Below are 461,373 nucleotides of genomic sequence, written 5' to 3' on the forward strand. Positions count from 1 at the left end.
AAGTATCGTTTTAATGAGAAAGATGCGATAAAATTAGAGGGTAGATACGCCAAAGGCAAAGTTGATTATACAGGTGGTGAAAATCCTAGCGAAGAAAATCCTGAAGGATCTCCTTATGGCTCAATACACCTAAAAGGTGCACCTCGTCTCTCTTATGACATCCGCTCACTGTATATTTATGAAAAATCAATTCGCCCAAACTTAAGTATCATTGGTGAAGCAGGCTTGGGATATCGAGTCCTAAGAGATTTAAGCTCCCGCATAGATTCAGAGGATTACGATAGAAAAAATAAAACTGCTTACACACAAGTAGGCTTGGGTGCAAAAATAGCTTTGGCTCACGGATTTGAATTTTTACCACGAATTGCTTACAATCAAGGTATTTATGGTCGTCAGTACTCCTTCTTAGGTGATCACGGCACCATCACACTCAAACAGCACAATGCTCGTGGTATTGAAATAGAATTACCCATCAGTAAGCAGCTTGCTAACCAAACCAAAATTAGTTACACCCCTTATTATCGTGGTTGGAATGTCCCCACTTCCAATACTTTTGAACGCATTGAAACAGGCGAAGATGGTAGCCAAGGTATAGCAAGCTACAGCGAACCAGAAAACAAAACCAAAGAGATAGGCTTTAAACTGCAATACACATTTTAATCTACCTTAAAGCCAACTCTCAAGTTAAGCCATGTAATTTAAAAAATAAATGGCCACTCATCACCCCCCCCTTATTGATTTCAATATCAGTAAGGGGTTTTATTAACAAACCATAACCTACTGATTATTCCAAAGCACTACTCACCCCAAGTACAAAAATCTCTACTTTAGATTTTGTTAGTCGCAAAAAACCAACATTGAACAAATATGCTATAATACGCAGATTTATTTTATATTTATGGTCTTACGACATGGACATCATTTTACAACTCATTGATCTCATCGTAAATATCGATAAGCATTTGACGGTATTTTTAGCAGACTATGGCATGTGGATTTATGGGATTTTATTCTTAATTATCTTTGTTGAGACAGGTCTTGTGGTCATGCCATTTTTACCAGGTGACAGCCTACTCTTTGCAGTAGGGGCGTTAGCAGCCTTTACAGGAAAGCTCAACCCTGCCCTACTCATCGCCTTGCTATTTATCGCAGCGGTACTTGGCGATACACTAAATTATCATATTGGAAAATATATCGGACCTAAAGTATTTGCAAAAAATTACCGCTTGATTAACAAAGACCATCTCATCACCACTCAGACTTTTTTTGAAAAGCATGGCGGTAAAACCATTATCTTTGCCAGATTTCTGCCTTTTATTCGCACTTTTGCCCCTTTTGTGGCGGGAGCAGGCAGTATGAATTATAAGCGATTTATCAGCTATAATATCATCGGTGGTTTTTTATGGATTGCATCTTTTGTTCTGCTTGGCTATTTTTTTGGCAATCAGCCTGTCATCAAGGATAATTTTACTTATGTGATTTTTGGTATTATTGGATTTAGTATACTACCCATCATCATTAGTTTTTTGCGACAAAAAATAAACCCATGACTTAAAATAGGTTAAACCATGACAACATTTAAAGATTTACTCTCAAAAGATACCCAAGCTCAACTCAAAGAAATGGGTGGCAAATCCTCAACCAAACCTGAGACCGACAACAACAAAAAGCCCGCCAGTGCCACTGTCATGAGCAAAAAAGAAGTCTCTCAACAAGTTAAACGCTTTAATCATGAGAGCATTGATGAAGACAAGGTGCTATTCATGCAAGCAATGAGCGGTGTCCGCCCCTTAAAACATGAGCAGTCCATCAGCCATGCCCAAAAAACCAACCCCAAAGACCCCACCACCCTACTTCGCCGTGCCAATGCCGAAGGCGGTGAAGAGCTAGCAGGTGCTAAATTGTCTGATATGCAAGCCTTGTTAAATCCTGTGGCAGGCGAAGCGTTTTTAAGCTACAAAAACCCAACATTACAAAACAAAGTATTTGAGCAACTAAAACAAGGTAAATTACGCTGGTTTGATGCAGTTGATTTGCATGGCTCAAGCATTGATGAAGCTCGAAATGCTGTCCAGACCATCATCGCCAACGCCCTAAAAAATGGCGAAACAGTCGTTAAAATCGTACATGGCAAGGGTACAGATGCCATCATCAAAACCTGTGTGAATGGTTGGTTACGCCAAATCCCTGATGTGATGGCGTTCGTCTCTGCTCCTGCTAATGATGGTGGTACTGGGGCAGTACTTGTACTACTAAAACGCAATAAAATCAATATGTAATAAGTCATTCATAATAAAAAAACCAATCATTAAGATTGGTTTTTTTATTACAGTCATCAATCTGCAATTTTTTCACCATGAATGGCAAGGTCAAGACCTTGATATTCTTCTTCGGCATCTACACGCAGTCCCATGGTTTTTTTAATAATCACGCCAATAATAAATGTCATCACCGCACCATACACCAAGGTGGCAATCACCCCCTCAATCTGTAGCCAAAGTTGCTCCAACAACGGCACATTAGCGACCTCAGGATACAAGGTAGGACTTACAAAAACACCCGTTAAAATTGCACCAATGACACCACCTATACCATGTAGCCCAAAAGCATCTAGTGCATCATCTACACCTAGGCGTTTTTTTACATAATAAATCATCACAAAACACCCCAAAGCGGTCAGCACACCGATCGCCATCGCACCAAATACATCCACAAAGCCTGCCGCAGGTGTAACCCCAACCAGACCTGCTACCGCACCAGATGCCCCTCCTAACGCAGACGCCTTGCCACGCTTCATGTATTCTGCCATCAGCCAAGTGATTGCACCAACTGCCGCAGCTACCTGAGTGGTGATTAAAGCCATCACAGCATGACCATTAGCACCCAATGCCGAACCTCCATTAAAGCCAAACCAACCCACCCAAATCAAACCTGTGCCAATGAGCGTCAATGTTAAGTTTGCAGGAGCAAGATTGCTTTTGCCATAATCACGGCGACTGCCCAATAAATAGGCCAACACCAGACCACCCACACCAGCATTGATATGCACCACCGTACCACCTGCAAAATCAAGTGCATCGCCGGTCAGCCACCCACCGCCCCACACCCAATAACATACAGGCACATATACCAGCAGTGTCCAAGCCCCAGCAAACACCATAAATGAGCCAAATTTAATGCGCTCAGCGAGCGAACCTGCCAAAATTGCCATGGCGATGATTGCAAATGTTAATTGAAACATAACCATTAGTAATTTTGGGATACTACCATCTAATTCCTCCAACCTAATGTTATGCAGCATCACATAATCAAGCCCACCAATAAAAGCATTCATAGAGTCTTCTGAGAATGCAAGCGAATAACCTATCACAACCCACACAACAGAAACGACCGCTGCCGAGCCTAGACTGTGCATCATGGTAGATAAGATATTTTTCTTACGCACCATACCTGCATAAAATAATGCAAGCCCTGGAATGGTCATCATCAAAACTAAGGCGGTCGCTGTCAATACCCAAGCTGTATCACCGGTATCAAGCATAGGCTCACTCGCCATGACCACAACAGGCAACACCCCCGCAAACCCCAAGCCAAATTGGCTGATTAATTTTTTCATTTTTACCACCTTTTGCTGATTTTTATAAAGCCTCTTCACCCATTTCGCCTGTGCGAATACGCACAATCTCATCTAACGACTGCACAAAAATTTTACCATCGCCAATCTTTCTTGTATTGGCAGCACCTGCAATGGCACTGACCACATCATCAACCAAACTCTCACTCACAGCCACCTCTATCTTTAGTTTGGGCAAAAAATCCACCACATATTCAGCACCACGATACATTTCGGCATGACCTTTTTGACGCCCAAAACCCTTAACCTCCGTGATTGTCATGCCATGAATACCCATCGCCATTAACGCTTCTCTAACATCATCTAGCTTAAATGGCTTGATGATTGCAATGACTAATTTCATAATATAATCCTATGATGATACAAGTAAAACTTATAATTTAGTTGTAGTATGCCAAAAAACACTCAAAATAAAAAATGGTTTATTTTAATAAAAAAAAGACTATTTATTATTTTTTATTATGATAATATAATATTTTCAAATATTTAAAAAATCACCAATCTATTTACAAGCATCCATAGAAATTCGTAAAATACAGCTTTTATTCTTAATTATTTGGATAGTTTATGACAGACACTCTGACCATCGGCATCGTTGCAGGTGAAATCTCAGGTGATGCACTGGGTGCAGACTTTATGCAACAAATGAATAAACTACACCCAAACATTTGCTGGGTCGGCGTGGGTGGTCATGGCATGATACAAATGGGATTAAAGCCCATCATTGATATGGAACGCTTATCCGTCATGGGTTTGGCTGAAGTACTTAAGCATTTGCCCGACTTATTTCGTGCCAAAAAAGAGATTCTTCGTGCCTTTGATAAAAATCAGATTGATATCTTTATTGGTATTGACGCACCAGACTTTAATCTAAGATTGGGCAAGACCCTAAAACCCAAAGGCGTATTCTGCGTGCAGATGGTCAGCCCAAGCATCTGGGCATGGCGTGAAAATCGCATTCACAGCATCAAGGCAGCGACCAATTTGGTATTGTGCCTATTTCCCTTTGAACTGCCTGTCTATGCCAAACATCATCACCCTGCAGTGTGCATCGGACATCCGCTAATCCATCACACACAACCCAAAAACTTCACCAAATCCACCAACACACTATGCTTGATGGCAGGTTCACGCTTAAGTGAGATTCGTGCCATTTTACCAACTTTATTGGCAAGTTTTGATGCGTTATGCCAGACTCATACGGCACTGACTGCCATTTTGCCACTTGCCAAAGATGAACATCGAGTGATGGTGCGGGCAATCATCAATGAGCAAGCACCTCATTTATCATCACGACTGACGACCTTTACTCCAAGCGACTGGCAAGATTGTAGCGAGTACGACAGTAATTACACCGCCAGTCAGTATGCCATGCAGGTGGCAAAATTAACCATTTTAGCCAGTGGTACAGCAACCCTAGAAGCACTCATGCTAAACACTCCGATGGTGGTCGTGTATAAGGTTAACGCCCTAACCTACGCCATTGCCAAACGCTTGATTAAGACCCCCTATGTTTGCCTGCCCAATATCCTAGCATTTGAACGCACAGGCAAAAGTATCGTGCCAGAGCTAATACAAGGTAACGCCACCGCTCAAAATATCGCTCATGAAGCAAACTGCATTCTTGCCAACCCCAACGAACAAAAAAACAAACTCATCAACACAGTACAACTCATCAAACAAGCCAGTAGCCAAAACCCTGCCGATACGGTACTAAGTTACTACACCAAGAACAACTAAATACACCTAAGCCTAAAAACCATGCAACCTTCAAAAGCACACAGTCAAAACACTCACACATTGCATTGCACAGCCATTAGCCATAAAAATCACAAGCTGACATCCGATACCATCGTCATTGGCATTGATGAAGTTGGTCGTGGTTCGCTATTTGGGCAGATGACGGTAGGGGCGGTGATTTTAGATAATGCGTTGACAGGGGAATTTGGGCAAGTGGATTTATCAAGCACGCCAATCATGCTCATTAACGACAGTAAAAAGCTATCAGAAAAAAAGCGAAATTTAGTTGTTGAACCCATAAAAAATACCTGCCAAAGCTATGCCATTATTGACATACCGGCATTTGTTATTGATGAGATTGACATTTATCAAGCCACTTTGCTTGGTATGCGACTTGCCATTGAGAAGTTGATTGACATCAATCACATCACATCTAGCCATGATTTAACCATCATCATAGATGGCAATGCCACACCGATACTATCCGATGGATTTGCCGAATTTCAACCATGCATCCATACACTCATCAAAGGTGATAGCATTCACACATCCATTGCCTGTGCCAGTATTCTAGCCAAAGTACACCGTGATACAGCAATGAATGATTTTGCCAAGATCTATCCAAACTATCAAATCAACAGGCACAAGGGTTATGCTAGCAAAGCCCACACACAAGCCATTTTTGAATATGGAATACTACCAGAACACAGAAAAAGTTTTAACCCCATGCGAACAATACTAGCAACTTCGCAAGGCGTGCTGCTCTAACATAACGCCGAGCCAATCAGCCCCTAATTCTCAATACCACCCAAAAACAAACAAACCCTAAATTTGATTAGGGTTTGCTCTTTGATGGCCAGATGGTTAATTACTTGCGTTTTTTGTCACGCTTTTTAAACTCAGCGATGCGTTTGCGTTCACGCATGACTTTGGCTTTATTTTTAATTTTTGGATTTTTTTTGCCTTCGTATGGGTTGGCATTTTGCTTAAATTCCACATACAACGGCGTACCTTCAAGTTTAAAGACATCACGATAAATATTCTCAAGATAGCGTTGGTAACTTTTGGGTAATGCACTCGTCTGGTTGCCATGGATAACAATCACTGGTGGATTATGCCCACCCAAGTGAGCATATCGTAGCTTGATACGGCGACCCCCTACCATTGGCGGTTGATGATTTTCTACCGCATCTTGTAGAATTTGAGTAAGGCGACTGGTTGACACCTTAAACATAGATGCGTCATACGCCTTATGGATAGATGGATATAGATTACCCACGCCATTGCCATAAAGGGCGGAGATAAGGTGAATCTTTACCCATGGGACAAAATTAAAACGACGATCGATTTCTAGCTTGATAAAATCTTTTTGATCTTGGGTTAGCCCATCCCATTTATTGATGGCGATAACAATAGCACGCCCTGCATCTAAGGCATAGCCTAGCATATGCAAATCTTGATCAACAATCCCTTCTTTGGCGTCAATCACAACCACGACCACATTGGCATCTTTGATTGCCTGCAAGGTCTTAACAACAGAGAATTTTTCTACCTTTTCATCAATGCGACCACGACGACGCACGCCTGCAGTATCAATCAGTGTATACTTTTCTCCTTCTCGCTCAAATGGAATATAGATACTATCCCTTGTCGTACCTGGCATATCAAACACCACGACACGCTCCTCGCCAAGTAGGCGGTTCACCAGTGTTGATTTTCCAACATTAGGACGACCGATGATGGCAAGTTTAAGCATCCGCTCAGCATCTTCATCCTCCACCTCATCTTCTGGCATATCAGCAGTTAATACCTCAAGCAGACTAGTTACGCCCTTACCATGACTGGCAGCAGTTGGAAATGGCTCTCCAAAACCTAGGGCAAAAAACTCTGCTGATGACGCATCATGCACACCATCCATCTTGTTTGCCACCAGATACACAGGTTTGCCTAATGTATGTAAAAATCTGGCAATCTCGCTGTCTGCCCCAATCAGACCCACTCGTGCGTCCACAACAAAGACAACAATATCTGCCTCATGAATGGCGGTATAGGACTGTGTTGCCATATAGTCATCAATATTACCCTTGCCATCATCCATTTCACCAATGCCACCCGTATCAACCACGATAAAGGACTTATTTTCAAAATGTGCATCGCCATATTGACGGTCTCGGGTTAGACCTGCCAAGTCAGCAACTAGGGCTTGGCGAGATTTGGTAATTTGGTTAAATAGAGTGGATTTTCCAACATTAGGACGACCAATCAAGGCCACCACAGGTTTAATACTCATAACTTCTCAAATAATTTTAACGATAAAATTGATAACACAACGATTAAAAACAAAAACATCAAGTGCAGATGGTAAGTTTTTTTGTCGGTTTTTTAGCATTATAAGAACACCAAGATTCCTTTGCCATCAAAATGACAAAGGAATCTTCATAAGCGAGTCAAATAAGCAATTAAAACTGCCAAATACTCACCACACCTGTAGCACTTTGAGTATATAGACGATTACCGACAACTTGTAAGCTAGTCAACTCACCTTTGGTCTGGACACGATCAACGATATTACCAGTTGCATCCAATAAATGAATAACCCCCTCGTAATCGCCCACAGCGACATGGTTGCCAACAGCAATAGGGTTGGTTAGCTTACGATTTTTTAGCTCTTCATTCAACCACAGCTCTTCGCCTGTCAATCGGTTGAACGCCTTCACATCGCCATTCACCCCTGTGGTAATCAGTGCATCACCCAAGATGGTTGGCGACTTGGTACTGGCAATCTTAGCAGCAAACATCGCTCGCCCTGTAGACATATCAAAGCCCACTAACTGCCCGCTAAAGCTAGTAACATATAGATATTGACCTACGACCAATGGCGTACCATCAACATCACTCATGCGTTCTACCGCACTACCGCCAGTCGGCAAGCCCACTCGTCTTGCCCAAAGTGGAGAGCCTGTAGCAGGATTGATTGCATGGATACGACCATCTGCCATGCCAAATAAAGCCGTTTGCCCATCCAAATGAAGTGGCTTGGCAGCACCACGGACACTGATATCGGCTTGTTGCGTACCAAACTGCCAAACCACCCGACCTGTACGCAAGTCTAGACCATAGATAATGCCATTATTGGCAGAAAGCAACACACGATCATCACTGATGAGTGCTGGGGTTTGGCTTGAAGTTGGTAGTGATACTTCCCAAAGGCTTGCACCTGTAGCAATATCTAATGCCACCACCTTGCCAGAACGAGTACCAATAACAGCAACTTTACCTGCCTTGCTGGTCGCCACACCACTTGTGATGGCATCTTTTAAATCAGCCGACCAAAGCGGACGACCCTCTTTCATGGCACTTACAATACCGCCACGACTTGCTGCTACTAATACATCGTCCACCTCAGATACTTGCAAATCAACAATATCTTTTTTGCTGACACGCTCGCCCTTTGATAAACTACGCCCCTGCTCAAGCGATGCTTGGAAGATAGGCGATAGCACGCCTATAGGTGCATCAATCTTAATGAGTTTTGCAGGTTTTTTATCTTCGCCTTTGATGCCTGTGGCACAGCCTGTTAGTGCAATCGCACCCAAAGCACATACCAAAACAGTTTTTGTAAAACGAGCGTGCATATTTTATCCTTCTTATGTCCAGACAAACCCTTAAAAGTCTGCCCATCTTATCACTAATGTATGAATTAAACAATCTGCATGGTTATTATAAAACCAATTTAATAACCCCTAATTGCCGTTTTGTGTAGTTTGTGTTTCTATACTCACACGCTCAGCTGTAGCATTATCCATAGTAGCAGAAACATCGTTTGGTAGCGTGTTGGCAATCACGGGCTCTTTTGGTGTAATCGACTCAACCTGAACGCCCAAAGACTGTAGCTTTAGACTTAAAACTGCACGATTTTCTTGACGCTCACGCAATGCTTCCCATGCTGTCAGATAGGCGGTTTTGGCTTGTTCAAAGTCATTTTTGGTAACATAAATATCACCCAATACCTCTTGGCGAGATGCTTCAAAAGCTTTTGGCAGCTCTTTATTTGCTATGGTTAATGCTTTATCTATCTCATTATTATCCAACAACACACGAGCCAATCTCAACTTTGTCAATGCCAACAACCCTACATCATCAAGTTTTAATTTTTGAGCCTGCTCTAGTGTTTCAATGGCATCAGACAGCTTATCTGCATCTGCTTGATGGCGTGCTTTTAGCATGAGTGCTTGCCATGCATAGACTGTATTAGGATGCTCTGAAACCAGCTTATCTATCTCGGCGAATAAGGCCGATTCATCCTTAGCCAGCGATGCTTTAGCGTCCTTGCCCAAATCAGGATTTTGAATTGCTAATTTTAAAGCATTGTTACGCTCATCAATGGCGGTATACATATCTGCCGCCACCGTGTCAATTTTAGCATAGTTTTTTTGATAATACTCCCAGCCAAAATAGCCAGCCAGCACCAAGATAATCGCCCATACGATTTTATCGCCATGCTTTTTTAAGGCACTCATGGCTTGTTTATCATTTACTACCAATTCATCGCTCATCATCAACTCTTTAAAATATTTTTAGTGTTAAATAAATGGTGTTGTTCAATGAATTTTAACATAAACCGCAGACGAATAATTAACCAAAGCAGTTATATTGTTAAACAGCACCAACCATCTTAATCCTATAGACCAGATACCAACTAATCAAAATTAAAATCCGTCATCGCACGACTGCTTTGCTCTCCTGTGGTCATATTTTTCACTGACACAGTTTGACTGACAACTTCCGATTCACCAATAATCAAGGTATATTTTGCCCCCGATTTATCTGCTTTTTTCATTTGTGATTTTAGGCTAGTGGCGGACGCCATTTTAACACGCAAATCAGGGTTTTGTGTGCGTAACTCGTTGGCGTACATCACAGCATTCATATACACGCTTTCGCTAGCCACAACAAAGACATCACAGTCAGCCTTTATCTCAATAGGATTCACCGCTTCAATAAGCAACATCAAGCGTTCAAACCCCATCGCAAAACCAACGGCAGGCTCGGATTGCTCAAGATTGCCTTTTAATATACCCACCAGTCCATCATAGCGACCGCCACCGCAGACAGTTGCTTGTGAACCCAATTTGTCCGTTACCCATTCAAAGACGGTCTTATTATAATAATCCAATCCACGCACAAGCTTTTCATTAATCGTAAACTCAATCCCCAACGCACGCAGATAATTTTGCACCTGCTCAAAGTGTGTACAACTCTCCTCTCCTAGAAAGTCAGAAAGTTTGGGTGCATCTACCAAAATCGCCTGTGTTTGTTCATCTTTACTATCAAGCACTCGCAACGGATTCGTAGTTACTCGTCGCTGACTATCGGCATCAAGCCTATCAAGATGCTTGGTCAAATACTCAACAAGGGCATTTTTATAAGCCAAGCGTTCATGTGCTTCACCAAGTGTATTTAGCTGTAAAACAACATGCTGATCAATACCAAGTCGTCTCCACATCATCGCCGTCATCGCAATCAGCTCGGCATCAGCATCAGCCAAAGCAGAACCAAAACTCTCTACCCCAAGCTGAGTGAACTGACGATAACGCCCCTTTTGTGGTCGTTCGTAGCGAAACATCGACCCAAGATACCACAGCTTTGGCGTGTCGCCACGAGTTAGATTATGCTCAATAATCGCTCGCACGCACCCTGCTGTTCCTTCTGGGCGCAAGGTAAAAGATACCTCTTTTTCTTCTTTGCCTGTGTTTTGATTGCCATGCACCACACCAAACATCTCTTTTTCAACAATGTCGGTCGCCTCGCCCACCCCACGAGCAAACAACTCCGTTTGCTCAACAAATGGCAAGCGAACTTGGCTATAACCATAACCATCTAATACTTGGGTTAAAATCGCCTCCACTTCACGCCATTTGGCAGTTTCGGCAGGCAAAATATCATTAAAGCCACGAATGGCAGTAATTTTACTCATCTTTTAAATCCTTTATGATTCAAATTGAACAATTTACTTTCAATACTTATTACTTAAAGTACTCACTACTTAAAATATCCACCAAATTCATCAATTGGTCGGATTTTATTCACTTATTCAAAAACCTTTTGATATTTGGCACCTTGAACTCAATAACGGTTTTTGGATATTCTTTTGGCTTATTTTACCGATTACAAATGTTCTTTTTTGGCAAATCAGTCATTGCTTATCAAGTGATGTTTGGTGGTATTTTTATTTGAACTCAGCTTGCCTTGATTTTACACTCAGCAACTCACTGAGCCACCCTGACAATCTCATTTGCCCTTTTTTCTGCCAACGCTTTTGCTTTTTCACGCACCATCGCTTCAATTTCATCAACCAATCTGGCGGTATCAATCAAATGACTTTTGTCGCCATTTTTATAGACCAATGAATTAGGATTTGCCCCCACCACACCAATATCAGCTTCTTTAGCTTCGCCAGGACCATTGACTTTACAACCAATCACTGACACATCCATTGGCTCACGAATGTCTTCTAGTCGTGCCTCCAGCTCAGTCATCACCTTAATGACATTGAATTCTTGACGACTACAACTTGGACAAGCGATAAAATTCACGCCATTTGAACGGATACCTAAAGATTTTAAAATATCAAAACCAATCTTAATCTCTTCTTCTGGCTCTGCCGCCAAAGAAATTCGCATCGTATCGCCAATACCTTCCAATAGCAGTCCACCAAGTGCAATCGCTGACTTAACCGTTCCTGTGCGGTACACGCCTGCTTCGGTTACACCAAGATGCAGTGGACAATCCACCTGCTGACTAATCAAACGATAAGCATCTAGCGTCAAAAAGACATTGCTCGCCTTGACTGAAATTTTATAATCATGAAAATTATGGCGGTCCAAAATATCAATATGCCTCATTGCCGACTCAAGCATCGCCTCACCGGTTGGCTCACCATATTTTTTTTGCAAGTCTTTTTCTAATGAACCTGCGTTAACACCAATTCGGATAGGCAGACCATGATGCTTAGCACAGGCGATGACCTCACGGATTTTGGTTTCATTACCGATATTCCCTGGATTGATTCGCAAACAATCCGCCCCAGCTTCTGCTGCTGCCAAGGCGATTTTATAATCAAAATGAATATCGGCAATGAGTGGCACAGAGACACGCTTTTTGATTTCGCCAAAGGCTTGCACACTTTCCATCGTCGGTGTGGATACACGCATCAGGTCAGCCCCTGCATCCACACACCGCTGAATCTGAGCAACGGTTGCCATCACATCGCAAGTGTCTGTGTTGGTCATAGATTGCACACTAATAGGGGCATCGCCACCAATGGCAACATTGCCAACCATAATTTTACGAGTAAAACGGCGTTTGATGGGGCTATGATGAGTCATGATACTTTCCAACAGTCAATATTGTTATATTATAAGTCTGGCATTAAGCCGATGCTACTTATCCTGAGTTTGTTTATCTTTTTCTATATTTAGGTATAATGCTTGAGTGAGTAAATCCGCATTTAAGCTTCCCGCCTTAACCGCTCGGTTAAATGCCGATACCGCCAAATCCAAATTTGTCTTAGTGGGTAGATTTTCCCATAAGATATTACGAATATAGGCAATGTTTTCAATCGCTGCCAGCCGTCCATCAAAACCAATCTCTCTAGCCGCTCTCTCAAAATGCTTAAGTGCCAATGAATATTCTTGATTACCTGTCAGATACACGCCATAATCATAATGCGTCTGCATATCCTTATCATCAAGCGATAGTGCCTTTTGGTAATAAGTTTTGGCAAGTTTGTTATGCTCATGCTCGTTGGTTGTCTGATACACTCGTGCCAAAGTGCGATAAGCCGCTGCATGGCGATCGCTCGCTTGTATCGCCAGATCCAGCTGTCTTTTGGCATCATCTATTCTACCTAGTTGCAAATACTGCTCGGCAAGCTGCGTATAAGTATGTGCAATTTGGTTTTTAGCAACAACCCTTCCCATGCTTTTTTGCATTGGCTGTGTATGCTGACAAGCGACCATCAGCATGGTCATGAACAAAATGGCAATTTTACCAAATCTGCCTGCCGTGTGATGGCGGATACTTTGTTTCATTCTAACAGCCTTTAAACACTTTAGCAAATCATCTGGATACTTTGGTTTTATCCTGTCGCTTTTCAATACTCTCTTGCCATTTTTTGGCACGGCGAGTGCGATCGGCAACCTGTCCCACCAATTGCCCACACGCTGCATCAATATCATCACCACGAGTCTGACGAATAGTACATACAAAGCCTGCGTTATTCAAAATGTTGCTAAACGCATGAATGCGGTTATTACTAGAACGATCGTAAGGAGCGTGCGGAAATGGATTAAAGGGAATAAGATTAATTTTGCTTGGCAAATCCTTTAGCAGTGCTACCAATTCATAGGCGTGCTGATCGGTATCATTTACGCCTTGCAACATGACATATTCAATGGTTACATGCTTTTTGTGGCGTGGATTTTCATCATAGACATATGCTTTGGCGGCAGCGATCAGCTCAGATAACGGATATTTTTTATTGATGGGTACAAGCTCATTACGCAACGAATCATTTGGGGCATGCAAACTGATGGCAAGTGCCACATCGATGTCTTTGGCAAGTTCATACATTTTTGGAACAACGCCTGATGTTGACAGTGTAACACGACGCTTAGACAAACCAAATGCATGGTCGTCTAGCATAAGCGACATACTGGCTACAACAGGTTCATAGTTAAGCAGCGGCTCTCCCATTCCCATCATGACGACATTAGTTACTCGGTTTTCACGCTCGGTAGGAGCAACATCTTCCATATAAGACTGATTAGCAACCCACAATTGACCGATAATCTCACTTGCTGTTAAGTCTCGCTCAAAACCTTGTTTTCCTGTACTACAAAAAGAACAATCAAGTGCACAGCCCACCTGTGATGAAATACACAAAGTCTTTCGTCCAAATTGCTTGCCGTCTTCTGCAGGAATCAGCACCGTCTCAACAAGCGAACCGCCCGCCACTTCAAACACCCATTTACGAGTGCCGTCATTGCTAAATTCTTTAAATTTTACCTTCGGTGGCACAATGCACGCTACTTCATTCAGCTTTTCTTGTAACTTCTTGGAAATATTAGTCATTTCAAAAAAGTCCACCACCCCAAATTGGTAAATCCACTTCATCACTTGGGTAGCACGAAATGGCTTTTCGCCAAGCAACACAAAAAACTCACCCAATGCCTCTTTGGACATACCAAGCAGATTGATTTTATTGGAAGTGATGTCTAATGAACCATCTTGATGTACAGGGATTTTACTCATGGGCTGTGCTGGCGTCATTGGCTATAAAATAATCATAAAAATGGCACATTATACTAAAATTTTTTAATAAAGTCATGAACTTTCAATATAAACAAATCCCCACCAACCTACTCATGGCAAAGCAGTTTGTAAATACGATTTATAAGCAATCAAAAAAACAGCTTGCCAATCGGCAAGCTGTTTTGTGCAATGTATATCGGCAGATAAACTGCCCAACATTGATTAACGAGTGCGTGGGAAAATCTCATCCACACCAAAGAAGTAAGCGATTTCACGCTCAGCAGAAGCGATACTATCAGAACCGTGAGCAGCATTCTCATCAATACTTACAGCAAAGTCTGCACGGATAGTACCAGCAGCAGCTTCGGCTGGGTTGGTTGCACCTAGAATATCACGATGAGCCAAAACTGCGTTTTCGCCTTCTAGTACAGATACCACCACAGGACCTGAAGTCATGAATGCCACTAAATCATTAAAGAAACCACGCTCTTTATGCTCTGCATAAAACCCCTCTGCTTCTTCACGAGTTAGGTGCTTGTATTTCACAGCAACAGGCTTAAGACCTGCTTTTTCAAAGCGAGCAATGATGTCGCCGATGTGATTTTTACCAACTGCGTCTGGCTTGATGATAGATAAAGTGCGTTCGATTGCCATGATAAACTTCCTTACTATTGATAAAAGGGGAAAGATTTTACGAAAAGTTGTAAAATTTATTGTATTATAGCAAGCAAAATCAGATTTTGCATCTTTTTTATGCAAGTTTATTCGCCCCTTGTATCGGCAATTTATTGACGCCGACCTTATAGGCATGGGTATACCTTTGGCGGGTCTGCGATAAGCCAGTATGACAATATCCTTAAACTCCAGACTTAAAAAGCAAAGCATTTTTTATGAAAATCTGCTAAACTAAGCAGAATTTTTTTATTTGTAGAGAGTTTTTTATGGGCTTTAATTGTGGTATTGTCGGACTGCCTAATGTGGGCAAATCTACGCTGTTTAACGCATTGACCAAAGCAGGCATCGCTGCCGAGAACTTCCCCTTTTGCACCAAGGATCCAAACACAGGCATCGTTCCTGTGCCAGACCCTCGTTTAAAAGAATTATCCAAGATTGTCAACCCCGAAAGAGTTATCCCAACCTCTATGGAGTTTGTGGATATCGCAGGACTTGTGGCAGGTGCTTCTAAAGGCGAAGGTATGGGCAATCAGTTTCTTGCCAATATCCGTGAGACAGACGCCATCGCTCATGTCGTACGGTGCTTTGATGATGACAATGTCATTCATGTGGACGGACGAGTCAATCCCTTATCAGACATTGAAACCATCAACACCGAACTTGCTCTTGCTGACTTAGAAGCGGTAACACGAGCCATCACCAACCTTAGCAAAAAAGCCAAAGGTGGAGACAAGGACGCCCAAGCGATGTTGGCTGTCTTTAACAAAGTTGAGCCACTACTAGCAGATGGTAAACCTGCACGAATGGCAGGGCTTGATGATGATGAAAAGAAACTAATTAGAAGTTATGGACTGATTACCTTAAAACCAGTCATGTATATCGCCAATGTCAGCGAGGACGGCTTTGAAAATAACCCATATCTTGACCAAGTCAAAGAATTTGCCAAATCGGATAATGCAATAGTCGTGCCACTATGCAACCAAATCGAAGCAGAGATTGCCCAACTAGACGAAGACGAAAAGGCAGAGTTCTTAGAAGGCATGGGCATGAGTGAAGCTGGGCTTGACCGTGTGATTCGAGCAGGCTATGAACTACTCAAAATGCAAACCTACTTTACCGCAGGGGTTAAAGAAGTGCGTGCGTGGACAGTACCAATTGGAGCAACTGCACCGCAGGCAGCTGGCGTCATTCACACCGACTTTGAGCGAGGGTTTATTCGTGCTGAAGTCATCAGCTATGCCGACTTTATTGAGTATGGTGGCGAAAAAGGAGCGAGTGCCACTGGTAAGAATCGCTTGGAGGGCAAAACCTATGTTGTCCAAGACGGCGATGTGATGCACTTTCGCTTTAATGTGTAAGCAGGCTTGATGTATTAGTAATGTTATTAAATAAGGGGGGTATTTGGATACACCCCTTATTTAATAGTAGAATCGGCAACAAAAACAACCAGTATCATTGCTAATTTGTCATTGAGAGCTGTTGCCATTTTGGGAAATTTTGTTACAATATAGCTATCGGTGATGAACCATCAATGAGCGATGGCGACCACTTATTTTTAATCAATTAAGGTAAAAACATGAAAAAAATCATTCTACCAACCATGATGCTCGCCCTTGCTCTGACTGCCTGCGAACAAAAACCTGCTGAGCCTGCCACAGACAGTGAAGTTGCTGTAACCGATATCCATGATAAAGACCACTCTGATGATGAGCACGCTCACGATAAACATGCTCATGATGAACATTCTCACGACCATGCAGGTCATGACCACCATCATCACGAAGGCAATCAATTCCAATGTGGCGATCAGACTGTACACATTGTCGTACATGAACACGAAGGAGAGATGGAAGCTCATCTCACTGCTGATGACATCGTCTATGACCTTAATCAAGACGACAAAGACAAAAAACGCTTTAATACCAACGAGGGTATCGAAGGCGACAATAAACCAATGACACTGGTGCTAGACGGCGACAAAGCTCAAATACTAAAAGCAGACAACAGCACACTGCTTGACTGCACCAAAATTCACTCTTAATCGCTGTCATACCGCCAAGCCTACTTACTAGGCTTGGTTTTTTATTGTCTAATGTGTGTGCAGAATGCAATATTCTATGAAATTGATTGAAAATTATCACAATTTTATTCATAATACAGGATTTAAAGGCAGCCATCGCTTTTTATCTAATTTTAATGGATATACCCATGCACCAAGAAAAACCTGCAACCCGAGAGCAAAAAAAACGCCAAACCCGCCAAGCCTTTTTTAACGCTGTATTAGACTTGTGCATGATGGGACAAGGCTATAGTTCCATCAGCTTACGCCAAGTCACCCGTGAGGTAGGTGTAGTACCAACTGCTTTTTATCGTCATTTTGATGACATGGAAAGTTTGGGCAAGGCTTTGGTTGAAGATGAGCTTGGCTCAGCGATGGCACTACTGCGTGAGCATATGCAGCTAGGGAAAAAACGCAGTTTTGAAAGACAGATTGCCAAAAGTGTACAGCTATTCTTTAAGGCAGTAGATGCACAACCTAGATACTGGCAATTCATCGCCAGCGAGCGATTTGGTGGCTCAGAGGCGGTTCGTCATGCCATCAGTGAGCAAATTAAATACTTTGCCAAAATCATGGGCGATGATTTGGCGTTACAGCCTGCCTTTGAACACATCGGCAAAGAAGATCGTTATCTGTTGGCAGAGATTGGTGTTAATTTGTCTTTTTCTTGGATTATTGATTGGCTTGAACTTACCTATACACCAAACCTAGACGAAGATGGTGAACAGACTTCCACCCCCATAAACCTAGAAGAACAAAAAAACATCATGCTCCACCGCTGCACTCGTCAGATGCAAATACTCCTATATGGTGCGTATAATTGGAAATCGCATGAAGAAACGATTATCGGCGATTGATCAACCAATAGCCCGACCGCCGACTACTCTTTTATAGATTTGTACATAAAAATGACCGTGTTGCAACCGAAAATTTTAGGTTCAAAACCGCTTTAATCATCTTAATTTTATGCTAAAATAGTCAATTTTTAGCATAAAATTACCTACCATGCCCTATTTACACCGACCTAAATCCCATCACAATCTCAAGAGCGACCAACTACTTCGTGTCATCTCTATCAATGTTAATGGTCTAAGAGCAGCCGAGAAAAAAGGATTGTTTGACTGGCTAGCACAGTCCGAAGCAGATGTGGTATGTATGCAAGAAACACGCATTACGCACGAACAATGGACGGATAAATTCAAACCAGACGGTTGGTATGCCCACCTATTTCCTGCTGAGCGTGCAGGTTATGCAGGCACCGCCATCTATAGTCGCCTACCTATTATCTCAATTAGTCGTGGGCTTGGCTTTGAGCTGGCAGACTCGCAAGGTCGCTTCATCACAGCAGAGTTTGATTTAGGACTTGATAAACCTGTATTCATCTCATCACTATATTTGCCTTCTGGCTCATCAGGCGATGACGCCCAAGCTCGCAAAGACTTGTTTTTAAATGAATACAAAACCATCTTAAAGAACTGGCGTGATGAGGATAAATCTGTCATCATCTGTGGCGATTACAACATTGTACATAAACGCATTGATATCAAAAACTGGTCTGGCAACCAAAAGGCTTCAGGCTGCCTACCGCACGAACGAGCATGGCTTGATCATATCTATGATAGGCTTGGTTATGTTGATACTTTTCGTGTGGTTCGTAAAGAGTCCGAGGTCTATTCATGGTGGTCAAATCGTGGGCAAGCTCGTGCCAAAAATGTAGGCTGGCGTATTGACTATCAAGCCTGCTCACCAGACTGGAAAGACCGAACGGTTGGTGCGTGGGTATATAAAGACACTTGGTTTTCCGACCATGCTCCTGTAGTGATTGATTATTTGATTGGTTAAGCCAGCCGTACAAATATCTTAAAAAAGACGAATTAAAAGGCGGATTATCACCGCCTTTTATGTTACAACAAACTTAGGTTCTTGGTTATTCTTCAAAACTCACCAATGAGAAAGGCTGAATATCCAAACCTTTTAGTCTGACATCACCACCCAATCCATTGAGCCAAATCACAAAGGCGGCGTGTTGCACTGTACCACCCAGCTTACGAATCAGTTTGGCAGTCGCCTCGACCGTACCACCTGTTGCCAACAAGTCATCAATAATCAAAATACGATCATCACTTGTAATGGCATCAGTGTGAATTTCTAGCTTATCCTCACCGTATTCTAGGGCGTAGGATTGAGCGATGGTCTCTCTAGGTAGCTTATTTGGTTTACGCACCAGTACGAATGGAACCCCCAAAACTAGGGCGATGGGAGCACCAAATATGAAACCACGAGATTCCGTACCAACAATCTTGGTAATCCCCTTATCTTGATACTGTACCACGATGGCATCAATGGTCGCTTTAAACGCAGCAGGATTTTCTAATAGTGAAGTGATATCACGAAAAGTTACACCTGCTTTTGGGTAGTTGGGGATTGATTTGATGGATGATTTAATAAGTTCATTAGTCATGTTTATCGCCTTAATAGTTGCCAAATTGGCTTGTTGATTTTTGATGGTTGGTTAATTGGTTAACTGTAGCACTTTGATGTTATGAAAGCCTTTTTGTTGCAGATGCACGGCTTGTAGTCGGCTCATCACACCACGCTGGCAGTACAAAAGATAAATTTTGCTTTGGTCAAGCTCGCCAAAACTGCTAGATAATCGATAAAATGGCATTCGTATCACACCTGATAGATTCAGCGGATTATCCTCACTCTCATCAGTGGGGCGGATGTCTAGCACTATCTCATCAGACCGTACAGACGACACTGTCTCAATCGCATATTCCTGCTGACTATCATTGGCAATATCTCGAATATCAATAGAGATGGCTGTATCAATGGCACGGTCAAGTACCGAAAAATCAAAATTCGCCTCCGTTGCCAACACCTTATGTTCCACCGCCTTAACGGTTGGGCTTTTTGAGATGACACCACAAAACTCAGGCATGGACTTAGCAATATCTGCCACACCAATTTGTTCAGTCATACTGATGATGTCAGGTTTATTGTGCGTAATCAATGGTCTTAAAATCAGCACCTCACTTGCCTTATCAATCATATGTAGATTGGTTAGCGTCTGACTGGCAACCTGCCCAAGTGCTTCACCTGTTACCAATGCCTCAATGCGATGATGCTTGGCAATGGCACTGGCCACACGCACCATCATGCGTTTTAGCACCACGCCCATTTGACCATCGTTAATCTTGGTCAAAATTTCAGCGACCACAGGCTCAAAGTCCACTGTGATAAAACGCACCTTATGAGAGCTACCATAGCGTTGCCACAGCTGGTACGCCATTTGTTTTGTTCCTATCTCATGTGCCTTGCCACCTAGATTAAAAAACACATAATGAACACGACTGCCACGCTTGGTAAACAGATGGCTTGCTACCGCAGAATCAAAACCGCCAGAGATGAGCGACAATACATCTTCTTGGGTACTAATGGGAAAGCCACCAATCCCTTCATGGCGACTTTTGATGAATAATAACTTGTCATTATCAATTTCAAGTCGCACCACGACATCAGGATTTTTTAACTGCACTTTAGCACTTGCAATGTGCTGATTAAGACCGCCACCCACATATCGCATGACTTCCATTGAGTCAAATTCATGACGACCTCGACGCTTAACACGCACACAAAAAGTCTTATCTTGCAAATCATCGCCAAACTTTGCCAAAGTCTGCAAGAAAATATCATGCAAATCGCTAAATGGTGATTCTTCCACTGTCAAAATGTGATGAATACCCGGAATACGCATGAGTTCATCAAGCAAAACTTCTTGCAAATCGTCATCATCAAAACATACTTCTAAAAAGTCCCAATGGCGAATCACGCGCACACATTCATCATGACGAGTTAAAATATTTTTGATATTTCCTGTCAATACTTTCACAAAACGCTTGCGAATTGAATCGCTCTTCATGATGATTTCAGGAAATAACTTAACGATAAACTTCATACTGTTGTTTAGGCTTGCACAAAAAAGCTATTATTATACACCTTTTTAATAAGAAAAACGCCACAACCCATCAACAAATCTCACTTTTAAGCAAATTATCTAAAAAACTGACCGCAACACACCTTAAATTTTTTACCGCTGCCACACAAACAAGGCTGCTTATTGGTAGGTATAGGCACGGTTAGATCACGAAAATACCACGCACCATCTATCTGCACAAAGGTGGATAGCTCATCATGAGTTTGCTTACCTTGCCCATTATCAAAATAAGCATAAAAATGCACTTGGGCATGGCGTTTACCAACTTTAGGGGTATGGCTGATGATATCAAGACCCAACCAATTCATCTCATTTGCCCACTCCAATAACACCGCTCTGTCTAGCAAGCCTTGCTGATTGGGGGCGGTCGTCTTGATGATATAGTCCACATTTTTTAGATATAATGCTGCATACCGAGATTGCATGAGCTGCTTGGCATCATCAGCAGGTCTGCCGTCATGCAAGGGCTTACAGCACTCATCATACAGCCCACCACCACAAGGACAGTTCATAGACAAATTTTCTCCAAAAGTAACTGCTGTGCGTCATGGATACACTCTGCATGATGTACCTGATTCCACTCGCCACGCCCATCAAGCTCCCACGCCTGCACATTGTCATTGAGATAATTGATTAGCCCATCTTCATAAATGCGTTTAAACAACTTAGCGTTCAAGATAGGAAATGCCACCTCCACACGGTGTAGCAGGTTTCTATCCATCAAATCAGCACTTGCACAAAACAGGCGTTCTTGACCATCACCATCCTTATCATTACCAAAATAATACACTCGGGTATGCTCCAAGAACCTTCCGACCACCGAACGCACCCTAATGTTCTCAGACAAGCCTTTCACTTGGGGACGCAAGCAACAAATAGACCGTACAATCAAATCAATCTCAACACCAGCAGCACTCGCCTCATAGAGTTTATTGATGATTTGGCGTTCTGTGATGGCGTTGCATTTCATAATAATGCGTCCTTTTTTGCCATTTTTAGCATGATGAATCTCATCATCTATCATTTGCATCAGTCCATCATGCAGGGCAAAAGGTGCCTGCAAAATCTGATGCGAAGGCATTGGTCTGCCCATGCCTGTCAGCTGAATAAATACGCCATGCACATCTTCACAAATCTGCTTATTGGCGGTAAACAACCCATAATCAGTATAAGCCTTTGCATTGCCTGCATGATAGTTACCTGTGCCTAGATGAGCGTAACGGCGGATTTTATCTCCCTCACGACGCACAATCAGCATGAGCTTAGCGTGAGTCTTATAGCCAACCACGCCATATACTACCACCGCCCCTGCATCGGTAAGCATATTGGCAACAGCAATGTTACTCGCTTCATCAAAACGGGCTCTTAACTCAATAACAGCTGTAACCTCTTTGCCATTACGGGCAGCAGCGGCCAAGGCTTGAACAATCTCCGAGTTTGTACCCGAACGATAAATCGTCTGCTTGATGGCAAGTACATTTGGATCGTTTGCTGCTTGCCAAAGCAGATTGACCACCGGAACGAACGATTCAAATGGGTGATGCACCAACACATCTTGTTTTTTGATGGTGCTAAACATTGATGTATCATCTTTGGCAACTCGCACCGCCTCCATGCCACGAAATGCCTTAGGAACGGTGTGTACGAACGGTGTGAACTTAAGTTCGGGTTTATCAAAACTTGTCAGCATACGAGTTAAATTTACAGGTCCATTAACTCGATATAATTGATTTTCTTCTAGCTCAAACTCTTGAAGCAAGAATTCATAAATCTCTTTAGGGCAATTGGTTGTCACCTCCAGACGCACTTTATGCCCAAAACGGCGGTTATCTAGTTCGCCTTCTAGTGCCTTCGCCAAGTCTTCAACATCATCAGACAACGCCAAATCAGCATTTCTAGTTAAGCGGAACTGATGACACCCAGTTACTTTCATGCCCAAAAAAAGCTCGCCCACATGTTCATGAATCACGGCAGACAGCATGATGTGATGATCTTTACCACCTGTTAATTCATCTGGCAGACGAATCACACGAGGCAATGAGCGAGGAGCAGGCACGATGGCACGGTTAATATCACGACCAAAGGCATCTTTGCCCTCTAGACTGACAATGAAGTTTAAAGACTTATTAACCACTCTGGGGAATGGGTGTGCAGGGTCAATACTAATTGGGGTTAGTACTGGCAGTACTTGATTGAAAAAATATTCTCGCATCCATGCTTTTTGAGCATCTGTCAGCTCATGACGCTTAAGGTAGCGAATATCAGACTTAGCAAGCTCTGGAAGGATGTCTTCATTTAAGATACGATATTGCTCATCAACTGCACGATGAGCCACCTGACTAATCTCCGCCAAAAGCTCAGATGGCTTGCGACCATCTAAACTGCTTGACTTATCTCCATTATTCATCTTTTGTAGCAGTCCTGCCACACGAATCTCAAAAAACTCATCCATGTTTGATGAAAAAATCGTCAAAAACAACATTCGTTCAAGTAATGGGTGGCGAGGGTTCACCGCCTGAGCCAACACCCTCAACTGAAATCTTAGGGTGGATAAATCACGATTAATATAGCATTCAGGAGCAAACCCACCCACCTCATTGACAAGAGATTGAATCTCGGTAAGCTGTGCAGGCGGGGGAGTCATACCCAATACACTTTGCATTGCTTGCTGTTCGATGCTGTATTCAGCAGATGATGCTTTTGTTTTCATGTTCTATCTTTCACTTTGTTGATCTTAGTGTTTTTATCTGATATGCCAATCTTCATTGACCCATTACAACAATATGATCTTGACTGTATATTGATACGCCCAATTGTGTCATTTTAGGCTAATTAGGCAGTATTGCCGAGTTCATGCGAGCTAGTATGATTCGCTGTTTGCTACGCAGTCGTTTGGCATTGTTGTTTTTTTGAAAGTATTTTGGATTAGGAAGCATACTAATCAGTAGTGCCGCCTGCTCACGACTCAGCTGTTTGGCAGATTTACCATAATAATGCCGTGCCGCCGCTTCAATGCCATAGATGCCATCACCAAACTCCACCACATTCAAATACACCTCCAAAATTCGCCTTTTATCCCAGATACCCTCCATCATCACCACAATGATGGCCTCTTCCGCCTTTCTGATGTATGACCGATGCGATGTCAAAAACAGATTTTTGGCAAGTTGCTGACTGATGGTTGAACCACCGATTGAAATCGCCCCTCGTGCTTCGTTCATCTTGATGGCTCGTTCGATACTCTCAAAGTCAAAACCATGATGTTGGCTAAATCTAGCATCTTCGCTGACGATGGCTGCCTGCTTAACAGACTTAGCGATATTGTCATAATCCACCCAAGTTTGCTGAACACTGCCCCCACCCACACGGTGTGCCATCATAAATGCCGATTCTGTAACAGGCATGAATTTACCTGCACCCAGTAAAACTGCCACCATAGCATGAAAGCCAAGAAAAATAGCAAGAACCAATACAAACGCCCAACGAATGATTTTCTTTAACACCTTATCAGCCTTTTTAAGTTATAATGACAGCTGTGATTTTTACCCACACCATCGTTATTTTACACCATTTTTGACTTTTTTCTGTATGAATTCTTTATGAATAATGACAATTTTATCAAGCAATTAAACCACCTTGCACACAACCGATTTGCCCTAAACAGTGTCAACATCAATGAATATCAACAATTTCGTCAACAGCTACTAGCTCTCTTTGATATTACCAATGTAGATGCCACATGGTATTTACTTGGCACAGACGGCTGTCATCTGTGCGATGATACCCATCGCCTATATCATTATGCCAATCAAGTTAGGGCATTACCGACCTTACAGGTGCTTGACTTAGCAAACATAACCAACCCAAATCATAAAGCATTTGAAGTGTTAGGCATGATGATTCCCATACTGATGACACCCACACGCCTTTTATGCTACCCTTTTGGAGTGATGGACATCGCAAGCCTACCCGTACCATAAGCAATAACAACCCAAACCAACAGCTAACATTCAATCAACAAACAACCTTTTTCTCAAAAAAAAATCATCAATCACTGCCCATTTAAGATTTAAAGACAACCACCAAAACCTAGATTTTCCTAAAACTTTTACAAAAACACCCCCGTTCACCAATTTTATTGATGACTTGGGTGTCAATTAACATATATCGTTAGCAAAAAAAAACTTAGAAATTTTAATACAAAATATTTATTTTTAATCAAAAAGTAAGTACAATAGCAACCGATTGACAACAATCTTACCTTTTCTTTTTTTACTACAAATAATAAAAATTACGCAGTCATCTTTTTATATCAGCCCTTTGTTATCGCTTATTTAGTACTAACAATACCTTTAAGCCTAAAGCTTGTATTTAGAGTGCTGTAATTTTTATGTTTTTTTTTGGTTACATGGAGTGTTTGATATGTATACCTTTTTGGCAATGCTGCCAATCATCATTGTTTTTGTACTGCTGGTTGTCTTGCGACTACCCGCCAAGATAGCTATGGCGGTCGCTTATTTGGCAACAGCAACCTTATCTTTTTTTGTGTGGCAAACCAGTGGCAACCAAGTTGCTGCTGCCACCATTCATGGTGTTTTAACCGCAGCCAATGTACTATTTATCGTATTTTCGGCGATTTTGTTGCTCAACACCATCAAAGAGAGCCAAGCCATTGTCGCCATTCGTCAAGGCTTTATGGGTATCTCTCCTGATCGCCGTGTGCAGATGATTATCGTTGCTTGGTTGTTTGGCTCACTCATCGAAGGCTCAACTGGTTGGGGTACGCCATCAGCCGTTGGTGCACCCCTACTACTGGCACTCGGTTTTCCTGCGATGGCGTGCGTGATGGCCATTCTCATCATTCAGTCCACGCCTGTGTCTTATGGTGCAGTCGGAACACCCATTCTAATCGGTGTTAATTCAGGTCTTGAAAATAAAGAAGATGTCGGTACTGCCATCGCTGAAAAAGGCATTGCCTTTGGCGACTATATTGTACAAATCGGTGCAAATGTCGGCTTTATCCACTCTGTTGTTGGCTTCTTAATTCCGCTCATTTTGTGCTGTTTCTTGACCAAATTCTTTGGTGAAAAGCGTTCTTTCCGCCAAGGTTTTGAGGCGGCACCGTTTGCTATTTTTGCCGGTCTTGCTTTTACCATTCCTTATTTCTTGACCGCCAAATTCATCGGTCCTGAACTGCCATCATTAGTTGGTGCTATCGTTGGTATGGCGATTGTCATTCCTGCGGCAAAAGCAGGCTTTTTAACCCCAAAAAACACCTTTGACTTTGGCACTCATGAACAATGGGACGAAGAATGGAAAGGGTCGCTTGCCGCCACTAATATTGATGTCAATGAAAAAGCCAAATACTCTGTGTTGCGTGCTTTCATGCCATACCTACTTGTTATTGGCATCTTGATAGCCACACGCACCATCAAGCCACTAAAAGCATGGTTGAACGAAAACCTTGTAATCACTTTTAGTAATATTCTAGACACTTCCATCACCAACAAAACTCAGCTTCTATATTCACCAGGCACAACACTGCTACTTGTCTCCATCTTATGTATTTTCATCTTTGGCATGAAAGGCGATATGGTGAAAAAAAGTTGGGGTGCGTCATTTAAGACGATGTTAGCAGCCGCTCCTGCCCTGCTCTTTTCCATTCCAATGGTACAAGTATTCATCAACTCTGGCACGCCTGCCGATGTTGCTCAGCCGATACTTGCCATGCCAAGAGTGTTGGCAATCGGTGCAGCTGATGTATTTTCTGGAATGTGGCCAATCGTGTCGCCTTGGATTGGAGCACTTGGTGCGTTCATTGCAGGTTCGAACACTGTTTCAAACATGATGTTCTCTCACTTCCAGTGGAGTACTGCCGCCCAAATTGACCTAAACGCCATTGAAGCTGCCAAAGTCGTTGCTCTGCAAGCTGTTGGCGGTGCTGCTGGTAATATGATTAGCGTACACAATGTTGTTGCCGCCTGTGCGGTTGTGGGCATGGTAAACCGTGAAGGCTTTATTATTCGCAAAACACTCATTGCAATGACTTATTATGTCATCCAAGCAGGTCTTGTGGGCATGGCATTCATCTTTAACCCCATTTGGTGGATTGGAGCGGTTATCTGGCCTGTGGTGTTCTTTGGCACCATGAGCCTAACAGACAAGAAAAAGACCGCTTAAGACTTGCCTTTTGTTGTATTATTTTAAAAAAGCATCCATTTGTTAAATGGGTGCTTTTTTGGTTAATAAGTTAATGAAAAACACAATTTTTCATGTCTTATTGAGCACTTTTTATAATAGTAGCTTATTTATCTATATGTTAATAATGAAAAATGGTGTAAAATAAATGGTATTTGATTATTTTTGTATTCACGATTTTTAACAACTCTTTAAGGGTATAATTATGGCTGATTTAAGCAAAATTACCGAAATTGAAGACCTACGCCGTATTGCTGAGCGTAAAGTCCCTCGTATGTTTTATGACTATGTAGACTCTGGTTCATGGACACAAACCACCTATCGCAATAACGAAACCGACTTCGACCGTATCAAACTACGCCAGCGTGTGCTAGTGGATATGGAAGGTCGTTCACTTGCCACAAAGATGATTGGACAAGATGTACATATGCCTGTAGCAATCGCTCCAACAGGATTTACAGGCATGATGTGGGCAGATGGCGAGATTCATGCCGCTCGTGCTGCTGAGAAGTTCGGCATTCCTTTTTCACTCTCCACCATGAGCATCTGTTCAATTGAAGATGTGGCAGAAAATACCAATAAGCCGTTTTGGTTTCAGCTGTATGTCATGCGTGATAAAAAGTTCATGGAAAACCTTATTCGCCGTGCTAAAGAAGCCAAATGCTCTGCGCTTATTCTAACGGCAGACTTACAGGTTCTAGGTCAACGCCATAAAGACATCAAAAATGGCTTGTCCGCCCCACCCAAGCCAACCCTAAAAAACATTCTTAACCTAATGACTAAGCCTGAATGGTGCTTTAATATGCTAGGTACCAAACGCCATACCTTCCGTAACATTGTAGGTCATGCTGAAGGTGTAGGCGACCTATCTAGCCTGTCATCATGGACAGCCGAGCAGTTTGACCCTAGTCTAAACTGGGATGATGTCGCTCGCATCAAAGAGCTATGGGGTGGTCCACTCATCATCAAGGGCATTATGGAACCAGAAGATGCCATCTTGGCGGCTAAGTCAGGAGCAGACGCAATGGTCATCTCCAACCACGGTGGTCGTCAGCTAGACGGTGCACCTAGCTCCATCTCTACCCTAGCCGACTGCGTACAAGCAGTACAAGCCGAGAACAGTGCTTGTGAAGTATGGCTAGATAGCGGTATCCGCTCAGGTCAAGATGTACTAAAAGCCATCGCATTGGGAGCAAAAGGCACAATGATTGGTCGTTCATTCTTGTATGGTTTGGGGGCATATGGCGAAGATGGTGTCCGCCGTGCTCTGGAAATCATCTATAAAGAATGCGACATCACAATGGCGTTCTGTGGTCATACCAACATCAACACCGTGAATGAAGACATCTTTGTCAAGGGTACTTATGAGAACTTAAAAGCCTCCAACCCTCACATCACACCAATTCGCTGGTAACCCAACCAATAAAAAAGACCTTATTAATATAAGGTCTTTTTTATTGCCATCAATTACACAACAAACTACCAAACGGATATCATGGTGGCTTTTAAATGAATGGCAGTTCACTAATCTCACCACCCAATAAAACAGCCCTTCAATTAAGGGCTGTTTTATGACTAAGGTTTTGCAGATTTCGTAAGCATACCAAAACCTTGCCATCATCTATCCAAGACACTACGATTGACAGTAACTTTCGTATTGTCTTTTAGATAATGCAAATAGTCAGACCACTGGTCATCACCAATATTATCACGAATTATCATCGCTGCCTGCATACGCTCCACTGCCGAAATCTGTTCTACGGCTTGGTTGCTAACAGGTCCACCAATGATGACACTTGCACCCTGCTCAGTCTGCACTGACCAAATGTCATTTTTACCCGATTTATGAATAAATAGACTGGCTCGTTCTTGGATACTAAGATTGGGGCTTTGGCGAGTAGCGATACCAAAATTTGCCCCAGATGTCATCAGTGACTGAACACCAGAGACTTTAGCCTGCTCCGCCAATTTACTGGCAGCTGCCAATGCCAGTTCGGTCGCTGCTTTTTTGTGAAGCAACTCTTTAATCTGTGGCGTTGCTTCTGGTAATGTTAAAGGTCTGACCTCTTGGTGATTGGTTGATTGCACCCAGACAGTCTTGGTATCACCCAAAGTGATATTTGCACTCACTGCTTGATCTTGAATATTAAAATCATCAAATGCGGTATCAATCACCACAGGCTGTGATAATTCGGTGGTATTATTATTTTTTGGATAAGATTTAATAGATTTGGCAGGCAATGAAACTGTAGCAGCGATATCACTGATGCCCATGGCATCATTTGCCATGTTGTTAATCTTGGTGATCAACTCATGATAAGCTGCTTCACGCTTTTGCTTTAGTGCCATCTGCACAAGCTCATCACGCACACCATCAACTGTGATACTGCCCGCTTTAACCACCTTAAAAATCTGGTAACCAAAACTCGTCTGTACAGGTTGACTCACCCCACCGACTTTTAGCCCCGCTAAAGCAGCATTAACCTTGCCAGCGTCATTACCAAATACCGAAGGGTTGTATTTACCGATATAGCCACCTGACTCACCACTTGGATCATCAGAATATTGCTTAGCAAGCACCTCAAATGACTCACCCTTATCAAGTTTTGCCCTAATCTCGTTAGCTTTAGCTTTGGCATCTGAACCTGATAGTAGAATTTGTGATAGTTCACGACCATCACTCAAGCCATTTTTTTGTAGATAATTTGCAAATTGAGACACAATCTCCTCTTCGGTCGGTGCATCAACTTTTAACTCATCCATCGTCAGCTCAATATAGGTCAAATCCACCGATTCTGGGCGTATCAAAGACTCTTTATGTTCATTAAAGTATGCTTCGATTTGAGATTGAGAAACGCTTACTTGGTCGGCATAATCCTGCCAAGCAAAACGATGCACCCAAACCTCACGAGCCTCAAGTTGCAAATCAAGCAGGCGACCCACTTGAGAAGTAGGATAAATCGCCGTACCTAATATGCTTGCGGTTAGTTGTCTTATGCTAAGCTGTGTGCGAAATCTAGCGAACAACTCATCTTTGGTCAATCCGCTATAATCTAAAAATTGAGCGAATAACTCATTAGAAAATCTACCATCTTGCCAAAAGCTCTCATCTTGGGCTATCATCTGGCTGATGACCTCATCGGACACCGACATACCAAGCACTTGTGTTTGGTTTTGGAGTAACACACGATTAATGAGATCATCTAGCACCTCATCTGCCATTGCACGCTCGTTAATCATGCTTGCGTCATTGTTTTGTAAAAGCTGTTGGCGGTAGTTATTTAGCTCCGATTGATACACGCTCACATCAATAGTGCTATCGCCTGCCTTTACCAACTCATTTGTCCCAATGTGTGTCCCGCCATTCATGCCCTGCACGCCTAGAAACACCATTGGTAGCATGATTAGACCCATCGTGATGCGACCAGGCCAGCCGTGTAGAAAATCACGCAATTTATCCATAAAATTTCACTTACCGATTAAATTTTGATTAAAAAACTAAAACCTTACTATAATACGCTAAATCACAAAAATACTCAAAATGTTTTGCAAAATTTTGCCAAATATTCACAATACTCACCAATACCTGCACAAAAAACACCCTTTGCTGAACAAAGGGTGTTTTGATTGGCCAAGCCAATCGTCTAGCTAAGCAAGGTAAATTAGTTCACTGCGTCTTTTAGACCCTTGCCTGCTTTAAATCCTGGTACTTTGCTGGCAGCAATTTGTAATGATTCGCCAGTTTTTGGGTTGCGTCCAGTGCGAGCGGCACGCTCTTTCACACTAAAAGTACCAAAACCAACCAACACCACATCATCACCACGCTCAAGAGCGCCTTGTACGCTTGCAGTAAAAGCATTTAGTGCTTTAGTGGCTTGATCTTTAGTTAGACCTGCTTCACTTGCGATCGCATCTACCAATTCTGACTTATTCATATCAAGTTCCTCATGTGTTGAGTTAATAAAAATGATTCAATCACAGCGCCTAAAAATACTTCAAGCCTGTTAATTGTCATGCTCTTAGTATAGGGCGATTGCTGATGTGTGCATTGTATGACTATCAACAAGCATTTACAAGTAGATAAATGCAAAATTTCTCAAAATTTTACAAAATTGTGAGAAATTTTGTAAAAAATCACTCAAAATACCCACGAGTTATAGTCAATGCACGCACATTTCGTTGTTTGTTAGCGCAAACATTACTTACCATTTATAACAATACTTGGCTCAATATGCAAGATAATTTACATAATTTTATGTAACACAGTCAAAATTTTACCCAAAACAACCTTAAATTCAACACAAGCCCACAAGATTGTGCGTTTTTTAGTATTGATTTTGTGTTTTTAATGATTTTAGGATACAATCACATCAATTAGGTCCATAGACGAAGTGCATTAACCACACCAATCATCAATAGGGTTAAATCGCATTCGTCAGTACCACAATCTTAATTTTTAAATTAACTTAGGATAGATTTATGGCAGAAATCAATCATTCGCAACGCAGCACCCCCAGTCAACAAAAAAATACAGGTACTATCTCGCATGGCTTACTTAATGTTTTACTTGTATTTTTAGAATCCGCCATCACACTCATGCTAAGACCAAACCCAAAATTACGCCAACTCACATATCCACTAGCACAAGAAGAAGTGTTGGTATCAATACGCACCTACCTTCCCCATGTGCAGATATACGCTTCTTTTAGCCATCATGGTGTACTATTGGACAGCGAACTGCCCGCCCATAAAGAATCGGCGAACATTACTGTTAATGCCTACAGCTTTCAGCTTGCCCATATTCTGACCAATCACAGCATTCACACTGTAGATAAGCTACAAATTCGTGGCGATGCCATTCAAGTGGCTCAATTCAAAGAATTTTTAGTACAACTTGGTATCGGTGGCGTCATTGATCATTTGCTTCGGAAAACCAAAAAGGCAGAAAAGCCAGCGCCTGAGCAAAAAGCTGAAAAACTAGATGAATTAAAAAACAAAATCACCGAACAATCCCAAAAAATCAATGAGCTAACTACCCAAAATGCCAGACTCAGCACTCAACTGGGCGAAGCCAAAACCAAACAAAAAAGTACCTTTACAGGCTTTATTGTCGCAAGTTTAATTGCCATAGTCGCCCTAATTTCTCACTTTTTTGTATGATTTTATGCCATCGTTTCATTCATCATCCATGAGTTATGTTGCGTTGCGTTTGTCATCGGGCAATTTTCAATATTTTAAATAGAATTGGAGCAATGTTTTATCATCTATCATCATTCGCTTCAATTCTATTTTGATTGATTGTTTAAATCGTAGGATTTAAAAATAACAACAACAAAGTTTATAAAATAATCTTGACCTATTTACTCGGAATTATTATAATAAGCAAAAATTTTATAACTGATGTTCATTTTGCGAACTAGGCATTCTTAGGTATTTTTATGCGCTTAACCACACGCGGCAGATATGCAGTTACCGCCCTACTTGATTTGGCAGTACAAGAAAATCGCCATCAAGGTGCCATTTCTTTGTCCGACATCGCAAAACGCCAATCCATCTCAATTTCTTATCTCGAGCAACTATTTTCAAAGCTACGCAAAAAAGGCTTAGTAAATAGCACTCGTGGTGCATCAGGCGGTTACCACCTTGCCAAACCCTTGAATGAAATTGATGTCATGAGTATCATCACCGCAGTCGATGAAAGCGTGAATGCCATGCAATGTGGGGGTAAAGGTGATTGTCAAGATGGTGCCATGTGCTTAACACATGATTTGTGGCACAACCTATCTGCCCATATCGAAGCTTATTTGAGCCAAGTAACTCTTGCTGATTTACTACACTCAAAAAATACGCAAAATATCGCCGATCGTCAAGAACACAAACACCAAGAACATAAAGTTCAAAGCATTAAAAGTGACAAAAAAGACCAACAAATCAATACCATTAACTTACTTGGGGTAAAACCAGTATGAGCCAAAATTCCTTAATTTATTTAGATTACGCTGCCACCACACCAATTGCACAAGAAGTGGCTGACAAGATGGTCAAATACATGACCTTTGATGGCATATTTGGCAACCCTGCCAGTCGCTCGCACGGCTTTGGTTGGCAGGCTGAAGAAGCAGTTGAAAACGCTCGCCTACAGATTGCCGAAACTGTAGGTGCAGACCCTCGTGAAATCGTTTTTACCAGCGGTGCGACCGAGTCAGACAACCTAGCTTTAAAAGGCGTGGCACACTTCTACCACACTCAAGGTAAACACATCATTACCAGTCAAATTGAGCATAAAGCCATTTTGGACACTTGTCGCCAGCTAGAACAAGAAGGTTTTGAAATCACCTACCTAACTCCACAAGAAAGCACAGGCATCATCACGCCCGAACAAGTCGCTGATGCCATCCGTGAAGACACCATCTTGGTAAGCCTTATGGCAGTAAATAACGAGCTTGGCACCGTTACTGATATCGCAGCCATCGGTGAAATCACTCGTGAAAAAGGCATACTTTTCCATGTTGATGGTGCACAAGCAGTCGGTAAAATTAAAATCAATCTGGCTGAATTAAAAGTAGATTTGATGAGTTTTAGCGGTCATAAGATTTATGGACCAAAAGGCATTGGTGCCTTGTATGTCGGTCGTAAGCCTCGTGTGCGTATTAAAGCCGAACAGCACGGTGGCGGTCATGAGCGTGGCATGCGTTCTGGCACACTGGCAACTCATCAAATTGTCGGCATGGGTGAAGCATTTGCCTTGTCTGCCAAGCGATTTGATGAAGATCTTGCACACATCACACGCCTAAGAGATAAGTTGTGGAATGGCTTACAAGGCATTGAAGAGACTTATTTAAATGGTAGCTTTGAGCATGGCATTCCAAACATTTTAAATGTTAGCTTCAACTTTATCGAAGGCGAATCTTTGATGATGAGCCTAAAAGATTTGGCAGTATCATCAGGTTCTGCTTGTACCTCTGCCACACTTGAGCCATCTTATGTCCTTCGTGCCATCGGTCGCCCTGATGAATTAGCACACTCAAGCATTCGCTTTAGTTTTGGTCGCTATACTACCGATGAAGACATCGACCGTGTACTGGCTCAAATCACTGATGCAGTAAACAAACTGCGTGAACTATCGCCACTATGGGATATGTTTAAAGAAGGCGTGGATTTTAGCAAGGTAGAGTGGCAAGAACATTGATTTAACTTGTTAAATTCTGTGGGTCATTAGCCCACAAGCAACAAATATTGGTTATATTGATAATGATATGTTCATTTGCTAATGTTGTATTGGCAAATGAACACTATCTATCTTAGTACAAAAGCCCATGTTAATGTATTAAGCACTATATAAAAGTGATTTAACCAAACCGATTTTATATTGATCAGCATGGCAACATCTATCCAACCGCTGATTAGCTAAAGATAAAGACCAACTTTTTTATTTAAGCCAAGCAAATTATTTGCTAGCAACAAAGAGAGAAAACTATGGCATATTCAGACAAAGTCATTGACCATTACGAAAACCCTCGCAATGTAGGCAATCTTGACAAAAACGCCAAAAATGTTGGCACAGGTATGGTGGGTGCACCTGCGTGTGGTGATGTGATGCGTCTACAAATCCAAGTAGGCGATGATGGTATCATTACCGATGCCAAATTCAAAACCTATGGTTGTGGTTCTGCGATTGCATCAAGCTCGCTTGTTACCGAATGGCTAAAAGGTAAAAACCTAACTGAAGCCGCCGCCATCAAAAATAAAGACATTGCTGAAGAATTGGCATTACCACCTGTAAAAGTACACTGCTCTGTATTGGCAGAAGACGCCATCAAGGCAGCGATTGAAGATTATCAATCAAAATCCAACGCCTAATACATCACTATAATCATTGTGATACAACAAGCACACAGGAGAAGTTATGATTACACTAACCGAACGAGCGACCAAGCATGTCAAAGATTTTTTAGAAAATCGTGGAAGTGGTCAAGGTATTCGTGTGGGTGTACGAACGGCCGGTTGCTCGGGTCTTGCCTATGTGCTTGAGTTTGTTGATGAGCCAAACGATACTGACCAACGATTTGATAATGATGGCGTGAGCATCTTTGTGGATCAAAAAAGTTTGGTGTATTTAAATGGCTTGCAGATGGACTATGTGACCGAAGGTCTAAATTCTGGTTTTAAATTCATCAACCCCAACCAAACAGGTGAATGCGGTTGTGGTGAATCTTTCACGGTGTGATCATGGATACCAATAACTTTTTTGTTTTATTTGGGTTGCCAATTAGCTTTGATATTGATAAGAACAACCTAAAACAAGGGCTGCTATCTCTACAAAAGCAATATCACCCTGACCAAACAGGTCAAGACACAAAGCTGGCTTCCTTAATCAATCACGCCTATGACACCTTGTATCATGATGATAAGCGAGCTGCACATCTACTTAGCCTTTCAGGTATAGAGTGTAATCTAAACGCCTCCATTAACGATTGGGAGTTTTTAGATGAGATGATGGAATTTCGCATGGCACTAGACGACCTACAAAGCAGTAGTGAAATCCAAAATCTACTTGACACAATCAATAATCAAAAGGTGCAATACAATACACAGTTTAGTCAATGCTATCAAGCACACGATTGGCAAAATGCACAAAATACCGCACAAAAAATTCAATTCTTAGAAAAATTAGCGACTGATGTGCAACATAAACTCACCCAAAGTCTAAATACACATACCGATGATGGTGATTTGTATGTATAATACGCTTGTCCACATCATACTAAAGTTACAATCGGTGCGACAACAACTATTTTATTGTGGTGCTTGATCATCGGATACAAATTGGTCATCTAAAAGTCAGCCACCTTGTTTATTTATGCCTATTTTTGGGCAAATTAGCCAGCTTTTAAGAGATATCATGTCTTTATTGCAAATCAGCGAACCCAACCAATCCAAAAACCCCCATCAACACCGTTATGCACTGGGAATTGATCTAGGCACAACCCATTCGTTGATTGGTGTGGTGCGTTCTGGCAAAGCCGATGTGTTGCGTTTTGGCGATACGCCACTTTTACCATCAGTCGTGTACTATGGCGACAAATCTCCACGCCCTGTGGTTGGACTGACCGCCTTAACTTATGATGACGATAAAAATACCATCATCTCCGCCAAACGGTTCATGGGTCGTAGCAAGGCAGATATTAAGTTTTCCCACCCTTACACACTGTCTGGCAATAAACACACCATGCCTGCTTTTGTTACCGCACAAGGTGAAAAGTCTCCTGTGGAAACATCAGCACACATCTTATCACACCTAAAACGCCATGCTGAAGCCACATTGCCACCTGACAGCATTGCAGGGGCAGTCATTACCGTGCCAGCATATTTTGATGATGCTCAGCGTGCCGCCACTAAAGATGCTGCAACCGCTGCAGGCTTGACCGTGCTTCGCCTATTGAACGAACCTACCGCTGCTGCCATCGCTTATGGTTTGGATAAGAGTACATCAGAGGGTATCTACTTAGTATATGACTTAGGCGGTGGTACTTTTGATGTATCCATTTTAAGATTGTCTGATGGTGTGTTTGAAGTCTTGGCGACAGGTGGCAATAGTGCTTTAGGCGGTGATGATATAGACCGACTGATTGCCAACTATTTTATTAAAACAGCCAATCTTGACCCTGCTCAAATCAGCAGTCAAGAAAAAGCTCGCCTTGCCAGATTGGCTAAAACTCATAAGCAAGCCTTGAGCAATAGTCATGCCACCATGGTGGATATTGATATCGCAGGCACACCATTTCAGAGTATGTTAAATAACAACACTTTGGTTCAAATCATAGAACCTGTTACACGACGCACACTGCAAATTTGCCAACAAGTGTTACAAGATGCTAAGATCCAACCGTCAGAAGTTTGTGAGGTAATACTGGTGGGCGGTTCAACCAGAATGCCAATCATTCAAGATGCCGTCCAAGCATTCTTTCATAAAAAACCCCTATGCACGCTAAACCCTGATGAAGTCGTGGCACTGGGTGCAGCTCGTGTCGCTGATCAACTCATCAATAAAAAAGAAGACAATCTACTACTGCTTGATGTCACACCGCTGTCCTTAGGACTTGAAACGATGGGTGGTTTGACCGAAGTTATTATCCCAAGAAATACGCCAATTCCTGTGGCACGCCGTCAGGTATTCACCACACATCAAGACGGTCAGACAGGCATGGTCGTTCATGTCGTACAAGGCGAGCGAGAAACAGTTGCAGACTGTCGCACTTTGGCACGCTTTGAGCTACACGGCATTCCACCCATGAAAGCAGGTCATGCACGCATTGAAGTCAGTTTTCAGATTGACGCCAATGGGCAACTAACCGTCTCTGCCCAAGAGATCACGACAGGGGCACGCAGCCAGATTCAGGTCAGTCCAAGCTATGGACTTAGTATTGAACAACAAGAACAGCTACTACAAGCAGGATTCTTGTATGCCAATGAAGATAAACGCCTGCGTATGCTAATTGAAGCAAAAGTTGAAGCAGAGCGTGAGCTGATTGCATTGGATTCAGCATTGACTGAGTTTTCTAGCTTGATGACAGATGATGAAAAATCTTGCCTGCTATCTGCCATGCAAGCACTTAAAGACGCCATCAATGGCGATGACAAAAAAGCCATTGATACCGCTAACGCCAACCTAAAACCACTCAGTGATAATCTGGCTGCCATCATCATGGATCAAAACATCAAATCCGCTCTAAAAGGCACAAATACAGCCGATTGGTAATGGGTTAATTTAAACTGGTGTTTAAAAATTTAATACATTTAAAAAATCAACACAAATTGAGAGAATTTATGGTAACCGTAACCGTCCTACCCCATCATGAAATCTGCCCAGAAGGTGCTACTGTTGAACTAAACGAAGGTGAAAACCTATGCGAAGGTCTGCACAAAAATGGCATCAAAATTGAACACGCCTGTGATATGTCAAAAGCATGCACCACTTGTCATGTGGTCGTTCGTCAGGGCTTTGACAGCCTAGAAGAGATGGATGATATTGAAGGCGATTTGCTTGACAGAGCATGGGGGCTTGAACCAAATTCACGCCTGTCTTGTCAGTGTATCATCGCCAATGAGAATCTTACCATTGAAATCCCAAAATACACACTCAATCACGCTAAAGAAAACCATTAAGGCGATACCCGCCCAAACTTGGCAGTCATCAATAAGAACCCAACCAAAATCTGGCTGGGTTTTTTTATTCATCTTTATCAGTCCAAATAAAACTTAAATGGCAATGGCAAACTGCTTACAGCACCTACATTGCCAAGCCCTATCAAGTCTTTAACAATCAACTCAATCGTCAAAGGCAAAACATAATGCTCTAATTTTTGTACACGCAACCTTAAAGATTCTATCGTATCTGATGGCGACACAAACAGCACCGCCTGCGTTAGCACCTGTCCTGCATCAAGCTCAGTTGTTACCATATGCACGCTACAGCCATGCACAACATCGCCAGACTTTAGCACCCTTTTGTGCGTATCCAAGCCTTTATAATTGGGTAGTAGCGATGGGTGTAGATTAATCATTGGACATGACACGCCATCAATAAATTCCGCTGACAACACTCGCATGAACCCTGCAAGCAACACCAAATCAGGAGACCATTCACCTAGTAGCTCCAAAGCGTGCTTCTCAAAGGTTTTAATGCCCATTTTTTTGCCATTAGCTGTGTGTGATAACACAGCGGTACGAATGTTGGCATTTTTGGCACGAGTAATCGCATAAGCATCTGCCACATTACTAATCACACCAACAATCTCAATCGGCAAACAACCTGCTTGCATGGCATCAATCACAACTTGTAGATTAGAGCCATTACCTGATACCAAGACGGCGATTTTTAAGGTTTTCATCTGTTGTACCCTGTTTTTATACGACCCTATACAGTCTCTTTGAATATTTTTAGCAAATATAAAATAAAACCGCCAAATAATTGACGGTTTTAATTATTAGGCATACACCACCGCATCACGCTCACGAGAGACAATATCACCAATAACCCAAGCATCTTCCCCTTGAGCTTGTAGAAATTTTAATGCTTCATTCGCTTTCTTTTGTGGAACAACCAAAATAAAGCCAACACCGCAGTTAAAGGTACGATACATTTCAAGTATATCAATATTACCGCCCTTTTGTAGCCATGCAAATACTGCTGGTAACTGCCAGCTATTCGTATCTATTCTAGCCGACAAACTCTCTGGCAAAACACGGGGTAGGTTCTCTGTCAGGCCACCACCTGTGATATGTGCCATGGCGTGAATATTGGTGTTGCCTAATGACTTTTGCAAAGCATTCACTGACTTGACATAAATACGAGTCGGCTCCATCAAGGCACTTGCTAACGACACATCGCCAACCCGCTCATTTTCAACATCAACGCCCGTTACCTCAATGACTTTACGCACAAGAGAATAACCATTAGAATGTACACCACTAGATGCTAAAGCAATCAGCACATCGCCTGACTGCACATGCTCACCTGTAATGACCTCAGACTCCTCAACCACACCCACACAAAAACCCGCCAAGTCATAATCTTCATCTTGATACATACCGGGCATCTCGGCAGTCTCACCGCCAATTAGGGCACAATTTGACAACTTACAGCCATCGCCAATGCCCTTAATGACCGCTTCTGCTGTATCAACATTTAGCTTGCCTGTGGCATAATAATCCAAGAAAAACAATGGCTCTGCACCGCACACCAGTAGGTCATTGACACACATCGCCACCAAATCTTGACCAATAGTATCATGACGATTTAGGTCAAGTGCTAACTTTAATTTTGTGCCTACACCGTCCGTCCCTGACACCAAAAGTGGTGATTTGTAACCCTGTGGAATACGGCACAACGCACCAAAACCACCCAAACCACCAACAACCTCAGAGCGTGAAGTCGCTTTAGCTACAGATTTGATGCGTTGTACCAACATCTCGCCTGCATCAATATCTACGCCTGCATCTTTATAGCTAAGTGAAATTTGCTCGGTCATGTCTCTTTCCTTTGAAGTTGAGAAGTTGTTAAATATACCCCATTATACCAAAAATTTCCACCAAAAACCTTGCAAAAAACACCACCCCTAAAAAATATAAACTTTTTCAAAATAATTTCAAAAACCGTATGTATTTATCTATTATTTTTGTTTATCATATATCCACTGTTAAATAAACCAAAATATTCTTATGATGCACCGTACCATCGATCCATTTTTTCGCCGCTTATTCATTACAGCTGCTCTATGCCTACTTCTTTATGCTTTATATTTGATGAGAATTGTCATTGCACCATTTTTGGCAGCATTTATCTTGGCGTATTTTTTAAACCCTTTAGTCAATATCTTCAATCGGTTTTTGCCCAGAATCCCATCCATCATGGCAGTGTACTTATCCATTATTGTCTTACTCACTGCTTTAATGATTTGGCTTGCTCCTTTGTTATGGGCACAGCTTCAGTTGATATGGGAGTCTCTACCCGCTTCATTGAAATGGTATAATGAGGTTGTTAGACCTTGGTTGGGTCAATTTACTTCCAATAAGCTCTTAAAAATAGACCTTGAGGTAATCTCTAGTGAACTAAGTAACTTTGTTCAAACAAATTATCAATTCTCTGATGCACAAGTAGTCATTAAACGAGTATTAAGCTCAGGCATGAATGTCGCCAACAATCTAGGACTCATCATCATGATTCCGATTTTGACTTTTTACTTTTTAGCCAATTGGCACGAGCGACTACAAACTTGGCAAACCGCCATTCCCCGTGATTATGAACACAAAATCACCGCCATCGTCAAAGACTGTGATGAAGCACTCATGAATTTTGCCAAAGGACAATTTAGCGTCATGATTCTACTTGGGGCAATTTATGCCATACAGCTTGAGCTGATTGGTCTAGAGCTAGGACTTATCATTGGTATTGGTGCAGGTATTGCCAGTTTTGTACCCTATTTAGGCTTTGGTGTTGGTATTATTGCTGCACTGATTGCAGGATTTTTTCAGTTTGGTCTTGACTGGAAATGCCTATTATTGATTGTTGGTGCTTTTGGCATTGGACAAATTTTGGAAGGTTATGTCTTACAACCACTGCTACTGGGGAATAAAATCGGATTATCGGCACTATGGGTGATTTTCTCAGTGCTGGCAGGAGCATCTCTCTTTGGCTTTATCGGTATGCTCATTGCCCTGCCTGTGTCCGCACTTATCAATGTATTATTCCGCCATGCTTATGCTACATACCTACAAAGCAACTGGTATTTAGGATATAAGCAATCTAAACTATGGTAAAACAACAATTACCATAGTTTAAAATAAAAAGTAGTAAATCCGCTTGGCATTTTTTCTAAAAATGTGCTATATATAGACACATTAAAAAGCTGTTCGATAGCAAACAGCCACATAGGGTATAAACAATAACAACGCACATTGATGGGTATTTTTAATTGATGAATGATTTGACGCAACCTTCACTCAACCTAGATGTCAAACAGGACGCTAGCCTATCTGATTTTAGTAGTCAGGGATTCACCCCTGTGCTCAATGCCATACGAAAATTAGGACTTGGCAACCTAAGAGAAATTTTTATCATCGGTGATTATGGCTTTGGCAAAACACATCTTGCTGCCGCCATTTATCGCAACTACACTCAGACCTATAAAAAAACCGCCATCACACTTGCCTTAGGTAATATCATTGATACCGATGAGAATGCCAGTGCGTTGGTTGGGCTTGAAATGTTTGATTTGGTCATCATTGATGATTTACACTTTATTCATCGCAGTCGTGAATGGCAAGAAGGACTCTTTCATCTCATCAATCGCATCCGTGAACAAAACAAACAGATGGTCTTTTTGGCAACCGCTCCTGCCAGAGAGCTTGAGATTGGACTATTAGATTTGGTTACTCGCCTATCTTTAGCACCAACCTTTCGACTGCCAACCAACGAGAATATTGAAGACAGGCAAGCACTATTAAGCTCGGTACTGAAACGAAAGCACTGGAAACTTCCTGAACAAATATTTGACTATATGCTAACCAATGGTCCACGCAATGCAGGCGACATGATCCAAGTTTTAGATGAAATTTCACCCTTATTAACACATTTATCTCGCATTCAAGTGCCAAAAAAGACCATTGATGAGGCAAAGACAATCATCAACAAAGAGACCTTCTTGCTTGAAATCTCAGAACACAAACAAACCACTTCATAACCCTTTTATTTAAGATATTTCATAAAAGAGGTTAATTTTTTAAGGATGTTTTATGAAAATTTTGACCGCAGGCATCATCACTGCCTTATTAGCAAGCTCTGCTTATGCTGAGGTGCATCTATTGGTTGATGACAACATTAAAGTTACTGCCATCAATGGGCAAGAAATTCACCACAGCGTCCTACAGCCCTTAAAGCGTGAATTCACCTTACAAGCAGGTCGTCATGTCATCACCGCTCGCTATGATCGTCTATTTGACCTAACTCGTGGCGACCATGACTATCTAAAATCTGGCAATATCAGTGTCGTTGGCAACTTACAAGATAAGCAAAGCTATCAGTTAATCATGCCAAATCAGCCAAACAACTATACCGCCGCCAAAGAATTCATCAAATCCCCAACACTTGCCATCGTACAAAATGGTCAAGTACTCTCTCAAGAAAGCATCGCAGAAGAACGTACAGGCATATTAAGCTCCATCACCCAAAGCATCGGTGGTATATTTGGTCGTGGCAACAGTGCAATAATATCCAATCAAAAAGCCATCTCTGCATTAGAGACCCCTACCACACAACACTCTAGCAACAAGGAAAATCTAGATAGCTTTATGCAACTTTGGCTAAACTCTAGTGAAGAAGAGCGTGAAAAAATCCGTCAATGGATTGGTAAGTAACTTCGTAATTTCATCGTTTTTAAGCAAGCCTATCATTAGGTTTGCTTTTTTATAGGTATTGATTACCAGTAAATACAGGCTTAATAACAAGATGGCATAGAAACAAAAACTCACAAAATAAAAAACCATCACAAAATTTGTGATGGTTTTTGGTTATGGTTGGTATTAGATTATTTTGCTAATACTGATACATAACGGCGGTTAAATTGACCTTTGGTCTCAAACTTTACAACGCCTTCAGTTAGAGCGAATAAAGTGTGATCACGACCCATACCTACACCTTCACCTGCGTGAAATTCGGTGCCACGCTGGCGAACGATGATGTTGCCTGCAACAACATCTTGACCACCAAATACTTTTACACCAAGCATTTTTGGGTTAGAATCACGACCGTTACGAGTAGAACCTGCGGCTTTTTTGTGTGCCATGAGAATATCTCCTATGTGGATGCTTTAGAATCTAAAGTCATCAATGATGGTAATTAAGCGTTGATTGCTTTGATTTTTAGCTCGGTAAACCACTGACGATGACCTTGCTCTTTGTGGTAGTGCTTACGGCGACGGTGCTTAACGATACGCACCTTTTTGCCACGACCATGCTCAACCACTTCTGCTTCAACGCTGGCACCAGCAACAACTGGCTGACCAATTTTAATGTCAGCACCATTCACAACCATTAGTACATCTTCAATCTTTAGCGTTTCGCCTTTTTCAGCTTTTAATAGCTCAACTTTCAGAGTCTCGCCAACGCTAACACGGTGTTGTTTACCACCACTTTTGATTACTGCGTACATCTACATTCTCCATAAAAACCTGTGTGTCGTGACCACCCCTTGGTGGCACTTGATAACGAACACGACTAGGACATAAAAATGAAACGGTATTCTATCAAAAATTCATTGAAAATACAATAAAATTAACACATAAATATAAAAATTTTTGAGTAAATCCATCTTAAAACATATTAACCATGCCAGTTTTGTTATTTTTCCATCTTTATAATGATGATTTATTTTAAAAACACCACTTCATTATCAAGCTCATTACCACTGACATCATCGCCAGGATAATACCGGCGTAACAGTTCGCCAATTTGAGCGATCAAAGTCATTAAAGCAGTGGCGAAGTCGCCTGATTGACAAGATTGCAAGGCGGTCTGAGTAAGGTTTGTCCATACTGTTTCACCCACACAATCATCAATCCCCCTATCGGCGATGATCTCAAGATTATGTTCGCAGATATTAACATAAATCATCACACCTGTGTTCTCAGCGGTATCCCATACTCGGTGTGTACCAAATAACCCCAATGCACGCTCACGACAATCCACCCGATAAGCCTGACTAATAGGTAGGTGGTTTTCAATCACCAAATAAATCTCACCACGATGCCCAGATTCGGCATGAGTAATGGCTTGGGCAAGCCTGACTTTCAGCTCATCAGTTAACCATTGATTATGCAAAATTGGAACAAAACTTAGCTGTCGCCAAAGCCGAGATAAACTTTTGATTGAATGAATATACTGCATCTAACTTACCATCCTTTTAATCTCTACCAAATACAAATCATTTAATGCAATGATGACGCCAACAAGTAGAATTGTCAATCAGTCTTAAGTCTAGCACCAAAGGTCAAACAACATCAACCTACCAAGAGCCACCAGCACCACCGCCACCAAAACCACCGCCTGAGCCGCCAAAACCACCTGAACCAAATCCGCCACCGCCAAAACCGCCACCAGTCGGTAAAATAATAGAACCGCCGCCTGAGCCACCACGACCAGAACCAGATCTAAATAGCAACAAACACAACCAAACAACAAAGGCAATGGGAATTGACATGAATCCTGCACCCAGCATAAAGCCAAAAAAACCGATGCCCCCTGCAGTTAAAGTTGCTCCCAAAAACCTTCCCAAAATAGAAGTTAAAAATAGCCCAAACCACATTCCAAATATGAGCAACGCCATCAATGAGATACTTTCATCTCCATAGGAATCAGAAGCACTCCCTAACGCTTCATCAGCTCGCTTGATTGTCTCTGGATCGGCACGCAGCCTCTCACTAATACCATCAATTACGACTGACAAACCTTGAGCATACTGACCCATTTTAAAATATGGCGTAACATCATCACGAATCATGCGTTTAATGACAGCATCAGGCAATACACCCTCAAGACCATAACCTGTTAAAATATACAAATTGCGGTCATTGATGGCAACCACGATAAGCAGTCCCTCATCAGTGTCTTTTTTGCCAAGTTGCCAACGGTCAGCCACTGCCATCGTATAATCAAAAATAGGCATGCCTTGCGTACTAGGCACAATAACCAATGCCGCCTGTGCCAAATTGTCATTGTATAATGTGCGTAACTGCTTACTTAGGTGTGCTTTTTCATCAGGCGATAAAATATGAGCAACATCAACCACAGGCTCATTTAAGATAAGTTTATCATGCGTTACATTGGGTGCATTTGAGATGGTGGGCATCTCATTAGTAGCTGATTGTGCTTGGGTGATTTGGTTGTCATTTTGACCTGTTTGATTTTGACGAACAAGGTCTTTGACAGAATCACTCAAAGGCGACAACGCTACACCTGCCGTATCTTTTAGCACGCCTGCTACTGCTTGATTGCGATTGGAAACAATGGCGGTTGCTACCAACTCATCTTCTGTACTAACAGTTGGCGTTGTCGCTACAGATGAAGCGAATACCTGTGATGACATAGCCATACTAAGCACCAAAGGCATAAGCCAAGTGTTTGCATGAATCAGAGCCATCAGCCCACCTTTTTTTGGCATAACAACCACCTTATTGACCCATGGTAGCAGTGCCTGCATCAGATTCTGCTGTCGCCGCACCATTTGTTGGGGTTGACGCACCATTATTAAAGCTTACTGTCGGTGCTGTTGAGATGGCTTTTTCGTTCTCAACGCTGAAGTTTGGCTTAGCCTGCATACCAAAAATCATCGCTGTTAGATTGGTTGGAAATTGACGCACAGTAGTGTTATAATCTTGAATATCTTGGATATAACGCTGGCGAGCCACCGTAATACGATTTTCAGTACCTTCTAGCTGAGCTTGTAGGTCTTGAAAAATCGCATCCGCTTTTAACTGCGGATAATTCTCCGAAATCGCCATCAAACGAGATAAAGCACCTGTCATCTGAGCTTGAGCTTCTTGATATTTTTGCATGGCGATAGGGTCGTTTAGCGTCTCTGGAGTAATCTGTGCACTGCCTGCCGCCGCACGCGCTGCTGCCACTTCATTAAAAACGCCTTTTTCATGCTCAGCATAACGCTCTACCACTGACACAAGGTTTGGTACTAGGTCAGCACGGCGTTGATATTGGTTTACTACCTCAGACCATGAAGCGGCAACTTGTTCGTCTTGGGCTTGTAGCGAGTTATAGCCACAACCTGATAAGACAACACAGCTTGCTAATAACACAGCGGTAGTTACTTTTTTTAAAGATTTCATCTTATTTTCCTTATAAATTAGACAACCAGACATCACGATGATAAAGATGGGTTAGCCATGCTTAATCAAGATGGTGCGTTGAGAGTTAATCATCAGGGAAATAACATCTTAGCTCACTCACTAAAATACCCCCATCATTCTCAAAATCCACCAATCTGACACTATAATGGCAATCTTTATCTCAAAAAACAAGTCAAAACACCAAATCGTACACAAGCATAACATGATTATTAAACTTTAAAAAGGCTTTGACACATTCATTCATCAATGCCAATCAATCAATATGGGGATTTATAGAAAAATTGGATCACAGCACCACCGACCACTTTTTACCTAAAAATCAAATTTTTTTGTAAAAAAATACCCCAAAAGTGCAAATTCTGCTAGCATTTATTGCAAAAATATGGCAAATTCAAACATAAGATTTATGCTTGATGAAAAAGCGATAAAAAGTGTCTATTTGATACAGTCAGACCTATTTTTATATTTATTTGTCAAACATAAATCCCGTTTTTTTAGTGAAACATTTGAAACTATTATCAACTTTCGTTTTATCTCTATGACCAAGGAAAAGTTATGGAAAATTTTATTAACTGGTTAAATGGCATCATTTGGAGTCCTGCATTAATTTATTTATGCTTGGGTGCCGGTCTATTTTACTCCATCATGACCCGCTTTGTACAAGTGCGTATGTTTAAAGAGATGATTGCCCTCATGTTTAATGGCACCAAAAGTGCTGAAGGCATCTCATCATTTCAAGCCTTCGTGGTGGCACTTGCCAACCGTGTGGGTGTGGGTAACATCGCAGGTGTGGCCGCAGCGATTGGCTTTGGTGGTCCATCGGCAGTATTTTGGATGTGGGTGGTGGCATTCCTAGGGGCATCAACTGCCTATGTTGAATCAACCATGGCACAGATTTATAAAGAAAAAGACCCAGTTACTGGTCAGTATCGTGGTGGTCCTGCCTATTATTTTGAAAAAGGCTTGGGTCAAAAATGGTATGCCATCATCTTTGCCATCTCAATGGTGATCGCTTGTGGTCTATTCCTGCCTGGCGTACAAGCCAACGGTATCATCAGTGCTGTAACTCGTATTACAGGCGACGGCAGTCCGATGAACTTTTTTGGCATAGAAACAGGCTCACTGCGTGTGGTTGTCATGTCAATTGTGGTACTTGGATTGGCAGCGATTATCTTTGGTGGCATTAAGCGTATCGCTCGAGTAGCGGAGTTTATCGTACCATTCATGGCGTTAGGCTACATCATTTTAGCCATTCTTATCATGATTATGAACCTAGATAAAGTCCCTATGGTCTTTAGTCTTATCATGAGCGACATTCTAAATCCAATGGCAGGCTTAGGTGCGGCAATCGGTTGGGGTGTAAAGCGTGGCGTGTATTCAAACGAAGCAGGTCAAGGTACAGGTCCTCACCATGCAGGTGCTGCTGAAGTGCAACACCCTGCACAACAAGGCTTGGTGCAAGCGTTTTCTGTTTATGTAGATACGCTAATCGTTTGCTCATCAACAGCATTCATGATTTTGACCATGGGAACATACAACATCCAAAATGAAAAAACCAAAGAATTCATTTTGGTTAACATAGATAAGTCAACAGAAATCGGCACTCCTGCTTTCACACAGATGGCACTAGAATCTACCTTTGGTACATTTGGGAACTACTTTATCGCCATTGCCGTATTCTTCTTTGCTTTTACTACCGTCATGGCATACTACTATATCGCTGAAGTTAACATCGCCTACTTAACTCGTCATAAAGACAAGGCTGTACAAAAACTTGCCATGTGGCTACCAAAAATCACGGTGGTTTTAATGGTTGCTTACGGCAGTTTAAACAGTGCAGGTTACATCTGGAACTTAGGTGATATTGGCGTGGGCATGACCGCATGGCTAAACATCGTTGGTATCTTGGCAATGTTCTTTATGGCAAAACCAACTTTGCGTGCTTTGGCAGACTACGAAACCCAGAAAAAATCTGGTGTAACCAACTACACCTTTGACCCTGTAAAACTAGGCATTAAAAATGCCACCTTCTGGGAAGAAAGACTTAAGAATAAATAACAATTAAGCCTAACAACCCCAATTAAGCCCTTGCATTTGCAGGGCTTAATTTTTTTATCTTTTAGATAAGCTCCCATTCTTATGTTTATCCATAAGTAAGTGTATTTTAACCAAATATCTTAACCTACCAAAAATAAGCCAATAAATGCAGATGATAAATCCAAGCCCCAATCAATCCCACATTTTTACCCAACCATCATGATTGATAGAATGATTTAGGCAGTTTCCAAGAAAAACCGCCACCCAACAATGGTGGCGGTTTTTTATCAACCTAAGAACACTGATTAATCAAACTGTCTTAGTGCTGACTCAAAGTCTTGACGAGAAGTCTGTCCAAGCATTACATTGGTTAGCTTACCTTCTTGATACATTAAAAGTGCAGGTGGTCCCATCAGCTGATAACGAGAAAGTAAAGCACGGCTATCATCACTCACTTCGGTGATGTCAAATTTTACCAACTGAACCTGTGCCATGCCATCGGGTCGATTCATGAATAGCTCTCGATCCATGATACGGCATTCTATGCACCAATCTGCCGTAACATCAACAACCACTTTATCTCGAGTAGATAAAATCCCATCAAGCTCATCTAAGGTTGTAATGTGGACATCAGAGTAGTTTTCCTGCACTGATGATTCCATGGATAATTTAGCAAGCGGTCTCCAAGCATCAACCGACCCCATGCCGGCACCCACCATTAGACAGCCTGCCCACAACATCGCTAGCAACGCCAAAGCATAGCCAACCCACGCTGTCAATCTCCATAGCCATACGCCGACCATCGCAAACCACACCGCCCACAGTAGCAGTACCCACACCGATATAAAGACACGCTCCACCATCGATACCGCCACCGCCAAAAGCAGCAGACCGCATAATTCCTTTACTCGAATCATCCAGCCACCTGCTTTTGGCATCAAGCGACCTTGTGCCATGCCAATCAGTGCAAGTGGTACCGACAAACCAACCCCTAATGCAAACAACGCCAAAAATCCAAATAGCACACTACCACTGACCGATACCGCTGCCAAAACCCCTGCCATTGGTGCAGACACGCAAGGCGATACCACCAAAGCAGACAGCATACCTGATAAAAAACTACCCCCAACTCGACCTAAACGGTCATCTGCCATCTGCGAGACACCTTGTAGTTTTTCACGAATAGCGGTAGGAAGTCCCACACTAATGGCATCAAACATATACAAAGCAAGTATGACAAATAATAGTGCAAAACCAATGAGTACTGCGGGGTTTTGAAGGTAACCCATCACATTGATTGCCCTACCAAACCACGCAATAATCGCTCCAAGTATCCCATAGGAAGTTGCCACCCCCAAGCCATAGGCTGATGATAGCAATAGACCTTTTTTGGTATTTAGCGTGTTTTGTCTAGCGACAATATTCGCCACAATAGGAATCATTGGATAGACGCAGGGCGTCAAAGAAAGTAATAGCCCTGCCAAAAATAACAACCCGATGGCAAGTACAGGGTTATCATGAATACCAAATGGATCATACACCTGCTCAAGGTCATGATTGAGCTGATAGCGTTGAGCAGTCTTAGCCACTGGCGTTATTTCATCCACCAGCTGACCATCAGAAACATTTACCTCAGATTCATCGCTCATCTTGTCCATCTGTGATGACAGTACAGGCTGTACGATGTTAGGCAAAGCAGTATCAGCACTCTGTTTTGTTGTTGTCTTGGTATTATCTATATCGGTAGGCTTTTTCGCTTGCTCTGTTGCAGATGCCAACTCTTTTTTTGATGGCTGGCTTGATGATGCCCGACTGATAGCTTGAGCTTGTTTTTGGGCGGAAGCTGACTTTGTTGAGCCATCTGCCAAGCTGTCTGATGAACCTTGCGGTAAATTTAGCTCAAATTTGCTTAGCTCTGGCGGATAACACAGACCTGCTTTTGCACAGCCCTGCCAACGCAACGATGCTGTGGTCTCGCTACTTGCACCAGTCAGCACTGCTCTTGCCACCACATCCTCTTCAAATACCGCCACACGCCCAAAGGTTGGATCATCCATCATGGTTGCCGTTTTGTCAAACTGCCATTTAGATGCCTGCACCCCATTTGGCAATCTTAAAGAAAGTTTATCACGATAGAGATAATGCTCTGGCGTTACCCTAAAGACCGCCACAATCTCCGTACCCTCAGTATGTACTTTAACCTTGAATGCTTCATGTACCGGCAAAAATCTCTGAGATTTTTGCCCAAATAGTGCCGACAAACCTTCACCCTGAGCAGTAGCTGGTGCCGATGCGCCAAGCGTAACAACCATCAAAGCACAGATGGCAGACTTGAACAATGCGGAATGAGACATAAAAAACCATAAAAATCAGTTAAAAGAACACCTATTATATCATCATCATGTACTCATTTCCACTTAAAGTGGTCAGATGGTTCATTTAACACAGCCTCACTCATCAATCGCTCATTCTAATGAATACAAAAAAGCTCACCTTTTGGGTGAGCTTTTTATTGATGCAAGATTCTAAATTAAATTAGAACTTGTATTCAATACCACCGCCGATACCGTATAAATCAACATTTTTACTGTCAGTTTTATCTTTTAGCAATGCACCATAGATGTGACCAGTGGTTGCTTTGTTGAATGCATATTTACCACCAACAGCGATACGCTGTTTTTCAGCATTTTTTGCACCTGCAACATTATCAACCAAGTCAATTTGACCATAGGTAGTCCAAGGAGTTTGAGCTACTTTGTAGTTCGCAGATACAGTAATGACATTTTCATTGTCGTTGGTAGCATGATCAGTGTTCTGATATAATGCACCTGCAGTTAGTACTGGACTTAAAGCAAAAGAACCGCTGATACGGATTGTTTTAAGAGCATCACCAGCTTGGATGTAGGTAGCACCTACTTTATAAGGTGCGTTAGTTGGTTCGTATTTTGCACCAATACCAAATACGTCACGACCTAGAGAATCATTGCCAACAGTAACAGTCGATGTAGTCTCTACATAATTTCCTGTCTCGGCACCACTCATATCCAGTACAGGTTTGCGAACTGTCTTAGTTTTAGTATTTGGATTTACATTTTCATCTAGTGCATACATAGCCATCAACTGCACGCCGTTACGCACTGGTGAGAAGTAAGCAAATGTATTGTTTACACGCTCTCCATCAAAAGATGCTAGTACATTGTCGCCACCAACAACGCCACCTTGGGCTTCGTTAGCATAGTTTACATAGTCATCAATTGCAGTTAGGCGACCAGCTACTAGTGTACCATATTGCTTATTAGCAAGACCTAGATAAGTATCACGAGATTTGAATTGAGTTGAGTCATCGTCAACCTTTACACCATACTCTAGTTGATAAACCAAGCTAGTGTTTTGAGTTAGGGCTTCACTACCCTTTAGACCGATGCGTGAGCTATTAGAGTTAAGCTGGGTGCGTGGGTTGTGATTTCTGCTTGCTTTGTTGCCATCTTGAGCATCAAGAGTAAGGAATGCTTTACCATATACAGTTGGGGCAGCTTGTGCAGCTGTAATAGATAGAGCAACGGCGGCTGATGCTAAAAGTAGTTTTTTCATGGGTTTCTCCACATTTATACATTTTTAGTTGGGTCGCTAAAGCTACGCCCAATGTAGAATAAAAAAATAACAATCTCATTCTACGAGGTTACTTCACGAAACATTTTTTTGGTATATTCACTGCCGTTAAATTAGCACAAGAACATTGCTAAATTTATGCTTCGGTTAATAGGATACCAATTTTGACATATTTTGCAATACCTTTTATTAAAAAAATTGCTAAATTTTTTGTATATTTAATAATTTATGATTTAAAATCAATAAGTTATAAATATTTTTCATCACTGACTTTTTTGTTAATAATAAGGTAAATTCTTATTATTAAAGTGGGTGTATGTCATCATAGATAACGCACCGTCTAATTGTTAAGCAAAATATCAGCCTATTTTTGCCAAAAAATATGTTAAAATAATCTCTGTACAGCAACATTGTTAATCCAGTTTAAGCTCATTTTTACATGAGTAAAACAAATGTTTACAATTATCCCAATTGGCAAATTTGGCGATTTTTAGTACGCTTTTAATGTCTTGGTTATTATGAGTAATTGCGATGGGCGATTGCCATTCTACCAGTTTTTTAGTTCTGGGTCATTTTTAATCAATTATTACCCAGTTTTTCACCAACCGACAACAAGAAGAGAGTCATGCACCATCTAGAGTCCCAGACCAGTATTCCCCCAGAAGACGATCTAAAAAACATCACCACTCGTGCTAAAGCAACGACTGATATCGGTCATATTCATCAGTTTTTGGGTACTCGCACTTCTGAAAAATGGCTTAGCGTTGCCAAAAATAACCTGCCATTACTCATGCAAGACCACGCCAACTGCGAAAAAAAGGCAGCAGGTACAGCCATGAACCTTATTTTTCGTTACGAATTTCATCGTGAATTGCAAGAGCGTTTAGCTCAACTGGTGCGTGAAGAAATGCTACATTATGAGCAAGTCATCACACTCATGAAAGAGCGAGGTATTGCGTGGTCGCACCTACCAGCCGGTCGCTATGCCAAGGGGCTACTAAAACACAAACGCACCTATGAACCTGCAGCGATGGTAGATGTGTTAATTATTGGAGCGTTTATTGAGGCTCGTTCGTGTGAACGATTCTCAGCATTGGCTGATGTCATTGATGATGAAAAGTTGGCTCGCTATTATAAATATCTATTAAAATCAGAAAGCCGTCATTATGAGGATTATATTAGACTTGCTCAATCAATTACTGATGAAGACATCAGCACAAGAGTGGCTTTCTTTCGTCAAGTGGAGTCCGAGCTGATCGACAGTCCTGATGGCGAACTGCGTTTTCATAGTGGCGTGCCTAACTGGGTGTAAGATTATAGAAGGACTGATGACGGTTAGTTTTTATGATTAATCAGATTTTATTGGATTAGTCATCAATAAAAAAAGCACTTAAATAAAAGTGCTTTTTTATTGATTGAATCACCCAAGTAACCACACAATCGCCACAGGCAACCAAACCGCTGTAACCAACCCATTGATTGCCAGTCCAAAAGCGGCATATCGCCCTGCGGTCGGACTGATTGTCCATGCCTCTACCGTACCAATGGCATGGGCAACCAAACCAAGTGCCAAGCCTTTTGCCCTATCGTCATCAATGCCAGAAAATAGCATACGGCACACACCTGCCCCTAAAATGCCCGATACAATGATAATCAAGTTCGCCATTACCAAAGGTGCATCAATAATTTGGGCGACCGACAAACCCACTGGTGTGGTAACAGAGCGACTGGCGAACGCCAAAATTGTTTCCATATTTAGACCAAACAGATAAGCAAGCGACATCGGCACAATTGCCCCCACCAAACTTGCCATGATGACGATGATGGAGAGTTTTTTAATTGGCAACCCCCTAAAATCCATACCAGCAAGCGGTACAGCAAGTAAAACAGTGCTATAACCAAGCAGACGGTCAAACATAGGTTTTGCATTGGCATAATAAGTGGCATAAGGAAGCTGAATGACAAATAAAATCAATAAGGTTAAGATGATGGCAACGATAATCATCGGCACACCACGCACATACTTATTTAAATAACGAAGGACATACTTCGCCCCCACATGAGCAATCATTGTTACCACAAAGGCGATGACAACAGTACTGCCATCAATAGCAATGTTAGACATGACTCTCTCCTTGCTTGCTAGCACTGCCTTCATCTTTTGCTAGCCACTTGGCAGATAACTTGGCAAATGCCCAAAGCGGAATCACGGTACTGATGATAATCACTGCCGACACAGCAACCAGATCCGACCCAAGTCCAAACATCAAAATCCCAGCTCCTGCTGACACTGGCAAAAATGCAAATCCACTATCCACAAGCAGTACGCTTGCCGATGACGACAACCAAGCAGGCAGACCACCTTTGATAAGCCTTAAGATAAGCAACATCACAAACAGCGATATCAATCCTACAATATTGGTCGCACTTGGCATACCCAAGGCACTGCATACCACCAATGCAAGCTCACGCACCCCAATGATGATGATAATGGTGGCAAGCATACTGCCCCAAAAAGTAGGCGATTTGGTCAAATAAGGAGATTTCATAAGCATCCTTTGTGGTGGTAGATGATTTTTATTAAATCATTAACTGACCGTGCGGTCAAGGCAAACACCACACTGATAAAAAATGTTTGTTATTTTTTATCAAAATAATGCACATGTGCCACAGATAAACCCATCATCACCAACAAAACGGATCTAACTCATCATCGCCCTTACTTGCATCATCGATCTTACCATCTTCACAAGCCTGAATTTACACCCTTTCAAATGCCTCCAACTCTGGCAAAAACTCGCTCGCCTGATGTAGGGGCAGTACATCAAAAGGATTTAGGTGATATTTACCTAACAGTTCTTTTAGCCTGTCTTTAGCTAGGCAAATCGTTACAATTTCATGCCCTGTATCATCAAACTCACTATGACTCACCACGCCAAGCTCATGCAAAGTGTTTTTCAATTGCCCGGCATGGTACGGCAAAGTCAGATTAAATTCAAAAAGACCACCCACCAACAGCTCTTGCACCGCTTGCACAAGTTTATCTACACCTAAGTTTTTATGAGCCGAAACATAAACACGGTTTGGCACGCCTTGTTCTTTATAATGAATCATGGGCAATTCATCGGTTTTATCAATCTTGTTATGCACCAAAAGCACAGGAGCTGTCGCCCCAATTTCATCAAGCACCGCATTTACCGCATCAATTTGCTCGTGCATATCAGGACTGCTACTGTCAATAATATGCAACAAGAGATCGGCTTGTAAAGTCTCCTCTAGCGTAGCGTGAAAACTTTCAACAAGCTCATGTGGCAAATGACGCACAAACCCCACTGTATCAGCAAGCACGACATTTCCCACGCCTGCCCATTTAACACGGCGTAATGTGGGGTCTAGTGTAGCAAACAGCTGGTCGGCAGCATAAATGTTATCATCGGCCAGACGGTTAAACAGTGTGGATTTTCCGGCGTTAGTATAACCAACCAAAGACACGGTCGGAATATCAGATTTGGTGCGTTTGGCTCGACCTTGGTTGCGAGTCCGCTTAACCTTATCAAGTTTGGTTTTTAGCTGATTGACACGGATTTGTAACAGTCGGCGGTCTGTTTCAAGTTGGGTTTCGCCAGGACCTCGCAGACCAATACCGCCCTTTTGACGCTCCAAATGCGTCCAACCACGCACAAGGCGAGTAGCCAGATGAGAAAGCTGTGCAAGCTCCACTTGTAATTTACCCTCATAAGTTCTGGCTCGCTGAGCAAAAATATCAAGGATAAGTCCTGTACGATCAAGCACTCGGCATTTAATCATCGCTTCTAAATTTCGCTCTTGGCTAGGCGACAAATCATGATTAAAAATAACAATATCCGCCCCATGTGCATCAACCGCTTGTGCAATCTCTTCTGCCTTACCTGTACCAACAAAGTATTTGGCATGTGGTCTATTTCTAGCACCTGTGATGATGGCAAGCTCATTTGCCCCTGCTGAATGTACAAGCAGACGAAATTCTTCTAAATCATCAGGGTCAATCATCTCACGAATATCTAGATGTACCAAGATGGCCTTTTCACCACCTTCGTGTCTGTCAAAATATTGCAAAAACTATCCTTTTAAAAAATCATCAAAATAAATAATTAAAACCACCTTGTTTTAAATTGTGGTATTATGCTAAATTTCAAGATTTTAGTGGCTTATTTGTCATGAAACACAAAATACACTTCCGCCAAAAATCCCTAGACTTATCCACCCCAAAAATCATGGGCGTACTCAATGTTACACCAGACTCATTTTCAGATGGTGGATGTTTTAATAATGTAGATAACGCCCTACGCCATGCTGATGAGATGATGGCTTGGGGCGTGGATATTATTGATATTGGCGGTGAATCTACTCGCCCTAATGCCCCTGCAATAGATACCGATACCGAGCTAGATAGAGTCATTCCCATCATTGATGCACTGCGTCAGCATCTTGGCAATGATATTTGGCTATCTATTGATACCAGTAACCCCATCGTCATGTATGAAGGCATCAAATCAGGTGCAGACATGATTAATGATGTGCGAGGACTAAGACAAGATGGAGCAAGCAAAATGGCAGCACAGCTTGATTGCCCTGTTGTCATCATGCACTCACGAGGCGAACCTGACACCATGAATGACCTTGCTGATTATGATGATGTGGTAAACGAGGTGATGAGCGAACTTGACCAAAGCATCAAAAACGCCCTGCACATTGGGGTCAGAAAGGAGAATATCATCATTGATGTCGGCATGGGTTTTGCTAAAAATTATAAACACCATGTTGCTTTGATGAAACAGCTGGACAAATTCATGGCACATTTTCATCTACCCATGCTCTTTGGGGTATCTCGAAAGCGGTTTTTGGGTGAGATTTTAAATCAATTTGACCAGTTACATGATCATCACCCCACCAAAAGGGATATGATTGGAGCGGTTGCCCACCTACTCGCCATTCAGCAAGGCGTATCCATCGTGCGTGTGCATGATGTCGCCAAGATGAGGCAAGCTCTGGCAATGTGGCAAGCATTGCAATAAGCATGTAGAACAATTATCTTAAATTAAAAATATAATAAAAATCAACAAGTTATATTTTTATTTTAAAAAATTATAAAAAATGCTTGCAAATACCAAAAAAATGCGTATAATACGCCCCATCAAGACAACTTGGGGTCGTGGCGAAATTGGTAGACGCACCAGATTTAGGTTCTGGCGCCGTGAGGTGTGAGAGTTCGAGTCTCTCCGACCCCACCATATTAAAAAAAGCTGATGATAAATTCATCAGCTTTTTATTTGGTAAAAACCTAAGTGAAGTTTTTTTAATAATTATATGATAGATTATTATTGTATTTTTGCTTGGTTTGTTGTAGAATACGCCAATCCAAAAGATGTGATTTGGATTGATTAATTTGGGCCTATAGCTCAGTTGGTTAGAGCAGAGGACTCATAATCCTTTGGTCCACAGTTCGAGTCTGTGTGGGCCCACCAAATTTAATTAAAAAAACCAAGATCTTACAATATGTAGATCTTGGTTTTTTATGGCGATTTACCGGCTTTTATTTTATGAATAATTATAAGACGCATCGGCAATCATAGCAGGTGGCAACGATTTACCCAACAAAGCCAAAGTTTCTCTCTCCATCAACCTAACCATCGTATCAAGCGGTAAATCATTGGCTGAAGTACCAAACGGCTCTTCTAACTGATGACTTAACTCATCAAGTCCAAGCAAAAGATATGACAAAAACCCCACCAAAAATGGCGTCCAAATACCCATCACCGACTCTAGCCCAAAAGGCAACATCCAACAAAAACAAAACACCGCTCGATGCAACAAAACTGAATATGGAAAAGGTAGGGGCGTACTGACAATTCTGTCACAGCCCGCCTGAATACCACCCATTTCTACCACATGACGCTGAATGCTAGTGTAGATAATATCGGTTATTTGCCCTGTTTGTACCGCTGTTATAAGCTGTTTTTGCATTCTTTCAAGTACATATTGCGGTGCGTTTATGTGAGCATTGATGACATCAAGCTCCTTTTTATCCATCTGATAATAGTGATAAAACTGCTCTGACTGAGACATCTGCCCCCGCAAACGATTGCGAAGCAACCCCACAAATAGCAACATATCCATGAGCAGTTTTTCACGCTCTTGCACGCCCAAAAAATGACTATCTCTGGTTAAATGGCGAGTATTGGCAATCATCGCACCCCATAGCTTTCTCCCTTCCCACCATCTATCATAGCAGGCAGTATTACGAAAGCCTAAGAATATTGATAAGACCACACCAAACACTGTAAAGCCTACCGCAGGCACGCCTGTAACAGCATAGACTTTATAATGCGTTAAAGACCATGCCACCATTGAGATTGCCATAAGTAGCAACACCATCGGCAAAACTTTAGGCAATACCGTACCACGCCAAACAAATAGTAACTTTAAGCCATTGCTTTTATCACGGACAATCATGCGTTATTTTAGGACTGACAAAGGGTCTATGTAATTAGAATTGCGAGAAATACGAAATTCTAACAACCCAGAACCATTGGACTGATGACGCATACTGGCGATTCGTTGACCTGCTTGTACGGTCTGCCCTGATTTGACCTGTGCATCTTGTATATGAAAATAACTGCTCACAAAACCATCGGTATGTGCAATAGCAATCATTGCCCCATCAATATTACCATCAGCATGAAGTACCGTACCTGCACGACTTGCTAAGACCGCATCACCACCACGACCAGAAAACCACATCCCTTGACTGGTAACTGACTGACCACCAACATTTATTGTACCAAAACGACGAGCTACAGGGTTACTGCTACTTACAGGATAACGAAACTGCATCACGCCCACACTACCCACCGACAAAGGTGTATTATTTGTTGTTGGTGGCGGTGTATAAGCTGACACAGGGCTAGGTGATACAACCACCGTCTGCTTAACTGGTGCTACAGGCTTGATTGTCGTAGTTACTGGGTTTGGTGCGGGCTTGGGTGTGGGTTTTTTTATTGTTGTTGTACTTGTTTTGACATTACTGCCATCTTGCCACAAGCTAATCCACTGCCCCACATAGATGGTATAAGACGAATCAAGATTATTTATGCGTCCAATGGCACGCCAGTCTAGACCATAACGCTCGGCAATCTTACTGACCGTATCACCCTGTTTGACCATATAGCGATTTGGCACACCACGACTGTTTGTTATAACAGATTGGCTGTTTTTTATGATGGGTTGCTTATTTGTACTACCCTGCACAGTTGGTTTACTAGCACAGCCTGCCAACACAAAAGCTCCTGCCACACCACACACCGCCAATATATTTACTCGTTTGGTCGCCGGTCTTTTTTCTTGAAATTTCGCCATCTTTGTCCAAACCCTCTTATTACCTCAAAAATATCAACAAGCCCATCGTGCCTAATTGCACAAACAAGCCAACAAAAATATCGCCACCCATGTATTGTAGGCAGGGCTTTTATTGTAACACAACCACAAAAAACACAAAACCCATCTTATAGACAGGCTTTGTGTTTTTTGATAATAAAAACCAAATTAAACTAATAGACAACCATACCGCAATATTACAAACAACGCTTTAGCTCAAACTAGCAAAGAATGTCAAATCAAATGCCAGTCAAGACCATTAAGCCGACCAAGTATCATCAGCTTGTGTTTTTTGCTGAGCATGTAAGTTTTTAGTATCCAAGAGCGTCTCATCAGCTTGCTTTTGGTTTTTTAACATACTAGATAATATTTTATTATTTTTATCAAATGTCCGACAATGCCTACACATGGCAAAGTGCAAGATTAGATATGCCTTTTGTTGCAACGAAAGAGATTTTTCTAGAGAAAGACTAGCTAGCTGGCTTATTTTTTGACAACTTTTCATAACACTCCTTTATTCATCAAACCAATGACGAGTCAAGCAAGTTTGCAAATTAAGTCTGGCTCGGTGCATAAGTACATAATAATTTTGTTTGCTAATTTGTACGGTTTGGCAGATTTCATCACTATCTAATGCCAAATACTCTTTCATCAAGAATACTCGTGCTTGCTCACCTGCTAAATTATTCAAACAATAACTCAAAACCTGCCAAAAATGATGATTGTGCATTTGTAATTCTGGGTCGCACCACGAATCATCAAATGCTGTAGGCATATAATCTTTATGCCACCGCCCTGCCTCAGAAAACACCAAATCCGCCATTTGCGTCTGATTCTCACCATCACCCAAATCACTCAATGTGGTATAAGGCATATTTTTGCGAAGGCAATCGGTGATTTTATGCTTTAAGATTGCAAAGACCCAGCTTTTAAACGCCGAATTCCCCTTAAAATTTTTGGCATATTGCATAGCAGATAATAAACATTCTTGCACTGCGTCCTCTGCCAAGCCACTGTCATTGAGTTGATTTTGTGCAAATTTTAATAATTCTTTATACAAACCACCCAAATATTGCTCATTTAATGAATAATGTAGAATATGTGCTGTTTTATTATCTTTTAATAATAACTTAATAAATGTTTGATACTCATCATTCATTATTTATTCCTTATTTTAAGAAGCGTTTGCCCAAAAAATAATCCACGCTCACATACTTGCCTGCCCCATAAAATAATAAAGGCAGTAGCATAATCAAATAAGTTGCCGCAAACTCTATGCCATTATTTAAAATAACAAAGTTACCCATTTCAGTCAGCCAATCATAATTGCCGTGTTCTTGTAGAATCTCACGAGCCTTCTGTAGCCTTAACGCAACTTCTTCTGCATGATTAAGGCTATCATTAGCATTGCCAAAGCCTAATTTTGACCAGAATAAAGCGATACTAGTACTAGCATCACTTGATGCAATGGCAGACCAACCGTTTTTTAGATGCACCGTTAGCCCTGCCACCGCCATAGTGATAATCAAGCTAAGGCTAAAAAAGCGTGTCATCACCCCAAACAATAACGCAAATCCACCAATAAGTTCTGCAAAAATGCCCAAGACTGCCATCAAAACAGGAAAAGGCAATCCAAGACCCCAATCACTATTGCCAAACCATTCGGCGATTGATTCAAAACTGTTCAACTTAGTCAACCCTGCAACAATAAAAATGGGTGCTAGGTAAATACGGAGCAATAATAAACCAACAAAATCCAACGCTTGTAGTTTGGTAATGGCAGTTGTATATAGACGAGACATTTTCATTTTTTTACTCTTAGATAGTTATATGATGATATTTTGGGCAAGTAATTCAGCAAATAAATCATCAGCATAAGCCAATAATTCATCAATATTATGGTAATCAATATGCTTGGCAAAATCAGTCACCAACTCACCTACTGATGAATATACCCGCTCATTATTTTGTATAAAATCAATAAATAGATGTGTCAAAGCATTGGTGTGTACAAATTTAACTTCATTATCAGATGCTCTTAATACCACCAAAAATACTTCATCGGGGGCTATATCATTGCAATTATCCACACTGATGGCATGCACGGGATAAGTATAATGGCTGTTTTGTACGCTTGGATTTAGACCATAAGATTGGTTATCTGGCGTTTTTAAAATAGGCTTTGCTGTTAAGTTAGCAAGAGTATCTACATGCAACTCCAACCACTCATAATGAGCCAACTCGCTTAAATAATCAGGCACAAAATCAATATCATTGTTTGTGATGGTGATTTCATCGTGCCAGTCTGGACTGTCCGTCATCAGTTGTGATAAAAAATTCACAAACTGCATGGGAATTTCATTAAAATAAGGTGAATGAGATGGATATCTTTGGAAAAAATACAGCGACAGCACATGAAAATTATCATCACCCAATATCTCACGACAAATCGGAAAACATTGATTTAAAAAATTACGCACATTATTAAAAATCAAGGTTTGATAAATCCCACCCACACGGCTAGGTATGCCATCATCTTTAGCATGATACTGCGAACGCAAATAATCACCAAATTGATTTTGAAATTGTTGCAATGAATAAGGGGCAAGTAAAGTTACGGTCATATTCTTAAAAAAATTTAGGCAATCAGTGTATAAGATTGTTCAGCTTTACGCTGAGCGGTATGGATTAAATTGACCTCTTGGCGTAATACATCCAACTCAGGAAAATTAAAATCTCTTTCTAGGCAGGTAGGAATATCCACCGCCTTTTTTCCTGTTCGCCGATAAATCTCATGGTAGGCTTCATCTAGCAATCGCCAGACAGGTTCAATCACCGCATTACCATGCGTATCTATGATAAAGCCATCTTCTTCTACATAATGCCCTGCAACATGCATATAACACACCTTATCTAGTGGCAACTCATGTAAATATTGAATAGGGTCAAAACCAAAATTTTGGCTATTGACATAAATGTTGTTGATATCCAGATGCAACAAACAGTTAGCTTCTTTGACCACAGCGGTGATAAACTCACTATCGCTCATGTCGCTGTCTGGTGGTGCATAATAATAACTGGCGTTTTCAAAGCCAATTTGCATACCCATAATATCTTGAGCTTGTTTAATGCGATTTGCTGTCCACATCACAGCATCGTTTGTACAAGGAATGGGTAACAAATCATACAAATGCCCCTTATTGTCAGATGTCCAAGCCAAATGTTCGGTGTACAACTGCATTCCATGCTCTTGCATAAACCGCTTGATATTTTTTAATAAATGAATATCCAATTCAGCACTGCTGCCAATTGACAGTGATAAGCCATGACAAATAAAGGCAAATTGCTCAGTGTAGGACTTGAGTAACTTGTGATATTGTCCGCCCATTCTCCCTGATGAGTTCAACCAATTTTCAGGAGACACTTCAAAAAAATCAATGTCTGACAGATTTTCTGCCTTCATTTGTGTGCAAAGTTCACGACGAAAACCTAGTCCTGCACCTTTAGGATAGCCATTCATATCAACCTCTCCCAATCAATGACAATCTGTATAAAACCAAAAAGCAATCAAATGGGCAATACACCCATTTGATGCGAAAATTTCAGAGCGTTATTTACTACCGCCACACTTACCTTCACCGCATTTGGCTTCAGCTTTTTTGCTTTTTGTGCTTACACCGCCACACTTACCTTCACCGCATTTGGCTTCAGCTTTTTTAGTTTCGGCTTTTTTGGCTTTCTTTTCAGCACATTTTTTATCAGTTTTGTCGCATTTGACAGTTTTGTTTTGATAGCCTTGTGCCATTGCAGTCATCGCAAATGGGCTAGCACCTGCGATAACCAGTGAGCCAACTAGGGCAGTTTTTGCTAATTTTCTCATAAAATAACTCCAATTGATGCTTTATCATAACTTGTCATCACCTTAAGACCATGTACAGTTACCATAAAGCATGATGCATTTAAAAAACCAAACAAAAACTGCTTGGTAATCATTAGTCGTGAATTTTTGTTAAATCTTACATTTTTATAAAAAATTTTTAAAAAATAAAATACAGCCCAAACTAAATGACGCCATGAATTTGAAAGTAAACCATAGCATTGTTTTTGCTTTTTATGTTGTCATCAAGACAATGAAAAAAGCAGACTTTGATAGCCTACTTTTTGTTTTGGTATTTAAGACTACATTAAATTTGGCTTAGTTAGTGCTAAGGCGATAATAGCAACATAAGCAATCAATGCGATTATTATGCCCGCTCTGCTCTGGATGGCTTGATTGGTGGGGCGAAGTGCTTTTATGGTTGATGAGATTGCCACTATCAACAAGCCAAGCTTAATGATTGCCCAATACTGAACACCCGCCACCTGTAATAACTGCCAAAATAAATACAGCCCACTCATCACCAGTAGCAGATAGACCAAATGACTTAAGCCCTTAAAGGCACGAGATAGCACAAGTTGCCTACCGCTTAACACAAATACCGCCTGATAGCCAAATAACACAAGAGTGATGAGTGCTGTCAGCATATGTAGATGTTTCACAACGCCCCCTTACTTCATTAACTTACGCATAAATGACTTCTAAGATTTCAAACTCAACCAGTCCACTTGGTGTTTGAATCTTAGCTTCATCGCCTTCAGACTTACCAATCAAACCACGAGCAATCGGTGAATTAACCGATATCTTACCTGTTTTAAAGTCCGCCTCATCATCACCAACAATCTTATAACGACGCTCTTCGCCATCATCAATATTCTCAAGAACAACCGTTACCCCAAAGACTACTCGCCCATCTTGTGGTAATTTGGCAGGGTCAATCACTTGAGCACCACCCAATTTCGCCTCAATATCACGAATGCGTGCTTCACACAGCCCTTGTTGTTCTCTGGCAGCGTGATATTCCGCATTTTCTTTTAAATCGCCATGTTCACGAGCCTCAGCAATGGCGTTGGTGATGCGAGGACGATCAACGGTTTTTAGTTGTTTTAGTTCTGCTTCTAATGCCTGATGACCTTCTGGCGTCATTGGGTATCGTTGCATGATAACTCCTTTATATAATCGTTTTTTAATGATGCAAGTACAAAAAATCCTGCTAAAAGTGTATTTAGCAAGACCCTTTTATATCAAGATTTCCAAATTATTCTATCAAGTTTTGACACAAAATACAACAGCCATCAGATAAACAAGAAAATAAACCTAAGAGCTATTTATCAACCATTAAACTCTTAAGAAAAAAACTCAAGCAAAAAACAAAAACGCCACTTAAGGCGTTTTTGTTTTTTGCTTGGTAGATTAGATTAAGCATGCAAGTCTTGCAACTTATACACATCAAAAGGCAGGCTAATCTCATACGCCTTGCAAGATGCCAAAGCAGCGGACATGGTGGTTACATGATAAACTTTACCCTGCAACGCACTACGGCGAATAGAGAATGAATCCTCTTGGGCTTGCTTGCCTTCAGTGGTGTTAATAACAATATCAATCTCGCCATTTTTAATGGCATCAACAATGTGTGGACGACCCTCTGTTACCTTATTGACACGCTCGCACGCAATGCCAGCCTCTTCCAAGACCTTTTGAGTGCCGGCTGTCGCCACCAATCTAAAACCATAGCTATGAAGTGATCTGGCTACTTCTGGTGCATATTTCTTATCACTATCTCGCACCGACAAGAAAGCGGTTTTTACCTCTCCTTGAGTTGGCAAGCCAGGCAAGCGTTCATTTGAACCGATGATTGATTTATAGAACGCCTCGGCAAAAGTTTTGCCCACACCCATCACCTCGCCTGTTGATTTCATCTCTGGACTTAAAATTGGATCAACACCTGGGAACTTAGCAAACGGGAATACTGCTTCTTTGACCGAATAATGTGCTGGGATAATCTCTTTGGTAAATCCTTGCTCTTGCAGAGTCTTGCCTGCCATACAACGAGCGGCAATTTTAGCAAGCGATGCACCGATACACTTCGAAACGAACGGTACGGTACGGCTAGCACGCGGATTTACCTCCAAAATATAAACAATATTATCCTTAATGGCATATTGCACATTCATCAAGCCCACCACACCCAACTCTTTTGCCATTGCAATGGTCTGCTCACGGATTTGATCTTGAATGTCATTGCTTAGTGAGTACGGTGGCAACGAACACGCTGAATCACCAGAGTGTACCCCTGCTTGCTCGATATGTTGCATGATACCACCAATCACAACATCTTGACCATCAGACACACAGTCCACATCCACTTCAATGGCATCATCTAAGAATCTATCAAGTAGTACAGGTGCTTCGTTTGATGCTTGTACAGCTGTTTTTAGATAATGGCGTAACTCATCTTCATTATAAACAATTTCCATCGCACGACCGCCCAATACATAAGACGGACGCACCACCAATGGATAGCCAACTTCTTGGGCACGAATGATGCCTTCATCAGTGCTGGTTGCTAAGGCATTTGGTGGTTGATTTAGGTTTAGCTGATGCAACATTCTTTGGAAACGCTCACGGTCTTCAGCACGGTCGATGGCATCAGGACTTGTGCCAATGATGGGTACACCTGCTTCTTCTAAGGCACGAGCCAGCTTGAGCGGTGTTTGACCACCATATTGTACAATCACACCTTTTGGCTTCTCGGTACGCACAATTTCTAAGACATCTTCTAGCGTTACTGGTTCAAAATACAAACGATCAGAAGTATCGTAATCAGTGGACACGGTCTCAGGATTACAGTTCACCATAATGGTTTCATAGCCGTCTTCACGCATGGCAAGAGCGGCATGCACACAGCAATAATCAAACTCAATGCCCTGACCGATACGGTTAGGACCACCACCGATAACCATAATCTTATCTTTATCAGTTGGGTGTGCCTCACACGCTTCATCATAGCTTGAATACATATAAGCCGTTGAGGTCTCAAATTCTGCCGCACAGGTATCCACTCGCTTATACACAGGATAAACACCCAAATTCCAACGCTTCTTGCGGAATTGTTTTTGACTGATACCCATCAGATTGCCAATGCGTAAATCACTCATGCCTTTGCGTTTGAACTGACGCACATTCTCTGCGGTCAAATCACCAAACCCAAGTGTTTTAATATGATTTTCAGTGTTGACAATATCTTCAATTTGCACCAAGAACCAGCGGTCAATCTTAGTATAATCAAACACTTCATCAAGACTAAATCCATGTCGGAACGCCTCTGCGATATAAAAAATGCGTTCTGGCGTTGGGATACTTAGACGGTTTTTAATCTCTGATACGATGGCATTGGCTGACTTACCTGCCAAATCCATTATCTCATCAAAACCAGTTGCACCTGTCTCTAGACTGCGAAGTGCTTTTTGCATTGACTCTTGAAAATTGCGACCAATCGCCATGACCTCACCCACCGATTTCATCTGTGTGGTTAAGGTATTTTCTGCCTGCGGGAACTTTTCAAAGTTAAATCTAGGCACTTTAGTAACCACATAGTCAATCGATGGCTCAAAAGATGCCGGTGTCTTACCACCTGTAATGTCATTTTTTAACTCATCAAGCGTGTAACCCACCGCCAACTTGGCAGCGATTTTGGCAATCGGAAAGCCTGTCGCCTTAGATGCCAATGCTGATGAACGGCTGACACGAGGATTCATCTCAATAACCACCATGCGACCGTTATCAGGATTGATGCCAAACTGCACATTTGAACCGCCGGTTTCCACACCGATCTCACGCAAAACAGCAATCGATGCATTACGCATGAGTTGATATTCTTTATCAGTCAAGGTCTGGGCTGGAGCAACCGTAATTGAATCGCCTGTATGCACACCCATTGGGTCAAAGTTTTCAATTGAGCAGACAATGATGCAGTTATCATTCTTATCACGCACCACTTCCATCTCATATTCTTTCCAACCAATCAGACTTTCATCAATCAAAAGCTGATGCGTAGGCGATAAATCAAAACCCCGCTCACAGATTTCTACAAATTCATCACGGTTATAAGCAATACCACCGCCAGAACCACCCATTGTAAAACTTGGACGGATAATCACAGGAAATCCAAAGCGAGACTGAATCTGTAATGCTTCTTCCATTGTGTTAACAATATCAGCACGAGGGCATTCTAGACCGATTTTTTTCATTGCTTGATCAAACAATTCACGGTCTTCAGCTTTTTCAATGGCTTCTTTGGTCGCACCGATTAATTCACAGCCATATTTGGCAAGTACGCCGTGCTTATCCAAGTCTAATGCACAGTTCAAAGCTGTCTGACCACCCATGGTTGGCAAAATCGCATCTGGTCGTTCTTTTTCGATGATGCGTTCCACCGTCTGCCAAGTAATCGGCTCAATGTAGGTAGCGTCTGCCATAGATGGGTCAGTCATGATGGTGGCAGGGTTAGAATTGACCAAAATCACACGATAGCCCTCTTCACGCAAGGCTTTGCAGGCTTGAGCACCAGAGTAGTCAAATTCGCAGGCTTGTCCAATCACAATCGGACCTGCCCCAATGATTAAAATGGATTTTATGTCGTTACGCTTTGGCATAGGCTACTCTCTTTTTCCTCAATTTAACATTAAATAAATTAAAAAGCTATTGCAAGTTGCTCATTTGGCTATTTGACTTGAATTTACTGTTGATTAAAATCTATAAACTGATAAGTTAAATGCTCTAATTGCATTGCTATAATTTGTATGGCAACATCTGACTCATCAATACCTATCCATTGTCTTCTCAATTTAGCACTTGCTTTTAGAAATGAACCACTGCCTGCAAAACAGTCCATTACAATAGAATTAGGATTTGATGATTGGGCAATAATCATTTCCAACATTTCACTATTTTTTTGCGTTGGATAATCAGGATACATTGGGTCTTTATATCTCCAAATGTCTTGTATTTTTTTGCCTTTATGTTCATCGGCAAATTTTTTGATGCGTGGCACACCATTTCTTGACCATTCAATCAAGCCCTGCTTATCCAATTCATCCAGCTCATTTGGCGAACAACGCCAATGCCGACCTTTGGGTGGTAGCATATCTCGCCAAAGTCCACCTGTATCACCATTCACTGTCTCACCTGGGGCGTGAACAGGTACAGTGTTATAACGCCTACCATTTTCATCTATTTTTTCAAACATTATTTGTTTTTCAACATCTGTTAACGGTACAGTAATTTGATTAAAAATATTTTTTTTGGCATTTCTAGCATAAAACAAAATCATATCTTTTTCATTACCAAAAGCCCTACGAGAAAAGTTCTTTGGATTGGATTTGATGCGAGCAATGTCATTTTTAAAATTCTCAATACCAAAAACTTCGTCCATAATAATTTTTAAATAATGCCCCATTTTACTGTCAATATGTACATAAATAGACCCTTGTTCTGATAATAATTCCCGCATTAAAATCAAACGCTCTCGCATAAATTCCAAATACTCGTCTGTCGTCCAATTATCACGATATGCCAAAATATCCGTTTTTGAACGGCTAATGGTGCTCACTCTATCAAAAGATAGCGTAAAATTTTGCTCTGTATTATAAGGCGGATCAATATAAATCAAATCAATTTTATTTTTAAAACCATTGTTTAATAAATTTGCTAATACCCTAAAATTATCCCCAAAAAATAATGTCGGCAGGTCAACATTATCTATTGGAGAATAATTTTGACCTGCCAATGCCAAAATTTTTTCAGTGCTTTTTTTATTTGGATAAATTAACTGCATTACAACACCACTTTATAGAGAATATAAATAATCTCTTAATAACACTGCAGAAATCACTACTTCATCATCTGCATAATTTTTTAAATTTTCAAACATTTTATTACGACCTTGTATATATAATACACCGTCCAAAATAGCGATTGCTTTTACTGGGAAAGAAAGTTTATTTAAAGGGGCTTTCATTGTAAAAATTGCGTCATTAAATTGAGCGTTTTGATGACCACCGAAATCAGTTAAAAATTTTGCTTCAGCAATGATAATTTTATTATTAAATTTAGCAATAAAATCCAAACCTTTATTATGTGTATAGCCCAAACAATCATTTGCAAAATTTTGCATTAATTTATCACTGCCATAAAAAACAATATTACCTTGATAATCCAAAAATTCGCTGATATTTTGGGTAATTGACACACCCAACGCCCCACTAGTTATCCAATTTTTAAATAGTGGACCGATTTGACGATTGGTTTCTTTTGGGGCTGTAGCTTTATCCAAAATTTCATCAAAACCCATTTCTATGAGCATTCCTGCCAAACGATTAACTGTATTGGGGTTTCTGTCGATCGCTGTTTTATCTCTTTTTAGATAAGCGACATAACTATCTTTAATTGGGAAAATTTCTTGGGCTAATAATAATTTTAATAAATTTTTGCCATCTTTATTAACCAAATAGGCTTGGATATTTTTTTGAACATCAATAGATAATTCTCTACGCAAATTAACTGACATTGGATAAACTTTATATAATAAATCCAAATAGTTAGATTGATTAGTAAGCTCAATACTTTTTTGTGTCCAAATATTCATATTTCAAATCTCGAAAAAGACAAAATAAAGTACGAATTAATCGCACTTGATTATTTGTTTATTTTTATGCTCTCAATTTTTCAATCTCACTCACAAACCGATCAAACAGCACCGAGCAATCATGTGGACCTGGGCTTGCCTCTGGATGCCCCTGAAAGCTAAATGCCACACGGTCAGTGCGTTCTATGCCTTGGTTAGTGCCGTCAAATAGTGAGCGATGTGTGGCTCTTAGCGTACTTGGCAGGTTATTCTCATCCACACAAAAACCATGGTTTTGCGAAGTAATCATTACCGTGCCATCATCTAGATTTTGTACAGGATGATTAGCACCATGATGACCAAATTTCATTTTAATGGTTTTAGCACCACTTGCCAATGCCAACAGCTGATGCCCCAAACAAATGCCGAATACAGGGATTTTGGTGGTATCGCAAATGGTTCTGATGGCATCAATCGCATAATCACACGCCGATGGGTCGCCAGGTCCATTGGATAAGAAAATCCCATCAGGATTCATCGCCAACACTTCGCTTGCAGGCGTCTGAGCAGGAACAACAGTCAAACGACAGCCTCTATCAGCCAACATTCTTAGGATATTTGTCTTAACACCATAATCATAAGCAACCACATGATATTTTGCTTCAATGTCCTTGCCAATCTCAGCAAAGCGACCGCCTGTCTCAGTGGTCTTAGCATTGCGTCCATCATGTGCCAATTGCCAAGAGCCTTTTTTCCATTCAAAGCCTGATGGATCGCAACATACCTTAGCAAGGTCAAGACCATTCATTGATGGTGCTTGTTGTGCCAGCTTCACCGCCAAAGCCTCATCAATATCACCCGCTTCATCAGCGGTTAAGATACAGCCATTTTGAGCACCTGTAGTGCGTAGTACAGTAGTTAATTTACGAGTATCAATGTCGGCAATCGCCACCACCTGATGCTTTTTTAGATAATCACTTAATGAGATGTTGGCACGAAAATTGCTATGTAGTAATGGCAAATCACGAATAATCAAACCACTCGCCCATACTTTATGAATACGCCCAGATTCAACATCTTCATCGTTACAGCCTGTATTACCAATATGTGGATAAGTCAGCGTAACCATCTGATGTGCATAGCTAGGGTCAGTTAAAATCTCCTGATAACCTGTCATGGCAGTATTAAAAACCACTTCACCAACCCTAGAACCTGATGCACCGATTGCCACCCCATGAAAAATAGTGCCATCGGCCAAAGCCAAAACTGCTTTTTTTATTGTCATGACATGCTCCGAATGATAAAAAATATTTTGCTTGCTCTTATTGATTGACATAACAAATAAGTGCGATGAGCAAATTTTAGACAAATTTTTTTGGCATGACTGCCAAACCAATAAATTAACGGATAAATTTTACTCATAAAAAACGAGCCACCTAAAAAACAAATAACCTAATTTGCAAGATTGGCAAACTTTAAGTTATCTTTTTTCATGGTCGCTCGCTTTGGCATAGATTTTAGGTATTATACATAACTTTACAAAAAATGGCTAGAAATTTTTATTTTTCTAGCCATTTGATACAGAATCTATCTTAAACAGAGTGCTTCTTATTATATTGTATTGAGTTATAGACAGATAAGGCAATAAATGCGACACCAATCAGACCTGTGACTATCTCTGGTACATGGAATTTGGTTGATAACAACATGATGATGGCAAGTGCACCGATGGCGTAGTGAGCTCCATGCTCTAGGTATACAAATTCATTAAGCGTGCCTTTTTCTACCAAATAAATCGTCATCGAACGAACGAACATCGCACCAATAGCCAAACCAAGCATGATAATAACCACATCGTTAGTGATGGCAAATGCACCAATCACCCCATCAAAACTAAACGACGCATCCAAAACTTCTAGGTACATAAACCCTGCCACACCGCCTTTTAGAATGGTTGGCGACACGCCTGCGGTATTAATAATTGGCTCACCTTTATTGTCATACACCACCTCACTAGAATCAGATTCGCCCTCAAGTAATGCCGATAATACGCTCACACCAAGATACACCAACACACCCCAGATGCCCGCTAGCATTACCACACCCTGCTTAGCTTCATCAACCCAAGTCAGCGATAACATCAATACTACCAATGCCACAAACACACTCATCGCATCAACCTTGCTAAACCGCACCAGACGAGATTCTAGCCAAGTAAACCAATGAATATCTTTATCGCCAAACATGAAGTTTAAAAACACAAGCAATAAGAACATACCACCAAAGGCAGAAATCTCCGCATGATGGGCGTTTAGGTGTTCTGCATAACTGGCTGGATTATTAAGTGCCAGATTCACAACTTCAAATATGCCCAAGTTTGCCGTAACCGCCACAATGACTATCGGAAAAACAAGTCGCATACCAAACACGGCAATCAACATACCTACAGTCAAGAAAATCTTTTTCCAAAACTCATTCCAGCCTTTTAAGATAGAAGCGTTTACCACCGCATTATCAAACGACAATGACACCTCCATGATTGCCAAAATTGCCGTAACACCTAGTGCCAACAACAAGCCTGACATACCGCCATGAGCATAACCCCACCAACCCGCAATGAAAAAGCAGACAGCAGTAAAAACAATGTCAAATAAAAAATGTCGCATAATAACCCTTTATACCAAAATTTTTTAGGCATATAAAGAAAACCAATAATCATATGATTATTGGTTTTTTATAATATGGTGGGGTCGGAGAGACTCGAACTCTCATACCTCGCGGCGCCAGAACCTAAATCTGGTGCGTCTACCAATTTCGCCACGACCCCAAGTTGTATCTTGCATCAATCATGATGTCTTGTTGATGCGTATTATAGCGATTTTTTGATGATTGGCAAGAACTTTTTTTATAAAAATCATAAAAACTTTATAAGATATTGATATTAAAATACTTTTTATTTAATATTCAACCCACTTTACCAATAATTTTCCACCGCAATATTGCCCACACCACGACGATTCATGGTCAAGCCTTTATCTTTTAGGGTATTTTTGGTATCCTCAACCATCTCTGGATTACCGCATAGCATGACATGAGAAGTGCTAGGGTTTAAGCTAAAGCCTGCATGACCTTCAAGCTCGCCAGTAGCAATCAAGGTGGGAATGCGAGCATTAAGACAACCTTCCACCTTCTCACGAGTGATGATAGGCACAAAGTGTAATGTAGCAGGCGAATCAATCAGCTCTTTAAATTGCTTTTGCAATGCCTGAATCTTATCCACATAAGCAAGCTCACTTTTTGTTCGTACACTGTACACAAGCACAATGTCGGTATAATTTTGCCAAGTCTCCAGATCGCCTAGCATGGATAAAAATGGTGCCAGTCCTGTACCGGTAGCAAGTAACCATAAGTCTTTTGGGGCAGGCTCTTGATAACGAGCAAGGGTCAAAAACCCATAAGGCTCACTTTCTAAATATAAGGTATCGCCTATCGCCAAGTGTTGTAGCTGACTGGTGAACGCCCCATTAGGCACCACCACCGAGAAAAATTCCAACTGTTCATCATAAGGGCTTGATAGCACCGAATAAGCACGAAAAATACGCTCATTGGGGGCATTTTGAGTGTTTTTTAATTCACTAGGATTTACCCCAAGTCGCACAAACTGCCCAGCATCAAAACGAAATCCATCAGGACGAGTAGTGGTAAAACCAAATAAGGTAGGCGTAATGGAAGTCTTGGACAGAACTTGGATTGAATGAATTTCTGGCATGATGATTTATTGATTAAAAATTATTATTGATTTTACCACAATCACACAAAAAACAAAACGCACTTAAAGTGCGTTTTTATTGTTTTAAATCGCTAAATTGGCAAGTCTAAACAGTGTATCTGGGAAAATACCAAGAACAATAATCATCGCTGTAACAATCAATAGCATGACACCGCCTGCCTTAATACCCCACTCATGATGAGCGTCATATTCTAAATGCACTTTAGGGCGTTGGTACAGCTGTATTAGCACTCTTAGATAGTAAGCCAAACCGATGGCACTGCCCAAAATGACAAGAAGTGCCGACCAAAATCTTACGCCTTGCACCGATGACAAAATAATCATCACCTTAGTCATAAAACCTGCGGTCAAAGGAATACCTGCCAACGACAACAGCATGATGGTTAATACCACTGTCAAGACAGGACGACGCCAAAATAGCCCTTGATAAAATCTAAGCTCATCTGCTTCGCCTGAAATAGAAGTACGACCACGCTCTTTATATGGGCTTGACATCAGTGTAATCACCCCAAACGCCCCAATACTGGTCAAGGCATAGATAGCCATATAGACGCTAACAACGCCTATGCTATTGCCCTGTACACTCAATAACGCCACCAATGCATAGCCAATGTGAGCAACTGATGAATAAGCCAATAGACGCTTTAAGTTATGTTGGCGGATAGCGAGCAGATTCCCCATTAGAATTGAAGCTGCGATGATGAACATCAAAATGGCATCAAACACCGCCAATGATGGTATCATGCTTGTCATTAAAAAGCGAATGGCAAGTGCCATCATTGCCACCTTACTCACGCTTGCCAAGAATGCAGCAATCGGTGCAGGTGCACCTTCATAGACATCAGATACCCATGAATGTAGTGGTGCTGCTGACAGCTTAAAAGCAATGGAGACCATCATCATTACCACACCCAAAGCAAACCACACCCCCACTGTTCCTTCGGTCAATGACACACCCAACGCCTTAAAGCTTAAGGCACCTGTATCAGCAAAGATGAATGCCATGCCCATCAGTAAGGTTGCAGAAGCTGTGGCCGATAAGACCAAATATTTAAGCCCCGACTCCAAAGAACGAGCTCTTAAAAAAGTATAAGCCAGCATACCATACATTGGCACAGATAGCAGTTCAAGCGACATAAAAAACGATGTTAAGTCTGTCGCTGACACCATCAGCATTGCCCCGATGGTGCTAATTAGCATGAGTAGATACAGCTCATCTTTGTTATCTTTTAGGGTCTGAAAATAACCATAAGCCAAAGTACAACACGCCAATGATGCAATCAAAATTACCGCCATATTAAATAAGGCAAAACCATCAATAACAAATAAATGGCTAACCTGACCAATAGGCAATAGCCCCAAAGCCTGTGCCACCAAGCTAATCAATGCAAAATTCAACCCCAACACACTCAATATGGCGGACCAAAAATGTGAACGCTTCATGGCGATGGCAATCATGACAACCAACGCCGTCAATGCCACAATCACCAAAGGCGTGAAGGTCAATAAGGACTCAATAAGATGACTGTTAAACATAAAACTACCCCTTATTTTCCTTGTGTATCGGCATATTGATGGTACATATGAGACATATCATCATAACTGTGCTCGGCGATGCCATGTGGCATCTTAGACTGCAACGATAAAGGCAGCTGCTCATGATAAACTTTAGAAATCCAGTCCATGGAACCTTGTGAAGCATTCAATGCTGGTTGCGGATATAGACCTAGCCATACCAAACCTACCATCAGTATCACAAGCAAGCTGATTTCACGCTTACCCAAATCTTTATTTACTCCATCATTATCCTTGATGAGCTTTGGTGCGGTATTCTCGCCAAACAACGCACGATGAATCAAAATCAACGAATACAGACCACCAAGCACAAGACTGGCTGTAGCTAGCACCACAATGATCGGATATTGCCCAAATGAACCCAACAGAATCAAGATTTCACCAACGAAGTTGCCTGTACCAGGAATGCCGAGTAGAGCCGCACAAAAGAACATCAGTAATGGTGCAAAGTATCTAAATTGCCCCCACATTCCACCCATGAGCGTCAAATCACGAGTATGCAATCTTTCGTACAGCTGACCTGCCATGATGAAAAGACCTGCACTTGATAAGCCATGAGCCAGCATCTGAATCATCAAACCTTGCAATGAAATCAAATTACCCACATAGATGGCAAGTAGCACAAAGCCCATGTGTGAAATACTGGTATAGGCAAGCAGTCGCTTAATGTCCGTCTGAGCAAATGCCAAAAATGCTCCATAAAAAATCCCAATTGTGCCTAGCGTAATGGCAATCGGAGCGAACTCAGCCGAAGCTGTGGGGAATAATGGCAAGACAAAACGAAGCAATCCAAAGGCTGCAGTCTTAATCAAAATACCTGCCAAATCCACCGAACCTGCCGTTGGAGCTTGGGCGTGAGCATCTGGTAGCCATCCATGCAATGGAAATACAGGCAGTTTAACCGCAAAACCAATAAAAAAGCACAGCATGATGACATATTCCCAAGCACCCAAATCCGCACCCAACAAATCATGGTAGGCAAAACTTAGCACGCCTGTACGATTAAATTGAATGATAACAAGCATCAAAATACCAATGAGCATGATTAGACCTGATGCTTGAGTATAAATAAAGAACTTGGTGGCAGCATACTCTTTGGTTTTACCCCCTGTGGCATTATGTCCCCACAATGCAATCAAAAAGTAGATGGGTAGCAACATCAGTTCCCAAAAAAAGAAAAACAAGAACAAATCAATCGCTAAAAATACACCAATAACGCCACCTAGCGACCACAAAAGATTAAGATGAAAAAACCCCACACGGCGAGTAATCTCACCCCACGAACAGCCGACCGCCATCACGCCCAAAAATGCCGTCAAGACAATCATCAGCAAAGACAGCCCGTCCATTGCCAAACGAAAACTAATCCCCAAAGATGGAATCCATGGCAACACAAACTGTGCCGACCATGGCAGATGCCCACCACTCATTTCTTCGGTTGCAAGCATTTGATTAAAACTGCCTTGTTGCCACAGCATCATGCTGATTCCCAAGGTCGCCAACATGGCAAATAGTGCTATCCAGCGTGGCAACTTATCATTTACCTTTTCAATAAGCCAGCACAAAAACCCTGCCACAAAAGGAATGGCAATCAATGTCGGCAAGAGCCAATTTTGTTCCATCATTTCATCACCATCATTATTGCCAATACCAAAATCATCACAAGACCCAATCCAAAGCTTATCGCATGAGAGCCCAATCTCCCTGTTTGCGTCTTGACAAGTAGCTTATTACCCACACTTGTCATTGCAGGCAAGATATTCCAAAGCCTGTCTATGGGATCAGATTTTAATAATTGACCAATCCCCAAAAACGGCTTGACAAATACAATGTCATACAACGCATCAAAACCAAGTCCATGATAACACCAATGAATGCAAGCACTGCCAAATGTGCAGTTACGCCAAGCATTTAAAATTTTGCCTTGATTAATGACATATAAAAAGTAAGCCAATACCAAGCCAAGTGCTGTTATGCCCATAGCAATCATCTCTGCGGTATGCTTACCCTCTGTTAAAGTACTACCAATACTCGTTGGCAGAACATTTGCCAAAGGTGGATGAATCAACGCCCCAAGCCCTGTAGATAGTATCATGAGTACCACCAAAGGCAAGGCATAGCTTATGCCAGAAATTTTGTGAGCATGGGTTTTTTCTTCACCAAAGAACACTAGGTAAATCAAACGGAAGGTATAAATAGCAGTTAAAAATGCACCAAATACACCCGCCCAAAACAGACCCATATGCCCTGTGGCATAAGCCTCCCACAAAATCGCTTCTTTTGAGTAAAAACCAACCGTCACAAATGGTAGAGCAACAAGTGCTCCACCGCCGATAACGAACGACCAAAATACCAAAGGAATGCGTTTACGAAGCCCCCCCATCTTAAAGATATTTTGTTCGTGATGTACCGAAATGATAACAGCACCAGATGCCAAAAATAACAATGCCTTAAAGAATGCATGGGTCATCAAATGGAACACCGCCACCTGCCATGCACCCACACCCAAAGCAATAAACATATAGCCAAGCTGACTCATGGTTGAATAGGCAAGCACTCGCTTAATGTCGGTTTGTGCCAACGCACAAAAACCTGATACCAGCATGGATAACGCCCCCACACCACCGACTACATACAACAGCACATCAGGCGTTAGTAAAAACACAGGGTGCATACGAGCAATTAAATATACCCCTGCTGTTACCATTGTGGCGGCATGAATCAGAGCCGATACAGGCGTAGGTCCCGCCATTGCATCAGCAAGCCAAGTATGTAGCGGAATCTGTGCCGACTTACCAAATGCACCAAAAGTTAGCATGAGTGCGGTCAAAATCATCTTAGGATTATTCACATCAAAGATTTTTGGTGCTTGATCAATGATGGCATGAATATCTAGCGTGCCAAATTGTTGGTACAACAAAAACAGTCCGATTGCCAAAAATACATCGCCCACACGAGTTACAGTAAACGCCTTAATTGCTGCTCGTCCATTGGCACGATTAGAAAAATAATAACCAATCAACAAATAAGAACAAATACCCACGCCTTCCCAGCCTAAGTACATCAGCAATAAGTTGTCCGCCTGCACAAGCAGTAGCATACTGGCAACAAATAAATTTAGATAGCTAAAAAATCTAACAAACCCAGTCTCGCCTTTCATATACCAACTGGCAAATAGATGAATTAAAAAACCTACGCCTGTAATGATGGCGGTCATGGTCAGTGATAGACCATCTAAAACCAAACCAAAGTTTGGAGCAAAGCCATCTACCAACAGCCAAGTCCACAGCCTAACAAATAGCGTCTCATCACTACCGGCACTTAGATAATCCATACCCACCAAGACGGTGGTCAATGCGGATAACGCCATCATGCCCACACCAATGATGGTGGCTAGTTTTTCACAGATTCTATCTCGCCATATGGCAAGTGCCAAAAAACCAATCAAGGGAAATATAAAGGTTAATGCTAACAAATTCATAACGCCCCCTACCCTTTTAGCTTACTGGCATGATTAACATCAAGGCTTTTAAAGCGATGATAAAATTGTAGCAAAATGGCAAGTCCAATCGCCGCTTCTGCTGCTGCTAGCGTCAAAATAAAGATGAACATAATCTGTCCATTAGGCGAACCCCACATATTGCCACCCACAACAAAAGCAAAAGCAGCTGCATTCATCATAATTTCAAGACTCATCAGCATAAACAATATATTACGGCGTACCATTACGCCCACCAGCCCAACCACAAATAAAATCGCCACTACAATGAGTGCATGATGAGCAGGCACGCCAAGACTATTCATTTGTATAGCTGCTGTGGTCGTTAAAACAACACTCATGAGTCTGCTCCTGTATTTGTTTGCTCGGCTTGCTCTTGGGTGTGGCTGATATTCTCATCATCTAGGGCTTTTTTGCCAAGATGATATGCCGCCACCAGTGCCCCAAGCAATAAAAACGCCGCCACTTCCACCAATAACACATATTGGGTAAATAGGCTAATGCCCACATCTTTGATGCTAATACTGGCATCTTGGAGCATGATGTCCTTACCACTAACGATAAAACTTATCAGTACGCCAGCAATAATCACAGTTAGTAGTAACGGTGTTGCCCACGCATTGGCAGTTAGCCATGATTTTTCTTCCGTATTATCCGTGCCAAGATTAAGCATCATGATCACAAATACAAACAAAACCAAAATCGCCCCTGCATAGACAATCATCTCAAGCACGCCTGCAAACGCAGCACCGATGATAAAGAAAATTCCTGCCACTGCAAGCAAGCTGACGATCATTGATAAAATGGCGTGCACAGGATTGACTTGCGTTACCACTCTTAGACTTGCCCAAATCGCCACAAGAGATAAGGCATAAAAGCCTACCATGTCGCCATTTGCCAAAAAACTTTGTAATGTTTGCATCATGGCAATAGACTCCGCACATCAATCGGCTGGCTTTCACGCTCGTGCGACCCTTTGGGTTTGCCGTCTGTTGCCATACCTGTTACTCTATAATAGTTATAATCCGGATATTTGCCTGTACCGGCAATCAGCAAATGCTCTTTTTCATAGACCAAATTTTGACGGTTGTACTCCCCAAGCTCAAAATCAGGTGTCAGTTGAATGGCGGTGGTTGGGCAGGCTTCTTCGCACATACCACAGAACACACAGCGACTAAAATTGATACGGAAAAATTCAGGATACCAGCGACCATCTTCTCTCTCCGCCTTTTGCAAGCTGATACAGCCCACAGGGCAGGCGACCGCACACAGGTTACATGCCACACAGCGTTCATCGCCATCTGGGTCTCGAGTTAGGACAATGCGTCCACGAAATCTAGGTGGAACTGGCACAGGCTGCTCTGGATATAAAATGGTATCTCTCTTACGAGTGGCGTGCGAATTTACCATCCACATTGAACGCACTATGGTGAAAATCCCCACCACCGCATTTTTTAAAGTTGTAAACATTTAATTCACCATCAAAATCACAAATGCTGTTGCCAATAGATTTACCAGCGTTACAGGCAAACACACCTTCCAACCAAAATTCATCACTTGGTCGTAGCGAGGACGCATGAGCGAACCACGAGCCAAAACGAACAAGGTCATAAAAAACAAAGTCTTAATCGCAAACCAAAAAAATGGCGGAATAAATGGAATGTTCAGGTTAAATGGTGCCAACCAACCACCAAAGAACAAGGTTGTCATCAAAGCGGAAATTACCACCACATTGACATACTCGCCAATAAAGAACATACCAAATTTCATGCCTGAATACTCAACATGATAACCTTCTGCAAGCTCCTGTTCAGCTTCTGGTTGGTCAAATGGATGGCGATGCGTTACCGCCACACCTGCCACCACAAAGCATAAAAAGCCAAAAAACTGCGGTATGACATTCCAAACAGTTGTTTGAGCTTCCACAATATCTCTTAGGTTAAATGACCCTGCCATTGATACCACGCCCATCAAGGATAAGCCCAAAAAGACTTCATAACTGATGGTTTGGGCTGCACTTCGTAGCCCACCAAGTAGCGAAAATTTATTGGCAGATGCCCAGCCACCAAACATAACCGCATATACCGCAAGACCTGCCATCGCAAAGAAAAATAACAACCCAATATCCCAATTAGCCGCCCCAAGTGTCGGTGATAGCGGAATGATGGCAAAACTTGCCAAAGCAGTAAACATGGCAATAGCTGGTGCTAGGGTAAATAGTCGTTTATCAGCAAAGGCAGGCATCCAATCTTCTTTAAAAAAGATTTTCAACATATCCGCCACAAGTTGTAGCGATCCTTGCCAGCCCACTCTATTTGGACCATATCGGTCTTGCCATAAAGCAAGCATTCGGCGTTCATAGACAATCATCAAAGCAGCAACCATCACCAACCCCAAAAAAATCGCCAAGGTCTGTGCGGTCAGATAAATGAACGACCATAATTCAAAAGACATACCACTTAGAAATGACGGCACATCAGCAATTACTTGGATACTCATTTATACCCCCATCTCTTGAGTTGTTGTGCAAGTATCAGCAAATGGCGTGTTATTAAAACCTGCTTTTGGTGCAAAAATTGTATTCGCCTTAGTAGCATTCGCCAAGCGTCTCATACTCAACTGATATCGTGGCACATAGACAGGTGTGTCCTTATCGGTCTTTTTAACACCGGTTGGTAAGCCTACCATAAATGGCACAATCCCCTCAAGATAACCAATACACCCTTCTGCCAGATAATCCACCACCGATACAGGCAGGGTAATCGCCACTCCCTGCTGAGTTAAGGTTAATTTATCACCCGCCTTAACAATCCATCTGGCAGCATCTTCACGGCTAATAAACCAAGTAGCAGGCTTGATTTGACTTGCGACCACAGGACTGCGACTAACCAGTGGCGATACAGTAAATAGATTGGCTACAGGCACAACCACCGCACGCCCATCAAAGACGCTACTTGACACATTATCAGCAACCATCACTTTTTCAAAAACTGTCTGCATCTTAGGCAATTCATCAAACAGACGAATACCGATGTCGCCACCTTTTAATCGCCCACCAACTTTATCTTGTAGCTTATTCCATGCCTGTGGCGAATTCCAACCAGCCGACCACGCAAAAGGCGTTACCGAACTTGGTATTCTATCGCCCACATAACCTTCCATTGAGAAAGTTAAAGCACTGTCTTTATCCTTAGGCTGCATTGGTTCATGAATAGAAATCGGTGCACGCATGGCTGTACGGCCTGAGTAACGGCGTGGTTCACGAGCAATTTTTAACCCTGTAATGCGATAGGCAGACTCTGGTGCAGCTTGCTTAATTTGGGCAAGCTGTGGATAATCCGCCACCAGCTCATCAATCACATCATCTAGATGATACCAATTAGGTTCACCCTGCTTGGCATGCAACATATTATCCAAGGCATGTAGCCAACGCCAGCTGTCTTTAATCTCACTAGCTGGGTCGTAATAGTGTTTGTCATAGGCGGCAAAGAATCGTCCTGCTCGACCTTCTGCTGAGATTAGCGTGCCATCAGACTCGGCAAATGAACCGCTTGACAGAATAAAGTCCGCCTCATCATGCCACTCATAACGCTGATGGTCTAAGGCAATCATTGTTTTTTGGGTTAATTTATCAAGCTGACTTGGGGTCAAATTCGCCAAATCATGCTCAAGTACAATCACCGCATCAAAATCATCTGCCAGTATCTCTTCTACCGACTGACCACCCAGTAGATTTAGACCCACGCTATTTGCCTCTGGCATGGTCAAATAGACACCTGTTTTATCAGTATAGGAAGTATTGACTTTTAGTAGGCGAGATTGTAGCGTCTTTTCAAACTCATTTGGGTCTCGTTCAGTCGTATGCACGCCATCAGTTTTGGCGGATTTTTCTTGATCAACAAACTGTCGCTCTACCTCATCACGGATTTTAGCATTTTCCACCTCTACAAACTCACGCTCAACATGAGCAATTTTAGCTCGTTTGTCAGTTAAATTCTGAGCAATATAGCCAGTAGCTTGTAAAATCGCCTTAGAAGTAAGGCTAGTGCCTGAAATGATAAGGGGGCGATTTGCCATGATTAAATCATAAGCGATGTGATGAGCCAAAAACTCCATCGCCATGTTCTCATCAAGCACTAAATTTGGGTCTTGTTCTTTGGCAAAAATGGCATTTTCATGCTCGGTAATTTCCTCTAAGCGATCAGCAAACGCTTTAATAATATCCCCCACCATAAATCCTAGCTTAGCGATATCATTTGGCGTGGCAACAGTGGCAATCTTAGCAATGTCATCAAGTTTGGTCTCATTCACACTGGCAGTATAAATAGGACTAAAGGCTTCTTGACCAATGCGTTTGACAGGTTCTGCCAACCAATGCTCAGTACGAAGTGCCGTTGCCATCTGCTTGGCTTTATTTTTGGTAGCTTGACGCACGGATAATGCAACACGACTTGCTGTCTGAGTGATATCCTCACCTAGAATAAATACACAATCTGCTGTTTCAATCTGAGCAAGTGATACCTGATGGATATTTTCTTGGCGTAAAATCTGCACACCTAAGTTTACCACCTCTTTGACCGCCGCACGCTCACCTGTGCTATAGTTGTCCGCTCCGACCAATTTTTTTAGAGCAAAATTACTCTCAAGGCTTGCTCTAGCCGAGCCGATACCAATGACATTTTTGTCTTTTAATAAATTTGCCACACCATCAACAGCAAGATTTGCACTGGTCTTGACAAATTTTGTATCTACCCTTTTAAGGGGGTGCATCGGACGATCGGCACGATTGATATAGCCATAACCAAACCGACCTTTGTCGCACAAAAAGTAACCATTAACATCGGGATTATAGCGGTTTTCAATGCGTCTTAGCTCGCCATAGCGTTCACCTGCCGAAATAGAACAGCCTGTAGAACAGCCTTGACAAATGCTAGGGGCGTATTGCATGTCCCATTTGCGATTATATCTGTCAGAGTGTGTTTTATCAGTAAACACCCCTGTTGGGCAAACTTCGGTAAGATTACCGCTAAACTCACTTTCAAACTGCCCGTCCACCTCACGCCCAAAATAAACACGGTTGTTGGACGCATAGACACCAAAATCTGTACCGCCTGCATAATCCTTATAAAAACGCACACAGCGATAACAGGCAATACAACGGTTCATCTCATGATTAATAAACGCCCCCAAATCTTGATTGTGGTGTACTCGCTTGGTGAAGCGATAGCGTCTTTGGCGATGCCCTGACATATAAGTCATGTCTTGTAAATGACAATGACCACCTTCTTCACAGGTTGGGCAATCATGGGGATGGTTAGTCATTAAATATTCAACAATGCGTTTGCGAAAGTCTTTAGATTCAGAGTCATCGACCGAAATGTACATATCATTTGTCGGTGCAACCATACAACTCATAACAAGTCGTCCACGCCCTGCCTTGTAATCTTCTTCATTGTTGTACTGCTTGACTGCACATTGGCGACACGAACCCACCGAACCAAGTGCAGGGTGATAACAAAAATATGGCAAATCAATACCAAGCGACAAACAAGCAGAAAGCAGGTTGTCAGCACCATCTACTTCATAGCTTTTGCCGTCTATATGAATAACCGCCATCACACGCTCCCTTGCTGATTGTCTGATTCGCTGACCAGATGCACTTGTTCAATTTTTTGTTCAAATTCACAGCGAAAATATTTTAAGGCACTCATTAAAGGCTCCATCGCTCCTGGTGCGTGTGCACAAAAGGTTTTGCCAAGCCACAAATCACGGGTCAACTCGGTTAATTTTTCAATATCGCCATCTTGCCCTTGACCTTTATCCATGTCATCAAGAATTTTAACACCCCAAGGCAAGCCATCACGACAAGGCGTACACCAACCACAAGATTCTCGTTGGAAAAATTTTTGTAAGTTTTTGGATAAACTCACCATATCTTGGGTTTCGTCCACCACCATCATCAGACAAGTTCCCAAGCGACTGCCAGCTTTCATAATGGGGTCAAAATCCATCACAAGATCAAGATGTTCATCACTTGCGGTCAAAAAATCGGTACTTGCTCCACCCGGTAGCCACGCCTTTAATCTAAGCCCCTCTTGCATACCACCAGCCAATTCAATCAGCTCTCGTGCGGTATAACCAAAAGGCAACTCCCAAAGCCCTGCATCTTTTACACGCCCAGACACGCCCATAATCTTAGTGCCAGGAGTATCTGATCTTCCTTTGGCTTTGGGTAAATTAAGATACCAATCCACCCCATTTAACATAATGGCAGACATATTGTTTAATGTTTCTACATTATTAACCACTGTAGGACGACCCCACGCTCCAGATACTTGCGGAAACGGAGGTTTGGTGCGTGGATTGGCACGACGACCTTCCAAGCAGTTAATCAGTGCCGTCTCCTCCCCACAGATATACCGCCCCGCTCCTGTATGAATGTGCAAATCAAACTTAAATGCCGTACCAAGAATGCCATCGCCAAGTAACGCATTAGCAATACATTCATCAATTGCTTGTTGTAGTCGCTCAGCAGCGATTAAATATTCACCACGAATAAAAATATAGCCTACGCTCGCTCCGATGGCATAGGCAGTAATCAACATCCCTTCAATCAATTGAAAAGGCAAGCGTTCCATCAACAAGCGGTCTTTAAAAGTGCCAGGTTCCATCTCATCAGCATTACAAATAAGATATCGCACACCACCATCAGGAGGTGTCATGAAAGTCCATTTCAGTCCTGCATTAAAACCCGCTCCACCACGACCACGCACATTGGCGTTTTTTATCATCTCACCCACTTCTTGTGGGGTTTTTGATAAAGCAATTTTTAAGCCATCAAAGCCTTTTAGTGATAGATAATCTGCCAGTTTTAGTACCGCATCATGATGATACAGTCGCCATGTCAAAGGGTGCGTCTTGCAAGTCGGTGCTTGACCATCTGCCAACCCTACCCCCCAAATAGGAATCTTTTGGCGGTTTAATTGACTAGGAGCAAGTCCATTTTGGCGAGCAGTAATCTGACTTTGCAAGTCGGCTTTGTTATTGATATTATTGTAGTTCATTGATATTGCTCCAATAACTCAGCAACTTCGTGTGCTTGAATAGGGCCGTAAGTGTCTTCATCAATCAAAACCGCAGGGGATTTATCACAATTACCCAAACAACAAATAGGCAGTAAAGTAAAGCGTCCGTCAGGCGTGGTCTGTCCATAGTCAATACCAAGCTGTCTTTTAAGCTCAGCTTCTACGCTTTCAAAACCGTTTAGATAACAAGCGATGCTATCGCACAGTAGAATGACATGGCGACCAACAGGTTGGCGATAGATGCGGTTAAAAAAAGTTGCCACACCCTCAACATCGCTCACGGCAATATCTAGCATGTTGGCAATGGCGGTAACTTGTGCATCATCGACCCAGCCGTTGCGTTTTTGCACCAATTTTAAGGCATCAAGCACTGCAGCTCTCGGTTGGGGGTAGTGATGAATATGATGATGAATGCCGTCAATCTCTGCTGGCGTTAAAATCGTCTCAATGGCGACTTTGGGGGTTTTATCGGTTACTATTTTCATAAAGTTACCTTAATTTGCTTGCTGTTTTGACGGCTCGCTAAGTTTGTTTTTTAATTAACCAACTCAATTTATTAACCAAAAACCACATTGGTAAGATGTATTTGGGTTAATAAATTTTGCGGTGCATATTATACACGATTTTTTAGGGAATCTCTTAGGGATTTATAAACTTAGTCGTTCATCATCATCCAATCATAGCCAATCCCTGCATTTTCAAAAACATAAATAGTATTAGCCAATATTTGGCTCTTTTTTAAAGCCTAGTTATGGTCTCATCATGAAATCTTTTTGGTTTTTAGATGGTTGGAGCAACTTTATAAAATAACTTTGGCAATCCATCGTCCATTCACCTAGCTTATTTTTGCTTGTCAAATTAATTTGAATAACAGATTATCTTAAAGCTCCCAAAGCCAAAATTAGCAATTCCTTCTTTTTATCATACAATCTTAACGCAACAAATCACACCCCATCTGGGCATTTCCTTGATATTTCTTAGTGTGCAAAGCGTTGGGAGATAATCACGCACTCATTGTTTTGCAAAGTCCATCATGCCTAACTTGTTATACTTGGCAACAAATTTTCCAAAAAATATTTCAAATCGTCTTTTTTATAGACTCATCTTCCATAACTTAGGTTGAATATCCTATATAATGGTTTTAAATTCGTTTGGTATCCTTGATAGGTTTGATATGGCGATTAAAAGCGATCAAAAACTTCAACACACCAAACAGCATTCAAAAATATCACGCACAGTCATGACATTCACCAGACAAAACCATTAAGTACACAACTTTCATTTAGTTATTAAACAACTGATTATTATATAGCAAAAAAGTCATTTATAGCAAAAAAACTGTTTGCCTTTATTACCGACACAAAAAACAAAATTTTAAAACTTAAGAACCAAACATCTTTTGTGTATCATGCACTGCCAGATTTATTGTTGGCATGAGTAATGCATTGTACATGACAGATTGGTTCAAGTACAACATAGCCCATCGTATTCAAGGCAAGTTTTTGTTAATTCGATGTTTTAAAATGAGCAAATAAGGAATTTATGCATAAACCTTAAATAAAAAAGCATGATCATAAACAAAAAAATAATAGCTGACTATTATTTTTATTTTGGTTAATTTTCGTGAAAGTTTTTACTGACAAATAATTACAGAAAAGATAAATTAATACAAAAGGACTTTTTTATGGATTGTATTATGATGTTACGCTCAATTTGCCTATCAAGCATTCTACTATTACCAAGTTTTGCCCAATGCAAATTCTGATAATATTGATGTTTCTGTTGGATTAGAAACCTATTTTGAGAGATATAAAGAAACTTCAGACGGTATGCCTTTCATACAAGAAGATGCAAAAATGCTATCTTTAACCAGCAAGGTATCATACATCACCAATCGTCAAGACGCCATTTCAGTATTTGGCAGGTATTCGCTAGGGAAAAGTGATTATGTCGGAACCTTGCAAAATCAAGAATTCAGCTCTTTAAGAATGAACGATCAAAAGCGTTCTAGTGGTCAAATTGGCATCAATTATACACACTACCTAATCTACCCACAACCAAAAAGTCGGTCTTACTGCCGGTGTATCATCTCGTTTTTTAAAAGATCATTTAAGCACCAGTCAAAACGCCTTGGGTTATTTACGAATCAATAGAGCAGTTTTTTACAACTTGGTGCTAGTCTCTCGGACGACATTAATTCAAAGATGGCTTATAAAGCCGATTTGATGATCAACCCAACCATCCGAGCAAAACAATATTCAATCATCGGCGGACATACCATCCCCATGAAACAAAAAGGTGGGTTTGGGGTGCAAAGTAGCGTACTACTAAACTATAAACTCAACGACAAAAGACAAGTTGAATTTGGTCCTTTTGTAAGATTCTGGAAAGTGCCTGATTCAGAAGAAGTGATGTTTTATGGCATACCTTTTGACAAACCCTCCAACTCAACTTATGAAGTGGGCGTTCAATTAAATCATTATTTTTAAACACCCAAAAGCTCAAAATCCAGTCAAATTCCGTTCAATTATCGCTATTGTATTGTGATGATTTTTTATCCATCATAGTGCAATAGCGACATCCATGCTTTTTAAATAAGCCGTAGCCAAACAAATAATCGCATTATCTAAGATTGGCATATACCACCTTGATGAGGTTGAAAAGATTTGTTCAGTGTTTTAAACCAACCTTACCCCAACCAGTCAACAACTCACTCTTCTGCACGAAAGTTTTTACCCAAAGTTTTGCCCACACCCTGATAATGACGAAAATTATAAATCAATGGTTACCATTTGACAGGGTCAATTTTATGATCATCCATTATCAGCTTCTCACAAGCATGAACCTGCAAAATTTTTAATTCAATAATGGCATAACCATCTCTTTTACTGATATAGATTACTTTTGATTCAGCTTGTAATGGGCATTCTTTGATACGAGATGGCTTTACTTTGATTAAATTTTCAGCTGTAAACCCACCCTTTTTAAATTTATCATCACAAAATTGATATTCCGACTTTTGAAAATCAGGTATAGGGTTTTTGGCGGTTGTAGGAGCGATATTTTCTATTTTTTGCCAAAGTGTTTCATCGGGCAAATTGAATACCACCTCTGCACAAACACTCAAATTTTCAAATGCCTTGCCTTGTGTCCCAAGTCCAATCACCACATTATCACCCAAGCACCAACTGGACAAAATGGGCGTGATATTAGACGCACCATGTTCATCGCAAGTGGTTAATAAAACAACAGGAAAGCCGTAATAAAACATCTTGGGTAAAATTGGTTGATGCATAGTGTTCCTTACAATCATCTTCTTTTAAGATTGTCATCATCAAAGAGTGGCACGCCCATCAAAACAGATGTTGCATCGCTGTTTGTTCTTGATGTATTCTGATGGCCAAGATAACTCCATAAATAGGCAAGCCCACAACCAAGACCCACCACGCCTGACATAACAACGCAATACCAATCAGTTCAGGGATAACATTTAAAAAATAATTTGGGTGCTTAAAAGTTCTAAAAATCCAAGAGTGATTGATGGTATGATTCGGCAAGATATATACTTTCACAGTCCAAATATCGCCCAACTGCTTGATGATATAATACAAGACAAATAAAGACAAAGTAACAATCAACGCCCCTAACGCAGATACCACATCAAACTGTACTTGATAATAATACGCACTCCATAAGGCAGTAAAGTAATACAAGATATGTGCCGCAGCCAAAACCTTTGAATTTCTTTCTCCGACTTGCTTTGCACCCAATGCAACCAACTTTTTCTCATTATTGATTGATATTTTTAAAAACGCCAAACGCACAATAAAGAATGCAAGAAAAAAACAAAAAATTAATAACACACCCAACCCCTAAATAATTTAAAGTCATGAATATATTTCATAATACATGATAGCTAACTCAAATTCATCATGAGTTTTTATCATCAAAAATATCATCAAAAATCCTACCGATCGCAATCCGCCATTACAATATCAATACTTGCCAAATAAATAATCGCATCCGATACAAGCGAGCCATTGATGACCGAAGGCATTTGTTGCAGATGGGCAAAGGTGGGCGTGCGAATGCGTGTGCGATAGCTCATCGTTGAATTATCCGATACCACATAATAGCTGTTTAATCCTTTGACGCCTTCTACCATACACGCCGACTCGCCTGCTGGCATTACAGGCCCCCACGATACCGACACAAAGTGGTTGATAAGTGTTTCAATGTCTTTTAAGGTTCTATCTTTAGGTGGTGGTACAGCCAGTGGGTGTTCGGCTTTATATGCCCCGCTTGGCATATTATTTAGGCATTGCTTAATGATACGCAAAGACTGGCGAATTTCTTCAATCTTAACCAAACATCTGTCATAAGCATCGCCGTTATAAAACACTGGCACTTCAAAGTCAAAATTTTCATAGCCTAGATAGGGGCGTGCTTTACGCAAATCAAAGTCCACACCAGTTGCACGCAGACCTGCCCCCGTTACGCCCCACGCTAGAGCGTGCTTGGCATCGTATTGGGCGACAGCTTGGGTACGACCTTTGAGTACTGTATTGGTCATAGTCGCCTTGTAATATTCATCAATGCGTTTTGGCATCCAATCCAAAAACTCTCGCACCAATCTCTCCCACCCATTGGGCAAATCCATCGCTGTACCGCCAATTCTAAACCACGCAGGGTGCATACGATAGCCTGTTACCGCTTCAATGATGTCATAGGCTTTTTGGCGGTCGGTGAACATATAAAACACAGGCGTCATACCACCAGCATCTTGAATAAATGTTCCCCAGTAAAGCAAGTTATTCGTAATCCTAAACAGCTCACTCATCATAATACGAATGGTATTGGCTCTATCAGGCACACTAATACCGGCTAATTTTTCCACCGCCATAATATAAGGCAATTCATTCATCACCCCACCCAAGTAATCAATGCGGTCGGTATACGGAATGTATGAATGCCAAGTTTGGCGTTCTGCCATCTTTTCCGCCCCACGGTGATGATAGCCAATATCGGGAATACAGTCCACAATCTCTTCGCCATCTAGCTGTAACACCAAGCGAAACGCCCCGTGTGCTGATGGGTGGTTAGGACCGATATTCAAAAACATAAAATCTTCATCACGCCCTGAGCGTTTCATGCCCCATTCTTCTGGCATAAAACGCAAATTTTCTTGCTCGAATTGTTGTTTGGCGGTATTTAAAAAATATGGCGTAAATTCAGTCGCCCTTGCGTGGTATTCTTTACGCAGCGGATGTCCTTCCCAGTATTTGGGCAACAAAATCCGTGTCAAGTGCGGATGTCCATCAAACACCACCCCAAACATATCCCACACTTCTCGTTCATACCAGTTGGCATTGGGGTAAATTTGCGTAGCACTTGGAATGCTTTCGCCCTCAGCAAGTGCCACTTTAATGCGAATGTCGGAGTTTCGCTCCAAGCTCATCAAATGATAAAACACGGTAAAATCGCTGGCTGGCTGTCCATGGCGGTGCTTGCGAAGTCTTTCATCAATGGCGGATAAATCCACAAGCATCACAAATGGCTTGGGCAATTTACGCAAGTACATCAAGACATCAAGCACTTGCCCACGCTCTGCCCAAACGGTGGGAATGCCGTCTGCGGTTTCTTGGACGACAAGCCCTGAAAATTGGACGTTTAATTCGGTTAAGATTTCAAAATCGTGAATGTGGTGAATGCTCATAATACCAACTTTTTGTTTATGTTTGCGATTACTAAAATTTAAGTAAAATAAAAAAATTGCATCGCCAATGTCTATATTTTTAAAAACTAAAACATAATTGAGTGAGTAAAATGATTAATAATATAAATTAATAAATACTCTCATTAAACATTATCCTCAGTTTATTTTCATCAATATCAGATGTTCCTCCAACTAAGCACACCAGAACAGGGCAAGTCAGCAAATCTACTGTTACAGGCATTATGTCATTCGTGAGAATTTTAGCCTGATAAAAACTAGGTAGACTTTGAATTTTTGACAGGAATAGTTGCTCATCTAATTTATTTTCCTTTTGGTAATTAATTAAAAATACTACTTTGGCTTGACTGATAATTTTTGAATAAAATATATTGTCTTTCGTTTTTCCATAGAACTGTGTCAAATCTTTCTTTAAATAACTATGGACACTTAATTCAAGTAAGCTCTGTTGGTAACATTTTTCAAAAACAATGGGTGCAACCCCTCCGTGCAATCTTGCCCCCATTTCAATCATTACTGGATTAATATAACCATTGGTACTTGATTGTGCCAATAGCTCCATATGCACCGCCCCAAATTTGACCTCTAATGCTTTAATGCATTGTATTGCATATTGAATTATGGCTTGATATTTTTTACTCGCAATATCCAACATTTGCATATTTTCATAAACAAACTGGCTACCATTGTGATAACCTTTTTTATAAACACACAAACTACAAATAAAAATGTTGTCATCTTGCACAATCATATCTACAACAAATTCATCACCAGCTTCAAATGATTGCAAAATGTAGTTGTCATTCTTTATTCCTAACGCATTAACTGTTTCCCAATTAATGTTTTGTATATGATTAGATAGTGTTGTCTTATTTTCAAAAAACATTACACCATCGCTACCTGCCGAATTTACAGGTTTAAGAATATAGCCACTTGCACTTTCAAATAAATCTTCATCATTACAATGAATAAGTTGACTTTTAATATGCTTCAACCCATTCTCTTTCAAAGCGTTTTGCATCACAAATTTATCTCGGCGTTTTAAGCTACTTTTTACGGGATTTCCTGTTACGCCAAAGTATTCTGCTAATTGTTCACCAACAATAACGCCCGTTTCTGCACCAATTACAACAGCCAAAATCTCATCTCTATGAAATTTTTCCTTACATTCTTGAACCGAATAAATTACTTTATTAACAAAATAAGTATTATCAAAACTAAAATAGTTCATACTCATATCAGAATTAGCAAGTACCGCATAGCATTGATGTCCTAATTCATAGAACTTTTGTGCGTACAATGCACCAGTAGAAAAAGGGTCTACAATCAAAATTTTGCCTTTAACCATAATTGCACTCCTAGTTGGTAGAGATTTTGTTTGCGAAAAGTACACTAATATAAAATACAATAATAATAAATGCCACTAATGGTAAAAATATTTGGGAAATATTGATGTTCTGTACACTGGCTAATATGTATCCAAATAATAAGCTAGCACCTGCTTGAAATATGGTATAAAAAACAGCACTACTTTGACCAATAAAATTAGCTTGCTCTATATCTTTTGCCAATAAAGATAATTTTTCCCTTATCAATATCCTAATACTATTGATAAAAAATCCAATAAAAAAACATATTGCTAGTGATAATATTTTCATATTTGACATAACAAATATTAAATCGGCAAAAATTAAGCATATTGCCATTACCAAGCAATGTTTTGTATTGCTTTTTAGAAAAACTGCACAAAAAGCACCTATGCCAGCAAAAGCACTGGATAAACCAAAATCTTGGGCAGTCCACTGTTTGATTTCTTGAAATATAATCGGTGTGGTTAAATTAAAACTGGTAATATGAATGCCAATAAACCCTAGTATAAAGCATAATAAGTAAATATTTTTTTTATCCAACAAGTCAAGTTGATTTACAGATTGCTTTTCATTCATTTGAGTTTTATTCTTTATTTGAGCAAAACTACCATTTTTCGCCCAAATCATAAAGATAATAGCAAATGAAATATCTATTAAAACAATACTTGTCATAGAATAAAAAAAAGATAAATGATTTAATAGCATTCCCCCTATCATTGCTCCACCAAATGCACCAATCTGTATAACAGTTTGCATATATCTTGATGCTTTGTTTGCAGAAACGATACCATCTACAACAAGATAATTATTATAAGTCTCATAATTACTTAATATACTAACACTCAATATTCCAGATATTAACGCAAGACCAATAAAACTATAAACAGATGTATTAAGTGCTGACAAAACAAAAACAATGGAATAAAATAAAATGCGTGAAAGCATTAAATGATGAGCCGAAAGAGACAATAAATTAATTTTGGAAAACTTTTTTAATATAAATGGGACAATTGTACTAATGCACAATATCAATCCAAGCATTAAAGGATTTTTGGTTATCTTATAAGACAACCAAATTACCATAATCAGTAATGCCATATCACTAAAATAAAAGACAATCAAAGCACCGTAGAATTTTCTCAAGTCCATAGTCTTTGCCTCATTTTATTTCTTATGATGTCTTTCAAAAGAAAGTGGGCATTGCATAGGCTCTTTTCATCATTGGTAACAGACAACATTATTGAACCCACTCCAACTCTCCAAGCTGATAATGACCAAGTAAAGGACTTCTGGAAATTAAATCGTAATTATCTATATTTTTTCTTATCCGCTCTCTAATAGCATAACCTACTTCATCATCTCCTGCAAAAACATCAAAACGCTCTCTTGGATTAATAACCAAAACCAAAGTATCACACAAATTTCTACTTAACCTTAAATGATGATTTGGGTGGCTAGCATTAATAAAAATCTGAACTCCGTGAAAGCACATTGTCCAAAACTCTTGGTTGGGATTGAGTGGAATTTCTCCCACCCAAGATTTTTCATCATTATCAATCAAGTATTGCAAGGCTTGAACAAAAATGTCTTGATAGTCTTTGGTTTGACTATGTCCTTGCACAGGTTCAAATACAACTAACAATGGGTAGGCTGTATTAAATTTCCCATCCCAAACCGACATTGCCAATTCTAGGTAATTTTTTAAACCCTGTGCAAAACACTCTAAATCATATTGAGCCTTATCTCGCACATAAGCTATCGGTAAAAATTTTACCATACCTTGTGCAAATGCCTTACGAGCAAATAGACACGGAAATAATGCTTTTTGTTTTGCATTATCACCATTAAATCTTTCTAAAATTTGTCTTCCCATATCGCCTAGCTAACCTTGCATTTTGGCTATTTCAGACTGAGAGTATAAAGTATTATTCATTAACAAATCCCCATTCTATTATGACCGTAAGATTAATTTCCAAATCCAATGACACAAGAAAGTACTCACATTGCAGGATATAACATCACTCCACCCCATCAGGACTTTTTAAATTCTTAACAAGAATGCGTTCGGCATTTTTTCTATCCCGCTCTGGGGTCATAATTGGCTGATAAATGCCTTGGTCAAGATGAATACCAAGCGGTCGGCGTTCTTTGGTAATACTCTCTTGCAATAGCATAATCGCCTGAATAAGTGCTTCTGGGCGTGGCGGACAACCGGGGATATAGACATCTACGGGCAAAATTTTATCCACGCCCTGCACCACCGAATAAATGTCGTACATACCACCAGAATTGGCACACGCCCCCATTGAGATGACCCATTTGGGTTCGAGCATTTGCTCATACAGTCGCAAGATGACAGGTGCCATTTTGACAAAACAAGTGCCAGCGACAATCATCACATCAGCTTGACGAGGACTGGCACGAATCACTTCCGCCCCAAAGCGAGATAAATCATGCACTGCTGTTAAGGTTGTGGCATACTCCACATAGCAACAGCTTGTACCAAAGTTAAACGGCCATAACGAATTTTTACGCCCCCAGTTGGCAGCGGCATGCGTAAGGTCAGACAGCTTACCCAAAAAGATATTTTTTTCAACTTCTTCTTGGGTGATATCATCCACCACTTGGCGAGTGGTGTGGAGTTCTTGATTGCCTTGTTCTTCGGCACGAGTTAAGGTGTATTTCATAGTGGTCTTTTGTCAATTAAATATCTACTAAATTAAGATTAACAATTTGTTTATTTATCTTTTGGCATGCCCTTGGCTGTCGTCTTGATACCAAAAATACAACAGATAATCACCAATCTAACAAAGGCGAGATTTTGAAGTATGATTGCCATCATAAAAAACGATGGCAAATATCAAAAAAGAAGGTTAATCCGATAATTGCCAAATTTCATTCAATTAATTCCCTTAATCAAATTTTTGCGTAGTAACTCGTCCTGTGTCATTGATGTGGTCAATGTTTGCCATATCCTGCTTGTCTTTTTCAAGCACCGCCTGCAAGTCTTTTCGTCCTGAAAAAATCCGTCCAGACGACTGAGCAGGCACTTTACCTGTGGGGTCGGTGTGCAACTCATCAATGGTGGTAAAGGCTGTGATGCTCGCCAGATTAAAATCATCAGGACGGTGTAAAATGCGTGGCTTTTTGTCTCGCTTATCAGCAGGTGCCCAGTTCATCGCCCCAAGTTTCATCTCATAAAGCAGGCCAATAAACAAAATGCCAATAAAGGCAGCAGCAGCCATAAAACCTGCCCAACCCACTTCACGCACACTCACTGAATAGGCATATAAAAATAAGGCTTCTAAATCAAAAATCACAAAAAAAATCGCCACCAAATAAAATTTGGCGGATAAGCGAATGCGTGCCGAACCAGCTGGTAACACACCTGCTTCAAAAATTTCGTGTTTTTGTGAACCACTTGACTTACCCCCAAGCAAGCGAGGCACGACAAGCATAAAGATAACCAACCCCAAAGCGGCTAGCAAATAGACGATGGCTGACCATTCGGCTGACATAATCACCCCTGCGTGATTTCTGAATAAACATTCAAGGATGGTCAAGACCTTCTGACGCACCCAATTTTGTGGCGTATTATACCACATTTCAAATAAATACTCATGACCGATACCAAATATTTTAACAACTTTCCTTGTCAATCTTTAAAAATATATAAAACCAAACACCGCCTAAACCCCACCACAATAAACCAACCACACACTCTGCAATAAATGGGACAATTCAAAACGATGTGGGATAAGTTAAGATGGACCAAATTGTAAGAGAGTTACACTAGATGCAACAAGTTGAGTGGGATATAAATTTTAAGTTTTGGGAAAAGACAGGTAAAAATACCTGTCTTTTTTCTTGCCTTATTTTAACACATAAACTGGCGGGCGGGTTTTTAGGTGCCAGATGTCAGGGCGGATAGGGCAACCTCCATTAACCGTCTATCGCCATCGCTTTGTAATTGTCCATCAGGGGAAACGGGTAAAAATGGGCGAGCTGGTAGCGTTACTGATTTAACTTTTGCAAAGCCGTTTGGCGTGGCAAAGACAAGATGGGATTTTTGTTTTGGGGTGATTGTGCCACCAAAATGATGAATGCGGGCATAAATCATATTTGTGCCAATGGTGGCGGTTGTACTGCTTGCCGAGCTTGTAACGCTGTCTTTTAGCTCGCCTGTTTTGGTTAGGGTTTTGCCATTACCAAAGGCTTTACGCACCCACGCCTGTCCGCCAAAGGCTTCATTTTCAAAGTTGTCAGCGGTCATTGTCTCTAATTCCGTGGCAAGTCCTTGCATAATGACACGGCTATTACTGGCATTTCTTAATAATTGAGCCAAAGTGCTGTGGGCTTGGCTGTCGTCTAGGTTGATAATGAGCATTGGCAAAGTTTCCTAAGTTTGGTATAATGTGGATATTCTGCAACGAGTCCTGCGTGGGCGGGGGGGAGTAACACACCTAGGTGTGCCAGTTCGGTTACGGTTCGAGTCCGTCAAAGTTGCAGATTTTTTTTATTGGATTTTGGCAAATACATTGCCATCAATAGACCCTTTAATGCTGTTTAAATCTTGATAAAACCCACTTATCACTTCCGCCCCATTCTTGGTCATCTGCACCGTCAGTTTAATCACTTTATCATCAGGCATTTTATAAACAAGCAATAAATTGTTATTTTGGGTGTCCCAAAGCTCCCAATCAGGCTTGCCAAACTCACGCACAATTTTTTGTAGTGCCACTTCGTCCAAAGCGTCATTGTGGGCGGTGGGCGGTGTATTTTTACGACCTGTGATAACCTTATCACGAAAACCCACCACAGGCGATAGCTCGTCCAAATCAAGCCCTTCTTTCTCTGCCAATTTTTCCAATGACTTTTGGGGCAATATGCCCACCCCGTAAGTCCGCCCTTGTACTTGCCCATTGATTTGTGATTGTCTGACCCACGCCAAAAACCCCGCCACTCGCACATCAGATGCCATATCTTTGGCAATCTCTTGCAAAGCGTGTTGTTGTCCTAGGGCTTGTTTGGCTTTGTCATACCAAAGTTTATCAAACAAATGACTGGCAACAGGACTACCGCCAAAGCCATTTTCGCCCAAAACTCGCTCATCATTGCCTTGTGTAATGCCTACCTTGTCGGCTTGTTTTGCCGTGATTGCCTTAACGGTACATCGACAACCAAAGCCATTTGGCGGATACGAATGCGACCAAAAGGGGTCGTCGTGGGCATAGACCGCTCCGTGCCTTGCCGAGTGGCTAGGGCGGGTGCGACTATCTAGGATGGCAGAGTATTGCCAATAGGGGTGGGTGTGAGCCGCTTCTTTCATTCGCTCGTATTTGGCACTCATCACAGCCGTTCGGCGGTTGGTGTGATAAATGGTTCTAAGGCGACGATTTGACCCTAATTTTACTTGTTCAAGCTGACCTGTTTTGGGATTTCTTGCCAGCGTTTCACCCCACCAGCCCTGACTTATCAAATAGGGCTTAATGGTATTTTCAAAGCCCTTGTAGCCCGTGCCGTCCGTCATTGCCTGCTCTATCGCTTTTTTGGTGGCGGAGAGCATATCAAGAGCGGTCATTTTGGCGACTGTGAAACTTCGTGCGTGAGCCAAAGCGTGCGTGTCCGTCCAATCCCAACCGATGTGCAAGCCTTTGGATTTTAAATGCTCAATGGCTCGCTCAGGTGGCATATCAAACAGAGCTTTTAGTTCTTTGTTTGTGAGTTTATCAATGCTATTCATCTTAATTTAGCCCCATTTCTTCTTGGGTTTGTAGCCGTGAGAGTGTGTCAGCGATAAACAGCATTTGGGTCAGCTTGTCTTGGAGTTCATCAATGTTCATTTTGGGATAAAGACTGGCTAATTTTTCCAAAAGAACCGTTTCATTGTCTAAATTGACGCTATCCAAAGCGGTAAAATCATCTAGCATTTGCCCCACTTGGGCGGTTAAATCATCATCACTTGGCACGCCGATTGCCAATTTGTCAGACAAATCGCCCTCTGGTGCGAAGGATTTTTCACTAAAATTGGCGGTGGCTGGTACGGTGTTTGTAGGCATTGGCTTGGCATTTAGGGTAAATTCATCGGCCGATAAATTATAAGCCCGCTCATAATAGCTTTGGGTAAACGACACGCCAAGAGCGGTCAAAATCTGGTCTCGCTCTGCTAGGGTTTTATCGCCTATTTCGTCTTCATACAGGACAAATTTGGGTGGACTTACCTTGTGAAAATTGAGCTCACAAATCCACAAAAGAAGCGTATTAAAACAGCTCTCTACCACTCGGCAATCATTATCACGAATGTCTTTTGTAACGGTAAGCCCTGCCATTGCCGAAGCGTGGCTAGTGTCTTTTTCGGTGGTTTGGTCTTGACCCAGTAAGGCGATGTTAATCTCGCTACGGCAATAACGGATAAAGTCATCAAATACCTGCGATGAGCCTGTTTTGCCTGTGGCTTCTTTGATTTCCACGCTACTGTCGTTAGGGATTGTCGCTACCGCATTGCCCATTAAGTCTTCTAGGGCGTCAAGGAGTTTATTGGTATCATCATCGGTATTGGAGCGAGGCTCGTGTCCGATAATCCAAGGCGAGCCAAACTTTTCGGCAAACTCCGCCCAGAACTTTAAACCGCCACGCTTAAAGACGGTCGCCCAATACACGCAAGACAGCTCGGCTGTACCGTAGGGATTTGTGAAACTGGCATTGTTGGTGGGGCAAAGAATTTTAAAGGGTGGTGGCGTGGTCTTGGTAATACCATCAATCAGCAAAAGCTCGCCATCAGCGTCAAAGCCTGTCCATTCTTGGGGAATGGCGATGAGTTTGACAGGTGTCCAAACACCATTTTTAAACTGCCAAATCACTTCAATGGGCTGATAGCCATACAACACCGCCTCTAAAATCTGCCCAATCAGCCCATAAATGTCTAGGCTGTCAAAAATCTGGTCTATGACGGCTTGCTGTTTGTCAGACAAATCACTGTCAAGGCGGTAATTTAAGCCCGCCACACTTGCCTTACGACGGCGTACCGCCCCTGCCACAATGGGGTCAATCAAAAGCTCACGATACGCAGACAAGCTGGATTTACCCAGCCGTCTTAGGGTAATGTCAGGATTTGGGAGGATTTGGCTAAATCCATATAACCCAAAATAGCGGTGGGCGGTGGCGATTTGGGTGGAGAGTTCTTTTTTGTCCAGTTGTGGGGCTTGGTTTTGGTTTGTCATTTAAAATCCTTGGGTAAGTTTGCTTTTCTTTTTAGGGTTTCGGCTAGATACTCGCACTGTGCCTGCATCATTGCTTGCTCCATATAGAGCCAAAAATAACGCCCAAGCTCGATCAGCATGTCCGCTATTGTCACTTTCAGCGATAAATCTTGGTGTGCCTGTCGGGGAGGTTACTTTTTTAAGTTTGTGCAAATCAGTTCGCAAGGCGGTGTCGCCCATTGGAATACGCACTTGCTTATCTTCAAAGGCCTGTTTGCCTGTGGTGGCTAAGACTAGCTTGGTGGAACTGCTAAAAATCACACCTTCCACACGGCTTGACCCATAGCGAAACTTGGCATCTTCCACGGGTTTCTCGCCAAGCCCTGTCTGGTCAATACAGCATTTGACGACACGGTAATTGTCAAATACTTCATCAAGCAGTGCGTCCTGCTCGGCAAAGCTAATACGCTTCCTTGCAATGATTTGCCTTGTCCAAAATACATCGCCCACCTGCTCAACTACCCAAATCACAAATAAGTCATTTCTAATGCCAATGTCCACGCCAACAAAGCACGCACCGCCCGTGTAATTATCCATATCGCCAGCATTGGGGTGTTCTACACTGTCAATCAAATCATAAGACAGCCAAGCGGACGCTTCGTCCAACCATTTAAGCTCATATTCTTGTTGCCAAGCATCATCGTCATTTAAGCCTTCTTTTAATTCATCAATGTCTCGTGGCAAGCCGTCTGCCACGGCGGTATAAATGTCAGCGATGTGGCGAGACCACGCTTTATTATTTAAATCAGTCATCAGCTCATAAAATTTATTACCCTTGCCATTGGGCGTTGAGACCACACGCAATTTAAAACCAGCACTAATAACAGGAAATAGAGCTTTCCAAATGGTGCGACTGTCAGCGTGAAAGGCGAACTCGTCCAAAAAGACATTGGCACTAAAACCACGAGCGGTGTCGGGATTGGCGGGCAAGGCGGTAATTTTACTACCACCTGCTAAGATGACTTCAAGGGCATTGGTAGTGTTATCAAAGGGGACTTCTAGGACTTCGCACGCCATACCAAAGGCTTCAAGGTGCTTTTTAATGCCTTCGTTCATCGCTTCTTTGGCTTGGCGTTCGCCCCTTGACAAGATAACCCAACGAGCCTTTTGACCTTTACTTTCTTTGTCCAGACAGTCGAGTACAATTTCAAGTGTGGTGGCAAAAGTCTTGCCTGTTTGCCGTGCAAACATACCAACTTTAAAACGACTGTTGTCATTTAGCCATTTTTGTTGGTAAGAATATAAGACGATGGCAGGGTCTTTGTTTGTGGACTTTGTCATTTTTTTAACCAATTTAATTTAAACCAACCTTTAGCCAATCAGTCCATACACTTCGGTACGAATGCGTTTTAGGGTATGTTCGTCTAGCGTGCCTTGTTTGCTTTGGGCTTCTAGTTTTTCAAAGGCTTTGTCCATATCTGCTTTGAGCTTGTTTTGGAACTGTTTTAGTCTGGTACTGGCGGTCATCAAAGGGGCGATATTTTTGGAAACTTTGCCCATTAAATCAAGTCTTGCTACTTCATCAAGCTCGTTGTTGGATAATTCGCCAATGGCAATTAGAGCGTCAAACACTTCGGTTTGTAGCATGGCAATGACTGCCTCAGAGCGAGTGTCGCTCTCATCAGACGCACCCTCGGCAATCAGTCGTGCCGCCTCGGTGCTTGCTTTGATACTGGCAAAGCGTTTTTGCACCTTTGAGCCGTAGCGATGGACGGCACTTCGGCTGATTTCATAGCCTTGCGATTTTAGCCAGTCGGCAAGTTCGGTATAGTTGCCAAAGCCATTGTCGGCAAGTTTGCGTTCTAACTCGTGGCGGACAATCTCTGGCAACCGCTCAACACTGCTTCTTTGTGCCATACCGCCCCCTAAGATTGCCAGTATTTTTCAGGTCGTCCAATACCCAGCGGACAATCGGTGGTGTACTCGGCAATGTCCACACCTTGATAGGTTAAGTCAGCATACCATACGCCGTTTGGCTGTTTGGTAAGTTTGATAAAACTGGCATTGGATAAGTATTCAAGTTGCTGACGAAGTTCTAAGGCGGTAATGTCGGCATAAATCCCCCGCATCACATCCAGCAAAAAAATCTCGCTGGTGGTGTAGGGGCGAGCCTTGTGCAGGGTGTTGATGATATGCCAACGCATACCACCACGGCGTGCTGTTTCGTTCATTGTCTTTGGCTCTCCATTTTGTACAGGTCGGTCAAGGTCTTTTGAATGCTGTCCATTTTGGCTTCTAGGACGGCTTGGTTACGGATATAGTCTTCTCGTAGGACAAATTTTTCGGGCAGGACGGCTTTTTGTTCGGCAAATAAGTTCTCTAAATGCTCAACCTTGTCGGATAATTTGTCTTGCATCTTTTGGCGTTCGTCTTGCTGGGCGGCAAACTGAGCAAGTAGCATTTTGCCAAAACCCCAGCACACCCCCAAAAATGACAATAAAAAGCCGACCAGTTGCCAAAAATCAATGCTAATAAAAGTCTTATCCACTTATTGCCCCCTTACTTTTTGGGTTTCAAACTGGGTTTGGCACGCCACACACCTTTGACAACCTGCGACTTTTTGTTGCCTTAAAAGGGCAATGGGTTCATCACAGTCAATGCAATGGGTGCGGGTGGGTAGACTTGTCTTGTGGGTAGCTTGTCTGATTTGATACTCCAAAATCAGCTCACTTTGTATTTGGGCTTTGTCTATTGTGTCGCTCACAGGCTCTCTCCTTTGGTGGGTGGGGCGTGGTTGCCCTGTGCAATCAGACAACGAGCAACCGCATAACCGCCAACACACCCAAGATAAACCAGCCATAATTGCCAGTCGGTGGTGTTTAGTCGCACAAACTGAACGCTGGCAATCAGGCTTGCCACATTTGCCCAAAGGCGAGTGTGCGACAGCCGTCCTGTTTGTGGGTTTGTGATAAGGTCAAGAATTTTCATTGTCAAACTTATGCTAAAATTTGGGGGATATTATGCCAAGATGAGTGTGATAAGTCCTTTAAAGCGTTTTAAAAATTGCTTGGGTGGGTGGTTTGATGACAATAAAAAAAGACTTGCCAAAAACAAGTCTTGTTGGTATGATATGGACAGAGCTACTAGATAGCCAAAGCCCCCAAGTTTACGCTTGGGGGCTTGTTTTTTGGCTATTTTAACTCATCAATAATTGCTTTTTGCACTTCATTTTTATAAAGCACCTCACTCAACTTAGAGCCTGAATAGCCTTTTACGACAAAATCAGCATTGGTGTCAGCAACCAAATCTTTAAAATCTTTGGCATCAGTGTGGGCTTGCAATGCTTTTAGGGCTTGCTCTTTGGTAACGGTTAATGTTATCGGTTTGACAATGACTTTACTTGGGTCTTTCATGTCTTTTACACCAGCACTCACGGTGATTTTATCTATGCTGGTGTAGGTAAACGGTTTATAAATGCCATAGAGTAAGGCTTTATGTTGGTCGTATGTCAGATTATCTTGGGTGTTGGTTTGGGTATTTAAGCCATAAAGTTCCAAGTGTACGGGGCTGTTGCCCGATACCTTGAATTGCCCATCGTGCTGATAGTCGTTAAAGGCGGTCATCATGTCTGACACATTTTCAAAAATGACAACACCATCGCCACTGAGCTTATATGGTACGCCATCGGTCAGGTTGTCCAACTGCTTTTTGTATTCATCATCAGGCAGAGCTGACTGAGTGGCTGTGGAGTTGGCTGACGATTCGGCTTTCTCCACACTCGGAGTGGTAGTGGTAGGCTCTTTGGCGGTGTCGGTGCTAGGTTCACTACAGGCGATGAGTGCTAGGGGCAACAGTAGAAGTATGAATTTTTTCATAAAAGTTTCCTTAATCAAAAACATTATTTGTCTGTAATTCATAAACAGAAATCAGTTTTTTAACTTCATTGAGTTGATGCCATAAACCAATGTTATTCCCACTGGTACGATGTTCACTGTCCGCCACACTTTCTTTTAGGTATTGCAAAGTTAATGGTTTGCCAGTTTCTAAACACGCCCTTAGCCATGCTCCCAAATAGTCATCACAACAGTCATCTAGCCAACCTTGAAGTTCATCTTGCAACACTTTGGACTGCTCATTTAGTTCCTTTAACTGCTGTAACTTATCGGTTATCTCTGGTGTGATTTGAGATTTCATAGTTCCAATCCTTTCATAATAAATGCTCGTGTTTCGGCACTCGCCTGCCGAAAGCGTGTCAATAGTTCTCGCTCATCTGCATTTTGGGTAGTCATCTGCTCGCCCAATGCTTCTTGATAAGCGGGAAGCTGTTTTAAATCGCCAATGGTTCTGCCGATGCGAAAATCATTTAAAAGATAGTACGCTTCCATTCCCATTTCTATCATTAAGCCAAGCTGTTTGATGGTTGGACTGGATTTTTCCTGTTCCCAATCCACAACCGTGCGTTTTGACACCCCTATTTTTTCAGCAAATTGGGGTTGTGTCAGGTTCAATCTGGCTCGCTCTTCTTTCAATCTTGTTCCAAACACGAAAATTTTCTCACTTTTTTGAAAAAATACTTGAAAAGTGCAGATTTCTGCACTATCATATACACATCACACAAACTTATCTTAAATCACACATTTAACCATAGGAGTTGTTATGACTACCAAAACCGTTGAGCAGGTCAAAGCCGAGTACCGTGCCAAAGGCATTCCTATCGCCAAAGTTGCTCGTGAGCAAGGCTGGACACCCCAAGAAGTCTATAAAGTCTTTAATGGACAAGCCAAAGGACACTTTGGGCGTTCGCACGACATTGCGGTATTTTTTGGCTTAAAACAGGGCAAAATGCGTGTCTAAAATTTCAGTATATTTTAGCACACATTTGCACATTTTACCATTTTAACCCCTTATTTTATAAGGTTTTAGGAAAAAAAGATTATGGCTAAAACAGTTGAACAACTTAAAGCCGAATTTGCCACAGAAGGTAAGACTTTTGTCTCTTGGGCAAATGAACGAGGCTATGACCCTACCTATGTCAGCTGTATCATCAATGGCTCGGTACAAGCCAAATATGGCAAGGCTCACAAAATCGCCATTGAACTTGGTTTGATTGATAACAACAGCTCTTGCGATGAAGTGGATTTGGGTATCCGTTCCACCGATTTAACCCAGATGGAGCAATGGTTTTTGTCCATTTATCGTTCATTAAATGATGATGACAGAAACACCATTGAACGCCTGTTGTCATTGATGGATTTGGAAAACAGTTGGGGAGATGGCAATGAGCGGTAAAGGTACTCGTATCCTGCAAGTTTTTAAGGCATTGCATAACCACCCTTTAATTGGGATTAGCAATAAAGAGATTGCCGACAACTTGGGATTTACCCCCACCCAAGTCAGCCGTGATTTGGCGGATTTAATCAGTGAAGGCTTGGTGCAAAAACTGGACAATGGCAACTATGCCTACTCTATCCGCACTCTGCAAATCGCTGAAAATTATCGCAAACAGCACGAGAGGCTAAAAGCAAGAATGGAAGAAATCAGCCGAAATGTCAATGTCGGCTATTAGGTAAAAATCCCGCTGGCGGGATTTTTGAAAATCAACTTAAAAACAGGTATTGAATAATGAGTAACATTGAAACTGCCGAAGTGAGTGAAATCATCACCGCTGACGACATCAACCGCCAAGCCCTACACAGTATGCAGGTGATGGAGCAATGGGGTAATGGCGAGGTGTATAACGAAGCGACTTGGATTGAACGAGGTCGCCAAGCGGTCGTCAAAACCCTAGAAGGTATGTTTGAATTGGGTAAAGCTTTAATTGTCCTAAAAGAACATACCGAACACGGTCGTTTTGTTGAGTTGGCAGAGCAAGAATTTGGTATTAAAAAGACCGAAGTGGCAAGATTGATGAATGCCACCAAACGCTTTGCCACCCCACAAATGCAAAAAGCCCAGCCTAAGCTCATCACGCTTGGCAAATCCAAACTTTTAGAGCTTTTGGTGGAAGATGACGACACCCTAGTGGAGCTTGCCGAAGGTGGCAATATTAACGGCAATACCCTAGATGATATTGACCGTATGACAAGAAATGAACTGCGTGTCGCCCTCCGTGAAGCCCGTGAGGACAGCAAAGCCAAAGACAAAGTGATGAGCGAGAAAAATGCCAAGATTGATGAGCTTGCCGAAAAACTTGCTAAAAATAAAAACAAACAGCCCAAGCCTGCCGATGTCGCACGAGAACTGTCTGCACAACTGGCAAGTGCAGAAGTGTCCGCTCGCTCCGAGATTAGCAAATTAAAAGATATTTTTGATGGTCTTGTCGCTCACAAAGAAGCACACGGAAGCGACCATACTGCCTTGATGGTGGGGGCTATCAATCAGCTTATCCTAGACTGTGAAATCTTGCGTGGGCAATACCTGCTACCAACGGATGTTCCGACAGGCGAAGTCCCTGTTTGGCTAACACAAGATGAACCTATGGGGGCGGATGATAGAGATGTGCCGTTGCCTTTTGATGATTCAGAAGACGAAGTGTAATAAACAATCATAAGGGTCAAAACAATGGCAACCGATAATACAGCCCCAAACCCAGCTTTGATAGAACGCCTAGGCGAAATCGCCAAAACCGTCCAAAACCTAGGGCGTGGCGAAAAATCACGCTACCTAAAAGCCAAAGCAGACGAGCTGGGTATGAGCGTCTCAACACTGTATCGCAAGCTAGAAAGTGTGGCGGTCAAACCTACTCGCAAAGCAAGAAGTGATAAAGGCGAGATGACTTTGACCCTTGATGATGCCAAGCTGATTAGTAGCGTGGTGATGGAGGGTATGCGAAAAAATGGCAAACGCATTATGACGGTGGAGCGAGCGGTAACGATACTTCGTGCGGGCGGTATGATACAGGCGTGCCACACAGACGGCACAGCATTGTCGGTGGGGGCGATTGTGCGTGGGCTAAAAGCCTATCATCTGCACCCTGACCAGCTGTTAGAGCCCAATCCTGTGGTGTCTATGAAGTCTTTGCACCCCAATCATCTGTGGCAAATTGACCCCAGTTTGTGCATTTTGTATTACCTGCCACGAGCAGGTAAAGATACAGGACTGCGTGTCGCAAGCCACGATGAATTTTATAAAAACAAGCCCGCCAATGTCGTCAAAATCATCAATGACCGTGTCTGGCGATATACAGGTACAGACCACACCAGCGGGGCGGTGTATTGTCATTATTATTTTGGTGGGGAGACTTCGGCAAACCTGTGCGATTTTTTCATTCGTATGATGTCGCCCAAAACGGATATCGGCAAAGACCCTATCCGTGGCGTACCAAAGATGGTTATGCTAGACCCTGGTTCGGCTAACACCAGCTCCGCTTTTAAGACTCTGTGCCAAGCCCTAGATGTGGTGGTGCAAATCAACAAACCTAACAACCCACGAGCCAAAGGGCAAGTGGAAAAAGCCAACGACATCGTGGAGACACAGTTTGAGAGTGGTTTAAAGTTTGTGCGTGTGGATAATATCGATACGCTCAACCGCCTATGCGATAAATGGCTACGCTATTTTAATGGGCAAGCCATTCACTCACGCCACGGCATGACCCGCTATGGGGCGTGGAGTAGGATTAAATCTGATGAGCTTGTCAATGCCCCACCAGCCGAGTATTGCAAATCGCTTGCTTTGTCTGTGCCAAAAGAAGCCAAAGTTACCCCAGAGCTTGAAATTCGCTACAAGGGCAAGGTGTATGATGTGTCGGCATTGCCTGTACTTGTCGGACAAAAGGTGCTGGTTGCCCAAAATCCGTGGGAAGTGGACGGTGCTAGGGTCTGCGTACCGACAGCGGATGGTGTTGGCGAGAATTGGGTGGCTGTGCCAGAAGTGCTATTTGACGAGATGGGCTTTCGTGAAAGTGCCATCGTTATCGGTCAAGGCTATAAGGCTCATGGCGACACGCTTGCCCAAACGCACGCCAAAGAACTTCAAAAAATCGCTATGGGAGCGGATACGCTTGAACAAGCACAAATCAAACGCAAAGCCAAGGCTCTACCCTTTGATGGCAAACTTGACCCCTATAAGTACAATGACTCCGTGCTAGACAATGACAACACGCTGTATATGCCCAAAAAAGGCGTGCAGAGCGTGGAATATGGTCGCTATGAAAAAACCATTGCTGAGCCTGTCTTATCAAAAGTGGACATCGCCAAGCAATTAAAACCACGCTTAGAGGAACTGGGGGCGGATTGGAGCTTGGCGGTCAAGGTACTGCAAGAACGCTATCCTAACGGCATTCATGCCAGTGGTCTTGATGAAGTGTTTGAGGTTTTGAGTGAAAGTAGCGTGCTAAAAACGATTTTAAAAATTGCATAAGGATTAGGAATGAAAACCGCCTTTAACGAGCTTGGAAAATCTTATCAGGCCGTGGCAAATGAGCTGGGGGTCAGCAAAACGGCTCTTGTCAATGCTGTGGTTCACGGTGTGTTTCCAAGCAAAAATACCAAACAATTTAAGGTAAATCTTGCCAACCATTTTATTAAAAATGGGGTCAGCGTGCCAAGCATTTTGACCCAAAGCCAAAACCCAAAAACTCCCATAAGTCAAGATAAGGATGAACTTATGCTACTTAGAAAATCCACCCTAAACCCCCAAACTCGCCGTCATTTTGGGCTTGCCAAAGACCCCTTTGATGACGAAATCCGCTCATCAGACGATATTTTTAAATCCGATGATGTCCGCTATATCCGTGAACGCCTATATGATGTGGCAAGTAATGGTGGATTTCTTGCGGTCATTGGCGAGAGCGGTGCAGGCAAATCTACTCTGCGAGAAGACTTACACGACCGACTTTTTAAGGACGGCAAGCCTACCGTTATTATTGAACCGTATGTGCTGGCGATGGAGGATAATGACATCAAGGGCAAAACCTTAAAATCGGTACATATTGCAGAAAGTATCTTGGAGGCGGTCGCCCCAAGTGAAAAACCCAAAAGAAGCCCAGAGGCTCGCTTTCGCCAAATCCATAAAGCTCTAACCGAAAGCCACAAGGCGGGCAATCGCCACTTGATTATCATTGAGGAGGCTCACGGCTTACCCATTCCCACCTTAAAGCATCTGAAACGCTTTTATGAGTTAAAAGCAGGTTTTGACCGCTTACTTGGCATTGTGCTGATTGGACAAACCGAGCTTGCCACCAAGCTGGCTGAAAATAATCCTACCGTGCGTGAAGTGGTGCAACGCTGTGAGATTGCCACCTTAGAGCCTTTGACCGATGGTAAATTGGCGGGTTACTTAAAGCATAAATTTGAGCGAGCAGGAGGCGATATTAAACAAATCCTAGATGAGTCCGCTCTTGATGCCATCAGTCAACGCCTAACCGTCAAGTCTCGCACCAAAGCTGGCACGCACGAGCATAGCTTGCTCTACCCTTTGGCGGTCAATAACCTAGTCGCCCACGCTATGAACGAAACCGTTTATTTGGGTTTTGATAAGGTAGATGGCGACATCATCAAAAGTATCTAAACTTGGGTTTAATATAAGGAAAAAACCATGAATCAGCAATCCAAAAACACACACATCACCCCAGAAAAACTTGCCAACCCCTTAACGGTTGGTCAGTATCTTATCTTACAAGACAAACGCCAAGAGCTAGATGGTATGAGCTTTGATATTTCAAACATTAAACGCCGTCAAGACCGTCAAGCAGGTTGGATTATCCTGCTACTTATCTGCGTGATGGTGCTAATGATTGCCATGTTGTTTGTGCTGACCTTGTAGGAGTGTGTTATGCCAATGATTTTGCACATTGATGATAATACCTATGCCAAAAACTCGCTAGGCTTGCTCATGCTAGATGAGGCTTTGCAAATCTTAATCAAAAATGGCGAGCTTGATAAAAACAAACTTATCAATGCCATCACAAAAGCCAAAAATGAGTTGTTTAAACTCAACCAAGACAATGACGACAACCTGCTAAAAATGCGACCGTTTATGACCGCTCACACTTTGCAATGTCGTTATCTTGAATTAACTTAACCGAACCTGCGGAGTATTTTATGACCGAACAAACCCCAATCGCTAATACCGCCATTCCTGACGGCTACCGTCTAAACGACAAGGGACACCTTATCCCCCTTGATAAAATCAAGGAAATTGACAAGCTAAGAGACGAAACTGTCATCAATCTTGTCAAACAAGCCCTAAGTCTCCAAATTCAAATGCGGTCTATCAAAGAGCAGTTTTTTGCTGAATTTCACAACTTCGTGGAACTCTCCGCCCAAGAATACGATACTCATATTGGCGGTAAAAAGGGCAATGTGTCTTTAATGAGCTTTGACGGCAAATACAAAGTGCAAATTGCTATCCAAGATAACCTTGTGTTTGACGAACGCTTGCAGGTTGCAAAATCCTTGATTGACGAATGTCTGCGTGAGTGGACAGCCGACAGCAACGACAACATCAAAGCCATTATTGACAATGCTTTTGCTGTTGATAAGGAAGGCAAAATCAATATCCGCCGAGTGCTATCCTTGCGTAGCCTAAACATCACAGATGACAAATGGCAAAAAGCAATGCAAGCTATCAGTGATGCCACCCAAGTCATTTCATCAAAAGAATATATGCGGTTCTATGAGCGAGATGAATACGGAAAATATCAGCAAATTAGCCTTGATTTTGCCAATCTTTAACTTCAAAACAATGGCAAGAGTTGGTCGCCTTGTCATTGTCCCAAAAGACCAACTTTAAAAGGTAACATATTATGAACAAACAAGAACTTATTAAATCTGTCTATGACAAAATGGACGGCTTACCCCTAAAACAATGCGAGAATGCCGTTAATGCGGTGCTAGGTAGCATCAAAGACGAACTGGCAAAGGGTGGTGAAGTCAATCTGGTAGGTTTTGGCTCGTTTGCTGTCAAAACCCACAAAGCCCGCACAGGTCGTAACCCACAAACAGGCGAAAAACTGACAATTCCAGCCAAAAAAGTCCCATCGTTTAAGGCGGGTAAAGGACTAAAAGAAGCGGTTAATTAACCCCACCAAGCCCAAATGATAAGCAGGGGTAAGCCTTGCTTATCATCACCCATCAAGGAAAATTAAATGAGCCAATATAAAACCAAACGAACCGCATTAAATAAGCCCAAACTCATTCAGCTTATCCATATCGGCAAAAGTAAACTGTGCCTTGATGACGACACTTACCGCTCGCTCCTTGTGGCAATGACTGGCAAAGACAGCACCAAAGCGATGAATGTCAGTGAATTAAACAAGGTATTGGCAAGGTTAAAACAATTTGGATTTGTGGTAACACATAAGAAAAAAGACCCAAAGCCCATAGACGATAAGGCAAGTCTTGACATAGAACAACAAATCAAACTTATCCGCCATCTGTGGCTGGATTTACACGCATTGGGAGCGGTTAGAAATGAGAGTGAGCAAGCATTGGCAACTTATATCAAAAATCAAACCCAAACCGCCATAGATGATTTGGATAGTGAGCAAGCCAGCAATGTCATAGAACGCCTAAAAAAATGGCGTAAACGGGTAGAAAAACAAGCCAAACCAACACTTAACCAAAGGAAGTCAAAATGAGCAAATCCCGCCAACACGAATTTAGTCAAGCCCTATATGACATCATTTATCACGCCCTGCTCGGTCAAGGCGTGGATAAGACACAGGCGATCGCCATTGCCGAAGAGAGTACCGACACCGTGCTTGATGAGTTTGGCGGTGAGAATTTGTACATTCCAAAAAACATCTCTGGCAAAGCCGCCCGCCGTAACCGCCAAATCTATGATGAGTTCACAGGCGACAACCACGAAGTCCTTGCCAAAAAGTATGGCGTAACCTTGCAACGCATTTACACCATCATCAAAGAACAACGCCAATTTGAGTTTAATACCCGCCAATTCTCCTTGTGGGACGATTGATGTTATCCAAACGCCCCACAAAAGGCGGTCAAAAACGGTCAAAACCGCTTTTAACGCCCTTATCCCACCAAATCCCCACATTGCCTAAAATACGCCCCAAAACCCCCAAAATAGCCCCTAAAATCTCCCGTTTTCAAATTCTATTAAAATCCTTGATTTATCCACTAAATTTCTTAAAACGCTTTAAAAGACCATAATACTAAAATTTTGCATAATGACCCAAAATTACATTGGATTTTGTTATGCAAACCATACAACACGAAATCTTTATCGCTGGCACACGAGCCGATAACTCAGGCAAAACCGTTACCATCACGCCTGACGATGTCGCCAATATCGCCAAGTCCTACCACCCCAATTTTCACGAAGCCCCCATCGTCATCGGACACCCTGATGACAACGCTCCTGCTTATGGCTGGGTCAAATCCTTGTCTGCCAAAGGCGACAAATTGTATGCAGAGTTTGGCGAAATGGATGCAGGCTTTGTGGACTTGGTTAAACAAGGGCGTTATAAGAAACTCTCCGCCAGCTTCTACCCACCCAAACACCCAAGCAACCCTAAGCCTGATAACTGGTATTTACGCCATATTGGGTTTTTAGGAGCATTGCCTCCTGCGGTCAAGGGCTTATCGCCTGTCAGTTTTAATGACAGCAGTGATGGCGTTGTCAGTTTTGGCGAGCTGTCCGAGAGTGAAAAACTTGTCTTTGATATTAAAAGTATCTTTGCCAGATTTTTTAATTTTAGTGAAGTGTCTACAAATCAAGCTGACACAGTAAATCCAAGCGTGGACACCAGCACTCCACCAAAAACCGATACTGACGGCGATGGCAAATCCGATGACCTAAATTCTACCCCAATCCAAAGCAACCAAAGTGAGAATACAATGAATCAAGATGTAACCGAAGCACTGGCTCGAGCCGAAAAAGCCGAAGCCGAACTTGCCAAGTTTAAAGCTGATCAAGCCAAAAAAGAGCGAGATGTGGCAAATACTGTCAATGCCAATTTTGCTGAAAGCCTTGTCAAAGACGGCAAGATTAAGCCCTGTGATAAGGAGCTATTAACCCAAGTGTTAAACTTTGCCGAATTTCCAAACGACACCACCGCCGACTTTGGCGAAGGCGATGACAAAAAGTCATTGGCGGCGGCATTTAAAGAATTTTTAGGTAACTTGCCAAAACAGCATTCACATTTGACCGACAAAGTTACCAAAAGCACGGTCAATTTTAGCGAAAATATGTCCCACCACGAGCGAGCCACAGCCTTGATGAAATCCGAAAACATCAGTTATGAAGAAGCTGCCCGCCGTACGGCTTAATTTTAAAATAATTTTAGGAGTATATGATGAGTGCAACACATCTATCACATCTGCGTGGCAAAGACGAAGTTTTAACCAATCTTGCTTTGGGCTATATGCAGTCGGATTTTATTGGCGAGCAGATTATGCCTGTGGTTTATACCGATAAAGAAGGTATTAAAGTGCCGATTTTTGGCAAGGGTTCGCTGGTGGAATATGAGACCGAGCGAGCGGTCGGTGCAGCAAGCAACATCATCACGCTGGACAAGTCCACGACAATGCCTGTGGTGCTAGAAGAACACGACTTAGCCGCAGGCGTGGACTACCGTGAACAGCACGAGAGCCAGTTTGACGAACACGCCAAAGCCACCCGCCGTGTCACCCAAGGGGTGCAACTTCGCCAAGAAGCAGAAATCGCAAGACTTATACAAACAAAATCGGTCTATGCCAATGCTCACAGCAAGGACTTTGCGTCCGCCAAGTGGACAGCAGATGATGCTGATATTCAGACCATTATTGATGATGCCAAAGAGCAGGTGCGAAGTGCCACAGGCGTAACCCCAAAGACGCTCGTACTAAGCGGTCAGGTCTACACCCAAATCCGCCGAAGTGCCAAACTTCGCTCGCTGATTAGCGACAGTACCAATAAGCCACTGCTCAATGTCGCCACGCTTAAAGAGCTGTTAGAACTTGATGAAATTTTAATCGGTAATGCGGTATCTATCCCAGTGGGCAACAAGCAAACCCGCCCAATCTGGGGCAATTTTGCTAGCCTTATCGTCCGCCCAGACCAAGTACCAAGCGGTAATGACGAGGGTGTACCTGCGTTTGGCTATACTTTCCGCCGTCGTGGGCTACCTGTCGTGGACAGATATGATGATGTGGGTGGTAAGGTGCAATATGTGCGTTATACCGACATTCGTAAGGCTGCTGTCGTGGGCGGTGCGTGCGGTTTCTTATTTGAAAATGTGATTTAAGACTTGAAAATTAAGGAGAATAACAATGGCAAATCCGACCAAATCTGCTGTTGTCGCTGTAACGATGCTGGCAATGAGCGAGCTTATCGGCAACCGTTTTGTATCCGCCAAAGGTAAACAAGCCACCGCTGACGAACCTATCTTTGGCATTGTCCCTGTGGACGCAAAACAAGGTGAGTCCGTGGCGGTAGAAATTTTGGGTGTAAGCATTGTGGAATCTGGCGGTGCGATTGCCCAAGGCGACAAAGTCGGCTCAGACACCCAAGGCTGTGCCATTAAATCCGAAACAGGGCAATTTCTCGCCTTGTCATCGGCAAGCGGTGCAAATGAACCTGTCAAAGTCCTATTAAGATAAGGGAAAAACCAATGAAAAAAGTCCAAGTAAATACCCCTTTAATCGTAGAACAAAATGGCGAGCTGGTGCGTATTGACACAGGTCAAGTGATTGATTTGACTGATGATGTCTATGCCCAAGTATCCGCCCACACCACGCTACTTGATGATGTGTCAGATAAGTCAGCTGATGAACCTGTATCCGAGCCAGTTTTTGAGCCACAGCCAACAACACCTGATGAAATCGCCCCAGAAGTGGACGAAACTGCTAATGGCGACACAGCAAGCGATGAAGTGGCTACCACCGAAACTGCTGAACCTAAAAAACCCACTCGTAAAAAGGCTTAACCAATGAACCACACCGCCCCTTATATCAGCCGTGAGGATATGATTGCCTTGTGTAGCAAGGTAGAGCTTATCCAGCTTAGTCGTGATGACCTTACCAATCATTATGATTATCAAGATATCGAGCCTGATCGGGCGGTGGTGGATAAGGCAATCAGCCATGCTTGCCAAGTGGCGGACGGTTATTTGGCGGGGCGTTATGCTCTGCCTTTGCAATCTGTGCCAACGCTACTGAATACTTGGTGTGGCGACATTGCCCGCTATTGGCTACACAAACGGCGGATTAACGCCAGCGAAATGCCAAAGCCCCTACAAGTCGCCTATGACGATGCCTTAAAAATGCTAGGACTTGTGCGAGATGGTAAGGTGCATTTATTTGCCACCGACCTTACCAAAAACGAAAACGCCTTGCACAAAGAGCGTGGGGCGTACCGAGTACGCTCTCGTGGCAAGAGTGATTGGAGTGGTTACTGATGACAGACAGCATTACTTTGGCGATTTTGGCAAGTGTGCGAGAAAAGCTCCGTCAGGATTTGCCAAGCATAGAAGTGGATTTATTTCCTGATAATCCTGCCACTTATCGCTTTATTCACGCTGTTGGGGCGGTATTGATTGGTTATCAGGGGTCGGATTATGAGATGACGGACGACACACACGCCATTGTCCAAACTCGTAAATTAACCTTTTCACTCACCATCTTTGGGCGTGGCGTACACCACGATAAGGGGGCGATTGCCCTGCTTGACAAGGTGCGAGCGGTCATCACAGGCTTTCGCCCTAAGCATTGCAACAAAATTCATCTGGTCAGTGAACGCTATCTGCATCAAGACGGAGGGGCGTGGCAATATGAGTTAAAGATACGCACTAAGACCCAAAGCGTGGAAATCTGTCAGAGCGACAATCGTCCCAAACTGGTGCAAGTTCACACAAGACGCCCCTTTGACCCTTTAAATTCAACCCTTAAAAAGAAAACCCCTTAAAAGGAGTATTTTATGTCTTTTCATCACGGCACCGAAACCAAACGCATTGACGGTGGTTCTAGCCCTGTTTATACCGTCAATGGGGCGATTACCGCCATTGTGGGGACTGCTCCCATTGGTGATGTCAATGTGCTAACCCTATGCCAAACCGCCAAAGATTTTGCTCAATTTGGCGGAGACGAGGCGACCCGTGCAGGCTTTACCTTGCCTGACGCTAGTCATATCTGGACACGCTACAAAGCAGGTCTTGCTTATGTGGTTAATGTCTGCGACCCTGCTCGCCACAAGACAGTGGTGGCGGATGAAGTCTTGACCGTGGATGTCAATACCTTAACCGCCAAAACCCGTAATCCTGCCATTCAACGAGGCTATACCGTCAAAGACGGTCAAACCGTGCTAAATTCCAACCAGTACACCATTAACACGCTGACAGGCGAGATTACCTTTAACGCCCGCCCCGCTGCCCCAACCATTAGCTATACCTACACCGACCCTGCCAAAGTTACTGAGGCGGATATTTTGGGCGGATTTGTGGCAAGCAGTGGCAAACGCACAGGTCTTGAACTTTTAACCGAAGGCTTTGGTAAGTTTGGTGCGGATGCTAAAATCATCATCGTGCCAGAGTATGATAAGACCGCCACGGCAAGCTCAGCGATGATTACCATGGCAAACAAGCTAAACGCCATCGCCTACATCAACGCCCCCAAAGGAACCAGCTTATCCACCGTCCTACAAGGGCGTGGGGCAAGTGGCACGATTAACTTTAACACATCAAGCGAGCGTGCAGAGCTGTGCTATCCGTATGTCGTGGGTATTTTGGGCACAGAACACCTTGCCACACATTTGGCAGGTCTGCGTATGAAAGTGGATGTGGACAAAGGCTACTGGCATTCAAAATCTAACCACGAACTGCTTGGCGTAACCGCCTTAGAAATTCCGCTCACCGCTCGCATTGATGACCCACAAAGCGAGACTAACCGCCTAAATGAAAAAGGCATTACCACCGTCTTTAACAGTTATGGCACAGGCTTTCGGGCGTGGGGCAACCGCTTGGCGTGCTTTCCTTCCATCAGCCATATCAAAAACTTTGAAGTCGCACAACGCACAGGCGATATTATTGATGAGTCTATCCGCCAGTTTGAGCTGCAATATGTGGACAGACCGATTGATGATGCGTTAATTGATAGCCTTATCGAGGGCATTCGCACTTATTTGGGAACACTCAAATCCATTGTCGGCTACTCGGTGTCATTGGATTATGAATACGACCTTGTGGACGCATTTAGCAAGGGGCAAATTCCGCTGGTCTATGACTACACACCAAAACTGCCTGCCGAACGCATTACCAACGCCAGCGTAATGACAAGAAAATACTTGGTCAATTTGACTGGTAAAAAATAAGGGGAAAAACCATGCAAATTAACGCCATTTTTAACGCCAACATTTATGTCAATGGTAACAGCCTATTAGGGCAAGCCAGTGAGATTAAACTGCCAGAGGTGGAAGTCAGTCAAGATGAATACAAGGGTCTTGGACTGGTCGGTACGATTAAACTGCCATCAGGTGTGGAAGCACTAGAAGGCGAGATTACTTGGAACAGCTTTTATGAAAATGTCTTTGCCACTGTCTATCACCCATTTAAGGCGGTGCAGCTGATGGTGCGTGCCGACATTCAAAAGCACGACGCACAAGGCTTGGCGGCGGAAGTGCCACTGGTTACAATCCTGACAGGCACATTTAGTAAAAACCCTTTGGGAAGTTATAAACCCAAAGAAAAGGCGGAGTTTGCCAGTACTTTCCAAGCCCACGAAGTGCGACAGCTGGTGGACGGTAAAGAAGTGTTTTATTTTAACGCCTTTAAAAATGAGTATCGTGTGAATGGGGCTGATGTACTGGCGAACTTTCGCAGGGTGGTGGGGGCGTAACTTTAAGCAAGGGGAATTTTTCTTAAAACCCTTTAAAAGACCCAAAATACTAACCCTTTTAAAATACGCTTATCGTTTGATGAGCGTATTTTTTAACCTTTCATTTACGGAGTTTGTTATGTCAAACCAAAATCAAAACACCGCCAATCCCGCCCACCTTGTTGCCGAGCAACTAAACACTCATACCGCCATTGTACTGAAATTTCCCATTAAAAATGGACTTGGCGAAACAGTAAGTGAACTTAAAATGCGTCGTGCCAAAGTGGGCGACTTAAAAGCGGTCGGTCATATCAAAAGCGAAGCAGAACAAGAAATTGCCTTGTTTGCCCGCCTGACAGGTACAGTGCCAGAAGATTTTGAGCTGATTGACCTTGCTGATTATAAGCAAATCCAAAACACTTTTCGCAAATTTAGCGAATAACAAAGGCGGACAGAGCGACCCTAACTGGCTTGATAAGCTCTATGATGCCATTGCTGACCTTGCGTGGTGGTATGGGTGGGACAGTCAAGCCATTGATGAGCTAAGTCTTGATGATTTTGATGTCTGGCTAAAACAACTATCCCGCCAAGTCAAGGCGGGATATGGGAGAGGTGGAGGTTAGGAGATTTGTTGTTTGTCATCAAGTCTTACCATCAGTCTTTCCCAGTCTTTCTTGATAGCTTGCTCATTGCGTTTTGAGATTTGGCGTTGGTCATAGATGAAAGTCGCCACAACAAAAGGCAGTAGGACAACGAACAACACCAAGAAAAACATCAAAATCATAAAAGGTATCATCAGCCAAGCCATATCTTGCCCCTTGTCTGGTTAAAAGAACTTAGGAACATTTTACCTTATGGCGACCGAATTATCAATTGTTATTAGTGCCTCTGCCATGATTGGCGGAGCGATGTCCGCCATTCGTACATTGACAGGCGGACTGGACAGTGTTCGCCGTAGCTCAAATATCTTGGGTAATGAACAAAGACGGCTTAGAGGCGAGATAGACCGCTTGGGTGGCTCATCGGCTGTGTCTGCCTTGCAACGCCAATACGAACGGCTTGGCAGGACAATGCGAGACTTGCGAATGAACGCCGTTCAGCAAGCAGGTATCCAAACTCGCCTAGAAAACAACCGTCAAGCTCGTGCCGATATGCAAGGCGAGATAATGGGCTTAGTGGGGGCAGGCTTTACCCTAAGTGTACCGATTAAACTTGCCATTGACTTTGAAAGTGCGATGGCAGATGTCAAAAAAGTCGTGGATTTTGGTGACAATCCTATCCTTGCCAAACAAGGCGTAGAAGCCTTATCCAATGAGATTTTAAGATTATCATCCATTCGCCCAATGTCTGCCACCGACATTGCCAACATTGTGGCATTGGGTGGTCAATCAGGCATTGCCAAAGAGCAGTTAATGCAATTTGCTGACAGTGCAGTCAAAATGGGCGTGGCGTTTGACATTTCCGCTCAAGAGGCAGGTTAATCAATGGCGGAACTTCGCTCCGCTTTCCAGTTAGACCAAAAAGGCGTGGAAACCCTTGCTGACAAAATCAATTATCTTGGCAATACCACCCCTGCTGCTGCCAAAAGCATTATGGAAATCGTTCAGCGAGTGGGGGCGTTTGGTGAAGTGGCAGGATACAGCACAGGTACAGTGGCGGTGCTTGGGGCAAGTATGAAAGGCTTTGGCATTGCCGAAGAAGTGGCAGCGACTTCCATCAAAAATATGATGTTGTCTTTGGTGGCAGGCGAGACCGCTACCAAAGGACAGATTAGTGCGTGGAAAAAACTTGGCTTTGACCACGAACAAGTCGCCAAAGATATGCAGACCAATGCCGAGGAGACAACGCTCAAAGTATTGGAATCTATCTCAAAACTTGAAAAGCATGAACAGGGGCAAGTCCTTGAGTCGTTATTTGGTAGCGAGTCTTTACTGGGCATCGCCCCTTTGCTTGCCAACTTAGGGCTGATTGAAGAGCGACTGGCAGGCATAAAAAATGCCAGTAATTTTGACGGCTCAATGAATAAAGAGTACGAAGCCCGTGCTGAAACCACCGCCAACAATATCCAACTTCTTAAAAACAATATGGCTCATTTGGGCATTGCCATTGGTTCGGTGGTATTGCCTGCCTTAAATGGACTGATTAACGACATTAAGCCTGTGATTGAAAGCGTGATTGGGTTTGCCAAAGCCAATCCTGTGCTTGTTGGTACATTATTTAAGGTGGTGGCTGCTCTTTTTGCCTTTAAAGTGGGTTCTTTGGGTGTGCGATTTGCATTTAGTTTGTTGTCAAGTGGACTGCTGAGTGTAGTGGGGATAGGCGTTCGTACAGCTGGCACGGTCAGAATGCTGTCAGGGGCGTTTACCTTGTTTAAAATGGGTAGAGCCGCCTCTGCCCTGAGATTGTGTGGGCTATCCGCTCGTCAAGCCCGCACTGCGATTAGTCTGTTTACAGGTGGGCTTAACCTCATCAAATCAGGCATTACCGCCTTAACTTCCGCTTTTGGTAGGCTTGTTTCACTCTCTGGCGTATTTAATATCCTGCGAGTGGCGGTCATGGGCTTTGGTCGGGCTCTTTTAACCACACCGATTGGCTGGCTTGCCCTTGCGTTGGTGGGTGTGGCATTGGTGGTTTATAAATACTGGACACCGATTAGCTCCTTCTTTTTGGGTCTGTGGGACGGCATTATGGCAGGGGTCGCTCCATTACAAGGCACATTTTTTGGACTTTGGCAGACCATAATGGGAGCATTTACCCCATTGCAGGGCGTATTTGACGGTTTGATGGGGATTTTTGGGGGATTGTGGGCAAGCATTTCACCCTTTGTTCAGCCGATTTTAGACTGGTTTTTGGCATTTTTTACCCAATCCGAGCAAGGGGCAGAAAGTGCCAACGCCTTTGGGCAGACGGTAGGCGGTGTCATTATTGGCATTTTGACCACTGTTATCCAAATTGGGGCAAGCATTATTGGGGTGTGGGCAAGCATATTGGATGCGATTATCAGTACCGCCGTTAGCATTTGGCAAGGCGTGTCGTCTGTCTTTATGGGGGCGATTGGTTTTGTTTCATCGCTGCTTTCATCCTTTAATCCGTCTGGCATTATGGCGGGTGTGCTTGGTGCGGTCATCGGTGTGGCAAGTGCGATTTGGGCAAACATTAGAGCGGTATTTGTTGGAGCAGTAAATGGCTTAATGGCAGTCATTCGTGGATTTAGTCCCGTCTCCGCCTTTTCCACTGCTTTTTCTGCTGTGTGGGGCTTTTTAAGCGGACTTGTCGGTCGCTTTCGCACCTTTGGGGTCAATATCATTCAAGGGCTTATTGGTGGTATCAAATCAATGGCAGGAGCTGTGGTTGGGGCGATTAGTAGCACCGTGGGCAATGTCGCTGGTACCGCCAAAAGAATGCTTGGCATTAACAGCCCAAGCCGTGTGTTTCGTCAGTTTGGCTCGTGGGTGTCCGAAGGCTTGGCGATTGGTATTGATAAAGGCGGTCAAAAACCTGTATCCGCCATTGGCTCTCTTGCAAGTGGTGTAACGGCAAACTTTGGGGCAAAAATGGGCAATCTGTCCGCCCAAATCAGCACAAGCGTGGGCGAACATCAAGCAAGAATGACAAGCACCAACGCCACCAATGCCAATCATCAAGGCAACATTACCATCCATTTTAATCCCACCATTAACACAGGTGGCGGTGATGTGGGCAAAATTGAAAGAGCCTTGCAGTTATCACAAGCCGAATTTGAAAAAATGTTCGCCAGAATGCAACAAGATAAATTACGGAGAGCTTACTGATGTACGCCATGCTGGGGCAAATCCCCTTTGAAGCCACAGAAAGCTTTACCGCTTTGACTACCACGCATGACGCCAAATTTGTCCATCACGAAGTCATACAGGGCAAGCCACGCACACAAGGCTTGGGGCTACTTCTCGACAAGCTCAAATTTAGCCTGCGACTGCATTGGCGACTGGGTGATGTAGGCGGGCAGTATCAAGCACTGCATCAAGCCTTTATTTCCCAAGACGCACAGGCACTGGTTACAGGCTCAGGGCAGATGATGGGTTTTTATACCATTGATAAATTATCCATTACCACCATCGCCCAAAACGACACAGGTGATACTTTGGCTATGGACATCGATGTGGATTTGACCGAGTTTATCGGCGACCCTACCACCCCAAATCCCACCCCAGCCATTGCCACGATGGACAGCGTGCCGCTCTTATCCATCAAAGATGACAGTATCAATACTCCCATAGACATTGAAACAGCAAGCCTAATGGCAGATGTGGGGGCATGGCACAGAAGTGAAGGACTGCTTGATGGCATTGGAGCAAAAATCGCCTTGCTTGGCGAATTTCACAACGACCCCGCTCGTTATGCCTTGACCTTATCAGGAATCGTATCAGACGGCACAGGCATTATCAAAGATTTATCAAACATTCCTGCACTGTCCGCTTATGCTGATAAATTGGACGGCATGGGTGGTTTTGGTAGTGCGGTATCTGATACGCTGGGCAAGGTGGGTGTTGGCATCGGAGCGGTGCAAAGTGGCGATCTGATACAGGCAAAAACCGCTTTTGTAGGTGCAATGGGGGCAATGAGCATTGGCAAATCCACCGTCAGTAAGCTCACCGCCAAAATAGCCAGCAAAAAACCATTAAAGGGATTAAAAACTAGGGGATTGTTTAGATGAGTAGCGTACTAATCCACACCTGCAATGAACACGACCGCTTTGATTTAATTGCTCATCGTTATTATGGAACAGTAGATGAGATTGGGCGAATTATCGACGCCAATCCACAGCTTGCTCTATCTGAGACCTTGACCGCAGGCACGACTGTCTTTGTGCCGATTATTCAAAAATCACAAGCCAAAAACACCAATCTACCCCCTTGGTTTAGAGATTGACCGTTTAGGGATTAACAATGATACAAAATACCGACAAGCCCAAATTTGCCGTCATCTATGAGCAAAAAGACATCACAAACGCCATTGCGCCTTATCTTTTGGAGATCACTTATACCGACTATCTGTCTGACCAATCAGACGAGATTACTTTAACGCTTGAAGATGTAGATGGCGACTGGTTGTATGACTGGTATCCCGATAATGGCGATGGCGTGGAGCTGTATTTGGCAGATGACACAGGCGAGCTTGTGGCATTGGGACGATTCGAGATTAGCGAGATTGAATACCGCTATCCACCGTCTGTTGTTGTGTTAAAGGCACTCTCCACAGGCATTAGTAAGGCAAATCGCACCATCAAAGCCAAAGTCTATAAAGACACCACCCTTGCCGACATTGTCCGTACAGTGGCAAAACGCCTAAATCTATCGGTAACAGGGCAAATTCGTGATATTAAAATCACCACTGTGACGCAGTATCAAGAGCGAGATGTGGAATTTTTGACCCGCCTTGCCAAAACTTATGGGCATAGCTTTAAGATTGTGGATAAAACTTTGGTCTTTTATGATAATGAAAAACTGGGCGAAAATAAAGCGGTGGCGGTGCTGGATAAAACTTTGGTCATCGATGTGCGTTTTTTTGATGTTATCAAAGATACACCAAGTGAAGTACAAGTCTCCACCTACAACACCCAAAAGAAAGAAACCATTACCAAAACCGCCAAGCCCAAACCCAAAAGAAAAGGGGCAAAACCTACCACCACCGACACCCTAAAAATTACCGCCCCCAACAATGCCACAGACAGCGAAGCACAAGCAATGGCAAATGCCCACGCCCAACATCAAGCCGATGAACAAATTGCAGGGGAGATTGAATTGGTGGGCAATGCCATGCTGGTGGCTGGACAAACGATTATCGTGACTGATTTTGGTAAATTTAGTGGTAAATATCTGGTTAAACAGGCTCGCCATACACTAAACAATCAAGGTTTTTTAACCACGATTAAGATTAAAATGCTGGAATATATTGACCCAAAAGACAACAAAACACAGGAAAATACTCAATGAACTACGCCCATAACAACCTGTCCGCCACACTCCAATTTGGCGAAGTCAGTGAAATTAACCCAAACAGCCACAAAGTGAAAGTCATTTTGGGTGCGTTGGACGGCATGACAAGCGACTGGCTCCCTGTCATCACAATGGGAGCGGGTGGCAATCAGTTCTACGCCTTGCCCGATGTGGGGGCGACTTGTGTGTGCCTGATGAACGCAGGTGGCGATGGCGGTGTGGTACTTGGCGTGATTTATAATGACCAAGATACCCCACCAACCAGCAATGGCGAGCTGTGGGTCAAACGATTTAGTAATGACACCACGATTAGCCACAACCGCCAAAACGGACAAATCATCATAGAGACAAATGGCGATGTACTGATAAAATCCGCCAAGCAAGTAACGCTTGACACCCCAAGCACCATCATCACAGGCAATGTACAGGTAACAGGGAAACTTACCGCAAGTATAGATGTGGTGGGCGGTGGGGTCAGCCTAAAATCGCACACGCACGGTGGGGTTGCTGGTGGCAATAGCAGAACTGGCACACCTTAACACACCTTTAACATACGGATTTTTCTTAAAACTCTTTAAAAGACCCAACTACCCAAAACCCCTACAATACACCTAAATCACTTTGGGTGTATTTTTTTGTAGGTCAAAATGACAACCACCAACCACCGCCATTGGCAACTCTCACACGACAGCACGGCAATGACTGACATTGACGACATTCATCGCTGTATCGAGATTATTTTGACCACCAAAAAAGGCTCTGATGTCCTGCGTCCGACCTTTGGCTCGGCTCATTTGGATTATTTGGACGCACCGACTGACATTTTAATCCCTAATGTGGTGCGTGAGATTCATTTGGCACTGCAAACTTGGGAAAAACGAGCCACCATCAAAGACATTTATTTTACAGGGCAAGCACCGCACCTGACGATGACACTGGATTGGCAAGTGGCGGACGGTGTTAAGGGTGAGATTTATAAAAGCGAATTTATACTTTAAAACATAAGAGCATAGGGGCAAGGCGTGGCATTACCAAAACGAGAAAATCTTAAAATCGTGGACGATGACATTGACACAATTTTAAGCCAGACAATCAAAGACTACGAACACCGAGCAGGCAAAGTGCTACAACCTGCTCATATTGAACGCCTGCTCATCAACACCTTTGCGTTTCGTGAATTGCTATTACGAAAACAGCTCAACGAAGCCTACCGCCAGCAACATATCCCATACGCCACAGGACTAATGCTTGATGTCGCTGGGGCAGATTTTGGCACACATCGCCTGTCCGCACAGCCTGCGGATACTGTCTTGGAATTTAGTGTTAATCCTTCTGAAATCGGCAATTTAACCATTCACATCAATAAAGGCACACAAGTTTTAGCGGGTAATGTCGCCTTTGCCACCACAGAGAGCGGACAGCTTAGCCAAAACCGCCCAAGCATTCGCTTAAATGCCGTTTGTACCCAAACAGGCACAGTGGGCAATGGCTATGCCGTAGGGCAAATCAGCACGCTGGCAACTCGCCCACACCCCACCGTTACCGTATCCGCCAAAAATACCACCATTAGCCAAAATGGGGTTGATGTGGAAAATGACGACAGCTACCGAGAGCGGATTATGCTTGCCTTTGAACGGTTTTCTAATGCAGGCTCAAAGGGGGCGTACGCCTACTTTGCTCGCTCTGTTAGCCAAGAGATTATTGATGTCTATGTGGGCAATGCCAAAGACCGCCAAGGAGAGCCGATTGGTGGCACGGTGGCGGTGCATTTGCTGGGCAAATCTATGCCCATCTCGGATAACTTAATTCGTGAGGTCGCCAAAGCCCTAAATGATGAAAAAGTACGCCCCCTGTGCGATACAGTAACGGTCAATAGTGCCAAAGTGGTTAATTTTACCCTAAATGCTGAGCTGACCGCCTTTACAGGGGCAAATGTTGATGAAGTCTTAGCAAATGCCAAAAGTGCTTTTAATGCCTATAAGCAGGAAGTAGAAAGCAAATTGGGGCAAGATGTCGTTCCCCTAAACATCGCCAAAACTTTGCAAGTGGCGGGCGTTTATGATGTTAAGCTGATTAGCCCTACCTTGACAGCCATTGCCCCTGACATGGTTGCTATTTGCAATCACATCAATATCCGCATTGTGGGGCAAACCGATGGCTGATACCTTAACTGACAATTCGCTCATCTATGCCGATGTCATCGCCAAAGAGCAAACCTTTACCGCTTTGGCGGATTTGGGGCTTGCCCTTGATGAGTTGCCGATAGATAAGCTCTTAATTCGTCTGATTGACCTTGTGGACAGCTCACATTTGCCGATTTTGGCAGACAGTATGAGCGTGGTGGGGGTAGATGGCTATTGGCTTGCCGAGAGCGATGAAGCAAGGCGAAATCTCATCAAAGGGGCGTATGACCTGCACCGTTATAAAGGCACGCCGTGGGCAGTCAAGGAGATTGTCAGACGACTTGGCTTTGGCAATGCCACGCTTGAAGAGGGCTTTGGTGGCAAACGACATAATGGCGAAATCACAAGGCGAGATGGTGTCTATAACTATGGGCATTCTGACCGCTGGGCGTATTACCGCATTATCATTCACGAACCTATTACACTTGAACAGGCGAACCTGCTTAGAAAGACTTTGTCCGCCTTTGCTCCTGCTCGCTGTATCTTGTCCGCTCTTGATTTTACACAGGCAAGCATTCGGCATAATGGCAAAATCATCCGAGATGGCAGATATACTCGTGGCACAGCTTAAACGACTTTAATTTGTAAGGAAAAGATTATGGCAAATCTTAGAGAGACCTCAACTTGGGAAGCTGGTATTTATCAGCTTGAAACTTCAGACCCTGTAATGGGCGGGGAAAACGGCATTGATAACAGAGCACCAAGACAGCTTGCCAACCGTACTCTGTGGCTAAAAAATGAGTTGGCAAGGCAGATTGAAGTGATTAACAATACAAAACTTACCAAAACCGAAAACGCCGTCTCTGCAAGCAAACTTGCCACCGCTCGCACGATTTTCATTACAGGCGATGGCACAGGGCAAGCCAGCTTTGATGGGTCAGCCAATGCCAATATCGCCCTAACCCTTGCAAACTCTGGCGTAACCGCAGGCTCTTATAACTCGGTTACGGTAGATGCCAAAGGACGAGTTACCGCAGGTCTCACCCAAACGCACGGACTTGTAACCGCCACTACCGCACAAGGCACATCCAATGTCGCCACAGGCAATGGCAATACTTTTTTAAACATTGTGGCAAGTGGCGTAGGACAAACAGCGTCCGTTGGCTCATCCACCCAAATCACAGGCACGAATGGTATTACGGTATCAAGTGATGCAGCAGGTAAACTCATTGTTACTCGTGATAGTAACTCGCCAACGGCAACAAAGCTCCAAACCCCACGCACCATCAACGGTGTGGCATTTGACGGCACGCAAAACATCACAATTACTGACAATACTAAAGCCCCATTAAGCCACCGCCACACTTGGAACGAGATTGACGGAAAGCCAGCCGTCATTACAAATCCCACTCAGATTACCAGGGGTGATTTGGATAACTACAAAGAAATCGGGTTTTATTATTGCGAAGCCGATGCGTATGCACGAGACATTGCAAATACTCCGAGCAATCGTGCCTTTGCCCTTGAAGTTGTAAGAGCAGCTGGCGTTGTACAAATTTTTCGTAAGTATGAGACAGCCATTGTCTATATGCGTGCTTTTTATAGGAGATGGTCGCCTTGGAAACGCCTAGCCACCACCGAAGACAACGCTCCAACCGCCCGCACCCTTGCCATTACAGGCGATGGCACAGGGCAAGCCAGCTTTGATGGCTCAGCCAATGCCAATATCGCCCTAACCCTTGCAAACTCTGGCGTAACCGCAGGCTCTTATAACTCGGTTACGGTAGATGCCAAAGGACGAGTTACCGCAGGACTGACACAGACGCACGGACTTGTAACCGCCACTACCGCCACAGGCACGGCAAATCGTGCCACGACAAACCGCAACACATTCTTAAACATTGTGGCAAGTGGCGTAGGACAAACAGCGTCCGTTGGCTCATCCACCCAAATCACAGGCACGAATGGTATTACGGTATCAAGTGATGCAGCAGGTAAACTCATTGTTACTCGTGATAGTAACTCGCCAACGGCAACAAAGCTCCAAACCCCACGCACCATCAACGGTGTGGCATTTGACGGCACAAGAGACATTACCATTCCTTTTAATTTTAATGTGCAATCACTACGCTCTGATAATGGTTATTTGAAATTTCCAGATGGCACGATTATCCAATGGGTGTCAAAAAATGTCAGACTCCACAACTTAGATTCTTTGGAGCATACCTATACAATGCCAGTGCAGTTTCCCAATAAAGTGGTAAGCACAAACGCCTTTGTAGCCAAACCCAATATCTCTGCCAGTAGCTATATCGCAGATATTGTTTGGACACAACACAATTGGATACTCAAATGCATATTTAAAAAAGTAATAAACACAAGTACGACCACAGATGATTACACTCTCTTTATTTTAGCAATAGGATACTAACATGATAAAGTTTAGCCCAAGTAAGCAAACATTTTATGATACCAGTTTTGAATATCATGACTTACCTGATGATTTAGTAGAAATCTCAAAAGATGAACACACCAAGCTATTAGAACAAATCAATGATGGTTATCACATCTTAGCGGATTTATCTGCCATTAAACGACCATCTATTTATCATCAATATATCAATGGTAAGTGGGTGTTATCTATTGATAAAAACCAAGCACAGCAAGATGCATGGGAAGCCATCAAACAAAAACGCCACACCATCACTCGTGGCGGGGTTTATGTCAAATCGGTCAAAAAGTGGTTTCATACGGACGACAGCTCTCGCACGCAGTACTTGGCGTTGCAGATTTTGCCACAGCTACCGTCAGACCTTATGTGGAAAACGATGGATAACAGCTTTGTGCCGATGACCAAAGCACTTTTGACCGAGCTTGCGATGACGATTCTGCAAGCCGAACAAGCCGACTTTGCCAATGCTGAAAAGCACCGTTTGGCAATGTTGCAGGCACAAAATCCCTTGGAATACGATTATTCAAAGGGCTGGACAGCCATTTATGAACAAGGAGCAACCAATGAATAAAGTCTATCTGGCAAGCTACCACGGACGAGCCAGCAAGCTATCCCACCGCATCTGCGATGGTATCACCAAGTTTTTTACAAGGGGCAAATACAGCCATTGTGAGATTGCCATTGCCTTGCCTGACGGTCGTTATGAATGCTATTCATCAAGTGTGCGTGAAGGTGGTGTCCGCACCAAAATAATGCCCTTAAATCCTGATAAATGGGACTTAATCGCCCTTGATGGCATTTCGCCCGAACAAATTACCCGTTATTACCGACAAAATCACGGCTCGGATTATGACCTTTTGGGAGCGTTGGGCTGTGTGGCAGGACTACCACAAAACGCAGATAAATTCTTTTGTTCTGAGTGGTGCTATAACGCCATCTTTGGTTCAAACCAAGGCTTTCGGTTTAGCCCTAACCAACTTGCTGAGATTGTTCGCCATTTATCCATTTTGGATAACTAATTTTGGTCTTATTTAGGAGAAATCAATGCCAAATCCAAGTAACCACCTAACCCAAATCACGCCACATTTTAGCTACCGTGAGCTGACAAGAAGCGAAACCGCCAGACGGCAGGGGTCGCCAATACCCCAAGCCAAAGCGATCTTGCCAATATCACTTATACCGCTCATCAGCTTGAAAAGGTGCGTGCTTATCTCAATGACAAATACCAAAAGCCCATATTCATCATCGTAACTTCTTGCTTTCGTAGCGAAAAGGTCAATAAACTGGTTGGTGGTTCAAAAACTTCCGCTCATCGCTTTGGACTGGCGGCGGATTGTGATGCCACAGGCTTTACATCTGTGGCTTTTGCCAAAGAAATCATCCAAATGCGAGACAAGGGCTTGATTGCCTTTGACCAGCTGATTTTGGAATTTCCAGAAAGAGGTGATGGAGCATGGGTGCATTTGGGCTTTAAAAAAGACGACAAAGGTCAAAGAAATCAAATCTTAACCGCCACCAAACGAAATGGCAAAACTGTGTATTTGCAAGGAGGTTAAGATGATTTAGATTAAACGATAAAAAAGAAAAGACGGTCGGTATGACGGTGTGCGACCACCGCCATACCAGCCACGCAGTGTGAGTGCGTAAGCCCAAAGAACCGCCTGCTTAGCTAAGCGGTGTTATTTTACCACAAAATCCATAGGATTACGCAAAAAATGAAACAGCATTGCACAAATTGCAAAAAACTTTTAGCCATTGGCACAGGCAATTTTGCCATCAAATGCCCTCGTTGCAAAACTTTAAATCAAATTAACACACAAACCAAAGAATGCCACGAGCATCATAACCCTTTAAATAAGGAAGCCTATGAATGCTCAAAACAACCCCCAGCCAACTCAATCCGCCCCTAACCCAAAACAATCCTCAAAATCCAAACCCAGTGTCGGCAGTCTCTTTGCTGGCATTGGCGGATTTGACTTGGGATTTGAAAACGCAGGTTTTCACACCGGTTGGCAAGTGGAGATTGACCCCATTTGTCGAGCGGTTTTGTCAGACCGTTTCCCCCACGCCAAGCAATTTGACGATGTTAGAGACTGCTTGCCAAAACTCCAAGCCTTGCCAAATGGCGGAAGTGTCGATGTCATCATCGGCGGTTTCCCCTGTCAAGATGTATCCATGGCAGGCAAAAGAGCAGGACTTCACGGACAGCGGACAGGCTTGTTCTTTGATGCTGTCGGTATTATCCAAGCAATTAAGCCAAGATTTGTTGTGCTTGAAAATGTCACAGGTCTCATCAATTCCAACAATGGCAAAGACCTACAAACAGTCATTGAAACGCTTGCCCAATGCGGGTATGTGGGATTTTGGCGAGTGCTGGACAGCCGTTATTTCGGAGTCCCCCAAAAACGCCGTAGAGTATTCTTGGTCGCAGGTCTTGGAGAATACCCACCATTTAGCCTTATGGCTGACTTGGGGTCAGTGGAACGCATTTCTGGCAAGACTGAATCGCAATCGAGCTGGGCGGATGCACACCATACGCTACTGGCAGGGGTCGGCTCATCAGCCATCAACATCAATTGTGCCGATATCATCGCTGTCGCCCACGGACGGGGTCAGATGGCTATCAGGGAGCGAACGACTGTCGATGATGGGCTTTGCAAAGGATTGGATGAGACCAACGCTTGTGAGGCTAGGGCTGCGGGAAACGCCGTCTGTCCGCAAGTCGCACAATTTATCGCAAGCCACTTGATGACAGCTTTTTATTCCTAACCTAACCCAAATCCCAACAATCCAAACGCTTTGAGTGTCCTGAACGCCTTTAACTTTAAAAGGATAAGTTTATGACACTCAATTCACTTTCTACCAAACACCAAAAAACCGCTCCCTTGCCATTCACAGGGCAAAAGCGAATGTTTTTAAGGCACTTTGAAAAAATCTTAAAAGATAATGTCCCAAATGACGGCGAAGGCTTTGCAGTGCTTGATGTCTTCGGCGGTTCTGGACTACTTGCTCACAATGCCAAGCGTATCTTGCCCAAAGCTACCGTCATTTATAACGACTTTGATGGTTATGCCGAGCGTTTGGCTCATATTCCCACCACCAATCGCTTACGCCAAGAGCTGTTTGAAATCTTAAAAGACGAGCCAAGAAGCGTGAAATTATCAAACACCGCCAAAGCCAAAGTCCTAGACCATATCCGCAAAAGTGCCGACAACGGGGCTTTTGTTGATGTGCAAACCTTGGCAGGTTGGCTGTTGTTTAGCGGTCGTCAAGTTGCTAATTTGGACGAATTTTTAGCCGAAAGTACCTTTTACAACCGCATTGTCAAAACTGATTATCCAAATGCAGATGGCTATCTTGACGGGCTTATCCTTGAATGCCTAGATTTTGAAAAGCTGTTACAAAAATACCAAGACACCCCAAATTGTTTACTGTTGCTTGACCCACCTTATCTATGTACCGCACAAGGGGCTTATGCCAAGCATGGCTATTTTGGTATGACGAAGTTTTTAAGGCTTATGCAGTTTGTGCGTCCACCTTTTATCTTTTTTAGCTCTACCAAAAGCGAGTTGATGGATTATATGGCTTATGTAGAGCAGTACGAGCCACCCACTTGGCAAAGGGTTGGAGGCTTTGAGCGGATTGTTATCAATGCTCGCATTAACGCACAAATTGGCTATGAGGATAATATTTTGGTTAAGTTTTAAAAAGTGGAAATTCATTGCAAAAAGACTGGACTACGCCCTATGAGTACGGCAGTATGTGCCTTATAAATTAACAAGTTAAAGGTAAATGTGATGTTAGACATTAAAACGGTTTCAAATTTTATCCAAGAGTATGGTGTGGTAGATTTTGACTGCGAGATGGACGATGGTGTGCTTTGGTTTCGGGATGTCAATTGTTATTTGATGATTGGTAAAGTTACTGACAAGCAGATGTTTTTGACGGTTTGGGAAGATGATGAGTGCAATGAAGTGATTGAAAACTTTGAAATCCAAAATCTTGATGAATTGAATGTTTGTTTAAAGAAATACGCCTTGATTGATCAGGCAAGCACCAAGCAAGATGAAACCATCCAAGAACCAACCGACACCACGATGATTGACATCTACTTTAAGCTCATCAAAGAAAAATTGGCAGAACACCAAATCAACCTTGATTTTGAAAAACAAAGCCAAGCCGAAAAGCTGGTCATTCGCCACATTGAGGATAAGCTGGTGGAGATTATCAAATTTTTGCAATAACTAAGTAAGATAAAAAAGCAAATGCCCTAAGTAAGACTGGGGCATTTTTTATAAGGAAATTTGTCAAAATGAAATTATCTTGCACATAGTGCAACAAAACCAAAAAGATATTTATTGCATAAATAGGCGAAATTTTTCGCGGCGGGCATCAACCGCCACACTTAAAAACCCAGTCAAACTTTTATAAAATCAGTTTGCTCCCGATGGCGATATAAAAATACCCAAGCACTAAAATCATCTATGATTAACCGGTCATTTATGATTCGTGCTTGGGTTTCTTAATAGATGGGTCATTACAACCTTTATACGATAGCCATTGTGTTATTGATTGACAACCGATACTCCTTTTGGTGGAGTAAAGCTAAACTGATCAGCATTGATCTTTTTGTTTAGGCTGATATTAGAAAAGCGGATTTGCGTCTGCTGACCCATTGCATCAGCAATACTCATAAACACAGGTTTACCACCATTAAAACTGATATACATTTCACTAAACCCTGCGTTATTTGATTTTGGTGTTAGTTTAAAATAGTTCTTAGTGTTGTTTGGCTGAGAGATATTAAAACTGTCCGCAATCTTAGCGGTGTCGCCAGATAGTAATAATGCTGGCGTATCGCCCACTTGGTTGGCGACAGATTGTTTGATCGCCTGATTTAAATCCTTGTCATAAACCCACATGGTTAGATCATTGGCAACAATCAACTGATGTGCTGGCGACTTTGTCTCCCAGCGAAGCTGACTTGGGTGTTGTACCGCCATACTACCACTTGAAGTCATGGTTCTTTTACCCGCCTTTACCGTTTGGTTAAAATCAGCAGTCATGGACTTGGTGTTTGACAGCAGTTCATTTAAATTTTGCACAGCTTGCATTTGACTGGCAGGTGCAGCGGTCGCAATGACAGGTAATACAGCGGTCAAACTCATGACAATAACGCTACCAGCCAGACCAAGTTTTACACCCATCGCTTTAATGTTGCTAGAAGTTAGCATATCAATACTCCAATGATTGATGACTGTTTTTGGTTGATTAAGATTGGGTAACCAATAGATTTGATTTCATCTTATCATGGTGCGATTTTTGCGATGGTTTAATCGTCTAAAATCAACCACACAACCTTTTTTAGTTAATGGATAGATTTTGCCAGTTTTTTATATTACAATCTAGTAGAGATTTGCAACCATATACAAAAATTGTTGCTGACCGGCTAAAAATTGATGCAAGACACACCATGAAAATATGACAAAATTGGTAGGATTGTCCTTGTCTTGCAACACCGCCAAAGAACGCCAATCACCATTTTATGACCTTGCCACTTTGGGGTGCTGTACTGTTTTTGCTGTTTTTAAAAAGACACCATAAATATGTCATGACATCTCTTTGGCGATTTGGTCGGCGATGTCTTTTGCTAGCGTTTGGCACAGGTGTTCGTCTTGACATTCCACCATCACACGAATCACCGGTTCAGTACCTGACTTGCGAATCAGCAAACGACCTTGATCCGCTAGAGTCTGTTCTGCCACATTAAACGCTTGCACCAAGTTTGGGTTGCTATAAGGATCTGCCATCTGTGTCAAGCGAACATTAATCAGCGTCTGAGGAAATGGTGTATAACCTGCTGATAGCTCGCTTAGTCGTACGCCTTGCTCCACCATACACATGAGTACCTGCAAGCCTGCCACAATGGCATCGCCTGTGCGACTCTTATCCAAGCACAAGATATGACCTGACGGTTCACCACCGATACTAAGTCCATGCGTCTCTAGGGTCTGCATGACATAGCGATCGCCCACTTTGGCACGATGAAACTCTATACCACGCTCACGCATGGCAATCTCTAAGGCTACATTACTCATCAGCGTACCGACCACGCCTTTTGGCTTTAGATGATTAGCCAAGACATATAAAATCGCATCACCATCAACGATATCTCCTTGCTCATCCACCATGATGATGCGGTCTCCATCGCCATCTAGGGCAATGCCAATATCAGCACCATGCTTTAGGACGGCTGTTTGTAGGGAGTTTGGGTGTGTTGAACCACAGTTATCATTGATGTTGATGCCATCAGGGGTATTATGAATGGCGATAATCTCTGCCCCCAGCTCACGCAATACACGAGGGGCGACGCTATACCCTGCACCATTGGCACAGTCTACGACAATTTTTAAAGGATTTAGGCTTAAATGATATGGAAAACTACCCTTGCAGTGTTCAATATAACGACCCTTGGCATCGTCCACACGATAACTCTTACCAATATTATCCGCCTTGATACCTGTCAATCTTGATAATCCCACACTACCATCGCCAATGAGTACATCTAGCTCTTGGTTCATCATCTCTTGAAGCTCATCAGAGATTTTTTTGCCTTCGTGCGAGAAAAATTTAATGCCATTATCATAATAGGGGTTGTGTGATGCTGAAATAACCACCCCCATGTCCGCATGAAAACTCTTAACTAGGTGTGCAATGGCAGGCGTTGGTAGCGGTCCTAACAAATGCACATCAACACCAGCAGCATTAAAACCCGACTGAAGTGCCGCTTCGATCACATAGCCTGAGATACGGGTATCCTTACCAATAATGACGCTTGGACGGCGTCTACCCTCTCCTGCTTGCCTAACCAGCACACGACCTGCCCCAAAACCTAACCGAAGCACAAAATCAGGGGTAATCGGAAACATTCCAAACTCACCACGAATACCATCAGTACCAAAATAGCTCACATTCCACCTCTGCTGTATTTTTATTTAATCATTCAATCTTATAAATAATAAAATATCATCACCATTATAGCATATCTTTTTAACCAAAATAGCAACCCATCATTAATGTTGTGTTGCCAAATATTATGATAGATCATCTCATCAAATCATTTTTTGCAATTATTGAACGACTAAACAATTGTTTACTTGCTCATTTTTCATTTACAATAGATAATTTAAGTAGATGGTTTTATCGCTAGCTACCCCTAACCACTATTTTTAGATACCCCACACCTTATGAATCATCACATACAGGTCAACCTGCCTAAGAACCGCTCTTTTGCCCTGCTTTATGCAATGGGCAGTACACTACTACTCATTGTGGCGTTATTCATCTGCCAGACAGGTTTTTTGTGGGGATTTGGGCATTTTGCAGGCTTGGATGTGCTAAACGCCAGCCATCATGGTGTTTTGGTCAGCATGGCGACCATCTCCACCTGTATCACAATGAGTCTTTTATGCGTCGGACTGGCTTTTTGGCGTGATGGTCAGCGTATGTGGCAGATACTAGGTGTGCGTCCGTTTTATTGGCGTTCTTTGGCGGTATGCCTTTGGTGGCTTTTGCTGTTTTTGGTACTAAGTGAGCTTATTATCCATGTACTTGGGCGAACGCCGATGGCATTCATGGATAGACTGATGAGCACCGCCCATCTACCGCTACTCGTGGTAGCAATGACAGTTGTCGCCCCCATCTATGAAGAGCTGATGTTTCGTGGCGTACTGCTTGATGCGTGGCGACAGGTCTTTGGGGTGTACAGCGAAAAAATCTCTATCCTTTGTGCTAGCATCATAAACAGCGTACTATTTGCTAGCATTCATTTACAATACACTCTCTTTGAGATGGGAATCATCTTTGGGCTTTCGCTCATCTTTTGCTATACTCGAGTGTATTGTCGCTCTATCATCGCTCCTATATTGCTACATATTTTTAATAATGGCTTGGCGATGGTGATGTATTTGTTGTATACATAAGCAACAACTCAGCTGGCATGATATACATCTAATACCGATGGAAAATATTCTTTTTACTCTCCCATCGCTTGAATAACAATCACTTTTGGTCATTCATTATCAAGACTTCATCAGCCGCTCGCCTAATGTCATCAATACTCAGCGTGCGTTTACCACTTAGCTCTTGCCGCCATTTTCTTGCTCCTGATAGACCCTGAAACAACCCCAAATAGTGCCGTGCTAGCGTTGCCAAATTCGCCCCTTCGCCAGCTCGCCTTTCTAAATAAGGACACAGAGCATCCAAAACCTGACCACGAGTCGGTATCGCCCTGCCAAACAGAGTATTACACTCACCCATCAGCATTGGATTATGATAAAAAGCACGCCCAATCATCACGCCATCAACATGGTTTAGGTGCGTCTTGATGGCATCAATGTCGTTAATACCGCCGTTAATCTCAATAAATAACTCTGGAAAATCTGCTTTTAGCCGATATACATCATCATAGCGAAGCGGTGGAATTTCACGGTTTTCTTTGGGGGATAATCCGTTTAACCACGCAATGCGAGCATGAACGATAAAATGCCTACACCCTGCATTCATTACCTGCTCCACAAAATCATGCATGAACTCATAGCTATCAAAAGTATCAATACCGATGCGGTGTTTGACCGTTATAGGCTTACTGGTAGCATCTTTCATCGCACGCACCATATCAGCCACCAAGCTAGGCTCTGCCATAAGACAAGCACCAATTTTATTGTGCTGAACACGGTCAGACGGACAGCCAACATTCACATTAAACTCATCATAACCCATATCATCAGCAATCTGTACACAGCGTGCCATCTCAGATGGGTCTGAACCACCAAGCTGTAAGACGATGGGGTGCTCTATGTCATCATGTCGTAAAATATAATCAGCATCACCCTTTAAGATGGCACTGGTGCTAATCATCTCAGTGTATAGATGGATATCAGGGTTAAATAGGCGTGCAAAATAACGAAAATCCGCTGTCGTCCAGTCAATCATCGGAGCTAGGGATATTCTCTTAGTATTTGATTTTAAAGCGTTTTGTAGGGAAAGCATTGTATTGTAAGCCTTTTAGGGGGTTGGGATTATTAATTATTTTTGATTATTTTAGCGTATTTTTGATTATTTTTGTAGTTTTTTGCGGAAAATTTGCGTAAAATATTGCGGAAAAAATCTTACCAAAGGTCATCAAAAATGGGTAGTATTCGTACCAAAAAATCAAAAGACGGCACGCCCCGCTATTATGCTGAAATCCGCATCAATAAGCAAGGTTTTCCGCCTTATCGTGAAAGTGCCAATTTTGGCACAAAAAAACTCGCTCAGGCGTGGATAGCCAAGCGAGAACAAGAATTAAAAGACAATCCAAAACTCTTATTTGGGGCAAAAGGTATCAGCGATGATTTAACGGTTAGCGATGCGATTGACCGCTATATTAGCGAGCTTGGGGCAGGCTTTGGACGCTCAAAAATGCACGCCCTAAGGCTTTTACAAAAATTCCCCATCGCCAAACTGCCTTTGACCGTCATTAGCCCCCTTGATATTACAGACCACGCCAATTTACGCAAAACTGGCGTTCCAGCTCTCGCTCTTGACCCTATTAGTCCGTCCACGCTTGGCTCAGAATTTACTTACCTTTTTGGGGTGCTAGACCACGCAGATATTATGTGGGGCGTGGACATTGATATGAATGCGTTAAGGCGTTCATTGAAACAGCTTAAAAAGACCCGCAATGTTGCTCCGTCTAATAAGCGAGACCGCTTACCAACGAGTGATGAACTTATCAAATTAACCAAACACTTTTACCAAGCTTGGCAAAATGGCAGTATGGCAATGCACCTAATTATGTGGTTTGCTCTATTGTCATGCAGACGGCAAGCTGAAATTACACGCTTAGAACTTAACGATGATTTGGGCGGTGTGTTTGTGGTACGAGATGTAAAAAACCCTAAAGGCAGTCTTGGTAACCATCAAAAATTTATGGTATTGCCAGAGACAAGACAAATTATTGACTTATTAAAACAGCATACCGCCGATGATACTTATTTGGTAGCAGAAAGCCATAAGATGATAAGTAAATTATTCACAGAAGCCTGTCATTTACTTGATATTGACGATTTGCATTTTCATGATTTACGCCACGAAGCCTGTACAAGATTGGCAGAACAGGGAATGACAATCCCCCAAATCCAGTCAGTGAGTCTGCACAGAAGTTGGGGGAGTTTACAAAGGTATGTGTCGGTGCATAAAAGGGCAAACACGCTTAGTTTTGATGAAGTTATGCGTGAAGTTTTGAATGATCGTTTTTGACCGCATTCTTTGCTTTGTCAAGGGCGGTCGCCAAGTCGGACAAATGAACAAAATAAGGTGATTTTTGGCTATCGGCAAGGCGAAAGCAAGGAAAAGCAAAACCTTGCTCGCTGGCTAGGCGGTTAATTTGGCTTTGCTTAAGGTGCGGATAATAAATTTCGCACACTTCACGCAGTTCCACCACCAATTTTCCAAACTGTAAAAATAGATAGTCTTGGGTGGAGATTGCAGCTTGGATGGTTTTATTCTGCATCAATACTTCCTCCACTTAGTTTGATAAGGGCTTCGGCGTGTGCGATAGCATTTTCTCTGCTTTTGTGCAAAAGCCCTTTACTTAAAGCCAATTTATCCAATTTATTGCCTACCCACATACTTAGTATTGCGTAGCTGTTAGCCATTGGGTCAGCTATCCAATATTTATCACCATCTTGCAATGGTTCGCTCTCAGGTTTTGGAAAACTCACATCACCAACAGCAACCATCTCTGATGTCATGCGAAACTCAATATCATCAGACAAAAAGACATTCACATCGCTCATGCCACTTAACTTAAACCACTCATCATGACCTAGACAACGGTACTCGACCGTTCTATGCTCTTTTAGAGCCCTAATAATCTCGTCATAGCTTAGTTTATTGCTCATTTTCACGCTCCTTTTCTCTTTTCCACGCCCATAGTAGGCAAAATTCAACATAGTTTAGTGGTCTGTATCGCACTGTCATCAATATCGGCAGTTCGTACAGTCCTGTGTGTACATACATCATATCAAGTCCTTACTCGTGCGTAGCTGGTGTAGCCGTTCGGCGTAAGCTCTGGATTTTCAGCGTAAATTTCATCCATACTATCCAGCACCGCCCCATAAATTTCACCAAATCCACAAGGTCCGACCTGCATATCCGTCACATAAGTGCGACCATGCACATCATCTTTGATGACCACCTCAATAAAGAACAACCGCTCATCATCAACTGCAACCCTCTGTGGTCGCCAATCACCAAAGAACCGACTGCGGGCAAATACCTCTTCGGCACTCTCGCCATAGATGGGGAATTGCCAATAACCGAACACCTCCATCCCAAGCTTATCTTGTAGTTTGCGTTCGTGGTCGAGCTTTTTTTGGTAATTTCGCCTGCCTTGCTCACGCTTTTTAGCGATTTTGTGTTTTCTGGATTTAGTTTTCATTTATTCTGCCATCCACATACAGCCACAAACCTCGTGGCTGTATGCTTTTTCCAAAATTAACCTTGAAATTTACCAAAGAACAAGCAAAATTCAGAATCAAGCTTATCTTTGACCGCTTGCAAAAAGTCATTTGCCAACTCTTCGGTCAAAAGCTCATAACCCACGATAGATAGGGTGAATTCGGGCTTGCCATTGGCGGTATTGATGGACAATCTAAGTCTGACAGTTTTTGGTTCGCTTAGGGTCTCATACAGCGTGTTTTTGATTTCAAAGTACGCTGGCAGTAGCCCTGCTTGCGATTTGACCGCCACCGTTTCAAGCCGTGAGCGAGACTCTCTAAAATTACCGACTTGGCTCGTGCTTTCGGCAAGCTCATCAATCTTCATGTCTCGGATAACAGCGATGGCTTTTTTCATGGCAATCTCTTCGCCGTTTTCGTCCAAAGCGACAAACTGACCGCCCCAATCTTCCAAGAATACCGCAAAATCTTTTTGGCTGACACGCCCATAATTATGCAAATCAGTGATTTTTTCATACACTTTGGTGGGATTAGCGGTCAAAACCGCGCAAAAATCACAATGTCCCATCGGATAATTGTCATCGCCAAAGTTTAGTACCGCCACTGCTTCCATCGCTGATTTGTCAATGAAAATCTTGGTATTTGCCGCTGTGCCATTTACTTCAACAAATTCACTGAATGAAGTTAGGTCATCAGTGCTAAATGTGCCACGCTTACGAGTGCGAGCGTCAAGAAAACTGTCAATATCGCCAAGCCTAATGTTGCCGTTGTAAGCAATGCCATTGTCGCCAAATTTTAAGATGTCTGGGCGTGCTAGGTCAGCAACGACCGCAAGGTCAGATTCGTGTTTTTCAAAAATGTTTGTCATACAGATACCTCTTTTGGTGTTGAAAATAGCTGAACTTCGTCAGCAGGGAATAGACTTACCGTGCCGTTTCGACCGCAGTACATCGGCGTTTCACGCACATAGTCTTCTTTTCGTGTGCCAAAGGTCTCAGGGGCGGTGTAGTCGAGCTTGTGCTTGACCGAAACCTGACCCATGCCTTTTTCGCCAAGTTGCGTAATGTCAAAGGTCAGTTTAACCTGTCCTTTTTTGCCCGTGGCAATCACTTGACTGCATACATCGCTGATTGCCATGCCGATCTGATCGGCAAACGCTCCGCCTGTCAAATCTGTGAGAAATTCACAGGCGTCGGTTGATTTAAATTCACTCATGATTTTCCTCCGAGTGGTTAGGGTTAATCTTGTTGATAAAACTTCCCATCTCTCTCCACACCCACCGCCATCAGTACATTTTTGGCGGTGGCATAAGATAGGGCTAATGATGCTTGTGCCTGTCTGATGGTTATCCCATCTGGGTGCTTTGCCAGCAGGCGTCTGGCATAAAAGCAATGTGTACCAAAATCCCATCGCTTGCGACGAGCGGCGAGCGGTGTGGCACAAAATGACAAATTGTCTGACATCACACGCTCCGCTGCTTTTCATAAGTTTTAAAAATGAATGTCAAAGCATCTGCCAAAAACACTCTCTCGCTAGGCAGCACCTGCCTATCATTGATCATTCGCACATGGTGGGACAGCCACGACAGCTGACCATATACAGCGAATAGCATTTCTAGGCGGACATCGCCATTTTGACTCTTTTCATAGCTCGTCAGATTTTTGATGGCATCGTTTCGCACGGTGCAAGCATGGCTGGTACTTAGCACCATCTTGGCAAGCTCACGGCGGATTTTGGTTGTGGTTAAAGCCATTTTTTATCTCCAAAATAATTGACAAGATACGCTCTTGCCTTTACTCCTTCGGTCTTGTAGATGGTTCGCACCGCCTCGTTCTCACCACCGTGCATAATCATAAGCACGCCACCTGCAAAATCCACACTCCAACGCTTGTTGCCATTGTCGTCATAACCATATTCCGTTGCTTCGATGACAAAACCAAATTCGCCTTTATCATTAACCACGACATCTAGCGGCAATAACGCTCGCTCTGTAATAACACGCTCATCATCACTAAAACGGTCAAGCTCACTCATACGAGCCAGCAGTGCGTCAATGATGAGATTTGTGCCATTATCTGATTGCTGGTTGCTCATCTGTACTTCTCCACATCACATTTGACGGGATAACCGTCCGCTTGCCATGATAGGCACTCTTGATAGTCAACTTCTGCTTGCTTTTTTAGGGCAATGTCGCACCCACGCAATGACAGTAAGGCAAAAAGACCAATCATCGCTGTTTTTAGGATAAATTCGCCGACCTGCTGGGGCTTGATGGCAATATTTAGCATAAACGACTCCATTTCTTAAATACAGATATATTAAAACATTTGTATTTAAGAAATGCAAGATATTTTGTAGTTATTTGCGAAAAAATTTTCTAAGGTGTTGTTATTTTTGGATAAAAGGCATGAAAAACCGCATGAACGGATTACCATTCATGCGGTCTTGATAGGGAGTGATGAGTTGTGGATTTTACCAGCTTTGAGTGCTTGACCACCAAAAGACATGACCAAGGATTTTGTAGGTGGCAAAAAACTGTTCGCTGCTCATCGTCTCATCAGGGTACAAAGATGAGTTGGCGTAAAATAGTCGCACCTGCTCGCCTTGTGGGGTTGGTTTGCTTTGTAGGTAGGCACAATACAGCACATCATTCGCCAACAAAGCGTATATCTTGCCGTTTTTAATCTGTGTCTTGCTAACATCAAAGGCAATTTCACTGTTGTCATTGATGATGGGCGACATACTATCCCCCACAATAACACCAATCCTTGCGTCCTGCGGATTGACCCCCAAGACCTCCAGTGTTGTTTTTTCTAGCATGAGTTTATTCCTATGTTGGGGGTTGTAGTGGCGGATTGGCACAACTTCCCTTTGCGAATACGCATCAAAATCCGCAACCTTTGTGATTGTACCTTGCTCGCTCACTTCCATCGCCCCATTGCCATTCAAAAGCCAGTCAAGATTTACATTCAGAGCCAATGCAATATCACGGGCATACTTGCTTTGTATGCTTTTGCGACTTTCTATGGCGTTAATCTGCCCCTGTCCACACCCTGCCAAATCAGCAAGTTGTTGCTGTGTCATACCTCTAAGCTCACGGACATATCTGACACGCTCTCCGAATGTTTGTCTTGACATATTGCTAAGTCCTTATGTTTACGGTTAATACCGTCATTGGGTTAATGGGTAAAGTCTGTAACAACAAAACGATTATAAATCGCCTATCCTTGCTCATAGTATAAAATACATTTGTATTATTATCTAACTAAAAAATATCTTGAATTATGAATACAAAAGTTTTAAAATGGGGAAAATTTAAATACAAAGGTACTTATTTATGACAACACCTCTTGAAGCACTCCAAAAGGCAGTAAAGATTGCAGGCGGTCGTAAGCAACTTGCCGAGTTGATAGGGTGCAAACATTATACACACATCGGCATCATGCTTACTCGTGACAAACGAGCCAGTGCCAGCTATGTCTTAAAAATCAGTAAAGCGACAGGCGTGCCACCCAACGAGCTTAGACCCGACCTTTACGAACTCTAAAAAGAAAAAGCCCATTGGGGGCAACCAATGGGCTTAAAAGTGCTTAACTAGCAAGCGAGATTATTATATGACAAGCAAAGACAAAAAACAAGGGCAAAACACACGCCCACCCCTAAACTTCGACCATATCCAATCCCAAGCCAACGGCTACTATGTCAGCCGTATCTTTCCTGCGGTGGGCATCAAGCTACATTCCAATCACAAAAAACATCAGCCCTGCCCCCTATGTGGTGGCTCGGATCGCTTTCGCTGTGATGACAAAAACGGCACAGGCTCATGGATATGTAATCAATGCGGTGCTGGGAGCGGTTATACGCTCGTGCGAGACTACACAGGGCATGATGCTTACGACACGCACGCACTCATCGCTGATATTCTTGGCATTGATGGCGGTAAGCCCATTTCGGAAGCTGACCGTAAGGCATGGGCAAAGGCACAAGCCGAGCGAGAATCGGCTGAAAAGGCAGCCAAAAAACAAGCTCGACAAACCGCTGCCAAAACCGCTCAAGACCGCTGGCACACCGCCACACCTTGTGATAGCCACTCTTATCTGACCAAAAAAGGCGTACAGTCGCATGGCTTGCGTGTGGACAACAAGGGCAATCTGCTGATTCCTTTGTACTTTCACAATACAAATACAGGCAACATCACGCTGTGTAATGTCCAGTCCATCGACCAAGATGGTAATAAACTCTTTGTTAAAGGCGGTCTGGTCGGTGGTGCGTTCTGCACGCTGGGCGATGTACTGGCAAGCGATACGATTTTTGTCTGTGAAGGCTATGCCACAGGTGCAAGTATTTATGAGAGCATCGCTGGCAAACACCCTGTTATCATCTCGTTTAACGCTGATAATATGGTAAAATGTGCGTCTATTGTACGCACAATATACCCACATCATCGGCTCATCTTTTGTGCTGATGACGACAAAGCGACCGAGATTAAGACAAACAAAAACACAGGCATTTTGGCAGCCAAACAAGCAGCAGACATCGCACAGGGCGAAGTCATCAGCCCTGACTTTGGCAATGATGAACGCACCACGACTGGCGAGCTTACCGATTATAACGACCTGCACGCTCATTTTGGCATGGAAGTGGTTAAGGCTCAGATGATTCACGCCCTAAATCGTCCACGGCCTGTCACCACGGACGGCTACACGCTGGATGACATCACTGATCACTTCTACATGATCAAAGAAGTGGGTAAGCTGACCAACAAAGTGTATTATAAGCACCCCACCGACCCCGAACAATGCACCGAAATGACAAAAACGCATTTTATGGGCTTGGTTGGTCGTGAGTTGGCGAATGCGTGGTTTTATAGTGGCAAGCAAAAAGTCATCACTCGCCAAGAAGTCAATACCAACAAATCCGCACAAGCCGCCATCGCTTATGCCAGTATTTTTGAGCAATATTGGTATATCCAAGGCACCAAAGAAGTGTTCAATTTTAAAACGGGTAAAAGACAGCCCATCGAGACGCTCCGCCTTGAATTTCCCAATGAATTTGACGACTGGCAAAAATCCGTCCACCGCCAAAAAGTCGAGTCGGACAACATCTGGTTTGACCCAACTCGCACCAAAACTGCTCCACATGGCGAAAATTACATCAATACCTTCAAGGATTTAACTATTCAGCCCTTGACTGCGATGGAGCTTGGCATTGACCCATCAAAGTTTGGCGAAGCGTTTTTGTATGGTATGTGTTCGCCTGTGATTGAACTGGTTAAGCATCTATGCGGCACGGATACACAAGCCCTTGACTGGGTGCTAAACTGGCTGGCTATCCCTTTGCAGAATCTAGGCACCAAAATGGATACCGCCCTGATTGTACATGGACACATTCAAGGAGCGGGCAAATCACTGTTTTTTGACCGCATCATGCGTCGCATTTATGAGCAGTACAAGCTCACGCTCGGTCAAGGTCAGCTAGACAGCCAGTACAACGACTGGGTGGAAGGTAAATTGTTCTGCGTATTTGAAGAGATTTTGCAAGGCAAAGAGCGATACAGTCAGATGGGCATGATTAAGCAGCTCATCACAGGCGACACTGTATATATCAACAAAAAATTCGTCAGCGGCTGGACGCAAGATAACTTTGTCAATACCGTGTTTTTGTCGAACGATATGCAGCCGTTATCGCTTGATGAGAATGATCGTCGTCATGTGGTGCTATATCCCACCAGCGAAATCCCCACGGACATTCAGACATCGGTAGAAAAAATGCTTGATGGCGATGATGAATTGCTGATCCGTGCGTTTTATACTTATCTGCTGTATAGAGATGTGGGCAAGCAAAACGCCCATACTAAGGCAATACAGACCACCGCCAAAACACGCCTACAAGAACTCTCCATGTCCAGCTGGGAGCGATTCTACAAGGCATGGAAAGAACACTTACTAGACGCACCGTATCAGACCTGCCTGACCCAAGACCTGTATGCCTACTATGTGCATTGGTGCAAGGCAAATGGCGAGCGTAGCACATCCGCCACCAAGTTTTTAACCTTTGTGGGGTTGCGTGAAGACAAGCGAATCGTTCGCTATGCTTACGACATCGAGCAGAACGGCAAAGTCGTTGGCAGGGTCAATAAGCAATCCACCGTCATTTATCTCAATTTTGGCGATGAAAAGCCCGACCAAAGCTGGTACGGAGACGCTATCTTATCATTTAAGAAAGCAATCGGCAGATATATGCTGGAAAATAAAACTTAAAACCAGTATGATATAAATCCAAAATTTTCAAACTGTGAAGGGTGTGAAGGGTTTGATTAGACCCTTCACACGACCCATCACATCATCAAAGCCTTAATACATCTAGCTTTTAGCCCTAACTGTGAACCGTTAGGGCTAATTTTTTTATTTCTATTAAATGGCAAAATTTTATTTTAAATTTTTTTCTCATAACACCAAATAAACCCTTCACACCCTTCACACCCTTCACACACTATCTACAAGCTAATAATATCAGGGCTTACAGATGTTAAGGGTTTTGTTAAGGGTTCGTATGATTTGACAAAACCCATCACAGCATCGGATAATCAACCATCACACCAAAATATAAGGACAATCATGCTCAGCCACAAAATCCCAAAACCCCAACTCATCGCCGCCGCCGAAAGTTATGCCAAGGTCAGCCCCTTTGCTGATGCCTGCTATCGGTATTATTTTTATCTTGACGATGTCGCTCGTACACATCTGATCGCTGTGCTTGCCACCGAGTTTGCCGAACATCTAACAACTCTACCCACCAAATACCATCAGCCTGTCATTCATGCAGCATTAACCGAATTGTCTTATCCCAAAAAGCCTAACGCCCTGCGCATCTTTCCTGTCAAAGAACGAGCGTGCTGCGTTGGCGTCAGTCGCCGTCAGTATTATCGTTTGCCCTTTGACACCGCCATCGATGACATCATCAATCAAATCACCGCCATCGCCAAAGTCGTCGCTGGCAAAGTCCAAGCCCAGCTCGGCAAAAACTTTCAAGCAGGCTATTGACAAGATGGCACACTTTTTAGTATCATTTTGCTATGATAGCCGTTTGGTATAGATAACGGGCATCATCATAATAAAATAACCCAAAAGCTCTTGCAGGTATTCGCTTGCAAGAGCTTTTTATTTGGCAAAACAAAACCCCTTGATACTGGACATATCAAGGGGTTTTTAATTTAAACCTAATTGCAGTAGGAATAAATCTTAACATGAATTTTAACATAGATTTCGGTCAATGGGTAGTCAAAATGCTAGAAAAATACGAAAACTCGCCAAAAGTTCGCTTCTTGATTAACTGGATTATCTTGTGCTTGACGGTGTTTGTTTGCACTGGCTTTATCAATGCGGTTAAGTGGTGGTAACAATGAAACTCCCCACCCTACAACCCCGCCTAAAACCTGCCCAATCCCACACCCCAAAGAAAAACTGGGGCAAAGGTCGTGGCGGCAGGGCATGGCGACGACTTCGTGATGAGATTTTGTCACGGGATAACTACACCTGCCAAGCTTGCGGACGAGTTGGCGGACAGCTTGAGCTAGACCACATCGTCAATGTCGCCCAAGGCGGCACAGATGATAGGTCAAATCTACAAATCCTTTGCCACACCTGCCACAAAACCAAGACGCAGACTGAAAGTCAGGTGGGGGGAGTGCAACAATTTTTAAGCTGATTTCACGGACACCACGCCCCCACTCGTGTATAAAAAAATTTCCGCTTCGGTAAATTTTTCCGTTTTTCCAAAAGGGAATATTTATTGGATATTGCGATAAATAGGAGCTAGTAATGGCGAAAAAATGTATAGAAACTTATGCTAAGTGCATCGCAAAAGGTTATGACTGGCTGGATGCAATGGAGCAAGCGGGCTACAAGGTGGATAATTTGGAGAGTGCCAAACGCCAAAAAAGAAACCTTGATGGCGATGAAAGTATAAAAAAACGCATTAAAGAATTAACCGAGTATTACGCCAAAAAAGAAAACAATCCCACAGACATAACCGAGAAACTAAGCCCTCGTGAGTATTTGGAAAGTGTATTTAACAATGTGGAAAATAATCCAGACCACCGCTTAAAAGCAGCTATCGCCCTAATGCCCTATGAAGAAGCGAAAAAGGGCGAAAAAGGCGTAAAAGAAAGCAAAATAGAGACTGCAGAACAGCTTGCAATAGGCGATTACGGTTCTTTGACAATGCAAATGCAAGGCAAATTATTTAACTGAAATGACAACACCTACTTGGACAACCGCACTTCCCGACTGGGAAGAGAAAATCATCAAGGGAGACAGCTTAATACCGTGCAAACCCTTATTTCCTGAAGCCGCCGAAATTGCTTTAAAGTTCTTTAAAAAATTAAGACTCGTTGATGTCAATGAGTCACCCATGATTGGCGATGTAAGTAAAGACTGGGTGTACGACTTTGTTGGGGCGGTGTTTGGAGCATTTGATTGCCAAAAGAAAGAGAGGTTGATTAAAGAGTTTTTCTTACTCATCTCCAAGAAAAATTCAAAATCCACCTTGGCGGCAGGCATCATGCTTACCGCCCTTGTACTAAACGAGCGAAAAGAATGCGAAATGGCAATCATCGCTCCCACAAAAGAGGTGGCAGACAATAGCTTTCGCCCATTGGAAGCAATGATACGAGCCGACCCCGTACTCTCTAGGATATTTAACATTTCAGCACACACTAAAACCGTTACTCATCTTGGCAATAAATCCACCCTAAAAGTTGTCGCTGCTGAGAATGATACTCTAGCGGGAGCAAAATATACCTATATTTTAGTAGATGAGATTTGGGTGTTTGGTAAGCGAGAGGGGGCAGCCTCCATGCTCCGTGAGGCAAAAGGTGGTTTAGCAAGTCGTCCAGATGGCTTTGTAATTTATTTAACCACAATGAGCAACGAAATGCCCGCAGGAGTGATGAAAGAAAAACTGGACTACGCTAGAATGGTGCGTGACAAAACGCCTGTTCTTAATGAACAAACAGGTTGTTATGAGCCGTTTGTGGATAATGAATTTTTGGGCGTGTTGTACGAGTTCCCCAAATCAATGCTTGAAAACGGAGAACATCTAAAACAAGAAAACTGGTATATTACCAACCCAAATCTAGGGGCAAGCGTTAATGAACGGTTTTTAGTAAGTGAATTTAGAAAAGCTAAACTATCACCCAACAAAAGCGAATTGCAAGACTTTTTGGCAAAGCATCTTAATGTGGAAATTGGCATTTCGCTCCGTGCAAACCGCTGGGCTGGGGCGGAGTTTTGGGAAGAAGCAGGACGAGATTTTACGCTTGATGAACTCATTGAAAAATCGGAAGTGATTACCATGGGCGGCGATGGCGGCGGTCTTGATGACTTGCTTGGTTGTGCAGTGGTCGGACGCTTACCCACGCCAAAATACATCTACACCGATGACAATAATATCCGCCACGAAGTCAAGCAGTGGTGGGTATGGGTCCGTGCGTGGTGTCACCCCATCGCCCTTGAACGACGAAAACAGGACGAACCCCGCTACCGAGATTTTGAAGCCGATGGCGACCTTGTCATCGTGCAAAATGTCGGCGATGATGTTGCTGAGTTTGCCGATATCGCCAAAAAAATCTATGACAGTGGCAAACTTGACAAGATTGGGCTTGACCCCGCTGGGGCGGACGACATTTTCATCGCCCTAGAATCCATCGGTATTCCCAAAGACACGCACATCACAGGTGTGTCGCAAGGTTGGCGATTGGGCGGTTATCAAAAAGTATGCGAACGCAAAATCGCCAGTGGCGACCTAACCCATGCAAACCAGCCAATCATGGCGTGGTGCGTGGGCAATGCCCGAGTCAAGCTGTCAGGCACAAGCGTGGCAATGAGCAAATCTGAAAGCGGTAACGGTAAGATTGACCCAGTGATTGCGATGCTGAACGCCGTGGCACTGATGAGTCAAAACCCTGCTCCGCCAAAGAGTGCTGATGATATTGGGGTTTATTTTTGACAAAAACAAACCCACTCATAGAGTGGGCAGATAAAAACAGGGCGATGACGGACTGCTGTAACAGTCCGCCACCCCTACGACAAACCGAGCTTGTCGCAAGCGAAACCCTGCTACTATGTACATAGCGTGGCAAGGGTATCACATTTTTAACAAAATTGCGATAGGTTGAGCCATGAAACAAGTAAATTGTCGCTCCTGTGGGCGATTATTAGCCAAAATTGGAAACTTTAATGATTTAGAAATCAAATGTCCACGCTGTAAAGCGTTTAATGTTTTGAGCGTCGAGAACGCCTTGCCAGAAGTCCAAAGAGACTCAAGCACAGGTAATCTTGATGACCAAAGCATACCAAAAAGCACCCCTGCCATTCGTGGGCCAAAAACGAATGTTTTTAAAGGAATTTCGCAAGATTTTGGACAAAATCCCAAATGACGGCGAAAATTGGGCGATTATTGATGTGTTTGGCGGTAGTGGACTACTTGCCAACAATGCCAAAGCCTACAAGCCCAAAGCCACCGTTATTTATAACGACTTTGACGGCTATACAAAACGGCTGACCCACATTGATGATATTAACCGTCTGCGTGACATTTTGTTTGAAATGACACAAGATGTGCCACGCCAAAAACGCATATCAGACGAGTTAAAAGAGCGAATTTTACAGGCGATTGACGACTTTGATGGTTATGTGGACGCTAGAAGTGTCAGCACTTGGTTGTTATTTAGTGGCAAGCAAATTAATCACATCAGCGAGCTTGCCAGCCACCAAATGTATAACACCGTCCGTACCAGCGATTATGACAATGCGGACGGCTACTTGGACGGGCTAATTATTACGCATGAAAGTTTTGAGACTTTGATACCCAAATATGCCAATACGCCAAACACCTTGTTATTGCTTGATCCGCCCTATATTTGCACCGAGCAAAAAGCGTATGCGATGACGGGGTATTTTGGCATGACAAAGTTTTTGCGGTTAATGAAACTGGTGCGTCCGCCGTATCTGTTTTTTAGCAGTACAAGAAGTGAGCTGTTGGATTATATGGACTATCTCAAAGACTGCGAACCTGCAATGTGGCAACGCATTGGCGACTTTGAAAAAGTGAGCGTAAATAGCCACATCAATTATAACGCCGAATATGAAGACAATATGCTTTATCGGTTTTAGTGAGACCAAGCCCCTGCCAATAGGGGTTTTATTTTTTAGGAATGATAATGACCAAAGCCTACTCAACCCTACAAATCAAATCGGTAACCGACACGGACGATGAACGCCTTATCACAGGCATTGCCACGACACCCAGCACCGACCGAGATGATGACATTTTAGAGCCGACAGGGGCAAAATTTGCCTTACCAATCCCGCTACTGTGGCAGCACAATCACAATCAACCCATTGGCGAAGTGATACAGGCAACCATTACCGACAAAGGCATTGAGATTGTCGCCAAAATTGCCAAAATCGCAGATGACGGCAAATTAAAAGACCGTATTGATGAAGCGTGGCAATCTGTCAAAAGCGGACTGGTTAAATGCTTGTCCGTTGGCTTTAAAATCAAAGAATACAATTATTTGGAAAGCTCGTGGGGGCTGCATATCAAAGAATGGGAATGGTACGAATTATCCGTTGTAACTATCCCTGCTAATGCCGATGCGGTTATTACTAGCGTTAAACAAATTAAAGAGGCGTTTGGCTTGCCGCCCCTACCCACGCCAAATCCACCGATAAACCGCTTAACAGAATTACCAAAACCACCACCAACCCAAACCACAATCAAAAAAGCAACCCCCAGTAATGGTGCGGTTGCTTTAATTTTACCCACAAACGGAGTGAAACTTTTATGAATTACCAAGTACAACTGGCACAAATTAACGCCACCATCAAAGCCAAACACGCTCAAATTGGCGAGATTATGACAAAATCAGTCGCAAGCGGACACACCCCAAGCGATGATGATGAAGCCACCATCAAGGCATTAGAAACCGACATCGATCGCTTAGAAAAGAACGCCGAACGCTTACAAAAACTGATTAAATCAGTAGAAACCGCCCCAAATCCTACCGAGATTGTTGGTGAAAATCCAGAACAAGCAGTGGCAAGTGCGACTGGCGAGCCTATCCCCAAAGAGACCAAAAGCGTGAAAGTAGAATCTAATTTGCCAAAAGGCACAGGCTTTGCCCTGCTAGTCAAGGCAAGTGCGATCGCCACCAAGTCCAAAGGCGGCATTACCACTCGTGAAGTGCTGCAAGGCTGGAACGCACCCGAAAGCGTCATCAACGCCGCCACCCAAAAGGCAGTCATCGGCACAACCACCGAGACTAATTTTGGTAAAGAGCTTGTAGATTATGCCAATTTGACAGGAGAATTTATTGAGCTTGTCCGTCAAAAAACCGTGGTAGACAAAATCGCCGCCCAAATGCGACAAGTCCCATTCAATGTAAAAATCCCAACACAGACCGCCAGCGGTAGTGTCGGCTGGGTTGGCGAAGGTAAGATGAAGCCTGTGGGTAATCCTGAATTTGGCTCAATGACCCTAGGATTTGCCAAGCTTGCTGGGATTGTACTACTGTCGGATGAGATGATCCGATTTAGCAATCCAAAAGCCGACCAAATGGTGCGTGATGATTTGGTGCAGACAGTGGCTCAGTTTATTGATCAGCAGTTTTTTGACCCTGAGAAAGCAGAGACTGCAGAATCCCCTGCGTCTGTGCTCAATGGCGTGTCTGCCATCACAGCGACAGGTACGACGAGCGACAAGGTGGATGCTGATTTGCAAACCCTAATCGCTCAAATCGTCGATAGCGGCTTAACGCTTGAAGGTGCGTACTGGGCAATGAGCGAAACTCGTGCGATGCAGCTGTCTGGTATGCGTGATGCCTTGGGTCGCACTTACTTTGAAGGCATGAGCCTTGTGGGTAATCGCTCATTAAAAGGCTTGCCAGTGGTAACGAGTGGTCAGCTTGCCGATAAGATTGTCCTAATCGTGCCAGGCCAAATCCTGCTTGCCGATGATGGCGGTGTGGATTTCTCGGTGTCGAACGAAGCGACCATCAACATGGGCGATGACCGCACGCCAAACTTGGTGAATCTGTTCCAAAACAACCTTACCGCAATCCGTGCCGAACGCTTTATCCGCTGGAAAAAACGCCATGCCAAGGCGGTCGGCTATATCAAGTATTAAACCAAAAACCACCAAAAAACAGTCCAACAATGGGCTGTTTTTGTTGTGGATAAAGGGCTTATTCACAACAAAAACAGCAGATTAAGGGGTTAAAAATGCAAATCAAATACTTAAAAGACGCACCGCTTGGGGCGACAGGCGAAACGGCTGATGTTCCAGATGACCAAGCTAAAGTGCTGATCACGCTTGGTATTGCCGAAGCCTTGACAGACAAAAAGCCTAAGCGAACCAAAGCAAAAACCGACAAAACCGCAGAATTGGAACTTTCCTAATGGGCTTTTTTGATTTATTCCGTAAAAAATCGCTCGCCCCTGTATCAACTGGCAGTAACTACTGGCTACCCATCATCAATGAACCCTACACAGGGGCGTGGCAAAAAAACGATGAGTTAAAACGCACCGATTTAACCAGCTTTCATGCGGTGTTTGCGTGTGTGAGCTTGATTAGTGCTGACATTGGCAAATTACGCATTCGCACAAAGTCGGTACAAGACGGCGTGCTTTTGCCTGCCAAATCACGCAGCCAAGCAATCCTGCACCGTCCAAACAAGCACCAAACTTGGCAGCAATTCATCGAAAACTGGGTCAGCTCCAAGCTACTGCGTGGCAATGCCTACATTTTAAAACAGCGGGATATTTTTGGCGAAGTGTGGCAACTTTATGTCCTAAACCCCGACCGTGTCAAGGTGCTTGTTTCGGACACTGGCGAAGTGTTTTATCAAATCAGCACCGATAAACTGTACGGATTAACTGATACCACCGTACCAGCGTCCGAAATCATTCACGATCGCTACAACTGCCTATACCACCCACTTGTCGGCTTATCGCCCCTAACCGCTTGTGCGATGAGCGTAGGGCTTGGGCTTTCCATTCAAAACCAATCTCGCACGCTGTTTGGCAATAATTCTCGCCCAAGCGGGATTTTGTCCGTACCGAGCGACATCAACCAAGAAAAGGCGGATAAAGTCAAATCAGACTGGCAGAAAAGCTACACAGGCGTTAATCGTGGCGGTATTGCCGTGCTTGGAAGTGGGGCAAAATATGAACCGATTGCCATGAGTGCGTCAGACAGCCAAGCCCTAGAACAGCTAAAAATGAGCAGCGAAACGGTCTGCTCGGTGTTTCATGTGCCAGCGTTTAAAGTCGGCATGGGTGAGGCAAAGGCAGGTCAGAAAGTCTCGGATTTGAACGAAATCTACTACTCAGATTGCTTGCAGCACTACATTGAGGCGATTGAAAACTTGCTTGATGAACATCTTGACCTTGAAAAAGGCGTGGAATGTGAGGCGGATTTAAGCCCACTTATCCGCATGGACAGCACCAGCCAAATCGCCTACCTTAAAGAAGGTACGATGAGCGGTATTTTTAGCCCAAACGAAGCAAGGGCAACACTGGGTTTACCGCCTGTGGTCGGTGGGGAAAGTCCGCTGATGCAACAGCAAAATTACAGCTTGTCGGCACTCGCCAAACGAGACAACAGCGACAATCCTTTTGGCCATGCACCCAAAGCCGAGCCTACCGAACCACAAAAAACGGTCAAGCCCCGTTTACGCATTCGTGGCGTGCTGGATACAGGAGATAAGTGATGAGCCAATTTGCCACGCTTGATGAAGTCAAGCACCATCTGCGATACGACGATGATGACAGCGATGAGATTTTGACAATTTTTCTGCAAAGTGCCGAAAATGCCGTTAAAAACTACATCACAGACGAAATCACGGACAAGATGCTACCCAGCCTAAAAACTGCTACCCTGTTAATGGTTGGTTATCTTGATGACAATAGAAACAGCGAGAACGGAGCGGAGTTTGGCAACTTTTTGCCCGCTCCTGTACGGCAAATTTTAAGTCCGTATCGTATGCCCATTTTTTAGGGGAGATTATGAATGCAAGTCAGTTAAGGCATAGAGTAACACTGCTTACTCAGCAATCTACAATTAACGAGCTGGGCGAGCATATCACCGAATGGCTACCAACAAAGAAAGTATGGGCAGCTTTTACACCACTATCAGTCAAAGATGTCATCGCTGCACAAGGCACAGGTAGCCGCATGGTGGCACGCTGTACGATACGCCATCAAGTAGGCATCACCAGCGGTATGCGTCTGGTACATCAAGACCAGCACTATGCCATTACAGGCGACCCCCTGCCCGACCCAAGGGGTGGCAGAGAATACTTAACACTCATGCTAGAAACCGTATGAAAATCGAAGTTAAGATTGATGGACTAAAAGAGCTGGATGAAGCATTGGCAGCCTTTGAAGACAGAATTGCAAAAAAAGCCTTATATAGCGCCTTGTCTTATGCCGCCACGCCGATGATGAAAGATGCCAAACGCCGAGCCATCATCGCCGAAAAAGCCCACAAGATGAACTATGGCAGATTTTCAAAAAAGTATGTCGAAGTCAAGCCTGGGCTGGTTCGTAATGCCATCAAACGCAGACGGCTCAAAAAATCAGAGCTTAGAAAATTGGGCGTCAATGCTGGCATCGCCATTCATGTTGGCAAAGACAAAAAACAAAAGCTATATCCGAACTACTGGCCATTCATTGAGTATGGCACAGTCAAACAGCCTGCCTATCCGTTTTTTCGCCCTGCTTTTGATGCTAATGTGATGCAGGCATTTCAAAGATTTTCTTTTAAGCTCGCCCAAAACATCGCCAAACAACAATCATTATTGGAGAGTGCAGACGATGGATAGTTATGCCTTGATGTATCCTATCTTATCCACCCTTGTGGACAAGCGTGCCTATGTGGACTATGTGCCAGAGCAGCCTACAGGTAAGCTCATCGCCCCGCCCTACATCGTCTATCGTGAGATAGATGCGATAGCAGATAATGTACTTGATGAGTTCTTAGGCGTTGAGTATGTGCGTGTGCAAGTCGATGTATATCATAAAACACATTTAGAGTGCCGAAAATTATCAAACCAAGTTATCGCCGTCATGCTATCAAGCATTAAGCACTGTGAGTTCATTAGCCGTCAAAGGCTATACGACCCAGAAACCAAATTTGCTCGTTATAGCATGGATTTTCAATTTTCAACCACTGTGGCATAAGCCACCTAATAGGAGACCGCCATGAGCGACAACAACTCATCTGCCGACAGCTTTTATCAGCTGCACTACTCCACCGATGGCAAGGTATTTAAAAAAGTTCCAAAACTACAAAATGCTGACCCACCACCCAAGAAAAAGACCGTCGATGACATCACACCAACCGACAGCCATGTCAAAATCGAAGAACCTGTCAATTTTTATGAAGGTAGTGAAATTAAATTCAGCTATGCCCACATCGAAGGTAATGCTGATCACACCGCTTTAAAAAAGGCTTACGATGACAATACCGAGCTAACTTGGCAATTTCGCTTTGTAGATGCTCCATCACTCAATCAGCAGTTCAAAGGTCGCATTACCGACATGACGCCATCTTTGGACAAAGCCAAAAAAATGCGGATGGAATGCACCCTATCCATGACTGATAAACCTGTGGCGATTACCGCCGATGGCACACCCATAGAAGCATAGGAGTAAAACATGAGCTTTAAATCTAAACTGCTTGGCTTAACCGACAAGCACAAACCAAAACCCATCCCCTACACCTGCCCAGTAACAGGCGAAAAAGCCTACATCAAGCGATTTACGATGGCAGAGCGAGAACATTACGCCGATGCCATCACATCTGCCGACAATGGCAAACGCAATGCCACCGCCTTTACGCTCATCATGTGTGATGCCAAAGGCGAGCTTATCTTTGATAATACAGACATTGACAAGCTGTCAGAGCTGCCTGAAGATGTGCTGACCAGTGCTGTAGCAGCATTCAACAGCCAGACGATGCTGACGATTGAGCAAGCCGAAAAAAACTCAGAGCCGCCCCAGTAAGGCGGTTTTTGTTTCGATTGGCGGGACACTTGGGCATGACGGTTGGCAGACTGATGGCAGAGCTGTCAGAAGATGAGCTGAACGAATGGCTGGCTTACGACCAGCTCGACCCCATCGGCAGTTATCGCAGCGATGTGCAGACCGCCCTTTTGGCGTATGTGCAATCAGGCGACCCACAATCATCGCTTGACGATTTCATTCTGTATGACCCAAATCCTTTGTCTGATAAAGAGCGAGCCGAGCAAGAGCGTCAAAAGCAAGCACAAGAGCGACAAGCCAATGTGCAAGCGATGAAAGATTATTTTGCTCATCTTGCCAAACAAAACAGCTGATTTTAGCTGTTTTGTTTGATTTTAATTGCCTGATTGTTGCTTTTGGTGTATATTATAACCAGTGCAATTTTGATTGAGACAATATCATGAAAAAACTGGTTTATATCGCTATTGCTCTTTTTATGCTTGTTGTATTTGCCAATAGTTGCTCTGACAGTAAGGAAAAAGGCGAACAAAGAGCCGATGGACAGACTGAATCCCCAACCACACAAGATACACAAGACGCACAAGCTACCAACACAGCCACAGCAGCGGCAGAGCCTGCCAGTGCGTCAAATTGGGATTATCAGCAAGAAGAAGACAAGATGCGTGGGACGAAAGTACATTTTGCCCATACACTATCTACGAATGCAGCAGACTTTTCATTTCCTTATGGTAAGTCGCAAGCAGCCATCAACCTACGCCACAACCAAAGCGGCACTGATGCCATGCTAAGAATTGTCAGCGGTCAGTTTGATTGCAATTATGATGGCTGCAGCATCGCTGTTAAATTTGATGATGGTGCTATTGAGACATACAGAATGTCCAATGCAGATAACGGCTTGAATGATGTGCTATTCTTTGATAACCCCAAAGCATTCATTAAGAAGCTGAAAAGCTCAAAAAGCGTCATTATTGAAGCTCCATTCTTCAATCATGGCAAAGAGCAGTTTGAGTTTAATATCGCAGGCTTAGACTGGCAACACTAACTTACAATCATTCTTTATCAAGCACAATCCAATCAAGATTGTGCTTTTTTGACATAATCACGAATGGCATTCATTAAAAGCTCATTTTGATTTAACCTCAGCTCTTTGGCAGATTGTACGATAAAATCAATGTCGTCAGTATGCAGTTTAAAGGCTTTTAGCTTGATGCCACGCTTGGCATCAGAGTCGGCTTGGATTTGGGTGCGTGATTTTGGGTTGTCGGTCAGTTTTGGCATTTGACAAATCCTTAAAATGTGCTATGATAAAAAGTGTAAGGGGTGAGCGGTGTTTCCTGCCGCTCCGCCATATCAAATCCTTATGGGTTTTGACTTAGGCGTTTATCTTAGTAAGCTGGTAAGCTGTACAAGATAAAGACCGCTACGATGATGATTTGAAAGGCTTTCATCGTATTCTCCTTACATTGGTGGAGAGCTGCATTTGCAAGGTAGCAGACTCACAACCTACAAGGCAAGGCTCCTACCCCTTGCCTTGATGTTTATATTATAGGTTAAACCTACTTAAAAAGCAAGTATTTTTGATAAATACTTGCTTTTTTTATTGCTTATTTATTCATCTTTAAGCCGCTTATCGCATGATGAGCGGCTTTTTTATTGGAGAAAATCATGTCCAACCAAATCGGCAAAGCCAGCATTTTATTAACCGCTGATACCGCCAGTTTTGAGACATCCATGGGTAATGCTCGTGCCACCGCTGGCAAGACCTTTGGCGACATCAAGGCAGACGCTTTGGACATGGGCAAGCAGGTCAAGGCAGGTTTTGCCATCGCTACTGCGGCATTTGCCGCTGCCAGTGCGACCATTGGCGTGCTGGTCAAAGACCAAATGGAGCTTGCGTCTGCCCTCTCCAAAACCGCAACCATCGCAGGCACATCCGCCACCCACATCCAAAAATACATCGTCGCAGCCAAAGCGATGGGCATCGAGCAAGACAAGCTCGGTGATATTTTTAAGGACACACAAGACAAAGTAGGCGATTTTTTGAGTACAGGCGGTGGCGAACTTGCCGACTTTTTTGAAAATATCGCCCCCAAAGTGGGCATCACCGCCAAAGAGCTGCGACAGCTGTCAGGTCCAGATGCCCTACAAGCGGTGTATGACGCCCTAGAAAAAGCCAACATCTCACAAAGCGAGATGATTTTTTATATGGAATCCATCGCCGATGAAGCCAGTCTGCTGATACCGCTGCTGGCTGATGCTGGAGCAGGCTTTGACCTGTGGGGCAAGGCGGCAGAGAATGCAGGGGCGGTGATGGATGAAAAAACCATCCGAGCCACGCAAGAGTTAAACACCGCCACCCAGATCCTTGATTTGTCTTATCAAGGGGTAAAAAATCAAATCGCCGTTGCTGTCATGCCCGTACTGTCTGACTTGGCGGGGTCATTGGTGCAAGATGCCAGCTTAAAAAGAAGTGCTGCTCAAGCAGGCGAAGTCCTTGCAGGCAGTCTAAAACTGATTGTCGGCACAGGTCGTGGAGCTGTTGGCGTCATCCAGCTGCTTGGCATGGCTATTGGTGGTCTGGGTGCCGCCATTGCCAACCCCTTGCAAGCATGGGAAATTCTATCTGGTACATGGGATGATATGAAAAAGGCGGCAGACAATACCAATGCTGCCTTAGACAGAATCTTGAACGCAGGTAATAACGGTGTTAACCCTACAGTTAAACGCCTAACTGACATCACTGTCGCTGCTGACAAGGCAACAACAGCACTTGGCAAAACAGGTGCCGAAGAGAAAAAAGCCCGTGAAGCTGCTGAAAAAGCTGCTAAGACTACATCGAAACAATCAAAAAGCAAAGGCAGCCCTATCCCGCAAAATACCGCAAAAGCGATTTTATGGGGTGCACAGCAGTTGGGTATCAACCCAAATTATCTTGCTTCTGTCATTTCCTTTGAAACAAGCGGCACATTTAGCACCAGTATCAAAAACCCAAAATCATCTGCCACTGGTCTAATACAGTTTATGCAGGATGCAGATGGTACATCACACAAAAACTCAAAAGATTGGGATTACTACGGCATGAGCCGAGCCCAGTTTGGGGCTTTGTCTGCTATGGAGCAAATGCAGTATGTTGTAAAATTTTTTAAGGGTAAAGGATTAAAAGCTGGAGCGAGCTTAGGCGAAGTGTATGATGCTGTAATTGGCACAGGGTATCGAAAAGGTACTCAAGCATATGAACTCAACCGAGTTTGGGATACCAACAAAAACGGCATTATTGAAAAAGGCGAAAGCATAAAATCAGGTGCTTTTAAAAACCACATCAAGAACTTTTTCCCCAATGTCAGTGCGATTGATATTGGCGAAGCAGAAACCGATGCCGCCAAAATCCTGCTAAGAGCCGAAGAAGAAGCAGAACGAGAAGCCAAGCGGCAGGCTGATGCTCGCTACAACATCGAAAAGTCTTTTTCTGACAAAAAGACCCAGCTGCTGTTTGATTACCAAGAGCAAGAAAAGAAAATCAAAGACGCTGCCTTTGGCGAAGATGAGAAAAAGTATCTGGACATGGCAAAAGCACGCTACGAGAACGAGCTGGCATGGCTTGAACTTGAAAAAGACAAAAAAGCCCAAGCCGCCAAGGAGCATCTACAAAGCGAAGAAGAGCGTATCCGTGCCACTGCCGAGCTTGAACGCCGTGAAGTAACCTTGACGGTTGAGCTTGACGAAGAGCTAAGAAAAGCCAAGATTGATGCCATCACGCACGCTGAAATCAAGGCGATTGATAAGCTTAGGCAAGCCTACCAAGATGAGCTTGATCAGATTAACAGCCACAATCAGACCCAGCTTGCTCGCATTCGTGCCGACTTTGCCAAGCGTCGCCGTGAGCTTGCCAACCGAGACGACCTAAACCAAGCACAAAAAGATGAGCTTGGCTCGGCAATATACAACGCTGAAGCCCACCAAGTGCAACAGCTACAAAAGTCTGTCGAAAAACAAAAAGCAGACTTTTTGGCAGAGCTTGGCGGTTATGCTGATATACAGAATATCCAAAATCAGTATCAGACACGCTTGAACACCATCCAAGGCTTTCTCGATGCAGAAGTAGCAACGGTCGAAGAAGCCGAAAAGATGAAACAGATGGTGCGTATGCAATACGCCCAAGTCATGCTCGGCTCACTCGCTGAGAGTAGCAAGGCGGCATTTGGCGAGCAATCAAGGGCTTATAAAGCCATGTTCGCCATGAGTAAAGGCGTGGCGATTGCCCAAGCTGGTATCGCTCTTTGGCAAAACATCGCTCAAGCATCAAAAATTGGGTTTCCGCAGAATATCCCCCTGATTGCCCAAGCGATGACACAGGGTATGGGGATTATCGCCCATCTTAAAGCCATCAAGTCCACCGCATTGGTCGGACAAGCCCACGACGGCATCATGAGCGTCCCCAAATCAGGCACTTGGAACTTAGAAAAAGGCGAACGAGTACTGCCTAAACATACCGCCAAAGCCTTAGATGATAAATTGAACAGCTTGCAGGGTCGAGGTGAAACGAAGGTCATCATTAACAATTACACCAGCGAAAAAGCTCATGTGCAACAAATGCCAAACGGTGACATGATGGTTACTATCGGCAAGATGATTAGTGACACGGTAGATGCCAAAGTCAATCAACGATTTATCCAAGCACGCCGTCAAGGAGGCGAACTTTATGGGAGATAGCATGAAAACCTTCACTTGGAAAATGAACATGGGAGCGTCTGCCAGCGTCAAGCACTCTGTGGCAAAAGCCCAGTTTGGTGATGGCTATGCCCAGCGTGTGAGTTTTGGTATTAACAATAAACGCACCGATTGGAGCGGTAGCAAAACTGGCGACTGGGCGACCGTCATCAAGCCAATCAAAGATTTTCTTGATGAGCATGGTGGCGTTACGCCCTTTTATTGGGCTGATCCGCATGGCACGACCGCCAAATACATTTGCCAAGATTATGAAATTTCTCAAAGAAAAGGTAACTTTTGGGAAATTAGCTTGAAGTTTGAACAAGTTTTTTAGGCAATATCGCCTTAACAACCGCCCCACGCAATACCGCTTGGGGCTTTTTATTTGGAGCAAAACCATGACCGAACCCACCCAAACCCTAACCACCCTAAACCGCACCGAAGCCCAAATCCTACAAGCATTTATCTGGCAGGTAGACACTTGGCAAAGTCAATATGGCGACAAAGCCAATAAGGTTGAAATCGTCTATTATCCTGAAGATGACGGCTTTGAGGCAATGAACGGCGAAGAGAATAATGGCATTTTAAAACGCAATCGCACCACTATCTTTCGTGCCGAGATTCTAGCTTGGGCGACCAACCAACTTAACCAGATTAAAGGTTGGGGTAATGACAAAGCTGTTACCGTCCTGCATTTAGTCTATGCTAATGATGAATTTGGCGTGGCGGTGGAAGTTGTGCCGACGGCAAGTCTGGCAAGCGAAACCGAGCCAACCGACGAACTGGCAGACGAAGAAGCATAACACACAAAGACGGAAAAAGTGATTTTTCCGTCTTTTATTTGGAGGGCTTATGCCATTAAACAGCGACTTTCAAAAATTATCCGTAGATGGACTAATTACCTTGTTTGAACTGGATGCAAGCCGTCTTGGAGCGGGCATTTTACGCTTTCACGGACATAATCACGACAAAAACGATGGTGTAATTACCTTCCGTGGCAAAGAGTACAACCCCCAAGCCCTAAATGTAACAGGGCTTGAAATGCGGTCAGACGGTAAGGCAAGCACCCCCACCTTGACCCTTGCCAATAACATCGCAGGGGTACAAGGTGCGGTGTCGGCGTATTGCTTGCAGTTTAGCGACTTTGCAGGAGCAAAACTTACCGTTATTGCCACCCTTGCCAAGTATCTTGATGCGGTTAATTTTGACGGTGGCAACCCTACGGCAAGCGATGAATGCAAAGAGCAGATTTGGTTTGTGGAACAAAAAACATCGGAAAATGCCCAACAAGTTACTTTTGAGCTGTCAAATCCGATTGATTTAGAGGGCTTAAAAATCCCAGTCAGAGAGATTACCAATTATTGCCATTGGGCGGTCGTGGGTAAGTATCGTGGCGAAGAATGCGGCTATACAGGGGCGACAATGTTTGACGAACACGACAAACCAACCGACAACCCAATTTTGGACAAATGCGGTGGTCGCATGAAATCGTGCGTTCGCCGTTTTGGTAAAAACAAGCCCTTACCCTTTGGTGGCTGTCCTGCCAGTAGTTTGATTGGCTCATAGGAATTAAGATGAAATTAACCAAACAATTAAAATCGGACATTACCTCCCACGCCCTTGACTGCTACCCTGCCGAGTGCTGTGGCGTGATTGTGAATAACAAATACATTGCCTGCACCAACACCGCCCATGACAATGAGCAATTTACTCTTTGTCCAAAAGAGTATGCCCGTGCTGAAAGTATGGGGCAGATACAAGCCATCGTCCATAACCACCCTGACGGCGGTGTGTTGCCGTCTGATTTGGATAAATTACAAATTGAGCTGCATGGCTTGCCGTGGGTCATTGTGGCGGTGTCCAAGCAAGATTATGGTGATGAGCCTGCTTTTGGTATTTATGAACCGTGTGGGTATAAACCGCCACTGTTGGGGCGAAATTACATTCACGGTGTGCAAGATTGTTATGCCATTGTCCGTGATTTTTATCGCCGTGAGTTTGAGATTGAATTGCCTGATTTTGACCGCACAGACGCTTGGTGGGAAGACCCCAATCACGCCCCACTGTATGAGCAGAACTTTGAAAAAGCAGGCTTTGTGGAAGTGGACAAAGACAACCTGCAATACGGCGATGTCCTGCTTTGCCGTGTCGGACGCACGCACCATGTTAATCATGCCTTAATTTGGCTCGGCAACAATGACACGCTCAAAAGCGAAGTTACACCGCCTTGCGTGGGCAACACTCTAATCCTGCACCACCCCTACGGACGGCAAAGCGTGCGTGAGATTTATGGCAAGGGGTGGGCGGATAGGGTTGGGCTTGTCGTGCGTCATCATTCACTTATGTCGTCTGCCCCCACGCTTTGACAGCTTGCATGATAATGGCAGAGCGTGAAAGTCCTTTTTTTTCAGATAAAACGGTCAGCTCGTCAATAAATTCGATGGGAAACTTATAGCTTGCCACCTTTACGCCACGTTTGGCATCAGAGTCAGCTTGAATTTGAGCTTTGGTTTTTGGAGTTTTGACAATTTTAGGCATGATGCTTGACCTTTGTTTTAAATTATCTTATGATAATAGGTAAGGAGTGGCTAGGCGTTTCCACCTAACCTGCCTTGGCGACTGGTACTCGCTTTAGGCTTTTACTGTTAGTAAGCTGGATAGCTTAGCAACAGCAGAGCGATGATTACGAGGATTTCAAGGGTCGTTTTCATCGTTTTACTCCTTGTTATGATGGTAACGATGGCTACCATCTTACCAATCAAGCAACCCTTGCTTGATGTGTTATATTATAGTAAATACTACATTAAAAGTCAAGTAATTATTGCAATTTATTATAAAATTGTTGTGATTATCTGACTTTTTTGTTATCCAAAAATAAAACATTTTTAACCGCTTATGATGTCATCATGGGCGGTTTTTTATTGGGGAAAAATCAGCCATGAAAACCATCATCTTACACGGCATCTTAGCCAAAAAATTCGGCAAATCTTTTAACTTGGCAGTGGGCAGTACAAAGGAAGCCATGCGTGCTTTGTGCGTGCAACTGGCAGGTTTTGAAGAATTTATGATGAATGCCCATAGGCAAGGGCTACGCTTTGCCGTGTTTCATGATAAGCACAATGTGGGCGAGAGCGAACTTGAGATGAGCCACACCGCCAAAGTGATTCGTGTCGTGCCAGTGGTGGAAGGCTCAAAAAAAGCAGGTTTGCTTGAAACCGTCCTTGGAGCGGTCATGGTGGTCGCTGGTGTCGTGGCGACAGGCATGGGGTTTGCCCCTGTGGGGACGGCACTCATCGGTGCTGGTATTGGCATGATGGTGGGTGGTATTTCTCAGATGCTCATGCCGAAGGTAGATACGCAGGATAATAACCAAGATGGTAATAAGGCAAACAAAGGCTTTGGCGGTGCGGTAACTACGGTCGCCCAAGGCAACCCAGTTCCCATTCTTTACGGCGAACGAGAAATCGGCGGATTTATCCTGTCAGCCAGCCAGCTACCAGAAGACATGATGTAACCAACAGCACAACCCAATTTGATACACTTTGACAGATAACAAGGATAAAAAATGAACATTCACGGTGCTAAAAAAGGCAGTGGCAAACAAAGACAGCCTGTTATTGCCCCCGACTCTGCTCAGTCCAAAGCTTTTGTCAGTATCATGTATGGCTTGGGCGAAGGCGAGATTGCAGGGCTGGCGAATGGCTATAAATCTGTGTACTTGGAAGATACACCCTTACAGAATGACAATGGCGAGTTTAACTTTCCCAATGTTAAAGTGGATTTTAGAAGTGGCACCAACGACCAAGAGTACATTGACGGCTTTCCTGATGTGTCAAGCGAAACGGCGGTGGGTGTCGAGCTAAAACACGGCACACCCTTTGTTAAAGCCTTTAATAATCTTGACCTTGATGCTCTGCGTGTGCGTCTAAAATGGGGAGCTCTGCGGTCGCAAAACCGTGAAAATGGCAATGTGTCAGGCGTAAAGATTGATTATGCGATCGATGTCAAAACCGACAACGGTGGTTGGGCAGAAGTCCTAAATACATCTATCAATGCCAAAACATCGGACGCTTACGAGCGTAGCCACCGTATTGACCTACCAAAAGCACAAACAGGCTGGCAGGTGCGTGTTCGCCGTATCACACCGAACAGCACTTCTGAATTTATCTCAGATAAAATGTACATCGCTGCCATCAGTGAATTGATTGACTTAAAACTTCGTTATCCTAACACCGCTCTTTTGGGGCTAAGATACGATGCCGAGAGTTTTAGCAATGTCGCCAAAATGTCGGCTCGTTGTCGTGGTCTCATCATCAAAGTACCAACAAACTACGACCCTGTGGCTCGCACCTATACAGGTATGTGGGACGGACAGTTTAAAATGGCGTACAGCAACAATCCAGCGTGGGTCTATTATGACCTATGCACCGCCGAACGCTATGGGCTGGGTGGTCGCTTAACCCAAAGCATGATTGATAAATGGAGCTTGTATCGTCTCGCCCAATACTGCGATGAGATGGTTGATGATGGCATGGGCGGACAAGAGCCAAGATTTGCCGTCAATGTCTATATCCAGTCGGCAGACGGTGCGTTTGAGCTGTTATCAAGGCTTGCAGGCGTATTTCGGGCAATTTCCTACTGGGATGGTAATAGCATTGTGCTGGATGCGGATATTCCCCAAGACAGCATTTATTCATTCAGCCGTGCCAATGTCATCGATGGCGTGTTTGAATATACAGGCACACGCTCTCGTGACCGCCGCACCGTGGCAAAGGTGGCGTGGGATAATCCTGCCAATCATTTTAAGACCGAATACGAATATGTCAGAGATGAAGCAGCGATTGCCAAGTTTGGCGTGCGTGTGGCGGACATCGCTGCGTGGGGCTGTACTTCTCGTGGGCAAGCCCAGCGAGCAGGCATTTGGGCGTTGAAGTCTGAACAGCTTGAAACTCGCATGGTAACTTTCAAAGTCGGCTTGGACGGCTATATTCCAGCCCCTGCAAAAGTGATTGAGATTAGTGATGAGTTGTTTGCAGGGCGTGCCACAGGCGGTCGTGTGCTTGCGATTAACAAAACCAAAACCGTGATTACCCTAGACCGCCCCATTACTGCCAAAGCAGGTGATACGCTGGTCATCAATGGCGATGATGGCACAAGCCAAAGACGGCAAATCCGCTCGGTCAGTGGCGACAAAATCACGGTAACAAAAGCATTTGGCAACATCAGTGTGGAAAATGTCTGGGTGCTAGATAGTCAAGACCTTGCCACGATGAAATTTCGTGTGCTGTCGGTAACGGCTGACGATAACCACACTTTTACCATCACTGCCGTGCAGTATAACCCTGCCAAATATGATGCCATTGATACAGGGGCGTATATTGACGAGCGTCCGATTAGTGTGATTAACCCCACGGTACAAGCCCCCACAAAGTCGGTCAATCTGTCAAGCTATCACACGGTCAATCAAGGCGTGAGCATGACCACCCTTGTCATCGGTTGGGAGCAAGTAGCAGGTGCAGTCAAATATCAAGTGGAATGGCGAAAAGACAACGGCAACTGGCAAAGCCTGCCGCCAACAGGCACAAACAGCATTGAAATCGCTGGAGTCTATGCAGGGCAATACGAAGCCCGAGTAACGGCTATTTCTGCATTTGGACAGGCAAGCCTAGCCACTCATTCTAATCTGACACAGATACAGGGCAAAGTCGGCAAACCAAACCGCCTTGCGTTTATCCGTGCAATTGGTTTGCTATTTGGCATGAACTTGGCTTGGGGCTTTGGGGCGAAGTCAGACGACACTAATTTTACTGAAATTGAGGTCAGCCCTGACGGTCGCACAAACATCACAACCCTTGGCACATTTGCTTACCCAACAAACAAGTTTGAGCTCACAGGCTTGCAGGGCAATCTGACCCAGTTTTACCGTGGGCGGATTGTGGATAAGCTGGGTAATACAAGCGATTGGACAGCGTGGGTATCTGGCACGACAAGTGCAGATGCTGGCAAGGTGCTTGAGCTTATCAGCGGTCAGATTAATGGCAGTCATCTTGACCAAACCTTACGCACACCCATTGCCAAAATTGGTACACTTGAAAGTGCGGTAAATGGCGTTAATGCTCAATTACCCACCTTAAACACTCAAATCGCCACGCTAAACGGCAAAACAACTACCCTGCAAAATGAGCTTGCCACCGCCAAAAGCACCCTGCAAACCGCCATTAGCAACATCACCACCGAGCGTAACCGTATCAGCGGTGCTATCCGTGATATTACTGCTTTACAAGCGGATAAAAACGCCAAAACGACAGAAATCGCTAATCTTACCCAAACCGTGGGGTCTCATACCTCATCAATCCGTGAATTGGGGGTAACAACTGGGGATTTAAGTCAAAAATATAGCCAATTAAAGACGGCAAGCGATACCGCCAACAGCGAAATTATCGCAATCAGACAAACCCAAAATGGGACGGCAAGCAGTATTGATAGGCTAACTTCACGCTTTGATAATCTGATGAACTCGCCCAACTTGCTAAGCGATACCCAAGCAAAAACGACCACCGAGTTTTTAATCGGTGCTTATCCGATTGGTCGCACATTGACGGAGGGGCAAAAGGTCATCGTTAAAGCGACAACAGCCCCACCCCAGCGTGTGCTTGTCTATAATTCATCGCCAAGGGGGGTAAATCGCATTGGTGAGATTATGGCGGACGGCACACCGCACGAGTTAGATTGGGTTGTTGGTAATGGCGGTAATAACAGCTTGCACATCTATCGCACGAGCAATCGTGACAGTTCTAGCGTAACATTAGACAATGTCAGCTTGTCTGTTCGTGATGGTGCTTTGCTTGATGTCTCAGCTAAGATCGAAACGCAAAGTCAAACAATAACTGACACAGAACGCTCACTATCAGAGCGTATCTCTCAGTTAGACACAGCTTATAAGCAGGCTGATAGAACAGCAGCTGCAAATCTTAGTACGCTTGAACGCACACTCACACAAGCTGACAGTGCATTGTCAGAGCGTATCGGACGGCTTGATACTGACTATCGAAGCAACAAGTCAAGCACCAGCTCACGACTTGCCACAGCTGAGCAGTCATTGTCTGACGCCCATCAAGCACTAAGCAAAATCCAAACCGAGCTTGCAAGCAACCAATCCGACTGGGGCGATGACATTGTGATTAGCGGCAAAGTCGCTGTGAATAACACAACAGCGTACAATATCGCTAATTACAGCTTATCGCAAACTGTGCAAAACGAGACAATCAAGATTACAGTACGAGCAAGTACTAATCTGACGACGATTTATGTGCTTGATGCTGATAGTAATGTTCAGCTGACTACGCTCAATAATCCTGCTGACGGTGTGTTTACTGGTGAACTACAAGTTAACGCAGCACTTAATCGCCTTAAACTAAACCGTCTGCCATATTATCAAAGGGCAAGTATCTTTGAAGTGAGCGTACAAAAGCAAAATAAAAGCGTACAAGCACAGTTGCAAGAGCTTAAACAGACTGTAACAAGTGCTGACAGTGCGTTGAGTGAGCGTATCTCTCAGTTAGATACCACCCTAAACGGTCAGACCACAAGCATCAGAGATGTACAGCGGTCAGTCAATGGCGTGCGTGCGATTAAAGCAGTTACAGTGGATAACAACGGCTTTATCAGCGGTTATGGTCTTATGAGTGAGCTGGCAAACGGTCGTGTTACTAGCCGTTTTGGCATCAATGCCGACCAGATTTATTTTGGGGCGACAACGAGTGCCAAAAAGCCGTTTGTGTTTACGACCCGCACTACCACCATCGATGGTGTAAGCTACCCTGCGGGGGCGTGGCTTAATAGTGCCAGTATTGCCCGAGCGTCCATCAATATGCTGCACATCGCCGACAGTATTCAATCTGACAACTATGTTGCAGGTCGTCAAGGCTGGCGATTATTCAAAGACGGCAGGTTTGAGCTCAACAACACATTTGGTGATGGTTCAAGTTTGGAGCTTAACTCAAAAGGCTTGATTGTTTGGTACAACAAAGCACGAGGCAAAAAAGCAGTAGAATTGGGGATATTCAGATGATAAGTGGTTTGAGAGTATGGGATAGAGACGGTCGTGAGATTAGCAACATCACAGGTCGTTATCCCAAATTTATCGGCAATAAAGTAATTAGTGCATCTGAAAGACGGAGTATTAATTACACCATCCCACAAGGCACGACACGCATTGTCGTGCCTGTATATATGTCTCGTAATGATAATTTATCAGTACCTCCTGATGCTAAAGATGTAGAAGAAGAGTATGTTTATACGAATACTTACAATCTTTGGGGTATCGATATTAACTACACTAATTCAGGGTTTGAATACAGTACAGAACAAGCAGGCAATGCCGATAAACAAAAACCACCAATTAAACTTTACTGGGGGTATGTATGAGTTTTAGAACTTTTAATCAACAAGGTCAAAAATTATTAGATAGTGATGAAGCTGTATTTAGCTTTGTTAAGTCTGGTAGGTTAACAAGATTACTTGATACACCTTTTGAAAAACATAAGAGAGAATACTGGTATAGAGCTAAACGCTTAGTTATTAATTCTAAATTGAGGAGAGGTTATACAGATATTTACACACCTGAATACTGTATGTACTATATTGACCTGCCCAATGCCATCAGTCCCATTGCAGGGGTGTATTATGATGGTTTAAGTAGTCAATGTAATCCTGTGGTGTATCTAAATACAGGCTATTTCAATGGCATAGCACGGCTGATGTTTTATTCAAATGGCAGGTTATCAGATGCTGAGCTTGCCAAATTTCACATTTACATTTTGATGTTAATGTCATCAAAGAGGATAAAGTGGGTATCAATCTGTATGACAGACAGGGCAATGTAACATTTAGCTCTCGTAGCGTGCCATTGTCTTTACAGACCAAAACCACACGGCAACACATCCCCAGTGATATTAAATTACTATCGAGTGATGAAGCTAGACTGCTGACTCGCCATGTTGAACATTATTATGATTATGGTGTGGACTATTATAACAATCAAACAGGCAGCGACCGAGCGATGATTGACAAACGAAAAAATCATGGCGTGCCATTGTCTAGGTTGTTGCCAGCACGTATTACCAAACGCTGTGCTGGTATATTAAGCCCAAAGCTATCAGTCGGATACTATCCTTATGATACCACCGAGCTGACAAATGCGATTGGTGATTATGACGGGTACTATCAATTGGAATTTTCGGCAGGCGAAACCTACCCTCATTTTATGACACCCGTGGTGCTTGCGTGTGTAGGCTGTGTTGATGGCAATCATATTAAGATTGTACCTACATTTGAGCGTATTAATCAAAATGGTACTGTGAAAGATATAAAACAAGAATTCACAACAAGAAACCTAATATTTAATCATGATGTAATAAATATTTATTTTTCTGAAATTGATAATCTACCATTCCCATTCACAGGAGGCCATCATGACATAACACCACCCCCATAACCACCACCGCCCCATCTCAACCATGGGGCTTTTTTATTAACCAAGGAGAAAAAATGAAACACAACATCAAGCTCAACATCACAGTGGACAGAACATAGGAATAATTATGATCGAAAAAGACCCAACCACCTACACCATCATCACCTATCTATGGGTGGGACTGCTGGCGATGGCAGGTGGACTGGTTGCGTTCATTAGGCGACTTAACAAGCAAAGAAAGCCTGAGAAGCTTACAGTAGTGTTCATTAAGCTCGTTGGGGAATTGATGGTGTCAGCATTCGCTGGCTTCGTCACATTCTACCTCTGCGAATACCTAGAGACCGAGCCGCTATTGACAGCGGTGGCGGTCGCCATCAGCGGTCACTTGGGCGGTAACGCCATCGATGCCATCGGCAAAAAAATCAATCATATATTTAGCCCCTGATTGGGGCTTTTTATTGGAGCACAAAAATGAAAAATGAATTAAAATGGGTGCAAATCGCCCGCCAGTACATCGGACAACAAGAAATCAAGGGGGTCAAGCACAACCCATTGGTGGTGGAGATGTGGACAACAGGCTTTACTGCCACAAATCAAGCCCACCGCCTAAAAGAAAAAGTATGGCAAAATGACGAAACACCATGGTGCGGTGCATTTGTCGCATTTGTCATGGCAAAGGCAGGATTGTCGCATCACATTCCAAAATCTTTCCCATTGGCTCGTTCATGGGTGACGGCAGGCAGTAAGCTCAATAACCCCGCTTATGGCTGCGTGGTGGTGTTTAGTCGCAATGGTGGTGGTCATGTAGGGTTTTGTGTTGGTAGAGATAAGCATGGTAATATTATGGTGCTTGGTGGAAACCAAAGTAATCAAGTAAATATCAAACCTTTCTCACCATCTCGTGTCCTGGCTTATCGCTGGTGTGGTACACAGTCTATGCCTGCGACACATCGGTTTGCGTTGCCTGTACTCGCCAGCGATGGCAAGGTAAGTAAGAATGAGGCTTGAAATATTTGTCAATCTCCGTTTTACTTGCTATAATAGCAGGCATATAGTTTAGTGAATGCCTAAATTAGCATAACACCATTAACCCCAGCTAGGCGAAAATGCTTGTCTGGGGTTATTTTTTTGTGGAAAATTTGCGGAAATTTTATTTTAAAATAAAATAAGTTATTGATTTATAAAATATTTTATAAATAAAATATCCAATCAATCATCGGTGCAACAGATATTCTTTTATTCATATTGATAAAATTGGTCATTAATGAGTTCTTTGCTGATATGGTAAATGGTTTAAGGGTTTTTTGTGGTCGCTAATGAATACTTTACATGATTTATTGATATTGATTGAGCAAATTGTCAAAATTAGCACTGGTAATCAGACCTATCTCTTCGCTACTTTTGCCATAAACTTTTGCCAATGCTTGTGCTACATAAGGCACATAGCTTGGCTCGTTGTCTCGTCCACGCTTGGGTGTGGGGGCAAGATAGGGGCTGTCTGTCTCTATCAAAATACGATCAAGTGGTAATTTGGCTGCCACTTCTCTTAAGTCTTGGGATTTATTAAAACTCACAATACCAGAAAAGGAAATATACATGCCTAAATCAAGGACGGTTTTAGCAAAATGATAATCTTCAGTAAAACAATGAATAATACCATACTCGCACTTCTCCGCCTTTAATACATCTAAGGTATCGTGATAGGCGGCTCGAGTATGGACAATGATGGGTTTTTTGAGAGATTGACTGGCATGAATGTGCGTAGCAAAGCTGTGCTTTTGCTCCACTTTTTTATCGCTATCCCAATGATAATCAAGCCCTGTTTCACCAAACGCCCAAACCTTATCATGATTCAAGCTGATAAAATCATCAATCCGAACCGACCTTAGCATCTCTTTATCTTGGCAAGGGTGAACACCAATACTCATGCCAATATCAATTTTTTCATCAGACAATCCCACCCAGCGTTCAATGTCGTGTATTTCATCAAAATTGCAACAAATCGCCATAACACGGCTGACTTGCATGGCTTTTAGATTATCTAGTAAAGCAGATGGGTTGTGTTGATAAGGTTCTAAATAAGTCAAATGGGCGTGGCTGTCAGTATACATAGCTACTCAAATCAAGTAAAAACAGTCATTATAACGCATTTTTATCCCTTTTTGGCAAATCCGCCATCTCTTAAGCGGTATTCAAAAACCAATATTATCTCTTGCTTTTATCAGCATGGCTTAGATATTAACTCCTCCATTAAAACACAAATACACAAGGATAAATACTTCAGTTTTAAATAACCAAAAAACAAAAAATAAAACCACTATAATTAAGTGGCTTTATTTTTTGGCTTATCTGATGATGATTAACGAGTAGTACAGCTGGTGTTCTTGGCAGCACCACCATGCACACCTACATACTCAAAGTAAGCTTGGCTACCTTTTTGATGCCATTGACCACCATAGCCCCATAGGCCTGTATGAGCAGTATATAGCTCACCAGATGCCGATCTTGCTTGGCTTAAGATGGCTTTTTTATTGTCGTTAGTAGTAAGCTCGATTTGATCATTACCCAAGTGCTTTACTGCAACGCTCAAACCATTTTCACAGCTAAAATGCTGAATGGCTGGTTGTGCCTTAGCGGTCATATTATTGCTTGCGGTGTTAGAGTTGGTTGCACAACCTACTAAGATTACAGCACTTGCAGCAACTAAAGAAGCGATTTTTTTCATATGTTAAACTCCCATTTGAGATTAAAGATGTTTAAGTGTTAAAGGCATCTAAACGATGAATCATCATCAAAACACACCTTCAAACAAGAAATACATCATCTATATTCTTATCCACACTATAAATCAAAACGACTTTATTGTCAAATCCTGACGATTTTAGTAAAATATGCAACACCAAGAGATGTTGCACCCTTAATCTTAATCGCACTAAGGTCAGGCTTGGTTTAATTATTTTGTTAATAATTAAAAAACAACGACATCTGCACATTTCTTTAACCATTTATTTAAGGAGTGGACAGATGTCTGCATTTACTGACTACAAAGTTGCTGATATTACTTTAGCTGAGTTTGGTCGCAAAGAAATCCGCCTTGCTGAGACCGAAATGCCTGCCCTAATGGGCATTCGCAAACGCTACGCTGACGAAAAACCGCTACAAGGTGCAAAAATCGTCGGATGTATCCACATGACCATTCAAACAGCTGTTTTGATTGAGACTTTGGTGGCACTTGGAGCAGAAGTTCGCTGGACTTCATGTAATATTTTTAGCACCCAAGATCATGCCGCCGCTGCCATTGCTGCAGCTGGTATTCCTGTTTTTGCATGGAAAGGCGAAACCGAAGAAGAATACCTATGGTGCTTGGAACAACAGATTCACAAGGATGGCAAACTTTGGAATGCCAATCTTATCTTAGATGATGGTGGCGATTTGACCGCACTCATTCACGAAAAATATCCACAAATGCTAGAGCATATTCATGGCATCAGCGAAGAAACCACAACGGGCGTACACCGCTTAATTGAGATGCTAGGTAATGGCAAGCTAAAAGTCCCTGCCATCAATGTCAATGATGCCATCACCAAATCCAAGAACGACAATAAATACGGCTGCCGTCATTCACTCAATGACGCCATCAAGCGTGCCACCGATATGCTACTATCAGGTCGCCGTGCTTTGGTTGTTGGCTATGGCGATGTAGGCAAAGGCTCTGCTCAGTCTTTGCGTCAAGAAGGCATGATTGTGCGTATCTCTGAAGTTGACCCAATTTGTGCGATGCAAGCATGTATGGACGGCTATGAAGTGGTATCGCCTTTCATCAATGGCGACCAATCTTGTGGTGTCAACACCGCCCTGTTGTCAGATACCGACCTTGTTGTTACCACCACAGGTAACTACAATGTCTGCAACAGTGAAATGTTAAAGGCATTAAAATCCACTGCAGTGGTATGCAATATTGGGCATTTTGACACAGAGATTGATACCGACTTTATGCGTAAAAACTGGCGTTGGGAAGAGATTAAGCCTCAAGTTCATCAAGTCTATCGCTCAGATGATGACAGCGATTATTTAATCTTGCTAAGCGAAGGGCGTCTTGTCAATCTAGGCAATGCCACAGGGCACCCCTCACGCATTATGGACGGCTCATTTGCCAATCAGGTACTGGCTCAAATTCATCTATACAAAGAAAAATTTGCCAATCTACCCACTGAAGAAAAATCCAGCAAAGTCTATGTCAAGGTTCTGCCCAAAAAATTAGACGAAGAAGTCGCTGCTGCTATGGTTGCTGGCTTTAATGGTGTCATTACCAAGCTGACCCAAGAGCAGGCAGATTATTTGGGCGTAAGCGTTGAAGGTCCATTTAAATCTGACGAGTATAAGTACTAATCCACCAAAATAGATAGCCACATCAATGGGTTGACATGAGTCAATCCATTGATTGCGTGTATCTTATGCCAATTTTATACACCATTAAATACTCAGCATTGCCCTTATTGATTTGACATTCAATATTCTTATGAAGAGTTTCTAATATAACCCAACACTTATGAATGATTTAAACAACCCAAAGGTTTTATTAAATCCTTAAAACAATATCAATCACACTCAAAAACAGCCATGCTAAACAACAATCAAAAAATACCCACCCCTTTTTAAAGCCATTTCACCACAAAACCAAAACAAACACCCAAAACCAAATAAATCATTTCGGCCATATTGATGTATTATTAGGCAATGGCACACAAGTTCAATAAACCCACCTTAAAGCCCAAAGGGAAACAACAAAGGGTGTTGTTACCATTAACGAAAGAGTATTGGGTTTGCATTTTGGTGGCATAGGCACCATCAAATATAACAAGGTATTGGTTTGGCACTCATTTTCTAGTCAATCCAACCAAAAGACCTGTATCTTGTGATTGTTATTTGATTTTTTGTTTTGATTATCATCACTTTATTATTGGATCACTCATGAATCGTTTTTTTGTAGCAGAGCCACTAAATATAAATCAGCACCTCATCTTACCCAATCAAGTACATCATCACTGGTGTAAGGTACTGCGTGCAAAAGTTGGAGATACCGCCATTTTATTTAATGGACAAGGTGGCGAATATACCGCCACACTCATTGACATGAATCAAAAATCAGCAACTGTCCGCCTAGACACACAAAATCCAACCAACCGCACACCGCCTTATGCCGTAACACTAGGTCAAGTGATGAGTCGTGGCGAACGCATGGATTACGCCATTCAAAAGGCAACCGAAATGGGTGTCAGACACATTCAGCTACTCACTAGCGATTACTGCCAAGAACACCTAAAATACGAAAGAGACAAAAAGAAACTCATACACTGGCAAAATATCGCCATCGCTGCCTGTGAGCAATGCGGACTAAACATTGTTCCTAGCATACTACCACCGATTGACCTAGCATCATGGCTTAGCACCCATCAGTCTGCACTAAAACTGATGATGGCTGTCAGCGATGGCAAATTCACCCCAACACGGTTGCCTGACGACATTACTTTGTTGGTCGGTCCTGAAGGGGGATTGTCTTCTAAAGAGATTGAGCTTGCCATCTTTCATGGCTTTCACGCATGGACGATAGGCGAGCGAGTACTACGCACCGAGACCGCCCCCGTGGTGGCATTATCTGCCTTACAGACATTGCACGACATCACTCAATAGTCACAAAAGACAATCAAGAGACAGTTCATCGCATGCGAAAAATCATTCATTTGGACATGGACGCTTTTTTTGCCAGCGTGGAGCAAAGAGACAATCCAAGCTATCAGGGCAAGCCAATCATCGTTGGTGGCGACCCCAATGGGCGTGGCGTGGTTGCTGCTGCCAGTTATGAAGTGCGTCAATTTGGCGTGCATTCGGCGATGAGCTGTTATGAAGCCAAGAGACGCTGCCCTCAAGCCATCTTTGTCCGCCCTCGCTTTGATGTATATCGTAGTATCAGCAACCAAATCAAGTCCATCATGCTAAAGCTCACCAGTCTAGTTGAGCCATTATCGTTGGACGAAGCCTATCTAGATGTTACTGGCAAGCACTACTGCAATGGCTCAGCCACACTCATGGCGAACTGGCTTCGTGGCGAGATTTATCGACAAACTGGACTAACTTCATCAGCCGGCGTGTCTTTTAATAAAATGCTTGCCAAAATCGCCTCCGATATCAACAAACCCAACGGCATCGCTGTCATCACCCCTGATATGGCAGACGCTTTCATTAGCACACTTAGCATTGAACGATTTTATGGCATTGGCAAGGCAAGTACCAAACGCCTACACGAAATAGGCGTCTTTACAGGGCAAGATTTAAGAAATTTACCATTGATACAGTTAGTAGAAATGTTTGGCAATAAGCGTGGGCAGTTTTATCACAACATTGCCCATGCAATAGACGATAGAGAAGTCAAGGCGGTGCGTGTGCGAAAATCCATCGGCACCGAGATTACCTTTAGTGAAAATACCACCGATGATCAACTCATTCTCCAAAAAATCAACGAACAAAATCTAGAAGCATGGCAAGATTTGATACAGCGAAAAATGCGTGCCTATACCGTAACACTAAAATTAAAATACAGCGATTTTAGTCAGATTACTCGTAGCCATTCTGTCAAATCGCCTTTTAAAGATGCAAATCATGTAATGCCATGGCTAATCAAGCTGTATCACGCCAGCCCAAAGCACCTGCCCGTGCGTCTGGTGGGCGTTACCTTTTCAACTCTTGAAAGCATTGATGACAGCACCGAGCAGTTGGATTTATTTGATTAGTTACATGAATCAACAATGGCGACATTTAAGTCGCCATACTCGGTATTTTTTATGATGCTTAGTAAATCTTTATAAGGACCAATCCTCAATTCGCCAGCCCCTAGCCTTTGCTTCAGCTGTTAAAATCTCATCAGGATTGATACATATTGCCTCATCAGCAAAACTCAGTAATGGCAAATCATTCTTAGAATCCGAATATGCAATCAATTTGTCAAAAATAACACCTTTATTCTTATACGAGCTGATCAACTTATTAAGATGGTACAGCTTACCCTCTTTGAAGTTTGGTCGTCCACCCACTCGCCCTGTGTATTTATCATCACAAATTTCAAGCACGGTTGCCAGTGTGTGTGCATCATCAACACCGAACAAATTAGCGATGGGCTTGACCACAAAATCATTGGTTGCACTGATAACCACCACCAAATCGCCCGCTTCTTTATGAGCCTGAATCTGAGCAATCGCCTTTGGTCGCATGTTTGGCACAATCCAAGTATCTAGATACTCTTTGCGGTAAGCATATAGCTCTACCATACTCTTGGTGGTCAAAAATGCCGCCACAAATTCATTATACTCCACCGCATCAAGCGTGCCATTAATATAATCTTGGTAGAATTTATCATTGGCATCTTTATAAACCGCCTTATCTACCAGACCTTTATTGACAATAAACTGCCCCCAACTGTGGTCGCTATCCACATTCAGCATGGTCATATCCAAGTCAAACAACGCTAAATTTGCCATTTTCATCCCCATCATCAAAAAATATCATCATAACAAAAAAACCGACAAAGCTAAATAGTTTCTTTCTTAAACAACCATCTTACATCAAAACACACCGCTACAAAACCACCTGCCAAAAGCAACATCACACCATCAAAATCAAAAAATAAAACCACCAGAGAACTGATGGTTTTATTTAATAAATACTCAGCCGATCAAAATCTGCCTTTTAACTGGGCTAAAATTTGATCGATTTCATCATTTGCTTCTTTTTCGTTATTCAGACCGCCCTGCGGTGTTAAGTCATTAACCACTTGTGGTAGCAACTCAGCGATACCTTGACAGACCTCATGTTCACTTGCTCCTGTCTGAGAGCAGACCTTTTTAATGTCTTGGCTATCAAACAATCTTGCTATGTCGCCAGCATCAATGCCATCATTATCCCTATCAATACTGACCCAAGATTGAGCATGATTACCCAGTCCACCCCCTTGAAATTTCGCCAGAACACCTGACAGACCGCCATTTTTTTGAATATAATTTAGCACGACAGGCAATAAAGCAAGAAGCAATGTGGATTTATTAAAGCCACCACTTTGGCGACCTTGAGCTTGTGTTTGACCACCTAACAGACTCCCAAGAATGCCGCCTAAGTCAGTTGGGCTTGCTTGACGATTTTGGGTTTGCCCGCCCAGTAGACCGCCCAACAAACCGCCCAAACCATCTTGATTGGCATTCGCACCCATCTGACTACCAAGCACCTGACCTAATATACCGCCAAGCCCTGTATTATTATTCTGCTGACCCACTAGGCTACCAAGCATACCACCCAAACCACCTTGTTGCTGTGTGTGTTGGGTATTACCTTGGGTGTTGTTATTGTCATTTAGGGCATTTTGCACAACTTGGGTTACGATAGACTGCAATAAACTCATGATAAAATCCTTAATAAGCACATCATAAAACTTGATTGTCAATTATTGATAAGCTTTAGCCAATCACAAGACTGGTGCCAGACAATCTCATTACAAACTCAAATTACCACCATCTTATCAAAATCTATATAATAAAATGTGTGCATTATGTAAATTTCGGTGGTTGTTTTGGTGATACTGGCGGTATTACGGCAAAGTTTTGTTAATAATGGATACAGTCAATAAGTATTTAATGCTTAATCAATAAAATCATCGGTGAAATCAAATAACAAAACATAAGGTTTAAGCCACCCAAGTTTACCTTAGCCATAAAAACCCTGAGAGATCTTACCGATGCCATGACACAGACCAAGTAGCCGACGAAAGTTCGTCTCATCAATGTCTTTTTCATAAATGACAACATTGATGAATCGTTTATTCGGCATAATGACATAAAAACGCAAAAACACACCCTTTTGACCGCCAAATATCTCTTTAATCTCTGACAGATAGCCATGCCAGATGGTCATCTGACCATTGTTCCTTACACCAATATCCCAAAGCTCATCAATATAAGTACAATCTAAGGATAACACCCGATAACTCAACAATCGCCTAGCAACCACTAACAACGACATGATGAATAATATCGCATACTGCCACCATAGTAGATGGTGCCATGACAACCCAAGCACCACCAACACAAATACGCTCTCTGCCATGCTAAATACACGCCTGCCAAGCGTCAAACTGACTGGTAAAGGATTTTTGGAAATTTTAGGCTTAAGGTTAGCAGATTTATTCATCGGCATATTTTAATTGCTTTATTCGATCAATCAGCCGTGCCACACTCTCATCATTAGGACGCTCTTGCCCCAAAAAGAACAATAATAAATCAGGGTCTTCATACTCAAGCAGACGAGTAAAAGCAGTCTGCTCATCATCGGGGGCGGATAAATAGTGTAGTTTAACATAAGGGTCAATATAATAATCAAGCTCTTTTAATCCACGCCGTGCCTGATAGATCACTCGTCTTTGTTCTAATGTTGGTTCAATATGGGTAGTCATTTCATACTCCTAGTGAATGATATCTGATGACCAAACGCCATCTAATCAATGGATTTTTATGGGCTAAGTATAACAAATTTATCACAACTTGAGAGTAGTACTTGCATTTTCTTTAGGAAAATTTTCTAGATTAGGCAAGTGGTGCGTAACACAAGCCATTCAACAAGCAATAAAAAAGCCCCATTGGGGCTATTTTTATTGACATCATTTGTTTACTAGCTCATAGTGCATTACTTAATATCACAAATATAATCGCACTCATGGCAGCGGCAGCTGGCAAGGTAATCACCCATGCCAAACCAATAGGTCTCATCAGCTTCCAGTTGGTGTTTTTATTGACAATACCAATACCCAAAACCGCACCAACCAAAATATGAGTACTAGAAACAGGAATGCCCAAGCTAGATGCACCCATCACAACTGCAGCAGCAGCAAGCTCAGCAGCAAAACCTGATGCTGGGTGCATTTCTGTAAGATTTGTGCCAACGGTCTGGATAACCTCCTTACCGATGAACCACAAACCCACCACCAAAGACACACCAAAAGTTAACATCACAGGTGCAGGCACAGTAGCCTTAGCAGCAATGGCGTTTTCTTTAATCACATCTAAAATCGCCACAAAAGGACCGACCGCATTGGCAATATCATTTGAGCCATGCGAGAATGCAAAAGCACACGCTGTAAATACCTGCATCCAGCTAAACATGATAAAAGTCGCCTTACCCAAGTCTTCTTTGTGCTTACCACGGATTGTTTTGGTATAGATGAACGCTGTCAGCCAAACCATAGCACCAATCATGCCCATCACTAGGCTTGCGTGTAGTGTTGTTAAACTAAGACCAGTGTTCTTTAGACCTTTAAAAACAACCATCGCAGTCATAATGATTGCACCTAAGGCTGCAATAAGTGGCACCCATGTTTTTAGAGCTTTTAGGGTGTCTAGATTGCCACGCTCATTCTCAATGTCATACAATGAACGGTAATATTCAGTTTCTAGCTCTTCACGGACACAATCACCCCCATTAAAAGTCTCTTGATCACGAAGTAGTGCTGTGGTGTAAGGTAGCTTTTCACTCTCACCAAGTCTTTCAAAATATTCTTTTTGTTCACGCTTGATGATCTTTTTTTTGGTCTTTAGCGTCTTGACATGGATTTCCACTTTATCATTATAAGCCAAGATATTACGCTTAATCAGACTGTACAAAATATAAGACAATAGACCGCCAAGCAAGGGAGAGATTACCCAAGAAACAGCGATTTCGCTGATTTTTGACCATTTTACAGTAGAAAATGCAAGCTCACTACCGCCAACACTGATGCCAAGCACGATGGATGAACCAATAATACCGCCAATGATGGCGTGTGTGGTAGATACCGGCAGGCCTTTTTTGGTCGCAAACAACAGCCAAAACGCTGCTGCTGCCAATGCTGATAACATCAAATAGATAAACTGGTTGGGCGAAACACCAAGTTGGGCAATATCAACAATGCCACTACGAATGGTGTCGGTAACCGCTGCACCTGCCAAAACCGCACCTGACACCTCAAAAATCGCCGCCACCGCAAGTGCCTGAGAAACAGATAGTGTACCCGCTCCCACAGAAGTGCCAAATGAGTTGGCAACATCATTACCGCCAATGTTAAATGCCATAAATATGCCAAAGAAACTGGCAAGCATGAATAGCAAGATCTGCTGATGAGCTGTATAAGACAGCCCCCACATGGTAAAATAGATACACATGCCCACAAGCAACAACGCAAAAAAGATGTTCGCTGCCATCGGTGTAGTTTGTTTTGCTGAATTAACCATAAATCCGCCAAAATACTGATCTTTTTATATGCCTATTCGGCGACACACTCCAAAAAAGACCCATCAACCAAGTAAGATAAATAAACCTAAAAAATAACCATCATGATGACAACTTGACAAGTATAGTTGTTTTATGACAGCTTTATGATAATTTTAACATATTGGCAGTGTTTTATCACTAAATTTATCACTCACAGACATTTCAATACAACACGCTTAAATTTTGATGCCGATATACCAAGCAGGCAACCTAAAAGATAGAACCAATGAAAATGATGACATGAATTACCCAGTAAGATTGAAATTTTTAATCACAATCGCCACATAATCCATCATCATATCCACTTTTTACCTTTACCTTTGCACCACTTGCACAGAGATTTGTTTATGTCGCAGATTCAATTATTGGTTGATACTCTAACTCACTACCAAACCCTACCCCACCATAGCAACAGCGAACTTAATGAAGTATTTTTTGGGGTACAGCAGTGGCAAAAACAGCGTATCCACAACACCAGTCAAAGCCTATTTAACAACCCAAAAACCGCACCGCTTGCACATTATCTAATCGGTCAAATCTACGGCAATAAAGAGTTTGATGCGATTGCCAAACAGCTACTCACCGCAGGAAACAACGCCTTAAATGGCTCAGGTCGCCTAGAAAAACTCATCCCCCAAAAGACACTTGCTACAGGTATCTTGGGTGTCAAGGCTGCCGTACTTGCCATACAATTTGACCTAAAAATTGCCCAGTTTATCCACCAAAATGACGCACTTTACCACTCTTTTTTGACCCAAGGCATACACGATGAGTTGATGGTAAAAGCCTATCACGGTGTTGATAATCAACAAGAGCGAATCATTCAAATCAAAAACATCAAAGAAGTGTGCGAACAATCTTATTTACAATTTAATTCCTTTTTACTTAAAAAGGCTTTTACTCTTGCCAAATCCACCGCTTATCATCATGGCTATCAGCCTTTGTACGACTTTATTCATGATGGATTGCACGCCATCAACACCATTAACAAGATTGAAGATTTTACCAAACCATTTGAACATACTGAGCTTGCCACCATTGAACGCATTTATCATCAAGGGCGTGTTTATGAATGATTATGAGTAATATACGGATTTTTGTATCAAAATAAACAGAATTATAGTATCATTAAGCATGATTAAAAATGTAAATTTAGCATCACAGATATTCAATCACACACAAAAATCAACATTTGGATAAAAGTCATGAGCCAAGACAATAACACCTTTACCAACCCAAACATTCTCCCCACAGGCACACCGCAAGGTCAATCTGCCATGCAGACTGCCAATACAGACCAATCTTCTGCCACCTATTCAGAACACATCGGTGAGACGACACATTTTGGTTATCAGACAGTTAACGCCAAAGACAAACAACGCAAGGTTGCCGAAGTTTTTACTTCTGTTGCCAGTAAATACGACATCATGAATGACCTGATGAGTTTTGGTATTCATCGTCTATGGAAACGCTATGCCATCAGCCTAACAGGCGTGCGTTCAGGTCAAAGCGTGCTAGATATCGCAGGTGGTACAGGAGATTTGGCAAAGGTATTTAGTCGTGAAGTGGGTCGCTTGGGTCGTGTGGTACTCTCTGACATCAACGAAGCGATGCTTGAAGTGGGTCGCACTCGCCTAATTAACGCCGGCTGTAATAATGTTGATTTTGTGTTGGCTAATGCCGAGACGCTTGAGCCATTTGAAGATAATTCTTTTGATTTGGTTGCCATCAGTTTTGGTTTGCGTAATGTTACCGACAAACAAAAAGCCTTAGAAGCCATGTATCGTGTCCTAAAACCAGGCGGACGGCTACTGGTGCTTGAATTTAGTAAGCCTGTCTTTGAGCCTTTATCAAAAGCTTATGATTTATACTCTTTTACCGCCCTGCCCCTCATGGGAAAGATTGTTGCAGGTGGTAGCGACAGTTATCAATATTTGGCAGAGTCAATTCGTATGCACCCAGACCAAAATACGCTAAAAGCAATGATGGAACAAGCAGGCTTTGTAAATTGTGATTATCACAATCTCACAGGTGGTATCGTGGCGGTGCATCGTGGCTTTAAGGCTAGATAAGGCGTCTTGATGATGATTGCAACGCTTGCATTAGGATTGGCAGAAAAACTCATCAATACAGCAATCCACACCGACCCCCTTGCCATCAAGCATCTACAAATGCTATCAGGCAAGACTCTGCGTATTGTCATAGACAAGCCAGAGCTTAGCGTTGATGTGTTGTTTTGTGATGATCATTTGCGTTTTGAACCTGTTAGTCAAAGTATCTTTGAGCCACAAGGCATGATTATCCACCCTGATTGCACCTTGCGAGTAACTGATGTGGGTAAGCTACCAACCCTAATGCAAAACCCATCAGGTAATTTACCCATTAAGGGCGACCATCAGGTACTACTGCAAATCAAAGAGCTGATATCATCTTTTAGTCCTGATGTGCTAGATAAGCTTGAGCATCTCATTGGTAAAAACGCCACCAGCTACGCTCACCTAGCTATCCAAGAATGCTCGCCGATTGTTATGCCAATTTTATCATCCATCAAATCTTTAATAATTGATGGACTAACCCCCAATAAAGCAAATACAGACAACCTTGATTCACTTATCCATCAAAAAAAGCAAGAATTGCTTCGCCTACAAAGCGACATTGAGCGTGAACAAGCACGCTTAAATGACCTACAAAACCAACCATCAAACTAAAGCCATGCTCATTCCCCATAAGAATCGCCTGTTAGCCCTATACCGAATCGCTGCCAAATACCGCCTAGACACACACTTTGACGAAGTGCCAGAACTTGCTCCGCTTGCACGACTCATTCGGATACATCCAGCCAGTATCGGTAAATCGCACAACCCCCTAGGGGTAAAGCTGGCTCTTGAAGAAATGGGGACCCTATTTTTAAAGCTAGGTCAGCTTTTATCCACTCGCTCAGACCTACTGCCACCAAACATCATCTCCCAACTGTCTTTATTACAAGACAAAGTTACCCCTTTTGACATCAGCACCTTAAAAGACAGCATTGAAGACCCCAAAGTCGGCTTGGGCAAACCCATCCATGAGCTATTTGCTCGCTTTGATGATAAGCCATTAGCTGCTGCCAGTATCGCTCAAGTACACACCGCTGCCCTGCCGGATGGTCGTGAGGTGGTTGTCAAAGTCGTACGACCTAATATCAAGGCGGTCATCATCAAAGACTTTGAGCTTTTAAGAGAGCTTGCTGCTTGGCTATCCGCTCGATTAGAGTCAGCTCGAGCTGTCCATATCGTTAGTATTGTCGAGGATTATCGGCAAATCATGCTCAATGAATTAGACCTAACCCTAGAAGCTACCAACGCCACTAAGATGCGTAATAATTTTTTGGGGTCAAAACTTATCTATGTGCCAGAAGTATATACCGCCAATAAATCAGTCATGGTCTGTGAGCGTATCTTTGGCGTACCCATTTCACAAACCCAAACCTTTGATTCTTTGGACTATGACAGAGCCGAGCTTGCCAAAAATGGTCTGACGATATTTTTTACTCAAGTATTTCGTGATAATTTCTTTCATGCTGACATGCACCCTGGCAATATCTTTGTAGAGACATTGCCTGATGGCGGTGCAGTCGCCCACCCTCGCTATTTGGGACTAGACTGTGCCATCATGGGACAGCTTGCCCCTGATGACCAGCTGGTTGTGGCACGCCTCCTGCTGTCAGTCATGAATGGCAACTACACCATGCTTGTGGACATCATCGCACAAGCAGGATGGATACCGCCGTCTGCTGATAAACACGCTTTAATTAAAGACATGGCACGCACAGTCAGCCCCATGGTCTCCAAACCAATGAGCGAACTTGACTTTGCAGGCATTTTATTTGAGATTTTAAATATTGCTCGCCGTCATCAGATGAGCATACCACCACAGCTAATGCTACTGCTCAAGACTCTTGTTCATGTTGAAGGATTGGGGCGTGAGTTGTATCCAGAGCTTGATATTTGGTCGCTCGCCAAGCCGATACTTACCGCATGGGTCAAAGATCAGCTTGACCCCGTCAAAAATCTCAACGAACTAAAAGCTAAAGCACCAGAACTACTACTATCCACCACCGAGCTACCCAAGCTACTTGGTCAAGGCATTCAATCTCTGGCAACATTAGGAGCAAGGCAGGATAAAGAGCTTAGAGAAATTCAAGCCCTAAGAGCAGATTTTCTTAATCAAAAACGCTATGATTGGATTGCCCTCGGTGGATTTTTTGGCTTAATTGCCATTGGGCTGACCGTGCCAATTTGGTGGGTGGGTATTCTATTTCATCTACTGGCGATTATTTTTGTGATTTGGCGGGTGTTGGTATAACAGACCTATCGCAAACAATAAATAGGTTGGTTAATAATCACAAGTATCCAATAACAAAGCTAAAGGGCGAGAATATCGCCCTTTTTGATGCCTTTTGCCATCTTTAATTCTTAAACACAACAGGTCGTTCGGCATTAGGATAATGATGCTCATGCTCAACATCGCATTCTTCGCCGATGGTATTGCCTTTATCGTCCTTTGGTTTTTCAATATAACCTGTGCGTTCTTCGGTTGGTAGATATTCATGCTCCCAAACCATGACCGCCTGCATACAAGTCTGTCGCTGTTCATCGGTTAATCGCACGCCATTTTCCCATTTGCCAATCTCAATGGCAGTGCGAAATTTAGCGACAATCTCAGGGTTTAGGCTATTTAAGATATCTTGTTTATTCATGATGGTCCTACGATTTAAGTTTTTAGTGAAAATTCTTCGCTATATAGATTCCAATTAAGCTTGGTGCGACACGCTTCATAAAAGTTGTAGCTTGGTGGATGTAGCAACAACAATGTCTTATCATGCTTGGTAATGAGTAGTGTTTGATCATTATCAAGTGGTGCTGATGCCTTGCCATCTGCTCCAACCATTGGTTGTGTGCGATTATCCTTATGGATATTAATGGCAATCTGACTGCTACCTGCCACCATAAGCGGTCTGCTTGATAGTGTGTGCGGATGCATAGGAACAAGACAAATCGCATCAATGGTCGGATGAATAATGGGTCCACCTGCCGAAAGCGAATAGGCTGTCGAGCCTGTAGGAGTGGATACAATCAGCCCATCTGCGTGCTGGCGATAGACATCATAGTCGTTAATTTTTAGTTGAAAATCAATGGTATGCACTGATTTGCCTGCGTGTAGCACCACATCATTCAACGCCACATCTTCATGAATAACAACATCGGTTGGCTTGCCATGTTCGTCATTTTGAACGATTTTAAAGGTCAATAAAAACCGCTCAACCAACCAGTACTCCCCATCTAAAACCTGTGTTACTCGCTCGGTCAGCTCATCAGGATTCACATCCGCCAAAAAACCCAACCGACCACGATTGATGCCAAGCACAGGAACATCGGTCCCTGCCATCACGCTTGCTACTTGAAGCATTGAACCATCACCACCCACTACGATGGCAAAATCGCAATGCTCGCCAATCTTCTGACGAGGCACAATCTTTAACTGATGACCATCCACTTTATCAAAATCTATCTGCAAGCCTTCAATGGCAGCAGTTTCTGTGTCAATCACAATTGATAAATCACGCTCATCAAGCAAATTGATGAGTTCATTTAAGGTTTCAACCACACTGCTTTTGCCAGCACGACCCAATAGGGCAATGTGGCGAAATGGCGGACGCTTTGGGTGATTGTTGACAAAATTGGACATACAATTCTAAGGTTAAATAAAGCATATGATACCAAAAAAGCTAGAAGTAGTACAATCAAAGTTTCAGACAAATCGTATAAAACACCACAGATAATCTCTTGATTTTTATAAAATCTGCTTTATAATCACAAGACATTCTTTTTTATCTATATTTTTGTATTTTAAGGAAAAAATATGGCAAATCCTATCGTAAGTCGCACCGAGCTTGCTGTTGGCGGTGTCGCCATGACAATTGGCGGTGTGGTCAAAAAAAGTGCGTTTTTGCTAGTATTGGCGGCTGTAGCAGGTTTTTCTGTGTTCTTTTATGCCTTAATGGGTGGTATTTCTATGAATATGCTATACCCATTGGCACTGGTCGGTCTATTCGCCGGCATGGGATTGGGATTGGCTAGTGCTTTTAAGCCACATCTTGCCAAAAATCTGGCTGTACCGTATGCCTTGTGTGAAGGCGTGCTACTTGGTGCATTTAGCACCATCATGTACACAAGATATCCAAGCGTGCCACTATCAGCCCTATCAGCAACATTTATTACCGCCGCTGTCATGCTAACCTTATACACCACAGGCATCGTAAAAGTTACTGAAAAATTCCGCTCAATTTTGACATCAGCCATCATCGCCATCGGTATTTTATATCTGGTACAACTTGGTTTTAGATTATTTGGTTCAAGCCTGCCACTCCTATTTGATGGTGGTTTGGTGGCAATCGGTTTTAGCGTTTTTGTTACTTTGATTGCATCATTTAGCCTACTGCTAGATTTTGATAATATTGAACAAGGTGTACAACATGGCGCATCTCGTGAATTTGAGTGGGTGTATAGCATTGGCATTTTATCAACGCTGGTTTGGATGTACATTGAGTTTTTGCGTTTGATTGGCTACCTACAAGACGACTAATCGCTTAGCTCATCAGATAAGCTAGACGCCTAACACAAAGCAATAAAAATCGCACCCCAAGAGTGCGATTTTTATTGTGCCATTTATCGCTTTAATCGCATGGCATTTGCCACCACAAACAAACTAGATATCGACATACCAATCGCCGCTAGCCAAGGCGGTATATAGCCCAATGCCGCAGGAATCAGTACAATGGCGTTATAAGCCAATGCCCAACGCAAATTTTGGCGGATAATCTTTTGTGTCTTTGCAGAAAGACTAAGTGCCTGAGTAATCGCCATCATTTTGCCACCCATTAGCACACTGTCTGATGACACCTGTGCCAAATCCGTCGCACCTGCCATCGCCGTTGAGACATTTGCTGCCGCCAGAACGGGTGCATCATTAATACCATCACCCACCATGAGTACCGTATATCCTGACGCTTGCAACTGCTTGATGTGACTGACTTTATCTTGCGGTGTCAATCCAAAATATGCCTGCTCAATTCCCAACGATTTTGCCACCTCCACAGCACTTGGATTGGGGTCGCCTGTGAGCATGATGGGTGTGATATTTTGGCGTTTTAGCTCATCAATCATTGCATGAGCATCTTGTCTGATGGTGTCATTAAAATAAAATCTTGCCACCGTTTGCCACTCACCCTGAATCATACAGGATAACAACACCGACATATTCGCCTGATATTTTCCAAGATTTTCTATCAACATGGTAGGCAGTGTGCCTTGTGGTTGCACAAACTGTTGATGACCAATGCGGTAACACACACCATCAATCCACCCCTCCACACCACCTGCCGTGTGGTGGATGCCATCTTTGACACTTGGCAAATGCAGTCCGTGAGCTGCTGTTAGTATAGCCCACGCCACAGGGTGTTTTGAGCCAATCTCAAGAGCGGCGGCGATTTTTAGAGCGTCCGTCTTATCAATGACGCTAACCGTCTCCAAAAGGTTCGCCTGCCCAAGCGTTAGCGTGCCTGTCTTATCAAAACAAGCATGGCTTACTTCCGATAAGGTCTGAATGGTATGCCCACGAGTCGCCAAAAAACCAAGCGATGCCAAACGATTGGTTGATACCGTCAAGGCTATCGGTGTGGCAAGACTTAAGGCACAGGGGCAGGTTGCCACCAACACCGCCACTGTCGCCCATAACGCCTCATGCTTATCAATAAACCACCACACCGCAAACACAAGACATGACAACACCAACACTCGTGCCACAAACCATCTTGCCATCTTATCCGCATCTTGAGCGATTTTTGGTTTTTCGCTCATGGCTCGATTCATCAGTCTGTCAATCAAAGAGATTTGGCTGTCATCAACCTTAGCCGTAACAAGCATGATAAAAGGCTGACTATCATTTTGAGCACCCCCCACAACCACATCGCCACGCTCCTTGACAATCAAATCACTCTCACCTGTTAGCAAACTCTGTGATACCGTCGCCGTCTCTGACAACAAAATACCATCGGTAACAATCTGCGACCCTGCATCAATACAGATGACATCGCCAATCTCCACCGACTGAGCAAGCAGTCTATCTTGGACTTCGCTTATCACTAGCTCTTGATTTGCCTGATGTTGTCGCCACCATGTATCAATGATGGATTTTTTATCATCTTGGCTTAGCGTGTCATCTTTAGTTAACTTAGCGACAAGATCGTTGTCATTAGTAATTTTTTGCACCAAAATGGGATTGATTACCACCAAATCAGATGCCATGTTTGATGCTTTTAGGCGAGCGTTATGTTCAATATAACGACCAGCCAACAAAAAGAAAATAAACATCGATACCGAGTCAAAATATGCTTCGCCTGTTCCTGTTAAGGTTGCATAGACACTGGCAGCAAAAGTGGTGATGAGTGCAATACAAACAGGCACATCCATGTTTACTTGGCGAGCCTTGATGGCATTATATGCCGATGCAAAAAACGGCACGCCTGAATAGAATAACACAGGTATGGTAACAAATAACGCCACATACCGCAGGAAATCTCGATGCTCCAACAAGATGCCTGTATATGCCCCAAAATACATACCAATGGAAAACATCATTGCCTGCATTGCCCCAAGTGCCGAGATTGCCAGACGAATCAGCATTTGCTTGTTTTGGCGTTTTAACATGGCTTCATGCGTATCTTGTCGATACGGCTTAGCATCATAGCCTACCGAGTGTACCGCCCTTAATATCTCACCAATACTACACCGATGCTCGTCCCAACTGACTCGCATACGCTGCTGAGTCAGATTGACCTGACACATTCGCACGCCATCTATCGCTCTTAAACGGGTCTCGATAAGCCAAGTGCACGCCGAACAGCGTAAGTTCGCCACCGATAATTCTGCGGTATTACCACCATCTTCTTGATAGACAAATTGTGCCTTAATATCATCATGATTATACGCATCAAAATTCATCACATCAGGCAGGCTAGCAGTTGGGCTAATCTCACGGCGGTCTAGATAGTACTGTTCAAGCTGTAAATCCACAATGCTTTGCGAGGCAAGCTGACAGCCCAAACAACACATCGGACGAGCTTTATTGAAAATCGTGGTATAAAAAGGCTCTTTTGGTAACACTTCACCACAATGAAAACACGCATCTGTAGGAGGCAGGAGTAAAGACTGAGAAATTTCATCATCAATCTTATTATCGATGGTCATAATCATTCCAAAACAATCTGAAAAATCAGCCTAAAAGACATTCAAAAGCAATAAAAATCACCCTTAAGGCAAACAAAATCTATTTAAAGCCTTGTATCATTATAGCACAGTTATTGCACATTCTTGATGAGACAAAGTTGGTGAATTTTGTACATACACCGGTACGATGTTTAGAAGAGTTAGGCAAAAACCATCATGCACGCCATCAATCATTTTAATCAACAATCAATTAGTACTTGATAAAATATCAACAAATCGCTAGTATGTTTATCTCATTGATTATAAAGGTCTGTTTATGCTCACTAAGCCCCCCCATCTTCCACACAGCCATTTGGACAACCACACTCCAAAACAACAGCAAGGCTCGGTTTTAGGCTTTATCGTGCTAGTGGTCGTACTCGCCGCCATGATTTTACTTGGGCTTTATGTATTTTATTTAAACAGTGTCATCATCAATAAATTTGAAAATCGTCGCTGGGATATTCCTGCAACGGTTTATTCTCGCCCACTTGAACTCTCACCCAATGCACCACTTAGTCAGACCGACCTTGACAGCTGGTTAAAACTACTCAACTATACCAAAAACAGCACCAAACAAGGTGGTTATCAACAGCAAGGGGCAACCTACACGATTTACACTCGTGGTTTTGATTATGGCGATGGCGATATAGAACCTAAGCAGACCATCAAAATCAGCTTTTCTAATGGGAAAATTACCAGTCTTCAGACCAGTCACCCCACCACCAAAGGCATGCTACGCCTAGAGCCTGTCAATGTGGGCGGTATTTACCCCCAAAACAATGAAGACCGTATCTTACTTGACAAAGACAGCTTGCCCAAGCACTTAATTGATGCACTCATCGCTACCGAAGATCGTAACTTTTATGAGCATCATGGGATATCCTTGCGTGGTACAGCTCGTGCAATTTTATCCAATCTGACAGGTGGTCAAAGACAAGGTGGCTCAACCATCACACAGCAACTTGTCAAGAATTTTTATCTAAATTCAGAACGCAGTTTAAAGCGAAAAGCCAATGAAGCCATTATGGCACTACTGCTTGAACTGCATTATGACAAAAATGAGATTTTACTTGCCTATCTTAATGAGATTAACTTAGGACAAAATGGCAATCGCTCAGTAAACGGTTTTGGGATTGCCTCACAGTTTTATTTTAACAAGCCTCTTTCTGAGTTGCGTTTAGACCAATACGCTTTATTGGTTGGCATTGCCAAAGGCTCTAGTTATTACAACCCAAAAAAACACCCAAAGCGTGCCACCGACAGACGAAACACCGTCTTGCATAATATGCTCACCATAGGAAAAATCAGCCAAAGTGAGTATGATAATGCCATCCAAAAACCCTTAGATGTGGTAAAAACTCCGATTATCGCCAAAAGTCGTTTTCCTGATTTTTTTGATGCCATTTCTCGAGAGTTAAAAGCATATTATAAAGAAGAGGACCTACAAAACAGAGGGCTTCGCATCATCTCAACGCTTGACCCCATCGCCCAAAATCATGCCAATAACGCCGTCATCAATGGCACAAAAAACCCCTTACAAGCCGCCTTGGTCAGTGCCAATCCTAACACAGGTGAGGTGGTTGCGTTGGTAGGTGGGCGTGGTGATTTTACAGGTTTTAACCGTGCCATTGACGCTAAGCGACAAGTCGGCTCATTATTAAAACCTGTTATCTACCTAACCGCTCTGCAATCGGGACGCTACAACTTAGCCAGCAGTGTCGATGATAGCCCTACTAACTACAACATTGATGGGCAGTCTTGGACACCAAGAAACTATGGTGGCATCTCACACGGAGCAACGCCACTAACCAAAGCCCTTGCCCACTCGTACAATCAAGCAGCGGTCAATCTTGGCATGGAATTTGGATTGCATAATTTTCAAAAACAACTACAAGCACTAGGCATCAACCAAAGTTTACCACCCTACCCATCAATACTACTTGGAGCGGTAGATTTGACCGCCATGGACATACTGGGTGTGTATCAGATTTTCGCTACAGGTGGTGTTAGTACACCATTACACACCATCAATAAAGTCATTGATGATAAAGGCGTCATACTCCAAAACAGCGATCAACGCACCCAAATTCGCCTATCGCCTGAAGCCACTTATCTAACCAACTATGCCATGCAACAGGTATTCACTCAAGGCACGGCAAAGGCGGGTAATTTTAACAGCTCTTTAAATCTGGCAGGCAAAACAGGCACAACCAATGACGGTCGTGATGCGTGGTTTGCAGGATATAGTGGTAATTATGTCTCGGTAGTCTGGGTTGGACTTGATAACAACAAACCCTTGGGATTGACAGGTAGCTCTCACGCCCTACCCATTTGGCGACGCTTCATGCAGTCGCTCAACCACACACCCGTCCAACTTGACCAGCCTAGCGGTATCGAATGGCAATGGTTGGATAATGGCACAGGTCTTTTGTCCCAAGAATACTGTCAGCACGCCGTACGACTACCCATCATCCGCCAGTACGCACCTGCTCAATACGCCAATTGCGTCATTGATGGATTTGGTAATGATGTGGCATATGTTGAAAATGGCTGGATAGATACAGACATGATTCATCAAGAGTATCACGATGGCTATGGCGAAGAGAGTGTCGCACCCCAAGAACATCGGCACGCACCAAATGAACAAATAGACTTAATAGAGAACGAGAGTATGGCATACTAAGCCAACCACCTTGTGATATATCCATCATGATGACTCAATGCCAAACAACATCGTGATACAAATGGCAATACCGCAAGCGACAAAGCCTGCCATATCTGCTATAATAACCAAAATCTATCACAAACTTAGCTCTCACTCATCAATTTAAGGCGAAAATTATGTCATGGCAACAACTACACCTACAATGTTCACAAGATAAAGTTGAGCTTGCCGAAGCTTTATTTTATGAAGAAGGGGCGGTTTCTATCATCCTAGAAGATGCAGGAGATGAGCCTTTATTTGAACCATTACCTGGTGAAGAGCCATTATGGGGAGATGTGGTCATGACGGCGATTTTTGACACCAACTCTGACGACCGTTTTGCTGGCACAGACTTTGAAGGCATGGCAAGTCGCATCGCTGCCGAAGTAGGTGCAACTCGTTTTTGGACAACTCGTCTTGATGATAAAGATTGGTCTCGTGAATGGATGGTTCATTATCAACCTGTTCAATGTGCAGGCAACCTATGGATTGTTCCTGAATGGCTAGACGCTCCTGACCCAACCGCCATCAATCTCATCTTAGACCCTGGTCTTGCCTTTGGGACAGGTTATCATGCCACCACTCGCCTATGCTTAGATTGGTTGTCAGCACAGGATTTAACCGACAAAATCGTCATTGACTACGGTTGCGGCTCAGGTGTGCTAGGTGTAGCGGCACTACTGCTTGGGGCAAAAGCAGTATTTGCGGTGGACATTGACCCACAAGCAATCTTAGCCACCACTCAAAACGCTAAACTAAATGGCGTGGCTGATAGACTCACCGTCTTTTTGCCAACCGAATTTAGCGACTATCAAAAAAGCCATCAGCTACAAGCAGATACCATTACTGCCAATATCCTAGCCAAGCCCCTCATTGAGTTTGCACCATATTTTAACTCACTCCTAAAAAATGGCGGTAGCATTGTGTTGGCAGGTCTAATCTCCAATCAGACCCAATCAGTCATTGATGCTTATACACCATATTTTACGCTTGATGATGCCTTTAATTATAAACATACAGACGATCATCATTGGCACCGATTATCTGGCATTAAAAAATAACACCACCTTACGCATCATCATATTGGCTTTTAATCTGGGCATTAAAAGCCAAATTTTTTTCTCTAATACAGGCTTAAGATAAGCAAAAGCACACCTAATGACCACCTGCTCAACTTATTGTATTTTTAATTTGTCTTTATCTTGCCAATCTGTTACAATTCATCAGAAAAACAAAACATTTTGTTTTTCATTGGTTCTTTTAATTCGTCTTATCTGCTGGACTACCAATGAAAACTTTTTTAGATAACTTCTTTTATCTTACCGAAAAAAACACCACCGCCAAGACCGAGCTCATCGCAGGCATCACCACATTTTTTACCATGGTGTACATTGTCTTTGTCAATCCGTCCATCTTGGGCGTTACAGGCATGGACACACAGGTCGTCTTTGTTACCACCTGCTTAATCGCTGCCTTTGGTACGATTGGTATCGGTCTATTTAGCAACCTACCCATTGCTCTTGCCCCTGCGATGGGGTTAAATGCCTTTTTTGCTTTTGTTGTCGTCTCAAAACTTGGCTACTCATGGCAAACAGGCATGGGAGCAATCTTTTGGGGGTCGGTAGGATTATTCTTACTCACCATTTTTGGGGTGCGTTATTGGCTGATGGCAAGCATTCCTTTGGGTCTGCGTGTTGGTATCAGTGCAGGCATCGGGCTATTCATTGCACTCATCGGCTTTAAAAACATGGGGTTGGTCGTACCAAATGAAGCAACACTTGTTACTGTGGGTAATCTACATTCACCAACACTCCTAATGGGCGTACTTGGCTTTTTTATCATCGTGGCAATGGCTGCCAAAGGTCGTCATTCTGGCGTACTTGTCTCCATTGTGATGGTTACCGCCCTTGCACTCATCTTTGATGATCATGTTCAGTTTACAGGGCAGATTCTATCCCTACCACCTGCCTTAACCCCTGTGGTCGGACAAGTGGATATCGTAGGGGCGTTAGATGTGGCATTACTCGGGGTTATCTTCTCGTTTATGCTCGTCAACTTATTTGATTCATCAGGTACGCTGATTGCTGTTACTGACAAGGCGGGTTTTGCTGATAAGGACGGCAAATTCCCCAAAATGAAACAGGCTTTATTGGTGGACAGCACCAGTGCCGTAGTTGGTTCATATATGGGTACATCTGCCATCAGTACTTATATTGAAAGTGGTGCTGGTGTATCAGTGGGTGGTCGTACAGGGCTGACAGCTGTCGTGGTAGGTGTTTTGTTTTTACTCACCATTTTCTTCTCTCCCTTGGCAAGCATCGTTCCTGCCTATGCCACCGCAGGCTCACTGGTCTTCGTTGGCATCTTAATGGCAAGCAGTCTTATTAAAGTGCGTTGGGAAGACTTGACCGAAGCCACACCTGCCTTTATTACGGCAGCGATGATGCCATTTACCTACTCCATCACCGAAGGGATTGCTTTTGGATTTATTAGCTACTGTGTCATGAAAATCGCCACAAATCGTTATAAAGAAATCAATGCACCTGTTGCTGTGGTTTCCTTGCTATTTATCATCAAATTTATCTGGGTAGGCTAAGTTAGCCAAGAACAGTCGCAAGCAAAAAGTCCAGCCATCATTGACTGGACTTTTTTTATTAACAGGCAAACAAGCCCATCTAGCACACAATAAAAACATGGCATAAAACACAGAAAATTGCATATAAGCACTCACCACCCCTTTATAAAACCTCGTCAAAATGCTATTATTAAATCTCGTATATGCTTAAGCAGTAATTGGCATATTAAGCCAGATATTCAACTGGGTGTTTAACTGGATGTTCAACCATTTTTATAAGGTGAGTTATGAGTTTTAAGCGTTTTGCACTGCTGTCAGTGTCAGATAAATCAGGAATTATTGACTTTGCCAAAGGACTGATTGATGCAGGCTTTGGCATTTTGTCTACTGGGGGTACATTTAAACTATTAACCGAATCAGGCATCAATGCCATTGAAGTCTCATCGCACACAGGATTTAGCGAGATGATGGATGGTCGTGTCAAAACCTTACACCCAAAGATTCATGGGGGGATATTGGGTCGTCGTGGTATTGATGATGAAGTCATGGCCGCTCATGGCATTGACCGCATAGATATTGTCGCTGTCAATCTCTACCCATTTGCCGCTACGGTTGCCAAGCCTGATGTCAAAATGTCTGACGCCATTGAAAACATTGATATCGGCGGCCCTGCAATGGTGCGTTCTGCTGCCAAAAACCACGCTCATGTCGGCATCATCACCAATCCTGCCGACTATGCTCGCATCTTAAATGAAATTAACAACACGGGCAATATCAGCTACGCCACTCGTTTTGATTTGGCGGTAAAAGCCTTTGAACATACCGCAAATTATGATGGCATGATTGCTTCATTTTTTGGGGCAAGATTAAATAGCACCGCCACCCACCCAAGTGAGGACGCCACACCAACGGCTGATTTTGCTCGCACCTTTAACACGCAATTAAACAAAGCCCAAGATCTACGCTATGGCGAAAATCCACATCAAAAAGCCGCCTTCTATGTTGAAGCAAACGCCAAAGAAGCATCGGTCGCTACCGCCAAACAACTACAAGGCAAAGAGCTATCTTATAACAACATCGCTGATACCGATGCAGCTCTTGAATGCGTCAAATCATTCGTCAAACCTGCTTGCGTCATTGTTAAGCACGCCAATCCTTGTGGCGTAGCAGTATCAACCGATGGCATCTTAACAGCATACAACCTTGCCTATGAGACCGATCCAGAATCTGCCTTTGGTGGTATCATCGCCTTTAACCGTGAACTAGATGTTGATACCGCTCGCACCATTGTTGAGCGTCAATTTGTTGAGGTTATTATTGCCCCTGCCATCGCTGATGGCGTACTTGACATCACAGGCACCAAGAAAAATGTGCGTGTGTTGGTTTGTGGTGAATTGCCAGAACCTACTGAGCGTACTGCACAGCTTGACTACAAGCGTGTCAATGGCGGTCTGTTGATTCAAGACCAAGATTTGGGCATGATTACTAAGAATGATTTGCGTGTTGTTACCGAGCGAGCACCAACAGAAGCCGAGCTTGACGACCTTATCTTTGCTTGGAAAGTGGCAAAATATGTTAAATCCAACGCCATCGTTTATGCCAAGAACCGTCAAACTGTCGGTATTGGTGCAGGTCAAATGAGTCGTGTCAATTCTGCTCGCATCGCTGCCATCAAGGCTGAACACGCAGGGCTTGCTGTTGAAGGTGCGGTCATGGCATCAGATGCTTTCTTCCCCTTCCGAGATGGCATTGATAATGCCGCTGCTGCTGGCATCAAGTGCATCATTCAGCCAGGTGGCTCAATGCGTGATGATGAAACCATCGCCGCCGCTAACAAACACGGCATCGCCATGGTATTTACTGGCATGCGTCATTTCCGCCACTGATTGATTATTTATCATCAGTCAATAACAAAATAAAAGTTCCGTCATACTGGCGGGATTTTTATTTTGTATAACAGTAATAGTCAAGCACCTAAAATAACAATCTAACTCATAAAATCATCTGTATACGCATTATAAAGTTAGTTTAAAATATTGGCACAAGTTTTCTTGTATAAGGAAAATTAAGGTGTTTTTATCATCATTTTATGATAGAATATAGCAATTTATTCCATCAAAACAAAATCAAGAAGACCCTATGATTTCCCCAAAGATTAAAAACAAATTTTCCAATCACCCAGAAGTCGTCATGCGTCCCGTGCATTTGCGACTGTCTGAAGAAATCATCAGTCATCTAGAAGAGACGGCTGGTACACATGGTTTTAATCGCATTCAAGGCTTAATTCGTCTATACATTCGTCAAGGGCTAGACCGTGATAACTGTAATTACAACTTAGCGGATGATGTGCTATTTATTGAAAAGTTACGCAAAAAAGGCGTCAGCCAAAAAATCATCGATGAAGCACTGGCTGATGTCAATAAAAACTGCGACTTAGACCAATCCATCACTTAGGCCATAAATCAATAAAAAACGCACTTTAATAAGTGCGTTTTTTATTGATGGCGGTGCTTGTTATTGCAACTGTGTATCTTGTCCCAAAATACCAATCTTAATTCCCTGCCCCAGACCTTTACCCATCTGCACCCCAAAACGGTCAAAAAACTGCTTAACAGGGTCAATATAGCTATAATTCACCGATTCCAGTTTTAGCTGTTTTTCTAGTTGCGACATGCCACCAATCTTATCTGCCAAACCCAGCTCAACAGACTGCTTACCCGTCCAAAATAGCCCTGTAAATATCTGATTTTGCTCAGGGTTTTTTAGGCGATCTCCACGACCCTTTTTAACCGCTTCAATGAAATTTTGATGCGTATCATTTAGCAGACTCTGCACATGGGTACGCTCAATCTCATTCATCGGTCTTGACATGGATAAGATATCCTTGTATTCGCCCGCGGTTAAAGTACGATCAGCAATGCCCGCCTTATCCAACAGTCGCTCAATATTATACCCAGACATGATCACACCGATAGAGCCAACCAAACTAGATGGATTTACCCAAATCTCATCGGCCGCCGATGCGATATAATACGCTCCTGATGCACCTGTATCACCAATGATGGCGTAAAGTTTTTTATCAGGATACTCTGCTTTTAGCTCCATTGCCATCTGCCATACTTCATCAGACTGCACAGGCGAACCACCAGGCGAATTAATAGCCAGTGCCACCGCTTTGGCATTGGTATTCTCAAATGCTTCTTGCAAGGCAGCATTGATATGATGTGCACTGGTTTCACTATTTGGCATGATCGCCCCTTGTACATCAACCACCGCTAAATGTGGCTCACCAATACCCATTGGCACACCTGCTTTAGTGTTAGTTGTTGTACAGCCCCTACCCAAAAATAACACAAAAAACACCACATAAGCAAAAGTTAATAATTTAAAAAATATGCTCCAACGACGAGCTCTCTTTTGCTCTTCAATGCCCGCCATCATGGTTTTTTCGATGAGTTGCCATTCAGGTGATGTGGGCGATGACTTAGGGGTATTTGCTGAAGATGAGGGCGACTGATGAGGATTAGGTGGCCAAACCATGATGTTTTTTCCTATAAATATATTGATAGGCGATAACCGCCATTGTTTTGTGATATAAATGTTGTGATAATAAAGCACCCATTGTAACTCAAAAGCCTTAAATATCCTAGTATCTAGTAGATTTTAAACAAGCAACATTCGTTCATTCTACATACCCACCTAATCATCAAATAGCATATCAATGGCCTGTATGTCCGCTACCGCCATTGGATGAGACAGCCACGCCCCAGCTTTAGGCGAAGCAAGTGTTGCATCATTTTCACAAAGCCCACGCCACAGCACCCAAGTATTTTTGTGCGTAGAGCCATTGATGACAAGCCGAGAGACATGAGTTGACTCGTCTTGCTCATTATCTGGCAGGGAAATGGGTACATCTGATACCATCTCAATGGTACAGCCCCACACCGACTCATCATTGATATACTGCCAGCCTGTGATGGCACGCACAGATAACGCCTGAGATTGATAGGCTTGCCCTACTTGACAAGGCATAGCAGTCAGCTGACTGAGCGTCTCATTAGAACGCCCTGCCTGCCAATATTGTCCAATCGGAATGCTCTGTTGTAGTCGTGCGACTAATAATGGCAACTTTGTACTTGGAGTCTGAGTGATGACACCTGTTAGCATATTGATACTGTTCCGCCGAAGCTCGCCAATTAAAACATCTGCCTGTCTCTCTCCAAGTGATTTTACCCCATAGTCCGATAGCAATAGCCATGCCCCAGATTCATGCTTAATCAGCACCGCTCCCAAATAATCATGCCCTGCATTCACCAAGATTGCCGCGGCACGACCATCTTTATTCAATGGTACGCCCAGCACATGATTGATGACCATAAAACATAGTGCCGATGCAGGTAGTAATAATAATGATCTTGGTAGCACTCTTGTCATCAGTGGGATAAATACAAGCACACATAATACAAACCCCGCCGCCCCAAATGGTGCATACAGCCAAGAATCACCCACGAGCAAGAGTTCTAACGCCTCATGTAGCCACAACAAAATTGTAGAAGACAGTCTCCATAGTACATCAGCAATGCTTGATGAAAATGTAAATATTGCCCCTGCAACCAAATTAATCGGAACGATAACAACACCAAAAAGCCCAACCACGACCAAATTAACTGGCACACTCCAAAGAGATACTTTGCCAAAAAATAAAATTGACAATGGTAGCATCGCCACAAATAGCCAGCATTGTAACAACAAAATAGCACGAATTTTGGCAAAATAACCACAACCCTGCACCGTGCCATCACTCCAGACATTCTCATAACGCATGAGCAACAAGACCGCCACAAATGACAACCAAAATCCCGCCTGCCATAAAACATAAGGATCAAGCCATGCCATGATTAGCCCCACAATACAAAGCAAGCTCAAATCCGACAACGGTAGCACAAAATAGCGAGTTAATGCTAATGCCGCTAGCATATACACCGTACGCATGGCAGGCACATCAAATCCCGTGAACAAGGCATAACCCATGCTAGCAATCAACATAACAGTCAGCCGAATCTGCCATCTTGGCGTACGCATATAAATACTAGGGGCAATCTTATCCACCAACCATGTTACCAATGACGCCAGTATCAATGCCAAAAATACCACATGCGTACCAGAAATTGCTAGCAAATGTGAAATGCCGGCCAGTTGATATAAAGATTTTGTCTGTGTGCTAATGAGTGCTCTATCGCCTGTTAATAGGCTTAATGTCACAGCTTTTGCTTGTTGCTTAGCCAAACTTAAAGACTGCCAATCTTGATAAAAATGCACTCGTAGCTGTTGGCGTAGTGATTCAAGATGGCTCATTAGTGAGTTTGGTTGTATGACTTCCACCCCGTCAATGGCGATAACTTGTGCCATCGCATGAATATGTCTGGTGCGTAGCCAGATATTGCCATCAAAACCGCTAGCATTTTTTTGAGTGGCAATGGGTTCTAGCACAAGCGTCATGCGTGCTTTTATATTCGGTGCTAATTGATTAAGATTTATTAAATGCCCAGAAGGATTTACCCTTGCCGTCAAAAGCACCGTCATCTGAGCAGGCAAGCCAAAATCATCTGGCGATATGCTGTTTGGCGTAGCATACAGTTGGTCATCAGCTTGCACATGAAAAGGGTTGGTTGCCATCAGTGCATCATCTGCATGGCGATTGAGTTGAAAAACAGGTTTGATATCAGTGATGACCGCCTTTTGGCGATAGTTACCACCCATTAAATCATCATATACAGTATCACTGATGTCATCTATATGCACCGTAGCAGTAACGGTGTGATTATGTGATATGGTTGATTGCTCAAATTCATGGTGTGCCATCATCGCACGAAAAACAAACAAACTTGTCAACACAACAAACAACAATGCAAATAACACACCCTTCATTGATTGAGCGTGTCTTAGCAACCAACCAAAACCAATCACCGTACACATCAGCAGTGCCGACAGTATGCCATTAGCATAAGGAGATAGTAGCCATGTTGATAAATCATCGCCAACCGCCACAGTTAGCATGACAGCAAGTACCCCAAGCATGATGGCAATTATCAACGCACTTAAAAAACTTGGCATATATACCTTGCAACTTAGGACAACTCATCTATTCATCGGTTAATTGTTTGTGTATCAACCGCAGTAATGGCAAATCATCAGGATAAGTAAGCTTCATATTAAGCCTTGAACCCTGCACTATTTGCACCCTATACCCTAGCATTTCAAAGGCACTGGCTTCATCAGTGATATCAAGCCCCAACTCCGCTACTTTATCTAGCACCATCTCGAGTGTTTTTAGGCGAAACGCCTGCGGAGTTTGTGCCTGCCAAAGCGTGCTTCTATCCACTGTTTTTTCAATCAAACCTTCACAAGATACTTGCTTTAGCGTATCTACCACAGGTGTCGCCAGTATTGCCGCATCCGCATTGCACACTTCTAAGGCGGTCAGTAACGCTGTTAAATCCGCCTTTGGTAAACAAGGGCGTGCTGCATCATGAATCACCACCCAGTCATCATCACGCCCATCACGAGCACGGATCAACGATACGCCTGAGTGCACCGACTGCCAGCGCTCAAGACCACCAAAACCAACAAATAGCGGTCGCTGACGAGTCAGATTCAGCTTATCAAAATATGTATCATCTTTAGCAATGACCAAAGTCAAATCATCAATGCCATCACCATCTAGGCAAGCCAAGCTCTCTTCAAGCACTGTCTTATCTGTTAATAAAAGGTATTGCTTGGGCAAATCTGAACCAAACCTAGAACCCCTACCTGCCGCCACCATTAAAGCATGAACTGCGTCAGTGCTGTTATTGGTATTTTTTAAATCATCCAGCATATAAAACCACCAACCTTAAATCACATGGTTCATCATTGATAAGAACATACCACACACCGCCACCCATACATCTTCTAGAATACAAAAAAACAACAGCGAAAAAAATAAGACTGGCAACTTGCCAATCTTATATTATCCATGCTAATGATCCAAATCCATTTCTACCAAGCCATCTACAGGCTCAACCGCATCCACTTCATCACTTGTAATCATCTGCCGACTATAAGTAATGGGTGAATTAGACAGCTGAAAAAAAGTCTCGCCAGACTTAATTAGCCCCAAATCAATTCTTGCATGCTCTTCTATGGCGGATGTTTGAGTTTTTAAATCACGCACATCAGCACGCAGTAGGCTGTTCTTTTGGGCTTGCTCGCTGTTAATACTTAGCTGTTTGGCGATTTGTTCATTGAGTAGATTTAAGTTAGCATGACCACTCTCGCCATGCCAATACTGATACTGCAAGAGAACCAGTACAACCACAGCAAAGACAATCAGGCATAAATAGCCCACCGTGCCAAGTCGCTTGGTTGTTACGGTGAGCATAGGTCTTTTTGTCGTACTTCCCACAACAGTACTCAATTAACCACGAAGTCCGATGAATTCTTCACGACCACGATAGCTTGCCGTTACCATCTGCTCAATGCGAAGCAGTTGGTTGTACTTAGCCACACGGTCAGAACGGCATAGCGAACCTGTCTTGATTTGACCTGCTGCCGTACCAACAGCCAAATCAGCAATGGTAGCGTCTTCAGTCTCACCAGAACGGTGGCTAATGACAGCGGCATAACCATGTTCTTTGGCAAGATAAATGGCATCTAGCGTCTCAGACAGCGTGCCGATTTGGTTATACTTAATCAAAATGGCATTAGCGATATTCTTATCAATACCCTCTTTTAGAATTTTTGGATTGGTTACAAACAAGTCATCACCAACCAACTGAATCTTATCGCCCAAAATACTGGTCAGATATGCCCAACCTTCCCAATCGGATTCATCCAAGCCATCTTCAATAGAGATGATCGGATATTGACGCACCAAGCCCGCCAAATAATCAGCAAACTGATTGCTAGTAAATGCTTTATTACCCTCACCCTCTAGCACATACTGACCGTTTTTGTAAAATTCACTTGATGCACAGTCTAATGCAAGATAAATATCTTTGCCTGCGGTGTAGCCTGCTTGTTCAATTGCTTTTAGAATAACGGTGATGGCTTCTTCATTTGAACGCAAGTTTGGTGCAAAACCACCCTCATCACCTACTGCCGTGTTCAAACCTTGAGATTTTAAGACTGATTTTAAGGCATGAAAAATCTCTGCTCCTGCACGCAAGCCTTCAGAGAAGCTGGTAAAATTCACAGGCTCAATCATAAACTCTTGAATATCAACAGTATTATCCGCATGAGCACCACCATTTAGGATATTCATCATCGGCACAGGCATTGTTAGTGCAGTCTGTCCACGCAGGTTGGCGATATATTGAAATAAAGGCAGGTTTTGAGCAGTTGCTGCTGCACGAGCTGCTGCCAAAGACACGGCTAAAGTTGCGTTCGCACCAAGATTACCTTTATTTTCTGTACCATCAAGCTCGATGAGAATCTTATCAATCTCTGCTTGATTGGTGATTAGCTTATCTAGCAGTGAACTTCTGATCTGACTATTGACATTGGTGATGGCCTTTTTAACACCCTTGCCTAGATAGCGAGCTTTATCACCATCTCTTAACTCTAGTGCTTCTCTTGAGCCTGTTGATGCACCGCTTGGGGCAGATGCACGACCTACCACACCATTTGCTAATACCACATCAGCTTCGATGGTAGGATTGCCTCGAGAATCCAAAATTTCACGAGCAACAATGTCTTTAATTTCTAACTGATTGTCATAGTTCTCAGCGTACATGATATGTTCCTTAGTTTGGTTAGGAAAATTTAATGATAGGTCAAACAAAATAAGTCATAGTATAACATAAATATTCACCCATGTTACCTATGTCAACCATGGTTAATATGTATTTAACGCCTCAAAGCCTTTAACCAACTCATCCAACTGCTTAATCTGAGACAAAAAAGACTCCAGCTGATTTAGATGCAAAGCACAAGGGCCATCGCATTTGGCATTATCAGGGTCTGGGTGTGCTTCCAAAAATAGTCCTGCCAGTCCTGTCGCCATGCCCGCACGAGCCAGCGTTGTGATTTGATGGCGTCTACCGCCTGCACTATCAGCTCGCTTGCCAGGCTCTTGTAGGGAATGAGTAACATCAAAAAATACCGGCACATTCATACCCTTCATGATATCAAAGCCAAGCATATCAACAACCAAGTTGTTATAACCAAATGAAGTGCCACGCTCGCATAAAATAATCTTATCATTGCCCGCCTCTAGGCATTTATTGATAATATGAGACATTTCATGTGGTGCTAAAAATTGGGCTTTTTTAATGTTAATGACCGCCCCTGTCTTTGCCATTGCACTCACCAAATCAGTCTGACGACTCAAAAATGCAGGCAACTGAATAATGTCTGCCACTTTCGCTACAGGGGCAGCTTGATAAGGCTCGTGTACATCAGTGATGATGGGAACGCCATATTTTTCTTTAATGTCATTAAGCCAAGTTAAACCTGTCTCAAGGCTAGGACCACGAAATGAATATAGGCTCGAGCGGTTCGCCTTATCAAAGCTTGCCTTGAATACATAGCCAATACCCAAACGATGACAAATATCAATATAAGTCTCTGCAATCTCAAAGGCAAGCTCTCGACTTTCTAGCACATTCATGCCACCAAATAGTACAAAAGGCTTATCGTTGCCAATCTCGATGCCTGCAACATTGATGTGTGATTGCGGTGTGGATAATGACTGTGTCATGACTATTTATCCTTTTCTTGCTTAATTTTAATGACCGGCTTGTTATTAAGCCACCCTAATTAACTCATTAAAGCTAGTTAATCACTGATTAAAAAGCATACCAATCATTCATTGACATGCTTGATTTGATTAGCCCTTGACATCCATGGCTGCTTTAATAAAGCCATTAAATAACGGATGACCGCCACGAGGCGAACTTGTGAACTCTGGGTGATATTGCACCGCCACAAACCAAGGATGATTTTCAATCTCAACCGCTTCAACCAAGTGCTGTTTGGCAGAATAACCTGAAATTTTCATTCCCGCTTGCTCTAATGGCTCAATGTAGCGGTTATTCATTTCATAGCGATGGCGATGACGCTCAGTAATGTTCACGGCACCATAAATCTTGGCAAGTTTTGATTCTGATACCAACTGTGCTTCTTGAGCACCTAGACGCATGGTACCACCCAAATCACTATCATCAGAACGGATTTGCAATTCGCCTTTTTCATCAAGCCACTCGGTAATCAACCCAATGATGGGGTCTGTAGCCTTACGGTCAAACTCAGTAGAGTTCGCCTGCAAGCCCAAAACATTACGAGCAAACTCAATAACCGCAAGCTGCATACCCAAGCAAATACCCAAATAAGGCTTGTTGTTCTCACGAGCATATTGAATCGCCATCATCTTACCCTTAGTGCCACGCTCACCAAAACCACCAGGCACAAGCACAGCATCGCACGCTTTTAGCTCACCCATTAGATTGGCTTCGGTCTCTAGTTTTTCGGCATCAATGTAGTGAATTTTCACTTTGGTTTTATTGTGAATACCTGCGTGCAATAAAGCCTCATTGACCGACTTATAAGCATCAGGTAGCTCAACATATTTACCCACCATCGCCACGACAATCTCGCCATCGGCATCAAACAGACCATCAATCACTTTATCCCAATCAGACAAGTCCGCCTCTGGTAACTCAAAGCCAAATCGCTCACATACCAAATCATCCAAATCTTGCTCATAAAAAGTGCGTGGAATCTCATAGATGCTACGAGCATCTTTACATACAGCAACGGCACGCTCTGACACATTGGTAAACATTGCTATCTTACGACGAGTATCTGCATCCACATCGTGTTCTGTGCGACACACCAAGATATCAGGCTGAATGCCAATGGACAACAGCTCTTTAACTGAGTGCTGAGTTGGCTTAGTTTTTAATTCACTGGCTGATGAGATATAAGGGAGTAAGGTTAGGTGCATGAGCATGGTGTTTTCACGCCCAAGTTTCACCATAAGCTGACGCACCGCCTCCATAAAAGGTAGGCTTTCAATATCGCCTACTGTACCGCCAATCTCAATCATCGCCACATCATAACCTTCCCCAGATGCCAAAATGCGACTTTGGATCTCATCGGTGATATGTGGTACAACCTGTACGGTCTTACCTAAATAATCGCCACGGCGTTCTTTGGCAAGTACAGTCTGATAAATGCGACCAGAGGTAAAATTATTCGCCTTACTCATCTTTGAGCGTCTCAAAAAACGCTCATAATAACCCAAATCAAGGTCGGTCTCCGCCCCATCTTCGGTAACGAATACCTCACCATGTTCAAATGGACTCATCGTTCCAGGGTCAACATTAATATAAGGATCCATCTTTGTCATGGTAACTTTAAGACCACGAGCCTCAAGCACAGATGCCAATGATGCAGCCGCAATGCCCTTACCCAAAGATGAAACCACACCGCCTGTTACAAAAATAAATTTAGTCATAAGAATTCATCACTTACTGGTAAAACCGAATTTTACTAAAATTTGCCAAAAAAATATAGGGGCGAATAAAATTTTTTCTCCTTATTATAATCACACCCTTGATTAAAATCCATTTTTAGACTTGCAACTTTGTACATTATGATGACCAACTCAATCATTTAAAATCACAATCAGCCACATGGTCATTGACCATACCACACGCCTGCATATAGGCATAACAAATAGTAGGACCAACAAACTTAAAACCATCTTTTTTGAGCTGTTTTGATAAGGCGATACTGGCGGCCGTCTTTGTAGGAATCTCTTCTGCTGTTTTTGGATGATTAATCAAAGGTGTTCTATCTTGATGGCATGCCACGATACCCCACACATAATCATTAAATGACTGGTTCTCTTTGATTTTTAAGTAGGCTTTGGCATTGGCAATGATGGCTTTTATTTTTAGACGATGGCGAATAATGCCTGCATTACTCATCAACTCATTGATTTTTTCATCATCATATTGAGCAATCTTAGACGCATCAAAACCATCAAAAGCCTGATAATAATTCTCCCGCTTCTTTAGGATCGTAATCCAACTAAGCCCCGCTTGCATACCCTCCAAGCACAACATGGCAAAAAGTCGCTCATCATCATGACACACCACACCCCATTCGTTATCATGATAGGCTTGATATAGAGAGTCTTGTCCACACCAGTTACAGCGTATTTTTGTTGTTGTCATATTCATTCTGGTTATCTTGTCGTAGCTTTATGGTTATGGTAGAGTAAGCAACTTGGTGAGCATTGCACACCCATCTATTTGATATATTGTGCATCTTATCAGAATGTTTGGCAAGTTTATTGATTGTTGGCATCTAAAATTTTAATATTTTCAATCACTTAAACCACTAAAATCGGAGAAAATCATGATTAAAGAACTACCCATTGAGCAATTTAACCCCAGCGTAGATAAAATCATCTTAGATGTCCGAGACGCCCAAAGCTATCATCTTGGTCATATCGAGCACGCCAAAAACGCACCGATAGACGCATTGACAGAATACCTGCCAACTGACACGACGGCAGATATTTATGTGCTATGTGGCGGTGGCACAAAAGCAGCTCGTGCTTGTTCATATCTCAATGAACTTTACCCAACACGCAACATCATTCACCTGATTGGCGGTACTCGTGGTGCAATCGCACACGGCATGACCATCATCACCGAGACCAGTGAATAATCAATGAATTTTTATCCATAAAAAAGTTGTTATAAATCATAATGTTATAAATTTTTTATCACTTTTTTTAAAATTTTAATTGACACCTATGGCACTTAGCTGTATCATACGCACCACAACGACGGCAGACATCGAAAGATAATCTGCTAAGTTAAAAACGGAGTGTAGCGCAGCTTGGTAGCGCATCTGGTTTGGGACCAGAGGGTCGGGGGTTCGAATCCCTCCACTCCGACCATATTTAAAGCCTTAACGGCTTTTTTTGTTAGTAAATGTCGATTTATCATAACTAACATTAAGCCACTAGAGCGCCTGTAGCTCAGTTGGATAGAGCATCTGCCTTCTAAGCAGGTGGTCGCAGGTTCGAATCCTGCTAGGCGCGCCATTTGCCTGCTGCCAGTCAGTTAATATGGTGGATGTAGCTCAGTTGGTAGAGCCCCGGATTGTGATTCCGGTTGTCGTGGGTTCAAGTCCCATCATTCACCCCATATCTTAAAACCTGCCCACTATATAGTCGGCAGGTTTTTTATGTTTTTATACTCACCGCAACACCTTAAACACACATTGCATCTACCACCACACACATCCAACCTGTTTGAGTGATTCGGATTTCTTGGTAAAAACAGCCATAAAATTTAGCATTTTTACAAAAAAATCATCAAGAAATTTGCTATACTAATGCAAATTTTTAGAATCACTTAGAGTTTTTTATGAGCGAAATAACCCAAAACCCCTTGGCTAATGACACCTTCCATATTGGTTCTCGCACTTTTTCATCACGCCTACTTGTTGGCACGGGCAAATACAAAGATTTGACCGAGACAAGCAACGCCATCAAAGCCAGTGGCAGTCAGATTGTTACAGTTGCCATTCGTCGCACCAATATTGGTCAAAATAAAGGAGAGCCAAACCTACTAGATGTCATCTCGCCAAAAGACTACACCATTTTGCCAAATACTGCAGGCTGTTTTGATGCTGATAGTGCCATTCGCACCTGCCAACTTGCTCGTGAGTTGCTTGATGGGCATAATCTGGTCAAACTTGAAGTTCTAGGCGATGAAAAAACCTTATACCCCAATGTTACCGAAACTTTAAAGGCGGCTCGTGTGCTGATTGATGATGGTTTTGATGTCATGGTCTATACTTCAGACGACCCCATCATCGCCAAAGAACTTGAAAACATAGGCTGTGTTGCAGTGATGCCACTCGGTAGCTTAATTGGTTCAGGGCTAGGACTGCTTAATCGCCACACGCTAAGCCTCATCATTGAAAATGCCAATGTGCCTATTTTGGTCGATGCAGGCGTAGGCACAGCATCTGATGCCGCCATCGCCATGGAACTTGGCTGCGATGGTGTGCTGATGAACTCAGCCATCGCACACGCCCAAAACCCTGTGATGATGGCACACGCCATGAAAAATGCCATTCATGCAGGTCGTCAGGCTTTCTTGGCAGGTCGTATGCCTGCTCGCAAAATGGCTGTCGCCAGTTCGCCTCAGACAGGCTACTTCTTTCAATGATGAAAGTTTTAGCCATTTTGCAACCAACCGCCAATCAAGATTTAAACTTGATTGGTAACTTACCTTTACCGTTTAGACTGCGTCAACTAGGAAATCTGCGTGCGTCCTTTATCCCTTATTGATTTATTATTTTTGTTGTTAGAATCGGCAAAACAGCCTATGCATGTTTCAGGGTTGTGCTTATTTGACATACCACAATCTGCTGATGATAACTTCATTAATGATTTGATCACAAAAATCAAAAATAATCAATCCGCACCCAGCTTCCCATTTAATCAAGTCCTAAAAAACTATCTTTTTTGGAATACCGTTAAAACATTTGATATCAGCCATCATTTTAGACACATTAGGCTTGACACAGGAAGCGATGATGAGCTAATGACCTACATTTCACATCAGCACAGCATCATCTTAGACCGCAACCGCCCACTATGGCAGCTGCATTTTATTGAAGGGTTGTCAGCAAAGTCTGATAACAGCCCTAAGCGTTTTGCCATCTATCTTAAGGCTCACCACGCCATGGCAGATGGTGTTGCTGCCATGCGACTACTAGAACGCTCTTTTAGTAGCTCGCCAGATGAACCATTTCAACAGCCATTTTGGTCATCAACCACCAAATATCGCACCGCACTTCCCCTCCGCAAGTCCATCACATCCATCATCAAAGAGCAGATTGGCACCATCAAACCTGTTATGCGTGAGATCGTACGCAACTTTAAACATCGTCATTGCTCACATACCATCAGCACTTTTGATGCACCGCCCTCAATGCTCAACCAACGCATCAGTAACGAACGCACCCTAATCATTCATTCACTGAACAAACATCGATTCTTGGCAGTGGCTCAGCACCATTCGGTAACGACCAACGATGTTATTTTGGCAGTGTGTGCTGGAGCATTAAGAGATTATCTAAATCAAAAAAACGCCCTACCGAACAAGCCTTTGCTTGCATTTGTGCCCATTGGTTTGCGTCAAGATGACAGCAGTTTGGGCAATCAGTTGTCATTTTTATTGACCAATCTTGCCACCCATGAGCCAGACCCCATTATTCGCTTACACACCATCAGTCAAAGCATCAATCAAAGCAAAAAACGCTTTCTTCGCATGAATCCAGCACAAATCATCAATTACAGTGCTCTGACTTATGGCTGGGCAGGCATCAACCTTGCCACCAGATTTCACCCTACCAAACAAGCATTTAATCTAATCATCTCCAATGTACCAAGCGACACCCAGCCACTATATCTTCATGGGGCACGCCTGACAAGTATTTTTCCTGCTTCAGTACTTTTTGATGGACAAGCACTAAACATTACGCTAACCAATCATCAAGATACACTAGACTTTGGCATTACCGCTTGTCGCACCGCCTTGCCCGATATTGAACAGCTACCCCACTTGATAGAATCACATCTGTCAATATATGAACAGCACATCAAGTAAGCAAGCAGTATCAACGCCATACATACCACACAAATCAAAAACCAAGCATATTGATTCTTGATTAGCAATACCAACAGTTTTTTAATACATAAAAATTGATACTTTTTAAAGGCAAATGGGCATTTTGTATTGACCACCTTAAAAGCTGTCATCTTAGCATAAATAAAAAAGCCGTCCCAAAGGACGGCTTTTTGTCTCATAAGTTATCAGTGAATCAAGGCATTTTCCCAAGTTGGGATGACAAGTTGCATCAGCGGTTTTAATAGCTTAACATTACACGCAAATACCGAACCTGTCTTCATTGATTGACTTGCTCCGTGATGATCCACCACCACGCCACGAGCTTCTGTTACAATCAATTCACCTGCTGCAACATCCCAAGGTTTTAATGACATTTCAAAATAACCATCAAAACGACCTGCTGCCACATAGCACAAATCCAGTGCTGCCGAACCCAAACGGCGAACCTGACCGCCGTTTTCACACACAGCCTGCAGACTAGCAAAATGCTGACGAGCGAAGCTGGTTCGTCTCTCGCCAACCATACGCTCATAAGGGTGCCCTGTGGTAAACAACCCGCCTGCAATCGTCTTTCTGTCTGAAACCATAATTCGGCGTTGGTTTAGGCGTGCCCCACGACCACGAGAGGCGGTGAATAATTCATCACGCACAGGGTCATAAACAATACCATGCTCAGTGATGCCGTTTTTTTGGACAGCAATGGATACACAAAAATGCGGCAAGCCATGCACAAAATTGTGCGTACCGTCTAGTGGGTCAATAATCCAACACCAATCAGCATCATTACCCTTACCTTCTTGTAGACCAAATTCTTCACCCAAAAACGAATGATTTGGATAACTTTCTTTTAATAAAGAGATGGTTAACTCTTCGGCATAACGGTCAATTTTTGTTACCAATCCGTCCAAGCCCTTAGATTCTACCGCCAAATCGATACGATGGCGATTTTCATGTGCACGCAAAATCTCATGACCGACTTTTTTTGCCACTTGGGAGGCAATCACCACCATAGGTTCCATAATACACCTTGTAAATTTTGATGAGTTTTATTGAATAAGTTAAAGAATGCTTTTGTATTCATCATACAAAAATAATCTGCCATTATACAAAAATTAAGTTTAAATTACCATAATTTTTGATGGTTTTTAGATGGCTTAAGTTTAAATAAATGCACATGCAACATATGACAATCAGAACTAATTATTCGCCATGCCGTAAGATTTTATTGCTCTATTTTGTCACAGTCATTTAGTGCGGTTAAGTGTGCCAAAATCCCTTGTTCATCAAGTCCACATTCGGCAAGTTGCTCACCGTGCGAACCATGTGCGACAAATCTATCATCAATGCCAATTTGGGTAAGCTTACCCACAAATCCAATGCTTGCTAGGTACTCGCCCACCGCTGAGCCTGCCCCACCCATGATTTGATGCTCTTCTGCTGTGATGATATGAGTTACGCCCTGCTCTATCAGCTCACCAATCAGCTTCGTATCTAGTGGTTTGACCCACCGCATATCCACCACCGTGATGGGGGCTACTGTGCCGTGATGGAAATTTTGACTGGCTGACAGTGCATCATATAAACGAGTGCCAAAGACCAGTACAGCAAATCTTTTATCCGCTTTATTATTAAAATTATCCGATTGCCAAGCGATTTTAGCCTTACCAATGGCAAACTGTTCATTGCTTTGCTTATCAATTTCACGCCCCACTCCCACCCCTCGTGGATAACGAATAGCAGCCGTTCCACCATGCTGATAGCAAGCGTTGAGTAAATGATAGCACTCATGCTCATCACTAGGAGTGGCAATAACAACATTCGGCACACATCTAAGGTATGCCAAATCAAACACGCCTGCGTGCGTGGCACCATCCTCGCCCACCAGCCCTGCTCGGTCTATGGCAAAGGTTACATCTAAGTCTTGCAAGGCAACATCATGGATAAATTGGTCATAGCCACGCTGTAAAAAAGTAGAATAAATCGCCACCACAGGTTTTAATCCACTTGTTGCCATACCGCCAGCTAAAGTTACGGCGTGTTGCTCGGCGATTGCCACATCAAAGAACTTAGCAGGATGGGCATGAGCAAACGCCACCATGCCAGAGCCTTCACACATTGCAGGCGTGATGGCAACCATCTTGTCATCGCAGGCGATATCCATGAGCCATTCACCAAAAACATCGGAATATTTTTTAGCAATAGGTTTGGCAGTTGTCTGCTCTGATTTTTGGTCGGTTTTTGGTAGTTTACTAATGGCATGATAAGTAACAGGATCGTTTTCAGCTGGCAAAAAACCCTTGCCTTTGACGGTATGCACATGAATCAGTACCGCACCGCCCAATTTCTTGGCACGCTCAAAAACTTGCAAAAGCTTTAGTAAATCATGCCCATCAAAAGGTCCAAGATAAGTAAATCCAATCGCCTTAAACAGATTATCAGGAAATAGGTGGTCGTTGACTTTTTCGGCAATTTTATCTGATAAAGGCATGGGCGGAGCATTTTTACCCAAAAGATTCCCAATGCTCTTGCCAATACTACCACCTAATTTAGCAGGGATTTTCTCAAGTGTTTCTTTGGCATCTGTTGCCATGTGTAGATAATGACGAACACGGCGATCGTCAGCACTGATTTCACGCTTAGTCATCAAAATATTGCCATGCTTATCAATATCAAAGGCAAGCCCTCTTTGCCAAAGGCGTGCCAAATGACGACTAAATCCCCCAATCGCCTGCGAGATAGACATATCGTTATCATTGAGTACCACAGTCAAGTCAGCATTTTGTTGCACCGCATCATTCATCGCCTCAAATGCCATACCTCCCGTCATCGCCCCATCTCCGATGACCGCTACTACTTTTCGGTTTTCGCCCAATATGCGACTGGCAAGACTCATGCCAAGCCCTGCCGAGATAGAGGTAGAGCTATGCCCCACACCAAAGGTATCGTATTCACTCTCTGTGCGTTCAGGAAAAGCTGTCAATCCACCACGACTGCGAATGGAGGTCAGCCCATCTCGCCTGCCTGTCAGCACCTTGTGGGCATATGCCTGATGACCTACATCCCAAACCAGTTTATCATAAGGGGTATCATAGATTGCATGCAAAGCAACCGTTAGCTCCACCACGCCTAAATTTGCCCCAAAATGCCCTCCTGACACCCCCACCGAGTATAAAATATACTCACGAAGTTCATCGGATAATACACACAGTTCATCAATGCCAAACGCCTTTAAATCCGCAGGCGATTCAACCTGATCCAACAAAGGCGTGGTTGGGCGAGTGGTTGGAATTGCATTAAATACTTTTGGGTTAAACATCTGGCTATCCATTGGTTTTGGCATGATTGGCTACATTCCAATTTGTCAAGTGAATAAATTTCTATTATTTAGGTTGTTTTAATCATAATTTAGCAAGAACTGCCGTAATTATCTTTTCAATCGTTAAAAGAGTATGGCATAATAGCATTTTTGGCAACATCTTGCGACTATTTTACAAGATGGGCTTTATTTTTGCTAGAAAAATACCATTATTTTTAGATAGATGGGCTGTTTTTCATCAGATTTTCACATAATTACGCCACATAAAATCATTATTGGCATATTGCCATTTCTGGGGTTTATTTTGTATCAATTCATCACCAAAGCCAAACTGCCTACCACCCATGGAGAGTTTGATATTCATGTTTTTGAAAATGAACTTGGGCAAGAACACATCTTGTTAAGCTATGGTTTACCCTGCAATAATCCTGCCACCATTCCTGTGGTGCGTATTCATTCTGAATGCCTAACAGGTGATGCTTTTAGCTCACTAAAATGCGACTGTGGTCCACAGCTAAACGCTGCCATGCAAGCGGTGCAAGCACATGGCTGCGGTGCAATTTTATACCTGCGTCAAGAAGGACGAGGAATTGGTCTGACCAATAAAATCCGTGCATACGCCCTACAAGACCAAGGGCATGACACCCTAGAGGCCAATCTGCTTTTAGGATTGCCAGCAGATGCTCGTAGCTATGAGATGTGCAAAGATATGTTGGAGCATGTCGGTGCAACTAAAATAACCTTGATGACCAATAACCCCAATAAAATCAAAGAATTAAAACAATTAGGTATTGAGGTTGTGGCACGCATTCCACTCATTGTCGGCGTTAATCCGCACAATCAAGATTATCTTAATGTCAAAGATACTAAGATGGGACACCTGATTCATCATGAACAGCCATGACAACTGGTAGTTAGCCCAACTGTTTTAGCACTTATTACAACATAGCCATCTTTAAATTCATAGGCCAATTTATGATACAACTTAGCACCACCATTGATTTTGAGACCAAACTTAATCAAGTTCGTCAATTTTTGACCAACCTACAAGCTCGCATCTGTCAAGCTCTAGAAGCTCAAGAGCAATCAGGTGGCATTGATGGTGGTAGTACAGCTAAATTTATTATTGATGATTGGGAGCGTCCTGAAGGTGGCGGTGGTCGCTCTTGCGTACTGTCTGATGGTCAGGTGATAGAAAAAGGCGGCGTGATGTTTAGCCATATTCACATCAATCACTTACCGCCATCAGCATCACAGCGTTACCCGGCTCTAGCAGGGGCAAAGGCACAAGCGATGGGGGTATCGCTCGTCATTCACCCAAAAAATCCACACATTCCCACCAGTCACGCCAATGTCCGCCTATTTGTGGCACAACCCACAGATGGCAGCGAGCCAATTTGGTGGTTTGGTGGTGGTTTTGACTTAACGCCTTTTTATCCGAATATTGATGATGTGATGCATTGGCATAGGGTCGCTCATCATTTATGTCAGCCCTTTGGTAAGGATATCTACACCAAATACAAAGCATGGTGCGATGAGTATTTTTATCTAAAGCACCGTGGAGAGTGCCGTGGCGTGGGAGGTCTGTTTTATGATGATGTCAATAGCACAACCACAGGTTGGGACTTTGATACCTGCTTTGCTTTTATGCAGGCAGTTGGTCAAGGTTATTTAGATGGCATTTTACCCATTTTTGATAGCAATAAGCACAAGCCTTACACCCAAAACGAGCGAGATTTTCAGCTATACCGTCGTGGTCGCTATGTTGAATACAATCTAGTCTATGATCGTGGCACGATTTTTGGCTTGCAGTCCAACGGTCGCACCGAATCCATCTTGGTGAGTATGCCACCTTTGGCAAGTTGGTCGTATCGTTATGAACCTAAGGCGGGCACAAAAGAATTTGAACTCACCGATTTTTATCTAAAACCCAAAGACTGGCTAAATCTATCTTCTCAATAAACCAAACCCAATGAGTACCGACCCAAACTTCTGATGACTCATACTCTTAATAAGTCTCATCGGATTGGTGATTTAACAATCAAATTGCAAGCAATCTAGATGATATATTGAACATAGCCAAGCATTGAGTATTGGTGGTTTATGTGTTATATTTCTTGCAATCATCTGACAGCTACTCATGCTGTCTAGCCACCTACTTTGTTACTAGGGAAGTCAGATTATGAAAACACTTATCAAGACAGCCACCATCATCGCAGCTGCCACAGTTGCCCTTAGTGCCTGTAGCTCAACCACAACCCCTACCGATGTGCAAGCTCGTCAAGACATCATGCAAGATTGGCGTATCTCAAGCGATATCATGAAAGGCATGATGGACAAACCAGATATCTTTGATGCCAAAACCTTTAAAGAACAAGCTGATCTCATCAGCGCCAGCTCCAAAGAAGTATGGACGCACTTTGCCAATCCAGAAAATAAAGGTAGCTCACAAGACACCATATGGTCAGATGCTCAAGGTTTTAAAGAAAAAGCCGATGAGTTTAACGCCGCCGCTGATGCATTAGTCAATATCGCCCAAAATGCCCAATCAATCATTGATGTTGAACCCGCTCTTGGTAAAGTTTTAGAAAGCTGTGGCTCGTGCCATAAGACCTACAAACAAAAATAATTAAGACCAAATAACTCACCATCATCCAAAACAACAGCCCTAAATCCAATGTGTATTTAGGGCTGTTGTTCAAGCAACGGTATAGATCAACCAAACAGTCGCAAGACCTCCATCACATCAGCACGAACCATCTCAATACTCGGCATTTTTTCAGCATGAAAACGAATAACAGGAATGCCTGCACTGGACAGAGCCTTGTCTTTTTTGGCGTCTTGTTTTTGGCGTGCTTGACTCTCATGCGTCCAGTCATCAAGCTCAATCGCTGCCAACACAGTCTGCATGTCTTTATCTATTAAAACAAAATCCACACTCTGACGACACACTCTATTAAACCAAAATTGACGGTCGCTCCCTGCTTCTTCACTAGGCTCAATGATACGAGACAACTGCACTTGACTAAAAATCAAATATTCAGGCAAAGCAAGTTGCAACTTTTTAAAAAACTGAACTTCGCTATCTGTCATGATAAGCATCGGTTCAAACGGCCAAATGGCAAGTTCATCACCCTTAATCGCTTTTTCTTTTTTGGGTCTTTTAAACCAAAAAATAATAAAAACAAATACCGCCACAGCACCAACCAACCAAAACTCACTCATCAAAACACCAACATAAATTCATAAAATTTAATATAATCAAATACTTATTTGGCAGAAAAACGAAAAGCATGGATTGTACCGTGCTTTTGTCATTTTTTCAAGTCAAGCAAACATCTCTTTAGATGATTGATACATCCAAAACAGCATGACCAATATTATCTTTCCATTTTTTTAACCCAAGCACCGTTTGAATCTACTCGGGAATCCTGAGATATTTTTTGTTTTAGAGCGTTTGCCTCATCATAGGAATTTGCTGAGCCGACCAACACACGAATGCCACGATTGGTTTGGCTAGTGCTGACCTGATAGCCTGCGTTACGGTACTTTGTAACAATCTCATCAATTTTAGCCTTGTTTGGAGAGATAGAAACTTGCACGCTATAAGTTGCTCCTGTTGAGTTTTTGTCACTCGCCGGATCTTTATTATCTGCTTTGGCAGACTTGGCAGTCTCTGCTTGCTGGGCTTGACCGGTAGCACCTAGCGTGGCAGCCGGTATCTTGATGATACGACCCAAAACCAAAGCATCGCCTGGAGCCATATTATTCGCCGCTGCGATGGTTGCTACCGGCACACCATATTGACGAGATAAAAGCGTTAGGTTATCGCCCACCATCACCTTGTGCTGACTTGTTTTGTTGTTGATGGTTTGGGAGTTTTGGGTTGACTCAAGCTTAGCATTTACGGTCTTGTTCAGCGTCTCAGGTTGTGTTCGTGCAGGCACAGCGATAAGCTCACTTTGCGATGCCTTATCAACACTGATTGGTTTGTCCGCACTAACTGGGGCGAACTCCTGCTTTGCCTTTTCTAGTGCCAATATGCGAGCCTGCTCTTGCTCACTAAGAAGTTCATCAGCCTCTTTTGCCATCTGCTGATTACGCATCTCTCGCTCTTTTTGTTTTTGAGCGAGTAATTTTTCTTCGGTTGCCAGATCAGCGGTCAAAGGTGCCACCGTAGATCCTGCCACGCTCTCTTGTCTGATGTCGGTGGTGTTTTGAGAAATGGTGTGGTTCGCCTCTTCATTTTGCATCACTGCAAACATAGCAACCGCACCACCCACCAATAACACCAAACCTAAAAGAATTTGTTTTGAAATCATAAACCACCTATTTGCTATGATGATATTAAGCCAGCTTAATCAAATTATCTCACAACTTGTTAAATTAACGCATAAAAATACAATGTTTATTTCGTATTGTCAATCAATGTGCATCAAAACCAGTGTTTTTTTCGTGATTTTAATACATCATAAAAGCCACTCATCTTCTCAATAAGATTTACCCAATATCGCCATTAGCACCTCGCTCACCGTATGAAACGAACCAAACACCACCAACAAATCCGATTCATCACTCGCCTGTATCGCCGTCTGAGTCGCCGTTTCTAGATGGTTATGCGTAATAATCTGTGCAGATTTTAGATGATGCTGCATCAGCTTGACAATATCCACTAAAGGCATGGCACGAATATGATTGATGGCAGCCACCTGCCATGTCGCAACAGTAAAATCTCCATCATCTAAACGCTTTTGCACCAAATCAAGCACCGCCCCTGTATCCTTATCCCCAAGCATAGAAAAAACAAAGTGCAATTTAGCATTAGGGTGCGAGCAAATATGGTTTTGCCAATACGGTACAAATTGCTCTAGAAAAAAAGCCATGCCGTGTGCATTATGAGCCACATCAAACAGCCATCGTCTGGCATTTAGTTGTCTGACATCAAACCGCCCTGCCAAACTTGCCTTACTCAATGCCTTTGCAATCATCTTGGGGTGGATATCAAGTGATGATGCCAGTACCGCACTCACAGCATTCACCGCATTTAATAAAGACAAGTTTGGTTTGGGTAAATCAAGCGTAATACCACTTGATGAATACTGCCAGCTCTCATCTTGTTCAGAAAAATCATAATCAACGCCCAGCTGATAGACTTTTGCTTCATTGTCTTTAGCGACTTTAAGTACGCTTGATGGCAACTTTTTTGCCCCCAAAATCACAGGGATATTAGGACGAATGATGCCCGCCTTTTCAAAGCCAATCTGGTCAATATCATGACCTAACCAATCTACATGATCAATGTCAATGTTAGTGATTACCGCCACATCTGGGTCAATAATATTCACCACATCAAGCCTGCCACCCAAGCCAATTTCAAGCACCCACACATCTGCTTTTTTTTCTTTAAAGATTAAAAATGCCGCTAAAGTCGTCATCTCAAAAAAGGACAGTGATAAACCACACTCTAGACGCACTCGCTCAACATTTGCCAAAGCACGAACAAGCGATGGCTCATCAATATCCATACCATCTACCTTGATACGCTCAGTGAAGCTCACCAAATGTGGCGACTGATACAACGCCGTCTTATAACCTACACTTTGGCAAATCTGTGCAATGGTTGCTGTGGTTGATCCTTTGCCATTCGTCCCTGCCACAGTAAAGACATGGGGGCGATGGGGTGAATCATCTTTGAATATACCCAACCGCTTGGCAACAGGCAATACCCGCTCAAGTCCCATGTCAATAGCAGAAATATGAATGCCCGCAATGTAGTCAAGCCATGCAGACAGACTGTCTTGTTCGGTGAGTTTTGGTGAGTTTTGGTTGCTTGTGTTCATCTTGTGTTTTGATGGTTTGTCATTTTGAGTTATTCATAAAGAAAACGCCTGCATTGCAAGCGTTTTTGATTGGATTATTATACCACAACAGCAAATAAAGCACAGCAAAAAATAGCTTGGGCAAGACCAAAGATATTGGCAATTACTTACCCACATCTTTGCCAGTGGTGGCAAACAATCCTTTCTTTACCGCTTTTACCACTTTTCATAAAAGAGCCAACATAAGCTAAGCTAGTATCATAAGACAACTTACTATACCCATCAACGGCTTATTCATTAAAATGATGCTATTTTGGCAATTTTGTGTATTATTGACCGCCATGCAATCTTTATGCCATTCTCAATCAGGCGTTATTCTCTGATGATTTAGCGATGAGATTTACCCATCATCATAACAAATAAATCAACAAACCTATCGCAAAGAGTTCCATCAAAATAGTTTTACAAAAACGGTTTGACAAAACTTTAAAAACCAAATCAATATACTTAATTTGGTTTTTAAAGTATCAGGCATTTGGCAATTTGCACAGCTTGGTTAGCAGGCGATGCACCGTCTCAACAAGCTGATGACGATGAACCACCATATCCACCGTGCCTTTTTCAAGTAAAAATTCTGCACGCTGAAATGGCTCATCAAGCACCTCACGCACAGTCTGCTCAATGACTCGCTTGCCTGCAAAGCCAATCATCGCTTTTGGTTCGGCGATATGCACATCACCAAGCATGGCAAGGCTTGCAGTAACACCGCCATAGACGGGGTTGGTTAACACCACAATATACGGCACGCCTGCCAAACGCAGACGCTCGATGGCAGCAGAGGTTCTGGCCATTTGCATAAGCGACAACAAACCCTCTTGCATTCTTGCTCCGCCAGAGGCTGCAAAACAGACCAAAGGTTTACTCTCAACAAGGGCTTTTTCGGCAGCTTGGACAAATCGATCACCCACCACAGAACCCATTGAACCGCCCATGAATTTAAAATCAAAAGCACAAGCAATCAACTCAAGATTCTTAATTTTTCCCTGCATAACAACAAGTGCTTCAGATTCGCCAGTAGCTGCTTGGGCTTCTGTCATACGCTTCGGATAAGGCTTAGAATCCACAAAATGCAAGGGGTTGCCTGCTTGAAATTCCTGTCCAAGCTCACCCTCAACCACTTCAAAAAACCAGTTTAAACGCTGGCGAGCAGACATCGTTAAATGATGGTCGCAATCAGGACAGACATATTGATTAAAAATCAACGAGGTGTTGGTCGTTAGTGTATGGCAACTAGGGCATTCGGTAGATGGTTCAGTATCCACTGCAGACAGTTGGACGATGCGGTCTTGCTTAATAGATGGCACAGGTCGATCCAACCAGCTTTTGAAAGTTGCTGGAGCGTCTGTTTGAGTATTTGATGCAGTCTGACTCATTAAAACTCCTAATTTGAGTGAACTGTTGTATCATAGCATAAGAATACCAATTTGTATCGCTATTTTGATATTTTTTGTAATAATATTGGTGAAATTTGATACATGGCGGACAAGTGCTTGGTTATGTTAATCACCAATTACTGTTGAAACACATCTGTGATACAAACAACGCAAAAAACCCATGACAGGTGCAATCATTATATCATAAGATAAAGACCAATAAGCGAACACTAAACTCAAAATGGCGATACAGCAATTTTTTTGATTTAGTTAGGCAATTTTAGTTAAATAGTTTTGGTTAGACAATTTTATCAATTACTAGGAGTAAAATCATGACCATTCAACATCTAAGCGTTATCGGTGCCGGCGTATTGGGCTCTCAAATCGCCTTTCAAGTTGCTTATCACGGCGTTCAAGTGTCAGCTATGACATTAATGACGAAGCGTTAAATAACGCCAAAAAACGCTTTGGGACTTTGGCGGATAACTATATCAAGGCAAAGGGTCGGCAGGCGATGTGGTGGTGTCTGATGAGTCTGATTTAGCTCTACTACAGCAATCGGACGCAGGTAATGCCGATAATACCTTATGTCTGATGCAGATTAATCACGCGGGCAAACAAGTCTCTAAAGATGTCAATCCAAAACCTGTCGCCCCAAGTGCTGTTGCCTTAGAAGGCATGGCAGACAGGATGAATTCTCCTAGAGCCTTAACGCTTGATGAGATTGAAACAATCTTAATCAGTTTGCCACCACCGCCAAAATTGCCAAAAAAGCAGGTTTTAAAGGGGTGCAAATTCATGCCGCTCACGGCTATCTTATCAGCCAGTTTTTATCTCCACATCATAACAGACGAGAGGATGAGTATGGCGGTAGCTTAGAAAATCGTATGCGACTACTGATTAAGATTTATACCGCCATTCGTCAAGCAGTAGGGGCTGATTTTTTGGTAGGTGTGAAATTAAATTCAGCGGATTTTCAAAAGGGTGGATTTGATGAAAATGACAGCATCGCTGTCGTTAAACACCTAAGCGAACTTGAGATTGATTTTATTGAGATTTCAGGTGGTAATTATGAAAGCTCTGCCATGATGGGTGCTAAAGACAGCACCAAAAAACGAGAGGCATTTTTTATGGATTATGCCCAAAAAGTCAGAGAGATAAGCCTAGTACCGCTCATCATCACAGGTGGTTTTAGAAGTCAGTAGGCAATGGATGAGGCACTAGCAAGCGGTGAGCTTGATTTGGTGGGTATTGGACGCCCCTTAATCATGATGCCTGATATGCCAAAACAAATGCAAGCAGGAACTTATCAAACCATCAACATTAACCCTGTGCGTACAGGTATTAAAGAGATTGATAAAAATGTCGGCTCAGTACTAGAGCTGTCATGGTACATGGCACAACTTGGTCGAATAGTAGCAGGAAAAGAACCTGGCCCCAACCTTGATCCAATGCTAATCGTGCAAAGCCTAAAGGGAGAAGGTAAACAAAAACTCACCACAGGCAGAAGCTAATAATAACAGAAACCAATAATAAAAATCATCTAGGCAGTCATAGCAACTAGATGATTTTTATTATGTACAGATGAGTTTAAAGATTAACATTTCAATCAGCCTACTTTTACGCCACCACTTAAATTTGTATTTTTAAATGCTATTTTAGACATGATATAGCAATATTTACTAACGAAAATACATCAAAATGCATAAAAATCCCACATAATTTTGATATCAATTTGGTTTTTAGTCAAGCAGGTCAGTCCGTTCGGCTTTCCATCAGTATCAAACATCTCACCAGTAATGAGCAATATTATCAGCTATTCATGGGATTTATTTTTCTTTATCTGATTCTTTTGGCATTTGCCGTAGGTTATTTACGCTCAGCATTCTTCTTTGGTTATGATATGATTAAGGTTGACAACAAGCCTTACTATATTTTGGCGGTCAATGGCGATGAGGATTTAATTTTGGGTGAAAAGGTGGAAGATAATAATTGTTTTGTGTTTTTTTAATCGCAAAACATTAAATCATTATAATGTGTACATTACACCAACGCCATACCTACCCTTTCATGCCAATCCATCATCAACAGATATGACCGCCAATCAAGAATCATTGGTCAATTGCTTGCCTTAATTCATCCATTTTTGCCAAAATGGTCTGAGTCGCCTGCTTGATTTTGGTGGCATCTTGTCCTACATCAGCAAAGTTTTTGACCAATTCACTACCCACAATCACGCCATCAGCAAACTGAGCAACCGCTTTGGCACTCTCGCCATCACGAATACCAAAGCCCACACAAACAGGCAAGTCTGTATCAGCTTTAATCGCTTGCACTTGGCTTGCTACATCGCTTGTATCCAAGGCTTTTGAGCCTGTTACGCCCTTGACTGATACATAATAAATAAAGCCAGTGCCACGCTTTAACACTGCCTTTCGTCTGTCGCTTTGGGTGGTGGGGGCAAGCAAAAATATTTGATTTATCGCTTTGTTCATCAATTTTTGCGACAAAGTCTCATCGGTTTCGTTGGGTGGTAAATCCACCAAAAGCAACCCATCCACACCGTTTTGTTCGCATAATCCCAAAAAGTCGTCATAACCAATAATTTCTACAGGATTTAGGTAACCCATCAGTAGTACAGGCGTGGTTGTGTTGGTTTTGCGAAATTCACCCACCATCTGTACTGCTTGGCGAGTACTTGTGCCATTTGCCAATGCTCGCTCGCCTGCCAAGCTAATGACAGAACCGTCCGCCATAGGGTCAGAAAACGGCAAGCCAATCTCAATAATATCAGCTCCGTGAGCAACAAGCTTGTGCATCAAATCCACGGTAACAGTAGGATTGGGGTCGCCTGCCATGATATAGGGAATCAGGGCTTTTTTGTTTTGGGATTTTAGGGTATTGAAAGTTTGGGTAATTCGGGTCATTTTAAATTCTCTTTATAGCTGACATAGCAGCAAGTCGATGATTTTTTTGATAAAGGTACTACCAATTGGTTTTTGTCATCGCCATGAATAACATAACAGCTGTCCATCACAGCATTTGATTTGCCAATCTGATGGCTCTTAGCAACCATAGATCTGGATTCATGTATACCTAAAGCTCAATCCCCTCAACTTTCATCACCGTATGCAAATCTTTATCGCCACGCCCTGATAAATTAATGATAATAGACTGATCTGTTCTCATCGTTTTGGCAAGTTTTAATCCATAGGCGACAGCGTGCGAACTTTCTAAGGCAGGGATGATACCTTCGGTTTTTGTCAAAATCCTAAAAGCCTCTAAAGCTTCATCATCATCAATCACTGCATAATCAACACGCCCTTTATCCTTTAAAAAGCTATGCTCAGGACCCACTCCTGGATAATCAAGACCTGCTGATATGCTGTGCGTTTCTATGATTTGCCCCTCATCGTCCGCCATCAAATAAGTGCGATTGCCATGCAGAACACCGATACGACCTGCATTTAGTGGAGCTGAATGCTTACCTGTATCTACGCCGTGTCCGCCTGCTTCTACACCATAAATCGCCACATCATCGTTCAAGAATTCATAAAACAATCCCATTGCATTAGAGCCACCGCCCACACAAGCAACTAACGCATCGGGATTTTTACCCTCTTTTTCAAGATGTTGCATTTTGGCTTCACGCCCAATGATTGCCTGAAAATCTCGCACCAACACAGGATAAGGGTGAGGACCTGCTACTGTACCAATCACATAGTAAGTACTATCCACATTGGTTACCCAATCTCGCATTGCTTCATTCATGGCATCTTTTAGTGTGCGAGAGCCAGAGGTTACAGGCACGACCGTTGCCCCCAAAAGACGCATTCTATATACATTCATTTTTTGGCGTTCTACATCATTCGCCCCCATATAGACCACACACTCAAGACCTAGCCGTGCCGCTATCGTGGCTGTTGCTACGCCATGCTGACCTGCTCCGGTTTCTGCAATGATGCGTTTTTTACCGACCAGTTTGGCAAGTAGTGCCTGCCCAATGGTGTTGTTGACCTTATGTGCTCCTGTATGGTTCAAATCTTCTCGTTTTAGATAAATTTTTGCCCCACCTGTTTCATCAGTTAAGCGTTTGGCAAAATATAAAGGCGTCGGTCTGCCAACATAATTCACCAAATCATCATGAAACTCTGCCCAAAACTCTGGGTTGTTTTTAACGCTTAAATAAATGCGTTCTAATTCTTCTAAAGCCGTCATCAAAGTTTCAGAAACAAAACGACCACCATAAATGTCAAAATGACCTGATGAATTAGGATATTGAGTATAGTCTACCATGTAGTTTTCCTTTATTTTTTACCAAGTGGCATCAATCAAAAATGCCATGATTTCGCTGTCGCAACTAATTTTTGTCATATTCATCATACCAGATGTTGAATGTGATGAGACACCCAGTATGGCCTAAGCCTACCAAACTTTTTGATGCATTACCAACTGACAGATGGATATCTTTTTACCTTTTTATGCTCTATAAATCTTTCACCACCGTAAGACCTGCAAAAGTCTGTGCCACAGGCATGACCTCAAGGCGATTGATATTGATATGAGACGGTAGATTGATGACATAGTTTACCATATCGGCGATGTCATCAGGGCGGATATAATCCACTTTTTCATAAGTTTTTTTGACTTTTTCATCATCGCCTTTAAATCGCACATTGCTAAATTCTGTATCGCCACAAAGACCTGGCTCTATGTTGGTAACACGGATGTTTTTGCCAATCAAATCTGCTCGCAAGTTTAAACTAAACTGCTTCACAAATGCCTTGCTTGCCCCATAGACATTCGCCCCAAGATACGGATAAGTACCAGCGGTTGAACCAATATTGATAACCAGTCCGCTATTTTTGGCGACCATATAAGGCAAAATGCTATTAGTCATATTCACAAGCCCTAAAATATTGGTATCAATCATCGTCTGCCAGTCCGTAATACTGGCTTTATCTGCCGTCTCCAATCCCAGTGCCAAACCTGCATTATTGATCAATACATCAATATTGGCTAAAATCGCTTTATCTAGACTATCCAAAGCAGACTTAGTGTCATCTAAATTACTAATATCAAAACATAAAGGCATAAAGTTATCGCCAAGCTTTGCCTTGATATTGCCCAATTTATCAGCTCGTCTGCCTGTCCCAATCACAGTATGGTTTTCACTGATTAAACGCTTGGCAATCGCCAAACCAAAACCTGATGTTACGCCTGTAATTAAAATATTCATGACTGTTCCTAATGGTTTAATATTGATTTACTTTTTGAAACTGACAGGCTTGATATCTAAAATGCCAGCCTTATGACATTTTGACAATCTTACCTTTAAATACAGTCGATAACAATCCAATTGGTAAAAAGGCAAAAATAATGTACTCAATGATATGGCTTGGAAACATCAATATGGCTTTTGCACCTATGAATGCCCCTATCAATGCTGACACAATACCGATTGGCACAATCTTCCAAATAATAGATTTTGCCTTAATAAAATTTTTAATGGATGCGACAGTTCAATATAGCCTGCCACAAAAGAGGCAACGACCAACAAACCCAAGCCAGTATAAAAATATTGTGCAATAATGCTACCATCTAAAAACATAATAATTCCTTATACAAATAATGGTGCGGACAATTGATGATGACAGTCTTGTGAGAAAAGATAACAGCGATCCGGCTTATGATATAGTCCGAATACTCTTATTAGCCATCTGTCAAGACCATTAAATTTAGGAGTAAATCCATTTTTGGTATGTAGTACTCTTTGGTTGTCAAATGTTATGATTTGCTTTGGCTTAAGATACAATTGAGTCCATTTTGACTGGTGAGACTGATTTTTTAAATTCTCCATCATTAAAAGCGAGATTTATCCATCTTTAGCCATCAAATACACAGCCAATATCTTACCATTATGTATTTTTTTACAAACCCATAAATTTTTTATTAAAAACGGAAAAATTAGATAATATGTAATTATAAGTTATGTGTCAAGATAAATCTTACAACATTCTTACTTATTTATAACCACTCTTGACGCCCTTCATAAATGCTGTCATTTTCTCTCCACACTTCACTCCTTTTTCTTTTTCAATACCCCCGCTGACATCCACGCCTGCAATTTTTGCCATCAAAGATTTATTATTGATGACATCGCCAATGTTATCAGGGGTCAATCCCCCTGCCAAATAAATGGGTAAGGGTGAGTCGTCTGGGATTTTTTGCCAATCAAATGCTTGACCTGTTCCACCAAATGCCGATTGGCTAAATGTATCCAAAATCACACCGCTCGCCCCACATTGTGTCAGCTCCTGAATTTGACCCAAAATGGCATCTTGGGTGTCATGACTACCCACACGAATGGCTTTTATCCAGCGTTTATTGATTAGACTAGCAAGTTGTTGGCATTCACTAGCAGTTTCATCACCATGAAATTGCACAATATCAAATGGCACAGATTTTGCCAGATTGACAAGTTCACTCTCCCCCATATTCACCACCAAAGCAACAAGAGTAGTGAAGGCCGGTACGACTTGGGCTAAAACTTGGGCAGTGGCAATGTCCACATAGCGAGGACTGGGTGGATAAAACACCAGTCCAATCGCATTGACATCAAGTGATACGGCAGTTTTTAGGCTACAAGATTGGGTAAGTCCGCAGAATTTTATTTGCATGGCTTGTTTTTCCGTGTTGTTATTTTAATTGTTGCTTAAATTATACTTGTTTTACTAGGGCATTTGGCAAGCACCCGTGCCTTGGCTGACAACCTCAACGCTCGCCCCTGTCATCATAAACAAGCCTTTGATTTGCTCGGCAGCGTTCGTTGCTGCCAATGTCAAGACATCACCTTGACAAGCCTTGTTTAACACTTCATTTTTGGCAGATATCCACGCTTGGGCTAGGACTTGTGAGTCATTATTCACCGCACCAAACAGCCCTGTTTGCCAGTCATACACCTCCAAATCATCCAAATACACCGCAAAAATTTCAGAAGGTGGTACACTAATCATAATGTGCATCTGTTTGCCATCAGCCCCATCACGCTCACTCACCTGCACCATCTCAGGGGTAATATTGGATAAGTCCACACCAGATAACACCCTGCCTCGTGCTACAAACAACCCTTTTTGCTCATCTTGCCACAGTCGTTGCCAAGTCCCTGCCTTATTTGCCGTAATGACCGTATCAATACTAAATGCCACCGACTGCAATCGAGACAACTTTTGAATGTCGGTAATGATACCATCTCTACTGATGGCGTTCACCTGACTGGCAGACTCATCATGCATTTTGGCAAATAACCCAACCACAACACCAATCACCAACAAAAGCACCCAATAAAATAAAGGCAGTTTGGTTTTTTTCATCACTTTTCTCTTTGTTACATCAATCATAGAAAATTTATCATAAAATCAGACAAACAGCCAATTTTTTAAAAATTTTTTAAAATTAAGTTGCATAAAAGGCTAAGATTGCCTTAAGATAGCACATTTTAAGATAAAAATATCATTCATATTTTGCCATTTTGTTAAGGGTAGCCATGAAAGCCAGTCAATTTACTTTCGCCACTTTAAAAGAAACGCCAAGCGATGCTGACATCATCTCAAGCCAGCTTATGCTAAGAGCAGGACTGATTCGCAAACTTGCCTCAGGTCTGTATGTTTGGATGCCTACAGGACTAAGAGTGTTAAAGCGTGTCGAAAAAATCGTCCGTGAAGAAATGGAACGCATCAACGCCCAAGAATTGCTCATGCCAGTTACCCAACCTGCCGAACTGTGGCAAGAGTCTGGTCGCTGGGAAGATTATGGGGCAGAACTGCTTCGCTTTAAAGACCGTCATGGTCGTGATTTTGTATTAGGCCCGACCCACGAAGAGGTCATCACCGACATCGCCAGAAATGAACTAAAAAGCTACAAACAACTGCCCGTTAGCTACTACCAAATCCAAACCAAATTCCGAGATGAGATTCGCCCACGCTTTGGTGTGATGCGTGCTCGTGAATTTACCATGAAGGATGCTTATTCTTTCCATATTGACAAAGACAGCTTAGCACAGACCTATCAAGACATGTACGAGGCTTATGGTCGTATCTTTACTCGTCTAGGGCTAGACTTTCGTGCAGTACAGGCTGATACTGGCTCTATTGGTGGTTTTGCCAGTCATGAATTTCATGTTTTGGCTGAAAGCGGAGAAGATGACATCGCTTTTTCTAGCGAGTCAGATTTTGCAGCTAATATTGAGCTTGCCGAAGCAATTTGCACCAACGAGCGAGCTACCCCAAGCGAAGAACGCCGTGATGTTGATACACCAAATATGCCAACTTGCGAAGAGGTCGCCGAGCATCTTGGTATCGCTTTAGATCGCACGGTGAAGACACTCATCGTAAAAGGCTCATATTCAGAAGATAAACCTGATATGCCAAAGCTGGTTGCTCTCATCTTGCGAGGCGACCACACCCTAAATGAAATCAAAGCCGAAAAAATATCCCAAGTCGCCACTCCGTTCGCCATGGCAACCGAAGAAGAGATTAAAGAAGCAGGTCTGATTAAAGGTTATATCAGTGCTGATTTGGCAGAATTTGATATTCCTGTATTCGTTGACAGAAGTGCTGCTGCATTATCTGACTTTGTTTGTGGTGCAAATATTGAACATAAGCATACCGCAGGCATGAACTGGGAGCGTGATGCCACCATCACTGAAGTTGTGGATATTCGCAATGTCGTTAATGGCGATATCAGCCCAGATGGCAAAGGCGTCATCTCAATCAAGCGTGGTATTGAAGTGGGTCATATTTTTCAGCTAGGCGATAAGTACTCTGATGCACTAGGTTGCAAGGTGTTGGGCAAAGAAGGTAAGCCTGTAACTCTGATGATGGGGTGCTATGGTATTGGTGTTAGTCGCATCATCGCTGCTGCCATTGAACAAAATCACGATGACAATGGCATTATTTGGGCAGACACCCCTGACCCAGCCGATAGCATCGCACCGTTTAGTGTTGCTATCGTGCCAATGCGTTCAAAAGATGGCTTAGCAGAAGCCAAAGCAGATGAACTATATCAAACACTCAAAGAAAAAGGTGTTAATGTACTGCTTGATGACCGTAATGAACGCCCTGGTGTGAAGTTTGCCGATTTAGAGCTTATTGGCGTGCCACATCGCATTGTTGTCTCTGAGCGTAATTTGGCAGAAGGTAAGTACGAGTATGTCAAACGCACCGATGGCGAAAAAATCATGCTAAGCCTTGATGAAATTTTAATGAAATTTTAACAGACTGATTGATAAGTTGTCATCAACCCAATAAAAAACAGACCTTAAACGGTCTGTTTTTTATATTTTAATCTAGCACAATCAGTATCAAACTGCCCAACTTGTCAATCTAAGCATTCGTGTTTTGCCAATATCGCACATATCTCAAGCAATCTATTGGCATAGCCCCATTCATTATCATACCATGCAAAAATCTTGATTTGCCTACCTGCCTGCATGAGCTGACCGCCATCAATGACCAGTGAATGATTATCGCCAATAAAATCACTTGATACCAACGGCTCGTCAGTATAGCCCATGATACCTAAAAGCCTGTCTTGACTGGTCTGCCTTAAAAACTCCGCCACCGTTTCCACATTGACAGCCTGCCCAACAGTGATATTCACATCAATGGCAGCCACATTGATGGTTGGTACTCGGATGGAATGTCCGTTAATCCGCCCCTTTAAAAATGGCAACACTCGTTCGGTGGCATTGATACTACTTGAAGTGGTTGGAATGATATTGTTACTGGCGGTGCGTGCTCGCCTAAGATCCCTATGGGCTTGGTCAAGCACATTTTGGTCGGCGGTGACTGCATGAATCTCGGTCATCATCACCGCATCAATACCAAATTGCTCATCAAATACTGACAATAGCGGTACAAGTGCCTGTGTGGTACAAGATACGCCAGAGATGATGGGCAGATGACGACCAAGCAGTGATTCATTCACGCCCATCACAATGCTAGCATCCACCCTATCAAAGGGTGCGGCCCCAACGATGACTTGATGAGCACCTGCCTTACGATGCCTACTGGCTTCATCATAAGAACGAAAACAGCCTGTACATTCAAGCACCACATCAACCCCTAGACTGCCCCACGGCAGATGGTTGGGATTACTTTCATTTAATAATAAAATTTGCCAATGCTTATCCTGATGACGCAGTCCAAAAAAGGATTGCCCACCTTGCTCGGTCAAGTCCGCCTGTACACCCATTGCCAAGAGTCTACCATGTGTCGAATCAAACTTTAGTAGATGTAGTAGCGTCTCACCATCAGCAATATCATTGATCGCCACGATTTCAATCTGAGAAAACCGCTCGCTTTGTCTTAAAAAAGCTCGCAAGACATTTCTACCAATCCGACCAAAGCCGTTAATCGCCAAGCGAAGTTTTGGCGACTTTATCACAGACTCAGGCATCGCCAAGCTCCTTAGTACCAGATTTATCAATAAAAATCAAAGCAAGTCGCACTTCATTATAACCATAGCGACCACCACATTCTTCCACAATAGGGCTTAACAAAACCCCCTCATCAAAGCCACCTTGAGATTCGATCGCATCATAAGCGACTTGTACATCAGCGATGATTTGATTGCTTGGGCGAATGTGGGCATAATCAAACTCACTATTTTTTCGATACAGCTCGTCAATATGCCTGATGATGGTTGAGATGGCAAGACTTCTTTTGTGAGCAATTTCATCAATACCAAGACCCTTATCCAGCAGTGCCTTAGTCTCTTGCAAGGTTTGACTTAATTGTGATTTTCGTACCAGATTTTTATCATCAATCTTTATAAACGCAGGGTCATTATCTCGTCTATATTTTCTTTCTTCATCTTGTTTTTTTTGTTCAAGCAGACGCATTTCATTCTGATAAACCGTCTCTTTTGAAGTGATGCCTTGACAAGCAATGACAAAATCAAGGTGCAGTTTATCCAGTGTGTTGTTATCCAACATCAAAAATTCCGCCTCTTGCTCGGCAGCAATTTCCCAAAAACGCTTATCTACTCGAAATACCCATTCGTCCAACAGCAGGCTTTTTTGATTAAAGCCTAGCAGTTTTAGCCCATCTAAAGAACGCAGTCGAGACAAGGCCACATAACCTTGACCTGCTTCAAAGGTGCGAGATAAATCAATCTCCGCCGCCTCTAAAGTCATGCCTTGCGACTTATGTATCGTAATCGCCCAAGCAAGGCATAATGGTATCTGGGTGTAGCTTGCGATGACCAACCCATCTTTATCCTCAACTATCCATTCTTCAGGCTCAGCCAACACCTCTCTGCCACTGTTAAGACGCACTAGCGGATATAACTGCTGAGCATTTGATAAAGACACCGAGTCATTCGGCGATACAAAATCCATAATCTCACCCATTGTGCCGTTAAATACGGCATTATTTGGGTTGTTTTTGACAAACATTACCTTAGCACCGATTTTTAGATGCAGGTTTTCAGAGACTCTTACACTTCGCTTTAGATTATCCACCAGTATTTTATCGCCAAAAGTATTCCCTTCATACCAATGGGATTTGCCATCTAGTTTGGCAAGCTCGGTTTCATTGATGTGATCCACATTGATGTTGTGTGTGTATAGACGAATGCGGTTGATGTCTATGCTGTGATGCTGTGCTGATTTCAAAATATTAATAGCATCACTGCTGACTTGTTGAGCTCGAATCTGATTGAGAATGTCGTTCAGTGACATACCAAATCTTGCTGATTCATCTTGGGCGTCTTGACGATGTTGCTCGGTTAGATAGCACACCAAAAGCTCTGCTGCCACCCATGATTTGGCCATAAAAGCAAATTTTTCTTTATTACTTTCGCCTTTTTTGCCAACAGGGGGAAGCTGAAAAAAATCTCCCGAAAAAATCACTTGCATTCCCCCAAAGGGCAAATCATTCTTACGAATGACTTTTAAAATCTCATTAAGCAAATCCACCTGATTGGCATGAAGCATGGAAATTTCATCAACAATCAGCACCTTTGATGACACAATACGCTCACAAACCGATTGGCGAGACTTTAAGCGAGTAAAGTCAGCCGCATCAAAGCTATCTTTAATGCCCATGCCCGACCATGAATGTATGGTCATGCCGTTCATATGCGTAGCGGCAATGCCTGTGCTTGCTGTTACCGCCACTTCAATGTTGCGTGCACGCAAATAGCAGATGTATTCATTAAGCAAATAGGTCTTGCCAGCCCCTGCCTGCCCTGTCAAAAAGACATTTTTTCCTGTTTTTAAGATTGTTAATGCGGTTGATTGTTTCATGTAGTTTTGCAATGATAAAAAAATAAAAAGTGCGATAATTTGGAAATACAAAAAATCAAACACCCTAGCATAGCATAGTTTTTGATGGTACGGATAGTTTTGCACCTATTTTTAGCAAAATTTTTATTCAAATTGACAGCAATCTTCATGTTTTATTTAGTCACACTAAAAATGACATACTGCATTCACAGTATGTCATCGTATTTGGTGCAATTTAAGTCAAGCACTCAATTAAATCAGACTCTCTACTGCCGCCACTACTTTATCGGTGGTGATACCAAAGTACTCAAATAGATCTTTGGCAGGAGCAGATTCACCAAAGGTTGTCATGCCGATGACCTTGCCATCAAGCCCAACAAATTTATACCAATAATCAGTAATGCCTGCCTCCACCGCCACACGGCTACGGACTGCTGATGGTAGTACGCTTTCAATATAGTCTTTATCTTGTTTAACAAAAATCTCAGCACATGGCATGGACACCACACGCACGCCGATGCCTTTTTCACCAAGAATCTGATGAGCTTGCACTGCTAAATCCACCTCAGAGCCTGTGGCAATGATAATGGCTTGTAGGTCGCCCTCCTCTTTAACTAGTACATAAGCTCCTTTTTCAATCAAGGTGAGTTGTTCGTCTGTACGAGCTTGGTGTGCTAGATTTTGACGAGATAAGATGAGCGATGTTGGTGCATTGGCAGTTTGCAGGGAAATTTTCCATGCCACAGCAGTTTCTACCGCATCGCAAGGTCTCCAAGTAAAATGATTTGGTGTCTGACGCAAACTTGCAATCTGCTCCACAGGCTGATGGGTTGGACCATCTTCGCCAAGACCAATACTGTCGTGGGTATAGACATTGATAACACGCTGTTTCATTAGTGCTGACATACGCACCGCATTACGAGCATATTCCATGAACATAAGGAATGTGGCGGTATAAGGAATAAAACCGCCATGCAAAGCCACGCCATTGGCAATAGCCGTCATGCCAAATTCACGCACGCCATAATGTACATAGTTACCGTCTATATGCTCTTGCACACCTTTAGCACCGCTCCACAAGGTCAAGTTAGACCCCGTCAAGTCAGCCGAACCACCCAAAACTTCTGGTAGTAATGGAGCAAATGCACCGATGGCATTTTGGCTTGCCTTACGAGTGGCGATTGCCTCACCTTTGGCTTGGCATGCTTTGATAAATTCATCAGCTTTGATAGCAAAGTCGCTTGGTAACTCGCCTGATAATCTACGCATCAACTCGCTTGCTTGAGTAGGATATTTGGCTTGATAATCAGCAAATTGAGCATTCCAATCACTCTCCAAACGCTCGCCTTTATCGCAGGCATTCCACGCTTCATAAATCTCATTAGGAATCTCAAAAGCATTGGCATTACCCCAACCCAACTCTGCTCGAGTCAGTACAATCTCATCAACCCCAAGCGGTGCTCCATGACTGTCTTCTTTGCCTTGCTTATTCGGACTGCCCAGACCGATGACGGTTTTACAAATAATTAAGGTAGGCTTATTGGTTTCGGCTTTGGCTTGAATGGTCGCTTCACGAATGGCATCTGAATCATGACCATCTACACGCAGAACCTGCCAATTATAGCTCTCAAATCGTTTGGCAGTATCGTCTGAAAACCAGCCTCCCACTTCACCATCAATAGAAATGCCGTTATCGTCATAATAGGCGATCAACTTGCCAAGCCCTAGTGTGCCAGCAAGCGAACAGGCTTCATGCGACACACCTTCCATCAGACAACCATCTCCCAAAAAACAATAGGTGTAGTGGTTAATGATGGCATTATCAGGCTTATTAAACTGCCCGGCCAAAGTTTTTTCTGCCAACGCAAAACCCACTGCATTAGCAATGCCCTGCCCCAAAGGACCTGTGGTTGTCTCAATGCCATCAGCATAGCCATGCTCTGGATGCCCTGCAGTTTTGGCGTGTAATTGGCGAAAATTTTTGATGTCATCAATCGTCAAATCATAGCCGGTCAGATGCAACAAAGCATACAGCAACATAGAGCCATGCCCATTTGACAAAACAAAACGGTCTCGGTTTGGCCATTTGGCATTTTTAGGATTGTGATTTAAGAATTCACGCCATACCACTTCAGCGATATCCGCCATGCCCATAGGTGCACCAGGGTGTCCTGAGTTGGCTTTTTGGACAGCGTCCATAGCAAGAATACGAATGGCGTTGGCATTGTGGCGTTGGTTTAAAGGGGTTGGCATATCGTTTTTCCAAGTTTTACAAGTAAAATTTGAATTATTATAGCACACTCCACCCCATTGAGCGAAACTTACCAATGAAAAAAACCGCCCAATCCTAAGATTAAACGGCTTTTTAAAAACATTATTTAAGCACTTGCAGTCCACCCATGTAAGGTTGTAGCACTTTGGGGATATTGACTGTGCCATCTGCGTTTTGGTGGTTTTCTAAAATGGCAAGCAAGGTTCTGCCCACCGCAAGCCCTGAACCGTTTAGGGTATGTACAAGCTCAGTTTGCTTACCATCTTTGATTCTTGCACCCATACGGCGAGCTTGAAAGTCACCACAGTTAGAACAGCTACTAATTTCACGATAAGTATCCTGAGACGGCAACCATACTTCAATATCATAAGTCTTAATTGCCCCAAAACTCATATCACCTGTGCACAGTGTCATCACACGATACGGTAGCTCCAATGCTTGCAAGATGCTCTCAGCTTGTGCCGTCATTTCTTCTAAAGCCTGCATGGAAGTATTGGCACGCACAATCTGCACCATCTCCACTTTTTCAAATTGGTGCTGACGGATTAGCCCACGAGTATCACGCCCTGCCGACCCTGCTTCACTACGAAAGCATGGTGTGTGAGCGGTGAGTTTCATTGGCAAATCAGTTGGAGCAAGTATGACATCTCGCACGGTGTTGGTAAGTGGCACTTCACTGGTGGGTATCATATAGTAGCTGTCAGAGACTTTGAATAAATCTTCTTCAAATTTAGGCAACTGTCCTGTCCCTTTGAGACTCTCGGCATTTACCATATAAGGCACATACATTTCAGTATAGCCTTTGGCAATGTGAGTATCTAACATAAACTGTATCAAGGCACGATTCAGTCTTGCTAGCCCACCTTTTAGCGTGCTAAACCTTGCCCCTGTAAGCTTGCTTGCCAATGCAAAATCAAGCTGTCCTAAACTCTCACCAATATCGGTATGGTCTTTGATATCAAAATCAAACACACGAGGTGTACCCCATCTGCGAGTCTCTACATTGTCTGCTTCATCAACCCCAACAGGCACGCTGTCATCAGGTAAGTTAGGAATGGCGAGGCTTGCGTTGGTGATGGTCGCCTGCAATTCTTTTAGCTGATTTTCGGCAGTCTTCATCTCATCACTGACTTTCTCCATTTGAGCAAGCAGTTCGTCAGTATTTTCACCACTGCGTTTTAATTCGCCAATCTTTTTTGCCCCTGCGTTCTTTTGAGCCTGTAGCTCTTCGGTACGAACTTGTAGCTCTTTACGCTTGATTTCTACATCTGTCCAAAAATCAATATCCAAATCATAACCACGAGTTGCAAGCTTTTGTTTTAAAACGATTAAATCGCCACGAAGTAATTTTGGGTCTAACATAGATTGCCTTATCTTAAAAATTTTAAAAAAATTCTCAAAATTGCCCAACGAGCAATTCGGTAAAGTTATTCAACCAATACATTTAAAGTAAAAACTTCTTTATCATATCAAAAAAGCCGACACATTTCAGCAAATTTACAGCATTTTGACTATTTTTTATAAAAAATCCATCAACTTGATGTTTTTTTGGTTTTGTGGTTTATTTTTTGAGATAAAATCGGTAATATAAGCAAATATTTTTATCTATTATTTTGCACTAGGAATACATCATGAGCAAGGCTCTTTATCCTTACACCCTAAAACCCATCACCCTTAACATGACTGATGCCGAATTTCGTGGTGCTCAGCTTGCCCTATTTGAAAAAGGTGCAAGCAATTTCACCCTAAAATCCGTCCGCACCAAAGAATGGATTGTCATGGCGATTGTGTTGGTGGCAGCGATTGCTGGACTTGTTTTTGTCAGTGGTTATTCAACCATTATTTTTTGGCTGATGTTGGTACTTGTTGCATTGTATTTGGTGGCTCGCACGGCTGGACTAAAATGGTACATGAAAAGAGAATACGACAAACAAGTCAGTACCACACAGATGCCCAAAGAGATGGAAATGGTACAGCTTGGCGTGCAGTCGCACGGCTTAATCATGAGCATTCCTACCCCCAGCGATGTCATAAATAGCCCACAAATGCGTGGCATGCAGATGCGTTCAGCCCCCATGCAATCAGCAGTCATTCCTTGGAGTGCAGTTAGTAGTTGGGATGAGACTGATGATTATGTGTTTATGATGTTTGAAATGAAAGGTCAAAAGGGCAGTCAAATCATTCCAAAACGCCTAGAAACCCAAGGTCTGCCCATCAAAACCATCATCAAACACCTAAGCGATACCAAACCAAAAGGGCTAGAATCACTAACCCAACCGCTGTAACCGGCATTGTGTACTTAATAGGTTTTAAATTTACAGTTTTAAACTTCATAAAAAACACTGGATATTTCTGGTGTTTTTTATTGACTTTTATTATCTTTAATTACCATCTTTTATTTAAAAAAATAAATCATTCTCGCCAAACAAATTGATAAAATAAAATATTGCGTTGTGATAATTCAATTGCCTTTATCTGATTATTTTGTTAGGATATATCTATAAACAGCAGGTATTTTATTCAAATTCTTTAGCAAAGTGAGGAAAATCATGAGCACCACTCAAATTGGTCTTGAAAAAGCAGAACTAACTCCTGTCATCAAGGCATTGAACAACCTATTATCTAGCTATCATGTATTTTATATCAATGTGCGTGGTTATCACTGGAATGTCAAAGGCGAGCACTTTTTTACCTTGCATCCAAAATTTGAAGAGCTATATACTGAGCTACAACTACAAATTGACGAGATTGCTGAGCGTATCCTAACGCTAAGTGGCACCCCTTTGCACGCTTATAGCGATTTTACTCAATTATCATCTATCCAAGAAGATAAGAGCGTCTTTAATGGTCGTGGTTGCGTAGAGGGCGTGGTCAAAGGCTTGCAAGCCCTAATTGAAGAACAACGCAAGGTTGCTGCCATAGCTGAAGAAGCCAACGATCAAGGTTCTGTGGATTTGGTATCTGGCTACATCCAAGAACAAGAAAAGATGGTTTGGATGTATAATGCTTTCTTAGGTTAATGCTTTCTTAAACCAACGATTGATTAAGTCAATTGGGTAAAACCACCTAATATTTCAATAAAAAATATCCCCGCAATTGGGGATATTTTTTGGTATGTTGGGCAATCAAATCAAAAAGTTTAAAACCTAATCTTAGATTTAAGAGCCTAATTTTGGCTTTGCTAGCTTAATACAAGCATTCGTTTTATTAGTACTTTAGCTCAATAATCTCAATCCAATAGCCATCAGGGTCTTTAATGAATGCAATATCCTTCATGCTGCCATCTTCAGGGCGTTTTTGAAACACCACTTCATTGTCATCAAACCATTTTACCGCTTCTGTCAAATCTGGCACACTAAAACAAATATGTCCAAATCCACGAGGGTCGCTGTTGCCATCATGATAGCTAAACTCGGCATCATCTTCTGTGCCATAATTATGGGTCAATTCCAAGATACTGCGTTGGCGTGAAACATAAGCGGTTAGGTTTTCTGCATTTGGCAGGTTGTTGCGTTCTTCTTCGGTTAATTTCGCCAAAAAATACAAATCAAACTTTGCATCAGGAAACTGACTATGGCGAAGTAGCGTCATGCCAAGCACACCTGTATAAAACTCCAGTGATTTTACAGGGTCTTTAATGCGAAGCATAGTGTGGTTATAAACAAAACCCTCAGACTGCACTGGAATATCTTTAACACCCGTAGCACTCAAAGATTGGGTCGGTTGTGAAATTGTCATCATATCTCCTTACATTCACTTTTCATTTAACAATCAATTAAAGTTTTACCATTTAACTAAAAAAATTAACACGGCCTGTGGCAACATCATACTCTGCACCAATGATGGTCAATCGACCTGCATTTACCATATCCTCTAAAATACGAGAGCCGTGTTTGAGCTGACTTACCGACATACGCACATTGGCACGCACGGCACGGTCAATAAACTCATCTATATCAATCTCGCCATCGCCTGCTGTGGCTATCTCGTGCAAGTTATACACACTGGGGCGAATTCTATCTACAATGGACTGTAAGTTGGGCGAATAAAACTGCTCTGGATTGGTCAATGCCTCCACACAAGCGGTTACCGCACCACAGTGGCTATGACCAAGCACTACCACAAGCTCTGTGCCAAATTTATCGGCAGCAAACTCAATCGAGCCAATCTGACTTGGGGCAACCACATTGCCTGCCACACGAATCACAAATAAGTCGCCAAGCCCTTGATCAAAGATAATTTCCACAGGCACACGAGCATCCGAACAGCCCAAGATGATGGCATTTGGGCATTGTTCTTTAATAAGCTCAGGCGGTGGAATGCGTAAGAACTCAGTACTGGTAAGATTCGCCACATAGCGTTCATTGCCCGCTTTTAGCATCTCAAGGACGGTTTGGGCGTCTCTATTTTTCATGATTTTCCTTGTAATTCTTATTCAAAATTACTCACTACCAGGCACTTGCGATGTATTAACATTGGGTGTTGGTACAGACTTAGATTCATTTTTTTGCTCACTTTTAGATTCTAAAGCCGACTCTTCTACCTTTGGCTCATTTTTAGACGCCCTGCCCTCTTTTAATTCATCTGTCTTTGATTTAGAGACTTTGCCATCAAGCTGTAGCACACCAAAGACAGTTTGGGCGTCTTGACCTGCCTGCTGAATCTGCATGGTCTGTTCTTGTGATTGCTCATCACCCTCGTTAAGCTCCTCATCGGTGCTGGTGGTGTCCTGCACAGGAATCTCATTGCGAGTTACTTGCAATCTCACCTGTCTAACTTGGCGGATGGATAAATCTCGCACCGTCTCGCCACGCTCATAGTCATCAATGATTTTTAGGTAGTCTGCCATTGGCACAACACTCAAAGCGATACTACCTGTCAGTCCAAAATCTACCGTTTTAGCAGCGGTATTAGCAAGTTCAACGCTATTAAAATTGCCATAAGTTAGAATATATCTGGGATTTTGATTGTCATCAAGATAGCGAAAATAAGCAAACTGGTTGCGATCAGTTGGGCGTAAGTCTAGGTAGTTGGTGATGATTTCATTTTGGCTGACATCCATGAGCTGAACGGTGTATTTTTTGCCTTTAAAATAATGCTTATCCTTAAATTCGGTCGGATAAGCACTCAAATCTCGCACCAAAATTGAAAAGTCAATGGGTGGCACTTCTTTGTTTAATTCCCCCAAAGTCTCAATATGTGCAGGCATCTCTACCGCTTGGCTCTTGTCTTGCTCACCACCATCAGTACTGGTGGTAGTCGGTGCACTGCTAGCAATCCACAAGATGAACCAAGCAAGCGACATCGTCCCTGCCAAAACCAACCAATATAAGGCTTGGCGACGAAAATACTTCTCTTTCATTGCGGCGGTTGTCGCCATAGTCATACCTTTTTAAATTGCTTTTTGATTATTGTAGCAAATTTCAACCGATTGATAAATAATCATCAATAGATGTCAGAACTTTGGTCAATTTTTGCACATCAAAATCCGCCGTTACAAACCCCTTGCCTATGCCATCAAGCAACACCAAACGCATTTTGCCCGCCTGCACTTTTTTATCATGCCCCATCAAGTCAAGAGCTGTCGCTACTTCTATCGCAGGTGGCTTAATGGGCAGATGAAATTTATGTAGCAATCTTGCTACTCGGCTAACAGACGCATGATCAACAAGCCCCATTTCACACGACATGGCAAGTGCTTGCATCATGCCTGCCGACACCGCCTCACCATGCAACCAAACACCATAGCCTTGATGCGTCTCTATCACATGCCCAAAAGTATGCCCAAAGTTTAGCAACGCACGAAGTCCTGATTCTCTTTCATCAGCAGCGACAACATCTGCCTTAAACTGACAACAGCGATGCACCATCTGCATGAGTATATTTCCATCACGAGCATTGATGGCATCACTGTGAGTCTCAAGCCAAGTCAAAAACTCTGCATCTAAAATCAAAGCATATTTCACCACCTCAGCAAGCCCTGCAGCAAACTCTCTAGGTGGCAAAGTATCAAAAGTAGTCATGTCTGCAAGCACCGCCACAGGCTGCCAAAACGCCCCAATCATGTTCTTACCACGAGCATGGTTGATGCCTGTCTTACCACCCACTGACGAATCAACTTGAGCAAGTAGCGTGGTTGGCACTTGAATAAAATTCACACCACGCATGAAACTTGCCGCTGCAAAACCAACCATATCGCCAATCACTCCACCACCCAATGCGATGAGCGTACAATCACGAGCAAAGTGATGCTCAAGCAACACATCGTAGATATGATTAATGCTATCTTGGTTTTTGTGGTGTTCGCCATCTGGCAGTACGCAAGTCGCCACCTTATAACTTGCTGCACTCAATATTTCTACCAATTTATCCAAATAAAACGGTGCAACCACATCGTTGGTAACAACAAGCACCTGCTTGGATTTAATAAATGGCATGATGGGTGTTGCCAAATCCAAATCGCCATTGGTATCTTTTTGGCTTGCGGTAATAAAGATGGGGTAATCGTGGCTTTGTGTATGTACAATTAAATCATGATTTGTCATCATAAACCTGCGTGATTGGTTTGGGTTATGGGTTTGTTGCTGATTGGGATTTTGGTGATTGCCTGCCGCCATCATTGCACCAAAATTGTATTGTATTAGACCATATTAATGATATGCCATAACGGCACAGTCATTTTAATATTTATCCATCTTGCTGCTCTTTGGCATAGTCTGCCAATCTATCTAAAATATCAGACACCATCTGCTTTGGATAAGCACGCCCTGTTGGTACGATGATGGTAGCAACCTCCTGATAGAGCGGATGGCGTTTTTCATAGAGCTTATCTAAGACCGCTCGTGGATTTTCTGTTTGTAGTAATGGGCGGTTTTTGTCTTTTTTGGTGCGAAACAGTTGCGTATCAACATTGGCATCTAAATAAATCACCAAACCTGTTTTTAGTAGCTCTCGGTTCTTGGCACGACCAACTGCACCACCGCCTGTCGCCATGACAATATTTGGCAGGTCAGTCAGCTCCATCAAGGCACGAGTTTCTCTATCTCGAAAACCCTCTTCGCCTTCTTTGGCGAAAATCCACGGAATATCCGCTCCTGTCTGTGCCACGATATAATGGTCGCAATCTACAAAATCACGCCCCAAATGCTTTGCCAGTAGCTTACCAATGGTGGTTTTGCCTGCACCCATCGGACCGACCAAAAAAATAGGTGGTAGCATCTTAGCAAGCCCTTCACTCGTCTTTTCAACCACGACATCTTCAATGATGGCGTTATCACCTTCAAACATTCACAGCTCTTGTATTAATGATATCAAAATGCCCTATCATACAACCTTTGGTAAAATCTTGCTAGTATTTTATGTGCTTTTTTTCTTGGTTGTGCTACTGTATAACATTGACTCTTAGACCAGTTGGTTAAGTTTTCATTGTTTGCACACAATCATCATGGCATGAGTCTGGGTGTAACAAAAATAAGCAATTCTTCTTTATTATCACGGCGATTATCTTGGCGAAATAGCCTACCCACAATCGGTAGGTCGCCAAAAAATGGTACTTTGGTTACGCCATGTTGATTATTTTGCCGATAAATACCGCCTAGTACCACCGTTTGCCCATCATCAACGATGACATTGGTCTCAAGCGAATCTTCTTGAATGGCGATTGCCCCCAGATTGCTAACAGGCGTGCCATTTTTTACATTCAATTTGAGCGTAATTTTACCATCTGGAGTGATGGTTGGTGTCGCCTCTAAGACCAAAGCCGCTTCTTTAAAGACCACATTGGTTGCACCACTTGAAGTCTCTTCTTCATAGGCAATCTGCATGCCCGATGAGATACGAGCTGTCTGCTTATCTGCGGTAAGAACCTTTGGTGTGGAGATGACCTCACCTCGCTGATCTGCCTGCATGGCGGACAGCTCTAAATCAAGCAAAGCATCAGGTAGATTGACCAATCCAAAAGCAATTCGCCCTACAGGATTGGGTGCACCCAAATTGACCGATAAGTTATCAGGTCGGATAGCGGTACTGCCACCGGTGCGTCTTAAATCCCATAAAGTATTGTAAGAACTGCCGATTTGTAGATGATTACCATGCGACAAGACCCCAAAATTCACACCAAGCTCTCGACTAAATCCATCATTAGCACTGACAATTCTTGCCTCAATCATTACCTGCTTGACAGGCACATCAAGCCTTTCAACAAGAGCTTGGATTTGCTCAATATTATCCTTAATATCCTTGATGACAAGCGTGTTGGTGCGAGTATCAACATTTGCCACGCCTCTGGCAGACAACATACCCTCTTTATTCTCACCATCGCTTTTGTAGGTGATTAGTGCTAACAAATTTTTGGCATCGGCATAATTGACACGAATGTACTGAGTATCCAAAGGAAGATATTGCTCTGCTTGTCGCTTGGCTAGGGTATTTTTTTGGGTAACTTGAGCAAGTTCGGTGGGTGATGATATGATGATGACACCATCTTTTTCCTGTTTGATGAGATGCTTGGTCTCAACAACAATGTCAAGTGCTTGCGTCCATGGCACATTATTAAGACGCAGTGTCATATTGCCGATCACCCCATCACTGGCGACAATATTCGCCCCACCTGCGTGTGCCAATACATCAAGCACTGCACGCACAGGCATATCCTGAAATGCCACCGAAATCCTATCACTGCCTTGTGGTGTATTAGCAAGCGATTCACCACATAACATCAGCACACATAGCAACCACAGCTTTTTCATTTGATTTGTTATCCTTTGCTTCTTATTGTCTTTTGCCATCTTAAGATGTCTAATGTGTTAAAGGCAGCTGATGCGTCTGCTCATAATACCGTCCATCTGCTTGCATCATCGCTTCGGCAATCACAACAAAATCCCTACCAACTTGACGAACCTGCCCATGATTTTGCCCCACATACTGCCCCACCTGTACTCGGTGTACCAATCCATCAGCACTGGTGATGAGTGCTATTCTTTGTCCGTTTTGTTCAATAAAACCTTGATAGCGAAGTGTACTCATTGGATACCGCTCTAGCTCTTGGCGTATTCTATTTGTCTGGATGTGAACTTGCCTACCAACAGTAGGCGATTGACTGAGTCCGTTAGGTGTCATCAGATGAGCGGTCTGATTCATGGCAGAGACTTTTTTAGCATCAGCATCAGCTGATGTATTTAGCCCATTTTGAGACTGCATACCATCTGATTTTCCCTGCCCTAAGTCTTGTTTGGAAAATACCACCGCTCTTGGGGTGGCAAAAGGATTACTCTTAGCTTCATAATACGCCAACTGTCGCACCCCATTGATTTGCTTGGGTATGGAAATGGGCGTGGTGGTTGCATGAATATCTGCTAGCCTAACATCAACCTCATCAACGGTCGGTTTTTGACAACCTAACACATTGACCGCCAAGGCGGACAACACCAACAGGCAAGCATGTCTGATGAATAGCGGGTATGATAAGCGTACTATGATTGAATTATTGGACATCTTTTTTATTGTTATCTTTGGTGCGATAAGTCTTGGCGTGGACGGTCATTTGTAACTTAGTCGGTTTTGCCTGCTCGCTTTTACCCATGTCAAAATCATGTATTGTAATGATGATGGGCAGTGCGGTCAATTCACTAAACATCTTTGCCAATTGATGATAATCCCCCACCATCACCATCACAAAACCACGCTCTACGAACAGATCTTGTGGATCTTCTCTTTGTATCCTGATGTCATTCATCTGCACACCGGTTCGTGTGGCGATGGCGTGTAGTTGTTCGGTCAAAACCGACATATTAAAATGGCTAGGCATCTGCTCAAGCAGCACCGATAGCTCACCATTCATGGCGTGCGTCTGGCTTTGAATGACGGTTAGTTGCTGAGCTTTGGCATATTTTTGAGCATACTGATTAACCAATGTTTGTTCTGCCATCATCAATGCCTGATACTCTAGTGTGATGGGCTTAATCAGTAGCAACCAACCAAATCCAAGCACAAATACCGCTAATATTACCAAGACAAGTAGTCGCAGCCATCTAGGTGCTGTACCAAAATTCTCCCAGTTAAGTTCGCCAAGTTGTTGCCAAGTCTGGGTGAACTTATCTTTTATGTTGTCATGCGTACTCATGGTAAGCTCTCCATCAGCTCACTTGATGCCATCTGCCCCAGCGATTCTTCTGATGACACCCCTGCCAAATCAAGTTTTGCTGATAATACAAATCCCACCCAGCCATCCGATTGCTTAGAAAGACTGGTTACCAAGACATCACTAATGACAGGGTTATCTGTTTGCTGAAATCTTTGGGTAAATTGACTGACCATTGCTGCATCTTTGGCGTGTCCTGTGATGGTAAGCACGCCACCTGCATGACTTACCCCATCAAAATAAACCAACCCATGACTACTTAGCGATAAATGCTCAAATAATCTCACCATTGCCACACGATTTTTACCCAAATCATACACCAGTTTTGCTTGTTGTAGTAGTGCCTCTTGCTCGCTTTCAAGGGTTGCAATACTGGCAATTTGTGCATCAAGCATGCCCATGCGAGCCAAAATATCATCATTGATTGCCTGCTGATGGTTCAAATTTTGTTTATGATAAACATAAGTGCCAAACACAGCAAACAATGACAATGCCAATGCTGCAAGCAACCATCGCCGAAATTGCTCGTTTTGTTTTAATTGGCGTAGCTGTCGCCATGGCAACAGATTTATTTTTGGTATGGTATTCATCACACCACTCCTTCATCTGCTCGCATCGCTACACCACACGCCACCACCAAGGACGGCAACAGCGATAAGCTGTCATCACCCAAAGGGTAAGCAACATCCATATGAACAAATGGGTTGGCAAGCTGTACAGACTTATGGCTAATACGAGCAAATTCTTGCACCAACGACTCATCAGCCAGTCCGGATAATATCACCATATCTGTATTCATTTGCACACTTGACTCATGGGCGGTGAGTATCTTTAATAGCTTTTGTGCTTTATCTTGGCATGATGGATTTGCCGGAGTATCTATTTGTGTTGTCCAATCTGTCAAATCACAAACTGGCGTCTGTCCATCATGACACCCTGCTTGATCAGACACCCTACCCCCATCAAAACGAATTTCGTAAGTTTGAGTTACCATCTGCTTGGCATGGTCATCAGATGGCAACTGGTGCAACTTCACATCATCTTGAATGAACGAATCTTTGCGGTGCAACTGCAAAAAAGTATCAAAATCCATGCCCACATCACCATTCTCATCATCGCCGTTCTCTTGACCTATTACCTTGCTCGGCTTAGCACTCAGCTTGGTTTTATCTTTGTTGCCATATATGTCATCAAGCGTATTGGTGGCATTTAGGTGTTCTTTGTGATGATTAAATCCTACAAATACACCATCTGGCTCAATCTGCACTGCATACAAATGCGTCTTAACATCATCAATGTGCAGTACACAAACATGACCCATCAAGGTCTGTACCGTATGACTAAGACCTCTTGCCAAAGCGTACTCTTGTACATCAAGCACATTTAACTCAAGTCCACAGCCAAGAGCAATTTCTACACATTCATCAATCATCTGCTCACGCATGACCACCAATAGCACATGCAATCCGGTCTCGTCAGCACCCACCACCCAAAAGTCAAAACCAACCTCATTAAGTGGATGAGAAATATACTGGCGAGCTTCTAGGCGAATATACAAATCTATGTCATCATCGCTTAATCCTATGGGCAAAACAAGCAGGCGAGTCATGATGGGTGCAGGCGACACCATCGCTACCTGTCCTGATGACACACCACACCGCATCAACAATCGAGACAGTGCCGAACCCACCGCCACCACATTCATCTCATCACCATCTCTGATGAAAGACTCCACCCCAAAGGCTTTAACAAGAAATCCTTTGTGATGTCGCTCCAGAACCACTAATCGCACCGTGGATGCACCAATCTCTATGCCAATCAAAGGTTTGCTGGGGCGATAGATATTGATGGATGTCAAAGCATGACGAAATGCACTAAACATGGTCAATCCCTTACCCACAATAATCAAGACTATACTGATTTAGATAAAGCATTCTCTTTATCCTAGCCATTCTGATTTGGCAGGCGTCTTAATTGCTCTAGATATGCCTCTCGATGCTCATCATTACAAAAGAACCGCTCGCCATCATCTTGACCACCATTTTGCTCCAAGATACCTCGATAGGTCGCAAGCGAATGACCGCAGTGGTTGCAGATACGCATACTAATATCATCACCTTTTTTGGCAAAAAACTCTTTAGGTGGCTTAGGATACATGAACTTAAAAAAAATCTTCATCACAATCAAAATAATGATGACATTGACAATAAACGCAAACATACACTGTCCCAATAATGATTAAAATTTTTAAATAAATATTACTATACCATAAAACCCGACCAAAAACGCCAAAAGCGTAATTATTGTGCTATACTAAGGTATGCCAAGGAATCTAGCATCGTATTTGGCTGATGCGTCGGCACTGTCAAACTTTTTAGTAGCGACAGACACAGCGAGAGTCATTTACCCATATCATCTGATTGCAATTCATACTCAAATTACGCCATGGCGTATTGGACTGAAAATTTGTTAAATTAGGATTATAACAATGTCAAAAACAAAAACCTTAGACCACGAAATGTCTATCCAAAGTGCCGGCACACCGCCAGGCAATATTACCTTTGCCATCATGCAAACCAACTTTTGGGTAGGTGATATTGCCGGTAATGTCAAAAAGATGAGTGCTTTAGCCCTTGATGCTAAAAGCAAAGGGGCAGATATCGTCATCTTTCCTGAGCTGTCTTTGATTGGCTATCCGCCAGAAGATTTGCTACTGCGTCCCACGCTATCTGAACGAGTTAAATTCGCCATGAACGAACTGGCCAAAATTGACGGCATTGTCATCATCTTAGGATATCCACACATCGACCAGCACGGTACTTTTAACTCAGCGGCGATTTTGCAAGGTGGTAGCCAAAAAGGCTTTTATCATAAGCAATGCCTGCCCAATTACGGCATTTTTGATGAGCATCGCTACTTTAATAAAGGCTATAATCAGGTCTTGTTTGATTATAAAGGAGCGACCATTGGACTGTTGATTTGCGAAGATATTTGGCACGACAAACCCATCGCCACCTTGAAAGAAGAAGGGGTGGATTTGGTCGTGGTTATTAACGCTTCACCTTTTGAAGTAGGCAAACAAGAAAAACGCAAAGAGCTTTTGGCATGCCACGCCAAAACGCACGAACTACCCATCATCTATGCCAACACTGTCGGTGCTCAAGACGACATCGTCTTTGATGGCGGTTCGCTATTGGTTCAGGCAGATGGTAGTGTTGCTCACGAAGGCTCAAGATTTTTAAATCAGCTCATCATGGCACAGTTTGACCCAAAAACCAAGCGTTTTGATGAACAATTAAAAGCTCCACTTGTTTTATCCGAAGAATCTGAAATGTATCAGGCTTTGGTTGTTGGTCTGCGTGATTATGTCAATCGCTCTGGTTTTAAAGGCGTGATTGTCGGTTTATCAGGCGGTATTGACAGTGCATTAACCTTGTGTATGGCGGTTGATGCTTTGGGTGCGGATAAAGTCTATGCCGTGATGATGCCTTATGAATTTACCTCCAATATGAGCCTTGAAGATGCTGCTACCCAAGCTGCTCGCTTAAATGTTTCGTACACCGTTTGCCCAATTCATGATGCAGTAGAAGGGCTTAGAGCCACACTTGCACCACTGCTTGCCAACAGTGCTCCTGATAGCACTGAAGAGAATCTGCAGGCTCGTGCTCGTGGTACTATTTTGATGGCATTATCCAATAAATTTGGGCATATGGTCATCAGTACTGGTAACAAATCTGAAAATGCTGTTGGATATTCAACGCTATATGGCGATATGGTTGGTGGTTTTGATATGCTAAAAGATGTCTATAAGACCGATGTATACCGTCTAGCCAACTACCGCAACCGCCTAGAAGACAATCCTGTCATTCCTGAGCGTGTCATCACTCGTGCCCCATCTGCCGAGTTACGCCCAGGTCAGACCGACCAAGATAGCCTGCCTGATTATGAAGTTCTGGACGCCATTTTGCGTATGTATATCGATGAAGATTTGGGTTATAAGGCAATCTGTGCGACAGGCTTTGAACCCAATTTAGTAGAAAGAGTGCTACACATGGTGGATAATGCCGAACACAAACGCCGTCAAGGGGCAATCGGCACCAAAATCAGTCAAAAATCATTCGGTCGAGAGCGTCGCTACCCATTGGTCAACGGCTGGTCAATCACTGGGGAATTTTAATCTCCTTATCAATACAATAAAAAGCATCGAGATATTCGGTGCTTTTTATTATCACGCCATCAAACAGCATAAACCAAACCATCAGAATGATTGTTGCAATGGGCGCAACAAGTCTGTTAGTCCTTTCACTCACTCCCAACAAAAATCTACGGTTCATATTTGTAATCCATCAATATTTATTCTATATTATTAAAAGATGAAAAACATTCTATGTTGACAATTTCATTATTGATGCAACTAAATCTTCGTAGTCAATACATTGATTAAGTTTAAATACACATCGTAATAATTAGGATAAAATTCATGAAGCACTTTAAATTAACCAAAATTTCCATTGTAACCGCAATCTTATTTTCAGCGACTTCAGTTATGGCCAATTCAAACACATCAGCCCAATTAGACGGCACACAATCTGACCCCATCACACTTGGCATCATGCAAGGGTTTCCACCACCTGCCGATAAAACCGTTAATCTTGCCAATGCACAACAATTTCCTCAAATCCGTTGGGCATTTAGCAATGTTCGCAGTATCACCCCCACTAAGGTTGTCTCTGCTGCTCGTGAAGGGCAATATCAATTTCCGACTGCGATTGATGACAACATTGGCAAAATCATGTTCACCCCACAGTTTTTACCCAAAGACCAACGCCAGCCTTTGACCGTAGAAGATGCTTTTGCTCGCAAAGTCTATGGCGATTCAATGATAGTATTACACAAAGGTCGTATCGTCTATGACAAGACCTTTAACAATGCCTACGACCCCATTGATGGCACACACCTGCTCATGTCAGTTACCAAAAGTTTTACAGGCACGCTTGCCGCTCAGCTGATTCATGAAGGCGTGATTGATGACACCAAGCCTGTCACCCACTATGTGCCAGAACTTGCAAGCTCAGCATGGGGAGATGCTACCGTGCGTCAAGTGCTTGATATGACCGCATCACTAGATTATAGTGAAGACTATGCCGACCCTGATGCAGAGATTGTCGCTTTTGGTAAAGCAACCACACCTGGTCTGCAAGAAAAAGACTATGATGGTCCAAAAAATACCTATGAATTCTTAACAACAGTGGAAAAAGAGACACACCCGCACGACACAGGATTTGAATACAAAACCGTAAATACTGATGTCATGGCTTGGATCATCGCTCGTGCCACAGGCAAGAGTGTGGATGTGCTATTCTCGGAACGATTCTTTAAGCCAATGGGGGCGAATGTCGATGGCTATATGCAGATTGACGGTGCTGGCATTCCTTTTGCAGGCGGTGGCATGAGTATGAATCTGCGTGATATGGCAAAGTTTGGCGAAATGATGCGAAATGGCGGACAATTTAACGGCAAACAAATCATTGCAAAAGAAGTTGTGGCTGACACCATGCGTGGTGGCGATCGTGCCAAATTTGCCACAGGTGGCTACCCCAACCTAAAAGGCTGGAGCTATCGTAATATGTGGTGGGTAACACACAATGACAATGGTGCGTATATGGCTCGTGGTATTCATGGTCAAGCCATCTACATTGACCCAAAAGCCGAAATGGTCATTGTTCGTTTTTCATCCAACCCTGTGGCAAGCAATGCTCATAACGACCCTTGGTCGCTACCTACTTATCAAGCGATTGCTGATTATTTGATGAAAAAATCTTAATAACCAAACCAAAAGCAATGCCAAAATAGTCGGCATCATACCAAGGTGGCAATCTTACCACCTTTTCATAAAATCAAGGAGATAGTCATGCGTTTACAAGACAAAATTGCCATCATCACAGGTGCAGGCTCAGGCTTGGGTGCTTATACCGCCAAAGCTTTTGCCGAACAAGGAGCATCTGTCGTCATCGCTGATATTAACAAAGAAGCAGGACTTCAAACCGAACAAGAGATTCTTGCAAATGGTGGCAAGGCAGTGTTCATACCACTTGATGTAACCAGTGAAACTTCATGGGCATCACTGGTGGAACAGACCATTACCACTTTTGGCAAGCTCGATGTACTGGTCAATAGTGCCGGTATTGTCATCTCTAAGCCAATTGAAGACAGTAGTTTAGAAGATTTAAAAAAATCTTTTGCCTTAAATGTCGAAGGTCCATTTTTAGGCATCAAAGCAGTTGCTCCTGCCATGCGTCAAAATGGCGGTGGCTCTATTGTTACCATCGCCTCTATGTCAGGTATTTTGGGACTAAGCCGCGCTGCACCTTATAGCACCTCCAAAGGAGCTGTACGACTGCTGTGTAAATCAGCAGCGATGGATTTTGCCAAAAAAGGGGATAATATCCGTGTAAACATCGTCAACCCTTCTTATGTTCGCACACCCATGCTAGAATCAGTATATAGCGATGAGCAAATCAAATCGCTTGAGAGTTTTGTACCTTTAGGGCGTTTGGGTAGCTTGGATGATGTCGCCAACGCAATCATTTATCTTGCTTCTGACGAGTCGTCCTTTGTTACTGGTTTTGATTTAAATCTTGATGGTGGTTTTACCGCCGGTAACTAACCCCAAAACCGCCCAAAAAATCCTTGGGCGGTTTTTTATGTCCAATACAGCAAGTGCCAAGTTTTTATAAAATCAGCATACTCTGTAAAAATTGTATGAAAAGTCGCATTTAATAATACAAAAAAACACCCCATTTATAGGGCAAAGTGGGCGAAAGAGAATGCGTGAATTTAATAATACAAAAAACACCCCATTTATAGGGGCGTTTTTTGTTTGCAGAGCAAAATTAACCGAATAGATGATCAATGGCTGCACGCTCTTCTTCTAGCTCATTTAGCGTGATGTTGATACGCTCTTGGCTAAATTCATCAATTTCCAAACCTTGAACGATGGTGTATTCGCCATTCTCGGTAGTTACAGGGAAACCGAACATGACACCTTCTGGGATACCATAAGAACCATCAGATGGGATACCCATTGTTACCCACTCACCATTTGTGCCAAGTGCCCAATCACGCATATGGTCAATGGCAGCATTAGCAGCAGAAGCGGCTGATGACAGACCACGAGCTTCAATAATTGCTGCACCACGCTTACCAACAGTAGGCAAGAAAGTATTAGCATTCCATTCTTGATCGTTAATCATGTCTTTTACAGATTCACCGTCAATGGTTGCATAGCGGTAGTCAGCATACATGGTTGGGCTGTGGTTACCCCAAACGGTAAGTTTTTTAATGTCTTTGACTTGTTTGCCAACCTTCTTCGCTACTTGAGTTAAAGCACGGTTGTGATCTAAGCGTAGCATGGCAGTGAAGTTCTTAGCAGGTAGATCTGGTGCTGACTTCATGGCGATATAAGCGTTGGTGTTAGCAGGGTTACCCACAACCAATACTTTCACATCACGGCTAGCCACATCATTTAGAGCTTTACCTTGCACAGTAAAAATCTTAGCGTTTTCTTGAAGTAGGTCAGCACGCTCCATGCCTGGACCACGGGGTCTTGCACCAACCAATAGTGCATAATCAGCATCTTTGAACGCCACATTTGGGTCATCTGTACCAATCACATCAGCCAGTAGTGGGAATGCACAGTCATCAAGCTCCATAATGACGCCCTGTAGGGCTTGCTGAGCTTTTTCATTAGGAATTTCTAGAAGTTGTAAAATCACAGGCTGGTCTTTACCAAGCATCTCACCTGATGCGATACGAAATAGTAGGCTGTAACCAATTTGACCTGCGGCACCAGTTACCGCAACACGGACAGGTTGTTTGCTCATGACATTATCCTTTTTATAGAAAAAGTGAATTTTGGGTAATTTTGTAACTTCAAAACCATTTCAAAAATCACAAAATTGTCTTAGTGTAGCACTTTTGATGGCAAATCGCAAAGCCAAAACCGCTTTATTTTTTAAATAAATTTTGGCTATTTTTATCAAAATTAGTATGCCGTCATCAACTACCGATATCAATAGCGTGGCGACACCACCCCCATGCGTTCAGAGATGGGCATATTATTACCCAATAACACTCCATAAATCGTGGCGTTCTCCATCACATGCTTGACATAATCACGAGTCTCAGCGTATGGAATTGCTTCAACATATTGGTCAGCAGCGATCGTACCATGTGCCGGTAGCCACTTTCTGGCAGGTGTTGTGCCTGCATTATAGGCGGCGGTAGCAGGGGCGATTTGCCCATTAAAATCACGCATCTTATCCGACAGATACCAAGTACCGTAACGAATATTGGTATCTGGGTCTTTGGCATCACCACTAGCACCAATCTTACGAGCAATCATCTTGGCGGTATCTGGCATGATTTGCATCAATCCCCCTGCCCCCACGCCTGAGCGTGCACTTGGCTGAAAACGACTCTCTTGACGCATGATGCCATACGCCCACTCAGGAAAAATACCAACATTACGACTATATGCCATCACACTATTTTGGTAAGGCACAGGGTGTGATAGTGCTGCAGCTCTTAGGTTTGGCATATTGTCAATGGCATAAATACTGCGGTGATACTCTCCCATATCGTGTGCACGCTTAGCAGCAGCAAGGGTTAGCGTATTGTCATTGGCATCTCTGGCTTTTTTGACCGCCCAATTCCACTCACGACCAATGTGTTCTGGATTGACATTATTATCCATCATGATAAAGGCACGAGCAAAATGCGGATTATTCATCACACGCCAAGCATCTTGGCGACTGATGTTCGGCAAAGTATTGCCACCTATCTCCGATAAACTTAGTCTTTGCCCAAGCCTGTCTTTAGCAAGCAATCCATAATAATCAACACCTGTAGATAAGGCTTGATAGATGCGTTGTGCTTCTGCTTGCTTACCTGTTTGTTCGTATCCACGAGCCAACCAGTATTGCCATACTCGTTCGCCCTGATGCACAGCATTCATCTGACCAATCGCCAAAATAACATCTTGCCACTGACCAAAATAAATCGCCGCTTGTGCATAGTCTTCTGCTTCTTCTAGATTAAAAGGCTCTCCCATACTGGCTCTAAACCAATGTACCGCATCCACACTAAAGCCATCATCAGTATTCATGTTCATGCGTTTGACCGCAATGCTACGATAAGCATAACGCCTTGCCATGTCAGAAAGCAGTTTATTGGCTCTGGCATTATCTTGGCTGATGTCATAATTTAACTGCAAGATGGCTTCATTATACGAACGATGGGCAAGCTGACTGATGGCATAAACATAAAGATACTGGTTCACCTCGCTGTATTCTTGCGTGCTAAATTGTCCAAAAAAGCCATTTGGGTTATCAGCAATGCCTCGCAAAATCTCAAAAGAAATGGGCAATCCCAAACGAAAAGACAGGCTTAAAATCTCACTGGCTTTATCTAGCGGTGCTTGACGACTAGATAACTGACGGCGGTCGATACGCATCATGCGAATGAGTCGCTCATGGTGGTCGGTGCGATTGATACGAGAGTTTTGTGCCATTTCATTGGCTAATTTTTCACACAAAGAATGTCTGGTGTTATAAGTATTGAGCCAGATATTGGGTTTTTGCTCCAACGCCCGATATGACTCACTGCCTTGATTATAACCAAGTGCAATCGCACACGCCTCAGAAGCATCAGCGTTTTCAATAGATCCTGCCACCTCACGCACAGCCGAATAATCGCCTTTACGAGCTTTCGTCTCAGCGTAGTCAGCTGCCAATTTTTCCGCCATGACATGACCTTGATACTTATTGGCAAAGTTATTCACCGTCTGCGGTTCTTGTGATGATAGATTGTAATTCAAACGCCAATATTCAGGATAAGCGGCAAACAGCGTACCTTGCATACTCTGCTCATATTGATATAAGGCGGCAGGGTTTGATTTTTGGCGTTCAGCCTCAATGAACTGATAAATACTGCCATCGTTGACATCATCTTGGGCACACGCCACCTGCATCATCAGACCGCAAAGCACGGATATAAAGGCGATTGATTCATGTTTTTTTGTTAATGTCATTGCAAGCACCCTTTTTATTAAAGACCTTAAAAATTACAATTTTAAATATTAAACACATCTTAGAAACTGGGCATTAATTATACCTAAATCCAGCAACCCAATGAATAAAAATCCAAGCAGATGCAATTGGCATAGCCTAACAAACTCACCTAACAACCATGTATAAAAGTTGTAAAATTCACTCAGTTTAACCAAAATATGATGAAATCTTAACCAATTTTAGCCATCACTTTGACAACTTGACCATTTTACCAACCCAAGCATCAAATCGCCACAATTTCGCACCATCATTCACAAAAAATCCCTGCTACCACCCAAAGCATGATATAATAATGAATTTAACACTGACGCATTGCCAGCAAACCCTTGGAGAAAACCATGACCGTTGCTACCTTCAATCCAAAAGCACCACACTCAACCACCCAAAAAACCACACCTGTGGCAATGAGTACCGCACACCCCCCAAGCACCGCCAAAAAAGTGTTCATCGCAACCCAAGGCTGTCAGATGAATGAATACGACTCCGAGAAGATGGGCGATGTGTTAGGGCAATCACACGGCATGATAATCACAAAAGACATCAACGAAGCCGATGTGCTAATCATGAATACCTGCTCAATTCGTGAAAAGGCACAAGAAAAAGTATTCTCCGAGCTGGGCAGATGGCGTAAATTAAAAGAAAAAAATCCCAATCTTGTCATCGGCGTGGGTGGCTGTGTAGCAAGCCAAGAAGGCGATAATATCCAAAAACGCGCCCCATATGTGGACATGGTCTTTGGACCGCAGACCTTGCATCGCCTGCCAGAATTATACGAACAGTCCACCAAGCAGTCCATAGAAACCCCAAAAAACCGCATTGGCGTGGTTGATGTATCATTCCCAAGCATTGAAAAATTTGACTTTTTGCCCGAGCCAAAAGTTGATGGCTATAAGGCATTCGTCTCCATCATGGAAGGCTGTTCAAAATACTGCTCATTTTGCGTTGTGCCTTATACTCGTGGCGAAGAGCTGTCTCGTCCGCTTGACGATGTCTTAGCCGAAATTGATAGCCTTGCCGAGCAAGGTGTGCGTGAAATCAATCTGCTTGGACAAAATGTCAATGGCTACCGTGGCGAAAAGGACGATGGCACGATTTGCCGTTTTAGCGAGCTACTTCACTATGTGTCGCACATTGACGGTATCGAACGCATTCGCTACACCACAAGCCACCCACTTGAATTTACCGATGACATCATCGATGCTTACAAAGTACTGCCAAAGCTAGTCTCTCATCTGCACTTGCCTGTGCAAAGCGGTTCAAATAATATCTTAAAAGCAATGAAACGCAATCACACCATCAATGTTTATGTCAATCAAATCGCAAAACTAAGACAGATTCGCCCCGATTTGCATTTGTCTAGCGATTTTATCATCGGTTTTCCAGGTGAGACAGATGAGGATTTTAATGATACCTTGCAGCTTGCCAAAGAGCTAGATTTTGACCATTCTTATAGTTTTATTTATTCAAAGCGTCCAGGTACACCTGCATCGGATTTGCCTGATGATGTCAGCCTTGACACCAAAAAAGCACGCTTGGCTGAATTTCAAGAAGTCATTAAACATTCTACTTTTGCCAAGACGGCAGCAATGGTTGGGAAGGCGGTGCGTGTACTGGTCGAAGAGCGTGCTAACCGCCGTGATGGCTACTTGCATGGCACAGCAGATAATACTCGCTCAGTCATCTTTAAAGCCGGTGATGAACTGCTCGGCAAATTTGTCAATATTCACATCACGCACGCCATCAGTATGCACTTGGTTGAGGGCGATTTGGTAGAAGTTTTAGGCTAATTAACGCATTGATACCGAACAAACCGCAATGAAATGCCTACACTTAAGCAATATTTATATGCAATGCAATCAAACAATCGTGCTATAATCAAACAATCAGTATAGGCGAAGTCGTGCTTATGTCGAGCTAACCCATTTAAGGCTAAATGGACAACCAAATAACCTCAGATTAAGGAGAAAGTCATGCTAGGTGATATTGACTATACCATCAACGAACTGTTTAAGCAGTTAGGTCTTGATAGCTCAGATGAAGCCATTGAAGCATTTGTCTGCACCAATCAACTACCCCAAGAAGTGCAGTTAATTGAAGCACCTTTTTGGACCGAACGCCAACGCAATTTTTTAAAAGAAGAATATAAGCTAGATGCTGTCTGGTCGCTGACCATCGATGAGTTAAACACTCGCCTACATCAAGATGCCATGTCAAAGTAAGGTTTTATCTTACATACATCATCTTAAAAAACGCCTGATTATCTAATAATTAGGCGTTTTTTATTTTTGATGAAGACATCTAAAATAGCAATTAAAAAACCTCAAGCCACCGCATCACGCCACGCCAAAAGTGCTGATACATCATCAGCAATGCCCGCTTTTAATAGCTCTAGACTGCCGTATTTTTTTTCGCCATGTAGATAAGTCAAAAAGACCACTTGCAAGGTCAGACCATACAAATCCCCAGCAAACTTGGGCAAATGCACCTCAAGACGGTATTCTTTGCCATTGATGGTTGGTCGCATACCAACATTCACCGCGCCAAATAAGCTACCCTCATGCACGCCTGCCACACCACCTGATAAACCAAACTCACCCCAATCTGCCTTCTTGCCACCTTTCATGACAAATACATCCGCCCCATAGACACCCAGCAATGCAGGCTTAGGACGATTTAGGGCAATATTGGCGGTCGCAAAATTTAGCGTGCGCCCTATTTTATCGCCATGTACAACCCGCCCTGTAATGGCATAATCTCGCCCAAGTAGCTCTTTAGCAAAAGGCAAGTCTTGCTTGGCAAGTGCCATTCGTACTGCCGTAGAGCTGATACGCTTATCACCTGTCATCACAGTAGGTAGGCTATCCACACCAAATCCCAAACCCCTTAAAAAATCTGCATCACCTGCTCTATCATGCCCAAAACGAAAATCATCGCCAAGCACCAAACACTGTGCATTTAATGCTGTCAAAAGATTGGCAAAACACCTAGCAGATAGCGAGCGAAACTTGTCATCAAATCTTGCCACGATTAAATAATCAACACCAAGTTGCGACATCATCAGTGCTTTTTCTGCCAAACTTGATAAGCGTGGCGGCGGATTATCGGCACAAAAAAACTCTCTTGGTTGTGGCTCAAAAACCATGATGGCCGATGCCAGATTATTTTGGCAAGCCGTCTGTAACAAAAGCCTTATCATAGACCGATGCCCAAGGTGCACGCCATCATAATTACCAATCGTTAAGGCGATGGGTGGTAGTACAGCAGGAGAAGATAAGTCTAATGAGATGATTTGCATGATGATTTGGGTAAAATTTTATTATTGATATCAGCCAAGCAGCGGCCAAAAAATAGCGAAAGCAGATGGTAATATTGTGGCAAACTGGCTATTTTAGCATAATTTGTTCAACATAACTTATGATAACCATCTGGCTATATCTGGTCGGCTTATGACTGTCTAAATCGCCCTATTGTTTTTGCGACATGGCGTCAACAAAGAGTAGCTCTTTTTTATCTGCTTTATCAGCAGCAATCTCTTTGGCAGTTTTAGCGTGAATATCCAACCCTTTAATGATGGGCAGACTCATCACATCAACACGCTTTCTTACCGCAAGACTGACAGGCACCATACGAGCAAACTCAAATAAATGTAGCCACATCTCCTCACCACCCTCAAAGCTCTCTTCATCATCTAAGCGGATAGCGGCGATTTGAGATAAATCTTTGATAATCTCTCTTTCTTCTGCCGATAGACTCACTCCCGCCACACCAATACCTGTGATATAACCACCTGCCCAGTCTTTAAGTGCTAACACTCTTTTGGCCAAATCATGCTCATCATCAGGCACGAGCGGTTCGTAGCCATAAGCATCGTCTTTATCTTTTAGGGCAAAGCTGACATCTTCAGCATACTCAGTTAGTAGTGCCAGTGCTTTTTCGTTAGGCGGAGCAAAACTTAGCTCTTCAAGCAATCTTGCCCAACCTTCTTCATCGGTAGCATGACACACGGTCATCACACCTGTCATAATCCCATGCAACTCACTAATAGAGACATCTGTCCAATCGGCAAACGCTTCCATCCAATCATCAAAACCTGATAAAAAATCACTCATCTGTTACTCGCTATTTATTGTGGTTTATTGACAAAAATTCGTCCAATAATACACCGCCCACTTTATCGTCCATGCGATATTGTTGGGCGATATTGGTTAAAGTTGCCATTATAACATTTTTTCATACAAAATAGTTTGACAGCACCCAAACTGATGGCGATAATATAGTTTATAAAAAAGCAAGACATCGCGCTTGCCATACTCTCACCATAAGGAAAATTTATGCTAGCCCAATTACAAGCCCTTGAGCAAACCATCGTAGAGATGAAAAAGCAACACACGGTTACTGCCACCGAACTTGCCAACCTAAAGCATAAAATTGCCAATGACACCAAACCTGCTCTCATCAGCGATTTACAATTACGCTTAGATAAAACCAACCAAGAACTTGAACAACAAATCGATCGTGCCAATACCCTAGAACAATCTCGCAATGCTCTGCAAGCACAGATTGAGATACTGATTGAACAAAACCAATCTTTAAATGCCTATAATCAAGAATTAAAAGACAAAAATGCCCTTGCCATCTCTCGTGCCGAAATCATTCAAGAATGGTTAACCAAAATCGACAGCTAGTCCCATTTTGTCAATTTTAGATTTTATAAAGGAACAATAATGACAACCACCACTCCAAATCACGCTGAGCTTATCATAAAAGAACCGACCCAGTACAAGCCTGTGCATATCAGTATTGCAGGTACACCGCATCGCATCATCTGCCCAACTGATGCCATCAAATCTCTAGAAAAAAACGCCGAACAACTCAACGAAAAAATCCGTAACATTCGCCGAGAAATCACAGGAAAAAACCCAAATAACGAAGAACTTTTGGTACTTGCCTGCCTAGAATTGTACGACCAAATCCAAGCCCTAACCGATGAAGTCGCTGCCTACAAAGAGCAAGAAAACCAAGCCATCTCTTTGATTAACAAAATCAACAAAGAAGCTTACTCCATACTTAGATGATGGATTACTCTCTCAATCCATTGAAAAGATTTTATCAATTAGTTATACTTTCGGTTGGTTATATCCAACAAATCTTGGTGGCAAAGCGTGCCACCAATCACAACCAAAACTCAAGGAAAGCACATGAAAGTAACTCTCAAATCTTTAACGCTAGCGGTCTCTTTAGGACTATCTGCCATGCTAATTGGTGGTTGCAGTAATGACAAAGCCGAACCACAAGCAGACCAAACAGCAGCTGTACAAAGCGATAAATTGGAAACTAAATTTGTAACTGTAGGTACAGGCGGTGCATCAGGTCCTTATAACATCATTGGTACAGCATTGACCGAGTATTATGCCAAGACTTTTGGTGTCAATGCCAAAACTCAAACCACAGGAGCATCGGTTGAGAACATCAATCTGTTGTCTCAAAAGAAACTTGAGATGGCATTCGTCATGAGTGATGCTTTAAGCGATGCAGTCAATGGTCAAAACAAATTTGTTACCAATGTTGAAGGCATTTCTCAAATCGCAAGCCTATACCCAAATTATGTACAAATTGTCGCTTCTGGTGCTTCTGGCATTAAGTCTATTGAGGATTTAAAAGGCAAGCGAATCGCCGTTGGTGCTCAAGGATCTGGTGTTGAAGTAGCTACTCGTGCCCTACTTAAAGGATTTGGCATCACTTATGATGACATCGAAGTTGACTATTTAGGCTATGCAGAAGCTGCCGATGGCCTAAAATCTGGCAAACTAGACGCAGCATTCCTAACCAGCGGTCTACCAAACTCATCACTGATGGAACTACAGCAAGGTTTTGATCTACAAATTGTCGGTGTACCTGCTGACAAACTTCAAGAGATCGCCAAAGATAAAACCTTCTTTATCCCAATGGATATCCCTGCTAACACCTATGGCAACGAGACTGCCATACCAACTGCTGCCATCTTAAATGCTTTAGTGGTTCGTTCAGACATGAGTGATGATGATGTTTATAAGCTGACAAAAGCACTGTTTGATAACATTGAAACGCTAAAAAGCGCTCACCAAGCCGCCAATGACATCAGCGTAGAAAACGCTCAAAAAGGCTTAGTTGCACCACTACACCCAGGTGCAAAACGCTACTATGATGAGCGGGCTGACAAAAAATAATGCTCAATCACACCAACAAAACAACCGTCATAATGATTATGATGGTTGTTCTGTTTGTATTGATGACAACCGCGCCAATCAACACAGTCGCCATGCTACATATTAAAGACATCTCTTGTCGGTTACCTGATGTTTTTAGTCTAAAATGGCGACATTCTGTTGAAAGGCAGTACTGGCAGGAAGTGTATCAACTGCATTATCCAAACATCGCCCTAAACAAGACCTACCTACAGACCTTTGGGGCAGGCACACCCAGTCTAGGAAGTACTGTTGATGCCCCAGATGGCTATGTTGGTCAAGCTGTTCATCTAACCTTAAAAGAACTCAACTGGCTAGTCTCAGCCAATATGCAAGGCGAGATTATCTTGGGTGATGGCATTGATGACGCACAAACTTGGGCGGTGTATCAGCTGATTGAACAGCCAAGCGAAGTGCGGATTTTGCCACAAAAATTAACCTTTTGGCAAAATCAATCCATACCAACATGCCAATCGCTAATTACCAGTCCTTAAAACAGTTTCATCAAGCTAAATTCATTGTTACACAAGACCAATTACCAACCCAATCGTCATCAGCTCAGTTGATGATACGCTCTATTGTAGATGCCCTAAATTGTATGTTTTAATCTTTGTTGGACATTGTCATGAACTCACACTCATCCACACCCCCATCAGATGCACAAGAGATTTTAGAAAAGTACGACCGTGAATCTGTTACCAGAAATAACATGGGAAAAGCGACCAGCTATATCATCGCCGCCCTTGCCATTGCTTATTCTATTTTCCATCTATATATCACATTCAATCCTTTGCCTGAGCTGATACAACGCTCAGTTCATGTGGCAGTTGGGATTGGCTTGATTTTTTTGATTTATCCTGCCACTAAAAAATCTGCACGCAATAAAGTTGCTCCGTTTGACTGGATTTGGCTCATCGCTTCCTTATCAACCGCAGGCTATTTGATTTGGCAATACCAAGACATTGTCAGTGTGCGTGGCGGCATACCCAATCAGCTTGATGTCATGTTCTCAATCATTGCTGTACTGGTAGTGCTAGAGGGTGCAAGGCGTATTACAGGTTGGATATTACCAATTTTTGCACTGATATTTTTAGCATACCCATTCATCAGTCATATGGATTTTATGCCTGACCGCCTGCTGACCCGAGCATATGATATGGGAGATATTTTTGGGCAGTTATACCTAAAAACCGAAGGTCTGTATTCAACTGCCATCGGTGCTTCAGTAACCTTTATTTTTCTGTTCATTTTATTCGGTGCGTTTTTGGCTCGCTCTGGCATGGGTCAGTTATTTAATGACTTGGCACTTGCATTGGCAGGTCATAAACAAGGTGGTCCTGCAAAAGTTGCCGTCATCTCAAGTGGTTTTATGGGCTCGATTAATGGTGCTGCGGTAGCAAATGTTGTCGGCACAGGTGCGTTCACCATCCCCCTTATGAAAAAAGTTGGCTATGATAAAAACTTTGCAGGTGCAGTTGAAGCCAGTGCTTCAGTTGGCGGACAAATTTTACCGCCCATCATGGGAGCAGCCGCCTTCATCATGGCAGAAACCACAGGGGTGAAGTACAGTACGATTGCCTTGGCTGCCACACTGCCAGCCTTGCTATACTATTTGGGCGTGATTGCACAGGTGCATTTTCGTGCCGGTAAAAACAACCTAACTGGCATCTCTAAAGACAATCTGCCACAAGTCAAAGCCGTGCTAAAAGCTCGTGGTCATATGCTACTTCCCATTGTTTTTTTGGTTTATTTATTAGCAAAAAATATGCCTGTTGGCTATGCAGCGGCCTACACAATTGGTGTTACGGTCATCGTAAGCTGGCTGCGTCCTGAAACTCGCATGGGGCTATCAGACATCGTTGCGGCATTGATAGATGGTGCCAAACAATCACTGTCTGTCATGGCAGCGTGCGTGGTCGTAGGCATCGTCATCGGTGTGGTAAATTTAACCAGTTTTGGCACGGTAATGACTTCATCAATCGTTACCTTAGGTGCAGGGTCATTATTTTTGACTTTATTGCTCACCATGATTGCCTCTATGGTGCTTGGCATGGGACTACCCTCAATTCCTGCCTATATCATCACCGCCACAATGGCAGCACCTGCTCTTGCTAACTTTGATGTTCCTGTACTGGTGGCACATATGTTTGTTTTTTATTTTGGGATCTTTGCCAATATCACGCCACCTGTCGCACTGGCCGCCTTTGCTGGCGCAGGTATCTCTGGTGGCGACCCCATGAAAACAGGCTGGCAGTCTTTAAAACTGGCATTAGCAGGCTTTATCGTGCCATTCATGTTTGTGTACAATCCGAACATGATGATGATAGACACCACCGATATCGCTGTTACCGCCAAAGAGTTCGCCATGCCTGCTTGGCATGTCATCATCAGTGTTGCCATCACTTCTATCATTGGCGTACTTGCTTTGTCATCGGCAGTTGAAGGCTATTTCAAAGCCCCCATGCCAATTTGGCAACGCATCATCTTGGCGGTAGGTGCGTTTTGTTTGATTATTCCTGAAACAATCACAGACATTATCGGCATTGCTATTGTGGCAAGTATGATTGTGCTAAACATAAAATCCGCCAAATAAGACTCTCAACAAGCAGTTATTTCATCTAACAAAATAGCCAAGTTGTCTAACTTGGCTATTTTATGCTCTTTTGATAAGCGTACTTGATAAGATGCGTACAAGAGACGACGATATCACAACGATGTTTTTAGATTAACGCTTAAACTGGTACGCCCTAACACAGACTTCATGTCTCTTGTGCCAAAATCTCTTGACGCTAGGCTGATTATAGGGTATTTTGGGTAAATATATTGTTTTATCATTTGACTTTTATGACACACCGATTTTTTGCAATATTTTATAAAATCGCCCTGATTGCTTTACTCGCACCACTTCATCAAAACGCAAGTGCAAACACCGCCTCACTCATCGCCACCCATCCAAGTGATGACAAGGCTTTTGTGCAAGGTCTTGAAGTTCTAGATGGCAAAAAATTACTCATGGCAACAGGTCTATATGGCAAATCAACCATTGGTATCTTTGACCTAGATACACAGCATCACACAATAAAAGACACCCTACGGCATGAATTTTTTGGTGAAGGGGCAACCATCACGCCTTATGGGATTTGGCAATTAACATGGCGAGAAAATGTTGCCTTTTTACGCAATTTACAGACCTTTAAGATTGTGCGTAATGCACACTATGCAGGCGAAGGTTGGGGCCTAGCTTATGATGATATAACCGATCGTCTTTATATGTCAGATGGTACAGACAGCCTACAAATTCGCCACGCCAAAACTTTTGAGCTTATCAGCACCTTGCCTGTACGGTATCAAGGGCGAAGCCTAAAGTTTATCAATGAGTTAGAATTTGCCAATGGCTTTATTTACGCCAATATCTGGCAGACCAACCTCATCATAAAAATCAACCCAAAAAACGGAAATGTCGTCCAATTTTATGATTTGACCGACATATTACAAAATGCCAATTTCACCCAAGAACAACGCCAAAAAATAGATGTTCTCAATGGTATTGCCCATATCAACGGCAATCGTTTTTATGTTACAGGTAAGTTTTACCCTTTAATCTTTGAGGTAGAGTTACCTTAGTCATGATAAAAAACAGACCAAAAGCGGTCTGTTTTTTAAGGTAACATCAGTTAAGGCGTAATTTTTCAAAAACAAGCTGTTTGTTATTCACGCCTACTACAATGGTATCGCCAGAAACAAACTCTCCTCCTAGCAGTTTTTGAGCAAGAGGATTCTCAATTTCTTGCAAAATAGCTCTTTTTAACGGTCTTGCCCCAAACACAGGGTCATAGCCCACCGACACCAGCTCATTCATCGCTTCTTCTGAGATCATAAGTCCTAGCTCACGCTCTTTGAGTCTGGCTCTTAGGCGGTCAAGCTGAATAGTGGCAATGCCTGCCATGTGCGATTGACCCAGTGGATGAAAGACCACAATCTCATCAATGCGATTGATAAACTCAGGGCGGAAATGAGCATTCACCGAATCCATGACCGCAGATTTGATTGCTTCGTATTCATCGCCTGCCATATCAAAGATTTTTTGGCTACCAAGGTTTGATGTCATGATAATTACAGTGTTTTTAAAGTCCACCACACGCCCTTGAGAGTCGGTCAAACGCCCATCATCTAAGATCTGCAATAAGATATTAAACACATCTGGGTGAGCTTTTTCTACTTCATCAAAAAGCACCACACTATAAGGCTTACGGCGAACAGCTTCAGTCAGTACCCCACCTTCTTCATAGCCAACATAGCCTGGGGGAGCACCCACCAAACGACTGACGCTGTGCTTCTCCATAAACTCGCTCATGTCAATACGCACCATGGCAGTTTCATCATCAAACAAAAAATTAGCCAATGATTTAGTCAGCTCAGTTTTGCCCACGCCTGTCGGTCCTAAAAATAAGAATGAACCGCTTGGGCGATTGGGGTCGGATAGCCCTGCACGGCTACGGCGTACAGCATTGGCGACCGATTTGACCGCTTCATCCTGACCAATCACCCGCTCATGAAGTGCCATCTCCATGGATAAAAGCTTCTCACGCTCGCCCTGCATCATCTTGGCAACAGGAATTCCTGTGGCTGATGAGACCACTTCGGCGATTTCATTATCCGTAACCTTATTTCTAAGCAGTTTGGGTGCATCTGCTTCATCATGCTGTTCATCAGTCAGGCGTTTTTGTAGCTCTGGAATCACGCCATACTGTAGGCGACCTGCTTCAGCAAAATCGCCTTCTCGCTGAGCTTTTTCTAAGGCGATGCGTGCTTTATCAAGCTCAATTTGAGCGTGTTTTGTGCCTTCCACTAGGGCTTTTTCTGCTTTCCAAATCTCTTCTAAGTCGTTATATTCTTTACTTAGTTCATCAATTTGGGCTTGTAATTGCTTCACCTGTGCTTGACTGCTTGCATCATCTTCTTTTTTGACAGTTTCCAACTGCATTTTTAGCTGAATGATGCGTCTATCAAGTTTGTCCAAACTTTCAGGCTTACTATCAAGCTCCATTTTGATACGAGAAGCCGCCTCATCAATCAAATCAATCGCCTTGTCGGGCAATTGACGATCGGTGATGTAGCGGTGCGACATCTTAGCGGCGGCGATGATGGCACTGTCTAGGATTTTAACCCCATGATGTAGCTCATAACGCTCTTTTAAACCACGCAAAATAGCAACCGTATCCTCCACACTTGGCTCATCAACCAACACCTTTTGAAAACGACGCTCAAGTGCTGGATCTTTTTCGATATATTGGCGATATTCATCAAGAGTGGTCGCTCCCACACAGCGAAGCTCGCCACGAGCTAAGGCAGGCTTTAGCATATTGCCAGCGTCCATCGCTCCGCTGGTTTTACCTGCCCCAACCATGGTATGTAGCTCATCAATAAACAAGATGATATTGCCATCTTGTTTGGCAAGCTCGTTTAATACCGCCTTGAGACGCTCCTCAAACTCGCCATGATATTTCGCCCCAGCAATGAGCGACCCCATGTCAAGCGATAACACCTCTTTGTTTTTTAGACTCTCTGGCACCTCGCCATTGATGATACGCTGAGCAAGTCCCTCAACAATCGCAGTTTTACCCACCCCAGCCTCACCTATCAACACAGGGTTATTCTTGGTGCGTCTGGATAAGACTTGCACCGTACGGCGAATCTCATCATCTCGTCCGATGACAGGGTCAAGCTTGCCCTCTTTTGCTCTTTCGGTTAGATTGATGGTGTATTTTTCTAGGGCGTTTCTAGTTTCTTCAGCATTGGCAGTCTTCACGGCATCTCCCCCTCTGATGTGATTGATGATGGTTTGTAATTTTTGGGTGTTGAGACCTGACCTATCCAAGATGGTCTTGGTATCAGCAGTTTGAGCAAGAGCAAACAACAGCCACTCACATGGCACAAATTCATCGCCTGCCTCATTGGCAAACTTTTCGGTCAAATTCAAAACCTGCGCCAAGTCAGGGGCGATACTTGCCTGACCTGTAGGATTTGATAGTGTTGCTAAAGCATCAATCTTGTTATCAAGCTCGCTTTGTAATACTGTCAAATTCGCCCCTGCCTGAGTCAGCATGGCACGATAAGCATCATCTTGAGTCAGCACTGATAAAGCATGCATGGCAAAGATGGCAGTATGACTGCGACTCACCGCAAGCGACTGAGCGGATTGCAGGGTCTGTTTAAGTTTATGGGTATATTTATCAAAGTTCATTGAGTTTCCTAATGGTTTGATGTGCAGTCAAATTGACTTGCTTTGTTGTCAAATATATGCTAGGCATTTTGATTTTTTCAATAAACAATGACTGATAATGAATAAATAATTTTATAACTAATTGATTTTTAATATAATTTATAAATTTTTTAACACCCCTTGTAATTTTTTGGGTCATTCCCATATATAAAGAAAGTCTGTCTTTTTTATATTGGAGAATAAACATGACTCGTCTCACTCTACACACCCTAGACACCGCCCCAGAAAATGCTAAAGAACGCATGGAAGCTGTACAAAAAACCAATGGCTTTATTCCAAATCTTATCGGCGTGCTTGCCAATTCACCACAAGCACTGGAAATGTATCAAGAAGTGAGCAAGATGAATAGCAAAAACTCGCTCACACCAGAGGAAATTGAGGTAGTGCAGATTACCGCCGCTGTGCATAATAACTGTGACTTTTGCGTAGCAGGACACACAAAAATCGCCGAAGCACGCCTAAAAATGTCACCTGCAGTCGTAACAGCACTGCGTACTCGCACCAGTATTGATGAAAATGCAAAATATCAAGCCTTAGCCCAATTCACCATGCAACTTATTGACAAGCGTGGTCAAGTGTCTGATGAAGAACTAAAGACTTTTAAATCAGCAGGTTATAACGACCAAAATGTCCTAGATGTCATCATGGGTGTGGCACTGGCTACACTATGCAATTATGCAAACACCGTTGCCAAAACCGACACCAACCCAGAATTATCCGCTTTTGCACCAAATCGTTAATCATATCAGTTTTAAAACAAAATAACCTGTTAAAACAATAGGTTATTTTGTTTACCATGGCAAAGCATATCAAATTAAAATCGCAATCCTTCAAGCAACACCAACCTTGAAATATCATTTCATTCATCAAATGCCAACACAATCATCCCTAAACAGACCATGCTTAACTTTTTAGATATTTAGCTTGGGTGAAATAATTTAAAAGAATAAACCAGTATCAAACCAATCACCCATACCACTGCCTGAAAAATCAACACAAAGCGTTTTTGCCCCCTTGTGGCGGTTGCCATCTTATTGCCAGTTTTGATACTGATAAAATCCGCAAGCACCGAAAGCACCGCACACAGAGCAAATGCGTGATAGGCATAGCCATTGTTTTGTGTAATGCTAATCGCCACCGCCATCACACCCACAAAGAATAAGGATAAGGATAATATATTCGCCAATCTTTTGTTCATGACCATCTCCTTAGCCTAATAGCAACGCATCATCAGCAACCTTTTCACCACGAGTACGCTCAAACATATTCAATAAATCCTGTACCGTCATGCCGTGCCGTTCATCGCCTGACACATCAAGCACCACACGACCTTGGTGTAGCATCACTGTGCGTGTTCCGTGAGTGAGTGCCTGCTGCATTGAGTGCGTTACCATCATGGTGGTCAAACCATTTTCTTGGACAATTTTATCCGTCAGTTCAAGCACAAAAGCAGCCGTTTTGGGATCTAATGCAGCCGTATGCTCATCAAGCAAGAGAATTTTAGATGGTTGCAGGCTTGCCATAAGCAGGCTTACTGCCTGACGCTGACCGCCTGATAACAGCCCCATGCGGTCGGTCAAGCGGTTCTCCAGTCCAAGTTTTAAGATAGAAAGTTTTTCACGGAAAATCTCACGATTTTTGTTGTTTAATGCCGATGCCAAACTCCTAATACCACCACGCTTAAATGCCAATGCCATATTCTCTTCAATGGTCAAGGCTTCACAAGTACCCTCCATCGGATCTTGAAATACTCGTGCCACTAAATGACTGCGTTTGTGCGTAGGCAATCTAGTAACATCTTTATCATGAATCACCACCGAACCAGAGTCAGGCTGTAACGCCCCACTGATGGTATTTAAAAAAGTAGATTTACCTGCACCATTAGTACCAATTAAGGTAACAAACTCACCGGCTGTAATATGCAGGCTGACGCCTTGTAAGGCAGGATTTTCAATCGGTGTACCTTTGTTGAATGTCAAACGCAGGTCTTTTGCAATCATCATAAGCCCATCACTCCGTTAGCCATTCACTGATTTTTTATTCAATTTTGCCATCAATTTACTGCGAAATTTTGGCAACATAAGCACAGACACCACCAATAGTGCCGTTACCAAGTTTAAATCTTGAGCACCAAAGCCAATGCTACGCAAGGTTTGGTTTGATAAGGCGATTTGAATGAATAGCTTATAGAACACCGCACCAATCACCACCGACAGCGTAATCCAAAACATTTTTTTGGCTGTCAGTACCGTCTCGCCAATAATCACCGCGGCCAAACCAATAATGATTGTGCCAATGCCAATAGAGATATCCGCCGCACCTTGTGTCTGGATAAATAAAGCCCCTGACAAAGCAATCAAGCCATTGCTGATTGCCATGCCAAGCACAATCATCAGTGAGGTGTTGATGCCCTGTGCCTGTGCCATTTTTAAGTTTGAACCTGTGGCACGCATGGCAAGCCCTGTTTGGGTACCAAAAAACCAATCCAAAAATAACTTAGCAACCACCACCACAGCCAAAGCAACAAGCACTCGCATCCAAGGGCTATTTTCTCCACTGCTAACAGCACTAAATACAGTCGTCTCCCCCAATATCGCTAAGTTAGACGCACCCATGATACGCAGATTGATTGACCACAACGCAGTCATAACCAAGATGCCTGCCAGTAGGTGTAAAATGCCCAAACGAACATTTAAAAATGCCGTAACCACGCCTGCTACCATGCCGGCAACCATACCAAAAATACAAGCTACCCAAGGATTAAAACCTGCAAGAATGGCAACCGCTGCAACCGCCCCACCGAGCGGAAAACTACCATCTGCCGTCAAATCTGGAAAATCCAAAATGCGAAAAGAAATCAGCACACCCAGTGCCATCAACGCATAGATAAACCCATGTTCTAACGCCCCAAAAAAGGCAAGTAACGACATAATTTTTGCTCTTGTTTATTTAAATTGGTGCTAGCTCACGGCTTTTATGGGCTAGCACATACAACAACCCAACACAAAGTATCTCTTAGCCCAACAGCGAAGGCGATGCTAAGTACTGCTACTCAATAATCTTTTTGGCTTTATCTAAGATACTCTGTGGCAATGTTACACCCTGCTCTACTGCGTGCTTTGGACTAACATGCAAATCAAGCTCGCTAGCACGATAGATGGCTATCTCGCCCGCTTTCTCACCTTTTAGAATGCGTGCTGTGATTTTGCCTGTTTGGATACCCAGTTCATGATAGTTCACGCCAAGTGCTGCGATTGCACCTCGTGCTACTGTATCAGTATTTGAACCAATCAATGGCAACTTAGCCTCTTTAGCAACTTTAGCAAGTGCTTCATAAGAGCTTAATACATTGTTATCTGTCGGGGTATAAATAACCTCCACACGACCGACTAGGCTTTGGGCAGCCATGGCAATATCGCTTGCTTTTTGGGCAGGTGCTTCAATGATATTTAGACCCATAGGCATGGCAATCTCTTTGAGTTTTTTTAGCGTAACAGCAGAATTTACCTCACCTGGGCTATATACAAACCCAATATTCTTGGCATTTGGCACAATCTCTTTAATCAACTTAAGCTGTGGCTCAAGTGGCAACACATCAGATGCACCTGTTACATTCGTACCAGAACCCTCAAGAGTACCCACCAGTTTTGCCTCAACAGGGTCAGTAACCGCTGAAAATACCACAGGAATGGTATTGGTTGTAGCGACGATAGACTGAGCTGATGGGGTGGCGATGGCGATGATGGCATCAGGATTATCCGCAGCGAACTGCTTAGCAATTTGTCCTGCAGTAGCAGTACTGCCTTGTGCAGATTGGAAGTTTACCGTTAAATTCTCGCCCTCTTTATAGCCTGCATTGCCAAGCTCCTCAATTGCACCTTGACGCACTTCATCAAGTGCCGGATGCTCCACAATGGCAGTAATGGCAACGGTTTTTGTGCTTGTCTGGGTGTCAGCGGACACTTCTGTCTGATTACCACCGCAGCCAAACAATGTTGCTCCTAGCAGCGTAACGCCCATCAATTTAGCAAGTCCATTGATGCGATTTGAATGTAACATACTCATCTCCAAAGTTGTCATCCCATACATTAGGGGAGATTATCAATAAAAAATAATTCATCATAAACAAATTGTCATCAGATTTCAATCATTGATAACAAAAACATCATAAAAAAACCATCACCCATGAATAATCATCACTTTTAATTTTAGACTACATTAACCAAAAGTTGTTATACCACCTTGCATCTCAAGTGCATCTTTGCAATTAACTTACCAGCTTATCACCACCAAATTAAGATTAAGAAAATACGCTTGATACCAACCCAAAACCCACAACCCCCCAATCATAGTAATGATTAGGGTTGTGTTTATTGATGATACCAATTAGGCTTTATTGTTTCGGTGTGACATCAACATCAATAGCACCTTTTTTAACTTCATCACTTAAAGCCACACCCTGCTCATTAGCGTGTTTTGGGCTAATATACAAGGTCAGTGCATTCATGACCTGTGGTTTGATTTCACTAGGCTGTTTACCGTCTAGTACTTGAGCAACCATCTGTGCTGTTACCACACCAAAATCAAAATCATTCACCCCTAAAGCAGCGGTTGCACCACGACGCACCGAAAATTCATCTGATGCAATGATGGGCAAATCAAGCTCATTGGCTACATTCACCATCGCTTCCATCGCAGCGGCAACATTATTATCCAATGAAGTGTAGATCAAATCTGCACGGCCATCTAGGGCACGGGTCGCACTTGCCACATCTGCTGAACGATTGGCCGGAATATCCACCAGAGTCATGCCATATTTTGGCAAAATTGCCTGTAGGCGTTCTTTTAGCGATACCGAATTGGCTTCACCTGGACTATACACAAAGCCGATACGCTTAGCATCTGGTTTGACTTTGGTAAACAGTTCAATCTGTGGCTCAAGTGGCAGTTGGCTTGATAGACCTGTAATGTTTGCTTGTATGGCAATGTTGTTATGGTCAATGAGTTTGGCGGCGACAGGGTCAGACACCGCTGTGTAGATCAGCGGAATCGCCTGTGTGGCAGCAGCTAGACTTTGGGCGGTTGGGGTTGAGATAGCAACAATCGCATCAGGACCATCTGCAGCAAACTGCTTGGCGATTTGCCCTGCAGTCGCCATGTTTCCTTGTGCTGACTGGAAATTAACCGTTAAATTTTGACCATCTTTGTAGCCCAAATCCCCAAGCCCTGCAATGACACCATGACGAATATCATCTAGTGATGGATGCTCAACAATGGCACTGATGGCAATGGTTTTGGGTGCTTTGGTTGCAGTCTCTGCCGACTCTGTCGCTTTTGACTCCTGAACTTTAGCTTGATTGCAGGCAACCAAGGCGGCCGCCGTCAATGTCACAGCGGATAATTTTAAGACATGAATAGATTGCATCTTTTTCTCCAAAAGAAATTCATCACAAGATGGGTTTGGCACAATGTTTGGTTCGTTGTGCCAACATTACTGAATTAACCAATATTGATTATTTAGATGATACGCCATTGTATCACATTGACTGCGTTTTGTAACTTAGGACTTAGGCAACTTCTCTCACTTTCAGCTCATCTGATTAAATTTGCCCAAGTCTTTTTTGCTCTTTTGCTTAATCGCTCTCTCACCCACCCAAAAAAAATCCCAAATCATAATTTGGGATTTTTGGTGCAGACGCCAAGATAACCACCAGTCATCAGTAAGTATCATCACTCTCAACGATGGTTAACTCTACATTCTCATCTACCACAGGTTTAGGCGTAGGAGCATTTTCGGCAGGTTGTGGCTGTGTTTTTGGTTTAGGTGATTGAGCTTTTGATTGCCCTGCTTTTGCTTCGGCAGTCTCTTGGCGAATTTGTACCTGTGGCACTTCTTCATCATAAGATTGATTAATGCGTGGCGTAGCGATTGGTTGTACTGGCTCTAAGCGTACTGTTGGGGCGTTTTGAGCATTGGTGCGTGATTCGCCTGCCATGCTGTATGCTGAAGCGGTCAGCGTATCTGCCAGTAAATTGATGATGGCATTATCTGTACCGATGATTGCTTTGTTGTTGTCAATGGTATAAGCAAATCCCTTAACCACCACACGATTATCACCCACAAGCATCGCCCCCACTTCGACAGCCTGTTCATCAAAGCTGAATTGATTGGTTAATCTAAAGGTCTTGTTGGCATAAGCAATGTCTTGTGCCGATAAGGTAAAATGCACATCAGCATGACACATTGCTCCAGAAGCAGCAACATTTTTTAGGTCAATGTCAATCTCACTTAGTTTTTGGCGTACTTGCTGTTCAAGTCCTAAGCGAGTTGCATTGTTGTAGTTTTGGATTGATAGCATCGCACTATCTAAAAGCCCCATTTGGATTGCATCCACCAAACGATTACGCAAACTTGGCTCATCACAAACCGCTTCAATCTCTTGAACGACAGGCTCAACCACTTCAATCTCAGCTTCTATAGGCTGTTCTTGCTTTTTATCGCAAGCACTTAATGCTACGATTGATACGCCCATCGCAACAGTCACTGCCAACTTAAATGCATTGTTTTTTGTCATCTTTAGTATCCAATTTTTTATGATAAAAATAACCACAGGCGAATTGGCAATGGTTTTATGATAAAATACGCAAAGACCAGCTGTGAAATCTGATGGATAAATTTTTAATATAAGATATTTTATTCATTATATCACAGCTTATTTAACTTTTTAAATAAACAAAATCACGAAAGTTGGTCAACAAAAGACAAGCTTCCCTATTCTTTTTTTACAAAATACCACATAACATGACTCGGCACGCCACATCGTCAAACACACCCATCATAAGCGACCGCAACTTTGACCCCATCGCCGACCACTTTGCCAAAAAAGTCTATGGCGGTCTAAAAGGTGCCATTCGCTTGGCTGTTTTAAAGCAAGATATTACCGAAGCTACCCAAATACTCACCACAAAACTGGGACGACCTTTAAAGGTGCTTGATGTAGGTGCAGGGCTAGCACAGATTAGTCTTATGCTTGCCAAACAGCATCACTGCACCATCAGCGACATCTCTGGTAATATGATTAATAAAGCCAAGGAAGTCGCACACCAAGAAAGCCTAGACAATATACGGTTTTTGGTTTATCCTTATCAAGAGCTTGGCGAGCATATCAAAGGCGAAAAATTTGATTTAATCTTGTGCCATGCGGTGCTTGAGTGGCTAGCAGAACCACAACTTATCATGGATTTTTTTGATGAATTTTTGGCAACAGGCGGTCTGCTTTCATTATGCTTTTATAACCCTGCTAGCTTGGTTTATCGTAATTTGGTAATGGGTAATTTTTATCAGCTTGATAAGCCAAAACCTGCCGATAACAAAAGCCTAACCCCAAACAGTCCTGTTGGCAATGACAAGGTAGAATACTGGTTATCATCTCGCCATTATCAAGTACTGATTCGCTCAGGAATTCGGGTTTTTTCTGATTATGCACCGCTTAAGCGTGGCGGTCTGACCAACCCCGATGATGTCATTGCGATGGAGATGCGGTATTCTAGAGAGCTGCCATTTCGCTTGATGGGTCGGTATTTGCACATCTTAGCAAGCAGAACATAGGTTTTTAGTGGCAATCATAAAAGATAGCGACCAAGCACCGCATTAACCGCACTCTCGGTACGCAAGATTCGATCGCCTAGTCCCACCGCCGATACCCCAACAGAACGCAACAGGTCAATCTCATAAGGAATAAAACCACCCTCCGCCCCAATCGTTATCAGCGTCGGCATACCCTGATTCGCACAGAACTCACCAAACCCTTCTGAATCATAAGGGTGGAATACCACCGCCCGCCCTTCATCCATCAAAGATGGCAATTCATCTTGCACAAAGGGTTTAAAGCGTTTGGCAAAAGTAATTTTAGGTGGCACGGTATCAACGCCCTGCTCCAATCCATCTACGATAAAATCATCGATGCGTGCAAGCATTGGCGAACCCCAGTAGCTTTTATCTGTACGATAGCTATTAATTAAAATAATGTGTGGCACACCGATTGCCGTCATGTCCATCACTAAACGGCGTAATACCTTTGGTCGTGGCAAAGCAAGCATGACGGTAACAGGTAGCTTCTTAGGTGGCGTTTTATTCAGCACCACTTCATCTAGCAATACTTGATTGTCATCTATCAGCACAATGCGACCCACCCCAAGCCGACCACCTAGCACACCAAGCCTTAAACAATCCCCTATCTCTGCTTTGAGTACAGATTTGATGTGATTGACCTGCCTTGTCTCATTGATGACAAGTCGTCCTGATACATCAATATTATGCTGTTTTAATAAAATGATATTCATAAGTTTTGATTAATCGCTTTGATTGGTTGTGCTGTCTGTGATTGATAGATGTATCAAGAGCTGTTCGGCCTGTTTGGTAGCAGCGTTTTCTTTGGCAACTACTAACTGCCTACCTGCCATGCCTGCCTGATGAGCTGCATCTTCATCAAATAGCCACGATGCCACCGCATCAGCCAAACACTGAGACGCACTATCTGTTATGGTCAGGGCTGACACTTTTGATAAACCATCAACAAGCTCTTCACAGTTTTTGATGAATTTGCCCATTACGACAGGTTTGGCAAGTGCCGCAGGCTCAATCGGATTATGCCCACCGACATCAACAAACGAACCACCAACCACCGCCACATCACACACCGCATACCACGCCAACAGCTCTCCCATGCTATCTGCCAGATAAACTTGGGTATCTGGATCAATTCGTTCTCCTTTTGAGCGTCTATGCGTGATGAATGTTGATGATTGGCACAAGGAAGCTACCTCATCAAACCGTTCAGGATGGCGTGGCACCAAAATCAGCAAGGTGGCTGGGTCGTGTTCTATCAGTTTTTTGTGAGCTTGTATCGCAAGCAGCTCCTCTGCATCATGTGTACTGCCGACCAACCAAATAGGTCGATGACTAACACCTTGCCACATCTGTACTTGCTGTATCAGTCTTTGGTTGTCCGCACTTAACTGATGAACGCTTGACCACTTTAGTGAATCCATCACTGACACCTTGACCTTATCCGCACCAAGCCTGACAAATCGATCTGCCGATGCTTCGTCTTGAGCAATGATGGCGGTCAAGTTTTGCATCATGCTAGTACTTAGTTTGGGAAATTTAGCATAAGATTGATAGGATTTTTCAGTTAAGCGAGCATTCACCATCACCGCAGGAATCTGCCTCTGGCGTAGCTCATATAGTGTATTTGCCCATAATTCTGTCTCAATAAACAGTGCCATAACAGGTTGAATATGCTCAATGAATACCTGTATAGTTTTTAAGTTATCCACAGGGACAAAGCTGTGATTAACTCTCGTTCCCAATAGCGGTTCAAAAAGCACAGAAGCACGGTTAAATCCTGTCTGTGTGGTACTGGTGATCCATAGATTAAATCCTTGATTTAAAAGAATTTTTAACATGGGATAAGCAGTATTTAGCTCGCCCAAGCTTACCGCATGACACCAAATAACCCTGCCATGACAACCACTCTTATTTACTTTTTTTTCAAGGTTATCCACAGGGATATGCACAGCAGTGGGTGCAGGTAAATAGGTTTGCCCAAACCGTTCTTTAACCTCTCGCATATAGGTGGGTAGGTGTTGTGATTTTTTATGCACCATGTAGCGATATATCGGCATGGCAAGGCGAATGGCAATGGGGTAATAAATGGGTGGTTTCATGACGGCATCATCTAAGATATTAAACTTATTCAGCGATATCATATTGTAAAAGAATCAAAAAAATACGGCAAGCCATCGCCTGCCGTATGATCAAAAAAACATCACATCAACAAATTAGACACTAAGCATGCTATTAATAAACTCAAGGACATTTTTTGATTTGGCTGTTTTTTGCAATTCAATCAGTTTGCTCTTAGCATACGCCCTGCTGTCGTCTTGAAGTGTATACCAACGATCCAATCGAGCCAACATGCGTGATGCTACCGCAGGGTTGATGTCATCCAACTTGGTGATGGCATCTAAATATAGATTTAGCCCTTCTTCACTCCACAGCTGTACAGGTTTGGCAGATAAGCCGCCTAGCGTCGTACGCACACGATTAGGCACTGCCCAATCATAATCCTTGCGACTCATAAGAGACTCAACGAATGCCACATCACGACTACTTGATCTTGCTTGAATCAAGAACCAGTCATCAATCACCAACTCCTCATCCTTAAATCGCTCATAAAAGTCAGCAACAAACTCATCAGCATAAGGCAAATCAAAAGCTATCATCGCCGACAATACCCCTTGTCGCTCGCTCATACAGTTCGCTTGTTCATACTGCTCTTTAGCCCACGCCTCTGTCTCTGGCACCTTCGCCAACAGTAATAGTTCTAACAGCACATTTCGTAGCAAACGGCGTCCTCGTGCATCAGGCGTATCTTCATAAGTCTCTATCGGCAACGAGCGATACCAGTTCATCGCCTCATCTTTTAGGGCGTGTGCGATTTGTTGCTGTAGGGCATCACGCACTGCCTTGACTGCTTTAGGGTTATAATCTTTATCATAAGACATCGCAAGCTCCGCCTCGCTTGGTATGTCAAAGAGTCTAGCAGTCAACATAGGGTCTGTTGTTATCAGCTTAGGAACGACAGTGCGTAAAGCATCAGTCAGCAGACTCACTTGGTCAGATTTACCCAATAGCAAGCGATTAACCAAAGTCTGGATTGCCTGCCAGCGGTTAAAGCCTTCGCTTTCAAAAGCAACAAGCTTCATCAAATCCTCATCGCTGTATTCAAAGTTGAGTTTTACAGGAGCAGAGAAGTTGCGTAACACTGAAACAATCGGCTTTGCCCCATCAGACAGACCGATACCATCAAAAACAAAACTATCCACCTCTTTGGTCAAAAACAGCATTTTTTGTGCCAAAAGCTCACCTGTGTAGCTATCAAAAATAGCAGTATCCACAGGAATTGGCAGGGCAATCGGAGCATCAAAACCTGCTACATGACGGGTCTTTTGTGATAGATTGACAACAACTTGACCGTCCTTAAATTCAAAATCACCTGATAGCTCTGGCGTGCCTGGCTGACCATACCATTTTAAAAAGTCCATCACCCTCTCATCGCCGACCGACATGGCAGACAAGAAGTCCTCGATGGTAACCGCTTGTCCATCATAACGGCGAAAATACTCATCTGTACCTTGTCTATATTTATCTTTGCCAAGGAAATTGGCAATCATGCGAACAATCTCCGCCCCCTTTTCATAGATGGTCATGGTGTAGAAATTGTTAATTTCCACAAAACTCTCAGGGCGTACACAGTGTGCCAAAGGACCTGCGTCCTCAACAAACTGATGTGCTCGCAAGAACGCCACATCTTCGATACGCTGTACCGCTTTTGAGCGAAAGTCCCCAGAAAAGCTTTGGTCTCTAAAAACAGTCAGGCCCTCTTTTAGGCTCAACTGAAACCAGTCTCGGCAAGTAATACGGTTGCCCGTCCAGTTATGAAAATACTCATGGGCAACAACTGATTTAACACGAAAACTGCCTTCATCGGTAGTGGTTTGTGGACTTGCTAGCACACATGAAGTATTAAAGATATTTAAACCCTTATTTTCCATCGCCCCCATATTAAAATGCCCTGTCGCCACAATCATGTAGCGGTCTAGGTCATAAGCACAACCATAGTTATCCTCGTCCCATTTCATGGCATCTTTTAGGGCTTGCATGGCGACATGGCATTTATCCAAATCCTGCTTCGTAGCATAGATTTCAAGCAACACCTCTCGCCCTTCACTGGTGGTAAAATTGTCTTGCATGACATCAAGATTGGCAATCACACAAGCAAACAGATAGCTTGGCTTTAAGGTAGGGTCGTGCCATACGGCAAAATGACGCTCGCCTAAATCACCTGATTCTATCAGGTTGCCATTACCCAGTAGGGTTTTGTATTTTTTATCCGCTTCAATACGAGTGGTAAATTCAGCCAACACATCAGGATGGTCAGGATAAAAGGTAATTTTTCTAAACCCTTCAGGCTCACACTGTGTAACAAACATGGCATCATCGCCTGTGCCGGCCTGATATAATCCTTCTAAAGCTGTATTGGTTTGCGGATAAATTTTGACGCAAGTACGCACCACGGCTTCATCTGGCATGGCATCAATGACTAGCGTTTCATCATCTAGCGTGTAGGCATCTGCAGATAATGCCACATCATTCACAAAAATGGATTGTAGCTGTAATTCACGCCCAAACAGCACAAACTTGCCTTCATGCTGACGATGCACCGTCAAGGTCGCCTCAACTTGGGCATACTCATCAAACAACCCAATATCTAAATGAATCTGGCTGACTTTGTAGGTAGGTGGCGTATAATCTTTTAAATAAACTTTTGTTGGGGCTTGATTGGTCATACTTACTCCTTTTTTTAATAAACACGCCATAGTACCAAAATTCTTAGCAGAAAAAAAGTCCAATTTGCCGTAATTTTCATGACAACCAATCATTTGCCACATAACCAGTCTAGACTTTAACCCAAGACAATCCAATCATCATAAAAGCTGTGAGCATAGTCGCCATCAAGTGCCTGCTCAATCAAACACAATATTTGTTAAAAATTTTATCCACAAAAAAAATAACCCTAAACACAGTTAGGGTTATTGTTGTTAATCAAAATCAGATTAGAAGCGGTAAGCCACGCCCACTTTTGCGATTGGGTACCAGTTTGAATACTCTTTGCCTTCGATGGCTTGAGCAGCTGCTTTGTTAAAATCAGCATTGGCTGATTTGATGTGAACATCAGACTTACCTAAGTAAGTTGCACCCACTTCACCAAACACACCCCAGTTGTTGCCAAGGTTAGGACGGAAACCAACTGTTAGGTAAGGGGCTAATTTATTACGATGCTCAATAGTACCTTCAACAGTGCCCGTTACATCATATTCAGTTCCGTTAACGGTTTGCTTGCCAGTAGCGTTATTGGTTTTTACTTTAATGTGGTTATCAGGAACGATAACGCCAGCACCTACAGTAAACCAGTTCACTGCTGGGCGAAGTTGTACGCCCAAATATGGGTTGGAAAAATCAGTTTCTACATCATATTTAGTGCCATCAACTGAAATATTATCTTTGGTGAATTTTGCAACATCACCACCAGTCCAGCCAGCTTGCAACTCAACACGGTCATTGACCGACCAAGCGACATTCGCACCATAACCTAACGAGCCCGCTTCAACGCTCACTGCCGCTGGTTTGGTTGCGGTTTTTAATAAAGTTTTTGTGCCATCAATAACAGCTACTGTTGTCTTTTTTGCACCGGTAACAACTACTGTACCAGCATCAGTAACGACATTAGCCATTGCACTGGTAGATAGTAGAACTGCAGCACCAATTAGTGATAATTTCATGGTTTTCATGAGTTTGTCTCCTAAAAATAAAAATTCATTGGGCTAAAATCGCCTCAATGACGCTTGTGTTGTTATTGGTGAGCGTATTAAAAACGATTTTTGTCGCTTTGTCTACCTACGATTTTACTATTTTTGTATCAGTTTGTAGAGATACACCACAGCTCTTATCATATTTGCAACAAAAAGATTGATGGTTCACACAAAATGTACAAAACCAAGTCCATCAAAATGACTCAACCTGATGGATTGCATCTGAAGAATGGGCATATGACAGTATCAACACGCCACTTCTTTTATCATTATCACACACTCGCCAATTACAATCTTTTTTTGGCAAACTTCATTCATCACCACTTTGACCAATACTCCTAACATCATACCATTTAATAAATGTCAGTGTTTGTGTTGACGGTGATTGATGGCTAATTGGCGTGTCTTGGTTGATATTGTTCATAGCGGTTGATGGTGCATCAACTGCCAGATATGCTAGATTGTCATTATCCTGCATGGGATTTTTCGCCCTGCGATAGATAAATTCTTGCACCAACACCTGATGAGCAACCCCTTGTTTATTTAAGCACACCTTAACCGTTTCATATACACCCAAACAGCTTGTCGCCTGCTTTGTGGCGAGTGAATGAATGGTAAATCTATACGCATCTGGCGGTACTTTTACAGAACCTTGCTCATTATTGCTGACTATTTTTTTAGAATTGGCAACCTGCCTTTCGTCTTTTGATACCGTCTCATCGTCCATTGATTGCACAGAAAGCCACAGCCATACTTGTCCATCAGTACAGCTTATCTGACCTGTCATCATCAAGCCAGATGAAGCAAAGTTATCCACACCACGCTTAGGCTCATAACACAGCTGAGCTGATGTTTGTTGATTCAAATCACCCTTATTAAGATGGTGTGCCACCAAAGTGTCAATAATACCGCCATCACTCATCAGACGCTCTTTTATTGATGGTTGGCGAAGTAGCATTAATGGCGTATCTGCCATTACAAATAATTCTTCAACTGAAGTTTTAGCAAAAGCATAATGGACATCCGTCATACTCTGGCGTATCGCCAAAGCAGATAGACCCGAAATCAATAGCACCGCCACCAAAACCAATATCAGTACATAGCCTTTTTGAGCATTCACGGCAACACCTTTTGATTAAGAACAACCCCATCAATCGCACCACCATTCGCCACATTACCCATCACATTTCTGAGTCGTACAGAAAAATGGTATAGCCATCTGTCATGACTGGGCGAATCCTGCTGTAGCACCACCTTTTTGCCAAAAATTTCAAAATCTCTTGGTGCGTCATCACGAGCTGACGGCGTGGGTGAATAACCTAAAAATGCCACATTCATCATCACAATAGGCTCATCTTGATTGGCGTGATTGGCATACTCAGTAATTGGCATAAATCTAATACCGTCTTGACTTGCCACACCAACCTCCACCCAAAGACCCTCAACATGACTGGCAATCACATCACCTTGACCACCCATACCCATGATGGTATTGGCAGCTTTGTTTGATGAATCTGTATCAATGATGGCTTTAATGTATGCAGATGACCCACGACCCAGTCGTCTATCCCGCGTGCCATCTCGTGTGATACTTTCTGGAACAAAGCGTGCGGCATCACACCGAAGGTTCATCACACCATCGTTATTTTGGACAAAATATCTTTCAATGACCACTTGCCCCTCAATATGTCTCATCTTGCCACCCTTTAAGCGAGCATTTCGTGGCCCTAATGCCATCTCGCCCTCGCAGTCCCACATATCTTGTGGTGCACGGTAGATGATGGTAAGCTGATGAGTGGGCATGGTTGTGCGGTTATTCTTTGGCTGAACATCAGCCCTGCTCAAATATCGTGCAAGATTAGACACGCTGTGGCTTTGATGGGATAACTGATCAATATGCACAAGAACACCCTGCGGATTGGGCTGTGATAATACCTTATCATCAATACCAAGCCCTGCCAGTCTTAGACTCTCGGTCAACCCCTGCACCCCAAAAATCTGATGTTGCAACCGATAAGTCAAATTCTCCTGAGCAACAATGCCATTTAAACTCATGACATAGGCTTGAGCAACCATCAATACCACCATTGAAGCAATCAACAGAGCAATCATCATCTCAAGCAGGCTCAATCCACAAGAATTGCTTAATCTTCGCCCAACTCTTAATCTTGTCTTTGCTGTGGTAAACTCCACCATCAATGCACCACCATCATCACACACTTTGCTCCTGCATTGATACCACCTGCTTTATTCATGCAGCCTTGTTCGCCCTTTATTGCCTTGGTTTCGCCCCATACAGCCACCAGACAGCGTCCGTCTGGGCAAGGCAAAACATTCATACGAACGCCATGAGTGGCAGCAACCTTAGCCGACTGTACTGCCTGATACTTAACTGACTCTTCTGGCGTGCAGACTCTTTGATGGCAATGGGTGTTTAAGGTGTCTAGAGCTTGGCGATAATTGTTCATCATCTGTCCACTGACATCACCCAAATTCCTATTGAGCTGAGCAAACAAAGCCTCATAAGCCCGCCCAACCGATTCATCATATCCTTGTAATATTTGAGCTTGGTTGCCAAGCAATGATACGGCGTGTGTGCGTATGGCGGCATCTTGGCTGGTATGATATGCTCGCATCTGCACCGACAAAAACCCAAAAAACACCATTGACACCAACAACAATGCCACCATCACCTCAATGAGTCCAAAACCAGATTCTTTTTGCATTCTCTCAAGCCCCATACTCAATCCATACTGACTTAGATAGTCATAAAACTTAAATGTGCGGAAACTGAGCACTGCCATGTGCTATGCACACCGCCAACACTTTAATATCTAAAGAACACGCCCAAATTGTCGTGGCGGCCGCCTTAAGTGTCGCCCCTGTGGTTACCACATCATCAAACAAAATGATTTGTGACACAGGCGGTGTATCGGTCATGGCAAAGGCATCTTGGATATTGCTCAATCTTGACTGTCTATCTAGCCCTCGCTGATGTATCTTATCATCCACTCGGCAAAGCCCTTGCCAAATCGGCAGACCCCAATGATGCGACAAGGCTTTAGTAAGCATCGTTACAGGGTCAAAGCCACGCCGAACCAGACGCTTATTGGTGGTAGGAATCGGCACAATCACTGTATTATGCTGATGACAACCAATGGGCTTTGGTAACTGATGAATGGCATGAAGCAACACCATAAAAGAAGGCAGACTTTCATGGTCTTTAAACCGATTGATGGCGTAATTGATGGGGTATTGATAAAAAGTGGCACAATATAAATAAAATGATGGCTGAATCTGGCGATGACCACCCGCCATTGGTGCAGGCAAGTCAGCCTGCAGGAGTATGGGCGGTAGGTGCCATCTCATGAGATGATGACAGGCAGAACAAAGAATGGGTAAATCCGATCTGTTGTCTTGATATGATGTTATCGGCTCATGGCATAAGGCACACAGACCATGCCATTTGCGAATTTTTTGTGCCAAAAAGTATGGTGAAAAACGCACCACTTGAGTACGTTTTTTTGCATTATTCAAGCGTTTTATAAGCCCATCCAGTCATTTAGCATCACACCAACACCAATAGAGGTTGCCTCGTGATTATAGTCAATCAGTGACTGACCATAGCCTTGGAATAGCTGTACATAGCCACTAATCCCCTTACCAATGGGGTGTACATAGTCAAGCTGCAACGCCCCTTTTCCTGTTTTTGGGTTAAAGCGTGCTGTACCTGAGATGTTTTTGTCATTATTTAGATGATATAAAAATTTCACATCACCATATCCGTAATAATCCAAGATATCTGGGTTGTCATCAGGCTTTGAACCCCCCTCTTTTAGGATACGCCCCCATAGGCGTGGCATCACAGTTAATTTACCCCACTCCATGCCAGCCATCACATAACCACGATTCCACGATCGAGACCAAGGATTATCCTCACCATTGGAATGATGCACCGCACCCACACCAAGCATTCTAAGCCTACCCCCAAAAGGCAAATCCGCCACCACAGGCTGAGTTAAGAATATCTCAGGTTCATAATCATGTGCACGAAATGGACGAGAATTATCCTCATTATAAATCTGCCAATGTGCCAAATGCGTATAACCAAACCACAAATCCGCATTACTACCAAACACATCTTCTGCCATCTTAGATTTGACAGATATTTGATATTTAAGCTCAGGAGCACGCTGATCATTAGATGTATAATGCCACGCCTCTTGAGTTGGCGTACCTGGACTGCGATTTGGCTTGCCATGTAAATACATGGGTAGAATATACACAGGATTGTGTGGACGCACACGCCATAATCCCTGCTCGCTATTTTTATCCAAATCATAGCTGATAGACAGCGGTGTATAACGCTCTATTGTCTTATCGTTCATTTCAACACCGTCATTAACGGCATTATACGCTGTCTCGTTCTTGGCAAATATCACCTGTCGGTTGCCTTTCACCACGCCTTTAACCGTCTCCCCCAAGATAATGGCTTGTTTTTTTTGTAAGACAGATGGCAATTTGCCCTGTGCTAATGAGTCAAAGCAAGCTAAACGAGCCGCATCGTTCACCACCGCCGCACAATCATGAAACAACACCTCCCCTTCTGCTCGAGTCTTAATCGGTCTACTGCTGTCATCAGTTGCGACCGTTGCAACATTAGAAGAAGAGACGCCGTCCGCTGTCTTTTCAGAAACAACATCATCTGCCATCGCAGTCATGGCAACGCCCAGTCCCAAACCAAGTACACTTTTTTGTAAAACTTTATTTAACATCTTCACAACCATCATTAAAAAAAGACCAACATACCAAGCATGATAGGTCAGAATATACCAAGTAGCAAAAAGCCACCAAGCAAAAAACAGTAACAATAAAAAGAAAATAGCCCAAGTCAAACCATCAAAACCCACTCAAACCTTAGGTCTTGATGCTCAATATAACCATCTTGATAGCGACCCACTATAAAAAACACACTCACCACAGCCATAAACAGTCGCACACTCACGCTTTGCACCACACACACCTTCTTGCTTGTTGCACTCTTTATGGAATAAATAGTTATATATTAATTGCTTATATTTTATCTTAAAGTTGGATGTTTGAATATGTCATTTTGCAAATCTTAAAACAAGCCCTGCCAACAATCCGCCATTTAACCGCCATCAAAATAAAACTTCATCAAGATAAATTAAGTCCCAACGCTTTATCCAATAAAATCCGCCCCTTTGGTGTACGCTGGATATAGCCTTGCTGAATCAAATAAGGCTCGATCACATCCTCAAGCGTACCCCTATCCTCCGCCATCGCAGCAGCAATCGCCTCCACACCAGCAGGTCTTCCATCAAAACGCTCAGCAAGCATCAGTAGATAACGACGATCTAAGTGGTCAAGCCCCTGCTTATCCACCGAAAGCATATCCAAAGCCGAGCTTGCAATCAGCTTAGTAACCACACCATCGCCTTTAACCTCGGCATAATCTCGCACACGGCGAAGCAGACGGTTGGCAATACGAGGCGTGCCACGACTTCGGCGTGCCACCTCAATCGCACCATCTTTATTCATGGCAATACCCATAAGCCGTGCCGCACGCTCAACAATGGTGGTCAAATCTGCCACACTATAAAACTCAAGCCTTTGTACAATACCAAATCTATCACGCAACGGAGCGGTCAATAGCCCTGCCCGTGTGGTCGCTGCCACAAGTGTAAACGGTGGCAAATCAAGTTTAATTGAGCGTGCCGCAGGACCTTCACCAATCATAATATCCAGTTGATAGTCCTCCATCGCAGGATATAAAATCTCTTCAATGACAGGACTTAGACGATGAATTTCATCAATAAATAATACATCACCTTCTTCTAAATTGGTGAGCATCGCCGCCAAATCCCCTGCTCGCTCAAGCACAGGTCCTGATGTCGAACGCAGATTGCCACCCATCTCACGAGCTATGATGTTTGCCAGTGTGGTTTTGCCAAGCCCTGGCGGACCAAAAATTAGCGTATGATCAAGAGCTTCGTTACGCTTTCTGGCTGCCGTGATGAATACCTCCATCTGCTCACGCACTTTAGGCTGTCCGATATAATCAGACAAAGTGGCAGGGCGAATCATACGATCAAAAACATCGTCTTTTTTTGGATTGGGGTCAATTAGGCGGTTTTGGTTCATTATGTCATCATCATGATAATGCAAAAAATCAGAGAAAATTATTCATCAAGCATCGTTAAAAAATTATTAAAAATGCGGATTATTATAATGGATTTTTATAATTTTGTCGCCCATTTTAGTGCTTGGTTTGGTTTTTGGGGCTTATAAGGATAGGGTTTTTATTTTATTTTTTGTGTATTATTGTAATCATGCGTTAATCATGATGTCAGTGCATGATGGGTGCAGTTTTCATAAATTCTTAAAAAAATGATTGTAATATCAATCATTTGTAATTACTTTGTGTTTTTTTTCATCCGATAGATTTACGCATTTATTGCTAAAAACCACCCAAAAAGAACAATAACACAACACTTTAATCAAGGATTTATATGACTTTTTGGGCATAAACATTTATGATATGCACATATTCTCTTGGTGTGTTTCTTGATATGACGAACTTTGATATGACGAACTTTGATATAACGCACAAAGCAACAATTTTTAGCATTTGGTTTTTTGATACCCATCTTGATAAAACCATCAAAATAGCTACCCACCTACCTTTATTGACAGCCTTGTTGTGCGTCTGCATCGCTCATGCCAATCCTGATTACACAAGCCCCATGCGAGGCAAAATCTACAAGACCTCCAGCACCACCTTTACTGTTTCTGAATATGAGCTTGCTTTGGTGCAGGTTCTGTCCGAAATTTGTCCGCCCATGCTAAACAACAATCAGCGAGTTCGCTTCGCTCGTGCTTATAATCAGCAGTTGCGTTCATTCATGCCAACCTCCGCCAACCCAAATGATACTCTGCGTCACCTGCACACCCAGCGTGATTATCGAGCCACCCTACAAAGCGTGCGTGCGTGGACCGCCAGCTATCCTGCCGCCCAAAACCGCAGGCTATGCCTACAGTTTGCAGAAGTAGAATTTTGATGCGATGATGGTTTAGTACTTACTTTTAAAAATCACACTTAAAAAAACAAGCCAGTCCATCTCACTCCCTTTTTACACCAATTCCTCTCTCAAAAATTACCCCTAATTTAAAAGTCAGCTTGGATTGACTTTTTTATTCCTCAAAATTTTGATAAGATGAACACATAGCCACCTATCAATGTTCACAACAAAATCGGAATCATAACCATGACCAATCACACCTTTAACCGCCAGTTTCCTCTTACTCGTCTACGCCGTCTGCGTGTTACAGACGGTATTCGTGAGATGGTACAAGAATCCCATCTTAAGCCCTGCCATCTCATCGCACCGCTATTTGTCATTGAAGGGCAAAATGAACGCCAACCAATCAAAAGTATGCCTAATGTTGAACGCTTATCAATTGATTTAACCATTGATTATGTCAAATCGCTATATCGTGAAGGCGTGCGTATGGTGGATATTTTCCCTGTAATCAACCCTTCGCTAAAAAGCCCAAATGGTGAAAATGCTTACCACCCAGACACCTTAGCTGTGCGTGCCATCAAGTCAATCAAGGATGCTTGCCCCAATATGATTGTCATGACCGATGTCGCTTTAGATCCTTATACCACACACGGTCAAGACGGTATTATTGATGAGACAGGTTATGTGATCAATGACATCACCACTGAAGCATTGGTTAAACAGACGCTTGCTCATGCTAATGCTGGGGCAGATGTCATTTCACCATCAGACATGATGGATGGACGCATTCGTGCCATGCGTGAAGCACTTGAAACTGACGGTCATCACAATATTGCCATCATGGCATATTCTGCCAAATACGCATCTGCCTACTACGGTCCATTCCGTGATGCGGTGGGCAGTGCCGGTAACCTAAAAGGTCATAAAAAACAATACCAAATGAATCCTGCTAACCGAGCCGAAGCCCTACACGAAGTCGCTCTAGATATCGCAGAAGGGGCCGATATGGTGATGGTAAAACCAGGACAACCTTATCTAGATGTTGTGCGTGAAGTTAAGGATAACTTTGGTGTGCCGACATTTGCTTATCAAGTCTCTGGCGAATACGCCATGCACATGGCTGCCATCCAAAACGGTTGGCTGACCGAAGCGGTAATTTTAGAAAGCCTGCTTGGGTTTAGAAGAGCGGGCTGTGATGGTATCTTATCTTACTTTTCACTCAAGGCGGCAAGAATGCTAAATGAATGAATACCACTTCCAATCAAGAAGATTTGCATTAAACACTCATTAATCAAGCCCTAGCACCGACCCCAAAATCATGTTAGAATAGAACAATTTTTCAGCCAAAGACTTTTGGTGCATTTTAACCAACAGGTCTTATTTTTCACTTGATGGTACTTCTTATGACACAAATTTCAACCCAACAAAAAACAGACGACACCGCCTTTGATAACGACATTGAAGCACAGCGTCAACAGTTTGAACAAAACGCCCTGCACTACCACGAATACCCAAGACCAGGTAAAATCTCTGTTACTCCCACCAAACAAATCGCCAACCAACGAGATTTAGCTCTTGCTTACTCGCCAGGGGTTGCCGTGCCTTGTCTTGAAATCGAAAAAGACCCAAAACTTGCCTCAAAGTACACCGCTCGTAGTAACTTAGTTGGCGTAATTACCAACGGTACTGCCGTACTTGGTTTGGGCAATATCGGTGCATTAGCATCCAAACCTGTCATGGAAGGTAAAGGCGTGCTATTTAAGAAGTTCGCTGGGATTGATGTCTTTGATATCGAAATTAACGAAACCGACCCCGATAAATTCATTGAGACAGTAGCAAGTCTTGAGCCAACCTTTGGTGGCATCAACCTAGAAGACATTAAAGCCCCAGAATGCTTTAAGATTGAGCGTGAACTGCGTAGCCGTATGAATATTCCAGTATTCCATGACGACCAACACGGCACCGCCATCATCTCAGCTGCCGCCCTACTAAATGCCCTACAGCTTAATGGCAAAAAAATCGAGGAAATCACACTGGTTTGCTCTGGTGCTGGTGCTGCTGCCATCTCATGCCTTGATTTGGCAGTTGCACTTGGTGTAAAAAAAGAAAATATCTATGTGCTAGATTCCAAAGGCGTCATTAGCACCAGTCGTGAAAAACTAGATGAGTCCAAAGCTCGTTTTGCCCGTGCTACTGACAAGACCACACTAGCAGAGGTCATGGTAGGTGCTGATGTTTTCTTAGGTCTGTCAGGTCCAGGTGTTGTTACTCAAGACATGGTTCGCTCTATGGCAAAAGACCCTATCATCTTTGCTTTGGCTAACCCAACCCCTGAAATCATGCCAGAGCTTGCCCATGCGGTGCGTTCAGATGTCATCATGGCAACAGGTCGCTCGGATTACCCCAACCAAGTCAATAACGCCCTATGCTTCCCATACATTTTCCGTGGTGCGTTAGATGTTGGTGCAACAGTGGTAAACGAGGAGATGAAACTTGCCTGCGTACACGCCATCGCTGCTATGGCACATACCGAAGCCACGCCATCTACCGACAGCCAAAAAGATGAGACATCAAAAAGCTTTGGTCGTGATTATCTTATTCCTGGACCACTAGAACCAAATCTTATCTTAGAAATTGCTCCTGCTGTTGCTCGCGCAGCGATGGATTCTGGTGTGGCAACATTGCCAATTAAAGACTTCGATGCGTATCGTCAAAAACTCTTTGAATTCGTCTACAACACCGCACTGGCGATGAAACCTGTTTTCAATAAAGCCAAAGCCGACCCTAAACGCATCGTCTACGCTGAAGGCGAGGACATCAATGTTCTGCGTGCGGTACAGGTTGTGGTGGATGAAAAAATCGCCAAACCCATTCTTGTCGGTCGACCCGATGTCATCAATAAAGAGATCGCCTCTCTTGGTCTGCGTTTGGTTGACGGCAAAAATATCACCATCATCGACCCAAACAATAACCCACACTATGATAGGTACTGCGATTATTTCTACAAAACCAATCAACGCAACGGCGTAAGCCTAGAGCTTGCTCGCCGTGATGTCAGACGCAAGACTACGCTCATCGCCTCACTCATGGTGGAGCTTGGCGACGCTGACGGCTTAATCTGTGGTACATTTGGTTTTTATCATCTACATCTACACTATCTAAACCAAGTCATTGGCAAAAAAGAAGGGGTTCAGAACTTCTATGCCATGAGTGGCGTACTGATGCAAAACCGCAACTTATTCATCGCTGATACCTATATCAATGAAGATCCGACCGCCGAAGAGCTTGCTGAAATGACTGTAATAGCAGCTCAAGCAGTGCGTCGCTTTGGCATCACACCTCGTGTGGCTCTGCTGTCGCATTCAAACTTTGGTGCATCAGACAAAGAATCTGCCATTAAAATGCGTAAGGTACACGAACTACTTACCCAAATGAATGTAGATTTTGAGTTTGATGGCGAAATGCACGGTGATGTCGCCCTAGATGAGCGTATGCGTGAACACAACTATCCATTTAGCACGCTAAAAGGTGCGGCAAACTTACTGATCATGCCAACCTTAGACGCTGCCAATATCGCCTTTAATCTGCTAAAAACAGCCACAGGCTCAGCCGCCCTAGGGCCTATCCTACTCGGTGCGGATAAACCGGTGCATATCTTGACACCATCAGCGACTGCTCGCCGTATCGTAAATATGACAGCCTTGACAGTAACAGATGCACAAGACATGGCAAAATAAACCCACTCGTATCATTAAAAGCACTCATCATTGAGTGCTTTTTTTATGGGTCAATTTAGGATAAAATGATGTTAGTTGGTTAATTGAGAGACCCCATGAAAGTCTATTTAGTCGGTGGTGCGGTGCGAGATGCACTACTTGGTCTGCCCGTCAAGGATAAAGATTTTGTTGTCGTGGGGGCGGATTTTGATACAATGAAGTCGCTTGGATTTAATCAAGTGGGGGCAGATTTTCCTGTATTTTTGCATCCTGATACCCATTTTGAGTACGCTTTAGCCCGTGTGGAACGAAAAAACGGATTGGGCTATCAGGGATTTTCTACTGACACAAAAGGCATAAGTCTTGTTGATGATTTGTTAAGGCGGGATTTGACCATTAACGCCTTAGCAGTGGAGGTGGTAGGGCTGTTTGATGACACGCCAAAAACAGGCGAAGTGATTGATTTTTATGGTGGATTAACTGATTTACAAAACAAAACACTACGCCACATCTCTCCTGCTTTTAGTGAAGACCCACTACGCATTTTACGCACGGTAAGATTTTTGGCACGCTATTTTGCACACGGTTTTAAAATCGCTGACGAAACAATCGTACTCATGCAAACAATGTCAAACGATGGCGAGCTATCTCACCTTAGTCGTGAACGCTTATGGGCAGAAAGCGTAAAGGCAATGGAGAATGGCACAGGGCATATTTATTGGCAGGCATTGAAAGATTTGGCGATTTTACCCCATTTTTTGGCAGAATTGGATGCGTGCTGGCAAAATGACACGGTTTTTAAACAAGCGATTGATGATCTAACTTTGGCAAAAAATTGCAACATAGCAGTACAGTTTGCTATTTTATGCAGCGGTTATTTGGGTGATGACAATTTAAATAAACAGTTAGTCGCTAAAATCGCCCACCAATTAAACACACCCAAATACCCTATCCAAATCGCCAACTTATTGACAGAGTTTGATGATATTTTTAATCAAAAAATCAATGCAACTGATGTGCTTAATCTGATAGAGAAAACCAAAGCTCATCAAGGCAACACACAAACCCTAAATGATGTATTGACCACCATCTTTATCATTCATCGTGGCTTAATAACCAATCAAAATAAGATAGCCCAAATGATACATCAGGCAATCAAACTCTATAAAAGCGTAAGCATCAATGACATCAGCCCCCAGCTAACAGGCAGGGAAATTCATATGGCGTTAAGTAGCGTAAGACAAGACAAAATCAAGCATTTAATCAACGAGTATTTTTCTTATGAATAATAAAGTTGTTCTCGTTACAGGCGGAGCAAGGCGTATCGGTCATGCCATCAGTACCGCCTTTCATCATCAAGGCTATGATGTCATTATCCACCACCATCATAGCCATGCAGATGCACAGGTGCTAGCGAACACACTCAATGCCGTCCGCCCTAACTCCGCTAAGATTATCAAGGCAGACTTATCCATCATCAACAACCATGTTGCCCTTGACGCCTTTAAAAAACAGACCATAGAACTATTTGGCAGGCTTGATGTACTCGTGCATAACGCTTCTAGCTTTTATCCGACCGCCTTAGATGACGGTTTTAACACATGGCAGGCAGATTGGGACGATTTATTTTTAACCAATGCCAAAGCACCATTATTCTTAAGTCTTGCATTTAAAGATGAACTTGCTCAGCGACAAGGAGTTATCATAAGTTTGCTAGACATTCATGCTCGTGATAAACCTTTTATTGGCTACCCCATCTACAATATGGCAAAATCTGCTCATCTTGGCATGGTGCAGTCTCTCGCCCTAGAACTTGCACCATGCGTGCGTGTCAATGGTGTCTCTCCAGGAGTGAATATTTTTCCTGATGACAACCAAAATGCATCACTAAATCCATCCACCAAAGATGCACTCATCCAGTCCGTCCCACTAGGTCGGATAGGCACTCCTGCCGACATTGCACAGGCGGTCGCATTCTTAGCACACACTCCTTACATCACAGGGCAAGTGATTGCTGTGGATGGTGGTCGCAGTTTGACACTCAAAGGTGGATAATTTTTAGCCTACCACTATCCACCAAGGTGAATATGGTCAAACTACCAAAAACATTCAGACAAAGGTATGTCTTTTTACGCCATATTCTTGCCCAATTATTGCCAATTTTTACCTAAAGTAAAAATTATATTGGCATGAAGTCATTTTTAAGGTAGAATACATCCTTTAATCTTTTGTTTAACAATACCCCAAACTATCCATCAGGCTTTTTGGGTTTTATTTTGTAAAATTTTCGGAGTTGATAGCTTAATCAAATCTCAAACACGCCCGCTAACAGATTTTTAGCTTTGCTAAATTTGCAATCTGCCAAAAGTAAGTTTGATAACAGTATTAGCACCCCAACGCCTTTCTCTGTTCTGCGTTTACGCACGCTTTTTGGAGGACTCTACCGTTGAGTACACCTACTACTAATGTTGCTAAGTTGCAACGAAATCTTGGACTCTGGCATGTCATCATTATTGGCTTAGCCTACATTCAGCCGATGACACTTCTTGATACTTTTGGCCTAGTTTCTAATGAGAGCGGCGGACATGTTCCAATGTCGTATTTATTCGCATTGGTTGCTATTTTGCTCACTTCTATCAGCTATGGGCACATGATTCGTGTCTATCCTTCATCAGGCTCTGCATACACCTACACCCAAAAATCCATTAACCCTGCGATGGGCTTTATGGTGGGTTGGTCAAGTTGGCTAGATTATCTGCTATCGCCGATGGTTAACATCATCTTGGCAAAAATCTACCTAGATGCCCTATTCCCCGAAATTAACAGTTGGGTGTGGGTCATTGGACTTACCGCCATCATGACAGGCGTTAATATCTTTGGTTCTAAGGTGGTGGCATATTTTAACAGTTGGATTGTATTCATTCAGCTTGGTATTATTGCCATCTTTGTCTATCTGACCTACGATGCATTAGCAGGCGGCTTGAACGCTGATGGTCTTATCAGTCCAGAGAATGCCTACCAGTTGTGGAGCATGACACCTTTTTGGGATAGCATGACTTCAGTAGGAGCTTTGATTACTGGTGCAACCATCTTGTGCTTCTCATTTACAGGCTTTGATTCACTGTCAAATCTTGCCGAAGAGACCAAAGATGCCAAAAACACCCTGCCAAGAGCAATGATTCTAACCACGCTGATTGCAGGTGTTGTGTTCATCATCAGTACTTATTTCATGCAAATCTATTTCCCAAACAACCCTGCTACCTACTTTGAGTTGATCGATGAGACTCAACCTGAAATTTTAGAAGCCGTCGGTGGTGCCGCCTTTAAAGGTTGGGTGCTAAGCTTTGCCATCATCACAGTTATGGCGTCTGGTATTTCAGCACACGCAGGTGTATCTCGTTTGATGTATGTCATGGGTCGTGATGGCGTGATCAGCAACAAAATCTTTGGTCAAATTAGTCCACGCTTCTTTACACCAGTGAATAATATCTTAATTGCAGGTGCAATTGCTCTAACAGCAGGCTTTATCAGCTTAGAATCAGTAGTAAACCTGATCAGCTTTGGTGCATTAACCGCATTTAGCTTCGTCAATTTGTCGGTGATTTTCCGCTATGCTTTCCGTGATAAGAAAGTCAATACCGCCAAAGACATTCTAAGCTATATCATCGTTCCTGTACTTGGCTTCATCAGCGTGTTTTTGATGTGGATAGAAGTGGATCATCAGACACTAAAAGTCGGTTTGGTATGGGCATCTATTGGATTTGTGTGGCTTGGCATCAAAACCGCAGGCTTCAAAAAACCTGTCCCCCAATATCGTGAAGAAGATGTATAATCATTCCTTCATACAAAAACCCCATCTCATGATGGGGTTTTTACTTTCCAAGAGCAGTTAAATTACCACAATAAACAAGCATAATCTTACCATCTAAATTTCATCATCTATCAGTACGCAACAAGATGGTGTATGATGCCCAATCTAGTTTTACTTGACTAGCCTTTTTACTCCAAGTGCTTATTCAACATAAAAAATTCTAACAATCTATGCTAAAATGATGAAAACTTTTATCAAGACCGTTCAGCCATCATGCTAGAAATCCGTCATTTACAGATGCTCTCAACCCTTGCCCGTCACGGCTCTCTTGCGACGACCGCCAACGAGTTAAACCTAACCGCATCCGCCATCAGCCATCAACTAAAAGAGTTGGAGAATTACTATGGCATCACACTGGTCAATCGCCGTAGCCGTCCTGTCAATTTTACGCCTGCAGGTCGCCTTATCTTACAGTTGGCGGATAATATTCTCCCTCAGGTAGCACGCACTAAGTCCGACATCAAGCGACTGGCACACGGACAATCAGGACAACTTAGATTGGCAAGTGAATGCCACAGTTGCTTTGATTGGCTGATGCCAATTTTAAATATCTATCGCAAAGAGTACAGTGATGTTGAGCTTGATTTTGCCACAGGATTTGAGCCAGATCCACATCAGATGCTCATCGATGGCGATATTGACCTGCTAATCACAGCCAGTCATTTGCCGATTGAGGATATTCATTATCAGCCCCTATTTACCTACGAAAGCCGTCTGGTACTCTCGCCCGCTCATCGCTTAGCCAGCAAAAACACCATTCACCCAAACGACTTGGCAACCGAAACCCTAATCGCCTATCCTGTAGAACAAAAACGCCTTGATATCATCGCTAAGTTCTTAGAACCAAAAGGCATTGAACCCAAAAGTATTCGCACCACCGAACTGACCGCCATGCTCATTCAGCTGGTCGCCAGCGAACGAGGTGTAGCAGCCCTACCTGACTGGGTGGTGTCAGAATACGAAAAAAAAGGTTGGGTGGTTAGTCGCCCTTTAGCTGATGGCGTGCATTGTCAGCTGTATGCAGCAGTGCGTTCAAGCAGTCTTAATATGGCATATATGCGTGGGCTTTTAGCACTGTTTGATGACATCAAAAAACCCACCACATAAATAATCAGTCCCAATGATGCTTTTTGACTGTTGATAAGGCTGATGAGACTAAATTTAGCTAAATGTATATATTTTTTAAATAAATGGTAATGGTATTTTTATCATGCAAACAATATTATTACTTTAGTATCATCAATGATATAATGACAACGCAATAAATGGACTTAGTTACAAGTGCAGATACCATCACTTGTGATGACGCTGGGTATTTGGTTGATACCAATCACAGCATCCCCCCTATTTACAACATGACAATCTGGAGTTTTTATGAGTAAATCTACCATCATCTATACCTATACAGATGAAGCCCCTGCCCTAGCAACGCATTCTTTATTACCAATCGTTCAAGCCTTTACCAAAAGTTCTGACATCAATTTTGTAACTAGCGACATCTCACTTGCCGGTCGTATTCTGTCTCAGTTTCCTGAATACCTAAGCCCAGAACAACGCACTACTGATGCACTTGCTGAACTTGGCGAACTTGTAAAGCAGCCAGACGCCAATGTCATCAAACTGCCAAACATTTCTGCGTCTATGCCACAACTACTGGCGACCATCAAAGAACTACAAAGTGGCGGTTATGCCGTGCCTGACTATCCAGCAGATGCAACCACCGATGAACAAAAAGACATTCAAGCACGCTATGACCGTGTCAAAGGCTCAGCTGTAAACCCAGTTTTGCGTGAAGGCAACTCTGATCGCCGCGCTCCAAAAGCGGTAAAGAACTTTGCCAAAAAATTCCCACACTCAATGGGTGCATGGACAACCGACTCAAAAACCCATGTCGCTACCATGTCAGATAATGACTTTTTTCACAACGAAAAATCATTCACCGCACCTGTTGCAATGAATGCCAATATCATCTTTACTGACAATACCGGCAACCGCACCGAACTACGCAAGCCTGTGGCACTACAAGCAGGTGAAGTGCTTGATGCAACCGTCATGAACAAAAACGCCTTGATTGCGTTCTTAAGCCGTGAAATCCAAGATGCTAAAGAAAAAGGCGTGTTATTTAGTTTGCACATGAAAGCCACCATGATGAAAGTCTCCGACCCCATCATCTTTGGTCATGCGGTTAAAGCGTTTTTTGCTCCAGTGTTTGAAAAATTTGGCAACGAACTAAACAGTGCCGGCATCAATGTCAATAATGGGCTAGGCAACTTATTTGCCAATCTAGACAAACTAGAAGCCAATACTCGCACCGATGTAGAGACCTTGATCGCCAAGTCATTCTATGAAGGCCCTAGCATTGCGATGGTAGATTCCAATAAAGGTATTACCAACCTGCATGTGCCAAGCGATGTGATTATTGATGCGTCAATTCCTGCAATGATTCGTACCTCAGGTCGTATGTGGAACGCCGATGGTGAACTTCAAGATACCAAAATTACCATTCCTGACAGCACCTACGCACCGCTATATGAAACCGTGGTTGCATTCTGCAAAAAGCATGGTGCATTCGACCCAACTACCATGGGTACTGTGCCAAATGTCGGTCTAATGGCTCAAAAGGCTGAAGAATATGGTTCGCACGACAAGACCTTTGAAATCAAAGGTGCAGGCAAGGTAGAAGTGATTGACGATGCAGACAATGTGTTGCTATCGCACGAAGTGCAAGACGGCGACATTTGGCGTGCCTGCCAAACCAAAGACGCTGCCATCAAAGATTGGGTACAACTTGCAGTGAACCGTGCTCGCCTTTCAGACACGCCTGCGGTATTTTGGTTAGATGCCAATCGTGCACACGATGCCGAACTCATCAAAAAAGTTAACACCTATCTTGGCGAGCTTGACACCGATGGTTTGGACTTACGCATCTTGTCTATCGCTGACGCTACCCAATTCACCCTTGAGCGTCTAAAAGATGGACAAGACACCATCAGTGTAACAGGCAATGTACTGCGTGATTATCTAACCGACCTATTCCCAATTTTAGAGCTTGGCACATCAGCCAAGATGCTATCTATTGTGCCTTTGATGAACGGCGGTGGTATGTTTGAGACTGGTGCTGGCGGTAGTGCACCAAAACATGTTCAGCAGTTCAACGAAGAAAACCATCTGCGTTGGGATAGCTTAGGCGAGTTCTTGGCACTGGCGGTATCACTAGAGCACACCGCTCAAAAAACTGGCAACGCCAAAGCTCAAGTATTGGCTAACACCCTAGATGCTGCTACCGAAAAACTACTACTAAATGACAAATCACCGAAGCGTAAAGCAGGTGAGCTTGACAACCGTGGTAGCCACTACTATCTGGCAAAATATTGGGCAGAGGAGCTAGCAGCTCAAAGCACTGACACGGCATTGGCAGCGGAATTTGCTCCAATTGCACAAGCATTATCAGAAAACGAGACTGCCATTATTAACGAGCTAAATGGCGTACAAGGAAAACCAGTTGATACCAAAGGCTACTATGCTGCCGACCGTGATGTATTAACTGCTACCATGCGTCCAAGCGAGACCTTTAATCGCATCATTGCACAGCTATAAACCCAACCACAAAAAATGCCATCTAACTAGGTGGCATTTTTATTCTTAATACATAAAACACCTATTATGAAAAAACTTCTAATCAATCTTTGTGGCTATCTGCTGATATTCTTGGTAATATACAGTGCCGTTAACTTTTGGCGAGCTCCCGCCATGCCACAAGTTCCGCAACTGACCTATCTTCAGCACCAGACACCAATTGATGTCATCGCCCAAAGCCATAAAGAACCAGTATTGCTCTACTTCTGGGGAACTTGGTGTAGTATCTGCCGATTCACCACACCCAACATTCAGCAGCTACATCAGACAGGCACACCCATTGTCTCTGTGGCGGTCAAATCAGACAGCACCGATGAGCTTAGTACTTACCTACAAACTCACGACTATGATTTTATCGTCATCAATGACCTAGCAGGGGATATCTTTGCCGACTGGCAAGGTAAGGTCGTGCCAACTTTTATCATTTTAAAAGATGGTGAAATTAAACAAAGTTTCACAGGATTTGCCCCACTTTGGTCATTAAAAGCTCGGTTGTGGTTTGCTCGTTTATAAATGTCAACAAAACTTCATCACACGATAGGCTTGTGTTATAATGTTTGTTTTAATGGCATACTTTTTTAACACCCCTTTTATCATTGACGGTTATTCAAGAGCATCATGAATACACACAGCACAAACACCCAAGGCACACTATTTATCATCACCGCCGCATCAGGTACGGGCAAAACCAGTCTGGTCAAAGAACTGCTAGCAAGCACCGAACAGCTAAAAGTGAGTATCTCTCACACCACACGAGACCCCAGACCTGCCGAAATAGATGGCGTACATTACCACTTTACAACCAAGGACGACTTTGAGCAACTCATCAAAAACGGTGCGTTCTTTGAATATGCCAAAGTCTTTGGCAATTACTACGGCACTTCCAAACAGGCTGTTGATGACCTACTTCATCAAGGAATTGATGTTATCTTGGAAATTGACTGGCAAGGGGCTTTGCAGGTCAAAGAAAAGTTTGAACACGCAGTGATGATTTTTATTTTACCGCCAAGCAAAGATACTCTAAAACTCCGCCTATCAAATCGTGGTCAGGACAGCATTGAGGTTATCAATACTCGATTGGCAGGTGCTACTCATGAGATGCAACATTATCATCACTTTGATTATGTGGTCATCAATGACGATTTTAACCAAGCGTTAACCGACTTACAGTCCATCATTACTGCCAATCGACTGACACTCGCCAAACAACAAAGTCGCCATCACACGCTCATCAGCTCCCTATTATCACAAGACTGATATCTTGCTAATTGCCATCAGCATTTTAGAGAACCTTGTTCTTGATGAACCGATGGCAAATTCAGGCATTTGTTACCATCATTGATACCACACAAGAAAGATGGGTGGCATCAATGATGGTGCCTATCAGACTTGCTCGCACCGTCCGCCGTCAGCTAAATCGGCAGCAATGGCAACGATAGGTTTAATTCGCTTTGTCCGTACCATTTCAAACACTCTGATTATTTAAGACAACATATGTTACCAACCCCTGAACTGATGATTTATCTGCTTGATATGGTGGGTATCATCGCTTGCTCTATCGCAGGCACAACCTTAGCCCTGCACCGAAAATTTGACTTTTTTGGTTGTATTTTGGTCTCAATGGTCAATGCCATCGGCGGTGGAACGATTCGTGATGTCATGCTAGACCGCCACCCGCTATTTTGGATGACCGATCTGAACTATATTATCATCATCACATTGACATCGCTCATTTGTCAGATGTTTTTTAGCTATTACCAAAAAATTGATTGGACGCTCAAATTCTTTGATGCAGTGGGTCTGGCCGCATTTAGCATCATCGGACTAAAGGTTGGGCTGTCTTTTGGAGCCCATCCATTCATTGCAGTCATGATGGCGGTATTAACAAGCATCGCAGGTGGCATCATGCGTGATATGATTTGCAACGAAATTCCACTGGTATTACAAAAAGAAATCTACATCAGTGCCAGTATCATCGGTTCAGTGGTGTACTTTCTTTTGGGTTATTTAGGTGTTGTCAATGGCATTCAAGACACTTTAGCCTTAGGCATCATCTTTGGGGTTAGAATGCTTGCCATTCGTTTTGACTGGCATCTACCATCCATTCGCCTGCTATGATTGTTTGTTTAAGTCTTTATCAAAAAACCTGCCGATACGACAGGTTTTTTGATAAAAGAACCAAGTTAATCGTAATCAAATGCCAATTTATGACAAATAACGCCCCACCAAACTTACCAATAACTGAATGTGTCGCTCATCGGTGTTTAAGGCAGGGATATACTGATAGGACTTACCGCCTGCATTCATAAAGTTATCACGGTTCTCTACCGCAAGTTCTTCTAGGGTTTCAAGACAATCAGCACTAAAGGCAGGGCTTAGTACTTGTACAGACAGTCCTTCTGCACCCCATTGGGTTAATAGTTCATCAGTATAGGGTTTTAGCCACTCTTGTGCCCCAAAACGAGATTGAAAACTAATCGCCCACTCATCATCATTAAGACCTAGCTCGCCTGCGACTAGCGTTGCTGTGCGATGACATTGCTCAGCGTACGGATCGCCTTTATCAACATAAGGTTTTGGAATGCCATGAAAACTCATTAAAAGACGCTCAGCACGCCCATGCACCGCCCAGAATCTACGAATACTGCCTGCCAAAGCCTGTATATACAGTGGATGATCATGATAATCACCCACAAACTGAATGGCCGGCATATGACGCTGTGCCTTGCAGTAGTCTGCCACTTTATCAAAGACAGCGGCGGTCGTGGTCGCTGAATACTGTGGATATAATGAAAGGACAATAATGTCATCATGCCCCTTAGCTTGTAGCTCTTGTAGTACCTGCTTGATGTTTGGATTGCCGTAAGTGGTAGCAGGAAATACAGAAATACATTTGCCCATCTCAAAGAGTTTGTGCTCAAGCTGACTTGCCTGTGCCTTTAAAATCGCAAGCAGTGGCGACCCCTCATCCGTCCATACACTTTCATAGGCATGAGCCACACGCTTAGGGCGAGTGGTCAATACAAATAGATTTAGGATAATCTGCCAAATAAACGATGGCATCTCAATCACTCGGGTATCGGACAAAAACTCACGCAAGTAGCGACGCACTGCCTGCGGTGTTGGCTCATCTGGTGTGCCTAGATTGACAAGGATAATGGCTGTTTTCATGTGCTTATTTTAACTTATTTTAGCAACTGTCTTATTAAAACTTTTTGATTGATGTACATTGTTACAATGCGACTTAGTGTACCATTTTTTATCAAAAATAGCAGTCTATTTGTATCAATAATTTAATTTGGTTAAATCAAAAAACCGCCAAGTCGCCATCAGCCAAGCAAACTTTGCCAAAATTCTTTATCAAGCTGACCAAGTCATTGATTAAGAGCCAAACAAAATGCTACAATAACCCCTTTTAATTCACTACAAAAACAAACAAAAAATGGATAATTTTCGTGCAATCTCACAACCAAGCACCTTATCTTGACCCAACTTCTGTTGGAATAGTTACACCCCAAACCCTGCATTTTAATCAGCCGTTACGCCTAGAATGCGAACAAGTACTGCCAAGTTTTGACCTTGTTATTGAAACTTATGGCACACTAAATCCTGACAAAACCAACGCCATCTTAATCTGCCATGCTCTATCAGGCTCACACCACGCCGCAGGCTATCATTCGCCTGACGATACCAAAGCAGGCTGGTGGGACAATCTGATTGGCAATGGCAAGACGATAGACACGAGCCGATTTTTTGTGGTGTGTCTCAACAACATCGGATCATGTCATGGTTCAACAGGTCCAACATCGATTAACCCTGCCACAGGTGAGATTTGGGGGGCGGATTTTCCCCTTATCACCATTAAAGATTGGGTGAGAACCCAAGTCATGCTCTCTGACCGCTTAGGCATTGCCAAATGGCACGCCATCATCGGTGGCTCAATGGGTGGCATGCAAGCCCTGCAATGGTCGGTCGATTACCCAAGCCGTTTAGAGCGAGCGGTCATCATCGCAAGTACTCCTAAGCTATCCGCCCAAAATATTGCCTTTAATGAAGTGGCACGCCAGTCTATCTTATCCGACCCTGACTTTCATGATGGTTGGTATCTAAAGCACGGTACTTATCCTAAACGGGGGCTGATATTGGCTCGCATGGTTGGGCATATTACTTACATCACCGAAGAGGCCATGAGAGCTAAGTTTGGGCGTGATTTAAAGTCGGGCAAATTCATGTATGGCTTTGATGTGGAATTTGAGGTGGAGAGTTATTTGCGTTATCAAGGTGAGCGGTTTAGCAAAAATTTTGATGCCAACACTTACCTGCTGATGACCAAAGCCCTTGACTACTTTGACCCAACACGGGATTATACGGCCGATCACTTAGATGAAAAAGAAGCACTCAAGCAGACCCTTGCTCGTACCGAATGCAAGTTTCTGATCGTCTCGTTCACGACTGACTGGCGGTTTAGCCCAGAGCGTTCGGTGGAAATTGTTGATGCACTCATGGCAAATGATAAGCCTGTTAGCTTTGTTAATGTAGATGCACCTCATGGGCATGATTCGTTCTTATTTGACATTGACCGCTACACCAGTGCCGTTCGAGGGTTTTTAAATGCTCCTGCCATCAATTTCACTCACAAACAGCATGACAAAAACCATCTTAGCTGACAAGGCTATAAACCAAGCAAAGACCCAAGCCTTATTTATTGACCTACTTTTAACCACCAAGAAAAACCATGAATATAGACCATCAATTAGCCGAAAACTGGATAATACAAGGTGCTAAAGTCCTAGATTTAGGCTGTGGCGATGGCACGCTACTGGCTCACTTGCATGAGCGTCTGGGCGTGTCAGGTTATGGCATTGAAATTGATTCCAATAAAATCAATCAAGCCATCGCCAAAGGGCTAAACATCATAGAGCAAGACCTAAACGATGGCTTGGCTCGCTTCGCTGATAACAGCTTTGATACAGTCGTCATGACTCGTGCCTTGCAAGCAGTCAAAAACCCCCAAGATTTATTAAACGACATGCTTCGTGTTGCTAAGTTTGGCATTGTAACTTTTCCCAACTTTGCCTACTGGCAAAACCGAATGTATCTAGGCATTAAAGGAATCATGCCCATCAGTGAGACCCTGCCCCATCAGTGGTATGACACGCCAAACATACACCTATGCACTTTCAAGGATTTTGAGAAACTCTGCCACGATAACGACATTCGTATTCTTGAAACAGTCGCTCTATGGGACAACCCAAACCAAAAAATCCCAGCGTTTATCCGCAATAAAATCGTCAAAGTCGCTCCCAATCTATTGGCAGATGTGGCGGTGTATCGCATTACAAAACTACGCTAACACCCACCTTAGGCTTGATTTATCCATTGAGTTTTTTAGCATAAAATGCTAAGATAGTATATTGATTTATTTTGGAGTTGTTATGAAAATCCTAAAAATCGTTCTATTTTCTGCTACGCTCAGTACTGCGGTGGTAAGCCATGCTCAGTCATCTGGCGTCCAGTTTGAAAACATGGACATCAGCAACTTGACCGACCAAGCAGCCCAAGGCAATCATCACGCTCAATTTTTCCTAGCAAAACGCCTACAAAAAGGCGAAGGAACACCCAAAGATGCCAGTCGTGCCGCCTACTGGTACACTCGTGCTGCTGAACAAAATATCCCACCCGCTCAGCTAAACTTAGGTCTGATGTACCTACGAGGTGAAGGTGTTGGGGCTGACATGGATGAAGCACGCAAATGGCTAGAAAAAGCTGCTCATCTAGGCGACAATCGAGCCAGCTATGCTCTTGCCATACTAGATGAACGAGAAAAACGCCTTGTAGATGCTTACAAATGGTATGACCTATCCACACGAGATGGCATGTTAGATCAAAATATCAAAAATAAAGCCCAGACCAAGATTGGTCAGCTTGCTCTAAATCTATCATCTGAAGATATCGAGAATGCAAAGAACAATGCCAATAGTTGGTTTCAAAACCAATAACCATTAAGCATACCCCATCAAACATCACTAAGAACAACGAAACCAAAACCGCCCTAGCCAAGGCGGTTTTTATCATACCCAACCCATCAAAAAAGCACACCTTGCCCACTTGGTTTTGGCGTCTTGACCAAAAAACCCAGTGCTGATAATTTCTCTTTTAACGTCATGATATTATAAAAAGAATGGGCATTGGTGGTGTTTTGAAAATAAATAAACAACTCATCAAACTGCTCTCGACTGCCAAAAATTTCATCAGCAATCCTACCAAGTTCATCATCGGTATAGCGATAATCATGGCGTTCTTTGGCGGTTGCTTCGTCCCACCAATGTTGATTATTGCCATGCAAGCGATAATAAGCAGTGCGAGTATTTACCCAAAAAGGCGTGTTAGGCAGTCCAATATTTTTAGGGTAGTCTGCATTAACCCAGATGAGATTTGCCGATTTGCTAAAATACTCAAAAACAGGGGCAATGTGCCAACTGGGGTGGCGAAACTCTATGGCAAGCAAATACCCATCAAACCACTTGACCAACTCGCCTAGATACTGACGATTGACAGGCGTTCGCTCAAAACTGTAAGAAAACTGCAACAATAACGGGGCAAGAAAGGAGTGAATGGGCGTAAGAATATTTAAAAAACTTTTGGCAGTTTTGATGGTGGCGGTACGAGTATGGCTAAAATCTTGGTGTAGTTTAAATGAAAACTTAAGCCATTCGCCTGCCTTATCTAGTATGCCAAACACGGTTTTTTGCCCAATCGGTACATGAAAACTACTGTTAATTTCCACGCAATCATAGTGATTGGCATAGTGGTGCAAAAACTCGCTTGGGCGTGCACCATGTGGATACAGCGTACCAATTAAATCGGTGTCGCTATATCCACCTGTACCAATGTAAATGTTTGACTTCATCAATCACAATCAAGCAATCGGCGGTGTATAAGTCCCATTTTTGATATCATCTTTGATTCGTTCTGCCTCTGCCAAGACCTGTGATAACAAGGCTTTGACATTATCAAAAGTGGCAACAGGACTAAGCGTTGTCATTTTTAATGATTGCACATCACGCTTGCCGTCAATGACACGAGTTACGCCAATATTAGCATCACCTTTGGCAAACAGTTCATCTGCCACATTTTGGTTGAGATTATCAATAAATTGGCTCGGATAATCTTTTGGTACAACACGGAACAATACGCTAGCAAATTGTGGCTCTACCAATAGCTCCAAGTCATCGGTCGCTTTGATGTAATCTGCCACTTGACGAGTTAATTGCACGCCATGATCAATCATTGAACCATAAAGCTTCTCGCCCAAAGCCTCAATGGTCAACCATAACTTCAACGCATCAAAACGGCGAGTGGTTTGTAGTGATTTTGATACCAGATTTGGCACGCCATGCTCTTCATCGTAGGCTGAATTTAAATACTCGGCTTCATAGTGCATAAAGCGATAATTTTTTTCATCTTTTAGTAGGAACGCACCGCATGAGATGCTTTGGAAAAAGTGCTTATGAAAATCCAGCGTTACCGAATCAGACAGCTCAATACCGCTCAACATATCACGATGGTTGTTAGACAACAGCAACGCCCCGCCCCATGCCGCATCAATGTGTAGCCATGCCCCAACTTCATCACACAGCTTGCGGATTGTCCGAATGTCATCAATCGCCCCTGCGTCTGTTGTGCCAGCGGTTGCCACCACACACGCTATAATTTTGCCGTCATTTTTGAGCGTTTGTATTGTTTTGGCAAGAGCATCCGTATCCATTTGAGCATTGTTATTGACAGGCACAGCAACAACTGAAGCAAAACCCATGCCCATCATCGCCATATTTTTTTGGACACTAAAATGGGCGTTTTGTGAACAAATCACTTTTACCTTCGCCAATGCGTCAGGTGGAATGCCATCTTGTTGCACCGACCATTCTTTGCCGTTATTTTGCCAGTTTTTGGCAATCGCCCAATCACGAGCAAGCAACACCCCCATCAAGTTAGACTGTGTCCCACCTGATGTGAATACCCCTGCTGTGCCTGTGCCATAGCCTGTTTTTTGGCGTAGGTAGTCAATCAGTTGCACCTCCATCAACGAGCCTGCAGGCGACTGGTCCCAAGAGTCCATAGATTGATTGGTGGCATTAATCAGCACTTCAGCAATCTGTGAGCTTACCATCGTTGGGCAATGCAAATGGGCAAGCGAATGCGGATGATGCACTTTTAGGCTCTTATTTAAAAACAAATTGATGGCACGATTTAACGCCTCATCAAGTCCCAAACCCTCTTGGCTTGGCTGAAAGTTAATTGCTTGGCGTAGTTCGTTAATACTACCGCCTGTGTACATTTTATCTTCTTGCAACCAGTCAGCTACGGCTTTTACTGCCGTATTCATTGCATTTTGATAATCATTGACGGACTGTTCGTCATTACAAAACAGAGCTTTACGGTGTTGGGTAAGATTGGTCATTGTCTTCCTAATTCATGTTGATGGAAAATGACTTATTATAACACGGTTTTAAAATCAATCCATTTATTCGCCCTGTAACATCAAAAAAATAATAACAAGGTTATCCATCCTTAGCAACTCAAACACCAAAAGCCAGACTGGTCAAACCCAATGACCATCAAACATCACCACCCACCCCTTTAAATTTTTCCACAAACGCTACAATTTTCTGAAAAATACTTTGTTTGGCAGTTAAATAATTGGGATTAAGCGGACTCATTTTTGGCAATACCGCATTTAAATCTGTACCGTTTTCGCTGGCATATTCTCGTTTTAGTGAAGTTATCAGGTAGCGTTTAGTAGCCTCCGTATTTAAATTATTTTCGCTAATGAGTTCATCGGCTTCGCGTTTTTGTTCGCTTTGGGCAAATTCATAAAACTCACCAATAATACTTGGCTTATCAGGAATGCTATCCAAATCCGCTTGATTAATAAAATCCACCACCAAACCCTCTTTGGCACGATTACTGATACTTGCCCGAATGGTACGGCGAATTTCTTCTACCAATGCCGTCTTATCTTTGATTTTTTTGTGATGGTCAAAAATAAGTTCCAAAATATAATCCAAATTAATCTCTTGTGATTTTAGCAAATCCACTTCAAAAACCACATCATCCCAATCAATTTGGCTTTGATTTTGGTTTTCCGCCCCTTTTTGCTGACGAAGCCAATCACGAATGTCATTATAAGTAGAACGATAATCTTGCACCACTCGCTCAGATGGCATTGGTATGGTTTGCATTGTAGCAAAATCATCATCGCTTAATTGAAATTTGGTTTTAAAATCCATTACCGCAGTTTCATCATTCAAATCAACTGTTTGTATTTCTTTGAGTGCGGTAAATTCATCATAATTTTGCAAAATATTTTCGGCACGCAAATACTCACCAAATAATTTGGCAAATTCTTTTTTGTCTTTTTCGGTTTCTATTTTTTCAGGGTCGGGGAATCGTTCATTTAATTCCTTGACAACTTCCAAATAACCCCGCCGAGCCTCGCCTGTTTGGCTATCGGTATAGCCGTCCATATATTCTTGATAGCTTTTTTCCAATACCACATTTTTGGTATTTTTATCACCAAATAAAGTAATGGCATCAATGGTGGCTTGTTCCAAATCACGAAAGGTAACGATATTGCCAAAAGATTTGGTGGCATCATAAATACGATTGGTGCGTGAATAGGCTTGCATCAAACCGTGATAACGCAAATTCTTATCCACAAACAAAGTATTTAATGTCGGTGCATCAAATCCTGTTAAAAACATACCAACCACAATCAATAAATCAATGTCTTGATTTTTTACGCGTTTGGCTAAATCACGATAATAATTTTGAAATTCTCGGCTTTCTACGCTGTAATTGCTTTGAAATAGAGCGTTATAATCATTAATGGCGGACTGCAAAAACTCTTTGGCACTGCTATTCATTGCCGTTAATTCAAAGCCCTCATCTTCAATATCACCAACCGCATCTTGGGCTTCATTGGCAGAAAATGAAAAAATGGTCGCTATTTTTAAAGGTTTTTCTTGGTCTTTTTGCAATTCTTTAAAAGCCTCATAATAGGCTTTGGCGGCATCAACTGAACTTACCGCAAACATTGCATTAAACCCCTTACCACCTGCATTTAAACGATGGGTTTTATGTTTAAAATTATCCAAAATATATTGGCTGATTTTGGTAATTCGCTCGGGGTGTAAAAGTGCTTGCTTGGTTTCAAATGCCGGTAATTTATTTAAATCTTGTTCGCTCTCTAAGGATTTGAATTGTGGGCGAACATCATTATAATCCACTTTAAATTTTAAAACTTTTTCATCACGAATCGCATCAGTAATCACATAAGAATGTAACTGGCGACCAAAAACGCTGGCGGTAGTTTCTGCACCCAAAGCATTTTGTGGAAAAATAGGCGTGCCTGTAAAACCAAATTGACAAAACTTTTTGAATTTTTTATTTAAATTCTTTTGTGCTTCGCCAAATTGTGAGCGGTGACATTCATCAAAAATAAACACCACTTGTTTTTGATAAATCGGTAGATTATCTTCCGATTTCATCAGATTGTTGAGTTTTTGAATGGTGGTTACGATGATTTTGTTATCATCTTTTTGCAAATTGCGTTTTAGCCCTGCGGTACTTTCTGAACCATTGACACTATCAGGACTAAACCTTTGATATTCTTTCATCGTTTGATAATCCAAATCTTTTCTGTCCACCACAAAAAAGACCTTATCAATAAAATCCAGCTCTGTTGCCAAACGGGCTGCCTTAAAACTGGTCAGCGTCTTGCCTGAACCTGTGGTATGCCAAATATAACCGCCACTTTCTAAACTTCCCCAGTTTTTGGTTAAATGCGTATTTTTAATTTTCCACAAAATTCGCTCCACCGCTGCAATTTGGTAAGGTCGCATAATCAATAGCGTATCACTACTATCAAATACCGAATACTGCAATAACACACGCAACAAGGTATCTTTTTGAAAGAATGTGGCAGTAAAATCCTTTAAATCTTTGATTGGGTGATTATCAGACCTTGCCCAATTCATTGTAAAATCAAAGCTGTGTTTGTTTCGCTTGGTGGTATTGGCAAAATAACGCGTATCTGTGCCATTACTAATCACAAAAATTTGTAAAAATTTAAATAAAGAATTATCTGAATTAAAACTCTCTTTGCTATAACGATGGATTTGATTGAAAGCCTCACGAATGGCAACGCCTCGTTTTTTGAGTTCAATTTGAATCAAAGGCAAACCATTGACCAAAATCGTAACATCGTAGCGGTTTTTGTGATTGCCCGTTTGTTCAAATTGATTGATGACTTGCACAAAATTGCGGGCAATGTTCTTTTTGTCCAGCAAATAAATGTTTTGGATACGCCCATCATCAAAGACAAAATCACAAATATGGTCATCGTGAATTTTACGGGTTTTTTCAACGATGTTTTCAGATGGCACATCCAAATATTCTGCGACAAAACGCTCCCATTCTTTATCCAAAAAAGCCACATCATTGAGCTTTTGTAATTGCTCACGCACATTTGCCAAGAGTCTAGCTTGGCTAGTTAAATCACGGCGATATTCATAACCTTGATTGATTAAATCTTCAATCAATTCTTTTTCCAAAGCACTTTCACTTTGATAACTGGCATCCGATTGGTCAATTTTTTCGTATTTGTCCAAAACAATAAAATGATTGGTTTCGGCGATGGGGGTGATTTGGGTGGTCATCTTTATTCCTATTTATGGCGATTACATTATATGGCGACATATAGCAACATATAGCGACATTTTTGCTTGACAATCTAAGGATACTTAGATACAATATTGTCCAACAACTCCCCTAGTTTTGCCAACCTAAGTGGTTGGGGTTCAAGGCTAGGGGCTTTCTTTTGCTTATTATTTGGATTTGTGCCAGAGCTTCCAAGCTGTTGGCTCAATATCTACGCCCATTTGGTGCAAGCTCACAGCACCATTTTTTACTTGCGGAAACTCGTTCAATAGAGCCAAAAATCGCTCACCCCAAGTAGAATTTGGGCAAATCACATCAAGCATTCTTTTCATCAAACAAAAATACACAAACATATTTTTACTATTTAATTGCCGAAATTCAGGCTCTAAACCTTTTAAATTTGCACTAAATACCATATTTCTATTCCATAATCTGCCGTGATGAGCAGAAATATTGCGAATAAGGTTAAAAGCGTGTAAATGGGTTTGTAAATGTGTGCCACTTTTTAGATGATAAAGCTTGGCAATTTTGTCTTTATCTTCTGATTTCATTCCTTTATACAACTTGGACATTGTACCAAAATCCCAAATTTCACTGACCACCCAAATAGGCATATCGTCATAATATTGATGATGATGCTTAACAAAACTGTTGTGCTTTTCTCTTTCTAATAATTTTTCGTGAGTGTCTAGCCATTCTGCGTGATTAAATTTATCATTAAAATATTGGCTATCTTTATAGGCTGTTGCACCATATTCCCCAAGCACATAACTGATATTGGTTCTTAGGGCAATCTCTATACGCTCCAAAGCGTCTAAGGCAAGATGTCGCAACTTTTTATCAAAAATATAAAGTTTTCTAACATCATCAAACTCACTATCAGCAATAAAATCATCCAAACGAGATTTTGGCTGCCTCAAATCTTTTTGGCGAAATGAATAAAAGTACCCACTAAGCCGATAATAACCGATATTCTTTAAATATTTCTTTGCATTATTCTCATCAATAATAATCAATCCACGAGATTTTAATAAAGCAAGTTGCTCATCAAAGTTTTTCCAAGTTTTTGGTGCTCTTTTTTGGGTCATTTTATGATTCCATATCAAAATTCAAAAGCAACTCCCGATAATACTCATATTGCTTTTGACGCAGTTCAATTTCACGGGGCAAGCCTTCGCTAATAGAATGTGTAAGCGTGTCAAATTTATCCAAAATGGCGACAATTTGGGTTTGGGTTTCTAGGGGTGGGATTGGGATTTTGTAATCTAAAATCATCTCCTTGCTCCCTCGTGGCATTTTTGCCCCTTTGGCGTGTTGCATATTGTAAGCAAAAAATTTATCATCGGATAAAACTTGATATAAATATCTTGAATTAACAGAATTATCCGTCAAATGAATGACCAAAACATCTCCACTTGCTCCACCATCATTATTGGCTTGCCATATCTTTTTTAAATATGGACGAATATTACCAATCAAAATATCATCTTTAAAATAAGCTGCAACATTACCCTTTTCTGGAATATGATTGGATAGTGTTTTGCCCTGTTTATTTTGCAACAAATTATCCACGCCCACATAGTTTTGGTCATTAAGGCTATTTGCTTTAATTCTGGTTTTTGAATAATAAGCAATCTCCCCCAGAGTTTTCCAAACTATTGTTCCCAGAGAGAGAGAGAGAGAGAGAGAGACGACTCTAATTGCGATGAATTATCAAATGACAATAATGTATCACGATAATAAGTATATTGCTTTCGCCTTAATTCCAGTTCTTTTTGCAATTCTCTTTCTAATTCACTTTCCAAAGCGGTAAATGCGTCCAAAATTTGGACGATTTTTTGTTGAATTTCTAGGGGTGGGATTGGGATTTTTACCTTTTCCATTTGATTGCTCATCAATTTTGGATTTCCCATGCCTGAATACACATATTTTTTAGCTTCAATACAAAGCCAATGATAAATAAATTTGTAATTTAGTTGATTATTGTTATTTAAAATAATTAAACCGCAAACATTTGTTATGGAAAATTTTCCGTTACGATAAAAAACCGTTCCAGCATTCGCACCGTCTGTTGTCCAAGTAACGAATTCCCCTTCAAAATCAAAAGTATTGATTTTGCCAATCTCGCCATTATTAGCTGTTTGAGAGCTGTAAACAGGGTAGTTTCCTTTGTTATCCGCCAAATATTCTTTTGACATAACTCGCCCACGCTTCAATTCCGCAATTTCCCCTAAAGTTTTCCATTCTACTGATTGCCCATTTAAGAGATTTTTAATAAAGGTGTGCATTATTTTACTCCACTTCAATCTGCACAATAATCTCATCAATACTTTGGCGTAAAGTGGTAATTTTACTGACCGTTTGGCGGATTTGGTCATTTAATACCGCAATATCAATCACTTCTTTGGTGTCTTCGGCTTCCACATAACTGGATACAGACAGATTATAATCATTGCTCGCAATTTGATTGTTTGCAATATTGGCACTAAAATGAGCGATTTCACTTTTGTCGGCAAAGATTTGGAGAATTTTTTCAATATGCTCATCGGTCAAAATATTATTATTGGTTTCTTTTTTAAATAATTTACTGGCATCAATAAATTGAATTTGGTTGCTTGTTTTGTGTTTGGACAAAACCAAAATATTGACCGCAATGCTTGTACCAAAAAACAGATTGGGAGCAAGTGCAATTACCGTTTCAATAAAGTTGTTATCCACCAAATATTTGCGGATTTTTGCTTCTGCACCACCACGATAAAAAATCCCCGGAAAAGTAACAATCGCCGCCCGCCCTTTGGCAGACAGATAATTTAAAGCGTGCATAATAAAAGCAAAATCGGCTTTTGACTTGGGGGCGAGCACGCCAGCAGGGGCAAAACGCTCGTCATTGATTAAAGTAGGGTCGTCTAAGCCAATCCAGTTAATAGAATAAGGCGGATTGGAGACGATGGCATCAAAAGGCTTGCCATCACCAAACTCTGGTGTTAGTAGAGTATCACCCAAAGCAATTTCAAACTTGTCATAATTGATATTGTGCAAAAACATATTCATGCGAGCAAGGTTGTAAGTGGTGTGGTTAATCTCTTGCCCAAAAAAGCCATCTTGAATGATGTGTTCATCAAATTGTTTTTTAGCTTGTAATAACAGCGAACCTGACCCACAAGCAGGGTCATAGATTTTATTGATGTTGCTTTGTCCGTGCATCGCAAGCTTTGCGATGAGTTTGGATACATGTTGCGGAGTAAAAAACTCACCCCCTGATTTGCCTGCATTGGCAGCATAATTGGAAATCAAAAATTCATAAGCATCGCCAAACAAATCAATCTGATTGTCCTTAAAATCACCAAAATTCAAGCCTTCCACGCCTTTTAGAACAGCCGCCAACTGTCTGTTTTTGTCGGCAACGGTGTTACCTAGTCGGCTAGATGTGGTATCAAAATCAGCAAACAAACCTTTGATATCTCGTTCAGAATCAAAGCCATTGGCGGACGATTCAATGGCATCAAAAATGGCTTTTAAATCGGTGTTAAGGTTGGGGTTGTCGTTGGCATTTTTGGCGACATTTTCAAATAATTGGCTAGGATAAATAAAATAGCCTTTGGTTTTTATGGTATCTTCTTTGATTTGTGCCAAAATCGAGCTATCATCAGGAAAGCTGGCATAATGAACGCCATCGTCGCCCGCTTCAATATAAGCAGAAAAATTCTCACTGATGAAGCGGTAAAAGAGCGTGCCTAATACATATTGTTTAAAATCCCAACCATCTACCGCCCCGCGCACCTCGTTGGCAATTTGCCAGATGCGGCGTTGTAATTCGGCTCGTTGCTGTTGTGCTGTCATGACTCATATCCCTTAACAATAAAAATCAAAGTATTTAATTTACCATACATCTTATGATAGATCTTATAAAAACTATCTGCATTGCCAATAATCATGTTGAGCTTGTTGTTTTGGCTCTCATAAAGCATAGATGGTATCTATCTTTATGTCTTTAGCCAAACCACCCAAAATCACCCATGTTGATTTAGGCACACTTAATCTAAAAATTATACCACAAAAAAACAAGGCACTCCAAAGAATGCCTTGTTGAATCTAAAACCAAATAAAGAACTTACCCACGCACCGCTTTTAGTGCTTCGCCCACCGACTTCTTAAAGCGTTTTACGACTTCTTCGCACTCTTCACGAGTGATGGTAATTGGGCATAAAATACGCACCACCGTACCGCCACGACCGCCACGCTCCAAGAGTAGTTTATTGTTAAAGCACGCTTTTTGAATGGCTGCTGCAAGCTCGCCATCGGCAGGATATGAGCCAATTTGGTCAGCAGGCTGACGCTCATCTACTATCTCAATACCGTTCATTAGCCCACGACCACGCACATTACCAATACAAGGATATTCTTGGGCAAGCTGATTGATCTCAGCACGCAAAAACTCACCTTGAATGCGTGAATTTTCGGTCAGATTATTGTTGCTAATCTCTTCTAGCACATTATAACCTGCCGCCATTGCCAGCTGATTGCCACGGAAAGTACCTGTATGACCAGCAGGAGACCAAGCATCAAACTTCTTATTGATGGCAAGCACACAAAGTGGCAAGCCACCGCCAACCGCCTTACTCATCACCACCACATCAGGGATAATACCAGCGTGTTCAAAGGCAAACATCTTGCCAGAACGAGCAAAGCCAGCTTGCACTTCGTCCAAAATCAGCACAATATCATGTTTGGCAGTTACTTCACGAATTTTTTGTAGCCATTTGGTGGGAGCAACAACCACACCACCTTCACCTTGAATCGCCTCTAGAATAACCGCAGCAGGTTTGACTACCCCACTTTCTACATCTTCAATGAAATTTTCAAAATAATAAGTCAAGGCATCAACACCCGCTTCGCCACCAAGCCCCAAAGGACAACGATACTCATGCGGATAAGGCATAAACTGCACGCCTGCCATCAGATTGCCTACTTTTTCTTTGGCGGATAGGTTGCCTGTCATCGCCAAAGAGCCATGCGTCATGCCATGATAGCCGCCAGAAAAGGCAATCACATTATCACGCCCTGTATAAGTCTTGGCAAGTTTAATGGCAGCTTCTGTACCATCCGCCCCAGTCGGTCCACAAAATTGCAGTATAAAATCTTGCGGAAAGAAAGAGAGTAGCTTTTCGGTAAAAGCGTCCTTAATCGGTGTGGTAATATCCAGCGTATGTAGTGGCAATCCACTATCTAGCACATCTTTGATGGCACTGATGGTGGCAGGGTGATTATGCCCAAGAGCCAAAGTACCAGCACCTGCTAGGCAGTCAAGGTATTCGTTGCCTTCAACATCAGTTACCCAGCAACCTTGTGCTTTGGCAATGGCTAGGGGGAGTTTACGAGGATAACTTCTAACATTTGACTCCATTTGGTCTTGACGAGTCAGGTAGTAGTCGTTAGTTGCACCGTCTTTAGGGGTTACGGGGGCATGATTTACAAAATGAACGCTCATATCGGATTACCATCTCAGATAAGGGTTAAAAGAAAAACCTATGAATACAGCATCAAGCTCATCTAACATGGACAAAACTTCATGACCGCATTCCTAAACCCAAACCCAATTTATTAATAATAAAATTTGGGTTTAACAAGGTTTGGCGATGTTCGGCATGCATCTTCATGGCTTAACAAATCAAAAGTTGCACGCCAATTTTGCAAGAGTAATCGCTCCAGTTTCTCCATGGGGGCAAATCAAAGCGATTCAACCGCTTGCACGGCAATATTTTAAAAATGTGATGAATTTATCAAAATAAACCACTGTAAACTCATTAAATTTTAAAAAGTGGCAAATTATAACATACAGGGCAAATTTAACAAGTAAATTTTGTACGATTCTAATGCCAACTTAGCACCATCTTAAGGCAATTAAAAAACACCGCCAATCTTGACGGTGTTTTTCTTTTAATCAGTCATCAGGTTAGGCAAGTTGTGCCACGCTGATTTTGTCTGATTTTTCGGTATACTCATTCATTTGGTCAAAGTTTAGATAGTTATAAACTTCTGCTTCCATAGATTCTAGCTTACCTGCGTACGCCATGTATTCTTCAACGGTTGGCAATTTGCCTAGTACCGATGCCACAGAAGCAAGTTCAGCAGATGCTAGATATACATTCGCCCCTTGACCCAGACGGTTCGGGAAGTTACGAGTAGAAGTTGAAACAGCGGTGCAATTTGGTGCAATGCGAGCTTGGTTACCCATGCACAAAGAACAACCTGGCATTTCGGTTCTTGCCCCTGCTTGGGCGTAGGTATTATAGTAACCTTCGTCCATCAGTTGTTTCTCGTCCATCTTGGTTGGTGGTGCAATCCACAGACGAGTGGTTAGGCTGCCTGCTGGCACTTCTGACAACAACTTACCTGCAGCACGGAAATGTCCGATGTTAGTCATACACGAACCGATAAACACCTCATCAATCTTATCGCCAGCAACTTCTGATAGTAGCTTAGCATCATCAGGGTCATTTGGACAGCATAAGATTGGCTCTTTGATGTCAGCTAGGTCAATCTCGTACACTTTGGTGTATTCAGCATCTGGATCAGCTTTTAATAGCGAAGGGTTATCTAGCCATTTTTGCATATTCTCAGCACGGCGAGCCAAAGTACGAGCATCGCCATAACCTTCGCTAATCATCCATTTTAACATGACGATATTAGAACGCAGATATTCAGCGACTTTTTCTTCAGATACCGTGATGGCACAGCCTGCTGCCGAACGCTCAGCAGATGCATCAGACAGTTCAAATGCCTGCTCAACAGTCAAATCATTTTCCATCTCAGTTAGGTCAATCTCTAGGATACGGCCAGAGAAAATGTTTTTCTTGCCTTTTTTCTCAACGGTCAAATCACCCTCTTGAATGGCATAGTAAGGAATGGCGTGTACCAAATCACGCAAGGTAATGCCAGGTTGCATTTTGCCTTTGAATTTCACCAGTACAGACTCAGGCATATCAAGTGGCATCACACCTGTGGCAGCAGCGAACGCCACCAAGCCAGAACCTGCTGGGAATGAAATACCAATCGGGAAACGAGTATGACTGTCACCACCAGTACCTACAGTATCAGGTAGTAGCATGCGGTTTAGCCACGAGTGAATCACGCCATCGCCTGGGCGTAAACTTACACCACCACGGTTCATGATAAAGTCAGGTAAGGTATGATGCGTAACAACATCAATCGGCTTCGGATAAGCAGCGGTATGGCAGAATGACTGCATGACTAGGTCGGACGAGAAGCCCAAACACGCCAAATCTTTTAGCTCATCACGAGTCATCGGTCCTGTGGTATCTTGTGAACCAACGGTTGTCATCTTAGGTTCGCAGTAAGTGCCTGGACGGATGCCTTGACCTTCTGGCAGACCGCACGCACGACCAACCATTTTTTGAGCCAAAGTAAAGCCTTTGCCTGTATCAGCAGGTTGCTCTGGAATACGGAACAAGGTTGAAGGCTCAAGACCTAACGCTTCACGAGCCTTACTTGTCAAGTTACGACCGATGATTAGGTTAATACGACCACCTGCACGCACTTCATCTAGTAGCACAGGAGTTTTTAGCTTAGATTCAGCAATCTGTGTGCCGTTTTTAAAGGCGGTCACAGTTGCAGTTGCATGATCAATCTTTAAGGTAACCTCATCACCCATGTTCATATCAACAACATCAATCTCAACAGGCAACGCTCCAGCATCTTCCATGGTATTAAAGAAAATCGGTGCGATTTTGCCACCTAAGCATACACCGCCGTCTTTTTTGTTAGGAATATAAGGAATCTCATCACCAAAGAACCACAATACAGAGTTAGTTGCTGATTTACGGCTAGAGCCAGTACCCACAACATCGCCCACATAGGCAACAGGATTACCACGAGCAATCAGCTCTTTGATTTGGCTTAGCGGTCCTACTTCACCATTTTTTTCTGGGTTGATACCATCTCTGGCATTTTTTAGCATGGCGTTAGCGTGTAGTGGAATGTCAGGGCGACTCCACGCATCTTGGGCAGGAGATAGGTCGTCTGTGTTGGTTTCGCCAGTTACTTTAAATACAGTAATGGTCATCTCGCTAGGCACATCAGGACGACTAGTGAACCACTCAGCCTCCGCCCATGATTGTAGTACAGCTTTAGCATTAGCATTACCTGCTTTGGCTTTTTCTTCTACATCGTGAAACGCATCAAATACCAACAGCGTCTTTTTAAGTGCTTCTGCTGCCAGCCCGCCAAGCTCAGCATGATCAAGTAGCTCAACAAGTGGTGCAACATTATAACCACCAAGCATCGTACCTAGCAGATATACCGCACGCTCTTTGCTGACAAGTGGAGAAGTTGCTTCGCCTTTAACAATGGCATTTAAAAAAGCAGCTTTCACATAGGCAGCTTGGTCAACCCCTGCTGGCACACGGTTTTCAAATAAATTCACCAAGTAGTCTTCTTCACCCGCTGGCGGATTTTTTAGAAGTTCTACCAAATCAGCAGTTTGGGCATCGGTCAATGGCTGTGGTGGTACGCCTAAGGCTTCACGCTCAGCAACGTGGGCTCTGTATTCGGCTAACATATTGGACATAACAAGTTCCTTAGGTTATTGTTGTAAAAACGGTGCGTTGGGTGCTTTGTGTCGCCACAAAAGTGCCTACACCAAAGAAAAAAGAAACTAAGCTATCATACCGCAAATTTATCAAAGTTTCAAAAGGTTATAGTAAGATAGCCAATATTTATTTTAAAAATACCAAAAAATCCGCCCAGTAAATTGAGCGGATTTGTCAATGATTTGGTTAAGATTTCCACACCGCCTCATCTAGTGTTTTTTCTTGTTTGGCAACAACGGCTGTACCTGCGATATCGCCCACCACATTCATTGAAGTACGCCCCATATCCAAGATGGCATCAATACCCAAAATCATGCCGTAAGCAATCGCCACTACAGAGTCAGCTTCAACAGGTAGTCCAATAGACTCAAGCACCATCAACAGCATAATCGCTCCGGCTCCAGGCACGCCTGCCGTACCTATAGCACCCAATACCGTCGTTAAGGTTACAGTAATCATCTGATCGACAGTCAAAGGCATGCCCACTGCGTTGGCGATAAAAATCGCACACACGCCAAGATATACGGTTGTGCCGTCCATATTCATCGTTGAGCCGACTGGCAAAGCAAAGCTATACACTGACTTTGGCACGCCCATGGATTGAGCAGTCTGGATAGAGACAGGCAAAGTCGCTCCAGATGAACGAGTAACAAAAGCGGTAATCAAGGCAGGGCGAACCTTGTTTAAAAAAATCATTGGCGATAATTTAAACATCGCACAAATCACGCAGTACACCAACACGACTTGTAGCAAAAGCCCTAAATAAACCGAAACAGTAACACTTGCTAAAGAACCAAAAGCCACCGCACCATTTTTGGCAAATACCCCAAAAATCAAAGCGAACACACCAATTGGTGCATATTGCATTACCCAGCCGACAATCTTAAACATCGCTTGGCTAACACCATCTACAAAATAATACACCGTATCCGAACTTTTTTTGATTTGTTCATCATGGCTATCACGCCCAAAGGCAAGAGCAATACCAAACGCCAAGCAAAAAAAGATCATCGGTAGCACTTGACCGCCAGAAATTGCACCAATAGGGTTAGTGGGAATGATGTCAAGTAGGATTTGAATGACAGTTGGGGCTTGAGCCACTTTACCTTCAGCGGCAGCATCAGCAATTAAATTAAGTCCACTACCTGGTTTGATTAAAGCACCAATGCCAAGTCCGATGATGATGGCAAAAATAGAAGTGATGGTATAATAAATCAAAGTTTTAGCACCAATGCGTCCAAGCTGAGCTGGGGTGATGGAACTTGCACCAACAATGAGCGTGCTAGCAATGACAGGCACAACAATCATTTTTAGTAGTCGCACAAAAATCTCGCCAAGTGGGGCAAGCACCGCCATCACACTCGGCGAATTACCGATAATCAATCCGCCTACTGCCCCTAGAATCAGTGCCAATAAAATGCGAATCAGCAGATTGGATTTAAAATATAATTTTAAAATAGACATCGCACACCCTTGCTATTTTGTCATGAGAAAAATAAAACAAGCCACCGTGTTTATATCACAAACAATGGCTTAAAATTGATTTACTGACCTATTAAGTAAGACTGTTCACAAAAACAAACTTCCATTTGATGGCAAAAAGCCCCATCACAACATTTTAAGAAAGCTTATTAATTAAGTCAATAGGCATATCAATATTTTTAATAATTAACCGTTCGCTTGAGCAATCGCCTCACGATACCAAGCAATCGCCCTATCCACCAATACCTGTGTGGCATCAATATAGGCATTAGGATTGGCTTTTGCGTCATTGGCTAAAATAAGTGGCACTTCGGTACAACCCATAATCAACGCACTCGCCCCTTTATCAAACAGTTTGTCCTGCTCAGATTGCATCAAGGTAGTCGCCTCATCAATTCGCCCTGCCTTATAATCATAAATGCTTTGCATGACAAGCGTGTTGTCTTCTGGGGCGATGTAGTTAAGATTAGCTTCTTGTATTTTGTGTTTATATAGATTGGTTGCCAAAGTGGCGTTGGTTGCCAAAATACCAATATTCGTATGTCCACTTTGTTTGGCGTACGCCACCGCTACATCAATCATAGACAGCATGGTGATGTGCGAAAAATCAGCCTGAAGTCGATCAAACCAATAATGAGCAGTGTTGCACGCAATGACCATGCAGTCCGCCCCCGCCTTGACGAGATTATGCGTATATTCATACAAATAAGGATAAGGGTCAGCCCCATCACTAAGGAGATAGGCGGAGCGGTCAGGTATATCAGGTATGGATGAGATGATGAGCGGAATGTGCGTTTGGTCGCTTGTGGCGTGAGCAGACTTAATGAATTTTAAAAACATATCGGCACTTGCCATCGGTCCCATACCACCCAAGATACCGATAGTGGGTTTTTTGTTTGACACTGAATTTTCCTTCTAATTTAAAAAAGAATTATGTTAACAAATTTTAGCAACCAGTTTAAAAGTTTTTCATTTATCTACTGCTTGTTTTTTAGTACAATACGGGCAACTTTTTTGGCATTCATACATCAGCATATGGAACTAACCTTTGAGCTTTTAGGCATTTTATTTTTTGTGGCGATACTTGCAGGTTTTGTGGACGCTGTGGCAGGCGGAGGCGGACTGTTGACCATTCCTGCCCTACTGCTAACAGGCATGAACCCTGTCGCCGCTCTTGCCACCAACAAATTGCAAGGCTCGGCAGGCTCATTGTCAGCAAGCCTAGCAATGATAAAAAAGGGAGTTACCCACCCCAAATACATCAAAAACGCTCTCATTCTTGCTTTTGTTGGCTCAGCGATTGGAGCGGTTTTGGTACAGCTATCGCCACCAGAATTTTTAAAAATCGCCATTCCTGTGGTCGTTGGGATAATGGGACTTTACACACTATTTTCACCCAATTTGGGTGCCATAAAACAAAAAGCCAAAATCTCACACAATGCTTGGCAAAAAGGGATTGTGCCTATCATTGGGTTTTATGATGGCTATTTTGGACCAGGTACAGGAACATTTTTTTCACTCTCTAGCGTGGTTGGTCGAGGCATGGACTTGGTAACAGCAACAGGCAATGCCAAACTGCTCAACTTTGCCACCAATATTGCAAGTCTCATCTTTTTTATCATTGGCTGTCAGGTGGTCTGGCTGGTTGGTGCAGTGATGATTGTCGGACAAGTCATTGGTGCAGTATTGGGAACTAATATGGTCGTCAAAGGCGGAGCAAAATACATTCGCCCAATGATTGTGCTAATGTGTTTTTGTATGGTCGCAAGATATGTGTTTTGGTAAAGATTTTAATCACAAATTACCTTTAATGGGCAAACCATCAGAACCAAGCTCACTTAACGCTTAGTTTTTATGTTATTATTTTTAAAGTTTCACTGTTATGGCATTTACTTTTGTGTTGATACATTCTAGCAATTACCACCACCATAAAAACTCAAAATAGCTTAAATCATGCTTTTTATCCAATCAACAGTCAATCTGTTATGGTAATCATGGCACATTTACTCATCGGACTATCTAGTCTAGCCACAAGATGTTTTTGATTAAAATTCTAAGCATGGCAGTTTTTTATCAAGATGATCGCTTTTTATATAAAAATAGCGTAAAATTGGTCTAATTTTTTCTTTCTTTTATTTAATTTTTAAAGTATAACTTATGTCTGTCCAAACCCACACCCCAAGCCCTAAGCCTGCTCCAAAAAAAGCCGTTCAAGGCGAAAAATTGCGTGGCTATGACAAAGTGGCTCGTATCCCCATTAAGGTTATTCCAAACTTAGAAACCCCAAAAAAGCCTGATTGGATTCGTGTCAAATTATCTAGCCCTGCCGAAGTTGAACGCATTAAAAGCACACTCCGCCAGCAAAAACTCTATACAGTCTGTGAAGAAGCTGCCTGCCCCAACCTACCCCAATGTTTTGGCGATGGCACAGCCACCTTTATGATTATGGGCGATATTTGCACCCGCCGTTGTCCGTTTTGCGAAGTGGCACATGGCAGACCCAATCCGCTTGACACAGACGAGCCACGCCATACTGCCGAGACCATTTTGGGGCTTGGGCTAAAATATGCCGTCATCACTAGCGTGGATAGAGACGACCTAAAAGACGGTGGTGCAGGACACTTTGCTGAGGTTATCAACGAAAGCCGTGCTTTATCGCCCAACTGCTTGATTGAAATTTTGGTACCTGATTTTCGTGGACGAGAGCAACTGGCATTGGATATTTTAAGCCAAACCGCTCCTGATGTTTTCAACCACAACATTGAAACCGTGCCACGCCTATACAAGGCGTTTCGACCAGGTTCAGATTATGAGCATTCGTTAAAGCTATTAAAAGAATACAAAGCACGCCGTCCAGACATTGCTACCAAATGCGGATTTATGGTAGGGCTTGGCGAGAGTGAAGAAGAAGTTTATCGCTTGCTTGACGACCTAAAAGCACACGATGTGGACATCATCACCATTGGGCAATATCTTGCTCCAAGTAAAAATCACGCCCCTGTGGATAGATATGTACACCCTGATGAATTTGCTAGATATACCGAATATGGCAAAAAGTTAGGCTTTTTTAACATTTGGGCGAACCCAATGGTGCGTTCAAGTTATTTTGCTGACCGCCAATATTATGGCGAGCCTTGCCCACCACCTGTGCGTTCAGCCAAAGCACTTGCCGAAGAGAAACTGGCAAAAGCCGAAAAAGGCGAAAAAACTGGGTGTTTTTAACACAACATAAACATTTAGGGCGAGTTTATCGTCCTATTTTGTCAGTTGATTTTCCAAAAACTGTCAGTCTTGTATTGTGTCAAAGCGATGGCTGGTTGATACACTATTTTAAACCATTGATTCTCAAAACTGGCAAACTGCCATATCTTAGCCAAGTTATACCGACTTACTTTTGGCGGATTGACACAAACCACCTTAAAGATAGTAACAACTTTTTGGCGACAATACTGATCATATCGCACGACAGGCAGTATATAGTTAAATACAGAACAGATATCATGACTCAAACCATTCTCTCATCAAACGGCATTCACCGCCTACACCACACTTTTTTTATGCCAAAAGGCGACATCAAGGCAAGCCTACTTATTGTACACGGCATGAGTGAACATAGCGGACGCTATGCCGATTTTGCTAGGTTTCTTGCCAATCATGGTATCTTGGTTGCCACTTATGATCAGCTTGGGCATGGACGGACGGTCAAAGACAAGTACGAACTTGGCTTTATCGATGAAAAACACCCCGTCCAAGCCCTATGTAAAGATGTTGTTATTATGGCGGATAAATTAAAAGATAAAGCCTGCACCCTAACTGACCGCCCCATTCCTCACTACATCATGGGGCATTCAATGGGGTCGTTCATTGTACGAACGGTACTAACCCATCACGCCACAAGTTTTCATGGAGCGATACTCATGGGGACGGGCAATAGTTTTGGGCTGATGAACCGCCTTGCTCTAACCACGCTTGGGGTAATCCACTACCTAAACCCCAAAAAAACCAATAGGTATTTTGCCATGCTTTTAAATGACTACCTGCTATCACAAATCCGCTATCCGATATCTGTCTCACCCTTTGCATGGCTATCTGAAAATACCGATAACATCAAAGCCTTTGAAGTCGATCCTTTGTGCGGTTTTGCGTTTAGCAACAATGGTTTTATCGCTCTACAAACTCTCATCAAAAAAGCCACATCACCCACATGGTACGCCCACACCCCCAAAAACTTTCGCATTTTGCTCGTCAGTGGCAAAGATGACCCTGTGGGGCGTATGGGGCAAGACATCGATGAAATTTTTGATGAATTGGTGAGTTCAGATAAGAATACGCAAGCTCGACTATATCCCAACATGAGACATGAACCACTGCACGAAACCGCCAAAAATAAAGTATATCAAGACATTTTGCACTGGTTAATATAACACGATAAACAAAAGCCATGATTGATAAAACTTATTGAAAACTTATGATAATGAGTAAGAAGTTGTGGTAAAATAATCTAACATCATTTGATTAACTCTTTTTTTATAGGAATTTTTATGAGTCTTGAACAAATCATCGAAACAGCCTTTGAAAACCGCAACAGCTTTGGTGCTACCGACTGCCCTGCTGACATTCGCTCTGCTGTTGAAGAAGTACTTCGCCGTCTTGATAATGGCTCACTGCGTGTTGCCGAAAAAATCAATGATGAATGGGTGGTTTATCAGTGGGTCAAAAAAGCCGTGCTACTTTCTTTTAAAATCAATGACAACAAGCCTATGAATACAGGCGAACTTGGTTTTTATGACAAAGTAGATACCAAGTTCAACGGCTGGACAGAAGAAGACTATAAAAACGCAGGCGTGCGTGTCGTTCCCCCTGCGGTTGCTCGCAAAGGCTCGTACATCGCCAAAAATGTCATCTTAATGCCATCTTATACCAATATTGGTGCTTATGTAGATGAAGGGACAATGGTTGATACTTGGGCAACGGTGGGTAGCTGTGCCCAAATTGGTAAAAATGTTCACTTATCAGGCGGTGTGGGCATTGGTGGTGTTTTAGAGCCACTTCAAGCCAATCCAACCATCATTGAAGACAATTGCTTTATCGGTGCAAGAAGTGAAATCGTTGAAGGCGTGATTGTTGAAGAAGGTTCGGTCATCTCAATGGGCGTTTATATCGGTCAATCAACCAAAATTTATGACCGTGAAACAGGCGAGATTCACTACGGACGAGTGCCGGCAGGTTCGGTTGTTGTTCCTGGCAACCTACCAAGCCCTTGTGGTAAATACAGCCTATATGCCGCCATTATCGTCAAAAAAGTAGACGCCCAAACTCGTGCCAAAACGTCCATCAACGATTTGCTAAGAGCGGATTAATGTTGCTTGTGGGCTGATTTAACGACTGTTCTTTTATCGCAATTTTTAAGGAATTGTTATGTAAAAATCTGATAAATCCTTTGTTGCCACTGCCTTGCTTTGTTTCTTCTTGGGTGGCTTTAGTGTTCATCGTTTTTATGTGGGTAAGATTGGGACTGGTATTTTGCAACTGATTACCTTTGGTGGATTTGGTATTTGGGCATTGATTGATTATGATTATTGTTGGTAAATTTACCGATGCCAATGGCGATTTTATTCAAAATTAATTCTTTAAAAATAAAAAAGACGGACTAGATGTTCGTCTTTTTTATTTTTGGCTAAATTGATGATAAAATTTAAAATTTTAAAATGAGACTTAGTATTTCAAGCTAAGCTTGGCATTAACTATTATTTCTTATCTTTGATCCATTGATAAGCGTTACCAAATCCTTTTAATGATACAAAATGACGCTGACGATGCTTGATAAGTACTTGTTTTAATAAATGCCCCACATCTTTGGCACATTGTCCGTGTGTCCATTCAGCCAAATTTTCGCTCGTCTCGTCTGGATATTCTCTTCTATAATGGTTATAACGCCCTTCCCAAGCTGCCATCAAAGGCGTGCCTTTCCAATCATAATTTTCGCCACCGATAAAATCCCTTGCCGAAAAAGGCTTATCGCCACAAACAGCACACCACAAATTGACCATACCTTGTAAATATGCCAAAATCAGTTCCAATTCATCATTTGTTAGGGTGTTTGGTGTGGAAAAATGATTAATGGTCTCAAATTCTTTGTATGTATAGAGCATTGTTGTTCCTTATGATGAGGTTTAGTGATTGTATCTTACCCCCCCCCATTTATTTGTCAAGTGATTATTAAAATTACCCAATCATCTGAAAATCTGCTAAAATACTAGGTTTTCTTTAGTATTTATCATCAATATGTCCACCGCTTCAAAACACCCCCAGTCCAAAACCAGCCAACTGCGAAACACCCAAATCCCCACCACCGACCCATTGGCAGGACTTCGCTTGACCGAAATTTTTTATTCCTTGCAAGGTGAAGCTCTAGCTGCTGGTCTACCGACCATTTTTATTCGCTTGACAGGCTGTCCACTTCGTTGCACTTATTGCGATACAACCTATTCCTTTACAGGCGGTGCACGATGGGGGCTTGATGAGATTTTGACTCACATCGCCAGTTTTCCTTGCAAGCGAGTATGTATCACAGGCGGAGAGCCGCTCGCCCAGCCCAATGTCATTGCCCTGATGAAACTACTCTTAGAACATGGCTATGATATATCACTAGAAACCGCAGGAGCTTTGTCAGTCAAAGATGTCCCGCCTGCCGTATCCAAAGTCATGGATCTAAAAACGCCAAGCTCCGGCGAGAACAAGCGGAATTTATGGGAGAACTTTGGTCATCTGACCAACCACGACCAAATTAAAATCGTGATTGCTGATCGCACCGATTATGAATGGGCGGTGGAAAAATTATGGCAATATGAGCTACATAAAAAATGTGCCGTAGTGTGGTTTTCGCCAATGTTTGAGATTGATGAACGAAGATCCGATGTGCCAAACATTGCTGTGCAATTAGCCGAATGGATTTTGGCGGATGGTCTGCCCGTACGCTTGCAATTACAGTTACACAAAATCATCTGGGCGGATGCACGAGGTAAATAAAAAATGCTTTTAAAGATGAATGTAATTTGCTAAAATAAGCGATTATTCATGAATTTAGCAAAGAGAGAGCCATGGCACGAGTTACTATTGAAGACTGTCTTGACAATGTCGATAACCGTTTTGAGCTGATTTTGGTCGCAAGCAAGCGTGCACGCCAACTGGCTAAAGGCAGTGCTGAACCGACTGTAACCGTTGAAAATGATAAGCCTACCGTTTTGGCACTTCGTGAGATTGCCTCTGGCAACATTACTCGCACCATTTTGGATGAGCCAGATGAAGAGATTGTCATCAAAACACCAGAATTTGTTGATTTCTCAAAATTAACACCTGATGATTTTTAAGCACTTGCTTAAAAGCCACTTTTGTTAATCAAAGACCGCCCACAAAGTGCGGTCTTTTTATGACATTTAACAATCTGGCAATCACAACCAACCCATCACAAGCAGACCCCTACGCATTTATCCATCAACACCCAATCTATCCGATATCACTGGCAAGCCAAAATGTCAGTTTAAGTCATTTTTATGACATCTTTATAACATTGCCATAAATGAGATAAAACCCAATTTAAAAATTCGCTTCTTATTGGATTAAATCACGGTTTGTTATGCCATTATTCGTATAAAAGTGATAAAATGATAGAACAATCTATTGACAATGTTGCAGATAATTGATATTTATAATCAATGTTGATTGATACAACTTATTTGTACAACCACACGGCTTTCTTAGTGAGCCCATTTATCATTTACCAACCAAGAGTACCTATGCTAGCCAACTACCATCCGCATGACATTCCTACCCATCTTAGCCACCCGCTAGTCGATGAATCTCGTGATAGCTTAATGCGTGCGGTCAGCTACCTAGAGCAACAAGAGCATGAAGACATTCTGCGTGCGTGTCATTTTGGCGATGTGGCACACATTAAGGACAAACGCAAATCGGGCGAGCCGTACATCACCCACCCCATTGCAGTGGCGGAAATTTTGGCAGGGTTTCGTCTGAATAAAGATACTATCATCTCAGCGATTTTACATGATACAGTAGAAGACACCGAAGTAACAAAAGAAATGCTCACAACAGAGTTTGGCGAGACGGTTGCACGGCTTGTTGATGGCGTAACCAAACTTAGGTCGTCAAGCATGAATAAGCAACAAAGCCAAGCGGCCACCTTTCATAAGATACTCACTGCCACCTTGACCGACCCTCGTGTTCTCATCATCAAGCTCTCCGACCGCTTGCATAATATGTCCACTTTAGATGCGGTCAGTCCCGAAAAACAAAAACGCACCGCCAACGAAACGCTAGACTTCTACATTCCTTTTGCTCGCATCATGGGGTTAAATGACATTGCCGATTATATTGAGCTTTTGTGCTATCGCAATCTCAACCCTGAGATGTATAACAAATTTACTGACAAGCTACTTCAACACGGATTGGGTCGTAACTTCCAAAAGATTGAAATCAGCACTTATCTACAAAATTTATTAAGCCATCTAAACCTAAGCGGTCATGTACAAGTTCTTGACAACCGCACCTCCATGTACCGCCAATTTTTTAAAAATCGTGGGCAAATCAACCGACTGATTCGCCAATATGACTTTGAAGTTGTGCTTGATGACATTGAGTCTTGTGATAAACTGGCGTGCTATTTGGTGCAAAAATACGAAATCAGTGATGAGATGATTCGTGATAACATTAGAAAGCCCCAAGCAGGTGGCAACCAATCGCTCACGCTCATTTACGAACAAGATTATAACCACATCAAAATCACCTTGCTAACCAAAAGAATGCAAGAAGCGGCTCGCCTAGGTGTGATTAGTAAAGATAAAGGGGATATCAGCCATTCTGTCGTCCAAGCCAGCCTTCGCAATATGCAAGCCCTTGCTAATAGCGAATCTGGACAAGACTTCCAAGAAAACAATGAATACTCTGTTGCCATTATCGATGAGCTACTAAACTACCTGCACGAACGAAAAATCGTCTGTTATAGTCCGCAGGGTCGTGCTTATGAACTGCCTCGTGGTTCAACCGCTTTAGACTTTGCTTATGCGGTCGGTCCTGCCATTGGCAATATCGCTGTCGGTGCTGACATCAATGGCGAGCATGGCAAGCTAGGCTTGGTACTGGCAGATGGTGATTCAGTGAGTATTGACACCGACAAAAATGCCACACCAAAGGCTGATTGGTTAGGTTTTGTGGCGACCAATAAAGCACGCAGTGAGATTCTAAAGTTTCTAAAACACCTACCAGATGACCAAAAAGAATATGCAGGTAAAGAAGCTCTCATGCGAGCCCTTAAAGCCTATGACAAGGTCATTGAAGACATTACCGATAGCAAATGGGCTGATATCTTAGCATGGCGTGGTGTGGACAGCCAGCGTGATATATTCCTACAAATCGCCACAGGTTCACTATTGGCACAGTTAGTGGTCTCACGATTATTTAGTGAGGAAGTAGATATCGCCGATGGTAATGAAATCACCCAATCCAAGCATCTCATTGCAGGGGTAAAAGGCGTTGAGGTTACCTTTGCTAAATGTTGCAACCCTATTTATGGCGACCACATTGTCGGTCATCTCTCCGCTCGTCATGGACTGGTCATTCATCGCCACAAATGCTATTCACTAAACACCATTCGTGCCGCCAACCCCTACCAGATTATTCAAGTGCATTGGAAAGATGACATCAAAATCAATCATGACAGTCACCAACTGCATTTCTCAGCGTCACTGCGTATCTTTGCCATGCTAAACGAAGAGCAAATAAGCCAAGCCATCTATGAGCTTCGTGCCTTAAATATCGGCGTTGAACACACCTCTGTTAAGGCTGATATCAAAGATAAAAATAGTAAGGTAGGCACAACCACGCTCAATGTGGTCGTTCGCTCTCGAGAACATCTTGAAGAGGGCATTCATGTTTTACGCCAAATTTTAGGCTATCCAAATATCATGCGACTATACCACCATCATAACCACGCTTAACTTAGGATAGATGCATCAATCAAAAAATGCTTGAATTTATAGCAGGCTTTGTTTTATCATAAATATCACCAAACAAAGCTCGCTGATGAAGATGGCATTGTAGAGACGATTGAAGCTCACAGATGCAAGTAGCACATTTTGGTAAACCAATAACCAAAAACTACTGACAATATCTTAAAAACCCATCTAAGCCAATAAGTCAGAGATGAGTTTATGGGGTCATCAAGATTTAATATCATACCCCAAAAGATAGCCAGTGTTATTGTATCAAATTACCCCTCAATCTATGATGGACACCCAACCCATTGTAAGCACAAACACAAAGGAATACCCATGACCAGACAAGTCATTCACACCGACAAAGCCCCTGCCGCTGTTGGCACTTATTCCCAAGCCATCAAAGTTGGCAATATTGTCTATATTTCAGGTCAGCTCGGATTAGACCCTGCGACCATGACTCTAAAAGAAGGTTTTAAAGCCCAAGCCGAACAAGCCTTTGACAACTTATCTGCCATCGCTAAAGCAGCAGGTGGTACGCTCAGCGATACCGTAAAATTCAATGTTTCTTTGACCGATCTAAATGATTTTGCTGTATTAAATAAAATCTTTGATGCACGCCTAAACGCACCTTACCCTGCTCGTGCTGCCGTACAAGTTGCAGCATTACCAAAAGGTGGCGTGGTTGAGATTGAAGCAATATTACATCTTGATGCTTGATTTTATGATTTCGTTGCTCTAAGGGCTTGCCAGACAAGCCTTTATCATCATGCACACTACCTTATTACGCATCGCCCTGCCCACACCCCTGTATCAGCTGTTTGATTACCTATGCCCTCTATCCTGCTTAGATAATGGCATACTACCGACCGTTGGTTCTCGGGTGCGTGTGCCATTTGGTCGCCAAGAACTTGTCGGCATCATCATCTCACACATCTCTGTTAAGGATATTAACATTCCTTATGAGAAACTAAAACCAATACGAAGCGTCATTGATACCACACCCATCATTAATGACCATCTGTTAAATTTGGCACAATGGTTAGCCTCCTACTACCATTATCCACTCGGCGAGACGCTACCTGTCATGTTGCCTAGCTTTATCAATCAAGGAAAACCTGCCATACAACAAACAACCTTTTGGCGGCTTTTAGATGGTATTGATGATGAACATATCACCACCCAACTCAAAAAAACTGCCAAAAAACAATGGCAAGCCATCAATGCCATCAAAGACAGTCCAGCCAAGCTAGCCGAGCCAGACCTGCTTGATATGGGTATCAGCAAAACCACCTTAAAAACCTTGCAAGAAAAAGGGCTAATCACCTCATTTATCACAACAAGCTCCAAAAACACTCAGCCTGCCAAACTGCAAGACGCCCCCTTATCACTTAATGATGAGCAACAATCCGCCTTTAAGATTATTAAGCAGTCCATGATAAATGGCAATTATCAGGGCATCTTGCTCAATGGCATCACAGGTTCTGGTAAAACCGAAGTCTATCTACACGCCATATGGCAAGCTTTATCAGCCAATAAACAAGTGCTGATTTTGGTGCCAGAAATAGGGCTCACTCCACAAACCAAAACAAGATTTAGCTCAAGATTTACCGCCAATATCTGCGTTCTACATTCAAACATGAGTGATGGCGACCGTTTGCACGGTTGGCAAGCTGCCAAGTCCGGAGAGGCTCAGATTGTCATCGGCACACGCTCAAGCGTGCTGTATCCATTTGCTAATTTAGGATTGATTGTCATTGATGAAGCTCATGATAGCTCCTACAAACAACAAGACCATCTACGCTATCACGCCTGTGATGTGGCAATGTGGCGAGCATACCAACTTAACATTCCCATCGTACTTGGCACAGCCACGCCAAGCCTTGAACATCTCAAACTCGCTCAAGATGGCAAACTTACCGAATGTCAGCTACACATCCGAGCAGGCAACGCCAAGTCCGCTCCTTTGCGTTTGGTGGATATCCGTCTAGGTACAAGAAATATCGTTCAGATGAGTGGGCAAGAGCAACAAACCTTATTGTGCGATGAAAGTGTAAGACGCATCAAACAGCGATTGTCTTTGGGTGAGCAGGTGTTGATTTTTTTAAATCGGCGTGGCTATGCTCCAATATTGCTATGCGATGCGTGCGGTTGGCAGGCAGATTGTCCGCATTGTGATGCCCATCTGACTTTGCACAAGCACCCATCATCACAGTTAAAATGTCATCACTGTGGTTTTTGTACGCACAGCCCCACCACCTGCCCAAAATGCAATAGCCATAACCTGCAGGATTTAGGACTTGGGACAAGCAAGCTGACCGAGCAACTACACGCCATCTTTGCCAACCCCCAAACCACACACCAAACCCACCCCATTTGGCAAATCGACAAGGATACCATGCGTCAAAGAGGTGCTTGGGAGCGTATGTATGAACAGATTCTATCCAATCAGCCTGCGATTTTGGTTGGAACGCAGATGATTGCCAAAGGTCATCATTTTCCTAATGTTACTTTGGTTGTGATTGCTGATGCGGACTTAGGGTTTTTATCGCCTGATTTTCGCTCGCCCGAACACACCGCCCAAAGAATCATACAAGTTGCGGGACGAGCAGGTCGTGCTGATAAAATGGGTGAAGTATTGATTCAAACCAGACAACCCACCAATCCCTTATTGCTGACACTCATCAATCATGGCTATCTGGCACTTGCCAAGACTTTACTTGGCGAGCGAAAGCTGTTAGGGCTACCCCCCTATGCTCATGCCGCCCTAATTCGTGCACAAAGCCAAGACCTTGCTCGTGCTCGACTTGCCATCAGTAGCATTGCCCAACAAATACCCAACACGCCCAATCTTGCTAAAAGTAACGCCACAGACGCACCGATGAGCAAAAAAAATAACCAGTACCACACTCAGCTACTACTTCTTGCCAAAGACCGAAAGACCTTACACACCGTTTTGGTGACACACTGGCAAGACATCTTAGCCAACTCAGACCTAAAAGGCGTGAGAATCTCGCTTGATATTGACCCAATAGGTTGGTAATACTTGGGGCTACACCGCATAATCAAGCACGGCAATAACGCTTAGATGCACAGGATAAAACCAATAAAATACATAGCGACCACCCACCTGCTTACCTTTACGACCATCAAAATAATAAATCAACGGTACAACAAGCAATACACCAAAGTGCATCAGCCCAAGACCTATGGTGGGATAAAAACCATAAGTAAGCACATAAAACACAGGCGATAGCAGTACATAAGCCAGTAGCATTGTGTGCTTATTAGAATAAAAATAGGCAAAAACAAGCGACATCACCACAAGCGAAAAGCCATAATCTGCCAACTGCACCATAGGATATAATGCCAAAATACCAGTCGCTTTCACCACAGGATGCCAATCGGAATGCCATACCACAAGTGCCACCAAAGTAAACAATAAGGTAAATAGCACATTACCCCTCAGATACTCCTGCCATGCCACGCCCAGCAATATCTGTTCAATAGATAAACTAAACAACCAATAAGGTAGCTGTGCAATCAAAGCAAATACAAGCAGTCGCATGGCATAAGCCTTGATGTCTTTGGTGTGATAAAACCCAACCACCAAAAAATACACCATCAGTGGTGCAACAAGTCGTCCAATAAAGTGTAGCCCCTCAGACAGCCAGCTCTCCACATCAACAAACACCCACGCCAGATGGTCAAGCGTCATCGCAAACATGGCGATACACTTTAGCGACAGGGCATCTAACCCCCATCTGGTCGTCCGCTGTGCATTCATCATATACAGCTTTTTGGGTGGCGTTTTTTGTTAAGTGAAGTTTGGCACCGCCAGATATCTTTTCCTTTTTCATCTTGAGTGTGATAGATGACAAGCGTCTCGCCATTAAGATATCGCACAGGATAGCTAGCACCCGATACCTTTGCCACCACCGCACAGTCAGTCAACACGCCTGCCACGCTTGAGACAACTTCCATTGATACACGCTGATTATCCGTAGATACAGGTAAGGCAACTGGGCAGTACTGTGTATTTTGGTAGATGATTTCTACTCGATTTTGTACCGCCTTTGCTGAACGATAGCTTTCAAAGATAACCGCCTGCTCTTTTTGTGTAGCGATAATAGGCATAAATTGCCCAATCACAATCGCCATCATCGCCCCAAACATGGCAAATGCCACTGACATACCAACCAAGCTCACCCCACCTTCTTGCTTTAGGTGATTTTTTTGTTCATCTTTATTTCTGGGGTAAAATTCTAAAGCATCAGCAATCTCTCGCCGAGCCGTGCGATAATAATAAGCATCCGCCCATCGTGCCACCATACTTGCCCAAAACAGCCAGACAGCCAAACCCACACCAATGCGACTACCCATCTGATATTGCTCAGGCAAAAAACCAATAATACTAAATTCAAGCACCGCCAAAACAATGGCGATATTAACCTTGATGAATGACCAACCTGCCACACAGTACACCACACAGTCCAGATAACGCTTTCGGTACAAAAGCCAGCCAAAAGTACAAAAAAACGCCGCCCAGTGCCAGCGTGCGTGCAGACAACCTATCTCATCAAACTGATGAAACCGCTTAAGATAATAACGCTGAGACCGCAGCCCAATAAACCACCGATCCAATTCGGTTCGTTCTTTTTCACCAAGATTCGCTTGATAAAATGGTGGCGGGGTTGTGTCTTCTAAAAATGGCAGACGAAACATAATGACGCTAAAAATGGAAAAGTATTTGCGGTTGCAGGTGGCTTGACTTATAATGACGGCTTGTACATTTTACGCCTTTTTTTCATACAAATAAAGCCATGACAGAACCAAATCAAGAATTTTTAACCCCTGTCGGTGGGGACAGACAGACCCCCGACATGAATCCTGAGACCATCAGTGAGCAGATAGCTCGCTTAGCCCAAACTCCCGAACAGTTTCGTCAGATTGACACCTTCATGAAACGGCGTACACACATGAGCCAAGCCAGTGAACTGGCATTGACCGATAGCACCTACGCCCCTTATGTCATCAATCATGGCTTTGAACTTGGTCGGCTTGGCGATGTTAGCAATATCAACGATTTGCGTGCCTATTTTACTGATATGCCAAACGGTGCTGATGCACCCATCACGCTTGAGATTGGCTTTGGTATGGGCGACAGCTTGATTGAGATGGCTCAAAATGACCCACAGCGTAATTTTGTCGGCATTGAAGTGCATGAACCTGGTATCGGTCGTGTGGCTTATTTGGCTCATGAACTAGGTATGACTAACCTAAAAGTATTAAACGGCGATGCCATCGCTTTATTATCAAACCTACCTGATGAACATCTAGACACCGTACAGCTGTATTTTCCAGACCCATGGCAAAAAAAACGTCATTACAAAAGACGCTTTGTAACCACGCATCGCATGCAAATCGTCTCTCGCACGCTAAAAACTGGCGGTCTATTTCATGCCGCAACTGATTGGGAACACTATGCAATGTGGATGCTTGAAGTACTGAACAATATGCCAGACTTTAAAAACACAGCAGGACAAGGTAAATTCACGCCCCGCCCTGATTTTCGCCCGCAGACGAAATTTGAAAAGCGTGGACAAGATTACGGTCGCCCTTCTTGGGATTTGATTTACCAAAAAATCAATCACAACCCATAACTCATTAAACACCAAAAAACCTAGCACCTTTTGGTCATTTTTAGTTGCTAGGTTTTAACAAATAGTCAAAAACGATTGCTCTTTAGCAAGAACGCCGATAAAACCAACGTGTGGCTTTTTGACGATACAACCTACATTGACATCATGTTAAGGCAGTGGTGTTGGCTTGATTTTGATTATTAACAGAAAACCACTTGTTTAAATGGATGGATGGTGCTAATTTGTACCAAATGTTAAATACTCATTGAACACATCAATTAGCCAACCACCATTTGACAAGGGGATTTTTATGAAATTAACCAACCCTGCCTTATTCCACGAGCAAGCTCTCATTGATAACACATGGCAGTCTGCCAGATCTGCCAACATCATTGAAGTTTTTAATCCTTTTAATGATAAAAAAATCGGCACAATTCCTGACTTGTCTGCCGATGAAGTTACAAAAGCCATCGGTTTTTCCTGCCAAGCTCAGCCATCATGGGCAGCCCTAACCGCCAATGAACGAGCGACCGTATTGCACCGATGGGCGGATTTGATTGATGAAAATCGTGAAGACCTAGCCATCATTATGACAACCGAACAAGGCAAACCCCTAAAAGAATCTCTTGGGGAGATTGGTTATGCCAATAGCTTTATCCGTTTCTTTGCTGAAGAAGCCAAGCGACTTTATGGCGATGTCATACCCCCCACAAACAACAAATTGCGTTATGTCGTCCTAAAGCAACCCATCGGTGTGTGTGCCGCCATCACGCCATGGAACTTTCCATCAGCGATGATTACTCGCAAAGTCGCCCCTGCCCTTGCCTCTGGTTGCACCATCGTAGTCAAACCTGACAGCCAGACACCTTTTTCCGCTCTTGCTTTGGGCGAGCTTGCCATTCAAGCAGGCATTCCTAAGGGCGTACTACAAATTGTGACAGGTCAAGCAGAAGTAATTGGTGGCGTTTTGACAAGCGATGAACGAATCAAAAAACTCTCCTTTACAGGCTCCACTCAAGTGGGCAAACTACTCATGGAGCAATGTGCCAAAACAGTCAAAAAACTCTCCTTAGAACTGGGCGGAAACGCACCTTTTATCGTTTTTGATGATGCCGATATTGATAAAGCAGTCCATGGTGCGATGATGTCCAAATACCGCAATGCAGGACAGACTTGCGTATGTGCCAACCGTATTTATGTTCATCAGACCATCAAAGACGAATTCATTCACAAATTTAAAGCCCAAGTAGAAGCACTGACGGTAGGCGATGGTCTAACAGATGGCACAAATATTGGCTGCTTGATTAATGATACCGCCATTAAAAAAACCCAAAACCTACTCAAGGATGCGACAGATAAAGGAGCCACACTCATCACAGGTGGCACACTCCACCCTACTCACAGCCGTTGTTTTCTACCCACCATCATCACTGACATTAGTGACGACATGAATATCGCTCACGAAGAAATATTTGCCCCGATTGCTCCGATTTTTGTGTTTGATGACGAAAAGACAGTCATTGAACACGCTAACAACACCCCCTATGGATTGGCGGCTTATTTTTACACCCAAGACCATGCCCGAGCATGGCGAGTTTCCGAAGCCCTAGAATACGGTATGGTCGCCCAAAATACAGGGCTTTTATCCACCGAAGTTGCTCCTTTTGGTGGAGTAAAGCAGTCAGGGTTTGGGCGTGAAGGCTCAAAATACGGCATAGAAGAGTACATCAGCACAAAATACTGGTGCACGCAAATCAGCTAAACACCCGCAACACAGACCGCTTGGCATTAGGTCTTTAAAACATATGGGTGAACACCTATTAAGACCAGTACAAATACTGATGTACTGGTCTTAAATACCCATCTTAAACCCTTAATTGGGTAACTTGGATTAGCGATGGGGATTTATCACTGGTCAAAACTGATTTACCACAACCGCCATGATAGCCACCTAGCCCTTTATACAGACAAGTTTTAACACCTAAGCATTGCACAACAGCCATTCTCACCCCACAATTAGCCATTCATTAATCATTCATAAGTCATAGGCAAACTAACCTAAAATAACAAAAACCAACTTTTCCATTGATTAAAATTTGCTATACTAAACCTTTATGAGTAGCGAGTAGGTGTCTTGTGTTTTTTACCATGCTAGAATATGGTTGGTTTTGCTTAATGTTGTTTCCCATAGTGGCAACACTCCTACCTTTTGTCAAGCATGACCATTGGGTGTTTCGCATTTTTGACTTTCCTAGATTGCAAATCGCAGTTGCAAATTTAATTTGTCCACCAATAGGCATGGCTTTTGCTCATGCTCACCACCAAGTCTTTTGGTTAATCGCCATTGTTAATGGCTTGTGTTTTTTATATCAAGTCAGTCAAATAATCGTTTATACCCGCCTTTACCCACCTAAGGTGCACAGTTATTATGGGGCTGATGACAGTCGCACTTTATCTTTGTTGACTGCCAATGTACTCACCCACAATCATCAAGCACACCTACTACTTAATCAGATTCATCAGTTGCAGCCAGACATTGTACTGACTCTAGAAAGCGATGAATGGTGGCAAAGTCAACTTGATACACTCATGGATTGCGGTTACCATCATACCGTCAAAATCCCCCTTGACAACCTTTATGGTATGCACCTATACAGTCGCTTAGAGCTTGCAGATAGTGAGATTCGTCATTGGGTGACCGAGACATCCCCTCCATCAAATCCAGACTAAAACTTCACTCAAATGATTGGGTTTACATATACTGTTTACACCCCATGCCTCCTAGTCCCACCGAGTCCGCCACCGATAGAGATGCTGAACTGCTACTGGTAGGGCGTGAGATTGAATTCATGAATGAGCCTGTATTGGTATTTGGCGATCTTAATGATGTGGCATGGTCATCAACCTCCAAACTTTTCCAAAAAATCAGTGGACTACTAGACCCACACAAAGGGCGTGGACTCTTTAACACCTTTCACGCCAACTACCCCTTACTTCGCTGGCCACTTGATCACATTTTCATAGCCGAGACTTTATGGTAAAGGACATTCAAGTTCTTCCTAACATCGGCTCTGACCATTTCCCTGTGTATGGCAAATTTCAATATCAACCAAACAACGCCCAACCCACAGAACCCACGCCAAGTAGCGATGATATCCACGAAACATTAGACAAAATCGCCAAAAACAACCCCAATCAAGAAGTGATTAAAACCAAATATTAATGCAATCTAAATAAAGTTTCACAATACAGCGTCTTATTATCTTTTGTGAAACATTGCAACACCCCCATCAATCATTCACAATCAGTAAAATGAGCACCAAGCCTTAGAACCATTGACAAAATTCCGCCAACGCTTACACCAACTAACTTTGCACACCCCTTGTTAATTTATCCACAAAATCTGTGGATAACTTTGTGGAAAAGCAGTAGAAAAAATCATAAAGGCCTTATAAATAAACACTTACAACGCACAAAAACAATTCACACTTCTTTGGACATGATTTAAAAATATCAAATAAAATCAATAATTTATAAAATAATTTTTTCTATAAACTTCGCTTTATTTTTTATGTCGTTTTTAGTAAAAATTAACAAAAATGTTCCACGAAAACCATCAATTTCTCTTTGTGAAACCTGTGGATAATTTCATCTTTTTAGTCAAAGCTGTGAAGATAGCGCCACTTACCTAGCCAATAATCACCTAAAGCAAAATACCCCAACCTCATTCATCGGCACTCACACCGAGCAACAAAAATAACACACATAAAAGCGAAGCGATGAGTGAAAACTCAATAATGATTATGTTATAATAAGCTGACTTTAAAACACAGATAATTTTAGTTGGATAACAGACAGGTACAACATGAGTAAAGCGAAAGAACCTACCGGTAGCGTGGACGAAAATAAAGAAAAAGCACTCAAAGCAGCACTGGCTCAGATTGAGAAAAGCTTTGGCAAAAACACCATCATGTATCTAGGCGATGAATCTGCCAAAATAGATGTTGATGTCATCTCAACAGGCTCGCTATCACTTGATATCGCCTTAGGTATCGGTGGCTTGCCTAAAGGTAGAATCATTGAGATTTTTGGACCTGAAAGCTCTGGTAAAACCACGCTCACCCTACAAACCATCGCCGAATGCCAAAAGCAAGGTGGTACTTGTGCATTCATTGATGCCGAACACGCCCTAGATCCCATTTACGCCCGCAAATTAGGCGTAGACATTGACAAACTTATGGTTTCTCAGCCCGACAACGGTGAGCAAGCCCTTGAAATTGCCGATATGCTCGTGCGTTCAGGTGCGGTGGACATGATTGTCGTGGACTCAGTTGCTGCTCTAACGCCAAAAGCTGAGATTGAAGGCGAAATGGGCGATAGCCATATGGGTCTACAAGCACGCCTGATGAGCCAAGCTTTGCGTAAAATCACAGGTAACGCCAAACGCTCCAACTGTATGGTGATTTTCATTAACCAAATCCGTATGAAAATCGGCGTCATGTTCGGTTCGCCTGAGACCACTACAGGCGGTAATGCTCTAAAATTCTACGCCTCTGTACGCCTAGATATTAGACGAGTTGGGCAAATCAAAGAAGGCGAAGAAATTGTCGGCAACGAAACTCGCGTCAAGGTTATAAAAAACAAGATGGCTCCTCCATTCCGCCAAGCCGACTTCCAAATCATGTATGGCGAAGGCATCAACCATCTGGGCGAAGTTGTTGATTTGGGCGTAGATATCGGTGCTATTGGCAAATCTGGTGCTTGGTACAGCTATGGCGATAACAAAATCGGACAAGGTAAGGCCAATACCGTAAAATATCTTGCTGAAAATTCAGAGCTTGCCCAAGAAATTGAAGCCAAGATTCGTCAAGAAAAAATGAGCAAAGATACCACACCGCCAGATCACGATGCTGACGCTGGCGAACCGCCTGAATTTATTGAAGGCATGGAAGATAAAAACCTATTTTAGGTAGCCATTCTTGACCACCATTAAAACATTAGCGGAAATCCTAGCGGACATAGATGATACCATGCCTGCTAAGACTTCCGCTTTATCGTCAAGCCCCAATATTCAATCGCAGAAAAATACAGACAAATCAGACAGGCTCATTAAATCAGCTTGTACAACCAATCAACCCAAATCTTTATCAAACACAAACAACACAAAAAACAATTCTTCAAACAAACAAACCCACTTCACTAACCCAAAGCCAGACCAAACCAAGCAAAAGCAACATATCACAACCATCATTGCCAATGATACACAACAAATCCTAGATGATGCCACACGGCACGCTCTGCAAGGTGTTGACATCGAACCCATTTATCAAAATGACAAAACCACCAATCATTTGCGTTGGCTTGCCTTTTATTACCTCTCCAAGAGAGAACACTCAAGAGCCGAACTGAGACAAAAACTGCTAGACAAAGGGCATGACAGTCAGCAGATTGACGCACTGCTTGATGAATTTAGTGAAAAAGGCTATCAGTCTGATGAGCGATTTGCTTTTATGTTAATCCGTGAAAGCGTGCGGCGTGGTCGTAGCAAAAACCATATTTTGCACACCTTAAAAAAAGCCAAACTAACCCTTCCTTACTCTCTTGATGAACTCATACAGATGGCAGATATTCCTAGCATCAATGATGGGACGGTATTGGTAGATGATGACAAGATTGACTGGCTAAGACTTGCTGTGGAAGCCCGCTGTAAAAAATACGGCAACGACCGCCCTATAAGTGCAAAAGACAAAGCCAAACAACTAAGGTTTTTGCAGTATCGTGGTTTTGAGATGGGTGTATGCTTTGATGCATTAAAATATACACTAGACGACCTAGAAGAACTCCGGTTTCGTTAGACACTAATTCAAACAGAAATTTTTTAATTATTGCTAGCTTTTAAAGCAAGTCCATACACCCACTTGTTCAGGAGATGGTTTCGCCACTGTGGCAAGTTTTCTCCAAGGCATATTACTTCCATGAAAATCGCTTCCCACTGATACCATCAACCGATTTTGGGCGATAGCACGGTCAATCATTGCTCGCAAACTAGCAGGTTCATTATTAGGTAACTCACAAGCATCGCCACCAAGCTCTGCAAAATCAGCAATCAAGCGTCTGGTTCGAGTTGCTGATAGTCCATAACGAGTTGGGTGTGCTAGCACCGCCAAGCCGCCACATTCATGAATCAACTTAATGGTTTGAGCCATGCTGATGGTCTCAATCTCCACATAGGCAGATTTTCCGTCTGCCAAATATTTATCAAAAGCCGACTGCACACTGGGCACAAAACCCATTTCATAGAGCACTTGTGCAATGTGAGCTCGACCTACCGCACGTGGATTTTGCCCTGTTTTATCCAACACCGCTTGCCACAATACCTCTTGTAACGACAGAGCATTATCATTACCCGCCAAGATATTAGCAAGTTTTTGAACGATACGCCTACCTCGCTCATGACGACTATCTTGTAATGATTGCAAGGAATCATTCATTCGCCGAACATCATGAAAATCAAGAGCGACCACATGGATAATCTTATCAATCTGCTGATGTGTGCCATAACCACCTAGCAGACAATGCGTACAGCTAATCTCAACACCGTGGATTAGCGTCATACCTAAAGATTGTGCCATCGCCTTTGCTTCCACCACGCCTGCAATGGTATCGTGATCAGTTAGAGCAAAGGTCGTGATACCTGCCAAGTGTGCTTTTTTAACCAGTTCAGTTGGCGAATTTGTACCATCTGAAGCAGTGCTATGGCTATGCAAATCTATCATTTTCTACCCATAAAAACAAACACCCCATACATAGTACAGGGTGCATTGCCATTAGTCAGTTATTGTAGATTTGCGTTCATTTAGGAACGAACCCACACTCAATGGCTTAACCACTGGACGAGTCGGCGACTGACTTTGTGGTGCCGCTGCTTGTGGTGCTCCTTGACTGCTGATGGCTGCTGTATGACCTGCAGGAGCTGCCTGTGGGTTCGCTGGTTGTACTTTTGGCGATTCATCAACAGTCAGACCTGTAGCAATGACCGTAACATAGATATCATCACCCATCGATTCATCATCGACCGCACCATAGAAGATATTGCCTTCGTCAATATTAGCAATACGACCCACCACTTCAGCCACTTCTGCAGGCTCGCTCATGCCGATATTAGCACCCACGATATTGATGATAACACCTTGTGCATTTTTTAGTAGTAGATCATCAAGTAGTGGTGAACGAATCGCTTTTTCTGCTGCTGCCGCTGCACGACCTTCGCCACTAGCACGACCAATACCCATCATCGCATGACCTTTAGCAGTCATTGCAGTATGCACATCGTTAAAATCAATGTTAATCACACCAGGCTCACGAATGGTACGAGTAATACCATCAACCGCTTGCAACAGAACATCGTTCGCCTTGGCAAAGGCATCTTTCATGGTCAGACCACGATAGACTTGTAATAGTTTTTCGTTAGGCACAGTAATGATAGAGTCCACATACTGCGATAACTGCTCAATACCTTCTTGAGCCAATTTGGCACGCTTACCACCTTCAAATTTAAATGGTGTGGTAACAACAGCAACAGTCAAGATGCCTTTTTCTTTAGCGATACGAGCAATCACAGGAGCTGCACCTGTACCTGTACCACCACCCATGCCTGCAGTGATGAATACCATGTCGTAATCAGATAATAGTGCACGAATTTCTTCTTCGTCGCTTTCTGCTGCTTCACGACCCACCTCAGGGTTTGCACCTGCACCCAAGCCACGAGTCAAATCACTGCCTAGTTGTAGCTTATTCGGCACGGTTAATTTGTTCAATGCTTGACGATCTGTGTTCGCCGCCACAAAATTAATGCCTGTAACCTGTTGATGCACCATATGCTCAACAGCGTTACCACCACCGCCACCGACACCAAAAACGATAAAGCGTGCTTGTCCATCTGAGCCAAACTGGGCGTCATCTGACATACTGTATTTTGACATAAACCTCACTCCAAAAATCTAAAAACCATCGCCCAAAGGCATTATAATTTATCTTTAAGCCAATTAACCACAGCCTGCCAACCATCGGAAACCTTGTTGGCAAGACCATCATCAACCTTCATTTCTGTATAGCTATCCTTCATGAATTGCTCGCTATTTTGGTATAAGAGCGAGCCTAGCACGCTATGCAGTTTGTTATTTTTTAAGTACTCATTGATGAGTTGAATCTTTTCATCACTCAAGGTTTTTGGGCAGATACTGATATTACTATTGGTCGTCATCATGCGTACAGGCACGCCCCAATACCGCCCCAAAAAGTGTGCCATGCCATCAATCTGACAACCCCCACCCGCCAACACTACGCCCATGCCAAGCATGTTAGACATTGAGCGAGTCTCAAGTGCTTTGTTGATGTGAGTAAAAATATTCTCATAACGAGCGGTAATAATATTATTTAGGTGGCGTAAGCTAACTGTCGCTTCTCCGCCCGTGCGTCTTTTAACATTAATAAATGATGCTCGTTTTGATGGGTCCAGTATGAGCGTACCTTGTTGACATTTAAGGCTTTCTGACTCTTGAGTGGTCAGCCCAAGCTCCACCGAAATGTCATAAGTTACGGTCTGACCGCCCACATCTAGACACTCAGAAAATATCACCGCCCCATCATAATAGACACACACTTTAGTTGTTTCTTGACCAATATCAATAAAGCAAACCCCTTGCTTTTTCTCATCTTTGGTCAAGGCATATTCTGCACTCACCAAACCATCAAATAAAGTATCGCCAATGGCAATGCCTGATGCATCAATCACGCTCGATACCTGATGATGGTAACTGGCTGGCAATGCCATCACATGATTGACCACATCAATTTTATTGGCATACATATTGACAGGATCTTTAACCTCATGCGTACCATCAAGATAAGTAACAATTTGGCACAATTGAAAAATTTCACAACCCTCAGCACGCAATTTATCACGAACCAACTCTTTGGCACGATGCATATCGCTTTGTCGTACTGTCGTTTGGGTACTTGATGTATTCATCACAACAGTTTGCGTATCATTCATGGAGATCATCAACGGTGTGGATAAAGACAAACACACCTCATGAATCTGCACGCCTGCCATATCACTAGCTTCTTGTAGTGATTTGTGTATGGCACTGATGAGATATTCTCGGCGTTCAATTTTGCCAGCAGCAAACGCATCAGTGTTTGCCAAACCCACTGCCGAAATTTTAATTTTCGGATTTTCAGGTGTACCGGTTGCATAGCCTACGACTGTATGAACAGCACTTGAACTTAAATGCAATGCTACCTGTAGGTCTGACATACGAATCTTTACTCACCAATAAACAATCAATTCACCAAGCATTCAAAAAATGAATGCACCTCTTATATTTTAACACCTATAGCAATTTTGTAAAAGAGTAAACTTTATAAAAATTAGTAATTTATTCTGTTTTTGATAAAAATTCTTAAAAATAACACAAAATACCCAAAAATTATCCATCATTGCAACGCAACATCTTGATCAAAATCAGACCAACCATCAGATTATCAGACTGTCACTTTTTATGATTCATTCGTTACAGGCTCCACTTTAGTTCGCCAAGCGACCGCAAAGCCATTTTTATATCTTAAATCCACCGATTGCATACTTGGTAGTTCCGATGCCAAACTACTTTTTAGTAGCGATGCCAAACCAAATAGCTTCTGCTCGGTATTTTCATGATCAACAATCACTCTAAGTCCATTATTAAAACGAATCAGCCATGTTTGCCTTGAAGTTAGCGTAACATCTTGAGCAATCAATCCCAAAGGAGAGAACCACTCATTGATTCGCCGCATCTGCTTCATCATATGCTGTGCGTCTTTTGCGTGGGTACTGTATAAATTGACAAGCGACTCATTCATCAATTCACGCTCATCAGCCGGCACAAAAACCTCTCCATTTGCATCAAGCAAATGCTGACTACCAAAATTTGCTACCGCCCGCCTTGGAATAACAGACACCACCACGCCTTTCCGCCAGTCTCTTTTGACACTAGCACTCCCCACCCATGATAACCCAGACACCACTCGATGAATTTTGGTTAAATTTGCCCCAAAAAACTGCATTTCGCCCAGCGAATGGGTTGCCTCTTGTAAAGAGGCTATCTGTGCTTGGGTTAGGTTGTTCATCTCTAACACAAGCGGTCTAGTCGGAGCTTGATTTGCCGCTCGAAAAATAAAAAACACACTCAACGCAAAAACAATGCCACTGAGCAGTAAAATCTGCCAGAGCTTAAGCATTGGGCGTGTTTTAAAGGTTTTGATTCGAGCGTTCATGATGCTACTGCCAAGTAGAACTAAAGAAATAGGACAAATTGCATATAGTAGCGTATTTTATCATTATCGCCAAGAAAAATATGGATAAAGCGATGAATTTTTACAACCGGTTACAGTTTCACCCCAAGATATGCCAGCGTTTTTTATTTGCTAACACTTTTTGGACGAATAGCACCCAAAAGCCAACAGATTACCCATTGGCTTTTGGGTGCTAGCTAGCATCAAACAGTTAAGGTCTGCTCTAATATCGCCATACAAAACTCGGCAAAGTCCACACCAACCTCCCTTGCCGCCATGGGTACAAGGCTATGGTCGGTCATGCCAGGCACAGTATTGATTTCTAACAGATACAATTTGCCATCATCGCCCTTTAAAAAGTCCACACGAGCCCAACCACGACCACCTATCGCCTCAAAAGCACGCTTAGCCAACTTGCCCATTTGCTGTTCTTGCTTGGCGGTTAGATCTGACGGACATTGATAGACGGTGTCATCTCTTAAATACTTGGCTTCATAATCATAAAACTTGTTCTTTGGAATGATACGAATACTTGGTAAAGCGGTGTCGCCTAGCAATGCCAAAGCATACTCACCACCTGTAATGGCTTTTTCTGCCAAAATCTCGCCATGATATTGTTTCAAAGTTGGATATATCTTAGCAAGCTCGCCTGCCTTTTCAATCATCACCACGCCCACGCTACTGCCTTCACTGGCAGGCTTGACAAAGAGCGGTAAGCCAAAGTCTGTCTCCACCGCCAAAAAATCACTGTCATCTTTTAGCACCACATATGGCACATTTGGCAAGCCTAGCGACTGCCAAACAAGACGACAACGAAATTTATCCATCGCAATGGCAGACGCCAACACTCCACAACCCGTATAAGGAATGCCAAAGCCATCTAGCATACCCTGCAGGCTGCCATCTTCGCCAAAAGTACCATGCAAGACATTAAACACACGGTCATAGTCACGCAGTTTGGAGATATCCATCTCTTTGGGGTCAAAGTGATGAGCATCTACGCCTTTTGATTGCAAGGCATCAAGTACCGCCTTGCCACTTTTTAAGGAGACTTCTCGCTCGCTACTGCTACCACCGCATACAACGGCGACTTTGCCAAATTTTTTAATATTAACATCAGTCATAAACTTTTCCAAAATTTAACAATAATTTAAAAATAACCCAAAGTGTTTTAATATGAATTAAAGGTATAGATTATTATCTCTTAACTCCAAACAAATCTGCCCCACATTGCCCGCCCCTTGCGTGATAAGCAAATCATTGGCATGCAGAGTAACTTTTAGCACTTGAGCGATTTGCTCTTTATCAGCAACGCTTAGGACAATCGGCTCAACCTGTCCACGCTCACGCAAGGAGCGAGCCAAATCATCGCTTGTCGCCCCCTTAATCGGCTCTTCGCCAGCACTGTACACATCAAGCAAAATCAGTTTATCCACCTGCGATAAGACATTGACAAACTCACTAAAACAATCTCGTGTACGACTATAGCGGTGCGGTTGAAACATCATCACCAAACGGCGGTCGGGATAACTTTGGCGAGCCGCTTTAATGGTTGCTTGCACTTCGGCAGGATGATGGCCGTAGTCATCAATAAGCAAAACATCGCCCTCTTCATAACTTACCTTAGCCTGCTGTTCAAAACGCCGTCCCACGCCTGCAAATTTGCCCACCGCACGCACAATCGCTTCATCATCTACACCTTCATCAGTCGCAAGCGTGATTGCTCCCAACGCATTTAGCACATTGTGTTCGCCAGGAATATTTAGGGTTAAACGAAGTGGCTTTCGGTCTTTACGCAGTACCGTAAAATGCGTGCAAGTGCCATCCACCAACAAATCCACCGCTTGCACATCATTATGCTCTTGAAAACCAAAGGTCAATACAGGGCGAGCAATGTCATCAATCATGCCATACAGCTCTTTATCATCGCCACATACCACCGCCAAGCCATAAAAGGGCATATTGTGCAAAAACTGAATATAGGCCTGCTTTAATTTCTCAAAGCTGCCATCATAGGTATCCATATGGTCTTCGTCAATATTGGTAACGATACATGCCATCGGTCGCAAACTCAAAAAAGACGCATCAGACTCATCCGCTTCTGCCACAAGGTAACGACTACTACCCAAAGACGCATTCTTACCAGAAGCATTTAATTTGCCACCAATCACATAGGTCGGATCAAGCCCAGCTTCGGTCAGCATCATGGTGAGCAGACTGGTGGTCGTGGTCTTGCCATGTGCTCCAGCGACTGCGATGCTATGGCGATATCTCATCAGTTCGCCAAGCATATCAGCACGGCGAACCACAGGCAAGCGAGCTTGCAAAGCCGTTTGAATCTCAGGATTGGTTTTGTCAATGGCAGATGACACCACAAGCACATCGGCATTTTTGATATTTGATGAATCATGTCCGATAAAAACCGCAATGCCCAAACTCTCCAATCGCTTGGTAACAACACTTTCTTTGATGTCTGAGCCTGTAACCGTATAGCCTTGATTGGCAAGCACTTCAGCAATCCCACACATACCCGCCCCACCAATGCCAACAAAGTGGATAGTGTTAATCCGTCTCATCTCAGGTATTTCAATCAGTTGCTTAGGTAGAGTCTTGACATTGGTTGAATTTGGCATAATTTTTCTCTTTTTGGCTATCAAATAAGGTTGGTCAGTCATTTTATCTTGATAATTTTATTTAGACAAATTTAATTTATTTAAACGAATTTAAACAATCATCTGAGCAGGTTTACAATAGCCACATATATTTAAAATTGTTCAAAAAGCAAGAATGGTCCATTTATTCAAATATGACGATTTAATAAAGGGCAAGTTACACCCCATCAAGCTCATCTAATGGCGTATTTATCTGCAATCTAAGTTTTTAAAATCAAAAACGATAAGTATAAACCGCATGATTGATAATCCGACCATTGACATTTTCATTATTGGCGATAATACCACAAAACTCAAATCCCAATCGCTCAGCGACTTTTCGGCTTGGGGTGTTATGCTCACCTGCTTTGATATCCACCACAGCCATACCATAAATATTTTTAGCAATATCCATCATCGCACGCACTGCAAGAGTCATCACGCCACGCCCTTGATAATCTTGGTGTAGCCAATAGCCAATTTCTGCTTTTTTAAGATGATGATAAATATTATTTAAACTCACCGCCCCAATAATCTTATTATCATGGATAATATGGGTATGAATAGCCTTGTCATCAGCATACTGATGCAAGGCAAATTTAACAAACTCACCATAACTATTTTCGCTAAAATGATTCGCCCAAGGTAGCCATTTTCCCAAATATTCTTTTTGAGCATTGACAATATCAGCCATCTGACTAGCAAATGATGAATGCACCAAGGTTAGGCTTAATTCGTCATCAATTTCATAATAAAACATTTTATTAGTCTCTTAAAATTAACCAGATTATTCTTTAATCACACGCTCCACAATATCCGCCACTTGTTTGGTGGTGTCCGCCTTAGCAAAAGCTCGGGCGTTATTTGCCATATCTAGGCATTGCTTACGGTCAAGACTACCCAAAATCTTTGCCAATCTTTCGCCTGATAGTTCATTTTGGGGCAATAAAATCCCTGCTCCATTATCGGTCAAGGTTTTGGCATTAAAAGTTTGATGGTCATCAACCGCAGTTGGCAAGGGAATAAAAATGGGTGCAATACCCACACTGGCAATCTCACTCACTGTCAATGCTCCAGCACGACAAACAATCACATCCGCCCACGCATAAGCCGCTGCCATGTCATCAATGAATGGCAATACCTCAAAGACATGAATACTGGTATCAATCCCTGCTTGTGAATAAGCAATTAACATATCGTCATGATGGTTCTTACCACATTGATGTTTGATGGTTAAAGGCTTATCAGATAACCTTAACAATGCCACCACTGCATCATTAATCGCCTTCGCTCCCAGTGAACCACCCACAACCAGCACTTTTAGCGAAGAGACATCACTTACATCATAGCGTAAGTGCGGTGGTGCCACCTGAGTAATATCAGCACGCACAGGATTGCCCACCGTTATCAATCTCTCGCCAAAACCACCATTGAACGCCCCATCAAAAGCCTGTAGCACTTTATCGGCATAGCGAGCTAGGTTCTTATTGCTCATACCAACAATGGCATTTTGTTCATGGATGATGAGTGGTTTTTTGGCGATTTTTGCTGCCAGACCGCCAGGTGCAGTAACATAGCCACCAAAGCCCATCACCACATCGATGTGGTGCGTCTCAATAACTTTTTTGGCATTCATCACTGCCTTAAAGAGCATCAATGGCAGCTTGACCAAACGAGCAATCCCTTTGCCACGCAGACCTTGCATCTGCACATGATGCATCTGATAGGCATGCTTTGCCACCAACTCGTTTTCCATGCCTGTAGGCGTACCCAACCAATGTATCGTTGCACCCCGTTTGGCAAGCTCGTCTGCCACCGCCAATGCAGGAAAAATATGTCCGCCTGTGCCTGCTGCCATCATCAAAATATTCATAAGCATTCAATCTTTTTAAGTTCTAATATACAGAAGATAATACCTCTAGGTTAATTTGGTATTTTGAAACAAAATGTCAATAAATACAAGAAAAATTTATACGCCTTACAATTTTTCATCAAATATGTATCATTAAGACAGCTTCCCCACCAAATCACCAAAATGATACCAATATCGACCTCATCTTATCCTAATATCCGTCATTGCAAAAATCAATAAACAAAACTGCACAAATGTCATTAAAAAAGAGCGAATGACCGCCCTTTTAGAAACAAATCAGCCAATTTTATTAGCCAACCAAACTCTCAATAAACGACACAAAATCCACCGCAATCTGCGTCCCACATTGATCATCTATCTCACGCACGCAAGTTGGGCTGGTTACATTAATTTCGGTGATAAACCCACCAATGACATCAAGCCCCACAAAGTACAAACCCTTTTTCAAAAGAATGGGGGCGACTTCATTGGCAAGTGCTCGTTCACGCTCGGTTAGCGGCATCGCTACGCCAGTTCCGCCTGCTGCCAAGTTACCCCGAGTTTCACCTGTCATTGGAATGCGTGCCAAGCAGTAATCCACCACCTTGCCACCAACAATCAAAATGCGTTTATCACCCTCTGTAATGGCAGGAATGAACTTTTGTGCCATGATTGGCAAGCTCTCATTTTGTGTCAATAACTCCAAAGTCGCCCCAATGTTAGGACTATCCGTCATCAAACGAAAAATCCCCATGCCCCCCATGCCATCAAGTGGCTTAACAATCACATCATGATGTGTTTTAATAAACTCACGAAGATGTGATTGTTTTTGACTGACGACCGTTGGCGTCATCAGGTGAGGAAACTGAGTGGCAAAAAGTTTTTCATTGCACTCTTTAACACTTGTTGGATCGTTAACCACCAACACCCCTGCTCGTTTGGCAAAATCCAACAAATACAACGCATACAAAAATCTCATATCAAAAGGCGGATCTTTACGCATTAAAATCACATCAAAATCAGTCTCTTTGACGGTGTTTTTATCGCCCAGTTCATAAAAGTTGTCAGGGTTTTTAAAAACTTGTAATGATTGACAATCAATCATCAATTCGCCATTATTGAGCCATAAATCACCAATTTGACAATAATTTAAAGAATGATTTTTATCGCTAATCGCCCACGCCATTGCAAGGGTAGAGTCTTTTTTGTAGTTAATGGAAGCGATGTCATCCATAATAACCAAAAAATTTAATGTTTTCATCAATTACACCCCATATTCTTGGCGGTAGGCTTGCATTTTCACCAAGCACTCACTTTCGCCCTTATCTTGCAAAAATGCAATAATATCATCAATATCCACTAAAGAAAACACAGGTACACCAAAGTCATCTTTAATCTGCTGTACCGCCGAACGCCTATCCTGACCACATTCTTTACGGTCAAGTGCGATAACAATCCCAGCAAGGCTCGCTCCTGCATTCTTTAAAATCTCAACCACTTCTCTCACCGCTGTTCCTGCAGTCATCACATCATCTATGACCCACACCGCCTTACCAGACAAATCTGCCCCAACAAGATTTCCTCCCTCACCATGGGTTTTGGCTTCTTTGCGATTATAACCCCAATCAACATCAATACCATGCGAACGCCACAGCGTTTGTGCTGTCGTTGCCACAAAAGGAATACCCTTATATGCCGCCCCAAAAATTGTGGGGTTCTTGTCCTTTAGTTCATTTGCCAAGATACTAGCATAACCATTTGATAGCATGTCCAACGCCTTACCATTTGATAACAGACCTGCATTAAAAAAATAGGGACTAACCCGTCCTGATTTTAGGATAAACTCACCAAACTTTAAGACACCGCAATCAAGCAAAAGCTGAATAAACTCATTTTTATCAAACATAAAAACTCCAAAAATCTAAATCCAAGAACATTGTACCTTGTTTTGGGTTATTTTACCCTAATTTTGCCAAATTTATACAATAAAAAACGCACCAACATGGGTGCGTTTTTTATTATATGGCATAAACCAAAGATTAGCCTTGAGCTGCAGCTTGAGCTGCAGCAACTTCAGCAGCAAAGTCTTCTTGCTTTTTCTCAATGCCTTCGCCAACTTCTAGACGCTTAAAGCTAATGACGGTTGCATTCTCAGCTTTTAACACATCACCAACTTTCTTATCATTATCAATAACATAAGGCTGATTAAGCAAAGTAACTTCATTTAGGTACTTTTGAACACCACCGGTAATCATTTTTTCAATTACCGCTTCTGGTTTACCTGATTCTTTCGCTTTAGCTTCAATGATATCTTTTTCACGAGCCAAAATGTCAGCAGGCACACCTTCTTCATTAACTGCTAATGGGTTAAAGGCAGCAACTTGCATGGCAACAGCTTTACCAAGCTCTTCTGAACCACCTTCATAAGAAACAACAACACCAATACGCAGACCGTGACGGTAAGCAGCTAGGTTTGCACCTTCAATAACTTCGGCACGACGAATTTGGATATTTTCACCAATTTTTTGTACCAAAGCCACACGAGCCTCTTCTACACTAACACCAGCTTCGTACTCTAAACCAGAAATGGTTTCTACATCTGTAGTGTTGTTTGCCAAGGCTAATTCAGCAACTTTATTAGCAAATGCGGTAAAGCTTTCGTCTTTCGCAACGAAATCAGTTTGGCAGTTTACTTCTAGCAACAATGCTTTGCCAGTAGTTTGTGCAATGATGATAGCTCCATCAGCAGCGATATTACCTGCTTTTTTGGCAGCCTTAGCTTGACCTGATTTGCGTAGGTTGTCAATAGCAAGTTCGATATCGCCACCTGCTTCTTCTAGGGCTTTTTTACATTCCATCATGCCCAAGCCAGTACGCTCACGCAATTCTTTAACCAGTGATGCAGAAATTTGAGTCATGGTAATTACCTTTTTACAATTCAATTAAAATAGCAACAATCACAGTGATTGTGGGCAAATTTATCAAAAAAGGCGTGAACGATACTACAGACATTCACGCCTTTACAATAATCTTTAGTGATTATTCAGCTTGCTCGGCGTTGGCTTCTTGAGCTTGCTCACCGCCCTTGCCTTGGGTTTTGGCATACTCTTTGCCAGCAATGATAGAGTCCGCCATTGCAGTTGCGTATAGGCTTACTGCACGGATAGCATCGTCATTTGCTGCGATGACATAGTCAACATTGTCAGGATTAGAGTTAGTATCAACGATACCGATGACTGGAATACCAAGATTTTTTGCTTCTTTGATGGCAATGGCTTCATGGTCCACATCAATAACAAACAATGCGTCAGGTAGCCCACCCATCTCTTTAATACCGCCTAATGCACGCTCCAGCTTCTCCATATCACGAGTACGCTCAAGTGCTTCACGCTTAGTCAGTTTAGCGAAAGTGCCATCTTCAGCCTGCTTTTCAAGCTCTTTTAGGCGAGTGATAGACTGACGAATGGTTTTCCAGTTAGTTAGAGTACCACCTAACCAACGATGATCAATGTATGGCATACCAGCACGCTGTGCTTGCTCACGAATAACACCACTTGCCGCACGCTTAGTACCAACAAATAGAATTTTATTGCGATTAGCAGCTTGTTGGTTAGCAAAGTTCAATGCTTCATTGAACTGCTTAACAGTATGTTCAAGATTGATGATATGAATGCCGTTGCGAGCACCAAAAATGTATTGATTCATTTTTGGGTTCCAGTAACGAGTTTGGTGACCAAAGTGAGCACCAGCTTCTAGCAAATCACGCATTGAAACTTGAGTAGAATTTGACATATTAAATCCTTAAAAAAGATTGGGTTACGCCTCCACGAAAGTAAAATACCGAATCTATGTGCACGCATTCACTAATACTAGCAAATTAATCAAGCCCATAAACACCCCGATATTCCATGCTTAAAAGCAACCTTCATGTGTGTATTGTTGAAATAAATTATCTATCTAAAAATAGACGAATAATTATAACAAATAATATATATTAAATCAATACTTTAATTTTAAGGCATTACAGATAAAGACTTGCACCCTGCCGGACTATATTCTGCATCAACATCAGTAGCACAACTCCAAACACCTTTATTATCACGCGTCCAAATGATTTTTTTGTTATGTAGCATGCTTGCAGCATCCTGACCTAGAACAGCTTCAATTTTTGATGTATCGCTCAAACTTACCGTCAATCCCGACTGCCCTGTTTGAGCATGAGTATCGCCACCAGCAGAGGTCATGCCACTATCCGCAATCAAGTTGCTTTTTGTCCAACCCAATTGACATTCACTACCTTTACTACCCTGCAATAGGCAGATATCCACCGAACTTCGCAGCTGGCTAATTTCCATTGTAACACGACTTACTTGTGCAACAGCAATGCGACTTTGAAACTGAGGAATTGCGAACATTGCCAGCACACCAATAATCACAATAACAATCAATAATTCAATTAAGGTAAATCCTTTTTGATTAATCATACTTCACTCTCATGAATATAAAATAATGACATTATCTTAACTTCGAACCCATAAGTCAACCCCCCAAACATAAACCCCCCACATCTTCCAATGTGAGGGGTTTGAAATAAGATGCTGACGATGACCTACTCTCACATGGGCGAACCACACTACCATCGGCGCTAAGACATTTCACTTCTGAGTTCGGGAAGGGATCAGGTGGTTCCATCTTGCTATTGTCGTCAGCGTAAAAGGATTAACAACGCTGTATGAGTCTGTTTTTTTATTTTTATTCAAGATTGATTCAAGCTTGTTAGGTAAAATCTTTACACTTACTTATACAACACATGAAATGGTTTTAAACCACTTGGGTGTTGTATGGTCAAGCCAAACGAGCAATTAGTATTGGTTAGCTACACATGTCACCATGCTTCCACACCCAACCTATCAACGTCGTAGTCTACAACGGCTCTTTAGGGAAATCTTATCTTGAGGTGGGCTTCCCGCTTAGATGCTTTCAGCGGTTATCCCATCCGAACGTAGCTACCCGGCAATGCTTCTGGCGAAACAACCGGAACACCAGAGGTTCGTCCACTCTGGTCCTCTCGTACTAGGAGCAGATCCTCTCAAATTTCCAACGCCCACGGTAGATAGGGACCGAACTGTCTCACGACGTTCTAAACCCAGCTCGCGTACCTCTTTAAATGGCGAACAGCCATACCCTTGGGACCTGCTTCAGCCCCAGGATGAGATGAGCCGACATCGAGGTGCCAAACACCGCCGTCGATATGAACTCTTGGGCGGTATCAGCCTGTTATCCCCAGAGTACCTTTTATCCGTTGAGCGATGGCCCTTCCATACAGAACCACCGGATCACTAAGACCTACTTTCGTACCTGCTCGACTTGTGGGTCTCGCAGTTAAGCGCGCTTTTGCCTTTATACTCTTTGAACGATTTCCGACCGTTCTGAGCGCACCTTCGTACTCCTCCGTTACTCTTTAGGAGGAGACCGCCCCAGTCAAACTACCCACCATACATTGTCCTCGATACTGTTATATCTAAGTTAGAACCCCAACATAACCAGGGTGGTATTTCAAGGTTGGCTCCATGGCAACTGGCGTCACCACTTCAAAGCCTCCCACCTATCCTACACAAGTTAGGTCAAAGTTCAATGTAAAGCTGTAGTAAAGGTTCACGGGGTCTTTCCGTCTAGCCGCGGGTACACAGCATCTTCACTGCGATTTCGATTTCACTGAGTCTCTGCTGGAGACAGCGCTGCCATCATTATGCCATTCGTGCAGGTCGGAACTTACCCGACAAGGAATTTCGCTACCTTAGGACCGTTATAGTTACGGCCGCCGTTTACTGGGGCTTCGATCAAGAGCTTCGCTTACGCTAACCCCATCAATTAACCTTCCAGCACCGGGCAGGCATCACACCCTATACGTCCACTTTCGTGTTTGCAGAGTGCTGTGTTTTTAATAAACAGTTGCAGCAGCCTGGTATCTGCGACTGCCAACAGCTCAAAGAGCAAGTCTTATCACCATCGGCAGCGTACCTTCTCCCGAAGTTACGGTACCATTTTGCCTAGTTCCTTCAGCAGAGTTCTCTCAAGCGCCTTGGTATTCTCTACCTGACCACCTGTGTCGGTTTCGGGTACGATTTGTTTATGACTATCGCTTAGAAGCTTTTCCTGGAAGCATGGTATTTGCCACTTTGCCAGTAAACTGGCTTGCTATCAGATCTCAGTAATAGTCTAGCGGATTTGCCTACTAAACCTACCTACATCCTTCCACCTGGACAACCAACGCCAGGCTGACATAACCTTCTCCGTCCCTCCATCGCATCATAAACAAGTATTGGAATATTAACCAATTTCCCATCGACTACGCCTTTCGGCCTCGCCTTAGGGGTCGACTCACCCAGCCCCGATTAACGTTGGACTGGAACCCTTGGTCTTCCGGCGTGCGAGCTTTTCACTCGCATTGTCGTTACTCACGTCAGCATTCGCTCTTGTGATACCTCCAGCATACCTTACGATACACCTTCACAGGCTTACACAACGCTCCCCTACCACTTAATTGAAACAATTAAATCCGCAGCTTCGGCTCCTAGTTTGAGCCCCGTTACATCTTCCGCGCAGGCCGACTCGACTAGTGAGCTATTACGCTTTCTTTAAATGATGGCTGCTTCTAAGCCAACATCCTAGCTGTCTGTGCCTTCCCACATCGTTTCCCACTTAACTAGGAATTTGGGGCCTTAGCTGGCGGTCTGGGTTGTTTCCCTCTTGACGACGGACGTTAGCACCCGCCGTCTGTCTCCCGGATAGTACTCATCGGTATTCGGAGTTTGCATCGGTTTGGTAAGTCGGTGTGACCCCCTAGCCGAAACAGTGCTCTACCCCCAATGGTATTCGTCCGAGGCGCTACCTAAATAGCTTTCGGGGAGAACCAGCTATCACCGAGTTTGATTAGCCTTTCACCCCTATCCACAAGTCATCCCCTGGCTTTTCAACGACAGTGGGTTCGGTCCTCCGGTGCCTGTTACGGCACTTTCAACCTGCTCATGGATAGATCACTCGGTTTCGGGTCTATACCCTGCAACTAAGACGCCCTATTAAGACTCGGTTTCCCTACGGCTCCCCTAAACGGTTAACCTTGCTACAGAATATAAGTCGCTGACCCATTATACAAAAGGTACGCCGTCACGGAACAAGTCCGCTCCGACTGCTTGTATGCACACGGTTTCAGGTTCTATTTCACTCCCCTAACAGGGGTTCTTTTCGCCTTTCCCTCACGGTACTGGTTCACTATCGGTCAGTCAGGAGTATTTAGCCTTGGAGGATGGTCCCCCCATCTTCAGACAAGATTTCACGTGTCTCGCCCTACTTAATATGTCTCATAAACAGTTTCGCATACAGGACTATCACCTACTATGGTTGGCTTTCCCACGCCATTTTGCTACTGTAAATTTGATCGGCTCCTCCCCGTTCGCTCGCCGCTACTTGGGGAATCTCAATTGATGTCTTTTCCTCGGGGTACTGAGATGTTTCACTTCTCCCGGTTTGCCTTCTATCCAAAGAATAGAATACCTATCTTATGATAGGTGGGTTTCCCCATTCAGAAATCGCCGGGTCACAGGATATTGCCACCTCACCGACGCTTATCGCAGGCTATCACGTCTTTCATCGCCTCTGACTGCCAAGGCATCCACCATGTGCACTTCATTACTTGACCATACAACCCCAAGGGGTCTTATGGGTAATGTGTAACGATTTACCTATGTTTACGCTTGATTCAGTTCTCTTTACTTTATCCAATCACCTTCTATAAAAGAAGTGGAGTGTGATTGGAATGGTTAATTATTTGTTGGAATTAAATAATTAACCCAGACTCATATTTTCGTTGTTAAATAATGATATGAACTTCGTCAGTTCATAAAGTTAAAGCATAAATAAGAAATCTCTTATCAAATTGCTTATGTATGCTTTTGATGTTTAAATATGGTGGAGTTAAGGAGAGTCGAACTCCTGACCTCCTGCGTGCAAGGCAGGCGCTCTACCAACTGAGCTATAACCCCAATATGGTGGGTCTAATAAGACTTGAACTTATGACCCCCGCGTTATCAACACGGTGCTCTAACCAACTGAGCTATAGACCCGTTTTAAACATCTTACTAAAGAACAACTTGTTGTGAATTCTTGCTAATCAGATAATATCGTTAAGGAGGTGATCCAGCCGCAGGTTCCCCTACGGCTACCTTGTTACGACTTCACCCCAGTCATCGACCCCACCGTGGTGATCGCCCTCTTGCGTTAGGCTAACCACTTCTGGTGAGATCAACTCCCATGGTGTGACGGGCGGTGTGTACAAGGCCCGGGAACGTATTCACCGCAGCATTCTGATCTGCGATTACTAGCGATTCCGACTTCATGGAGTCGAGTTGCAGACTCCAATCCGGACTACGATAGGCTTTTTGAGATTGGCATCACATCGCTGTGTAGCAACCCTTTGTACCTACCATTGTAGCACGTGTGTAGCCCTGGTCGTAAGGGCCATGATGACTTGACGTCGTCCCCGCCTTCCTCCAGTTTGTCACTGGCAGTATCCTTAGAGTTCCCGACTTAAATCGCTGGTAACTAAGGAAAAGGGTTGCGCTCGTTGCGGGACTTAACCCAACATCTCACGACACGAGCTGACGACAGCCATGCAGCACCTGTATCAGAGTTCCCGAAGGCACTAAGCTATCTCTAGCGAATTCTCTGTATGTCAAGACCAGGTAAGGTTCTTCGCGTTGCATCGAATTAAACCACATGCTCCACCGCTTGTGCGGGCCCCCGTCAATTCATTTGAGTTTTAACCTTGCGGCCGTACTCCCCAGGCGGTCTACTTATTGCGTTAACTGCGTCACTAAGTCTTCAAGAGACCCAACGACTGGTAGACATCGTTTACGGCGTGGACTACCAGGGTATCTAATCCTGTTTGCTACCCACGCTTTCGAACCTCAGTGTCAGTATGATGCCAGGAAGCTGCCTTCGCCATCGGTATTCCTCCAGATCTCTACGCATTTCACCGCTACACCTGGAATTCTACTTCCCTCTCACCTACTCTAGCCACCCAGTATCAGATGCAGTTCCCAGGTTAAGCCCGGGGATTTCACATCTGACTTAAGCAGCCACCTACGCTCGCTTTACGCCCAGTAATTCCGATTAACGCTTGCACCCTCTGTATTACCGCGGCTGCTGGCACAGAGTTAGCCGGTGCTTATTCTGTGGGTAACGTCAGGGCTAGCTGGTATTAGCAACTAGCTTTTCCTCCCCACTTAAAGTGCTTTACAACCAAAAGGCCTTCTTCACACACGCGGCATGGCTGGATCAGGCTTTCGCCCATTGTCCAATATTCCCCACTGCTGCCTCCCGTAGGAGTCTGGGCCGTGTCTCAGTCCCAGTGTGGCTGATCATCCTCTCAGACCAGCTACAGATCGTCGCCTTGGTAGGCCTTTACCCCACCAACTAGCTAATCCGACTTAGGCTCATCTATTAGCGAGAGCTAAAAGCCCCCTTTCTCTCGTAAGACGTATGCGGTATTAGCGTAAGTTTCCCTACGTTATCCCCCACTAATAGGCAGATTCCTAAGCATTACTCACCCGTTCGCCACTAATCTTCTCTAGCAAGCTAGAGCGTCATCGTTCGACTTGCATGTGTTAAGCCTGCCGCCAGCGTTCAATCTGAGCCATGATCAAACTCTTCAGTTTAATCTTTCTAAGTAACCCATTAAGTGGGTCAATCTTGGCTCATTTATTACTAGCAAATTTGCTCATCGTGTAAATGAATTAACTTTGAGTATTTTTGCTTGATAAATGATAATTTTTGTATTATCTTGTATTAGCAAAAATCCACACAAGTTGTTCTTTAGTTTGGATTTTAAATAGTGTCATTCGTTGTCGTCCAGCGAATGAGTGCGTATTATACGCTGTTTTTATTTGGTGTCAAGCTTTTTTTAAAAATTTTTAAAGTTTTTTTGAGATTTGTTAATTCTCGTCTCAAATTTTTTAACTTATTGAATTTAAATAAGTTTTTTATGACTTGCTGTGCTTGAGTGGTGGGTATTATACAGGGTTTTAACAGGGTGTCAACGACTTTTTTTGAAATTTGATAAAAAAATCATAAATATTTTGTATATTATTGATTTTTAATAATAAAATATTCAATACCATCTTGCTGTCATCGCCTTCTTTATCAGATTTAATTATTGACAAGAGTTTTTCATCTGTACAACTTAAATCAGTGCTCTAGCTTAAGCAGTAATGAACTCAATTTTATCATCACCAAACTTCATATTAAGTATAGCTATTCAATTTTTAGGTATACCGACTCATACGACCGATGGGCACTGCTAAACTAAAACTGCTACTTTAAATTTTAGGATTGTGGCATGATTAAATGATTAGGTTTGGCTACTGGTTTAAATATCAATAATTATTCCCTGCCGCCACCTTAAGAGAACAATAAATGAAAAAGCCCATACAGAGATAGGGGGTTTTTTATTGTATCAAAATAAAAACAATGACAGTTCTAGGTAAAATCAACCCAAACTACTGGCATGATAATTGATATGGGCAATCTTTAAAATATTAACTCAAAAAACAGCTTTCACCCTTATAACTTAGAATGAGCATTTCTCTTAAAAGTCGTCCAAAATCCTGACAAAGCATAAATCATACCAATGGCAAGTATGCCAACAGGAATGTCATACAACACTACACCCATGACCAGCACACCCACAATCAGGGCGACAAAAGGAACTTTTTGGCGGTCAAATTCTTTGAAGCTGTAATATTTGACATTACTAACCATTAAAAGCCCACAAATAACCGTCCACACTGCACAGATGGCGGTCAATAATGAAGTAAAAGCCTCACCATGATCTTTAAAGACCAACACACTAGCAGCAACCAAAATCGCCGCCAAAGGACTTGCCAATCCGATGAAGTACTTCTTATCCACCGATCCGATTTGCACATTGAATCTGGCAAGACGAAATGCTGCACAAGCTGAGAACACAAACGCAGACGCAATTCCAATCCGTCCTAACTCATGCAAGGCGAAATGGTACATAAGAATGGCAGGGGCAAGCCCAAAAGCAATACAATCAGCCAGACTATCTAGTTGCTCACCAAAGGGGCTTTGGGCATTTAACATTCGAGCAGCTCGCCCATCCATACCATCCAAGATGGCAGATAGGAAAATGGCAAAACATGCTTTCTCAAAGCGTCCTTCGCTACTGGCAATGATGGAAAAAAACGCCGAAAGCATGGACGCAGTGGTAAATAAATTTGGTACAAGGTACACACCACGACTGACCTTTTTTTGGTTACTGGATTGTTCAGCATCTACCGCCTCTAGTTCCACCACCTCAAAAGTAATGCCATCATAATCATCATGGGTGTTCTTTTTGGATTGAGTATTTGTCATGATTTTTTTTGTTTAAAGAGTTGTTTTATTCACCCACTAGCCATTTAACCACCGCCATCTCATCAAGGCTCATGGCAGGTGCATCTGCAGGTTTTAGGATTGGAGCAAGCGTTTCTAAAATAGCTTTGGCGTGTTCGTCGAATTGCCAAGGCGGATTGATGATATGAAGCCCTGTGCCATTCATGCCTACTGCCACATCATTAGGGTATAGGTTTAGCTCACAAACAAGCTGACGGCGGATTTCGGTGCGTTTCATTTTTTTATAGAACAACTCTACCGCTTCTTTGTTCTTGATGGGATACCACAGCACAAATGTTCCTGTGGAAAATTTTTTGTGGCTTGCCACCAGTAAATCTACCAAACGGCTAAAATCTTTATGTTCCTGCTCAAAAGGTGGGTCTAGTAAGATAACGCCCCGTTTTTCTTTTGGCGGTAATACAGCAGGCACACCCTCAAAGGCATTGCGATGATGGATACCGATAGGGAGTTGGTAGAGTTGGTAATTTAAGGCATCGTACTCATCTGCCACCGCCTCAAAAGCTTCGACACGCAAGGGTGCATTACTTGAATGGTTCAAGGCATGATTAGCAATCCACCAAGGCGACCCTGGATAGACATGCTTATCGTAAGTTTTGCGAGCAATGTCAAGGTCTAATAGATACTGAGCGATGGCTTTTGGTGGCGTAGTAAGATTGGTATTTTCTAAGGTACGAATACCTCTATCAGCTTCACCTGTTTTGGTTGCCTCTACACCCTCCAAAGAGTACAGCCCACGCCCACCATAGGCGTCAAGCACATAAAAAGGTTTGGCCTTGGCACTAAACTGGGCGAGAATCTGTAATAATAAAATATGCTTGGCAACATCAGCAAAGTTGCCAGCGTGATAGGCGTGTTTATAATTCATGATAAAATTGCGTGTTATTTCAAATAACTTATGGTAGCATAACTCACGATTTTTGGCTATTTTTATTTATTATGACCGCTTTCTATGCCGATTGGCACACCCTAATTGACCCCAAATTAGACGACTTTATTACCACAGGCACGATGGTGCTTGACAATGTCTTTGACAAAGATGGCTTAACCCTCTTACAAAATGAAAGTGGCTTTATAGAATATAAAGAAGCAAAGCTTACCCATGGCGAACGAGCAAGTGCCATTCGTGGCGATAGTATTCGCTGGATTGACGAATCTTGCCCTGTGGGTATGGCATATCTTGCAACAATTGATGAACTTGGGCGATATTTCAACCAAACCTTGTATGCAGGCATTCGTTCTAGCGAAGCTCATTATGCGTGCTATCCGTCAGGTTTTGGCTACAAATGGCACTCAGATAATCCTAAAGGACGAGATGAGCGAGTGATTTCTGCGGTATTTTATTTAAATGACAACTGGGCAGCTGACGACGGTGGTCACATCACGGTTGTAGATAAAATCGGTCAGACAAGACAGCTTCTGCCACAACTTAATCGTCTTGTGGTGTTTGACAGCAATCTATTACATCAAGTGGAAATCACCAACCGCACACGGTTTTCTATCGCTACTTGGCTTCGGCGTGATGATAGGCTCTGATGAGTACGATAAGTAAATAGCAGTGCATCATGCTTTATATTATAATCACCCTATTATTTGGGCAGGTTCATTTGTTGCGGGACAACACACCACGCCCTACCCGTCTTTGACTGGCTTGTCAAACCAAGGGGTAGTTCCACCCCTTAGCTAAAATCTCATCGCACCGCCTAAGAAAAAACCTCTAAAAATTCATACTTAGCGATACGCTGACATTTCTCCCCTGCTGTGGCACAAAAGGCAGAAACGAGTTGTGAACATAGATTTTTTCATTAAGCAAATTGTTGGCACGAACCGACCAAGTATAACCCACCTGCCCTTTATACCCATGATAATCCAAGCCCAAATTTAAAAGGTTGTAGCCTTTTGTGGCATGCTCACTGATATAAATGGGACAAAGTTTGTTGCGTCCTGCGTTATGATAGGGGCATTCGCTGTCGTATTTGGCGGCGACAGACTCTGATGTGCGTTTTTGGACAAAGACCTTGCTAAACTCCAAAGACGACGACCAATTACCGTGTTCGCCATTGATACGAAATCCAAGACGGTCAGGCGACATTCTAGGAGCGTGGCGGTCAGGGCGTGTGATGGTCTTTTGACCGATGATGGGGCGTTTGTAGATGGCACACTCTTCTTCATAATCTGGGTGCGTTCTGCTCCACCCACACTCCTCTGGGTCTTCGTAGCCAACCAGCTGTCTGTCGCCATAGATATTACCCACAAAAATCGGCTCAAAGTCATACAATCTGCCACGCACTTTATCGCCAAAGACTGCTACTTTATAATTGGGGTTCACTTGATAGCCGACTTCAAGCTCCGCCCCACGAATCTTAGCTTTGGACTGGGTGTAGCGTCTCATCGCAAGGTTGCCGACCTTGTAGAGATTTTCTGGGTGAATAAAGTTATCAAAATTATTGCCATAGACACTGCCTTTGATATGCCATTTATCGCCTTTGAAGTTTAGACCAAGTTCTAAGTTATCCGATTTTTCCTTATCCAAGTTTTTGTTACCAAACATAAAGGAATTGGTCGCCAAATGCTTGCCGTGATAATAAAGCTCCATCGGGCTTGGTATGCGTTCGTTATGCGAATAAGTGGTATCAAGGCGAAGCTTTGGTGTGATGTCGTACAAGGCGGTAATGGCGTAGGATTTAGCGTTTTGCTTGTAGGTCGTCAAATCAGGATACTCTTGGCGAACCGCTCGCCCATAGCGTTTTAGAGTGTGGTCAATCTCATCTAGGTCATAATGCACAGGGATTTTGGTGTTTTCAAAACGATAGCCAGTCTCTAAAGTGAGCTTGCCAAACTTGGCATTGGTCAAGGCAAACAGCCCCAATGATTTTTGGGTGTTCTCTACCAGAGGTCGGCGGTTTTCTGACTTTTCTTTAATGCTAGGGATTAGGGCGTGCGTGCGGTTTTGGGCGTAGTCAGCTCCCCATACCAGACCGTATTTGTCTTTAATGCTGTGATGAAAGCTTAATTTGCCCAGATAAGCATCATTGCCATAATAAACAGGATTGCCCTGCACAAACCGCTCTTTGCTCCCTGTCATAATGGGCTTGCCTTCGTCAAACTCAGTGTGCTTGTAATTGGTGTAGCCTAAATTTAGCTTGACTTTGTCTAGCCAGTTAAATGGCTGATTCAGCTCGCCTTGAATACTTGTGGAGCTTGACCGCATTTCAAGCCAAGGGGCTTTGTGATGATGGTCGTGCTTATGTCCATAGACATGGTCGTGGCTGTGGGCGGGGTCAGCTTCATGGTCGTTGCCGCAGTGGAAATGGAGCGAATCAAGCATGTCGGTGTCGTCCATCAGGTGCGGATAAATCGTCAAATAGTGGCGACCTCGCCCAAGTTTGTTATGAGGGTCGATGACATGGGCAGCACATTCGTCATATTTATGATTGTGTCCCACAAGCCCATAGTTCTCACGGCGTAGGGTATGGGCAATCCCCAGATGACCTTTGTCGCCGATGTAGGATAAGCCTATGGTGCTGGCTTTGGTGTTGTTGTACGAATCAGGCAGATACTTTAAGGTCTCGCCGTCAAACTTGATGGCAGGGACATTGTAAGGATTGGCATCTCTTGCCAGACCCTCCACACGCATCGCCAAACGGCTACCTAGCGGAAAGGCAAGCGAGCCTGTAATGAGCTTTTCGTCCGAGCCTGTGGTATAGCGAAACAAAGACTCGCCCTCCACGCCAGACGGCAGACGGCTTGGTACTTTGCCGTCTATCACATTGATGACCCCAGCAGGCGAAGCGTTGGCGTGCATAAGCGTACTTGCCCCACGCACAAGCTCCACACGACTGGCAAGTAGCGTATCCACCGACACGGCGTGGTCAGGACTGATGTTTGACATATCCGCCACACCCAAGCCGTTGTTTAAGACCTTGACACGCACACCCTCTTGCCCACGCACAACAGGAGCGGATGCACCACCCCCAAAAGGATTAGAATGAACACCTAGCTCGCCTGTTAGGGCATTGCCTAGCGTGGCTGAACGCTGCTGCAACTTAGACTTAGATATAGTGGTGTCAGAAGCCTTTTGGTTGCCAGAAAAAGCACTCCCTGATAGCAAAGTCTTATTTAATGCGACCACCATGGGATCTAATGCCACACTTGGTTCATCATGCAAAATCTCATCGGCATAAACCACCTGTGTTAACAGTGTCAGTATCGCCAGTGGTAAAGTCTTTCGTTTCATCATGTTGTTGCTCCTGTACGCCTGTATTATAATCATATTATAACATAACAATTCTTAATAAGAATACACCTTTAGCAATATTTTATTAAACTTCCATGCAAAAACCGCACCAATATTATGGTGCGGTTTGGCTAAGCAATCAAACCTAACTAAAAATTAGTTATAACCTGCTTTTTTCATCAGCATGATGGCCTTTTGTTGGTTTTGACCAGCAACAGCGACATTGATGAAGTCCTGCTTAAAACTTCCCCAACGAGATACAAGTGGTGTGGCACTTACACGAGCATTGGCAGGATACTCAAAATTACGGTCGGCATATAATTTTTGAGCTTCTGCACTTGATAGCCATTCGATGAATTTTTGAGCCTCGGCTGGGTTTTTGCTGTGTTTTAGTACACCCGCACCAGAAACATTGACATGCGTACCTTTACCGCCTTGATCAGCGAAGAATACTTTAACATTATTTGCAACGGCAGGCGTTTTATTGATCAAACGACCATAGTAATAAGTGTTGGCAATACCCACATCACAGCGACCTGCATTGATTGCTTCTAATAATGCCGTATCATTAGAAAATGGCGTGGTTGCTAGGTTATTCACCCAACCTTTAACGACACGCTCAGTTGTTGCTTGACCGTGATTGGCAATCATGGTTGCTACCAATGATTGATTGTACACATTATTAGAAGTGCGTAGACATAACCTACCTTTCCATTTTTCATTAGCTAGATCAGCATAAGTTGAAAGTTGGCTTGGGTTGACAGTCTTGGCATTATAAAAAATGGTACGAGCTCGCACTGACAGACCAAACCATTGGTTATTAGCAGCTCTTAGGTGTGATGGAATGTTATTTTTTAGTGCAGTGGAATTGATTGAACGAAGTAGTCCCATTTGTGAAGCTTTCCACAAATTTCCTCCATCAACAGTAATCAGCACATCACCTTTGGTATTTTTACCCTCAGCTTTAATCTTTGCCATCAATGGGCCATCTTTATCATTAACCAGTGTAACTTTTGTGCCTGTTTTGGTTTGGTATGCCTGCACAATCGGTTTTAAAAGCTCGTCAGCACGAGATGAATAAACCACCAATTCGCTAGCAAATGCTGGTAGTGCCATCAATACAGTCACCTGAGCGGTCAAAATTTTTTTTAACATAAACTCGTCCTTCTTTAAAAAAGCCAATCTAATGGCATACATTAAAATAAAACACCAGATGGCAATCTTTTGATAAAAAATTTCACAAAATACTGCCGTTTTCTGCTATATTATAATACAATATTGGTATATTAACAATAATTATTATCATTAATAAGCAATCATTATCACCCTATATAGATTAGCACAATTATGACAAATTCAACGCTGATTGCACGCTTATGGCTCGGACTTTGTTCTTTATTAGTCATCATTCCTTTAGGTGTCATTTTATCTTCCCTAGGTGAGTTTGATACCGAGATTTGGCAGTTTTTACTTGATTATGAACTGGGTCATTTATTAAAAAATACACTATGGCTCGCATTATCCGTAGGCATCGGCGTAACCGTACTTGGCACAAGTACCGCTTGGCTAACCGCCATGTATCACTTTCCACTCAAACGGCTCTTTTCTTGGGCAATGATGCTACCTTTGGCGGTGCCTGCTTATGTACTGGCTTTTGTACAGCTTGGGATTTTTGATTATACGGGTGTCATCAGTACTTATCTAAGAGAAGCATGGGGGCTTAACAATGGTCTGCCTAACATTAGGCATGGCGGTGGCTTGGCACTCGTCATGAGCCTAACTTTATATCCTTATGTCTATTTACTCTCCAAAAACGCCTTTAGTAGCATGGGTAATCGTGCTTTAGAAGTTGGTGCATCCTTAGGGTTGTCAAATCGACAGTCCTTTTTTAAAATCGCCTTGCCCATGGCACGCCCTTGGATTGCCAGTGGCATCATATTGGCATTGATGGAAGTGTTGGCGGACTTTGGGGCGGTATCTATTTTTGGTTATGATACTTTTACCACCGCCATCTATCAAGCGTGGTATGGTTTTTTTAGCATTGAAACCGCCAAGCAACTAGCAAGTCTTTTGGTTGGCTTGGTGTTTATCTTTTTGGTATTAGAGCAGCTTAGCCGTGGCCGCAAAAGTTTTGAAAGCACGGGTCGCGGTAGTTATCATCGTATCATTGACTTACATGGTATCAAAAAATGGCTGGCATTTAGTTACTGTGCTAGCATATTGTTTTTGGCATTCTTATTACCCATCATACAGCTTAGTCTATGGGTTATTGAAACTTGGCAGGGCATTGATTTTATCGCTGTTGTTGAACAAACCAAAAACTCCATCATCGCTAGCCTATCTGCCGCTGCACTCGTTTCTATCTTTGCCTTTTTTATTAGTCTAAGCATTCGCCATGATACTAGCAAATTTGCCCTAATCAGTGCTAGAATCGCAACGCTTGGTTATGCCATTCCCGGCTCAGTGCTGGCGGTAGGTGTGTTCATTCCTGTGGCGTTTTTGGATAATTATTTGATTGAATACATACCAGCATTTGCCGAGCATGATGCCATCTTTAAAGGAACAGTCATTATTCTACTCATTGCTTATTTGATTCGTTTTTTGGCATTAGGTGTACAAACAATGGATTCTGGCATGAAACGCATTAAAAGTACCCACATTGAAGCCGCCAAAAGCCTAGGGGCAACACCTCTTTCATCACTTTTTAAGGTACATTTACCCCTCATTAAAAGTTCGTTGGGCGTTACCCTACTCATGGTATTTGTAGATACCATGAAAGAAATGCCAATCACTTTAATGATGCGTCCGTTTGACTGGGACACACTGGCAATACGCATCTATTCTTTTACAAGCGAAGGTATGTACGAACAAGCCGCCTTGCCTGCATTGACCATCGTGCTAACAGGACTAATTCCTGTCATTTTATTCGTCAAAATAGACCAAAAGAGCTAAGTTATGCTAACCGTAGAAAATTTATCCATCAAGTTTGACAACAAGACGATTTTAAGCGATGTCAATTTTACTTTAAAAACTGGTGAAATCGCTTGCCTGCTTGGCGCTTCTGGTTGCGGTAAAACAACCATACTACGCTGTCTGTCTGGTTTTGAAAAGCCAAGCACTGGGGTGATTTCTTTAAATGACCATACACTATTTAATAACAACACCAACATTGCTGCTCACCAACGCCAAATCGGCATGGTATTTCAAGATTACTCCCTTTTTCCACATTTGACTGTGGCTCAAAATGTCGGATTTGGCTTAAGTCATTTGGATAAATCCAAAAAAAATGCTCGCATTGATGAGTTATTGACACTGGTCAATCTAAATGCATACAAGCATCGTTATCCACATGAGCTATCAGGCGGACAACAGCAACGAGTTGCCTTGGTGCGTGCTCTCGCCCCAAAACCTAAGCTAATCTTGCTTGATGAACCTTTTTCCAACCTTGATGTTGAGCTACGCACCAACCTATCCAAAGAAGTACGCAAGCTACTCAAATCACAAAATGTCAGTGCCATCTTGGTAACCCATGAACAGTCTGAAGCTTTTGCCATGGCAGATGTGATTGGCGTAATGGCAGATGGCATCATTCAGCAGTGGGCAGACCCAGAAGTACTGTATCACCGCCCCACCAATGCACAGGTTGCCAGTTTTGTCGGAGAAGGTGTCTTATACGATATTCTCAAAGTTCACCCCAATGGTATGGAATGCTCTTTTGGTTTTATTCCTTTATTGCCAAACAACAGCCTAGACACACAGATGCTCATCAGACCGCATGATGTCATTCAAACAAACAATCAAGGCATCGCTGTTAGCATCATAGACAGGGATTTTCGTGGAGGAGACTGGCTTTACACCCTACAAAACAATCAGGGCGATACACTATTTATGCAAACTTCCATGACCAAAGACCGCCCTGCCCATAGAATTGGCGACACCATTGAGGTTGCGATTCATCAAGTGGCAACCTTTTAGCTTAAAAAAGCACATTCTAAGATGTTGATGACTTCATTCAATCATCTTGGATAAAAGCAACTTACTTGTAGTATTGTATTGATTATCATCGTGTATAATGCCTAGATTTAACTCAAGCCGGTTATAACAATTAGGAACTCCCATGACCCCTGTTCTATCTTTATCCACCATTTTATTAAAAGAACCATCTGTTACCCCCAATGACTTTGAGTGCCAAAACATCTTGGCAGATTTTTTGGGTGCGTTAGGCTTTGAATGCGAATTCATGTTCTTTGGCGACCCTAATGATCAAGGCAGTAACGCCCAAATCAAAAATCTCTATGCTAAGAAAAAAGGCACAGACCCTACCGCTCCACACTTATGTTTTGCAGGACATACCGATGTTGTGCCTGTAGGCGATGAGAAACTTTGGACCTACCCACCCTTTTCGGCGACTGTTGCAGATGGTTATCTATGGGGGCGTGGTGCGTCTGACATGAAGACTGCGATTGCTTGTTTTTGTGTGGCGTGTGATGAATTCATCAAACAAAACCCTAGCCATAAGGGTGATGTCTCATTACTCATCACATCAGATGAAGAAGGTGTGGCAATCAACGGTACTCAAAAAGTTGTGCAAGCGTTGGCGGAGCGTGGTGAGCGTATGGACTTTTGTCTTGTGGGCGAACCATCTAGCACCCGTACACTTGGTGATATCATCAAAAACGGCAGGCGTGGCTCATTAAATGGCAGACTTACCGTAACTGGCAAACAAGGGCACATCGCCTATCCACATCTGGCGGTCAATCCCATGCACGAACTTGCCTCTGCTCTTGCCGAACTTGTGGCGACCAAATGGGATGATGGCAACGCCTATTTTCCAGCAACCAGTATGCAAATATCCAACCTAAATGGTGGCACAGGTGCAAGCAATGTCATCGCTGGAAATGTACAAATGCTGTTTAATTTTCGCTATTGCACCGAAAACACAGCAGAGAGCCTAAAAGCCAAAACTCACGCCATTTTGGATAAACATTTTAAGGACAGCAAGGCGACTTATGAGATAGAATGGAATCTATCAGGCGAGCCATTTTTAACTAAGCGAGGTAGCTTTGTTGATGCGGTCGTCTCTGCCATCAAAGAAACTACAGGTACAGACAGCAAACTTTCTACGAGTGGCGGTACATCAGATGGCAGATTTATCGCTCCCATTATGAATGCCCAAGTAGTAGAGCTTGGCGTATTAAATGACACCATTCATCAGATTGATGAAAAGGTGGCGGTAGATGATTTGGAGAAATTATCGTTGATTTATGGCAAAATCTTAAAAAAATTAATCGCCTAGTTCTAACCACCAATCAAAACCCCCTATATTTAGGGGGTTTTGATGATTGCCATCAAGGCGTATAGTAAGTTGCCGAACCTAGTCCAACAGGCAAGCCAAGTACGAACACCCAAATGCAAAACAGGGTTGTCCAGCCCACTAGGAAAATAAGCGAATAAGGAATCATCAGCGACATCAATGTTCCAACACCTGTATCCTTCTTATAACGAATTGCCACCGCCATGATAAGACCAAAGTAACTCATCATCGGCGTGATGATATTGGTGGTGCTATCACCAATACGATACGCCGCCTGAATCGTCTCTGGTGCATAGCCTGTGAGCATAAGCATTGGCACAAAAATCGGTGCGGTAATCGCCCACTGAGCAGATGCCGACCCAAGCATCAGATTGACAAATGCACAAATCAAAATAAAACCAACCAATAGCAAAGGTCCTGTCAAACCAATCTCGTTCAAAAAGTTCGCCCCTGACACCGCCATGACCGAACCAATATTTGACCAGTTAAAAAATGCAGTAAACTGAGCGGCAAAGAATACCAGTACGATATACATACTAAGAGAACTCATGGCAGCACTCATGGCATCTACCACATCGTTATTGGTTTTTATGGTGCCTGTAATCTTACCGTACACAATGCCTGGAATGGCAAAAAACACAAAAATAAACACCACAATACCATGCAAAAATGGCGAACCTGCCACAAGACCTGTCTCAGGATGTCTTAACACGCCATTGGCAGGCACAATCGTCCATGCCAATAACAAACAAAAAACAACCATCGACACACCAGCCCAGAAAAGCCCTTTTTTCTCAATGGCGGTCAGTCGATCCACTTTGCTGTCTAGCACACTTGGGTCGTTGGCGTCATTAGGATTGTACTTACCCAAAGATGGCTCAACGATTTTTTCAGTGATAAAATATCCCAAACCACTGATTAAAAATGTACTTACTGCCATAAAATACCAGTTGGCTTCTGCACCCACCATATATTCAGGGTCAATGATGCGTGCCGCCTCTTGGCTAATGCCAGACAATAAAGGATCAACAGTACCTAGTAGCAAGTTGGCACTATACCCACCTGAAACACCTGCAAAGGCGGCGGCCAATCCTGCCAATGGGTGTCTGCCAAGTGAATGAAAAATCATCGCCGCCAGTGGAATTAGCACCACATAACCCAACTCTGATGCGGTATTTGACATGATGCCTGCAAAGACAATCACAAGCGTTACTATCTTAGGTGGTGCGTTCATAACAAGCCCACGAAGTGCAGCCGATATCATGCCAGAACGCTCAGCAATACCTACGCCAAGCAAAGCAACCAACACCGTGCCAAGCGGTATGAACCCTGTGAAGTTCGACACCAGATTTTCAACAATTCTAGCAAGCCCTTCGCCATTAAGTAGGTTATTGACATAAATCATGCCATCTTCGGCACGACCTTTTGCACCCTCTGGGCGAGGGTCAATGACCGAAACACCCATATAAGACATCACAGCAGATAATGCAAGCAGTATCCCTGACATCCATACAAATAAAATCGCAGGGTGTGGCAAAAGATTGCCAAGCCATTCTACACCCTTTAAAAATCGTCCCATACGAGTAGAATTTTGCTGTTGCATATTTACTCCCTCACAACAAAAAAGCAGACATGATCCAATATCACCATAAAGTTGATCATAAGCATAGAGTCAATCATAAGACAACAAACCCTAATGCTCAAACCCCATCATTAAAACACACTTGCGTAAGAAAAACAAACTTTTCATCATATGATTTATAAGTAATGGTTATTATTTGTTACACAGCGATAAAACTTATCTAAAATAGAATAAAAACCATCTCACAAGCCAACACTTCAATACCAGATAACCATGATTCAATTGCCACAAAAAACCACTTAAAGCCACACGACCTTAAATGGTTCAAGAAATGGGGCAAATCAAATATCTACAAGCCTGCTTGTTCGGTCTAAACAATCAATCTAATTCATCAAGCCATGCCATCTGAATAGCTTCCAAGATGGCTTCGTTTGATTTATTAGGATCATCATCAAACCCTGCAAGTTCACACACATAACGATGCAAATCAGTAAAGCGAATATATTGCACATCTTCATCTGGGTATTTTTCAGACAGCTCAATGGCGATATCTAGCGTATCATGCCAAGTTAATTTCACAACACTTCTCTTTATTGGTTCAAAATTTGGTAAATTTTATCAAAATTAGTCAAAAAATGATATAATAAGTGCATTTTTAACGACCAAAAAACATCATGACCGTACAAACACACAACCCAAAACATCAGCCAAACCCAAAAACCAAGCCACAAATTGCCAAGGCTGACCCCACCAATCCACACCTAACACCGATTGACCGTGAGATTTTAACCCCACCAAATGGACATAAAAAAGTACTATTGCACTCATGCTGTGCCCCTTGTTCAGGCGAGGTCATGGAAGCCATGCTTGCTAGTGGCATTGAATTTACCATTTATTTTTATAATCCTAATATTCACCCAAAAAAAGAATACGAAATCCGCAAAAACGAAAACATCGCCTTTGCCAAAAAGCACGGCATTCCCTTTATTGATGCAGATTATGACATGGATAACTGGTTTGCTCGTGCCAAAGGCATGGAGCAGGACCCCGAGCGAGGTCGCCGTTGTACCATGTGTTTTGATATGCGATTTGAACGCACCGCCTTATACGCCCATGAAAATGGCTTTCCTGTAATGACAAGCTCATTAGGTATTAGCCGTTGGAAAAATATGGCTCAAATCAATGATTGCGGTCATCGTGCAGTCGCCCCCTATGAAGGTTTGGACTACTGGGATTTTAACTGGCGTAAAGGCGGTGGCAGTAGTCGCATGATTGAGATTAGCAAACGAGAACATTTTTATCAGCAAGAATACTGCGGTTGTGCTTATTCTTTGCGTGATACCAATAATTTTCGCCGCAGTCAAGGGCGAGAGCCGATTAAAATTGGCGTCAAATACTATGGCGACGATGAATAGATGAGATAGAAATACTCAAAAAGACTGCCAGTTAGCGGTCTTTTTTATGTCTCTTGATAGCAAAGTCATCGCCGTCAATGATGATATATTTTTCTAATCAATTTTTAATATTTCAATCATTATTTTTAATTAAAAAAACCAAACCAAGCTATCAAATTATTATATTTTACCAAAGTACTTTAACCACTTATAATCATTGAAAAATCATGGGAAGTCTCCCATTATTTCTCTGTTGGCCAACTTAAAATATTTTTTAAGCAAGCAAATGCCAGCTTTTAATCCAAACGAGGAGTGGTTATGAGTAACGAAGTTTTAAATGAACTAAATGACAGCCAAAAAACAGCAGGTGCACCGCAAGGCTGTCCATTTCATGGCAGTAACAGCCTAGATGGTCAAAGCCCAATGGCATGGTGGCCAAAAGCCCTAAACCTTGACATCTTGCATCAACATGACAAAAAAGTTAATCCGCTTGGCGAGGATTTCAACTACGCCGAAGAACTCAAAAAATTGGATGTTGATGCCCTAAAAAAAGATCTAGAAGAAGTACTTCGCACTAGCCAAGACTGGTGGCCTGCTGACCATGGTTACTATGGCGGTTTGATGGGTCGTTTGGCATGGCACTCAGCAGGTTCTTATCGTGCAGCGGACGGTCGTGGCGGTGCCAACACAGGTAATATCCGTTTTGCTCCGCTAAATTCTTGGCCTGACAACGCAAACCTTGACAAAGCTCGCCGTTTGTTGCAACCCATCAAACAAAAATATGGCAACAAAATCTCTTGGGCTGACCTAATCATCTTAGCAGGCACGATGGGCTATGAAGCCGCCGGTCTAAAAACTTTTGGCTTTGCCTTTGGTCGAGAAGACATCTGGCATCCAGAAAAAGACACCTATTGGGGTAGCGAGACCGAATGGCTTGCCAAAACAGGCTCAAAAGGCAACCGCTGGTCTGGCGACCGTAATTTGCAAAACCCACTAGCATCTGTAATGATGGGTCTTATCTACATCAACCCAGAAGGCGTGGACGGCAACCCTGACCCACTAAAAACCGCTCGTGATATGAAAATCACCTTTAAGCGTATGGGTGTAACCGTTGAAGAAACTGTCGCTTTGGTGGCTGGTGGTCATACCATCGGTAAACAGCATGGTAATGGCGACGCTTCCAAAATGGGTGCAGAACCTGAAGCGGCCGACATCGCAGAGCAAGGCTTGGGCTGGAGTCAACCAAATCCAGGCAAAGTTACTTCTGGTATCGAAGGTGCATGGACAACCAACCCTGACCGCTGGGATAACGAGTTCTTCAAATTATTGTTCAAATATGAAGACAAGTTCCAAATCGTTCACTCACCTGCTGGAGCAAAACAGTGGGAACCATCCGAAATGGATGAAGAGGACATGCCAGTTGACCAAAACGATCCGTCCATCAAACGCAAAATCACGATGAACGATGGCGATATGGCACTTATCAAAGACCCAGAATACCGTGCGATTTCTGAAAAATTCTTAAACGACCAAGCAGCGTTTGACGATGCGTTTGCTCGTGCATGGTTTAAGCTGACTCACCGTGACATGGGACCAAAATCTCGTTATAAAGGTCCACTTGTACCACAAGAAGACTTGATTTGGCAAGATCCAATTCCTGCACCTAAATATGTACCAACCGATGCAGAAGTTGCTTCTTTGAAAGAACAAATCTTGGCATCTGGTCTAAGCATCTCTGAACTTGTGGCAACCGCTTGGGATAGTGCTCGTACTTTCCGCCAGTCAGATTATCGTGGTGGTGCAAACGGTGCAAGGATTCGCCTAGCTCCACAAAAAGACTGGATTGGCAACGAACCTGAACGCCTAGCTAAAGTTTTGGCTGTTTACGAAAAACTATCAGCTCAGACCAATGTATCTATCGCTGACCTTATCGTGCTAGGTGGTACAGCTGCTGTTGAAAAAGCCATCAAAGACGCAGGCTTTAATGTGGAAGTACCATTTAATGCAGGTCGTGGCGATGCCGTTCAAGAGATGACTGATGTTGAGAGCTTTGAGTATCTAAAACCTATCCACGATGGCTTTAGAAACTTCCAAGAAGCTCACTATGAACCACAGCCAGAAGAGTTATTGCTTGATCGTGCACAGCTAATGGGCTTAACCGCTGTTGAAATGACTGTGCTTGTCGGCGGTCTGCGTGTGTTAGGTGCTAACCATGGCGACAGCAAGCACGGTGTCTTTACCGACCGTATCGGTGTATTGACCACTGACTTCTTCCGTAACCTTGTGGATATGGGCAACAAGTGGGAGCCAACAGGTCGCAACAGCTACAACATTGTAGACCGTAAGTCTGGCGAAACTAAGTTTACCGCCACTCGTGTGGATTTGGTATTCGGTTCAAACTCTATCCTTCGTGCCTATGCAGAGCTTTACGCACAAGACGACTCTGGCGAGAAATTCGCTCGTGACTTTGTTAAAGCATGGACCAAGGTAATGAACGCTGACCGTTATGACTTAGGTTGCAACTGCTAAGAACAGCCAAACGGTTAATTGTTACATAAAAAACACTCCCAATTGGGGGTGTTTTTTTATCGGCAAGTCGTTAATTTTTATGCTAAAATAACCATCAAATAACTTTACTTAACATTGCTTTTATAAAATACATAAATAAAATGATTGCAAATCAATTTGCCAACCTTATAATGTTCAGCCGTTCAGCCGTTCAGCCGTTCAGCCGTTCAGCCGTTCAGCCGTTCAGCCGTTCAGCCGTTCAGCCGTTCAGCCGTTCAGCCGTTCAGCCGTTCAGCCGTTCAGCCGTTCAGCCGTTCAGCCGTTCAGCCGTTCAGCCGTTCAGCCGTTCAGCCGTTCAGCCGTTCAGCCGTTCAGCCGTTCAGCCGTTCAGCCGTTATTTTGCGGACTTTTAACTAAAAGTCAAGCCAAAACTTATCTATTTTTTAGCCTATCGCTGTTTGGTGACAGGCTTTTTTCATACTTGCAAAAAGGCGGTATCAAATGACCGCCAAACAAGCTAAATCCAAAAAACGCACGCCTAATTTACGCATCGTAAATATCAATGAAAACACCTTATACCAACACTGCCCTGAGATTTTAGAAATTTTGTTAAAAGGCAGGTCCACTTCTTTTTATAACAAACGCAAATGCAATATTATTTGGGCAAATAATAACTATGAATATTTGAGTGAGCATTATCAAGCCACCTGTCAAATCACGCCCAATCTCATCACAGGCGATAAAAAAGGCTTGATTGTGCCACGAGCCTTAAAATCCAAAGCACAACAAAAACAGCGTACCAAAAATAAAGCCGAAGTGTTTACCCCAAGTTGGGTGGTCAAATTACAAAATGATGCATTGGATGCAAATTTTATCAATAACGATTTAACAACTTATATTTCACGCATTTGGCTTGAGATTACTTGCAGGGAAGCTCCGTATATCGCCAATCGCTATGAAATATCCACCGCCAAAAAAATTGCCATAAATAAAAGAGTGGGGTTTTGGATAGAAAATTACAAAGAATTAACACAGAAATTCATCATAAACAAAAATGGCAAAAATTCGTCAAAAAAGCCTATCAATCTTGCTATGGTTTTGAGTGGAATGGCGATTCTTTATTGTTGGCAAGGCAGAATTTATTGGCAACTTATTATGACTATTATTGCGACAAATGGGGCGACAAACCACCTTATGATGCTTTAAAACAAATTGCCAAAATCATCAGCTATAACATTTTTCAAATGGACGGCTTGACAAAGTGCATTCCTTTATCAAAAAGAATTGAAACGATTATAAGTTATCAGACAGATTTATTTGATGACCCAAAACCAAAAACCATCATACATCAAGGTCGGACTACCAAAATCAAAAATTGGCAGACAGGCAAACTGATTGATTTTATGGAGAGTAGCCAATGAGTAAAGTAAACCTGCAAACAACCAAAAGAATTTATCCACAAATTTATGCGTATATATTGCCAACTGTCAGCGATAAAGAAGGATGGGTAAAAATCGGCTATACCGAACGCGAAGATGTGCATACTCGCATCAAAGAACAGGTTGGCACGGTGGATTGACATATGATTTATTATGGCACAAACTTGCTAAATTTCATAAAGACGAAGATAGTTATTTTAATGACCATTTATTGCACGATTATTTGACACGCCATAAAAATATCAAAAAACAAAAAGAATGGTTTTTTTATAATGGCACACCCAAAAAAAGTTTGGATGATTTTAATGATTTTGTTACTCAATATTATAATCAAGCCAAAGAGCATTGTGAATATCAATTACGCCAAGAGCAGCAAGATGCGGTCAATCAAACTTTGGCGTATTTTAAAGACAATCTGCATAGTGAATTTTTGTGGAATGCCAAGCCAAGATTTGGTAAAACTTTAACCACTTATGACTTGGCAATAAAATTAAAAGCCAAAAAAGTATTGATTGTTACCAACCGCCCTGCAATCGCCAATTCGTGGTTTGATGATTTTGAGCAATTTATTGCGTGGCAGACCGATTTTGCCTTTGTTTCAAGTACTGATGCGTTAAGGGATAGGGCGACTTTAAGCCGTGAACAATATTTGGAGCAAATGACAAAGCCTAACGGCAAAAAGCATATGATTGCTTTTATTTCTTTGCAAGATTTAAAAGGGTCGATGCATTTTAGCCCAGACGGCACGCTGGATAAATTAAAATGGGTAAAAGAGTTAGAATGGGATTTGTTGGTCATTAATGAAGCTCATGAAGGCGTGGATACCTTAAAAACCAATGTCGCATTTGAGCAAATTAGCCGAGATTTCACCCTGCATTTATCAGGTACGCCATTTAAAGCGTTGGCGGACGGTAAATTTACCCAAGATGAAATTTATAATTGGAGCTATATAGATGAACAATCGGCTAAATTAAATTGGTCTAACGAAGATAGCAATCCTTACAAAACCCTACCTACTTTAAATTTATTTAGCTATCAGATGAGTGCGATGATTAGCGATAAAGTGAATAAGGGGGCGGATATTAAAGGTCAAAATCTGGATTTTACTTTTGATTTAAATGAATTTTTTGCCACAAACGACAAAGGCAAATTTGAACACGAAAAAGAAGTCAAAAAATGGTTAGATACTTTAAGTAAAAATGAAAAATACCCTTTTTCTACCAAAGAATTGCGAGATGAAATCAAGCACTCGTTTTGGTATTTAGACCGTGTAGCCAGTGCCAAAGCATTAAAAAAATTGCTAGAAAATCACCCTGTTTTTGAAAATTACCATATTATTTTGGCAGCGGGCAATGGGCGTTTTGATAATGAAACGGTCAATCAAAATGCCCTACAACGAGTCAAAGAAGCCATTAAAAACCACGACAAAACCATTACGCTATCGGTAGGACAACTCACCACAGGCATCACCATTCCAGAGTGGACGGCGGTCTTGATGTTATCCAATGTCAAATCGCCAGCACAATATTGGCAAACAGCATTTAGAGCCCAAAATCCGTGGGTATATGAAAAAGACGGACAAGTTTTGCAAAAACACAATGCTTATGTTTTTGATTTTGCTCCAGAACGCACTTTGATTATTTATGATGAATTTGCCAATAATTTATTGTCAAACACTTCAAATGGTGGTGGCACAGAAAATCAACGAAAAGAGAATATCAAACAACTCTTAAATTTCTTTCCTGTCATCGCCGAAGATAGCGAAGGCAAGATGATTGAGCTTGATGTTGATCAAGTATTAACCATTCCAAAAACCTTTAAAGCCACCGAAGTCGTTAGACGGGGTTTTATGAGCAATTTATTATTCCAAAATATTTCAGGGATTTTTGGTGCAAATAGCGAAGTGCTTGAAATTTTAGAACAAATTGACCCTTATGATAATGGCAAAATCAATAAAGAAAAAGCCAATAAAGCGATTGATACCCAAGGCGTACAAGTAGATGATAATGGCAATGCGGTGGCGGATAATGAAATTGTTATCAATACCAACAATGCTCGTTTTGGCGAAAAAGTCTATGGCGATATTCAGACAACAACCGAACAAATCATTCAAAATGAAAATTTGAACAATGATGATTTGGCAAAAAAAGTTGCCGATGTACTTACCCAAACTACCCAAACCGCCTTTAATGAACTAGCAAAAGACAATGGCTTAACCGAAAAATTTGCCGAAAAAGTCGTAAAAGCACAAAGTCAAGCGATAATAGGCGAAATCCAAAAAATCCAAAGCCATAGCCAAATCGCTCAAAACCAAATCAAAGCCGAGTATGAAAATGACTTAAAAAATGCCAAAAGCGATGATGAAAAACAGCAGATCCAAAAGGATTATGAAACCAAAACGCAAGTAATAAACCAAAATTTACAAACTCAAATCAGCCGAACAGTCAGTGAAAAAGTCGCCGAATTTACCCAAAACAGCACCAAAACCATCTTACAAAAAGCTGAGCAAAATAAACAAAATACGGTCGAAGACGATGTGAGTGGGCGGTTGCGTGGATTTAGTCGCACCATTCCATCTTTTTTAATGGCGTATGGCGATAAAAACACCACATTGGCGAATTTTGACAGCCATATTTCAGACAGCGTTTTTAAAGAAGTTACAGGCATTACCCTTGAACAATTTCGTGTGTTGCGAGATAAACATCAATTTTTTGATGAACAGGTGTTTGATACATCAATCCAAGAGTTTTTACATAAACGCTTTGCTCTTGCCAATTATTTTGACGAAAGTCAAACCGAAGACATTTTTGATTATATTCCACCCCAAAAAACCAATCAGATTTTTACCCCAAAATGGGTAGTAAAAATGATGATGGACAAATTTGAAAGCGAAAATCCTGATATTTTTAAAAATCCTGATATCACATTTGCCGATTTGTATATGAAATCAGGTCTGTATATCACTGAAATTGTCAAAAGATTATATATTGGTTTAGAAAGTGAATTTCCAAATCCGACCGAGCGATTAAAACATATTTTTGCCAATCAAATTTATGGCTTTGCCCCAAGCGAGATTATTTATCAAATTGCCAAAAACTTTATTTTAGGGTTTGATGATAATCAGCATATCAAGCACAATATTGTGATGCTGGATACCACCCCATACGCCGAAAGCCTGTATAAAGGGGGCGATTTGGATTTTAATGAAAAATTAACCAAGATTTTTGGAAAAGTGATGAAATTTGATGCAATTGTAGGTAATCCGCCTTATCAAGAAAACCGTAAAGATACCAGAGATGATGCAATTTATCATTATTTTTATGAGTTGGCAGAACAATGTTCGGATAAATATTGCTTAATTTCGCCTGCAAGGTTTTTGTTTAATGCGGGTAGCACAGATAAAAAATGGAATGAAAAAATGCTAAATGATGAGCATTTAAGGGTTTTATTCTATGAACAAAATTCATCTAAAATTTTTCCAAATACCGATATTAAAGGTGGTATTGCAATTATTCAAAAAGATAGGAATAAAAATTTTGGTAAAATTGGCACTTTTTCAAACTTCCAAGAACTAAATTCTATTTCTGAAAAAGTTACTAAATTAAAAGAAAATACATTAGATACAATAATGTCAGGTCAAGGTATCTACAAATTCACACCAAAAATGCACCAAGAAAACCCAAATGTCAAAAATATTTTATCAAAAAGTCATCCAAATGATGTTGGAACTGGCGTTTTGGAAAGTTTACATAACATATTATTTTTTGAAAAAATAGAAAAAGATGGTTTTGAGTATGTAGAAGTTTTGGGTCGCTATCAAAATCAAAGAGTGCGTCATTTCATCAGAAAAGACTACATTAATGAGCCTTTTGCTTTTGATAAGTTTAAAGTCATTTTACCCAAAGCAAATGGTTCTGGGGCGATTGGTGAAGTGCTAAGCACACCCCTAATCGGGTTTACTCAAACTTTTATATCTATTGGTGCTTTTGATAGTTTATTAGAAGCCGAAAACTGTTTAAAATATGTTAAATCTAAATTTGCCAGAACAATGCTTGGAATTAAAAAAATCACACAAGGAAATAAAACCAAAGAAGTTTGGTCAAAAGTCCCCCCACAAGATTTTACCGAAAATTCTGATATTGATTGGACAAAATCCATTGCCGATATTGATAAACAACTGTATGCCAAATACGGATTAAGCGATGATGAAATCGCTTTTATTGAAAGCAAAGTAAAAGCGATGGAATAATTACAAAACCCAACAAACCCATCACCTAAACAATGTTACAATAGCACCGCTAGGTACACTGCCAAGCCGATGATAAATTAAAAGGATAAATTTATGAAAGACAACAAAACCCACACAACCAACCCCCAAGATACCCAAAAAATAGGCTGTCCTGTTAGCCCCCTAACACGCCAAAACGGTGCTCCCGTTGCTGACAACCAAAACTCCCTAACCGCAGGAGCAAGAGGTCCACTCCTTACCCAAGATTTATGGCTTAATGAAAAGCTTGCTGATTTTGCTCGTGAAGTGATTCCAGAACGCCGTATGCACGCCAAAGGATCTGGGGCGTTTGGTACTTTTACCGTGACCAACGACATCACTCAATATACTCGTGCAGCGATTTTTAGTGAAGTGGGTAAAAAGACCGAAATGTTCGCTCGCTTTACTACCGTAGCTGGTGAACGAGGTGCAGCCGATGCCGAGCGAGATATTCGCGGCTTTGCTCTAAAATTTTATACCGAAGAGGGCAACTGGGATATGGTAGGCAACAACACACCTGTATTCTTTTTAAGAGACCCAAGAAAATTCCCAGATCTAAACAAAGCAGTCAAAAGAGATCCTAAGACCAATATGCGTAGCCCCACCAACAACTGGGACTTTTGGACACTGCTACCAGAGGCTTTCCACCAAGTTACCATTGTGATGAGTGACCGTGGCATTCCAAAATCATTCCGCCATATGCACGGCTTTGGTTCACATACTTATAGTTTTATCAATGCCAAAAATGAGCGTTTTTGGGTCAAATTCCATTTCCGCACCCAACAAGGCATTGAAAATTTAACAGACAGCGAAGCTGAAGCGGTTATTGCTAAAGACCGTGAGAGCAACCAGCGTGATTTGTTTAACGCCATTGAGCGTGGCGACTTTCCTAAGTGGAAAATGTATGTACAGATTATGCCAGAGGTGGATGCTGAAAAAGTACCTTATCACCCCTTTGACCTAACTAAAGTATGGCCAAAAGGCGATTATCCTTTGATTGAGGTGGGCGAATTTGAATTAAACAAAAATCCAGAGAACTTCTTTTTAGATGTGGAACAAGCTGCCTTTGCCCCAAGCAACCTTGTACCAGGCATTAGCGTATCGCCTGATAAGATGCTACAAGCTCGTCTGTTTAACTATGCTGATGCCCAGCGTTATCGCTTAGGGGTAAACCACCATCAAATTCCAGTCAATCGTGCACGCTGCCCTGTGTACAGCAATCAGCGAGATAGTCAAGGGCGTGTGGATGACAATTATGGCAGTCGTGTGCATTACGAGCCAAATAGCTTTGGGCAATGGCAAGAACAACCTCAATATGCCGAGCCGCCACTACGCATTGATGGCAGTGCTCAACATTTTGATTTTCGTGAAGATGATAATGACTATTTTAGCCAGCCACGAGCGTTATTTAATCTGATGAACGACACCCAAAAACAGGCGTTGTTTGACAATACAGCGGCTGCTATGGGCGATGCCCCTGATTTCATCAAATACCGCCATATTCGTAACTGCCACTTTTGCGACAAAGCCTATGGTGAGGGCGTGGCGAAGGCATTGGGATTGACGGTTGACGAAGCGATAAAAGCATATGACACCGACCCTGCCAAACACTTGCCAAGTTGTTTGGCACCATAATTGACCGATTGTAATCAAAAAAAACATTTTATAAACCACACCCCAAAAGTTGAACTTCTGGGGTGTGGTTTATTTAAATATAGAATAATAAAAAGCCTTAAAACTGTGCCACATACTCATCAAGCAACTCAAACAGTCGAGCAATCTCTTTATGAGTGGTGTAATGTAAAAAGCCTACACGCAAAAATCCGCACTCCACCAAGTCCAGATGACGCACGACATCCAACGCATAAAAATTACCAGATGGTAGGGCAACATTCCTATCGCCAAGCCATTTTGAGACATTGGCAGGCGGTATGATTTGTCCATCCTTGATTAGATTGAAGGCAAAGGTTGGTGTGCGATGATTACTACTGTTTTTGCCATATAACTGAATATATGATCGCTCGTTCACAAAAGCCAAAAACGCCTGACTCAATGAATATTCATAAGACTGCACCACCTGATAGGCACGCATCAAGCGTTTGTCCATATCGCCATCTTGCCCACCAAGATTTGCCCAATACTGCATTAAGGCAATAAATCCTGCTTGAGCTTCAAAAGACTGCGTACCCTGCTCAAAAGCGAAAGGTCGTATATGAGTAGCAGGCTCAACCTTATAAGGTGGCAAATCAAGCACTCGCTTAGAGGCATACGCCATACCAAGTCTAGCACCGCCTAGCTTATAGCTAGATGCAAAGAGTAAGTCACAATCAAGCTGAGTGGCGTTGATTTTTTCATGCACAATGGCATGTACAGCATCAATGGCAACATAAGCATTGACTGCCTTAGCACGGCTGATAATAGGGCCAATCTCGGTGCGTGTGCCAATAACATTAGATGCTAAAGACACCGCCACCAAGCGTGTTTGTTCATCAATAAGGGACTGTATGTTAGTCAAATCAAGCGAGCTACCATCGGCATTCAAAGGAATGCGTCTGACTTGCAAGCCTTTTTCTTCAGCAACACTCTGCCATGATGAGACATTGGAGAAATGGTCAATCTGACTAACAACAATATTATCCCCCGCCTGCCAAGTGCGTGCCAATACTCGTGAAAACTGAAACATCAGACTGGTAGCGTTTAATCCAAAAACAACCTGCTGTGGCTCACAGCCTAGCCATAGTCCAGCCACTTGACGAGCTTTGTCGTTAATGGCGGTCGTGCGTCTGCCTGCATCTGCCAAGCCACCCATATTACTGTGATATTTGCCCAGATATTCACTCATGGCACCAGTAACCATCTTTGGTACTTGACTGCCGCCTGGACCATCAAAAAATATTGGTGACTGTCCGTGTTCATCCAAGCAATTAAAAGCCAAGAACTCTTGGCGGATACTTTCTGGATTGTACATTTGCACTCCTACATTATCCATCGGCATAACTTCCACAAGACATCTTTTATGATAGATGTGCGGTAAGCACAAATAAATCCCAATGACCCGACTGTTTCGTCGTGGTCAGCTCGGTGGCGTAGTGCCACAGCTTATCATCATCCATCACACAATATACACCCACATCACTTGGGAGCGTGGTGATGATATCTTTGGCATCGTTTGTTCTATAAATACATAAGTCTGCACCTTGAACATCATCAAAGCTGACAGTAAACATACCAATGCGGTCAAAGCCATCTTGGTGTAAGCCTTCTGGCGTCGTGATGGTCGGTGCCGATGGGTCATTGGCAACGACTCGTATCTGATGCACTTCAATGGTGGCAGCATTTGGCAGACCGCCCTGCTTGGCGAAAGCGTCCACAATGGTTAAAAACCCATCATCTTGTATCAATTCATCACTCAAATCGTCATACTGACGAACAACACCGCCCTGAAACTTGTTTAACTCTTCACTTTGCACAAACTGACTGCCTCGTATCAATTCAATATTACGAGCCTGTTGGTCATAGATCAATTTAGAATAACGACGCAAACGATAACTGCCGTCTTTATATGAGCTTGGCGTTAGAGTGTCAAAATCCTTGCTTAAAGGTCCGATAAGATCTTTAGGTAGATTACCTGTATGTAGTAGAGCTGTCATAATAATATCCTTATAACTTACTGACAAAATAAGATGGGTAAATTTAGCAGATACATAATATACCAAAAAATTTTTTTTCTTACAAATAAAAAAAATTTATATATCAAGCTAAAAAGAAAGCCAAGCTAGTGAATCACCTGACTTTCTTAAGTATTTTTTACATATTTGGATAATTAGGGCCACCGCCACCTTCTGGCGTTACCCAAGTGATGTTTTGACTTGGGTCTTTGATATCGCAAGTTTTACAATGGACGCAGTTTTGGCTATTAATGACAAATCGTGCCCCATGCGGTGCATTGTCGTCCTCCACCACTTCATACACCCCTGCTGGGCAATATAGGCGTGCAGGCTCTGCATACAATGGGAGATTTTTGGTGATTGGTACAGTAGGGTCGGTCAGTTTTAGATGGCACGGCTGATCTTCTGCATGGTTGGTATTTGAGATAAATACACTTGACAACTTATCAAAGGTTAGCTTGCCATCTGGTTTTGGATAATCAGGCTTGTAAGCATGATCTGCTTTATCTAGTTGAGCAAAGTCATGACCGTTATCATTGATGGTAAATGGCACTTTTCCGCCCAATAGGTTTTGCTCCACAAAGCTAAACGCACCACCCATCCACGAACCCATACGGTGCATGGCAGGGGTAAAGTTGCGAGCTGCATGAGCTTCTTGGAATAACCACGAATTTTCAAAGGCAGTTTGATATTCCACCACTTCATCATGCTGTCTGCCCGCTTGTAATGCCGCAAAAATACTCTCAGCAGCCAACATACCTGATTTCATGGCAGTATGCGAACCTTTTAACTTTGCAGGGTTTAGAAAACCTGCATCATCACCCACAAGCACGCCACCTGCAAAACTAAGCTTAGGCAGGCTATTTAAACCACCTTTAACCAACGCTCTTGCCCCATAAGACAAGCGTTTCCCCCCTTCTAAGATAGGACGGATGACTGGGTGAAGCTTTAAGCGTTGTAGCTCATCAAAGGGCGACAAATGTGGGTTGTGATAAGACAAGTCTATCGCCAAGCCGAAGCTGACTTGATTGTTCTCTGCAAAATACAAGAACCAACCTCCTGTTGAGCCTGTCTCACTCAAAGGCCAACCAGAACCATGCAAAATCACACCTTCTTCATGCTTATCAGGATCAATCTCCCACAGCTCTTTTAGACCGATGCCGTAGTGCTGAGGGTCTTTGTCTTTACCTAGATGGAAGCGGCTGATGAGTCGCTTCCCCAAATGCCCACGACAGCCTTCAGCAAATACGGTATATTTAGCAAGTAATTCATAACCTGCCTCAAAACTTGGCTTAGGTTCACCTTGAGCATTAACACCCATATCGCCAGTAAGCACGCCACGCACCGAACCATCAGCATTGTAAAGAATTTCACTGGCACTAAATCCAGAAAATAGCATGATTTCCATTGCTTCTGCCTGCTCAGCTAGCCAACGCACGACATTGCCCAATGACACGATATAATTGCCATCATTATGCAAGGCAGTAGGTACAATGCTATGCGGTAATTGGATGGATTTTTGAGCATTTTTGAGCATATAAACACGGTCTTCTTTTGCCTTGACCGTGATGGGTGCACCAGTCTCACGCCAGTTGGGCAACAGCTCATCTAGAGCACGAGTTTCCAAGATTGCCCCTGATAGCGTATGAGCACCAAACTCCGAACCTTTTTCAAGAACGCACACCATAAACTCATCAAGCCCTGCTTCATTGGCAAGTTGCTTTAGGCGAATGGCGGTTGCTAGCCCTGCAGGTCCACCACCGACAATGATAACATCAAACTCCATAGATTCTCGTTGAATTTGCATAAGTTTTCCTTAATTTGGCTGGTTGGTTACCCAACTCGCTAGGCAAAAAATCATCAATCAAAACCATTAACAATGACATTGGGTATATTTTACCCATCTAGAATTTTTAGGCAAGCAAATTATGATACCGCCAACACTTTTATGCAAACATTCTCAATCATTTAACGATTATTCCCATCTAATTGGTTGCTTTTTTTGTGTTATTTAAGCTACAATCTTGGTCAAAAACTTAATATTTTTTACCGCCTCGTGTCATCAAATAATGTACAAAATGATAAAATTAAGGATTGATACTCATGATGTGCCAAAATCGCCAAAACCCAAAAAATAATAAAAATAATCATAATAAAAACAATATCTTAGAAGATATTACGAAACTTACCCAATCAACAAGTACGCATAAAATCCCACCACTTGATTCATGGTCGCCCACACACATTCATGAGTTTGACATTCTCATCAAAGACAACGGCGACTGGTATCATGAAGGCACAAAAATGACCCGCCAGTCATTAGTGAACTTATTTGCCAGTGTGTTATGGGGTCAGACAGATACATTGGGCAACAAGGCGTATTTTTTAAAGACGCCCAATGATATGTATCACATTCAAGTTGAAGACGCCCCACTTATCATTTATCGTGTCGATGAAGTCGTCAAAGACGGCACAACTTGGCTAATCTTTACTACAACTAATGGCGATGAGATTATCCTAAATGATGACAACCCACTGTATTTTAAGGATTTTATAAAAGACGGTCGGATTGAACAAAGGCTTTATATAGACACTCGCTTTGGTCTTGTTGCTCGAGTAGCTGCCAATGTCCTATATCATCTAGTAGAGATGGGCAAGCTGTGTGAAAGTGATGGCACAACGACACTGACCTTGGTGAGTGGTGGCAATGATTATCATCTGGTGGCGGATAGATAAAATGATCAACCAACACCCCGATTATATCAATGATTCTGATAACGCACCGATTGGCGTGTTCGACTCTGGCGTGGGTGGTCTTTCTGTCTATCGCCACCTAAGACAACTACTGCCCAATGAACGCTTCATTTATTATGCGGACACCGCCCATGTTCCTTATGGCAATAAGACGGGCGATGAGATACTGCTTTTAACCTTACAAGCAGTAGCACGACTGTGCAAACAAGGTTGTAAGCTCATCGTCATCGCCTGTAACAGTGCTTCTGCTCACGCCTTAACCACCCTTAGGCAGCGTTGTAGCGTACCGATTGTTGGGCTAGTGCCTGCGGTTAAGCCTGCTTGTGCCATCACTAAGACCAAAAAGATTGCTGTGCTTGCCACCAGAGCCACGCTTGATGGGCATCTGCTGAATGAAGTGATTGGCACCATTGCCAACCCCTTGGGTATTCAAGTGCACAAACACTTTGAATCCATGCTTGTGCCATGGGTAGAAAGCGGTATGCCGATTGACAGTCAGGTTGCCAATTTGTTGATTGAGCAGGTCAAACTGTGGGCTGATGATGGCGTTGATGTGATTGTGCTTGGCTGTACGCATTATCCATTTTTTAAGCAGTTTTTACAAACCCATATTGATGACAATCATCTAAACATCACTTTGGTTGATTCTGGGGTTGCTATCGCCGAGCGAGTGCGTTCATTACTTGATATGTATCAGATTACCGCCATGACACCAAAAGACAACCCCTTAACATTCTATGCCAGTGCCTTTGATGAACAGCTGGTGCAAACGGTTGCAGGACTGATTGATGATACGCCGGTATTTGTAGGGCATGATTTTTTACCACAATCAACAAAACCATCAATGTTGTGCAATAGAATGTAGCAAAATATAATTTGGTTTTTGTATTGTAAATACCTTAAAAATTTGATGTAATGCCAAGGCGTGCCATCACGCAAATCTAATAAATCAGTAATAAGGAGTACATCATGTCAGACATCTCAAAATTTAGCGAGCAAATCAAAAAATTCGGTGAATTACAAGACAGTATGCACGATGCACAAAAAACTCGCACTTTAGAAGAGCAAGTCGCCTACCTAAAGTCGCAAGGCATCGACCCATCAAAAACTTACGCCAAATGGGACGATGACCAAGAAGAAGAGTAATACTCATCAATGAGATTGGCTTGTGGGCAATCATTAACTCCACAAGCCAATCATCAGTTATCACCCATCAAGCCTAAACAAATAACCCCTTTTTAGCAATGAAGGGCTGTTTGACTACATCAATTGGCTGGCACAAGAGCAATCGTGCCATCTGCTTGAACTACTCGGCGGTAAGTTTGTGGTGCTATACTGACAGGCTGAATGCTAGGCGCATCAGACCAAACTGGTTGCTCCGGCATGGTTTGTACAGGGATTGCAGGCGTTGGCACTGTCTGGCTTGGCATTTGATTTGGTGCGATTGATACTTGACTGGTAATTAAGCGATGAAATTTTTGTCCTGCACGACCATCAGGCACAGCCCCCACTCTACTTTGATAATCCATAATGGCACGGCGAGTGTTATCGCCAATAATGCCATCAACCTTGCCAATTTCATAACCTGCGTTTAACAATGCCTGCTGAATTTCTTTGGCTTGACGGCGACTGATACCTGGATCATCGGTCGGCCATGGGGTAGCGAAGTTAATGTTGGTGTCGTGATTTTCAATCAAAGTAGCCAGATGAGCAATGGCAAGAGCGTAACTTTGTGATGCGTTATAACTATAAAAGGTGTCAAAGTTTTTGCCCACCAAAAAAGCTGGTCCTTGACGACCTGCAGGCAATAGCAAGCCTGCCGTTGCCATGTTATATAGCAATGGGCGACCATCTGGCAAGGTGATGCCTTGTGCCCGCCAATAATCAATGGATTTTTTATTGGTGCGACCACTAGGACCTGCATAGCCGTTTAAGCGAACCTCATACCCCCACGGCTCGCCTGCACGATAACCCCTTTTTGATAAAAAATTGGCAGTACTGGCAAGTGCATCAGCCTTACTATTGACCAAGTCTTTTTTGCCATCGCCATCAAAATCAACCGCCAACTCCAAAAAAGTACTCGGCATGAACTGCGTCTGACCAAACGCTCCTGCCCACGAACCTGTCATGTCCTCTGGGCGGATATCGCCATTTTGGACGATGCGTAAAGCATTGGCAAACTCACCACGAAAATAACCCTGACGGCGATCAAAGCACGATAAAGTTGCAAGACTACTAAACAGATTTTTACCGCCCAAAGTCTGCCCAAAGTTACTCTCAACACCCCAAACGCCAAGGACATGCTCAGGTTGCACGCCATAGCGTGATTGAATGCGATGCAATACATCGGCTTGTTCTTGTCTGGCTCTTAGCCCATCCATCACCCTCTCAGCATCAACGAGCGATGCATGATAATCCCAAGCATCTTTTTTAAATTCTGGCTGATAATTCAGCGAGCGAATCACAGTGGGGTCAGGCTCACTTGGGCGATAAGTCTCAAAAGTACTGTTTGAGATACCACGAAAAGCCGATGAAGATTTTAGATTATCCAAGCATTGCTGCAAGTGAGCATTTGACAAGCTAGGTAAATCATTGGCGGTAGCGACAGTACAGACGCCAACAGCCGATAATGCCAAAAGCAATTTGATAGAGTGTGATTTCATAGGTATCCTATTGTTATATAAGTGAATGCTGATGGATAACGGTAAGGCTTAGCCTACCACAAGATTTAGTAGAAAATACAAAACGCTCACCAACTAAAAATAAATCAGCCAACAATCAAAATTTATCTAAAAAAGCTTAGCCTAATGGCTAGAACATCATTTTTTGGATTCAAATATTTCTCAATGAATAATTTCATCGTCAAAGCAATATCAACATCGGCAACAGTCCCCTATCGCCATTGGCCGCCATGCTCATTATTAAAGGCTAAGCACCTCTTAGCTGATACTTCTTGATAATACCAAGACTGTATCGTTCAAGATACCACAGCAAAAGAATCGCCGCCACCGTCAAAGAAATCACCAAAGACAACCAAAATCCATAAATACCCATACCATAATAAGTTGCCAAAAAATAACCAGGAATCAAGCCACAGCCCCAAAACGCAATCAAATGAATCGCCATGGGGATATGGGTTACTTGGTAACCTCGCAAGGCATAGCTTGCCACAGTCTGAATGGCATCAACCACCTGAAACGCCGCCGCAAACAAGATAACTGTCGCAGCAATACCAATTACCACCGTCTCATCTGTATACATTTTAGCAAGTGGCTCTCTTAAAAATACCAATAATACTGCCGTCAAACAAGATATCAGTATGGCCGTAAAAACAGCAATGCCTGCCACATATCGGGCTCGGTGCGGTTTTTGTTTTCCCAGATAAAATCCTGTTCGTACCGTGCTGGCAGTACCAATACTTTGGGGTAGCATATAAATAAGGGTGGTTAAACTAATAACAATCTGCTGAGCGGCAACATAGTCTTGAGTACTGCCGTTTGCATCGCCTTTTAATCTCGCCACCAAAAACATGATGCAAGTAAATAAACTCACCTCAATAAAAAATGATAAGCCAATAGGCAACCCCAAATGATTAATCCGTCTTAAAGTAGCAAGATTGGGCGAACTAAATTTATCAGTTAGCCCAAAAGGTTTAAAATAAACATCCTTAGCAATATAGATACCAAGTACGATGGCATTAACCCAAAAAACAATGGCGGTCGCTAGACCGCAACCGGCCCCACCCAAGGCAGGCATGCCAAATTTTCCATAGACAAATATCCAATTTAAGGGGATATTGATAAAAAAACATAGCCAGCTGACTATCATGATTGCTCGTGGTCGGTTCAGACTAGACGCATAAGCATGCAAGGCTCGATGTATCATGGCAGCAGGCATGGCAAGCCCAACAAACCACAGATAATCACCTGTGATGGATAAGGCACGCTCACTTAAATCAAAAAAATTCTGAAACGGTGTGATGGCAGCCCACATCAGTAGCATACCGATAACACCTGTCATCAATCCATACCACAGCCCCTGACGCCCCATCTCGCCAATCTCTGCCAATCCGTTTGCACCATGCTTCTCGGCAATCATGGGATTTAACGCACTCATCACGCCCATCAAGGTAACATACACGGTTGCAAATAAACTATTGCCTAATGCCACCGCCGCCAAATCATCAATGCCTGCACCCCCTGCCATTACCGTATCCACAAATCCTGTACCAACTTGAGCCACTTGGGCTAATAGCATGGGCAAGGCAAGTGTGGTCAGAGCAGACAGCTCTTTTTTATAAGTGGTGATGGGGTATTTGGTGATGTCTAGCATGGCAATGGATCATTTCATTAAAAAGGTTTAAAGGTTGTCTATATTGCTATACAAGCATAACAAATACAAACATTCTATTATAGCATACTTAATCCATCCAATCATCTTAGTCGCCAGACCATCAATTACTCAAAATCACTCAAATACCCTTGATTTAAAAAACCAACAAAAAAGCAAATGATGCTATCTTTTGTTGGTCTTGATTAGCTTTTAATTAGATTTAATAGTCTTAAAAATCCACTACTCAAGCGTATCACTTCGTCTGCTCAAGTATATAATCAACAGCTGCATATACTTCAGCTTCAGTAACCGCACCGGTCGCCTGTGCTGGCATTTTATTAAATCCTTTAGCAGAATGCTGATATAAAGTATCCACGCCTTTTTCTAGGCGTTTCGCCCATTCTGCCTTATTGCTAAGTTTTGGAGCATCTAACAAGCCTTGGTCATGGCAGGCCTTGCAAGTTTGTTCATAGCGTTTTTTACCCTCCTTAATAGACAAAGGCTTGATGGGATTGGCTGTATTCTCTGTTGCATTGACCACATCTTTTGCTACAGTCTCGTGCCCAGAAGAGTCTTCTACAGACCCACCATCAGATTCTTGCATGACCTCAGCCGTATCTTGAGCGGGTGTCTGCGTCTTAGCTTGGGTGGTTGCTGTGTTAGATGCAGATTCTGCCTTATCACTGCCACACGCACCGAGTATCAAGGTCAGCATCGCCATACCGAATATCAAAGGAAGTTTAGCTGGGTAGTTCATATCGCCTCGCCATATGTTTGGTCATTTAAATCATGATTGCCCTGCCAGTTATGCCTGACAGATATCTAATAATATACCTAAATTTATTAAGGATTTATAGTTAATATTTTTTATTGCTTTATTGTTTTACGATTTATTCTACCAACAATACCCAGTGTCAGCTCTATTAAAGCAGGCTTATTCTTAAACCCAAAGAACCACCAAAGAAAAAACCTTGATAAAAATCAAGGTTTTTTTATTATTAAATAAGCTATAGTAATTCAGATTAGTACTTGCGTACTGTACGAACTTGCTCACGCCATACTTTTTTCTTGTAACGCTTAACAGCAGCAGCTTTTTTACGCTTACGCTCCTGCGTTGGTTTTTCAAAAAATTCTTTTTTACGAACATCAGCCAAAACACCTGCTTTTTCGCAAGCACGCTTAAAACGACGAATTGCGATATCAACTGGTTCGTTCTCTTTTACCTTAACTGAAGGCATAGTAACTCCTAATGCAAGACAAGTGGCATCGATTAGGCTGTATTATATTATTAGCGTCACGGTCTTGGGCGTGGGCATCAGCTCAAATCGGAACAATCAATACAATGATAAACCCGCTTAGCGGTATTGCCCGAACCCAAAGATTTAGGCAATCTTAATATTATAACTGATAAGCCAGATAAACACAACCAAAATCTAGCAAACAAGTCATCATTTTATCATTGGCTATTCAGTCTTAGTATCAGCTTCGTCTGTCTTGGCAGCTTCTTGCTCAATAGAAGCTTCTGGGGCGGTGTCAGTTTCTGCAGATTGTTCGCTTTGAGCCGCTACATGGTTGGCGGTCTCATCGGTCGCAACAGATGGCTTGGCATGGTCATCAAACTTGACTTCTTCAGCCTTTGGTGCTTTTTCTAACGCTACAGCTTGTGCCTCTGCTAGCTTATCTACTGCATATACTTTTTCATGCTTATCGCCACAAGCACTCAAGGCCAATGTTGTCAAAGCGACAATGGCTACAAATTTGGCTTTCATAGTCTCTCCAATAAAAATCTAAAAACTAATAAAACTAGACTTCAGTGATGCCATCATCACTAGAAAAGTAAAAGTATATGTCTATTATGCCATAAAATTCCACACTTTTCATAGGATTTAGATGATTGACAACGATTATTTTTACAACATTGGTCTAATTTATTATGATTTTGGATAATATCTAGAAAATTTACAAACATTCTATCATTTTTCAACAAAAAGCTCGCTATAATAGATGACTGATTATTTTAATGATTCAAATCGGAGTTCTTATGGCTGGTGGTAGCTTGCTGATGTTGCTTGATGACATGAGTACCATCTTAGATGATGTGGCGACAATGACAAAACTTGCCACCAAAAAAACAGTAGGTGTGCTAGGTGATGACCTTGCCTTAAATGCACAGCAGGTAACAGGGGTGCGTGCTGACCGTGAACTTCCTGTGGTGCTAGCGGTCGCAAAAGGCTCATTCATCAACAAACTCATCTTGGTGCCTGCCGCACTCATTATTAGTGCGGTGGCAGCGTGGCTCATCACGCCACTTTTGATGATTGGCGGTCTGTTTTTGTGTTTTGAAGGGGCGGAAAAAGTGATGCACAAATTCGCACCAAGTCTGTTGCCACATGAACTAGATGACAATCAAGCTCATGCCAAACGACTGGCGGCTAATGCTGATAAATCGGTCGATTTGGTTGCTTTTGAAAAAGAAAAAATCAAAGGAGCGATTCGCACCGACTTCATTTTATCTGCTGAAATTGTGGTAATTTCGCTTGGCGTGATGACCACAAGCACCCTACAGGCTAAAGCCTTATCGCTTAGTGCTATTGCTATCTTGATGACGGTTGGCGTCTATGGATTGGTCGCCCTTATCGTCAAAATTGACGATGCGGGTTTTAGTCTAATCAACCGGTCTGATTCAGTCAGGAAAAAACTTGGCAATTTTCTGCTTACATTCGCCCCAAAGCTCATGAAGTTCTTATCCATCGCAGGTACGCTTGCCATGTTCTTGGTTGGTGGTGGCATCTTAGTACACGGCATTGATATCTTGCACCATCAGGCAGAAGATTTGGTGGCGTTATCAGGCATACTAAGCGGACTGACCGAATCAATTTATAATGGCGTGGTTGGCTTTGTGGCAGGTTTAGTTGTACTGGCGTTTTATGTATTATTTAAAAAACTCAAGCATCAAGACGCATGATATTTTTAAACCATAAAACCTGCCAAGATAGCAGGTTTTATGGTTTTAGAACACGAACTAAAAATAACCAATTACCGACGACGCTGTTCCACCATGAGTGCATCAATACCATTATTACGCAGTTTGAACAGTGCATCGCTTGCTTCTTGACGGCTCACCATCGGCATGGATACCACTTGATAGACCTGAGCATTCGTCTGCCTATCCAAGCGACGCACCACGATTGCATCAACGCCTGCTAGCATCACTTGAGCCCGCTTTTCATCAGCATCTTTGGCATTTGTGTAGCTTTTGATTTGCAGAATGTAGGTGATATGGGTTTGATTGGCGGTCTTTTCACCACTCTCATCTTGACCATCATAGGTTGTGGCATCTTCGATGATTTGGATTTGAGCTTCTTTAGTCTCTTCTTTTTCAAGTTTGACCACCGCATCAGCTCCCAAAACTTTATCCTCATTTGCCATTTCCTGTACACTCACCCCTTCAGGGATACTGCGAAAATTCTGCTTGGGCAAGATGTCATAAAATTCATAATCAGATGTCAATGCCATCTCTCGGCTAGGGTCGTATTGACCTAGATTTAGATCTTGACTACTTGGCAACACCTTTTGTTCTTTAGCCATGGGTGTTACTTGTGCGTCATCTTCAACGGTGATTTTATCACTGCGGTAGCCATCAAATAGCGGTGAATAATACACCGCCGCCGCTAATGCTACTGCAATCACTAATCCTAGAATCATCCAAAGCAAACTCATGATGCCTGAGTTTTTTCGCTTTTCGGTTTCTTTATATACCGCAGAAGATTTGTTCTTTTTTGTCATGTTCATATTTCACAAATAATTGATTAATTATTGTAACAAGTTTTTTTAACGCTGTGGAAAATTTTCGCCAATTCTTTAAGATTTGTTGATACCAGCATCAATCATCATGCCAATCCACAGCACATCTGTGCTATAATAAAGCCAGTAAATCCCACCATAAAACATAAAAGGGCACTCTATGATTCTTGCCGTCTCTGAAGCCACCATCACCGCCATGGGCTTATATATCTTATTGCCGATTTTTATTGGCTTTTTGTTCTTTATTATGTGGGACATCTCCAAAAAATCCAACGCAGGCAAGCAAGGCACTTTTTGGATTTTTGTGGCATTAGGCATGGGATTTTTTGGTTTTCTTGCCAAACTTGTCATTGAATGGATATTGACAAAATGGTTTATCTAACCACAACCAACAACTCAAATCAAGCCATCAACCGTTTAGCCCATATCAGCTAAACCACAAACAAAGGTTTTTAAACTAAGGTCTTTTGGCAATCATGGTTGCACGCTTAGGTGCAGGATAGCCTTCGATGGTTTTTGAATTATCTGCATCGTCCAAAAAGTCTACCAACGAATGATAATCCATCCATTCTGTTGCTCTTTGCTCATCTGTGCTAGTAATACTCACATCAACGCAGCTTACCTCGCTAAATCCCGCCTTAAGTAGCCACTTGGTTAAAGCAGCAACACTTGGCAAAAAGTACACATTATTCATCTGGGCGTAGCGTTCGTGTGGCACTAGCACTGTATGCTCATCACCATCGACCACTAAGGTCTCAAGCACGAGCGTACCGCCTTTATTCAGCTGAGCCTTTAGCTGTTCTAAATGCTCAAAAGGCGAGATACGATGGTATAGCACTCCCATACTAAACACCACATCAAACAACTCGCTGTCTTTTGGCAGGCTCTCAAGTGGCACAGGGATATAATGCACGGGCAAATCCACGCCCAAAAAGTGCTTCATCGCCATGAACTGATGATAAAACAAACACGATGGATCAATCACAATCACCGATTTTGCCCCATCACCCAACATACGAAAACCGTGATAGCCAGAGCCACCGCCAACATCCAAGACTCTTTTGCCCTGCAACTGCAAATGCGGACGCACTCGCTCCCATTTAAAATCAGACCGCCACTCTGTATCAATATGAATGCTTTTTTCCGCACCACCGCTCAGATAAAACGGTCCTTTCCGCCAAGGCTTTAGATTTTTTAATAGGCTGTGAGTTTTTTTAAAATCCGACACCTGCCAATCAAGCACCGCTTCAACTCTATCGGTTAGCCGAATTGCTAGGGCGGTCGTCTCAGGCAGGCGGTCGATGGCAGAAGCATAAAATGGAGCGTGTGCGTAACGGCTCTTATCTTTGATTTTAGCCAACCAAATCGGCAAACAAGACAGCCACTCACCTGCTTTTGGGTGATACCTGCTCACTTGGAGTAGATGCAGATACAATGCCTGCTCTGCCTTAAAAATGGTATTATTCATGATGTCTTAATCGTCAAGTAAATTAGTGATTTTGATACAACAGCTTATCCGCCAATGCCGACAACAGAACTTCGCTCCAGATTTGCCAACTGACTGTTCTTTATGATTGGCATGGATATTTTTTCAGCTCTTTTAGCTCAATTTAGGTATCTAAAACCTTTTAGGTCATTTAAACGCCACAATAGATAAAAAATTTAAAAACTTAAACCAAGTCAGCACCCTATCAAACCCTGCCGTCATCAGCCTGTCATGATGTACGCTCTCGGTGTCGGTGATGAGTACATTTTCTAGGGCGTTGCGTTTTGTGCTAATTTCTAATTCACTATATCCATTGGCACGCTTAAAATCATAATAGCGTTCCACCAACCAAGCATCGTCCTGCTCGTCCATGGCGTGTGTTTTTTCGGTTAAGATTAAAATACCCCCATCTGTCAATGCGTCATGGCATTTTTTGAGCAGTGCCAATCTATGTTCTGGTGGCAAAAATTGCAAGGTTAAATTCAGCACAATCATATCGCACGGCTCCAAATCAAGCGTGCAAACATCCGACAAGATAAACTCAATATCATGCTTTGGATAATACTCATCAAACACGCTCTTGGCACGCTCTATCATTGGGCGAGAAATATCCACCGCATGAATCTTGATTTCATTTGGGACGAACTTATCAGCCAAAGCAAATGACACCGCCCCAAGCGATGTGCCCAAATCATAGATTCTGCTAATGCGATTGCCTTGCTCATTCACCTGCCCATAGGACAGATGCCGTCTGGCAAAAACTGGCAACATGGAGAGTACCTGCCCATAGCCCGGTACGCTACGGCGAATCATGTCAGGAAAACACGCCACCACTTCTTCATCAAAGCTAAAACGAGCAAACTTATCAAGCGGAGTAACAAATAGGCTGTCATGCCCATCGTGATGAACAGATGGATTGACTGGGTCATTCATGTTTGGATTTGTCATGAAAATTATGCTATGCTTAAGGTTGTGCGTATTTTATCATTTTTAGAACAATAAGGAAAACTTATGCAACACATCATTTTAGGCGGTGGCTGTTTTTGGTGTACCGAAAGTGTATTTTTATCCCTAGCAGGGGTTATTTCAGTAACCTCTGGCTATGCTGGTGGTCAAGCTGACAACGCCAATTATGAAGCAGTCTGCACGGGCAATACAGGTCATGTAGAAGTGATTGATGTGGTGTTTGATGAAAATATCATTGGGTTAGACACACTGCTGGATGTATTTTTCGCCACGCACGACCCAACAACACTCAACCGTCAAGGCAATGATGTCGGCACACAGTACGCTTCGGTGATTTTTTATACCGATGATAGCCAAGTTACTACCATTAACAACAAAATCGACACCCTAAAAGCAGATGGAGTGGCTGTCGTTACCCAAGTCAAAGTCGCACCAACCTTTTATCCAGCCGAAAGTTATCATCAAAATTTCTATGCCAATAATCCAACGCAAGGTTACTGCAACTTCGCCATTCCGCCAAAACTTGCCAAGCTAAAAACAAGGTTTGCTAAATATTTAAAGTAATAAACTCACTTTAATATTTGGTCTCATGCAAAATACTTATGCCGTTTAAAGTTTTTATGCTTCTTACAACATTAGATATACGCCCAAGACTCCATGAAAGGCATCATCAATTCTCAATATACTGCTGTGCTTCTTCTAAGTTGACCGTAACCAGACTTGAGATGCCAGCTGTCGGCATGGTGATGCCTTTTAACTCATCGGCAATTTGCATGGCAAGTTTATTATGACTAATAAAAATAAACTGTACGCTATCAGCCAACTCGCCAATCAAGCTAGTAAAGCGTGCCACATTAGCGTCATCAAGCGGTGCATCTACTTCATCAAGCACACAAAATGGTGCTGGGTGTTGTTTAAAAATCGCAAAAATAAGACTTAAGGCGGTCAATGTCTTCTCCCCACCTGATAACACAGCCAAGCGTGAGTTCTTTTTGCCTTTTGGCTGTGCCATCAGAACAAGCCCCGCTCGCCATTTATCAGACTTGGATAAAGACTCATCATCAATGAGTGTTAAGCTCGCCTGCCCACCACCAAAAACCTTACTAAATAAAGCATTTAGACCATCATTAACAGCATCTAAGGCGGTTAAAAATAGCGATTTGGTCTTCTCATCAATAGCAGCGATGGCATCTTTGAGCTTTTCTATGCTCTTGGTGATGTCATTGATTTGACTGTCCATCGGCGAGACACGCCCTTCTAGCTCTTTTAATTCTTCAGCTGCTGCCAAGTTCACCGCACCTAGCTTGGCGATGTCCGCCCTAATCCCATCAATGCGTGCGGAGTTGTCTTTAAATTTAGGCGATTTAACACGAAAATCCGCCACTGTTGCAGGCAGATTAAACTTCTCATCAAGACGCACCATCTCATCACCCAAATCAGCAAGGCGACTCTCGCCCACTGCCGTATCCGCTGTGATTTGAGCTGCTTGTGCCTGAGCTTTTGCAAAATCAGCATGAGCTTGGGTTAAATTCTCTTGTAATTTAACCTGCATGAGCTGTAAGGCTTTGGCGGCTGCTTCATGTTCTTCACTGGTGATTTTTAGCATGGCGGTGTGAGTCTTTGCATCCTTAAAGGCAGTCTCTAGCATCGGCAGTTTGGCAGTTAGTTTCTCTTGAGTATCTTTGGCAGCTTGTATGTCAATTTGTGCCTGCTCGGCATTTTTTTTGGCCATATCAAGCAACCTTTGGGTGTGTGCTTTGGTTTGGTTAAGCGTAGTATTTTTTAGCTGTATCGCTTGATGCTCCTCTGTCATCGCTTTGACCTCAAGAGTGAGCAAATCCATGCTTTGGGTCATCGCTACCATCTTGCTCTTAACAGTCTCATGGCGTGGTAGATGTTTGGCAAGTTTGTCATCAATATGCACAAGCTCCTGCTCTAATACCTTTAGCTCACTACCAATCTCGTCTTTTTCTTCATCAAGTACAGATTTATTTTTAACAAAATTTTCTCGCTTGATGGCATCAGTCTGAATTTTGGTCTGCAAGGCAGCCTGTCTTTGCTGTTTTTGTTGGATACTTGCCAATAAAGCATTCATCTGAGCTAGCCTTTCATCATAAGACACTTTAGCACTCTCAAACTGTGTGCTGTATAGCTTTAGCTGTTTTTGGCTTTCGCTCATCTTGCTTTCAAGCTCATCAAGTGTTATCTCAAGCTCGCCCAAGCGTCTGCTATGCTCTGCCTTTTGGGTCAGTATCGATGACTGCACCCCAAAACTACTGGTATGCACCACCCCAAAAGAACTGATCAGCCAGCCCGATTTGGTCAAAATCAACTTGCCATCAGCAACTTCACCTGACAGCTTTTGTAAATCAAAAGACTCATCATCTAGTAAGTAGCAATTATCAAACAATTTTAAACGGGGGGCATCAAACAACTGTCCAAATGCCAATAACTTACCAATACTCACCCCATAAGTACCACCTGTCTTAAAAATGGCACGACTGGCGTTTTTGTCTTTTTCATCAGGTGCTGATAAGATTGCCTTGATTGCCAGCTCATCAGATACTTTGGCGGTCAACCAAAAGCCCAAAAAGGCATCCAACACACCGGCAAACCGCTCACCTTGACTACTCAGACGCACCAACTCTTTTAGCTGTGGCAGATGCACAAAATCGCTTTGGGTGCTATCTTCTGTATGATTTTGGGATAAAGAAGCAGGCTTGGCGTGTAGTAGCTTATGCAAGATGTCATATTCACTTGATAAGGCAGTATGCTGTTTTTCAAGTGCGGTATATGCCTGCTGATGGGTCTGCACACTCTTGGCAAGCTCATCAAGTTTATCTTTGTCGTCTTGCTCTGCTAAGGATTCTTGGCGTAGTGCCAACTGGGATAGCTCTTCAGTTAAGCGTGCCAACTCTTGAGTATCGTTGATGTCTTGCTCGGCAATGCCTTGCGAGCTTAGGATAAGCTCATTATGTTTTTTGATCCATTTTTCACGGTTGGCAAGTACTCGGTTTTTTTGAGATTCGGCGAGTTTCTTGGCATTTTCTAGCGTGTTTTTTTGAGTTTGTAGGGCATCTAGTTCATCACGAACGCTCTGCCAGCCGACTTGGTTGGTTTGTAGTTCGTGTTGCTTGGCGTTTAACTTTTGGCTCAGCGTACTTAAACTTGGCTCAATCTGGCTTAACTCTTGGTTAATTTTATCAAGCTCAGCAGTTGCGTGTGCGATGTTGTCATGAGCTTCTGCCTTGATGGCATTTAGGCGAAGTATCTTTTCTTCAGACTGGGATAGCTCCTGATTGACCGTATAGAAGTTGTGCTGTGCGGTCTGCTCTGCCATCTGGGCATTATGATATTTATCACGGGCATCGTCTTTTAGCCATTGCCCTTCTGCAACCTTATCGGATAAGCGTTCTAGCTCCACTTTGGCTTTATTGGTGGCACTTTCAAGTCTAGCCAGCTCTTCTTGACTGCTTTGTTGCTGTTGTTTTGTTTGTTCATGATATTGCCACGCCTCAAAAATACGCTTTAATAGATCTTCTTTGTTCATCTTATTAAGCTCATCTGTCAGCTCTTGGTATTTCTTGGCAGACTCGGCTTGGCGTAATAAAGTGCGTTGTTGTTTTTTTAGTTCACCTTGCAAGTCAGAGAGTCGCTCTAGATTGTCCTGTGCTTCGTCAAGTTTTTTTTGGGTTTCATCACGGCGTGCTTGATAACGAGACACACCTGCCGCTTCTTCGATGAACTCACGCAGCTGCATGGGGCTAGACTCCACGATCCGCCCTATCATGCCCTGCTCAATGACAGCATAGCTTCTTGCCCCAAGTCCTGTCCCCAAAAATACATCAACCACATCACGGCGACGAACTCTTTGCCCATTGATGAAATAATCCGATTTGCCATCTTTAGTAACTTGACGGCGAAGCGTCAGCTCATGGTAGAGATTTAGGGCATGGCGAATGCCGGTGCTTTCATCTTGGGTATGCTCAAAGGTCAGCTCCACACTCGCCAAGCTCTTGCCCGTTCGCCCCTCCACGCCTGCAAAGATGACATCGCTCATCGCCCCACCACGCAGCTGCTTGGCGGAAGTTTCGCCTAGCACCCAACGAATGGCATCAATCACATTTGACTTGCCACAGCCGTTTGGACCGACGATGGCGGTGATGTCGTGTTTAAAGGTAAAAGTCGTGGGATTGGCAAAGGATTTAAAGCCAGCAAGTTTTAGGGATTTTAGACGCATGATTGATGATAAAATCTTAGAATAAAAGGTGAGTATTATAGCAAAGTTTACCAAGATTTTAACCAAGTTTCTATTGAGTAATTTGGCAAATGACCCAAGCATCTAATAATAGCCGTCCTTCAAGACGACCATCTAAATAAGCATGCAAACTATCGATTAAATAAGTGTATAACATGTGTATTATCTAAAAGCGTCTCCAAGGTCTATGAAATATTGGGGCGATGAACCATCTGGCTTCCAAACATCAGCAAAACCCATTGCTTGCATTAAAGATCATCCATCTAACAAGTGGTGTTAAAATAATGATAAGTATCAAAGAATGTTTGATAATAAAATTACCAACAGAATTCGTCATCTGAATTTGTAAAAACATAGGTTTTTTAAAATATTCTTTAACCAAAAAAGAATTGATTAAAAGCACTAATCATGCTGAGAATAAAAAAACTAGCAACTGAAGCATCATCGCACGGGCGGTAACAAAATAAAATTAAAATAATTAAAAAAACATGAAATTTGATTAAATGCTTAACCAAATTTCTAAATTTTTCTAGGACTTTGTTTCTCAACGAAATCATCACCAACCTTTGCGATTGCTAATACCATTAATTGTACCGCCAGTGAATGCAAGTTTAGATGCGCCATATATGGCTTTTGCACCACGCACAGGTACAAAAGCAACCAATAACGAACTTACCAAAACCTTCCATAGTACACTTTGTATACACACAAAGACCCTGCCATCTTGCAGGGTCTTTTAATTTTAAAGATTAGACCACACTACCATACAACAGCTGACAACCCACCACAATCAATAGGCACGCAAAGGCTTTTTTTAGTGTAGCAGCTGGCATCTTGTGGGCGATTTTTGCCCCAAGTTTGGCGGTGATAAAGCTTGCCACACTAATGGCGACAAAGGCAGGCAAATGCACAAAACCCAGCAAGCCTACCACCGGCTCACTCATACTTGCCACATGACTGCTACCAAACCACATAAAGCCCAAAGCCCCAGCGATGGCAATCGGCAGACCGCACGCCGCACTGGTGCCAACCGCCTGTTTCATAGGTAGGCCAGCATGGGTAAGATATGGCACATTTAAGCTACCACCACCGATACCAAAAATCGCTGACGCCATGCCAATCACACCACCTGCGATACTTTGGCTAAATGGCTTGGGTAGTGGTTTGATGTTCTCGCCTGCTTTTTTCATGAACATCTGTATGGACATGATGATGGCAAATACACCAATCAGCCCTTGTAAATACTGCCCGTGAATGAGCGTTGCCACCCACGCCCCAAACAAAGAACCTACCACCAAGCCATAAGTTAAGTTTTTAAAGACTTCCCAACGCACACCGCCTTTTTTGTTGTGAGCGGTTAATGAACTGATGGATGTAATGATGATGGTCGCCAATGCCGTCCCTACAGATACATGAGGAATAATCTCAGCAGGAAAACCATACGCCCCCAAAATCCACACAAGAGCAGGTACAATAATCAGACCCCCACCCACACCGAACAGTCCTGCACACACCCCTGCAAATGCCCCTGCAATCACAAACCATAGATACATCATTTTTACAAATCCTAAACAAAATTTATGGTATTATACCCCATTTTTATCATTTTAAAAAAATTAAAAACCATGCCATTTCTAGCACCCACTTGCCACCGCCATTTTGATGAGATTGGCAGTACCAACACCGCCTTAATCCATGCCATTGAAAGCGGTCATCTTGCCCACACCATCTCCCATTTATACACAGCAGATTATCAAACGGCGGGGCGTGGACAACATGGGCGAACTTGGGTGAGCGGTGAGAACAATGTGTTCTTAAGCCTATATATCCCCATGGGGAAAGGGGTGTTTGAACTAAATACACTCTCTGGGCTGTTGTCTGTGGCAGTCGGTTTTGAGCTTGCTAAGTTACCCATCATTCAAACCGTGAACGAACACCGCCGAACAAAGCAGTTGCCCACTCTTGGCGTAAAGTGGGCAAATGATGTGGGTTTTTATGATGATGAATTAGACTTATTTAAAAAACTGGCAGGCATTTTAATTGAGCCTGTTTTTAAAAAAATAGAAAAAAACACCTTAACTGGCGTGGTCATTGGTATCGGACTTAATGTTAATAACTCCCCTAAAATAAAAGACGGTCTTTATCAAGCGACCTGCCTACAAGAATTATTTGCTGATTTAGACATTTTTGCCCAAGAGTTATACATTCCCATAGCCAATGCCATATTTGAAGCGATAAAGACTTGCAACCACTGCAAAGAACCAAGTCATCTACAGCACTTTATTGATCAATTTAACCAAAACCATCTTTTGAGCGATAAACTGATTCATGTTTTTATACAAAACAACATGGGCGATATCCACGCCAAAGGCAAGTGTATCGGCATTGGCAATCAAGGCGAATTATTATTGAATGACAATGGTAAGATAAAACAGATCTTTGCAGGCATGGCAAAGATTGTAAATTAAGCTATTGCTTTTGGGTGCAGACCGCTCAACCTGATATGTTAATTTCAACCCTATTAGTATTTAAGGACAAGCATGAAAAAACTCTGGCTGGATTTGGGTAATACTCGCCTAAAATATTGGATGGTAGATCACGGCACGATTATCGCCCATGACGCAAAAGAGCATTTAAAAGCCCCTAATGAATTATTGCTTGGACTGCTTGGTACGCTAGCACGGTTTGAGCCACAATTTATTGGCATATCCAGCGTGCTTGGGGACAAGATTAATTCTGCCATCAAAAAGACAGTACAAGGTTTTGGCGTGCCTTTTGAATTTGCTAAGGTTAATGCCAATCATACGCTTTTAACAAGCCATTACAGCCCCAATGAGCTTGGTGTGGACAGATGGCTACAAATGCTCGGCGTGGTGGATAGCACCAAAAAACAATGCGTGGTCGGTTGTGGCACGGCATTGACGATTGACTTGATAGAGCATGGTGTGCATTTGGGAGGCTATATCCTGCCCAATGTCTATATGCAACGCCACGCCCTATATGCCGGTACTCAGCAGATAGGGGTTAAGGCTGGACGATTTGATAGTATAGAGCTTGGCAGGACAACCTTTGATGCGGTCAATCATGGTGTGCTGTTTGGCATTATTGGATCGGTGCGTGCAGTACAGGCAGATTATCCTGATTTTGACATTACCTTAACAGGCGGTGGTGCTGACATGATAAATGCCCAGTTTAACCACAAACTTGGCATAAAAAAAGAGTTATTGTTAGAGGGTTTGAAACGATATTTTAATTAACCCCCACTACGACAAAATCATGGCAAAATAAAACAAAGCCAAACAGCAGATGATACTCAAAAACCATAAGGCGGAACGCACCATCGGTGCATCAAAGGCATATGCCATAGCCAATGCGTAAAAATACATACAGCCACGCCAAAACATTAATGACATTTTGTGGTACAAAGCAGTACATCGCCACAATAACCGCTGCCAAGAAAATAGGCAGGCTCTCAAAACTGTTGGTTTGGGCGGCACATAAAAATTAAAGCTTAATCAAACAAACCACCAAAAACAATGCAGTTCAAAGAGGAGTAAATATCGTTTTAATTAAACCTTAGGCATTCTCTCTTGCTATCCTTCCAAACACCGCACCAAGCATCAATCCAGTACCACCAGCATAATTTCCATAATGAACACCACCCACGATTTCACCGCAAACAAACATATTATCAATACATTCACCATTTGTTCTGTATACTCTTGCATCAGGCCTCACTTTCAAACCCCCATAAGTAAATGTCACACCTGCTTTCACTGGTGCAATGTAGTAAGGCGGAGTATCAATTTTTTGGGCCCAGTTAGATTTAGGGACGCCAAAACAATCCACAGATTTATTACCATCCAAGTAACTAAAATCACAAATGACATTGTCGACACAATTGCGATTATAGCTTTCTATCGTATCATGCAGATTGCGATGATTTATACCAAACTTTTCACACATAACTCGCAATGAATTTGAACTAAATAAATTCTCATCAGAAAAATACGATTGGGATAAAAACCCAACGGTTTTTCTATCAAATATCTGAAAAGCCATATTATTAATCTGCTTATTAATCATACGCCCAACTTTTGCATATAAAAAATTTGGCATATTCTCACCCTCATCAAAAAAACGCTTACCATCATGATTAATTGTTATTCCTAGATTAAACTGATACCTCGATTGGTTTTGACTTTTAATATTTTCTCCTGGCAATAAATAATCAGGAAGATATGAGCTTTGAGGTGTCGCATGGCAGCCAACTTCCGAATAATCCCCATAAAGTTGAATATTGTTTTTGATTGCAGGGAAAAACCAATCTCCAGTATTAAAAGGAACACCCCTGATGCCAACATTTTCCCAGGATTCTCCTAAAAATTTTTGCCTAAAATATGGATTAGCTTCATAACCTCCCAGTGCCAATATCAATGAATTGGCAGGCAAGTGGAATAATTCTCCATTATCCTTAGTTAGGATCAGCTCTTTGACACAATTATCAACCATTACAAAGTCATAAAGAGAGGTGCAATACATTATATCCACACCCAAACTCTCAGCAATATTAAAATTTCTTTCTTGTAAAGATTTGCCCGAACCTTTAATCTTAAGAGGTATGTTTCTTTTAAATATATTACCAAAATCTTTATATGTCCATTTATGCCCTAAGTTTGCCATCCATAAAATAGTTTCAAAAGATTTATCAACAAATGTTTCTTGAAGATCCAAATCTCCTTGATTATCGGAAGTGGATCTTGGGTCATGAAGAAAATCATCCTTCGTGTACGGCATGTAGCTTTCTCTTAAAACCTCCTCTATTTTTAAATTTCTATCACCATCATCAATCAAGCTCAATAGCTCTTCGAAATTATTGTGGGGAAATCTAAAATTCATTGTTAATGAACTATTACCCCCTCTATAAATTCTTGGAGCTTTTTCAATGACCAAAACACGCTTTCCTTTCTGGGCAGCTGATATGGCTGAACAAAGACCAGCATTGCCAGCACCCACAACAACATCATACGCTTCTTTTAATTTCATGAGACCGTCTAATAAAAACCATTAATAAAACACCAGATACAAAAGACAGCAATGCCGCAACAGTATAGGTAAGCATAATATTATATTTTCCAATCAAATATCCACCTAACATGCTTCCAATGATGCCAGAAATGGCCACCAATGTTTTTCTACTTGTTCCGATTACCCGCCATTCTGATGAAGGGGAATATTTTTGAAAACAATCCTGCCAAAACGGAATTGAAAATGCATGAAGAAAGTTAAGAACAAATACAGATATTAAAAAATACCAATATCCTGAAGAGAATGCGGTCACCAAGAAAAATAAAGCATAAAAGATACGCAGATGCGGGGCAATACGGACAGGCAACTCTTTATGTCTGGATACTTTCACCATAAGCAACGAACCAAAAACCGTTGCCAACATCAGACTAAAAAAATAAAAAGAAACATAAATATCATCGACCTTATAAATATCCTTTAATACATATATAAAAGTCCCGTTATAAATAAATAAGCTGACTGCGGATATGGCATGAGCTGTACTCAAATAGAAGATATTTTTTGAGAATAAAATTTTATAAACCGCTTTTTTGATAGAATTACTTCTTTGTTTGATATCATCGATAGGAGTCAAATACATAAAAATAGCAGATAGGACAAATAAAACACCGCCAATAAAAAATACAACACGATGATTTAAAACACTTAAAATAGCACCGCCTATAAAAAACCCTAACGCTGAACCCATGCCTGCAAAAACCTTTGTTTTTCCTATGATGGTTTGTCTATTTAGACTGTGTGTTGATTCTGCTAAAAATGAAATCAAACTCTCAATATAGCCACTTGAACAAGTTGATAAAAATGTTCCAACAAAACTTATGGTATACAACGCATAAATCATGGCTGAATCATTAAAAAAATATGGTAAGCATAACAAAATACTTAAAGTAACATTAATGGCCACAATGTGCAATTTATCACTTTTAAATATATTAAAATTATTAACAAAGAAACAAGCAAGCAGACTACCTACCGCAGAGATGGTTACCTGAAGTGCTGTAGAAATGGCACTATTGGTAAGATGATAAACATATAGTGGCAATACAACCAGATAGAGGGAAGATGCCAAACTCGATAGCAGCATGCTGCCACAGATATTATTCACTGATTTATTAAATTTGCTGTCCATAGTTCTAAAGCTTTATTATTGATTAACAAAAAGGATCTGGGGTCATCTTATTATAAAAAGGATTTACTCTCACAAAGTTTTTGCTTAATGCTTGATTGATGATTGCTCTATAACAGTGATATCCACTCATCTCATTAATATGCACCACCTGAACATCATGAAAATTAAGCAAATCAAGAAGATCATATAGCGAGAACTCTTTGTCAAAAAAATCAATTAAATGATTGTGCAAATATTTCGATTGTAAGTGATTGATTCTGTTTATTGCACCAGAACCAACCAAGGTATGAATTCTATCAATAGTGCTTTTAACATTACCCTTTGGGTGTAAATTATTTTTTACAATAATATTAGCCACCAATGATAACGCCTCTATTTCCGATGCTTCAATTGCATTTTTTAAATTTGTTTTCATGGATGTTCCACAAAAGAATATGTCATTTCTCTCATGAAATACGACAGACATGCAGAATGGAATATTTAGAACACTGGTGTAATGATGAATAAAATATCCACCCCCTAAATTCCTACTACCAATTTTCAAAATACTGTCATGGTGATACCATAATAATAAAGCAACATGACGCTCTAAAACCTCTAAAATAGCATGTTTTATAGCCATATCCTTATCACTATGAAGCCCCAAACCACTAGCACTTACATCATACTTGGTTCTAATCAGCACATCCTTATAAGGGTAATTTTTTAAAAACTTCTTAGTAAAAAAACAGTGAGAAGCAAATTGTCTTTGAAGATGACTTCCGCCAAAAAATATTTCGGAAGCTAAAATTCTTTCAATAATTTCATAATATGATTTATTTTTGGCAATCTCCAAACTATAAGAGCCAGAGTGGCCATAAAAATCATCAAATCTTTCTCCATATCGAACTCTCGCAACAGAATCAACAAAATACATGTTGCTCAAAGTTGTCATCCTATATATGTTAGAAAGCATCGGTATGCCAATAAAATTGTTTCTTTGCTTACGCATTATATATATGCACATTCTTTAAGGGACTTCTTAATCAATAGTCCATTGTTAGAGAGTCTTGCCTTTGGGTGCTCTAGAGTATTTAAGCCAATTTCGAATTGTAATTTGCATAATTGTAATCTATCCCTAAATCTCTTATCATACCCATTAATAGATAAAATTGTAAATATTCGTACCATCCTAGACAAAACAAATGAGGCATGAAAAATACCTCTCATAGGTCTTAAATCATCGCGAATAGGAGCTCTAAAAATTTTTTCATCTCTAGAATTTAAAACCAACTTTTCTAAAAAGAAATGAGCCTCCAATCTAATGTGAGATGTCTCATGAACGATATGCTCAATCCAATATCCGACTTTATCATCCTCGGGCTCTGGCACTCTAAGCCAAATTGATCCAAAAGAGATATTTGAAGTATCTCCTCTTAACACTTTACCTTCAAATATTTTAATATGAGTAACAAATTCTTTAATTTCGTCGTAAATCTCTTTATCAGCACTTTCTATCATATTCAATGCTGATTGGATATTTTCTATATGAAAGGGCATCATATTCTCTGAAACTGGGTATATTTCCGTAGTTTCGCCTCTGATGTTTTTTTGATCATAAGACTTCAACTTTTCTATATAAGAATACTCCCAACTTTCAGAACCAACTGAGCTTATATTAGGAAAAAATATTTTATCATTAAGTGCATTTTGAAGCACATCCATAATATTACTGATTGATTTTTTTATATCATAAACCACACCAGTTTTCATACTATCTATCAGTCGAAAAAAAGACATAAAGATACTTGGATGAATTTTTAAATTTGTATCAAGACTTAATAATTTATTTTTTAAGCCAGTTGTGTCATATTTTAATTTAAAAGAAATAATATCTAAATAGCTCACAAACTTTTCAACAAAATATTCATTACAAGCAATATGAATTTTTCTTGAAAAATATATATTAGGCGTAGCTGTTGATAATAAAGATAGCTCTTGTTCGGTCATTATAAAAATCTCCTCCTTGATTTAGTACTATTTTTTAAAAGAACCAACTATTTGAATTAAAATACAATGCACTATCAGATAATACATTGTATTCAAAGGAACGCTTGCAAATTTTTATTTAATTTACAATATAGAATCAGTCTTCCTGCATTGACCAGGCTTCTTGCACCTCAAAACCTAAAGGTAAATCATCAAAAGAAACAACCATTACTTCGTCATCTAGAAGTGCAAAATCTACATTACTATCACACTCTAAATACTCTTTCATAAAAAACTCCTTGATATTAAAATCACTGTGAATATCAATTTTCTACAACCAAACCACCTGTGGTATTCAAGATCTATCAAAATTACCAAGGGTTCATAATTGATTGATAGAAAACCTTTAACAACTTGACAAAAAATACCTGTCAAGACCGAAAATCAAATATCACCTATTTGACTTCCTAGAATAAATGTTTACATAAATCATAAAAAAACAAGTAGAATATTAAAAAAAAAATGCAATTTTTTTAATAATACTTAGGATCAAAGCGGTTTTCAAGTACACTCACCGACCCCAGAAAAAAAATGACATTTCAAAGCTTCTTTCATCGTCTTGAACTTAAGCAGATAACCCTTAAGCCATCTCTTAATCGTTATCTAGGTGTGTTCTGTGGGATTTGGTTCAGGCGAGTAGGGTGGCAGCGGTAAGATGATGTGTTTTTTTGGCTTGTGTGTTATCGGTTGTGCTTTGATTGATGATGTTTTGTAGATGTTTTATTCTATGAAATCTTGCGTTATCCAAAATGATGATTGATGGCTCGTGCTGATTATCAAGACAAGGCAATAGCATTTGTTCAAACCAAGTTTCAAACAAATTGCTTGTCATTGTGTTGCCATAAATGAGTGGAGCAATCAATTTTTAGCCTTGTTGCCAATTTGTCCTACAACCAAAGATATTCGTTGATAGCACTTGCCACTTATCTTATTATAAACCTTTTGATCCTTTAAACTTCTTGCGTGTGTGCGGTATAGACAAGTGTCAGTACCAGCTTCATCTATATAGACAAGCTCGCAGTCTTGGTTATTTTGCAATAACTTTGGTCTTTCTTGGCAGTCTTTGACCTTAGCAGGGTCTTACTCAAAGTAGGTGCTGGTCTTTTTCTAAGGGTGGCATTCATTCTTTTTAGTGCCTTATGGGTTGCCATATCACTACAGCCAAATACCTCACCAATTTCACGCAGGTACTTGTCAGGATTTTTTTATGCAGGCAAGAAGCCCTTTTCTATCAAACTTTCTAAGTCTATTGGGGGGTGGGCGAGAAGCCAAACTTCCTGTTTTTTCAGGCTGTCGCTTTCAACGAAACAATGTGCATCTTATATACCAAAAGCCTCTATAACAAGGGCATTTTTTTTGGATTTGTCATAACAAGCTAAGACTTTTTGTCTGATTTCTAATGAATAAGCCGTTTTGGGAAGTGATTAGTAGATGATGATAGAGATGTGGGATTGGTTAGTGTTTTAAGGTTTGATGGTTATAAATCAAATACCATTTTCAAGATGCAATCATACTGGTAACATGAGCCTCTGCCAAGACCATTTCATGTTGACCAAGTTTTAAGTGATGTCATCAGACCACAATGATGGCAAAGGCAAACAACGCCAAGCAGCACATCAGCCCAAGCATCCACAACAACGAACGCAGCAACGACCAATCAAGGGCATACGCCGCACCATAGCCAATGCGTAAAAATACATACAGCCACGCCAAAACATTAATGACATTTTGTGGTACAAAGCAGTACATCGCCACAATAACCGCTGCCAAGAAAATAGGCAGGCTCTCAAAACTGTTGGTTTGGGCGGCATTAAAACGAGCCGCCATGCCTGTAGTCTTCGCCAAAAATTCTCGTGGATTGGCATTGTCCACAAGCCGAAATCCGCCTGTTATCTTAGCAAATACAGCAAACAAAAAAGGCAGTAAGCACGCCACTAGCATCGCTTGAATGGCGATGCTAATATTTGGCGAAAAATTAGCCACAAACATCATGATACTATTCATCGTTCACCAAGCCCACTTATGCCATCTCAATGATTTTGTAATCATGTGTGATATTCACACCGCCTTCTGACAGCATCTTTGATGCCGAGCAGTATTTATCGGCTGATAGTTCGATGGCTTTAGAAACTTGGCTTTCTTTGATATTAGTACCCACAACCACAAAGTGCAGATGAATATCGGTAAACACCGCAGGCACGGCATCAGCACGCTTGGCAGAGATTTCACAACGAATGTCGGCAACATCTTGGCGAGATTTTTGTAGAATGCTCACCACATCATAGCTGGCACAGCTACCAAGCCCCATCAAAATAAGCTCCATCGGCTTAGCACCTAGCTTCTGAGCAGAATCAATCACCACTTCATGACCTGAGCCACTGGTAGCACTAAAGTTAATCGCTTCATTTTTTAGCCAAGAGACGCTGGCAGTCATGTTTGTCATGTCACTTTTCCTACTTAAAGAGTCCAAAAGAATTCTTGATAATTAAAATGGTTTTTTATCTAGATGGTGGTTTTTGATGGTTTTTCAAGAATCTGATGTAAAGTTTTTATCCACTTTTTTACCCGTCTTTGTGTCAATTTTCATCGCTTTATTTTTTGGTATCTCAACATCATCGCTTTTAACCTTAAAAATCTGACCAAAATGCCCCATGAAACATTTTAATGCAAAAAAATATTACACTTTTTGTGAAAAATTTGTTTTAATAATAGATAAGTATCTGCGATTGCCAAATAATTATTAGCCGTCAGCAGAATTTTAATAATCTTACACAATAGAGTTTAGTCATGATTGATTCAGACGGCTTTCGAGCCAATGTCGGTATCATCTTGGCAAATACACAAGGCCAAGTGCTTTGGGCAAAACGCATCGGACACGACAGCTGGCAGTTTCCACAAGGGGGAATCGATTATGGCGAAACCCCGCTTGATGCGATGTATCGTGAGCTGTACGAGGAGGTTGGATTATACCCACATCATGTAGAACTGCTTGCAGTTACCAAAGATTGGTTGCGTTATCGTCTGCCAAAACGCTATGTTCGCACCAATCAAGAACCTTTGTGTATCGGGCAAAAACAAAAATGGTTTTTGCTTCGCTTAGATGAAAATAACGCCAAACACATTCGCTTTGATACTTCAAAGCCTGAGTTTGACGAATGGCAATGGGTGAGTTATTGGTACCCATTAAATCAGGTGGTCTCTTTTAAGCGTGGCGTTTATCAAAGAGCTTTACTAGAGCTGATTGAACAATTGCCCTTGACCCATGATCTTATCTTACCCAATCAAAACAATCAACCTTAAGCCATCAACCTTAAACAACAAAAAAGACCGAATACTCTCGGTCTTTTTTGTTGATAAAAATAACTACCGACAAAAACAACCAAGTTATTGACCAATAAACTGCATGACTTAAGACTGCAAGGTATCAGATGGCGATTTGGCAACAGCATCATTTTAATTTAGCAATTTGAGCAATTATTAAGTTATAATAGACTTTTCTTATTATGCTGCTGGCACAGTTTTTTAAGCATAACTTTTTTAAGTACATTTTTTTAAGTATCGTTATTATGGCAATGATTCACCCACAATTTGACCCTGTCGCCCTTGATTTAGGGTTTGTTGAGCTACATTGGTATGGTTTGATGTATCTGCTCGCCTTTTTATTCGCTTATCTACTGGCGACATATCGTGGTAAAAAGCGAGGCGATTTTACTGGCGAGATGATCTCAGATTTGATATTTTTTGGGGCGATGGGTGTGATTTTAGGTGGCCGTATTGGTTATGTCATTTTATATAACTTTGGCGAATTTTTATCCAATCCTGCCTACTTATTCCGTGTATGGGAAGGTGGCATGAGCTTTCACGGTGGCTTTATTGGCGTGTTGATTGCCATGTATTTTTTTGGGCGTAAATACAAAAAACACCCCTTTACCGTGCTAGATTTTATCGCCCCTTGTGTGCCAACAGGTCTTTTATTTGGGCGACTTGGCAACTTCATCAATGGCGAGTTATGGGGGCGTGTGTCGCATGGGGATTGGCCACAACTGATGTATTTCCCCCAAGCGGTCGCTGCCGACCATGAACTCATCAACACCAACCCAGACTTCATGAATATTGCCACCCAACTGGGAGAATATTACCTGCTACCACGCCACCCAAGCCAGTTGTATCAAGCATTTAGTGAGGGTGTACTACTGTTTATTTTGCTTTGGTGGTTTAGTGCCAAGCCACGCCCACGCTACGCTGTGTCTGCCTTATTCTTGCTTGGTTATGGGTGCAGTCGATTTATCACCGAGTTTTTCCGACAGCCTGATGTCGGTTATGAACTGATCTTTGGTTGGATGAGTAAAGGTCAGCTATATAGTCTGCCGATGATTATCTTTGGCGTGCTACTCATGATATCAGCATACAAAAACAACAACCATGATTGGCAAAAAAACCAATAATAAGGCGATCGCATGAAACAATACCTACAATTATTACAACACATCTTAGCTACAGGCGATGACAAAGGCGACCGTACAGGCACTGGTACTCGCTCTGTTTTTGGTTATCAGATGCGGTTTGATTTGACCGAAGGGTTTCCCCTGCTCACAACCAAAAAAGTGCATATGAAATCTATTGTTCATGAACTGCTATGGTTTATCAAAGGCGACACCAATGTCAAATACTTACAAGACTTTGGTGTAACCATATGGGACGAATGGGCAACTGCTGAACAAACTGCCAAATTTGGGCGAGAAGCAGGCGATTTAGGGGCAGTTTATGGTCATCAGTGGCGTAATTTTGGGGCCACCAAAGATGCTAATGGCTCTTACCAAAAAGACGGTTTTGATCAACTAAGTTGGCTAATTAACGAAATCAAAACCAATCCCAATTCCAGACGACTGATTGTATCTGGTTGGAATCCGATAGAAGCTGGGCAAGTGGCACTACCGCCTTGTCATACTTTATTTCAATTTTTTGTGGTGAATAACAAACTTTCTTGTCAATTATACCAAAGAAGTGCCGATGTATTTTTGGGTGTTCCATTTAATATCGCAAGCTATGCCCTGCTGACGCATATGATTGCCCAAGTGTGTGAATTGCAAGTAGGCGAATTTATTTGGACTGGTGGCGATACACATTTATATCATAACCATTTTGAGCAAGCCAAATTGCAATTAACTCGCACGCCTTTACCACTTTGTCAATTACGATTAAATCCTGATATCAAGAATCTGTTTGACTTTTCGTTTGATGACATCAAGATTGAAGGTTATCAATCACATGATAGGATTAAAGCGGAAGTGGCGGTGTAACATGAATAATCTAACAACAACCAAACAGCTCCTAAAAAATAAAAATCTCTCTTTGATTCAGGTTGTCGCTTTTGATCAAAAGCAATGTATTGGCAAGGACAATCAACTTGCATGGCATATTCCAGAGGACTTAAAACATTTTAAGTCTCTGACCACAGGAGGCGTGGTCATCATGGGACGAAAGACATATGAAAGCATCGGAAAGCCCCTACCCAACCGTACCAATTGGGTCGTCACTAAAGATAAGGCATGGACAGCTCAGGGTGTTAAAGTCGCCCATAGTTTAGAGTGTGCCTTAGAACTTGCAAGTAATGACTGTCAAGATGGCAAATTATTCATCATTGGTGGTGGTGAGATTTACCGTCAAAGCATTGATATTGCCGATGTTTTAGAAATCACTCGGGTGGATTTGGATATTGGAGGCGACGCTTTTTATCCTGCGATACCGTCTGGCTTTGAATTAACCCATCGTGAGCACAGCACAAGCAGTACTGATAATACAGCTTTCGTCTTTGAATCTTATCAAAGAATTGCTCGTGTGTGATGATAGACGCTTGCTAGTTTTAGAATGAGCAACATGACAAACAGCCAAAGCTAGGTCATACAAAAGACACTTCAACACAACTTAGATGAGCTTAAATAGTGCCAAACCACAAACAGCGAACAACTAAAAGTACAAGTTGAGACCATTCATGAATAATTTTCTTATCCCTAGTATTGCCATATCTGCCATGCTCCTAACTGCCTGCACTCCTGCAAGCGACTATCAGAGCATTGAAGGGCAGACAATGGGCACAACCTATCACATCACCTTTAAAGGCAATGCTAAAGACACCACAACCATTCAACAAGCGATAGATGCCCGCTTAGTTGAAGTCAATCAAAGTATGTCCACCTATATCAAGGACAGTACGATTTCTAAGTTTAACCGCCTACCAAGCAATACCCCCATAATGATTGATAAGGATTTTATGCAGGTTCTAAATGACAGCCAACAGATTTTTTTGGCAAGTGGCGGTAGTTTTGATCCAACGGTATATCCTTTGGTTGAACTGTGGGGTTTTGGCAGTCAAATGAGTATTGATCGATTGCAATCACCACCCACTGCTGATGAAATCGCTCTTGCAAATAGCAAAGTTGGGCTACAAAAAGTTATTTTGACAGGCAACGAACTGCACAAAACCCATGATGGCGTTGGACTGGATTTTTCTGCGATTGCCAAGGGATATGGCGTTGATGTCATCGCTGATGTATTAGCCAATCAATATCACATCGATGACTACATGGTAGAAATCGGTGGCGAAGTTGCCACCAAAGGGGTGAACGCCAAAGGTAAGGCGTGGACGATTGCTATTGACGCCCCCATCTTGGATAGCTCAGTACAAAATCGAGAGATATTTGCCACACTAAGTTTACCTACAGGCTTGCATATCGCTACATCTGGCGGTTATCGGAATTCGGTTGAATTTGATGGCGTTCGTTATAGCCACACCATCAATCCAGCCACCGCTCAGCCTGTTGCTGATGGTGCACCGAGCGTTACTGTCATTCACGACAGCGTCGCCTTGGCAGACGGCTGGGCAACTGCATTAACTGCCTTGTCTTATCATGACGCCCTAAAAATCGCCAGTCAAAACCAAATCAAAGCACTATTTATCATCGAAAAGACAGACGGCAAAGGATACGAGATGGTCAAATCAGATGCACTGACCGCCACTGCCATCAAAATTGGTCAATGATAATTAAGTGCGCACATCAAATATCAAGTCAGCCAAACCCATTACCCTTAATTGATTTGAGCTGGCTTTTGCATTACAATGGTCATAAAAACATAACCATAGGATAGCCCATGGCAACCTTTTCTCCAACCTTACAATTTTCCAAACGCTGGCTTGCCACGCCTGCCCCTGTCAAACAAGCCTTTCATCAAGAGCTTGATGATATCATCAAGATGCTTGGTAGCAATACTCACGCCAAAGACTATCAATTTACCCATACTGATTTTAACAGCACCATCTTAGACCTAATAGATGCCCACCAAGGCGAAACAGCCCAGCCTGCCAAGATTGTGCATAGTATTGATACCACACCACTTGCTTCTCAAAATGGCGAATACACCAAAGAGAGCTTGGCTGAAATTGAAGCTCGCATCAGCACAAAACTCTCCACACAGCTTGACAGTTTCTTGGGTGAGCATTTAGCACAGCTGTCTGAAGATTTAAAATCTTGGATAAGCACGACCGTCAAAAACGAGTTGGCAGAATACCAAAAAAACGACAATCATCCCAAATAAAGATAGGTTATATGGCTCATGTTATCACCCCAAGCTCATTTAGGGCATCCAATGAGCTTGTATTAAGAGCGAAATAAGTTTGCCACATTAACCAAGAATCATCAGAGAATATTATGAACCGTCAGAGCGACATCATTGTTATCGGTGCAGGCCCTGCAGGTCTTGCCTTCGCCAGATACTTTAAAGGCACGGATTTACAGATTACCGTCATTGACAAAGCAAATCTACCTAGCATCGAAAGCCCTGCCTATGACGGAAGAGAAATCGCCCTAACCCATCGCTCAAAAGAAATTTTGCAAGACTTAGGTGCTTGGCAACGCTTTGATGCCAGTGAGATTTACCCCCTAAAAAATGCCAAAGTTTATAACGGCACTTCTAATTATGCCCTGCATTTTTCCGTACCCAAAGATTTGACTTTATTGAGCTCAGCAGACAGATTGGGCAATCTCATCTCCAACCATAATATCCGCCAAGCACTCTATGATGAAGTAAAGACCCTACCTAATATTACTCTACTTACCGATACCACCATCAAGCACATTGACACCAACGATACGAGTGTACAAGTTGGCTTGGACGATGGCAGCGTGTTACACGCCAAGCTACTCATCGGAGCGGACAGTCGCTTATCTTATGTCAGACGCACGCTAGGGATTGGGGCACAGATGAATGACTTTGGGCGAACGGTCATCGTCTTTCGAGTCAGCCACCCCTTATCTAATGAAGCCACCGCCCAAGAGTGTTTTTTTTATGGTAGAACACTTGCCCTACTACCACTAAACGATCATCTGACCAACTGTGTCATCACGCTAGATAATACCCAAGCAACCGAGTTACTCGCCATGACGCCCAACGAGCTTGCCAAAGAAGCTCAGCGTATGATGAATGATAAACTGGGTGTTTGTAGCATTGCAGGTAGCATTCATCACTATCCTTTGATGGGCGTACATGCCAACACCTTTATCGCTAAGCGAGCAGCACTCATCGGCGATGCCGCTGTTGGTATGCACCCTGTAACCGCACATGGGTACAATCTAGGACTGCTTAGCGTAGACACCTTAGGCAAACTCATCATACAAGCTCATCGTGATAATCTAGATATTGGCAGTCAGTCGCTTTTGGCACGCTACAACCTTCGCCATCAGCGACACACTCGCCCTTTATATCACGGCACGAATGCGATGGTATCCATGTTTACCAATGACAAACCAGCCATGCGTGTGGTGCGTGATGTCGCTCTAAGATTTAGCAATAACCTACCCCCCATCAAACGCTGGATCACAGGACAACTCACAGGTAAATAACCATTTAGCAGACCGATCACTTTAGCATACCGCAAAGACAGACCGTCTTTGCGGTATTTTTGTCTGCATCAAAAGGATTTACACGCATTTACTAGGCGTGCAATGCCCTATAAATCGTGCCTGCCAAGACTTTGCCGATACCCTTAACACTGGCAATTTCAAGTTCAGATGCTGAAATGAGCTGCTGAATACCGCCAAAATGATTCAGTAAATCTCGCCGTCTTTTTTCACCAAGACCTGGAATTACCTCAAGCACTGATGCACCACGAGCCTTATCTCTTTTTTTGCGGTGATTGGTAATAGCAAAGCGATGTGCCTCATCACGAATGTGCATAATAAGGTGCAATGCCTTGCTGTCCGAAGGTAAATCAATAGGGTTGTGCTCAATAAAATGAAGCACCTCAAGCCCCGCCTTTCTCCCCTCGCCTTTAGCAACACTCACAAGCAAGGTATCATTTAGTTTACCCAACTCTGTTAAGACCTCTTTGGCGATGTTCAGCTGACCCTTGCCACCATCAATGAGTAACAAATCAGGCAACTCATGCTTAGAGTATCGCCGTGTTAGCACTTGACGCATGGCAGCATAATCATCACCTGCCGTGATGTCATGAATGGCATATTGACGATAATCTCGCTTACGCACACCGCCTGAGTCAAATACCACACACGACCCTACTGCCGCCTCACCCATCGTATGACTGATATCAAAGCATTCAATACGATCAATCGCTTTAGGGGATACTTTGGTCAAGACAGATCTTAGAGCCTCAAAGCGTACTTTTAGCTCATAATAATCAGTTATTTTTGCCTTTAAGGCATTGTCTGCATTGATGATGGCAAGGCTTAGCCACTCTTTTCTGTGTTTTTGTACACGGTGCTTAATGCGTGTTTTTTTATCAAACTGCTCTAGCAATAACTCACCAATAGCATCTTCATCCGCTAAAGGTGTACTAACCACAATCTCATCTGGTAGGTCATCACTCACTTGAAAATAAAACGATAAGATGAATTGCCCAAGTCGCTCAGCATTATCCGACTCACCAACCACAATCTCATCAGGAAAATAATTCTTACCGCCCAACACCTTGCCACCACGAACCGTCAGCACATGCACACAAGTAACCCCCGCTTGATGACTAACAGCAAAAACATCCGCCTCACCTGATAGACGAAATACCGCTTGGCGTGCTTGCATTTCACTAACCATCGTAATACGGTCTCTATAAAATGCCGCCTGCTCAAAGTTTAACGCTTCAGCCGCCTGCTCCATCTTATGAACGAGCATCTGCTGTACCTGTGCATTTTCTCCACTCAAAAACAGCAAAGCATTTTGCACATCTTCCATGTATTCATCATAACTAACCATGCCTACGCAAGGTGCTTTACATCTCTTAATTTGATATTCAAGGCAGGGGCGTTTTCTGGCATTAAAATAGCTATTGGTGCAGTTTCTTATCATGAATAACTTTTGCATTAGTAGCAACGCTTCTTTTGCACCTGTAGCAGATGGATACGGTCCAAAAAATCTACCTTCTGCATGATTGCCCTTGCCACGCCCAAAGCCCAGACGAGGAAACTTATCCTTAGACATGAACACATATAGATAGGACTTATCATCTCTTAAAATGATGTTATAAGGTGGCTTGTGTGCCTTGATGAGATTTTGCTCAAGTAGCAGAGCTTCGGTCTCACCACGCACAATGATGATCTGTATGTCATGAATTCTTTGCACCAATGCACGAGTCTTTGGATGTTCAATATTCTTAGAAAAATAACTACTAACTCGGCTCTTTAGTGATTTTGCTTTACCCACATACAAAATCTCACCGTGTTTGCCTAGCATCTTATACACCCCAGGCAAATTTGGCAAAGTTTTTAAAATCGCTGACAGATGAGATAATCTATCCGTCATCGCACCGTCCAACTCTATCTTTTCAATCATGACTGTCTTACTTAGCCTTAATTACTTCATTAAATTGATTTGGACTGACTAAACCACCACATATCAACCCAATAAACCACCACAACCCATCACCCATCTTTTAAACTTGATAGATCAACTAATATAAAGACAATTTTGGCTTTTGCAAGACAAAAACTTTAACTTGCACCAAAACTATGGCAAAATACCAAACCAATCATCATCAATCAACCCATCATTATGCCAATTCAAGCTACCAAAAAACGACTGCATACACTCTTTAAAAAAGGTCAAAAAATCGCCCAAACTCAGCTTGCCCCCCATCTCCTAAAGGCACGCATCACCACTTATGCACCACTGATAGGAGCAGGAATTCATGTTGATGTGCTGGACTTGGACGCCGGCTTATGCGTGGTCAGCATGCCTTTAACCAAGCTAAATCGTAACCTAGTTGGCACACAATTTGGCGGCAGTCTTTTTATGATGACCGACCCATTTTTTATGCTCATGCTAATGGCAAGACTGGGCAAGGATTATGTTGTTTGGAACAAAAAATCCACCATTGATTTTATCAAGCCCGGTCTAGGCAAAGTCATTGCTCGCATGAAAATCAGCCCCCAAGAAATCAATGACATCATCACCCTTGCCAAAACTGGCGAGCCTGTCTTTCGTGAATATCAAGTGGATATTACTGACAGCTCAGGCAAAATCATCGCCAAAGTCAATAAGACACTCTACATTCGCCTAAAAAACCGACAGCAACACAAGCCATCAAAGACTGATGAATAACAAAAAAACCCCGCCAACAGGACGGGGTTTTTGCTTGAGTAAAAGACGGATAAAATTATGCGTCTTTTCTTGCACCCAACTTTTCTTTAATACGAGCAGACTTACCAGAACGATCACGCAAGTAGTAAAGTTTCGCACGGCGTACATCACCACGACGCTTCACGCTGATGCTGTCAATAAGTGGTGAATGTAGCTGGAATGCACGCTCTACACCGATACCACTTGAGATTTTACGCACGGTGAAAGATGAGTTCAAGCCACGATTACGCTTAGCGATAACCACGCCTTCAAAGGCTTGCAGACGCTCACGGTCGCCTTCACGCACTTTTACTTGTACCACAACGGTGTCGCCTGGTGCGAATGCTGGGTGGTCTTTTAGCTGTGAATTTTCAATTTGTTGAACTAAAGGATGTTTGTTGCTCATGGCAATCTCCAATCAAACGACATAGGCTAAAAACCTTTTTAAAGTGGCTAAAAGGTCGCATATCGTATCATTATCATGCAGTCATAAAATGAACTGCTTACCCAAACCACATGGGCAAAACGATGCTATTTTACCTATTTTTATACTGTTTTTCAAGGTAATTTTAGACAAACAAATACAATCAATCAAATAACGCCAAGACAAGAATGACCATCATTTTTGGTATTGTTATTCATCGTCAAGTGTTTTTAACCATTTGGCCTGCTCTTTGGTTGGGGTAAACGCCTGCCACAAATCTGGTCGGCGTGCTTGAGTGCGTTTCGCCTGCTCCAAAAAACGCCACTTAGCAATATTGGCATGATGTCCTGATAACAACACTTCTGGGACTTTTTGACCATGAAATTGTACAGGTTTGGTATAATGCGGACAATCAAGCAGTCCATCCACAAAGCTATCTTCAAGTGCTGATTTATCATCGCTCATCACTGATGGCAGTCGGCGTATCACACTATCCATGACTATCATGGCAGGCAATTCACCCCCTGTCAGCACATAGTCTCCAATAGAAATTTCAGCATCAACATACAGCTCAAGCAGTCGTTCATCAACACCTTCATAACGACCGCATAGCAAAATCATGCCATGATGACTGACAAATTCAAGCACCCTAGATTCGTTTAACTGCCTGCCTTGTGGCGACAGATACACCACAGGACAACTGGGGTTTGCAATCCCTTTTTGATGAAAATACTGCTCAGCCAAAGACTTGGCGTGGCAAATCGCCTTTTGTAGTGGTTCTGCCATCATGACCATACCAGGTCCACCACCAAAGGGGCGTTCATCGATTCGCTTATAATTATCCGTGGCGAAGTCACGAGGGTTAATGACGCAGATTTCCACCTGCTCACGGGAAACGGCACGCCCTGTGATGCCAAAATCACGCACTGCATCAAACATCTGTGGCATGATACTAATCACCGCAAAGAACATGGCAACCCCAATCAGTAATCAACACCCCATGCCACAAGCATGGTTTTTGTATCTAAATTGACAGACAATACCACTTCCTTGTGCCACGGAATCAGTCTGTCTTCACCATCAACACTGTCTTTGGTTGCTGTAACAGAGATGATTTCATGAGCACCCGTCTCAAACATCTCTTTGATGACACCTAAATTCTCGCCTGACTCATTGATGACAGTCAATCCCACCAAATCCGACCAATAGTATTCATTTTCATCAAGGGCTGGTAGATTGTCTTTATGCACCCAAATGGTTGTGCCATTCATCATTTCAGCGACATTGCGGTCAGCAATCTCAACAAAGCTCGCTACCAACCCTGAACCTTGTACACGCCACTCCTTAACCGTCAAAGGTTTAAATCCTGTTGCCGTTTTCATCCACCAAGGCGACATACCAAATACATCAGCATGGTTGGCGGTCTCGCTAAACACCCATAGCCAACCTTTGATGCCATACGGTTTTTTTAGGGTGGCGATTTTGATGAGTTCATCAACAGCAGGTGTGGCAATCATACCATCACGGCGTAAATTTAGATTGTTAATCCTGTTATTCATGGTCATTAAACTGGTTTTATCCCAAGAGTTATCTAAAAATCATCAGTATCGATGGCAATTCAATCATCGACATGATATCAAAAAAATCGGCTTGCGTTTTCATACAGTAAACAACGCAAACCGATTTTTTCAATCCAATGTTGGCAATGCCAGTCGTATTAAGCAACTTGCTTAGCTTTTACTAGCTGTGCAACACGATCAGAAGGTTGTGCACCTTTGGCAATCCAAGCATTGTAAGCATCTAGATCAATACGGAAAACTTCTTCTTGACCACGAGCCAGTGGGTTAAAGAAGCCGATTTTTTCAATATGACGACCATCACGAGCAGCACGCTTGTCAGCAACAACTACTTGATAAAAAGGACGTTTTTTTGCACCACCACGGGCTAAACGGATAACTACCATGAGAAACTCTCTTTTAAAAAAATAAGTAAAAAATTTGTTGCAAGAATTAGGCTAATCATTCTGTCATCGTGTTGAGGATGAGCCGATGATGAACAGAATCATTAAAAGATTTAAATTATAGCAAAATTTTTTGATTCTTTCAAAGTAAAATCTACACAATATGCCATTTTTCTCACTTTTTTATTAGATTGCCATTAAGCGGTGGCAACTTGGTTTTATTTTAAAGAACATCTTGGTTGTAATAGCTTTGCTGATGCTTTATTGCTCTTATGATAAAATCATTACCAATGATATAAGTATGCTACAATATGCCAATTTAGTTTTATGGGTTGTGTCTCATGGGTCATCATGCCACATCGCTTGCCAAATTGCGTCATCGCCTGCACTCGAACACTTGGCGAACGGTTTTGGTGGTGTTTTTTATTGTGTTTGTCAGCGTTGCTTTATCCATTTGGCTGTTCTGGCGAACACTGTATCTGCCCGAGCTAAAAAGCCATGCCAGTTATTTAGCAAGTGAAATCAGACTCATGGATAATGCCCGTAGCAAATGGGCAGATAGCCCAGAAACACTGGCTTGGCTAGAACAAAACAGCCACATTCAAATCATCAGCAATCCTGATAACTTTCCCGATGTTACAGAAAAATTCTTTGTCAGTAAGATGACCGATGTTCTAGCAGACGAAGTGCGTGCTGAATTGGGGCGTGATGTAGAGGTGTATTTCAAATTTAAGCCCACACCCAGACTATGGGTGCAAGACAGCAAATACCCCGACACTTGGCTTCGTGAGCCTGTTGCGTATTATTCTGAGTATAGCACCGGTGTATTAGTAGGTTTTGTATTTGGTTTGCCATTTTTGACTTTACTCACCATTTGGGTGCTAGTACGCAGCTTGAACCGCCCCCTAAAACGCCTAGAAAAAGCCGCCATCAGCTACATTCAAGAAGGACATACCACCACACTTGCCACCGACACAGGTCCAAGAGAGATACGCCGTGTTAACACAGCGTTTAACCAGTTATTCACTACATTAAGCCAGTCTCAAAAAGAACGCACCATCATGCTCGCTGGTATCAGTCATGACTTACGCACCCCTTTAACTCGTATGCGTCTGACCGCCGAGATGCTACCTGATGAGTTCTTCCGTGAAGGCTTAGTGTACGACATTGAGGATATGGACGCCATCTTAGAACAGTTCATCTCATTCATGAAAGACGGCTCTGATGAACCTGTCTGCCCAACCAATCTTGACGTCATTTTTAAAGAAATTATGGTGCAATTTTCAGATGTCAGATTTAACTACGACAGTAGCATCGGTCAAGATGTGTCTGTTCGCCCTTTATCCATCAAACGCCTAATCATCAATTTGGTTAATAACGCCATTCGTTATGGAAGACAGCCCATTCACATCGGTGCTTCCATCATACCACCTAACTCTCAAGGCGATGCTGATTTTGAATTGCAAAATCCCTACACCAAATATCCCACACTCATCATTCATGTCAAAGATGAAGGTGATGGCGTAGCAGATGACCAACTAGAACGCATCATGCAACCTTTTGAGCGTGGCGAAACAGCTCGCACCACTCAAGGTAGTGGACTTGGTCTTGCCATTGTTAATCGCATCGCAAGACTACATCAAGGCAGTGTTGAGGCAATCAACCACCCTGATGGCGGACTGTATGTTTGCGTCAAAATACCGCTCATCACCCAAATTATCAGCCATGACGAGACAGAAAAGAACACACCCCAAAGCTAACTTTAGGGTGTGTTGGGTATTTTGTATCAATCAAAAAGTATGATTTTATTTATCGCTTTGTTTGCCAATCAGCACTTTATCGCTTTTTGCTTGAGTTAGCTCATCAGCAACAATCGCCACCCCTGCCTGTTTGGCAGGCCAATCCATCATAAAGCGAGCACCTTTTAGTGTTGGACTCTCATCAACCTTAAGCTCTGCATTGAACCAAAAAGCGATGCGTGCCACAATGGATAAGCCAAGCCCATAACCGCCCGATGAGCGAGTACGACTATCATCAAGCCTTGCAAACGGTACAAATACTTTTTCACGGTCTTCTTCTTTAATGCCCTGTCCATCATCTTCAACACTGACCACCACACGACCTTTAGCCACGCTCGCACTGATTAAAATCGTACTGTTGGCATAACGCATGGCATTACCCGCCAAATTCTGTACAACACGATGCAAGTAGCGTCTGTCCGCCATCGCTTGTGCTTTAGGTGATGACACATTAGTTAGCACCTTGATGTTTCCACCTAGGGCATTGGTCTCTCGTTCAATCTGCTTAACCAAATCGTACAAATTGACCATTTCCCACTCTAGTTTTGGCGAACCTTCTTCCAATTTTGCATAAGTTAAGATTTCATCAATCAGCTCATTGAGCGACTCAATATCTTCATCAATCTGTTGTTTTTGTAGCTGTCTTGACTCATTATTGTCTTCATCTGCCAACATATCCACCGCAAAACGGATACGAGCTACGGGCGTACGCAGCTCATGCGATACCGCACGAGCCAACTCCCTTTGGGACTCAATGAGTCGCTTAATATGCTGTGTCATGGCATTGAAAGTTGATGACAATCTTGAGACATCATCACACCCAATCACTTGAACTTTGGTGTTTAAATCGCCTTGCATCACACGATTGACACCTGCTTGCAATAGGTGCAAACGACGCTCAAGCGGAAAAATTAGCCCATACACACCAAGACTAATAAACAGCAAACAAATCAGCACAATGCCAGCAATCAGATTCATCGGAAACCAATTAAACAAGGCCACAGGACCAATCACAATGACAGATGTATCAACCTCCGAAGCCACCACAAAGGTTACCAATGAGTTTTGTATGCTGTCGCCATCTTTATATAAAATGACTGGTTCATCACGATGTAGACGAGCCACCTGACTACTATCCAACCGAAGTGAGTCTATCGGTCTAATCTCTATGGGATAGGCGGATTTTTGGCTTAAAAACTGCAAGCGACTTTCTTTGGCTTGCATGGTTGGATAGTATGCCAAATCATCAAGTAAAAATATCATCAATGCTCGTACTTGACGCTCACCCACTTGCGATAAATTCACCGTCAGTAGATTATTTTCTCCAGCAATGCGATGATAAATAGTCATATCCTTAGTAACAGGATTATGTCGCACCACTGTCTTTTCTTCATTTAGGCGGCGTATCTCACGCCCCGTAAATTCAACCGAATTCATTGGCACGATACTAAAAATCTCACCAAATAAGCGACTGGCATCCAACAACCAATACTCACGGCGATTCTCTTCTTGCTGATGAACGAGCCCCTGACTGATAAGATAAAATGAGCCTGTAGCTATCTCTTCTCGATAAGATTGCAAACGCTCTTGGTTGATGGCATCAACCAATAAATAAGCACAAAACGCCACCGCCAAGCAGATGAGTAGCAAACCCGCATAGATACGAAAAAATATGCTTCGTTCGGTTAAGGAAATCAGTGCCATATCTTAAAATAATCCAATAAAATAAAAGCCAGCATTAGCCAGCTTTTATCATCCTATCCACATCAGTTGCCTTCTTTGACAAACAAATAACCCTTGCTACGAACTGTTTTAATACGCTTTGGATTCTCTGGGTCATCGCCAATCTTCGGACGAATGCGAGAGATGCGAACATCAATAGAACGGTCTTGACCATCATACTCGATGCCACGCAAACGCTCAAAAATATCTTCACGAGATAGAATGCGACCAGAATTTGAAGCAAGCAACCATAACAAATCGTACTCAGCACTGGTAAAATCTACCAATTCATCGTTCAAAGTTACCGAACGACCGCCATTATCAATCACCAGATCACCAAATTCTAAACGCTGTGGCGAGTCCGACGAAGGGGTAGTCTCAGAACGACGCAATAACGCTCGAATGCGAGCAAGCAGTACTCTTGGCTGGGCTGGCTTAGCAACATAGTCATCAGCACCCATCTCAAGACCAAGCACCTGATCCATGTCTTCAGTACGAGCAGTTAGCATCAAGATTGGATTTTGGTAATGCGGACGAACCTCACGGCACACTGCCAGACCATCAGAACCTGGCAACATCACATCAAGCACCACCAAGTCTGGTTGCTCAGTAATAATACGGCGAATCGCTCGAGCTCCATCGGTTTCAATCGCTACATCCAGTCCATTGCGTCTTAGGTAATCCTGGATTAGCATTGCCAGTCTTTCATCGTCTTCAACAATGAGAATTCTGGGAATATCTTCTTTTTCTGGGGTTGCTGTATTTGTTGTCATGGTTATCCTTAAGCGAAATCATAAGATTGCTTGAAAAATACGCACCGAAAATCATTAAGCACGGTTTTTGTATTTTTGGATGGTTTGTAATTGTGCCACAGACTCAGCTAACGCCGCCAATGCAGCATTTGTCTGAACGGTACTATTTTGGTTTACCAGTAGCTGTTCGGCATTGCGACGAGCTTCAGCGATTTTTACTTCATCCAAATCATGTGCACGCTCAGCAGAATCCGCTAAAACAGTTACCACATGTGGTTGAACTTCCAAAACCCCACCTGAAACATAGATGATTTCTTCAGTACCATCGGTGGTTTTGATGCGTAATGTACCTGGTTTTAGCAGTGTGATTAACGGTGTATGACCTGCAAGAATACCAATCTCGCCATCATGACCTGCCGCCACCAACACACTGATCTCGCCAGCATACAACTCTTCACGAGCACTTACCACTCGGCATTTAAAGGTTGCCATTATACTCTCCTATGTTAAGTTTAATGATGACAACCACTCATTGAGTGATTGTCATTTCCGCCCTATCAGCAAGTGATTGGGGAAATATTAAACTTATGCTGCTTGTAGCTTCTCAGCTCTAGCAACCGCTTCGTCAATACTACCAACCATATAGAAAGCTTGCTCTGGTAGATGGTCGTATTCGCCTTCGATGATCGATTTAAAACCAGCGATGGTATCACGAAGTGAAACATACTTACCAGGTGCACCTGTAAAGACTTCTGCCACATGGAATGGTTGAGATAAGAAGCGTTGAATCTTACGAGCACGATAAACAATCATCTTGTCTTCTTCAGACAACTCATCCATACCCAAGATGGCGATGATGTCTTTTAGTTCTTTATAGCGTTGCAACACTTCTTGTACACCACGAGCAACATTATAATGCTCTTCACCAATGATTTGTGGATCTAGCTGGCGAGAGGTTGAGTCTAGTGGGTCAACCGCAGGATAAATACCTTGTGATGCGATATCACGGCTTAATACAACAGTTGCATCCAAGTGAGCAAAGGTCGTTGCAGGAGATGGGTCGGTCAAGTCATCTGCAGGCACATATACTGCTTGAACAGAAGTAATAGAACCTGATTGCGTTGAGGTGATTCGCTCTTGCAAAATACCCATTTCTTCAGCCAAAGTTGGCTGATAACCTACCGCAGATGGCATACGACCTAGCAATGCTGATACCTCTGTACCAGCCAAGGTGTAACGGTAAATGTTGTCAACGAATAACAATACATCACGACCTTTGCCAGTAGCTTCATCTTTTTCATCACGGAAGTATTCCGCCATGGTTAGACCAGTCAAAGCAACACGCAAACGGTTTCCTGGTGGCTCGTTCATCTGACCATAAACCATCGCTACTTTTGACTTGGTAAAGTCATCAGTATTAACAACGCCTGCTTCTTGCATCTCGTGATAAAAGTCATTACCCTCACGAGTACGCTCACCCACACCAGCAAATACCGACAAACCTGAGTGTTTTAAAGCGATGTTATTGATAAGCTCCATCATATTAACGGTCTTACCAACACCAGCACCACCAAATAGACCAACTTTACCACCTTTTGCAAATGGGCATAGTAAGTCAATAACTTTGATACCAGTTTCGAGTAGCTCGGTTGAATTTGATTGCTCATCATAGCTTGGTGCATCACGATGGATTGACCATTTTTCTGCAGCATTAACAGGACCAGCTTCATCAATTGGACGGCCAAGCACATCCATAATACGACCTAAAGTCGCTTGACCAACTGGCACAGAGATTGGGGCACCAGTATTAGAAACCGATAAACCACGCTTTAGACCTTCTGTCGAGCCCATTGCAATGGTACGCACAACCCCATCACCAAGTTGCTGTTGCACTTCTAAAGTTGTTTCAGTGCCATCAACACTTAGTGCATCAAAAATTTGGGGTACTTGACCACGGCTAAACTCAACGTCAATTACCGCACCAATAATCTGCACAATACGACCGCTCATTGCGTTCTCCTATAATTCATTGTTCGGCTAAGAAACAGCGGCAGCACCGCCAACGATTTCCGAAATTTCTCGGGTAATCGCCGCTTGACGCAGCTTGTTATAAACCAACTGTAAATCTTTAATCAAATTGCCAGCGTTATCTGTTGCAGCTTTCATCGCTACCATACGCGCTGATTGCTCTGAAGCGATATTCTCAAGTACTGCTTGATAAACGATTGACTCAATATAACGCACCATCAGACTATCAATCAAAGTCTTGGTGTCTGGTTCATAAATATAATCCCAGCTATGCGATACACTCACATCATCGGCAAAAGTATCCTCTGGCAGTGGCACAAGTTGTGCTACCGAAGGCTTTTGCGTCATGGCATTGATAAATTTATTATAAACCAAATAAATGCGATCTAAACGACCTTCACTGTAGTCATCAAGCATTACCTGCACAGGGGTGCTGAGCTGCTCGTAGCTTGGGCTGTCGCCATAGCCTGTCAATACCGAACTTACTTTGCCACCAAAGTTCTTAAAAAAGCTCACGCCTTTTGAACCAATGACTGCAAATTCAATTTCAACCGATTGGTCTTGATATTGTTTTACTGATTTTAGAAGGTTTTTGAACAAGTTAATATTCAAACCACCTGCCAAACCACGGTCTGAAGTAACGACAATAAAGCCCACACGATTGACTGGACGGCTTACCATGTACGGATGCTTATAATCCGATTGTGCTTGCACCAAATGCGTAATCACTCGGGACATGCTTTCGGCATAAGGACGACCCATTTCCATACGCTCTTGAGCTCGGCGCATTTTACTGGCAGCCACCATTTGCATTGCACGCGTAATCTTTTGAGTGCTCTTAATGCTGGTTACTTTTGCACGTATTTCTTTTAAGCTTGCCATAATTGTTCCAATACTGGACTTATTTTTAAATAAGGTTTGGTGTGCTAATCTTTAGCACACCATTTATTAGCTACTTAGTAACTACCTGTTGCCTTGAACGATTCAATGGCTGCTTTTAGACGACTTTCAATGTCATCATTGTAGTTTGCAGTCTCATCAATTTCATTCATCAAGGCAGTATGTTCACTGCGTAGGCTACGCAACAACGCTTCTTCAAACGCACCAATCTTCTCAACTGGTACATCAGCTAGATAGCCTTCATTAGAAGCATAAATTACTGCCGCCTGATCAGCAATAGACATCGGTGCATATTGCTTTTGCTTCATCAGCTCAGTAACACGCTGACCGTGTTCCAACTGTTGCTTGGTTGCATCGTCAAGATCTGAAGCAAACTGGGCAAATGCAGCAAGTTCACGATACTGAGCTAGAGCTGTACGAATACCGCCTGACAGTTTTTTGATGATCTTGGTTTGTGCAGCACCACCAACACGAGATACCGAAATACCAGCGTTTACCGCAGGGCGGATGCCTGAGTTAAATAGGTTTGACTCAAGGAAAATCTGACCATCAGTAATAGAGATAACATTGGTAGGTACGAATGCAGACACATCACCTGCTTGTGTTTCAATAATAGGCAGTGCGGTTAATGAGCCAGTCTTACCTTTAACTTCACCATTGGTAAATGCTTCAACATAATCGGCATTAACACGAGAAGCACGCTCTAGTAGGCGAGAATGTAGATAGAATACATCGCCAGGATAGGCTTCACGCCCTGGTGGACGGCGTAGTAGTAGTGAAATTTGACGATAAGCAACCGCTTGCTTAGACAGGTCATCATACACAATCAGTGCATCTTCGCCACGATCACGGAAGTATTCACCCATTGTACAGCCAGAATATGGTGCGATATACTGAAGTGCTGCAGGCTCAGAGGCTGATGCCACAACAACGGTGGTGTATTCTAATGCACCAGTTTCTTCAAGTTTACGCACGACATTAGCGATGGTTGAGCGTTTTTGACCAACGGCAACATACACACACTTAATGCCAGAATTTTTTTGAGCAATAATGGCATCGATAGCTAATGCAGTTTTACCAGTTTGGCGGTCACCAATGATAAGCTCACGCTGACCACGACCGATAGGAATCATGGTATCAACAGCTTTATAGCCAGTCATTACAGGCTCATCAACTGATTGGCGAGCAATAACACCAGGTGCAATTTTTTCAACTTTATCAGTCAATTTTGCATTGATTGGACCTTTGCCGTCAATTGGATTACCCAATGCATCAACGACACGACCTAATAGTTCAGGACCTACTGGAACTTCTAAGATACGACCTGTGCAATAGGCTTTTTGACCTTCTTGCAGACTCAAATAATCGCCTAGAACAACAGCACCCACTGAGTCTTGTTCAAGGTTAAGTGCCATGCCATAAACATTGCCCTCAAACTCGATCATCTCACCATACATGGCTTCTTCTAAACCATGAATCTGCACAATACCATCAGAGACACTGACGATTACGCCTTCAGTTTTTGCAGTTGCGCTTATGTCAAGGTCTTGAATGCGCTGCTTAATCAGATTACTGATTTCGGCTGGATTCAATTGTTGCATTGCCTTGTTTCCTTTAAAATGTCAGCTTTCTGCTTAGGCAGTTAGCTGCGTCTTTAATTGTTGTAACTTACCACGCACTGAGCCATCGGTAAACTTATCACCCACTTTAATCGTTGCACCACCCAAAAGCTCCGGATCAACTGCTTCATGCAGAATCACAATCGAACCTGTTGAGATTGCAAGTTTCTCTTGCAAGGTTTTACGTTGGGCTTCGGTTAAGGGATAGGCTGAAGTAACGTAAGCGTCAACCTGTTTTAGCTCTTGTGATTTAAATTTGCTGTAATGAGTATGGATTTCAGGCAATAAAGCCAGTCTGTCATGTTCTGATAACTGCTTGGTAAAATTAACCAATGCGTCAGAAGGTTGCTCTGCCGTTTGTGAAGCATAGATATCAATCAAGACGGCAGTTTTTTGCTCTGCAGAAATGGCTGGATTGCTTAGCAGTGAAGAAAAAGACTCATCACTTACAATACTGCTTGCAATTAACAAAAAGTTCTCCCAATTGTTAATTACATTTTGCTCTTTAGCATAGTCAAATGCCGCTTTGGCATAGGGTCTTGCTAAGGTGGATAGTTCAGCCATGATTTCCTCTAATTACAGCTTAGCTGCCAACTGGTCTAGCATGTTAGCGTGTTCTTGTTCATTGACTTTGCTTTGCAAAATCTTTTCTGCACCTAGTACCGCTAGGTGAGCGACTTGAGAGCGTAGCTGTTCACGAGTTTGAGCAGCTTCTTGCTCGACAGTCGCATGTGCTTGTGCAATGATACGCTCACCTTCTAGACGAGCCTGCTCTTTAGCATCTTCAATCATCTGATTAGCGGTTTTATTGGCACGCTCAATGATAGAAGCAGCCTCAGTTTTTGCAGCAGCAAATTCTTGTTCTACCTGCTGTTCAGCAGAAGCCAAATCTGCTTTGGCTTTTTCGGCGGCATTTAAGCCTTCCTCAATTTTTCTTTGGCGTTCGTTGATAGCACCGATAAATGGTGGCCATACGAATTTCATGCAGAACCACACAAAAATCGCAAAAGCAATCAACTGACCAAACAATGTAGCATTAATGTTCATCAATCACCTCGTTGTTAGTGAAAGTCAGGTGATAGCCAATTCTAGGTCGTATCATTGCAAGGCAAATCCACGACCAGAAATGAGCGTTAAACTGACAGTTTCAGCTTATGCGAATGGGTTGGCGAACAATAGAAGCATTGCAATACCAACACCAATCATTGGCACGGCATCAAGAAGACCTGCTACGATGAACATTTTAGTTTGAAGTTGCGAACCTAGTTCTGGTTGACGAGCGGTACTCTCTAGGAATTTACCGCCTAATAGAGCAAAACCGATACCGGTAGCTAGTGCGCCAAGACCGATTAGAATAGCTACTGCAAGTAGAGTGTACTGAGCGATTACTGGATCCATGATGTCTCCTTAATGACCTATCGAAGGATAAAATTTAAAAAGTTTTCAATTAATGTTCTGATGTTTGTGAGATGAGCGATAGATAAACAATCGTCAACATCATAAACACGAACGCCTGAAGAGTAATAACCAAAATATGGAAAATTGCCCATGCCAAGTGTAATGGTACGCCTAAAGTTTTGACAAATAGGCTGCTAGACATATACATAAGAGCAATCAAAATAAAGATAAGCTCTCCAGCATACATATTACCAAATAAACGCAGACCTAGAGAAATTGGCTTTGCAAGCAAAGTTACAATCTCAAGAACTAAGTTTACAGGAATAAGTATTGCTTGTAGCAATGGGTTTTTTGCACTAAATGGGTGTAATGTAAATTCAGCAATAAACCCACCCACACCTTTATATTTTAGACCAAACCCAATGATTAGAATGAGCACACCCAGTGCCATACCTAAAGTAATATTTGGATCGGTACTTGGGACAATCTTAAAATAAACATGATGAGGATCTAGTCCAAACACATGCTGCCCTACCATTTGAGCGGCATAAGGAATCCAGTCCACTGGAATCAAGTCCATCAAGTTCATCAAGAAAATCCAAACAAAGATCGTCAAGGATAATGGTGCGATAAGCTTTGAAGGACCGTTATAAGATTCTCGTACGCTATTGTCAACGAAGTCTACAATCATTTCAACAAAAGCTTGTAGTTTGGTCGGCATACCAGAGGTTGCCTTACGCCCTACTACCCAAAACAACGCACAAAAAAATATGCCTAACCCAATAGACCACAGCATGGAGTCCAAATGAATGGCCCAAAAACCCATTTCTGCGGCTTCAGCGGCATCATACGCCACTTTCCAGCCATGCTCTGGGTGATTCCCAAAAGTCCAGTTGGTTAAGTGGTGAGCAATATAATCTGAAGATGTTTGTTCGGCTGCCATAATAAGCTTCTTATCTTAAGTCAAACAAAAGATTTGGTGATAAACACCTAATCAGAACTAAAATCTATGATAAACATCACAGGCAACTAACATAGCTGACCTATTTATTTTTTGAGCAAGATACTATTTATCCATTTGGTCTTGTTATCCATTTGGTCTTGCAAATTACCAGTAACGGCATTTGACAAAAAAGACCATCAACATCCAATATGGGGTAAATTTTATCAATAATTACATTAATAGCTAGGTCACTATCTTACTTTAGTCAAGCCCATATGTAAAGGAAAATATACTTTTCCTTGCTGAAATTTTACGATTTAATAAAAAACAGCACTTAAAATTGTAAAATCAAGCCAGTCGCCACATACTAAGTGTGTACACTAATTGCATGATGACATAACCTGCTATCACAAGCATCGCCAATATTGGCTTTAAATAAATGAAAATAAACGCAAAGCCCAACATGACCACAAGCCATTTTAACATTTGCCCAAGATACATATTGAGCATGATCTGTTGGCGAACCCTCGCCCCTGTAAGACGATAGGCTACAAAGGTAAATACATATTGAGCCAAAAAATGTAACAATGCACCACACAATAAACTCTTGGTGTCAATAAACCCATGACCACCAAACCACTCCAAACCACCATACAGCTCAACAATCATGGCTAAGATTGCCACAATCAAGACTGCCCAAATTTGGCGAACCTGCATGGCATGAACTTGCTGTTTTTGGGTGCGTCTTGCTGGAACAGTCATCACATTATCGTTTAAATCGGATAGACAGGAAAGCTAACACATAGCTATGATAACCGACAATGGCAAAGAGACATAAGCCCTCTGCATTGTTTGATGATAGTAAGCCTTTAGTGTGTGCATAAACGACTGTATTATAAAAACTTTTGTTAACAATGGCAATAGGTTTTAGCAATTATTGCATTAAAATAATCATTATTTTTTATAAAAATCATGATACGATTCGTCCACAACCATGGGTCAGGGCGTGCTGGCAATGACTAACCTTTAATACATTTTTGAATACTTAAGGCTAAATCCGTCCACACCTCAACAAAATCATCGCCATCACTCATGTCTTCTTGGCGAACAATCGTACCAACATTGCCCAGTTTGTTGATAATGCCATCAGAAACCGCCCCTTGAGAAGCAATGCACATGCGTGGTTGTGGGCGATTTTTACTTAGATGAGCGATTTGTCTTGCTTTTGGTGGCAGGTGATCAACAGGTGTTAACGCTCCTGAAAATTTCAAACCTGCTGAACGCTCAAGATACTGAAACGAATCATGATAAGCCCAATAAGGTAGCGACTTACCATTCACTTTGACTTGAGCGACTGCATGATCCATACGCGAAGCGAACTCTTGGGCGTTTTTTTGATACAATGATTGATGCTCAGGATTGGCATGACTATGAATCACCGCCAATGCCCTGACGATGGCTTTGGCATTCTCAGGTTCAAGCCAAATATGAGCATCAAAACTGCCTTCTTGTGGCGTACCATCAATATGGCGTCGTGGCAAGCGTTCAAAAGCATTAAAATCAAATAGCGAGATGACATTTGGCTCATCCGACAGTGCATTAACCAAATTTTGTTCAAGCAAATCTCCAAACCACACCACATAACTACTTTGAGCGATGGTCTTTTGTGCACTTGGGCTTAGCTCACCATGATGACCGACATCACCGGCTTTTAAAAGCACTGTGGCAGGCTCTGCTCCTTTGGTTACGGCATTGGACAATAACGCCAATGGATAATTGCTGACGCTGACTGTACCTGCATGAGCAATGGCGGTTAACAGCATGGGCGTAAACACAGCGACTTTGGTAAAATTGGCAAATAAACGATCAAAATTCATAAATCTCTCTATTAAATCAATCAACCCCAGTATCAATGCTAAGCTCAAAATAAAACCTTGCGTGATTAAGCCTATTTATCGTTAATACAACTGGTTAATTGTTATAAAATCTTGAAAAACTCTACGCAAAAAATACGCCAAGCCCCATCAAATAGGCTGACAGATTTTCTGGAAAATATAGTTATAAAATAACATATATCGCTAAGAAAATCATCTACTGATTGACAATTTTTAACAGTCTGCAAAAATTTCTTGATGGCATGAGTTATATTATAAGGTATAATATGCCAAATCAATATCAAATATGATGCTCTATTTTCCTACTTTTAAAAAAACACTTAAGACAACCCAGCTAAGCGACGCTTGCCAAGGCATCTTAAGTAAAAATTGACAAATCATAGCACAAGAACATTACCATGACAACATCAAACCATCATTGTAGTTGCAACCATCATCACAGCGTCCACCAACACAACATCTCAGAACGCATTCATGATGCCAAAATTCACTGCGAAGCTCGAGGTGTGCGATTCACACCACTGCGTGAAGAGGTTTATGCACTTATTTTGGCATCAGACAAACCGCTTGGGGCGTATGATTTGATTAGTGCCTTACAACGAAATCGTCAAAACAGCGATGCTACCACCAAAAACATCGCACCACCAACCATCTATCGTTCGCTTGAGTTCTTATTAAATGAAGGCTTAATCCATCAATTAAGCTCAATGAATGCCTATGTGCCATGCTGTCATCCACGCTCTAAGCACGCAGCAGCATTTCTGATTTGCAAAATCTGCCAAAGCGTTGAAGAATGTAGCAATCTACCTGTTGATAACATCATGCACTTTGCTAAAGACGATGCCAGATTTCAAGTTGATCAAACCGTGATTGAGCTAAAAGGTGTCTGTCGTGCCTGCCAAGCCTAATACGCCACTATTGCACGCTCAAAACATCAGTTATCAAATTGGGGATAATGCTTTGCTAAGTGATGTCTCCATCAAGCTGTATGCAGGAGAGATGGTCAGTCTCATTGGTCCAAATGGGGCGGGCAAATCCACCTTGGTTAAACTCATCTTGGGTCTCATCAAACCCACTTCAGGAACAATCATCAACAATGCCAAAACTCTAAGCTATGTCCCACAGCGGTTTAGCGTGCCTGAAATATTGCCACTTCGTGCAAAGGATTTGCTTGCACAAGTCAATAAATCACACCTAACCGCTGAACAAAAGAGCTTCATACTAGATAAACTATCCATCGCACCACTGCTTAATAAGCAAATGATACATTTATCAGGTGGCGAGACGCAGCGTGTGCTATTAACACAGGCACTGCTGAACAAGCCTGAACTGCTTATACTGGATGAACCCATGCAAGGACTTGACCCAGACACTGAAAACTGGCTGTATCACTTCATTGATGAACTACCAGATTTTTTGGCATGTGGCATGCTTGTGGTCTCGCACGATTTGCATTGGGTAATGAAAGGTTCAAAACGAGTCATTTGTTTAAATAAACACATCTGTTGTCAAGGTGTGCCTAGTCAGATTGCTCTTACTCCTGAATTTACTCATCTATTCGGTCATTATCAACCCTACATTCATCATCATGACCATTGCCATCATGCCGATGATTGCACCCATCAGCATGGAGATGCCCATGAGTGATTGGCTACCCATCATCGCCCCTGCTTGGATAGCAGGCTTGCTATTAGCACTATTATCCGCACCACTTGGCTGCTTGGTATTATGGCGACGCATGGCATTTTTTTCAGATACTTTGGCACATGGAGCCCTACTTGGTGTGGCGATGGCAGCTTGGTTAAATTTACCTGCCGATATTGGCATCACCTTAGTGAGCGTACTGATTGTCATCACGCTCATCTTGATCAATGAACGCAAGCTACCCAATGACGCTACTTTATCTGTCATGGCGGCCACTCTACTGTGCCTAGGGCTACTTACTCTAACACAGCTGACCCAACAGCAGGCGAACATATTAGGGTTTTTGTTTGGTAGCTTGCTTGATATTGATTGGGCAGACCTGCCTCGTTTGAGTGTACTCATCGCTTTAGGTGGTGCATTTTTGACATGGATTTGGAACAATCAGATCAAACTTGCCACTTCAGAAGCACTGGCACGCATCGCAGGCGTCAACCCCTTACAACAGCAAATATTCTTTATGGGGCTTTTGGCAGGTTTTTGTGCAGTGGCACTACAAGCCGTAGGAAGTCTTTTGATTAGCGGTTTGCTTATTTTGCCTGCATTGAGTGCAAGATTGGTATCAAAGTCGCCAAGGCAGATGGTCATCGTTGCCATGGCATTGGCACAATGTGGTGTAACAGCCGGTATATGGGGCAGTGTTTGGCTTGATATACCGACAGGAATTTCCATTGTGCTGACTTTAGCATTAGTCTTTTTTGGCTTCTTTATGGTGCATAAATGCCGACACATGGACACTTAACACACATTGACGCACCTGCCAATATCTTTAAAATTGCTCAAATCAGCGATTTACATCTTAGTGATGAAAGTAGCTTTAATCGGTTCTTGTCAGTGCTAACATTAGCACTTAAAGAATCGCCTGATTTATTACTTTTGACAGGTGATTTGGTCAATGATGGGAATCGCCAAGGCTACGACCGTCTATACAAAACTTTAATTTTCACTAAGATTCCTTTTTTGTGTTTGGCAGGCAATCATGATGTTACTGCCGAAATTGGGCATCACCTCCCCTTTGATGAACGCACTTTTTTGCCCATTCGTCTTGACGATAGACTACCTGACAGGCAACGACTCACCATTAAGATGGCAAACATCACTTGGCAGATTCTCGCCATCAATACTGCCATATCTGGTCAAATCGGCGGATATGTTAGCCGTGAGAATCTAGAATTTCTTAACAAGCATTTGACCTGTAATCAACCAACCATCATCGCCATGCACCATCACCCTCAGCCTGTCGGCTCTGCTTGGATTGATGAATACATGCTACAAAATCATGATGAATTTTGGCAGACGCTCTCTTGTTTTGATAACATCAAAGCTGTCATATGTGGTCATGTACATCAGGCACATCGCATTGACACACATAACACCTCACTCTATACTTGCCCTGCAAGTAGCCGTCAGTTTCTAGCATATCATGACGATTTTACCATTGATGACGCACCACCAGGCTTTCGCTTGATACACATTTGCAACAAAAAAACACTAGCAACTTGGGTAAAAAGATTACAAAATTAGCTTTCTTTATAATAATGCCAATCCATTACCCTTATAGATTCAAGTGGGTATTAGAAAAATACTTGTAAATCTTGCTAGGTTTTGGCAAAATGTAGCATTTTTGATTGTGCGGTGGATATCAATAACACAATCAAACCCAAATTCTGCGGCAATGCGGTTGCGCTATGGGCATTGCCATTTACCAAAAGCCAATAAGGCGACTTTTGAAGGATTTTAAGCGCATGAATACCAAAACTTTCACCCCTTATGAACCTGCCAAAGACGAAGAGTATATGTCCGATGCACAGCTTGAGCATTTTCGCACAATGCTGTTGGCATGGAAAGAAGAGCTGATGTCAGAAGCAGAGCGAACCAAAGACTATATCAACGAAGAAACTGGTACAATGGCGGATATTAACGACCGTGCCACCCAAGAAGAAGAATTCGCCCTTGCCCTACGGACACGAGACCGTGAACGCAAACTGATTAGAAAAATTGACAAATCCATCGCTGAGATTGATACAGGCGACTACGGTTACTGCGAGACTTGCGGTACTGAAATCGGTCTAAAACGCCTAGAAGCCAGACCGACCGCCACTCAATGTATTGACTGCAAAACCTTATCCGAGATGAAAGAAAAGCAAAACTTAGGCTAATGTTATGCTGACAGTCGCCCAGCATCGACCCATCATTGGGCGATTTTCTCCATCGCCGACAGGTCATTTACATCTAGGCTCGCTCACTACTGCGGTGGCGAGCTTTTGTCATATTAAGTCGCTAGGTGGACAGTGGCTACTTCGCATGGAAGATGTGGACTTTGAACGCTGTAAGGCACAGTATAGCACTTCTATTCTACAGGATTTAGACAATCTGGGATTGCATTGGGACGGCGAAGTCGTTTATCAGTCTGACCGCCAGCATATCTATGATGAGTTTATAGATATGCTAAAGTCCCTAACCTATGCTTGTCAATGCTCACGCAAACAGCTACAAGCATATCTGCAGACACACAACAACAACACCAAACCCATCACCTTTAATCACGCATCAAAAGAGCTGAGTCAAACTCAAGATTTAAATCAGCCACTTATTTATCCACGACTGTGCCTGCATCATTCTTATGACGCCGCTCATCCAAACAGTAAAATACGCCTCTGCCTGCCTGATACTTTAAGTGCATTTTATGATGGCATTCAGGGGGTTATTTGGGATAATCCTGCTAGAAGTCTAGGTGATGTTGTCATCAAACGCCAAAATGGCATGATTAACTATATTTTTGCCTGTGCCATTGATGATGGTCTGCAAAACATCAGCCACATCATGCGTGGTCTAGATATTCTGCCGATGACTGCTGGACAGCTAACCATCAATAAAGCCTGTCAACTACCCCACGCCGACCATCATTATCATCTGCCACTACTGCACAACAAAGACGGACAAAAACTCTCTAAGCAAAATCTTGCCAAACCCATCAAAGATGAACAACCCACCGCTTTACTCATTGATGCCCTAAGACGACTAAAACAGCCCATCCCTAAAGACATGATGGACGGCAAGACTGATGAGATATTAGCATTTGCCATCAAGCATTGGAATAATCAACCACTCATCCAGCAAAGCTCGCTCGGCATCAGTGATGACAACTAAACCTGCAACATCAATAAAAATCTTGGATTTAATATGCCGACAATCTTTATGACCGAACCGCCCAAGCGATGATCTGCATTGACACACCTTAGGCGAAATTCTGATGACTTAATTATCATCATATTCATTTAGACCATGCTTTATTACGGATAATGTACCATAAGGGCGGTTTAATCCACTATGGATTGACAAAAAAACACCCCAAAGTTTAGAGTGTCTAACTTTTAGGGTGTTTTTCATGACCATTAGGCTATTGCGTAGCACTTACAGAAGTCTAGTAGTTTCTACTATTACCCTCATAATCAATACGGGCACTTTCTTTGGCAACCTTTAAGATAAAGCCAATCATCATCATATTGACCACGAGTGCCGAACCACCAAAACTATAAAACGGTAGAGTCAGACCTTTTGTTGGCAAGATACCCATATTCATGCCTGCATTGATGAATACCTGCCCAAAAATCACCACCGCAAAACCAAAAACGATATAGCTAAGACGCAACTGGCGACGCTTTAACGCCATATAACTAATCATCATGATAGCAACGACAATCATTGCCTCAAGTAACAATACAAAACCCACGCCAATTAATCCCAACTCTTCACCAGTAATCGCCAAAATAAAATCTGTGTGAGCCTCAGGCAAGTGTGATAGCTTTTGGACGCTGTCTCCATAACCCACACCACTTAGCTGACCACGACCAAAAGCAATCAAACTGCGTGATAGCTGAAAATCAGAATTTTGAATGTCATCAAAAGGATCCCAAAATGACATCATACGCTCACGGCGATAATCAGCAAGAAAAATACCTGCAATACCAACCACCAAGACGAACAGTCCAATCATGACATACTGCGTTTTAGGTGCACCACTAATCCAAGCAAGTACAAGCAAGGTTGCCACAATAACTGCTGTTGAACCATAGTCAGGTTGCATCATCAAAAAAACAGCGACAGGGGCGTACCAAGCCAGTAGTTTTGCACCGCCCAAGATACTGCTACGAAACTCTGCCGAACGGCGTACTACATACTCTGCAGCAATCATTACCATGACCATCTTGGCAAGCTCAGCAGTTTGCAAGTTAAACCCTGCAATACTCAGCCAGCGTTTTGAGCCGTTAATCGGCACGGCAAAAATCTCAGTCAATATTAAAAGAAAAATCACCCCTATCCATGCAATGACCAAAAAGCTCAAGTTGCAGTAAATCTTTAGCGGAAGCACCTTATATACCGAAAATGCCGCAAAAATACCGACAAATATATAAAACGCTTGCGACCAAAAAAACCGCATTGGGTTTAAATCTTTAGCTAAGGCAAAAGGGATGGAAGCTGATGCAATCATCAGCAAAGATAAGGATAGTAACAACCCCAAACTCACCACAAGCATCGTCTGTGGTGATGGCAGATTAAGTGTGGATAATCTTTGGAAAAATGCAGACATGGTACTAAAAACCACTCAATAAAATATGAATATAAACTTACTATTATAAACGACTTTTTGTTGAAACGCAGGGGTTTTCATCAGATAGAAAAAAGATATTACAAATTAACCGAGCAACCAGACACAATAATTGACATAATGGTCGTTACACCAAAGTGTCAAGCCATAAATCCAATAAGACCACTCTGTTGGTGGTTTTATTGGACAATCACAACATCAAGCAGTCGTCAAGGCTTTGACCATCGCCACGAATTGCTCACCACGATCGCTATAGCTTTTAAATTGGTCAAAGCTGGCACACGCTGGCGATAGTAACACCGCCTTAGCGTCGCTACCACTGGCTAAAGCAAAGGCTGTCTGCATATTGCCTGCATGATGAATACGCCTTGCCAGTGATGGCTTGGCAAGCAGTCCTTTTTCGATGGCTTGAGCATCAGCACCAATGAGATAGATGGAATGCACATATTTTTCTACACAATCGCTAAGCTCACTAAAATCCTGACCCTTACCCAGTCCACCCAAAATGAGTGCCAAAGAACGCTCGTCATAGACCGCCCCAAGCCCATCAACCGCAGCAATGGTTGAGCCTATATTAGTTCCTTTTGAATCATTAAAGTAGGCACGATTTGCCACCTTATCAACATATTCACAGCGGTGCGGTAGCCCACGAAATTCCCCCAATACCTTAAGCATGGCACTCATCTCAAGCCCAACCATCACGCCCAAAGCAAGGGCAGACAAGGCATTTAATAAATTATGCCCGCCTTTGATGAATACTTCGTCAGCGGATATGAGTCGCTTGCCTTGTCGGCATAGCCAAATCACACCCTGCTCTTTAACAAGATACAAATCGGCTTGATCACCCCCATCAATAGTGCCACTGGTAGTGATAACGCCTGCACCACCCACCCCTTTTTCCAATAAGGCTTGCTGACAAGAAACCTGCAAAGATTCATCATCAATACAGATGACAGCCGCCCCTGCTTCATGAAAAATACGCAGTTTTTGAGCAAGATAACCTTGCATATCGCCATGTCTATCTAGGTGGTCTGGCGAGATATTCAAGATGGTTGCCACTGATGCACCCAGCCTACCAATATGCTCTAGCTGAAAACTGGATAATTCAAGCACCACCATATCCAAATCGGCAATGCTAAGTAGTTCAAGTGCTGGCGTACCAATATTACCACCTACACCAACTACTTTACCAGATGCTTTTGCCATCTCACCAACCAAAGTTGTTACAGTGGATTTGGCGTTTGAGCCTGTGATGGCAACTATCGGCGTCTGCTTGCCTAACTTCTCATCACGCACACGCAACTCATCAACAAACAGTTGCACATCACTTACCACAGGTATGCCTGCTACCTTGGCAGCCACTATCGCTGAATGTCTAGGGTCAACCCCTGGGCTAATCACGATGGTGCTTGCTGATAATAGTAGGTTTTGGTCAATACCACCAAAAGCTGTCTGCACACCTTCAGGTAACTTAGAAGCAAGACCTGGTGCTGACTGCTCGTCAACCACTAAGACTGTATGCCCCTTTGCTGTCAAAAAATTAACCGCTGATAGTCCTGATGCACCAAGTCCAACGACCACATACAACAACTCTACTGGTTCTGTCATAATTACTCTCACCGTGTTTGCTATAATGACAACCTATTGTAGCAGAATTTGCATCAATGCACATTGAATTTTTGTAGCATTTGGCGGTATAATCTATTCATCAATAAATTCACACTTAACGCCAAGGAAATTTCATGAAACTCGTTTCGGCAATCATCAAACCTTTTAAACTAGACGATGTCAGAGAAGCACTCTCAGAAATTGGCATCAACGGCATCACCATCACCGAAGTTAAGGGCTTTGGTCGCCAAAAAGGTCATACCGAGATGTACCGTGGTGCTGAATATGTGGTGGATTTTTTACCAAAAATCAAACTTGAAATCGCCTGCACTGACGACATGACAGATCTCATCATCGAAGCAATTATCAGTGCCGCTAACACAGGTAAAATTGGCGATGGCAAGATTTTTGTAACGCCACTTGAAAGAGTAATCCGTATTAGAACAGGCGAGACTGACGAATCTGCCTTATAATATCAAACAAGCAACAATAAAAAACGCATCGTGATTGATGCGTTTTTTATTGCCATTCAGTGATTCTAATCAAAAAATCAAAACTTGAACTACTTAAATTACTTACGAGTTAAAACTTGAGAACCCTTTAGCGTTTTTAGGGTAAGTTTATTGCCGTTTAGCGTAATGTCTGCGTTTACTGCAGGTATCAAGCCCCAACGAGGATCTTTTGCCTTACCCTTGTACTTGCCATCACCAAGATTTTGGGCGTTTAGAATGACTGTTTTACCAACAAATTTTTTGGCTTTTTCAGTTTGACCTGATACGACTACGCCTGTGAACTTGCCGCCAGACTCGCTGATTTGTACGACAGCTTTTGGCTGACCATCTTCACTCATCTGCCAGTTACCAACGATTGGGTCAGCAGCAAATGCTGTGCCCGCTAAAGTTAATGCCGCTGCCACTGCGATAATTTTTGTCATTTTCATAACCATCTCCTTAAAAACCACTTGTCAAAATAACAAGCATAAATTCATTATATCAATCCTGTCGTCAAAAGCAATGCCAATCGCTGTAAGAAAATGCCCTTTTTGTGGTAGTTTTATTAAGCTGTATTACCGATACAATACTTAACCAAACGGATTGTCAATCACTTCCATCTGTTTAACAGATAAATCCTGCTCATCTTGCTCGTCTGTCGCCATGAGTAAATTTTGGGCAAATTCCGCCAACGCTTTGGCATGAGACCGCCCCACTTCATCAGCCTTGATTTGCACATCGCCATGAATGATGACATGACCTAGACGGTTTTCTATTATCAGATTACCAATGGTCAGCACTTCGTGTTCATTATTAAAAATATCCATAACCACTCCTAATGACATCAATTCAGCCTAGCGATTGATTACCGTGATGAAATATTTCAAGATTTCAAGGATAAAAAGCAACCAACCACTCATGCTACTTAAGTTTATCTTGTCCCTCTCCACTTCAGCCTTACCACCCATCTGCTTTCCATCATTGTTTGATTCTGATAACTGGTAGGCTTGATTTTGAACTGGGGTTGGCAACATCGGAAAAACACTCATGCCGGTACGGCTTTGTAGTTCGTTTAAGCTGATGATCTCATAGCTTGCACTTTCAATATTGGGTGAATAATACACGCCCGCCTGATTCAGACTTGGGATATACACCGCCTTAAACAAATGGCTTGGCACCATCACACGGCCGCCGATGCGTGCAATCGTTTTTCCATCAAAAACCACACCATTAACCACATAAACATCACCATATTTGATGGTAAGATTGCGTGTGGCAGTTTCAATGTGTCGCCAAACATTGCGGTTGTGCGTGCCGTTTTGGGGAACGATATTGGCAAGGCTAAAACTCTCATATTGCGTGTGTGTATTTGCCATGTCGCCATTTGGGGATAAATGCCCACGATCAAAGCCTGAATGACTATAGTCGGACAACTCTGCACGCCTGCTGTGAGCCAACCGACTTTCAGCACGAAAACTGTCATTGCGTACCAATGTGCGTGCCTGTTCAATACGCTCACGAGTAAGATATTCCGCCGACCATAAAGGTGTGCGAGATACACCTGAATGCAGTACTGCAAAGCCCTCAAAGCATAAAGCATCAAGCTCTTTATTGAGTCGTTCGCCACGAGACCCTACAAGCGTGGGCGATTTACCATCATAAAAATGCTGGCGACACTGAGCAAAGACATCGTCAAACCCCACAGCAAAATCTGTAGTGGTCGCTACAACTTGCGTAGCGATGGCAGTTTGTGCGGTCAAAAGACCAGCACCCATCATTAGGTAAGCAACGCTTAGATAAATCACAAATAAATATCTCATCATTTAATTATACCAAAAACCACATCAAAAAACCCTAGCAAAACCATCATTATCCTGTTGAAATCTTATAAATTCTTATCTACACTATGCCAACAAATCCATAAAAACCATGAAAAATCCACCCATTATCCCCATATAGTCTTTTTGTTTCAAAAAATAAAACACACCCATGAACCACCACACTTTTGCTCCACGCTTGCTGACTTGGTTTACCTCACACGGTCGCCATGATTTACCTTGGCAATACCACCACCAAGACACGGCTGACATCTATGCAGTATGGCTATCCGAGATTATGCTACAACAAACCCAAGTAGCAACCGTTCTGGGCTATTTTGAGCGTTTTATAGAACAGTTTCCCACTGTAGAAGACTTGGCTGCTGCCAACTGGGACAGTGTAGCAAAACTTTGGGCAGGGCTTGGCTATTATGCTCGAGCCAGAAACCTACACAAAGGAGCCAAACAAGTTGCCGACTTTATTGCCCATCATGGGCATTTTCCCCAAACGACTGATGAATGGGAAAAAATCAGTGGTGTGGGTCGCTCAACCGCAGGAGCGATTGTTTCTATGGGGGTGCGTGGGCGTGGTGTGATATGTGATGGCAATGTCAAGCGAGTGCTGACACGCTGGGCAGGGATTGACGGTGATATTACCAAGTCTACCACCAATAAAGTGCTATGGTCTCTTGCTGACACACTCACTCCTACGCATGACAGCGGTAAATTCGCCCAAGCAATGATGGATCTTGGAGCGACTGTCTGTACTCGCACACGCCCTGATTGCCATGCCTGCCCTTTATCTGATGACTGCACCGCTTACCAAGATGGCAACCCCACCGCCTATCCTGTCAAAACCAAAAAATCAGACAAACCCCACCGCCATTCGCTGGTGTTCGTCCTAGAATTTAATGACACATTGCTATGGCTAAAAAGAAACAACAATGGTGGCATTTGGGATGGCTTATACACCCTGCCCATGCTGATGATAGATGGTATCAATAATAGTACAGCCATCGATTTACCAAATGATTTGATAACCGCCAAAAAATTGCATGAACAACTAGCCAATACCCAAGCATTAAGTCTTGCCGAACGACAAATTTTTGATACTCTGCCCAATACCACCTTAGTAGCGAAAAAAACCATTAAACACACACTCACGCATTTTCACTGGCATTTGACACCGATATCTATTAGCATTGATAAAGAGCTATACAATAAAATTAACCGCGCTCTTAAAACAATCCATGCTGAATTCACTTGGCAACAAGACAGTATTGGACTGGGTATTCCAAAGGCAATGGAAAAGGTTTTTGGAAAATAACCAAAAACAAGATTTCAGTAGATACAAGATGGGTAGTATGCTTTTAAAAGCCCAAGAATACAATGGTGTGGTTTACCAATACAAAATCAATACCCCCTTTTTTGCAGCCAGTCCACCACCTGTAATAATAAATTGCCCTCACCCAAAACCATCGCCTGATCTCTTGCCTCATCAAACAGTGAATCAGCATAAGCACGAGCCCCTTCTACGCCCAACAGCTTGACATAAGTGGACTTATCAAGCTTCTCGTCACTACCTGCCATCTTGCCTAGCATTGTAGTATCTGCCACGACATCTAGCACATCATCTTGCACTTGATAGGCAAGTCCAATCAGTTGGGCATACCTATCAAGCCAAGACAGCATCTTAGCATCTGCCCCAGCACACACAGCCCCCATCAGCACACTAGCAACAATCAATGCTCCTGTCTTATCCCGATGAATGCTCTCCAGTTCGTTTTGATTGAGCGATTTTTGTTCGCCATTTAAATCTGCTTGCTGACCTGCCACCATGCGTCTGGCATTGTAGGCTAGAATTTTGCTTAGTCTGGCAAATATGACATCGTCCATCTTGCCAAATCCGTTAATCTCATCAGAACCCAATACTTCAAAAGCAAGCGACTGCAGTACATCTCCTACAAGCATGGCAACCGCCTCACCATAAACCACATGGCAGGTTGGTTTACCACGGCGTAGTTCATCATCGTCCATACATGGCAAATCATCATGCACCAACGAATAACCATGTATGCACTCGATGGCAAGCATGGCACGGCGTACAAAATCCAATTGATTGATATCACCACCTGTCGCCAAAAAACTGACCAGTACCAAAAGTGGTCGCGCTCGTTTACCGCCATTAGAGATGGCATAGTCAGACGCTTCACCAAGCGGCTTGGGCAGGTTGGCATGGCTGAACAATACGCCAAAATCCGCCATTAGCTGATGATTCACAAAGGCTTGTGCACGCTTTAAATCATGATGAGTTGATAAATCACTGTAATCATCAGTTATCATAAAAACCCCAATCAATTCTCAAAAATCATTCCAAAAAGCACTATCATACCCCAAAAGACCACCGATTTGGTCAAATCAGAGTCAAATTTTGCATAAAAATATATAAAATTGCAAAATCTTTAAAAATTTATTAAAAAAATGCTTGCAAAGATTTTTAAATCATATATAATACGCACCACTTAGCCAATAAAGCTAAATATGGCGCGATAGCTCAGTCGGTAGAGCAACGGATTGAAAATCCGTGTGTCGGCAGTTCGATCCTGCCTCACGCCACCATATTTAAAAATACCCAACTTCGGTTGGGTATTTTTTATTTGCCTATTGCTTGATAGCTCCTTTGAATTACTCAGCTTGCTCATAAAGCAAAAGCCGTCATCGGACAGCTTTTAATTGGTATCAGCTCAGCTTTTCAAGCCATTTTCACAATTCATCATGGCAATCAGCCATCATGCAATCACCGCATTCTATTAAGCAAGCCATCTTTGATCACAAACTGATGATACAATGCCGCTCCGATGTGCATGACGATAAGCAACCACATCACCAACCAAATCAATTGGGTATGCCATAAGTTCATCAGCTTTGCCATGCTTGGGTTGATTGACACGATGGTTGGCAAATCAAACAGACCAAACACACTCACGCCACGACCACCATACATAGACATCAAAACACCACTTATCGGCATGGCAAGCATGACCACATAGAGTGCCACATGAGTCAAATGAGCGATGGTCTTTTGCCAAGCAGGGGCAGATACAGGCGAAGGTGCTGTAGTAACAAAGCGTGTCAAGATACGCAATATCGTCCATAATAGAAAACTTGCACCGATAGATTTATGTAACCCCACAAACTCATCACCTTGATTGATGGCAATAAAAGCCACCAAAATAAGCAACGCCCCAATCCAGTGAAAAACACGCACCAATAACGCATATTTTTGGGTAGAATTAGTGTTGGTAGCATCATGGATATTGCTCATAAAATCTCCGTTAGCGACAGCTAATTGGCTTGTCTTGATTGTTTTTTACCGCATTATATGTTGATTTTACCAAAATAGACAGTGAATTGAAACAATCTACACATCAGTCGCACAATCATACACATTGTGTGCTATGATAAGCATTTTAGCAAATTTGGTAATCTGTATGCGTACTGCCGTCATGCTTGAGTTTTTATTTAGTATTTCTTGCCTGCTTGTGGCGTGTCAGCAGCCGCAGACGCAAGATACCACCCAACCACACGAGCAAGACGACTCTGCCATCAAATATCAAGATCATAAATTACAACTAGACATCAATAGCACCCCTGTGCGATACGCAGACAACAAGGTCATATTATCCAAAATACACCTAAGTTCTATCAAGCCTGCACGCTATCAGCCAAGTTTTACCCTACAAGGCATCATCACCCCTTTAAAAAGTAGTACTTTATACAGTCCAACAGATGCCACCATCAAGCAATGGTTTATCAAAATAGGCGATACGGTTAAAAAAGGTTCGGTGCTTGGTGTACTAACACCCACCCAAAACACAACAGCCACGCCAACAGACAATCTGGACAACGATGAACTGGTAGAGATGCCACCAAATATCCCAGAGATATCACTTATCGCCCCTTTTGATGGCGTAGTTGCTAGCATGACTACAAATCCCCTAGGCATCATCAACCCCACCACTCCGCTCATCACCATCAACGATGTCTCTGAGTATAAGCTAGTCAGTCGCCTGCCAGCTCATCTAAAACAGCACATTGCTATCGGCGATACAGTTGAGCTTGGTATCGATGGACAAGGATTTAGCGGACAAGTTAAACATCTCATCAAACCCAGTGATCTTAACGCCATTGATGTGCATATCAAAATCTTGCCACAAGACATCATTTGGTCTAAGCTACCATCAGATCAACTTGCCAAAGCAGTAATAGAATATGGGCAAATAGAAGTTGGTGCATTACTGCCTGATTTTGCCATCGTTGATGAATACGCCAAGCCACTTGATTTGGACAGGCTACACCAACCACCCTATAAACCACAAGCCCCTATTATCGCTCATGCGTGGGTAATCAAACAAGACGCCACACTACATTTTGCCAAAATCCATGTCATTGAATATCAACCAAATACACGACGGTTTTTGGTATCAGGTATTACCGAAGACAGTTTGGTTGTCTTAACGCATTTACCAAAACAGGTAGCCGGTAAACAGGTCAGAGTCGAGTGACGACATCAAATGTTACAGCCAATTATCAAAAATAGAGAAATTTTGCACAATTCTTAGAAAAATTACGCAATTTTCATCAAAAGTATTGATTTGCTACAAAATAACACTTGTCAATGTCCAAAAACATTGGCAAGATATACCCACCCAAATATCATTACTATTTTATTTTTATCTAAAGACAGTCAATCATTTTAGTATCAATTGGAAAACTTATGAATAAACAAATCCTACTTATCGAAGATGATCCAGATTTGGCAGAACTCATCACCGATTATCTGTCAATGAATTACTATGAAGTGCATCATGCCGCCACAGGTCAAGCAGGTCTTGACCTATTAGATGCAAAAGAAAGAGACATTAGCCTAATCGTGCTTGATCTTATGCTCCCTGACATGGACGGCATGCAAGTATGCCAGAGGGTGCGTGGAGCAAAAAATCCACAAATAAATAAAGTTCCGATTGTCATGCTGACCGCCAAAGGCGACACCACCGATCGTGTGCTAGGTCTTGAAATGGGTGCAGATGATTACATCTCAAAGCCTTTTGAGCCAAGAGAGCTACTTGCTCGCATTCGTGCGGTATTGCGTCGCCACGAAACCCCAAACCAAGCCGACCTACATTCTGGTAGTTTAACTTTTGGGCGATTGACCGTATTTCCTGACAGTCACGAAGTTACCATTGATGATAAGATTGTTCGCTTAACCACGCATCAATTCCAACTACTGCACTATTTTGCCACCCATGCAGGCAAGGTGCTAAATCGTGAGCAGTTATGGCAAGCCATGCCAAATGACGACAGTTCAGAGAATATTGACCGTGCTATTGATGTGCATATCTCTCGGTTGCGTGCGTTGATTGAAGACAATCCACGCCAACCAAAACGCATCATTACCGTGCGTGGTGTTGGCTATCAGTTCGCCACCGACCAATTATAATTCAAGCCAAAAGACCATCGCTTGATGGTCTTTTTTTATCGGGCGAATTTGGTGTTATGATGACTTGTGTTATAAGATTGTAAGTTTATCATACAAGTCATCAGCTTGGTTTATGCTAGCTTGGCCAAAGCCGGCATGAGTTATCAAAATTAGTTGTAACTTTTGTTTGATTTTTGGGTGGTTTTTGGGTATATGAAACATCATTCTTTTGGTTTAAATTCATTATTTGCTCAGCTATTCATTAGTGTATTTTTGGCAATCATCGCCTTTGCCATCGCCATGGTATTTCTTGCTCAGTTGGTACACAATAACTCCGATACCGTGCGTGCTAAAGCTGTCGCTGAACAAATCTTGGCACAAGTTGACCCCCTTATCACTCAAGCAGAAGCCCTAAATAAAGAAAACGAACTTTTAAAATCGCGCTTTATCTTGGCGGTGGTCAAACGCAGTTTTGATATTTTTGATGAAAGTCTAAACGCCAAAATCGGTCTGTACTCACCTACAGGCGAGCTGATACTACAAACCGAAGACAGCACATTACCAGTCAGGCTCATCAATGATCGAGATTGGCTAGATGCCATCATTCCTGGTGTATTCTCACCCACTCATCATCATGTGATACTAGATAATAGTGCAGGCTATCATCTATGGTATGAAAGTCGCATTCCACCCAAAGAAAAGCCTGGTTCTGCAGCACTAAACTTATTCACAGGCACACTGCTTCTTATACTCATCATGTCAGCGGTGCTATGGTGGATTGCTCGCAACATTACTTGGCGTATCAACCACATGAGTCAGCAGATGGTCAAACTTGGCGATGGGGATTTTAGCGTGCGGGTTAGCGAACAGGGCAATGATGAAATCGCTTCTCTTGCTTATGGTTTTAACCAATCTGCCCAAAAAATTGAACAACTCATCAACGCCAACAACCTACTACTGGCACACGCATCGCACGAGTTTCGCACGCCCATCACTCGCATACGCTTACAAATTGAGATGATGGATATGCTCGTTGCCAAACTTGATGACGACACCAAATCCAAGTTTGACAAGCGTGCCGCTGCCATTAACCGTGATTTGACAGGACTTAATGAATTGGTTGAGAGCATTTTATTGGTAAGTCGTTTAGATGCAGGTCATGCTCTAGAAGCAACCGACCAAATTGACCTATATGAGCTTGTCAAGAGCGAGTGCCAACATTATTCAGAAGTATCGCTATTTGCCGAATCGGTCATCATAACAGCACAGCCCAAACTTCTTACACATCTTGTGAGAAATCTACTAAACAATGCCATGATTCATGGCGTACCACCCATTGAAGTGTATCTATATAACAGCATTGATTTATCCTGTGCTGCCCAAATCCCAAATAATTTGGCAAAAACCCCTTTAAGTCAGCTTGATGACGATGCACCAAAAAAATCTAAAAA

General features: G+C 42.7%; 455 protein-coding genes, 9 tRNA genes, 3 rRNA genes and 2 pseudogenes (2 of these 469 cut by a window edge). 224 read left to right on the top strand and 245 right to left on the bottom strand.

The window, feature by feature from the left end; all coding sequences use genetic code 11:
* The 3 genes from L3D27_RS06700 to L3D27_RS06710 all read left to right on the top strand — a co-directional run.
* On the top strand, nucleotides 1-660 hold the 3' portion of the coding sequence (locus tag L3D27_RS06700) for a hypothetical protein (protein WP_432480718.1). Its footprint begins 186 nt before the window's first position; only the last 660 of its 846 coding nucleotides appear in the window; the start codon falls outside the window, past its left edge; the stop codon is at nucleotides 658-660.
* 251 nt (nucleotides 661-911) lie between these two features.
* The gene (locus tag L3D27_RS06705; protein ID WP_432480719.1) at nucleotides 912-1,550 is read left to right on the top strand and encodes a DedA family protein; all 639 of its coding nucleotides are present in this window, start codon (nucleotides 912-914) and stop codon (nucleotides 1,548-1,550) included.
* Between the two features lie 18 nt (nucleotides 1,551-1,568).
* Nucleotides 1,569-2,279, top strand: a complete 711-nt coding sequence (locus L3D27_RS06710; RefSeq protein WP_284672978.1) for a Smr/MutS family protein — start codon at nucleotides 1,569-1,571, stop codon at nucleotides 2,277-2,279.
* A gap of 56 nt (nucleotides 2,280-2,335) precedes the next feature.
* On the opposite strand, the gene L3D27_RS06715 is transcribed toward L3D27_RS06710, so the two are convergent.
* Together L3D27_RS06715 and L3D27_RS06720 are read right to left on the bottom strand one after the other, a co-directional pair.
* The gene (locus L3D27_RS06715) at nucleotides 2,336-3,616 is read right to left on the bottom strand and encodes an ammonium transporter (protein ID WP_432480720.1); all 1,281 of its coding nucleotides are present in this window, start codon (nucleotides 3,614-3,616) and stop codon (nucleotides 2,336-2,338) included.
* A 22-nt stretch (nucleotides 3,617-3,638) separates the two neighbouring features.
* The gene (locus tag L3D27_RS06720; protein WP_284672979.1) at nucleotides 3,639-3,977 is read right to left on the bottom strand and encodes a P-II family nitrogen regulator; all 339 of its coding nucleotides are present in this window, start codon (nucleotides 3,975-3,977) and stop codon (nucleotides 3,639-3,641) included.
* A gap of 224 nt (nucleotides 3,978-4,201) precedes the next feature.
* Between L3D27_RS06720 and lpxB the strand changes: the two genes are divergently transcribed.
* Entirely contained in the window at nucleotides 4,202-5,374 is a 1,173-nt protein-coding gene (gene lpxB / locus L3D27_RS06725; RefSeq protein ID WP_373628425.1) for a lipid-A-disaccharide synthase, read from the top strand.
* 21 nt (nucleotides 5,375-5,395) lie between these two features.
* Nucleotides 5,396-6,142 carry a ribonuclease HII gene (locus tag L3D27_RS06730; RefSeq protein WP_432480721.1) on the top strand — a complete coding sequence of 249 codons (747 nt, stop codon included), beginning with the start codon at nucleotides 5,396-5,398 and terminating at the stop codon, nucleotides 6,140-6,142.
* A gap of 100 nt (nucleotides 6,143-6,242) precedes the next feature.
* Here the strand turns inward: L3D27_RS06730 and der are convergent, their stop codons facing one another.
* From der to ndk, 8 genes are all read right to left on the bottom strand, one after another.
* A complete protein-coding gene (gene der, locus L3D27_RS06735) occupies nucleotides 6,243-7,664 on the bottom strand; it encodes a ribosome biogenesis GTPase Der (RefSeq protein ID WP_432480722.1) in 1,422 nt (473 codons plus the stop codon).
* A 169-nt stretch (nucleotides 7,665-7,833) separates the two neighbouring features.
* A complete protein-coding gene (gene bamB, locus L3D27_RS06740; protein ID WP_432480723.1) occupies nucleotides 7,834-9,009 on the bottom strand; it encodes an outer membrane protein assembly factor BamB in 1,176 nt (391 codons plus the stop codon).
* Between the two features lie 108 nt (nucleotides 9,010-9,117).
* A complete protein-coding gene (locus L3D27_RS06745) occupies nucleotides 9,118-9,933 on the bottom strand; it encodes a YfgM family protein (RefSeq protein WP_432480724.1) in 816 nt (271 codons plus the stop codon).
* Between the two features lie 140 nt (nucleotides 9,934-10,073).
* Nucleotides 10,074-11,351 carry a histidine--tRNA ligase gene (hisS, locus tag L3D27_RS06750; RefSeq protein WP_432480725.1) on the bottom strand — a complete coding sequence of 426 codons (1,278 nt, stop codon included), beginning with the start codon at nucleotides 11,349-11,351 and terminating at the stop codon, nucleotides 10,074-10,076.
* 292 nt (nucleotides 11,352-11,643) lie between these two features.
* Nucleotides 11,644-12,762, bottom strand: coding sequence for a flavodoxin-dependent (E)-4-hydroxy-3-methylbut-2-enyl-diphosphate synthase (gene ispG, locus L3D27_RS06755; RefSeq protein WP_432480726.1), 1,119 nt, complete (start codon nucleotides 12,760-12,762; stop codon nucleotides 11,644-11,646).
* 54 nt (nucleotides 12,763-12,816) lie between these two features.
* The gene (locus L3D27_RS06760) at nucleotides 12,817-13,467 is read right to left on the bottom strand and encodes a hypothetical protein (protein ID WP_373628419.1); all 651 of its coding nucleotides are present in this window, start codon (nucleotides 13,465-13,467) and stop codon (nucleotides 12,817-12,819) included.
* A gap of 28 nt (nucleotides 13,468-13,495) precedes the next feature.
* The gene (gene rlmN, locus L3D27_RS06765; protein ID WP_432480727.1) at nucleotides 13,496-14,689 is read right to left on the bottom strand and encodes a 23S rRNA (adenine(2503)-C(2))-methyltransferase RlmN; all 1,194 of its coding nucleotides are present in this window, start codon (nucleotides 14,687-14,689) and stop codon (nucleotides 13,496-13,498) included.
* Between the two features lie 222 nt (nucleotides 14,690-14,911).
* A complete protein-coding gene (gene ndk, locus L3D27_RS06770) occupies nucleotides 14,912-15,343 on the bottom strand; it encodes a nucleoside-diphosphate kinase (protein ID WP_373628417.1) in 432 nt (143 codons plus the stop codon).
* A gap of 287 nt (nucleotides 15,344-15,630) precedes the next feature.
* On the opposite strand from ndk, the gene ychF reads away from it, so the two are divergent.
* The 4 genes from ychF to L3D27_RS06790 all read left to right on the top strand — a co-directional run bounded on the left by ychF (nucleotide 15,631) and on the right by L3D27_RS06790 (nucleotide 19,265).
* Complete coding sequence (gene ychF, locus L3D27_RS06775) at nucleotides 15,631-16,722, top strand: redox-regulated ATPase YchF (protein WP_432480728.1); 1,092 nt, start codon at nucleotides 15,631-15,633, stop codon at nucleotides 16,720-16,722.
* 218 nt (nucleotides 16,723-16,940) lie between these two features.
* A complete protein-coding gene (locus tag L3D27_RS06780; RefSeq protein ID WP_432480729.1) occupies nucleotides 16,941-17,405 on the top strand; it encodes a hypothetical protein in 465 nt (154 codons plus the stop codon).
* 167 nt (nucleotides 17,406-17,572) lie between these two features.
* Nucleotides 17,573-18,280, top strand: coding sequence for a TetR family transcriptional regulator (locus L3D27_RS06785; protein WP_432480731.1), 708 nt, complete (start codon nucleotides 17,573-17,575; stop codon nucleotides 18,278-18,280).
* Nucleotides 18,281-18,428: 148 nt separating this feature from the next.
* Nucleotides 18,429-19,265: an exodeoxyribonuclease III gene (locus L3D27_RS06790; RefSeq protein ID WP_432480732.1), complete on the top strand. Its 837-nt coding sequence runs from the start codon at nucleotides 18,429-18,431 to the stop codon at nucleotides 19,263-19,265.
* Between the two features lie 85 nt (nucleotides 19,266-19,350).
* On the opposite strand, the gene apt is transcribed toward L3D27_RS06790, so the two are convergent.
* The 5 genes from apt to mtgA all read right to left on the bottom strand — a co-directional run bounded on the left by apt (nucleotide 19,351) and on the right by mtgA (nucleotide 24,923).
* Nucleotides 19,351-19,884, bottom strand: a complete 534-nt coding sequence (apt, locus tag L3D27_RS06795; protein WP_284672994.1) for an adenine phosphoribosyltransferase — start codon at nucleotides 19,882-19,884, stop codon at nucleotides 19,351-19,353.
* Nucleotides 19,885-19,935: 51 nt separating this feature from the next.
* Entirely contained in the window at nucleotides 19,936-21,381 is a 1,446-nt protein-coding gene (thiI, locus tag L3D27_RS06800; protein WP_432480733.1) for a tRNA uracil 4-sulfurtransferase ThiI, read from the bottom strand.
* Nucleotides 21,382-21,476: 95 nt separating this feature from the next.
* Nucleotides 21,477-21,932, bottom strand: a complete 456-nt coding sequence (locus L3D27_RS06805; protein WP_432480734.1) for a YchJ family protein — start codon at nucleotides 21,930-21,932, stop codon at nucleotides 21,477-21,479.
* Nucleotides 21,929-24,064: a polyphosphate kinase 1 gene (gene ppk1, locus L3D27_RS06810; protein WP_432481889.1), complete on the bottom strand. Its 2,136-nt coding sequence runs from the start codon at nucleotides 24,062-24,064 to the stop codon at nucleotides 21,929-21,931. Before ppk1 ends, L3D27_RS06805 begins: the two co-directional genes overlap by 4 nt.
* A 184-nt stretch (nucleotides 24,065-24,248) precedes the next feature.
* Nucleotides 24,249-24,923, bottom strand: coding sequence for a monofunctional biosynthetic peptidoglycan transglycosylase (mtgA, locus tag L3D27_RS06815; RefSeq protein WP_432480735.1), 675 nt, complete (start codon nucleotides 24,921-24,923; stop codon nucleotides 24,249-24,251).
* A gap of 96 nt (nucleotides 24,924-25,019) precedes the next feature.
* On the opposite strand from mtgA, the gene L3D27_RS06820 reads away from it, so the two are divergent.
* The 3 genes from L3D27_RS06820 to L3D27_RS06830 all read left to right on the top strand — a co-directional run bounded on the left by L3D27_RS06820 (nucleotide 25,020) and on the right by L3D27_RS06830 (nucleotide 29,032).
* Entirely contained in the window at nucleotides 25,020-25,400 is a 381-nt protein-coding gene (locus L3D27_RS06820; protein WP_432480736.1) for a hypothetical protein, read from the top strand.
* 442 nt (nucleotides 25,401-25,842) lie between these two features.
* Nucleotides 25,843-27,600: an L-lactate permease gene (locus L3D27_RS06825; RefSeq protein WP_432480737.1), complete on the top strand. Its 1,758-nt coding sequence runs from the start codon at nucleotides 25,843-25,845 to the stop codon at nucleotides 27,598-27,600.
* Nucleotides 27,601-27,823: 223 nt separating this feature from the next.
* Nucleotides 27,824-29,032, top strand: a complete 1,209-nt coding sequence (locus L3D27_RS06830; RefSeq protein ID WP_284673000.1) for an alpha-hydroxy acid oxidase — start codon at nucleotides 27,824-27,826, stop codon at nucleotides 29,030-29,032.
* 203 nt (nucleotides 29,033-29,235) lie between these two features.
* Here L3D27_RS06830 and L3D27_RS06835 read toward each other — a convergent pair whose 3' ends face one another.
* Both L3D27_RS06835 and L3D27_RS06840 read right to left on the bottom strand, forming a co-directional pair.
* Complete coding sequence (locus tag L3D27_RS06835; protein ID WP_432480738.1) at nucleotides 29,236-31,080, bottom strand: SurA N-terminal domain-containing protein; 1,845 nt, start codon at nucleotides 31,078-31,080, stop codon at nucleotides 29,236-29,238.
* Between the two features lie 200 nt (nucleotides 31,081-31,280).
* Nucleotides 31,281-31,553 (bottom strand): HU family DNA-binding protein, encoded by a 273-nt coding sequence (locus L3D27_RS06840; protein WP_373628408.1) that lies wholly within the window; start codon nucleotides 31,551-31,553, stop codon nucleotides 31,281-31,283.
* Nucleotides 31,554-32,097: 544 nt separating this feature from the next.
* Here L3D27_RS06840 and L3D27_RS06845 point away from each other — a divergent pair.
* The 8 genes from L3D27_RS06845 to fdx all read left to right on the top strand — a co-directional run bounded on the left by L3D27_RS06845 (nucleotide 32,098) and on the right by fdx (nucleotide 38,784).
* Nucleotides 32,098-32,778, top strand: coding sequence for a hypothetical protein (locus L3D27_RS06845; protein ID WP_432480740.1), 681 nt, complete (start codon nucleotides 32,098-32,100; stop codon nucleotides 32,776-32,778).
* A 278-nt stretch (nucleotides 32,779-33,056) separates the two neighbouring features.
* Nucleotides 33,057-33,587 carry an Rrf2 family transcriptional regulator gene (locus tag L3D27_RS06850; RefSeq protein ID WP_432480741.1) on the top strand — a complete coding sequence of 177 codons (531 nt, stop codon included), beginning with the start codon at nucleotides 33,057-33,059 and terminating at the stop codon, nucleotides 33,585-33,587.
* Nucleotides 33,584-34,807: an IscS subfamily cysteine desulfurase gene (locus L3D27_RS06855; RefSeq protein ID WP_432480742.1), complete on the top strand. Its 1,224-nt coding sequence runs from the start codon at nucleotides 33,584-33,586 to the stop codon at nucleotides 34,805-34,807. The genes L3D27_RS06850 and L3D27_RS06855 overlap by 4 nt, the downstream gene beginning before the upstream one ends.
* A gap of 287 nt (nucleotides 34,808-35,094) precedes the next feature.
* Nucleotides 35,095-35,478 (top strand): Fe-S cluster assembly scaffold IscU, encoded by a 384-nt coding sequence (gene iscU, locus L3D27_RS06860; RefSeq protein WP_284673006.1) that lies wholly within the window; start codon nucleotides 35,095-35,097, stop codon nucleotides 35,476-35,478.
* Nucleotides 35,479-35,524: 46 nt separating this feature from the next.
* The gene (iscA, locus tag L3D27_RS06865; protein ID WP_284673007.1) at nucleotides 35,525-35,845 is read left to right on the top strand and encodes an iron-sulfur cluster assembly protein IscA; all 321 of its coding nucleotides are present in this window, start codon (nucleotides 35,525-35,527) and stop codon (nucleotides 35,843-35,845) included.
* 2 nt (nucleotides 35,846-35,847) lie between these two features.
* Complete coding sequence (gene hscB / locus L3D27_RS06870; protein ID WP_432480743.1) at nucleotides 35,848-36,363, top strand: Fe-S protein assembly co-chaperone HscB; 516 nt, start codon at nucleotides 35,848-35,850, stop codon at nucleotides 36,361-36,363.
* Between the two features lie 157 nt (nucleotides 36,364-36,520).
* The gene (gene hscA, locus L3D27_RS06875) at nucleotides 36,521-38,377 is read left to right on the top strand and encodes a Fe-S protein assembly chaperone HscA (RefSeq protein ID WP_432480744.1); all 1,857 of its coding nucleotides are present in this window, start codon (nucleotides 36,521-36,523) and stop codon (nucleotides 38,375-38,377) included.
* Between the two features lie 68 nt (nucleotides 38,378-38,445).
* Nucleotides 38,446-38,784: an ISC system 2Fe-2S type ferredoxin gene (fdx, locus tag L3D27_RS06880; RefSeq protein ID WP_284673010.1), complete on the top strand. Its 339-nt coding sequence runs from the start codon at nucleotides 38,446-38,448 to the stop codon at nucleotides 38,782-38,784.
* Nucleotides 38,785-38,861: 77 nt separating this feature from the next.
* On the opposite strand, the gene purN is transcribed toward fdx, so the two are convergent.
* Both purN and purM read right to left on the bottom strand, forming a co-directional pair.
* Complete coding sequence (gene purN / locus L3D27_RS06885) at nucleotides 38,862-39,509, bottom strand: phosphoribosylglycinamide formyltransferase (protein WP_284673011.1); 648 nt, start codon at nucleotides 39,507-39,509, stop codon at nucleotides 38,862-38,864.
* A 96-nt stretch (nucleotides 39,510-39,605) separates the two neighbouring features.
* Nucleotides 39,606-40,649, bottom strand: a complete 1,044-nt coding sequence (purM, locus tag L3D27_RS06890; protein ID WP_432480745.1) for a phosphoribosylformylglycinamidine cyclo-ligase — start codon at nucleotides 40,647-40,649, stop codon at nucleotides 39,606-39,608.
* Nucleotides 40,650-40,839: 190 nt separating this feature from the next.
* On the opposite strand from purM, the gene L3D27_RS06895 reads away from it, so the two are divergent.
* The 3 genes from L3D27_RS06895 (at nucleotide 40,840) to L3D27_RS06905 (ending at nucleotide 43,533) form a co-directional block, all read left to right on the top strand.
* A complete protein-coding gene (locus L3D27_RS06895; RefSeq protein ID WP_432480746.1) occupies nucleotides 40,840-41,937 on the top strand; it encodes an AI-2E family transporter in 1,098 nt (365 codons plus the stop codon).
* 158 nt (nucleotides 41,938-42,095) lie between these two features.
* Entirely contained in the window at nucleotides 42,096-42,860 is a 765-nt protein-coding gene (locus tag L3D27_RS06900) for a DnaA ATPase domain-containing protein (protein WP_432480747.1), read from the top strand.
* A 52-nt stretch (nucleotides 42,861-42,912) separates the two neighbouring features.
* Nucleotides 42,913-43,533 (top strand): DUF2057 family protein, encoded by a 621-nt coding sequence (locus L3D27_RS06905; protein WP_284673015.1) that lies wholly within the window; start codon nucleotides 42,913-42,915, stop codon nucleotides 43,531-43,533.
* 170 nt (nucleotides 43,534-43,703) lie between these two features.
* Here L3D27_RS06905 and rpmA read toward each other — a convergent pair whose 3' ends face one another.
* From rpmA to L3D27_RS06930, 5 genes are all read right to left on the bottom strand, one after another.
* Complete coding sequence (gene rpmA, locus L3D27_RS06910) at nucleotides 43,704-43,961, bottom strand: 50S ribosomal protein L27 (protein WP_003659274.1); 258 nt, start codon at nucleotides 43,959-43,961, stop codon at nucleotides 43,704-43,706.
* 53 nt (nucleotides 43,962-44,014) lie between these two features.
* Nucleotides 44,015-44,326, bottom strand: a complete 312-nt coding sequence (rplU, locus tag L3D27_RS06915) for a 50S ribosomal protein L21 (RefSeq protein WP_036366243.1) — start codon at nucleotides 44,324-44,326, stop codon at nucleotides 44,015-44,017.
* A 215-nt stretch (nucleotides 44,327-44,541) separates the two neighbouring features.
* On the bottom strand, nucleotides 44,542-45,060 hold the full coding sequence (locus L3D27_RS06920; protein ID WP_373628398.1) for a TPM domain-containing protein: 519 nt from the start codon (nucleotides 45,058-45,060) through the stop codon (nucleotides 44,542-44,544).
* Between the two features lie 118 nt (nucleotides 45,061-45,178).
* Entirely contained in the window at nucleotides 45,179-46,312 is a 1,134-nt protein-coding gene (locus L3D27_RS06925; RefSeq protein ID WP_432481890.1) for a TPM domain-containing protein, read from the bottom strand.
* 31 nt (nucleotides 46,313-46,343) lie between these two features.
* The gene (locus tag L3D27_RS06930) at nucleotides 46,344-47,012 is read right to left on the bottom strand and encodes a LemA family protein (protein WP_432480748.1); all 669 of its coding nucleotides are present in this window, start codon (nucleotides 47,010-47,012) and stop codon (nucleotides 46,344-46,346) included.
* 576 nt (nucleotides 47,013-47,588) lie between these two features.
* Between L3D27_RS06930 and L3D27_RS06935 the strand changes: the two genes are divergently transcribed.
* Complete coding sequence (locus L3D27_RS06935; protein ID WP_432480749.1) at nucleotides 47,589-49,091, top strand: alanine/glycine:cation symporter family protein; 1,503 nt, start codon at nucleotides 47,589-47,591, stop codon at nucleotides 49,089-49,091.
* Nucleotides 49,092-49,375: 284 nt separating this feature from the next.
* Here L3D27_RS06935 and L3D27_RS06940 read toward each other — a convergent pair whose 3' ends face one another.
* Entirely contained in the window at nucleotides 49,376-51,424 is a 2,049-nt protein-coding gene (locus tag L3D27_RS06940; RefSeq protein ID WP_432480750.1) for a protein-disulfide reductase DsbD domain-containing protein, read from the bottom strand.
* A gap of 181 nt (nucleotides 51,425-51,605) precedes the next feature.
* Entirely contained in the window at nucleotides 51,606-52,661 is a 1,056-nt protein-coding gene (locus L3D27_RS06945; protein WP_432480751.1) for a porin, read from the bottom strand.
* A 643-nt stretch (nucleotides 52,662-53,304) separates the two neighbouring features.
* Here L3D27_RS06945 and L3D27_RS06950 point away from each other — a divergent pair.
* Nucleotides 53,305-53,991, top strand: coding sequence for a tRNA-(ms[2]io[6]A)-hydroxylase (locus L3D27_RS06950; RefSeq protein WP_284673021.1), 687 nt, complete (start codon nucleotides 53,305-53,307; stop codon nucleotides 53,989-53,991).
* A gap of 108 nt (nucleotides 53,992-54,099) precedes the next feature.
* Here the strand turns inward: L3D27_RS06950 and L3D27_RS06955 are convergent, their stop codons facing one another.
* The 3 genes from L3D27_RS06955 to hflX all read right to left on the bottom strand — a co-directional run bounded on the left by L3D27_RS06955 (nucleotide 54,100) and on the right by hflX (nucleotide 56,774).
* Nucleotides 54,100-54,804 carry an LrgB family protein gene (locus tag L3D27_RS06955; RefSeq protein ID WP_432480752.1) on the bottom strand — a complete coding sequence of 235 codons (705 nt, stop codon included), beginning with the start codon at nucleotides 54,802-54,804 and terminating at the stop codon, nucleotides 54,100-54,102.
* Nucleotides 54,797-55,228 carry a CidA/LrgA family protein gene (locus L3D27_RS06960; protein ID WP_284673023.1) on the bottom strand — a complete coding sequence of 144 codons (432 nt, stop codon included), beginning with the start codon at nucleotides 55,226-55,228 and terminating at the stop codon, nucleotides 54,797-54,799. Before L3D27_RS06960 ends, L3D27_RS06955 begins: the two co-directional genes overlap by 8 nt.
* Nucleotides 55,229-55,439: 211 nt before the next feature.
* Nucleotides 55,440-56,774, bottom strand: coding sequence for a ribosome rescue GTPase HflX (gene hflX, locus L3D27_RS06965; RefSeq protein WP_432480753.1), 1,335 nt, complete (start codon nucleotides 56,772-56,774; stop codon nucleotides 55,440-55,442).
* Nucleotides 56,775-56,875: 101 nt separating this feature from the next.
* Between hflX and folP the strand changes: the two genes are divergently transcribed.
* From folP to L3D27_RS06980, 3 genes are all read left to right on the top strand, one after another.
* Entirely contained in the window at nucleotides 56,876-57,733 is an 858-nt protein-coding gene (folP, locus tag L3D27_RS06970; protein ID WP_373628385.1) for a dihydropteroate synthase, read from the top strand.
* A 131-nt stretch (nucleotides 57,734-57,864) separates the two neighbouring features.
* Nucleotides 57,865-57,949, top strand: a tRNA-Leu gene (locus tag L3D27_RS06975).
* Nucleotides 57,950-58,106: 157 nt separating this feature from the next.
* Nucleotides 58,107-58,183: transfer RNA gene (locus L3D27_RS06980), tRNA-Ile, on the top strand.
* 73 nt (nucleotides 58,184-58,256) lie between these two features.
* Here L3D27_RS06980 and L3D27_RS06985 read toward each other — a convergent pair.
* From L3D27_RS06985 to nuoE, 27 genes are all read right to left on the bottom strand, one after another.
* On the bottom strand, nucleotides 58,257-59,171 hold the full coding sequence (locus tag L3D27_RS06985; RefSeq protein WP_284673026.1) for a bestrophin family protein: 915 nt from the start codon (nucleotides 59,169-59,171) through the stop codon (nucleotides 58,257-58,259).
* Nucleotides 59,172-59,174: 3 nt separating this feature from the next.
* On the bottom strand, nucleotides 59,175-60,074 hold the full coding sequence (locus L3D27_RS06990) for a peptidoglycan DD-metalloendopeptidase family protein (RefSeq protein ID WP_432480754.1): 900 nt from the start codon (nucleotides 60,072-60,074) through the stop codon (nucleotides 59,175-59,177).
* Nucleotides 60,075-60,351: 277 nt separating this feature from the next.
* Nucleotides 60,352-60,597, bottom strand: a complete 246-nt coding sequence (locus tag L3D27_RS06995; RefSeq protein WP_284673028.1) for a hypothetical protein — start codon at nucleotides 60,595-60,597, stop codon at nucleotides 60,352-60,354.
* 9 nt (nucleotides 60,598-60,606) lie between these two features.
* The gene (locus L3D27_RS07000; RefSeq protein WP_373628382.1) at nucleotides 60,607-61,251 is read right to left on the bottom strand and encodes a sigma-70 family RNA polymerase sigma factor; all 645 of its coding nucleotides are present in this window, start codon (nucleotides 61,249-61,251) and stop codon (nucleotides 60,607-60,609) included.
* A 10-nt stretch (nucleotides 61,252-61,261) separates the two neighbouring features.
* A complete protein-coding gene (locus L3D27_RS07005; protein ID WP_418001262.1) occupies nucleotides 61,262-61,900 on the bottom strand; it encodes an HvfX family Cu-binding RiPP maturation protein in 639 nt (212 codons plus the stop codon).
* A gap of 18 nt (nucleotides 61,901-61,918) precedes the next feature.
* A complete protein-coding gene (locus tag L3D27_RS07010) occupies nucleotides 61,919-62,716 on the bottom strand; it encodes an HvfC family RiPP maturation protein (RefSeq protein ID WP_432480755.1) in 798 nt (265 codons plus the stop codon).
* Nucleotides 62,717-62,730: 14 nt separating this feature from the next.
* Nucleotides 62,731-63,612: an HvfB family MNIO-type RiPP peptide maturase gene (locus tag L3D27_RS07015; RefSeq protein WP_284673031.1), complete on the bottom strand. Its 882-nt coding sequence runs from the start codon at nucleotides 63,610-63,612 to the stop codon at nucleotides 62,731-62,733.
* A gap of 90 nt (nucleotides 63,613-63,702) precedes the next feature.
* On the bottom strand, nucleotides 63,703-63,972 hold the full coding sequence (locus tag L3D27_RS07020; protein ID WP_432480756.1) for an HvfA family oxazolone/thioamide-modified RiPP metallophore: 270 nt from the start codon (nucleotides 63,970-63,972) through the stop codon (nucleotides 63,703-63,705).
* A 299-nt stretch (nucleotides 63,973-64,271) separates the two neighbouring features.
* Nucleotides 64,272-64,631 carry a SirB2 family protein gene (locus tag L3D27_RS07025; protein ID WP_284673033.1) on the bottom strand — a complete coding sequence of 120 codons (360 nt, stop codon included), beginning with the start codon at nucleotides 64,629-64,631 and terminating at the stop codon, nucleotides 64,272-64,274.
* A gap of 22 nt (nucleotides 64,632-64,653) precedes the next feature.
* Nucleotides 64,654-65,130: a transcription elongation factor GreA gene (greA, locus tag L3D27_RS07030; RefSeq protein WP_284673034.1), complete on the bottom strand. Its 477-nt coding sequence runs from the start codon at nucleotides 65,128-65,130 to the stop codon at nucleotides 64,654-64,656.
* 257 nt (nucleotides 65,131-65,387) lie between these two features.
* Nucleotides 65,388-68,624 carry a carbamoyl-phosphate synthase large subunit gene (gene carB / locus L3D27_RS07035; RefSeq protein WP_432480757.1) on the bottom strand — a complete coding sequence of 1,079 codons (3,237 nt, stop codon included), beginning with the start codon at nucleotides 68,622-68,624 and terminating at the stop codon, nucleotides 65,388-65,390.
* 83 nt (nucleotides 68,625-68,707) lie between these two features.
* Nucleotides 68,708-69,805 carry a site-specific DNA-methyltransferase gene (locus L3D27_RS07040; protein ID WP_432480758.1) on the bottom strand — a complete coding sequence of 366 codons (1,098 nt, stop codon included), beginning with the start codon at nucleotides 69,803-69,805 and terminating at the stop codon, nucleotides 68,708-68,710.
* Nucleotides 69,806-69,817: 12 nt separating this feature from the next.
* The gene (locus L3D27_RS07045) at nucleotides 69,818-70,615 is read right to left on the bottom strand and encodes a hypothetical protein (protein ID WP_432480759.1); all 798 of its coding nucleotides are present in this window, start codon (nucleotides 70,613-70,615) and stop codon (nucleotides 69,818-69,820) included.
* 64 nt (nucleotides 70,616-70,679) lie between these two features.
* Nucleotides 70,680-71,879: a glutamine-hydrolyzing carbamoyl-phosphate synthase small subunit gene (gene carA, locus L3D27_RS07050; protein WP_432480760.1), complete on the bottom strand. Its 1,200-nt coding sequence runs from the start codon at nucleotides 71,877-71,879 to the stop codon at nucleotides 70,680-70,682.
* A 307-nt stretch (nucleotides 71,880-72,186) separates the two neighbouring features.
* Nucleotides 72,187-73,260, bottom strand: coding sequence for a DUF475 domain-containing protein (locus L3D27_RS07055; protein WP_284673039.1), 1,074 nt, complete (start codon nucleotides 73,258-73,260; stop codon nucleotides 72,187-72,189).
* 76 nt (nucleotides 73,261-73,336) lie between these two features.
* A tRNA-Leu gene (locus tag L3D27_RS07060) sits at nucleotides 73,337-73,421 on the bottom strand.
* A gap of 147 nt (nucleotides 73,422-73,568) precedes the next feature.
* Nucleotides 73,569-74,363, bottom strand: a complete 795-nt coding sequence (locus L3D27_RS07065; RefSeq protein WP_284673040.1) for a ferredoxin--NADP reductase — start codon at nucleotides 74,361-74,363, stop codon at nucleotides 73,569-73,571.
* An 84-nt stretch (nucleotides 74,364-74,447) separates the two neighbouring features.
* Nucleotides 74,448-75,920, bottom strand: a complete 1,473-nt coding sequence (locus L3D27_RS07070; RefSeq protein ID WP_432480761.1) for an NADH-quinone oxidoreductase subunit N — start codon at nucleotides 75,918-75,920, stop codon at nucleotides 74,448-74,450.
* Between the two features lie 11 nt (nucleotides 75,921-75,931).
* Entirely contained in the window at nucleotides 75,932-77,581 is a 1,650-nt protein-coding gene (nuoM, locus tag L3D27_RS07075) for an NADH-quinone oxidoreductase subunit M (protein WP_373628443.1), read from the bottom strand.
* On the bottom strand, nucleotides 77,581-79,440 hold the full coding sequence (nuoL, locus tag L3D27_RS07080; RefSeq protein WP_432480762.1) for an NADH-quinone oxidoreductase subunit L: 1,860 nt from the start codon (nucleotides 79,438-79,440) through the stop codon (nucleotides 77,581-77,583). The genes nuoM and nuoL overlap by 1 nt, the downstream gene beginning before the upstream one ends.
* Nucleotides 79,441-79,448: 8 nt before the next feature.
* Nucleotides 79,449-79,763, bottom strand: a complete 315-nt coding sequence (gene nuoK, locus L3D27_RS07085; RefSeq protein ID WP_432481891.1) for an NADH-quinone oxidoreductase subunit NuoK — start codon at nucleotides 79,761-79,763, stop codon at nucleotides 79,449-79,451.
* Between the two features lie 32 nt (nucleotides 79,764-79,795).
* On the bottom strand, nucleotides 79,796-80,383 hold the full coding sequence (gene nuoJ / locus L3D27_RS07090; RefSeq protein ID WP_432480763.1) for an NADH-quinone oxidoreductase subunit J: 588 nt from the start codon (nucleotides 80,381-80,383) through the stop codon (nucleotides 79,796-79,798).
* Entirely contained in the window at nucleotides 80,380-80,928 is a 549-nt protein-coding gene (gene nuoI, locus L3D27_RS07095; RefSeq protein ID WP_284673045.1) for an NADH-quinone oxidoreductase subunit NuoI, read from the bottom strand. The genes nuoJ and nuoI overlap by 4 nt, the downstream gene beginning before the upstream one ends.
* The gene (gene nuoH, locus L3D27_RS07100) at nucleotides 80,929-81,912 is read right to left on the bottom strand and encodes an NADH-quinone oxidoreductase subunit NuoH (protein WP_373628441.1); all 984 of its coding nucleotides are present in this window, start codon (nucleotides 81,910-81,912) and stop codon (nucleotides 80,929-80,931) included.
* Between the two features lie 45 nt (nucleotides 81,913-81,957).
* Nucleotides 81,958-85,074 carry an NADH-quinone oxidoreductase subunit NuoG gene (gene nuoG / locus L3D27_RS07105; protein ID WP_432480764.1) on the bottom strand — a complete coding sequence of 1,039 codons (3,117 nt, stop codon included), beginning with the start codon at nucleotides 85,072-85,074 and terminating at the stop codon, nucleotides 81,958-81,960.
* Complete coding sequence (locus L3D27_RS07110; RefSeq protein WP_284673047.1) at nucleotides 85,074-86,522, bottom strand: complex I 51 kDa subunit family protein; 1,449 nt, start codon at nucleotides 86,520-86,522, stop codon at nucleotides 85,074-85,076. The genes nuoG and L3D27_RS07110 overlap by 1 nt, the downstream gene beginning before the upstream one ends.
* The gene (nuoE, locus tag L3D27_RS07115; RefSeq protein ID WP_284673048.1) at nucleotides 86,519-87,028 is read right to left on the bottom strand and encodes an NADH-quinone oxidoreductase subunit NuoE; all 510 of its coding nucleotides are present in this window, start codon (nucleotides 87,026-87,028) and stop codon (nucleotides 86,519-86,521) included. The genes L3D27_RS07110 and nuoE overlap by 4 nt, the downstream gene beginning before the upstream one ends.
* Nucleotides 87,029-88,768: 1,740 nt before the next feature.
* On the opposite strand from nuoE, the gene L3D27_RS07120 reads away from it, so the two are divergent.
* Nucleotides 88,769-89,032 carry a hypothetical protein gene (locus L3D27_RS07120; RefSeq protein WP_432480765.1) on the top strand — a complete coding sequence of 88 codons (264 nt, stop codon included), beginning with the start codon at nucleotides 88,769-88,771 and terminating at the stop codon, nucleotides 89,030-89,032.
* Nucleotides 89,033-89,328: 296 nt separating this feature from the next.
* On the opposite strand, the gene L3D27_RS07125 is transcribed toward L3D27_RS07120, so the two are convergent.
* The 20 genes from L3D27_RS07125 to L3D27_RS07220 all read right to left on the bottom strand — a co-directional run bounded on the left by L3D27_RS07125 (nucleotide 89,329) and on the right by L3D27_RS07220 (nucleotide 105,375).
* On the bottom strand, nucleotides 89,329-89,838 hold the full coding sequence (locus tag L3D27_RS07125) for a hypothetical protein (RefSeq protein ID WP_432480766.1): 510 nt from the start codon (nucleotides 89,836-89,838) through the stop codon (nucleotides 89,329-89,331).
* 58 nt (nucleotides 89,839-89,896) lie between these two features.
* Nucleotides 89,897-90,406, bottom strand: coding sequence for an isoprenylcysteine carboxyl methyltransferase family protein (locus L3D27_RS07130; protein WP_432480767.1), 510 nt, complete (start codon nucleotides 90,404-90,406; stop codon nucleotides 89,897-89,899).
* Nucleotides 90,407-90,510: 104 nt separating this feature from the next.
* Entirely contained in the window at nucleotides 90,511-92,262 is a 1,752-nt protein-coding gene (gene nuoC / locus L3D27_RS07135; RefSeq protein ID WP_432481893.1) for an NADH-quinone oxidoreductase subunit C/D, read from the bottom strand.
* A gap of 124 nt (nucleotides 92,263-92,386) precedes the next feature.
* Nucleotides 92,387-93,625 carry an ATP-grasp domain-containing protein gene (locus L3D27_RS07140; RefSeq protein WP_432480768.1) on the bottom strand — a complete coding sequence of 413 codons (1,239 nt, stop codon included), beginning with the start codon at nucleotides 93,623-93,625 and terminating at the stop codon, nucleotides 92,387-92,389.
* Nucleotides 93,626-93,635: 10 nt separating this feature from the next.
* Complete coding sequence (locus tag L3D27_RS07145; RefSeq protein ID WP_284673054.1) at nucleotides 93,636-94,796, bottom strand: hypothetical protein; 1,161 nt, start codon at nucleotides 94,794-94,796, stop codon at nucleotides 93,636-93,638.
* Nucleotides 94,797-94,884: 88 nt separating this feature from the next.
* The gene (locus L3D27_RS07150) at nucleotides 94,885-95,520 is read right to left on the bottom strand and encodes a YqcI/YcgG family protein (RefSeq protein WP_432480769.1); all 636 of its coding nucleotides are present in this window, start codon (nucleotides 95,518-95,520) and stop codon (nucleotides 94,885-94,887) included.
* Between the two features lie 145 nt (nucleotides 95,521-95,665).
* A complete protein-coding gene (locus L3D27_RS07155) occupies nucleotides 95,666-96,334 on the bottom strand; it encodes an NADH-quinone oxidoreductase subunit B (protein WP_284673056.1) in 669 nt (222 codons plus the stop codon).
* Between the two features lie 225 nt (nucleotides 96,335-96,559).
* On the bottom strand, nucleotides 96,560-97,165 hold the full coding sequence (gene ndhC, locus L3D27_RS07160) for an NADH-quinone oxidoreductase subunit A (RefSeq protein ID WP_284673057.1): 606 nt from the start codon (nucleotides 97,163-97,165) through the stop codon (nucleotides 96,560-96,562).
* A 386-nt stretch (nucleotides 97,166-97,551) separates the two neighbouring features.
* Nucleotides 97,552-98,034: a phage virion morphogenesis protein gene (locus tag L3D27_RS07165; protein ID WP_432480770.1), complete on the bottom strand. Its 483-nt coding sequence runs from the start codon at nucleotides 98,032-98,034 to the stop codon at nucleotides 97,552-97,554.
* A 129-nt stretch (nucleotides 98,035-98,163) separates the two neighbouring features.
* Nucleotides 98,164-99,390 carry a phage head morphogenesis protein gene (locus L3D27_RS07170; RefSeq protein WP_432480771.1) on the bottom strand — a complete coding sequence of 409 codons (1,227 nt, stop codon included), beginning with the start codon at nucleotides 99,388-99,390 and terminating at the stop codon, nucleotides 98,164-98,166.
* Between the two features lies 1 nt (nucleotide 99,391).
* Nucleotides 99,392-100,867, bottom strand: coding sequence for a DUF935 domain-containing protein (locus L3D27_RS07175; RefSeq protein WP_432480772.1), 1,476 nt, complete (start codon nucleotides 100,865-100,867; stop codon nucleotides 99,392-99,394).
* Nucleotides 100,868-102,187 carry a terminase large subunit domain-containing protein gene (locus tag L3D27_RS07180; RefSeq protein ID WP_432480773.1) on the bottom strand — a complete coding sequence of 440 codons (1,320 nt, stop codon included), beginning with the start codon at nucleotides 102,185-102,187 and terminating at the stop codon, nucleotides 100,868-100,870. It lies immediately after the preceding gene.
* A gap of 30 nt (nucleotides 102,188-102,217) precedes the next feature.
* A complete protein-coding gene (locus tag L3D27_RS07185; protein WP_432480774.1) occupies nucleotides 102,218-102,763 on the bottom strand; it encodes a DUF3486 family protein in 546 nt (181 codons plus the stop codon).
* Nucleotides 102,764-102,771: 8 nt separating this feature from the next.
* A complete protein-coding gene (locus L3D27_RS07190; protein ID WP_029103627.1) occupies nucleotides 102,772-103,077 on the bottom strand; it encodes a hypothetical protein in 306 nt (101 codons plus the stop codon).
* Entirely contained in the window at nucleotides 103,074-103,394 is a 321-nt protein-coding gene (locus L3D27_RS07195) for a hypothetical protein (protein WP_373627970.1), read from the bottom strand. Before L3D27_RS07195 ends, L3D27_RS07190 begins: the two co-directional genes overlap by 4 nt.
* Nucleotides 103,395-103,610: a TraR/DksA C4-type zinc finger protein gene (locus tag L3D27_RS07200; RefSeq protein WP_373627969.1), complete on the bottom strand. Its 216-nt coding sequence runs from the start codon at nucleotides 103,608-103,610 to the stop codon at nucleotides 103,395-103,397.
* Nucleotides 103,607-103,834: a hypothetical protein gene (locus tag L3D27_RS07205; protein ID WP_373627968.1), complete on the bottom strand. Its 228-nt coding sequence runs from the start codon at nucleotides 103,832-103,834 to the stop codon at nucleotides 103,607-103,609. Before L3D27_RS07205 ends, L3D27_RS07200 begins: the two co-directional genes overlap by 4 nt.
* 203 nt (nucleotides 103,835-104,037) lie before the next feature.
* The gene (locus tag L3D27_RS07210; protein WP_432480775.1) at nucleotides 104,038-104,721 is read right to left on the bottom strand and encodes a hypothetical protein; all 684 of its coding nucleotides are present in this window, start codon (nucleotides 104,719-104,721) and stop codon (nucleotides 104,038-104,040) included.
* A 10-nt stretch (nucleotides 104,722-104,731) separates the two neighbouring features.
* Nucleotides 104,732-105,040: a hypothetical protein gene (locus tag L3D27_RS07215; RefSeq protein ID WP_029103633.1), complete on the bottom strand. Its 309-nt coding sequence runs from the start codon at nucleotides 105,038-105,040 to the stop codon at nucleotides 104,732-104,734.
* Nucleotides 105,037-105,375, bottom strand: coding sequence for a helix-turn-helix domain-containing protein (locus L3D27_RS07220; protein ID WP_051226026.1), 339 nt, complete (start codon nucleotides 105,373-105,375; stop codon nucleotides 105,037-105,039). Before L3D27_RS07220 ends, L3D27_RS07215 begins: the two co-directional genes overlap by 4 nt.
* A gap of 127 nt (nucleotides 105,376-105,502) precedes the next feature.
* Here L3D27_RS07220 and L3D27_RS07225 point away from each other — a divergent pair, with 127 nt between their 5' ends.
* The 22 genes from L3D27_RS07225 to L3D27_RS07330 all read left to right on the top strand — a co-directional run bounded on the left by L3D27_RS07225 (nucleotide 105,503) and on the right by L3D27_RS07330 (nucleotide 119,219).
* The gene (locus L3D27_RS07225) at nucleotides 105,503-105,700 is read left to right on the top strand and encodes a DNA-binding protein (RefSeq protein WP_432480777.1); all 198 of its coding nucleotides are present in this window, start codon (nucleotides 105,503-105,505) and stop codon (nucleotides 105,698-105,700) included.
* Nucleotides 105,701-105,781: 81 nt separating this feature from the next.
* Nucleotides 105,782-106,135 (top strand): DNA-binding protein, encoded by a 354-nt coding sequence (locus tag L3D27_RS07230; protein ID WP_432480778.1) that lies wholly within the window; start codon nucleotides 105,782-105,784, stop codon nucleotides 106,133-106,135.
* Nucleotides 106,125-106,412 carry a helix-turn-helix domain-containing protein gene (locus tag L3D27_RS07235; protein ID WP_432480779.1) on the top strand — a complete coding sequence of 96 codons (288 nt, stop codon included), beginning with the start codon at nucleotides 106,125-106,127 and terminating at the stop codon, nucleotides 106,410-106,412. The genes L3D27_RS07230 and L3D27_RS07235 overlap by 11 nt, the downstream gene beginning before the upstream one ends.
* A 56-nt stretch (nucleotides 106,413-106,468) precedes the next feature.
* Nucleotides 106,469-107,383 (top strand): hypothetical protein, encoded by a 915-nt coding sequence (locus L3D27_RS07240; protein WP_432480780.1) that lies wholly within the window; start codon nucleotides 106,469-106,471, stop codon nucleotides 107,381-107,383.
* 24 nt (nucleotides 107,384-107,407) lie between these two features.
* The gene (locus tag L3D27_RS07245; RefSeq protein WP_432480781.1) at nucleotides 107,408-109,204 is read left to right on the top strand and encodes a hypothetical protein; all 1,797 of its coding nucleotides are present in this window, start codon (nucleotides 107,408-107,410) and stop codon (nucleotides 109,202-109,204) included.
* Between the two features lie 9 nt (nucleotides 109,205-109,213).
* Nucleotides 109,214-110,353: an ExeA family protein gene (locus tag L3D27_RS07250; protein WP_432480782.1), complete on the top strand. Its 1,140-nt coding sequence runs from the start codon at nucleotides 109,214-109,216 to the stop codon at nucleotides 110,351-110,353.
* Nucleotides 110,354-110,380: 27 nt separating this feature from the next.
* Nucleotides 110,381-110,608 (top strand): hypothetical protein, encoded by a 228-nt coding sequence (locus tag L3D27_RS07255; protein ID WP_373627961.1) that lies wholly within the window; start codon nucleotides 110,381-110,383, stop codon nucleotides 110,606-110,608.
* A gap of 9 nt (nucleotides 110,609-110,617) precedes the next feature.
* The gene (locus L3D27_RS07260) at nucleotides 110,618-110,866 is read left to right on the top strand and encodes a hypothetical protein (protein ID WP_432480783.1); all 249 of its coding nucleotides are present in this window, start codon (nucleotides 110,618-110,620) and stop codon (nucleotides 110,864-110,866) included.
* A gap of 20 nt (nucleotides 110,867-110,886) precedes the next feature.
* A complete protein-coding gene (locus L3D27_RS07265; protein WP_373627959.1) occupies nucleotides 110,887-111,519 on the top strand; it encodes a DUF3164 family protein in 633 nt (210 codons plus the stop codon).
* A 71-nt stretch (nucleotides 111,520-111,590) separates the two neighbouring features.
* On the top strand, nucleotides 111,591-111,866 hold the full coding sequence (locus tag L3D27_RS07270; RefSeq protein WP_373627958.1) for an HU family DNA-binding protein: 276 nt from the start codon (nucleotides 111,591-111,593) through the stop codon (nucleotides 111,864-111,866).
* Between the two features lie 66 nt (nucleotides 111,867-111,932).
* Nucleotides 111,933-112,424, top strand: coding sequence for a gp16 family protein (locus L3D27_RS07275; RefSeq protein ID WP_432480784.1), 492 nt, complete (start codon nucleotides 111,933-111,935; stop codon nucleotides 112,422-112,424).
* The gene (locus tag L3D27_RS07280; RefSeq protein ID WP_373627956.1) at nucleotides 112,421-112,762 is read left to right on the top strand and encodes a Mor transcription activator family protein; all 342 of its coding nucleotides are present in this window, start codon (nucleotides 112,421-112,423) and stop codon (nucleotides 112,760-112,762) included. Before L3D27_RS07275 ends, L3D27_RS07280 begins: the two co-directional genes overlap by 4 nt.
* A 242-nt stretch (nucleotides 112,763-113,004) precedes the next feature.
* Nucleotides 113,005-114,078: a hypothetical protein gene (locus L3D27_RS07285; protein ID WP_432480785.1), complete on the top strand. Its 1,074-nt coding sequence runs from the start codon at nucleotides 113,005-113,007 to the stop codon at nucleotides 114,076-114,078.
* A 23-nt stretch (nucleotides 114,079-114,101) separates the two neighbouring features.
* Nucleotides 114,102-115,034 (top strand): hypothetical protein, encoded by a 933-nt coding sequence (locus L3D27_RS07290; RefSeq protein ID WP_432480786.1) that lies wholly within the window; start codon nucleotides 114,102-114,104, stop codon nucleotides 115,032-115,034.
* A gap of 25 nt (nucleotides 115,035-115,059) precedes the next feature.
* Nucleotides 115,060-115,389 (top strand): DUF2190 family protein, encoded by a 330-nt coding sequence (locus tag L3D27_RS07295; protein ID WP_373627953.1) that lies wholly within the window; start codon nucleotides 115,060-115,062, stop codon nucleotides 115,387-115,389.
* A gap of 11 nt (nucleotides 115,390-115,400) precedes the next feature.
* Nucleotides 115,401-115,715, top strand: coding sequence for a hypothetical protein (locus L3D27_RS07300; protein WP_432480787.1), 315 nt, complete (start codon nucleotides 115,401-115,403; stop codon nucleotides 115,713-115,715).
* A 3-nt stretch (nucleotides 115,716-115,718) separates the two neighbouring features.
* A complete protein-coding gene (locus tag L3D27_RS07305) occupies nucleotides 115,719-116,186 on the top strand; it encodes a gp436 family protein (RefSeq protein ID WP_432480788.1) in 468 nt (155 codons plus the stop codon).
* Entirely contained in the window at nucleotides 116,186-116,692 is a 507-nt protein-coding gene (locus tag L3D27_RS07310; RefSeq protein WP_432480789.1) for a Gp37 family protein, read from the top strand. Before L3D27_RS07305 ends, L3D27_RS07310 begins: the two co-directional genes overlap by 1 nt.
* Before the next feature lie 12 nt (nucleotides 116,693-116,704).
* Nucleotides 116,705-118,093: a phage tail sheath family protein gene (locus tag L3D27_RS07315; protein ID WP_432480790.1), complete on the top strand. Its 1,389-nt coding sequence runs from the start codon at nucleotides 116,705-116,707 to the stop codon at nucleotides 118,091-118,093.
* Nucleotides 118,094-118,104: 11 nt separating this feature from the next.
* Nucleotides 118,105-118,617, top strand: coding sequence for a phage major tail tube protein (locus L3D27_RS07320; protein WP_432480791.1), 513 nt, complete (start codon nucleotides 118,105-118,107; stop codon nucleotides 118,615-118,617).
* A 118-nt stretch (nucleotides 118,618-118,735) separates the two neighbouring features.
* Nucleotides 118,736-119,038, top strand: coding sequence for a phage tail assembly protein (locus L3D27_RS07325; protein WP_432480792.1), 303 nt, complete (start codon nucleotides 118,736-118,738; stop codon nucleotides 119,036-119,038).
* Nucleotides 118,989-119,219 carry a GpE family phage tail protein gene (locus L3D27_RS07330; protein WP_432480793.1) on the top strand — a complete coding sequence of 77 codons (231 nt, stop codon included), beginning with the start codon at nucleotides 118,989-118,991 and terminating at the stop codon, nucleotides 119,217-119,219. The genes L3D27_RS07325 and L3D27_RS07330 overlap by 50 nt, the downstream gene beginning before the upstream one ends.
* On the opposite strand, the gene L3D27_RS07335 is transcribed toward L3D27_RS07330, so the two are convergent.
* Nucleotides 119,216-119,404 (bottom strand): hypothetical protein, encoded by a 189-nt coding sequence (locus L3D27_RS07335; RefSeq protein ID WP_373627945.1) that lies wholly within the window; start codon nucleotides 119,402-119,404, stop codon nucleotides 119,216-119,218. The genes L3D27_RS07330 and L3D27_RS07335 overlap by 4 nt on opposite strands.
* Before the next feature lie 358 nt (nucleotides 119,405-119,762).
* On the opposite strand from L3D27_RS07335, the pseudogene L3D27_RS07340 reads away from it, so the two are divergent.
* From L3D27_RS07340 to L3D27_RS07420, 17 genes and pseudogenes are all read left to right on the top strand, one after another.
* A pseudogene (locus L3D27_RS07340) lies at nucleotides 119,763-122,387 on the top strand (phage tail tape measure protein).
* Nucleotides 122,387-123,289, top strand: coding sequence for a phage tail protein (locus L3D27_RS07345; RefSeq protein ID WP_432480794.1), 903 nt, complete (start codon nucleotides 122,387-122,389; stop codon nucleotides 123,287-123,289). The pseudogene L3D27_RS07340 and the gene L3D27_RS07345 overlap by 1 nt, the downstream one beginning before the upstream one ends.
* On the top strand, nucleotides 123,286-123,504 hold the full coding sequence (locus L3D27_RS07350) for a tail protein X (protein WP_373627942.1): 219 nt from the start codon (nucleotides 123,286-123,288) through the stop codon (nucleotides 123,502-123,504). The genes L3D27_RS07345 and L3D27_RS07350 overlap by 4 nt, the downstream gene beginning before the upstream one ends.
* Before the next feature lie 17 nt (nucleotides 123,505-123,521).
* Nucleotides 123,522-124,568: a phage late control D family protein gene (locus tag L3D27_RS07355; RefSeq protein WP_432480796.1), complete on the top strand. Its 1,047-nt coding sequence runs from the start codon at nucleotides 123,522-123,524 to the stop codon at nucleotides 124,566-124,568.
* Entirely contained in the window at nucleotides 124,565-125,110 is a 546-nt protein-coding gene (locus tag L3D27_RS07360; RefSeq protein ID WP_432480797.1) for a phage baseplate assembly protein V, read from the top strand. Before L3D27_RS07355 ends, L3D27_RS07360 begins: the two co-directional genes overlap by 4 nt.
* Before the next feature lie 108 nt (nucleotides 125,111-125,218).
* Nucleotides 125,219-125,569 (top strand): GPW/gp25 family protein, encoded by a 351-nt coding sequence (locus tag L3D27_RS07365; RefSeq protein ID WP_432480798.1) that lies wholly within the window; start codon nucleotides 125,219-125,221, stop codon nucleotides 125,567-125,569.
* A 24-nt stretch (nucleotides 125,570-125,593) separates the two neighbouring features.
* Complete coding sequence (locus L3D27_RS07370; protein ID WP_432480799.1) at nucleotides 125,594-126,733, top strand: baseplate assembly protein; 1,140 nt, start codon at nucleotides 125,594-125,596, stop codon at nucleotides 126,731-126,733.
* Complete coding sequence (locus L3D27_RS07375; protein WP_029103142.1) at nucleotides 126,726-127,325, top strand: phage tail protein; 600 nt, start codon at nucleotides 126,726-126,728, stop codon at nucleotides 127,323-127,325. Before L3D27_RS07370 ends, L3D27_RS07375 begins: the two co-directional genes overlap by 8 nt.
* Before the next feature lie 27 nt (nucleotides 127,326-127,352).
* Nucleotides 127,353-129,125: a pyocin knob domain-containing protein gene (locus L3D27_RS07380; RefSeq protein WP_432480800.1), complete on the top strand. Its 1,773-nt coding sequence runs from the start codon at nucleotides 127,353-127,355 to the stop codon at nucleotides 129,123-129,125.
* Between the two features lies 1 nt (nucleotide 129,126).
* Nucleotides 129,127-129,717 carry a DUF4376 domain-containing protein gene (locus L3D27_RS07385; RefSeq protein WP_432480801.1) on the top strand — a complete coding sequence of 197 codons (591 nt, stop codon included), beginning with the start codon at nucleotides 129,127-129,129 and terminating at the stop codon, nucleotides 129,715-129,717.
* Nucleotides 129,710-130,165 (top strand): enoyl-CoA hydratase, encoded by a 456-nt coding sequence (locus L3D27_RS07390; protein WP_432480802.1) that lies wholly within the window; start codon nucleotides 129,710-129,712, stop codon nucleotides 130,163-130,165. Before L3D27_RS07385 ends, L3D27_RS07390 begins: the two co-directional genes overlap by 8 nt.
* A gap of 25 nt (nucleotides 130,166-130,190) precedes the next feature.
* Nucleotides 130,191-130,397, top strand: a complete 207-nt coding sequence (locus L3D27_RS07395; protein WP_432480803.1) for a hypothetical protein — start codon at nucleotides 130,191-130,193, stop codon at nucleotides 130,395-130,397.
* A complete protein-coding gene (locus tag L3D27_RS07400; protein WP_432481894.1) occupies nucleotides 130,316-130,702 on the top strand; it encodes a D-Ala-D-Ala carboxypeptidase family metallohydrolase in 387 nt (128 codons plus the stop codon). The genes L3D27_RS07395 and L3D27_RS07400 overlap by 82 nt, the downstream gene beginning before the upstream one ends.
* Nucleotides 130,703-130,861: 159 nt before the next feature.
* On the top strand, nucleotides 130,862-131,056 hold the full coding sequence (locus tag L3D27_RS07405) for a zinc finger domain-containing protein (RefSeq protein ID WP_432480804.1): 195 nt from the start codon (nucleotides 130,862-130,864) through the stop codon (nucleotides 131,054-131,056).
* A complete protein-coding gene (locus L3D27_RS07410) occupies nucleotides 131,013-131,915 on the top strand; it encodes a DNA cytosine methyltransferase (protein WP_432480805.1) in 903 nt (300 codons plus the stop codon). Before L3D27_RS07405 ends, L3D27_RS07410 begins: the two co-directional genes overlap by 44 nt.
* Before the next feature lie 71 nt (nucleotides 131,916-131,986).
* Entirely contained in the window at nucleotides 131,987-132,853 is an 867-nt protein-coding gene (locus L3D27_RS07415; protein WP_432480806.1) for a DNA adenine methylase, read from the top strand.
* 90 nt (nucleotides 132,854-132,943) lie between these two features.
* Nucleotides 132,944-133,390 carry a hypothetical protein gene (locus tag L3D27_RS07420; protein ID WP_432480807.1) on the top strand — a complete coding sequence of 149 codons (447 nt, stop codon included), beginning with the start codon at nucleotides 132,944-132,946 and terminating at the stop codon, nucleotides 133,388-133,390.
* A 321-nt stretch (nucleotides 133,391-133,711) separates the two neighbouring features.
* Here L3D27_RS07420 and lolA read toward each other — a convergent pair whose 3' ends face one another.
* Nucleotides 133,712-134,380, bottom strand: a complete 669-nt coding sequence (lolA, locus tag L3D27_RS07425; protein ID WP_284673058.1) for an outer membrane lipoprotein chaperone LolA — start codon at nucleotides 134,378-134,380, stop codon at nucleotides 133,712-133,714.
* A gap of 247 nt (nucleotides 134,381-134,627) precedes the next feature.
* Here lolA and L3D27_RS07430 point away from each other — a divergent pair, with 247 nt between their 5' ends.
* Nucleotides 134,628-134,750, top strand: a complete 123-nt coding sequence (locus L3D27_RS07430; protein WP_373628358.1) for a hypothetical protein — start codon at nucleotides 134,628-134,630, stop codon at nucleotides 134,748-134,750.
* A gap of 5 nt (nucleotides 134,751-134,755) precedes the next feature.
* On the opposite strand, the gene glmM is transcribed toward L3D27_RS07430, so the two are convergent.
* On the bottom strand, nucleotides 134,756-136,117 hold the full coding sequence (gene glmM, locus L3D27_RS07435; RefSeq protein WP_432480808.1) for a phosphoglucosamine mutase: 1,362 nt from the start codon (nucleotides 136,115-136,117) through the stop codon (nucleotides 134,756-134,758).
* A gap of 276 nt (nucleotides 136,118-136,393) precedes the next feature.
* Between glmM and L3D27_RS07440 the strand changes: the two genes are divergently transcribed.
* Nucleotides 136,394-137,128, top strand: coding sequence for a CPBP family intramembrane glutamic endopeptidase (locus L3D27_RS07440; RefSeq protein WP_432480809.1), 735 nt, complete (start codon nucleotides 136,394-136,396; stop codon nucleotides 137,126-137,128).
* A 79-nt stretch (nucleotides 137,129-137,207) separates the two neighbouring features.
* On the opposite strand, the gene dusA is transcribed toward L3D27_RS07440, so the two are convergent.
* Nucleotides 137,208-138,197, bottom strand: a complete 990-nt coding sequence (gene dusA / locus L3D27_RS07445) for a tRNA dihydrouridine(20/20a) synthase DusA (RefSeq protein ID WP_432480810.1) — start codon at nucleotides 138,195-138,197, stop codon at nucleotides 137,208-137,210.
* Nucleotides 138,198-138,335: 138 nt separating this feature from the next.
* On the opposite strand from dusA, the gene L3D27_RS07450 reads away from it, so the two are divergent.
* The gene (locus tag L3D27_RS07450) at nucleotides 138,336-139,448 is read left to right on the top strand and encodes a site-specific integrase (protein ID WP_373628353.1); all 1,113 of its coding nucleotides are present in this window, start codon (nucleotides 138,336-138,338) and stop codon (nucleotides 139,446-139,448) included.
* On the opposite strand, the gene L3D27_RS07455 is transcribed toward L3D27_RS07450, so the two are convergent.
* From L3D27_RS07455 to L3D27_RS07505, 11 genes are all read right to left on the bottom strand, one after another.
* The gene (locus L3D27_RS07455) at nucleotides 139,417-139,701 is read right to left on the bottom strand and encodes a pyocin activator PrtN family protein (protein ID WP_373628351.1); all 285 of its coding nucleotides are present in this window, start codon (nucleotides 139,699-139,701) and stop codon (nucleotides 139,417-139,419) included. The two genes, L3D27_RS07450 and L3D27_RS07455, sit on opposite strands and share 32 nt — an antisense overlap.
* Entirely contained in the window at nucleotides 139,691-140,092 is a 402-nt protein-coding gene (locus L3D27_RS07460) for a hypothetical protein (RefSeq protein WP_432480811.1), read from the bottom strand. The genes L3D27_RS07455 and L3D27_RS07460 overlap by 11 nt, the downstream gene beginning before the upstream one ends.
* A complete protein-coding gene (locus tag L3D27_RS07465) occupies nucleotides 140,082-140,213 on the bottom strand; it encodes a hypothetical protein (protein ID WP_432480812.1) in 132 nt (43 codons plus the stop codon). Before L3D27_RS07465 ends, L3D27_RS07460 begins: the two co-directional genes overlap by 11 nt.
* Nucleotide 140,214: 1 nt before the next feature.
* Complete coding sequence (locus L3D27_RS07470) at nucleotides 140,215-140,631, bottom strand: hypothetical protein (protein ID WP_373628939.1); 417 nt, start codon at nucleotides 140,629-140,631, stop codon at nucleotides 140,215-140,217.
* 56 nt (nucleotides 140,632-140,687) lie between these two features.
* Entirely contained in the window at nucleotides 140,688-141,518 is an 831-nt protein-coding gene (locus L3D27_RS07475) for a DUF2303 family protein (protein WP_373628940.1), read from the bottom strand.
* Nucleotides 141,515-141,865, bottom strand: a complete 351-nt coding sequence (locus L3D27_RS07480) for a hypothetical protein (protein WP_373628941.1) — start codon at nucleotides 141,863-141,865, stop codon at nucleotides 141,515-141,517. Before L3D27_RS07480 ends, L3D27_RS07475 begins: the two co-directional genes overlap by 4 nt.
* A 23-nt stretch (nucleotides 141,866-141,888) precedes the next feature.
* Nucleotides 141,889-142,113 carry a hypothetical protein gene (locus tag L3D27_RS07485; protein WP_373628942.1) on the bottom strand — a complete coding sequence of 75 codons (225 nt, stop codon included), beginning with the start codon at nucleotides 142,111-142,113 and terminating at the stop codon, nucleotides 141,889-141,891.
* Nucleotides 142,113-142,403 carry a hypothetical protein gene (locus L3D27_RS07490; protein ID WP_373628943.1) on the bottom strand — a complete coding sequence of 97 codons (291 nt, stop codon included), beginning with the start codon at nucleotides 142,401-142,403 and terminating at the stop codon, nucleotides 142,113-142,115. Before L3D27_RS07490 ends, L3D27_RS07485 begins: the two co-directional genes overlap by 1 nt.
* Nucleotides 142,394-142,744, bottom strand: coding sequence for a hypothetical protein (locus tag L3D27_RS07495; RefSeq protein ID WP_373627170.1), 351 nt, complete (start codon nucleotides 142,742-142,744; stop codon nucleotides 142,394-142,396). Before L3D27_RS07495 ends, L3D27_RS07490 begins: the two co-directional genes overlap by 10 nt.
* Nucleotides 142,741-142,938 (bottom strand): hypothetical protein, encoded by a 198-nt coding sequence (locus L3D27_RS07500; RefSeq protein WP_373627172.1) that lies wholly within the window; start codon nucleotides 142,936-142,938, stop codon nucleotides 142,741-142,743. The genes L3D27_RS07495 and L3D27_RS07500 overlap by 4 nt, the downstream gene beginning before the upstream one ends.
* Before the next feature lie 184 nt (nucleotides 142,939-143,122).
* A complete protein-coding gene (locus tag L3D27_RS07505; RefSeq protein WP_373627174.1) occupies nucleotides 143,123-143,788 on the bottom strand; it encodes an XRE family transcriptional regulator in 666 nt (221 codons plus the stop codon).
* 199 nt (nucleotides 143,789-143,987) lie between these two features.
* Between L3D27_RS07505 and L3D27_RS07510 the strand changes: the two genes are divergently transcribed.
* From L3D27_RS07510 to L3D27_RS07615, 22 genes are all read left to right on the top strand, one after another.
* Nucleotides 143,988-144,197, top strand: coding sequence for a YdaS family helix-turn-helix protein (locus tag L3D27_RS07510; RefSeq protein ID WP_078274138.1), 210 nt, complete (start codon nucleotides 143,988-143,990; stop codon nucleotides 144,195-144,197).
* Between the two features lie 67 nt (nucleotides 144,198-144,264).
* Nucleotides 144,265-146,910: a DUF5906 domain-containing protein gene (locus tag L3D27_RS07515; RefSeq protein ID WP_373627175.1), complete on the top strand. Its 2,646-nt coding sequence runs from the start codon at nucleotides 144,265-144,267 to the stop codon at nucleotides 146,908-146,910.
* Nucleotides 146,911-147,267: 357 nt separating this feature from the next.
* A complete protein-coding gene (locus L3D27_RS07520; protein ID WP_373627176.1) occupies nucleotides 147,268-147,693 on the top strand; it encodes a hypothetical protein in 426 nt (141 codons plus the stop codon).
* Nucleotides 147,694-147,896: 203 nt separating this feature from the next.
* Nucleotides 147,897-148,049 (top strand): hypothetical protein, encoded by a 153-nt coding sequence (locus L3D27_RS07525; RefSeq protein WP_155399987.1) that lies wholly within the window; start codon nucleotides 147,897-147,899, stop codon nucleotides 148,047-148,049.
* Between the two features lie 2 nt (nucleotides 148,050-148,051).
* A complete protein-coding gene (locus tag L3D27_RS07530; protein WP_373627177.1) occupies nucleotides 148,052-148,357 on the top strand; it encodes an HNH endonuclease in 306 nt (101 codons plus the stop codon).
* A gap of 113 nt (nucleotides 148,358-148,470) precedes the next feature.
* Nucleotides 148,471-148,902: a hypothetical protein gene (locus L3D27_RS07535; protein ID WP_373627178.1), complete on the top strand. Its 432-nt coding sequence runs from the start codon at nucleotides 148,471-148,473 to the stop codon at nucleotides 148,900-148,902.
* 1 nt (nucleotide 148,903) lies between these two features.
* Nucleotides 148,904-150,658 carry a terminase large subunit gene (locus L3D27_RS07540; protein WP_432480813.1) on the top strand — a complete coding sequence of 585 codons (1,755 nt, stop codon included), beginning with the start codon at nucleotides 148,904-148,906 and terminating at the stop codon, nucleotides 150,656-150,658.
* A complete protein-coding gene (locus L3D27_RS07545; RefSeq protein ID WP_373627181.1) occupies nucleotides 150,655-150,783 on the top strand; it encodes a hypothetical protein in 129 nt (42 codons plus the stop codon). The genes L3D27_RS07540 and L3D27_RS07545 overlap by 4 nt, the downstream gene beginning before the upstream one ends.
* Before the next feature lie 47 nt (nucleotides 150,784-150,830).
* Nucleotides 150,831-151,088, top strand: a complete 258-nt coding sequence (locus L3D27_RS07550; protein ID WP_373627182.1) for a Com family DNA-binding transcriptional regulator — start codon at nucleotides 150,831-150,833, stop codon at nucleotides 151,086-151,088.
* Nucleotides 150,991-151,824 (top strand): DNA adenine methylase, encoded by an 834-nt coding sequence (locus L3D27_RS07555; RefSeq protein WP_432480814.1) that lies wholly within the window; start codon nucleotides 150,991-150,993, stop codon nucleotides 151,822-151,824. The genes L3D27_RS07550 and L3D27_RS07555 overlap by 98 nt, the downstream gene beginning before the upstream one ends.
* A 47-nt stretch (nucleotides 151,825-151,871) precedes the next feature.
* Entirely contained in the window at nucleotides 151,872-152,501 is a 630-nt protein-coding gene (locus L3D27_RS07560; protein WP_432480815.1) for an HK97 family phage prohead protease, read from the top strand.
* On the top strand, nucleotides 152,498-153,838 hold the full coding sequence (locus tag L3D27_RS07565; protein ID WP_373627185.1) for a phage major capsid protein: 1,341 nt from the start codon (nucleotides 152,498-152,500) through the stop codon (nucleotides 153,836-153,838). Before L3D27_RS07560 ends, L3D27_RS07565 begins: the two co-directional genes overlap by 4 nt.
* A 95-nt stretch (nucleotides 153,839-153,933) precedes the next feature.
* The gene (locus L3D27_RS07570) at nucleotides 153,934-154,110 is read left to right on the top strand and encodes a DUF7302 family protein (RefSeq protein WP_196296429.1); all 177 of its coding nucleotides are present in this window, start codon (nucleotides 153,934-153,936) and stop codon (nucleotides 154,108-154,110) included.
* The gene (locus L3D27_RS07575; protein WP_373627186.1) at nucleotides 154,110-155,423 is read left to right on the top strand and encodes a phage portal protein; all 1,314 of its coding nucleotides are present in this window, start codon (nucleotides 154,110-154,112) and stop codon (nucleotides 155,421-155,423) included. Before L3D27_RS07570 ends, L3D27_RS07575 begins: the two co-directional genes overlap by 1 nt.
* Nucleotides 155,423-155,710, top strand: coding sequence for a head-tail connector protein (locus L3D27_RS07580; protein WP_373627187.1), 288 nt, complete (start codon nucleotides 155,423-155,425; stop codon nucleotides 155,708-155,710). Before L3D27_RS07575 ends, L3D27_RS07580 begins: the two co-directional genes overlap by 1 nt.
* A gap of 8 nt (nucleotides 155,711-155,718) precedes the next feature.
* Nucleotides 155,719-156,039, top strand: coding sequence for a phage head closure protein (locus tag L3D27_RS07585; protein WP_046696322.1), 321 nt, complete (start codon nucleotides 155,719-155,721; stop codon nucleotides 156,037-156,039).
* On the top strand, nucleotides 156,036-156,536 hold the full coding sequence (locus tag L3D27_RS07590) for an HK97-gp10 family putative phage morphogenesis protein (RefSeq protein ID WP_373627188.1): 501 nt from the start codon (nucleotides 156,036-156,038) through the stop codon (nucleotides 156,534-156,536). Before L3D27_RS07585 ends, L3D27_RS07590 begins: the two co-directional genes overlap by 4 nt.
* A complete protein-coding gene (gp17, locus tag L3D27_RS07595) occupies nucleotides 156,529-156,894 on the top strand; it encodes a tail completion protein gp17 (protein WP_373627189.1) in 366 nt (121 codons plus the stop codon). Before L3D27_RS07590 ends, gp17 begins: the two co-directional genes overlap by 8 nt.
* Before the next feature lie 21 nt (nucleotides 156,895-156,915).
* Nucleotides 156,916-157,362: a hypothetical protein gene (locus L3D27_RS07600; protein WP_373627191.1), complete on the top strand. Its 447-nt coding sequence runs from the start codon at nucleotides 156,916-156,918 to the stop codon at nucleotides 157,360-157,362.
* Between the two features lie 9 nt (nucleotides 157,363-157,371).
* On the top strand, nucleotides 157,372-157,719 hold the full coding sequence (locus tag L3D27_RS07605; RefSeq protein ID WP_373627192.1) for a hypothetical protein: 348 nt from the start codon (nucleotides 157,372-157,374) through the stop codon (nucleotides 157,717-157,719).
* Between the two features lie 8 nt (nucleotides 157,720-157,727).
* Nucleotides 157,728-158,051, top strand: coding sequence for a phage tail assembly protein T (locus L3D27_RS07610; RefSeq protein WP_373627194.1), 324 nt, complete (start codon nucleotides 157,728-157,730; stop codon nucleotides 158,049-158,051).
* Nucleotides 158,052-158,137: 86 nt separating this feature from the next.
* Nucleotides 158,138-158,740 (top strand): hypothetical protein, encoded by a 603-nt coding sequence (locus tag L3D27_RS07615; RefSeq protein WP_373627195.1) that lies wholly within the window; start codon nucleotides 158,138-158,140, stop codon nucleotides 158,738-158,740.
* A 32-nt stretch (nucleotides 158,741-158,772) separates the two neighbouring features.
* Here L3D27_RS07615 and L3D27_RS07620 read toward each other — a convergent pair whose 3' ends face one another.
* Nucleotides 158,773-158,976, bottom strand: a complete 204-nt coding sequence (locus L3D27_RS07620) for a hypothetical protein (protein WP_373627196.1) — start codon at nucleotides 158,974-158,976, stop codon at nucleotides 158,773-158,775.
* 387 nt (nucleotides 158,977-159,363) lie between these two features.
* Between L3D27_RS07620 and L3D27_RS07625 the strand changes: the two genes are divergently transcribed.
* The 5 genes from L3D27_RS07625 to L3D27_RS07645 all read left to right on the top strand — a co-directional run bounded on the left by L3D27_RS07625 (nucleotide 159,364) and on the right by L3D27_RS07645 (nucleotide 164,771).
* Nucleotides 159,364-162,408 carry a hypothetical protein gene (locus L3D27_RS07625; RefSeq protein ID WP_432480816.1) on the top strand — a complete coding sequence of 1,015 codons (3,045 nt, stop codon included), beginning with the start codon at nucleotides 159,364-159,366 and terminating at the stop codon, nucleotides 162,406-162,408.
* A gap of 1 nt (nucleotide 162,409) precedes the next feature.
* A complete protein-coding gene (locus L3D27_RS07630) occupies nucleotides 162,410-162,739 on the top strand; it encodes a phage tail protein (protein ID WP_432480817.1) in 330 nt (109 codons plus the stop codon).
* Nucleotides 162,740-162,803: 64 nt separating this feature from the next.
* The gene (locus tag L3D27_RS07635) at nucleotides 162,804-163,208 is read left to right on the top strand and encodes a hypothetical protein (protein ID WP_432480590.1); all 405 of its coding nucleotides are present in this window, start codon (nucleotides 162,804-162,806) and stop codon (nucleotides 163,206-163,208) included.
* A 49-nt stretch (nucleotides 163,209-163,257) separates the two neighbouring features.
* Nucleotides 163,258-163,971 (top strand): phage minor tail protein L, encoded by a 714-nt coding sequence (locus L3D27_RS07640; protein ID WP_373627201.1) that lies wholly within the window; start codon nucleotides 163,258-163,260, stop codon nucleotides 163,969-163,971.
* Between the two features lie 8 nt (nucleotides 163,972-163,979).
* Entirely contained in the window at nucleotides 163,980-164,771 is a 792-nt protein-coding gene (locus L3D27_RS07645; protein WP_432480818.1) for an NlpC/P60 family protein, read from the top strand.
* On the opposite strand, the gene L3D27_RS07650 is transcribed toward L3D27_RS07645, so the two are convergent.
* Nucleotides 164,746-164,943, bottom strand: coding sequence for a hypothetical protein (locus tag L3D27_RS07650; protein WP_373627204.1), 198 nt, complete (start codon nucleotides 164,941-164,943; stop codon nucleotides 164,746-164,748). The two genes, L3D27_RS07645 and L3D27_RS07650, sit on opposite strands and share 26 nt — an antisense overlap.
* A gap of 400 nt (nucleotides 164,944-165,343) precedes the next feature.
* Here L3D27_RS07650 and L3D27_RS07655 point away from each other — a divergent pair, with 400 nt between their 5' ends.
* The 7 genes from L3D27_RS07655 to L3D27_RS07685 all read left to right on the top strand — a co-directional run bounded on the left by L3D27_RS07655 (nucleotide 165,344) and on the right by L3D27_RS07685 (nucleotide 172,888).
* A complete protein-coding gene (locus tag L3D27_RS07655; protein ID WP_373627206.1) occupies nucleotides 165,344-165,919 on the top strand; it encodes a tail assembly protein in 576 nt (191 codons plus the stop codon).
* A 51-nt stretch (nucleotides 165,920-165,970) separates the two neighbouring features.
* Nucleotides 165,971-170,476: a TipJ family phage tail tip protein gene (gpJ, locus tag L3D27_RS07660; RefSeq protein WP_432480819.1), complete on the top strand. Its 4,506-nt coding sequence runs from the start codon at nucleotides 165,971-165,973 to the stop codon at nucleotides 170,474-170,476.
* On the top strand, nucleotides 170,473-170,832 hold the full coding sequence (locus tag L3D27_RS07665) for a hypothetical protein (protein WP_373628933.1): 360 nt from the start codon (nucleotides 170,473-170,475) through the stop codon (nucleotides 170,830-170,832). The genes gpJ and L3D27_RS07665 overlap by 4 nt, the downstream gene beginning before the upstream one ends.
* Nucleotides 170,829-171,290 (top strand): hypothetical protein, encoded by a 462-nt coding sequence (locus L3D27_RS07670; protein WP_432480820.1) that lies wholly within the window; start codon nucleotides 170,829-170,831, stop codon nucleotides 171,288-171,290. The genes L3D27_RS07665 and L3D27_RS07670 overlap by 4 nt, the downstream gene beginning before the upstream one ends.
* Complete coding sequence (locus tag L3D27_RS07675) at nucleotides 171,254-171,901, top strand: hypothetical protein (RefSeq protein ID WP_432480821.1); 648 nt, start codon at nucleotides 171,254-171,256, stop codon at nucleotides 171,899-171,901. Before L3D27_RS07670 ends, L3D27_RS07675 begins: the two co-directional genes overlap by 37 nt.
* A 106-nt stretch (nucleotides 171,902-172,007) precedes the next feature.
* The gene (locus tag L3D27_RS07680; protein ID WP_373628935.1) at nucleotides 172,008-172,325 is read left to right on the top strand and encodes a phage holin family protein; all 318 of its coding nucleotides are present in this window, start codon (nucleotides 172,008-172,010) and stop codon (nucleotides 172,323-172,325) included.
* A 26-nt stretch (nucleotides 172,326-172,351) separates the two neighbouring features.
* The gene (locus tag L3D27_RS07685; RefSeq protein WP_432480822.1) at nucleotides 172,352-172,888 is read left to right on the top strand and encodes a TIGR02594 family protein; all 537 of its coding nucleotides are present in this window, start codon (nucleotides 172,352-172,354) and stop codon (nucleotides 172,886-172,888) included.
* Nucleotides 172,889-173,214: 326 nt separating this feature from the next.
* Here the strand turns inward: L3D27_RS07685 and L3D27_RS07690 are convergent, their stop codons facing one another.
* Entirely contained in the window at nucleotides 173,215-173,991 is a 777-nt protein-coding gene (locus L3D27_RS07690) for a TatD family hydrolase (protein ID WP_284673113.1), read from the bottom strand.
* 248 nt (nucleotides 173,992-174,239) lie between these two features.
* On the bottom strand, nucleotides 174,240-174,605 hold the full coding sequence (locus L3D27_RS07695; RefSeq protein ID WP_284673114.1) for an MliC family protein: 366 nt from the start codon (nucleotides 174,603-174,605) through the stop codon (nucleotides 174,240-174,242).
* Between the two features lie 299 nt (nucleotides 174,606-174,904).
* On the opposite strand from L3D27_RS07695, the gene ahcY reads away from it, so the two are divergent.
* From ahcY to dinB, 3 genes are all read left to right on the top strand, one after another.
* Complete coding sequence (ahcY, locus tag L3D27_RS07700; RefSeq protein ID WP_284673115.1) at nucleotides 174,905-176,269, top strand: adenosylhomocysteinase; 1,365 nt, start codon at nucleotides 174,905-174,907, stop codon at nucleotides 176,267-176,269.
* A gap of 582 nt (nucleotides 176,270-176,851) precedes the next feature.
* Complete coding sequence (locus tag L3D27_RS07705) at nucleotides 176,852-177,571, top strand: 16S rRNA (uracil(1498)-N(3))-methyltransferase (RefSeq protein ID WP_432480823.1); 720 nt, start codon at nucleotides 176,852-176,854, stop codon at nucleotides 177,569-177,571.
* On the top strand, nucleotides 177,481-178,668 hold the full coding sequence (gene dinB, locus L3D27_RS07710) for a DNA polymerase IV (RefSeq protein ID WP_432480824.1): 1,188 nt from the start codon (nucleotides 177,481-177,483) through the stop codon (nucleotides 178,666-178,668). Before L3D27_RS07705 ends, dinB begins: the two co-directional genes overlap by 91 nt.
* A gap of 69 nt (nucleotides 178,669-178,737) precedes the next feature.
* Here the strand turns inward: dinB and L3D27_RS07715 are convergent, their stop codons facing one another.
* The 5 genes from L3D27_RS07715 to L3D27_RS07735 form a co-directional block, all read right to left on the bottom strand.
* The gene (locus tag L3D27_RS07715) at nucleotides 178,738-179,412 is read right to left on the bottom strand and encodes an HAD family hydrolase (RefSeq protein WP_432480825.1); all 675 of its coding nucleotides are present in this window, start codon (nucleotides 179,410-179,412) and stop codon (nucleotides 178,738-178,740) included.
* Nucleotides 179,413-179,606: 194 nt separating this feature from the next.
* Entirely contained in the window at nucleotides 179,607-180,326 is a 720-nt protein-coding gene (locus tag L3D27_RS07720) for a YidB family protein (RefSeq protein WP_284673118.1), read from the bottom strand.
* 302 nt (nucleotides 180,327-180,628) lie between these two features.
* Nucleotides 180,629-181,117 carry a hypothetical protein gene (locus L3D27_RS07725; protein WP_432480826.1) on the bottom strand — a complete coding sequence of 163 codons (489 nt, stop codon included), beginning with the start codon at nucleotides 181,115-181,117 and terminating at the stop codon, nucleotides 180,629-180,631.
* Nucleotides 181,104-181,373: a succinate dehydrogenase assembly factor 2 gene (locus L3D27_RS07730; protein ID WP_284673120.1), complete on the bottom strand. Its 270-nt coding sequence runs from the start codon at nucleotides 181,371-181,373 to the stop codon at nucleotides 181,104-181,106. Before L3D27_RS07730 ends, L3D27_RS07725 begins: the two co-directional genes overlap by 14 nt.
* A gap of 220 nt (nucleotides 181,374-181,593) precedes the next feature.
* The gene (locus tag L3D27_RS07735; RefSeq protein ID WP_432480827.1) at nucleotides 181,594-183,183 is read right to left on the bottom strand and encodes an inorganic phosphate transporter; all 1,590 of its coding nucleotides are present in this window, start codon (nucleotides 183,181-183,183) and stop codon (nucleotides 181,594-181,596) included.
* 387 nt (nucleotides 183,184-183,570) lie between these two features.
* On the opposite strand from L3D27_RS07735, the gene L3D27_RS07740 reads away from it, so the two are divergent.
* The 4 genes from L3D27_RS07740 to L3D27_RS07755 all read left to right on the top strand — a co-directional run bounded on the left by L3D27_RS07740 (nucleotide 183,571) and on the right by L3D27_RS07755 (nucleotide 187,567).
* Nucleotides 183,571-184,299, top strand: a complete 729-nt coding sequence (locus L3D27_RS07740) for an FFLEELY motif protein (protein ID WP_432480828.1) — start codon at nucleotides 183,571-183,573, stop codon at nucleotides 184,297-184,299.
* Nucleotides 184,300-184,428: 129 nt separating this feature from the next.
* On the top strand, nucleotides 184,429-185,295 hold the full coding sequence (ubiE, locus tag L3D27_RS07745; RefSeq protein ID WP_432480829.1) for a bifunctional demethylmenaquinone methyltransferase/2-methoxy-6-polyprenyl-1,4-benzoquinol methylase UbiE: 867 nt from the start codon (nucleotides 184,429-184,431) through the stop codon (nucleotides 185,293-185,295).
* 9 nt (nucleotides 185,296-185,304) lie between these two features.
* A complete protein-coding gene (locus L3D27_RS07750) occupies nucleotides 185,305-185,931 on the top strand; it encodes an SCP2 sterol-binding domain-containing protein (RefSeq protein WP_432480830.1) in 627 nt (208 codons plus the stop codon).
* A gap of 4 nt (nucleotides 185,932-185,935) precedes the next feature.
* Nucleotides 185,936-187,567 carry an ABC1 kinase family protein gene (locus tag L3D27_RS07755; protein ID WP_432481895.1) on the top strand — a complete coding sequence of 544 codons (1,632 nt, stop codon included), beginning with the start codon at nucleotides 185,936-185,938 and terminating at the stop codon, nucleotides 187,565-187,567.
* Between the two features lie 103 nt (nucleotides 187,568-187,670).
* Here L3D27_RS07755 and L3D27_RS07760 read toward each other — a convergent pair whose 3' ends face one another.
* Both L3D27_RS07760 and L3D27_RS07765 read right to left on the bottom strand, forming a co-directional pair.
* Nucleotides 187,671-187,961 (bottom strand): YeaC family protein, encoded by a 291-nt coding sequence (locus L3D27_RS07760; RefSeq protein ID WP_284673125.1) that lies wholly within the window; start codon nucleotides 187,959-187,961, stop codon nucleotides 187,671-187,673.
* Nucleotides 187,962-187,975: 14 nt separating this feature from the next.
* Nucleotides 187,976-188,950 carry an NAD(+) kinase gene (locus L3D27_RS07765; protein WP_432480831.1) on the bottom strand — a complete coding sequence of 325 codons (975 nt, stop codon included), beginning with the start codon at nucleotides 188,948-188,950 and terminating at the stop codon, nucleotides 187,976-187,978.
* 174 nt (nucleotides 188,951-189,124) lie between these two features.
* Between L3D27_RS07765 and L3D27_RS07770 the strand changes: the two genes are divergently transcribed.
* On the top strand, nucleotides 189,125-189,847 hold the full coding sequence (locus L3D27_RS07770; RefSeq protein ID WP_432480833.1) for a Bax inhibitor-1/YccA family protein: 723 nt from the start codon (nucleotides 189,125-189,127) through the stop codon (nucleotides 189,845-189,847).
* A gap of 83 nt (nucleotides 189,848-189,930) precedes the next feature.
* On the opposite strand, the gene L3D27_RS07775 is transcribed toward L3D27_RS07770, so the two are convergent.
* Nucleotides 189,931-192,510 carry a heavy metal translocating P-type ATPase gene (locus L3D27_RS07775; RefSeq protein ID WP_432480834.1) on the bottom strand — a complete coding sequence of 860 codons (2,580 nt, stop codon included), beginning with the start codon at nucleotides 192,508-192,510 and terminating at the stop codon, nucleotides 189,931-189,933.
* A gap of 295 nt (nucleotides 192,511-192,805) precedes the next feature.
* Between L3D27_RS07775 and mrcB the strand changes: the two genes are divergently transcribed.
* The 5 genes from mrcB to L3D27_RS07800 all read left to right on the top strand — a co-directional run bounded on the left by mrcB (nucleotide 192,806) and on the right by L3D27_RS07800 (nucleotide 200,264).
* Complete coding sequence (mrcB, locus tag L3D27_RS07780) at nucleotides 192,806-195,214, top strand: penicillin-binding protein 1B (RefSeq protein ID WP_432480835.1); 2,409 nt, start codon at nucleotides 192,806-192,808, stop codon at nucleotides 195,212-195,214.
* 158 nt (nucleotides 195,215-195,372) lie between these two features.
* Nucleotides 195,373-196,296, top strand: coding sequence for a 50S ribosomal protein L11 methyltransferase (prmA, locus tag L3D27_RS07785; RefSeq protein ID WP_432480836.1), 924 nt, complete (start codon nucleotides 195,373-195,375; stop codon nucleotides 196,294-196,296).
* Between the two features lie 227 nt (nucleotides 196,297-196,523).
* Complete coding sequence (locus L3D27_RS07790) at nucleotides 196,524-197,831, top strand: NCS2 family permease (protein ID WP_432480837.1); 1,308 nt, start codon at nucleotides 196,524-196,526, stop codon at nucleotides 197,829-197,831.
* A gap of 266 nt (nucleotides 197,832-198,097) precedes the next feature.
* The gene (purH, locus tag L3D27_RS07795) at nucleotides 198,098-199,696 is read left to right on the top strand and encodes a bifunctional phosphoribosylaminoimidazolecarboxamide formyltransferase/IMP cyclohydrolase (RefSeq protein ID WP_432480838.1); all 1,599 of its coding nucleotides are present in this window, start codon (nucleotides 198,098-198,100) and stop codon (nucleotides 199,694-199,696) included.
* A gap of 253 nt (nucleotides 199,697-199,949) precedes the next feature.
* Nucleotides 199,950-200,264 (top strand): CopG family transcriptional regulator, encoded by a 315-nt coding sequence (locus tag L3D27_RS07800; protein WP_284673133.1) that lies wholly within the window; start codon nucleotides 199,950-199,952, stop codon nucleotides 200,262-200,264.
* Between the two features lie 60 nt (nucleotides 200,265-200,324).
* Here L3D27_RS07800 and sppA read toward each other — a convergent pair whose 3' ends face one another.
* From sppA to L3D27_RS07840, 8 genes are all read right to left on the bottom strand, one after another.
* Nucleotides 200,325-201,350 carry a signal peptide peptidase SppA gene (sppA, locus tag L3D27_RS07805; protein WP_373627760.1) on the bottom strand — a complete coding sequence of 342 codons (1,026 nt, stop codon included), beginning with the start codon at nucleotides 201,348-201,350 and terminating at the stop codon, nucleotides 200,325-200,327.
* Between the two features lie 159 nt (nucleotides 201,351-201,509).
* Nucleotides 201,510-203,924 carry a ComEC/Rec2 family competence protein gene (locus L3D27_RS07810; protein WP_432480839.1) on the bottom strand — a complete coding sequence of 805 codons (2,415 nt, stop codon included), beginning with the start codon at nucleotides 203,922-203,924 and terminating at the stop codon, nucleotides 201,510-201,512.
* Nucleotides 203,925-203,952: 28 nt separating this feature from the next.
* Nucleotides 203,953-204,687 (bottom strand): 2-C-methyl-D-erythritol 4-phosphate cytidylyltransferase, encoded by a 735-nt coding sequence (ispD, locus tag L3D27_RS07815; RefSeq protein WP_284673136.1) that lies wholly within the window; start codon nucleotides 204,685-204,687, stop codon nucleotides 203,953-203,955.
* Nucleotides 204,688-204,828: 141 nt separating this feature from the next.
* Complete coding sequence (locus tag L3D27_RS07820; protein WP_373627755.1) at nucleotides 204,829-205,230, bottom strand: FtsB family cell division protein; 402 nt, start codon at nucleotides 205,228-205,230, stop codon at nucleotides 204,829-204,831.
* A gap of 36 nt (nucleotides 205,231-205,266) precedes the next feature.
* Nucleotides 205,267-206,583, bottom strand: a complete 1,317-nt coding sequence (eno, locus tag L3D27_RS07825; protein ID WP_373627754.1) for a phosphopyruvate hydratase — start codon at nucleotides 206,581-206,583, stop codon at nucleotides 205,267-205,269.
* 102 nt (nucleotides 206,584-206,685) lie between these two features.
* Nucleotides 206,686-207,549 carry a 3-deoxy-8-phosphooctulonate synthase gene (gene kdsA / locus L3D27_RS07830; RefSeq protein WP_284673139.1) on the bottom strand — a complete coding sequence of 288 codons (864 nt, stop codon included), beginning with the start codon at nucleotides 207,547-207,549 and terminating at the stop codon, nucleotides 206,686-206,688.
* Nucleotides 207,550-207,678: 129 nt separating this feature from the next.
* On the bottom strand, nucleotides 207,679-209,307 hold the full coding sequence (locus L3D27_RS07835; protein ID WP_432480840.1) for a CTP synthase: 1,629 nt from the start codon (nucleotides 209,305-209,307) through the stop codon (nucleotides 207,679-207,681).
* Between the two features lie 154 nt (nucleotides 209,308-209,461).
* Nucleotides 209,462-210,031, bottom strand: coding sequence for a DNA-3-methyladenine glycosylase I (locus tag L3D27_RS07840; RefSeq protein ID WP_432480841.1), 570 nt, complete (start codon nucleotides 210,029-210,031; stop codon nucleotides 209,462-209,464).
* A 184-nt stretch (nucleotides 210,032-210,215) separates the two neighbouring features.
* On the opposite strand from L3D27_RS07840, the gene L3D27_RS07845 reads away from it, so the two are divergent.
* The 7 genes from L3D27_RS07845 to L3D27_RS07875 all read left to right on the top strand — a co-directional run bounded on the left by L3D27_RS07845 (nucleotide 210,216) and on the right by L3D27_RS07875 (nucleotide 213,493).
* The gene (locus L3D27_RS07845; RefSeq protein ID WP_284673142.1) at nucleotides 210,216-210,530 is read left to right on the top strand and encodes a rhodanese-like domain-containing protein; all 315 of its coding nucleotides are present in this window, start codon (nucleotides 210,216-210,218) and stop codon (nucleotides 210,528-210,530) included.
* A 158-nt stretch (nucleotides 210,531-210,688) separates the two neighbouring features.
* Nucleotides 210,689-210,765, top strand: a tRNA-Pro gene (locus L3D27_RS07850).
* Between the two features lie 70 nt (nucleotides 210,766-210,835).
* A tRNA-Arg gene (locus tag L3D27_RS07855) sits at nucleotides 210,836-210,912 on the top strand.
* A gap of 27 nt (nucleotides 210,913-210,939) precedes the next feature.
* Nucleotides 210,940-211,015, top strand: a tRNA-His gene (locus L3D27_RS07860).
* Between the two features lie 222 nt (nucleotides 211,016-211,237).
* Complete coding sequence (locus L3D27_RS07865) at nucleotides 211,238-212,047, top strand: thiazole synthase (protein WP_284673143.1); 810 nt, start codon at nucleotides 211,238-211,240, stop codon at nucleotides 212,045-212,047.
* Nucleotides 212,044-212,169, top strand: a complete 126-nt coding sequence (locus L3D27_RS07870; RefSeq protein WP_284673144.1) for a hypothetical protein — start codon at nucleotides 212,044-212,046, stop codon at nucleotides 212,167-212,169. The genes L3D27_RS07865 and L3D27_RS07870 overlap by 4 nt, the downstream gene beginning before the upstream one ends.
* The gene (locus L3D27_RS07875; protein WP_432480842.1) at nucleotides 212,147-213,493 is read left to right on the top strand and encodes a wax ester/triacylglycerol synthase family O-acyltransferase; all 1,347 of its coding nucleotides are present in this window, start codon (nucleotides 212,147-212,149) and stop codon (nucleotides 213,491-213,493) included. The genes L3D27_RS07870 and L3D27_RS07875 overlap by 23 nt, the downstream gene beginning before the upstream one ends.
* 206 nt (nucleotides 213,494-213,699) lie before the next feature.
* Here L3D27_RS07875 and L3D27_RS07880 read toward each other — a convergent pair whose 3' ends face one another.
* Complete coding sequence (locus L3D27_RS07880) at nucleotides 213,700-214,533, bottom strand: inositol monophosphatase family protein (protein ID WP_284673146.1); 834 nt, start codon at nucleotides 214,531-214,533, stop codon at nucleotides 213,700-213,702.
* 203 nt (nucleotides 214,534-214,736) lie between these two features.
* Entirely contained in the window at nucleotides 214,737-216,830 is a 2,094-nt protein-coding gene (locus L3D27_RS07885; RefSeq protein ID WP_432480843.1) for a 1-deoxy-D-xylulose-5-phosphate synthase, read from the bottom strand.
* 304 nt (nucleotides 216,831-217,134) lie between these two features.
* On the opposite strand from L3D27_RS07885, the gene ribA reads away from it, so the two are divergent.
* The 3 genes from ribA (at nucleotide 217,135) to L3D27_RS07900 (ending at nucleotide 219,459) form a co-directional block, all read left to right on the top strand.
* Nucleotides 217,135-217,734, top strand: coding sequence for a GTP cyclohydrolase II (gene ribA / locus L3D27_RS07890; protein ID WP_284673148.1), 600 nt, complete (start codon nucleotides 217,135-217,137; stop codon nucleotides 217,732-217,734).
* Nucleotides 217,735-217,805: 71 nt separating this feature from the next.
* A complete protein-coding gene (gene hemF / locus L3D27_RS07895; RefSeq protein WP_432480844.1) occupies nucleotides 217,806-218,792 on the top strand; it encodes an oxygen-dependent coproporphyrinogen oxidase in 987 nt (328 codons plus the stop codon).
* A 220-nt stretch (nucleotides 218,793-219,012) separates the two neighbouring features.
* Complete coding sequence (locus L3D27_RS07900) at nucleotides 219,013-219,459, top strand: c-type cytochrome (RefSeq protein ID WP_432480845.1); 447 nt, start codon at nucleotides 219,013-219,015, stop codon at nucleotides 219,457-219,459.
* Between the two features lie 86 nt (nucleotides 219,460-219,545).
* On the opposite strand, the gene L3D27_RS07905 is transcribed toward L3D27_RS07900, so the two are convergent.
* From L3D27_RS07905 to accD, 4 genes are all read right to left on the bottom strand, one after another.
* The gene (locus L3D27_RS07905) at nucleotides 219,546-220,055 is read right to left on the bottom strand and encodes a DUF2726 domain-containing protein (protein WP_284673151.1); all 510 of its coding nucleotides are present in this window, start codon (nucleotides 220,053-220,055) and stop codon (nucleotides 219,546-219,548) included.
* Nucleotides 220,056-220,210: 155 nt separating this feature from the next.
* On the bottom strand, nucleotides 220,211-221,152 hold the full coding sequence (locus L3D27_RS07910) for an SPOR domain-containing protein (RefSeq protein WP_373627744.1): 942 nt from the start codon (nucleotides 221,150-221,152) through the stop codon (nucleotides 220,211-220,213).
* 168 nt (nucleotides 221,153-221,320) lie between these two features.
* Nucleotides 221,321-222,670: a bifunctional tetrahydrofolate synthase/dihydrofolate synthase gene (gene folC / locus L3D27_RS07915; protein ID WP_432480847.1), complete on the bottom strand. Its 1,350-nt coding sequence runs from the start codon at nucleotides 222,668-222,670 to the stop codon at nucleotides 221,321-221,323.
* A 506-nt stretch (nucleotides 222,671-223,176) separates the two neighbouring features.
* On the bottom strand, nucleotides 223,177-224,082 hold the full coding sequence (accD, locus tag L3D27_RS07920; protein WP_284673154.1) for an acetyl-CoA carboxylase, carboxyltransferase subunit beta: 906 nt from the start codon (nucleotides 224,080-224,082) through the stop codon (nucleotides 223,177-223,179).
* A 332-nt stretch (nucleotides 224,083-224,414) separates the two neighbouring features.
* Here accD and L3D27_RS07925 point away from each other — a divergent pair, with 332 nt between their 5' ends.
* The 5 genes from L3D27_RS07925 (at nucleotide 224,415) to L3D27_RS07945 (ending at nucleotide 226,093) form a co-directional block, all read left to right on the top strand.
* Nucleotides 224,415-224,531: a 3-hydroxyacyl-CoA dehydrogenase NAD-binding domain-containing protein gene (locus tag L3D27_RS07925; RefSeq protein WP_432480848.1), complete on the top strand. Its 117-nt coding sequence runs from the start codon at nucleotides 224,415-224,417 to the stop codon at nucleotides 224,529-224,531.
* Between the two features lie 73 nt (nucleotides 224,532-224,604).
* Entirely contained in the window at nucleotides 224,605-224,961 is a 357-nt protein-coding gene (locus L3D27_RS07930) for a hypothetical protein (RefSeq protein WP_432480849.1), read from the top strand.
* Nucleotides 224,871-225,287, top strand: coding sequence for a hypothetical protein (locus L3D27_RS07935; RefSeq protein WP_432480850.1), 417 nt, complete (start codon nucleotides 224,871-224,873; stop codon nucleotides 225,285-225,287). The genes L3D27_RS07930 and L3D27_RS07935 overlap by 91 nt, the downstream gene beginning before the upstream one ends.
* Before the next feature lie 3 nt (nucleotides 225,288-225,290).
* The gene (locus tag L3D27_RS07940; RefSeq protein ID WP_373627741.1) at nucleotides 225,291-225,596 is read left to right on the top strand and encodes a hypothetical protein; all 306 of its coding nucleotides are present in this window, start codon (nucleotides 225,291-225,293) and stop codon (nucleotides 225,594-225,596) included.
* A gap of 221 nt (nucleotides 225,597-225,817) precedes the next feature.
* A complete protein-coding gene (locus L3D27_RS07945; RefSeq protein ID WP_432480851.1) occupies nucleotides 225,818-226,093 on the top strand; it encodes a hypothetical protein in 276 nt (91 codons plus the stop codon).
* A gap of 100 nt (nucleotides 226,094-226,193) precedes the next feature.
* Here L3D27_RS07945 and trpA read toward each other — a convergent pair whose 3' ends face one another.
* The 3 genes from trpA to L3D27_RS07960 form a co-directional block, all read right to left on the bottom strand.
* Entirely contained in the window at nucleotides 226,194-227,009 is an 816-nt protein-coding gene (trpA, locus tag L3D27_RS07950) for a tryptophan synthase subunit alpha (RefSeq protein WP_284673159.1), read from the bottom strand.
* Between the two features lie 169 nt (nucleotides 227,010-227,178).
* Nucleotides 227,179-228,378, bottom strand: coding sequence for a tryptophan synthase subunit beta (trpB, locus tag L3D27_RS07955; RefSeq protein WP_432480852.1), 1,200 nt, complete (start codon nucleotides 228,376-228,378; stop codon nucleotides 227,179-227,181).
* Nucleotides 228,379-228,568: 190 nt separating this feature from the next.
* Complete coding sequence (locus L3D27_RS07960) at nucleotides 228,569-229,321, bottom strand: SDR family NAD(P)-dependent oxidoreductase (protein ID WP_432480853.1); 753 nt, start codon at nucleotides 229,319-229,321, stop codon at nucleotides 228,569-228,571.
* Nucleotides 229,322-229,494: 173 nt separating this feature from the next.
* On the opposite strand from L3D27_RS07960, the gene L3D27_RS07965 reads away from it, so the two are divergent.
* Nucleotides 229,495-229,674 (top strand): hypothetical protein, encoded by a 180-nt coding sequence (locus L3D27_RS07965; RefSeq protein WP_373627736.1) that lies wholly within the window; start codon nucleotides 229,495-229,497, stop codon nucleotides 229,672-229,674.
* 431 nt (nucleotides 229,675-230,105) lie between these two features.
* Here the strand turns inward: L3D27_RS07965 and L3D27_RS07970 are convergent, their stop codons facing one another.
* On the bottom strand, nucleotides 230,106-230,762 hold the full coding sequence (locus L3D27_RS07970) for a phosphoribosylanthranilate isomerase (protein ID WP_373627735.1): 657 nt from the start codon (nucleotides 230,760-230,762) through the stop codon (nucleotides 230,106-230,108).
* Nucleotides 230,763-230,816: 54 nt separating this feature from the next.
* A complete protein-coding gene (locus tag L3D27_RS07975) occupies nucleotides 230,817-231,455 on the bottom strand; it encodes a DUF4230 domain-containing protein (protein ID WP_432480854.1) in 639 nt (212 codons plus the stop codon).
* Between the two features lie 173 nt (nucleotides 231,456-231,628).
* Between L3D27_RS07975 and L3D27_RS07980 the strand changes: the two genes are divergently transcribed.
* Nucleotides 231,629-233,356, top strand: coding sequence for a proline--tRNA ligase (locus L3D27_RS07980; RefSeq protein ID WP_432480855.1), 1,728 nt, complete (start codon nucleotides 231,629-231,631; stop codon nucleotides 233,354-233,356).
* A gap of 104 nt (nucleotides 233,357-233,460) precedes the next feature.
* On the opposite strand, the gene L3D27_RS07985 is transcribed toward L3D27_RS07980, so the two are convergent.
* From L3D27_RS07985 to serS, 4 genes are all read right to left on the bottom strand, one after another.
* A complete protein-coding gene (locus tag L3D27_RS07985) occupies nucleotides 233,461-234,540 on the bottom strand; it encodes a type I glyceraldehyde-3-phosphate dehydrogenase (RefSeq protein ID WP_373627727.1) in 1,080 nt (359 codons plus the stop codon).
* The gene (locus tag L3D27_RS07990) at nucleotides 234,533-236,392 is read right to left on the bottom strand and encodes an AAA family ATPase (protein WP_432480856.1); all 1,860 of its coding nucleotides are present in this window, start codon (nucleotides 236,390-236,392) and stop codon (nucleotides 234,533-234,535) included. Before L3D27_RS07990 ends, L3D27_RS07985 begins: the two co-directional genes overlap by 8 nt.
* A gap of 231 nt (nucleotides 236,393-236,623) precedes the next feature.
* Nucleotides 236,624-238,624 carry a transketolase gene (gene tkt, locus L3D27_RS07995; protein WP_432480857.1) on the bottom strand — a complete coding sequence of 667 codons (2,001 nt, stop codon included), beginning with the start codon at nucleotides 238,622-238,624 and terminating at the stop codon, nucleotides 236,624-236,626.
* A 121-nt stretch (nucleotides 238,625-238,745) separates the two neighbouring features.
* A complete protein-coding gene (serS, locus tag L3D27_RS08000; RefSeq protein ID WP_373627722.1) occupies nucleotides 238,746-240,005 on the bottom strand; it encodes a serine--tRNA ligase in 1,260 nt (419 codons plus the stop codon).
* A gap of 269 nt (nucleotides 240,006-240,274) precedes the next feature.
* Between serS and L3D27_RS08005 the strand changes: the two genes are divergently transcribed.
* On the top strand, nucleotides 240,275-240,928 hold the full coding sequence (locus L3D27_RS08005) for a YcxB family protein (RefSeq protein WP_284673170.1): 654 nt from the start codon (nucleotides 240,275-240,277) through the stop codon (nucleotides 240,926-240,928).
* Nucleotides 240,929-241,192: 264 nt separating this feature from the next.
* A complete protein-coding gene (locus L3D27_RS08010) occupies nucleotides 241,193-241,663 on the top strand; it encodes a Dps family protein (RefSeq protein ID WP_284673171.1) in 471 nt (156 codons plus the stop codon).
* Between the two features lie 187 nt (nucleotides 241,664-241,850).
* On the opposite strand, the gene gloA is transcribed toward L3D27_RS08010, so the two are convergent.
* The 11 genes from gloA to L3D27_RS08065 form a co-directional block, all read right to left on the bottom strand.
* Nucleotides 241,851-242,381 (bottom strand): lactoylglutathione lyase, encoded by a 531-nt coding sequence (gene gloA, locus L3D27_RS08015; RefSeq protein ID WP_373627721.1) that lies wholly within the window; start codon nucleotides 242,379-242,381, stop codon nucleotides 241,851-241,853.
* A 52-nt stretch (nucleotides 242,382-242,433) separates the two neighbouring features.
* Nucleotides 242,434-243,057: a carbonic anhydrase gene (locus L3D27_RS08020; RefSeq protein WP_284673172.1), complete on the bottom strand. Its 624-nt coding sequence runs from the start codon at nucleotides 243,055-243,057 to the stop codon at nucleotides 242,434-242,436.
* 27 nt (nucleotides 243,058-243,084) lie between these two features.
* Nucleotides 243,085-244,023, bottom strand: coding sequence for a hypothetical protein (locus L3D27_RS08025; protein WP_432480858.1), 939 nt, complete (start codon nucleotides 244,021-244,023; stop codon nucleotides 243,085-243,087).
* Between the two features lie 43 nt (nucleotides 244,024-244,066).
* On the bottom strand, nucleotides 244,067-245,188 hold the full coding sequence (gene aroB, locus L3D27_RS08030; protein WP_432481897.1) for a 3-dehydroquinate synthase: 1,122 nt from the start codon (nucleotides 245,186-245,188) through the stop codon (nucleotides 244,067-244,069).
* A 142-nt stretch (nucleotides 245,189-245,330) separates the two neighbouring features.
* Nucleotides 245,331-245,861: a shikimate kinase gene (locus L3D27_RS08035; RefSeq protein ID WP_432481898.1), complete on the bottom strand. Its 531-nt coding sequence runs from the start codon at nucleotides 245,859-245,861 to the stop codon at nucleotides 245,331-245,333.
* A 224-nt stretch (nucleotides 245,862-246,085) separates the two neighbouring features.
* Entirely contained in the window at nucleotides 246,086-247,390 is a 1,305-nt protein-coding gene (locus tag L3D27_RS08040) for a type IV pilus secretin PilQ (RefSeq protein ID WP_432480859.1), read from the bottom strand.
* Between the two features lie 49 nt (nucleotides 247,391-247,439).
* Nucleotides 247,440-248,135, bottom strand: a complete 696-nt coding sequence (locus tag L3D27_RS08045; RefSeq protein ID WP_432480860.1) for a pilus assembly protein PilP — start codon at nucleotides 248,133-248,135, stop codon at nucleotides 247,440-247,442.
* The gene (locus L3D27_RS08050; RefSeq protein ID WP_432480861.1) at nucleotides 248,125-248,763 is read right to left on the bottom strand and encodes a type 4a pilus biogenesis protein PilO; all 639 of its coding nucleotides are present in this window, start codon (nucleotides 248,761-248,763) and stop codon (nucleotides 248,125-248,127) included. The genes L3D27_RS08045 and L3D27_RS08050 overlap by 11 nt, the downstream gene beginning before the upstream one ends.
* Complete coding sequence (locus L3D27_RS08055; RefSeq protein ID WP_432480862.1) at nucleotides 248,760-249,371, bottom strand: PilN domain-containing protein; 612 nt, start codon at nucleotides 249,369-249,371, stop codon at nucleotides 248,760-248,762. Before L3D27_RS08055 ends, L3D27_RS08050 begins: the two co-directional genes overlap by 4 nt.
* Nucleotides 249,371-250,663 carry a type IV pilus biogenesis protein PilM gene (gene pilM / locus L3D27_RS08060; RefSeq protein ID WP_432480863.1) on the bottom strand — a complete coding sequence of 431 codons (1,293 nt, stop codon included), beginning with the start codon at nucleotides 250,661-250,663 and terminating at the stop codon, nucleotides 249,371-249,373. The genes L3D27_RS08055 and pilM overlap by 1 nt, the downstream gene beginning before the upstream one ends.
* A 62-nt stretch (nucleotides 250,664-250,725) precedes the next feature.
* Nucleotides 250,726-251,001, bottom strand: coding sequence for a hypothetical protein (locus tag L3D27_RS08065; protein ID WP_284673180.1), 276 nt, complete (start codon nucleotides 250,999-251,001; stop codon nucleotides 250,726-250,728).
* Nucleotides 251,002-251,299: 298 nt separating this feature from the next.
* Here L3D27_RS08065 and L3D27_RS08070 point away from each other — a divergent pair, with 298 nt between their 5' ends.
* The 3 genes from L3D27_RS08070 (at nucleotide 251,300) to L3D27_RS08080 (ending at nucleotide 255,448) form a co-directional block, all read left to right on the top strand.
* Complete coding sequence (locus tag L3D27_RS08070) at nucleotides 251,300-252,958, top strand: NAD+ synthase (RefSeq protein ID WP_432481899.1); 1,659 nt, start codon at nucleotides 251,300-251,302, stop codon at nucleotides 252,956-252,958.
* A 303-nt stretch (nucleotides 252,959-253,261) separates the two neighbouring features.
* Nucleotides 253,262-254,605 carry a serine hydrolase domain-containing protein gene (locus L3D27_RS08075; protein ID WP_432480864.1) on the top strand — a complete coding sequence of 448 codons (1,344 nt, stop codon included), beginning with the start codon at nucleotides 253,262-253,264 and terminating at the stop codon, nucleotides 254,603-254,605.
* Nucleotides 254,606-254,692: 87 nt separating this feature from the next.
* Entirely contained in the window at nucleotides 254,693-255,448 is a 756-nt protein-coding gene (locus tag L3D27_RS08080; protein ID WP_432480865.1) for an SDR family NAD(P)-dependent oxidoreductase, read from the top strand.
* A gap of 226 nt (nucleotides 255,449-255,674) precedes the next feature.
* Here the strand turns inward: L3D27_RS08080 and L3D27_RS08085 are convergent, their stop codons facing one another.
* Nucleotides 255,675-256,664, bottom strand: coding sequence for a malate dehydrogenase (locus tag L3D27_RS08085; RefSeq protein ID WP_284673183.1), 990 nt, complete (start codon nucleotides 256,662-256,664; stop codon nucleotides 255,675-255,677).
* Nucleotides 256,665-256,852: 188 nt separating this feature from the next.
* Nucleotides 256,853-258,871, bottom strand: a complete 2,019-nt coding sequence (locus tag L3D27_RS08090) for a lytic transglycosylase domain-containing protein (RefSeq protein WP_432480866.1) — start codon at nucleotides 258,869-258,871, stop codon at nucleotides 256,853-256,855.
* A gap of 378 nt (nucleotides 258,872-259,249) precedes the next feature.
* Between L3D27_RS08090 and miaB the strand changes: the two genes are divergently transcribed.
* Together miaB and L3D27_RS08100 are read left to right on the top strand one after the other, a co-directional pair.
* Nucleotides 259,250-260,698, top strand: coding sequence for a tRNA (N6-isopentenyl adenosine(37)-C2)-methylthiotransferase MiaB (miaB, locus tag L3D27_RS08095; protein WP_432480867.1), 1,449 nt, complete (start codon nucleotides 259,250-259,252; stop codon nucleotides 260,696-260,698).
* Between the two features lie 183 nt (nucleotides 260,699-260,881).
* The gene (locus tag L3D27_RS08100; protein WP_284673186.1) at nucleotides 260,882-261,130 is read left to right on the top strand and encodes a DUF2789 domain-containing protein; all 249 of its coding nucleotides are present in this window, start codon (nucleotides 260,882-260,884) and stop codon (nucleotides 261,128-261,130) included.
* A 101-nt stretch (nucleotides 261,131-261,231) separates the two neighbouring features.
* Here L3D27_RS08100 and ribF read toward each other — a convergent pair whose 3' ends face one another.
* Entirely contained in the window at nucleotides 261,232-262,206 is a 975-nt protein-coding gene (gene ribF, locus L3D27_RS08105; RefSeq protein ID WP_432480869.1) for a bifunctional riboflavin kinase/FMN adenylyltransferase, read from the bottom strand.
* Nucleotides 262,207-262,375: 169 nt separating this feature from the next.
* Nucleotides 262,376-263,020 carry a UPF0149 family protein gene (locus L3D27_RS08110; protein ID WP_432480870.1) on the bottom strand — a complete coding sequence of 215 codons (645 nt, stop codon included), beginning with the start codon at nucleotides 263,018-263,020 and terminating at the stop codon, nucleotides 262,376-262,378.
* Between the two features lie 222 nt (nucleotides 263,021-263,242).
* On the opposite strand from L3D27_RS08110, the gene L3D27_RS08115 reads away from it, so the two are divergent.
* The 6 genes from L3D27_RS08115 (at nucleotide 263,243) to L3D27_RS08140 (ending at nucleotide 268,759) form a co-directional block, all read left to right on the top strand.
* Nucleotides 263,243-263,596: a hypothetical protein gene (locus L3D27_RS08115; protein WP_284673189.1), complete on the top strand. Its 354-nt coding sequence runs from the start codon at nucleotides 263,243-263,245 to the stop codon at nucleotides 263,594-263,596.
* Between the two features lie 39 nt (nucleotides 263,597-263,635).
* A complete protein-coding gene (locus tag L3D27_RS08120) occupies nucleotides 263,636-263,986 on the top strand; it encodes a cell division protein ZapA (protein WP_284673190.1) in 351 nt (116 codons plus the stop codon).
* A 123-nt stretch (nucleotides 263,987-264,109) separates the two neighbouring features.
* Nucleotides 264,110-265,117: a TAXI family TRAP transporter solute-binding subunit gene (locus tag L3D27_RS08125; RefSeq protein ID WP_432480871.1), complete on the top strand. Its 1,008-nt coding sequence runs from the start codon at nucleotides 264,110-264,112 to the stop codon at nucleotides 265,115-265,117.
* 62 nt (nucleotides 265,118-265,179) lie between these two features.
* The gene (locus L3D27_RS08130) at nucleotides 265,180-265,629 is read left to right on the top strand and encodes a DUF1850 domain-containing protein (RefSeq protein WP_432480872.1); all 450 of its coding nucleotides are present in this window, start codon (nucleotides 265,180-265,182) and stop codon (nucleotides 265,627-265,629) included.
* Nucleotides 265,630-265,760: 131 nt separating this feature from the next.
* Nucleotides 265,761-267,728 (top strand): TRAP transporter permease, encoded by a 1,968-nt coding sequence (locus tag L3D27_RS08135; protein WP_284673192.1) that lies wholly within the window; start codon nucleotides 265,761-265,763, stop codon nucleotides 267,726-267,728.
* A 251-nt stretch (nucleotides 267,729-267,979) separates the two neighbouring features.
* Complete coding sequence (locus L3D27_RS08140) at nucleotides 267,980-268,759, top strand: glutaminyl-peptide cyclotransferase (RefSeq protein ID WP_432480873.1); 780 nt, start codon at nucleotides 267,980-267,982, stop codon at nucleotides 268,757-268,759.
* Nucleotides 268,760-268,805: 46 nt separating this feature from the next.
* Here the strand turns inward: L3D27_RS08140 and clpB are convergent, their stop codons facing one another.
* Nucleotides 268,806-271,379, bottom strand: a complete 2,574-nt coding sequence (gene clpB / locus L3D27_RS08145; protein ID WP_432480874.1) for an ATP-dependent chaperone ClpB — start codon at nucleotides 271,377-271,379, stop codon at nucleotides 268,806-268,808.
* Nucleotides 271,380-271,603: 224 nt separating this feature from the next.
* Between clpB and L3D27_RS08150 the strand changes: the two genes are divergently transcribed.
* Nucleotides 271,604-272,158 carry a carboxymuconolactone decarboxylase family protein gene (locus L3D27_RS08150; protein ID WP_284673195.1) on the top strand — a complete coding sequence of 185 codons (555 nt, stop codon included), beginning with the start codon at nucleotides 271,604-271,606 and terminating at the stop codon, nucleotides 272,156-272,158.
* Between the two features lie 179 nt (nucleotides 272,159-272,337).
* Here the strand turns inward: L3D27_RS08150 and L3D27_RS08155 are convergent, their stop codons facing one another.
* The 6 genes from L3D27_RS08155 to L3D27_RS08180 form a co-directional block, all read right to left on the bottom strand.
* Nucleotides 272,338-272,616 carry a hypothetical protein gene (locus L3D27_RS08155; protein WP_284673196.1) on the bottom strand — a complete coding sequence of 93 codons (279 nt, stop codon included), beginning with the start codon at nucleotides 272,614-272,616 and terminating at the stop codon, nucleotides 272,338-272,340.
* A gap of 10 nt (nucleotides 272,617-272,626) precedes the next feature.
* Nucleotides 272,627-273,421 (bottom strand): ABC transporter ATP-binding protein, encoded by a 795-nt coding sequence (locus L3D27_RS08160; protein WP_432480875.1) that lies wholly within the window; start codon nucleotides 273,419-273,421, stop codon nucleotides 272,627-272,629.
* A 15-nt stretch (nucleotides 273,422-273,436) separates the two neighbouring features.
* Complete coding sequence (locus L3D27_RS08165; protein ID WP_284673198.1) at nucleotides 273,437-274,348, bottom strand: ABC transporter permease; 912 nt, start codon at nucleotides 274,346-274,348, stop codon at nucleotides 273,437-273,439.
* Between the two features lie 118 nt (nucleotides 274,349-274,466).
* A complete protein-coding gene (locus L3D27_RS08170; protein ID WP_432480876.1) occupies nucleotides 274,467-275,477 on the bottom strand; it encodes an ABC transporter substrate-binding protein in 1,011 nt (336 codons plus the stop codon).
* A 334-nt stretch (nucleotides 275,478-275,811) separates the two neighbouring features.
* Nucleotides 275,812-276,843: an ABC transporter substrate-binding protein gene (locus L3D27_RS08175; protein WP_432480877.1), complete on the bottom strand. Its 1,032-nt coding sequence runs from the start codon at nucleotides 276,841-276,843 to the stop codon at nucleotides 275,812-275,814.
* A 292-nt stretch (nucleotides 276,844-277,135) separates the two neighbouring features.
* The gene (locus L3D27_RS08180) at nucleotides 277,136-277,993 is read right to left on the bottom strand and encodes a hypothetical protein (protein WP_432480878.1); all 858 of its coding nucleotides are present in this window, start codon (nucleotides 277,991-277,993) and stop codon (nucleotides 277,136-277,138) included.
* A gap of 227 nt (nucleotides 277,994-278,220) precedes the next feature.
* On the opposite strand from L3D27_RS08180, the gene L3D27_RS08185 reads away from it, so the two are divergent.
* The gene (locus L3D27_RS08185; RefSeq protein ID WP_432480879.1) at nucleotides 278,221-279,027 is read left to right on the top strand and encodes a methyltransferase domain-containing protein; all 807 of its coding nucleotides are present in this window, start codon (nucleotides 278,221-278,223) and stop codon (nucleotides 279,025-279,027) included.
* A gap of 14 nt (nucleotides 279,028-279,041) precedes the next feature.
* Here L3D27_RS08185 and L3D27_RS08190 read toward each other — a convergent pair whose 3' ends face one another.
* The 10 genes from L3D27_RS08190 to ruvB all read right to left on the bottom strand — a co-directional run bounded on the left by L3D27_RS08190 (nucleotide 279,042) and on the right by ruvB (nucleotide 291,020).
* Nucleotides 279,042-279,761 carry a 16S rRNA (uracil(1498)-N(3))-methyltransferase gene (locus tag L3D27_RS08190; protein WP_284673203.1) on the bottom strand — a complete coding sequence of 240 codons (720 nt, stop codon included), beginning with the start codon at nucleotides 279,759-279,761 and terminating at the stop codon, nucleotides 279,042-279,044.
* Nucleotides 279,762-279,770: 9 nt separating this feature from the next.
* Complete coding sequence (locus tag L3D27_RS08195; RefSeq protein WP_432480880.1) at nucleotides 279,771-281,147, bottom strand: 3-deoxy-D-manno-octulosonic acid transferase; 1,377 nt, start codon at nucleotides 281,145-281,147, stop codon at nucleotides 279,771-279,773.
* A 114-nt stretch (nucleotides 281,148-281,261) separates the two neighbouring features.
* The gene (gene pepN, locus L3D27_RS08200) at nucleotides 281,262-283,832 is read right to left on the bottom strand and encodes an aminopeptidase N (protein ID WP_432480881.1); all 2,571 of its coding nucleotides are present in this window, start codon (nucleotides 283,830-283,832) and stop codon (nucleotides 281,262-281,264) included.
* Between the two features lie 267 nt (nucleotides 283,833-284,099).
* A complete protein-coding gene (locus L3D27_RS08205) occupies nucleotides 284,100-284,834 on the bottom strand; it encodes a hypothetical protein (RefSeq protein ID WP_432480882.1) in 735 nt (244 codons plus the stop codon).
* Between the two features lie 331 nt (nucleotides 284,835-285,165).
* Complete coding sequence (locus L3D27_RS08210) at nucleotides 285,166-285,975, bottom strand: hypothetical protein (protein ID WP_432480883.1); 810 nt, start codon at nucleotides 285,973-285,975, stop codon at nucleotides 285,166-285,168.
* The gene (locus L3D27_RS08215) at nucleotides 285,972-287,051 is read right to left on the bottom strand and encodes a PilW family protein (RefSeq protein WP_432480884.1); all 1,080 of its coding nucleotides are present in this window, start codon (nucleotides 287,049-287,051) and stop codon (nucleotides 285,972-285,974) included. Before L3D27_RS08215 ends, L3D27_RS08210 begins: the two co-directional genes overlap by 4 nt.
* Nucleotides 287,051-287,659 (bottom strand): type IV pilus modification PilV family protein, encoded by a 609-nt coding sequence (locus tag L3D27_RS08220; RefSeq protein WP_432480885.1) that lies wholly within the window; start codon nucleotides 287,657-287,659, stop codon nucleotides 287,051-287,053. The genes L3D27_RS08215 and L3D27_RS08220 overlap by 1 nt, the downstream gene beginning before the upstream one ends.
* Complete coding sequence (locus L3D27_RS08225) at nucleotides 287,631-288,392, bottom strand: ComF family protein (protein WP_432480886.1); 762 nt, start codon at nucleotides 288,390-288,392, stop codon at nucleotides 287,631-287,633. The genes L3D27_RS08220 and L3D27_RS08225 overlap by 29 nt, the downstream gene beginning before the upstream one ends.
* 5 nt (nucleotides 288,393-288,397) lie before the next feature.
* A complete protein-coding gene (locus L3D27_RS08230; RefSeq protein WP_432480887.1) occupies nucleotides 288,398-289,630 on the bottom strand; it encodes a phospholipase A in 1,233 nt (410 codons plus the stop codon).
* 403 nt (nucleotides 289,631-290,033) lie between these two features.
* Nucleotides 290,034-291,020 (bottom strand): Holliday junction branch migration DNA helicase RuvB, encoded by a 987-nt coding sequence (gene ruvB / locus L3D27_RS08235; RefSeq protein ID WP_432480888.1) that lies wholly within the window; start codon nucleotides 291,018-291,020, stop codon nucleotides 290,034-290,036.
* 428 nt (nucleotides 291,021-291,448) lie between these two features.
* Between ruvB and L3D27_RS08240 the strand changes: the two genes are divergently transcribed.
* From L3D27_RS08240 to L3D27_RS08295, 12 genes are all read left to right on the top strand, one after another.
* Nucleotides 291,449-291,937: an MCR_0457 family protein gene (locus L3D27_RS08240; protein WP_432480889.1), complete on the top strand. Its 489-nt coding sequence runs from the start codon at nucleotides 291,449-291,451 to the stop codon at nucleotides 291,935-291,937.
* Between the two features lie 207 nt (nucleotides 291,938-292,144).
* A complete protein-coding gene (gene hemB / locus L3D27_RS08245; RefSeq protein WP_284673214.1) occupies nucleotides 292,145-293,149 on the top strand; it encodes a porphobilinogen synthase in 1,005 nt (334 codons plus the stop codon).
* A 155-nt stretch (nucleotides 293,150-293,304) separates the two neighbouring features.
* Nucleotides 293,305-295,638 (top strand): NADP-dependent malic enzyme, encoded by a 2,334-nt coding sequence (locus L3D27_RS08250; protein ID WP_284673215.1) that lies wholly within the window; start codon nucleotides 293,305-293,307, stop codon nucleotides 295,636-295,638.
* A 95-nt stretch (nucleotides 295,639-295,733) separates the two neighbouring features.
* On the top strand, nucleotides 295,734-296,906 hold the full coding sequence (locus L3D27_RS08255; protein WP_432480890.1) for a tRNA nucleotidyltransferase: 1,173 nt from the start codon (nucleotides 295,734-295,736) through the stop codon (nucleotides 296,904-296,906).
* Nucleotides 296,899-297,672 carry a pteridine reductase gene (locus L3D27_RS08260; RefSeq protein ID WP_284673217.1) on the top strand — a complete coding sequence of 258 codons (774 nt, stop codon included), beginning with the start codon at nucleotides 296,899-296,901 and terminating at the stop codon, nucleotides 297,670-297,672. The genes L3D27_RS08255 and L3D27_RS08260 overlap by 8 nt, the downstream gene beginning before the upstream one ends.
* A 391-nt stretch (nucleotides 297,673-298,063) precedes the next feature.
* Nucleotides 298,064-299,449 (top strand): APC family permease, encoded by a 1,386-nt coding sequence (locus tag L3D27_RS08265; protein WP_432480892.1) that lies wholly within the window; start codon nucleotides 298,064-298,066, stop codon nucleotides 299,447-299,449.
* 252 nt (nucleotides 299,450-299,701) lie between these two features.
* Entirely contained in the window at nucleotides 299,702-300,595 is an 894-nt protein-coding gene (locus L3D27_RS08270) for a LysR family transcriptional regulator (RefSeq protein ID WP_284673219.1), read from the top strand.
* 267 nt (nucleotides 300,596-300,862) lie between these two features.
* Complete coding sequence (locus tag L3D27_RS08275; RefSeq protein WP_432480893.1) at nucleotides 300,863-303,085, top strand: NADP-dependent isocitrate dehydrogenase; 2,223 nt, start codon at nucleotides 300,863-300,865, stop codon at nucleotides 303,083-303,085.
* 66 nt (nucleotides 303,086-303,151) lie between these two features.
* A complete protein-coding gene (locus L3D27_RS08280) occupies nucleotides 303,152-303,637 on the top strand; it encodes a protein disulfide oxidoreductase (protein WP_432480894.1) in 486 nt (161 codons plus the stop codon).
* 105 nt (nucleotides 303,638-303,742) lie between these two features.
* Nucleotides 303,743-304,381 (top strand): guanylate kinase, encoded by a 639-nt coding sequence (gmk, locus tag L3D27_RS08285; protein WP_284673222.1) that lies wholly within the window; start codon nucleotides 303,743-303,745, stop codon nucleotides 304,379-304,381.
* A gap of 44 nt (nucleotides 304,382-304,425) precedes the next feature.
* Complete coding sequence (locus L3D27_RS08290) at nucleotides 304,426-304,563, top strand: hypothetical protein (RefSeq protein WP_432480895.1); 138 nt, start codon at nucleotides 304,426-304,428, stop codon at nucleotides 304,561-304,563.
* A gap of 55 nt (nucleotides 304,564-304,618) precedes the next feature.
* Nucleotides 304,619-305,242: a trimeric intracellular cation channel family protein gene (locus L3D27_RS08295; RefSeq protein WP_284673224.1), complete on the top strand. Its 624-nt coding sequence runs from the start codon at nucleotides 304,619-304,621 to the stop codon at nucleotides 305,240-305,242.
* An 87-nt stretch (nucleotides 305,243-305,329) separates the two neighbouring features.
* On the opposite strand, the gene hemH is transcribed toward L3D27_RS08295, so the two are convergent.
* A complete protein-coding gene (gene hemH, locus L3D27_RS08300) occupies nucleotides 305,330-306,295 on the bottom strand; it encodes a ferrochelatase (RefSeq protein ID WP_432480896.1) in 966 nt (321 codons plus the stop codon).
* Between the two features lie 284 nt (nucleotides 306,296-306,579).
* Between hemH and metX the strand changes: the two genes are divergently transcribed.
* The 3 genes from metX to L3D27_RS08315 all read left to right on the top strand — a co-directional run bounded on the left by metX (nucleotide 306,580) and on the right by L3D27_RS08315 (nucleotide 309,123).
* The gene (metX, locus tag L3D27_RS08305) at nucleotides 306,580-307,791 is read left to right on the top strand and encodes a homoserine O-succinyltransferase MetX (RefSeq protein WP_284673226.1); all 1,212 of its coding nucleotides are present in this window, start codon (nucleotides 306,580-306,582) and stop codon (nucleotides 307,789-307,791) included.
* A gap of 68 nt (nucleotides 307,792-307,859) precedes the next feature.
* On the top strand, nucleotides 307,860-308,477 hold the full coding sequence (metW, locus tag L3D27_RS08310) for a methionine biosynthesis protein MetW (RefSeq protein ID WP_432480897.1): 618 nt from the start codon (nucleotides 307,860-307,862) through the stop codon (nucleotides 308,475-308,477).
* An 82-nt stretch (nucleotides 308,478-308,559) separates the two neighbouring features.
* Nucleotides 308,560-309,123, top strand: a complete 564-nt coding sequence (locus L3D27_RS08315; RefSeq protein ID WP_284673228.1) for a tetratricopeptide repeat protein — start codon at nucleotides 308,560-308,562, stop codon at nucleotides 309,121-309,123.
* Nucleotides 309,124-309,209: 86 nt separating this feature from the next.
* Here the strand turns inward: L3D27_RS08315 and L3D27_RS08320 are convergent, their stop codons facing one another.
* From L3D27_RS08320 to L3D27_RS08370, 11 genes are all read right to left on the bottom strand, one after another.
* Nucleotides 309,210-310,034: a DUF72 domain-containing protein gene (locus L3D27_RS08320; protein WP_432480898.1), complete on the bottom strand. Its 825-nt coding sequence runs from the start codon at nucleotides 310,032-310,034 to the stop codon at nucleotides 309,210-309,212.
* Between the two features lie 9 nt (nucleotides 310,035-310,043).
* The gene (locus L3D27_RS08325; protein WP_432480899.1) at nucleotides 310,044-311,585 is read right to left on the bottom strand and encodes a pyridoxal phosphate-dependent decarboxylase family protein; all 1,542 of its coding nucleotides are present in this window, start codon (nucleotides 311,583-311,585) and stop codon (nucleotides 310,044-310,046) included.
* A 157-nt stretch (nucleotides 311,586-311,742) separates the two neighbouring features.
* On the bottom strand, nucleotides 311,743-314,844 hold the full coding sequence (locus L3D27_RS08330; protein ID WP_432480900.1) for a type I restriction endonuclease subunit R: 3,102 nt from the start codon (nucleotides 314,842-314,844) through the stop codon (nucleotides 311,743-311,745).
* Nucleotides 314,845-315,012: 168 nt separating this feature from the next.
* On the bottom strand, nucleotides 315,013-315,933 hold the full coding sequence (locus L3D27_RS08335; RefSeq protein WP_284673232.1) for an Abi family protein: 921 nt from the start codon (nucleotides 315,931-315,933) through the stop codon (nucleotides 315,013-315,015).
* Between the two features lies 1 nt (nucleotide 315,934).
* On the bottom strand, nucleotides 315,935-316,552 hold the full coding sequence (locus L3D27_RS08340; RefSeq protein ID WP_432481901.1) for a restriction endonuclease subunit S: 618 nt from the start codon (nucleotides 316,550-316,552) through the stop codon (nucleotides 315,935-315,937).
* Nucleotides 316,501-317,133: a restriction endonuclease subunit S gene (locus L3D27_RS08345; RefSeq protein WP_432480901.1), complete on the bottom strand. Its 633-nt coding sequence runs from the start codon at nucleotides 317,131-317,133 to the stop codon at nucleotides 316,501-316,503. The genes L3D27_RS08340 and L3D27_RS08345 overlap by 52 nt, the downstream gene beginning before the upstream one ends.
* A 4-nt stretch (nucleotides 317,134-317,137) precedes the next feature.
* Entirely contained in the window at nucleotides 317,138-318,685 is a 1,548-nt protein-coding gene (locus L3D27_RS08350) for a type I restriction-modification system subunit M (protein ID WP_432480902.1), read from the bottom strand.
* Between the two features lie 271 nt (nucleotides 318,686-318,956).
* The gene (locus L3D27_RS08355) at nucleotides 318,957-320,333 is read right to left on the bottom strand and encodes a diaminobutyrate--2-oxoglutarate transaminase (RefSeq protein ID WP_432480903.1); all 1,377 of its coding nucleotides are present in this window, start codon (nucleotides 320,331-320,333) and stop codon (nucleotides 318,957-318,959) included.
* A gap of 465 nt (nucleotides 320,334-320,798) precedes the next feature.
* Complete coding sequence (locus L3D27_RS08360; RefSeq protein WP_432481903.1) at nucleotides 320,799-323,423, bottom strand: bifunctional aconitate hydratase 2/2-methylisocitrate dehydratase; 2,625 nt, start codon at nucleotides 323,421-323,423, stop codon at nucleotides 320,799-320,801.
* A gap of 217 nt (nucleotides 323,424-323,640) precedes the next feature.
* Nucleotides 323,641-324,918: a dicarboxylate/amino acid:cation symporter gene (locus L3D27_RS08365; protein ID WP_432480904.1), complete on the bottom strand. Its 1,278-nt coding sequence runs from the start codon at nucleotides 324,916-324,918 to the stop codon at nucleotides 323,641-323,643.
* A 204-nt stretch (nucleotides 324,919-325,122) separates the two neighbouring features.
* Nucleotides 325,123-325,839, bottom strand: coding sequence for an aspartate/glutamate racemase family protein (locus L3D27_RS08370; protein WP_284673238.1), 717 nt, complete (start codon nucleotides 325,837-325,839; stop codon nucleotides 325,123-325,125).
* 132 nt (nucleotides 325,840-325,971) lie between these two features.
* On the opposite strand from L3D27_RS08370, the gene L3D27_RS08375 reads away from it, so the two are divergent.
* The 5 genes and pseudogenes from L3D27_RS08375 to L3D27_RS08395 form a co-directional block, all read left to right on the top strand.
* A complete protein-coding gene (locus tag L3D27_RS08375; protein ID WP_432480905.1) occupies nucleotides 325,972-326,721 on the top strand; it encodes a TSUP family transporter in 750 nt (249 codons plus the stop codon).
* A gap of 372 nt (nucleotides 326,722-327,093) precedes the next feature.
* Nucleotides 327,094-328,158 carry a lipoyl synthase gene (lipA, locus tag L3D27_RS08380; protein ID WP_432480906.1) on the top strand — a complete coding sequence of 355 codons (1,065 nt, stop codon included), beginning with the start codon at nucleotides 327,094-327,096 and terminating at the stop codon, nucleotides 328,156-328,158.
* Nucleotides 328,159-328,436: 278 nt separating this feature from the next.
* Nucleotides 328,437-329,360, top strand: coding sequence for an alpha/beta fold hydrolase (locus tag L3D27_RS08385; RefSeq protein WP_373627639.1), 924 nt, complete (start codon nucleotides 328,437-328,439; stop codon nucleotides 329,358-329,360).
* A 117-nt stretch (nucleotides 329,361-329,477) separates the two neighbouring features.
* Nucleotides 329,478-330,296 carry a 2,3,4,5-tetrahydropyridine-2,6-dicarboxylate N-succinyltransferase gene (dapD, locus tag L3D27_RS08390; protein ID WP_432480907.1) on the top strand — a complete coding sequence of 273 codons (819 nt, stop codon included), beginning with the start codon at nucleotides 329,478-329,480 and terminating at the stop codon, nucleotides 330,294-330,296.
* Between the two features lie 82 nt (nucleotides 330,297-330,378).
* A pseudogene (locus L3D27_RS08395) lies at nucleotides 330,379-330,525 on the top strand (TM2 domain-containing protein); the annotation flags it as partial.
* A 158-nt stretch (nucleotides 330,526-330,683) separates the two neighbouring features.
* Here the strand turns inward: L3D27_RS08395 and L3D27_RS08400 are convergent.
* Nucleotides 330,684-331,088: a hypothetical protein gene (locus L3D27_RS08400; protein WP_432480908.1), complete on the bottom strand. Its 405-nt coding sequence runs from the start codon at nucleotides 331,086-331,088 to the stop codon at nucleotides 330,684-330,686.
* Nucleotides 331,089-331,221: 133 nt separating this feature from the next.
* Here L3D27_RS08400 and queE point away from each other — a divergent pair, with 133 nt between their 5' ends.
* The 6 genes from queE to L3D27_RS08430 all read left to right on the top strand — a co-directional run bounded on the left by queE (nucleotide 331,222) and on the right by L3D27_RS08430 (nucleotide 337,989).
* Complete coding sequence (gene queE / locus L3D27_RS08405) at nucleotides 331,222-331,965, top strand: 7-carboxy-7-deazaguanine synthase QueE (protein WP_432480909.1); 744 nt, start codon at nucleotides 331,222-331,224, stop codon at nucleotides 331,963-331,965.
* 71 nt (nucleotides 331,966-332,036) lie between these two features.
* Nucleotides 332,037-332,306 (top strand): DNA-directed RNA polymerase subunit omega, encoded by a 270-nt coding sequence (gene rpoZ / locus L3D27_RS08410; RefSeq protein WP_284673245.1) that lies wholly within the window; start codon nucleotides 332,037-332,039, stop codon nucleotides 332,304-332,306.
* 59 nt (nucleotides 332,307-332,365) lie between these two features.
* Nucleotides 332,366-332,515, top strand: coding sequence for a hypothetical protein (locus L3D27_RS08415; RefSeq protein ID WP_373627636.1), 150 nt, complete (start codon nucleotides 332,366-332,368; stop codon nucleotides 332,513-332,515).
* Between the two features lie 217 nt (nucleotides 332,516-332,732).
* Nucleotides 332,733-334,949 (top strand): RelA/SpoT family protein, encoded by a 2,217-nt coding sequence (locus L3D27_RS08420; RefSeq protein ID WP_373627634.1) that lies wholly within the window; start codon nucleotides 332,733-332,735, stop codon nucleotides 334,947-334,949.
* A 333-nt stretch (nucleotides 334,950-335,282) separates the two neighbouring features.
* On the top strand, nucleotides 335,283-335,666 hold the full coding sequence (locus L3D27_RS08425) for a Rid family detoxifying hydrolase (RefSeq protein ID WP_284673247.1): 384 nt from the start codon (nucleotides 335,283-335,285) through the stop codon (nucleotides 335,664-335,666).
* 49 nt (nucleotides 335,667-335,715) lie between these two features.
* Entirely contained in the window at nucleotides 335,716-337,989 is a 2,274-nt protein-coding gene (locus L3D27_RS08430; RefSeq protein ID WP_432480910.1) for a primosomal protein N', read from the top strand.
* Between the two features lie 9 nt (nucleotides 337,990-337,998).
* On the opposite strand, the gene L3D27_RS08435 is transcribed toward L3D27_RS08430, so the two are convergent.
* Nucleotides 337,999-338,736, bottom strand: coding sequence for a TraX family protein (locus tag L3D27_RS08435; protein WP_432480911.1), 738 nt, complete (start codon nucleotides 338,734-338,736; stop codon nucleotides 337,999-338,001).
* The gene (locus L3D27_RS08440; protein ID WP_432480912.1) at nucleotides 338,733-339,671 is read right to left on the bottom strand and encodes a DUF2628 domain-containing protein; all 939 of its coding nucleotides are present in this window, start codon (nucleotides 339,669-339,671) and stop codon (nucleotides 338,733-338,735) included. Before L3D27_RS08440 ends, L3D27_RS08435 begins: the two co-directional genes overlap by 4 nt.
* Before the next feature lie 158 nt (nucleotides 339,672-339,829).
* On the opposite strand from L3D27_RS08440, the gene trmB reads away from it, so the two are divergent.
* From trmB to L3D27_RS08475, 7 genes are all read left to right on the top strand, one after another.
* Nucleotides 339,830-340,609, top strand: a complete 780-nt coding sequence (gene trmB / locus L3D27_RS08445) for a tRNA (guanosine(46)-N7)-methyltransferase TrmB (RefSeq protein ID WP_432481904.1) — start codon at nucleotides 339,830-339,832, stop codon at nucleotides 340,607-340,609.
* Between the two features lie 289 nt (nucleotides 340,610-340,898).
* Nucleotides 340,899-342,350 carry an NAD-dependent succinate-semialdehyde dehydrogenase gene (locus L3D27_RS08450; protein WP_432480913.1) on the top strand — a complete coding sequence of 484 codons (1,452 nt, stop codon included), beginning with the start codon at nucleotides 340,899-340,901 and terminating at the stop codon, nucleotides 342,348-342,350.
* A 413-nt stretch (nucleotides 342,351-342,763) separates the two neighbouring features.
* On the top strand, nucleotides 342,764-343,318 hold the full coding sequence (locus L3D27_RS08455; protein WP_432480914.1) for an endonuclease/exonuclease/phosphatase family protein: 555 nt from the start codon (nucleotides 342,764-342,766) through the stop codon (nucleotides 343,316-343,318).
* Complete coding sequence (locus L3D27_RS08460) at nucleotides 343,279-343,629, top strand: endonuclease/exonuclease/phosphatase family protein (protein WP_432480915.1); 351 nt, start codon at nucleotides 343,279-343,281, stop codon at nucleotides 343,627-343,629. The genes L3D27_RS08455 and L3D27_RS08460 overlap by 40 nt, the downstream gene beginning before the upstream one ends.
* Nucleotides 343,623-343,811: a hypothetical protein gene (locus L3D27_RS08465; protein WP_284673252.1), complete on the top strand. Its 189-nt coding sequence runs from the start codon at nucleotides 343,623-343,625 to the stop codon at nucleotides 343,809-343,811. Before L3D27_RS08460 ends, L3D27_RS08465 begins: the two co-directional genes overlap by 7 nt.
* Before the next feature lie 672 nt (nucleotides 343,812-344,483).
* A complete protein-coding gene (gene recA / locus L3D27_RS08470) occupies nucleotides 344,484-345,557 on the top strand; it encodes a recombinase RecA (RefSeq protein WP_284674617.1) in 1,074 nt (357 codons plus the stop codon).
* Nucleotides 345,558-345,567: 10 nt separating this feature from the next.
* Complete coding sequence (locus tag L3D27_RS08475) at nucleotides 345,568-346,443, top strand: regulatory protein RecX (protein WP_432480916.1); 876 nt, start codon at nucleotides 345,568-345,570, stop codon at nucleotides 346,441-346,443.
* Nucleotides 346,444-346,476: 33 nt separating this feature from the next.
* Here the strand turns inward: L3D27_RS08475 and L3D27_RS08480 are convergent, their stop codons facing one another.
* The 20 genes from L3D27_RS08480 to L3D27_RS08575 form a co-directional block, all read right to left on the bottom strand.
* Nucleotides 346,477-347,364, bottom strand: coding sequence for a PHP domain-containing protein (locus L3D27_RS08480; protein WP_432480917.1), 888 nt, complete (start codon nucleotides 347,362-347,364; stop codon nucleotides 346,477-346,479).
* A gap of 51 nt (nucleotides 347,365-347,415) precedes the next feature.
* The gene (ftsZ, locus tag L3D27_RS08485; protein ID WP_432480918.1) at nucleotides 347,416-348,570 is read right to left on the bottom strand and encodes a cell division protein FtsZ; all 1,155 of its coding nucleotides are present in this window, start codon (nucleotides 348,568-348,570) and stop codon (nucleotides 347,416-347,418) included.
* A 41-nt stretch (nucleotides 348,571-348,611) separates the two neighbouring features.
* Nucleotides 348,612-349,907, bottom strand: a complete 1,296-nt coding sequence (gene ftsA / locus L3D27_RS08490) for a cell division protein FtsA (RefSeq protein ID WP_432480919.1) — start codon at nucleotides 349,905-349,907, stop codon at nucleotides 348,612-348,614.
* A gap of 242 nt (nucleotides 349,908-350,149) precedes the next feature.
* Nucleotides 350,150-350,905, bottom strand: coding sequence for a cell division protein FtsQ/DivIB (locus L3D27_RS08495; protein ID WP_432480920.1), 756 nt, complete (start codon nucleotides 350,903-350,905; stop codon nucleotides 350,150-350,152).
* Nucleotides 350,906-351,126: 221 nt separating this feature from the next.
* Nucleotides 351,127-352,047, bottom strand: coding sequence for a D-alanine--D-alanine ligase (locus tag L3D27_RS08500; protein ID WP_432480921.1), 921 nt, complete (start codon nucleotides 352,045-352,047; stop codon nucleotides 351,127-351,129).
* Between the two features lie 57 nt (nucleotides 352,048-352,104).
* On the bottom strand, nucleotides 352,105-353,556 hold the full coding sequence (murC, locus tag L3D27_RS08505; RefSeq protein ID WP_284673259.1) for a UDP-N-acetylmuramate--L-alanine ligase: 1,452 nt from the start codon (nucleotides 353,554-353,556) through the stop codon (nucleotides 352,105-352,107).
* 253 nt (nucleotides 353,557-353,809) lie between these two features.
* Nucleotides 353,810-354,334, bottom strand: coding sequence for a GNAT family N-acetyltransferase (locus tag L3D27_RS08510; RefSeq protein WP_373627619.1), 525 nt, complete (start codon nucleotides 354,332-354,334; stop codon nucleotides 353,810-353,812).
* A gap of 27 nt (nucleotides 354,335-354,361) precedes the next feature.
* Nucleotides 354,362-355,447 carry an undecaprenyldiphospho-muramoylpentapeptide beta-N-acetylglucosaminyltransferase gene (gene murG, locus L3D27_RS08515; protein WP_432480922.1) on the bottom strand — a complete coding sequence of 362 codons (1,086 nt, stop codon included), beginning with the start codon at nucleotides 355,445-355,447 and terminating at the stop codon, nucleotides 354,362-354,364.
* Between the two features lie 289 nt (nucleotides 355,448-355,736).
* Entirely contained in the window at nucleotides 355,737-356,687 is a 951-nt protein-coding gene (gene gshB, locus L3D27_RS08520) for a glutathione synthase (RefSeq protein ID WP_373627616.1), read from the bottom strand.
* 3 nt (nucleotides 356,688-356,690) lie between these two features.
* Entirely contained in the window at nucleotides 356,691-357,332 is a 642-nt protein-coding gene (gene pyrE, locus L3D27_RS08525) for an orotate phosphoribosyltransferase (RefSeq protein WP_373627614.1), read from the bottom strand.
* A 133-nt stretch (nucleotides 357,333-357,465) separates the two neighbouring features.
* Nucleotides 357,466-358,344 carry a translation elongation factor Ts gene (gene tsf / locus L3D27_RS08530; protein ID WP_373627613.1) on the bottom strand — a complete coding sequence of 293 codons (879 nt, stop codon included), beginning with the start codon at nucleotides 358,342-358,344 and terminating at the stop codon, nucleotides 357,466-357,468.
* Nucleotides 358,345-358,465: 121 nt separating this feature from the next.
* Nucleotides 358,466-359,218: a 30S ribosomal protein S2 gene (rpsB, locus tag L3D27_RS08535; RefSeq protein ID WP_284673265.1), complete on the bottom strand. Its 753-nt coding sequence runs from the start codon at nucleotides 359,216-359,218 to the stop codon at nucleotides 358,466-358,468.
* Between the two features lie 221 nt (nucleotides 359,219-359,439).
* Nucleotides 359,440-359,910 (bottom strand): pilin, encoded by a 471-nt coding sequence (locus L3D27_RS08540; RefSeq protein WP_284673266.1) that lies wholly within the window; start codon nucleotides 359,908-359,910, stop codon nucleotides 359,440-359,442.
* 112 nt (nucleotides 359,911-360,022) lie between these two features.
* A 5S ribosomal RNA gene (rrf, locus tag L3D27_RS08545) occupies nucleotides 360,023-360,136 on the bottom strand.
* A 131-nt stretch (nucleotides 360,137-360,267) separates the two neighbouring features.
* Nucleotides 360,268-363,125: ribosomal RNA gene (locus L3D27_RS08550) — 23S ribosomal RNA — on the bottom strand.
* 267 nt (nucleotides 363,126-363,392) lie between these two features.
* Nucleotides 363,393-363,468: transfer RNA gene (locus tag L3D27_RS08555), tRNA-Ala, on the bottom strand.
* A gap of 4 nt (nucleotides 363,469-363,472) precedes the next feature.
* Nucleotides 363,473-363,549 (bottom strand) — tRNA-Ile (locus tag L3D27_RS08560).
* Nucleotides 363,550-363,610: 61 nt separating this feature from the next.
* Nucleotides 363,611-365,142 (bottom strand): 16S ribosomal RNA (locus L3D27_RS08565).
* The 16S, 23S and 5S rRNA genes sit together here with 2 tRNA genes alongside, the layout of an rRNA operon.
* Before the next feature lie 904 nt (nucleotides 365,143-366,046).
* On the bottom strand, nucleotides 366,047-366,862 hold the full coding sequence (gene pssA, locus L3D27_RS08570) for a CDP-diacylglycerol--serine O-phosphatidyltransferase (protein ID WP_284673267.1): 816 nt from the start codon (nucleotides 366,860-366,862) through the stop codon (nucleotides 366,047-366,049).
* A gap of 25 nt (nucleotides 366,863-366,887) precedes the next feature.
* On the bottom strand, nucleotides 366,888-367,766 hold the full coding sequence (locus L3D27_RS08575; protein ID WP_432480923.1) for a 23S rRNA (adenine(2030)-N(6))-methyltransferase RlmJ: 879 nt from the start codon (nucleotides 367,764-367,766) through the stop codon (nucleotides 366,888-366,890).
* Between the two features lie 71 nt (nucleotides 367,767-367,837).
* On the opposite strand from L3D27_RS08575, the gene L3D27_RS08580 reads away from it, so the two are divergent.
* Nucleotides 367,838-368,434: a 2OG-Fe(II) oxygenase gene (locus L3D27_RS08580; RefSeq protein ID WP_373628335.1), complete on the top strand. Its 597-nt coding sequence runs from the start codon at nucleotides 367,838-367,840 to the stop codon at nucleotides 368,432-368,434.
* A 181-nt stretch (nucleotides 368,435-368,615) separates the two neighbouring features.
* Here the strand turns inward: L3D27_RS08580 and L3D27_RS08585 are convergent, their stop codons facing one another.
* Both L3D27_RS08585 and L3D27_RS08590 read right to left on the bottom strand, forming a co-directional pair.
* Entirely contained in the window at nucleotides 368,616-371,138 is a 2,523-nt protein-coding gene (locus L3D27_RS08585) for a TonB-dependent receptor (RefSeq protein WP_432480924.1), read from the bottom strand.
* Between the two features lie 153 nt (nucleotides 371,139-371,291).
* Nucleotides 371,292-372,290: an extracellular solute-binding protein gene (locus L3D27_RS08590; RefSeq protein WP_432480925.1), complete on the bottom strand. Its 999-nt coding sequence runs from the start codon at nucleotides 372,288-372,290 to the stop codon at nucleotides 371,292-371,294.
* Between the two features lie 192 nt (nucleotides 372,291-372,482).
* Between L3D27_RS08590 and L3D27_RS08595 the strand changes: the two genes are divergently transcribed.
* The 3 genes from L3D27_RS08595 to dapE all read left to right on the top strand — a co-directional run bounded on the left by L3D27_RS08595 (nucleotide 372,483) and on the right by dapE (nucleotide 376,431).
* Complete coding sequence (locus tag L3D27_RS08595; RefSeq protein ID WP_432480926.1) at nucleotides 372,483-374,087, top strand: ABC transporter permease; 1,605 nt, start codon at nucleotides 372,483-372,485, stop codon at nucleotides 374,085-374,087.
* A gap of 3 nt (nucleotides 374,088-374,090) precedes the next feature.
* Nucleotides 374,091-375,110, top strand: coding sequence for an ABC transporter ATP-binding protein (locus tag L3D27_RS08600; protein WP_432480927.1), 1,020 nt, complete (start codon nucleotides 374,091-374,093; stop codon nucleotides 375,108-375,110).
* A 142-nt stretch (nucleotides 375,111-375,252) separates the two neighbouring features.
* Nucleotides 375,253-376,431 (top strand): succinyl-diaminopimelate desuccinylase, encoded by a 1,179-nt coding sequence (gene dapE, locus L3D27_RS08605; protein ID WP_284673274.1) that lies wholly within the window; start codon nucleotides 375,253-375,255, stop codon nucleotides 376,429-376,431.
* A gap of 52 nt (nucleotides 376,432-376,483) precedes the next feature.
* On the opposite strand, the gene L3D27_RS08610 is transcribed toward dapE, so the two are convergent.
* Together L3D27_RS08610 and iscX are read right to left on the bottom strand one after the other, a co-directional pair.
* Nucleotides 376,484-378,052 carry an AbgT family transporter gene (locus tag L3D27_RS08610; RefSeq protein ID WP_432480928.1) on the bottom strand — a complete coding sequence of 523 codons (1,569 nt, stop codon included), beginning with the start codon at nucleotides 378,050-378,052 and terminating at the stop codon, nucleotides 376,484-376,486.
* A gap of 357 nt (nucleotides 378,053-378,409) precedes the next feature.
* On the bottom strand, nucleotides 378,410-378,610 hold the full coding sequence (gene iscX / locus L3D27_RS08615) for a Fe-S cluster assembly protein IscX (protein WP_284673276.1): 201 nt from the start codon (nucleotides 378,608-378,610) through the stop codon (nucleotides 378,410-378,412).
* Nucleotides 378,611-378,705: 95 nt separating this feature from the next.
* Between iscX and L3D27_RS08620 the strand changes: the two genes are divergently transcribed.
* From L3D27_RS08620 to L3D27_RS08650, 7 genes are all read left to right on the top strand, one after another.
* On the top strand, nucleotides 378,706-379,446 hold the full coding sequence (locus L3D27_RS08620) for an epoxyqueuosine reductase QueH (RefSeq protein WP_284673277.1): 741 nt from the start codon (nucleotides 378,706-378,708) through the stop codon (nucleotides 379,444-379,446).
* A gap of 297 nt (nucleotides 379,447-379,743) precedes the next feature.
* Nucleotides 379,744-381,954, top strand: a complete 2,211-nt coding sequence (gene katG / locus L3D27_RS08625; RefSeq protein WP_432480929.1) for a catalase/peroxidase HPI — start codon at nucleotides 379,744-379,746, stop codon at nucleotides 381,952-381,954.
* A gap of 140 nt (nucleotides 381,955-382,094) precedes the next feature.
* On the top strand, nucleotides 382,095-382,346 hold the full coding sequence (locus L3D27_RS08630) for a hypothetical protein (RefSeq protein ID WP_432480930.1): 252 nt from the start codon (nucleotides 382,095-382,097) through the stop codon (nucleotides 382,344-382,346).
* Nucleotides 382,347-382,434: 88 nt separating this feature from the next.
* The gene (locus L3D27_RS08635) at nucleotides 382,435-383,139 is read left to right on the top strand and encodes a hypothetical protein (RefSeq protein ID WP_432480931.1); all 705 of its coding nucleotides are present in this window, start codon (nucleotides 382,435-382,437) and stop codon (nucleotides 383,137-383,139) included.
* Nucleotides 383,140-383,350: 211 nt separating this feature from the next.
* Nucleotides 383,351-383,512, top strand: a complete 162-nt coding sequence (locus L3D27_RS08640; protein ID WP_432480932.1) for a hypothetical protein — start codon at nucleotides 383,351-383,353, stop codon at nucleotides 383,510-383,512.
* A complete protein-coding gene (locus L3D27_RS08645; protein WP_432480933.1) occupies nucleotides 383,509-387,621 on the top strand; it encodes an Eco57I restriction-modification methylase domain-containing protein in 4,113 nt (1,370 codons plus the stop codon). The genes L3D27_RS08640 and L3D27_RS08645 overlap by 4 nt, the downstream gene beginning before the upstream one ends.
* Before the next feature lie 93 nt (nucleotides 387,622-387,714).
* Nucleotides 387,715-389,274: a catalase gene (locus L3D27_RS08650; RefSeq protein WP_432480934.1), complete on the top strand. Its 1,560-nt coding sequence runs from the start codon at nucleotides 387,715-387,717 to the stop codon at nucleotides 389,272-389,274.
* A gap of 97 nt (nucleotides 389,275-389,371) precedes the next feature.
* Here L3D27_RS08650 and L3D27_RS08655 read toward each other — a convergent pair whose 3' ends face one another.
* The 3 genes from L3D27_RS08655 to L3D27_RS08665 form a co-directional block, all read right to left on the bottom strand.
* Entirely contained in the window at nucleotides 389,372-390,607 is a 1,236-nt protein-coding gene (locus L3D27_RS08655) for an aminotransferase class V-fold PLP-dependent enzyme (RefSeq protein ID WP_432480935.1), read from the bottom strand.
* 46 nt (nucleotides 390,608-390,653) lie between these two features.
* Nucleotides 390,654-391,289: a 2OG-Fe dioxygenase family protein gene (locus tag L3D27_RS08660; protein ID WP_373628314.1), complete on the bottom strand. Its 636-nt coding sequence runs from the start codon at nucleotides 391,287-391,289 to the stop codon at nucleotides 390,654-390,656.
* A gap of 157 nt (nucleotides 391,290-391,446) precedes the next feature.
* A complete protein-coding gene (locus L3D27_RS08665; protein ID WP_432480936.1) occupies nucleotides 391,447-393,114 on the bottom strand; it encodes an electron transfer flavoprotein-ubiquinone oxidoreductase in 1,668 nt (555 codons plus the stop codon).
* Nucleotides 393,115-393,410: 296 nt separating this feature from the next.
* Between L3D27_RS08665 and L3D27_RS08670 the strand changes: the two genes are divergently transcribed.
* The 3 genes from L3D27_RS08670 (at nucleotide 393,411) to L3D27_RS08680 (ending at nucleotide 395,207) form a co-directional block, all read left to right on the top strand.
* A complete protein-coding gene (locus L3D27_RS08670; protein WP_432480937.1) occupies nucleotides 393,411-394,043 on the top strand; it encodes a DUF1285 domain-containing protein in 633 nt (210 codons plus the stop codon).
* A gap of 1 nt (nucleotide 394,044) precedes the next feature.
* A complete protein-coding gene (murI, locus tag L3D27_RS08675; protein WP_432480938.1) occupies nucleotides 394,045-394,926 on the top strand; it encodes a glutamate racemase in 882 nt (293 codons plus the stop codon).
* 104 nt (nucleotides 394,927-395,030) lie between these two features.
* Nucleotides 395,031-395,207 (top strand): hypothetical protein, encoded by a 177-nt coding sequence (locus L3D27_RS08680; protein ID WP_432480939.1) that lies wholly within the window; start codon nucleotides 395,031-395,033, stop codon nucleotides 395,205-395,207.
* A gap of 119 nt (nucleotides 395,208-395,326) precedes the next feature.
* On the opposite strand, the gene L3D27_RS08685 is transcribed toward L3D27_RS08680, so the two are convergent.
* The 5 genes from L3D27_RS08685 to L3D27_RS08705 form a co-directional block, all read right to left on the bottom strand.
* On the bottom strand, nucleotides 395,327-396,724 hold the full coding sequence (locus L3D27_RS08685) for a lytic murein transglycosylase (protein WP_432480940.1): 1,398 nt from the start codon (nucleotides 396,722-396,724) through the stop codon (nucleotides 395,327-395,329).
* A 265-nt stretch (nucleotides 396,725-396,989) separates the two neighbouring features.
* Nucleotides 396,990-398,393 carry an MATE family efflux transporter gene (locus L3D27_RS08690; RefSeq protein WP_284673289.1) on the bottom strand — a complete coding sequence of 468 codons (1,404 nt, stop codon included), beginning with the start codon at nucleotides 398,391-398,393 and terminating at the stop codon, nucleotides 396,990-396,992.
* Nucleotides 398,394-398,646: 253 nt separating this feature from the next.
* A complete protein-coding gene (locus tag L3D27_RS08695; protein ID WP_432480941.1) occupies nucleotides 398,647-399,150 on the bottom strand; it encodes a c-type cytochrome in 504 nt (167 codons plus the stop codon).
* 265 nt (nucleotides 399,151-399,415) lie between these two features.
* Complete coding sequence (gene rpsU / locus L3D27_RS08700) at nucleotides 399,416-399,631, bottom strand: 30S ribosomal protein S21 (RefSeq protein WP_242748412.1); 216 nt, start codon at nucleotides 399,629-399,631, stop codon at nucleotides 399,416-399,418.
* Between the two features lie 225 nt (nucleotides 399,632-399,856).
* On the bottom strand, nucleotides 399,857-400,162 hold the full coding sequence (locus L3D27_RS08705) for a hypothetical protein (RefSeq protein ID WP_432480942.1): 306 nt from the start codon (nucleotides 400,160-400,162) through the stop codon (nucleotides 399,857-399,859).
* Between the two features lie 272 nt (nucleotides 400,163-400,434).
* Between L3D27_RS08705 and L3D27_RS08710 the strand changes: the two genes are divergently transcribed.
* On the top strand, nucleotides 400,435-401,358 hold the full coding sequence (locus L3D27_RS08710) for a DUF808 domain-containing protein (RefSeq protein WP_432480944.1): 924 nt from the start codon (nucleotides 400,435-400,437) through the stop codon (nucleotides 401,356-401,358).
* Nucleotides 401,359-401,429: 71 nt separating this feature from the next.
* On the opposite strand, the gene L3D27_RS08715 is transcribed toward L3D27_RS08710, so the two are convergent.
* A complete protein-coding gene (locus L3D27_RS08715) occupies nucleotides 401,430-402,185 on the bottom strand; it encodes an SPOR domain-containing protein (RefSeq protein ID WP_432480945.1) in 756 nt (251 codons plus the stop codon).
* 172 nt (nucleotides 402,186-402,357) lie between these two features.
* On the opposite strand from L3D27_RS08715, the gene L3D27_RS08720 reads away from it, so the two are divergent.
* A complete protein-coding gene (locus L3D27_RS08720) occupies nucleotides 402,358-402,579 on the top strand; it encodes a DUF2788 domain-containing protein (RefSeq protein ID WP_432480946.1) in 222 nt (73 codons plus the stop codon).
* Between the two features lie 75 nt (nucleotides 402,580-402,654).
* Here the strand turns inward: L3D27_RS08720 and cmoB are convergent, their stop codons facing one another.
* Entirely contained in the window at nucleotides 402,655-403,668 is a 1,014-nt protein-coding gene (gene cmoB / locus L3D27_RS08725; protein ID WP_432481905.1) for a tRNA 5-methoxyuridine(34)/uridine 5-oxyacetic acid(34) synthase CmoB, read from the bottom strand.
* 162 nt (nucleotides 403,669-403,830) lie between these two features.
* Nucleotides 403,831-404,616, bottom strand: coding sequence for a carboxy-S-adenosyl-L-methionine synthase CmoA (gene cmoA / locus L3D27_RS08730; RefSeq protein ID WP_432481906.1), 786 nt, complete (start codon nucleotides 404,614-404,616; stop codon nucleotides 403,831-403,833).
* A gap of 78 nt (nucleotides 404,617-404,694) precedes the next feature.
* Here cmoA and msrA point away from each other — a divergent pair, with 78 nt between their 5' ends.
* On the top strand, nucleotides 404,695-405,213 hold the full coding sequence (gene msrA, locus L3D27_RS08735) for a peptide-methionine (S)-S-oxide reductase MsrA (RefSeq protein ID WP_432480947.1): 519 nt from the start codon (nucleotides 404,695-404,697) through the stop codon (nucleotides 405,211-405,213).
* A gap of 106 nt (nucleotides 405,214-405,319) precedes the next feature.
* On the opposite strand, the gene smc is transcribed toward msrA, so the two are convergent.
* Both smc and L3D27_RS08745 read right to left on the bottom strand, forming a co-directional pair.
* Nucleotides 405,320-408,889 (bottom strand): chromosome segregation protein SMC, encoded by a 3,570-nt coding sequence (smc, locus tag L3D27_RS08740; RefSeq protein WP_432480948.1) that lies wholly within the window; start codon nucleotides 408,887-408,889, stop codon nucleotides 405,320-405,322.
* A 767-nt stretch (nucleotides 408,890-409,656) separates the two neighbouring features.
* Nucleotides 409,657-410,463, bottom strand: a complete 807-nt coding sequence (locus L3D27_RS08745; RefSeq protein ID WP_373628297.1) for a sulfite exporter TauE/SafE family protein — start codon at nucleotides 410,461-410,463, stop codon at nucleotides 409,657-409,659.
* A gap of 69 nt (nucleotides 410,464-410,532) precedes the next feature.
* Between L3D27_RS08745 and L3D27_RS08750 the strand changes: the two genes are divergently transcribed.
* Nucleotides 410,533-411,375, top strand: coding sequence for a biotin--[acetyl-CoA-carboxylase] ligase (locus L3D27_RS08750; RefSeq protein ID WP_432480949.1), 843 nt, complete (start codon nucleotides 410,533-410,535; stop codon nucleotides 411,373-411,375).
* A gap of 72 nt (nucleotides 411,376-411,447) precedes the next feature.
* On the top strand, nucleotides 411,448-412,164 hold the full coding sequence (locus tag L3D27_RS08755) for a type III pantothenate kinase (protein WP_284673301.1): 717 nt from the start codon (nucleotides 411,448-411,450) through the stop codon (nucleotides 412,162-412,164).
* Between the two features lie 6 nt (nucleotides 412,165-412,170).
* Here the strand turns inward: L3D27_RS08755 and L3D27_RS08760 are convergent, their stop codons facing one another.
* The 10 genes from L3D27_RS08760 to L3D27_RS08805 all read right to left on the bottom strand — a co-directional run bounded on the left by L3D27_RS08760 (nucleotide 412,171) and on the right by L3D27_RS08805 (nucleotide 419,586).
* Nucleotides 412,171-412,293: a hypothetical protein gene (locus L3D27_RS08760; RefSeq protein ID WP_432481926.1), complete on the bottom strand. Its 123-nt coding sequence runs from the start codon at nucleotides 412,291-412,293 to the stop codon at nucleotides 412,171-412,173.
* A complete protein-coding gene (locus tag L3D27_RS08765) occupies nucleotides 412,256-412,342 on the bottom strand; it encodes a hypothetical protein (RefSeq protein ID WP_373628345.1) in 87 nt (28 codons plus the stop codon). The genes L3D27_RS08760 and L3D27_RS08765 overlap by 38 nt, the downstream gene beginning before the upstream one ends.
* A 141-nt stretch (nucleotides 412,343-412,483) precedes the next feature.
* Entirely contained in the window at nucleotides 412,484-413,953 is a 1,470-nt protein-coding gene (tcuA, locus tag L3D27_RS08770) for an FAD-dependent tricarballylate dehydrogenase TcuA (RefSeq protein ID WP_432480950.1), read from the bottom strand.
* Nucleotides 413,931-415,124 carry an MFS transporter gene (locus tag L3D27_RS08775; RefSeq protein ID WP_432480951.1) on the bottom strand — a complete coding sequence of 398 codons (1,194 nt, stop codon included), beginning with the start codon at nucleotides 415,122-415,124 and terminating at the stop codon, nucleotides 413,931-413,933. Before L3D27_RS08775 ends, tcuA begins: the two co-directional genes overlap by 23 nt.
* A 22-nt stretch (nucleotides 415,125-415,146) precedes the next feature.
* Complete coding sequence (locus L3D27_RS08780; RefSeq protein WP_284673304.1) at nucleotides 415,147-416,058, bottom strand: YcaO-like family protein; 912 nt, start codon at nucleotides 416,056-416,058, stop codon at nucleotides 415,147-415,149.
* A gap of 56 nt (nucleotides 416,059-416,114) precedes the next feature.
* Nucleotides 416,115-417,113 (bottom strand): aKG-HExxH-type peptide beta-hydroxylase, encoded by a 999-nt coding sequence (locus tag L3D27_RS08785; protein WP_432480952.1) that lies wholly within the window; start codon nucleotides 417,111-417,113, stop codon nucleotides 416,115-416,117.
* Nucleotides 417,114-417,249: 136 nt separating this feature from the next.
* Complete coding sequence (locus tag L3D27_RS08790) at nucleotides 417,250-417,381, bottom strand: hypothetical protein (protein WP_284673306.1); 132 nt, start codon at nucleotides 417,379-417,381, stop codon at nucleotides 417,250-417,252.
* A 399-nt stretch (nucleotides 417,382-417,780) separates the two neighbouring features.
* Nucleotides 417,781-418,014, bottom strand: coding sequence for a transposase (locus tag L3D27_RS08795; RefSeq protein WP_335342679.1), 234 nt, complete (start codon nucleotides 418,012-418,014; stop codon nucleotides 417,781-417,783).
* A 710-nt stretch (nucleotides 418,015-418,724) separates the two neighbouring features.
* The gene (locus tag L3D27_RS08800; RefSeq protein ID WP_373628290.1) at nucleotides 418,725-419,156 is read right to left on the bottom strand and encodes an MAPEG family protein; all 432 of its coding nucleotides are present in this window, start codon (nucleotides 419,154-419,156) and stop codon (nucleotides 418,725-418,727) included.
* A 16-nt stretch (nucleotides 419,157-419,172) separates the two neighbouring features.
* Nucleotides 419,173-419,586 (bottom strand): OsmC family protein, encoded by a 414-nt coding sequence (locus L3D27_RS08805; RefSeq protein WP_284674621.1) that lies wholly within the window; start codon nucleotides 419,584-419,586, stop codon nucleotides 419,173-419,175.
* 353 nt (nucleotides 419,587-419,939) lie between these two features.
* Here L3D27_RS08805 and L3D27_RS08810 point away from each other — a divergent pair, with 353 nt between their 5' ends.
* From L3D27_RS08810 to ubiM, 7 genes are all read left to right on the top strand, one after another.
* A complete protein-coding gene (locus L3D27_RS08810) occupies nucleotides 419,940-420,452 on the top strand; it encodes an RNA pyrophosphohydrolase (RefSeq protein WP_284673308.1) in 513 nt (170 codons plus the stop codon).
* Between the two features lie 266 nt (nucleotides 420,453-420,718).
* The gene (gene lgt, locus L3D27_RS08815) at nucleotides 420,719-421,597 is read left to right on the top strand and encodes a prolipoprotein diacylglyceryl transferase (protein WP_432480953.1); all 879 of its coding nucleotides are present in this window, start codon (nucleotides 420,719-420,721) and stop codon (nucleotides 421,595-421,597) included.
* 12 nt (nucleotides 421,598-421,609) lie between these two features.
* Nucleotides 421,610-422,452: a thymidylate synthase gene (locus tag L3D27_RS08820; protein WP_373628289.1), complete on the top strand. Its 843-nt coding sequence runs from the start codon at nucleotides 421,610-421,612 to the stop codon at nucleotides 422,450-422,452.
* Between the two features lies 1 nt (nucleotide 422,453).
* Nucleotides 422,454-422,996: a dihydrofolate reductase gene (locus L3D27_RS08825; RefSeq protein ID WP_432480954.1), complete on the top strand. Its 543-nt coding sequence runs from the start codon at nucleotides 422,454-422,456 to the stop codon at nucleotides 422,994-422,996.
* Nucleotides 422,997-423,144: 148 nt separating this feature from the next.
* Complete coding sequence (locus tag L3D27_RS08830; RefSeq protein ID WP_432480955.1) at nucleotides 423,145-424,191, top strand: FAD:protein FMN transferase; 1,047 nt, start codon at nucleotides 423,145-423,147, stop codon at nucleotides 424,189-424,191.
* A 110-nt stretch (nucleotides 424,192-424,301) separates the two neighbouring features.
* Nucleotides 424,302-424,745, top strand: coding sequence for a hypothetical protein (locus tag L3D27_RS08835; protein WP_432480956.1), 444 nt, complete (start codon nucleotides 424,302-424,304; stop codon nucleotides 424,743-424,745).
* A gap of 113 nt (nucleotides 424,746-424,858) precedes the next feature.
* Nucleotides 424,859-426,049: a 5-demethoxyubiquinol-8 5-hydroxylase UbiM gene (gene ubiM, locus L3D27_RS08840; protein ID WP_432480957.1), complete on the top strand. Its 1,191-nt coding sequence runs from the start codon at nucleotides 424,859-424,861 to the stop codon at nucleotides 426,047-426,049.
* A gap of 91 nt (nucleotides 426,050-426,140) precedes the next feature.
* Here the strand turns inward: ubiM and uvrC are convergent, their stop codons facing one another.
* Nucleotides 426,141-427,988, bottom strand: a complete 1,848-nt coding sequence (gene uvrC, locus L3D27_RS08845; RefSeq protein ID WP_432481907.1) for an excinuclease ABC subunit UvrC — start codon at nucleotides 427,986-427,988, stop codon at nucleotides 426,141-426,143.
* Between the two features lie 222 nt (nucleotides 427,989-428,210).
* Between uvrC and L3D27_RS08850 the strand changes: the two genes are divergently transcribed.
* Nucleotides 428,211-428,759: a DUF4442 domain-containing protein gene (locus L3D27_RS08850; protein ID WP_284673315.1), complete on the top strand. Its 549-nt coding sequence runs from the start codon at nucleotides 428,211-428,213 to the stop codon at nucleotides 428,757-428,759.
* A gap of 55 nt (nucleotides 428,760-428,814) precedes the next feature.
* On the opposite strand, the gene rplS is transcribed toward L3D27_RS08850, so the two are convergent.
* The 4 genes from rplS to rpsP all read right to left on the bottom strand — a co-directional run bounded on the left by rplS (nucleotide 428,815) and on the right by rpsP (nucleotide 431,164).
* Nucleotides 428,815-429,183, bottom strand: a complete 369-nt coding sequence (gene rplS, locus L3D27_RS08855) for a 50S ribosomal protein L19 (RefSeq protein WP_284673316.1) — start codon at nucleotides 429,181-429,183, stop codon at nucleotides 428,815-428,817.
* Between the two features lie 228 nt (nucleotides 429,184-429,411).
* On the bottom strand, nucleotides 429,412-430,173 hold the full coding sequence (gene trmD / locus L3D27_RS08860; RefSeq protein ID WP_284673317.1) for a tRNA (guanosine(37)-N1)-methyltransferase TrmD: 762 nt from the start codon (nucleotides 430,171-430,173) through the stop codon (nucleotides 429,412-429,414).
* A gap of 11 nt (nucleotides 430,174-430,184) precedes the next feature.
* On the bottom strand, nucleotides 430,185-430,718 hold the full coding sequence (gene rimM / locus L3D27_RS08865) for a ribosome maturation factor RimM (RefSeq protein WP_284674623.1): 534 nt from the start codon (nucleotides 430,716-430,718) through the stop codon (nucleotides 430,185-430,187).
* 200 nt (nucleotides 430,719-430,918) lie between these two features.
* The gene (rpsP, locus tag L3D27_RS08870) at nucleotides 430,919-431,164 is read right to left on the bottom strand and encodes a 30S ribosomal protein S16 (RefSeq protein ID WP_432480958.1); all 246 of its coding nucleotides are present in this window, start codon (nucleotides 431,162-431,164) and stop codon (nucleotides 430,919-430,921) included.
* Between the two features lie 338 nt (nucleotides 431,165-431,502).
* On the opposite strand from rpsP, the gene L3D27_RS08875 reads away from it, so the two are divergent.
* Nucleotides 431,503-432,921, top strand: coding sequence for an ATP-binding protein (locus L3D27_RS08875; protein ID WP_432480959.1), 1,419 nt, complete (start codon nucleotides 431,503-431,505; stop codon nucleotides 432,919-432,921).
* A 45-nt stretch (nucleotides 432,922-432,966) separates the two neighbouring features.
* On the opposite strand, the gene L3D27_RS08880 is transcribed toward L3D27_RS08875, so the two are convergent.
* The 12 genes from L3D27_RS08880 to L3D27_RS08935 form a co-directional block, all read right to left on the bottom strand.
* Entirely contained in the window at nucleotides 432,967-434,664 is a 1,698-nt protein-coding gene (locus tag L3D27_RS08880; protein ID WP_432480960.1) for an ATP-binding protein, read from the bottom strand.
* Nucleotides 434,665-434,726: 62 nt separating this feature from the next.
* Nucleotides 434,727-435,455: a response regulator gene (locus L3D27_RS08885; RefSeq protein ID WP_432480961.1), complete on the bottom strand. Its 729-nt coding sequence runs from the start codon at nucleotides 435,453-435,455 to the stop codon at nucleotides 434,727-434,729.
* A 54-nt stretch (nucleotides 435,456-435,509) separates the two neighbouring features.
* Entirely contained in the window at nucleotides 435,510-435,926 is a 417-nt protein-coding gene (locus L3D27_RS08890; protein WP_432480963.1) for a F0F1 ATP synthase subunit epsilon, read from the bottom strand.
* A 93-nt stretch (nucleotides 435,927-436,019) separates the two neighbouring features.
* Nucleotides 436,020-437,444, bottom strand: coding sequence for a F0F1 ATP synthase subunit beta (atpD, locus tag L3D27_RS08895; protein WP_432480964.1), 1,425 nt, complete (start codon nucleotides 437,442-437,444; stop codon nucleotides 436,020-436,022).
* A gap of 27 nt (nucleotides 437,445-437,471) precedes the next feature.
* Nucleotides 437,472-438,344 carry a F0F1 ATP synthase subunit gamma gene (gene atpG / locus L3D27_RS08900; protein ID WP_284673324.1) on the bottom strand — a complete coding sequence of 291 codons (873 nt, stop codon included), beginning with the start codon at nucleotides 438,342-438,344 and terminating at the stop codon, nucleotides 437,472-437,474.
* 74 nt (nucleotides 438,345-438,418) lie between these two features.
* Nucleotides 438,419-439,963 (bottom strand): F0F1 ATP synthase subunit alpha, encoded by a 1,545-nt coding sequence (gene atpA, locus L3D27_RS08905; RefSeq protein WP_432480965.1) that lies wholly within the window; start codon nucleotides 439,961-439,963, stop codon nucleotides 438,419-438,421.
* Between the two features lie 33 nt (nucleotides 439,964-439,996).
* The gene (locus L3D27_RS08910; protein ID WP_284673326.1) at nucleotides 439,997-440,545 is read right to left on the bottom strand and encodes a F0F1 ATP synthase subunit delta; all 549 of its coding nucleotides are present in this window, start codon (nucleotides 440,543-440,545) and stop codon (nucleotides 439,997-439,999) included.
* Between the two features lie 12 nt (nucleotides 440,546-440,557).
* Entirely contained in the window at nucleotides 440,558-441,028 is a 471-nt protein-coding gene (locus L3D27_RS08915) for a F0F1 ATP synthase subunit B (protein ID WP_284673327.1), read from the bottom strand.
* A 105-nt stretch (nucleotides 441,029-441,133) separates the two neighbouring features.
* Nucleotides 441,134-441,379 (bottom strand): F0F1 ATP synthase subunit C, encoded by a 246-nt coding sequence (gene atpE / locus L3D27_RS08920; RefSeq protein ID WP_277808831.1) that lies wholly within the window; start codon nucleotides 441,377-441,379, stop codon nucleotides 441,134-441,136.
* A gap of 49 nt (nucleotides 441,380-441,428) precedes the next feature.
* Nucleotides 441,429-442,322: a F0F1 ATP synthase subunit A gene (gene atpB, locus L3D27_RS08925; protein ID WP_284673328.1), complete on the bottom strand. Its 894-nt coding sequence runs from the start codon at nucleotides 442,320-442,322 to the stop codon at nucleotides 441,429-441,431.
* 348 nt (nucleotides 442,323-442,670) lie between these two features.
* Entirely contained in the window at nucleotides 442,671-443,084 is a 414-nt protein-coding gene (locus tag L3D27_RS08930) for a hypothetical protein (protein ID WP_432480966.1), read from the bottom strand.
* A 257-nt stretch (nucleotides 443,085-443,341) separates the two neighbouring features.
* A complete protein-coding gene (locus L3D27_RS08935; protein ID WP_373628276.1) occupies nucleotides 443,342-444,199 on the bottom strand; it encodes a metal ABC transporter solute-binding protein, Zn/Mn family in 858 nt (285 codons plus the stop codon).
* A 416-nt stretch (nucleotides 444,200-444,615) separates the two neighbouring features.
* Between L3D27_RS08935 and L3D27_RS08940 the strand changes: the two genes are divergently transcribed.
* The 6 genes from L3D27_RS08940 (at nucleotide 444,616) to gluQRS (ending at nucleotide 449,068) form a co-directional block, all read left to right on the top strand.
* The gene (locus tag L3D27_RS08940; RefSeq protein WP_284673331.1) at nucleotides 444,616-445,125 is read left to right on the top strand and encodes a Fur family transcriptional regulator; all 510 of its coding nucleotides are present in this window, start codon (nucleotides 444,616-444,618) and stop codon (nucleotides 445,123-445,125) included.
* Nucleotides 445,100-445,864: a metal ABC transporter ATP-binding protein gene (locus tag L3D27_RS08945; protein WP_373628275.1), complete on the top strand. Its 765-nt coding sequence runs from the start codon at nucleotides 445,100-445,102 to the stop codon at nucleotides 445,862-445,864. The genes L3D27_RS08940 and L3D27_RS08945 overlap by 26 nt, the downstream gene beginning before the upstream one ends.
* Nucleotides 445,857-446,660, top strand: a complete 804-nt coding sequence (locus tag L3D27_RS08950) for a metal ABC transporter permease (RefSeq protein ID WP_432481909.1) — start codon at nucleotides 445,857-445,859, stop codon at nucleotides 446,658-446,660. The genes L3D27_RS08945 and L3D27_RS08950 overlap by 8 nt, the downstream gene beginning before the upstream one ends.
* Nucleotides 446,639-447,442 carry a metallophosphoesterase gene (locus tag L3D27_RS08955; RefSeq protein ID WP_432480967.1) on the top strand — a complete coding sequence of 268 codons (804 nt, stop codon included), beginning with the start codon at nucleotides 446,639-446,641 and terminating at the stop codon, nucleotides 447,440-447,442. The genes L3D27_RS08950 and L3D27_RS08955 overlap by 22 nt, the downstream gene beginning before the upstream one ends.
* Before the next feature lie 221 nt (nucleotides 447,443-447,663).
* Nucleotides 447,664-448,077 (top strand): RNA polymerase-binding protein DksA, encoded by a 414-nt coding sequence (dksA, locus tag L3D27_RS08960; protein ID WP_284673334.1) that lies wholly within the window; start codon nucleotides 447,664-447,666, stop codon nucleotides 448,075-448,077.
* Between the two features lie 4 nt (nucleotides 448,078-448,081).
* Entirely contained in the window at nucleotides 448,082-449,068 is a 987-nt protein-coding gene (gene gluQRS, locus L3D27_RS08965; RefSeq protein WP_432480968.1) for a tRNA glutamyl-Q(34) synthetase GluQRS, read from the top strand.
* Here the strand turns inward: gluQRS and L3D27_RS08970 are convergent.
* Nucleotides 449,065-449,196, bottom strand: a complete 132-nt coding sequence (locus tag L3D27_RS08970) for a hypothetical protein (RefSeq protein ID WP_284673336.1) — start codon at nucleotides 449,194-449,196, stop codon at nucleotides 449,065-449,067. The two genes, gluQRS and L3D27_RS08970, sit on opposite strands and share 4 nt — an antisense overlap.
* 146 nt (nucleotides 449,197-449,342) lie before the next feature.
* A complete protein-coding gene (locus L3D27_RS08975) occupies nucleotides 449,343-450,455 on the bottom strand; it encodes an FtsW/RodA/SpoVE family cell cycle protein (RefSeq protein ID WP_432481910.1) in 1,113 nt (370 codons plus the stop codon).
* On the opposite strand from L3D27_RS08975, the gene L3D27_RS08980 reads away from it, so the two are divergent.
* Nucleotides 450,391-450,531, top strand: a complete 141-nt coding sequence (locus L3D27_RS08980) for a hypothetical protein (protein WP_284674642.1) — start codon at nucleotides 450,391-450,393, stop codon at nucleotides 450,529-450,531. The genes L3D27_RS08975 and L3D27_RS08980 overlap by 65 nt on opposite strands.
* Nucleotides 450,532-450,725: 194 nt before the next feature.
* Here L3D27_RS08980 and murD read toward each other — a convergent pair whose 3' ends face one another.
* Entirely contained in the window at nucleotides 450,726-452,135 is a 1,410-nt protein-coding gene (gene murD, locus L3D27_RS08985) for a UDP-N-acetylmuramoyl-L-alanine--D-glutamate ligase (protein ID WP_432480969.1), read from the bottom strand.
* 134 nt (nucleotides 452,136-452,269) lie between these two features.
* Between murD and glnK the strand changes: the two genes are divergently transcribed.
* On the top strand, nucleotides 452,270-452,608 hold the full coding sequence (gene glnK / locus L3D27_RS08990) for a P-II family nitrogen regulator (protein WP_284673338.1): 339 nt from the start codon (nucleotides 452,270-452,272) through the stop codon (nucleotides 452,606-452,608).
* Between the two features lie 98 nt (nucleotides 452,609-452,706).
* Here the strand turns inward: glnK and L3D27_RS08995 are convergent, their stop codons facing one another.
* The 3 genes from L3D27_RS08995 to L3D27_RS09005 all read right to left on the bottom strand — a co-directional run bounded on the left by L3D27_RS08995 (nucleotide 452,707) and on the right by L3D27_RS09005 (nucleotide 454,449).
* A complete protein-coding gene (locus L3D27_RS08995; protein WP_284673339.1) occupies nucleotides 452,707-453,075 on the bottom strand; it encodes a DUF2147 domain-containing protein in 369 nt (122 codons plus the stop codon).
* Between the two features lie 141 nt (nucleotides 453,076-453,216).
* On the bottom strand, nucleotides 453,217-453,453 hold the full coding sequence (locus L3D27_RS09000; RefSeq protein WP_284673340.1) for a hypothetical protein: 237 nt from the start codon (nucleotides 453,451-453,453) through the stop codon (nucleotides 453,217-453,219).
* A 27-nt stretch (nucleotides 453,454-453,480) separates the two neighbouring features.
* Nucleotides 453,481-454,449 (bottom strand): DNA/RNA non-specific endonuclease, encoded by a 969-nt coding sequence (locus L3D27_RS09005; RefSeq protein WP_284673341.1) that lies wholly within the window; start codon nucleotides 454,447-454,449, stop codon nucleotides 453,481-453,483.
* Nucleotides 454,450-454,615: 166 nt separating this feature from the next.
* Between L3D27_RS09005 and mutY the strand changes: the two genes are divergently transcribed.
* The gene (gene mutY, locus L3D27_RS09010) at nucleotides 454,616-455,770 is read left to right on the top strand and encodes an A/G-specific adenine glycosylase (RefSeq protein WP_432480970.1); all 1,155 of its coding nucleotides are present in this window, start codon (nucleotides 454,616-454,618) and stop codon (nucleotides 455,768-455,770) included.
* 86 nt (nucleotides 455,771-455,856) lie between these two features.
* Here the strand turns inward: mutY and L3D27_RS09015 are convergent, their stop codons facing one another.
* Entirely contained in the window at nucleotides 455,857-456,786 is a 930-nt protein-coding gene (locus L3D27_RS09015) for a polyprenyl synthetase family protein (RefSeq protein ID WP_432480971.1), read from the bottom strand.
* Nucleotides 456,787-456,986: 200 nt separating this feature from the next.
* On the opposite strand from L3D27_RS09015, the gene L3D27_RS09020 reads away from it, so the two are divergent.
* Nucleotides 456,987-457,062 (top strand) — tRNA-Phe (locus L3D27_RS09020).
* A gap of 178 nt (nucleotides 457,063-457,240) precedes the next feature.
* Here L3D27_RS09020 and L3D27_RS09025 read toward each other — a convergent pair.
* Complete coding sequence (locus tag L3D27_RS09025; RefSeq protein ID WP_432480972.1) at nucleotides 457,241-457,768, bottom strand: cytochrome b; 528 nt, start codon at nucleotides 457,766-457,768, stop codon at nucleotides 457,241-457,243.
* Between the two features lie 166 nt (nucleotides 457,769-457,934).
* Between L3D27_RS09025 and L3D27_RS09030 the strand changes: the two genes are divergently transcribed.
* From L3D27_RS09030 to L3D27_RS09040, 3 genes are all read left to right on the top strand, one after another.
* Entirely contained in the window at nucleotides 457,935-459,008 is a 1,074-nt protein-coding gene (locus L3D27_RS09030) for an efflux RND transporter periplasmic adaptor subunit (RefSeq protein WP_432480973.1), read from the top strand.
* 212 nt (nucleotides 459,009-459,220) lie between these two features.
* Nucleotides 459,221-459,943: a response regulator transcription factor gene (locus L3D27_RS09035; protein WP_284673346.1), complete on the top strand. Its 723-nt coding sequence runs from the start codon at nucleotides 459,221-459,223 to the stop codon at nucleotides 459,941-459,943.
* A 192-nt stretch (nucleotides 459,944-460,135) separates the two neighbouring features.
* On the top strand, nucleotides 460,136-461,373 hold the 5' portion of the coding sequence (locus L3D27_RS09040) for a HAMP domain-containing sensor histidine kinase (RefSeq protein WP_432480974.1). It continues 304 nt past the right edge of the window; 1,238 of the gene's 1,542 nt are visible here — the first part of the coding sequence; the start codon lies at nucleotides 460,136-460,138; its stop codon lies beyond the right edge, outside the window.

Source organism: Moraxella sp. ZY200743 (assembly GCF_050885545.1).
In the GTDB taxonomy this organism is placed as follows: Bacteria; Pseudomonadota; Gammaproteobacteria; order Pseudomonadales; family Moraxellaceae; genus Moraxella; species Moraxella haemolytica.

Bases quoted from the DNA above. Each gene is read 5' to 3' on its own strand.
- L3D27_RS07265 (WP_373627959.1), top strand. From the start codon at position 110,887: ATGACCGAACAAACCCCAATCGCTAATACCGCCATTCCTGACGGCTAC.
- ispD (WP_284673136.1), bottom strand. From the start codon at position 204,687: ATGCTGGATGATTTAAAAAATACCAATAACAGCACTGACGCAGTTCAT.
- L3D27_RS08070 (WP_432481899.1), top strand. From the start codon at position 251,300: ATGTCTATCCAAAGTGCCGGCACACCGCCAGGCAATATTACCTTTGCC.
- L3D27_RS08435 (WP_432480911.1), bottom strand. From the start codon at position 338,736: ATGATGAATGCACAGCGGACGACCAGATGGGGGTTAGATGCCCTGTCG.
- rplU (WP_036366243.1), bottom strand. From the start codon at position 44,326: ATGTACGCAGTAATCAAAAGTGGTGGTAAACAACACCGTGTTAGCGTT.
- L3D27_RS08640 (WP_432480932.1), top strand. From the start codon at position 383,351: ATGAGTAAAGTAAACCTGCAAACAACCAAAAGAATTTATCCACAAATT.
- L3D27_RS09000 (WP_284673340.1), bottom strand. From the start codon at position 453,453: ATGGATATTTTTAATAATGAACACGAAGTGCTGACCATTGGTAATCTG.
- nuoL (WP_432480762.1), bottom strand. From the start codon at position 79,440: ATGAATTTGTTAGCATTAACCTTTATATTTCCCTTGATTGGTTTTTTG.
- L3D27_RS07285 (WP_432480785.1), top strand. From the start codon at position 113,005: ATGCAAACCATACAACACGAAATCTTTATCGCTGGCACACGAGCCGAT.
- rpsB (WP_284673265.1), bottom strand. From the start codon at position 359,218: ATGTCAAATTCTACTCAAGTTTCAATGCGTGATTTGCTAGAAGCTGGT.
- L3D27_RS07900 (WP_432480845.1), top strand. From the start codon at position 219,013: ATGAAAACACTTATCAAGACAGCCACCATCATCGCAGCTGCCACAGTT.
- L3D27_RS07270 (WP_373627958.1), top strand. From the start codon at position 111,591: ATGAACAAACAAGAACTTATTAAATCTGTCTATGACAAAATGGACGGC.
- L3D27_RS07680 (WP_373628935.1), top strand. From the start codon at position 172,008: ATGATCGAAAAAGACCCAACCACCTACACCATCATCACCTATCTATGG.
- metW (WP_432480897.1), top strand. From the start codon at position 307,860: ATGAATATAGACCATCAATTAGCCGAAAACTGGATAATACAAGGTGCT.
- gloA (WP_373627721.1), bottom strand. From the start codon at position 242,381: ATGACAATTTCACAACCGACCCAATCTTTGAGTGCTACGGGTGTTAAA.
- L3D27_RS07485 (WP_373628942.1), bottom strand. From the start codon at position 142,113: ATGTCAGACAATTTGTCATTTTGTGCCACACCGCTCGCCGCTCGTCGC.
- L3D27_RS08780 (WP_284673304.1), bottom strand. From the start codon at position 416,058: ATGACAACTTTGAGCAACATGTATTTTGTTGATTCTGTTGCGAGAGTT.
- aroB (WP_432481897.1), bottom strand. From the start codon at position 245,188: ATGACAAATCATGATTTAATTGTACATACACAAAGCCACGATTACCCC.
- prmA (WP_432480836.1), top strand. From the start codon at position 195,373: ATGTCATGGCAACAACTACACCTACAATGTTCACAAGATAAAGTTGAG.
- L3D27_RS08820 (WP_373628289.1), top strand. From the start codon at position 421,610: ATGAAACAATACCTACAATTATTACAACACATCTTAGCTACAGGCGAT.
- L3D27_RS07215 (WP_029103633.1), bottom strand. From the start codon at position 105,040: ATGAAATCTCAAATCACACCAGAGATAACCGATAAGTTACAGCAGTTA.
- L3D27_RS07585 (WP_046696322.1), top strand. From the start codon at position 155,719: ATGAATGCAAGTCAGTTAAGGCATAGAGTAACACTGCTTACTCAGCAA.
- hscA (WP_432480744.1), top strand. From the start codon at position 36,521: ATGTCTTTATTGCAAATCAGCGAACCCAACCAATCCAAAAACCCCCAT.
- L3D27_RS08810 (WP_284673308.1), top strand. From the start codon at position 419,940: ATGATTGATTCAGACGGCTTTCGAGCCAATGTCGGTATCATCTTGGCA.
- purM (WP_432480745.1), bottom strand. From the start codon at position 40,649: ATGACCGAGCAAATTTCACTTAGCTATAAAGATGCAGGCGTAGATATT.
- L3D27_RS06710 (WP_284672978.1), top strand. From the start codon at position 1,569: ATGACAACATTTAAAGATTTACTCTCAAAAGATACCCAAGCTCAACTC.
- L3D27_RS08695 (WP_432480941.1), bottom strand. From the start codon at position 399,150: ATGAACTACCCAGCTAAACTTCCTTTGATATTCGGTATGGCGATGCTG.
- L3D27_RS07705 (WP_432480823.1), top strand. From the start codon at position 176,852: ATGAATCGTTTTTTTGTAGCAGAGCCACTAAATATAAATCAGCACCTC.
- L3D27_RS08165 (WP_284673198.1), bottom strand. From the start codon at position 274,348: ATGTCGTTACTTGCCTTTTTTGGGGCGTTAGAACATGGGTTTATCTAT.
- L3D27_RS07870 (WP_284673144.1), top strand. From the start codon at position 212,044: ATGATGAAAGTTTTAGCCATTTTGCAACCAACCGCCAATCAAGATTTA.
- L3D27_RS08135 (WP_284673192.1), top strand. From the start codon at position 265,761: ATGAACTCACACTCATCCACACCCCCATCAGATGCACAAGAGATTTTA.
- L3D27_RS07605 (WP_373627192.1), top strand. From the start codon at position 157,372: ATGAGCTTTAAATCTAAACTGCTTGGCTTAACCGACAAGCACAAACCA.
- miaB (WP_432480867.1), top strand. From the start codon at position 259,250: ATGACCGTTGCTACCTTCAATCCAAAAGCACCACACTCAACCACCCAA.
- L3D27_RS07520 (WP_373627176.1), top strand. From the start codon at position 147,268: ATGCTCAGCCACAAAATCCCAAAACCCCAACTCATCGCCGCCGCCGAA.
- tsf (WP_373627613.1), bottom strand. From the start codon at position 358,344: ATGACTCAAATTTCTGCATCACTGGTTAAAGAATTGCGTGAGCGTACT.
- rpsP (WP_432480958.1), bottom strand. From the start codon at position 431,164: ATGGTAGTTATCCGTTTAGCCCGTGGTGGTGCAAAAAAACGTCCTTTT.
- L3D27_RS08195 (WP_432480880.1), bottom strand. From the start codon at position 281,147: ATGAAACCACCCATTTATTACCCCATTGCCATTCGCCTTGCCATGCCG.
- L3D27_RS07550 (WP_373627182.1), top strand. From the start codon at position 150,831: ATGAAACAAGTAAATTGTCGCTCCTGTGGGCGATTATTAGCCAAAATT.
- L3D27_RS07565 (WP_373627185.1), top strand. From the start codon at position 152,498: ATGAATTACCAAGTACAACTGGCACAAATTAACGCCACCATCAAAGCC.
- L3D27_RS08075 (WP_432480864.1), top strand. From the start codon at position 253,262: ATGAAGCACTTTAAATTAACCAAAATTTCCATTGTAACCGCAATCTTA.
- pilM (WP_432480863.1), bottom strand. From the start codon at position 250,663: ATGTTTAGTGCATTTCGTCATGCTTTGACATCCATCAATATCTATCGC.
- lipA (WP_432480906.1), top strand. From the start codon at position 327,094: ATGTCTGTCCAAACCCACACCCCAAGCCCTAAGCCTGCTCCAAAAAAA.
- L3D27_RS07625 (WP_432480816.1), top strand. From the start codon at position 159,364: ATGTCCAACCAAATCGGCAAAGCCAGCATTTTATTAACCGCTGATACC.
- L3D27_RS08755 (WP_284673301.1), top strand. From the start codon at position 411,448: ATGAAAAAACTCTGGCTGGATTTGGGTAATACTCGCCTAAAATATTGG.
- L3D27_RS07110 (WP_284673047.1), bottom strand. From the start codon at position 86,522: ATGAACTACAATAATATCAATAACAAAGCCGACTTGCAAAGTCAGATT.
- purN (WP_284673011.1), bottom strand. From the start codon at position 39,509: ATGAAAACCTTAAAAATCGCCGTCTTGGTATCAGGTAATGGCTCTAAT.
- atpB (WP_284673328.1), bottom strand. From the start codon at position 442,322: ATGGCAGCCGAACAAACATCTTCAGATTATATTGCTCACCACTTAACC.
- L3D27_RS08510 (WP_373627619.1), bottom strand. From the start codon at position 354,334: ATGTTTTATTATGAAATTGATGACGAATTAAGCCTAACCTTGGTGCAT.
- L3D27_RS08760 (WP_432481926.1), bottom strand. From the start codon at position 412,293: ATGTATTTTTACGCATTGGCTATGGCATATGCCTTTGATGCACCGATG.
- L3D27_RS07620 (WP_373627196.1), bottom strand. From the start codon at position 158,976: ATGCCAAAACTGACCGACAACCCAAAATCACGCACCCAAATCCAAGCC.
- tkt (WP_432480857.1), bottom strand. From the start codon at position 238,624: ATGCCAACCCCTTTAAACCAACGCCACAATGCCAACGCCATTCGTATT.
- katG (WP_432480929.1), top strand. From the start codon at position 379,744: ATGAGTAACGAAGTTTTAAATGAACTAAATGACAGCCAAAAAACAGCA.
- L3D27_RS08915 (WP_284673327.1), bottom strand. From the start codon at position 441,028: ATGAACATTAATGCTACATTGTTTGGTCAGTTGATTGCTTTTGCGATT.
- L3D27_RS08250 (WP_284673215.1), top strand. From the start codon at position 293,305: ATGACACAAATTTCAACCCAACAAAAAACAGACGACACCGCCTTTGAT.
- L3D27_RS07000 (WP_373628382.1), bottom strand. From the start codon at position 61,251: ATGAATGATGAGTATCAAACATTTATTAAGTTATTATTAAAAGATAAT.
- L3D27_RS07910 (WP_373627744.1), bottom strand. From the start codon at position 221,152: ATGATTTCAAAACAAATTCTTTTAGGTTTGGTGTTATTGGTGGGTGGT.
- L3D27_RS08275 (WP_432480893.1), top strand. From the start codon at position 300,863: ATGAGTAAATCTACCATCATCTATACCTATACAGATGAAGCCCCTGCC.
- L3D27_RS08010 (WP_284673171.1), top strand. From the start codon at position 241,193: ATGAGCACCACTCAAATTGGTCTTGAAAAAGCAGAACTAACTCCTGTC.
- murI (WP_432480938.1), top strand. From the start codon at position 394,045: ATGATCAACCAACACCCCGATTATATCAATGATTCTGATAACGCACCG.
- L3D27_RS08315 (WP_284673228.1), top strand. From the start codon at position 308,560: ATGAAAATCCTAAAAATCGTTCTATTTTCTGCTACGCTCAGTACTGCG.
- L3D27_RS07290 (WP_432480786.1), top strand. From the start codon at position 114,102: ATGATGAGTGCAACACATCTATCACATCTGCGTGGCAAAGACGAAGTT.
- L3D27_RS07905 (WP_284673151.1), bottom strand. From the start codon at position 220,055: ATGAGTGAGTTTTGGTTGGTTGGTGCTGTGGCGGTATTTGTTTTTATT.
- L3D27_RS06995 (WP_284673028.1), bottom strand. From the start codon at position 60,597: ATGAAAAGTTGTCAAAAAATAAGCCAGCTAGCTAGTCTTTCTCTAGAA.
- L3D27_RS07530 (WP_373627177.1), top strand. From the start codon at position 148,052: ATGAAACTCCCCACCCTACAACCCCGCCTAAAACCTGCCCAATCCCAC.
- L3D27_RS07630 (WP_432480817.1), top strand. From the start codon at position 162,410: ATGAAAACCTTCACTTGGAAAATGAACATGGGAGCGTCTGCCAGCGTC.
- L3D27_RS06945 (WP_432480751.1), bottom strand. From the start codon at position 52,661: ATGAAAAAACTACTTTTAGCATCAGCCGCCGTTGCTCTATCTATTACA.
- L3D27_RS08420 (WP_373627634.1), top strand. From the start codon at position 332,733: ATGCTAGCCAACTACCATCCGCATGACATTCCTACCCATCTTAGCCAC.
- L3D27_RS07300 (WP_432480787.1), top strand. From the start codon at position 115,401: ATGAAAAAAGTCCAAGTAAATACCCCTTTAATCGTAGAACAAAATGGC.
- L3D27_RS08765 (WP_373628345.1), bottom strand. From the start codon at position 412,342: ATGTACTGCTTTGTACCACAAAATGTCATTAATGTTTTGGCGTGGCTG.
- L3D27_RS06950 (WP_284673021.1), top strand. From the start codon at position 53,305: ATGCACCATCTAGAGTCCCAGACCAGTATTCCCCCAGAAGACGATCTA.
- L3D27_RS07735 (WP_432480827.1), bottom strand. From the start codon at position 183,183: ATGGTTAATTCAGCAAAACAAACTACACCGATGGCAGCGAACATCTTT.
- L3D27_RS06985 (WP_284673026.1), bottom strand. From the start codon at position 59,171: ATGATTGTCCGTGATAAAAGCAATGGCTTAAAGTTACTATTTGTTTGG.
- L3D27_RS07345 (WP_432480794.1), top strand. From the start codon at position 122,387: ATGTACGCCATGCTGGGGCAAATCCCCTTTGAAGCCACAGAAAGCTTT.
- L3D27_RS07375 (WP_029103142.1), top strand. From the start codon at position 126,726: ATGGCTGATACCTTAACTGACAATTCGCTCATCTATGCCGATGTCATC.
- L3D27_RS08215 (WP_432480884.1), bottom strand. From the start codon at position 287,051: ATGGTGGAGTTTACCACAGCAAAGACAAGATTAAGAGTTGGGCGAAGA.
- rpsU (WP_242748412.1), bottom strand. From the start codon at position 399,631: ATGCCTTCAGTTAAGGTAAAAGAGAACGAACCAGTTGATATCGCAATT.
- dusA (WP_432480810.1), bottom strand. From the start codon at position 138,197: ATGCTTTCCCTACAAAACGCTTTAAAATCAAATACTAAGAGAATATCC.
- L3D27_RS07820 (WP_373627755.1), bottom strand. From the start codon at position 205,230: ATGCTCACCGTAACAACCAAGCGACTTGGCACGGTGGGCTATTTATGC.
- gp17 (WP_373627189.1), top strand. From the start codon at position 156,529: ATGGATAGTTATGCCTTGATGTATCCTATCTTATCCACCCTTGTGGAC.
- fdx (WP_284673010.1), top strand. From the start codon at position 38,446: ATGGTAACCGTAACCGTCCTACCCCATCATGAAATCTGCCCAGAAGGT.
- L3D27_RS06935 (WP_432480749.1), top strand. From the start codon at position 47,589: ATGGAAAATTTTATTAACTGGTTAAATGGCATCATTTGGAGTCCTGCA.
- L3D27_RS07395 (WP_432480803.1), top strand. From the start codon at position 130,191: ATGCCAAATCCAAGTAACCACCTAACCCAAATCACGCCACATTTTAGC.
- L3D27_RS07475 (WP_373628940.1), bottom strand. From the start codon at position 141,518: ATGACAAACATTTTTGAAAAACACGAATCTGACCTTGCGGTCGTTGCT.
- L3D27_RS08580 (WP_373628335.1), top strand. From the start codon at position 367,838: ATGACCGCTTTCTATGCCGATTGGCACACCCTAATTGACCCCAAATTA.
- L3D27_RS08185 (WP_432480879.1), top strand. From the start codon at position 278,221: ATGACTCGGCACGCCACATCGTCAAACACACCCATCATAAGCGACCGC.
- gshB (WP_373627616.1), bottom strand. From the start codon at position 356,687: ATGAAAACATTAAATTTTTTGGTTATTATGGATGACATCGCTTCCATT.
- L3D27_RS08750 (WP_432480949.1), top strand. From the start codon at position 410,533: ATGCCATTTCTAGCACCCACTTGCCACCGCCATTTTGATGAGATTGGC.
- greA (WP_284673034.1), bottom strand. From the start codon at position 65,130: ATGCAACGATACCCAATGACGCCAGAAGGTCATCAGGCATTAGAAGCA.
- L3D27_RS06805 (WP_432480734.1), bottom strand. From the start codon at position 21,932: ATGAACTGTCCTTGTGGTGGTGGGCTGTATGATGAGTGCTGTAAGCCC.
- L3D27_RS07020 (WP_432480756.1), bottom strand. From the start codon at position 63,972: ATGAGAAAATTAGCAAAAACTGCCCTAGTTGGCTCACTGGTTATCGCA.
- murG (WP_432480922.1), bottom strand. From the start codon at position 355,447: ATGAATATTTTGATGATGGCAGCAGGCACAGGCGGACATATTTTTCCT.
- L3D27_RS08160 (WP_432480875.1), bottom strand. From the start codon at position 273,421: ATGATGATTGCAAAAGACCTGCGTTTGACATTCAACAAAGGTACACCG.
- L3D27_RS08955 (WP_432480967.1), top strand. From the start codon at position 446,639: ATGCCGACACATGGACACTTAACACACATTGACGCACCTGCCAATATC.
- L3D27_RS08480 (WP_432480917.1), bottom strand. From the start codon at position 347,364: ATGATAGATTTGCATAGCCATAGCACTGCTTCAGATGGTACAAATTCG.
- ruvB (WP_432480888.1), bottom strand. From the start codon at position 291,020: ATGAACCAAAACCGCCTAATTGACCCCAATCCAAAAAAAGACGATGTT.
- L3D27_RS07865 (WP_284673143.1), top strand. From the start codon at position 211,238: ATGAGCGAAATAACCCAAAACCCCTTGGCTAATGACACCTTCCATATT.
- L3D27_RS08100 (WP_284673186.1), top strand. From the start codon at position 260,882: ATGCTAGGTGATATTGACTATACCATCAACGAACTGTTTAAGCAGTTA.
- L3D27_RS08065 (WP_284673180.1), bottom strand. From the start codon at position 251,001: ATGTTTGCGTTTATTGTCAATGTCATCATTATTTTGATTGTGATGAAG.
- atpG (WP_284673324.1), bottom strand. From the start codon at position 438,344: ATGGCAAGCTTAAAAGAAATACGTGCAAAAGTAACCAGCATTAAGAGC.
- L3D27_RS08140 (WP_432480873.1), top strand. From the start codon at position 267,980: ATGACACACCGATTTTTTGCAATATTTTATAAAATCGCCCTGATTGCT.
- L3D27_RS08440 (WP_432480912.1), bottom strand. From the start codon at position 339,671: ATGTTTCGTCTGCCATTTTTAGAAGACACAACCCCGCCACCATTTTAT.
- L3D27_RS07185 (WP_432480774.1), bottom strand. From the start codon at position 102,763: ATGGCACAAAGAAGCAGTGTTGAGCGGTTGCCAGAGATTGTCCGCCAC.
- pyrE (WP_373627614.1), bottom strand. From the start codon at position 357,332: ATGTTTGATAAAAATGAGTTTATTCAGCTTTTGCTTGATTGCGGTGTC.
- hisS (WP_432480725.1), bottom strand. From the start codon at position 11,351: ATGAGTAAAATTACTGCCATTCGTGGCTTTAATGATATTTTGCCTGCC.
- L3D27_RS06780 (WP_432480729.1), top strand. From the start codon at position 16,941: ATGAAAAAAATCATTCTACCAACCATGATGCTCGCCCTTGCTCTGACT.
- L3D27_RS07985 (WP_373627727.1), bottom strand. From the start codon at position 234,540: ATGCCTGAGTCTGTGATAAAGTCGCCAAAACTTCGCTTGGCGATTAAC.
- L3D27_RS08005 (WP_284673170.1), top strand. From the start codon at position 240,275: ATGAGCAAGGCTCTTTATCCTTACACCCTAAAACCCATCACCCTTAAC.
- L3D27_RS08325 (WP_432480899.1), bottom strand. From the start codon at position 311,585: ATGACCAATCTTACCCAACACCGTAAAGCTCTGTTTTGTAATGACGAA.
- L3D27_RS07535 (WP_373627178.1), top strand. From the start codon at position 148,471: ATGGCGAAAAAATGTATAGAAACTTATGCTAAGTGCATCGCAAAAGGT.
- L3D27_RS08090 (WP_432480866.1), bottom strand. From the start codon at position 258,871: ATGACATTAACAAAAAAACATGAATCAATCGCCTTTATATCCGTGCTT.
- L3D27_RS07180 (WP_432480773.1), bottom strand. From the start codon at position 102,187: ATGACAAAGTCCACAAACAAAGACCCTGCCATCGTCTTATATTCTTAC.
- atpA (WP_432480965.1), bottom strand. From the start codon at position 439,963: ATGCAACAATTGAATCCAGCCGAAATCAGTAATCTGATTAAGCAGCGC.
- L3D27_RS07325 (WP_432480792.1), top strand. From the start codon at position 118,736: ATGTCAAACCAAAATCAAAACACCGCCAATCCCGCCCACCTTGTTGCC.
- hemH (WP_432480896.1), bottom strand. From the start codon at position 306,295: ATGAAAACAGCCATTATCCTTGTCAATCTAGGCACACCAGATGAGCCA.
- dapD (WP_432480907.1), top strand. From the start codon at position 329,478: ATGAGTCTTGAACAAATCATCGAAACAGCCTTTGAAAACCGCAACAGC.
- lgt (WP_432480953.1), top strand. From the start codon at position 420,719: ATGGCAATGATTCACCCACAATTTGACCCTGTCGCCCTTGATTTAGGG.
- L3D27_RS07695 (WP_284673114.1), bottom strand. From the start codon at position 174,605: ATGAAAAAAATCGCTTCTTTAGTTGCTGCAAGTGCTGTAATCTTAGTA.
- hemB (WP_284673214.1), top strand. From the start codon at position 292,145: ATGACCAATCACACCTTTAACCGCCAGTTTCCTCTTACTCGTCTACGC.
- trmD (WP_284673317.1), bottom strand. From the start codon at position 430,173: ATGTTCTTTGCGGTGATTAGTATCATGCCACAGATGTTTGATGCAGTG.
- nuoK (WP_432481891.1), bottom strand. From the start codon at position 79,763: ATGAATAGTCTTGGCGTGCCTGCTCATCATGCACTCATTGTAGTGGCG.
- L3D27_RS07470 (WP_373628939.1), bottom strand. From the start codon at position 140,631: ATGAAAACTAAATCCAGAAAACACAAAATCGCTAAAAAGCGTGAGCAA.
- L3D27_RS08085 (WP_284673183.1), bottom strand. From the start codon at position 256,664: ATGAGCAAACAACCTGTCCGTGTTGCGGTAACTGGTGCCGCAGGTCAA.
- L3D27_RS06840 (WP_373628408.1), bottom strand. From the start codon at position 31,553: ATGAATAAGTCAGAATTGGTAGATGCGATCGCAAGTGAAGCAGGTCTA.
- L3D27_RS09025 (WP_432480972.1), bottom strand. From the start codon at position 457,768: ATGAGCAATATCCATGATGCTACCAACACTAATTCTACCCAAAAATAT.
- L3D27_RS07505 (WP_373627174.1), bottom strand. From the start codon at position 143,788: ATGTCAAGACAAACATTCGGAGAGCGTGTCAGATATGTCCGTGAGCTT.
- mutY (WP_432480970.1), top strand. From the start codon at position 454,616: ATGAACCACCACACTTTTGCTCCACGCTTGCTGACTTGGTTTACCTCA.
- L3D27_RS07480 (WP_373628941.1), bottom strand. From the start codon at position 141,865: ATGAGTGAATTTAAATCAACCGACGCCTGTGAATTTCTCACAGATTTG.
- L3D27_RS07205 (WP_373627968.1), bottom strand. From the start codon at position 103,834: ATGAAAATTCTTGACCTTATCACAAACCCACAAACAGGACGGCTGTCG.
- L3D27_RS08355 (WP_432480903.1), bottom strand. From the start codon at position 320,333: ATGAGCGTTCATTTTGTAAATCATGCCCCCGTAACCCCTAAAGACGGT.
- L3D27_RS07465 (WP_432480812.1), bottom strand. From the start codon at position 140,213: ATGATGTATGTACACACAGGACTGTACGAACTGCCGATATTGATGACA.
- dinB (WP_432480824.1), top strand. From the start codon at position 177,481: ATGGACGATAGGCGAGCGAGTACTACGCACCGAGACCGCCCCCGTGGT.
- L3D27_RS07810 (WP_432480839.1), bottom strand. From the start codon at position 203,924: ATGCCAAGTTTTTTAAGTGCGTTGATAATTGCCATCATGCTTGGGGTA.
- L3D27_RS07635 (WP_432480590.1), top strand. From the start codon at position 162,804: ATGACCGAACCCACCCAAACCCTAACCACCCTAAACCGCACCGAAGCC.
- thiI (WP_432480733.1), bottom strand. From the start codon at position 21,381: ATGAAGTTTATCGTTAAGTTATTTCCTGAAATCATCATGAAGAGCGAT.
- L3D27_RS08930 (WP_432480966.1), bottom strand. From the start codon at position 443,084: ATGACTGTTCCAGCAAGACGCACCCAAAAACAGCAAGTTCATGCCATG.
- lolA (WP_284673058.1), bottom strand. From the start codon at position 134,380: ATGCTAACTTCTAGCAACATTAAAGCGATGGGTGTAAAACTTGGTCTG.
- L3D27_RS08835 (WP_432480956.1), top strand. From the start codon at position 424,302: ATGGCAACCTTTTCTCCAACCTTACAATTTTCCAAACGCTGGCTTGCC.
- pepN (WP_432480881.1), bottom strand. From the start codon at position 283,832: ATGACCAATCAAGCCCCAACAAAAGTTTATTTAAAAGATTATACGCCA.
- ychF (WP_432480728.1), top strand. From the start codon at position 15,631: ATGGGCTTTAATTGTGGTATTGTCGGACTGCCTAATGTGGGCAAATCT.
- nuoE (WP_284673048.1), bottom strand. From the start codon at position 87,028: ATGAAAATAGTAACCGATAAAACCCCCAAAGTCGCCATTGAGACGATT.
- L3D27_RS06745 (WP_432480724.1), bottom strand. From the start codon at position 9,933: ATGATGAGCGATGAATTGGTAGTAAATGATAAACAAGCCATGAGTGCC.
- L3D27_RS08385 (WP_373627639.1), top strand. From the start codon at position 328,437: ATGACTCAAACCATTCTCTCATCAAACGGCATTCACCGCCTACACCAC.
- L3D27_RS06790 (WP_432480732.1), top strand. From the start codon at position 18,429: ATGCCCTATTTACACCGACCTAAATCCCATCACAATCTCAAGAGCGAC.
- L3D27_RS07155 (WP_284673056.1), bottom strand. From the start codon at position 96,334: ATGAAATACACCTTAACTCGTGCCGAAGAACAAGGCAATCAAGAACTC.
- L3D27_RS07975 (WP_432480854.1), bottom strand. From the start codon at position 231,455: ATGAAAAAAACCAAACTGCCTTTATTTTATTGGGTGCTTTTGTTGGTG.
- ubiM (WP_432480957.1), top strand. From the start codon at position 424,859: ATGAACCGTCAGAGCGACATCATTGTTATCGGTGCAGGCCCTGCAGGT.
- L3D27_RS08045 (WP_432480860.1), bottom strand. From the start codon at position 248,135: ATGTCCAATAATTCAATCATAGTACGCTTATCATACCCGCTATTCATC.
- L3D27_RS07315 (WP_432480790.1), top strand. From the start codon at position 116,705: ATGTCTTTTCATCACGGCACCGAAACCAAACGCATTGACGGTGGTTCT.
- L3D27_RS07190 (WP_029103627.1), bottom strand. From the start codon at position 103,077: ATGAACGAAACAGCACGCCGTGGTGGTATGCGTTGGCATATCATCAAC.
- L3D27_RS08240 (WP_432480889.1), top strand. From the start codon at position 291,449: ATGACGAACTTTGATATGACGAACTTTGATATAACGCACAAAGCAACA.
- L3D27_RS07760 (WP_284673125.1), bottom strand. From the start codon at position 187,961: ATGAATAAACAAGATATCTTAAATAGCCTAAACCCTGAGATTGTCGCT.
- L3D27_RS08205 (WP_432480882.1), bottom strand. From the start codon at position 284,834: ATGAAAACCATGAAATTATCACTAATTGGTGCTGCAGTTCTACTATCT.
- L3D27_RS08050 (WP_432480861.1), bottom strand. From the start codon at position 248,763: ATGAGTACGCATGACAACATAAAAGATAAGTTCACCCAGACTTGGCAA.
- bamB (WP_432480723.1), bottom strand. From the start codon at position 9,009: ATGCACGCTCGTTTTACAAAAACTGTTTTGGTATGTGCTTTGGGTGCG.
- L3D27_RS06930 (WP_432480748.1), bottom strand. From the start codon at position 47,012: ATGAAATCTTTAAAAAAAGTAACTACCGCTGTGTTATTAGCAAGCTGT.
- L3D27_RS06960 (WP_284673023.1), bottom strand. From the start codon at position 55,228: ATGAAATCTCCTTATTTGACCAAATCGCCTACTTTTTGGGGCAGTATG.
- L3D27_RS07600 (WP_373627191.1), top strand. From the start codon at position 156,916: ATGAGCGACAACAACTCATCTGCCGACAGCTTTTATCAGCTGCACTAC.
- L3D27_RS07280 (WP_373627956.1), top strand. From the start codon at position 112,421: ATGAGCAAATCCCGCCAACACGAATTTAGTCAAGCCCTATATGACATC.
- L3D27_RS08500 (WP_432480921.1), bottom strand. From the start codon at position 352,047: ATGACTGATGTTAATATTAAAAAATTTGGCAAAGTCGCCGTTGTATGC.
- kdsA (WP_284673139.1), bottom strand. From the start codon at position 207,549: ATGACACAGTCATTATCCACACCGCAATCACACATCAATGTTGCAGGC.
- L3D27_RS08935 (WP_373628276.1), bottom strand. From the start codon at position 444,199: ATGAATTTTGATCGTTTATTTGCCAATTTTACCAAAGTCGCTGTGTTT.
- L3D27_RS06900 (WP_432480747.1), top strand. From the start codon at position 42,096: ATGAATGATTTGACGCAACCTTCACTCAACCTAGATGTCAAACAGGAC.
- L3D27_RS08600 (WP_432480927.1), top strand. From the start codon at position 374,091: ATGCTAACCGTAGAAAATTTATCCATCAAGTTTGACAACAAGACGATT.
- L3D27_RS07645 (WP_432480818.1), top strand. From the start codon at position 163,980: ATGAAATTAACCAAACAATTAAAATCGGACATTACCTCCCACGCCCTT.
- L3D27_RS08455 (WP_432480914.1), top strand. From the start codon at position 342,764: ATGTTGTTTCCCATAGTGGCAACACTCCTACCTTTTGTCAAGCATGAC.
- L3D27_RS07235 (WP_432480779.1), top strand. From the start codon at position 106,125: ATGAGCGGTAAAGGTACTCGTATCCTGCAAGTTTTTAAGGCATTGCAT.
- iscU (WP_284673006.1), top strand. From the start codon at position 35,095: ATGGCATATTCAGACAAAGTCATTGACCATTACGAAAACCCTCGCAAT.
- L3D27_RS06925 (WP_432481890.1), bottom strand. From the start codon at position 46,312: ATGGCTCTGATTCATGCAAACACTTGGCTTATGCCTTTGGTGCTTAGT.
- L3D27_RS08035 (WP_432481898.1), bottom strand. From the start codon at position 245,861: ATGCTACCACCTATTTTTTTGGTCGGTCCGATGGGTGCAGGCAAAACC.
- L3D27_RS07835 (WP_432480840.1), bottom strand. From the start codon at position 209,307: ATGACTAAATTTATTTTTGTAACAGGCGGTGTGGTTTCATCTTTGGGT.
- L3D27_RS07670 (WP_432480820.1), top strand. From the start codon at position 170,829: ATGAGTTTTAGAACTTTTAATCAACAAGGTCAAAAATTATTAGATAGT.
- L3D27_RS08940 (WP_284673331.1), top strand. From the start codon at position 444,616: ATGACAACATCAAACCATCATTGTAGTTGCAACCATCATCACAGCGTC.
- L3D27_RS07720 (WP_284673118.1), bottom strand. From the start codon at position 180,326: ATGAGTTTATTGCAGTCTATCGTAACCCAAGTTGTGCAAAATGCCCTA.
- L3D27_RS08150 (WP_284673195.1), top strand. From the start codon at position 271,604: ATGACTCGTCTCACTCTACACACCCTAGACACCGCCCCAGAAAATGCT.
- L3D27_RS06940 (WP_432480750.1), bottom strand. From the start codon at position 51,424: ATGTCTCATTCCGCATTGTTCAAGTCTGCCATCTGTGCTTTGATGGTT.
- L3D27_RS07490 (WP_373628943.1), bottom strand. From the start codon at position 142,403: ATGGCTTTAACCACAACCAAAATCCGCCGTGAGCTTGCCAAGATGGTG.
- L3D27_RS07715 (WP_432480825.1), bottom strand. From the start codon at position 179,412: ATGGCAAATTTAGCGTTGTTTGACTTGGATATGACCATGCTGAATGTG.
- L3D27_RS08415 (WP_373627636.1), top strand. From the start codon at position 332,366: ATGACATTTAACAATCTGGCAATCACAACCAACCCATCACAAGCAGAC.
- L3D27_RS06705 (WP_432480719.1), top strand. From the start codon at position 912: ATGGACATCATTTTACAACTCATTGATCTCATCGTAAATATCGATAAG.
- L3D27_RS08595 (WP_432480926.1), top strand. From the start codon at position 372,483: ATGACAAATTCAACGCTGATTGCACGCTTATGGCTCGGACTTTGTTCT.
- L3D27_RS08430 (WP_432480910.1), top strand. From the start codon at position 335,716: ATGCACACTACCTTATTACGCATCGCCCTGCCCACACCCCTGTATCAG.
- L3D27_RS08280 (WP_432480894.1), top strand. From the start codon at position 303,152: ATGAAAAAACTTCTAATCAATCTTTGTGGCTATCTGCTGATATTCTTG.
- L3D27_RS08465 (WP_284673252.1), top strand. From the start codon at position 343,623: ATGGTAAAGGACATTCAAGTTCTTCCTAACATCGGCTCTGACCATTTC.
- L3D27_RS07965 (WP_373627736.1), top strand. From the start codon at position 229,495: ATGGCTTTTGCACCTATGAATGCCCCTATCAATGCTGACACAATACCG.
- L3D27_RS07685 (WP_432480822.1), top strand. From the start codon at position 172,352: ATGAAAAATGAATTAAAATGGGTGCAAATCGCCCGCCAGTACATCGGA.
- L3D27_RS08665 (WP_432480936.1), bottom strand. From the start codon at position 393,114: ATGCAAATTCAACGAGAATCTATGGAGTTTGATGTTATCATTGTCGGT.
- L3D27_RS07385 (WP_432480801.1), top strand. From the start codon at position 129,127: ATGATAAAGTTTAGCCCAAGTAAGCAAACATTTTATGATACCAGTTTT.
- L3D27_RS08995 (WP_284673339.1), bottom strand. From the start codon at position 453,075: ATGAAAATGACAAAAATTATCGCAGTGGCAGCGGCATTAACTTTAGCG.
- L3D27_RS07725 (WP_432480826.1), bottom strand. From the start codon at position 181,117: ATGCCGATGAATAAATCTGCTAACCTTAAGCCTAAAATTTCCAAAAAT.
- L3D27_RS07045 (WP_432480759.1), bottom strand. From the start codon at position 70,615: ATGAATATTTGGACACAAAAAAGTATTGAGCTTACTAATCAATCTAAC.
- L3D27_RS08575 (WP_432480923.1), bottom strand. From the start codon at position 367,766: ATGAATTATAAACACGCCTATCACGCTGGCAACTTTGCTGATGTTGCC.
- L3D27_RS07405 (WP_432480804.1), top strand. From the start codon at position 130,862: ATGAAACAGCATTGCACAAATTGCAAAAAACTTTTAGCCATTGGCACA.
- L3D27_RS08125 (WP_432480871.1), top strand. From the start codon at position 264,110: ATGAAAGTAACTCTCAAATCTTTAACGCTAGCGGTCTCTTTAGGACTA.
- ftsA (WP_432480919.1), bottom strand. From the start codon at position 349,907: ATGTCAGACCTACAGGTAGCATTGCATTTAAGTTCAAGTGCTGTTCAT.
- L3D27_RS07740 (WP_432480828.1), top strand. From the start codon at position 183,571: ATGTCGCAGATTCAATTATTGGTTGATACTCTAACTCACTACCAAACC.
- L3D27_RS07970 (WP_373627735.1), bottom strand. From the start codon at position 230,762: ATGCAAATAAAATTCTGCGGACTTACCCAATCTTGTAGCCTAAAAACT.
- L3D27_RS07460 (WP_432480811.1), bottom strand. From the start codon at position 140,092: ATGAGCAATAAACTAAGCTATGACGAGATTATTAGGGCTCTAAAAGAG.
- L3D27_RS07365 (WP_432480798.1), top strand. From the start codon at position 125,219: ATGACAACCACCAACCACCGCCATTGGCAACTCTCACACGACAGCACG.
- L3D27_RS07145 (WP_284673054.1), bottom strand. From the start codon at position 94,796: ATGGACTTGAGAAAATTCTACGGTGCTTTGATTGTCTTTTATTTTAGT.
- L3D27_RS08335 (WP_284673232.1), bottom strand. From the start codon at position 315,933: ATGACCCAAAAAAGAGCACCAAAAACTTGGAAAAACTTTGATGAGCAA.
- L3D27_RS06905 (WP_284673015.1), top strand. From the start codon at position 42,913: ATGAAAATTTTGACCGCAGGCATCATCACTGCCTTATTAGCAAGCTCT.
- L3D27_RS08350 (WP_432480902.1), bottom strand. From the start codon at position 318,685: ATGACAGCACAACAGCAACGAGCCGAATTACAACGCCGCATCTGGCAA.
- accD (WP_284673154.1), bottom strand. From the start codon at position 224,082: ATGAGTCAGACTGCATCAAATACTCAAACAGACGCTCCAGCAACTTTC.
- clpB (WP_432480874.1), bottom strand. From the start codon at position 271,379: ATGAACTTTGATAAATATACCCATAAACTTAAACAGACCCTGCAATCC.
- gmk (WP_284673222.1), top strand. From the start codon at position 303,743: ATGAATACACACAGCACAAACACCCAAGGCACACTATTTATCATCACC.
- L3D27_RS08610 (WP_432480928.1), bottom strand. From the start codon at position 378,052: ATGCAACAGCAAAATTCTACTCGTATGGGACGATTTTTAAAGGGTGTA.
- L3D27_RS08295 (WP_284673224.1), top strand. From the start codon at position 304,619: ATGTTACCAACCCCTGAACTGATGATTTATCTGCTTGATATGGTGGGT.
- nuoI (WP_284673045.1), bottom strand. From the start codon at position 80,928: ATGTTTACAACTTTAAAAAATGCGGTGGTGGGGATTTTCACCATAGTG.
- L3D27_RS08345 (WP_432480901.1), bottom strand. From the start codon at position 317,133: ATGCACACCTTTATTAAAAATCTCTTAAATGGGCAATCAGTAGAATGG.
- L3D27_RS08025 (WP_432480858.1), bottom strand. From the start codon at position 244,023: ATGGCGACAACCGCCGCAATGAAAGAGAAGTATTTTCGTCGCCAAGCC.
- L3D27_RS08055 (WP_432480862.1), bottom strand. From the start codon at position 249,371: ATGAATACCATACCAAAAATAAATCTGTTGCCATGGCGACAGCTACGC.
- L3D27_RS07005 (WP_418001262.1), bottom strand. From the start codon at position 61,900: ATGAAAATGTCTCGTCTATATACAACTGCCATTACCAAACTACAAGCG.
- carB (WP_432480757.1), bottom strand. From the start codon at position 68,624: ATGCCAAAGCGTAACGACATAAAATCCATTTTAATCATTGGGGCAGGT.
- L3D27_RS09005 (WP_284673341.1), bottom strand. From the start codon at position 454,449: ATGATGAGATATTTATTTGTGATTTATCTAAGCGTTGCTTACCTAATG.
- dksA (WP_284673334.1), top strand. From the start codon at position 447,664: ATGAATACCAAAACTTTCACCCCTTATGAACCTGCCAAAGACGAAGAG.
- mrcB (WP_432480835.1), top strand. From the start codon at position 192,806: ATGCTCACTAAGCCCCCCCATCTTCCACACAGCCATTTGGACAACCAC.
- L3D27_RS08950 (WP_432481909.1), top strand. From the start codon at position 445,857: ATGAGTGATTGGCTACCCATCATCGCCCCTGCTTGGATAGCAGGCTTG.
- L3D27_RS07570 (WP_196296429.1), top strand. From the start codon at position 153,934: ATGCAAATCAAATACTTAAAAGACGCACCGCTTGGGGCGACAGGCGAA.
- serS (WP_373627722.1), bottom strand. From the start codon at position 240,005: ATGTTAGACCCAAAATTACTTCGTGGCGATTTAATCGTTTTAAAACAA.
- L3D27_RS08685 (WP_432480940.1), bottom strand. From the start codon at position 396,724: ATGAAATCACACTCTATCAAATTGCTTTTGGCATTATCGGCTGTTGGC.
- L3D27_RS08330 (WP_432480900.1), bottom strand. From the start codon at position 314,844: ATGACCACCCAAATCACCCCCATCGCCGAAACCAATCATTTTATTGTT.
- der (WP_432480722.1), bottom strand. From the start codon at position 7,664: ATGAGTATTAAACCTGTGGTGGCCTTGATTGGTCGTCCTAATGTTGGA.
- L3D27_RS07360 (WP_432480797.1), top strand. From the start codon at position 124,565: ATGAACTACGCCCATAACAACCTGTCCGCCACACTCCAATTTGGCGAA.
- L3D27_RS08190 (WP_284673203.1), bottom strand. From the start codon at position 279,761: ATGAATATCATTTTATTAAAACAGCATAATATTGATGTATCAGGACGA.
- L3D27_RS07250 (WP_432480782.1), top strand. From the start codon at position 109,214: ATGAAAACCGCCTTTAACGAGCTTGGAAAATCTTATCAGGCCGTGGCA.
- L3D27_RS07655 (WP_373627206.1), top strand. From the start codon at position 165,344: ATGAAAACCATCATCTTACACGGCATCTTAGCCAAAAAATTCGGCAAA.
- glnK (WP_284673338.1), top strand. From the start codon at position 452,270: ATGAAACTCGTTTCGGCAATCATCAAACCTTTTAAACTAGACGATGTC.
- rplS (WP_284673316.1), bottom strand. From the start codon at position 429,183: ATGAGCAACAAACATCCTTTAGTTCAACAAATTGAAAATTCACAGCTA.
- murD (WP_432480969.1), bottom strand. From the start codon at position 452,135: ATGACAGAACCAGTAGAGTTGTTGTATGTGGTCGTTGGACTTGGTGCA.
- folC (WP_432480847.1), bottom strand. From the start codon at position 222,670: ATGAACACAAGCAACCAAAACTCACCAAAACTCACCGAACAAGACAGT.
- L3D27_RS07560 (WP_432480815.1), top strand. From the start codon at position 151,872: ATGACCAAAGCCTACTCAACCCTACAAATCAAATCGGTAACCGACACG.
- ndk (WP_373628417.1), bottom strand. From the start codon at position 15,343: ATGGCAATCGAACGCACTTTATCTATCATCAAGCCAGACGCAGTTGGT.
- L3D27_RS08680 (WP_432480939.1), top strand. From the start codon at position 395,031: ATGTCAGACATCTCAAAATTTAGCGAGCAAATCAAAAAATTCGGTGAA.
- L3D27_RS07255 (WP_373627961.1), top strand. From the start codon at position 110,381: ATGAATCAGCAATCCAAAAACACACACATCACCCCAGAAAAACTTGCC.
- cmoA (WP_432481906.1), bottom strand. From the start codon at position 404,616: ATGAATGACCCAGTCAATCCATCTGTTCATCACGATGGGCATGACAGC.
- L3D27_RS08635 (WP_432480931.1), top strand. From the start codon at position 382,435: ATGACCGCCAAACAAGCTAAATCCAAAAAACGCACGCCTAATTTACGC.
- hscB (WP_432480743.1), top strand. From the start codon at position 35,848: ATGGATACCAATAACTTTTTTGTTTTATTTGGGTTGCCAATTAGCTTT.
- L3D27_RS07990 (WP_432480856.1), bottom strand. From the start codon at position 236,392: ATGAAACAATCAACCGCATTAACAATCTTAAAAACAGGAAAAAATGTC.
- L3D27_RS07260 (WP_432480783.1), top strand. From the start codon at position 110,618: ATGCCAATGATTTTGCACATTGATGATAATACCTATGCCAAAAACTCG.
- L3D27_RS07420 (WP_432480807.1), top strand. From the start codon at position 132,944: ATGTTAGACATTAAAACGGTTTCAAATTTTATCCAAGAGTATGGTGTG.
- nuoG (WP_432480764.1), bottom strand. From the start codon at position 85,074: ATGGCGGTTATTCATATAGACGGCAAAAGCTATGAAGTAGATGGTGCT.
- trmB (WP_432481904.1), top strand. From the start codon at position 339,830: ATGAATCCTGAGACCATCAGTGAGCAGATAGCTCGCTTAGCCCAAACT.
- L3D27_RS06820 (WP_432480736.1), top strand. From the start codon at position 25,020: ATGAATAATGACAATTTTATCAAGCAATTAAACCACCTTGCACACAAC.
- L3D27_RS07415 (WP_432480806.1), top strand. From the start codon at position 131,987: ATGACACTCAATTCACTTTCTACCAAACACCAAAAAACCGCTCCCTTG.
- L3D27_RS07515 (WP_373627175.1), top strand. From the start codon at position 144,265: ATGACAAGCAAAGACAAAAAACAAGGGCAAAACACACGCCCACCCCTA.
- L3D27_RS08690 (WP_284673289.1), bottom strand. From the start codon at position 398,393: ATGCTAGACATCACCAAATACCCCATCACCACTTATAAAAAAGAGCTG.
- L3D27_RS08495 (WP_432480920.1), bottom strand. From the start codon at position 350,905: ATGAACGCTCGAATCAAAACCTTTAAAACACGCCCAATGCTTAAGCTC.
- L3D27_RS07240 (WP_432480780.1), top strand. From the start codon at position 106,469: ATGAGTAACATTGAAACTGCCGAAGTGAGTGAAATCATCACCGCTGAC.
- L3D27_RS08805 (WP_284674621.1), bottom strand. From the start codon at position 419,586: ATGACTGCCAGCGTCTCTTGGCTAAAAAATGAAGCGATTAACTTTAGT.
- L3D27_RS07440 (WP_432480809.1), top strand. From the start codon at position 136,394: ATGAATCATCACATACAGGTCAACCTGCCTAAGAACCGCTCTTTTGCC.
- hemF (WP_432480844.1), top strand. From the start codon at position 217,806: ATGATACAACTTAGCACCACCATTGATTTTGAGACCAAACTTAATCAA.
- L3D27_RS08425 (WP_284673247.1), top strand. From the start codon at position 335,283: ATGACCAGACAAGTCATTCACACCGACAAAGCCCCTGCCGCTGTTGGC.
- rlmN (WP_432480727.1), bottom strand. From the start codon at position 14,689: ATGAGTAAAATCCCTGTACATCAAGATGGTTCATTAGACATCACTTCC.
- L3D27_RS08630 (WP_432480930.1), top strand. From the start codon at position 382,095: ATGATTGCAAATCAATTTGCCAACCTTATAATGTTCAGCCGTTCAGCC.
- L3D27_RS08710 (WP_432480944.1), top strand. From the start codon at position 400,435: ATGGCTGGTGGTAGCTTGCTGATGTTGCTTGATGACATGAGTACCATC.
- L3D27_RS07140 (WP_432480768.1), bottom strand. From the start codon at position 93,625: ATGGTTAAAGGCAAAATTTTGATTGTAGACCCTTTTTCTACTGGTGCA.
- L3D27_RS08885 (WP_432480961.1), bottom strand. From the start codon at position 435,455: ATGACAACAAATACAGCAACCCCAGAAAAAGAAGATATTCCCAGAATT.
- L3D27_RS06895 (WP_432480746.1), top strand. From the start codon at position 40,840: ATGATGCACCGTACCATCGATCCATTTTTTCGCCGCTTATTCATTACA.
- L3D27_RS07125 (WP_432480766.1), bottom strand. From the start codon at position 89,838: ATGCATCAACCAATTTTACCCAAGATGTTTTATTACGGCTTTCCTGTT.
- L3D27_RS08290 (WP_432480895.1), top strand. From the start codon at position 304,426: ATGAACCGATGGCAAATTCAGGCATTTGTTACCATCATTGATACCACA.
- iscA (WP_284673007.1), top strand. From the start codon at position 35,525: ATGATTACACTAACCGAACGAGCGACCAAGCATGTCAAAGATTTTTTA.
- L3D27_RS07350 (WP_373627942.1), top strand. From the start codon at position 123,286: ATGAGTAGCGTACTAATCCACACCTGCAATGAACACGACCGCTTTGAT.
- L3D27_RS08020 (WP_284673172.1), bottom strand. From the start codon at position 243,057: ATGAAAAATAGAGACGCCCAAACCGTCCTTGAGATGCTAAAAGCGGGC.
- L3D27_RS08375 (WP_432480905.1), top strand. From the start codon at position 325,972: ATGGAACTAACCTTTGAGCTTTTAGGCATTTTATTTTTTGTGGCGATA.
- rimM (WP_284674623.1), bottom strand. From the start codon at position 430,718: ATGATTGCCACACCTGCTGTTGATGAACTCATCAAAATCGCCACCCTA.
- L3D27_RS07580 (WP_373627187.1), top strand. From the start codon at position 155,423: ATGAGCCAATTTGCCACGCTTGATGAAGTCAAGCACCATCTGCGATAC.
- L3D27_RS07755 (WP_432481895.1), top strand. From the start codon at position 185,936: ATGCTCATTCCCCATAAGAATCGCCTGTTAGCCCTATACCGAATCGCT.
- L3D27_RS08975 (WP_432481910.1), bottom strand. From the start codon at position 450,455: ATGCTTGTGGTGAGTTTGGGGTTGTTACTATCCTTATCTTTGCTGATG.
- L3D27_RS06785 (WP_432480731.1), top strand. From the start codon at position 17,573: ATGCACCAAGAAAAACCTGCAACCCGAGAGCAAAAAAAACGCCAAACC.
- L3D27_RS08180 (WP_432480878.1), bottom strand. From the start codon at position 277,993: ATGACAAAAAACAATGCATTTAAGTTGGCAGTGACTGTTGCGATGGGC.
- murC (WP_284673259.1), bottom strand. From the start codon at position 353,556: ATGCCAAATTCAACCAATGTCAAGACTCTACCTAAGCAACTGATTGAA.
- L3D27_RS07940 (WP_373627741.1), top strand. From the start codon at position 225,291: ATGGATGAGGCACTAGCAAGCGGTGAGCTTGATTTGGTGGGTATTGGA.
- L3D27_RS07765 (WP_432480831.1), bottom strand. From the start codon at position 188,950: ATGTCCAATTTTGTCAACAATCACCCAAAGCGTCCGCCATTTCGCCAC.
- L3D27_RS08040 (WP_432480859.1), bottom strand. From the start codon at position 247,390: ATGAAAAAGCTGTGGTTGCTATGTGTGCTGATGTTATGTGGTGAATCG.
- L3D27_RS07065 (WP_284673040.1), bottom strand. From the start codon at position 74,363: ATGCCAGAAATTCATTCAATCCAAGTTCTGTCCAAGACTTCCATTACG.
- L3D27_RS07295 (WP_373627953.1), top strand. From the start codon at position 115,060: ATGGCAAATCCGACCAAATCTGCTGTTGTCGCTGTAACGATGCTGGCA.
- purH (WP_432480838.1), top strand. From the start codon at position 198,098: ATGAGTTTTAAGCGTTTTGCACTGCTGTCAGTGTCAGATAAATCAGGA.
- ndhC (WP_284673057.1), bottom strand. From the start codon at position 97,165: ATGTCAGCCGAATGGTCAGCCATCGTCTATTTGCTAGCCGCTTTGGGG.
- gluQRS (WP_432480968.1), top strand. From the start codon at position 448,082: ATGCTGACAGTCGCCCAGCATCGACCCATCATTGGGCGATTTTCTCCA.
- L3D27_RS07790 (WP_432480837.1), top strand. From the start codon at position 196,524: ATGAAAACTTTTTTAGATAACTTCTTTTATCTTACCGAAAAAAACACC.
- nuoM (WP_373628443.1), bottom strand. From the start codon at position 77,581: ATGGAACAAAATTGGCTCTTGCCGACATTGATTGCCATTCCTTTTGTG.
- atpE (WP_277808831.1), bottom strand. From the start codon at position 441,379: ATGGATCCAGTAATCGCTCAGTACACTCTACTTGCAGTAGCTATTCTA.
- L3D27_RS07845 (WP_284673142.1), top strand. From the start codon at position 210,216: ATGATTAAAGAACTACCCATTGAGCAATTTAACCCCAGCGTAGATAAA.
- L3D27_RS08585 (WP_432480924.1), bottom strand. From the start codon at position 371,138: ATGATGAAACGAAAGACTTTACCACTGGCGATACTGACACTGTTAACA.
- L3D27_RS08175 (WP_432480877.1), bottom strand. From the start codon at position 276,843: ATGCAATCTATTCATGTCTTAAAATTATCCGCTGTGACATTGACGGCG.
- L3D27_RS07690 (WP_284673113.1), bottom strand. From the start codon at position 173,991: ATGTATACTGACAGCCACGCCCATTTGACTTATTTAGAACCTTATCAA.
- L3D27_RS07730 (WP_284673120.1), bottom strand. From the start codon at position 181,373: ATGACTACCCATATTGAACCAACATTAGAACAAAGACGAGTGATCTAT.
- L3D27_RS07555 (WP_432480814.1), top strand. From the start codon at position 150,991: ATGACCAAAGCATACCAAAAAGCACCCCTGCCATTCGTGGGCCAAAAA.
- L3D27_RS08400 (WP_432480908.1), bottom strand. From the start codon at position 331,088: ATGCTCTATACATACAAAGAATTTGAGACCATTAATCATTTTTCCACA.
- L3D27_RS07170 (WP_432480771.1), bottom strand. From the start codon at position 99,390: ATGAATAGCATTGATAAACTCACAAACAAAGAACTAAAAGCTCTGTTT.
- L3D27_RS07310 (WP_432480789.1), top strand. From the start codon at position 116,186: ATGACAGACAGCATTACTTTGGCGATTTTGGCAAGTGTGCGAGAAAAG.
- L3D27_RS07880 (WP_284673146.1), bottom strand. From the start codon at position 214,533: ATGGAACCTATGGTGGTGATTGCCTCCCAAGTGGCAAAAAAAGTCGGT.
- L3D27_RS08910 (WP_284673326.1), bottom strand. From the start codon at position 440,545: ATGGCTGAACTATCCACCTTAGCAAGACCCTATGCCAAAGCGGCATTT.
- L3D27_RS07665 (WP_373628933.1), top strand. From the start codon at position 170,473: ATGATAAGTGGTTTGAGAGTATGGGATAGAGACGGTCGTGAGATTAGC.
- tcuA (WP_432480950.1), bottom strand. From the start codon at position 413,953: ATGAAATTAAAAGAAGCGTATGATGTTGTTGTGGGTGCTGGCAATGCT.
- L3D27_RS08080 (WP_432480865.1), top strand. From the start codon at position 254,693: ATGCGTTTACAAGACAAAATTGCCATCATCACAGGTGCAGGCTCAGGC.
- L3D27_RS06955 (WP_432480752.1), bottom strand. From the start codon at position 54,804: ATGTCTAACATTGCTATTGATGGCAGTACTGTTGTCATCGCCTTTGTG.
- L3D27_RS07175 (WP_432480772.1), bottom strand. From the start codon at position 100,867: ATGACAAACCAAAACCAAGCCCCACAACTGGACAAAAAAGAACTCTCC.
- lpxB (WP_373628425.1), top strand. From the start codon at position 4,202: ATGACAGACACTCTGACCATCGGCATCGTTGCAGGTGAAATCTCAGGT.
- L3D27_RS08120 (WP_284673190.1), top strand. From the start codon at position 263,636: ATGACAACCACCACTCCAAATCACGCTGAGCTTATCATAAAAGAACCG.
- L3D27_RS08260 (WP_284673217.1), top strand. From the start codon at position 296,899: ATGAATAATAAAGTTGTTCTCGTTACAGGCGGAGCAAGGCGTATCGGT.
- L3D27_RS07015 (WP_284673031.1), bottom strand. From the start codon at position 63,612: ATGAATGGCTATCCTAAAGGTGCAGGACTAGGTTTTCGTCGTGAACTT.
- L3D27_RS07210 (WP_432480775.1), bottom strand. From the start codon at position 104,721: ATGAAAAAATTCATACTTCTACTGTTGCCCCTAGCACTCATCGCCTGT.
- L3D27_RS08715 (WP_432480945.1), bottom strand. From the start codon at position 402,185: ATGAACATGACAAAAAAGAACAAATCTTCTGCGGTATATAAAGAAACC.
- L3D27_RS08655 (WP_432480935.1), bottom strand. From the start codon at position 390,607: ATGTACAATCCAGAAAGTATCCGCCAAGAGTTCTTGGCTTTTAATTGC.
- L3D27_RS07010 (WP_432480755.1), bottom strand. From the start codon at position 62,716: ATGACCGTAACTTTACTTGCCCCTTATTCATTGCAACAATTTCAAAAT.
- gpJ (WP_432480819.1), top strand. From the start codon at position 165,971: ATGAACATTCACGGTGCTAAAAAAGGCAGTGGCAAACAAAGACAGCCT.
- ftsZ (WP_432480918.1), bottom strand. From the start codon at position 348,570: ATGTCAAAATACAGTATGTCAGATGACGCCCAGTTTGGCTCAGATGGA.
- L3D27_RS07980 (WP_432480855.1), top strand. From the start codon at position 231,629: ATGAAAGCCAGTCAATTTACTTTCGCCACTTTAAAAGAAACGCCAAGC.
- L3D27_RS08785 (WP_432480952.1), bottom strand. From the start codon at position 417,113: ATGACCGAACAAGAGCTATCTTTATTATCAACAGCTACGCCTAATATA.
- L3D27_RS08890 (WP_432480963.1), bottom strand. From the start codon at position 435,926: ATGGCAACCTTTAAATGCCGAGTGGTAAGTGCTCGTGAAGAGTTGTAT.
- L3D27_RS07650 (WP_373627204.1), bottom strand. From the start codon at position 164,943: ATGCCTAAAATTGTCAAAACTCCAAAAACCAAAGCTCAAATTCAAGCT.
- L3D27_RS07590 (WP_373627188.1), top strand. From the start codon at position 156,036: ATGAAAATCGAAGTTAAGATTGATGGACTAAAAGAGCTGGATGAAGCA.
- carA (WP_432480760.1), bottom strand. From the start codon at position 71,879: ATGACAATAAAAAAAGCAGTTTTGGCTTTGGCCGATGGCACTATTTTT.
- L3D27_RS08155 (WP_284673196.1), bottom strand. From the start codon at position 272,616: ATGAACAAAAGATTGGCGAATATATTATCCTTATCCTTATTCTTTGTG.
- L3D27_RS07165 (WP_432480770.1), bottom strand. From the start codon at position 98,034: ATGCTCATTATCAACCTAGACGACAGCCAAGCCCACAGCACTTTGGCT.
- L3D27_RS08745 (WP_373628297.1), bottom strand. From the start codon at position 410,463: ATGATGTATCTATGGTTTGTGATTGCAGGGGCATTTGCAGGGGTGTGT.
- L3D27_RS08650 (WP_432480934.1), top strand. From the start codon at position 387,715: ATGAAAGACAACAAAACCCACACAACCAACCCCCAAGATACCCAAAAA.
- ribF (WP_432480869.1), bottom strand. From the start codon at position 262,206: ATGCAAATCATCTCATTAGACTTATCTTCTCCTGCTGTACTACCACCC.
- L3D27_RS08450 (WP_432480913.1), top strand. From the start codon at position 340,899: ATGAAATTAACCAACCCTGCCTTATTCCACGAGCAAGCTCTCATTGAT.
- L3D27_RS07320 (WP_432480791.1), top strand. From the start codon at position 118,105: ATGCAAATTAACGCCATTTTTAACGCCAACATTTATGTCAATGGTAAC.
- L3D27_RS08800 (WP_373628290.1), bottom strand. From the start codon at position 419,156: ATGAATAGTATCATGATGTTTGTGGCTAATTTTTCGCCAAATATTAGC.
- ppk1 (WP_432481889.1), bottom strand. From the start codon at position 24,064: ATGACTCCCCCGCCTGCACAGCTTACCGAGATTCAATCTCTTGTCAAT.
- L3D27_RS08230 (WP_432480887.1), bottom strand. From the start codon at position 289,630: ATGTTAAATAAAGTTTTACAAAAAAGTGTACTTGGTTTGGGACTGGGC.
- L3D27_RS08850 (WP_284673315.1), top strand. From the start codon at position 428,211: ATGCCAATTCAAGCTACCAAAAAACGACTGCATACACTCTTTAAAAAA.
- L3D27_RS09030 (WP_432480973.1), top strand. From the start codon at position 457,935: ATGCGTACTGCCGTCATGCTTGAGTTTTTATTTAGTATTTCTTGCCTG.
- L3D27_RS07230 (WP_432480778.1), top strand. From the start codon at position 105,782: ATGGCTAAAACAGTTGAACAACTTAAAGCCGAATTTGCCACAGAAGGT.
- L3D27_RS07070 (WP_432480761.1), bottom strand. From the start codon at position 75,920: ATGTTTAACAGTCATCTTATTGAGTCCTTATTGACCTTCACGCCTTTG.
- L3D27_RS06855 (WP_432480742.1), top strand. From the start codon at position 33,584: ATGAGCCAAAATTCCTTAATTTATTTAGATTACGCTGCCACCACACCA.
- L3D27_RS08115 (WP_284673189.1), top strand. From the start codon at position 263,243: ATGCTAGCCCAATTACAAGCCCTTGAGCAAACCATCGTAGAGATGAAA.
- L3D27_RS06830 (WP_284673000.1), top strand. From the start codon at position 27,824: ATGGCTGATTTAAGCAAAATTACCGAAATTGAAGACCTACGCCGTATT.
- folP (WP_373628385.1), top strand. From the start codon at position 56,876: ATGAAACACAAAATACACTTCCGCCAAAAATCCCTAGACTTATCCACC.
- ahcY (WP_284673115.1), top strand. From the start codon at position 174,905: ATGTCTGCATTTACTGACTACAAAGTTGCTGATATTACTTTAGCTGAG.
- dapE (WP_284673274.1), top strand. From the start codon at position 375,253: ATGACCCCTGTTCTATCTTTATCCACCATTTTATTAAAAGAACCATCT.
- L3D27_RS07380 (WP_432480800.1), top strand. From the start codon at position 127,353: ATGGCAAATCTTAGAGAGACCTCAACTTGGGAAGCTGGTATTTATCAG.
- smc (WP_432480948.1), bottom strand. From the start codon at position 408,889: ATGCGTCTAAAATCCCTAAAACTTGCTGGCTTTAAATCCTTTGCCAAT.
- L3D27_RS07450 (WP_373628353.1), top strand. From the start codon at position 138,336: ATGGGTAGTATTCGTACCAAAAAATCAAAAGACGGCACGCCCCGCTAT.
- L3D27_RS07640 (WP_373627201.1), top strand. From the start codon at position 163,258: ATGCCATTAAACAGCGACTTTCAAAAATTATCCGTAGATGGACTAATT.
- trpA (WP_284673159.1), bottom strand. From the start codon at position 227,009: ATGACCCGAATTACCCAAACTTTCAATACCCTAAAATCCCAAAACAAA.
- L3D27_RS06760 (WP_373628419.1), bottom strand. From the start codon at position 13,467: ATGAAACAAAGTATCCGCCATCACACGGCAGGCAGATTTGGTAAAATT.
- L3D27_RS06850 (WP_432480741.1), top strand. From the start codon at position 33,057: ATGCGCTTAACCACACGCGGCAGATATGCAGTTACCGCCCTACTTGAT.
- L3D27_RS08970 (WP_284673336.1), bottom strand. From the start codon at position 449,196: ATGAATATGATGATAATTAAGTCATCAGAATTTCGCCTAAGGTGTGTC.
- L3D27_RS06715 (WP_432480720.1), bottom strand. From the start codon at position 3,616: ATGAAAAAATTAATCAGCCAATTTGGCTTGGGGTTTGCGGGGGTGTTG.
- L3D27_RS07305 (WP_432480788.1), top strand. From the start codon at position 115,719: ATGAACCACACCGCCCCTTATATCAGCCGTGAGGATATGATTGCCTTG.
- eno (WP_373627754.1), bottom strand. From the start codon at position 206,583: ATGTACGCTGAGAACTATGACAATCAGTTAGAAATTAAAGACATTGTT.
- nuoJ (WP_432480763.1), bottom strand. From the start codon at position 80,383: ATGATGCAAACATTACAAAGTTTTTTGGCAAATGGCGACATGGTAGGC.
- queE (WP_432480909.1), top strand. From the start codon at position 331,222: ATGTCCACCGCTTCAAAACACCCCCAGTCCAAAACCAGCCAACTGCGA.
- rpmA (WP_003659274.1), bottom strand. From the start codon at position 43,961: ATGGCACACAAAAAAGCCGCAGGTTCTACTCGTAACGGTCGTGATTCT.
- L3D27_RS09015 (WP_432480971.1), bottom strand. From the start codon at position 456,786: ATGATAACTGATGATTACAGTGATTTATCAACTCATCATGATTTAAAG.
- L3D27_RS07540 (WP_432480813.1), top strand. From the start codon at position 148,904: ATGACAACACCTACTTGGACAACCGCACTTCCCGACTGGGAAGAGAAA.
- L3D27_RS07575 (WP_373627186.1), top strand. From the start codon at position 154,110: ATGGGCTTTTTTGATTTATTCCGTAAAAAATCGCTCGCCCCTGTATCA.
- L3D27_RS08320 (WP_432480898.1), bottom strand. From the start codon at position 310,034: ATGAAGTCAAACATTTACATTGGTACAGGTGGATATAGCGACACCGAT.
- L3D27_RS09035 (WP_284673346.1), top strand. From the start codon at position 459,221: ATGAATAAACAAATCCTACTTATCGAAGATGATCCAGATTTGGCAGAA.
- atpD (WP_432480964.1), bottom strand. From the start codon at position 437,444: ATGAGCGGTCGTATTGTGCAGATTATTGGTGCGGTAATTGACGTTGAG.
- L3D27_RS07055 (WP_284673039.1), bottom strand. From the start codon at position 73,260: ATGCGACATTTTTTATTTGACATTGTTTTTACTGCTGTCTGCTTTTTC.
- L3D27_RS07750 (WP_432480830.1), top strand. From the start codon at position 185,305: ATGATGATTGCAACGCTTGCATTAGGATTGGCAGAAAAACTCATCAAT.
- msrA (WP_432480947.1), top strand. From the start codon at position 404,695: ATGCAACACATCATTTTAGGCGGTGGCTGTTTTTGGTGTACCGAAAGT.
- L3D27_RS08170 (WP_432480876.1), bottom strand. From the start codon at position 275,477: ATGTTACATTCAAATCGCATCAATGGACTTGCTAAATTGATGGGCGTT.
- L3D27_RS08220 (WP_432480885.1), bottom strand. From the start codon at position 287,659: ATGGCAGTGCTCAGTTTCCGCACATTTAAGTTTTATGACTATCTAAGT.
- L3D27_RS08875 (WP_432480959.1), top strand. From the start codon at position 431,503: ATGGGTCATCATGCCACATCGCTTGCCAAATTGCGTCATCGCCTGCAC.
- rpoZ (WP_284673245.1), top strand. From the start codon at position 332,037: ATGGCACGAGTTACTATTGAAGACTGTCTTGACAATGTCGATAACCGT.
- L3D27_RS07225 (WP_432480777.1), top strand. From the start codon at position 105,503: ATGACTACCAAAACCGTTGAGCAGGTCAAAGCCGAGTACCGTGCCAAA.
- trpB (WP_432480852.1), bottom strand. From the start codon at position 228,378: ATGGTAGACTATACTCAATATCCTAATTCATCAGGTCATTTTGACATT.
- L3D27_RS07885 (WP_432480843.1), bottom strand. From the start codon at position 216,830: ATGTTTAACCCAAAAGTATTTAATGCAATTCCAACCACTCGCCCAACC.
- L3D27_RS07150 (WP_432480769.1), bottom strand. From the start codon at position 95,520: ATGGGAAGACAAATTTTAGAAAGATTTAATGGTGATAATGCAAAACAA.
- L3D27_RS08880 (WP_432480960.1), bottom strand. From the start codon at position 434,664: ATGGCACTGATTTCCTTAACCGAACGAAGCATATTTTTTCGTATCTAT.
- L3D27_RS07495 (WP_373627170.1), bottom strand. From the start codon at position 142,744: ATGAGCAACCAGCAATCAGATAATGGCACAAATCTCATCATTGACGCA.
- L3D27_RS06990 (WP_432480754.1), bottom strand. From the start codon at position 60,074: ATGGCGAAATTTCAAGAAAAAAGACCGGCGACCAAACGAGTAAATATA.
- L3D27_RS08620 (WP_284673277.1), top strand. From the start codon at position 378,706: ATGACCGTACAAACACACAACCCAAAACATCAGCCAAACCCAAAAACC.
- L3D27_RS07510 (WP_078274138.1), top strand. From the start codon at position 143,988: ATGACAACACCTCTTGAAGCACTCCAAAAGGCAGTAAAGATTGCAGGC.
- ubiE (WP_432480829.1), top strand. From the start codon at position 184,429: ATGAGCCAAGACAATAACACCTTTACCAACCCAAACATTCTCCCCACA.
- L3D27_RS08830 (WP_432480955.1), top strand. From the start codon at position 423,145: ATGAATAATTTTCTTATCCCTAGTATTGCCATATCTGCCATGCTCCTA.
- L3D27_RS08775 (WP_432480951.1), bottom strand. From the start codon at position 415,124: ATGGACAGCAAATTTAATAAATCAGTGAATAATATCTGTGGCAGCATG.
- L3D27_RS07245 (WP_432480781.1), top strand. From the start codon at position 107,408: ATGGCAACCGATAATACAGCCCCAAACCCAGCTTTGATAGAACGCCTA.
- L3D27_RS08360 (WP_432481903.1), bottom strand. From the start codon at position 323,423: ATGTTAGCCGAATACAGAGCCCACGTTGCTGAGCGTGAAGCCTTAGGC.
- L3D27_RS07525 (WP_155399987.1), top strand. From the start codon at position 147,897: ATGAATTTTAACATAGATTTCGGTCAATGGGTAGTCAAAATGCTAGAA.
- L3D27_RS07500 (WP_373627172.1), bottom strand. From the start codon at position 142,938: ATGCTAAATATTGCCATCAAGCCCCAGCAGGTCGGCGAATTTATCCTA.
- L3D27_RS06720 (WP_284672979.1), bottom strand. From the start codon at position 3,977: ATGAAATTAGTCATTGCAATCATCAAGCCATTTAAGCTAGATGATGTT.
- L3D27_RS07770 (WP_432480833.1), top strand. From the start codon at position 189,125: ATGGCAAATCCTATCGTAAGTCGCACCGAGCTTGCTGTTGGCGGTGTC.
- L3D27_RS07800 (WP_284673133.1), top strand. From the start codon at position 199,950: ATGATTTCCCCAAAGATTAAAAACAAATTTTCCAATCACCCAGAAGTC.
- nuoH (WP_373628441.1), bottom strand. From the start codon at position 81,912: ATGTCTTTTGAATTATGGTCGTTCATTTATCTGACCGCACAGACCTTG.
- L3D27_RS08705 (WP_432480942.1), bottom strand. From the start codon at position 400,162: ATGAAAGCCAAATTTGTAGCCATTGTCGCTTTGACAACATTGGCCTTG.
- L3D27_RS06730 (WP_432480721.1), top strand. From the start codon at position 5,396: ATGCAACCTTCAAAAGCACACAGTCAAAACACTCACACATTGCATTGC.
- L3D27_RS08255 (WP_432480890.1), top strand. From the start codon at position 295,734: ATGAAAGTCTATTTAGTCGGTGGTGCGGTGCGAGATGCACTACTTGGT.
- L3D27_RS08670 (WP_432480937.1), top strand. From the start codon at position 393,411: ATGATGTGCCAAAATCGCCAAAACCCAAAAAATAATAAAAATAATCAT.
- L3D27_RS07615 (WP_373627195.1), top strand. From the start codon at position 158,138: ATGAAAAAACTGGTTTATATCGCTATTGCTCTTTTTATGCTTGTTGTA.
- L3D27_RS07775 (WP_432480834.1), bottom strand. From the start codon at position 192,510: ATGACCATCGATAATAAGATTGATGATGAAATTTCTCAGTCTTTACTC.
- L3D27_RS07925 (WP_432480848.1), top strand. From the start codon at position 224,415: ATGACCATTCAACATCTAAGCGTTATCGGTGCCGGCGTATTGGGCTCT.
- L3D27_RS07335 (WP_373627945.1), bottom strand. From the start codon at position 119,404: ATGGCTTGGCTGATGATACCTTTTATGATTTTGATGTTTTTCTTGGTG.
- sppA (WP_373627760.1), bottom strand. From the start codon at position 201,350: ATGGTTTGGCCACCTAATCCTCATCAGTCGCCCTCATCTTCAGCAAAT.
- L3D27_RS08365 (WP_432480904.1), bottom strand. From the start codon at position 324,918: ATGTCTATTTTAAAATTATATTTTAAATCCAATCTGCTGATTCGCATT.
- L3D27_RS08825 (WP_432480954.1), top strand. From the start codon at position 422,454: ATGAATAATCTAACAACAACCAAACAGCTCCTAAAAAATAAAAATCTC.
- L3D27_RS08270 (WP_284673219.1), top strand. From the start codon at position 299,702: ATGCTAGAAATCCGTCATTTACAGATGCTCTCAACCCTTGCCCGTCAC.
- pssA (WP_284673267.1), bottom strand. From the start codon at position 366,862: ATGACAAATACTCAATCCAAAAAGAACACCCATGATGATTATGATGGC.
- L3D27_RS07455 (WP_373628351.1), bottom strand. From the start codon at position 139,701: ATGCAGAATAAAACCATCCAAGCTGCAATCTCCACCCAAGACTATCTA.
- L3D27_RS07410 (WP_432480805.1), top strand. From the start codon at position 131,013: ATGAATGCTCAAAACAACCCCCAGCCAACTCAATCCGCCCCTAACCCA.
- L3D27_RS08540 (WP_284673266.1), bottom strand. From the start codon at position 359,910: ATGATTAATCAAAAAGGATTTACCTTAATTGAATTATTGATTGTTATT.
- L3D27_RS08790 (WP_284673306.1), bottom strand. From the start codon at position 417,381: ATGAAAGAGTATTTAGAGTGTGATAGTAATGTAGATTTTGCACTTCTA.
- L3D27_RS08720 (WP_432480946.1), top strand. From the start codon at position 402,358: ATGATTCTTGCCGTCTCTGAAGCCACCATCACCGCCATGGGCTTATAT.
- L3D27_RS08110 (WP_432480870.1), bottom strand. From the start codon at position 263,020: ATGAGTGATTTTTTATCAGGTTTTGATGATTGGATGGAAGCGTTTGCC.
- L3D27_RS07120 (WP_432480765.1), top strand. From the start codon at position 88,769: ATGATCAACCCAACCATCCGAGCAAAACAATATTCAATCATCGGCGGA.
- L3D27_RS07390 (WP_432480802.1), top strand. From the start codon at position 129,710: ATGAATAAAGTCTATCTGGCAAGCTACCACGGACGAGCCAGCAAGCTA.
- L3D27_RS08130 (WP_432480872.1), top strand. From the start codon at position 265,180: ATGACAACCGCGCCAATCAACACAGTCGCCATGCTACATATTAAAGAC.
- L3D27_RS07355 (WP_432480796.1), top strand. From the start codon at position 123,522: ATGATACAAAATACCGACAAGCCCAAATTTGCCGTCATCTATGAGCAA.
- L3D27_RS07275 (WP_432480784.1), top strand. From the start codon at position 111,933: ATGAGCCAATATAAAACCAAACGAACCGCATTAAATAAGCCCAAACTC.
- L3D27_RS06845 (WP_432480740.1), top strand. From the start codon at position 32,098: ATGGCAGAAATCAATCATTCGCAACGCAGCACCCCCAGTCAACAAAAA.
- L3D27_RS06825 (WP_432480737.1), top strand. From the start codon at position 25,843: ATGTATACCTTTTTGGCAATGCTGCCAATCATCATTGTTTTTGTACTG.
- apt (WP_284672994.1), bottom strand. From the start codon at position 19,884: ATGACTAATGAACTTATTAAATCATCCATCAAATCAATCCCCAACTAC.
- L3D27_RS06835 (WP_432480738.1), bottom strand. From the start codon at position 31,080: ATGGATAAATTGCGTGATTTTCTACACGGCTGGCCTGGTCGCATCACG.
- L3D27_RS07960 (WP_432480853.1), bottom strand. From the start codon at position 229,321: ATGAATATTTTAATTACAGGCGTAACATCAGGTTTTGGTTTGGCGATT.
- L3D27_RS06920 (WP_373628398.1), bottom strand. From the start codon at position 45,060: ATGCAGTATATTCATTCAATCAAAAGTTTATCTCGGCTTTGGCGACAG.
- L3D27_RS08980 (WP_284674642.1), top strand. From the start codon at position 450,391: ATGGAAGCTGATGCAATCATCAGCAAAGATAAGGATAGTAACAACCCC.
- ispG (WP_432480726.1), bottom strand. From the start codon at position 12,762: ATGACTCATCATAGCCCCATCAAACGCCGTTTTACTCGTAAAATTATG.
- L3D27_RS08660 (WP_373628314.1), bottom strand. From the start codon at position 391,289: ATGACAGCTCTACTACATACAGGTAATCTACCTAAAGATCTTATCGGA.
- L3D27_RS08590 (WP_432480925.1), bottom strand. From the start codon at position 372,290: ATGTTAAAAAAAATTTTGACCGCTCAGGTGACTGTATTGATGGCACTA.
- L3D27_RS07430 (WP_373628358.1), top strand. From the start codon at position 134,628: ATGACAAAATTGGTAGGATTGTCCTTGTCTTGCAACACCGCCAAAGAA.
- L3D27_RS07840 (WP_432480841.1), bottom strand. From the start codon at position 210,031: ATGACAACAACAAAAATACGCTGTAACTGGTGTGGACAAGACTCTCTA.
- L3D27_RS07040 (WP_432480758.1), bottom strand. From the start codon at position 69,805: ATGCAGTTAATTTATCCAAATAAAAAAAGCACTGAAAAAATTTTGGCA.